398 protein-coding genes, 23 pseudogenes and 1 riboswitch (2 of these 422 cut by a window edge) are annotated in these 458,021 nt (G+C 70.9%); of the genes and pseudogenes, 208 read left to right on the forward strand and 213 right to left on the reverse strand.

What is annotated here, in order from left to right; translation table 11 throughout:
* The 4 genes from OG272_RS01315 to OG272_RS01330 all read right to left on the reverse strand — a co-directional run.
* Nucleotides 1–2,049: the 5' portion of a family 78 glycoside hydrolase catalytic domain gene (locus tag OG272_RS01315; protein WP_405892214.1), read on the reverse strand. It extends 1,098 nt beyond the left edge of the window; 2,049 of the gene's 3,147 nt are visible here — the first part of the coding sequence; the start codon lies at nt 2,047–2,049; its stop codon lies beyond the left edge, outside the window.
* 102 nt (nt 2,050–2,151) lie between these two features.
* Nucleotides 2,152–3,423, reverse strand: a complete 1,272-nt coding sequence (locus OG272_RS01320) for an ABC transporter substrate-binding protein (protein WP_405892215.1) — start codon at nt 3,421–3,423, stop codon at nt 2,152–2,154.
* 55 nt (nt 3,424–3,478) lie between these two features.
* Complete coding sequence (locus OG272_RS01325) at nt 3,479–4,300, reverse strand: carbohydrate ABC transporter permease (protein WP_327731875.1); 822 nt, start codon at nt 4,298–4,300, stop codon at nt 3,479–3,481.
* Nucleotides 4,297–5,244: a sugar ABC transporter permease gene (locus tag OG272_RS01330; protein WP_326573398.1), complete on the reverse strand. Its 948-nt coding sequence runs from the start codon at nt 5,242–5,244 to the stop codon at nt 4,297–4,299. Before OG272_RS01330 ends, OG272_RS01325 begins: the two co-directional genes overlap by 4 nt.
* Nucleotides 5,245–5,572: 328 nt before the next feature.
* On the opposite strand from OG272_RS01330, the gene OG272_RS01335 reads away from it, so the two are divergent.
* From OG272_RS01335 to OG272_RS01360, 6 genes and pseudogenes are all read left to right on the forward strand, one after another.
* On the forward strand, nt 5,573–6,619 hold the full coding sequence (locus tag OG272_RS01335; protein WP_405892217.1) for a LacI family DNA-binding transcriptional regulator: 1,047 nt from the start codon (nt 5,573–5,575) through the stop codon (nt 6,617–6,619).
* Between the two features lie 264 nt (nt 6,620–6,883).
* A pseudogene (locus tag OG272_RS01340) lies at nt 6,884–7,057 on the forward strand (ABC transporter substrate-binding protein); the annotation flags it as partial.
* A gap of 557 nt (nt 7,058–7,614) precedes the next feature.
* Nucleotides 7,615–8,241 carry a DsbA family protein gene (locus tag OG272_RS01345; protein ID WP_405892219.1) on the forward strand — a complete coding sequence of 209 codons (627 nt, stop codon included), beginning with the start codon at nt 7,615–7,617 and terminating at the stop codon, nt 8,239–8,241.
* Nucleotides 8,242–8,276: 35 nt separating this feature from the next.
* The gene (locus OG272_RS01350; protein ID WP_326573402.1) at nt 8,277–9,083 is read left to right on the forward strand and encodes an MBL fold metallo-hydrolase; all 807 of its coding nucleotides are present in this window, start codon (nt 8,277–8,279) and stop codon (nt 9,081–9,083) included.
* 2 nt (nt 9,084–9,085) lie between these two features.
* The gene (locus tag OG272_RS01355; protein WP_405892221.1) at nt 9,086–9,517 is read left to right on the forward strand and encodes a nuclear transport factor 2 family protein; all 432 of its coding nucleotides are present in this window, start codon (nt 9,086–9,088) and stop codon (nt 9,515–9,517) included.
* Nucleotides 9,518–9,713: 196 nt separating this feature from the next.
* On the forward strand, nt 9,714–10,595 hold the full coding sequence (locus OG272_RS01360) for a helix-turn-helix domain-containing protein (protein WP_405895971.1): 882 nt from the start codon (nt 9,714–9,716) through the stop codon (nt 10,593–10,595).
* 165 nt (nt 10,596–10,760) lie between these two features.
* Here the strand turns inward: OG272_RS01360 and OG272_RS01365 are convergent, their stop codons facing one another.
* Nucleotides 10,761–11,729 (reverse strand): alpha/beta hydrolase, encoded by a 969-nt coding sequence (locus tag OG272_RS01365; RefSeq protein WP_405892223.1) that lies wholly within the window; start codon nt 11,727–11,729, stop codon nt 10,761–10,763.
* Nucleotides 11,730–12,175: 446 nt separating this feature from the next.
* Nucleotides 12,176–13,183: a LacI family DNA-binding transcriptional regulator gene (locus OG272_RS01370; RefSeq protein ID WP_326573407.1), complete on the reverse strand. Its 1,008-nt coding sequence runs from the start codon at nt 13,181–13,183 to the stop codon at nt 12,176–12,178.
* A gap of 188 nt (nt 13,184–13,371) precedes the next feature.
* Here OG272_RS01370 and OG272_RS01375 point away from each other — a divergent pair, with 188 nt between their 5' ends.
* Genes OG272_RS01375 through OG272_RS01385 form a run of 3 tightly spaced genes read left to right on the forward strand, consistent with a single transcriptional unit; the run spans nt 13,372 to nt 18,118 of the window.
* Nucleotides 13,372–14,706: an MFS transporter gene (locus OG272_RS01375; protein WP_327731870.1), complete on the forward strand. Its 1,335-nt coding sequence runs from the start codon at nt 13,372–13,374 to the stop codon at nt 14,704–14,706.
* Entirely contained in the window at nt 14,703–15,479 is a 777-nt protein-coding gene (locus tag OG272_RS01380; RefSeq protein WP_326573410.1) for an alpha/beta fold hydrolase, read from the forward strand. The genes OG272_RS01375 and OG272_RS01380 overlap by 4 nt, the downstream gene beginning before the upstream one ends.
* Nucleotides 15,476–18,118 (forward strand): family 78 glycoside hydrolase catalytic domain, encoded by a 2,643-nt coding sequence (locus OG272_RS01385; protein WP_405892226.1) that lies wholly within the window; start codon nt 15,476–15,478, stop codon nt 18,116–18,118. The genes OG272_RS01380 and OG272_RS01385 overlap by 4 nt, the downstream gene beginning before the upstream one ends.
* 201 nt (nt 18,119–18,319) lie before the next feature.
* On the opposite strand, the gene OG272_RS01390 is transcribed toward OG272_RS01385, so the two are convergent.
* Together OG272_RS01390 and OG272_RS01395 are read right to left on the reverse strand one after the other, a co-directional pair.
* Complete coding sequence (locus tag OG272_RS01390) at nt 18,320–19,240, reverse strand: alpha/beta hydrolase fold domain-containing protein (RefSeq protein WP_405892227.1); 921 nt, start codon at nt 19,238–19,240, stop codon at nt 18,320–18,322.
* 136 nt (nt 19,241–19,376) lie between these two features.
* Nucleotides 19,377–20,378: a LacI family DNA-binding transcriptional regulator gene (locus OG272_RS01395; protein WP_327731867.1), complete on the reverse strand. Its 1,002-nt coding sequence runs from the start codon at nt 20,376–20,378 to the stop codon at nt 19,377–19,379.
* A gap of 365 nt (nt 20,379–20,743) precedes the next feature.
* Between OG272_RS01395 and OG272_RS01400 the strand changes: the two genes are divergently transcribed.
* The 4 genes from OG272_RS01400 to OG272_RS01415 are packed head-to-tail and all read left to right on the forward strand — an operon-like array spanning nt 20,744 to nt 25,847.
* Nucleotides 20,744–22,306 carry an ABC transporter substrate-binding protein gene (locus tag OG272_RS01400; protein WP_405892228.1) on the forward strand — a complete coding sequence of 521 codons (1,563 nt, stop codon included), beginning with the start codon at nt 20,744–20,746 and terminating at the stop codon, nt 22,304–22,306.
* Between the two features lie 9 nt (nt 22,307–22,315).
* Complete coding sequence (locus tag OG272_RS01405) at nt 22,316–23,257, forward strand: ABC transporter permease (protein WP_326573419.1); 942 nt, start codon at nt 22,316–22,318, stop codon at nt 23,255–23,257.
* Nucleotides 23,254–25,014, forward strand: a complete 1,761-nt coding sequence (locus tag OG272_RS01410; protein ID WP_405892229.1) for a dipeptide/oligopeptide/nickel ABC transporter permease/ATP-binding protein — start codon at nt 23,254–23,256, stop codon at nt 25,012–25,014. The genes OG272_RS01405 and OG272_RS01410 overlap by 4 nt, the downstream gene beginning before the upstream one ends.
* A complete protein-coding gene (locus tag OG272_RS01415) occupies nt 25,011–25,847 on the forward strand; it encodes an ABC transporter ATP-binding protein (RefSeq protein WP_405892230.1) in 837 nt (278 codons plus the stop codon). The genes OG272_RS01410 and OG272_RS01415 overlap by 4 nt, the downstream gene beginning before the upstream one ends.
* Nucleotides 25,848–25,902: 55 nt before the next feature.
* Here the strand turns inward: OG272_RS01415 and OG272_RS01420 are convergent, their stop codons facing one another.
* Both OG272_RS01420 and OG272_RS01425 read right to left on the reverse strand, forming a co-directional pair.
* On the reverse strand, nt 25,903–27,423 hold the full coding sequence (locus OG272_RS01420; RefSeq protein ID WP_326573425.1) for a glycoside hydrolase family 43 protein: 1,521 nt from the start codon (nt 27,421–27,423) through the stop codon (nt 25,903–25,905).
* A gap of 101 nt (nt 27,424–27,524) precedes the next feature.
* On the reverse strand, nt 27,525–28,610 hold the full coding sequence (locus OG272_RS01425; RefSeq protein WP_327731864.1) for a LacI family DNA-binding transcriptional regulator: 1,086 nt from the start codon (nt 28,608–28,610) through the stop codon (nt 27,525–27,527).
* A gap of 156 nt (nt 28,611–28,766) precedes the next feature.
* Here OG272_RS01425 and OG272_RS01430 point away from each other — a divergent pair, with 156 nt between their 5' ends.
* The 5 genes from OG272_RS01430 to OG272_RS01450 all read left to right on the forward strand — a co-directional run bounded on the left by OG272_RS01430 (nt 28,767) and on the right by OG272_RS01450 (nt 32,836).
* Nucleotides 28,767–30,506 (forward strand): cellulase family glycosylhydrolase, encoded by a 1,740-nt coding sequence (locus OG272_RS01430; protein ID WP_328222183.1) that lies wholly within the window; start codon nt 28,767–28,769, stop codon nt 30,504–30,506.
* 105 nt (nt 30,507–30,611) lie between these two features.
* A complete protein-coding gene (locus tag OG272_RS01435) occupies nt 30,612–30,971 on the forward strand; it encodes a hypothetical protein (RefSeq protein ID WP_405892231.1) in 360 nt (119 codons plus the stop codon).
* On the forward strand, nt 30,968–31,267 hold the full coding sequence (locus OG272_RS01440; RefSeq protein WP_405892233.1) for a hypothetical protein: 300 nt from the start codon (nt 30,968–30,970) through the stop codon (nt 31,265–31,267). Before OG272_RS01435 ends, OG272_RS01440 begins: the two co-directional genes overlap by 4 nt.
* 27 nt (nt 31,268–31,294) lie before the next feature.
* Nucleotides 31,295–31,993 (forward strand): helix-turn-helix domain-containing protein, encoded by a 699-nt coding sequence (locus tag OG272_RS01445; protein ID WP_326573431.1) that lies wholly within the window; start codon nt 31,295–31,297, stop codon nt 31,991–31,993.
* Nucleotides 31,994–32,191: 198 nt separating this feature from the next.
* Nucleotides 32,192–32,836: a DNA alkylation repair protein gene (locus OG272_RS01450; RefSeq protein WP_328224639.1), complete on the forward strand. Its 645-nt coding sequence runs from the start codon at nt 32,192–32,194 to the stop codon at nt 32,834–32,836.
* Between the two features lie 208 nt (nt 32,837–33,044).
* Here OG272_RS01450 and OG272_RS01455 read toward each other — a convergent pair whose 3' ends face one another.
* The 7 genes from OG272_RS01455 to OG272_RS01485 all read right to left on the reverse strand — a co-directional run bounded on the left by OG272_RS01455 (nt 33,045) and on the right by OG272_RS01485 (nt 37,193).
* Nucleotides 33,045–33,704, reverse strand: a complete 660-nt coding sequence (locus tag OG272_RS01455) for a TetR/AcrR family transcriptional regulator (RefSeq protein WP_405892236.1) — start codon at nt 33,702–33,704, stop codon at nt 33,045–33,047.
* Nucleotides 33,701–34,033 (reverse strand): non-heme iron oxygenase ferredoxin subunit, encoded by a 333-nt coding sequence (locus OG272_RS01460; protein ID WP_405892238.1) that lies wholly within the window; start codon nt 34,031–34,033, stop codon nt 33,701–33,703. The genes OG272_RS01455 and OG272_RS01460 overlap by 4 nt, the downstream gene beginning before the upstream one ends.
* Before the next feature lie 437 nt (nt 34,034–34,470).
* Nucleotides 34,471–34,863 (reverse strand): VOC family protein, encoded by a 393-nt coding sequence (locus OG272_RS01465; RefSeq protein ID WP_326573436.1) that lies wholly within the window; start codon nt 34,861–34,863, stop codon nt 34,471–34,473.
* Nucleotides 34,860–35,162, reverse strand: coding sequence for a metalloregulator ArsR/SmtB family transcription factor (locus OG272_RS01470; RefSeq protein WP_327731860.1), 303 nt, complete (start codon nt 35,160–35,162; stop codon nt 34,860–34,862). The genes OG272_RS01465 and OG272_RS01470 overlap by 4 nt, the downstream gene beginning before the upstream one ends.
* A 640-nt stretch (nt 35,163–35,802) precedes the next feature.
* Complete coding sequence (locus tag OG272_RS01475) at nt 35,803–36,696, reverse strand: amidohydrolase family protein (RefSeq protein ID WP_327731858.1); 894 nt, start codon at nt 36,694–36,696, stop codon at nt 35,803–35,805.
* Between the two features lie 86 nt (nt 36,697–36,782).
* Nucleotides 36,783–37,016 carry a hypothetical protein gene (locus OG272_RS01480; RefSeq protein WP_327731857.1) on the reverse strand — a complete coding sequence of 78 codons (234 nt, stop codon included), beginning with the start codon at nt 37,014–37,016 and terminating at the stop codon, nt 36,783–36,785.
* Between the two features lie 12 nt (nt 37,017–37,028).
* Nucleotides 37,029–37,193, reverse strand: coding sequence for a hypothetical protein (locus OG272_RS01485; protein WP_328222185.1), 165 nt, complete (start codon nt 37,191–37,193; stop codon nt 37,029–37,031).
* Nucleotides 37,194–37,392: 199 nt separating this feature from the next.
* Here OG272_RS01485 and OG272_RS01490 point away from each other — a divergent pair, with 199 nt between their 5' ends.
* From OG272_RS01490 to OG272_RS01500, 3 genes and pseudogenes are all read left to right on the forward strand, one after another.
* Nucleotides 37,393–37,905 carry an SRPBCC family protein gene (locus OG272_RS01490; RefSeq protein WP_327731855.1) on the forward strand — a complete coding sequence of 171 codons (513 nt, stop codon included), beginning with the start codon at nt 37,393–37,395 and terminating at the stop codon, nt 37,903–37,905.
* Entirely contained in the window at nt 37,898–39,529 is a 1,632-nt protein-coding gene (locus OG272_RS01495) for an NAD(P)/FAD-dependent oxidoreductase (RefSeq protein WP_327731854.1), read from the forward strand. The genes OG272_RS01490 and OG272_RS01495 overlap by 8 nt, the downstream gene beginning before the upstream one ends.
* A gap of 107 nt (nt 39,530–39,636) precedes the next feature.
* A pseudogene (locus OG272_RS01500) lies at nt 39,637–40,182 on the forward strand (SDR family NAD(P)-dependent oxidoreductase); the annotation flags it as partial.
* Between the two features lie 57 nt (nt 40,183–40,239).
* On the opposite strand, the pseudogene OG272_RS01505 reads toward OG272_RS01500, so the two are convergent.
* From OG272_RS01505 to OG272_RS01560, 12 genes and pseudogenes are all read right to left on the reverse strand, one after another.
* Nucleotides 40,240–40,644, reverse strand: a pseudogene (locus tag OG272_RS01505) (glycoside hydrolase family 97 N-terminal domain-containing protein); the annotation flags it as partial.
* 152 nt (nt 40,645–40,796) lie between these two features.
* Nucleotides 40,797–40,892, reverse strand: a pseudogene (locus tag OG272_RS01510) (hypothetical protein); the annotation flags it as partial.
* 321 nt (nt 40,893–41,213) lie between these two features.
* Nucleotides 41,214–43,598, reverse strand: a complete 2,385-nt coding sequence (locus OG272_RS01515; protein WP_327731853.1) for a carbohydrate binding domain-containing protein — start codon at nt 43,596–43,598, stop codon at nt 41,214–41,216.
* Nucleotides 43,595–44,173, reverse strand: a complete 579-nt coding sequence (locus tag OG272_RS01520; protein ID WP_327731852.1) for a hypothetical protein — start codon at nt 44,171–44,173, stop codon at nt 43,595–43,597. Before OG272_RS01520 ends, OG272_RS01515 begins: the two co-directional genes overlap by 4 nt.
* Nucleotides 44,170–45,123, reverse strand: a complete 954-nt coding sequence (locus OG272_RS01525; protein WP_328222187.1) for a glycosyl hydrolase — start codon at nt 45,121–45,123, stop codon at nt 44,170–44,172. The genes OG272_RS01520 and OG272_RS01525 overlap by 4 nt, the downstream gene beginning before the upstream one ends.
* 11 nt (nt 45,124–45,134) lie before the next feature.
* Nucleotides 45,135–46,664 carry an alpha-N-arabinofuranosidase gene (locus OG272_RS01530; protein WP_327731850.1) on the reverse strand — a complete coding sequence of 510 codons (1,530 nt, stop codon included), beginning with the start codon at nt 46,662–46,664 and terminating at the stop codon, nt 45,135–45,137.
* Between the two features lie 62 nt (nt 46,665–46,726).
* Nucleotides 46,727–47,800, reverse strand: coding sequence for a lactonase family protein (locus tag OG272_RS01535; protein ID WP_328222188.1), 1,074 nt, complete (start codon nt 47,798–47,800; stop codon nt 46,727–46,729).
* Nucleotides 47,801–47,841: 41 nt separating this feature from the next.
* Complete coding sequence (locus tag OG272_RS01540; protein ID WP_327731848.1) at nt 47,842–48,810, reverse strand: sugar kinase; 969 nt, start codon at nt 48,808–48,810, stop codon at nt 47,842–47,844.
* Nucleotides 48,807–49,478 (reverse strand): bifunctional 4-hydroxy-2-oxoglutarate aldolase/2-dehydro-3-deoxy-phosphogluconate aldolase, encoded by a 672-nt coding sequence (locus OG272_RS01545; RefSeq protein ID WP_327731847.1) that lies wholly within the window; start codon nt 49,476–49,478, stop codon nt 48,807–48,809. The genes OG272_RS01540 and OG272_RS01545 overlap by 4 nt, the downstream gene beginning before the upstream one ends.
* A gap of 88 nt (nt 49,479–49,566) precedes the next feature.
* On the reverse strand, nt 49,567–50,388 hold the full coding sequence (locus OG272_RS01550) for a carbohydrate ABC transporter permease (protein WP_326585472.1): 822 nt from the start codon (nt 50,386–50,388) through the stop codon (nt 49,567–49,569).
* Nucleotides 50,388–51,431 (reverse strand): sugar ABC transporter permease, encoded by a 1,044-nt coding sequence (locus tag OG272_RS01555; RefSeq protein ID WP_328222190.1) that lies wholly within the window; start codon nt 51,429–51,431, stop codon nt 50,388–50,390. Before OG272_RS01555 ends, OG272_RS01550 begins: the two co-directional genes overlap by 1 nt.
* The gene (locus OG272_RS01560) at nt 51,428–52,765 is read right to left on the reverse strand and encodes an extracellular solute-binding protein (RefSeq protein WP_327731845.1); all 1,338 of its coding nucleotides are present in this window, start codon (nt 52,763–52,765) and stop codon (nt 51,428–51,430) included. The genes OG272_RS01555 and OG272_RS01560 overlap by 4 nt, the downstream gene beginning before the upstream one ends.
* A 485-nt stretch (nt 52,766–53,250) precedes the next feature.
* On the opposite strand from OG272_RS01560, the gene OG272_RS01565 reads away from it, so the two are divergent.
* From OG272_RS01565 to OG272_RS01590, 6 genes are all read left to right on the forward strand, one after another.
* A complete protein-coding gene (locus OG272_RS01565; protein ID WP_327731843.1) occupies nt 53,251–54,300 on the forward strand; it encodes a LacI family DNA-binding transcriptional regulator in 1,050 nt (349 codons plus the stop codon).
* Nucleotides 54,297–55,064, forward strand: a complete 768-nt coding sequence (locus OG272_RS01570) for an SDR family NAD(P)-dependent oxidoreductase (RefSeq protein WP_327731842.1) — start codon at nt 54,297–54,299, stop codon at nt 55,062–55,064. The genes OG272_RS01565 and OG272_RS01570 overlap by 4 nt, the downstream gene beginning before the upstream one ends.
* Nucleotides 55,065–55,285: 221 nt before the next feature.
* Nucleotides 55,286–56,431 (forward strand): galactonate dehydratase, encoded by a 1,146-nt coding sequence (gene dgoD, locus OG272_RS01575; protein WP_326573464.1) that lies wholly within the window; start codon nt 55,286–55,288, stop codon nt 56,429–56,431.
* Between the two features lie 402 nt (nt 56,432–56,833).
* Nucleotides 56,834–57,241: a hypothetical protein gene (locus OG272_RS01580; protein WP_405892244.1), complete on the forward strand. Its 408-nt coding sequence runs from the start codon at nt 56,834–56,836 to the stop codon at nt 57,239–57,241.
* A 289-nt stretch (nt 57,242–57,530) separates the two neighbouring features.
* Nucleotides 57,531–58,421 (forward strand): hypothetical protein, encoded by an 891-nt coding sequence (locus OG272_RS01585; protein ID WP_405892245.1) that lies wholly within the window; start codon nt 57,531–57,533, stop codon nt 58,419–58,421.
* A 235-nt stretch (nt 58,422–58,656) separates the two neighbouring features.
* Complete coding sequence (locus OG272_RS01590) at nt 58,657–59,652, forward strand: BtrH N-terminal domain-containing protein (protein WP_327731838.1); 996 nt, start codon at nt 58,657–58,659, stop codon at nt 59,650–59,652.
* A 22-nt stretch (nt 59,653–59,674) separates the two neighbouring features.
* Here the strand turns inward: OG272_RS01590 and OG272_RS01595 are convergent, their stop codons facing one another.
* A complete protein-coding gene (locus OG272_RS01595; protein WP_405892246.1) occupies nt 59,675–60,562 on the reverse strand; it encodes an SDR family oxidoreductase in 888 nt (295 codons plus the stop codon).
* Between the two features lie 165 nt (nt 60,563–60,727).
* Here OG272_RS01595 and OG272_RS01600 point away from each other — a divergent pair, with 165 nt between their 5' ends.
* The 4 genes from OG272_RS01600 to OG272_RS01615 all read left to right on the forward strand — a co-directional run bounded on the left by OG272_RS01600 (nt 60,728) and on the right by OG272_RS01615 (nt 64,214).
* Entirely contained in the window at nt 60,728–61,168 is a 441-nt protein-coding gene (locus OG272_RS01600) for an Rrf2 family transcriptional regulator (protein ID WP_327731836.1), read from the forward strand.
* A 165-nt stretch (nt 61,169–61,333) separates the two neighbouring features.
* Nucleotides 61,334–62,539 carry a globin domain-containing protein gene (locus OG272_RS01605; RefSeq protein WP_327731835.1) on the forward strand — a complete coding sequence of 402 codons (1,206 nt, stop codon included), beginning with the start codon at nt 61,334–61,336 and terminating at the stop codon, nt 62,537–62,539.
* A gap of 20 nt (nt 62,540–62,559) precedes the next feature.
* The gene (locus OG272_RS01610; protein WP_327731834.1) at nt 62,560–63,099 is read left to right on the forward strand and encodes a group III truncated hemoglobin; all 540 of its coding nucleotides are present in this window, start codon (nt 62,560–62,562) and stop codon (nt 63,097–63,099) included.
* 212 nt (nt 63,100–63,311) lie between these two features.
* On the forward strand, nt 63,312–64,214 hold the full coding sequence (locus OG272_RS01615; protein ID WP_326573479.1) for a sugar phosphate nucleotidyltransferase: 903 nt from the start codon (nt 63,312–63,314) through the stop codon (nt 64,212–64,214).
* Nucleotides 64,215–64,248: 34 nt separating this feature from the next.
* On the opposite strand, the gene OG272_RS01620 is transcribed toward OG272_RS01615, so the two are convergent.
* Nucleotides 64,249–65,955: an IS1182 family transposase gene (locus OG272_RS01620; protein WP_327731833.1), complete on the reverse strand. Its 1,707-nt coding sequence runs from the start codon at nt 65,953–65,955 to the stop codon at nt 64,249–64,251.
* Between the two features lie 298 nt (nt 65,956–66,253).
* Here OG272_RS01620 and OG272_RS01625 point away from each other — a divergent pair, with 298 nt between their 5' ends.
* The 4 genes and pseudogenes from OG272_RS01625 to OG272_RS01640 all read left to right on the forward strand — a co-directional run bounded on the left by OG272_RS01625 (nt 66,254) and on the right by OG272_RS01640 (nt 70,339).
* Complete coding sequence (locus OG272_RS01625) at nt 66,254–66,637, forward strand: helix-turn-helix domain-containing protein (protein WP_327731832.1); 384 nt, start codon at nt 66,254–66,256, stop codon at nt 66,635–66,637.
* Between the two features lie 43 nt (nt 66,638–66,680).
* Nucleotides 66,681–68,096, forward strand: a complete 1,416-nt coding sequence (locus tag OG272_RS01630; protein ID WP_327731830.1) for an IS4 family transposase — start codon at nt 66,681–66,683, stop codon at nt 68,094–68,096.
* Nucleotides 68,097–68,110: 14 nt separating this feature from the next.
* A pseudogene (locus tag OG272_RS01635) lies at nt 68,111–68,884 on the forward strand (IS630 family transposase); the annotation flags it as partial.
* 420 nt (nt 68,885–69,304) lie between these two features.
* Complete coding sequence (locus OG272_RS01640; protein WP_326573481.1) at nt 69,305–70,339, forward strand: glycoside hydrolase family 5 protein; 1,035 nt, start codon at nt 69,305–69,307, stop codon at nt 70,337–70,339.
* A 604-nt stretch (nt 70,340–70,943) separates the two neighbouring features.
* Here OG272_RS01640 and OG272_RS01645 read toward each other — a convergent pair.
* On the reverse strand, nt 70,944–72,542 hold the full coding sequence (locus OG272_RS01645; RefSeq protein WP_405892250.1) for an AMP-binding protein: 1,599 nt from the start codon (nt 72,540–72,542) through the stop codon (nt 70,944–70,946).
* Nucleotides 72,543–72,696: 154 nt separating this feature from the next.
* Complete coding sequence (locus OG272_RS01650; protein WP_405892252.1) at nt 72,697–74,037, reverse strand: cytochrome P450; 1,341 nt, start codon at nt 74,035–74,037, stop codon at nt 72,697–72,699.
* A 268-nt stretch (nt 74,038–74,305) separates the two neighbouring features.
* On the opposite strand from OG272_RS01650, the pseudogene OG272_RS01655 reads away from it, so the two are divergent.
* The 5 genes and pseudogenes from OG272_RS01655 to OG272_RS01675 all read left to right on the forward strand — a co-directional run bounded on the left by OG272_RS01655 (nt 74,306) and on the right by OG272_RS01675 (nt 79,823).
* Nucleotides 74,306–75,026, forward strand: a pseudogene (locus OG272_RS01655) (DinB family protein).
* Between the two features lie 30 nt (nt 75,027–75,056).
* Nucleotides 75,057–75,476 (forward strand): DUF4259 domain-containing protein, encoded by a 420-nt coding sequence (locus OG272_RS01660; protein ID WP_405892254.1) that lies wholly within the window; start codon nt 75,057–75,059, stop codon nt 75,474–75,476.
* Nucleotides 75,477–75,539: 63 nt separating this feature from the next.
* Nucleotides 75,540–76,790, forward strand: coding sequence for a DUF2993 domain-containing protein (locus OG272_RS01665; protein WP_405892255.1), 1,251 nt, complete (start codon nt 75,540–75,542; stop codon nt 76,788–76,790).
* 135 nt (nt 76,791–76,925) lie between these two features.
* Nucleotides 76,926–77,966, forward strand: a complete 1,041-nt coding sequence (locus tag OG272_RS01670; RefSeq protein ID WP_405892257.1) for a glycoside hydrolase family 5 protein — start codon at nt 76,926–76,928, stop codon at nt 77,964–77,966.
* A gap of 291 nt (nt 77,967–78,257) precedes the next feature.
* On the forward strand, nt 78,258–79,823 hold the full coding sequence (locus tag OG272_RS01675; protein WP_405892258.1) for a protein kinase domain-containing protein: 1,566 nt from the start codon (nt 78,258–78,260) through the stop codon (nt 79,821–79,823).
* Nucleotides 79,824–79,866: 43 nt separating this feature from the next.
* On the opposite strand, the gene OG272_RS01680 is transcribed toward OG272_RS01675, so the two are convergent.
* Complete coding sequence (locus OG272_RS01680) at nt 79,867–80,733, reverse strand: LuxR C-terminal-related transcriptional regulator (protein WP_405892259.1); 867 nt, start codon at nt 80,731–80,733, stop codon at nt 79,867–79,869.
* A 368-nt stretch (nt 80,734–81,101) separates the two neighbouring features.
* Here OG272_RS01680 and OG272_RS01685 point away from each other — a divergent pair, with 368 nt between their 5' ends.
* Nucleotides 81,102–81,974 carry a LuxR C-terminal-related transcriptional regulator gene (locus OG272_RS01685; protein ID WP_328222199.1) on the forward strand — a complete coding sequence of 291 codons (873 nt, stop codon included), beginning with the start codon at nt 81,102–81,104 and terminating at the stop codon, nt 81,972–81,974.
* A 129-nt stretch (nt 81,975–82,103) separates the two neighbouring features.
* On the opposite strand, the gene OG272_RS01690 is transcribed toward OG272_RS01685, so the two are convergent.
* The 3 genes from OG272_RS01690 to OG272_RS01700 all read right to left on the reverse strand — a co-directional run bounded on the left by OG272_RS01690 (nt 82,104) and on the right by OG272_RS01700 (nt 84,697).
* Nucleotides 82,104–83,147, reverse strand: coding sequence for a 2-oxoglutarate and iron-dependent oxygenase domain-containing protein (locus OG272_RS01690; protein ID WP_405892260.1), 1,044 nt, complete (start codon nt 83,145–83,147; stop codon nt 82,104–82,106).
* A gap of 85 nt (nt 83,148–83,232) precedes the next feature.
* Nucleotides 83,233–83,688: an SRPBCC domain-containing protein gene (locus OG272_RS01695; protein ID WP_326573498.1), complete on the reverse strand. Its 456-nt coding sequence runs from the start codon at nt 83,686–83,688 to the stop codon at nt 83,233–83,235.
* A 22-nt stretch (nt 83,689–83,710) separates the two neighbouring features.
* Nucleotides 83,711–84,697 carry an AraC family transcriptional regulator gene (locus OG272_RS01700; RefSeq protein WP_405892263.1) on the reverse strand — a complete coding sequence of 329 codons (987 nt, stop codon included), beginning with the start codon at nt 84,695–84,697 and terminating at the stop codon, nt 83,711–83,713.
* A gap of 154 nt (nt 84,698–84,851) precedes the next feature.
* On the opposite strand from OG272_RS01700, the gene OG272_RS01705 reads away from it, so the two are divergent.
* From OG272_RS01705 to OG272_RS01725, 5 genes are all read left to right on the forward strand, one after another.
* On the forward strand, nt 84,852–85,763 hold the full coding sequence (locus OG272_RS01705) for a squalene/phytoene synthase family protein (RefSeq protein ID WP_405892264.1): 912 nt from the start codon (nt 84,852–84,854) through the stop codon (nt 85,761–85,763).
* 339 nt (nt 85,764–86,102) lie between these two features.
* Nucleotides 86,103–87,032 carry an ATP-binding cassette domain-containing protein gene (locus OG272_RS01710; protein WP_405892265.1) on the forward strand — a complete coding sequence of 310 codons (930 nt, stop codon included), beginning with the start codon at nt 86,103–86,105 and terminating at the stop codon, nt 87,030–87,032.
* The gene (locus OG272_RS01715) at nt 87,032–87,865 is read left to right on the forward strand and encodes an ABC transporter permease (RefSeq protein WP_405892266.1); all 834 of its coding nucleotides are present in this window, start codon (nt 87,032–87,034) and stop codon (nt 87,863–87,865) included. The genes OG272_RS01710 and OG272_RS01715 overlap by 1 nt, the downstream gene beginning before the upstream one ends.
* 50 nt (nt 87,866–87,915) lie before the next feature.
* A complete protein-coding gene (locus tag OG272_RS01720) occupies nt 87,916–89,292 on the forward strand; it encodes a sensor histidine kinase (RefSeq protein ID WP_405892268.1) in 1,377 nt (458 codons plus the stop codon).
* Complete coding sequence (locus tag OG272_RS01725) at nt 89,289–89,957, forward strand: response regulator (RefSeq protein ID WP_405892270.1); 669 nt, start codon at nt 89,289–89,291, stop codon at nt 89,955–89,957. The genes OG272_RS01720 and OG272_RS01725 overlap by 4 nt, the downstream gene beginning before the upstream one ends.
* An 18-nt stretch (nt 89,958–89,975) precedes the next feature.
* Here the strand turns inward: OG272_RS01725 and OG272_RS01730 are convergent, their stop codons facing one another.
* The 4 genes from OG272_RS01730 to rox form a co-directional block, all read right to left on the reverse strand.
* Nucleotides 89,976–91,034, reverse strand: a complete 1,059-nt coding sequence (locus OG272_RS01730) for a hypothetical protein (RefSeq protein WP_405892272.1) — start codon at nt 91,032–91,034, stop codon at nt 89,976–89,978.
* A 57-nt stretch (nt 91,035–91,091) separates the two neighbouring features.
* Nucleotides 91,092–91,514 carry a cytidine deaminase gene (locus OG272_RS01735; protein WP_405892274.1) on the reverse strand — a complete coding sequence of 141 codons (423 nt, stop codon included), beginning with the start codon at nt 91,512–91,514 and terminating at the stop codon, nt 91,092–91,094.
* 250 nt (nt 91,515–91,764) lie between these two features.
* A complete protein-coding gene (locus tag OG272_RS01740) occupies nt 91,765–92,406 on the reverse strand; it encodes a GNAT family N-acetyltransferase (RefSeq protein WP_405892275.1) in 642 nt (213 codons plus the stop codon).
* 92 nt (nt 92,407–92,498) lie between these two features.
* On the reverse strand, nt 92,499–93,926 hold the full coding sequence (gene rox, locus OG272_RS01745) for a rifampin monooxygenase (protein WP_405892277.1): 1,428 nt from the start codon (nt 93,924–93,926) through the stop codon (nt 92,499–92,501).
* A 557-nt stretch (nt 93,927–94,483) separates the two neighbouring features.
* On the opposite strand from rox, the gene OG272_RS01750 reads away from it, so the two are divergent.
* The 3 genes from OG272_RS01750 to OG272_RS01760 all read left to right on the forward strand — a co-directional run bounded on the left by OG272_RS01750 (nt 94,484) and on the right by OG272_RS01760 (nt 98,135).
* Complete coding sequence (locus OG272_RS01750) at nt 94,484–95,572, forward strand: glutamate--cysteine ligase (protein ID WP_327731809.1); 1,089 nt, start codon at nt 94,484–94,486, stop codon at nt 95,570–95,572.
* Nucleotides 95,573–95,811: 239 nt separating this feature from the next.
* A complete protein-coding gene (locus tag OG272_RS01755; protein WP_405892278.1) occupies nt 95,812–97,536 on the forward strand; it encodes a SpoIIE family protein phosphatase in 1,725 nt (574 codons plus the stop codon).
* A 164-nt stretch (nt 97,537–97,700) separates the two neighbouring features.
* A complete protein-coding gene (locus OG272_RS01760; RefSeq protein ID WP_327731807.1) occupies nt 97,701–98,135 on the forward strand; it encodes an ATP-binding protein in 435 nt (144 codons plus the stop codon).
* 39 nt (nt 98,136–98,174) lie between these two features.
* Here the strand turns inward: OG272_RS01760 and OG272_RS01765 are convergent, their stop codons facing one another.
* The 3 genes from OG272_RS01765 to OG272_RS01775 all read right to left on the reverse strand — a co-directional run bounded on the left by OG272_RS01765 (nt 98,175) and on the right by OG272_RS01775 (nt 99,937).
* The gene (locus OG272_RS01765) at nt 98,175–98,642 is read right to left on the reverse strand and encodes an ATP-binding protein (RefSeq protein ID WP_327731806.1); all 468 of its coding nucleotides are present in this window, start codon (nt 98,640–98,642) and stop codon (nt 98,175–98,177) included.
* 39 nt (nt 98,643–98,681) lie between these two features.
* Nucleotides 98,682–98,984 carry a DUF5133 domain-containing protein gene (locus OG272_RS01770; protein WP_327731805.1) on the reverse strand — a complete coding sequence of 101 codons (303 nt, stop codon included), beginning with the start codon at nt 98,982–98,984 and terminating at the stop codon, nt 98,682–98,684.
* Between the two features lie 113 nt (nt 98,985–99,097).
* A complete protein-coding gene (locus OG272_RS01775) occupies nt 99,098–99,937 on the reverse strand; it encodes a SigB/SigF/SigG family RNA polymerase sigma factor (RefSeq protein WP_405892281.1) in 840 nt (279 codons plus the stop codon).
* Nucleotides 99,938–100,272: 335 nt separating this feature from the next.
* Here OG272_RS01775 and OG272_RS01780 point away from each other — a divergent pair, with 335 nt between their 5' ends.
* Nucleotides 100,273–101,148 carry an RNA polymerase sigma factor SigF gene (locus OG272_RS01780; RefSeq protein WP_326573530.1) on the forward strand — a complete coding sequence of 292 codons (876 nt, stop codon included), beginning with the start codon at nt 100,273–100,275 and terminating at the stop codon, nt 101,146–101,148.
* A gap of 115 nt (nt 101,149–101,263) precedes the next feature.
* Complete coding sequence (locus tag OG272_RS01785) at nt 101,264–101,668, forward strand: STAS domain-containing protein (RefSeq protein WP_328222207.1); 405 nt, start codon at nt 101,264–101,266, stop codon at nt 101,666–101,668.
* A 179-nt stretch (nt 101,669–101,847) separates the two neighbouring features.
* Here OG272_RS01785 and OG272_RS01790 read toward each other — a convergent pair whose 3' ends face one another.
* Nucleotides 101,848–102,324 (reverse strand): MarR family winged helix-turn-helix transcriptional regulator, encoded by a 477-nt coding sequence (locus OG272_RS01790; protein ID WP_405892284.1) that lies wholly within the window; start codon nt 102,322–102,324, stop codon nt 101,848–101,850.
* Between the two features lie 156 nt (nt 102,325–102,480).
* Here OG272_RS01790 and OG272_RS01795 point away from each other — a divergent pair, with 156 nt between their 5' ends.
* From OG272_RS01795 to OG272_RS01820, 6 genes are all read left to right on the forward strand, one after another.
* Nucleotides 102,481–103,665 carry a PP2C family protein-serine/threonine phosphatase gene (locus OG272_RS01795; protein WP_327731802.1) on the forward strand — a complete coding sequence of 395 codons (1,185 nt, stop codon included), beginning with the start codon at nt 102,481–102,483 and terminating at the stop codon, nt 103,663–103,665.
* A gap of 61 nt (nt 103,666–103,726) precedes the next feature.
* The gene (locus tag OG272_RS01800) at nt 103,727–104,626 is read left to right on the forward strand and encodes an STAS domain-containing protein (RefSeq protein WP_326573537.1); all 900 of its coding nucleotides are present in this window, start codon (nt 103,727–103,729) and stop codon (nt 104,624–104,626) included.
* Entirely contained in the window at nt 104,623–105,063 is a 441-nt protein-coding gene (locus tag OG272_RS01805; RefSeq protein ID WP_326573539.1) for an STAS domain-containing protein, read from the forward strand. Before OG272_RS01800 ends, OG272_RS01805 begins: the two co-directional genes overlap by 4 nt.
* Nucleotides 105,063–105,503 carry an anti-sigma regulatory factor gene (locus OG272_RS01810; RefSeq protein ID WP_326585473.1) on the forward strand — a complete coding sequence of 147 codons (441 nt, stop codon included), beginning with the start codon at nt 105,063–105,065 and terminating at the stop codon, nt 105,501–105,503. The genes OG272_RS01805 and OG272_RS01810 overlap by 1 nt, the downstream gene beginning before the upstream one ends.
* Entirely contained in the window at nt 105,503–106,573 is a 1,071-nt protein-coding gene (locus tag OG272_RS01815; RefSeq protein WP_405892287.1) for a SpoIIE family protein phosphatase, read from the forward strand. The genes OG272_RS01810 and OG272_RS01815 overlap by 1 nt, the downstream gene beginning before the upstream one ends.
* A complete protein-coding gene (locus OG272_RS01820) occupies nt 106,570–108,315 on the forward strand; it encodes a PP2C family protein-serine/threonine phosphatase (protein ID WP_405892289.1) in 1,746 nt (581 codons plus the stop codon). Before OG272_RS01815 ends, OG272_RS01820 begins: the two co-directional genes overlap by 4 nt.
* On the opposite strand, the gene OG272_RS01825 is transcribed toward OG272_RS01820, so the two are convergent.
* From OG272_RS01825 to OG272_RS01845, 5 genes are all read right to left on the reverse strand, one after another.
* The gene (locus tag OG272_RS01825; RefSeq protein ID WP_326573545.1) at nt 108,312–108,734 is read right to left on the reverse strand and encodes a MarR family transcriptional regulator; all 423 of its coding nucleotides are present in this window, start codon (nt 108,732–108,734) and stop codon (nt 108,312–108,314) included. The two genes, OG272_RS01820 and OG272_RS01825, sit on opposite strands and share 4 nt — an antisense overlap.
* Nucleotides 108,735–108,823: 89 nt before the next feature.
* Entirely contained in the window at nt 108,824–109,633 is an 810-nt protein-coding gene (locus OG272_RS01830; protein ID WP_326573547.1) for an SAM-dependent methyltransferase, read from the reverse strand.
* Between the two features lie 34 nt (nt 109,634–109,667).
* Entirely contained in the window at nt 109,668–110,162 is a 495-nt protein-coding gene (locus tag OG272_RS01835; protein ID WP_326573548.1) for a hypothetical protein, read from the reverse strand.
* 302 nt (nt 110,163–110,464) lie between these two features.
* A complete protein-coding gene (locus tag OG272_RS01840) occupies nt 110,465–110,716 on the reverse strand; it encodes a DUF397 domain-containing protein (RefSeq protein ID WP_326573551.1) in 252 nt (83 codons plus the stop codon).
* Between the two features lie 2 nt (nt 110,717–110,718).
* The gene (locus OG272_RS01845; protein ID WP_326585474.1) at nt 110,719–111,540 is read right to left on the reverse strand and encodes a helix-turn-helix transcriptional regulator; all 822 of its coding nucleotides are present in this window, start codon (nt 111,538–111,540) and stop codon (nt 110,719–110,721) included.
* Nucleotides 111,541–111,843: 303 nt separating this feature from the next.
* On the opposite strand from OG272_RS01845, the gene OG272_RS01850 reads away from it, so the two are divergent.
* Complete coding sequence (locus tag OG272_RS01850) at nt 111,844–113,256, forward strand: hypothetical protein (protein WP_326573552.1); 1,413 nt, start codon at nt 111,844–111,846, stop codon at nt 113,254–113,256.
* 29 nt (nt 113,257–113,285) lie between these two features.
* Here OG272_RS01850 and OG272_RS01855 read toward each other — a convergent pair whose 3' ends face one another.
* Together OG272_RS01855 and OG272_RS01860 are read right to left on the reverse strand one after the other, a co-directional pair.
* A complete protein-coding gene (locus OG272_RS01855; protein ID WP_405892293.1) occupies nt 113,286–113,651 on the reverse strand; it encodes an SDR family oxidoreductase in 366 nt (121 codons plus the stop codon).
* A 124-nt stretch (nt 113,652–113,775) separates the two neighbouring features.
* Nucleotides 113,776–114,180: pseudogene (locus tag OG272_RS01860) on the reverse strand (SDR family NAD(P)-dependent oxidoreductase); the annotation flags it as partial.
* Between the two features lie 257 nt (nt 114,181–114,437).
* Here OG272_RS01860 and OG272_RS01865 point away from each other — a divergent pair.
* From OG272_RS01865 to OG272_RS01880, 4 genes are all read left to right on the forward strand, one after another.
* On the forward strand, nt 114,438–114,683 hold the full coding sequence (locus OG272_RS01865) for a hypothetical protein (RefSeq protein ID WP_327731796.1): 246 nt from the start codon (nt 114,438–114,440) through the stop codon (nt 114,681–114,683).
* 14 nt (nt 114,684–114,697) lie between these two features.
* Nucleotides 114,698–115,237: a DUF6624 domain-containing protein gene (locus OG272_RS01870; protein ID WP_328222213.1), complete on the forward strand. Its 540-nt coding sequence runs from the start codon at nt 114,698–114,700 to the stop codon at nt 115,235–115,237.
* A gap of 271 nt (nt 115,238–115,508) precedes the next feature.
* The gene (locus OG272_RS01875) at nt 115,509–116,045 is read left to right on the forward strand and encodes a GNAT family N-acetyltransferase (RefSeq protein WP_326573556.1); all 537 of its coding nucleotides are present in this window, start codon (nt 115,509–115,511) and stop codon (nt 116,043–116,045) included.
* A 351-nt stretch (nt 116,046–116,396) separates the two neighbouring features.
* Nucleotides 116,397–116,789, forward strand: coding sequence for an SgcJ/EcaC family oxidoreductase (locus tag OG272_RS01880; protein WP_405892297.1), 393 nt, complete (start codon nt 116,397–116,399; stop codon nt 116,787–116,789).
* A 174-nt stretch (nt 116,790–116,963) separates the two neighbouring features.
* Here the strand turns inward: OG272_RS01880 and mraY are convergent, their stop codons facing one another.
* Complete coding sequence (gene mraY / locus OG272_RS01885) at nt 116,964–118,031, reverse strand: phospho-N-acetylmuramoyl-pentapeptide-transferase (protein WP_326573559.1); 1,068 nt, start codon at nt 118,029–118,031, stop codon at nt 116,964–116,966.
* A gap of 436 nt (nt 118,032–118,467) precedes the next feature.
* Here mraY and OG272_RS01890 point away from each other — a divergent pair, with 436 nt between their 5' ends.
* Nucleotides 118,468–118,968, forward strand: a complete 501-nt coding sequence (locus OG272_RS01890) for a hypothetical protein (RefSeq protein ID WP_405892299.1) — start codon at nt 118,468–118,470, stop codon at nt 118,966–118,968.
* Nucleotides 118,969–119,022: 54 nt separating this feature from the next.
* On the opposite strand, the gene OG272_RS01895 is transcribed toward OG272_RS01890, so the two are convergent.
* From OG272_RS01895 to OG272_RS01905, 3 genes are all read right to left on the reverse strand, one after another.
* A complete protein-coding gene (locus OG272_RS01895) occupies nt 119,023–119,991 on the reverse strand; it encodes an aldo/keto reductase (RefSeq protein WP_327731792.1) in 969 nt (322 codons plus the stop codon).
* Between the two features lie 66 nt (nt 119,992–120,057).
* Nucleotides 120,058–121,365, reverse strand: coding sequence for an MFS transporter (locus OG272_RS01900; RefSeq protein WP_405892301.1), 1,308 nt, complete (start codon nt 121,363–121,365; stop codon nt 120,058–120,060).
* Between the two features lie 117 nt (nt 121,366–121,482).
* On the reverse strand, nt 121,483–122,088 hold the full coding sequence (locus tag OG272_RS01905) for a LysE/ArgO family amino acid transporter (RefSeq protein WP_405895972.1): 606 nt from the start codon (nt 122,086–122,088) through the stop codon (nt 121,483–121,485).
* A gap of 78 nt (nt 122,089–122,166) precedes the next feature.
* Between OG272_RS01905 and OG272_RS01910 the strand changes: the two genes are divergently transcribed.
* Nucleotides 122,167–123,075 (forward strand): LysR family transcriptional regulator ArgP, encoded by a 909-nt coding sequence (locus OG272_RS01910; protein ID WP_327731788.1) that lies wholly within the window; start codon nt 122,167–122,169, stop codon nt 123,073–123,075.
* 24 nt (nt 123,076–123,099) lie between these two features.
* Here OG272_RS01910 and OG272_RS01915 read toward each other — a convergent pair whose 3' ends face one another.
* Nucleotides 123,100–123,783 carry an NUDIX domain-containing protein gene (locus OG272_RS01915; RefSeq protein WP_405892303.1) on the reverse strand — a complete coding sequence of 228 codons (684 nt, stop codon included), beginning with the start codon at nt 123,781–123,783 and terminating at the stop codon, nt 123,100–123,102.
* A 101-nt stretch (nt 123,784–123,884) separates the two neighbouring features.
* Between OG272_RS01915 and OG272_RS01920 the strand changes: the two genes are divergently transcribed.
* Both OG272_RS01920 and OG272_RS01925 read left to right on the forward strand, forming a co-directional pair.
* Nucleotides 123,885–124,562: an AIM24 family protein gene (locus OG272_RS01920; RefSeq protein WP_326573571.1), complete on the forward strand. Its 678-nt coding sequence runs from the start codon at nt 123,885–123,887 to the stop codon at nt 124,560–124,562.
* 123 nt (nt 124,563–124,685) lie between these two features.
* Nucleotides 124,686–125,312 carry an alpha-ketoglutarate-dependent dioxygenase AlkB gene (locus OG272_RS01925; RefSeq protein ID WP_405892304.1) on the forward strand — a complete coding sequence of 209 codons (627 nt, stop codon included), beginning with the start codon at nt 124,686–124,688 and terminating at the stop codon, nt 125,310–125,312.
* 30 nt (nt 125,313–125,342) lie between these two features.
* Here the strand turns inward: OG272_RS01925 and OG272_RS01930 are convergent, their stop codons facing one another.
* A complete protein-coding gene (locus tag OG272_RS01930; RefSeq protein ID WP_326573575.1) occupies nt 125,343–126,554 on the reverse strand; it encodes an FAD-dependent monooxygenase in 1,212 nt (403 codons plus the stop codon).
* A 338-nt stretch (nt 126,555–126,892) separates the two neighbouring features.
* Here OG272_RS01930 and OG272_RS01935 point away from each other — a divergent pair, with 338 nt between their 5' ends.
* The 3 genes from OG272_RS01935 (at nt 126,893) to OG272_RS01945 (ending at nt 128,708) form a co-directional block, all read left to right on the forward strand.
* A complete protein-coding gene (locus OG272_RS01935; protein WP_326573577.1) occupies nt 126,893–127,258 on the forward strand; it encodes an apotyrosinase chaperone MelC1 in 366 nt (121 codons plus the stop codon).
* A gap of 74 nt (nt 127,259–127,332) precedes the next feature.
* Nucleotides 127,333–128,157 carry a tyrosinase MelC2 gene (locus OG272_RS01940; protein WP_328505281.1) on the forward strand — a complete coding sequence of 275 codons (825 nt, stop codon included), beginning with the start codon at nt 127,333–127,335 and terminating at the stop codon, nt 128,155–128,157.
* 98 nt (nt 128,158–128,255) lie between these two features.
* Nucleotides 128,256–128,708 carry an SRPBCC family protein gene (locus OG272_RS01945; protein WP_327731783.1) on the forward strand — a complete coding sequence of 151 codons (453 nt, stop codon included), beginning with the start codon at nt 128,256–128,258 and terminating at the stop codon, nt 128,706–128,708.
* Between the two features lie 34 nt (nt 128,709–128,742).
* Here OG272_RS01945 and OG272_RS01950 read toward each other — a convergent pair whose 3' ends face one another.
* Both OG272_RS01950 and OG272_RS01955 read right to left on the reverse strand, forming a co-directional pair.
* Entirely contained in the window at nt 128,743–129,489 is a 747-nt protein-coding gene (locus tag OG272_RS01950; protein WP_327731782.1) for a ribonuclease H, read from the reverse strand.
* Nucleotides 129,490–129,551: 62 nt separating this feature from the next.
* Nucleotides 129,552–130,361, reverse strand: a complete 810-nt coding sequence (locus OG272_RS01955) for a VOC family protein (RefSeq protein WP_326573585.1) — start codon at nt 130,359–130,361, stop codon at nt 129,552–129,554.
* A 196-nt stretch (nt 130,362–130,557) separates the two neighbouring features.
* Between OG272_RS01955 and OG272_RS01960 the strand changes: the two genes are divergently transcribed.
* From OG272_RS01960 to OG272_RS01970, 3 genes are all read left to right on the forward strand, one after another.
* Nucleotides 130,558–130,980, forward strand: coding sequence for a DUF6153 family protein (locus OG272_RS01960; RefSeq protein WP_326573587.1), 423 nt, complete (start codon nt 130,558–130,560; stop codon nt 130,978–130,980).
* Between the two features lie 92 nt (nt 130,981–131,072).
* Nucleotides 131,073–131,750: a DUF3105 domain-containing protein gene (locus OG272_RS01965; protein ID WP_327731780.1), complete on the forward strand. Its 678-nt coding sequence runs from the start codon at nt 131,073–131,075 to the stop codon at nt 131,748–131,750.
* Between the two features lie 122 nt (nt 131,751–131,872).
* Complete coding sequence (locus OG272_RS01970; protein ID WP_327731779.1) at nt 131,873–132,811, forward strand: SGNH/GDSL hydrolase family protein; 939 nt, start codon at nt 131,873–131,875, stop codon at nt 132,809–132,811.
* Here the strand turns inward: OG272_RS01970 and OG272_RS01975 are convergent.
* Together OG272_RS01975 and OG272_RS01980 are read right to left on the reverse strand one after the other, a co-directional pair.
* The gene (locus tag OG272_RS01975; RefSeq protein WP_327731778.1) at nt 132,808–133,827 is read right to left on the reverse strand and encodes a TerC family protein; all 1,020 of its coding nucleotides are present in this window, start codon (nt 133,825–133,827) and stop codon (nt 132,808–132,810) included. The two genes, OG272_RS01970 and OG272_RS01975, sit on opposite strands and share 4 nt — an antisense overlap.
* 162 nt (nt 133,828–133,989) lie before the next feature.
* Nucleotides 133,990–134,469, reverse strand: coding sequence for a VOC family protein (locus OG272_RS01980; RefSeq protein ID WP_327731777.1), 480 nt, complete (start codon nt 134,467–134,469; stop codon nt 133,990–133,992).
* 220 nt (nt 134,470–134,689) lie between these two features.
* On the opposite strand from OG272_RS01980, the gene OG272_RS01985 reads away from it, so the two are divergent.
* Together OG272_RS01985 and OG272_RS01990 are read left to right on the forward strand one after the other, a co-directional pair.
* Nucleotides 134,690–135,346 carry an ATP-dependent Clp protease proteolytic subunit gene (locus OG272_RS01985; RefSeq protein WP_327731775.1) on the forward strand — a complete coding sequence of 219 codons (657 nt, stop codon included), beginning with the start codon at nt 134,690–134,692 and terminating at the stop codon, nt 135,344–135,346.
* Entirely contained in the window at nt 135,346–135,948 is a 603-nt protein-coding gene (locus OG272_RS01990) for an ATP-dependent Clp protease proteolytic subunit (RefSeq protein ID WP_326573597.1), read from the forward strand. Before OG272_RS01985 ends, OG272_RS01990 begins: the two co-directional genes overlap by 1 nt.
* 44 nt (nt 135,949–135,992) lie before the next feature.
* On the opposite strand, the gene OG272_RS01995 is transcribed toward OG272_RS01990, so the two are convergent.
* Nucleotides 135,993–136,358, reverse strand: a complete 366-nt coding sequence (locus OG272_RS01995; RefSeq protein WP_327731773.1) for a helix-turn-helix transcriptional regulator — start codon at nt 136,356–136,358, stop codon at nt 135,993–135,995.
* A gap of 89 nt (nt 136,359–136,447) precedes the next feature.
* Entirely contained in the window at nt 136,448–137,038 is a 591-nt protein-coding gene (locus OG272_RS02000) for a DinB family protein (protein WP_327731771.1), read from the reverse strand.
* 255 nt (nt 137,039–137,293) lie between these two features.
* Between OG272_RS02000 and OG272_RS02005 the strand changes: the two genes are divergently transcribed.
* Nucleotides 137,294–137,431: a hypothetical protein gene (locus OG272_RS02005; RefSeq protein WP_326585984.1), complete on the forward strand. Its 138-nt coding sequence runs from the start codon at nt 137,294–137,296 to the stop codon at nt 137,429–137,431.
* 27 nt (nt 137,432–137,458) lie between these two features.
* Here the strand turns inward: OG272_RS02005 and OG272_RS02010 are convergent, their stop codons facing one another.
* Entirely contained in the window at nt 137,459–138,772 is a 1,314-nt protein-coding gene (locus OG272_RS02010; protein WP_327731768.1) for a DUF6777 domain-containing protein, read from the reverse strand.
* Nucleotides 138,773–138,960: 188 nt separating this feature from the next.
* Here OG272_RS02010 and OG272_RS02015 point away from each other — a divergent pair, with 188 nt between their 5' ends.
* Nucleotides 138,961–140,247, forward strand: coding sequence for a streptophobe family protein (locus OG272_RS02015; RefSeq protein ID WP_327731767.1), 1,287 nt, complete (start codon nt 138,961–138,963; stop codon nt 140,245–140,247).
* Between the two features lie 166 nt (nt 140,248–140,413).
* Here OG272_RS02015 and OG272_RS02020 read toward each other — a convergent pair whose 3' ends face one another.
* Entirely contained in the window at nt 140,414–141,766 is a 1,353-nt protein-coding gene (locus OG272_RS02020) for a SidA/IucD/PvdA family monooxygenase (RefSeq protein ID WP_327731766.1), read from the reverse strand.
* A 102-nt stretch (nt 141,767–141,868) separates the two neighbouring features.
* Here OG272_RS02020 and OG272_RS02025 point away from each other — a divergent pair, with 102 nt between their 5' ends.
* A complete protein-coding gene (locus OG272_RS02025; protein WP_327731765.1) occupies nt 141,869–142,816 on the forward strand; it encodes a methionyl-tRNA formyltransferase in 948 nt (315 codons plus the stop codon).
* 177 nt (nt 142,817–142,993) lie between these two features.
* On the opposite strand, the gene OG272_RS02030 is transcribed toward OG272_RS02025, so the two are convergent.
* The 3 genes from OG272_RS02030 to OG272_RS02040 all read right to left on the reverse strand — a co-directional run bounded on the left by OG272_RS02030 (nt 142,994) and on the right by OG272_RS02040 (nt 146,497).
* Nucleotides 142,994–143,815: an ABC transporter ATP-binding protein gene (locus OG272_RS02030; protein ID WP_326585975.1), complete on the reverse strand. Its 822-nt coding sequence runs from the start codon at nt 143,813–143,815 to the stop codon at nt 142,994–142,996.
* A 133-nt stretch (nt 143,816–143,948) separates the two neighbouring features.
* Entirely contained in the window at nt 143,949–145,058 is a 1,110-nt protein-coding gene (locus OG272_RS02035) for a FecCD family ABC transporter permease (RefSeq protein WP_405892311.1), read from the reverse strand.
* Nucleotides 145,059–145,456: 398 nt separating this feature from the next.
* Nucleotides 145,457–146,497, reverse strand: a complete 1,041-nt coding sequence (locus tag OG272_RS02040) for an iron chelate uptake ABC transporter family permease subunit (RefSeq protein WP_326585298.1) — start codon at nt 146,495–146,497, stop codon at nt 145,457–145,459.
* 196 nt (nt 146,498–146,693) lie between these two features.
* Between OG272_RS02040 and OG272_RS02045 the strand changes: the two genes are divergently transcribed.
* Both OG272_RS02045 and OG272_RS02050 read left to right on the forward strand, forming a co-directional pair.
* Nucleotides 146,694–165,641 carry an amino acid adenylation domain-containing protein gene (locus tag OG272_RS02045; protein ID WP_405892314.1) on the forward strand — a complete coding sequence of 6,316 codons (18,948 nt, stop codon included), beginning with the start codon at nt 146,694–146,696 and terminating at the stop codon, nt 165,639–165,641.
* A 14-nt stretch (nt 165,642–165,655) separates the two neighbouring features.
* Nucleotides 165,656–165,865 (forward strand): MbtH family protein, encoded by a 210-nt coding sequence (locus tag OG272_RS02050; RefSeq protein WP_326585297.1) that lies wholly within the window; start codon nt 165,656–165,658, stop codon nt 165,863–165,865.
* An 87-nt stretch (nt 165,866–165,952) separates the two neighbouring features.
* On the opposite strand, the gene OG272_RS02055 is transcribed toward OG272_RS02050, so the two are convergent.
* The 3 genes from OG272_RS02055 to OG272_RS02065 are packed head-to-tail and all read right to left on the reverse strand — an operon-like array spanning nt 165,953 to nt 170,615.
* Nucleotides 165,953–167,020: an iron-siderophore ABC transporter substrate-binding protein gene (locus OG272_RS02055; RefSeq protein ID WP_327731760.1), complete on the reverse strand. Its 1,068-nt coding sequence runs from the start codon at nt 167,018–167,020 to the stop codon at nt 165,953–165,955.
* The gene (locus OG272_RS02060; protein ID WP_327731759.1) at nt 167,020–168,888 is read right to left on the reverse strand and encodes an ABC transporter ATP-binding protein; all 1,869 of its coding nucleotides are present in this window, start codon (nt 168,886–168,888) and stop codon (nt 167,020–167,022) included. The genes OG272_RS02055 and OG272_RS02060 overlap by 1 nt, the downstream gene beginning before the upstream one ends.
* Complete coding sequence (locus OG272_RS02065; RefSeq protein ID WP_327731757.1) at nt 168,885–170,615, reverse strand: ABC transporter ATP-binding protein; 1,731 nt, start codon at nt 170,613–170,615, stop codon at nt 168,885–168,887. The genes OG272_RS02060 and OG272_RS02065 overlap by 4 nt, the downstream gene beginning before the upstream one ends.
* A gap of 228 nt (nt 170,616–170,843) precedes the next feature.
* On the opposite strand from OG272_RS02065, the gene OG272_RS02070 reads away from it, so the two are divergent.
* Complete coding sequence (locus OG272_RS02070; protein WP_327731756.1) at nt 170,844–172,406, forward strand: amidohydrolase; 1,563 nt, start codon at nt 170,844–170,846, stop codon at nt 172,404–172,406.
* Between the two features lie 67 nt (nt 172,407–172,473).
* Here OG272_RS02070 and OG272_RS02075 read toward each other — a convergent pair whose 3' ends face one another.
* Nucleotides 172,474–173,424 carry a Dyp-type peroxidase gene (locus OG272_RS02075; protein WP_326585292.1) on the reverse strand — a complete coding sequence of 317 codons (951 nt, stop codon included), beginning with the start codon at nt 173,422–173,424 and terminating at the stop codon, nt 172,474–172,476.
* Nucleotides 173,425–173,707: 283 nt separating this feature from the next.
* Here OG272_RS02075 and OG272_RS02080 point away from each other — a divergent pair, with 283 nt between their 5' ends.
* A complete protein-coding gene (locus OG272_RS02080; RefSeq protein ID WP_327731755.1) occupies nt 173,708–174,388 on the forward strand; it encodes a hypothetical protein in 681 nt (226 codons plus the stop codon).
* Nucleotides 174,389–174,446: 58 nt separating this feature from the next.
* On the opposite strand, the gene OG272_RS02085 is transcribed toward OG272_RS02080, so the two are convergent.
* On the reverse strand, nt 174,447–175,910 hold the full coding sequence (locus OG272_RS02085; RefSeq protein WP_327731753.1) for an MFS transporter: 1,464 nt from the start codon (nt 175,908–175,910) through the stop codon (nt 174,447–174,449).
* Nucleotides 175,911–176,101: 191 nt separating this feature from the next.
* On the opposite strand from OG272_RS02085, the gene OG272_RS02090 reads away from it, so the two are divergent.
* Together OG272_RS02090 and OG272_RS02095 are read left to right on the forward strand one after the other, a co-directional pair.
* A complete protein-coding gene (locus OG272_RS02090) occupies nt 176,102–176,557 on the forward strand; it encodes a MarR family transcriptional regulator (RefSeq protein ID WP_326585289.1) in 456 nt (151 codons plus the stop codon).
* Between the two features lie 32 nt (nt 176,558–176,589).
* Nucleotides 176,590–177,054: an RpiB/LacA/LacB family sugar-phosphate isomerase gene (locus OG272_RS02095; protein WP_405892317.1), complete on the forward strand. Its 465-nt coding sequence runs from the start codon at nt 176,590–176,592 to the stop codon at nt 177,052–177,054.
* Here the strand turns inward: OG272_RS02095 and OG272_RS02100 are convergent.
* The 4 genes from OG272_RS02100 to OG272_RS02115 all read right to left on the reverse strand — a co-directional run bounded on the left by OG272_RS02100 (nt 177,026) and on the right by OG272_RS02115 (nt 181,534).
* Nucleotides 177,026–178,030, reverse strand: coding sequence for a serine/threonine-protein kinase (locus tag OG272_RS02100; RefSeq protein ID WP_405892319.1), 1,005 nt, complete (start codon nt 178,028–178,030; stop codon nt 177,026–177,028). The genes OG272_RS02095 and OG272_RS02100 overlap by 29 nt on opposite strands.
* On the reverse strand, nt 178,023–178,706 hold the full coding sequence (locus tag OG272_RS02105; RefSeq protein ID WP_327731750.1) for a hypothetical protein: 684 nt from the start codon (nt 178,704–178,706) through the stop codon (nt 178,023–178,025). The genes OG272_RS02100 and OG272_RS02105 overlap by 8 nt, the downstream gene beginning before the upstream one ends.
* A 5-nt stretch (nt 178,707–178,711) precedes the next feature.
* Nucleotides 178,712–181,036 carry an FHA domain-containing protein gene (locus tag OG272_RS02110; RefSeq protein WP_405892321.1) on the reverse strand — a complete coding sequence of 775 codons (2,325 nt, stop codon included), beginning with the start codon at nt 181,034–181,036 and terminating at the stop codon, nt 178,712–178,714.
* A gap of 87 nt (nt 181,037–181,123) precedes the next feature.
* Nucleotides 181,124–181,534, reverse strand: a complete 411-nt coding sequence (locus OG272_RS02115; RefSeq protein ID WP_327731748.1) for a hypothetical protein — start codon at nt 181,532–181,534, stop codon at nt 181,124–181,126.
* A 427-nt stretch (nt 181,535–181,961) separates the two neighbouring features.
* Between OG272_RS02115 and OG272_RS02120 the strand changes: the two genes are divergently transcribed.
* Both OG272_RS02120 and OG272_RS02125 read left to right on the forward strand, forming a co-directional pair.
* Nucleotides 181,962–182,351, forward strand: coding sequence for a nuclear transport factor 2 family protein (locus OG272_RS02120; RefSeq protein WP_327731747.1), 390 nt, complete (start codon nt 181,962–181,964; stop codon nt 182,349–182,351).
* Nucleotides 182,352–182,446: 95 nt separating this feature from the next.
* The gene (locus OG272_RS02125) at nt 182,447–182,749 is read left to right on the forward strand and encodes a DUF1905 domain-containing protein (protein ID WP_327731746.1); all 303 of its coding nucleotides are present in this window, start codon (nt 182,447–182,449) and stop codon (nt 182,747–182,749) included.
* On the opposite strand, the gene mgrA is transcribed toward OG272_RS02125, so the two are convergent.
* The gene (mgrA, locus tag OG272_RS02130; RefSeq protein WP_405892324.1) at nt 182,730–183,728 is read right to left on the reverse strand and encodes an L-glyceraldehyde 3-phosphate reductase; all 999 of its coding nucleotides are present in this window, start codon (nt 183,726–183,728) and stop codon (nt 182,730–182,732) included. The genes OG272_RS02125 and mgrA overlap by 20 nt on opposite strands.
* Before the next feature lie 127 nt (nt 183,729–183,855).
* Here mgrA and OG272_RS02135 point away from each other — a divergent pair, with 127 nt between their 5' ends.
* Entirely contained in the window at nt 183,856–184,761 is a 906-nt protein-coding gene (locus OG272_RS02135; protein WP_326585280.1) for a LysR substrate-binding domain-containing protein, read from the forward strand.
* Here the strand turns inward: OG272_RS02135 and OG272_RS02140 are convergent.
* Nucleotides 184,751–186,199 carry a helix-turn-helix domain-containing protein gene (locus tag OG272_RS02140; protein WP_327731745.1) on the reverse strand — a complete coding sequence of 483 codons (1,449 nt, stop codon included), beginning with the start codon at nt 186,197–186,199 and terminating at the stop codon, nt 184,751–184,753. The genes OG272_RS02135 and OG272_RS02140 overlap by 11 nt on opposite strands.
* A 232-nt stretch (nt 186,200–186,431) precedes the next feature.
* Between OG272_RS02140 and OG272_RS02145 the strand changes: the two genes are divergently transcribed.
* The gene (locus tag OG272_RS02145) at nt 186,432–187,052 is read left to right on the forward strand and encodes a hypothetical protein (RefSeq protein ID WP_327731744.1); all 621 of its coding nucleotides are present in this window, start codon (nt 186,432–186,434) and stop codon (nt 187,050–187,052) included.
* A gap of 249 nt (nt 187,053–187,301) precedes the next feature.
* Nucleotides 187,302–187,817: a mycothiol transferase gene (locus tag OG272_RS02150; protein WP_327731743.1), complete on the forward strand. Its 516-nt coding sequence runs from the start codon at nt 187,302–187,304 to the stop codon at nt 187,815–187,817.
* A gap of 50 nt (nt 187,818–187,867) precedes the next feature.
* Here OG272_RS02150 and OG272_RS02155 read toward each other — a convergent pair whose 3' ends face one another.
* From OG272_RS02155 to OG272_RS02190, 8 genes are all read right to left on the reverse strand, one after another.
* Nucleotides 187,868–188,938 (reverse strand): adenosine deaminase, encoded by a 1,071-nt coding sequence (locus tag OG272_RS02155; RefSeq protein ID WP_405892327.1) that lies wholly within the window; start codon nt 188,936–188,938, stop codon nt 187,868–187,870.
* Nucleotides 188,939–188,997: 59 nt separating this feature from the next.
* Entirely contained in the window at nt 188,998–189,393 is a 396-nt protein-coding gene (locus OG272_RS02160) for a VOC family protein (protein ID WP_405892329.1), read from the reverse strand.
* 218 nt (nt 189,394–189,611) lie between these two features.
* Nucleotides 189,612–190,919, reverse strand: a complete 1,308-nt coding sequence (locus OG272_RS02165) for a hypothetical protein (RefSeq protein ID WP_405892331.1) — start codon at nt 190,917–190,919, stop codon at nt 189,612–189,614.
* A 48-nt stretch (nt 190,920–190,967) separates the two neighbouring features.
* Nucleotides 190,968–191,906, reverse strand: coding sequence for an aldo/keto reductase (locus OG272_RS02170; RefSeq protein ID WP_327732373.1), 939 nt, complete (start codon nt 191,904–191,906; stop codon nt 190,968–190,970).
* A gap of 96 nt (nt 191,907–192,002) precedes the next feature.
* Nucleotides 192,003–192,890, reverse strand: coding sequence for a glycoside hydrolase family 19 protein (locus OG272_RS02175; RefSeq protein ID WP_326585273.1), 888 nt, complete (start codon nt 192,888–192,890; stop codon nt 192,003–192,005).
* A gap of 203 nt (nt 192,891–193,093) precedes the next feature.
* Nucleotides 193,094–193,813 carry a response regulator transcription factor gene (locus OG272_RS02180; RefSeq protein ID WP_327731741.1) on the reverse strand — a complete coding sequence of 240 codons (720 nt, stop codon included), beginning with the start codon at nt 193,811–193,813 and terminating at the stop codon, nt 193,094–193,096.
* Between the two features lie 52 nt (nt 193,814–193,865).
* Entirely contained in the window at nt 193,866–194,369 is a 504-nt protein-coding gene (locus tag OG272_RS02185; RefSeq protein ID WP_327731740.1) for a MarR family transcriptional regulator, read from the reverse strand.
* Between the two features lie 124 nt (nt 194,370–194,493).
* Nucleotides 194,494–195,375, reverse strand: a complete 882-nt coding sequence (locus OG272_RS02190; protein ID WP_327731739.1) for a hypothetical protein — start codon at nt 195,373–195,375, stop codon at nt 194,494–194,496.
* Between the two features lie 289 nt (nt 195,376–195,664).
* Between OG272_RS02190 and OG272_RS02195 the strand changes: the two genes are divergently transcribed.
* Both OG272_RS02195 and OG272_RS02200 read left to right on the forward strand, forming a co-directional pair.
* Complete coding sequence (locus OG272_RS02195; RefSeq protein WP_326585269.1) at nt 195,665–196,708, forward strand: acyl-CoA dehydrogenase family protein; 1,044 nt, start codon at nt 195,665–195,667, stop codon at nt 196,706–196,708.
* 66 nt (nt 196,709–196,774) lie between these two features.
* A pseudogene (locus OG272_RS02200) lies at nt 196,775–197,153 on the forward strand (GNAT family N-acetyltransferase); the annotation flags it as partial.
* 6 nt (nt 197,154–197,159) lie between these two features.
* On the opposite strand, the gene OG272_RS02205 reads toward OG272_RS02200, so the two are convergent.
* Complete coding sequence (locus OG272_RS02205; protein ID WP_327726190.1) at nt 197,160–198,359, reverse strand: IS30 family transposase; 1,200 nt, start codon at nt 198,357–198,359, stop codon at nt 197,160–197,162.
* A gap of 290 nt (nt 198,360–198,649) precedes the next feature.
* Between OG272_RS02205 and OG272_RS02210 the strand changes: the two are divergent.
* Nucleotides 198,650–198,775: pseudogene (locus tag OG272_RS02210) on the forward strand (GNAT family N-acetyltransferase); the annotation flags it as partial.
* Between the two features lie 301 nt (nt 198,776–199,076).
* Here the strand turns inward: OG272_RS02210 and OG272_RS02215 are convergent.
* The 6 genes and pseudogenes from OG272_RS02215 to OG272_RS02240 form a co-directional block, all read right to left on the reverse strand.
* Nucleotides 199,077–200,219, reverse strand: a complete 1,143-nt coding sequence (locus tag OG272_RS02215) for an LLM class flavin-dependent oxidoreductase (RefSeq protein ID WP_327731737.1) — start codon at nt 200,217–200,219, stop codon at nt 199,077–199,079.
* Between the two features lie 52 nt (nt 200,220–200,271).
* A complete protein-coding gene (locus OG272_RS02220) occupies nt 200,272–201,519 on the reverse strand; it encodes an SfnB family sulfur acquisition oxidoreductase (RefSeq protein ID WP_405892334.1) in 1,248 nt (415 codons plus the stop codon).
* A gap of 3 nt (nt 201,520–201,522) precedes the next feature.
* Nucleotides 201,523–202,077, reverse strand: a complete 555-nt coding sequence (gene ssuE / locus OG272_RS02225) for an NADPH-dependent FMN reductase (protein WP_326585265.1) — start codon at nt 202,075–202,077, stop codon at nt 201,523–201,525.
* A gap of 59 nt (nt 202,078–202,136) precedes the next feature.
* Nucleotides 202,137–203,354 carry an acyl-CoA dehydrogenase family protein gene (locus OG272_RS02230; RefSeq protein WP_405892337.1) on the reverse strand — a complete coding sequence of 406 codons (1,218 nt, stop codon included), beginning with the start codon at nt 203,352–203,354 and terminating at the stop codon, nt 202,137–202,139.
* 65 nt (nt 203,355–203,419) lie between these two features.
* Nucleotides 203,420–204,591: pseudogene (gene sfnG, locus OG272_RS02235) on the reverse strand (dimethylsulfone monooxygenase SfnG).
* Between the two features lie 152 nt (nt 204,592–204,743).
* On the reverse strand, nt 204,744–204,827 hold the full coding sequence (locus OG272_RS02240) for a putative leader peptide (protein WP_405895973.1): 84 nt from the start codon (nt 204,825–204,827) through the stop codon (nt 204,744–204,746).
* Nucleotides 204,828–204,964: 137 nt separating this feature from the next.
* Here OG272_RS02240 and OG272_RS02245 point away from each other — a divergent pair.
* Nucleotides 204,965–205,861: pseudogene (locus tag OG272_RS02245) on the forward strand (LysR family transcriptional regulator); the annotation flags it as partial.
* Between the two features lie 34 nt (nt 205,862–205,895).
* On the opposite strand, the gene OG272_RS02250 reads toward OG272_RS02245, so the two are convergent.
* A complete protein-coding gene (locus OG272_RS02250) occupies nt 205,896–207,986 on the reverse strand; it encodes an MMPL family transporter (protein ID WP_405892338.1) in 2,091 nt (696 codons plus the stop codon).
* A 176-nt stretch (nt 207,987–208,162) separates the two neighbouring features.
* The gene (locus OG272_RS02255) at nt 208,163–208,669 is read right to left on the reverse strand and encodes a MarR family winged helix-turn-helix transcriptional regulator (RefSeq protein WP_326585261.1); all 507 of its coding nucleotides are present in this window, start codon (nt 208,667–208,669) and stop codon (nt 208,163–208,165) included.
* A 483-nt stretch (nt 208,670–209,152) separates the two neighbouring features.
* Between OG272_RS02255 and OG272_RS02260 the strand changes: the two genes are divergently transcribed.
* The gene (locus tag OG272_RS02260; protein WP_326585972.1) at nt 209,153–210,538 is read left to right on the forward strand and encodes a deoxyribodipyrimidine photo-lyase; all 1,386 of its coding nucleotides are present in this window, start codon (nt 209,153–209,155) and stop codon (nt 210,536–210,538) included.
* On the opposite strand, the gene OG272_RS02265 is transcribed toward OG272_RS02260, so the two are convergent.
* The gene (locus OG272_RS02265; RefSeq protein WP_328222232.1) at nt 210,448–211,527 is read right to left on the reverse strand and encodes a MerR family transcriptional regulator; all 1,080 of its coding nucleotides are present in this window, start codon (nt 211,525–211,527) and stop codon (nt 210,448–210,450) included. The genes OG272_RS02260 and OG272_RS02265 overlap by 91 nt on opposite strands.
* Before the next feature lie 101 nt (nt 211,528–211,628).
* Here OG272_RS02265 and OG272_RS02270 point away from each other — a divergent pair, with 101 nt between their 5' ends.
* Together OG272_RS02270 and OG272_RS02275 are read left to right on the forward strand one after the other, a co-directional pair.
* Nucleotides 211,629–212,231 (forward strand): sigma-70 family RNA polymerase sigma factor, encoded by a 603-nt coding sequence (locus tag OG272_RS02270; protein WP_328222233.1) that lies wholly within the window; start codon nt 211,629–211,631, stop codon nt 212,229–212,231.
* Between the two features lie 91 nt (nt 212,232–212,322).
* A complete protein-coding gene (locus tag OG272_RS02275) occupies nt 212,323–212,772 on the forward strand; it encodes an SPW repeat protein (RefSeq protein ID WP_328222234.1) in 450 nt (149 codons plus the stop codon).
* Nucleotides 212,773–212,888: 116 nt separating this feature from the next.
* Here OG272_RS02275 and OG272_RS02280 read toward each other — a convergent pair whose 3' ends face one another.
* Nucleotides 212,889–213,659, reverse strand: coding sequence for an ArsR/SmtB family transcription factor (locus tag OG272_RS02280; RefSeq protein ID WP_405892339.1), 771 nt, complete (start codon nt 213,657–213,659; stop codon nt 212,889–212,891).
* Nucleotides 213,660–213,776: 117 nt separating this feature from the next.
* Here OG272_RS02280 and OG272_RS02285 point away from each other — a divergent pair, with 117 nt between their 5' ends.
* The 3 genes from OG272_RS02285 (at nt 213,777) to OG272_RS02295 (ending at nt 216,952) form a co-directional block, all read left to right on the forward strand.
* Entirely contained in the window at nt 213,777–215,009 is a 1,233-nt protein-coding gene (locus tag OG272_RS02285; protein ID WP_405892341.1) for an aminoglycoside phosphotransferase family protein, read from the forward strand.
* 500 nt (nt 215,010–215,509) lie between these two features.
* Nucleotides 215,510–215,773: a GlsB/YeaQ/YmgE family stress response membrane protein gene (locus OG272_RS02290; protein ID WP_405892343.1), complete on the forward strand. Its 264-nt coding sequence runs from the start codon at nt 215,510–215,512 to the stop codon at nt 215,771–215,773.
* A gap of 300 nt (nt 215,774–216,073) precedes the next feature.
* Nucleotides 216,074–216,952 carry a GNAT family N-acetyltransferase gene (locus OG272_RS02295; RefSeq protein ID WP_405892344.1) on the forward strand — a complete coding sequence of 293 codons (879 nt, stop codon included), beginning with the start codon at nt 216,074–216,076 and terminating at the stop codon, nt 216,950–216,952.
* Between the two features lie 57 nt (nt 216,953–217,009).
* On the opposite strand, the gene OG272_RS02300 is transcribed toward OG272_RS02295, so the two are convergent.
* Nucleotides 217,010–217,801, reverse strand: coding sequence for a GNAT family N-acetyltransferase (locus OG272_RS02300; RefSeq protein WP_326585253.1), 792 nt, complete (start codon nt 217,799–217,801; stop codon nt 217,010–217,012).
* Between the two features lie 217 nt (nt 217,802–218,018).
* Here OG272_RS02300 and OG272_RS02305 point away from each other — a divergent pair, with 217 nt between their 5' ends.
* The gene (locus tag OG272_RS02305) at nt 218,019–218,522 is read left to right on the forward strand and encodes a nucleoside deaminase (RefSeq protein WP_405892346.1); all 504 of its coding nucleotides are present in this window, start codon (nt 218,019–218,021) and stop codon (nt 218,520–218,522) included.
* A gap of 61 nt (nt 218,523–218,583) precedes the next feature.
* A complete protein-coding gene (locus OG272_RS02310) occupies nt 218,584–219,738 on the forward strand; it encodes an acyltransferase family protein (RefSeq protein ID WP_405892347.1) in 1,155 nt (384 codons plus the stop codon).
* Here the strand turns inward: OG272_RS02310 and OG272_RS02315 are convergent.
* Nucleotides 219,716–220,564, reverse strand: a complete 849-nt coding sequence (locus OG272_RS02315) for a GNAT family N-acetyltransferase (RefSeq protein ID WP_405892348.1) — start codon at nt 220,562–220,564, stop codon at nt 219,716–219,718. The genes OG272_RS02310 and OG272_RS02315 overlap by 23 nt on opposite strands.
* Nucleotides 220,565–220,890: 326 nt before the next feature.
* Between OG272_RS02315 and OG272_RS02320 the strand changes: the two genes are divergently transcribed.
* From OG272_RS02320 to OG272_RS02330, 3 genes are all read left to right on the forward strand, one after another.
* A complete protein-coding gene (locus OG272_RS02320) occupies nt 220,891–222,528 on the forward strand; it encodes an alpha/beta hydrolase (RefSeq protein WP_328222239.1) in 1,638 nt (545 codons plus the stop codon).
* Nucleotides 222,529–222,652: 124 nt separating this feature from the next.
* Complete coding sequence (locus OG272_RS02325; RefSeq protein WP_327731722.1) at nt 222,653–223,183, forward strand: DUF4232 domain-containing protein; 531 nt, start codon at nt 222,653–222,655, stop codon at nt 223,181–223,183.
* Nucleotides 223,184–223,349: 166 nt separating this feature from the next.
* Nucleotides 223,350–224,450 carry a chemotaxis protein gene (locus OG272_RS02330; protein ID WP_405892350.1) on the forward strand — a complete coding sequence of 367 codons (1,101 nt, stop codon included), beginning with the start codon at nt 223,350–223,352 and terminating at the stop codon, nt 224,448–224,450.
* A gap of 39 nt (nt 224,451–224,489) precedes the next feature.
* Here the strand turns inward: OG272_RS02330 and OG272_RS02335 are convergent, their stop codons facing one another.
* Nucleotides 224,490–224,903 (reverse strand): SsgA family sporulation/cell division regulator, encoded by a 414-nt coding sequence (locus OG272_RS02335; protein ID WP_326585246.1) that lies wholly within the window; start codon nt 224,901–224,903, stop codon nt 224,490–224,492.
* 479 nt (nt 224,904–225,382) lie between these two features.
* Here OG272_RS02335 and OG272_RS02340 point away from each other — a divergent pair, with 479 nt between their 5' ends.
* Nucleotides 225,383–226,813, forward strand: a complete 1,431-nt coding sequence (locus tag OG272_RS02340; RefSeq protein ID WP_326585245.1) for a SpoIIE family protein phosphatase — start codon at nt 225,383–225,385, stop codon at nt 226,811–226,813.
* A gap of 19 nt (nt 226,814–226,832) precedes the next feature.
* Here the strand turns inward: OG272_RS02340 and OG272_RS02345 are convergent, their stop codons facing one another.
* On the reverse strand, nt 226,833–228,329 hold the full coding sequence (locus OG272_RS02345; RefSeq protein ID WP_405892351.1) for a hypothetical protein: 1,497 nt from the start codon (nt 228,327–228,329) through the stop codon (nt 226,833–226,835).
* A 236-nt stretch (nt 228,330–228,565) separates the two neighbouring features.
* Between OG272_RS02345 and OG272_RS02350 the strand changes: the two genes are divergently transcribed.
* Together OG272_RS02350 and OG272_RS02355 are read left to right on the forward strand one after the other, a co-directional pair.
* Nucleotides 228,566–229,708, forward strand: a complete 1,143-nt coding sequence (locus tag OG272_RS02350; protein WP_327731718.1) for an aminoglycoside phosphotransferase family protein — start codon at nt 228,566–228,568, stop codon at nt 229,706–229,708.
* Nucleotides 229,709–229,937: 229 nt separating this feature from the next.
* A complete protein-coding gene (locus OG272_RS02355; protein ID WP_405892353.1) occupies nt 229,938–231,914 on the forward strand; it encodes an N-acetylmuramoyl-L-alanine amidase in 1,977 nt (658 codons plus the stop codon).
* Nucleotides 231,915–231,988: 74 nt separating this feature from the next.
* On the opposite strand, the gene OG272_RS02360 is transcribed toward OG272_RS02355, so the two are convergent.
* The 7 genes from OG272_RS02360 to OG272_RS02390 form a co-directional block, all read right to left on the reverse strand.
* On the reverse strand, nt 231,989–232,486 hold the full coding sequence (locus OG272_RS02360) for a hypothetical protein (RefSeq protein WP_326585241.1): 498 nt from the start codon (nt 232,484–232,486) through the stop codon (nt 231,989–231,991).
* A 78-nt stretch (nt 232,487–232,564) separates the two neighbouring features.
* A complete protein-coding gene (locus OG272_RS02365) occupies nt 232,565–233,167 on the reverse strand; it encodes a CGNR zinc finger domain-containing protein (protein WP_405892355.1) in 603 nt (200 codons plus the stop codon).
* Nucleotides 233,168–233,300: 133 nt separating this feature from the next.
* Nucleotides 233,301–233,546: a DUF397 domain-containing protein gene (locus OG272_RS02370; protein ID WP_326585239.1), complete on the reverse strand. Its 246-nt coding sequence runs from the start codon at nt 233,544–233,546 to the stop codon at nt 233,301–233,303.
* An 82-nt stretch (nt 233,547–233,628) separates the two neighbouring features.
* On the reverse strand, nt 233,629–234,795 hold the full coding sequence (locus tag OG272_RS02375) for a thiolase domain-containing protein (protein WP_327731713.1): 1,167 nt from the start codon (nt 234,793–234,795) through the stop codon (nt 233,629–233,631).
* Complete coding sequence (locus OG272_RS02380; RefSeq protein ID WP_405892357.1) at nt 234,792–235,868, reverse strand: thiolase domain-containing protein; 1,077 nt, start codon at nt 235,866–235,868, stop codon at nt 234,792–234,794. Before OG272_RS02380 ends, OG272_RS02375 begins: the two co-directional genes overlap by 4 nt.
* A complete protein-coding gene (locus tag OG272_RS02385; protein ID WP_327731710.1) occupies nt 235,865–236,806 on the reverse strand; it encodes an OB-fold domain-containing protein in 942 nt (313 codons plus the stop codon). Before OG272_RS02385 ends, OG272_RS02380 begins: the two co-directional genes overlap by 4 nt.
* A 120-nt stretch (nt 236,807–236,926) precedes the next feature.
* Nucleotides 236,927–237,727: a crotonase/enoyl-CoA hydratase family protein gene (locus OG272_RS02390; RefSeq protein ID WP_327731709.1), complete on the reverse strand. Its 801-nt coding sequence runs from the start codon at nt 237,725–237,727 to the stop codon at nt 236,927–236,929.
* Nucleotides 237,728–237,940: 213 nt separating this feature from the next.
* On the opposite strand from OG272_RS02390, the gene OG272_RS02395 reads away from it, so the two are divergent.
* A complete protein-coding gene (locus tag OG272_RS02395) occupies nt 237,941–239,557 on the forward strand; it encodes an acyl-CoA synthetase (protein WP_405892360.1) in 1,617 nt (538 codons plus the stop codon).
* A gap of 18 nt (nt 239,558–239,575) precedes the next feature.
* Here OG272_RS02395 and OG272_RS02400 read toward each other — a convergent pair whose 3' ends face one another.
* Both OG272_RS02400 and OG272_RS02405 read right to left on the reverse strand, forming a co-directional pair.
* Nucleotides 239,576–240,415: an alpha/beta hydrolase gene (locus OG272_RS02400; RefSeq protein ID WP_328222240.1), complete on the reverse strand. Its 840-nt coding sequence runs from the start codon at nt 240,413–240,415 to the stop codon at nt 239,576–239,578.
* Between the two features lie 125 nt (nt 240,416–240,540).
* Entirely contained in the window at nt 240,541–242,040 is a 1,500-nt protein-coding gene (locus tag OG272_RS02405) for an acyl-CoA synthetase (protein WP_327731706.1), read from the reverse strand.
* 230 nt (nt 242,041–242,270) lie between these two features.
* Between OG272_RS02405 and OG272_RS02410 the strand changes: the two genes are divergently transcribed.
* On the forward strand, nt 242,271–244,688 hold the full coding sequence (locus tag OG272_RS02410) for a penicillin acylase family protein (protein WP_327731705.1): 2,418 nt from the start codon (nt 242,271–242,273) through the stop codon (nt 244,686–244,688).
* Nucleotides 244,689–244,777: 89 nt separating this feature from the next.
* Nucleotides 244,778–245,590 carry an SAM-dependent methyltransferase gene (locus tag OG272_RS02415; RefSeq protein WP_405892362.1) on the forward strand — a complete coding sequence of 271 codons (813 nt, stop codon included), beginning with the start codon at nt 244,778–244,780 and terminating at the stop codon, nt 245,588–245,590.
* Between the two features lie 37 nt (nt 245,591–245,627).
* Here the strand turns inward: OG272_RS02415 and OG272_RS02420 are convergent, their stop codons facing one another.
* From OG272_RS02420 to lpdA, 6 genes are all read right to left on the reverse strand, one after another.
* The gene (locus OG272_RS02420) at nt 245,628–247,193 is read right to left on the reverse strand and encodes an acyl-CoA synthetase (RefSeq protein WP_327731703.1); all 1,566 of its coding nucleotides are present in this window, start codon (nt 247,191–247,193) and stop codon (nt 245,628–245,630) included.
* Nucleotides 247,190–248,302, reverse strand: a complete 1,113-nt coding sequence (locus OG272_RS02425; RefSeq protein ID WP_327731702.1) for a nitronate monooxygenase family protein — start codon at nt 248,300–248,302, stop codon at nt 247,190–247,192. The genes OG272_RS02420 and OG272_RS02425 overlap by 4 nt, the downstream gene beginning before the upstream one ends.
* A 208-nt stretch (nt 248,303–248,510) precedes the next feature.
* Nucleotides 248,511–250,130 (reverse strand): phytoene desaturase family protein, encoded by a 1,620-nt coding sequence (locus tag OG272_RS02430; RefSeq protein ID WP_405892363.1) that lies wholly within the window; start codon nt 250,128–250,130, stop codon nt 248,511–248,513.
* A 249-nt stretch (nt 250,131–250,379) separates the two neighbouring features.
* Complete coding sequence (locus OG272_RS02435) at nt 250,380–252,671, reverse strand: serine/threonine-protein kinase (RefSeq protein WP_327731699.1); 2,292 nt, start codon at nt 252,669–252,671, stop codon at nt 250,380–250,382.
* 66 nt (nt 252,672–252,737) lie between these two features.
* Complete coding sequence (locus OG272_RS02440) at nt 252,738–253,604, reverse strand: oxygenase MpaB family protein (RefSeq protein ID WP_327731698.1); 867 nt, start codon at nt 253,602–253,604, stop codon at nt 252,738–252,740.
* 200 nt (nt 253,605–253,804) lie between these two features.
* Nucleotides 253,805–255,217, reverse strand: coding sequence for a dihydrolipoyl dehydrogenase (gene lpdA, locus OG272_RS02445; RefSeq protein ID WP_405892365.1), 1,413 nt, complete (start codon nt 255,215–255,217; stop codon nt 253,805–253,807).
* 598 nt (nt 255,218–255,815) lie between these two features.
* On the opposite strand from lpdA, the pseudogene OG272_RS02450 reads away from it, so the two are divergent.
* Nucleotides 255,816–256,282, forward strand: a pseudogene (locus OG272_RS02450) (SRPBCC family protein).
* Between the two features lie 249 nt (nt 256,283–256,531).
* Here OG272_RS02450 and OG272_RS02455 read toward each other — a convergent pair.
* The 4 genes from OG272_RS02455 to OG272_RS02470 are packed head-to-tail and all read right to left on the reverse strand — an operon-like array spanning nt 256,532 to nt 259,405.
* Nucleotides 256,532–256,786 carry a hypothetical protein gene (locus tag OG272_RS02455; protein ID WP_327731695.1) on the reverse strand — a complete coding sequence of 85 codons (255 nt, stop codon included), beginning with the start codon at nt 256,784–256,786 and terminating at the stop codon, nt 256,532–256,534.
* Nucleotides 256,777–257,502: a maleylpyruvate isomerase family mycothiol-dependent enzyme gene (locus OG272_RS02460; protein WP_327731694.1), complete on the reverse strand. Its 726-nt coding sequence runs from the start codon at nt 257,500–257,502 to the stop codon at nt 256,777–256,779. Before OG272_RS02460 ends, OG272_RS02455 begins: the two co-directional genes overlap by 10 nt.
* The gene (locus OG272_RS02465) at nt 257,499–258,332 is read right to left on the reverse strand and encodes a fumarylacetoacetate hydrolase family protein (protein WP_327731692.1); all 834 of its coding nucleotides are present in this window, start codon (nt 258,330–258,332) and stop codon (nt 257,499–257,501) included. Before OG272_RS02465 ends, OG272_RS02460 begins: the two co-directional genes overlap by 4 nt.
* Nucleotides 258,329–259,405, reverse strand: coding sequence for a cupin domain-containing protein (locus tag OG272_RS02470; RefSeq protein ID WP_405892368.1), 1,077 nt, complete (start codon nt 259,403–259,405; stop codon nt 258,329–258,331). The genes OG272_RS02465 and OG272_RS02470 overlap by 4 nt, the downstream gene beginning before the upstream one ends.
* A gap of 116 nt (nt 259,406–259,521) precedes the next feature.
* Here OG272_RS02470 and OG272_RS02475 point away from each other — a divergent pair, with 116 nt between their 5' ends.
* Nucleotides 259,522–260,274 (forward strand): IclR family transcriptional regulator, encoded by a 753-nt coding sequence (locus tag OG272_RS02475; protein ID WP_326585197.1) that lies wholly within the window; start codon nt 259,522–259,524, stop codon nt 260,272–260,274.
* Nucleotides 260,275–260,372: 98 nt separating this feature from the next.
* Here the strand turns inward: OG272_RS02475 and OG272_RS02480 are convergent, their stop codons facing one another.
* The 4 genes from OG272_RS02480 to OG272_RS02495 all read right to left on the reverse strand — a co-directional run bounded on the left by OG272_RS02480 (nt 260,373) and on the right by OG272_RS02495 (nt 262,153).
* Nucleotides 260,373–260,501, reverse strand: coding sequence for a hypothetical protein (locus OG272_RS02480; RefSeq protein ID WP_326585196.1), 129 nt, complete (start codon nt 260,499–260,501; stop codon nt 260,373–260,375).
* Nucleotides 260,502–260,536: 35 nt separating this feature from the next.
* Complete coding sequence (locus OG272_RS02485; protein WP_327731690.1) at nt 260,537–261,196, reverse strand: DsbA family oxidoreductase; 660 nt, start codon at nt 261,194–261,196, stop codon at nt 260,537–260,539.
* Complete coding sequence (locus OG272_RS02490; protein ID WP_405892370.1) at nt 261,193–261,360, reverse strand: hypothetical protein; 168 nt, start codon at nt 261,358–261,360, stop codon at nt 261,193–261,195. The genes OG272_RS02485 and OG272_RS02490 overlap by 4 nt, the downstream gene beginning before the upstream one ends.
* A 139-nt stretch (nt 261,361–261,499) precedes the next feature.
* On the reverse strand, nt 261,500–262,153 hold the full coding sequence (locus OG272_RS02495; RefSeq protein WP_326585193.1) for an NAD(P)H-dependent oxidoreductase: 654 nt from the start codon (nt 262,151–262,153) through the stop codon (nt 261,500–261,502).
* Nucleotides 262,154–262,285: 132 nt separating this feature from the next.
* Here OG272_RS02495 and OG272_RS02500 point away from each other — a divergent pair, with 132 nt between their 5' ends.
* The gene (locus OG272_RS02500) at nt 262,286–262,684 is read left to right on the forward strand and encodes a helix-turn-helix domain-containing protein (protein ID WP_327731687.1); all 399 of its coding nucleotides are present in this window, start codon (nt 262,286–262,288) and stop codon (nt 262,682–262,684) included.
* A 50-nt stretch (nt 262,685–262,734) separates the two neighbouring features.
* Nucleotides 262,735–263,074, forward strand: a pseudogene (locus OG272_RS02505) (response regulator transcription factor); the annotation flags it as partial.
* 147 nt (nt 263,075–263,221) lie between these two features.
* Here OG272_RS02505 and OG272_RS02510 read toward each other — a convergent pair.
* Entirely contained in the window at nt 263,222–263,575 is a 354-nt protein-coding gene (locus OG272_RS02510; RefSeq protein WP_405892371.1) for a hypothetical protein, read from the reverse strand.
* Here OG272_RS02510 and OG272_RS02515 point away from each other — a divergent pair.
* Nucleotides 263,511–263,874, forward strand: a pseudogene (locus OG272_RS02515) (response regulator); the annotation flags it as partial. The gene OG272_RS02510 and the pseudogene OG272_RS02515 overlap by 65 nt on opposite strands.
* Before the next feature lie 485 nt (nt 263,875–264,359).
* Here the strand turns inward: OG272_RS02515 and OG272_RS02520 are convergent.
* The gene (locus tag OG272_RS02520) at nt 264,360–265,244 is read right to left on the reverse strand and encodes a universal stress protein (protein WP_405892372.1); all 885 of its coding nucleotides are present in this window, start codon (nt 265,242–265,244) and stop codon (nt 264,360–264,362) included.
* Between the two features lie 146 nt (nt 265,245–265,390).
* Here OG272_RS02520 and OG272_RS02525 point away from each other — a divergent pair, with 146 nt between their 5' ends.
* Nucleotides 265,391–265,639, forward strand: a complete 249-nt coding sequence (locus tag OG272_RS02525) for a CGNR zinc finger domain-containing protein (protein WP_327731685.1) — start codon at nt 265,391–265,393, stop codon at nt 265,637–265,639.
* 16 nt (nt 265,640–265,655) lie between these two features.
* Here OG272_RS02525 and OG272_RS02530 read toward each other — a convergent pair whose 3' ends face one another.
* The 6 genes from OG272_RS02530 to OG272_RS02555 all read right to left on the reverse strand — a co-directional run bounded on the left by OG272_RS02530 (nt 265,656) and on the right by OG272_RS02555 (nt 271,456).
* Nucleotides 265,656–266,129 (reverse strand): helix-turn-helix domain-containing protein, encoded by a 474-nt coding sequence (locus OG272_RS02530; RefSeq protein ID WP_326585971.1) that lies wholly within the window; start codon nt 266,127–266,129, stop codon nt 265,656–265,658.
* A gap of 302 nt (nt 266,130–266,431) precedes the next feature.
* Entirely contained in the window at nt 266,432–266,800 is a 369-nt protein-coding gene (locus tag OG272_RS02535) for a hypothetical protein (protein ID WP_327731683.1), read from the reverse strand.
* A 194-nt stretch (nt 266,801–266,994) separates the two neighbouring features.
* Nucleotides 266,995–267,861: an alpha/beta hydrolase gene (locus tag OG272_RS02540; protein WP_327731682.1), complete on the reverse strand. Its 867-nt coding sequence runs from the start codon at nt 267,859–267,861 to the stop codon at nt 266,995–266,997.
* An 824-nt stretch (nt 267,862–268,685) separates the two neighbouring features.
* Nucleotides 268,686–269,012, reverse strand: coding sequence for a helix-turn-helix transcriptional regulator (locus tag OG272_RS02545; protein WP_327731681.1), 327 nt, complete (start codon nt 269,010–269,012; stop codon nt 268,686–268,688).
* Between the two features lie 48 nt (nt 269,013–269,060).
* The gene (locus OG272_RS02550) at nt 269,061–271,286 is read right to left on the reverse strand and encodes a helix-turn-helix transcriptional regulator (protein WP_327731680.1); all 2,226 of its coding nucleotides are present in this window, start codon (nt 271,284–271,286) and stop codon (nt 269,061–269,063) included.
* Entirely contained in the window at nt 271,256–271,456 is a 201-nt protein-coding gene (locus OG272_RS02555; RefSeq protein ID WP_405892374.1) for an ATP-binding protein, read from the reverse strand. Before OG272_RS02555 ends, OG272_RS02550 begins: the two co-directional genes overlap by 31 nt.
* A 131-nt stretch (nt 271,457–271,587) precedes the next feature.
* Between OG272_RS02555 and OG272_RS02560 the strand changes: the two genes are divergently transcribed.
* The 3 genes from OG272_RS02560 to OG272_RS02570 all read left to right on the forward strand — a co-directional run bounded on the left by OG272_RS02560 (nt 271,588) and on the right by OG272_RS02570 (nt 274,010).
* Nucleotides 271,588–271,728, forward strand: coding sequence for a hypothetical protein (locus OG272_RS02560; RefSeq protein ID WP_327731679.1), 141 nt, complete (start codon nt 271,588–271,590; stop codon nt 271,726–271,728).
* 550 nt (nt 271,729–272,278) lie between these two features.
* Nucleotides 272,279–273,085 (forward strand): response regulator transcription factor, encoded by an 807-nt coding sequence (locus tag OG272_RS02565; RefSeq protein ID WP_328222248.1) that lies wholly within the window; start codon nt 272,279–272,281, stop codon nt 273,083–273,085.
* A 337-nt stretch (nt 273,086–273,422) separates the two neighbouring features.
* A complete protein-coding gene (locus OG272_RS02570) occupies nt 273,423–274,010 on the forward strand; it encodes a GtrA family protein (RefSeq protein ID WP_405892376.1) in 588 nt (195 codons plus the stop codon).
* Between the two features lie 593 nt (nt 274,011–274,603).
* On the opposite strand, the gene OG272_RS02575 is transcribed toward OG272_RS02570, so the two are convergent.
* The 6 genes from OG272_RS02575 to OG272_RS02600 all read right to left on the reverse strand — a co-directional run bounded on the left by OG272_RS02575 (nt 274,604) and on the right by OG272_RS02600 (nt 278,864).
* Complete coding sequence (locus OG272_RS02575; RefSeq protein ID WP_405892377.1) at nt 274,604–276,130, reverse strand: MFS transporter; 1,527 nt, start codon at nt 276,128–276,130, stop codon at nt 274,604–274,606.
* 238 nt (nt 276,131–276,368) lie between these two features.
* The gene (locus tag OG272_RS02580) at nt 276,369–276,863 is read right to left on the reverse strand and encodes a PaaI family thioesterase (protein ID WP_326585180.1); all 495 of its coding nucleotides are present in this window, start codon (nt 276,861–276,863) and stop codon (nt 276,369–276,371) included.
* A gap of 107 nt (nt 276,864–276,970) precedes the next feature.
* Nucleotides 276,971–277,312, reverse strand: a complete 342-nt coding sequence (locus tag OG272_RS02585; RefSeq protein ID WP_327731675.1) for a hypothetical protein — start codon at nt 277,310–277,312, stop codon at nt 276,971–276,973.
* Complete coding sequence (locus OG272_RS02590; protein ID WP_327731674.1) at nt 277,309–277,509, reverse strand: hypothetical protein; 201 nt, start codon at nt 277,507–277,509, stop codon at nt 277,309–277,311. Before OG272_RS02590 ends, OG272_RS02585 begins: the two co-directional genes overlap by 4 nt.
* Before the next feature lie 55 nt (nt 277,510–277,564).
* On the reverse strand, nt 277,565–278,158 hold the full coding sequence (locus OG272_RS02595; protein WP_326585177.1) for a TetR/AcrR family transcriptional regulator: 594 nt from the start codon (nt 278,156–278,158) through the stop codon (nt 277,565–277,567).
* A gap of 205 nt (nt 278,159–278,363) precedes the next feature.
* On the reverse strand, nt 278,364–278,864 hold the full coding sequence (locus OG272_RS02600) for a PaaI family thioesterase (protein WP_326585176.1): 501 nt from the start codon (nt 278,862–278,864) through the stop codon (nt 278,364–278,366).
* A gap of 104 nt (nt 278,865–278,968) precedes the next feature.
* Between OG272_RS02600 and OG272_RS02605 the strand changes: the two genes are divergently transcribed.
* Entirely contained in the window at nt 278,969–279,436 is a 468-nt protein-coding gene (locus tag OG272_RS02605; protein ID WP_326585175.1) for a helix-turn-helix domain-containing protein, read from the forward strand.
* 316 nt (nt 279,437–279,752) lie between these two features.
* On the opposite strand, the gene OG272_RS02610 is transcribed toward OG272_RS02605, so the two are convergent.
* Both OG272_RS02610 and OG272_RS02615 read right to left on the reverse strand, forming a co-directional pair.
* On the reverse strand, nt 279,753–280,574 hold the full coding sequence (locus tag OG272_RS02610) for an alpha/beta hydrolase (RefSeq protein WP_327731672.1): 822 nt from the start codon (nt 280,572–280,574) through the stop codon (nt 279,753–279,755).
* Nucleotides 280,575–280,733: 159 nt separating this feature from the next.
* Nucleotides 280,734–281,795, reverse strand: a complete 1,062-nt coding sequence (locus OG272_RS02615) for an alkene reductase (protein WP_405892380.1) — start codon at nt 281,793–281,795, stop codon at nt 280,734–280,736.
* A gap of 807 nt (nt 281,796–282,602) precedes the next feature.
* Here OG272_RS02615 and OG272_RS02620 point away from each other — a divergent pair.
* On the forward strand, nt 282,603–283,616 hold the full coding sequence (locus tag OG272_RS02620) for an NADP-dependent oxidoreductase (RefSeq protein ID WP_405892381.1): 1,014 nt from the start codon (nt 282,603–282,605) through the stop codon (nt 283,614–283,616).
* A gap of 389 nt (nt 283,617–284,005) precedes the next feature.
* Here OG272_RS02620 and OG272_RS02625 read toward each other — a convergent pair.
* A pseudogene (locus OG272_RS02625) lies at nt 284,006–285,556 on the reverse strand (ATP-binding cassette domain-containing protein); the annotation flags it as partial.
* Between the two features lie 353 nt (nt 285,557–285,909).
* Here OG272_RS02625 and OG272_RS02630 point away from each other — a divergent pair.
* The 7 genes and pseudogenes from OG272_RS02630 (at nt 285,910) to OG272_RS02660 (ending at nt 292,564) form a co-directional block, all read left to right on the forward strand.
* The gene (locus OG272_RS02630; RefSeq protein WP_405892382.1) at nt 285,910–286,821 is read left to right on the forward strand and encodes an alpha/beta hydrolase fold domain-containing protein; all 912 of its coding nucleotides are present in this window, start codon (nt 285,910–285,912) and stop codon (nt 286,819–286,821) included.
* Between the two features lie 185 nt (nt 286,822–287,006).
* Nucleotides 287,007–288,896, forward strand: a complete 1,890-nt coding sequence (locus tag OG272_RS02635; RefSeq protein ID WP_405892383.1) for a propionyl-CoA synthetase — start codon at nt 287,007–287,009, stop codon at nt 288,894–288,896.
* Between the two features lie 109 nt (nt 288,897–289,005).
* Entirely contained in the window at nt 289,006–289,197 is a 192-nt protein-coding gene (locus tag OG272_RS02640; RefSeq protein WP_405892385.1) for a hypothetical protein, read from the forward strand.
* A gap of 58 nt (nt 289,198–289,255) precedes the next feature.
* A complete protein-coding gene (locus OG272_RS02645) occupies nt 289,256–289,432 on the forward strand; it encodes a hypothetical protein (RefSeq protein WP_326585170.1) in 177 nt (58 codons plus the stop codon).
* Between the two features lie 491 nt (nt 289,433–289,923).
* Nucleotides 289,924–290,373: an SRPBCC family protein gene (locus tag OG272_RS02650; RefSeq protein WP_405892386.1), complete on the forward strand. Its 450-nt coding sequence runs from the start codon at nt 289,924–289,926 to the stop codon at nt 290,371–290,373.
* Between the two features lie 151 nt (nt 290,374–290,524).
* Nucleotides 290,525–291,151: an NAD(P)-dependent oxidoreductase gene (locus OG272_RS02655; protein WP_405892388.1), complete on the forward strand. Its 627-nt coding sequence runs from the start codon at nt 290,525–290,527 to the stop codon at nt 291,149–291,151.
* 238 nt (nt 291,152–291,389) lie between these two features.
* Nucleotides 291,390–292,564: pseudogene (locus OG272_RS02660) on the forward strand (GDSL-type esterase/lipase family protein).
* 322 nt (nt 292,565–292,886) lie between these two features.
* On the opposite strand, the gene OG272_RS02665 reads toward OG272_RS02660, so the two are convergent.
* From OG272_RS02665 to OG272_RS02680, 4 genes are all read right to left on the reverse strand, one after another.
* Complete coding sequence (locus tag OG272_RS02665) at nt 292,887–293,297, reverse strand: alpha/beta fold hydrolase (protein ID WP_405892390.1); 411 nt, start codon at nt 293,295–293,297, stop codon at nt 292,887–292,889.
* 89 nt (nt 293,298–293,386) lie between these two features.
* Nucleotides 293,387–294,355 carry an aldo/keto reductase gene (locus OG272_RS02670; protein ID WP_405892391.1) on the reverse strand — a complete coding sequence of 323 codons (969 nt, stop codon included), beginning with the start codon at nt 294,353–294,355 and terminating at the stop codon, nt 293,387–293,389.
* 32 nt (nt 294,356–294,387) lie between these two features.
* Nucleotides 294,388–295,371, reverse strand: coding sequence for an aldo/keto reductase (locus OG272_RS02675; RefSeq protein ID WP_328508002.1), 984 nt, complete (start codon nt 295,369–295,371; stop codon nt 294,388–294,390).
* A gap of 178 nt (nt 295,372–295,549) precedes the next feature.
* A complete protein-coding gene (locus OG272_RS02680; RefSeq protein ID WP_326585163.1) occupies nt 295,550–296,209 on the reverse strand; it encodes an SDR family NAD(P)-dependent oxidoreductase in 660 nt (219 codons plus the stop codon).
* A 244-nt stretch (nt 296,210–296,453) separates the two neighbouring features.
* Here OG272_RS02680 and OG272_RS02685 point away from each other — a divergent pair, with 244 nt between their 5' ends.
* From OG272_RS02685 to OG272_RS02695, 3 genes and pseudogenes are all read left to right on the forward strand, one after another.
* Nucleotides 296,454–297,287 carry a helix-turn-helix transcriptional regulator gene (locus tag OG272_RS02685; protein ID WP_405892392.1) on the forward strand — a complete coding sequence of 278 codons (834 nt, stop codon included), beginning with the start codon at nt 296,454–296,456 and terminating at the stop codon, nt 297,285–297,287.
* Nucleotides 297,288–297,299: 12 nt separating this feature from the next.
* A pseudogene (locus OG272_RS02690) lies at nt 297,300–298,285 on the forward strand (aldo/keto reductase).
* Nucleotides 298,286–299,354: 1,069 nt separating this feature from the next.
* Nucleotides 299,355–300,581: an aldo/keto reductase gene (locus OG272_RS02695; protein WP_405892393.1), complete on the forward strand. Its 1,227-nt coding sequence runs from the start codon at nt 299,355–299,357 to the stop codon at nt 300,579–300,581.
* A 312-nt stretch (nt 300,582–300,893) separates the two neighbouring features.
* Here the strand turns inward: OG272_RS02695 and OG272_RS02700 are convergent, their stop codons facing one another.
* The 7 genes from OG272_RS02700 to OG272_RS02730 all read right to left on the reverse strand — a co-directional run bounded on the left by OG272_RS02700 (nt 300,894) and on the right by OG272_RS02730 (nt 309,607).
* The gene (locus OG272_RS02700) at nt 300,894–301,973 is read right to left on the reverse strand and encodes a PQQ-dependent sugar dehydrogenase (protein WP_405895974.1); all 1,080 of its coding nucleotides are present in this window, start codon (nt 301,971–301,973) and stop codon (nt 300,894–300,896) included.
* Between the two features lie 210 nt (nt 301,974–302,183).
* Nucleotides 302,184–303,029, reverse strand: a complete 846-nt coding sequence (locus OG272_RS02705; RefSeq protein WP_405892394.1) for an SDR family oxidoreductase — start codon at nt 303,027–303,029, stop codon at nt 302,184–302,186.
* A gap of 119 nt (nt 303,030–303,148) precedes the next feature.
* Nucleotides 303,149–304,288, reverse strand: a complete 1,140-nt coding sequence (locus OG272_RS02710; protein WP_405892395.1) for an XdhC family protein — start codon at nt 304,286–304,288, stop codon at nt 303,149–303,151.
* 172 nt (nt 304,289–304,460) lie between these two features.
* Nucleotides 304,461–306,656 (reverse strand): xanthine dehydrogenase family protein molybdopterin-binding subunit, encoded by a 2,196-nt coding sequence (locus OG272_RS02715; RefSeq protein WP_405892397.1) that lies wholly within the window; start codon nt 306,654–306,656, stop codon nt 304,461–304,463.
* Nucleotides 306,653–307,636 (reverse strand): FAD binding domain-containing protein, encoded by a 984-nt coding sequence (locus OG272_RS02720; protein ID WP_405892398.1) that lies wholly within the window; start codon nt 307,634–307,636, stop codon nt 306,653–306,655. The genes OG272_RS02715 and OG272_RS02720 overlap by 4 nt, the downstream gene beginning before the upstream one ends.
* A gap of 12 nt (nt 307,637–307,648) precedes the next feature.
* The gene (locus OG272_RS02725) at nt 307,649–308,287 is read right to left on the reverse strand and encodes a (2Fe-2S)-binding protein (RefSeq protein WP_405892400.1); all 639 of its coding nucleotides are present in this window, start codon (nt 308,285–308,287) and stop codon (nt 307,649–307,651) included.
* 420 nt (nt 308,288–308,707) lie between these two features.
* Nucleotides 308,708–309,607, reverse strand: coding sequence for a helix-turn-helix transcriptional regulator (locus tag OG272_RS02730; RefSeq protein ID WP_405892402.1), 900 nt, complete (start codon nt 309,605–309,607; stop codon nt 308,708–308,710).
* A gap of 315 nt (nt 309,608–309,922) precedes the next feature.
* On the opposite strand from OG272_RS02730, the gene OG272_RS02735 reads away from it, so the two are divergent.
* From OG272_RS02735 to OG272_RS02745, 3 genes are all read left to right on the forward strand, one after another.
* The gene (locus tag OG272_RS02735; RefSeq protein WP_405892403.1) at nt 309,923–310,297 is read left to right on the forward strand and encodes a DUF2255 family protein; all 375 of its coding nucleotides are present in this window, start codon (nt 309,923–309,925) and stop codon (nt 310,295–310,297) included.
* 131 nt (nt 310,298–310,428) lie between these two features.
* Nucleotides 310,429–312,012 (forward strand): Na+/H+ antiporter, encoded by a 1,584-nt coding sequence (locus tag OG272_RS02740; protein WP_405892404.1) that lies wholly within the window; start codon nt 310,429–310,431, stop codon nt 312,010–312,012.
* A 69-nt stretch (nt 312,013–312,081) separates the two neighbouring features.
* Nucleotides 312,082–313,113 (forward strand): SMP-30/gluconolactonase/LRE family protein, encoded by a 1,032-nt coding sequence (locus OG272_RS02745; RefSeq protein ID WP_405892405.1) that lies wholly within the window; start codon nt 312,082–312,084, stop codon nt 313,111–313,113.
* A 187-nt stretch (nt 313,114–313,300) separates the two neighbouring features.
* Here the strand turns inward: OG272_RS02745 and OG272_RS02750 are convergent, their stop codons facing one another.
* The 3 genes from OG272_RS02750 to OG272_RS02760 form a co-directional block, all read right to left on the reverse strand.
* Entirely contained in the window at nt 313,301–314,056 is a 756-nt protein-coding gene (locus OG272_RS02750) for an SDR family oxidoreductase (RefSeq protein WP_327731666.1), read from the reverse strand.
* Between the two features lie 374 nt (nt 314,057–314,430).
* Nucleotides 314,431–315,027, reverse strand: coding sequence for a TetR family transcriptional regulator (locus OG272_RS02755; RefSeq protein WP_405892407.1), 597 nt, complete (start codon nt 315,025–315,027; stop codon nt 314,431–314,433).
* Between the two features lie 345 nt (nt 315,028–315,372).
* The gene (locus OG272_RS02760; protein ID WP_326585150.1) at nt 315,373–315,966 is read right to left on the reverse strand and encodes a TetR family transcriptional regulator; all 594 of its coding nucleotides are present in this window, start codon (nt 315,964–315,966) and stop codon (nt 315,373–315,375) included.
* A 127-nt stretch (nt 315,967–316,093) separates the two neighbouring features.
* On the opposite strand from OG272_RS02760, the gene OG272_RS02765 reads away from it, so the two are divergent.
* From OG272_RS02765 to OG272_RS02780, 4 genes are all read left to right on the forward strand, one after another.
* Nucleotides 316,094–316,864: an SDR family NAD(P)-dependent oxidoreductase gene (locus OG272_RS02765; protein WP_405892408.1), complete on the forward strand. Its 771-nt coding sequence runs from the start codon at nt 316,094–316,096 to the stop codon at nt 316,862–316,864.
* Between the two features lie 94 nt (nt 316,865–316,958).
* The gene (locus OG272_RS02770) at nt 316,959–317,711 is read left to right on the forward strand and encodes an NADPH-dependent F420 reductase (RefSeq protein ID WP_405892410.1); all 753 of its coding nucleotides are present in this window, start codon (nt 316,959–316,961) and stop codon (nt 317,709–317,711) included.
* A gap of 40 nt (nt 317,712–317,751) precedes the next feature.
* On the forward strand, nt 317,752–318,018 hold the full coding sequence (locus OG272_RS02775; RefSeq protein WP_327731662.1) for a hypothetical protein: 267 nt from the start codon (nt 317,752–317,754) through the stop codon (nt 318,016–318,018).
* A gap of 472 nt (nt 318,019–318,490) precedes the next feature.
* The gene (locus tag OG272_RS02780; RefSeq protein WP_327731661.1) at nt 318,491–319,528 is read left to right on the forward strand and encodes a dihydrodipicolinate reductase; all 1,038 of its coding nucleotides are present in this window, start codon (nt 318,491–318,493) and stop codon (nt 319,526–319,528) included.
* A 27-nt stretch (nt 319,529–319,555) separates the two neighbouring features.
* On the opposite strand, the pseudogene OG272_RS02785 reads toward OG272_RS02780, so the two are convergent.
* The 4 genes and pseudogenes from OG272_RS02785 to OG272_RS02800 form a co-directional block, all read right to left on the reverse strand.
* Nucleotides 319,556–319,723: pseudogene (locus OG272_RS02785) on the reverse strand (metallophosphoesterase); the annotation flags it as partial.
* Nucleotides 319,724–319,796: 73 nt separating this feature from the next.
* Nucleotides 319,797–320,708 (reverse strand): annotated as a pseudogene (locus OG272_RS02790) (FAD:protein FMN transferase); the annotation flags it as partial.
* Nucleotides 320,709–320,790: 82 nt separating this feature from the next.
* Nucleotides 320,791–321,834 (reverse strand): aldo/keto reductase, encoded by a 1,044-nt coding sequence (locus tag OG272_RS02795; RefSeq protein WP_327731660.1) that lies wholly within the window; start codon nt 321,832–321,834, stop codon nt 320,791–320,793.
* 129 nt (nt 321,835–321,963) lie between these two features.
* Nucleotides 321,964–323,478 carry an MFS transporter gene (locus tag OG272_RS02800; protein WP_327731658.1) on the reverse strand — a complete coding sequence of 505 codons (1,515 nt, stop codon included), beginning with the start codon at nt 323,476–323,478 and terminating at the stop codon, nt 321,964–321,966.
* 231 nt (nt 323,479–323,709) lie between these two features.
* Here OG272_RS02800 and OG272_RS02805 point away from each other — a divergent pair, with 231 nt between their 5' ends.
* The gene (locus OG272_RS02805) at nt 323,710–324,627 is read left to right on the forward strand and encodes a helix-turn-helix transcriptional regulator (protein ID WP_327731657.1); all 918 of its coding nucleotides are present in this window, start codon (nt 323,710–323,712) and stop codon (nt 324,625–324,627) included.
* A 191-nt stretch (nt 324,628–324,818) separates the two neighbouring features.
* Nucleotides 324,819–325,742 (forward strand): helix-turn-helix domain-containing protein, encoded by a 924-nt coding sequence (locus OG272_RS02810; protein WP_405892413.1) that lies wholly within the window; start codon nt 324,819–324,821, stop codon nt 325,740–325,742.
* A 487-nt stretch (nt 325,743–326,229) separates the two neighbouring features.
* Here OG272_RS02810 and OG272_RS02815 read toward each other — a convergent pair whose 3' ends face one another.
* A complete protein-coding gene (locus tag OG272_RS02815) occupies nt 326,230–326,622 on the reverse strand; it encodes a nuclear transport factor 2 family protein (RefSeq protein ID WP_326585147.1) in 393 nt (130 codons plus the stop codon).
* Between the two features lie 126 nt (nt 326,623–326,748).
* Between OG272_RS02815 and OG272_RS02820 the strand changes: the two genes are divergently transcribed.
* Nucleotides 326,749–327,324 (forward strand): PadR family transcriptional regulator, encoded by a 576-nt coding sequence (locus tag OG272_RS02820; RefSeq protein WP_326585146.1) that lies wholly within the window; start codon nt 326,749–326,751, stop codon nt 327,322–327,324.
* 272 nt (nt 327,325–327,596) lie between these two features.
* On the opposite strand, the gene OG272_RS02825 is transcribed toward OG272_RS02820, so the two are convergent.
* Entirely contained in the window at nt 327,597–328,403 is an 807-nt protein-coding gene (locus tag OG272_RS02825; protein WP_327731653.1) for an SGNH/GDSL hydrolase family protein, read from the reverse strand.
* A gap of 540 nt (nt 328,404–328,943) precedes the next feature.
* Entirely contained in the window at nt 328,944–330,404 is a 1,461-nt protein-coding gene (locus OG272_RS02830; RefSeq protein WP_327731652.1) for an aldehyde dehydrogenase family protein, read from the reverse strand.
* Between the two features lie 369 nt (nt 330,405–330,773).
* Here OG272_RS02830 and OG272_RS02835 point away from each other — a divergent pair, with 369 nt between their 5' ends.
* Nucleotides 330,774–331,718 (forward strand): superoxide dismutase, encoded by a 945-nt coding sequence (locus OG272_RS02835; protein ID WP_327731650.1) that lies wholly within the window; start codon nt 330,774–330,776, stop codon nt 331,716–331,718.
* Here the strand turns inward: OG272_RS02835 and OG272_RS02840 are convergent.
* Nucleotides 331,688–332,263, reverse strand: coding sequence for an aldehyde dehydrogenase family protein (locus tag OG272_RS02840; protein ID WP_405892416.1), 576 nt, complete (start codon nt 332,261–332,263; stop codon nt 331,688–331,690). The genes OG272_RS02835 and OG272_RS02840 overlap by 31 nt on opposite strands.
* Nucleotides 332,264–332,506: 243 nt before the next feature.
* On the opposite strand from OG272_RS02840, the gene OG272_RS02845 reads away from it, so the two are divergent.
* The gene (locus tag OG272_RS02845) at nt 332,507–333,298 is read left to right on the forward strand and encodes an IclR family transcriptional regulator C-terminal domain-containing protein (protein ID WP_327731649.1); all 792 of its coding nucleotides are present in this window, start codon (nt 332,507–332,509) and stop codon (nt 333,296–333,298) included.
* 53 nt (nt 333,299–333,351) lie between these two features.
* On the opposite strand, the gene OG272_RS02850 is transcribed toward OG272_RS02845, so the two are convergent.
* The 3 genes from OG272_RS02850 to OG272_RS02860 form a co-directional block, all read right to left on the reverse strand.
* Nucleotides 333,352–334,263: an SDR family oxidoreductase gene (locus tag OG272_RS02850; RefSeq protein WP_327731647.1), complete on the reverse strand. Its 912-nt coding sequence runs from the start codon at nt 334,261–334,263 to the stop codon at nt 333,352–333,354.
* A gap of 140 nt (nt 334,264–334,403) precedes the next feature.
* Nucleotides 334,404–335,021, reverse strand: coding sequence for a response regulator transcription factor (locus OG272_RS02855; RefSeq protein WP_327731646.1), 618 nt, complete (start codon nt 335,019–335,021; stop codon nt 334,404–334,406).
* 17 nt (nt 335,022–335,038) lie between these two features.
* A complete protein-coding gene (locus tag OG272_RS02860) occupies nt 335,039–336,694 on the reverse strand; it encodes an ATP-binding protein (RefSeq protein ID WP_327731645.1) in 1,656 nt (551 codons plus the stop codon).
* Between the two features lie 372 nt (nt 336,695–337,066).
* Between OG272_RS02860 and OG272_RS02865 the strand changes: the two genes are divergently transcribed.
* Entirely contained in the window at nt 337,067–338,707 is a 1,641-nt protein-coding gene (locus OG272_RS02865; RefSeq protein ID WP_327731644.1) for an AMP-binding protein, read from the forward strand.
* A 210-nt stretch (nt 338,708–338,917) separates the two neighbouring features.
* Here the strand turns inward: OG272_RS02865 and OG272_RS02870 are convergent, their stop codons facing one another.
* Nucleotides 338,918–339,070: a hypothetical protein gene (locus OG272_RS02870; RefSeq protein ID WP_327731643.1), complete on the reverse strand. Its 153-nt coding sequence runs from the start codon at nt 339,068–339,070 to the stop codon at nt 338,918–338,920.
* A 165-nt stretch (nt 339,071–339,235) separates the two neighbouring features.
* On the opposite strand from OG272_RS02870, the gene OG272_RS02875 reads away from it, so the two are divergent.
* From OG272_RS02875 to OG272_RS02915, 9 genes are all read left to right on the forward strand, one after another.
* Nucleotides 339,236–339,985, forward strand: coding sequence for a PIG-L deacetylase family protein (locus OG272_RS02875; RefSeq protein WP_328222253.1), 750 nt, complete (start codon nt 339,236–339,238; stop codon nt 339,983–339,985).
* Complete coding sequence (locus OG272_RS02880; RefSeq protein WP_327731638.1) at nt 339,982–340,320, forward strand: hypothetical protein; 339 nt, start codon at nt 339,982–339,984, stop codon at nt 340,318–340,320. The genes OG272_RS02875 and OG272_RS02880 overlap by 4 nt, the downstream gene beginning before the upstream one ends.
* Before the next feature lie 142 nt (nt 340,321–340,462).
* Nucleotides 340,463–341,500, forward strand: a complete 1,038-nt coding sequence (locus OG272_RS02885; RefSeq protein ID WP_327731637.1) for a PDR/VanB family oxidoreductase — start codon at nt 340,463–340,465, stop codon at nt 341,498–341,500.
* Nucleotides 341,501–341,621: 121 nt separating this feature from the next.
* A complete protein-coding gene (locus OG272_RS02890; RefSeq protein ID WP_328222254.1) occupies nt 341,622–342,680 on the forward strand; it encodes an aromatic ring-hydroxylating dioxygenase subunit alpha in 1,059 nt (352 codons plus the stop codon).
* Nucleotides 342,677–343,393, forward strand: coding sequence for an alpha/beta fold hydrolase (locus OG272_RS02895; protein ID WP_328222255.1), 717 nt, complete (start codon nt 342,677–342,679; stop codon nt 343,391–343,393). The genes OG272_RS02890 and OG272_RS02895 overlap by 4 nt, the downstream gene beginning before the upstream one ends.
* An 18-nt stretch (nt 343,394–343,411) precedes the next feature.
* The gene (locus OG272_RS02900; RefSeq protein ID WP_060905174.1) at nt 343,412–343,693 is read left to right on the forward strand and encodes a muconolactone Delta-isomerase family protein; all 282 of its coding nucleotides are present in this window, start codon (nt 343,412–343,414) and stop codon (nt 343,691–343,693) included.
* Nucleotides 343,690–344,442: an SDR family oxidoreductase gene (locus tag OG272_RS02905; protein WP_328222256.1), complete on the forward strand. Its 753-nt coding sequence runs from the start codon at nt 343,690–343,692 to the stop codon at nt 344,440–344,442. The genes OG272_RS02900 and OG272_RS02905 overlap by 4 nt, the downstream gene beginning before the upstream one ends.
* 32 nt (nt 344,443–344,474) lie before the next feature.
* Nucleotides 344,475–344,831 carry a protocatechuate 4,5-dioxygenase subunit alpha gene (gene ligA, locus OG272_RS02910; RefSeq protein WP_327731630.1) on the forward strand — a complete coding sequence of 119 codons (357 nt, stop codon included), beginning with the start codon at nt 344,475–344,477 and terminating at the stop codon, nt 344,829–344,831.
* Between the two features lies 1 nt (nt 344,832).
* Nucleotides 344,833–345,672, forward strand: a complete 840-nt coding sequence (locus OG272_RS02915; RefSeq protein ID WP_405895975.1) for a class III extradiol dioxygenase subunit beta — start codon at nt 344,833–344,835, stop codon at nt 345,670–345,672.
* 524 nt (nt 345,673–346,196) lie between these two features.
* Here OG272_RS02915 and OG272_RS02920 read toward each other — a convergent pair.
* Nucleotides 346,197–346,772, reverse strand: a complete 576-nt coding sequence (locus tag OG272_RS02920; protein WP_327731628.1) for a TetR/AcrR family transcriptional regulator — start codon at nt 346,770–346,772, stop codon at nt 346,197–346,199.
* A gap of 101 nt (nt 346,773–346,873) precedes the next feature.
* On the opposite strand from OG272_RS02920, the gene OG272_RS02925 reads away from it, so the two are divergent.
* The 9 genes from OG272_RS02925 to OG272_RS02965 all read left to right on the forward strand — a co-directional run bounded on the left by OG272_RS02925 (nt 346,874) and on the right by OG272_RS02965 (nt 354,670).
* The gene (locus OG272_RS02925) at nt 346,874–347,839 is read left to right on the forward strand and encodes an SDR family NAD(P)-dependent oxidoreductase (RefSeq protein ID WP_327731627.1); all 966 of its coding nucleotides are present in this window, start codon (nt 346,874–346,876) and stop codon (nt 347,837–347,839) included.
* Between the two features lie 124 nt (nt 347,840–347,963).
* Nucleotides 347,964–348,686 (forward strand): YceI family protein, encoded by a 723-nt coding sequence (locus OG272_RS02930; RefSeq protein ID WP_327731626.1) that lies wholly within the window; start codon nt 347,964–347,966, stop codon nt 348,684–348,686.
* A gap of 457 nt (nt 348,687–349,143) precedes the next feature.
* Nucleotides 349,144–350,133: a nuclear transport factor 2 family protein gene (locus OG272_RS02935; RefSeq protein ID WP_327731625.1), complete on the forward strand. Its 990-nt coding sequence runs from the start codon at nt 349,144–349,146 to the stop codon at nt 350,131–350,133.
* A gap of 216 nt (nt 350,134–350,349) precedes the next feature.
* Nucleotides 350,350–350,949: a dioxygenase gene (locus OG272_RS02940; RefSeq protein WP_327731624.1), complete on the forward strand. Its 600-nt coding sequence runs from the start codon at nt 350,350–350,352 to the stop codon at nt 350,947–350,949.
* Nucleotides 350,918–351,130, forward strand: a complete 213-nt coding sequence (locus tag OG272_RS02945; RefSeq protein WP_327731623.1) for a hypothetical protein — start codon at nt 350,918–350,920, stop codon at nt 351,128–351,130. Before OG272_RS02940 ends, OG272_RS02945 begins: the two co-directional genes overlap by 32 nt.
* Before the next feature lie 3 nt (nt 351,131–351,133).
* Nucleotides 351,134–352,270, forward strand: coding sequence for a CaiB/BaiF CoA transferase family protein (locus tag OG272_RS02950; RefSeq protein WP_405892421.1), 1,137 nt, complete (start codon nt 351,134–351,136; stop codon nt 352,268–352,270).
* Nucleotides 352,271–352,307: 37 nt separating this feature from the next.
* Nucleotides 352,308–353,141: a citryl-CoA lyase gene (locus OG272_RS02955; protein ID WP_327731621.1), complete on the forward strand. Its 834-nt coding sequence runs from the start codon at nt 352,308–352,310 to the stop codon at nt 353,139–353,141.
* A gap of 396 nt (nt 353,142–353,537) precedes the next feature.
* Nucleotides 353,538–354,086, forward strand: coding sequence for a winged helix-turn-helix domain-containing protein (locus OG272_RS02960; RefSeq protein ID WP_327731620.1), 549 nt, complete (start codon nt 353,538–353,540; stop codon nt 354,084–354,086).
* Nucleotides 354,056–354,670, forward strand: coding sequence for a transposase (locus OG272_RS02965; RefSeq protein ID WP_327731619.1), 615 nt, complete (start codon nt 354,056–354,058; stop codon nt 354,668–354,670). Before OG272_RS02960 ends, OG272_RS02965 begins: the two co-directional genes overlap by 31 nt.
* On the opposite strand, the gene OG272_RS02970 is transcribed toward OG272_RS02965, so the two are convergent.
* Complete coding sequence (locus tag OG272_RS02970; RefSeq protein WP_328222258.1) at nt 354,667–355,077, reverse strand: VOC family protein; 411 nt, start codon at nt 355,075–355,077, stop codon at nt 354,667–354,669. The two genes, OG272_RS02965 and OG272_RS02970, sit on opposite strands and share 4 nt — an antisense overlap.
* A 646-nt stretch (nt 355,078–355,723) precedes the next feature.
* Here OG272_RS02970 and OG272_RS02975 point away from each other — a divergent pair.
* The gene (locus tag OG272_RS02975) at nt 355,724–356,104 is read left to right on the forward strand and encodes a hypothetical protein (RefSeq protein ID WP_405892423.1); all 381 of its coding nucleotides are present in this window, start codon (nt 355,724–355,726) and stop codon (nt 356,102–356,104) included.
* 80 nt (nt 356,105–356,184) lie between these two features.
* Here the strand turns inward: OG272_RS02975 and OG272_RS02980 are convergent, their stop codons facing one another.
* Nucleotides 356,185–356,412: a transposase gene (locus OG272_RS02980; RefSeq protein ID WP_327731617.1), complete on the reverse strand. Its 228-nt coding sequence runs from the start codon at nt 356,410–356,412 to the stop codon at nt 356,185–356,187.
* Between the two features lie 219 nt (nt 356,413–356,631).
* Here OG272_RS02980 and OG272_RS02985 point away from each other — a divergent pair.
* Nucleotides 356,632–357,211, forward strand: a pseudogene (locus OG272_RS02985) (aldehyde dehydrogenase family protein); the annotation flags it as partial.
* A gap of 170 nt (nt 357,212–357,381) precedes the next feature.
* Here OG272_RS02985 and OG272_RS02990 read toward each other — a convergent pair.
* A complete protein-coding gene (locus OG272_RS02990; RefSeq protein ID WP_327731616.1) occupies nt 357,382–357,564 on the reverse strand; it encodes a hypothetical protein in 183 nt (60 codons plus the stop codon).
* A gap of 762 nt (nt 357,565–358,326) precedes the next feature.
* Here OG272_RS02990 and OG272_RS02995 point away from each other — a divergent pair.
* The 4 genes and pseudogenes from OG272_RS02995 to OG272_RS03010 all read left to right on the forward strand — a co-directional run bounded on the left by OG272_RS02995 (nt 358,327) and on the right by OG272_RS03010 (nt 361,232).
* Nucleotides 358,327–358,827 carry a hypothetical protein gene (locus OG272_RS02995; RefSeq protein ID WP_405892425.1) on the forward strand — a complete coding sequence of 167 codons (501 nt, stop codon included), beginning with the start codon at nt 358,327–358,329 and terminating at the stop codon, nt 358,825–358,827.
* Nucleotides 358,815–358,916 (forward strand): annotated as a pseudogene (locus OG272_RS03000) (TetR/AcrR family transcriptional regulator); the annotation flags it as partial. The gene OG272_RS02995 and the pseudogene OG272_RS03000, both read left to right, overlap by 13 nt.
* Nucleotides 358,912–359,454: pseudogene (locus OG272_RS03005) on the forward strand (alpha/beta fold hydrolase); the annotation flags it as partial. The pseudogenes OG272_RS03000 and OG272_RS03005, both read left to right, overlap by 5 nt.
* Before the next feature lie 104 nt (nt 359,455–359,558).
* Nucleotides 359,559–361,232 (forward strand): CocE/NonD family hydrolase, encoded by a 1,674-nt coding sequence (locus OG272_RS03010; RefSeq protein WP_327731614.1) that lies wholly within the window; start codon nt 359,559–359,561, stop codon nt 361,230–361,232.
* 171 nt (nt 361,233–361,403) lie between these two features.
* Here the strand turns inward: OG272_RS03010 and OG272_RS03015 are convergent, their stop codons facing one another.
* Nucleotides 361,404–365,099 (reverse strand): WD40 repeat domain-containing protein, encoded by a 3,696-nt coding sequence (locus tag OG272_RS03015; RefSeq protein ID WP_327731613.1) that lies wholly within the window; start codon nt 365,097–365,099, stop codon nt 361,404–361,406.
* Between the two features lie 380 nt (nt 365,100–365,479).
* Here OG272_RS03015 and OG272_RS03020 point away from each other — a divergent pair, with 380 nt between their 5' ends.
* Nucleotides 365,480–366,325 (forward strand): NPP1 family protein, encoded by an 846-nt coding sequence (locus OG272_RS03020; RefSeq protein WP_405892427.1) that lies wholly within the window; start codon nt 365,480–365,482, stop codon nt 366,323–366,325.
* Between the two features lie 603 nt (nt 366,326–366,928).
* On the opposite strand, the pseudogene OG272_RS03025 reads toward OG272_RS03020, so the two are convergent.
* The 3 genes and pseudogenes from OG272_RS03025 to OG272_RS03035 all read right to left on the reverse strand — a co-directional run.
* Nucleotides 366,929–367,570: pseudogene (locus tag OG272_RS03025) on the reverse strand (thiolase family protein); the annotation flags it as partial.
* A 741-nt stretch (nt 367,571–368,311) separates the two neighbouring features.
* Nucleotides 368,312–369,490: an acyl-CoA dehydrogenase family protein gene (locus OG272_RS03030; RefSeq protein WP_327731611.1), complete on the reverse strand. Its 1,179-nt coding sequence runs from the start codon at nt 369,488–369,490 to the stop codon at nt 368,312–368,314.
* A 104-nt stretch (nt 369,491–369,594) separates the two neighbouring features.
* Nucleotides 369,595–369,963 (reverse strand): ferredoxin, encoded by a 369-nt coding sequence (locus OG272_RS03035; protein WP_326585126.1) that lies wholly within the window; start codon nt 369,961–369,963, stop codon nt 369,595–369,597.
* A 182-nt stretch (nt 369,964–370,145) separates the two neighbouring features.
* Between OG272_RS03035 and OG272_RS03040 the strand changes: the two genes are divergently transcribed.
* A complete protein-coding gene (locus OG272_RS03040) occupies nt 370,146–370,508 on the forward strand; it encodes a DUF6479 family protein (protein ID WP_328222262.1) in 363 nt (120 codons plus the stop codon).
* A gap of 91 nt (nt 370,509–370,599) precedes the next feature.
* Here the strand turns inward: OG272_RS03040 and OG272_RS03045 are convergent, their stop codons facing one another.
* From OG272_RS03045 to OG272_RS03090, 10 genes are all read right to left on the reverse strand, one after another.
* Complete coding sequence (locus tag OG272_RS03045) at nt 370,600–371,790, reverse strand: 4-hydroxybenzoate 3-monooxygenase (protein WP_327731609.1); 1,191 nt, start codon at nt 371,788–371,790, stop codon at nt 370,600–370,602.
* A gap of 213 nt (nt 371,791–372,003) precedes the next feature.
* A complete protein-coding gene (locus OG272_RS03050; protein ID WP_405892431.1) occupies nt 372,004–373,194 on the reverse strand; it encodes a type III PLP-dependent enzyme in 1,191 nt (396 codons plus the stop codon).
* Nucleotides 373,195–373,300: 106 nt separating this feature from the next.
* Nucleotides 373,301–375,031: an IucA/IucC family protein gene (locus OG272_RS03055; protein WP_326585122.1), complete on the reverse strand. Its 1,731-nt coding sequence runs from the start codon at nt 375,029–375,031 to the stop codon at nt 373,301–373,303.
* Nucleotides 375,032–376,243, reverse strand: coding sequence for an MFS transporter (locus OG272_RS03060; protein WP_326585121.1), 1,212 nt, complete (start codon nt 376,241–376,243; stop codon nt 375,032–375,034).
* Nucleotides 376,240–378,015: an IucA/IucC family protein gene (locus OG272_RS03065; RefSeq protein ID WP_405895976.1), complete on the reverse strand. Its 1,776-nt coding sequence runs from the start codon at nt 378,013–378,015 to the stop codon at nt 376,240–376,242. The genes OG272_RS03060 and OG272_RS03065 overlap by 4 nt, the downstream gene beginning before the upstream one ends.
* A 35-nt stretch (nt 378,016–378,050) precedes the next feature.
* Nucleotides 378,051–379,250: an ATP-grasp domain-containing protein gene (locus OG272_RS03070; RefSeq protein ID WP_326585963.1), complete on the reverse strand. Its 1,200-nt coding sequence runs from the start codon at nt 379,248–379,250 to the stop codon at nt 378,051–378,053.
* An 88-nt stretch (nt 379,251–379,338) separates the two neighbouring features.
* Complete coding sequence (locus tag OG272_RS03075; protein ID WP_405892434.1) at nt 379,339–380,352, reverse strand: ABC transporter substrate-binding protein; 1,014 nt, start codon at nt 380,350–380,352, stop codon at nt 379,339–379,341.
* Between the two features lie 54 nt (nt 380,353–380,406).
* Nucleotides 380,407–381,228 (reverse strand): ABC transporter ATP-binding protein, encoded by an 822-nt coding sequence (locus tag OG272_RS03080; protein ID WP_327731602.1) that lies wholly within the window; start codon nt 381,226–381,228, stop codon nt 380,407–380,409.
* A gap of 333 nt (nt 381,229–381,561) precedes the next feature.
* Complete coding sequence (locus tag OG272_RS03085; protein ID WP_326585118.1) at nt 381,562–382,611, reverse strand: iron chelate uptake ABC transporter family permease subunit; 1,050 nt, start codon at nt 382,609–382,611, stop codon at nt 381,562–381,564.
* The gene (locus OG272_RS03090; RefSeq protein ID WP_405895977.1) at nt 382,608–383,600 is read right to left on the reverse strand and encodes a FecCD family ABC transporter permease; all 993 of its coding nucleotides are present in this window, start codon (nt 383,598–383,600) and stop codon (nt 382,608–382,610) included. Before OG272_RS03090 ends, OG272_RS03085 begins: the two co-directional genes overlap by 4 nt.
* Before the next feature lie 246 nt (nt 383,601–383,846).
* Here OG272_RS03090 and OG272_RS03095 point away from each other — a divergent pair, with 246 nt between their 5' ends.
* A complete protein-coding gene (locus OG272_RS03095; protein ID WP_405892437.1) occupies nt 383,847–384,761 on the forward strand; it encodes a (2Fe-2S)-binding protein in 915 nt (304 codons plus the stop codon).
* Between the two features lie 165 nt (nt 384,762–384,926).
* Nucleotides 384,927–387,032, forward strand: coding sequence for a family 43 glycosylhydrolase (locus tag OG272_RS03100; protein WP_405892439.1), 2,106 nt, complete (start codon nt 384,927–384,929; stop codon nt 387,030–387,032).
* Here the strand turns inward: OG272_RS03100 and OG272_RS03105 are convergent.
* From OG272_RS03105 to OG272_RS03115, 3 genes are read right to left on the reverse strand one after another with little or no spacing between them, the layout of a single operon-like run.
* On the reverse strand, nt 387,019–387,924 hold the full coding sequence (locus OG272_RS03105; protein ID WP_405892441.1) for an endonuclease/exonuclease/phosphatase family protein: 906 nt from the start codon (nt 387,922–387,924) through the stop codon (nt 387,019–387,021). The two genes, OG272_RS03100 and OG272_RS03105, sit on opposite strands and share 14 nt — an antisense overlap.
* Before the next feature lie 26 nt (nt 387,925–387,950).
* Nucleotides 387,951–388,139, reverse strand: coding sequence for a hypothetical protein (locus tag OG272_RS03110; protein WP_326585113.1), 189 nt, complete (start codon nt 388,137–388,139; stop codon nt 387,951–387,953).
* 9 nt (nt 388,140–388,148) lie between these two features.
* A complete protein-coding gene (locus OG272_RS03115; protein ID WP_326585112.1) occupies nt 388,149–388,508 on the reverse strand; it encodes a metalloregulator ArsR/SmtB family transcription factor in 360 nt (119 codons plus the stop codon).
* A gap of 210 nt (nt 388,509–388,718) precedes the next feature.
* Here OG272_RS03115 and OG272_RS03120 point away from each other — a divergent pair, with 210 nt between their 5' ends.
* Entirely contained in the window at nt 388,719–390,077 is a 1,359-nt protein-coding gene (locus OG272_RS03120; RefSeq protein ID WP_405892443.1) for an MFS transporter, read from the forward strand.
* Between the two features lie 54 nt (nt 390,078–390,131).
* On the opposite strand, the gene urtE is transcribed toward OG272_RS03120, so the two are convergent.
* From urtE to urtA, 5 genes are all read right to left on the reverse strand, one after another.
* Nucleotides 390,132–390,824 carry an urea ABC transporter ATP-binding subunit UrtE gene (urtE, locus tag OG272_RS03125; RefSeq protein ID WP_326585962.1) on the reverse strand — a complete coding sequence of 231 codons (693 nt, stop codon included), beginning with the start codon at nt 390,822–390,824 and terminating at the stop codon, nt 390,132–390,134.
* A 5-nt stretch (nt 390,825–390,829) separates the two neighbouring features.
* Entirely contained in the window at nt 390,830–391,621 is a 792-nt protein-coding gene (gene urtD / locus OG272_RS03130; protein WP_328507963.1) for an urea ABC transporter ATP-binding protein UrtD, read from the reverse strand.
* On the reverse strand, nt 391,618–392,778 hold the full coding sequence (urtC, locus tag OG272_RS03135) for an urea ABC transporter permease subunit UrtC (protein WP_326585109.1): 1,161 nt from the start codon (nt 392,776–392,778) through the stop codon (nt 391,618–391,620). Before urtC ends, urtD begins: the two co-directional genes overlap by 4 nt.
* Complete coding sequence (gene urtB / locus OG272_RS03140) at nt 392,775–393,659, reverse strand: urea ABC transporter permease subunit UrtB (protein WP_326585108.1); 885 nt, start codon at nt 393,657–393,659, stop codon at nt 392,775–392,777. The genes urtC and urtB overlap by 4 nt, the downstream gene beginning before the upstream one ends.
* A 210-nt stretch (nt 393,660–393,869) precedes the next feature.
* Complete coding sequence (urtA, locus tag OG272_RS03145) at nt 393,870–395,123, reverse strand: urea ABC transporter substrate-binding protein (RefSeq protein WP_405892445.1); 1,254 nt, start codon at nt 395,121–395,123, stop codon at nt 393,870–393,872.
* 260 nt (nt 395,124–395,383) lie between these two features.
* On the opposite strand from urtA, the gene OG272_RS03150 reads away from it, so the two are divergent.
* A complete protein-coding gene (locus OG272_RS03150; protein WP_327731589.1) occupies nt 395,384–395,878 on the forward strand; it encodes a MarR family transcriptional regulator in 495 nt (164 codons plus the stop codon).
* Here the strand turns inward: OG272_RS03150 and OG272_RS03155 are convergent.
* The 3 genes from OG272_RS03155 to OG272_RS03165 form a co-directional block, all read right to left on the reverse strand.
* Nucleotides 395,835–396,953, reverse strand: coding sequence for a substrate-binding domain-containing protein (locus OG272_RS03155; protein WP_326585105.1), 1,119 nt, complete (start codon nt 396,951–396,953; stop codon nt 395,835–395,837). The two genes, OG272_RS03150 and OG272_RS03155, sit on opposite strands and share 44 nt — an antisense overlap.
* 109 nt (nt 396,954–397,062) lie before the next feature.
* On the reverse strand, nt 397,063–398,187 hold the full coding sequence (locus OG272_RS03160; RefSeq protein WP_405892447.1) for a HoxN/HupN/NixA family nickel/cobalt transporter: 1,125 nt from the start codon (nt 398,185–398,187) through the stop codon (nt 397,063–397,065).
* A gap of 171 nt (nt 398,188–398,358) precedes the next feature.
* Nucleotides 398,359–399,099 (reverse strand): DUF1775 domain-containing protein, encoded by a 741-nt coding sequence (locus OG272_RS03165; RefSeq protein WP_326585104.1) that lies wholly within the window; start codon nt 399,097–399,099, stop codon nt 398,359–398,361.
* A 194-nt stretch (nt 399,100–399,293) separates the two neighbouring features.
* A riboswitch (cobalamin riboswitch) is annotated at nt 399,294–399,500 on the forward strand.
* A 29-nt stretch (nt 399,501–399,529) separates the two neighbouring features.
* Here OG272_RS03165 and OG272_RS03170 point away from each other — a divergent pair.
* From OG272_RS03170 to OG272_RS03185, 4 genes are read left to right on the forward strand one after another with little or no spacing between them, the layout of a single operon-like run.
* Nucleotides 399,530–400,240 carry an energy-coupling factor ABC transporter permease gene (locus OG272_RS03170; RefSeq protein ID WP_405892449.1) on the forward strand — a complete coding sequence of 237 codons (711 nt, stop codon included), beginning with the start codon at nt 399,530–399,532 and terminating at the stop codon, nt 400,238–400,240.
* The gene (locus OG272_RS03175; RefSeq protein ID WP_326585102.1) at nt 400,237–400,713 is read left to right on the forward strand and encodes an energy-coupling factor ABC transporter substrate-binding protein; all 477 of its coding nucleotides are present in this window, start codon (nt 400,237–400,239) and stop codon (nt 400,711–400,713) included. The genes OG272_RS03170 and OG272_RS03175 overlap by 4 nt, the downstream gene beginning before the upstream one ends.
* A gap of 6 nt (nt 400,714–400,719) precedes the next feature.
* Complete coding sequence (gene cbiQ / locus OG272_RS03180) at nt 400,720–401,469, forward strand: cobalt ECF transporter T component CbiQ (RefSeq protein ID WP_405892451.1); 750 nt, start codon at nt 400,720–400,722, stop codon at nt 401,467–401,469.
* Nucleotides 401,466–402,329 carry an ATP-binding cassette domain-containing protein gene (locus OG272_RS03185; RefSeq protein ID WP_326585100.1) on the forward strand — a complete coding sequence of 288 codons (864 nt, stop codon included), beginning with the start codon at nt 401,466–401,468 and terminating at the stop codon, nt 402,327–402,329. Before cbiQ ends, OG272_RS03185 begins: the two co-directional genes overlap by 4 nt.
* Nucleotides 402,330–402,478: 149 nt before the next feature.
* Here the strand turns inward: OG272_RS03185 and OG272_RS03190 are convergent, their stop codons facing one another.
* The 6 genes from OG272_RS03190 to OG272_RS03215 form a co-directional block, all read right to left on the reverse strand.
* Nucleotides 402,479–403,324, reverse strand: a complete 846-nt coding sequence (locus tag OG272_RS03190; RefSeq protein ID WP_405892453.1) for an amidohydrolase family protein — start codon at nt 403,322–403,324, stop codon at nt 402,479–402,481.
* A 74-nt stretch (nt 403,325–403,398) separates the two neighbouring features.
* Complete coding sequence (locus OG272_RS03195) at nt 403,399–403,710, reverse strand: L-rhamnose mutarotase (RefSeq protein WP_405892455.1); 312 nt, start codon at nt 403,708–403,710, stop codon at nt 403,399–403,401.
* Nucleotides 403,707–404,705, reverse strand: a complete 999-nt coding sequence (locus tag OG272_RS03200) for an aldo/keto reductase (protein ID WP_405892456.1) — start codon at nt 404,703–404,705, stop codon at nt 403,707–403,709. Before OG272_RS03200 ends, OG272_RS03195 begins: the two co-directional genes overlap by 4 nt.
* The gene (locus OG272_RS03205) at nt 404,702–405,535 is read right to left on the reverse strand and encodes an SDR family NAD(P)-dependent oxidoreductase (protein ID WP_405892457.1); all 834 of its coding nucleotides are present in this window, start codon (nt 405,533–405,535) and stop codon (nt 404,702–404,704) included. Before OG272_RS03205 ends, OG272_RS03200 begins: the two co-directional genes overlap by 4 nt.
* A complete protein-coding gene (locus OG272_RS03210) occupies nt 405,532–406,869 on the reverse strand; it encodes an L-fuconate dehydratase (RefSeq protein ID WP_405892459.1) in 1,338 nt (445 codons plus the stop codon). Before OG272_RS03210 ends, OG272_RS03205 begins: the two co-directional genes overlap by 4 nt.
* A gap of 11 nt (nt 406,870–406,880) precedes the next feature.
* Nucleotides 406,881–407,270, reverse strand: a complete 390-nt coding sequence (locus tag OG272_RS03215; RefSeq protein ID WP_405892461.1) for a fumarylacetoacetate hydrolase family protein — start codon at nt 407,268–407,270, stop codon at nt 406,881–406,883.
* Between the two features lie 429 nt (nt 407,271–407,699).
* Between OG272_RS03215 and OG272_RS03220 the strand changes: the two genes are divergently transcribed.
* The 4 genes from OG272_RS03220 (at nt 407,700) to OG272_RS03235 (ending at nt 412,251) form a co-directional block, all read left to right on the forward strand.
* Nucleotides 407,700–408,749: a sugar ABC transporter substrate-binding protein gene (locus OG272_RS03220; protein WP_405895978.1), complete on the forward strand. Its 1,050-nt coding sequence runs from the start codon at nt 407,700–407,702 to the stop codon at nt 408,747–408,749.
* A gap of 91 nt (nt 408,750–408,840) precedes the next feature.
* A complete protein-coding gene (locus OG272_RS03225; protein ID WP_405892463.1) occupies nt 408,841–410,484 on the forward strand; it encodes a sugar ABC transporter ATP-binding protein in 1,644 nt (547 codons plus the stop codon).
* A 2-nt stretch (nt 410,485–410,486) separates the two neighbouring features.
* A complete protein-coding gene (locus tag OG272_RS03230; RefSeq protein WP_405892464.1) occupies nt 410,487–411,527 on the forward strand; it encodes an ABC transporter permease in 1,041 nt (346 codons plus the stop codon).
* Nucleotides 411,528–411,549: 22 nt separating this feature from the next.
* Nucleotides 411,550–412,251, forward strand: coding sequence for an FCD domain-containing protein (locus tag OG272_RS03235; RefSeq protein ID WP_327731574.1), 702 nt, complete (start codon nt 411,550–411,552; stop codon nt 412,249–412,251).
* A gap of 131 nt (nt 412,252–412,382) precedes the next feature.
* Here OG272_RS03235 and OG272_RS03240 read toward each other — a convergent pair whose 3' ends face one another.
* Both OG272_RS03240 and OG272_RS03245 read right to left on the reverse strand, forming a co-directional pair.
* A complete protein-coding gene (locus OG272_RS03240; protein WP_327731573.1) occupies nt 412,383–413,699 on the reverse strand; it encodes a phytase in 1,317 nt (438 codons plus the stop codon).
* A 134-nt stretch (nt 413,700–413,833) separates the two neighbouring features.
* Nucleotides 413,834–415,261 carry a DUF418 domain-containing protein gene (locus tag OG272_RS03245; protein ID WP_405892466.1) on the reverse strand — a complete coding sequence of 476 codons (1,428 nt, stop codon included), beginning with the start codon at nt 415,259–415,261 and terminating at the stop codon, nt 413,834–413,836.
* A 190-nt stretch (nt 415,262–415,451) separates the two neighbouring features.
* On the opposite strand from OG272_RS03245, the gene OG272_RS03250 reads away from it, so the two are divergent.
* Nucleotides 415,452–416,129: a response regulator transcription factor gene (locus OG272_RS03250; protein ID WP_327731571.1), complete on the forward strand. Its 678-nt coding sequence runs from the start codon at nt 415,452–415,454 to the stop codon at nt 416,127–416,129.
* On the forward strand, nt 416,126–417,247 hold the full coding sequence (locus OG272_RS03255) for a sensor histidine kinase (protein WP_405892468.1): 1,122 nt from the start codon (nt 416,126–416,128) through the stop codon (nt 417,245–417,247). Before OG272_RS03250 ends, OG272_RS03255 begins: the two co-directional genes overlap by 4 nt.
* Before the next feature lie 158 nt (nt 417,248–417,405).
* Here OG272_RS03255 and OG272_RS03260 read toward each other — a convergent pair whose 3' ends face one another.
* Nucleotides 417,406–417,885, reverse strand: a complete 480-nt coding sequence (locus tag OG272_RS03260) for a response regulator transcription factor (RefSeq protein WP_405892470.1) — start codon at nt 417,883–417,885, stop codon at nt 417,406–417,408.
* Nucleotides 417,886–418,039: 154 nt separating this feature from the next.
* On the opposite strand from OG272_RS03260, the gene OG272_RS03265 reads away from it, so the two are divergent.
* The 15 genes from OG272_RS03265 to OG272_RS03335 all read left to right on the forward strand — a co-directional run bounded on the left by OG272_RS03265 (nt 418,040) and on the right by OG272_RS03335 (nt 433,272).
* Complete coding sequence (locus tag OG272_RS03265) at nt 418,040–418,729, forward strand: response regulator transcription factor (protein WP_327731567.1); 690 nt, start codon at nt 418,040–418,042, stop codon at nt 418,727–418,729.
* A 99-nt stretch (nt 418,730–418,828) separates the two neighbouring features.
* Nucleotides 418,829–420,172 carry a histidine kinase gene (locus tag OG272_RS03270; protein WP_327731565.1) on the forward strand — a complete coding sequence of 448 codons (1,344 nt, stop codon included), beginning with the start codon at nt 418,829–418,831 and terminating at the stop codon, nt 420,170–420,172.
* A 221-nt stretch (nt 420,173–420,393) separates the two neighbouring features.
* On the forward strand, nt 420,394–421,824 hold the full coding sequence (locus OG272_RS03275; protein WP_405892472.1) for a phytoene desaturase family protein: 1,431 nt from the start codon (nt 420,394–420,396) through the stop codon (nt 421,822–421,824).
* Between the two features lie 223 nt (nt 421,825–422,047).
* Nucleotides 422,048–422,317: a hypothetical protein gene (locus OG272_RS03280; protein ID WP_327731561.1), complete on the forward strand. Its 270-nt coding sequence runs from the start codon at nt 422,048–422,050 to the stop codon at nt 422,315–422,317.
* A gap of 115 nt (nt 422,318–422,432) precedes the next feature.
* Entirely contained in the window at nt 422,433–424,352 is a 1,920-nt protein-coding gene (locus OG272_RS03285) for an alpha/beta fold hydrolase (RefSeq protein ID WP_405892475.1), read from the forward strand.
* Nucleotides 424,349–424,969 (forward strand): hypothetical protein, encoded by a 621-nt coding sequence (locus tag OG272_RS03290; RefSeq protein WP_405892476.1) that lies wholly within the window; start codon nt 424,349–424,351, stop codon nt 424,967–424,969. The genes OG272_RS03285 and OG272_RS03290 overlap by 4 nt, the downstream gene beginning before the upstream one ends.
* Nucleotides 424,970–424,971: 2 nt before the next feature.
* The gene (locus OG272_RS03295; protein WP_326585078.1) at nt 424,972–425,097 is read left to right on the forward strand and encodes a hypothetical protein; all 126 of its coding nucleotides are present in this window, start codon (nt 424,972–424,974) and stop codon (nt 425,095–425,097) included.
* 39 nt (nt 425,098–425,136) lie between these two features.
* Nucleotides 425,137–427,029, forward strand: a complete 1,893-nt coding sequence (locus OG272_RS03300; RefSeq protein ID WP_405892478.1) for an ABC transporter ATP-binding protein — start codon at nt 425,137–425,139, stop codon at nt 427,027–427,029.
* A 45-nt stretch (nt 427,030–427,074) separates the two neighbouring features.
* Complete coding sequence (locus OG272_RS03305) at nt 427,075–427,266, forward strand: hypothetical protein (protein ID WP_326585076.1); 192 nt, start codon at nt 427,075–427,077, stop codon at nt 427,264–427,266.
* A complete protein-coding gene (locus OG272_RS03310) occupies nt 427,263–428,117 on the forward strand; it encodes a class I SAM-dependent methyltransferase (protein ID WP_405892480.1) in 855 nt (284 codons plus the stop codon). The genes OG272_RS03305 and OG272_RS03310 overlap by 4 nt, the downstream gene beginning before the upstream one ends.
* A 562-nt stretch (nt 428,118–428,679) precedes the next feature.
* Nucleotides 428,680–429,327, forward strand: coding sequence for a class I SAM-dependent methyltransferase (locus tag OG272_RS03315; RefSeq protein WP_326585074.1), 648 nt, complete (start codon nt 428,680–428,682; stop codon nt 429,325–429,327).
* A 242-nt stretch (nt 429,328–429,569) separates the two neighbouring features.
* Nucleotides 429,570–430,781, forward strand: coding sequence for a cytochrome P450 (locus tag OG272_RS03320; protein WP_405892482.1), 1,212 nt, complete (start codon nt 429,570–429,572; stop codon nt 430,779–430,781).
* Nucleotides 430,782–431,156: 375 nt separating this feature from the next.
* Complete coding sequence (gene pgm, locus OG272_RS03325) at nt 431,157–432,797, forward strand: phosphoglucomutase (alpha-D-glucose-1,6-bisphosphate-dependent) (protein WP_405892483.1); 1,641 nt, start codon at nt 431,157–431,159, stop codon at nt 432,795–432,797.
* 16 nt (nt 432,798–432,813) lie between these two features.
* Entirely contained in the window at nt 432,814–432,945 is a 132-nt protein-coding gene (locus OG272_RS03330) for a hypothetical protein (RefSeq protein WP_405892485.1), read from the forward strand.
* Nucleotides 432,946–433,062: 117 nt separating this feature from the next.
* Nucleotides 433,063–433,272: a hypothetical protein gene (locus OG272_RS03335; RefSeq protein WP_405892487.1), complete on the forward strand. Its 210-nt coding sequence runs from the start codon at nt 433,063–433,065 to the stop codon at nt 433,270–433,272.
* Between the two features lie 85 nt (nt 433,273–433,357).
* Here the strand turns inward: OG272_RS03335 and OG272_RS03340 are convergent, their stop codons facing one another.
* Together OG272_RS03340 and OG272_RS03345 are read right to left on the reverse strand one after the other, a co-directional pair.
* A complete protein-coding gene (locus OG272_RS03340) occupies nt 433,358–434,536 on the reverse strand; it encodes an NAD(P)/FAD-dependent oxidoreductase (protein ID WP_405892488.1) in 1,179 nt (392 codons plus the stop codon).
* Between the two features lie 36 nt (nt 434,537–434,572).
* On the reverse strand, nt 434,573–435,286 hold the full coding sequence (locus OG272_RS03345; RefSeq protein ID WP_405892490.1) for a GntR family transcriptional regulator: 714 nt from the start codon (nt 435,284–435,286) through the stop codon (nt 434,573–434,575).
* A 185-nt stretch (nt 435,287–435,471) separates the two neighbouring features.
* Here OG272_RS03345 and OG272_RS03350 point away from each other — a divergent pair, with 185 nt between their 5' ends.
* Complete coding sequence (locus OG272_RS03350; protein ID WP_405892492.1) at nt 435,472–438,999, forward strand: NB-ARC domain-containing protein; 3,528 nt, start codon at nt 435,472–435,474, stop codon at nt 438,997–438,999.
* 331 nt (nt 439,000–439,330) lie between these two features.
* Entirely contained in the window at nt 439,331–440,431 is a 1,101-nt protein-coding gene (locus OG272_RS03355; protein ID WP_405892494.1) for an amidohydrolase family protein, read from the forward strand.
* A gap of 115 nt (nt 440,432–440,546) precedes the next feature.
* On the opposite strand, the gene OG272_RS03360 is transcribed toward OG272_RS03355, so the two are convergent.
* A complete protein-coding gene (locus OG272_RS03360) occupies nt 440,547–444,512 on the reverse strand; it encodes a DNA-binding protein (RefSeq protein WP_405892495.1) in 3,966 nt (1,321 codons plus the stop codon).
* 254 nt (nt 444,513–444,766) lie between these two features.
* Between OG272_RS03360 and OG272_RS03365 the strand changes: the two genes are divergently transcribed.
* The 5 genes from OG272_RS03365 (at nt 444,767) to pheA (ending at nt 451,590) form a co-directional block, all read left to right on the forward strand.
* The gene (locus OG272_RS03365; protein ID WP_327731547.1) at nt 444,767–445,423 is read left to right on the forward strand and encodes a hypothetical protein; all 657 of its coding nucleotides are present in this window, start codon (nt 444,767–444,769) and stop codon (nt 445,421–445,423) included.
* Nucleotides 445,424–446,547: 1,124 nt separating this feature from the next.
* Nucleotides 446,548–449,304 carry an AMP-binding protein gene (locus OG272_RS03370; RefSeq protein WP_405892497.1) on the forward strand — a complete coding sequence of 919 codons (2,757 nt, stop codon included), beginning with the start codon at nt 446,548–446,550 and terminating at the stop codon, nt 449,302–449,304.
* 43 nt (nt 449,305–449,347) lie between these two features.
* Nucleotides 449,348–450,271: an NAD(P)-dependent oxidoreductase gene (locus tag OG272_RS03375; protein WP_327731543.1), complete on the forward strand. Its 924-nt coding sequence runs from the start codon at nt 449,348–449,350 to the stop codon at nt 450,269–450,271.
* Between the two features lie 17 nt (nt 450,272–450,288).
* Complete coding sequence (locus OG272_RS03380; RefSeq protein WP_326585062.1) at nt 450,289–450,729, forward strand: nuclear transport factor 2 family protein; 441 nt, start codon at nt 450,289–450,291, stop codon at nt 450,727–450,729.
* 9 nt (nt 450,730–450,738) lie between these two features.
* On the forward strand, nt 450,739–451,590 hold the full coding sequence (pheA, locus tag OG272_RS03385) for a prephenate dehydratase (RefSeq protein ID WP_327731540.1): 852 nt from the start codon (nt 450,739–450,741) through the stop codon (nt 451,588–451,590).
* A gap of 248 nt (nt 451,591–451,838) precedes the next feature.
* Here the strand turns inward: pheA and OG272_RS03390 are convergent, their stop codons facing one another.
* Nucleotides 451,839–452,789, reverse strand: a complete 951-nt coding sequence (locus tag OG272_RS03390; RefSeq protein ID WP_327731539.1) for a LysR family transcriptional regulator — start codon at nt 452,787–452,789, stop codon at nt 451,839–451,841.
* Between the two features lie 119 nt (nt 452,790–452,908).
* Here OG272_RS03390 and OG272_RS03395 point away from each other — a divergent pair, with 119 nt between their 5' ends.
* Nucleotides 452,909–453,580 (forward strand): NAD(P)H-dependent oxidoreductase, encoded by a 672-nt coding sequence (locus tag OG272_RS03395; protein WP_327731537.1) that lies wholly within the window; start codon nt 452,909–452,911, stop codon nt 453,578–453,580.
* Between the two features lie 51 nt (nt 453,581–453,631).
* Here OG272_RS03395 and OG272_RS03400 read toward each other — a convergent pair whose 3' ends face one another.
* The gene (locus tag OG272_RS03400; protein ID WP_327731536.1) at nt 453,632–454,954 is read right to left on the reverse strand and encodes an FAD-binding oxidoreductase; all 1,323 of its coding nucleotides are present in this window, start codon (nt 454,952–454,954) and stop codon (nt 453,632–453,634) included.
* Nucleotides 454,951–455,619 (reverse strand): TetR family transcriptional regulator, encoded by a 669-nt coding sequence (locus tag OG272_RS03405; RefSeq protein WP_327731535.1) that lies wholly within the window; start codon nt 455,617–455,619, stop codon nt 454,951–454,953. Before OG272_RS03405 ends, OG272_RS03400 begins: the two co-directional genes overlap by 4 nt.
* Before the next feature lie 243 nt (nt 455,620–455,862).
* On the opposite strand from OG272_RS03405, the gene OG272_RS03410 reads away from it, so the two are divergent.
* Entirely contained in the window at nt 455,863–456,270 is a 408-nt protein-coding gene (locus OG272_RS03410) for a hypothetical protein (protein WP_326585056.1), read from the forward strand.
* Nucleotides 456,271–456,689: 419 nt separating this feature from the next.
* Nucleotides 456,690–458,021, forward strand: the 5' portion of a protein-coding gene (locus OG272_RS03415; RefSeq protein WP_405892502.1) for an FG-GAP and VCBS repeat-containing protein. It continues 105 nt past the right edge of the window; only the first 1,332 of its 1,437 coding nucleotides appear in the window; it begins with the start codon at nt 456,690–456,692; its stop codon lies beyond the right edge, outside the window.

Here is a 458,021-nt window from a genome sequence, read left to right on the forward strand (position 1 = left end):
GGCCCTGGACTGGCCCTCGACCAGGTGGCGCTGCATGGTGCGCAGGTAGGCCGCGTATCCGAACGTGCGGTGGAGGGAGCCGAAGGGTTGTACGTAGTCGGCGGGGTACGCGAGCTTTTCACGGCCGGGGCAGTCCGTGAAGGTCGACATGACGTTGCTCATGATCGAGTAACGGGCCATGCGGTGGACGCGGTTGATCCGGTCGTCGGAGGTCCGCAGGGAGCCGGCGACCGGCACGTCCGCGTGGATCTGCAGGCCGGTCACCGTGTCCCGGGTCGGTACATAGCCCTCGGGCAGGCCGGTCACCTGCAGCCACTGCATCCCGAAGTAGTGGAACCGCGGATGCCACCGCTCGCTCCGCTCGTCGCCGTACGTCGTGTAGGTGGCGAACACCTGGGTGCCGCGAGCGGCGCCGCCGCCCATGATCGACGCCTGGTCCACGGTGCCGTCGGCGTTCAGCGACTCGGCGGGGGACAGCCTGACCGTCGTACCGGCCGGGAGCGGGCCGTCGAGGTCCAGCAGCGGCCAGCCGGCGAAGTTCTGCCCGAAGTCGAAGACCCACACGCCGGGCCGCGGCTGGGTGACAGCGACCGGGCGGAGCCGGTCGACGATCCTGAGCGGCTCGGCCACCCGCCAGACCAACTCGGTGGTCAGATTGGGCGGCGGGGCGATTCCGGCGTCGGTCCAGCCCATGGCCGTGCCGTCGCGGCGTTTCGCCGACCCGCCGAGATCCGCGCCGGGGGCGGTCCACGCGGGCTGCTCGCGGCGCGCGTCGTGGTCGGAGCCGGAGTACCAGTTGGCGGTGACGGTCGGGCCGAGGGCCGTCCTCCACGAGCGGTCGCTGACGACGGTCTCGACCGTCCCGTCGGCCTTCGTGAGTTCCAGGCGGGCGATCAGACGCGGGGAGACGGCGGCGCCTGCGCTCGGGTCGGTGCTCGCGAGGGAGTTGCCGGAGCCGGTGACGGCCGCGCCGCCGGCGTGCCCGGAGGAGAGGCCGGGCTCGAAGGTGATGCCGGTGCCGTCGGCGCCTGCGGTGCCGACGGCGGTGATGGTGCGGGTCTCCAGGCGCTCGCCGCCGTCGCCGGTGTCGATGTTGACCGTGCCGCCGACGTGGTAGTTGGCCACGCTGCTCACCTTGACGGTGGTGGTGCCCCGCGCGGCGGGCGCGGCCAGGCTGCCGCTGCCTTTGAACTGGCTCTGCCACCAGCTGTACGGGGCGGTGCGGCCGGTGGTGGGACGGGTGACGGACCGGGTCACGAGCGCCGTGCCGTGACCGAGTTCGACACCCAGGGTGTTGTCACCGGAGCGGATGAGCCCGGTGACGTCGTACACCCGGTATTCGGTGGAGAGTTGGTAGTTGGAGTTGCCCGGGGCGAGCACCTCGTCGGTGACGGGCCTGTCGTTGAGGCTGGCCTCGTGCAGTCCGACGCCGGACAGGTACAGCCTCGCCCTGACGACCCTCCCCCACCGGCCGTCCACCCGGAAGGCACGGGCGAACACGGGCAGGGGCTGCTCGACGGTGCGGCCCGGGTGCTCGATCCACTGGGCCTCGCCCCAGTCGGAACGCTTGAGGAGCCCCATCTCCCAGGTGCCGGGGCGGCTCCATGGTGTCGCGTCGCCGCCGGTGCTCCACGCCCGCACCTGCCAGACCACCCGGTCCCGCGAGGACAGGGCGGGACCGTGCCAGGCGACATCGGTCTGGGCCGGGGAGCGGACCTTGCCGCTGTCCCACAGCAGACGGCCCCGGTCGAGATCCTTCCGGGTGCGCGCCGCGCGGAGCCGGTAGGCGGACTGCGTCCATGCCCCGTCGGCCCCCACCACCCGCCAGCTCAGTCGCGGTGCCGGGTCGTCGACACCGAGCGGACTGTCCTCGCGGCCGTCGACGGCCAGACCGGTGACCCTCGCTCCCCGTCTGTCGCCCACCTCGTCGGCGTGGGCCGCCGGCACAGGGGGCCCGGGGACGGCGGGGACAGCCAGCCCGGCCGCCGAGACAGCCATGGTGCCGACCACCTGTCGCCGGCTCAACGCCTCCTTCGGGACGTCGGGCATACCAAACCTCCGATCGATCACACCATGGTGGATTTAAACGTTTCATTCAGATGCTGAAGGAGAGCCGTCGGCCGCCACGCGCGGTGGCCGACGGCTCGATGGTCAGCTGCCGGCCTTGTAGTCGGCGTCCATCTCGTCGAGGAGCTTCTCCGGCGTGGACTGCCCGCTGAAGATCTCCTGCAGGCCGCTGAGCATGGTCTGCTGGACCTTCGGGTTGGGCCAGAGCTGGTCCATGAAGGGCACCGTGCGGTCCGACCCGATGAACTCCGAGAGTTCGGCGAGTGACGGGTCCGCGGCGAAGCCCGTGTCGGGGAGGGAGGGCAGGCCGCCCTGCTTCTCGACGAACGTGTTCATGCCCTCGGGCGACATCACGAAGTCCACGAACTTCATCGCCAGTTCCTCGTTCCTCGCCTTCGCGTTGACACCGTACCCGGCACCCGCGGCGGCGGGTATCAGGGTCTCGGACGGGTCGTCGGTGGCGGGCAGCGCCTTGAGCGTGAACGTGCCCTTCGGGTTCTTCTGCTTGAGGAGGGCGATCACCCAGTTGCCCTGGACGATGCCGAGGGTCCTGCCGGTGGCGGCGAGTTGCTGGCTGGCTTCGTAGGTGGTGCCCAGCGGGTTCTTCTGGAAGCAGCCGGTCTTCTCCATCGTCACGTACTTGTCCAGGGCGGTGGCCCACGGGGACTTCGCGAAGGTGGCGTCGCCGGCCTGCATCTTCTTGTCGAAGTCCCGGTCCTCGCCGTAGACGGTCGTCGCGACCAGGGCGTATGCGACGAGCTGGGTCACCCAGTTGTCCTGGTTGCCGAGCGCGAAGGCCGGGGTTCCCTTCGCCTTCGCGGCCTTGCAGAAGTCCAGCAGTTCCGTCCAGGTGTCCGGCGGGGTGAGTCCGGCCTTCGCCACGGCCTGCTCGTTGTAGACCGCTCCGATGCCGTTCTGCCCGAAGACCGCGGTGTACGTCTTGCCCTCGTACTGGGCGACGGACTTCATCGCGTCCGGCAGCTCGGCGGCCCACGGCCGGTCCGACAGGTCGCGCAGATAACCCGGCTCGGCCAGGACGTAGGTGGCCCCCGGATTGCCGTTGCCGGGCCAGACCGACAACACGTCGGGGGCGGTGCCCGAGGACAGCTGGGTGCGGATCTGCTGCTGGTACTGGTCGGCGCCGCTGGTGGTGTAACGGACCTTGACGCCCGGGTTGGCCTTCTCGAACGCCTTGACGACGTCCTCGACCGAGCCCTGGTCGATCGACGCGAGGGTGAGCGTCTTCGAGTCCTTCGAACCGCCGTCGGAGCCCGCCTCGGTGCCGCCGCCGCAGGCGGCCAGCAGGGCCATGGACGTGACCGTGGCGGCCAGGACCGGGAGTGTGCGTGTCTTCATGAAGTCCCCCTCGGGGAAGAGCCACCGGACATGAGGGACGGTCGGGCGTCGGAGGTCATCCCCGCAGCCCTCCCGCGAAGCCGTTGATGATGCTGCGCTGCAGCAGGAAGTAGACGAGCAGGACGGGCAGGATGCTGATCACCAGTGCGGCGAAGATGAGGTTCCAGTCGGTGACGTACTGACCGACGAAGCCGGCGATCGCGACCGGCATGGTCTGCCGGGCGCTGCCGCTGAGGTACAGCAACGGGGTGAAGAAGTCGTTCCACACGGCGACCGCGTTGAGCACCAGAGCCGTCACCGTGACGGGTTTGAGCATCGGCAGCACCACGTACCGGAAGCCCTGCAGAGGTGTGCAGCCGTCGATGAGTGCCGCGTCCTCGAAGTCGCGGGGCAGGGCGCGCAGGAAACCGACGTACAGGAAGACGGTGAACGGCACCTGCAGGCCGGAGTAGAAGAGGACCAGCGCCCAGGGTGTGCCGAGCAGGCCCATGTCGCGCATGGTCTGGTACAGCGGCAGGGACGCGAGCTGGAACGGCAGGGCCAGGCCGAGGAGGAAGGTCAGATACGTTCCCCGGGACCAGCGGGCCGTGGCGCGGGCCAGCGGGTACGCCGCGAGCGAGGACACGGCGAGTACGACGACGACGCTGCACACGGTCACCAGCACGCTGTTGGCCAAGGCCCCGCCGAGGGCGCCCTGTTGCCAGGCCTGGGTGAAGTTGTCGAGGGTGGGTGAGCCGGTCGGGCTGATCGGCGAGGACTGGTCCGACGCGGGCCGCACCGCGAGGTTGACCAGGACGTACACCGGGAAACCGACGAACACGGCGGCGGCGATCATCGCCAGTTCCAGGGCGAGGGTGCGGCGGCGGTAGCGGTTCATGACGCCGCCCTCTCGTTGCGGGACAGCACGAGGTACTGCCCGGTCGAGACGACCGCCACGATGATCGTGAGGACGACCGCGAGCGCGACGCTGTAGCCGAACTCGCCGAGCGTGAAGGCGTCCTTGTAGATCAGCGTCGAGATGGTGTCGGTGGCGTGCCCCGGTCCCCCGCCCGTCAACGCGTACACCTGGTCGAAGAGTTTGATCCCGCCGATGATCGACAGCATCAGGTTGATGGTGAAGGCAGGGGCCAGCAGTGGCCTGGTCACCGACCAGAAGCGCCGTACGGGACCTGCCCCGTCGATGGCCGCCGCCTCATGGACCTCCTTGGGCACCGACTGCAGTCCGGCGAGGAAGATGACCATGGAGTAGCCCGCGAACTGCCACACGATCACCCCGACCACCGACCACAGGGCCAGGCTCGGACTGCCCAGCCAGTCCTGCCGCCATCCCCCCAGACCCACCGCGCCGAGCAGGCTGTTGACCGCGCCGTCCGGGCCGAGCAGATTGCGCCAGAGGTAGGCGGTCACGATCGGGGTGATCACGGCCGGCGCGAACAGGAACACCCGCAGAACGTTGCGGGACTTGATGGCCGAGTTGACCCCCAGGGCCAGCAGCAGGCCCATCGCGTTCTGCACGATCGTGATCGACACCGCGATCAGCAGGGTGTGCCAGATGGCCTGCGTCGCGTCCGGGTCGCTGAGCATGTCGGCGAAGTTGTCCAGGCCGACGAAGGAGAAGTCGGGGTCGAGACCGTCCCAGTCGGTGAAGGCGTAGTACACGCCGCGAACGCTCGGCACCAGGACGACGAAGGCGAACAGCAGCATCGCGGGCAGGGCGAACCACCACGGCGGAGTCGTGCGCGCGGGCCGGATGCGTGCGGCCGGTTCCGTGTCCGGAGGCCGGTCGTCGTCCAGGAGCTGCTTGTGCGGGGCCAGAGCCACCGACGAACCCCCTTTCTTGAAACGATTCAAATGGCCTGCTGGATCAACTCTTCGGCCTGCGCCACGTGGAGGCGCGGCCGGTTGTCTCGTCGGAGTCCGTCTCGGGGATGGGGCGGCCCGATGCCCGGGCCGCAGGAGTCGCGCGGCTGTGGGTAACGTTTCCCAAAGGGTGTGGCCAGACCCTAGGGAGCGTCCCGCATGACGTCAAGATGCCGCGCACACCACAGCGGTGCGACGAGGACGGCGCCGCCCGCTCTCCGCGCCATCGTTCGAGCCACGGGATCCGCCCTAGACTCGGCCGGACGATTCCCCGAGAGGCAAGGACCGGATGGAGCCGACAGCATCACGTCGCAGGATCACCATCGTCGACGTCGCGCGACACGCCCGGGTGTCCGTCACCTCCGTGTCGAAGGTGCTGCGCAACGCCTACGGGGCCAGCCCCGAGATGCAGGCCAAAGTGCGCCGCGCGATCGAAGAGCTGGGCTACCGGCCGCACGCGGGCGCCAGAGGCCTGCGGGGGCAGACGTACACCATCGGCGTGATGCTGCCCGACATCCGCAACCCGTTCTTCCCCGAGATCCTCGACGGCATCACCGACTCGCTGGAGGAGACCGAGTACCAGGTGTTCCTGGGGCCGGGCTGCAACGGGGAGAAGGCGGAGGCCCGCGTCACCGAGGCGATGATCGACCGCGGCATGGACGGTCTCGTCCTGGTCGCACCGGTCTCCTCGCGCGCCCACCTGGAGCACGTCGCCTCCTCGGTGCCGACCGTCGTCGTCGGCCGCCACGGCTCCTCCGCCGTATACGACACCGTGACCGACGACGACATCGAGGGCGCGGCCCTCGTCGTCCGCCACCTCGCCGGTCTCGGGCATCGCCGGATCGCCCACATCGAGCATCACGAGACCGACCCGACACGCCTGGCGGAGATGCCCAACGCCCGGCGCGCCGACGGATACCGGCAGGCCATGCGGGCGCACGGGCTGCAGGAGTGCATCGACGTGCTCTCCACCAGCAGCTACACCCAGGAGGGTGGCCACCGGGCGGCGCTGGAACTGCTGGCCCGCCCCGCCTCCGCCCGGCCCACGGCCGTCTTCGCCGGTGCGGACATCGTCGCCATGGGCGTGCTCGAGGCGGTCGCCGAGGCCGGCCTGTCCGTTCCCGGCGACCTGTCGGTGGCCGGATACGACAACACCACGTTCGCCGCGTTCGGCCCGATCTCGCTCACCAGCGTCGACCAGGCCGGCCAGGAGATGGGCCGCGACGCCGTACGACTCCTCCTGCGACGAATCACCGACCATGACCGCCCGTCGGCCAAGGTCACCCTCTCCCCCACGCTCGTGCCGCGCAGGTCCACGGCACGACCGGCGGAGTGAACCGTCGCCATCGAGTGGCCCGGCAGGTGTTCAACCGTTCGGTTGAAGGTGGAACTGAATCTTTGGGAAACGTTGCCCATACCGCGGTCACGGCGCCACGATGAGGCGCGCCCTGCGACCATGGTTTGTCCCGCTTCAGCAGACGGCATTCAGCAGACGGCACGCCCTCGCCACCGGCGCCGGCGCCGGTGGCCTCGATGTCGGGGCGCTCGCCGCCGCGGCGAGTCGGGCCGCGGCCTCGCCTGCGACCTCCCGCCGTACGGGCCGGCCGGCCTGAAGCCGATCCGGAAGCACCCCCACGCCAACATGGACGGCTTCCCCCGCTTCATGGCCGACCGCGCCGTGGGCGAGCGCTGGAAGCAGACCTTCACCCTGCATTTCGTCGAGGTCAAGGGCGACCCGACGCCCGGCCGGCTCGGACTCCACCCGCGGGCATAGCGGCGGGTGGTGCCACCGGCCGGCTCGGCCGCGAGCGGGCGGCATGCACTGCTCCCGATGTCCACCGCCGTCCCCTGATCGGTTCGTCGTCTGCGTGCTGACGCCGGGCCCCGAGGCCGACTACGGCACACCCGCGTCGACTGCAGCCTCCCTCACCCGGGGCAAGCCCGCTCATGGGCGCGGCCGGGCTCGTGACCCGGGCGGAGTCCCCCGCCGAGCGGCGCGGAAAGCCGGTACGGCCGCCCCCGCCGGGCGAGGAGACGACGGTTCGCGCCACCCTGAGCAATAGGGAGAACATCAAGAGGCGCTTCCTGAACCCGCTCCCGGTGGCAGACCGGGAGCGGTTCGCGGAGGATCTTCGTATCCCAGCCATACGGCTCGGGGACACACTCCCCCGAATGCCTTGATCCACGAGCCACCGCGTTTCCCCGATGCCCTGACGGGCGCCACACCTATGGCACCTTCACACACATCGTGGAATAACTGACGAGTCAGCTACTGTTCTGTCAGGTGATCGCCCGCACCGGGTGGGCCATCACACGCCTGTCGAGGTCACCATGAAGCTGGTCTACGTTTTCGACGCCTACTGCGGCTGGTCGCACGGTTTTTCCGCCACGCTGCGCGAGGTGGTCTCCCGCCACCCCGGGCTGCCGGTGGAGGTGGTCTCCGGCGGTCTGTTCACCGGGGCGCGCCGGGTGCCGATCCGTGAGTTCGGCTACGTCCAGGGTGCGAACGCGCAGATCGCGGAGCTGACCGGGGCCGAGTTCGGCGAGGGCTACGAGCGGCTGATCGCCGACGGTTCGTTCGTCATGGACTCCGAGGCCGCCGCCCGCGGTGTCGCCGCCCTGCGCCAGGCCGCCCCCGACCGCGCGGCAGAGCTGGCCGCCTCCCTCCAGCGCGCCTTCTACGTCGACGGCCTCAGCCTGTCCGACCCGGCCACGTACCGTGTCGTCGCCGAGGCCGCCGGACTGGACGCGGACACCGTCGTCGCCGCCTTCACATCACCCGAGGCTCGGGCTGCCGCCGAGGCCGACTTCCGCCGCACGGCCGAGCTGGGTGTCACCGGCTTCCCCACCCTGCTGGCCGTCGACGGCGCGTCCCTCGCTCCCGTGGCCTACGGCCGCGCCACCGCGGACGAGGTCGACCGACGACTGGCGTCCCGCACGGCCACCCGTTCCTCCTGATCCTGCCCATCCCCATCCCCCTCAAGGAGTTCCGCATGAGCACGCTCGATTTCAAGGTCCTCGACCTCGACTTCCCGGCCGGCAGCAAGAACAAGACCGCCACCCTCGTCACCGGCGAGACCGAAGCCCTGCTGGTCGACGCCGCCTTCACCCGCGCCGACGGCCACCGGCTGGCCGCCGAGATCCTCGACTCCGGCAAGCAGCTGACGACCGTCTTCATCAGCCACGCCGACCCCGACTTCTACTTCGGCGCCGAAGTGATCGCCGACGCCTTCCCCGACGCCGTCTTCGTCGCCACCCCGATCGTCATCGACCACATCCAGCACACCTACGAGGGCAAGCTCAAGGCCTGGGCCGCACTCGGCCCCAACCTCCCCACCCGCCTGGTCGACCTCACCCCGCTGACCGGCGACCTCACCCTCGAAGGCCACCGCTTCGAACTCAGGGGCGGCCCGGCCGGCCTGCCCGACCGCCACTACCTCTGGCAGCCCGAGCACCGCGCCCTCCTCGGCGGCGTCCTGCTCTTCCAGCAGGAACACGTCTGGGTCGCCGACACCCCCACCCCCGGCGACCGCGCCGCCTGGACCGACCTGCTCGACGAGATGACCGCCCTCGACCCGCAGCTCGTCGTCCCCGGCCACCGCCTGCCCGGCACCCCGGCCGACGCCTCCGCCATCGCCGCCACCCGCGCCTACCTCCTCGCCTTCGAAGAGGAACTCGACAACGCCGCCGACGGCGCCTCCCTCACCGAAGCCCTCGTCAAGCGCTACCCAGACAACGGCATGCTCATCGCCGCCCAGATCGGCGCGAAGGTCGCCAAGGGCGAGATGAAGTGGGGCTGAACATGACCGAGTCCATCCCCTCCACCACCTACGCCGCCCCCGCCGCCGCCCCCGCCGACGTCGTACGGCGTCAGTACCTCGCCTCGGCCGCCGGCGACCTGGCAGCCCTGCGCGCCACCCTCGCCCCCGACGTGGAATGGACGGAGATGGCCGGCTTCCCCCTCGCCGGCACCTACCGCACCCCCGACGGTGTCACCGCCCACGTGATGGAGAGACTCGGCCAGGACTGGGACGGCTGGACCGCCCACGACGACACCTACGTCGTCGACGGCGAGAACGTCGTCGTCCTCGCCCGCTACACCGCCACCAACAAAGCCACCGGCAAGCCCGTCGACGTCCGCGTCGCCCACCACTTCGTCGTACGCGGCGGCCTCATCGTCCGCTTCGAACAGTTCGTCGACACCGCACTCGTCCGCGAGGCGATGAGCGACTGACCGAACCGGTCAGGTCTCGTGCGCACGTTCAGCGTCTCCGGGATCGGGTGGCCACGGGCCGTGGCCACCCGATCCCGGCCAGGCAGGCAGGCAGGCAGGCTGCGTACGCTCCGTGGGCTGTCGTCGGGTCGCGACCAGGTGCCGACCGACAGCCTGGGAGCAAATTCCCCCTCCTTCTTCCCCCGTGATCGCTGTCATGCTGGGCGGCATGACCAGCAATACCCCCCTCAACGAGCTGGGAGAGTTCCTCAAGAAGCGCCGCTCGGAGCTGAGCCCGCGCACGGTCGGACTGCCCGAAACCGGCAAGCCCCGCCGGGTGGACGGGCTGCGCCGCGAGGAGGTCGCCCAGCTGGCCAGCATCAGCACCGACTACTACACCCGCCTCGAACAGGGCCGTATGCAGGCATCCGCGCCCGTGCTGGACGTCCTCGCCCGGGTCCTGCACCTGGACGACGACGAGCGGGGCTACCTCTTCCAGCTCGCGGGCAGGACCACCACCCGCACCCGGCGGCGCGGCAGGCAGAAGGTCCAGCCGCAGCTGCAGCGGGTCCTGGACGACCTCAGCGCCACCCCCGCGATCGTGCAGGGCAGACGCGGGGACATCCTCGCCTGGAACGCGCTGGCCGCCGCCCTGGTCACCGACTTCTCCCGCATCCCGGAGAAGCACCGCAACTACCCCCGGATCCAGTTCACCGATCCGGCCATGCGCACCCTGTACGCCGATTGGGAGACCTCGGCCCACATCTCCGTCGCCCAGCTGCGGATGGAAGCGGCGAAGTATCCCGAGGACCCCGCCCTGATCAAGCTGATCGGTGAACTGTCCCTGCGGGACAAGCAGTTCGCCCGGTGGTGGGGCGATCACCACGTCGCCGCCCGCACCGTGGGCACGAAGACCCTCAACCATCCGGTCGTCGGCGAGCTCGTCCTGGACTGGGACACCCTCACCGCCAACACCGACCCCGACCAGCACCTCACCGTCTGGACCGCCGCCCCCGGGTCCCCCACCCACGAACGGCTCCGCATCCTCACCTCCTGGGCCACCGAGCAACACCTCTCCGCGTCCCAGCCACTCACCTGACCCGCGTGATCGCCGCCGCGATCGGCTCTCTCCGACCTCGGCGAAGGCTCCCCGGGTCTCACTCCGGAAGTCCCTGCCGGAAGGATGCGGCCCCACGGGGTGCGGGTGGACAGCGTCACCCCACCGTCGCTCCCCCAGCAGCCGTCGCTCCCCCAGCAGCAGCCGTCACTCCCCCAGCAGCCGTCGCAGCCATCCCAGACGGGCCGCACGGGCGTCGGCCGAGAGTGCGGCCTGGGGCACGAGGCCGTCGAAACCGTGGAAACCGCCCGGCCACACGTGCAGTTCGGCGCTTCCCCCGGCCTGCCAGATCCTGGAGGCGTAGGTGACGTCCTCGTCCCGGAAGGTCTCCGCGGAGCCGACGTCGATGAAGGCCGGGGGGAGGTCGGAGAGGTCTGCCGCGCGGGCCGGGGCGGCGTAGGGCGAGACGTCGTCGGTGCCGCGTGCCTCGCCCAGCAGCGCGTTCCAGCCGGTCTCGTTGGCGGTGCGGTCCCATACGCCGAGCCCGGCCATCTGATGGGCGGACACGGTGTCGTTGCGGTCGTCGAGCATCGGGCACATCAGCAGCTGGCCGATGGGACGAGGGCCCTGGCGGTCGCGTGCGAGCAGGGCCAGGGCCGCGGCGAGTCCGCCGCCCGCGCTGCCTCCCGCCAGGATGACGCGATCCGGGTCGCCGCCGATCTCCTCGGCGTGTGCCGCCGTCCAGAGCAGTCCCGCGTAGCAGTCCTCGACCGGCGCGGGGTGCGGGTGCTCGGGGGCGAGCCGGTACTCCACCGACACCACGACCAGGCCCAGTTCCTCGGCCCAGTCCAGGGGCAGGCCCAGCCGGTTGGTGCCCACGACCATGCCCCCTGGATGCGTGAAGTAGACGATCGGGCGGGGGCCCGGCACGGAGGTGGGCCGGCAGATGAGCAGCGAGACGTCCGGTGCTCCCGGCGGACCGGGCACCGCCCGCTCCTGTACGTCGAAGAGCCCGCCACAGCTCAGCTCCTCGTTCGTCATGAGCGCGACCAGGGCGCCGACCTGCTCACGCGCCATGGGAATGCTCTCCGGGGTCGCCGTGGTCGGCGCCGCATCGCCGAGTTCCACGAGAGCGGCGGCCAGCTCCGGATCGAACGGCGGAGGGGGCGTGGTCATCTGGACCTCCTGGGGGATCGTCGACGTCATTGCGGCCCGTCGGAAAAGCCGTCGTGCCGGGGCGGAGCAGTGCGGTGAGGGTGCCCGCTCGCCGAGCGCGGAGGTGCCCGCGAGGAAGAGCGGTTTCCGTCGAGGCGGGCGGGGCCGAGACCCCGGACGGCGGGTCGTACGGGCCGGGCGCGGGCGCTCGTTCCCTCCAAGCCGTGCGGGATCGTATGTCTCCCGCCGAGCAGGCCGAACAGGCCGAACAGGCCGAACATCGGGTTGCGACCTCGTCGTTCGTTCGAGGGTCCCGGACGCCTCGCGCCACGGAAGACGAGCGGAACCGTAACCGGACGCCCCGTTCACCGTCCAGCCCCCTCACGGAGCGCGACGATCGACGGATCCCGCAGCGGCCGGCCGTGGCATCTCACAGACGCGGGCCCCGACATCCGGCGGGCGCCACCTCAGGCCGAGTCCCGCACCTCCACCCTGAGCGGGTCCTCGACGGGGTCGGCCGACACCTCCTTCCGGTCGAGGGCGTCGACGACTCGCCGGGCCAGACCACGCGCGAGGGTTTCGGTGTCGCGGACGACCGTGGTCAGCGCGGGGCGCAGCAGGGCCGAGCTCGGAATGTCGTCGACACCGATGACGGCCAGGTCCTGCGGGGCGCGCAGCCCGAGGGACTGCAGGGCCACCAGCACCGCCATGGCGATGTCGTCGTTGAACGCGCAGATGCCCGTCACCGGCGGATCGGCCGCGAGCCAGGCCTTCACCGCCTCCGTGGCACCGCCCAGTTCCAGCGGGACGGCCCGGACGACGGGCTCGGGAAGACCGCGTTCGGCGCAGACCTTGCGGACACCGTCCAGCCGCGGCTGGGCCAGGACGTCGAGTCGGGGCAGGTCCGGGTAGGCGTAGCCGAGTCGGCGGTGCGAGCCGACGAGATGGCGGGCCTGCAGCGCGCCGATCGGTTCCTCGGACACCAGAGGGGACCGGAGGTCCCCCGACGCCGAGCCGTGCAGCGTCATGACGACCTCGATGCCGGCCGTTCGCATGGCCTCGGCGTCGGTCGCGGGGAACTCGTTCAGGGCGAGGACCGCGGCGGGTGTCAGGGCCCGCCAGATCTCCCGCAGGGGCCGGGCGGGCCGGCCCGAGGAGTGCACGAGGAAGGTGAGCTCGTGTTCGGCGAAGGCGTTGGTCAGCTGCTGGATGAGGCGCCCGAGCACATGCTGGATCGGCCAGTCCGGCAGCACGCCGAGCACGATGTCCGAACGCCCCGTCCGCAGCGCGCGCGCCGCGGCCGAGGGTGCGTAGCCGAGCCGGGCGGCGGCCTCCCACACCCGGGTGCGCGTCGCCTCGGCGATCTTCTGGTGCGGGGTGTCGTTGAGGACGTAGCTGACCGTCGCCCGTGAGACTCCGGCCTCCCGCGCGACGTCCCCGCTGGTCACCCGTCTGCCCCTGGACGTCCCGGCCATGCATCCCCCTCCGACAGACCCCTTGCCAAACCCCGCGATTGCGGGCTAGCTTACCCGCTCAGTCAACCTACACGTTTAAGTGGCGCGTTTAAGTAACGCTCGGTAGCCGCACTCGGCAACTCCCCCCACGCGCCACGCTTCAGGTCCCCACCGTCCCGTCCCCCTCCGGTACTCAACGAAGAGGACCCATGTCTGGCCTGACAAGCACCACGAGCAACCCCTGGAAGACCGCGACACTCGCCGGCATGGCCTCCTACCTGGACGCCGCCGCCCTGGTGACGTCGGGCATCGCCATCGGCGGCTACTACGCCGCGCCGCTCCAGCTCAGCCCCGAGAGCATCGGCTCCCTGCTGGGACTGCAGACCCTGTCGTTCGCCGTCGGTGCGCTCTTCGGCGGTCGGCTGGGCGACCGGTTCGGCCGTCGGACGATCTTCACCTTCTCGCTCGTCCTGTACGCGGCCGGCATCCTGCTGCTCCTCGTGGCGGCGAGCCCCGCGCTGCTGTACGCCGGTGTCGTGGCCACCGGCGTGGCCATTGGCGCGGACCTCCCCGTGTCCCTCGCGCTCGTCAACGAGGAGGCACCGCCGGGCAAGAAGGCCACCATGGTGGTGTTCTCCAGCATGCTCTGGCTGGCCGGCATCGTGGCCGTGCTGCTGCTCAGCTCCTTCATGGGAGCACAGGGCCTGCTCGGCGGCCGCATCCTCTTCGCCCACCTGCTGGTCGTGGCCGTCGTCGTGCTGCTCCTGCGCCTCACCCTCAGCGAGTCGGCCGAGTGGGCCGCCGCCCGCCGGGCCGCCGACGCGCACCCGAACGCCGCCTCCGGGACCATCGAGTTCAGCCGCGTCCGGGATCTCTTCCGGGCACCGACGGTCTACGCCCTGCTCGCGACGGGCCTCTACTACGCCACCTGGAACCTCGGCGCGAACACCCTCGGTCAGTTCGGCACCTTCCTGTGGACCGCCCTGGCCGAGGGGGAGGTCGCGCAGTACTCGCAGCTGACCCTCCTCGGACTTCCGGTGGGCTTCGTCGCCGGCCTGGTGTTCATACGCGTGGTCGACCGCCCCGCCAGGCACGCCTGGTTCGCCGCGGGCACCGCCCTGATCGTCGTCGCCTGGGCACTGCCGGCACTGCTCGGACCCGGGAAGTTCACCCTGGTCGCCGTCATGCTCGTCTCCGGCCTCGGCAACTCCTTCGCCGGCGAGTCCGTCTACAAGATCTGGTCCCAGGAACTCTTCCCCACCCTGCTGCGGGCGACCGCGACCGGCGTGACCATGGCCTTCACCCGGGCCCTGGCCGGCCTGGCCGCACTGGCCACGCCCGCCTTCGCCCTGGGCCACACCGAGCTGTTCTTCGGCCTGCTCCTCGGCGTCACGGTGATCTCGGCGGTCATCGGCCTCGCCTGGGTGCCCCGCCTGCCCAAAACCCCGCAGGCCGAGGAGCCTGCCGACGCTTCCCCGCCCCAGGCGCCTGCCGACCTGAGTGGCGCTCCCACACCCGAGACGACCGAAAAGGCTGTTCCTTGATCCGCCATCACGACTTCCGTCACCACGGTCTGACGCTGCGCTCCACACTGCACATCCCCGAAGGACCGGCGGACACCCGCCATCCGACCGTGGTGTTCGTCCACGGCTTCACCTCCAACCGGATCGAACTGCCGAACTTCGTCGCCATGTCCCGGCTGTTGGCCGCCAACGGCATCGCCTCGGTCCGGTTCGACCTCTCGGGCCACGGCGAGAGCGACGGCGACTTCTTCGACGTGACCATCACCGGCGAGATCGCCGAGACCCGCGCGATCCTGCGGACGGTCCGGACCCTCGACTTCGTCGACCCCGACCGCATCGGCCTGGTCGGCATGAGCATGGGAGGCGTGGTCGCCGGGATCACGGCCGCCGAGGAGACCGGGATCGGCGCGCTGTGCCTGTGGTCCCCGGCGGCGGTCGCCCCGTTCGAGATCGGCAGGGGCTATCTCAAGGGCCGCAGACTCGCCCCGGAGATCGAGGAGAAGGGCTATGTCGACGCCGACGGCCACCGGATGAGTCCCGCTCTCGTGGAGGACATAGCCGGCCTCGACGTCTACGGGAGGTCCGGCGCGTACACCGGGCCGGTCCACATCCTGCACGGCGACAAGGACGACATCGCACCCCTGGAGTACGTACGCCGCTACCTGGAGCACTACGACGGGAACGCGGAACTCGAGATCGTCGAAGGCGCGGACCACGCCTGGGGGACCGTCCCCCACCGGACCACGCTGCATCACTCCACGCTGCGATTCCTCCGGAGGCACCTCCAGCGATGAAGACGTCGAGCCCTGTGCCACGCCACGCGACGGACACCACGACCTCGGTCACCGGCCTGCGGACCGCGGACGACTCCGGTCTCGTCGCCACCCCGTACCCCATGCCGCGCCTGTCGTGGTCACTGACCGGCGAACGGCCGGGCATCCTCCAACACGCCTACGAGATCGAGGTGTCGGCCGACGCGTCCTTCAGCGACACCACCTCCAGCGGAGACGTCGAGTCCGACACGGTGACCGACCACCCGTGGCCGGCGCAACCGCTGAACAGCCGCGAGACCCGGTACTGGCGTGTCCGTGTCCGCACCGACCTCGGGTGGACGGAATGGAGCGACGCCGCCCGGGTGGAGGCCGCGCTGCTCGACGACGTGGACTGGGCGGCCCGCCCCGTCCACCTGCCCAGTGACCGGGGCCGTTCCTCCCCCGGCCCCGTGCCGTTGCTCCGCCGGGAGTTCCACCTCCCGGCGGAGCCGGTATCCGCACGCCTGTACGTCACCTCGCTCGGCGTACACAGCACCACGGTCAACGGCCGTGCCGTCTCCGAGGACCTGCTGGAACCGGGCTGGACCAGCTACCCCAACCGGCTGCTCTACGCCACCTACGACGTCACCGGCCTGCTCCGCACCGGCGCGAACGCCCTCTCCGCTGCGGTCGGCGACGGCTGGTACCGCGGTCATCTCACCTGGCACAAGAACCGCGACGTCTACGGGGACACGACGGCGCTGCTCGCCCAGCTCGAAGTCGACCTGGCCGACGGGACCAGGGTCACGGTCACCACCGACGGCCACTGGAAGGGCGGTTACGGCGACCTCTTGGCGGCGGACCTGTACGACGGCTGCGAACGCGACCTCCGCCACGAGCCCGAAGGCTGGCGGCTGCCGGGCTTCGTCGACACCGACTGGGAACCCGCCGCCACACTCCCCCTGCCCACCGGGCTGACGCAGCGGGCCCACCCACCCGTGCGGGTCGTCCAGGTCATCCGGCCGGAGCGGCGGACCCTGCCCGACGGCTCGATCGCCGTCGACGCGGGCGAGAACATCACCGGCTGGCTGAGACTCCGCGTCGACGGCCCGAAGGGAAGCACCGTCACCGTCCGGCATGCCGAGGTCCTCGACGGCGACGGCCGGCTGCTGACGAGCATCCTGCGCGGCGCCCGTGCCACCGACCAGTACACCCTGGCCGGCGGCACGGCCGAACTGACGCCGGAGTTCACCTTCCACGGCTTCCGGTACGCCGAGATCGGCACCTCACCGGACGTGACCGTCGAGGCGATCGAGGTCGAGGTCGTCGCCAGCGACCTGCGCCGCATCGGCGAGTTCCGCTGCTCCGACGAGCGCGTGAACACCCTGTACGCGAACGTCGTACGCTCCCAGCGCGGCAACTTCCTCGCCGTGCCGACCGACTGCCCGCAGCGGGACGAACGGCTCGGCTGGACCGGGGACATCATGGCCTTCGCCCCGACGGCGTGCGCCACGTTCGACAGCGGCTCCTTCCTCGACAGCTGGCTCACCGACCTCCGCATCGAGCAACGGCCGGACGGCGCGGTCCCGATGGTGATCCCCGATGTACCGCTCGGGGAACTGCCGCCGGCCGAGCTGCCGTTCGCCGGTGCCGCCGCGGGCTGGGGCGACGCCGCCACGGTCGTACCGACCGCCCTCTACGAGGCCTACGGCCGACGGGACATGCTGAACCGCCACTACGCGGCCATGCGCGCGTGGGTCGAGTTCACCGTCGACCACCTGGACGAGGACGGAACCTGGAGCGGCAACGCCCAACTCGGGGACTGGCTCGACCCCGCCGCGCCTCCGGAGGACCCGGCGCGCGCCACCACGGACTCCGCCTACGTCGCCACCGCCTTCGTCGCGCACAGCGCCCGCCTGCTCGCCGACACGGCCCGTGAGCTGGGCCGTCTCGACGACGCCGTGCGGTACGAGGCCCTGCACGGGCGTACCGCCGAGGCCGCCTGGCGCAAGTGGGGCGACCACGCCCGCACCACCCAGACGGGCTGCGCGCTGGCCCTGTCCTTCGGCATCGCGCCCGACACCGAGCGGGCCGACGTGGGCAAGGCCCTCGCCGGTCTGGTGCGCGCCAACGGCGGCCGTATCGCCACCGGCTTCCTGGGCACCCCGTTCGTACTGCCCGCCCTCAGCGGCACCGGCCACACGGCCGAGGCGTACGAGCTGCTGCTCAACCCCGAGTGCCCGGGCTGGCTCTACCAGGTGGCCCGGGGTGCCACCACCATGTGGGAGCGGTGGGACGCGATCCGCCCCGACGGCACCATCGATGTCGAGAACGCGGGCACGATGCTGTCGTTCAACCACTACGCCTACGGCGCGGTCGCCGCCTGGCTCTACCGATCCGTGGCCGGTCTACGGCCCACCGCGCCCGGTTACCGCACCCTCGACATCGCCCCACGCCCCGGCTCCACGCTCACCTCCGCCGAGGCCTCGATCACCACCCCGTACGGCACCGCGTCCGTCGCCTGGTCGATCAGCGGCGACACCCTCACGGTGAAGGCGGTACTGCCGCCCGGCACCACGGGACGCTTCAGCCCGCCCGAGGGCTGGCGCTGCGCGGAGGCCGTCGACGGGCTCGCATCCGGCAGCCACCTCCTGTCCCTGCGTCCGGTCATCGGTCCCTGAAGCCACCCGCAACCGGAGCCCGTCGCCATCGGCTCCCTTCGCACCCGGTCCTGGAAACCGGGCTCACAGACGGCGGCCCGCTGCTCCCTGACACGCGGCGGGCCGCCTCCTTTTGGGCCTCGGGGCCGACCTACACCATGCCGAGGCCTCGGGAAAGGCCGTCCGGGCACGCGGAGTTCGTCGGCGACGTCCCTCTCATCCTCATCGCAGTGCGTCGGCGAAGAAGTCGAGTGACCGGTCGACCTCGGTGAGAGCCGGGGTCCGGTTGAGGTGGCCGTGCGGCATGCCGGGGGCCAGGTAGGTCCTGACCTCGACCTGGGACGCGGTCAACTGCCGCGCCAGGAGCTCCGCCGACGGCCGGAGGTCGTCGTACTCGGAGACCAGCAGGTGAACGGGCGGGAGGCCGTGCAGCGGGGCCGCGCCCGGCAGTGCGTCGCGTGGGAGGTCGGTGAGCCGGCCGACATAGTTCTCCACCATGAACTCGACGTCCGCCGTGGTGAACCGCATCGTCGGGGGGAGGGCCGCCATCTCGGCCGCCATGGTGCTGTCCAGGGCCGGGACGGGGAAGTGCGCGAACGGGTAGGCGAGCAGCAGGAGATCGGCCGGTCGCCGTCCCTCCTCCCGGTCCCGCAGGGCCGTGGCGAGGGCCAGCGCCGCGCCCGCGCTCGCCCCGCCGAGGGCCACGGCATCGGCGTCGGCGGCCAGTTCGGTCCTCAGCCACCGCCACGCGGCGCACACGTCGTCCACCGGGACCGGGTGGCGGACGCCGCCGACCGCCAGCCGGTAGTCGACGCAGACCACCACGGCCCCGGTCCGCGCGGCCAGTTCGGCAGCGACGACGTGTGCCTCGGGCATGTCGAGGTCGCCGCCGAGGAAGCCGCCGCCGTGCGCCCACAGGACTGCCGCGGAACCGGGGCGCGGCGGGGTGTACGTCCTGACCGGTACCGGGCCGTGAGGGCCGGCTATCTCGCGGTTCGCGACCGTGACATCGGGGTGCACCCACTGCGCCGGATCCCGCATGAACGCGCCGAACCTGGACTGCGCGTCCGGGTCCGCGAGATCCGCGAACGTGATGCCCGCGAGGAGGTGCAGCCTCTCCGCGAGATAGGGGTCGAGGGGCATGGTGACCTCTTTTCCGTGACGTCTGGACATGGGGCGGCGGGCGCACCTGCGGGCACGCCGAAACCGTGGTGGCCCACAGGGGACGCAGCCGGTGCCGGTCACCTGAGTCAGGCCTTGGCCGGGGCTGCTCGGACGGTCACGCCGACTCGCGTACCTCCAGCCGGATGTGCGGCTGCACCTGGTTTCCGGTGGCTTCCGCGCTGTCGAGCGCGGCCCGCACCGAGTCCGCGTACAGCTCGGCGATTCCGGGGAGGTCCTGGACGACGCTGGTCAGCGGAGGGCTGGACACCGCCGCGGCAGGGGTGTTGTCGACTCCGACCACCGCCATGTCCCGAGGGGCTTCGAGGCCGAGCCGGCGCAGCCCGGCCAGCACGCTCATGGCCACGTCGTCGTTGAACGCGCAGATGCCGGTCACCGGGGGATCGGCGGCGCGCCAGGACCGTACCGCGTCGGCCGCGGCGTCCGGTGTCAGGGGGACGGTCCGGACATCGGGAGCGGGCAGTCCCAGCTCGGCGCAGACCTTGCGGACACCCTCCAGGCGCGGTCCGGCGAAGACGGCGACCCGCTCGTCGTCGGGGTACGCGTATCCCAGTCGCCGGTGGGAGGCGGCCAGGTGGCGGGCCTGAGCGGCACCGATCGCGTTCGCGTTGGTGATGCCCTCGTCCGCCCCGATCCCCTTGTCGTCGTACAGGGCGGCGATCACCTCGATGCCGGCGGCCCGCATCGCCGTGGCGTCGGAGTCGGAGAACGGCGCGAAGGCCAGCACGGCGGCCGGTGTGAGGGCCTTCCAGATCTCGCCCAGCGAGCGGGCGCCCCGGATGCCGGAGTGGACGACGAAGGTGAGATTGCGCTTCGCGAACGCAAGCGTCAGCTCCTGGACGAGGCGGCCCGTCGCGTGGCCGAGCGGCCAGTCGGGCAGCAGGCCGAGCACCACGTCGGAACGTCCGTACCGAAGGGTCCGCGCCGCGGCCGACGGGGCGTAGCCGAGCTTCTGGGCCGCCGCCAGCACCCGCTGACGTGTCGCGTCGGTGATCTTCTGATGCTGGGTGTTGTTGAGGACGAAGCTCACCGTCGCCCGCGACACACCGGCCTCGCGGGCCACGTCCGCACTCGTCACTCGCTCGCTCCGCGGTGCCATCGACGACCACCTTCCACGAACCTCTTGCGCAACGCAGGAGACACAGTTAGTTTACGGGCACTCACTTTAACGTGTTAGCGACACGTTAAAGCAACTCCGAGTAGCCATGATGCGAGGTTGTGCGATGGGGACGCCCTATCGACTCATCCGATCGCCGACATTGAAGCAGACGGCCTGCGACGCCCACGAGACGGAGTGATCCTCCGGCTACGTCGCAAGGGCTCCCGGCGGTCTCCCCGCCGGGCCCTCATCTGAACACGTACGCATCCGCTCGCCGGGCGTCCGCCTCCAGGGCCCCCTCCGCGAGCCACGAGAACAGCTCGCTTCTCCCTACCCCGGCCCACCTTTTCCTTCGGAGACCCTCAATGAAGAGAAGAACCGCCCTCCAGGCCTCCATCGGCGTGGTGGTCACGCTCACGCTCGCCGCCTGCGGCGGTGGACAGACCGACAGCGGCAGCGGCGGCAGCGCCGGCCCGGTGAACCTGACCATCGCCCTGTCCTCGGCACCCAACAGCCTGGACCCCGCCCAGGTCGCCGTCGGGCCCTTCCTGAACTACATGGACCCCGCCTACGCCACGCTGCTGACCCGCAAGCCCGACGGCACCCTGGGCGCCGGCCTGGCCGACAAGTGGGGCTACGTCGGCAAGAAGAACACCAAGTTCGAGCTGCACCTGCGCAAGGGCCTGAAGTTCGCCGACGGCACACCGCTCACCGCCGCCGACGTCGTCAACTCCTTCACGTACTTCCAGAAGGGCAGCGGACCCGCCGCCGCCTGGTTCCGTCCCCTGAAGTTCGCCACGCCCGACAGCTCGACCGTCCTGATCACCAGCCCCACGCCCAACCCCGACATGGGCACCCTGTTCACTCCCCCGTACATGGGCGGCGCCATCATCAGCCCGGCCGGGCTGAAGGCCCCGAAGAAGCTGGCCTCCACGACCTTCGGCGCCGGACCCTACGTCTATAGCGCCCAGCAGTCCGTCTCCGGCGACCACTACGTCTACGTCCCGAACAAGAACTTCTACGACCAGTCCGCCATCCACTTCAAGAAGATCACCGTCCGGGTGATGCCCAACGTCAACTCCCAGGTGCAGGCCCTGAAGTCCGGGCAGATCGACCTCATGTACGGCACCCCGGACGTGGCGCCGACCGTCAAGGGCACCAAAGGGATCACCACGCTGCAGAAGCCCACCACCTGGGCGGGCCTGTTCCTCCTGGACCGTGAGGGCACCGTCGTCAAGGGGCTCGGCGACGAGCGGGTCCGGCAGGCGCTGAACTTCGCCGTCGACCGCTCCGCGATCACGAAGGCGGTCTACGGGGACTACGGAACCCCGGTCTCGCAGCCCCAGATGCCCGGTTACGACGGCTACAGCACCGCCGCCGCGGACATGTACCCCTACGACCCCGCCAAGGCCAAGAAGCTGCTGAAGGAGGCGGGATACGCCAAGGGCCTGACCATCCCGGTGAACTACGGGTCGTTCGACCCCTCGACGGCCAAGATGGTCCAGGCCGTGCAGGGGCAACTCGCCAAGGTGGGCGTCAAGCTGAAGCTGAGGGCCGCCACGAACTTCGGTGGCTGGATCAACGACCTGCTGACGAAGAAGTACGCCGCCACCGTCCTCTCGCCCGGCACGGGCGGCGAGCCCAACTTCTACGCACAGCAGCCGCCCTTCACCAAGACGGGCATCATGAACCTCTTCGGCGTGGCCGACCCCGAGGTGGAAGCCGCGTACGCCCGGCTCGCCGGATCGGACCCGAAGTCCAGCGCGGCTGCGTCCAAGGACCTCACCGACGTGATCGTGCGCAAGGCGCTCGCCCTGCCGATCTCCGGTACCGACACGATCGCCATGTACAACAGCAAGCTGCGCGGGGTGAAGTTCCCGGAGGGTGGCGCACAGCTGACCTCCAACACCCTGTGGACCACCCGCTGACGAGGGCCGATGCTTCCCATCATTCTCCGCAGGCTGGCGCTGTCCATCCCGCTCCTTGTGATCGTCTCGGCGATCACCTTCCTCCTGGAATCGTTCGTGCCGGGAGATCCGGCACGAACGGTGCTCGGGATCAACGCTCCGCAGGAGCAGTACGACGCGCTCAGAGCCGCCATGCATCTCGACCAGCCGGTCGTCGTGCAGTACTGGCTCTATCTCCGCGACGTCCTGCGGGGCGATCTCGGCAGCTCGCTGTTCTCCGGTGAATCCGTGCTGGGGCTGATCGGGCAGCGCCTCCCGGTCACCCTGGCGCTGGTGATCGGAGGGACCGTGCTCGCGACCCTGGTCGGTGTCGTGCTCGGCGTGTACAGCGCGACGCGCGGCCGGGTCAGCCGCCGGCTGTTCGACATCGTGTCCCTGCTGGGCAGCGCGGTGCCCAACTTCTGGATCGCACTGGTGTTGGTCGCCGTGTTCGCCGTCAAGTTCTCGCTCTTCCCCGCCACCGGGTACACCCCGTTCGCCGAGTCGCCGGGGCAGTGGGCGTCCGGCCTGGTGCTGCCCGTGATCTCTCTCGCGATCGGCGGAGTCGCCTTCATCTCCAAGGTCACGCGCGACGCGATGCTGTCCACCCTCGCCCTCGACCACATCAGAACGCTGCGGGCCTCCGGCATCCGGCCCTCGTCGATCATCTGGAAGCACGCCCTGCGGGGCTGCGGACTGCCGGTGGTGACCACGATCGGCCTCATGATGATCACGTTCATCCCCGGCACGATCCTCGTCGAGAACGTCTTCACCCTGCCCGGTCTGGGCACCACGGTCGTGGACGCGACCAACCAGCACGATCTGCCGGTCGTGCAGGGCCTCACCATCACCTTCACGGTCATGGTCATCGTGGTGAACCTTCTCGTCGACATCCTCTACAGCCTCCTCAACCCGAAGGTACGTACGGAATGACCACTGTCGAGGCGCCTTTGAAGGCGCGATCGCGGGCGCGGATCAACCCGTTCGCCGGGATATGGCGCCGTCCCGTCGCCGCCGCATCGCTCGTCGTGGTCGTCGGTATCACCGTCGCGGTGGTGCTCGCCCCGCTCCTGGCACCGCACCCGCCGCTGGCGCAGGATCTGCTCCACACGCTGTCCGGTCCGTCGGCGGACCATCCGCTGGGCACCGACGTCCTCGGCCGCGACGTGCTGAGCCGACTGCTCCACGGCGGACGGCCCACCCTGATCGGGGTGGGGGTGGCCGTACTCGTCTACGCCGTCGTCGGCATGTCGCTGGGCGTGCTGGCCGGCTACCTGCGCGGCTGGACCGACCGGGTCATCGTCGCCCTGCTGGACGTCATGCTCTCGGTCCCCGCGGTCATCATCACGCTCGCCGTCCTCGCGATCTTCTACCAGAGCAACGTCGCCGCCATGCTCACGCTCGGCTTCTTCGCCTCCGCGGGCCTCGCCCGGATCATCCGCAGCTCATGCATCGCGCTGCGCGAGGAGCTGTTCGTGGACGCCGCCAGGGTGTCCGGGCTCGGCCCGGCACGGATCATGGCCCGCCACATCCTCCCCCGGCTGACAGGGCAGTTGCTGGTCCCGATCTTCCTCTTCTCGGGCAACGCCCTCGCCATCCAGACCGGCCTCGGATTCCTCGGACTGGCCACTCCCGCGCCCGCCCCCAGCTGGGGCGGCATGGTCGGGGAGGCCGCGCAGATCATGCAGCAGGACCCCTACCTGCTGTTCGTCTCCGGTGGCGTGATCGGCCTCATGTCCCTCTCCTTCGGGCTGGTCGGCGACGGACTGCGCGACCTCGAACAGGACCGGCGGCAGGCAACGGGCGGCCGGTCGCGACGGCCGGTTCCCGCGGCGGCCTCCCAGACCGCCGCCAAGCCGTCGGACACATCGCTGGACGGGGCGGTGCTCGCCGTGCGCGACTACTCGATCGCCTTCGCCACCGCGCAGGGGCCACGCGACGTCGTCGACTCCATCAGCTTCACGGTCCGCCCCGGTGAGATCTTCGGACTCGTCGGCGAATCCGGCAGCGGAAAGACGGTGACGGGACTGTCCCTGCTCGGGCTCCTCCCGCCCAACGGGGCGGTGACGAGCGGCGCGGCCTGGCTGGCCGGCACCCGCATCAGCGGCCTGCCGGAACGCGAGTTGCAGCGCATCCGCGGCAGCGAGATCGCTCTCGTCTCGCAGGAACCCATGGTGGCGCTCGACCCGTACTTCACCATCGGCTCCCAGCTGGCCGAGGTCATCCGGCGCATCGACGCCGGGCGCGGCGGCAAGGACGCCGTACAACAGCGGATCCGCGAGCTGCTGACCAGCGTCCACCTGCGCGATCCGGACGACATCGCGCGCCGGCACCCGCACGAACTGTCCGGCGGCATGCTCCAGCGCGTCGTCATCGCCATGGCGCTGGCCGGGTCTCCGAAGGTGCTGATCGCCGACGAACCCACCACGGCACTGGACGTCACCGTGCAGGCGGGAATCCTGGACCTGCTGCGGTCGCTGCGCGACGAACACGGCATGGCGATCATCCTGATCACCCACGACCTGGGCGTGGTGGCCGACAGCTGCGACCGCGCGATCGTGATGGAGCACGGCCGGATCGTGGAGGAGGGCTCGGTCGAGGACATCTTCTACCGGCCCCGGCACCCGTACACGAAGAAGCTCATCGAGAGCACACCCAGCATCGCTCGTACGGAGGGCAGGATCACGTGACCGGAACACCCGCACTCCAGATAGACGGCCTCGCGGTCCGCTACCCGGCCCGTGGCTTCCGCAAGCCCCCGACCACCGTCATCGAGGACGTGTCGTTCGAGGTCGGGCACGCCGAGACGGTCGCCCTCGTGGGTGAGTCCGGCTCGGGAAAGACCACCATCGGCAGAGCGGTCCTGGGACTCACCCCGGTCAGCGGCGGACGGGTCCTGCTCGACGGGCGGGACATCACCCGCCTCACCGGCCGGGCCCGTCGGCTGCTGTCCTCCGATCTCCAGGCGATCTTCCAGAATCCGTACGGGTCGCTCAACCCGGCGCTGCCCGTGGGCCGGACGCTGGCCGAGCCCCTGCTCGTCGGTTCGGCCCGCTCGCCCCGCGAGGTCCGTGACGACATCGGGGATCTGCTCCGCCGCGTCGGGCTGCCGGAGGACGCGGCCGACCGCTACCCGGCCCAGTTCAGCGGAGGCCAGCGCCAGCGCATCGCCATCGCCCGGGCGGTGGCCCGCAAGCCGAAGCTCATCATCTGCGACGAGCCGACCAGTGCCCTCGACGTCACCACCCAGGCCGCCGCGCTGAACCTCCTCTCCGAGCTCCAGGACACGCTCGGGTGCGCGTACCTGTTCATCACGCACGACCTCGCGGTCGTCAAGGAGTTCGCGGCTCGCACCCTGGTCCTGCAACACGGACGCATCGTGGAGGAGGGAGGCAGCGTCGACGTGTGCGACCGGCCGCGGCACGAGTACACCCGGCGTCTGGTGGCTGCCGCCCCCGTCCCCGACCCGGACCTGCAACGCACGCGCCGCCGGCAGCGGTTGGAGATGAAGGCGACCGCATGACGGACACCACGGGGACCTCGTGACAGCGGTTCGGGCCGGCCCGAGACCGGCCGCCTCAGTGGTCGAGCGGCTCGTAGTCGAACCAGTCGAAGTGCACGGAGTCGGCGGAGGCGAACATGCCGAACACCCGGCCCGTGAACCCGCCGGCGACCTCCGTGGACAGATACCGGCCGTCCAGCGAGGCGAGTTCGACGAAGGCGCCGTCCGGCTCCTCGAAGCCGAGCGCGACGAAGTCGGGGCCGGTACGCGCGTCCTTCACGGTGTCCACGGGGACCGTCTCGACACGGAGAACCACGGGCCCCGAGGGCGCGGGCCGGGACGCCACGACGGTGTGCAACGGGCCGATGCGGGCACGGACCCGCACCTGTCCGGACGTGACCTCCACGGAGTAGTGATGGCTCTCGTCCAGGCGAACGGCCAGGCCGCCCTCGCCTTCCGCCGCGTCGAGCGAGGTGCGCACCCGGCACGACGGGTGCTGCTGCCGGCGGCCCACGAACGTCACGTCGGCGTCGTCGAGTGATCCGCCGCGGGCACGCAGGGTCAGCCGGCCGGGCCGTTCCTTCGTGGTGCAGTCCTCCGAGAGGCGCTGACGCGGCGAGATCCAGTGCGGGGCCAGCTCGGTCACGTCGAAGTCGTCCCGGCGCTCCGGCGCGGCGGCGGGTGGCTGAAGGGGCCAGGGCGGGGCGGGCATGACGCAGGACAGTTCGCCGACGACGGGCCAGCCGTCGACCCACTCGACCGGCACCAGATAGGTCTCCCGGCCCAGTACGTGCCAGCCGGGGGTGCCGCCGCCCGGCCGTACACCGAGCAGCACCATCCACCACGAGCCGTCGGGGCCTTGGACCAGGTCGGCGTGGCCGGTGTTCTGGATGGGGTGGTCGGTGCCGCGGTGGGTCAGGACCGGGTTGGCCGGGCAGGGCTCGAACGGGCCCGTGGGGGTGTGGCCGCGGGCGATCGATACCCCGTGGCCCCGTTCCGTGCCGCCTTCGGCGATGAGCAGGTACCAGTAGTCGCCGATCCGGTACAGGTGCGGTGCTTCGGGGGCCTTGGCGCCGGGCGCCCCCGACCACAGCTGCCGGCGCTCACCGAACGTCTCCCCGGTGTGGGGATCGAGGCGGATCTGTCCCACTCCGGCGGTGGTGCACCAGCAGGTGCCGTCCTCGTCCCAGGCGATGTCCGGGTCGATGCCGTGCACTCCGGGCAGCCTGATCGGATCGGACCAGGGCCCGGCCGGGTCGGTGGCCGTGAACAGCAGATTGCCGTCGCCGCTGACGTTCGTGACGATCAGCCAGAACCGGCCGTCGTGGTGGCGCAGGGTGGGCGCGTAGATCCCCCCGGAGGAAGCGGTGTCCAGCGGCAGACGCAGTTGGCTCGGGCGGTCGAGCGCGTTGCCGATCTGGGTCCAGTGCACCAGGTCGCGGCTGTGGAGGATGGGGACGCCGGGGAAGTACTCGAAGCTGGAGCACGCGATGTAGTAGTCGTCGCCCGCGCGGCAGATGGACGGATCGGGGTAGAAGCCGGGGATCACCGGGTTGCTGATGGTGTTTCCCGCCTCGGACACGCTCGTCACCCTCATCGGGTCCTTTCGCTGTTACGAAAGTTTCTCATCCAACGATGGATAGTTTCCCTTCGAGCAGGCTAGCCACGGCCCGTCCGGGCGGTCAATGACCTCGCGGGTCAGCCCTTCGGCGGGGCCGTACTGGCCCGGACCGTCAGGGTCGTCGCGATCTCCAGCCCGGCCTGGGGTGCGTCCTCGCCGCGCCCGAGCGTGAGCGCCAGCTCGGTCGCGGCCACGGCCATCTCGGTCAGGGGCTGGTGAACGGTGGTCAGGGGCGGATCCACCCAGGCCACGACCGGCAGGTCGTCGAATCCGACGACGCTCAGGTCGTCGGGGATCCGCAGACCGGCCTCGCGCGCCGCCTGGTAGACACCGAGTGCCTGCAGGTCGTTGGCGGTGAAGATCGCCGTCGGGCGCTCCGGCAGATCCAGCAGGGAGCGCGCCGCCTCGTAGCCGTCCTCACTGGTGAGCGGCGCGTACGTGACGAGTTCGGGATCGACCGGCAGGCCGGCGGACTGCATCGCGGAGCGGTATCCGTCCAGCCGGGCGCAGCAGTACAGCTGGTCCTCGGGGCCGCTGATCATGGCGATGCGGCGGTGCCCGAGTTCGGTGAGGTGGCGGGTGGCGGCCCGGCCGCCGGACCAGTTGGTGGCGCCCACGAACGGGACGTCGTCCGGCAGTTCCGTGGCCGGGTCGAAGACGACGAAGGGGATGCCCTTGGCCTTCAGCTGCTCCCGCTCGGCCTCGGAGAGCTGGGCCACGGACAGCACGCAGTTCGGCCGTCGGGAGACGGTGTCGTCCCAGGTGGGCAGGTCCGCGTCGTGCAGCCCGAACTCGGAGACCATGACGCCCACGCGGTGCTGACGGGCCACCCGCTCGACACCCCGGATGATCTCGACCGCCCACATGTGCTTGAGCTCGCGGAACACGAGCTCCACGACGTTGTTCCGGTTGGCACCCGTCGGCTTGCGGTAGCCGTACCTGTTGACCAGCTCCTCGACACGCGCCCGCGTGTCCGCGGAGACGCCGGACTTGCCGTTGATCACCTTGGACACGGTGGGAACCGACACCCCCGCCGACTCGGCGATGAACGCGATCGTGACCGGCCGGGACGTGTCGCCCTGCCCGTCGTTCCTGTCCACCGGCCCGTCAGCCGCGTAATCAGCCAAGATCGCCCGCCCGTCCTGTGGATGTGCCCGGTTCATTCTGGCATCTCTTACCGCCGCATCTGTGGTCTCCGGCACCTCTTCATGTTAATTTCTCCGGCGCGAATAGCGAAACTTTCTCTCTCTGCGTTGTATCTCTATCGGCCTCCGGCCGACCCCACGTGTCGCACACCCCCCAACGAGAAGGTGCACGTGATGACGAGGAGACTCGCAAGACTGCTTCCGCGACGCCGGTCGTCGCGCCCCCCACGGAGACTGACGGCACTCGTCCTGGCGCTCGTCCTGCTCCCTCTGCTGCCCGCCACCGCGCAGGCCGCCGATCCTCCCGTCCCGCCGGCGAGTTCCCCGGCCGCCCGCAGCGCGGTCGCGGCCATGCAGCCCGGATGGAACCTGGGCAACACCTACGACGCCATTCCCGACGAGACGTCCTGGGGCAACCCTCCGGTGACCCGGGCCCTCTTCCAGAAGGTCAAGTCACAGGGCTTCAAGAGCATCCGGCTGCCCGTCACCTGGGGCATCCACCAGGGCTCCGCCCCCGGCCACACGATCGATCCGGCGTGGATGGCGAAGGTGCGCCAGGTCGTCGACCTGGCGCTGGCCGAAGACCTGTACGTGCTCCTGAACATGCACCACGACTCGTGGATGTGGGTCAACACCCTGTCCACGGACCACGACGCCGTCCTCGCCCGCTACAGCGCCACCTGGACCCAGATAGCGGCGGAGTTCCGGGACAGGTCGCCCAAGCTGGCGTTCGAGAGCATCAACGAGCCCACGTTCAGCAACACGTCCGGTGACGACGAGAACTACCGGCTGCTGGCCGAGCTCAACAAGGTGACGCATCGGATCGTCCGTGAGTCCGGCGGCGGCAACACGAACCGTCTGCTCGTGCTGCCCACCCTGTACACCAACGCCGACCAGGGCCGGCTCGACGCGCTGGCCACCGAGCTGGCGGACCTGCGCGATCCCATGGTGGCCACGACGGTCCACTTCTACGGCTGGTGGCCGTTCAGCGTGAACATCGCCGGGTACACCCGGTTCGACGCCACCTCGGAGCAGGACCTCACCGCCACCTTCGACCGCGTGTACAACACCTTCACGGCGCGCGGCATCCCCGTCGTCATCGGCGAGTACGCCCTGCTGGCCTACGACCACAACCGCCCCGGCATCATCCAGCGGGGCGAGCAGCGCAAGTACTTCGAGTTCCTGGGCGACTACGCCCGCCGACGGAACCTCACCACCATGCTGTGGGACGCCGGTCAGTTCCTGAACCGCAACACCCTGCAATGGCGTGACCCGGAGCTGTTCGGCCAGATCAAGTCGAGCTGGACCACCCGTTCCGGGACCGCCTCCAGCGACATGGTGTTCCTCCCGAAGTCGGGCGCCATCACCGGCCAGGACCTCACGCTGAACACCAACGGCACCGACTTCCAGGGACTTCGGCACGGCTCCCGCAATCTTCTGAGGGACAGGGACTACACGGTCTCCGGCAACCGGCTCACGCTGACGGCCACCGCCCTGACGGAACTGGCCGGTGACCGGGCGTACGGCGTCAACGCGACACTGGAGGCCAGGTTCTCCCGCGGCGTCCCGTGGCGGATCGATGTGATCACCTACGACAGACCGGTCCTGTCGAACGCCTCGGGGAACACCGGCGGCCTGTCCGTCCCCACGCAGTTCCGGGGCGACATGCTCGCGACCATGGAGGCCAAGTACGACGACGGGAGCAACGCGGGCCCGGCGAGCTGGACCTCGTACCAGCAGTGGGACACCGCGTTCTCGGCGTACACCGGCGACTCCGTCAAGCTGACCGCCGAGTTCTTCAGCTCCCTGCGGGACGGCGCCCGGGTGACGCTCACCTTCCACTTCTGGAGCGGTGCCACGACGACGTACCACGTCACCAAGTCGGGAACCTCCGTGACCGGTTCGCCCGCCTGAGCATCCCCTGAGCGTCCCCTGAGTACCACCGCCGCGCGGCCGGGGCACCGGCCGCGCGGTCCCGAGCCTTCCCTTCCCAGTCGCATCGGCGAAAGCAGCCCGCCCATGACCAACCGCATGAACCGCAGAACCCTCCTGAGCACGGCCGCCGCCGTGGCCGGTACCGCCGCCGTGGCGCCACTGCTGTCCGCGTGCGGCGGCGGCGGACCGAACACCGGCGGAACCAACACCAGGAAGGGGCTCAAGGCCGCACTCCCAGCCCATGTGCCCAGCCGCGCCGTCCAGCCGGACATCCCGTCGGTCGGCGGCGGCTCCGACATCGCGACCGACCCCGGCTTCCTGAACTACCCCGCCCAGCGGCCAGGACGGTCGACGGCGTTCCGGGCCGGGGCGGCAGCTACACCGCCGTCACTCCGCTGTGGGGCACCGTCCCGGCCCCGGGCAACTCGTTCAACCGGGCCATGAACAAGGCCTTGGGCATCGACCTCACGGTCAAGCCCACCGACGGCAACAACTACCGCACCATCGTCCCCACGATGACCTCGGCCAAGAAGCTGCCGGACTGGATCCAGCTGCCGGCCTGGTGGAACTCCGGCTTCAACACGGGCGGTCTGGCCGGCACCCAGCTCGCCGATCTCACCCCGTACCCGGCCGGGGACAAGATCAAGAAGGTACCCGAACCTGGCCGCCCTGCCCACCGGCGCCTGGCAGGTGGGCGCTTGGGGCAACAAGATCTACGGCATCCCCTCACAAGTGGATAGGGTGATCCGATTGCTAGGATGATCGGCATGACCCCTGGCGCCCGACACCCTGACGAACCCACCGCGCCTCGGCTGCGCAGTGACGCCGAACGCAACCGGGGGCGGATCATCGCCGCCGGACGCTCGGTGTTCGCCCGCGACGGCCTGAACGCCTCGATGGCGTCGGTGGCACGGGAGGCGGGTGTGGGGATCGCGACGATCCTCCGTCACTTCCCCGCGAAGGAGGCGCTCGTCGCCGCGGTCTTCTCCGACCGGATGGACGCCTACGCCGACGCGGTCGCCGTCGCCCTCGACGACCCCGACCCCTGGCACGGCTTCGTCGGCTACATCGAGACCGCCTGCGCGATGCAGGCCGCCGACTACGGCTTCGCCGACGTCCTGACCATGACCTTCCCCACCGCCAAAGCCCTGGAGAAGCGCCGCGACGAGGCGTACGAGTCCATGGTCGAGCTCATCGGCCGTGCCAAGGCCACCGGTCGTCTGCGGGAGGACTTCGACCCCTCGGACCTGGTCCTGATCCACATGGCCAACGCCGGCGTCGTCAACGCGACCGGCGACGCCGCCCCGGACGCCTGGCGCCGTGTCGTGGCCCTCATGATCCAGTCCCTGGAAGCACCGGCCCGCGGCCCTCTGCCCGCCTCACCCGCGCACGACGCCCTCTACAACGCCATGCTCCGCGCCGGGCCGGCAGGCCCCACCGCACCGGCGCCGGGCAAGAGCGGCTGAGCCCGAGGCCGCACAGCACCTCACCGTCCGGACCGCCGACCAGCACCTACCGGCCTCCTCCGCCCTCGGCGTCCTCGACGGATGACCACCGACGGATGACGGCCGACGTTCCGGCACCGCTAGGCTGAATCTCCACGTGAGGGACAGGGGGCCGAGGTGGCCGAGACGACGCTGACCGGGACGACGGTCGCCGAGGTGATGGCGGAGCTGGCCGGGTTGGAGGACCCGAAGGCACGCGAGGTGAACGAGAGACACGGTGACGACCACGGTGTGAACCTTGGCAAGCTGCGCGCGCTCGCGAAGCGGCTGAAGACGCAGCAGGAACTCGCGTGCCGGCTCTGGGAGACGGGTGACAGCGCGGCAAGGCTGCTGGCACTCCTGATCTGCCGCCCGAAGGCGTTCGGGCGGGACGAGTTGGACGTCATGGTGCGCGAGGCGCGCACACCCAAGGTGCACGACTGGCTCGTGAACTACGTGGTGAAGAAGAACCCGCACGCGGAAGAGCTCCGCCTGGCCTGGTCCGCCGATCCGGATCCCGTGGTCGCGAGTGCCGGCTGGGCGCTGACCACCGAACGCGTGGCGAAGAATCCCGAGGGCCTCGATCTCGTGGGACTGCTCGACGTCGTCGAGACGGAGATGCAAGACGCCCCGGACCGCCTGCAGTGGGCGATGAACCACTGCCTGGCCCGGATCGGCATCGACCACGCCGAGCACCGCGCCCGTGCGATCGACATCGGTGAGCGCCTGGAGGTGCTCAAGGACTATCCGACCTCCCCGGGCTGCACCTCTCCGTTCGCACCCGTCTGGATCACCGAGATGGTGCGCCGACAGCACGACACCTAGGACACCGGCCTCGATCGTGTTCGTGGCCACGGGCGTCGCGCCGTCAGCCGCTACGGGGCCACGAGCGCCCGCTCCCGGTGGATGGGGCCGGAGAGGTCGGACAGGGGCAGCCCGCTTGCGCCGTTGACGGGCGGGTTTTATCCCCCCTTGGGTTTCTCACCTGCGGGTAAGGGGCCATCGGCCGGTTCTCTGACTACATGTCAGGTTGTTACCGTGGCGTACGTCGCGGCCTCGCTGCGCCGGTTGTGGTTTCGACCCTCCGGTCGTCTCGTCCGTCGGCTCCGGTCACCCGCCGGACCAGGTCCGCCCAGGCGGTCCGCAGGCGTGCGGCGGCGACCTGGTTCTCGTCGCGCAGGTGGTCCATGGTCCCGAGGTTCACGAAGGCGAGCATGGCGTGGGCGAGCAGGGTGGGATCACCCCCGACCTCCGCTTCACGCAAGAGGCACTCGATGTGGTGGTGGAAAGCCCGGCAGGTGTCCGAGTCATGGCGCCGGTCGACGGAGACCTGGCGTGCCAGCGCGGCGCCCGGGTTCTCGTCGTCGGCGATGCGCTCGATCAGGGCGCAGCCGAACGCCATCAGCCGGTCCCGCGCCGGTGCTCCCGGCCCGAGTGGAGGAGGACCGCATGTGTACGCCTCATGGAATTCCGCCTCGGCGTCGCCCTGCAGGGCCAGCAGGAGCCCGTCACGGTCACCGAACCGGCGGAAGAGCGTGCCCTTTCCCACCCCCGCCGCCCGCGCGACCTCGTGCATCGTCACGTGCTCGGCTCCCCGGTCGGCCACCAAGCGGGCAGCCGCCTCCAGTAATCGGGCGCGGTTGCGGGCGGCGTCGGCCCGCTCCGCGGTGGCGTCGTCCGGCGTCCTCGTCACCGTTCGCTCCGCGGTCCCACTCGTGCGTAGACGCGACCGTCCTGGACCCGCACCGGGTACACGGGGACGGGACGCGACGCCGGCGGATCGAGGGGGGCTCCGGTCCGCAGGTCGAAACGGGAGGCGTGCAGCCAGCACTCGACCGTGCACCCGTCCACCTCACCCTCGGAGAGCGATACGGCGCTGTGCGAGCACACATCGTAGATCGCGAACACCTGCTGCTCCGTCAGGACCAGGGAGACCGGGACGCCCTCCACCTCGAACCGTCGGGGGACGCCCTCCTGCAACACGTCGAACGTGCAAAGGTACGTGTAGCCGCTGCCGGGCATCGCTCTCCTCGATGTGTCCATGACACAGGGGTCGGCCTTCGGCTCCACAGGGGTACACAGGGCACATCCGCCCAGGGCCAGGAGCGTCACGCGTGTGATCGTGTTGGATCGTCAACGCTAGCGACGCGGCCCGGGACGGGGACCCGACCCCAGCCCGAACCGGTCTCGGCACATGGACCTAAGCCGCTGTCACATCTCCGCGGAAATCGGCCTGTACGCGCGCGTGCCACGACTGCCCGCTTGGCCGGACCGCGCACGAACCGACGAGTCCTTGTACGCGTACCGGACGGGGGCGGTCCGGGGGACGGGGCACGCGTGGACGCAGGCGCGAAAAGCGGAGAAACACACATGCCGCGCGCCCTGAGCGGTGCTCTTCCTGGACGGCACCGCTCTCACCAGCGAACGAGACGGCGGCGACACCCTGGCGGTGGCCGTGGCTACTGCGGCTGCGTCGCGATCTGGATCAGGTTGCCGCAGGTGTCGTCGAAGACGGCGGTGGTGACGGGGCCCATCTCCAGGGGCTCCTGGATGAAGCGCACACCGAGGCCACGCAGCCGCTCGTACTCCGCCTGCACGTCGTCGACGGCGAACTGGGCGAGCGGGATGCCGTCCTCGACGAGCGTGTCGCGGTAGGTCCGGGCGGCGGGATGGCCTGCGGGTTCCAGGAGGAGTTCGGTGCCGTCGAGCTCGTCGGGCGAGACGACGGTCAGCCACCGGTCCTTTTCACCCACCGGGACGTCATGTTTCTTCACGAAGCCGAGGATCTCGGTGTAGAAGTGCTCGGCCCTGGCCTGGTCGTCGACGAAGACGCTGGTCAGATGGATCTTCATGGGGTGCTCTCCTGCGGTCCGGATGGGTCGGCCACGAGCCATCGCTCGGCGATCTGCCGCAGCGGGGCCGTGTTCAGGTCGTGGAACTTGTAGCGGCCCTCCCGCCTGGTCTCGACGAGCCCGGCGGCCTCCAGCACGGCGAGGTGCTGGGAGATCGCCTGGCGCGAGATGCCGAGCTGATGCTTCATGCTCAGTCGCGAACAGATCTCGAACAGTGTCTGTCCGGACTTCTCGGTGAGCTCGTCGAGAATGATGCGGCGCGTGGGGTCGGCCAAGGCTTTGAACAGGTCGTCGGCCACGTTCCCCAGGATAGGCAACTTTTCACTTGCCTATCAAGTCACGTGCCTATCAAGTCACACGCGCCCGCGCCCTGCCGATCCGCATCCGGCCCACCCGCCACCGATGGAGATCAGGACACCGACACCGACACCGACGCCGACGGCGGCATCGCTCTCGACTCCTGCATCGCCCGGAAGAAGGACCGACGCTCGACCAGCTGCGCACCCGGTACCCCCGCCAGCCGCTCGGGATGGTGGCCGAAGCCGGTCGGGAGTGAGGGGAGCCCGAGTGCCGTGAACGCCTCGTCGAGGTGTCGGCGCGGGCCGCCGAGGCCGCGCCGTACCGGGCCCTACCCGGCGGATCCGCCGGGGGCGCCGTCTCGAAGAACGTGCGGCCGCCGGCCGCCGGGACGAGGCGCATGGTCGTGCCAGTGATGAGGATCGCTTCGCGGACGTCTCGCGGCGGCACGCCGACGAGCGCGATGGCCAAAGCCATGGCCGCGAACGGGGCAGCCGCTGCCGCCGTCGCGGCGACACCCGGCGGACGGCAGACGGGCGGCCAACGGACGGCCGGCGGACGACGCCGGTACCGTGCCGCCGAATTACGGCGTCCGGCGGGCGACATCGGAGCCGTTCCCCGTGAGACATCACGAAGGGGCTCTCACAGTCCGAACAACCCCGCCGCGTTGTCGTGGCACACCGCCCGCAGCCACGGCTCCCCGAGGTTCAGCCGCTCCAGGGCCTGGAGCTGGTGGACGTACGGGTAGGGGATGTTGGGGAAGTCGGAGCCGAGGAGGACGCGGTCACCGAGGGCGGCCAGCCGAGGCAGGGCCCGGCGGGGGAACGGCATGAACCCCTCGCTGAAGTCGGTGAACGCCATCGTCGTGTCCAGCCGCACCTCGCCGTACCGCTCGGCGAGGCCGAAAAACTCCTCGTACTCCGGCATCCCCATGTGTGCGACGACCAGCCGCAACCGGGGATGTCGCGCCAGTACCCGGGCGATCGGCTCGGGGCCGGTGTGCTTGCCGGGCGCGGGTCCGGAACCGCAGTGGATCACCACAGGGATGCCCGCCTCCGCCAGCAACCCCCATGGCCGCTGGAGGAGTTCGTCGGCCGGGTCGTACGCCCCCACCTGAACATGCGCCTTGAAGACGCGCGCGCCCGCTTCTACGGCCTCCCCGACGTATTCCTCGGCGCCCGGCTCGGGGTAGAGGGTGGCGGTGTGGAGACAGTCGGGGGTGCGGCGGGCGAAGTCGGCCGCCCAGCCGTTCAGCCATCGGGCCATGCCCGGCTTGTGCGGGTACAGCATCGAGGTGAAGGCCCGCACACCGAACTCCCGGAGCAGGCCCGCCCGTTCCGCCTCCTCCTGCCGATAGGTGATCGGCCACTCCATCCCGCCGGTCAGCGGTCCGAGTCCGTCGAAGTACTGCCACACCTTGCGCAGGACACGCTCGGGCATGAAGTGGGTGTGGACGTCGACCAGTCCGGGAAGACCGAGCGACTCCCAGAAACGGCGGACCTTACCGGTCTCCTCGGCTCCAGGCACGTCACGCATGGTGTCCATGATCGGCTCGGACGAGGTGGCGGGTCCACTCCTCCGCACCAGGTTCGGTGAGGTATCCGTCACGCGGCCGCCCCGGACTACACGTTCTTGTCGCCCTTGACCGCTCGTACGTCCTCCACGAACAGCTGAAAGAGCAGGCGTGTGATGTCGCTGTCGCCGATGGAGAAGCTGAACGGCTCCTTGGCCTCGGGCTTCAGGCCGATATAGCCCGCGAGTTTCCCTTCGCCTGCCGCGGCCTTCGGGAATTCGCTGCCGGTTTCCGCTTCACGAGTCTTCTTGATGTGGAGTATCGGCGGCCTGGCCCTCGTCACCCAGGTGATTGCTCACGGGCATGGCATGACCCCGACCGGGTCACTGCCACCCGCCACCGCGTCACGGAAACGCTTCGCGATCCCGGCGCCGTCCTGGCTCTCCGTCTTCAGCCGCTCCTCCGTGGCTCCGGCCTTTCCCTTCCACTCCATGATGGCGACGGCCTCGCTGATGAACATCGTCCGGTAGAGCTTCAGGCGCCCCTTGAACGCGTCCCCCCGCCGTTGATGTCGGCATTCTCCTCCGCATCCGGCCTACGCGCCCAGCGACCGACCAGCCGCCACGGGGCGCCCCGCTCGCACGCTCGCGAGTCGGTGTGGTTCTCACCGGGCCGGGCACTCGGCTGTCGACCGAGGCGGTACGGGCTGGAGGTGCGGCATGGCTGTACGGCATCGTCTGATCAAGGTGAGTCCGCAGGCCGTGTGGGCCGTCCTCGCGGACGGCACCCGGTATGCGGAGTGGGTGGTGGGAACGTCGGCCTCCGAGCCGGTGCGGGGGCAGTGGCCACAGGTGGACTCGGCGATCGCCTACGAGGTCCGCGTGGGCCCCGTGCGGCTGAGCAACGAGACCGTCGTCCGGCACTGTGTGGAGGGCTCCGAGCTGGAGCTGGAAGCGCAGGCAGGCGCGCTGGGAACGGCGCGCATCTTCATCGAACTCCGCCCCTGGGGACGGTACTGCCTCGTGATCGCGGACGAGCACCCGCTGCAGGGAGTGGGCGGAACACTCCACAACATGGGTGTGGAGGCACTGATCCAACTGCGGCACCGCACGATGCTGGCCCGGCTGGCCCGGCTCTGCGAGGCACAAGCCGAGGCCGGGGCCAGGGCCGAACAGCCCACGAGCCTGCACGGGAGGCGCAGGGCGGCACACGGCACCGGCGGCCATGCCTGACGCGGTGGTCGTCGGAGCCGGCCCCAACGGGCTGGTGGCCGCCAACCTGCTGGCCGACGCCGGATGGAGCGTGGCGGTCCTCGAGGAACAACCCGAGCCCGGGGGCGCGGTACGCCACGACAGGAATGTCGACCCCGACTTCGTCAGCGACCTGTTCAGCTCCTTCTACCCCCTCGCCGCCGCGTCACCGGTGGTGGCACGACTGGGTCTCGACGAGCACGGCCTGCGCTGGAGCCACGCGCCACACGTCCTGGCCCACCCCCTCAGCGACGGCAGGTGCGCGGTGCTCTCCCGCGGGATCGACGCCACCGCCGACTCCCTCGACGCCTTCCACCCGGGCGACGGGGACGCCTGGAAACGACTGCACGCCACATGGGAACGGCTCGGCCCCGACATCGTGGACGCGCTGTTCACCCCCTTCCCGCCGCTGCGCGCCACAGCCCGCCTCGCCGTCAAGCTGAGGGCGGCCGGCGGCCTGCGGATGGCGCGCACCCTGGTCACGCCGGTGCGCCGCATGGGGGACGAGGAATTCCAGGGGGAAGGCGGCAAGCTGTTGCTGGCCGGGAACGCCCTGCACGCCGACCTCGCGCCGGAGGCCGCGGGCAGCGGCGGTTTCGGCTGGCTGCTGTGCATGCTCGGACAGACCTACGGCTTCCCCGTGCCGGCCGGCGGCGCCGGCGCCCTCACAGCGGCCCTCGTGAGCCGGCTGGCGGCGCAGGGTGGCAGCGTCCGCTGCGGGCAGCGGGTCCGCCGCGTCCTGGTGCGTGACGGACGGGCCGCCGGGGTGCTCACCGCCGACGGCGAGACGGTGGCCGCGCACCGCGCCGTCCTGGCGGATGTGTCCGCGCCGGCCCTCTACGGCGAACTCGTCGAGGCGGAACACCTCCCGTCCCAGTTGATGGCCGACCTGAAGCGCTTCCAGTGGGACTTCGCCACGTTCAAGGTCGACTGGGCCTGCGACGGGCCCGTGCCCTGGCAGGCCGAGGCGGCGGCTCGGGCCGGAACCGTCCACCTGGGCGACGGAGTGGACGAACTCACGCGCTGTGCCGCCCAGATCGCCATGGGCCAGGTACCCGACCGTCCCTTCGCCCTGTTCGGCCAGATGACGACCGCGGACCCCTCCCGCTCCCCCCGGGGCACCGAAGCCGCGTGGGCCTACACCCACGTGCCGCACGTCATCAGATCCGACGCGGGCGACGAGGGCCTGACAGGCACCTGGGACACCACGGAGCGGGAGGTGATGGCCGACCGCGTCGAACGCCAGGTCGAGCGGTTCGCGCCCGGTTTCCGCTCCCGTATCCGCGCCCGGCGCGTGCTGGCCCCGCCCACCCTCCAGTCACTCGACCGCAACCTGTACGGCGGCGCCCTCAACGGCGGCACCGCGGCCCTGCACCAGCAACTGTTCTTCCGCCCCGCCCCCGGCACCGGCCGTCCCGAGACGCCCGTGGACGGCCTCTACCTCGCCTCCGCGTCCGCCCATCCGGGCGGCGGGGTCCACGGCGCCCCCGGCGCCAACGCGGCCCGCGCCGCGCTGCGCCGACATCGGCTGCCCGGCCTCACCCGCGCCCAACGCGTACTCGCCCACCGGGACCGCACCGGCGGAAAACCGGGCCTCCCCCGCTGATACCCCCCTCGCCCGTACGGCAGCCGGGTCGCCCGTGAGCACGGAGCGCGCCCCCTGCACGAGGAACATAAGAGGCACAGAAGAGGCACCCGGAGGGAGGACGAGCCGTGGACGACAGCCCTCTCAAGGACCGCACCGTCGTGGTGACCGGGGCGGCACGCGGCATCGGAGCGGCGCTGGCGAACGCGCTCGCCCGGCGAGGTGTACGGCTGGCCCTCCTGGACCACGACGAACCGGCACTGGAGGCCACCGCCGCCACCCTCCCCGGCCCGGTGCTGGCCCTGCGAACCGACATCACCGACGGCACGGCCCTCGGCGACGCGGCCGAAGCCGTCCGCGCGGGTCTGGGCCCGCCCTCGGTCGTCGTGGCGAACGCGGGAATCGCCGAAGGCGGCCCCTTCGCCGAGTCGGACCCCGCCACCTGGCGCCGGGTGATCGAAGTCAATCTGATCGGCAGCGCCGAGACGGCCCGGACGTTCCTGCCGGACCTGATACGGACCGGCGGATACCACCTGCAGATCGCCTCGCTGGCCTCGATCGGCGCCGCCCCCATGATGAGCGCGTACTGCGCCTCCAAATCCGGCGTGGAAGCCTTCACCCACACCCTGCGCGCCGAGACGGCACATCACGGCGTGGCCGTGGGCATCGCCTACCCGCCAGGGCGTGGCGAACGGCGTGGTGACGGTCGAGGTGGTCTGCACCGTGCCGCTGCCCCGGGCGGTCTTCTTCATCAGGTACGCCTTGAGTGTGTTGCTCTGCCCGGAGACCGAGGTGAGCATCCCTCGCGGGTAGTTCACCCGGGAGGACTCACAGGTGCAGGCGCGCAGCCCGCCGGCCAGGGTGACCAGCAGCGGCATGTCGGTCAGCGGGCCGACGTCGGTGCCGGACGTGCCGGTGGAGGGGATCGCGTCCGGTGCGACGGCGCTGTACGCGTTCTCGTCCCGGGCGCTGTGGACCAGGGTTCCGCCGGGGAACACGAAGCTGGTCAGCTCATCCGAGATGGTGGCCTTGCCCGTGTCGAGCAGCGTGTAGCGCAGCGCGACTCCACTGTTGTAGGCCCGTATCTGGATGCCGAAGGTGACGCCGCTGCCGCTGTCCTGCAGTTTCCAGCGCATCTCCTGGTAGTGGTCGCTGATCGTCGCGTTGCGGCCGTACACCGGGGTCCAGGGCTGTCCTGGGTCCAGTGCTGGTAGGTCGTCATCACGGTGTCGGCGGTGCCCAGCGTGGTGCCGTCGCTCATCGCGAGTCCGAGCACCGAGGTGTCGACGACCGTCGTGCCGGCCCGCTTGACCGACCAGGAGAGCACCCCGCCGACCAGCGACACCGTGATCTTGTTGCTGCCGTCCGGCGACGTGGCGGTCATGGCGGCGTCGGCCGCGGCGGCCTCTCCGGCGCCGACGAGGCCCAGCGAGGCGGCCCCCACCGTGACCGCCGCTCCCTTGAGGATTCCACGCCGGGACAGCGCTCCGGGGCGGGCGGTTCCGTGCGGGTCGGGCTATTCCTGACGTGGTGACGTTTCCATGATCAGTACATCTCTCCCTTGAACGAGTCGCGCGAGGGGCCGGCGTGGGGAATCAGGCGGAGAGCGTGGGCGTCCCGCACGGACTCGGTCCGTGATCAGCCGGGCACGCCCACGCTCACCGAGTCGGCCCTGGCCGGTGTCACCGGCCGCGGGCGTCGTCGATCACTGCTCGGTCAGGGTGACCTCGTCGCAGTAGCCGTCGCCGGTTCCGGAGACGAGGTGGCAGTAGATGCGAGCGGTGTTCACACCTGCCCCTGTCGTGAAGGTCGTCGACTGCTTCGAGTAGGTGCTCGACGTGGTCGAGGCACTCGTGACGGCGGAGCCGTTGTAGAGCTTGGCCTCCAGTGCAGTTGTGGTGCCGGCGGTCTGACTCGCGATCGCGCCGCTCAGCCGGTAGGTGGTGTTCGGCTTGAGCGTGTAGACGAGTTGCCACAGGGTGCCACCGCTCAGGGACGAGTTCGTCAGTCCGGCGGCGTTGCCGTTGGACGACGTGCCCGTGAGCGAGAAGTCACCGTTGCGCCAGGGCACGGTGTGGCCGGACTCGAAGTTGCCGTTGATGACGTGGTTCTTGACGGGGGTGACGGCGAGGTCGTCGCAGTAGCCGTTGCCGCTGCCCGAGCTCTTGTAGCAGTACAGGCGCACCGTGCTGTTCGCCGCGCCGGTGGTGAAGTCGGCGGAGACGAACGTCCACGCGGTGCCGCTGGCGCTCGCCACCGTTTCCAGGCCACCGGTGTTCTTGACGCCGATGTTCATGACCTCACCCGCGACGGCGGACTTCACCCAGCCGGAGACACGGTACGTCGTCCGGGGCGCGACGGGGACGTAGTTCTCCACGGAGGCGGGCGACGGGCCGACCCGGACCGCGTAAGTTCCGCTGTGGGCGCCCGAGTTCACCACCGAGGCGGAGTTCCACGCGCTCCACGCCGTGAGCGATCCCTTCTCGAAGCCGAGGTTCTCGTTCGCGAGGCAGGTCGCGTCGGACGGCGTGCTGAACTGGTCGGCGCCGATGTCGGGTGCGCAGACCGCGGGAACAGGTGATCCCCAGTAGTCCTTGCCGCCGTTGTCGGGCATGACGACTCCCGCGCCGATGGCCGGGGAGCTTGCGGTCAGCTGGTAGCCGTCGACGGAGTCGATGCCCGTGCCGCCGCTGCCGGGCGAGACCAGCAGGGGATCCGCGGTGATGTTCCCGTTGCCGGTCGGCTCACTCGCCGGGTGGTTGCCGTAGAAGAGGTTGTTCCGCCAGGCGAAGTTCGAGGCCGGCTGACCGCTGGTGTAGACGTAGCCGCCGCTGCCCAGGTTGTAGATGAGGTTGTTGGCGAGCGTCAGGTCGTTCCAGGCGCCGGAGACCTCGAAGATGTTCGCGGTGGACCCGGAGGGGACGTAGATGGTGTTGTTGTAGAACGTGGAGTCCTGGGAGCCGAGCATGTTGACGACGCGGAGGCGGTCGTCCTCGCTGACGTTGTAGCGGACCACGGCGTTGCTGCTGAGGCGTGACCCTCCGCCGCAGCCGCAGAAGAGGAGGAACCCTCCCTCGTTGTCGTGGCTGTAGTTGTACTGGACGATCGTGCCGTCCTGCCCGTAGTCGACGTCGAAGCCCTGGCCGTCGGGGTTCCCGGTGAGCTTCTTGGTCCCGTACGCCTCGTTGTACTGGATCACGGTCCCGTCGGAGTCCCAGGCCCAGATGCCGGCGTTCGCCGCGTTGGGGGCCTTCGCCGCGTTGTAGACCACGTTGTGCTCGATGAGGGCGTCCTTCGACATCTGCACCACGATGCCGTCGCCGTCCGTGTCATGGACGGTGTTGTTCCTGACGACGACACCCGTCCAGGGGGTCCAGGCGGGGTTGTTGCATCCGATGGACGGCCGGCACAGCCATGTGCTGGACATGTTGATACCGCTGCGGGCGATGTCGGCGACGGTGTTGCCGTCGATGACGACGTCGTTGAAGGCGCTGGGTGTCGTGGTCCCGAGAACGGAGAAGAGGATGCCCGCGCTGCCGTCGACTTCCTTCGAGTTGTTTCCGTTCACGTCGTGGATGTTGAGGTTGCTGATCTTGTAGTGGTTGCCGGTGCCGTAGTTCTCGAGCACCACGTAGACACCGCGCCGCGCGTTCGCGCCCTTCACGGCACCGGTGTTGGTCACCTCCAGGTTGGAGATCTCCCAGTACTCCTGGTTGTGCAGGTAGATCGCGTCCGTGCCGCCGCCTCCGGCGATGATCGGCAGGGCGCCCGTGCCGTAGGCGTCGATGGAGATCGATCCGTCTGCCGCGCTGCCCGAGCCCAGCGGGTGCAGGGTTCCGGTGCAGGTTGTTCCTCTCTTCAGCAGCAGCTGGTCCCCCGGGGCGAAGGTCTTCGCGTTCGGGCCGGCCAACGAGTTCCATGGCGAGCCGGAGGTGCCGGTCCCGTTAGTCGCCGCCGAGCAGTCCACGTAGTAGGAGGTGCCCGCCGCGTGGGCCTGGACGGCCGGCGTGAGCACTACCGCGGCGCAGGCGAGCAGCATGGTGACGACCAGGCCTGCGATGAAGCGTCTTATGTCGGTGACATGTCTCATGGTGCCTCTCCCCGTACAACATTGTCGGGTTGGGTGGTTGGGCTCGCCGTGCTCTTGCGGAGCGCGGCGACGATCGCCTGCGTCGGAGCGGGCTGGTTCGCCCAATCGGCGGCCACGTGTCCGTCGGCGCCGATCAGGAGTGTGTGGAGCTGTCCGTCCATGGACAGCCGGGTGCCGGCGGAGGCCGAGTCCGCGGCGACCACGAGGCCGGGCGGGATGGACCAGTTCGCCGCGAAGTTCTTCAGCGCGCCGTCGGTCGTGCGGCCGTCGGAGTCGGCGATGAGGACCCTTACGTCGGGGTACTGCAGCGCCACGCTCTTGAGCGACGGGATCTGGCTCCGCGCGTGCGCTGCTCCGACGTTTCCCTGGTCGTCGACGGGGAGGGCCGATATGAGGGTCGGCCCGGAGACGGCGATCCGGTTCCCGTCGAGCAGGGTCACCCCGGAGCCGGCCGGTCGTTCTTCGGCCTGGCAGGCGGTGACGAGCAGGAGCGCGGGGACGAGCAGGAGCACGCCGACGAACGGGACCCTCCCCGTGCGACGGGCCCCCTTCGTCGCCTTTCGAATCCCGGTCACCGGACCGGCCCTTCGAGAGGAAGGATGGGTGCCTCAAGGGCTTCGTCGCGGTCGCACACGAGAGTGTCTCCGCTCACCCGCAGGCGGGCGACCTGGATCGAGCTCCGGCGGTCGTTGTCGTCGCTGCGGTGTACGGCGCCGTCGTCGGACCGCCCCGGGTGCGTGAAATAGAAGACGTAGGCGCCGAGTTCGCTGGTGACGACGTCGGCGTGGTAGCCGTATCCCCCGTCGTCCGGGCCCTGGCCGGAACGGTCGAGGACGAGTCCTCGCGGTTCCCATGTCTCCAGGTCCCGGGAGTGAAGAACCCGCTGTCCATGCCATTCGTCGACGAGCATCCAGTAACTGCCGCCGAGCTCGAAGACGTTCGCGCCCTCGTGATTCGAGCACTCGACGGCAGGCCCCCGGACGGTCCACCGTGCCAGATCGTCGCTGTCCGCCGCGTAGGTGTGCGCGTGATCGGCCTCGTCCTTGTACCACATGCGGTAGCCGCCTGTGGGGAGCCGCAGGACGCAGGCGTCGATCACCCTCTCGGACGAGAGCGGCAAGGTGGAACGGTAGGTCCACGAGAAGAGGTCGTGGCTCGTGTAGTGACGGATCACGCGCGTGTGGCCCGCCCACTGGGTCGGGACCCCGCGGATCACGCTGACGAACATGTGGTACTCGGTTCCGTCGTCGACGATCTCGGGCGCCCAGTAGGTGTGGCGCCCTGGCTCGATGTCGAGCCCCTCGGCGGTTCCCCGGTACAGCCAGGTGGCCCCGCCGTCCGCGGAGGACGCGATCCCGAGGTCGGTCCCGTGGACCCAGCTCACGTCGTTCATCGGTGGCGCGTCGGCGCGGCGGCTCGTGTAGAACATCCACCACTCGCCGGCGTGCCGGTTGAAGACGACGGTGGGGTCGGTCGCGCCGTCGTGAATGGGGTCGCGGAACAGGGGGCGGTCAATGGCTGTCATCGGTGTTTCCCTCAGTCCTGACGGCGCGTCAGGCGGATCATGTTCCAGGACATCGGTTCGAGTTCGGCGTGGAGGACGCCGTCGCCGACGGTGGTGCCGGTGGCGGTGTGCGGGGTGACGCGGTCGGGCCTGTCCGCGGTGTTGGTGGCCTCCGGGTCGTTGTCCGCCAGGACCAGGTGCTCCGCGAGGGTGAGGGCCTCGACGCCGCTCAGGTCGATCGTCAGCGGCAGGGCCCGCGTCTGGCCGCGGTTGACGGCGAAGACGGTGACGGCGCCCGTCTCGTCGTCGGTGACCGCGGTGGCGTGCAGCAGCGGTACGTCACCGAAACGGGCGGTCGGGTACGTCGGGCTGTCCACCTCGACGCGCAGCACCCGGCCACGTCCGTACGCCGACGCCTGGGCGAAGGGGTAGAACGTGGTCTGCCGCCACGCCGGGCCGCCCGGCTCGGTCATGATCGGCGCGATGACGTTGACGAGCTGCGCGAGGGATGCCGCGGTGACCCGGTCGGCATGCCGCAGCAGGGCGATCATCAGCGAGCCGAAGACCACGGCGTCGGTGACGGTGTAGACGTCCTCCAGCAGGCGCGGCGCCTGCTGCCACTCTTCCACGGCGTGCGGGTTGGGCCGCTTCTGGTACCAGACGTTCCACTCGTCGAAGGAGAGGTTGATGTGCTTCTTCGCCTTGAGGCGGGCGCGCACGTGGTCGCAGGTGGCGACGACCGACTCGATGAAGTGCTCCATGTCGACGGCGGAGGCCAGGAAGGAGTCCCGGTCGCCGTCGATCTCCTCGTAGTAGGCGTGCAGGGATACGTAGTCCACGAGGTCGTAAGTGGCCTGGAGGACGGTCGACTCCCAGGAGGCGAAGGTCGGCATGGAGGAGCTGGAGCTGCCGCAGGCGACCAGTTCCAGACCGGGGTCGACCTGCCGCATGGCACGGGCGGTCTCGGCGGCGAGGCGGCCGTACTCCTCGGGTGTCTTGTGGCCGGTCTGCCAGGGGCCGTCCATCTCGTTGCCCAGGCACCACATCCGGATGCCGTACGGCTCCTTGTCGCCGTGGGCGGCTCGGCGGTCGGACAGCTCGGTGCCGCCGGGGTGGTTCGCGTACTCCAGCAGCCGTACCGCGTCCTCCACGCCTCGTGTGCCGAGGTTGACGGCCATCATGGGCTCCATGCCCGTCCTACCGCAGAAGTCCATGAACTCGCCCAGGCCGAACTGGTTGGTCTCGGTGGACTTCCAGGCCAGGTCCAGCCGGGCCGGCCGCTCCTCGCGCGGGCCCACGCTGTCCTCCCAGCGGTAGCCGGAGACGAAGTTGCCGCCGGGGTAGCGGACGGTGGTCACACCGAGCTCACGGACCAGCTCCAGGACGTCCTGGCGCAGTCCGTCCGCGTCGGCGGTGGGATGGCCGGGCTCGTAGATGCCGGTGTAGACGCAGCGCCCCATGTGCTCGACGAACGATCCGAACACACGTGGGTTGACACTGCCGACCGCGAAGGCCGGATCGAGGGTGAAGCGGGCGGCGGGCGTGGTGCCGGGCTGGGACATGACTGCCTTTCAGGTGTGACAAGGAAGAAGGAGGGCGGGAGGGGGGCGACGGGAGAGGGGGATCAGAGCGCCAGCGCGCAGACCACCGAGGGGGCGGAGACCGGCGGGTGGGGCCGGGTGAGGGTGCCGTCGTCCAGGACCCGCAGGGCGGCGAGGGTGCCGCTGTGCTGGTTGGCGACGAGCAGGTGGCCGGCCGCCAGGGTCAGGCCGCGGGGCCATGTGCCGCCGGCGGGGACCTCGCCGACCGGTTCCAGGGTGGTGCCGGTGAGGCGGAACGCGGCGACCGTGTCGGCGCCCCGGTTGCTCACCCACACGAAGCGTCCGCAGGGCGAGGCCACGATTCCGGCGGGCTGGTTGACGACGTCGTGGGCTGTCGTGGCAGGAGCGGAGGAGACGGCCGTCAGGGTGCCGTCGGTGGCGTCGTAGCGGTGGCAGGTGACGGTCGAGGACAGCTCGTCGGCGCTGAACACCAGGTCACCGCCGGGGGCGAAGGCGAGGTGGCGGGGGCCGGATCCGGCGCGCGTCGGATTCACCGCGACCCGCTCCAGGGTGCCGGTGCGGGTGTCCAGCCGGTACGTGAACACCGCGTCCGCCCCCAGGTCGGTCACCAGCAGGAAACGGCCCGCGGGGTCGAGGAGGACCTGATGGGCGTGGCTTCCCTCCTGGCGTCCGGTGACCGGGCCCGAGCCCTGATGGACGACGAGGTCGGTCGGTTCCAACAGGCGTCCGTCCGCGCCGAGCCGGTGCACCGCGACGGTGCCCGGCGCGGTGTCGCTGCCGTAGTTCGCGGTCAGCAGCCACTCACCGCCCGGGTGGACGGTGAGGTGGCACGGGTTCGCCCCGCCGCCGCTCACCGGGTCGCCCAGCGGGGACAGGGTGCCGTCTCGGTCGCGGGCGACGGCGCTGACGGTGCCCGCCCCGGTCTCGTTCGTGCTGTAGACGACGTCGAGCGACGGGTGAGCGGCCAGGAAGGAGGCTCCGCTGACGGGCAGCGGCTTCACCTGGTCGTCGTACGTCATGCGGCCGGTGGCGGGGTCGAGGAGCAGGGCGGCGATGCCGGGGCCGTCCCCGCCGGAGTCCGGTGTGTAGGAGCCGGTGAGGAAGGGGATCGCGCCGGTGGAGGGGCTTGTGGGCATGGGTGGTCCTGAGAGTCGCTGTGCCGGGGCGGAAGGAGGTGTCAGCGGACGATGTCGTCGTGGTGGTCGAGCAGTCCCAGTTCGGAGCGCCGGGGCAGGCCCTCCCAGTCGCCGGCGGTGCTCACCGCGAAGGCGCCGAGCAGGGCCGCCGTCCTCAGCCGCCGCTGCGGGGGCTCCCCCGCGAGCAGTTCGGCCAGGTAGCCGGCGGCGAACGCGTCTCCCGCGCCCACCGAGTCGTGGACCTGGACCGGTACGGCGGGCTGCCGGTGGGGCCGTCCGTCGAGGAGGGCGTACGCCCCGTCGGCACCGATCTTGATCACGGCTCCGTCGGGTCCGAGGTCGCAGATGCCCTGGGCGAGTTCCTCCGGTCCTTCGGCACCGGGCACCACGAGCCCGGCCTCGTGCGGTCCGGCGAAGACCAGGTCGCTCCTGCGCAGCAGAGGCAGCAGGGTGCGCCGGGCCTCGGCCTCACTCCACAGCAGCGAGCGGAAGTTGACGTCCAGGGAGATGGTCACGCCGGCGTCGGCGGCGATGTCCACGGCCCGGGTCACGGCCTGGGCGGGGCCCTCACCGAGCGCCGGGGTGATGCCCGTGATGTGGAGGACCGCCGCCCCCGCGACGACGTGCTCGGGAATGTCGTCGGCGGTGAGCCGCGCGCCGGCGGTGTGGGTGCGGTAGTAGCGCGTACGGCTCCGGGTGGAGGTGCGACGCTCCTTGAGCAGCAGGGATGTGGGGGCGGCGTCGCGCGCGGCGACGGTGGTGACCCCTTCGGCCTGTAGTTCCCGCAGGACGAGTTCGCCGAGTTCGTCGTCGCCCACCCGGCCGATCCAGGTCGCGGATCCGCCGAGCCGGCTGACCCCGATGGCGACGTTGGACTCCGCGCCGGCGATGCCCAGGCGCAGCGTGGTGCCGAGCGCGAACGGGCCGGGGGCCCGGGCCGCCATGACGGCGAGCACGTCGCCGAGGGTGACGAGGTAGGGCTCGCCGGGCGGGGGTGCGGATATGCTCACGCGTTCGCCTCCCCGGCCCGTGCGGTGGTCCCTACCGCGTCCAGCAGGGTGCGCGCCCTCGTGGTGAGGGCGCCCAGTGCCTGCGGAGTCGGGTCCTGGTCCGTCCCGCGCAGCAGCGGGGAGCCGATTCCGACCGCACAGGCGCCCGCGTCCAGGTAGTCCCGCGCCTCGTCGATGCCGACGCCGCCGACGGCGAGGAGTGGGATGTCGGGCAGGGGCGCTCGCAGTTGGCGCAGGTGAGCGGGGCCGCCCGTGCTCGCGGGGAACAGCTTGACGGCGGCGGCGCCGGCCCGCCACGCCTGTGACACCTCCGTCGGTGTCCAGGCCCCCGGGTAGCACGGGACACCCCGGTCCACCGCGTTCCGGACGACTTCGGTGTCCACGACGGGGGCGACCAGGAACTCCGCTCCCGCCGCCAGGGCGTCCCTGGCCTGGTCGCCGGTGATCACGGTGCCCGCGCCGACCGCTACGTCGGGGCCGAGTTCCGCCCGGATGCGGGCCAGCGCGTCGAGCGCTCCTGCGGTGGTGAGGGTGACCTCCAGGCAGGTGACGCCGCCGGAGGCGAGGGCCCGGGCCACGGCGGGCAGCCCGGAGGCGTCGGCCGACCTGAGGATGGCCATGACCCGGGTCCGGCCGAGCTGCGGGGTGAGGGCGGGACGCTCCGTCATGACCCCACCGCCGCGGGGGACGTGAGAGCTCCCTGGGTGTGCGTCATGCGAAGTTCCTTTGCCTGAAGGTGAGTTGGTGAACGTGGGGTCACTTGAGTCCGGAGGTGGCGGCACCCGCGACGAAGCCCCGCTGCACGATCAGGAACAACGCCAGCACCGGGACGACGTACATCACCGCGCCTGCGGCGACCAGGTTCCCCAGCGGGGCACCGTGCTCGTTGACGTAGCCGTAGGCGAGCTTGACCGCGAGCGTGGTGTGGGCGTCGTCCAGCAGCAGGGCGGGCGCGATGTAGTCGCCCCAGGTCCAGCTGAAGGACAGGATCAGGCTGGTGGCGATGACCGGCCAGGACTGTGGCAGGAAGATGCGCCAGAAGATGCGGATCTGCCCGCAGCCGTCCACGATCGCGGCCTCCTCCAGTTCCTTGGGCATGTTCGAGAAGAACTGCCGGAACAGGAAGATCAGGTACGGGGCTCCGCACAGGCCCCACAGCACCCACGGCACATAGGTGTTGGTGAGGTGCATCTTGGCGAACAGCAGGTAGGTCGGGATGAGGGTGAGAACCTGCGGCAGCATCATCGTCGACAGGAGCACGGAGAAGATCAGCCGCTTGCCGGGCGCGTCGAGGCGGGCGAATCCATAACCCGCCCACGCGGAGGCCAGCGTGACCAGCAGGGCGTAGACGGTGGCGATCGTCAGGGAGTTGCGGGCGTAGCCGAGGTAGTCGATCTGGGTCAGCGCGTCATAGAAGTTGTTCAGGCTGGGGTCGTGCGGCCACCAGTGGACCGGCAGCGCGCGCAGCTCGGAGGGGTTCTTCAGGGCGGTGTTCAGCAGCCAGCCGAACGGGCCGAGGAAGAGGACGAGGGCGCCGACGAGCAGCATGTAGACGGCGCTTCTACGAGGGAACACCATCACTTGCCTCCGATCGTGCGCTGTCTGGACGGCTTGGCCGCCTCCGGGTCGACGGAGTAGAAGACCGCGCCCTTGCTGAGTCTGAAGACGAGGAAGGTGATCGCGACGATGATCAGGAACAGCAGCCAGAGCATCGCGGAGGCGTATCCGTAACGGCCGTTGGCGAAGTACTGGGCGAACACGTTGATCATGAACAGGTAGTTGCTCTCGGGGACGGACGTGACGCCCCTGGGGGTGGGGTCGAGGGAGATCAGCAGCGGCAGGAAACTCTGCACGGCGGCGATGATGCCCGTGATGACCTGGAAGAACAGCACCGGGGAGAGCATCGGCACGGTGATTTTGGTAAAGGACTGCCAGGCGTTCGCCCCGTCCACACGGGCGGCCTCGTGCAGCTCCTTGGGAATGTCCTGGAGCCCCGCCAGTGAGATGATCATGGTGTTGCCGGCGCCCCACAGGGTCAGGGTGACCAGGACCCAGCGGGCGTAGGGGTCCATCAGCCAGCTCACACCGTTGACGTGCAGGGCGTCCAGGACACCGTTGGCCGCGCCCGAGTCCCGGTCGAAGATCAGCTTGAAGGTGAGAGCGGCACCCACCGGCGGGACGATCGCGGGCAGGTACAGCAGGGTGCGGAACAGCCCGCGGGCCCGGATCGGCTGGTTGACCAGCACCGCCAGCAGCAGCCCCGCGGCGATGGACAGCGGCACGGTGATCGCGACGAAGACGCCGGTGCGGGCCAGGGAGGACATCGTCTCCGGGTCGGTCAGGACCTCCCGGTAGTTTTCCAGACCGACGAAGCGGGAGTTCTGCGACAGCCCGTCGGCGTTGGTCAGACTCAGCCACAACGCGTAGCCGAGCGGGAACGCCGTCAGGGCCAGGAAGCCCAGCACCCAGGGTGCGGCGAACACGTAGAAGGCCCAGGCCCGCCGGGTGGTCAGCGAGCGGGGCCCGCGACCGGCGTGCGCGCGGGTGCGGGGCCCGGGCCGGGCGGCCGTCCCCCCGGAAGGGGACGGCGCGCCCGGCGCGGTGATCTGTTCGGTGCTCATCCCACGAGTTCCTTGCCCTGGGCGAGCGCCTCGTTCATCCGGGAGTTGAGCTGATCGGCGACCTTGCCGGCGGACGTGCCGGACTTCACGGCGCCCGGCAGCACCTTGTTCAGCACGCCCTCCAGGGCGGCCTGCTGGGCGTAAGGGGTGAAGCTGAGCACCGAGAAGTGCGGCAGCTCCTGTTCCTGCACCTGGAACGCCTGCTTCTGGAAGGCGTTGGTCTGCGGCATGTTCGGGCGCAGCGACTTCAGGGACGGTATGCCCCATCCGCTGGCCGCCCGGTCCTGGGCGGGCTTGCCGGCGAAGTACCACTCGAAGAACTTCCAGGCCGCGTCCTTGTTCTTGGCGTCCCTGGGGATCCAGAAGCCGGTGGCGCCGAAGCAGGAGCTGACGCGGTTGCCACCGAGCTGCGGGGCGGGCGCGAAGCGGGAGACCTCGGCGAGCTTGGGATCGGCGCCGATCAATCCGCCGAACCAGTAGCCGTTGCAGCTCATCGCCATCCGGTTGGCCTGGTAGGTGGGGCCGTCCCAGCCGTCCGGGTTGGGGTTCACGACGCTCGGGCCGATGTCGGCCTTGGCGTAGTCCAGGTACCACCGCAGGGCCTTCAGCGCCTCCGGGGAGGAGAAGTCCACCGTGGCCAGGTCCTCGGCGAACAGACTGCCGCCGGCGGAGGCGGTCATGCCCATGAGCTGGGGGAAGACTCCCATGCCGGTGGCGTTCAGGCCGTACACCTTGACCTTGCCCAGGCGGCGCTTGACCAGCTTCTTGCCCAGGTCGAGCCACTCGTCGTAGGAGATCGGGTCGGTCGCGCCGGGCACGTCCAGCTTGGCGGCCTCGAACAGGTCGGTGCGGTACCAGAACATGGAGTCCTGGGAGTAGTCCTTGGCCATGCCGTAGCGCGGGCCCGCGCCCTGCTTCTTGCCGTCGTAGCGCCACACGTCGTTGACCGGGTCGAGGTCGGAGGGCTTCAGCACCGAACTCTTGGCGAAGTACGGGTCCAGGTCAGTCATCAGGCCGCGGGCGGCGAAGTACGGGGTCTCGGTCGCGCCGAAGCCGCGGACGACGTCCGGCGGATTCTTGGCGGCGAGCATGGCGTTGAGCTTGGTGGCGTCCCAGATGATGACGTTGAGGTCCATCCCAAGCGCCTCTTCGGCGGCCTTGAGGCCCTTCTTGTCCCACTCGTTCTCGACCGTCATCACGGTGAGCGTCGTCTTGCCGCTCCCCGAGCCGTTCGTGCCGTTGTCGACGGAGCCGGCGCAGGCGGACAGACCGGTCGCGGCGAGCGCGGTTCCGGCGGAGACGGCGAGGAAGCGGCGTCTGTCAAGGGATGTCATCTTTGACATGGGCATGCTGATGGGCCTTTCGTGGCGGACGTACGCGGCTACGGGATGTACGAGGGGGCCCATTGCGGCATGAGGGGTTGCCGCAACGAGCGAACAGAGAGGCACGGCGGCCGGTGGAGTACCGGCTCGCTCGGCAGTGGTGTTGATGCCCTGGTCGCGGCGCATCCGTCGGCGTGGACGAGTGCGCGCACCGATCCAGCGGACCGCGGGTGCGACGGTGGTCGCGTCGGCGGTGAGCTCGGGGCACCTTCGGCCAGCTGACTCCGCGTCAGATTTGGCCGATAGCTAGCAGTGTCTCTATGGCCGGTTTAAAGGGCTCTGCATAGATTTACCGCTTATTTCCGTCTGGGGAAACCGGTTGACTGAAACTTTCGCGAACGTTAAGTTGCGTTTCCAGGAAGTGTCAAGAGCTACGAACAAGTCACTCTCGGCCCGCACCAGTGGACCCGGGCGACGTCTAATGGGAGGGGGAGCACGTGCCGGAACAGCCCGTCAGGGCCAGGCTCGTGGATGTGGCACACGCGGCCGGGGTCTCCAAGGCCACCGTGTCCAAGGTGCTCAACGGCCGACAGGACCTGTCCGTACGGCCGGAGACGCGCCGCCGCGTCCACGAGGCCGCCGAGACACTCGGCTACCGCCCCCACTCCGGGGCCCGTGCCCTGGCCGGCGCCAGCACCCACGCACTGGCCCTGCTGATCCCCGCCCTCGGCAACCCCACGTACGTCACCATCGCCCGCGGCGCCTATCAGCGGGCCCGCGAGCTGGGCTATCTCTCCCTGCTGGCGGAGGACTTCGACGGGCAGGAGGCCGACGACTCCTTCAACGACCTGGTGCAGGAGGGCAGGGTCGACGGACTGCTCATCGCCTCCGCCCGCCCCGGCCACCCCCTGCTGGACACCCTGAACCACAGCCCGGTCCCCCACGTCTTCCTCAACCGCGCCGTGGAGGGGTCCGGCCGCAACGTCACCATGGACGTCGCCCGCTCCAGCGTGACCGCGCTCGACCACCTGCACGGGCTCGGCCACCGCAGGGTCGGCCACATCGCGGGTCCCGCCGGGATCACACCCAGCGAGGTCCGCAAAGAAGCGTTCCTGCGCCACGCGGACGCCCTGGGGCTGGACGCCGCTCCGGTGGCGTCCGGGGACTTCACCGAGGACGGCGGCGGCTCGGCCGCGCGGGAACTGCTGCGTCCCGCCGCCGGCAGTGCGCACCCGCCGGTCACCGCCCTCTACACCAGCTCGCTCGCCCAGGCGATAGGCGCCATGGCCGCGATCAGAAACCTCGGCCTCCGGATCCCGGAGGACGTCTCCGTGGTCGGCAACGACGACCTGCCCGTGGCCGCGCATCTCCATCCCCCGCTGACCACCGTCGCGATGCCCCTGTACGAACTGGGGACCGCTGCCGTGGACGCCCTGGTGGCCACCATCGAGAACAGGCCGGTGGGAGACGTCGTCGTACCGACCGAGCCGCGGCTGGTGCTGCGTGGCTCCACGGCCGGACCGGCAGAACCAGGAGGAACGCCATGACCGTCGCCGCCGCACCGGCACGTTTCACCGGCCGTACGGCCCTGCTCACCGGGGCCGGCTCCGGCATCGGGGCGGCCACCGCCCGGCGGCTGGCGGCCGAGGGGGCGTCCGTCCTCGTCACCGACGTGGACGCCGAGGCCGCCCAGCGCGTGGCCGAGGACATCCGCACGGGGGGCGGGCGGGCACGGGACCGGCCCCTCGACGTGACCTCCCCGGGTCAGTGGGCCGCGGCCGTCGCCGAGGCCGAGTCCTGGACCGGGCGCCTCGACGTGCTCCACCTCAACGTGGGCCGCAACCTGCACGGAGCGGCACACGAACTCGACGACGCGTCCTGGCACGACCAGTTGCGGCTCTGCCTCGACTCCGTGTTCTACGGCGTCCGGGCCGGGGTTCCCCTCCTCAGGACGGCCGGCGGCGCGGTGGTGATCACCTCGTCCGTGCACGCGGCCATCGGCTTCAAGGGCTTCCCCGCCTACGCGGCGGCCAAGGGCGGAATCGACGCCCTCGTAAGGCAGTTGGCCGTCGAGTACGGGGGGCGGATCCGGTTCAACTCCGTCCTGCCCGGGGCCGTGCTGACCGCCCTGTGGGCCGGTACACCCCCGGAGTACAAGGCGCAGACCGTCGCGCGCACGCCGGTCGGCAGGCTCGGTGCCCCCGAGGACATCGCCGCCGCCGTGGCGTTCCTCGCCTCCGACGACGCCTCCTTCATCACCGGCCAGAACCTGCTCGTGGACGGTGGCCGCAGCATCAGCTCCCAGGAATAGGGCGTCGGGCGTCGGCCGATGCGCCCTGCCCCTTCCCCTGCTTTCCCGCGCCTCCCCCCGGACGGCAAGCCCCTCCCCCGTACCAACGCCCCTTCCGTCCCCGCGAGCAGGCAGTTCCCCGCGCTCGCTTTCGGCCACGACCGATCCACCCACCACCCACCACCCACCGAGCCTCGGCCCACACCGGGCCATACACAGCACAGGACCCGGAGGTCCAGCCCATGAAGATCACTGGATACGAACTCTTCCTCGTCGAACCGCGCTGGCTCTTCCTGCGCGTCGACACCGACGAGGGAATCTCCGGCTGGGGTGAGCCCATAGTCGAGGGCAAGGCCCACACCGTCGCCCGCTGCGTCGAGGAGATGTTCGACTACCTGCTCGGCCAGGACCCCGCCCGCATCGAGGAGCACTGGCAGGTGCTCGCCAAGAGCGGCTTCTACCGCGGCGGAGTCGTCCTGAACAGCGCCCTGGCCGGAATCGACCAGGCGTTGTGGGACATCGCGGGCAAGGCACACGGCGTCCCGGTCCACCAGCTCCTCGGCGGCCACGTGCGCGACCGGGTCCGCGTCTACGGCTGGGTCGGCGGCGAAACCCCCGAGGAGCTGGCCGAGTCGGCCGCCGAGCAGGTCGCCAAGGGCATGACGGCGGTCAAGCTGAACCCCTGCGGCCAGCTGGAGCCACTCGCCGCCCCCGCCGCGATCAACGCCATCGTGGACGGAGTGGCCGCGGTTCGCGATGCCATCGGGCCGGAGCGCGACCTGGCGCTGGACTTCCACGGCCGGTTCAGTGGGGCGATGTCCCGCCGCGTGCTGCCCCACCTCGAGCCGCTCCTGCCGCTCTTCGTCGAAGAGCCCGTGCTTCCGGAGTTCTCCCAGGACCTCGGCGCCGTGGTGCGCTCCACCTCCATCCCCATCGCCACCGGCGAACGGCTGTACTCCCGCTGGGACTTCCGCTCGGTGCTCTCCGACGGCATCGCCGTGGCCCAGCCCGACATCAGCCACGCCGGCGGAATCTCCGAGAGCCGCCGGATCGCCGCGATGGCCGAGGCGTACGACGTCCTGGTGGCACCGCACTGCCCGCTCGGCCCGATCGCCCTCGCGGCCAGTCTGCAGCTCGACTTCGCGATCCCCAACTTCCTCATCCAGGAACAGGCGCTGGGCATCGGCTACGGCGACAGCAGCGGACTGCTGGACTACCTCGCCGACACCACGCCCTTCACGTTCCGCGACGGCTACATCGACCGCCCGACCGCACCCGGTCTCGGCATCACCATCGACGAGGACGCGGTCCGGGCCGCCGCCGAACGCGGCCACCGCTGGCGCAACCCGGTCTGGCGCAACACGGATGGCTCACTGGCGTCCTGGTAGCCCGGCAGGGGACTCCGGCCGGATGTCGCAACGCAGCCGTAGCAGATGCCCATGCGACACCCGGAGCGCATGAGCGAGCAGGAGCTCGTCGCGGCCTGATTCCTGGTATCGGTTCAGATCTCGGCTGTACCGGCGGCACCTTCGGTTTCGGTGAGATCCGGTTGTAAGCGCCCGTGTATGTCGCCGATCTGGCCGACGAGGCATGTGAGTGGGCGCTTCATCAGTCGATGTCCGTTTCTGGCTGAGGTGGGGGCAAGGTTGCTGGTGGGGGTTCTGTCGGCTATTGCTTCCTGGCGAAGTCGCCGGCGTCGGCCTCGGTGAGGATGCCGAGTTTGCCCAGTCGTTTCAGCTTGGCGCGGGTGCCTTCAGGCTCGGCGGAACCCCGAGTGGCCGTTCGGCGCGGTGATCGTCGACACCCGTACCGGCGAGGTCCTGGGGAGCGGGGTCAGCTCCGGGGCGGACGGCCCGGTGCTGCACGGTGAGGTGGTCGCCCTCCGGGCTGCTGCCGGGCTCCGGGTTCGTCGCAGGGTTCGCACGGCGCTTGTCGAATCGCCCTGTCCGCACGGCAGGTGGCGGCCGCCGCACGGTCCTTCTACACCCCGGAGCTGCTCCTGGGCGGCGTACTGTCCGACCACACCGACCGTCTCTTCCAGGAGGCCCGGCGGTTGCGGGTGCGCGAACGGCCGGCGACGCACAGGGCGTGCGGCGGCACGGGCGTGCGGCGTTCGGGGGCACACACGGGCGTGCGGCGTTCGAGGGGCACACACGGGCGTGCGACGGCTGTTCAGCGCAGGCATCGGCGCGTCATGAGGGCAGGCAGGCCCGGGCCGGCGGCGAAGGAACGGATGGGCTCGGCGACCTGGACAGGGCGTTCCGGGCGCACCGCGTGCGACGCGTCGGCCGTGTGCACGGTGAAGTGGGGCTGCCCGGCAGCAAGCTCGCCCGAGGTCCCGGAGGGGCCGTCGGCCGACCCGGAGAGCGGGCCATCGTAGGGCGCCGTGAAGAGACGGGGTTCGGCCCCGAGGTGCGCGGGGGCGCGGCCCGAGCCAATCTGATGATCATGCGGCGTAAAGGTGCGCGAGACAGTGACGGCCACGACATGGAAAGGGCTCTGAACGAGCTCTACGCCACGCCGCCGCCCGAATTCGTCGCCCGCCGCGAGGACATGGCGGCCGAGGCCAAAGCCGCCGGACGCGTGGAGGACGCACGCCGGATTCACGCGGCCCGTCGTCCCTCGCTCGCGGCCTGGGCAGCGAATCTGCTGCTGCGCTCCCAGCCGGAGGAGAGCCGGCGGTTCCTGGAGTTGGGACGGGCGCTGCGCGACGCCTACCGGAGTCTGGATGCCGACGGGGTCAAGGAGCTGTCCGAGCAGCGCCGGAGCATCGTCGCCGCGATGTCCCGCCAGGCCGCCGAGCTCGCCGTCGAGGCAGGCCACCGGCTGTCGGACACGATGCAGCGAGACGTCGAGGCCACGCTGCGTGCCGTGCTCGCCGACCAGGAAGCGGCCGACCGGTGGGCCACCGGCCGTCTGGAGAGCGTCCTCACCCCGCCGGCGGACTTTCCCAGTCGTACGGCCGCGACGCCCGACACACCCCGAGAGCAGGTTCGAGCGGCTGACAGGCCACCTGCCGCACGGACTCGCGGAAAGGACGAGGTCGCCGAGCGGCGCCGCCGGAAGCAGGAGCGACTCGGTCAGGCCCGCGAAGCGGCCCGGGCCGCCGACCGACGGCTGCGTGAGCTGCGCACCGCGCGAGCGGACGCCGACGCGCTGCTGAAACGGGCACGTGACCGGCACGACCAGGCCGGACGAGAGGTGTCCGCCGCCGAGCGGCGGCTGCGGCAGGCACGCGAGGACCTTCAACAGGCGGACCAGGAACAGCGGGAAGCGCAGAAACGGTACGAGGCGGCGGCTGACGGCGTGTCCCGGGCCGAACAGGCGGCACGCGAGGCCGCCCAGGAAGTGAAGCGCCTGTCCCGTCCCGTCGGGTAGCGGACGGACCGGTCCCGGAACCAGGGCGGCCTCGCAGCCCTTGGGGACGGCGATGAACTCTCCCGCGGTGGGAGAAGTTTCCTCGATGGCGTGCGCGACGGACTCCTCACCGAAGATGCTGAAGCGGTCGGCGGAAGGTGCTCCGCCCGGAGGACCGTGGCCGAGACCCTGCGCATCGGCCTCTGCGCCCCAAACCGATGACCCGGCCGATCGTCCCTGTCCAGGAGAGCGCGGCATGACCCACGTGAGAGACATCGAGCCTCGCGGTACGCAGCACTGCGAGACGACTGCCCTGGGGGTGCTGCTGCGCCACCAAGGGCTCGATCTGTCCGAGCCCATGCTCTTCGGTCTCGGCTCGGGCCTGTCCTTCATCTACTGGGACAGCAAGAACATGGCCTTCCCCTTCCTCGGGGGGCGGGTCAAGCCATTCGACCTCACCAGAAATCTGGCCGCCGGACTCGGCTTGGAACTGCTGGTCAAGGAGACCGGCTCGCCTCGCAGGGCTTGGGAGAACGTGACGGCCCCGATCGACGCCGGCCGTCCGGTCGGACTGCAGCTCGACAGCTACCACCTGGACTACTTCGGATCGAAGGTGCACTTCGGCGGTCATGTCGTCGCCCTGTACGGCTACGACGACCACGACGCCTACCTGGTGGACACCGACCAGCAAGGTGGAGCCGTGACCACCAGCCTGGCCGGCCTCGCCCGGGCCAGAGCCGCACGCGGTCCGATGAGCGCCAGGCACCGCTCGTTCACCCTCACCACACCACCAGGAAGCCCGCCCTCCCCACGGGACCGCATCGTTCCGGCCATCACCGCCTGCGCCGACGCCTTCCTCGACCCGCCCATCGCCAACCTGGGCCACCGGGGCATCGAGAAGGCCGCCAAGCTCGTACGCACCTGGCTTCAGCGCACCGACAACCCGGGCCGGGATCTGCCGCAGGCCGCCCTGCTGATGGAGAAGGCCGGCACCGGCGGCGCCCTGTTCCGCAACCTCTACCGCGACTTCCTCGCCGAATGCGGCGCAGTGCTCGACAGCGGCCACTTGCGTACCGGTCACACGTTGTACGCCGAGGCAGCCACCCTGTGGACGGAAGTGGCAGCGCTGATCAAGAAGGCCGGCGAATCGGGCGAGGAACAGTGCCTCCAGGAGGCCGGCACGGTTCTTCTCGATCTTTCACGCATCGAGCGCGAGGCCATGCAGGCGCTGAGCGGCCTGGGAGTTCCCTGATCCGTTGAGTCCGACTGTCGGCTCAAGAGGCCCGCGTCGTGAAGGCGTCCGCGTGCCGCGCGGCCCACTGGGCGAACGTGCGGGCCGGGTGGCCGGTGACCTTCTCGACGGTGTCGAGGACCGTGCGGCCGACCTCCGGCGTGTTCCCGTACGCCTGGAGCAGGAAGCCGATCACGTCCTCCGGGTGGCCCGCCGCCCGCCATTGCGCGACGGCCTGTTCCTCGGTGAGCTCGATCAGGGTGATCTCGCGGCCCCGAGCGGCGGCGATCGTCGCCACCTTGTCGCCAACGGTCAGCAGCTCGGGGCCGGTGATCACGTACTCCTGGCCCGCGTGGCCCTCCTCGGTGAGCGCGACCGCGGCGACAGCGCCGATGTCACCTTCGTGGACCATGGCGCTCAGCCGGGAGACGAACGGCTCGCGGACTGCGTCGGCGCCCACGATGCCGTCCGCCCACTCCAGGGCGTTGGCCATGAACTCGACCGGCATGAGCACGGTCCAGTCCACACGGTCGTCGGCACGCACAGCGTCCTCCAGCGGGGACGGCCCGCCGCCATGCAGCACGGTGACCCGGCGTACGCCGGCCGCGCGGGCCGGCTTCAGGATCTGCGGACCGGTCTCGAGCGGGGCGAAATATGCCCCACCGAAGGTGATCAGATGGACGCCGGTGACACCTTCCAGGGCCGGGATCAGACTGTCGGGGTGGTCCAGATCGCCCTGCACCACCTCGACTTCGGCCGGGAGCGCGGCCCTCGACGCATCCCGGGTGAGGGCGCGGACAGCATGACCGCGGGCGAGAAGCTCGGCGACGACCTGACGCCCAACGGTTCCGGTGGCGCCGGTGACAAGAATCCTCTGCGCCTGCGCCTGCGTCTCTGTCTGGGGATGTGTCTGGGGCTGGGGCTGGGTCATGACACGACCGTAGGGAGCCTTGCGGTCAGCTTCCGTCCGCAAGGCGGGGCGCGTACAGCGTGACGGCCGGGCGTCGGCGCCGCCGCCGCGCCGACGAGACGTATGACACTCACCCACACCCCCCTTAAATACGTATCTGCGATGCAACATTGATACGCTGCCTCCGTGAGGCTGACCAGATACACGGATCTCGCACTTCGGGCAGTGATGCGCCTGGCCGTCGTGGACAGCGAGGAGTTGCTGACCACGAGGCAGATCGCCGATTCCATGAGCGTCCCCTATACGCACATGGCGAAGGCGATCGCACAGTTGCAGCATTTGGGTGTGATCGAGGCGCGGCGCGGGCGCAACGGTGGGCTGACCCTCACCGACTCCGGCCGGAGCACTCGGGTGGGGAATCTGGTCAGGACGCTGGAAGGGGACCGGGAAGCCGTGGTGTGCGAGGGCGACACCCCCTGCCCCCTCGCAGGCGCCTGTCGGTTGCGGCGGGCACTGCGGGAGGCGCAGGAGGCGTTCTACTCCTCGCTGAACGGTGCGACCGTGGACGATCTGGTGACGTCACCGACGGGCCCGGTACTGCTGGCACTGGGTACTCCCCCCGGCTGACGCCCGACTGACGCCCGACTGACGCCCGACTGACGCCCGACTGACGCCCGACTGTCGATGCAACGACCACATCGCGGGATCGTGCGCGCCCGGCAGACGTGCGAGCAAAAATTCGAGTCCCACATACCAATTCAACCAACCGACATCGAACCAGGAGTGTGTCTGATGCTTTCCGCTCAGTCGGCCCCCGTCGTACGGACGACGCTTCCCGTGGTGGGAGCCTCGCTGACCACAATCACGGAGGTGTTCTACCGGCGGTTGTTCGAGGAGCGTCCGGAACTGCTGCGGCATCTGTTCAACCGGACCAACCAGGCCACCGGCGCCCAACGCGAGGCACTGGCCGGCTCGGTGGCGGCCTTCGCCACGCTCCTGGTCGAGCGACCCGACGAACGCCCGGACGCCGTCCTGTCGCGCATCGCCCACAAGCACGTTTCGCTGGGCATCACCGCCGACCAGTACCCCCTGGTCGGACGCCACCTGCTCGGGGCGGTCGCCGAGGTGCTCGGCGACGCGGTCACCCCCGAGGTCGGGGCTGCCTGGGACGAGGTCTACTGGCTGATGGCCAACGCCCTGATCGCCATCGAGGCCCGTCTGTACGCCGAGGCCGGCGTGGCCGACGGTGACGTGTGGCGGCGCATGGAGGTGGCCGAGCGCCGCCAGGAGTCCGCCGACGCCGTGTCCCTGGTACTGCGCCGGACCGACGGTCGGCCCACCGCTCCCTTCCGGCCCGGGCAGTACGTCAGTGTCCGCGTGGAACTGCCCGACGGCGCCCGCCAGATCCGCCAGTACAGCCTGTCCACCGCACCGGATCACAAGACCTGGCGCATCACGGTCAAGCGCGAGAAGGCCGCCCGCGGTACCGTTCCCGACGGCGAGGTCTCGTCCTGGCTGCACGCCCACGCCGAGGTGGGCGACATCCTGGATGTCTCGCTGCCCGCCGGTGACCTCGTACTGCCCGAGGCCGACACCCCCCTCTTCCTCGCCTCCGCCGGTATCGGCATCACCCCCATGCTGTCGATGCTCGACCATCTCGCCCTCACCTCCTCCGCGCGTCCGGTCACCGTCGTCCATGCCGACCGCTCTCCCCTCGACCATGTCCACCGCGACGAGCAGGCGGACCTCGTCAGCCGTCTGAACAGCGCCGATCTTCACCTGTGGTACGAGAACGACGCCCACCACTCCCCCGGCACCAACGTCTTCGCCGGCCTCGCCACGCTCGACCACCTCACCCCCGCCCCCGACACCACCGCCTATCTCTGCGGACCGTTGCCGTTCATGCGCATGGTGCGCGGCGAACTGCTGGCGAAGGGGCTGCACCCCTCCGCCATCCACTACGAGGTCTTCGGTCCCGACCTCTGGCTCGACCAGTGAGGGACGGAGCGGACGACACCATGCGTCGAACCCGGTTCCCGAGGAACCGCACGGCCCGGGACGACCAAGCGCAGCGGTCGCCCGCCGCGCCGGGGCGACTGCGCGACATCCACGACCGCCAGGACGTGGAGCGGCTGGTCGAGGCGTTCTACGACGAGGTCCTCGACGATGCGCTCATCGGGCGGCTGTTCACCGAGGTGGCGCGAGTCGACATGGCCGCCCACCTGCCGGTCATGGCCGACTTCTGGGAGAGTGCTCTGCTCACCCCGGGCGTCTACCGCCGCAACGCCCTCCGCGCGCACCGGGACCTGCACGCCGAGAGCCCGCTGCGCGCCGAGTACTTCGATCGCTGGCTGGACCTGTGGACCGCCGTCGTACGCCGACGTCACGCGGGACCGGTGTCCGACCGAGCGGTCGTCAAGGCGCACGCCGTGGCCCGGGCACTGCTGCACAACACCGCGGGCGACGGACGGCCCCGCCCGGACCGAGGTCCCGTCTTCGTCGCCATCGGACCCCACCCGCCTTCCGGCCCCCCATCGGCGAGCCACCCCGGTCGGTAGTCGTGCATCGCCGGGAACTACCGGTTCGGCGCTCGTGGACCTCGACGGGCGGATGGAAGCCGTCCAGGACGCCTCGCGCCGGCTCGGGCGGGGGCGGGCGCGCGGCGACCGAGGAGCGCCTGGGTAGGCTTTCCTTACGGAGCCGCGCGACCGTGTGCGCCCGGGGCTCCGTACCAACCGGTACGGTGTGCCGCTCGACCGAGAGAGACATGATGTCCCCGACGATTCGCAGGGCTGTGATCCCCGCCGCCGGCCTCGGTTCCCGTCTGCTGCCCCTGACGAAGGCGACACCGAAGGAGATGCTGCCGGTCGGTGACAAGCCGGTCATCGAGCACACCGTGCGCGAACTGGTGGACTCCGGCATCACCGACATCACCATCGTCGTCTCCGGCGGCAAGAGCCTCATCCAGGACCACTTCCGCCCCAACCCGGCCCTCGTCGAGCAACTCCGCGAGGACGGCAAGACGGCCTACGCGGACGCCGTGGAAGAGGTCGCGGAGCTGGCCCGCCAGGGCCACATCACCTACCTCGACCAGTACGGCCCGTACGGCAACGGCACGCCGGTGCTGAACGCCGCCCGGTCCTTCGGTGACGAGCCCGTACTGGTGCTGTGGCCCGACGACGTCTTCGTGGCCGAGATCCCCCGCGCGCAGCAGCTGATCCGCGCGTACGAGCAGACCGGCTGTCCGGTGCTGGCCCTGCTGCCGATGGACCCCACCGAATCCCAGCGCTATGGCGTGCCCATAGTCAAGGAAGACCTCGGCGACGGCCAGCTCCGCATCACCGGCCTGGTCGAGAAGCCCGAGCCCGCGGCCGCTCCGTCGGCGTACGCGGCCATCGGCGGCTACGTCGTCACCCCCGGCATCATCGACGAACTGCGCGAGCAGACCCGCCGCTGGTACGAGCACCGGACCGGCGAGGTCTACCTGACCGACGCCATCAACGCCTACGCCGCCACCCGCGCGGTGTACGGGCAGGTCATCAAGGGCCGCTGGTACGACACCGGCAACCCGGCCGACTACCTGGTCGCCCAGATGGCCTTCGCCCTGTCCCACCCGGAGTACGGCCCCGTCCTGCGCGGCCTGGTCAACGGCCTCGACACCACCGCGGACTAGCTTGACTCTGTCGGGGATCTTGGGGTTGGCGAGGTCAACTGCCCAGGGTTCGCCAGGATTTCAGCCGAGGTAACTCGCGCTGGTCGAGGTAGCTCTGGAAGGCAGTCGGTCGGCGGGGTATGGGGGCTTCCTCGGCCGGTGGCAATCCGCTGAGGCGCTCGATGTTGACGGCGATGGCCGTCAGGACGTGCTGGATGTGGGCCTTTCCCTGCCCTCGGTAGCGGCAGCGCCGCATGCCGTGGCCGTGGGCGAACTCGTTGACCGTGCCCTCCACTCCGGAGCGGACCGCGTAACGCGTCTTCCACTCGGGCGTCTGCTGCTCGGCGCGGACACGGAGTTGCAGGTCACGGAGCTCTCGTGGAGGAAATCCCACGGTGCGGGCGCTGTCGGCGGTGGTGGTGCACTGGATGCGGGCCGGGCAGGGGCGGCACTGGCTCTTGGTGAACCTGGCCACGATCAGCGGGGCCGCGGTGGGCGAGGAGGTCGGGTAGGGGCCGTGCCAGCCCGCACTGACCTGCCCCTGCGGGCATGTGACTTGCTGATGGTCGTAGTCGATGCGGAAGTCGTCCCGGGCGAAGCCCTCATTTCGGCGGTGTTGGCGGGTGGGGTTGCTCTTCAGCGGCCCGGAGACGGTGACCTGGTGTTCGCGGGTGGCCTGTTCCAGGTGGGGCAGGGAGGTGTAGCCGGCGTCGACCAGGTGCTCGGCGGGCAGCAGTCCGCGGCGGGAGAGGCGGGTGTGGATGCCGGGCAGGACCTGGCTGTCGTGGGTGGTGGCCGCGGTGGTGGCCACGTCGGTGATCACGTTGGGGCCGTCGGGAGCGCAGGTCTCGGTAAGGTGGGCGGTGAACCCCTTCCAGCTGATGATGTGTCCGTGCCGTGCGTAGCGGGCCGAGGTGTCGTAGGGAGAGACGACCGCCCGGGACGAGGGCGGCAGCCCGGGCCCGCCTTCCTTCTCGGCGGTGCGCCAGCGCAGATGTCCTGCGGCGTCACGGTGGTAGTTCTGCACCATGATCTGGCGCAGGGCCTGGATACGAGGACCGGATGTGCGGTCTGCTCCGTGCTGGTAGAGGTGTTCCAGGAGTCGGACGGCGTCGTTTCCGGTGGCAAGAATCCTGGTCTTGGGCTTGGTGGGGTTCCTGCCCAGGCGGACCGGCCGGCCGTAGCGGAGCCCCCAGTCCTCATCGACCAGCTCGTCCAGCAGGTGCGGGGATGTGCCGGCGACTTCTTCGAGTGCGGCGCGGACCGCCTCGGTGACCATCTCCAGGCGGGTCAGGTCGCGCACCGAGGCCAGGACGTGGGTGGAGTCGGTGCGCTGCGTGGTGCGCCCGCGCACCAGGCCGGCCTCCTTGAGGCGGGCCAGTGCGAGGTCGAGGAGGCGGTCGGCGCGGTCGTCTTCGGCGAGACGGTCTCGGAAGTCGGCCAGCACACTGTGGTGGAAGCCGGGATCGTCCAGCTCCATGGCCATGGCGTACTTGAAGTCAATGCGGCAGCGGACCGACTCGGCGGCCTGCCGGTCCGACAGGCCGAGCAGGAACTGCAGCACACAGACGGTGGCCAGTTGAGCAGGCGAGAGCCCCGGACGCCCATTCCGCGGGTACCAGTCGGCGAAGTCCTCGTCGCACCACAGCCCATCGAGGCGGTCACGTACCCATATCGCCGTCGTGCCGTCCGGGTTGCTCGCCCGCGCAACCTGCGCAGTCAGAGACGGGACCTGCTCACCGGAACGGGGACGAAGAGACAACGAGCACCTCGACAGCTGTATCGGTCGGCGGAACTACCCGAGCATGCCCGTCGATCTTGCTGCCGCACCGGGAAACTCCAAGATCCCCGACAGAGTCAAGCTAGGGCGTGTTTCGGAAGTCCCTTCTGTCGCCGCACCGGACGAAAGGCCAAGTACGCCCAGTACGAGGCCTTTCGTCCGGCGCGCCGAGAGCACGCACCGGACGCCGCAGAGCCGCCCTTCGGGCGACGAAGGGACTTCCGAAACACGCCCTAGTGTTCTGAGTCGGGAATTCTGTTCAGATGTATAGGCTTGCTCCATGGCACGGACGGGGCGGCCGAAGGCCGAGTTGACACTGTCGGACGAAGAACGGGCCGCACGCAAGGAGTGGGTGCGGCGACGTTCCACGCCGCAGGCATGGGCGTTGCGGTGTCGGATCATCCTGGCCTGCACCGAGGGCGCCTCGAACAAGGACGTGGCTGCTCAGCTCGGTTCCACACCCCATGCGGTGGGCCGCTGGCGGGCCCGGTTCGCGCAGTACCGGATCGCCGGTCTGGGTGACATGCCGCGTCCGGGCGGCCCAAGGACCGTGACGGACGAGCAGGTCGCCGCGGTAGTCACCAAGACGCTGGAATCCACTCCGAAGCAACGCCAGTGCGTTAAGGATGTGTGCGCTCTGTCAAGAGGGCGGGACCTCTGGTAGTTCGCATGGTGTCGAAGCCATTGCGAGTGTCCCGGAGGTCCCGTTGCCTCAGAATTCTGTCAGCGTCAGCTCCGGCGCGACAGCCCTGGACGTGTACGCGCCCGGCCATCTGGGCGAGTTGACCGAGATCATCGACCCCGAGTTAGTCGACGCGGTTCTGGAGGACACCGGTGTCCGCACGCAGCGGCTGCGGCTGCTCCCGGCGCGCGTCGTGGTGTACTTCGTGCTGGCCCTCGCCTTCTTCGAGCGATCCTCCTATCAGGCGGTATGGGCCAAACTCACGGCGGGACTGGGCAGCGTGCCCGTGCCCCGCCCGTGCCCCTCGTCGCTGGCACGTGCCCGGCGCCGGCTGGGAAGCGGACCGCTGCGCCACCTGTTCTCGATCCTGGCTGGACCTGTGGCCGACCACCGCCAGTCCTGCGCCTTCTACCAGGGCCTGCGCCTGGTCGCCGTGGACGGCACCACCCTGTCCGCCCCCGACGAGGAAGCAGTGACCTGGCATTTTCGCAAACACATCGGCAGGGTCCGCTCGTTCGGCTACCCGCTGGTGCGCCTGGTGGCCCTCGTGGAGTGCGGCACACGGGCTTTGGTGGACGCGGTCTTCGGACCCGACGACGTCGGCGAACTCGCCTACGCGCGCCGCCTGCTGGGACATCTGGACCCATCGATGCTCCTGCTGGCCGACGCCTACTACGACGCGTTCGACTTCCTTGAAGCCGTGCAGGACACCGGGGCCCGTTTCGTGCTCCGCTCGACCCGCAAGCGGCGCCCGACCGTGCGCCGCCCCCTGCCCGACGGTTCCTACCTCACCGCGGTCCTGCCGCGCCGCCACCGTGCCAGGGCAAGCGGGCAGCGGGTGGAAGTGCGGGTGGTCGAGGCGTGGCTCACCGTCGTCCTCGCCGACGGCACGCGGCGCACGGAGCTGTGGCGGCTGCTGACCAATCTTCTGGATGCCGAACGCCACCCCGCAGACGACCTGCTGCGGCTCTACCACCGGCGCTGGCAGGCGGAGACCTGCTACTTCTCTCTGAAGTCCACGATCCTGGACGGGCGAGTGCTGCGTTCCCGCAGTGTCCCCGGTCTTGAGCAGGAGATCTTCGCACTGCTGACGGTCTACCAGGCGCTGGTCCGCATGGCCGGCGATGTCACGACGGCCACGCCGGGACTGTCTGTTCAGCGGGTGAGCTTCACCGTTCTCTTCCAGGCCGCCGCGGACCAGATCATCGCCGCCCCGGGGCCTGCCCGGGGCAGTACGGCATCGTTGATCGGGGCCATCGGCCGGGCCGCGCTGGCCAACCTCCTCCCCGAACAGCGCCGCCAGCGCCTGAAAGCCCGCTACCGCAAGACGTCCAGCAAGTACCAGTTCCAGCGGGACCAACATCCGCGCACCGTGCAGGCGTACACGCTGGACTTCAAGATGGTCAAGGACGGAGACATTGACGCCGGGCCTGACGGCTAACGCAACGGTGTTGCACTCCGAAGAACGCAACGCACTGGTCGACGCGGTCGATGGCGAAGGAGACGGGCCTCTCGCAGTCGTCGGTTTCACGGATCTGGCGGGCCTTCGGCCTGCAGCCGCACCGGTCGGAGACCTTCAAACTGTCGACCGATCCGTACTTCGTCGACAAGGTCCACGATGTCGTCGGCCTTTACCTGGACCCGCCCGAGCGGGCCCTGGTGTTCTGCGTCGACGAGAAGTCGCAGATCCAGGCCCTGGACCGATCCCAGCCCGTGCTGCCAATGATGCCCGGGGTTCCCGAGCGGGTGACCCACGACCACGTCCGCGCCGGCACCACCACCCTGTTCGCCGCCCTCGAGGTCGCCACCGGCAAAGTGATCGGCTCCCTGCACCGCAGACATCGGGCTGAGGAGTTCAAGAAGTTCCTCACCAAGCTCGACAAAGAGGTGCCCGCCGACCTGGATGTCCACCTCATCTGCGACAACTACGCCACCCACAAGACCCCCGCCATCAAGAAGTGGCTGCCGGCCCACCCCCGCTTCCACCTGCACTTCACACCGACCGGCTCGTCCTGGCTGAACCTCGTCGAGCGATGGTTCGCCGAACTGACCAACAAGCAGATACGGCGCGGCGTTCACAGGTCCGTCCAAGCCCTGGAGAAGGACATCCGCAACTGGATCGCCGCCTGGAACACCGACCCGAAGCCCTACGTCTGGACGAAGACCGCAGACGAGATCCTCGAACGCCTCGCCAGTTATCTGAACAGAATTCCCGACTCAGAACACTAGGGGCTGCGGGGAAAGTCCTGGTCACAGCCATTCGTTGAGGACTGCGCCCTGCACGGTCGCCTCAGTCCGCGCCGCCCTTCCGGCTCTGCGCCGACCGCATTTGGCGCTCATGATGTTCGAGGAGCGCCTCATCCGAGGGGTGCGGCGACCCGCGCCCTGAACTCGTCGTCAAGATCTGCGGGGCAGCGACGGCGTGGCCCGGTACTCCGGTGCCGCCGGATCACCCGGTCGAGCCAGCACCTCCGCCACACCTCCGCCACACCCCGCGCTTCACCGGGGCGGTCCTGTCACATCTCTTGCAAAGGTCCGGACCAACTGCTAATTCCCTTTCTGTTAGGAAAGTTTCCTACCAGTTGGTGAGACGGCTCGATCGACTTCCGTCGATGGTCGAACGTCACCCTTGACCGCCAGGAGTCCCCCATGAGACCGGCACGATCCGTTCCGCTCGTCGCCGTGCTGCTCCTTCTCGGCCTCGTCCTGTCCCCGGGAACCGCACAGGCAGGCCTTGCGGCCCCGACGGCAGCCACACCCGTCGCCGCCAACGGACAGCTCAAGGTCTGCGGCACCAAGCTCTGCAACCAGCATGGAAAAACGATCCAGCTCCGAGGTATGAGCACGCACGGTCTGCAGTGGTACAGCCAGTGCGTCACCGGCGGCTCGCTCAACGCCCTCGCCACCGACTGGAAGGCGGACGTCCTGCGCATCTCCATGTACGTCCAGGAGGGCGGCTACGAGACCGATCCGCGCCGCTTCACCGACCTCGTCCACTCCGCCATCGAGCAGGCCACGGCCCGGGGCATGTACGCCATCGTCGACTGGCACATGCTCGACCCCGGCGACCCGCACGAGAACCTCGCCCGCGCCAGGACCTTCTTCTCCGAGATCGCCCAGCGCCACCGCGACAAGGACAACCTGCTGTACGAGATCGCGAACGAACCCAGCGGGGTCAGCTGGTCCCGCATCAAGAGCTACGCCGAGCAGCTCATCCCCGTCATCAGGGCCAAGGACCCGAACACCCCGATCCTCGTCGGCACCCGCGCATGGTCCTCGCTCGGCGTATCGGACGGCGCGAACGAGTCCGAGGTGGTGAACAACCCGGTGAACGCGGCCAACATCATGTACACGTTCCACTTCTACGCGTACTCGCACCGGGACGAGTACCTGCGGACTCTCGCCCGCGCGGCCGACCGTATACCCGTCTTCGTCACCGAGTTCGGCACCCAGAACTACGCCGGTGAGGGCGCGAACGACTTCGCCATGTCGCAGCGCTACCTCGATCTGCTGGCGGCCAAGAAGATCAGCTGGGTCAACTGGAACTTCTCCGACGACGAACGCAGCGGCGCCGTCTTCAAGCCGGGTACCTGTGCCAACAACGGTTCCTGGAACGGCACTTCCTCCCTCAAGCCCGCAGGCGTCTGGATCCGCGACCGCGTCAGGACACCGGACGACTTCTGATCGGAGACAAAAGGAGCGAAGGGAGCGACAGGAGCCGGCCCACAGCCACACCGGGCCGGCTCCCGTCGGCCTCCCGGCCCTGGAGGCGGCCGCGCGTGGCGGGGCGTCAGCTGCGCGGTTGCCACCGGTGCTGTGGTGCCGTGTCGAGGTTGGCCGCCGGCCACGCCGCTGCCCTCGTGGACGCCGCCCCCCTCCGAACCGGAGCGACGCCTCGCGACGGCGAACCGTGGCTGAAATAGTCCACGGCCTCGGCCCCGGTCGGCCGCTGGAGAAGGCGGGGGCGGTGAGCGCCGTGCACAGGTGGGTGACAGGCGGTCAGCTCGCCCGGTCCGGGTCCGGGTCCGCATCCACGTCGGTGGCGAGGGCGATAGCGAGGGCGAGGGCGATAGCGGCGGCCTCCGCCGCCCCGACACGGCCCGGGCGCCCGCTGGGTGGGCCTCGCGGAGCCGGCCGGTCGCGCTGCGCAGCGCCGCACTCCGACGACGGCCTCGGCATCCCGCCCGGCCCCGGCGCAGGCGGCCCGGTAAGCGCGTCCACGACTCCGCACCGACCCGTCAGGGGGCGTGGATGTCGCGTGCGGGCAGGGTCGGCACCCTGCGCACCGTCAGTTCCCCTCGTCGGCCAGTCGCCGGACGCCGGCCTTGTCCAGCTTTCCGGAGGCGTTCCTCGGGACGGCGGGCACGATCGTCAGGCGCGTTGGCAGCTTGTAGCGGGCCAGCCTTCCCGCCGCGTACGCGTGGACGGCCTCCAGGGTGATCTCCGTCGTGCCGTCCACGCTCATGACGGCCTGCACGCTCTCGCCCCACTGCTCGTCGGGGATGCCGAGGACCGCGACGTCGACCACACCCGGCATGGCGGCGAGGACCCGTTCGACCTCCGCCGGATAGACGTTCTCGCCCCCGCTGATGATCATGTGCTTGAGCCGGTCGACGATGTACAGACAGCCGTCCACGTCGAGATGGCCGATGTCGCCGGAGTGGAACCAGCCCTCATCGTCGAAGGCCGCGCGGTTGGCCTCCGGGTTGTTCCAGTAGCCGGCGGTGACATTGGGGCCGTGGACGACGACCTCCCCCGGATCCCCCGGCTTCAGGGGCGAGTTGGTGACCGCGTCGACGACCCGGACCTCGGTGAACGGCATCGCGATGCCCGCGGAGCCGATCTTGTCCAGGGTGTGCTCGACGGGCAGATGGGTGGCGAACGGGGCGGTCTCGGTCAGGCCCCACGCCTGCTGGAGCAGCACGCCGTGCCGGGCGTAGAGCTCGATGAGCGAGGGCGGCACCGGCGCGCCCGCCACCACGATGGACCGCAGGTGGCTCAGATCCTGGTCGAACAGGCCGGGTTGTCTCGCCAGGGCGGCGAACATCTGGGGGACGCCGAACATGGAGTTGACCCGGTGGGTGACCAGGTCGTCGAGACACATCCGCGGGTCGAACCCGCGTCTGATGACCACCGTGCCACCACGCACCAGCGTGCGGAGCACGAAGCTGTTCAGGGTGCCGATGTGGAACAGCGGAGCGGCCGCGTAGGTGACGTCGCCACGGCGGGTGTCGAGACGGAGCTCGACGTTCACCGAGTTCCAGAAGACGTTGCCGTGGGTGAGGACGACACCCTTGGGCGTGCCGGTGGTGCCGGAGGTGAACATCAGGACCGCCGGGTCGTCCGCCGACTTGGCGGCGATGGCGGACCTGGGTACGGCGGTGGCGAGGAGGGGCGCCCAGGGTTCCCAGCCCGCCGCGCCCTCGGTCGGCACCTCGGGGTCGTCGTCCACCAGGAGGAAGCGGGCGAGGGCGGTCCTGTCACGTACCTGGTCGGCGCTCTCCCGGTGGCCCTCCTCGCAGATCAGGGTGGAGGCGCCGCTGCGGACGAGGACGGCCTCCAACTCGGCTGCGGCCAGCCGGAAGTTGACCGGGACGAACACGGCACCCAGCCGGTGGGCCGCCAGCAGCACGACGAGGAAGGAGCTGCTGTTGAGCCCGAGGTGGGCGACCCGGTCCCCGTCGCCGATGCCGCCGTCGGCCAGGACGGTGGCCAGACGGGCCGCCCTGTCGTCGAGTGCGGCGTAGGTGAGGTCGCCGCCCGCGTAGCGGATGGCGGCGGAGGCGCCCTGGTAGCGGGCGTTGCGCGCGACGGCGGCGGCCGGATTGAGGTCGACCCGCAGGCCGGAGTTGCGTGGGTGCGGTCTCATCGCGTCGGGTGTGGTCACGAGCGGCTCCTCATCGAGCGTCAGGATCGAGCGTCACGGGTGGTTGCCACCGGCGGCACCGGCGAGGCCGCGTACGCCGATACCTCCGTCGACAAGGACCGCGTGCCCGGCGATCGGGCCGCTCCGGGCACGGGAGGCGAGCAGCACATGGGGCTCAGGCTGCTCCGGAGGTGACCGCGGAGAGCGTCGCGGGGGTGGGGCCGTCGGGGCGGACGGTGATGCCGTGTACGGCGTTCGTGGGGGTGGAGTGGAAGGTCGGGGTGTGGGCCGGCAGCAGGTGTTCGAGGAGGACGGTCGATTCGCGGAGCGCGAATTGCAGGCCGAGGCAGGCGCGGGGGCCGATACCGAAAGGGAAGTAGGCGCCCGGGTGGGTGGGGCGGCCCTGCGGGGTGGTGAAGCGGCGGGGTTCGAAACGCTCGGGGTCCGGCCAGAGTTCCGGGTCGCGGTGCGTGAGGTAGGGGCAGACCAGGATGTCGGTGCCCGCCTCGATGGCGTAGCCGGCGAGGGTGTCGTCCTGGCCGGCATGGCGCGGCAGGATCCAGGCGGACGGGTAGAACCGGAGCGTCTCGTGGACCAGGGCCTGAATGGCCTGACGGCGTTGCGCGGAGCCCTCGTCACCGGCGGCGAGAGCCTGTTCGCGGGCGGCGGGATACCGGTCGAGGAGCAGATAGAGCCAGGTCAGGGTGGTGGCGGTGGTCTCGTGCCCGGCCGCGAGCAGGGTGACGAACTCGTCGCGGATCAGCCGGTCGGTGTACTCGGGCCGCTCGGTGGCGGCGTCGGTCAGGACGTGCAGCAGGCCCGGACCGTCGGGGCCCGCCGCCCCGCTGCGAGCGGCCTCGACGGCGTGCCGGACGACCGCGTCGATCCGGTCGAGATCGGCGGCGACGGCGTCCCGGGCGTCGGTGGCGTCGGCGGGCAGGGTCGGAAGGGCGGCCCCCACGGCTTCCACCGCTGACAGTTCGCGCTGGGTCTCGTCGTCGAGGGGGTGTCCGGTGAGGGAGCGCCAGATGGCGTCCAGGGCGAAGCGGTGCATCTCCTGGCCGACGTCGAAGGTCTGCCCGGTGCGGGCGTACGCGTGCCAGCGTTCCGCGGTGGTCCGGGCGGCCTCGGTGATCCGCTGCTCGTAGCGGCGCATACCGGTACCGGTGAACTGGGACTGCAGCAACCGGCGTTGCCCCTTCCACGCCGCGCCGGTGGCGGCCATGACCCCGTCGCCGATCAGGAGACGGGCGCGGTGGGAGCGCTTGACGTACCGCTCCGGCCGGCGGGCGAGGACGTGCTGGACCGCCTCGGGGTCGGTGACGAGAACGGTGGGAAGGGGCCCGAGGCGGAACGCCGCGACACCGCCGAGCCGTTCGCGCACCCGCGTCAGCAGGGCGACCAGCTCGCCTCCCTCCGACCGCCACCGCTCCACCAGCCCTGGATCGGCCTCGGGGACCGGGCACGCCGCCCCGGGCACGTACGGAAGAGATCCGAGACCGGCTTCGGTGTCCATGTGTCTTCCCCCTGTTCGACCGCCCGGTCGGCCAGTCGGCCAGTCGGCCATGAGCCGAGCACTACAGCACGGACTGTACGGGAATCGGCACATTCGGTGACAGTCGATCGCGGCGCGCAGGGCCCGAGCGGGTGTGGTGACGCCCGTCCGGCTCGGTGGTGCCGCACCGTTGTCGCGGCGGGAAATTCGGTCGCGCCCCGTGAGGCGAGCCGTCAGCTTCCGGCTGAGCGCAGTGAGCTACGAGGCGCGAGCGCGGAGGGAGCCGTAGATGGAGACCGCAGGCGTGCGGACCGACCGTTTGGGCTTACCGCTCGACCAGTTCGACCAGGCCAGGGAGATGGCCCAGGTGCGGCTGACGGGGCTGGGCGACGACGAGTACCTGTGGGAGCCGGTGCCCGGTTGCTGGTCGATCCGGCGCCGGGGCGAGGCGACGACGCCCAGGGCGTTCGGGCCGGGCGAGTGGGTGCTCGACCTGGGCGCCCCGGACATCCCGGCGAGCGAGTACGCCGAGGTCGCCCGGCAGGCCGCCGACGGCATGAGCGTCGCCCGGATCGCCGACGACTGGAGGGTGAGTGTGGAGCGGGTCGAGCAGGTCCTCGCCCACACCGGTGTGCCGGAGCCCGACAGGACGCCGGTCACGGCCATCGCGTGGCGGCTGGCGCACCTGCACGTCCAGTTCGCGGGCGGTTGGGAGTGGACCTTCGGTGAACGGCGGCAGGATCCCGAAGCTGTCGGTCGACTTCACCCCGTCCGCCGCCTCCGCACTCGAACGGTTCTGGCCGCTGGTCGACCGCTGGCGCGACAGCGTCGCCGCCGTCACCGACGAGCAACTCGACACGGTCGGCTTCTCGCAGTACCCGTACGGCTCCGCCCCCGACGACCCGTTCGCCGCCGTCCTGGCAGGAGCCAACCTCGAGTTCATCCACCACATGGCCGAGATCGCCCTGCTCCGCGACCTGTGGCGGGCCCGTTTCACAGCTGCCGGGTGAGTCCGGCCCTTCGCGTCGATCGTGTGGTCAGTGCCTGATGCGAGGATCCCCGCCCAGCCGGGCAGGGAGATCCCCGTGGGCACCTGGGGCACCTGGGGCACCTGGGGCACCGACCCCTTCGGCAACGCCACGGCCGCGGACTTCGCCGACGCACTCGACGCCACCGGGCCGGAGGGGCGAGAGGCCCTGATCCGCGGCGTCCTCACCCGCACCGTCGACGCCACCGGCCACCTCGGGGAAGCGGACGAAGCGGTGGCCGCCGCTCTGCTCGCGGCGCAATACCCGGGCGGCGAACCGGCCGAGACGCCTTACGGCCCCGCCTCGGACCGGGTCGACCCGGACGACCCGGACGACTCGAAGCAGTGGCGGGCGATGCTCAACCGCCTTCGCACGGTCCTCGCGCCACCGCCGTCCTCCCTCGCCGGGGAAGCGGCGCGATCGCGATCGTGAACTACATCGCATACCCGGGGTTCAGGTTGCGGACGGGGGTGGTGCACATGTTCGGATGAGACGATGCGCTCCCCCCACCGCACAGATCCGCATCAGTACGGCCACGACCGCTCCGACACGCCCCGCAATCCGTACGACGAACTCGGCACTCTCGACGACGGCCCGCTGGAAGTGACCTCTCTTGAGGAGTTCTTCGACAAGGACACCGCCGAGCGGAGGGACGAGCCGGAGCAGGAGCCGGAGTGGACGCCGCCCGTCCATCGCCGGGGCGGCCGGCGTCGGCGTGGCCGTTTCGCCGGGCTGCCGCTCGCGGTGAAGGCGGTCGTGGGCCTGGTCGTCCTCGCCTCCTTCGTGGCCCTCGGCGACCGCTGGGCACTGCTGTACGCCGAACACGAGGCCGCTGACACCCTGGAGGACCGGCTGGACCTGGCCGCGGCGCCCGAGGTGGAGATCGGCGGCTTCCCCTTCCTCACCCAACTCGCGGGCAAGCGGCTGGACTCCGTGCGGGTGACCGTGCCGGACGTGGCCGCCGACCGCGTGTCGCTGGCGAAGGTGTCGGCCACGGCCCATGACATACGACTGGACGCCGACGGCCTCACCTCCGTACGCGGCGCCCGCGTCCCCCGGCTCGACGGCGACGTCCTGCTGTCCTTCGCCGACCTCAACCGCGAACTCGGCGCGTCCCAGGTGACGTTCACCGGCGACGGTCGTGACCGGGTCCGGGCGCGCGGCACCCTGCCGGTCGCCGGGCGCGATCTGCGGCTGCGCGCCGAGGCCACGATCCAGCGGCAGGGCGAGCGGGGCATCGCCACCCGGATCGGCGGGATGCGCCTGGACATCGGGGACCTGGCCACGTACCGCCCCGGCACGCGCGCCTCGGACGGCCTGCACCTGACGCCGCATGCCTCCGCCGACCTCGCCCGGGAGACCCGTAAGGCGAAGGCACTGCTGTCGGTCCCGGCGATCGTGCGGCGGCTGGGGGTGTCCGACGCGGCCGCGCGCGAGGCGTTGAGCGACGACGGTGAACTCGCCGAACTGACCGGCTCTCCGCGCTTCGCCCGCCAGGCCCAGAGCCTCAACCTCATCGACCTGGCCCTGGACAACCCCGCGGTGCTGCGCGGTCTGGGCCTCGACCCCGACCTCCTCGACGCCCTGTCCCGGCTCACCCGACCCGTCCTCGCCGACCGGCTGTCCCTGTCCTTCGAACTGCCGGAGCCGGAGCACGGGACCATGCGGCTGCGGGACGTCCGCGTCGAGGAGGACGGCATCCGAGTGCGGCTCACGGGTTCGGAGTTGGCCGTGGGCAGCTCGTGATCCTGTGTTCTTGATGAAATTTGGTGTGCAGATGTGTTGACCTCTGTTCGAGATCTCTTCTAGTTTGCGGAAGCCAAAGAGCCGCCGACCTGCGCCTCGAGGTTTCGCGGACGCAACTGCCCTGAAAGGGATCTGGTGCCACGAAAGAACCATCGCGGGACAGCCTGCCTCGCGGCGTCGCTGGCCGGTGTCACGGTATTCGGCGGAGTCCTCGGCTCCCCCGCGTCCGCCGCTCCCGCAGCCGCCGCCCGCCACGCCTCGCCGCCGCCCGTCAGCGACTTCCGCGGCGTCAACTGGGCCGACCCACGCGACAACTACGCCGACGACGCGGTCGTGCCCTCGGGCCTGTCCACCTCCGACAGTTACGCCACGACCTACGCCAAGTCCCGGGCGATCATCGGCGGGTTCTCCCGGCTCGGCGCCAACACGGTCCGCCTCCCGGTCAACCCCACGTCCGTGAACGGCCCGTTCTGGACGTCGTACCGAGGCGCGATCGACGCCGCCACCGCCAAGGGTTTCAAGGTCATCCTGGGGTACTGGGAGGCCGACAACACCAAGGACGGCAAGATCGACGACCAGGCCTCCTGGGACCGGATGTGGGCGCGGACCACCTCCGCCTACGGCCACAACTCCAAGGTGTACTTCGAGCCGATGAACGAGCCGTTCGGCTACACCTCCGAGGAGTGGCGCGACGTGGCCGCGCGTTGGCTGACCACGCACCGGTCCATCCCCCGCGACCGGGTCCTCATCGGCGGCATCAAGTACAGCGAGGACGTCAAGCCGGTCTGCGCCGACAGCCGGCTCGACGGCACCCGGATCGCCCTGCACAACTACGGCTTCTGGCACACCGACTGGACCAGCGTCGAGCAGTGGAAGGCGGACTTCAAGGAGCGCATCGGCACCTGCGCCTCGCGGACCGTCCTCGACGAGTTCGGCGCCTCCATGACCACCGGCCTGAACTACAACGGTCCCGTCAACGGCTCCAACGAGGTCGCCTACATCCAGGCCGCGACCGACACCATCCGGGAGCTGGGCCTCGGTTCGGTCTACTGGCCCGGCCTGCGCAACGGTGACACCTACTCCCTCACCATCCTCCAGGGCACGGGCACCCGCCTCAGCCTGAAGGTGAACAACCAGAGCGGGCTCGACCGCCTGCACTGGGCCTGGAAGAAGTAGCGGCGCCACGACAGCCGCAGGCCCCTTCCGGGTCCGACGCCACAGCGCGACCGGACCCGGAAGGGGCCTGCGGGCCTGACGTCCGAGCGGAACGCGTGACAACGGACCACGGTCCGGGGAAGCGCTCGTCCCGTCTCGGTCGGCCTGGGTCTGGGATGCAAAGTGCCTTCCCACAACGCAGTTGACGGCATGTGACCATCCCGCGCTCCGCTATGCTCAGCCCCGTTCGAACGAATGACGACCGACCGAACGAGCGACGACCGGCGGACATCCCGTCCTCCGGGAGGAAACGTGGGCGAACACGTGATATCCGGAGACGGCGACGACCAGACGGCGACGCGTTCGCAGCGCGGCTCGGAACGGCTGATCGCCGGTCGGTATCTTCTCCAGGAGGTCCTCGGCAGGGGCGGCATGGGCACGGTCTGGCGCGCCCAAGACCAGTTGCTGGACCGCCCGGTCGCCGCCAAGGAACTGCACACCCTCACCCACGGCGACGACGAGCACCGCATACGGATGCGCCGGGCGATCCGTGAGGCGCGTGCGGTCGCCCGGGTACCGCACCCTCATGTGGTCGGCGTCCACGACCTGGTCGAGGCGGAGGACCGGCTGTGGATCGTCATGGAACTCGTCGAGGGCCCCTCGCTGGCCCACCACCTCGCCGAGAGCGGACCGCTCACTCCTCAGCACACGGCCGTCCTCGGGATGCAGCTGCTCGACGCGCTGGAGGCTGTGCACGCGGCCGACGCCCTGCACCGTGACGTCAAACCCGCCAACGTCCTGCTGCGCCGGGACGGCAACGCCGTCCTCACCGACTTCGGCATCGCGGCCCTCGACGACGGCGAGTTCCTGACCAGCACCGGCCAACTGGTCGGCTCCCTCGAGTACATGGCGCCCGAGCGGGTGACGGGGGCGGAGAGCGGCCCGGCCTCCGACCTGTGGTCGCTGGGCGCGACCCTCGCCACGGTCTGCGGCGGTCGGTCCCCGTTCCGCGGACCGAGCGGGCCCGCGACGCTGCACGCGGTGGCCTACGAGGAACCCGTCCTGCCGGAGCGGCTCGGCCCGCTGCGGCCGGTCGTCGAGGCGCTGCTGCGCAAGTCCCCCGACGAGCGCCCTTCGGCGGCCGGTGCGCGTTCCGCGCTGCGGCGCGTCGCGGCGGGCGGGACGGAGGCCGGGCCGCTGCCCTCGGCGACCGTACGCGTCCCTCCGCCTTCGTCCCCGTTGGCCGACGTCGACACCGTGACCAGCGGCCGTGATCGGCTCGTGCGGGCCGGGCAGACCGTACCGACGGCGGGGCACACCGGGTCACCCGCCCCCTCACCTCATCGGTCGCCGCGTCCGGCGGGGCGCAGGCCGCTGTGGTGGGCGTTGGCCGGCACGGCGGTAGTGGCGGCGGGCGCCGTGGGGGGTCTGTTCCTGACCGGAGTGCTGCCGTTCAAGGAGGATCCGACGACGACGACCGTCAGCCACGTCGTGCAGTCGGCGACCGGCTGGCAGCCCGTGGCCGGGGTCACCGTCCGGCGGGGCGACCGGGTCACCGTGCGCTTCGTCTCGGGCGAGTGGACGGCGGACCACCGGAACATGCCCATGACCGGGCCGGCCGGCTACGACGCGGCCACCGACGCGCTGCTGGACGGCGCGAAGGACTGCAAGGTCAAGGCCGCAGCGCCGTTCGGCACTCTGCTGGCGGTCCTCGCGGGCGGCAAGAAGTTCCCCGTCCACGTCGTCGGCCGCAAAACGACCTTCAAGGCCAGCGGAAACGGCATTCTGCAACTGGGCATGAACGACGACGCCGGAGCCTGCTCCGAGGACAACAGGGGCACGCTGACCGTGAAGGTGAGCATCACGCACCCGAGTTGACGGGTACGGCCCGGTCGTCGTGGGACTCCCGGATCGGCCGGGGTCATGGCAGCAGCCCCGCCCGCCGTGCCGCGGTGACGGCTTCGAAGCGGGTCGTGGTGCCGAGTTTGCGCATGACCGAGCGCAGATAGCCCTTCACGGTCTCCAGGCCGATGTCGAGCCGGTCGGAGATGCCGACGTTGGTGCAGCCCGCGGCGACCGCGGTGAGCACGTCGAGTTCGCGTGGCGACAGCCGCGCCGGATTCTCCGAGGACGCCCGCTCGGGCCCCTCGGAGCAACAGCCCTGTTCCAGCAGGGAACACACCTCGTGGAAGCGGTCCTTGAGGTGGCCGTCCTCAAGTGACGCGGCGAGGTCCAGCAGGTCGGCGTGGGCCTCGTGGACGCGTTCCAGGGCCGCGCCGTCACGGGGCGCGGTGTTGTCGCGTACGGCCCGGGCCTCCGAGAGCAGCCGGTGGACCTGTTCGTGGGAGGCGAGGAACTGCTCCAGGTCGCGCGCCGCCTGCGTCATCGCTGTCAGTACCCGGTCGCCGAGACGCACCGCGTCACGCGATCCCACGAAGAGAACGGCTCGGACGGCGGTCCCCACGATCACGGGTGCGGCCGCCATCGCCCGCACCCCTTCGGCCGCGACGAAGGAGTCGTACTCATGGCTGATCCGCCGAGCAGACCGGTAGTCGCTCACCGCCGCCGGCCGACCGGTCGTCAGCACCTTGCCGATCAGTCCGGCCCCCGCCGGCACGGACAGCCCCCGGCGGTCCGGTGATCTCACACCGCTCGTCTCGCTGATCCGCAACTGCCGCGGACCGACGACCCAGGCCGCCCCGGCGACGGGCATCCCGCTCTCCCTGCGCAGGGCCAGAACGGCGGCACGGGTGGCCGCTGCCTCTTCGCTGTCTTCCGCCGGTAGCACGACCGGGTCGTCTCCCTACCTGACCGGCAGCGGGGACGCGCTGCCACAGCCGACTCCCCCGTCGTCAGGAGAACAGTTCTGCAAGCGACTGGATCGCGTCAAGAGCGCACAGGTGGAACATAATTGACGGAACATCATCTCTTACGGGGGTGACACGTGCCCGCATGACCGGTCCCCGCACATCACCCTCAGACGGGGGTAGCTGGGCGGCCGGGTTTGTCTCATGGTGGTGCTCTCAGCTCCACGAAGACGTATACGACACCGCGCTCGATGGCAGCAGCCGCAGTACCAGCACCACTCCCGCACGACGCCCGTGCTTGTCCCGGGCAGGGGGCGCAATCTCGCCCCCGGGCAGATCGAGGAACCGCATGACAGTGACATCACCCCCCACTTCGGACGACGACCGCCAAGTGAAGCGTGGCATCACGGCGTTACGGGACACCGCCGGGGTGGACCTCGCCTTCGGCGGTGTCGTGGTCAGGGGCCGGCACGCGCAACTGACCGAGTTCACGGGCAACTCCACCAACGCCCTGTCCGGGCTGACCCTCGGATTCGGCATGGGGCTCGGCGGCAAGGTGGTGGCCCTGCACCGCCCCATCGCCGTCAACGACTACGCGAACTCCAAGCAGATCAGCCACCATTACGACCTCATGGTCGCCGCGGAGGGCATTCACGCCGTCGTGGCGGCGCCCGTGGTGGTGAACAGGACGGTGCGGGCGGTCATGTACGGCGCGGTCCGCCGTTCCGTGGCACTGGGCGACCGGACGGTCGACGCGGTCATGGGGGCCGCCCGGGATCTGGAACAGAACATGGCGGTGCGGGACGAGGTGCTGCGCCGTCTCGACGCCCTGAACGAGCCCACGGAGGGCGCCGGGCCGCCGGATTCCCCCGTGGCCCCCCGATGGGAGACGATTCGCGAGGCATACGCGGAGCTGCGGATCCTCGCCCAGCAGCTCACCGACGACGACCTGCGCGACCGGGTCGCCGGTGTGTGCGACACGCTGGCCGGCGCCGGGGCTCCGGCCCCTCGGTACCTGAGCGCCCTCTCCAGCCTCTCGTCACGGGAACTCGATGTGCTGTCGTGCGTCGCGCTGGGACGGACCAACGCCGACGTGGCGGATGAACTCGGCCTTCGGGCCGAGACGGTGAAGAGCTATCTGCGCAGCGCCATGCGCAGGTTGGGCTGCCACTCACGGATGGAGACCGTCGTGGCGGCCCGCCGCCTGGGGCTGCTGCCCTGAGCATCGCGGCGGCGGGTTCTCCTGGTGCCGGGCCCGACCGACGCTCCTCGCCACGCTCCGCAGCCGCCCGGCAGTCGCCGGGCGACTTCGCCGTACGCGGGCCCCAACGGCCCGTCCCAGGGCGACGGTTCAGGAGGTGAGGGCTTCCTTTCGGAGGCGCTCGAGGACGGCGAGCCGGTCTTCGTTCTCGATGCGCGCGGTGGCGGTGCGCTCGGGATAGCAGCGCATGAACATGTTGGTGAAGTGCGTGCCGTAGTGGATGAACTCGTCCGCCCCGCCCGCTTCCAGCGGTCGAGCGACAGCCTGGAAGGACGGCTCGTGGAAGTACGCGATGGTGTACCGCTCGCGGTCGGCCAGACGCACCTTGTGCGGCGTGGAGAGGAGGGTTCCGCCGGTGATGAACTGCATGATGTCACCGGGGAAGACCGTGAATACCGCGGGGACCGGGGTGACGAAGGTCCAGGGCTCCTCGTTCTCGTACCGCCCGGCCATGGACTCGTCGGGCAGCCAGTTGCGTCCGCGCGTCTCGCCCGGTACCGGGGGCCGGATGTAGAGGCCGCCCACGTCGTCCTGGACCGCGATGACCAGCAGACCGTAGTCGGTGTGGGAGCCGATGCCCCGCTCGGAGGTGGCGTCCGCCCGAGGGAAGCGCAGGACCCGCATGTGGTGCCAGCCGTTCTCGGTGAGCTTCGTGAAGTGCTCGATGTCGTCCAGGCCGAGGCCCAGCGCGACCAGTCGGAGCAGTCGCTCGCCGATGTCGCCCACGGCACCCATGTAGTCCTTCATGGCCGCGGCGTACTGCTCGGACGGCCAGGGCGCGGGGCCGTGGCAGGGCCACCTGTCCATGACGCGGGCGTCGTCCTCGGGGATGTCGGGGCAGACGGTGAAGATCTCCGAGCCGTCCTTCTCCCCGGCCGTCTCCTCCTCCCCGGACGCGACGTACCCGCTGTAGGTGAGGTCGGACACGTGCCCGGCCTTCTCCTTGAACGGGCGGCCGAAGAAGCCCCGGGAGGCGTCGAGGGCCCGCTCGGTGACAGCTTCCTGGCCCGGGGTGGCCCGCACCTGGAAGATGCCGTCGGCCTGCCAGGCGGCGATCAGTGCCTGGCCGAGTGCCTGGTCCGTGTCACTGCCGTCAACCGTCGAGGGCAGTACGAAGGTCTGCAGTTCTGTCATGCCGTTCACCCTGAACCGGACGCACATAATCCACTACCCCCGTCTGAGGGGGCCGTCCAGCAGCGTGGTGCCGAGTCCGGATGGTCTAACTCTCGACGAGCCGGGCCAGGTTCGCCAGTGCCATGCGTGTGCCTGTCTCGTTGTCGGCGGCGGGCACGGCGTCGGGGATCCCTTCGTGCACGACGAGGACCTCGGTACCCCCGTCCGCGTCGGTGAGCGTGGTGGTCATCGTCATCGTGCCGCGCAGCGCGGGATCCTCGGTCTCGAACTCGAGGACTTCGACCACCTCCTCGTCCGGCACGAGCCTCGCGAAGTGGCCGTGGTACGTGTCGGTGTGGGACGCGGACTTGCCTGTGCCGGTCGGCGCGTCGTAGGTCAGGGAGACACGGAACCTCCCTCCTTCACGGGCGTCGAACTCGTGCACATGGCTGCTCATGCCGGCCGGAACCCGCCATCGCGCGATCGCGTCCGCGTCGACCAGCGCCCGGTACACGGCCGCACGGGAGGCGTTCACCTGTCGGGAGACCCGCGTCGAGTACATGGGGCCAACCTAGCCTGCGGGCTCACTGTCGTTCGGACAGCGCCCGCAGCCGGTACTCGCTGGGTGAGACGCCGTGGGCGGTGCGGAAGGCGCGGGTGAAGTCGGAGGCGCGGGGCATGCCCCAGCGGGCGGCGACGACATGGATCGGCGTGGTGCGCAGGGAGGGGTCCGCCAGGTCGCGGCTCGCACCCTCCAGGCGCCGGGCTCGGATCCAGGCGGCGACCGTTTCGCCCTGCGTCTGCTGCTGGAAGATGCGGTGGAGGTAGCTGAGGGAGATGTGGTGCGCGGCGGCGACCACCGGTGGCGTCAGTTCCGGGTCGTGCAGGTTCTGCCGGATGAACGCCCGGATGCGTTGTGTCAGCGCATGCAGGCGGGTTTCCGGGGACAGGGCGGCCTCGGCCTCCAGGACGTGGGCGGACCAGGCCGCCAGCAGATCGAGCAGGACCGTGCCCAGACGTGGCGCGTCGGACGGCTGGAGGATTTCGGCCTGCCGCTCCAGGCCGGTGAGGAAGTCCGCCAGCAGGGCGCCCAGGCCCTCCCGCCCCGACAGTCCTCGGCACAGCAACTCCCGGACCCGGTGCGGCGGAAGCGGCAACAGTGCCTTGGGGAAGTCGACACCCACGCCCCGGATGAGGCCGGCCCCCCGGCCGTCCGCCGACCGGACGTCGTAGGGCCGTGAGCTGTCGGCCAGGTGCAGGTCGCGGGGGCCGAACGTCTCGTACCGGCCGGCGTGATCGAGGGTCAGGCCCCCGTCGAGCAGCAGCGTCAGGTGGTACAGCTCAGGATCGGACCGGCGCACCATCCGCTGGTTGCGCCAGTAGCGGGTGGGCAGGAACGACGCCGGCCACACGGTCACCGGACCCAGCTCCATCAGCCGCAACTCCGCCCGGAAGTCGGCGGAGTGGGTGCTGATCACCTCGCTCGTCCGTGTCCCGCCGATCAGTTCTCGCCAGTAGTCGAATCTGTCCCCCGCAGGCACGTCCTCGCTGCGGAACACGGTCCCGATCATTGCGTCCCATCTCCGATGTCCCCGTCGGGCATTCGCGCCGACATCCTTACATGCGGAGATTTCCGCGGTTCCGGCGCATCCGCCCGGTGCAAGAGGCGAAGGGGCAGGTCCATGGGCATCGGCCCTGCCTCGGCGTTCCCCCTACGATCAGCGCATGAGCGTCTGGAAGCAGGGCCTGGACGGCGCGGGTGTCCGGGAGCCGGGGTTGCGGAGGGACTACGACAGGCAGCGGGACTTGGTGGCGCGTTCCCGGCGCACCTCGTACCTCGCGGCTCGGCTGTTGCTGCCTCGACGGGTGTTGCCCCACGTCGTGGCGGCGACGGCGGTGATGCACCACGGGGACGACCTCCTGGACACCGGCCCGAAACCGCAGCGGGCCTCGGCGTGGGCGTCGTGGGAGCAGGAGGTACGCAAAGCGCTGGACACGGGGCTGAGCGACGATCCGTTGATCCGCGCACTGGTGCACACCACGGGGACGTATCCGCGGCTGCGGGAGGCTGTGGAGGAGTACCTGTCCACCGCCACAGCCGAGTTGGAGTTCACCGGCTTCGCCACCGAGGCCGACTACCAGGCCTATGTGGAAGCCTATTCGCTGCCCGCGTTCATGCTGGTCGCGTCGTTGCTGGGTCCGGAGGACGACGACGGACGGTTCCGCGCGGGCTGCCGGACCCTCATCGAGGGCAGTCAGCGGCTGGACTTCGTCAACGACCTGGCCGAGGACCTCCCGGAAGGCCGCCTGGGCATCCCGACGGAGACGCTGGAACGCTTCTCGGTCACGGTGGAGGACCTGGCGGAGGGCCGGGAGTCGGCAGGCGTACGGGAGTTGGTGCAGGATCAGGTCGAGGCGGCCCGCGTCTCCCTCAGAGCGGCCTGCGCTCTGCCCGTTCTCACGGACGGCCCCGGCGGAGTGCTGCTGGACGCCGTCATCAAGATCGAGCTGTTGACGGCGAACGCGGCACTCAGGCGTGGTGCCCGGCTGCTGCGCGGCTCCGCGTCCCCACCGGCGGCGGGAACGCTGCGGGTGCTGCTGGGTGCGCGCCGAAGGGCTCGCGGGGAACGACGCTGAGCGGTCAGGTCACGGGGGCGCCGAGAGGGCGGGAGACCAGGGGTGGGGCGGATGAGTGAGGAAGACCGGATCCAGCGGGCCTAGACGGCGTACGAGCGTGCTTTTCTTCGCCGAGGACGCGGGTGGACCGGACACCGCCGAGGGGGATCACGGGCTTCAGCGGCGGCGGGGTCCGCTCGACCGGATACCAAGGTAGGACTTCCGAGTGGTACCGCGGTACCAGTGGGACGCCGAAGTGTCCCCTGCGGTCCCAAGGGCGCGGGCCACTGGACTCGTAGTTTCGAAGGCGGAGGTCGCGGGGGATCGCGGCCCGGTTCGAGGCTAGAAAGGCCCACTGCCATGATCGAAGCGCGTGAGCTGACGAAGCGGTACGGGGACAAGACGGTGGTCGACCGCCTGGGTTTCACCGTGAAGGCCGGTGAGGTGACCGGCTTCCTGGGACCCAACGGCGCGGGCAAGTCCACGACCATGCGCATGATCATCGGGCTGGACTCCCCCACCGCGGGCGAGGTCACCGTCAACGGGCGCTCCTACGCCCGGCACGCGGCGCCGTTGCACGAGATCGGCTCGCTGCTGGAGGCCAGGTCGGTCCACCCCGGGCGGACCGCGTTCAACCATCTGATGGCGCTGGCCCACACGCACGGCATCGCCCGCCGCCGGGTGGACGAGGTGATCGAGCTGGCCGGACTGACCAGTGTGGCCGGCAAGCGGGTGGGCGCCTTCTCCCTCGGCATGGGACAGCGGCTCGGAATCGCCGCCGCCCTGCTCGGCGACCCGGCGGTCGTGATGCTCGACGAGCCCGTCAACGGTCTCGACCCGGAGGGTGTGCTGTGGGTGCGCAACCTCCTGCGCTCGCTGGCCGACGAGGGCCGGGCGGTGATGCTGTCCTCGCACCTGATGAGCGAGACCGCGCTGATCGCCGACCATCTGGTGATCATCGGGCGGGGGCGGCTGCTGGCGGACACGACCGTGGACGACTTCGTCCGGGACGCGGGCGGCGGTGGGGTGAAGGTCGCGACGACCGAACCGTTGAAGCTGCGCTCGCTGCTGGCCGGTCCGGACGTCACGATCAGCTCCTCCGCCACCGAGGAACTGATCGTCGCCGGGCGGGACGCCCGGGAGATCGGGGCGATCGCCGCCCAGCACGGGGTGCCGTTGTACGAACTCACTCCGCATGCCGTCTCCTTGGAGGAGGCCTTCATGCAACTCACCGCCGACGCCGTCGAATACCAGAGCGCTCCCGCCGAGCCCGCGCGAAAGGCCGCCTGATGACCGCCACCGATCTCTCCCTGGTCCCCGCCCGCACGAGAGTGCTCAAGGTGACCGGCCGCCGGGTGCTGCGCTCGGAGTGGGCCAAGTTCTGGTCGCTGCGCTCCAGTTGGATCACCCTCGGGGTGGCCCTGGTGCTGCTGGTCCTCTTCGGGGCCATCGCCAGTTACACGTACAGCCCCGACGTCACCGCCGACGCGGGGCCGCCCGGGCCGGGCTCCGGCGGCGGCGACGCGGTCAGTCTGGCGCTGACCGGCGTGACCTTCGCGTCCCTGGCGGTGGGCGTCCTCGGGGTGCTGCTGTCGGCGGGCGAGTACAGCACCGGCATGATCCGCTCCACGCTCGCGGCGGTACCGCGGCGGCTGCCGGTGCTGTGGTCGAAGAGCGCCGTGATCGGTGTCATCGCACTGGCCCTCACCACCCTCGGCGCGCTGGCCGCGTTCCAACTGGGCGTTCCCGGCCTGGACGGGGAGAAGATCTCGCTCTCCCTGGGCGACGACGGGGTGCTGCGCAGCCTGGCCGGCGCCGGCGTCTACCTCGGTCTGGTCGCCGTGTTCGGGGTGGCCCTGGGCGTACTGCTCCGCTCCTCCGCCGGAGCCATCGCGGCCCTGGTCGGCATCCTGCTCATCCTCCCCGGCCTCGCCACGCTGCTGCCGGACTCGTGGTACGACACGATCACCCCCTACTTCCCCAGCAACGCGGGGTCGGCGATCTACGCCCTCACCGAGTCCGCGGACTCCCTCTCGCCCGGCCAGGGGCTCGGGGTCTTCACCGGCTGGGTGGCCCTGGCCCTGGCGGGGGCGGCGTACCGGCTGGTCCGCACGGACGCCTGACCTGCGAGACCACGGCCCCCTGACTTCCGAGACCGAGGACAATGAGGACCATGAGTCCGCACCGCGCGACACCCGCCGCGGAGACCACCCCGGGGACGACGCTCCCGCCGTCCCCGGGGTTCGACGCCGCCTGGCACCCGGTCCTGGGCCGCATGCTGCACGGACAGCACCGGCGGCAGCTGCTGGACCGGCGCCACCCCTGGCTGCTCGACACCGCGGTGGTGCTGGTCGTGGCGCTGCTCAGCCTCCCGGACCTGCTCACCGACGACAGGGACGGCGGCCCCTTCGGCGAGGCGGAGCACCGGAGCGACCTGCCGGTCACCGTCCAGGTCGCCTTCGCGGCCGCCCTGGTCATCCCGCTGTGGTGGCGGCGCCGGGCCCCGGCCGCCACGTACTTCGTGATCGCGACGGTCTCCCTCGTCCAGTGGTCGCTGGACCTGTGGCAGCAGGCCGGCGTCAGCATGCTCGTCGCCCTGTACAGCCTGGCCCTGCACGGCTCCCTGCGGGTGCTGGGCTGGGCGGTCGCGGTGACCGTCGGCGAACTGGCCCTCGCGGTCTGGCTCCTGGGGCAGGTCGAGCATCCGCTGCTCGGCCTCTTCTTCCTGCTGGGCACGGCCACGGCGGCCGTCACCCTCGGCCTCACCCTCCGCATCCGCCGGATGTACCTGGCGACACTGGAGGACCGCGCCACCCGCCTGGAGATCGAACGCGACCAGCGCGTCCGGCTCACCGCCGCCGCCGAGCGCTCCCGGGTCGCCCGCGAGATGCACGACATCGTCGGCCACAACCTCTCCGTCATGGTCGGGCTCGCCGACGGCGCAGCCACCCTCGCCGCCCACAACAACGAGCGGTCCGCCGAGGCCCTGCGCCTCCTCGGCGACACCGGCCGGCAGGCCATGGGCGAACTCCGCCGCGTCCTGGGCGTCCTGCGGGCGGACCCGGACGGCCCGGACGACGAACGGCTGCTCGGCCCGCAGCCGGGCATCCGCGACCTGGACCCCCTGCTGGCACGGGTCCGCGCGGCGGGCCTGCCCGTCACCTACCGGACCGTGGGCGATCTCGACGCGCTGGGCAGCGGCGTACAGCTCACCGTGTACCGCATCGTCCAGGAGGCCCTGACCAACACCCTCAAGCACGCCGGTACGGGCTCCGCGGCCGAGGTCGGCGTGACCGCCGAGGCCGCCACCGTACGCGTCCGGGTCACCGACACCGGCGTCCCCGAGGGGACACACCGCCGCGCGGAGCCGGGGCCGGGGACCGACCACCCGGGGCACGGCCTGGTCGGCATCAGGCAGCGGGCCGCCATGTACGGCGGCACCGTCGGCATCGGCCCCCGCGACACCGGCCACGGCTGGATCGTCGACGTCCTGCTGGACGTACCCCCCGCACCACCCACCGTGCCGGCCTCAGGAGACCATCTGCCATGACCACCGTGCTGATCGCCGACGACCAGCCCCTGCAACGCCTCGGCTTCCGCATGCTCCTCCAGGGCACCCCCGGCCTCACCCCGGCCGGCGAGGCCGAGCACGGCGCCGAAGCGGTCCGTCTCGCCGCGCAGCTGCGCCCGGACGTCGTCCTCATGGACATCCGCATGCCCGGCATGGACGGCCTGGAGGCGACCCGCCGGATCGTCGCCTCCGGCGGCCGCACCCGCGTCCTCATCGTGACCACCTTCGACCTCGACGAGTACGCGTACGAAGGGCTACGGGCCGGCGCCAGCGGCTTCCTCCTCAAGGACGCCCGCCCCGAGGAACTCGTCGCCGGTATCCACGCGGTCGCCACCGGCGACGCCGTCGTCGCCCCCAGCCTCACCCGGCGGCTCCTCGACGCCTACGCCCATCAGGTCCTCGCCCCGAGCGGCGCCCCCCTCCCGGCAGACCCCCGGCTGCAGAGCCTCAGCGACCGCGAACACGAGGTACTGGTCGCCATCGGCCAGGGCTGGACCAACGCGGAGATCGCCGAGCGGCTCGTGCTCACCGAATCCACCGTGAAGAAGCACGTCGGCCGCGTCCTCGCCAAGATCGGCGCCCGCGACCGCATCCAGGCCGTGATCATGGCGTACGACGCGGGGCTGGTCAGGGCGAAGCCGTAGCCGCGCGGAGCGGGCAGGTCAGAAGGGGCGATCGTACGGGCGGGCCCGCACCCGGTCGTAGATCTCGCGCAGCCACGGCCGGCGGACGGCGGGCAGCCGGGCCAGCGTGTGGAGGAACACGGCGGAGTCGGGCCGGAAAGGTGACCATGGGCGCAGGGGCAGCGGGTCGTCACGCTGGACGCCGTCGGGCAGTCCGCCGGTCGCGGGCACGGGCAACCGCACGCGCGGGGACACCATGTGCGTCCAGACGTCGGCCGGCAGCGACACGACAGCCGGGGCGCCGGGCGGCCGCCAGCTCCGGCCCGTCCGCGGATGCCGGGGGACCAGGGCGATGTCCGGGGCGGGACGTGCGGGAGGAACCCCCGGTCCGGCCGGCGCAGCCTGCCTGACCGGCGTCCCCGACGGGAGCAGCGCGCCGAGTGCGCGGCCGAACGTGTCCGCGAGGACGCCGTCGGGGACGGCCACCGGTCCGCCCTCCGAGGCCACCAGCAGATGCGCGAGGGCCGCTCCGACCGCCGCCTCCCACCATGAGCTCCATCGGCCGTTCGGCTCGACGGGCGGCGTGCCCTGCTCCCGCTCGACCAGCGCGTCCCAGTCGGCCACTTCGGGCGCGGGCCCGTCGTCGGGCAGCCTGCGTACGGCACGCGGGTCGAGCCACACCACCTGCCAGTACGAACAGTCGTCGATCCGGGTCGCCACCGCCTGCCCGCAGCGCGCGCAGGCCAGGTTCGGGCCGTCCCTGCCGTCCAGGCCCCTGCAGTAGCCGTCGCACCGCTCGGGGATCAGCACGGTGCCGCAGGTGTCGCCCGGCGCGACCGCGACCGCCCCCGGCGGCCCGAACGACAGGGCGCCCACCGGTGCGAACACCCCACGCTCCGCCGCCTCCTGCGCCCCGACCTCGCTCCACGGCCGCCATGGCTGCCCGGAGGGCTCCGGGTCGACGGCGTAAGTCCCCGCCTCCATCAGCGCGGGAAGCAGCGCGTGCCCGTAGCGGTGATGCGCCTGCACGGGGAGCGCGACCCGCACGACGGAGGCGGTGAGCGCGGCACCGCAGCGCGAACACCCGAAGACAGCCATGGGTCCTTCCTCCGTCCTCTGTCGGTCGGCGGTGCGAGCTCGCGTCGAGTGACGCGGTCATTCGGCGTCGAGCTGGTGGTCGGCCCAGACATAGCTCTCGGGCAGCAGGTCGGTGATGAGGACGGTCCGGACGCGGTCGCCGGCGCCGACGATGACCTTGAGGGCGGGGAAGTAGTCGAGGAGGACCTGCCGGCACCGGCCGCACGGCGGAACGACCCCCCGGTCGCGGTCGCCCACGGCGACGATCGTGTCCAGCTCGTGGACGCCCTGGGCGGCCGCCGTGCCGATGAGGACCAGCTCGGCGCAGGGGCCTCCGGTGAAGTGGTAGGCGTTCACCGCCGTGACGATCCGGCCGTCCCGGGCGCGGGCCGCGGCCGCCATGGTGTGGTTGTCGCCCCGGCAGCGGGTACGAGCGACGTGCGCCGCGGCCTGGACGAGGTCGTGGTCGACGTGGTCGATGGGGTGGATCCGCGTGGTCATCGTCTCTGCCTTCGTCGGGTGTCAGGTGACGTTGACCCGGGCGGCGAAGGCGCGCAAGCGAATTTCGGAGGTCCGGCAGGCGGCCGCGCACCGGGCCGCCGCGCGTCCCTGATGCGCCGGATGGGCCGCCCCGGTGAGCGGTCTGGAAGGGCGGGGCCGGATCGCCACCGCCCGGGACCGGTCGCCACCGCCAGGACCGGGTCGCCACCGCCCGGACCGGATCGCCACCGCCCGGACCGGATCGTCACCGCTACCGATGGGTGTCGGGTTCCTCTTCCTTCGTCGTGCGCCCCAGGTAGGTCACGGGGCCGGGGTTCGGCACGTCGATCTCGTGGAAGCCCAGGCGGTCGTAGAAGGCGCGAGCCGGGGTGTTGGTGGTGAGCATGGAGAGGTGGACGGCCGGGACGGATGCGGTGCGCAGGGCTCGGAGGAAGGTGCGCATCAGGGCCCTGCCGTGACCCCGGCCCTGCCGGGCGGGGAGCAGGTCGATGTGCAAGTGGGCCGGATACGGGGTGAGTTCGGGGAGGAGCATGCGTTCGGGGTGGTGCAGGAGCTCGATGACCGCCTCGTCGGGGGTGACCGGCGGGCCGTCGGGCACCGGGAAACGCTCCGCCACCAGAGGGAGCCACTTCTCGCGGAAGCCCTCGACGAAGGCTGCGGTGTTGGCGGTGCCGAGGATGTAGCCGACCGCTTGTCCCCGGCCGTCGTCCAGGACGAAGGTCAGTTCCGGTTCCAGGTGGGCGTACGGGGTGGCGAAGGTCGCCGGGAAGATGTCGGGGTCCGTGTAGGCGGGGCGGCTGTCGCCGCCGTTGTGGGCGGTACGGACGCAGATGTCGTGGAGGGCGTCGTGGTCCTCGGGGCGGTACGAACGTACTGCGGGAGGCGAGGTCATCGCAGCATCCTGCGTGGTGCGGGACGCTCCCCACAACCGTCGGAGCGACCACGCCTCCCCCGTACGACCACGCCTCCCCCGTACGACCGCGCTCAGCCGGCTGCGGCCCCGAACCACCGCGGGAGCCGGTCGAGCAGCTCCCGCTGCTCCTCGCCGGCCCACGCCACATGGCCGTCGGGGCGCAGCAGCACCGCGGGCGCGTCCAGGTCCTCGGGGGCGTCGACGACGTGATCGACCCGGTCCGCCCAGCCCTCCACCGAGAGCCGGCCGGTCCGGTCGAGCAGCAGGCCGCGACCGTCGTGCATCAGCTCGTAGAGGCGCCCCCGCTTCAGCTGTACGTCCCTCATCCGGCGGCCGAGCAGCTCGTGGCCCTCGCCGAAGTCGTAGCGGATGTCGACCCCCGTGATCATCCCGGTCACGTACCGGTTCACCTCCTCGAAGTCCATCAGCTTCGAGAACAGCTCCCGCAGCGCGGTCGGACCCGGATCGGACCCCAGCAGGGTGATCTGCGCGCGGGTGTTGACCAGCACGCGGGCGGCCACCGGGTGCCGCTCGGCGTGGTAGCTGTCCACAAGCCCCTCCGGCGCCCAGCCGTTGACCGCGGCGGCCAGTTTCCAGCCGAGGTTGAACGCGTCCTGCACACCGAGGTTGAGCCCCTGTCCGCCGGTCGGCGGGTGGATGTGCGCCGCGTCGCCGGCCAGCAGCACCCGGCCGACCCGGTAGCGCTCGGCCTGCCGGGTGGCGTCGCCGAACCGGGACAGCCAGCGCGGCGAGTGCACCCCGAAGTCGGTGCCCGCGTAGGCGCGCAGCCGCTGCCTGAACTCGTCCAGGGTCGGTGCGGTCGTACGGTCCTCGGACACGCCCTCGGCCGGTACGAGGACGCGGTAGTTCCCGTCGCCGAGAGGGGCGAGGCCGAACCGCAGTTGGGTCTTGCGGACCTCCTCGACGACAGCGGCGATCGTCGCCGGGTCCTCGGTCGCTCCCATGTCGCCCAGCAGCGTCTCGACCGTGGCGGGCTCGCCGGGGAAGGCGACGCCGAGGAGCTTGCGCACCGCACTGCGGCCGCCGTCGCAGCCGACGAGGTAGCGGGCGCGCAGCCGCGTGCCGTCCGCCAGCTCGGCGGTCACACCGTTCTCGTCCTGGCTCAGCCCGACCAGTTCGCTGCCGCGCCGGATGTCCGCGCCGAGCTCGACGGCGCGCTCGTGGAGCAGGCGTTCGGTGACCGGCTGCGGGGTGGCCACGCCGTACGCGTGCGCCGTGTCCAGACTGTCCGGCCAGGGTTTCATGATGCCGCCGAAGAGGCCGCCGACCTGGAACGTCTCACTCACCGCGAGGAACCTGTCCAGCAGGCCGCGCTGGTCCATCACCTCGACACTGCGCGCGTGCAGTCCCTGTCCGCGGGACTCCCCGGTCGGCTCGGTCAGCTTCTCCAGCACGACCGTGTCCACGCCGGCCAGCCGCAGCTCGCTCGCCAGCATCAACCCGGTCGGTCCGCCGCCGACGACGATCACGTCGATCATCTCAATCCCCCATGTGCGCAGATTCTCGCTTCGGTCGGCGATTCTGCGGCACGGGCCGGGCCTTGCCGCAAGCCCCCTGGTGCGCTATACGTTGAGAGTGGCAAGGAGTGGTCGAACTCCTTGCCTTTGTCGTTTCCGGATTTCCGGAGTCGTTCCAGGTGCTTTTTCCGGCGCCTTTCCCGGAGTCGTTCCCGGCGCCCTTTCCGGTCCGCCGTGGACGGACACCCCGTTCCCCGCCACGTCCGCTCCCGCCGGTTCGCGTGACGGCCCGGACCGTGCCCACAATGGCGCTGTGCCGGGAACGGAGTGTCCGATGTTCTCCCGAACCGCAGGCGGCCCGGGGGCGGGCCGCCAGTCGTTCGGACGTCGGCGCAGGAGTTGCTTGCCGAGGTCGGCGCCCCTGCGACTGTCGGCCTGTGCCTTGCGGAACAGCTCGACCACCTCGGTATCCCTCTCGCGCTCCGCGTCCTCCTCCGTCGCACGCCGCCCGGTGAGGTGTCCCGGCGTCGTCCGAGGGCACACGGCTCTCACCACCTAGCGCAGAAGGGCCGGATGACGTGCGTACCGTCGGAGTGGAAGAGGAACTCCTCCTGGTCGACCCCGAGACCGGCGAGCCGCAGGCGCGGGCCGCCGCGGTGCTGGCGCGGGCCGCGCAGGAGGGGACGGGGCAGGACGTGTTCGAGAAGGAGCTCCACGACGAACAGGTGGAGTTCGCCACGCACCCGCAGTCGGCGATGGCCGACCTGGGAGCCGAGATCATCCGCTGTCGCAAGGACGCGGCGCGCCATGCCGAGGGGCTCGGCAGCGCGGTCGTGGCGCTGGCCACGTCGCCGCTGCCGGTGAGCCCGACGATCACCATGAACAGCAGGTATCTGTGGATGGCGCGGGAGTTCGGCCTGCACACACAGGTGCAGCTCGTCTGCGGTTGCCATGTGCACGTGTCCGTCGAGTCCGACGAGGAGGGTGTCGCCGTCCTGGACCGGATGCGGCCCTGGCTGTCCGTCCTGACGGCCCTGAGCGCGAACTCGCCCTTCTGGCAGGGCCACGACAGCGGGTACGCCAGCTACCGCAGCCAGGTGTGGGACAGGTGGCCGATGGCCGGGCCGACGGACGTCTTCGGCTCGGCTGAGCGGTACCACCATTACGTCGCCAACCTGATCGCCACGGAGGTCCTGCGCGACGAGGGCATGATCTACTTCGACGCGCGACTGTCCCGGCGCTATCCGACCGTCGAGATCCGGGTCGCGGACGTCTGTCTGCACCCCGACACCGCGGTCCTCGTCGCGACCCTCGTCCGCGGGCTCGTGGAGACCGCGGCGCGCGAGTGGCGGGCCGGGGCCGAGCCGCTCGGACACAGGGCGGGAATGCTGCGGCTGGCCAACTGGCGGGCCGCCCGCTCCGGTATGTCGAAGAACCTCCTGGACCCCGTGACGATGCGGCCCCGGCCCGCCGTCGACGTGATCCGCGCGCTCCTCGACCACGTCGAGGAGGCCCTCGTCGACAGCGGTGACGCCGACCGCGCCCGTGACGCCGTCGCGGAGCTGATGGGGCGCGGCAACGGGGCCCGGGTGCAGCGCGAGGTGATGGAGCGGACGGGGAGTCTGCGGGACGTGGTCACCGCGTGCGTACGGCACACGCAGGCGTGAGCCCGACGGGCCCGGGTCCGGCACCACTCGCGTAGGACGCGGACGGTGACCGGGGCGTCGCCGTTCGCGCACGGCAGGCGGCGGGCCGCACGGCGACGAGCCACGCTCCCACCTGCGGTCGAGGACCCTGTGAGCGTAGGTCGTCGGAGACGGGGTAATGCGTGCAGCACGTACCGCGGACCCGTCGGTCGGCACGTGCGACAGACCCGTCCGCGACCGGAGTCGGAGGAACCCCGAGCATGAGCGCGTGGAGTCCGGATCACACCGAACGGCAGCCGCCCCCGGCTGTGCGGTCGCCGGACGGGCTGCCCGATCTCGTACACGCCGGCATGTACGTGGTGGACGACCACGGCGCGATCGTCACGGTGAACACGCGGGCGGAGACCCTGCTCGGCCGCCCGGCCGACGAACTCGTCGGCCGGGACGCCCACGAGCTGCTGCACCGCGACCATCTCGGGCAGACCGTGCCCCGTGCGGCGTGCTCGATGATGCGGGCGTTCCTCAGCGGCCGTACGAGCGGCGGGGCCCGCGTGTGGTTCCGACGCGGTGACGCCACGCTGCTGCCGGTGACCTGGCTGGTCACACCGTGCCGGCTCGGCGACACCGTGACCGGCGCGGCGGTTCTCTTCTACGAGTGCGACCCGGAGGAGGGCACGCTCCGAACCACCGAGTCGACGACGCTGTCGCAGCTGGAGCGGCTGGCGCTGCTCGCCGAGACGACGACCCGGCTGACCTCCACGCTGGACGCCGACGAGGCGGTCGCGCGCCTGGTCCGGCTGGTGGTGCCACGGCTGGCCGACTGGGCGATCGTGGACCTGATCACCGAGAGCGACGACGTCTGGCGGACCACGGTGGCGACCCACCGCGACGGCGTCGTGGTGCGGCGCGAGGAGCTGGAGGGCCCGCTGCCGCCGGTGCACGAGGAGTCGTTCATGCCGCTGTCCCGGGCGCTGCGCGGGGCGGCGTCGGCCCTGGCCGGGCCGGCGACCTACCAGGGGCCGCCGGATTCGGGGATCGCGGTCGCGCAGCAGAAGCTGTTCCAGGAGACGGGTATGCGCTCGGCGGCGATCGCGCCCATCCGCGGGCCCCGGGCGGTGCTCGGCGCCCTCACGCTGGGCCTCAGCGACCGGCCGGGGGCCTTCACCGACGCCGAACTGTCCCTGCTGGAGGACATCGCCCGCCGGGCCGGGCTGGCACTGGAGAACGCGCGTCTGTACCAGCGCCAGCGGCACATCGCGGAGACCATGCAGCGCCATCTGCTGCCCCAGATGCCGGAGGTGCCGGGGCTGCGTACGGCCGCGCGTTACGAGTCGGCGTCGGAGTCCTCTCAGGTCGGCGGCGACTGGTACGACGCGTTCTCGCTGGCCGACGGGTCCACGGCGGTGGCCATCGGGGACGTCGTCGGGCACAACATCGACGCGGCAGCCGGGATGGCGCAGGTCCGCAACATGCTCCGGGCCTATGCCTGGGCTCTGGAGGAGCCGCCGAGCGCGATCGTGGAACGGCTCGACCAGGCCGTGGTGAACGTGGCCGAGGCGTCCATGGCGACCCTGATCTTCGGCCGGATCGAGCAGAGCGACGACGCGTGGGCCCTGCGGTGGACCAACGCGGGGCATCCGCCGCCGCTGCTGATCACCCACGACGGCCGGTCCCGGTTCCTGGACGAGGAGCACGACCACCTGCTCGGCACGGGGCTGATACGGGCGCGCACCGACACGCTCACCCCGCTGCCGCCGCGGTCCACGCTCGTGCTGTACACGGACGGCCTGATCGAGTCACCGGGGTACACCCTCGACCGGGGCCTGGCCCGGCTGCGCCAGCACGCGGCGGCGCTCGCCCACCGGCCCCTGCACGTGTTCTGCGACCTGCTCCTGGAGCGCACCCGTCCCGTCGACAACGACGACGACATCGCCCTGCTGGTCTTCCGCATGCCGACCGAGGACGGTGAGGCGGGTGACCGGTAGAGCGCCGACGCCCGGCGAGGACCCCGGAGGGCCACTCTCTTCCCCAAGGCCCCACACTTCCCCGCGCTTTCGCACGCGTAGCCCCTCCCCGCACGGGAAACACGAGCGTCGGAGGAGAACGCGACATCGCGTCCGCCTCAACCAGCCGATCCGGGGAAGACGAGATGGCAACAGAGCCACGTAGGGACGACAAACTGCCTGCCGAGGAGATCTACGACAGCCACGCCGCCTTCGACGGAGAGCTCGGCGACGTGACGGGGGCCCGTACGGCCGCCGAGGGGTTCCTGGGCGTCCTCGCCCACACGTCACCGCCTGGGGCGGTCGAGCACTGGGACGACATCCTGCTGGTGGTCACCGAGCTGGCGGCCAACGCGGTGCAGTACGCCCCGGGGCGCTTCGAGCTGACGATGCGCCGCACCCTGGACGGTGTGCATGTGACGCTGGGGGACACGAGCACGACGCCGCCCGCGCCGCGCCCCTTCAGTCCCAGCAAGGGTGGCGGCGGTATCGGCTGGTATCTGATCCACACGCTGTGCGACGAGGTGAGCGTGGTGGTGCACGACCACGGCAAGGACGTCCACGTCTTCCTGCCCTGGTGAGGCGTCCTTCCTGCCCCGGTGCGGCGTCAGGGGGAGGCGTCAGGTCAGCGGCACCAGCACGCTGATCGTCTTGCCGCCGGACGCGCGGCGCTCGACGTCCACCTCGCTGGAGAGCCTGTTGATCAGCGGCCATCCGTAGCCGTTGCCCTCGTGGGCGCGGGGCAGCACGCCGGGCCCGTGGAGGCCCACGGGCACGGCGGCGCTGTGGTCCCGCACACTCAGGCGCACGCCCTCAGGAGTGAGGGCGACATCGAACTCGGCGATGCCGCCGCCGTGCCGGACCGCGTTCGTGACCAGTTCGGAGACGACGAGGATGAGATCGATCATCGACTGCTCGGTCGGCGGCCCGCCCGAGGAACGCCACCTCTCCCCCACGAACTCCCGCACATGACGGCGGGCCGCCGCGGCGGTGGTGATCGCGCCCGGCGGCCGCGCCGCCCGGGCGGACGATCCCTCCACGGATGCGGTGTCGTGGTCCACGAGGGGGTGACGTTCCGTCGATGTCATGGCGTGTGCGGGGTCGACGACTCGGGACAGCTCCGCTCATCACTGTTCATGGAGCGCCGCATACCCGCTCGCGCCCGGACCATGGCTGCCGAGGTCGGCGGGAAGTATCACCCGGTTCCCGCACAGCTCGGCGGTCGCGCTCGCCTGCGCGGCGGCGAGCTGCCCGCGCGCCGCCTCCAGAGCCCGTTGGACGTCCCGGGTCCCCGTGGACACGCACAGCGTGTACGCCAGGTCCTGCGCGCGGCGAGCGGTCTGGGGGTCGCTCCGCTCACCCTCGTGGGCCACGAGTGACTCGTACTCCTCGACGAGCCTGCGCAGGGTCGCGGGATGGGGCATCAGCATCTGTTTCGCTCCTGGGTGTTCGGGCCTGGGTGTTCGGGCCTGGGTGTTCGGGACGACGGGGTCCGGCCGCCGGGCGGAGGGGTCGGCCGGGACGACGGCGTAGGGCGGACGGTTCAGGCGGAGGGTGTGGTGCGGCCGAGGGCCTCTTCACGGACACGGGCGCAGCTGCGGCTGATGAGGCGGGAGACGTGCATCTGGGAGATGCCGAGACGGTCGGCGATACGGTTCTGCGTCATGTCCTCGAAGAAGCGCATGTAGAGGATGGCGCGTTCGCGCTCGGGCAGTCGGCGCAGCCCTTCCTTGACCGCCTCCCGGTCCACGACGACGTCGTACGCCGTGTCGGGTGCGCCGAGGGTGTCGGCGAGGCTGTAGCCGTCGTCTCCCGAGGACATCTCGGCGTCGAGCGACAGGGCGCTGAAGCTGTCGAGCGCCTCCATGCCGGCGTTGACCTCTTCCTCCGTGAGCCCCGCGAGGGCGGCGATGTCGGCGACCGAGGGCTCGGCGGCACCGCCGGAGGTCTGGCTGAGTTCGCGGCGTGCCACGCGCACCTTGTTGCGGAGGTCCTGGACCCTCCGGGGGACGCGGAGCGTCCACATCCGGTCGCGGAAGTGCCTCTTGATCTCGCCGGTGATGGTGGGCACGGCGTAGCTCTCGAACGCGCCCCGCTCGGGCTCGTAGCGGTCCACCGCCTTGACCAGTCCCATCGCGGCGACCTGGCGCAGATCCTCCAGCGACTCGCCGCGGTTGCGGAAGCGGCCGGCGATGCGGTGCGCCATGGGCAGCCAGGCCCGGACGAGTTCGTCTCGTACGTGGTCACGTTCGGGTCCCGGCTCCATCGCCGCGAGCCGGGCGAAGGCGGGGGCGGTGTCGGGGGCGTCGTCGTGCGTCCTCCTGTCGGGGGTACCGGGACGGACGGAGGTGCCTGAACCGTTTGCGGACACATTGACCAGCATGGGAAATCGCTCCTGAACGACGCTTTCAGGGACTTGCGGCGGGGAACGGTGGGCGGGCGACCAAGGCCCGGGCGCGGAACACCGTTCCCGCCGGCGTGCCTCCGATCCGGAGGCGTGGACTTCCGCTTGCCCCGCGATTCCAGGGACAAACAACGCTGCCCGCATCCGCGGTGACGGATCGCCGGCGGCGGTGATTCCCGTTGCCGGGATCGGCGGCGACTTCTGGCCAGAGTGGGGAGGGACACGGTCCCTTTCCCGGCGAAGTGGGACTGAGTCGCCGGTTGCGGGGCAAGCGTGGGGTGGCAACAAGGCTTCGGGCGAGAGGGGTGGACAGCATGGCAGCCGTGACGGCACGCACAACGGCCACGGCACGGGGGAGGGTCACGGCGGATGGGGTGGACCTGCCCCTGATCGAGGACCCGTCGCGGGTCAGGCCGAAGGACGCGCGGGAGATGTCGCGGCAGTTCTTCGACCGGCTGGCCATGTTGGACGAGGGCACGCACGCGTATCAGTACGTGCGCAACACCCTCATCGAGATGAACCTCTCGCTCGTGCGGTACGCGGCATCGCGCTTCCGCGGCCGTGAGGACTCCCTGGAGGACATCGTCCAGGTCGGGACCATCGGGCTGATCAAGGCCATCGACCGGTTCGAGCTGTCCCGGGAGGTGGAGTTCACCACGTTCGCCGTGCCGTACATCGTCGGCGAGATCAAGCGGTTCTTCCGGGACACGAGCTGGGCGGTCCATGTGCCGCGGCGGCTGCAGGAGGCCCGGGTGGAGTTGGCCCGCGCCACGGACGAACTGCAGTCCCGGCTGGGCCGCATGCCGACGACGCGTGAGCTGTCCGAGCTGATGTCCCTGTCCGAGGAGGAGGTCATCGAGGCGCGCAAGGCGTCCAACGGCTACAACACCTCCTCGCTCGACGCGGCGCTCACCTCCGACGGCGGTGAGGACGGCGACACCGCGCTGGGCGACCTCATCGGCGAGGAGGACCCGTCGCTGCAACTCGTCGAGGACTTCCACTCGTTGGCGCCGCTGATCGCCGAACTCGACGACCGTGAGCGGCGGATCCTCCATCTGCGGTTCGTGGAGGAACTCACCCAGTCGCAGATCGCCGAGCAGCTCGGGGTGTCCCAGATGCATGTGTCCCGGCTGATCAGCCGCATCATCAAGCGGCTGCGCGCGGGCCTCCTGGAACCCGGAGTCGCCTGATCGGGGCCGTGTGTCCGGACGATTCGCGGGTATGCGCACGGGCGCATCGCCGGGCGATGCGTCGAATCCGCGAATCGGGGCACCCGTCCCGATCGGTAGCGCCTTGGAGGCTCTCGTGTCCGTTGCCCAGAATCCCCTGTCGATCAAGGTCGACCTGCCCCGGGACGACGCCGTGCTGCTCACGATCGAGGGCGAACTGGACATCGACACGGCCACCGAGCTGCAACATCACCTGGCGAACCAACTGCGCCACGGGCGGCGGCATTTCCTGCTGGACGTGTCGGCCGTCCCCTTCATGGACTCGTCCGGCATGAACATCATCCTGCGGACGTATCAGGAGGTGCGGAGGATCCCGGGCGGCGTGTACGTCATCGCCCCTACGCCGGCCGTGCGGCGCATACTCGATCTCACCGGCGTCAGCATCACCGTGGCCACGGTGGACAGCGTGGACGAGGCGCTGGCCGCCGTGGATTCCGGTCAGGTCGCCCGGCATCCGGACGAACCCACGGCGAAGGAATAGCCGTCGTCGACGCGCCGATGAGCAGCGCCACTCGGTGCGTTCCGTCGGCGTGCGGGGCACACACATGACCAACAGTTGTCGTTTGACAACTATGGCCGGGAAGCAACAGAGTGAGCCGGGGCCAAGAGCATGGAAAGGGTTGGGATGAGGCTGTCGGACCGGGATCGGGTCGGCGGCGGTCAGGCGCTCCGGGCGTCGGTGGCGTCGCCCTCGTGGATCTGCGTCGCCGCGGCGACGCAGAACGCCTCCAGCCCCTCCAGCAGCGCGGTGCGCTTCACGGCCGGCATCTGCTCCAGCACGGTCCGCAGGGCGCGTTCGCGGCGGGCGCGCAGGTCCACCAGGAAGGACCGTCCGCGCCGGCTCAGCCGCAGACACAGCTCGCGCCTGCTGGCCGTGCTGGCGTGGCGCTCGACGAAGCCCACCGCCTCCAGGCGGTCGCACAGCCGGCTGGTGGAGGGCGGTGTGGAGCCGAGGGCGTCGGCGAGCATCCGCAGATTGATGCCGTCGTTGTGCTCCAGGATGAACAGCACGCGGATCTGGGAGGCGGACACCGGCGCCGTCGAGGCGCGCCCCCACAGGACCTCCAGCAGCTCGGCCGCCTCGGAGGTCACTCGCGCCACCTCGTCCGGCCGTGGCTGCGAGGCGGAGGAAGTCACGCACCCACTCTTGCAGGCTTCTCGAACACTGTCAGCCCGCGAGGGCGGACAAACCACGCACGAAATCCGAAACAGGTACACAAGTACCGGCAGACGGCGTCCGCGGCAGCGCGGGCGCCACACCGTCACCGTGGAAAGAATGGCGTATCCGACATCGTGAACAGATTCGTGGCAGCCGAACGAGCACTTCGTTCCGCTGCTCCGCACCACTTGGTGGACGTGGTCCGCGACGTACTGCACGACGACTGGTCGGCGCGGGACGTCGAGCTCTACCTGGCCGACTACGCGCTCCTCGCACTGCGGCCCGTGCCCGCGCGCCCGAACCCGCCGGAGCCCCTGCCGATGCACGACGGTCCGACCGGCCGGGCGTTCGGGGCGCAGGAGCCGTACGTGGAGAAGCGCGGCGACGGCCGGGTGCGGGCGCATCTTCCGGTCACCGTCCGCGGTGACCGGCTGGGCGTGCTGCGTCTGACACTGCCGTCCGCCGCGCACGCCGAGGAGAGCCTCGCCGAACTGACCGAGCTCGCCGAGGTACTGGGACACGAACTGGTCGTCGCGGAGCGGGACACCGACGTGTACGTCCGGGCACGTCGCTCCAGCCGACTGACCCTGGCGGCCGAGATGCAGTGGCAGCTGCTGCCGGGCCGGTCCTCCACCCGGGCCGAGTACGCGCTCGGTGGCCAACTGGAGCCCGCCTACGCCATCTTCGGCGACAACTTCGACTGGTCCGCCGACGCCGACCACCTGTTGCTGTACATCACCAACGGCATGGGCGAGGGCATCGAGGCCTCCCTGCTGACCCATCTGGGGATCAACGCGCTGCGCAACGCCCGCCGGGCCGGCATCCCCATCGCGGACCAGGCGGCTCTCGCCGACCAAGCCCTCCACGCCCAGTACGGCGGCGACCTCCACCTGGCGGTGCTCCTGCTGGATCTGAACCTGGCCACCGGACACCTGGAGGTCGTCGACGCGGGCTCCCCGCGGATGCTGCTCCTGCGCGAGGGGAGCGTCAGCTCCGTCGCCCTGGAGGCACAGCTGCCGCTGGGCATGTTCGAGGAGACGGACTACACCACCCAGGAGTTGACGATCGAACCGGGCGACCGGCTCGTCTTCGTCAGCGACGGGGTGTACTCCGTCGCCACACCCGGCGGGGAGACCTACGGGGAGCGGGCACTGGCCCGGGCGGTCAACGCCACCCGTCTGCTGCCCGCCGCCGATGTCCCCGGCGCGGTGCTCCGAGAGCTCTCCGGACACCGCGGCACCCCCGTGGCGGACGACGACGCGCTCGTGGTCTGCCTCGACTGGTTCGGCCGCGAGGAGGCCGGCCGGTCCCACCGATGAATTCGTCCACCAGCCGTTTCCCGATGCGGGGAGGCGCACGACAGCACATGAGGAGACACCCGTGCCGGAACAGGACACGGCAGGCCAGCAGTTGACACCGGCGCAGGAAGTGGCGGACTTCCTGCGCAACCGCCAGGAACAGATCGCCCAGCGCTGGGCCGACGCCGCGCTGTTCCGTACCGTCTTCACCCACTCCCGGGACGAGGCGGTGGAGGCGGGCCGGGCCGTCGTGGACGCGCTCGCCGCCGTGGCCGCCGCGGACAGCGTCGAGGACGCGGAGTCCGGCGGCTTCCACGTGGTGCGCGAACAGCTCGCGCGGACGGCGGCCTCCCGGGCCCGGGCCGGTTCCACCGTGACGCAGATCTCCGCCGAGGTGGACGCGCTGCGGCCGCCCGTCACCGAACTCCTCGTCGCCGAGTTCGCCGCCGCGCCGGCCACACACCTCCGCGAGTGCACCACGACCCTGACGGTCCTGATGGGCACCCTGCGGCTGGTGGTGCTGGAGACCGCGCTCAGCGAGGGCGAGGAACTCATCCACCGGCAGCGGCTGCAGCTGATGGAGGTCGCCACGCCGGTGATCAGCCTGTGGGAGGGCATCGTCGCCGTCCCCCTGATCGGCACGCTGGACAGCGCGCGCAGCCAGGTGGTGATGGAGCGGCTCCTCGACTCGATCGTCGAGCAGCACGCCCGGTTCGCCATCCTGGACATCACCGGGGTCCCCACCGTCGACTCCCTGGTGGCCCAGCACCTCATGAAGACCGTGGCGGCGGCGCGGCTGATGGGAGCCGAGTGCATCGTCTCCGGTATCCGGCCGCCGATCGCGCAGACCATCGTCCATCTGGGCATCGACCTGAGCTCGGTGCTCACCCGCACCAGCCTCGCGGACGCCCTGGCCTACGCGTTGCGGAAGCTGGGCACGGACATCGTGTCCCGCGACGGCACCGGTTCGGGGCACAGGTGAGCGGCGAACTCTTCGCCGCGTACGGCGGACCGTCCTCGTACGGGGCGCCCGTGCCCGTGCTCAAGCTCGGCAACGTGCTCCTGGTGTCGCTCCAGGGCGATCTGCACGACGGCGCGGCGGAGCAGCTCCAGCAGGACATCAGCGACACGGTCGCGCGCAGCGGCGCCACGGGCGTGGTCATCGACCTCTCCGGTGTGGAGATGGTCGACTCGTTCCTGGGCCGGGTGCTCGGCGACATCGCCGCCCAGACGAGCCTGCTCGCCGCCGGAACGGTGGTGGCGGGCATGCGTCCGGCCGTGGCGATCACCCTGGTGGAGCTGGGTCTGACCCTGCCGGGGCTGCGTACCGCGCTCAGCACCGAGGACGCGCTGCGCCTCCTCGGCGAACCGGACCCGACCTTTTCCCGCCGAGGGCACGCCCGCCAGGAGAGTCCGTGATGCAGACCGCCGGCGGCATCTCCGCCTGCCTGCCGATCCACTCGGACCTCGATCTGGTGTGGGTACGTCAGCATGTGCGCCAGGCGGCCGCCCAGCTCGGCTTCAGTCTGGTCGAGCAGACCAAACTCGTCACCGCCGCCAGCGAGCTGGCCCGCAACACCCTCGTCCACGGAGGCGGGGGCCAGATGGAGTGCGCTCCCGTGGACAAGGGCGGCGCACGGGGGCTTCGGCTGGCGTTCAGCGACGAGGGGCCCGGCATCGCGGACCTCGACCAGGCCCTCATCGACGGCTACACCTCCGGCGAGGGCCTGGGGATGGGTCTGGGCGGCGCCCGGCGGCTGGTCCACGAGTTCGCGATCGACAGCCGCCCCGGCTCGGGCACGACGGTCACGGTGACGTCCTGGCCGGCGGGTGCGCCGCGCCCGCGTGAGGAGCGGTGATGCCACGCGTCTGGGAGGTTCCGGTGCACGATTCCACCCGGGTGCGCGACGCCCGGGTGGCCGCCGAGGCCGCGGCCGCGCGGGCCGGGCTGGACGACAGTCGTGCCGCCGGTTGCGCGCTGGTCGCCACCGAACTGGCGACTAATCTGCTCAAGCACGCCGGTGGCGGGCTGATACTGCTCGACGTCGTCTCCCGCCCCGCCCCGGAGCGGGCGGACGGCGCGGCCCCCATGGTGCAGATCGTGGCGATCGACCACGGGCCGGGGGTGCGCGACGTCGCGGGCGCGCTGCGGGACGGCTTCTCGACGACGTCCTCGCTCGGCGCCGGTCTCGGCACCTGCCGACGGGTCGCCGACGACTTCGACCTGCACAGCACGGTCGGCCGGGGCACCATCGCCCTGGCCCGGCTCGGCGCCCGACCGGAACGCCGCTCCGGTCCGTCCCCCTCCCCCGCGCCGGCCGTGCGCGCCGGCGGCGTCAACGTGCCCTTCGCGGGAGCGGAGTTCTCCGGCGACGCCTGGGCCTGGGTCCAGGCGGGCGACCTCACCACGCTGATGCTCGCCGACGGCCTGGGCCACGGCATGGCGGCGGCGCGGGCCTCCTCGGCGGCCGTGGAGCAGCTGTACCGCGCGCCCGAACTGCCCCCCGCACAGCTGCTGCGACGGCTGGAGGGCGCGCTGCGCGACACCCGGGGCGCGGCCGTCGCCGTCGCCCAACTCGACGTAGGCGCACGGCGGTTGCTGTTCTCCGGCATCGGCAACATCGGCGCCCGGCTGCGCACCGGCGCGGACTGGCAGCCGTTGCTGTCGCGGCCCGGCATAGTCGGCGCCCATCGGGCCGCCCATCTCCCGCAGCACGAGGCGGCCTGGGAGGACGACTGCCTGCTCGTGCTGCACAGCGACGGCCTGCCCAGCCGCTGGAGTCCGGGGCCCGCCGCCCACAGCCCCTCCCTCGACCCCGCTGTGATCGCCGCCGTGATCGTGCGCGACGCGAGCAGCCCCGCCCGGCCGGTACGCGACGACACCACCGTCGCCGTACTGAGCCCCTCCCCGCCGGACCACCTTCCATGACCCGTACCTGGCATGTCAGTTCCGTCACCGACGCCGCCCGGGCCCGTATCGCCACCGCACGGCTGGCCACCGCGCACGGCGTCTCCCCGACCGACCGGGCCCGGCTGGTGTCCATGCTCACCGCGCAGCTGCGGCAGTGCCTCACCAAGGGAGGCGCGTGGCTGCTGACCACGCGGGTCACCACGGCGCGGCCCGGCGGTACCCGGTTCCTGGTCGAGGTGACGTCGCCGAACCGGCGGCCGGGCGAGTTCCGGCAGCCCTGGCGGCTGACGGTCGCCTGCTCGGAGGAGGGCCGGCTGCCGGACAGCGAGTACGTGTCCGGTGATCCGACGACGCTCGCGGAGGCCCTGTTCGGGGCCGACGAGGACACCGCGCTGCTGCTGGAGAAGCTCGACGAGCAGGAGGCGCTGGTCGCGTTCCACCGCGAGGAGCTCCACCAGACCAACCAGGGCGTCCTCGCCCTGCACGCCGAACTGGACGCTGCCGGGCGTGCGCAGCGCGATCTCTTCGCCGCCGAGCAGAAGGCCCGCAAGGAGGCCGAGAACGCGCGGGGCCGTCTGACCTTCCTCGCCGACGCCAGTGCCGCCCTGACCGCGTCCCTCAACCCCGACGCGATCACGCGGCTGCTGCCCACCCTCCTGGTGCCCCGGTACGCCCGCACCGCCGACGTATGGCTGTTCGACGGGGAAAGCGACGTGGCCCGCGGCGGCCCCCGTCCGGCCGCCGCCGTCGTCGCGGCCCGCCGCGGGCGCCCCCAGTACGCCGCCGACCACCCCGGCGGCCTCCCCGGAGTCGACGACCAGCCGCCCTCGGCGCTCGACCCCGCCCGGCCACTGCTGTGCGTGCCCCTGATGACCCGGGGCGCGCCCCTGGGCGTGCTGACGCTGTCACCGCCCCACGACGAGCGCTGGGACGCCGACGACGCCTTCATGCTGATCGAGCTTGCCCGGCGGGCCGGTGTCGCCCTGGAGAACGCCCGGCGCTTCGAGCACAACCGCGACATCGCCGAGACCCTGCAACGGGCCCTGCTCACCGAGCTGCCCACCACCCCGGGGCTACGGCTGGCCGCGCGGTATCTGCCGGCCACCCGGGGCCTGAACATCGGCGGCGACTGGTACGACGCCTTCCGCCAGCCCGACGGCGGCCTGATCACCGTGATCGGCGACGTCACCGGGCACGGTCTGCACGCCGCGGTGATGATGAGCCAGCTGCGCACCGCGCTGCGCGCCTACGCGGTCGACGGCAAGACCCCCGGTCAGCTCCTCACCCACCTCCATCTGTTCCTGCACCATCTGCAGCCCGACCTGTACGCCACCGCCGTCATAGCCCGGTTCCATCCGCACGAACCCACCCTCACCTGGGCCGCCGCGGGACATCCGCCGCCGGTGCTGCGCTCACCCGACGGGGAGGTGCGGATCCTGGACGCCAAGCCCGGCGCGATGCTCGGCATCCCCATCCACCAGGAGATCGCCGACCACACCGCCCCGCTGCCGCCCGGCTCGACCCTGGCGCTCTACACGGACGGGCTGGTGGAACGCCGTGCCCAGGGCATCGACCCGGGCATCGAACAGTTGGCCACGGTCCTCGGGGGGCTGCCGCCCGCCACGCTCGACGACGACCTCGAGGAATCCGCCGACCAGCTCCTCCACCCCTTGCTGGACGACGAGCACGAGGACGACGTGTGCCTGCTGCTCTGCCATGTGCACAGTGCCGCGGGGCGTGTCACGGCGCAGCTCGCCTAACCGGATCCCCCCAGGGCCCGCAACACCTGCTCGACACGCGCGCGTCGCGCCGGCGGCATCGCCGCCAGGACGTCGCCGAGACGCGCGGACAGACGCTCGGTGACGTCCGCGAGGAACCCGTGCCCGCCCTCCGTCAGCACCAGGCGGACCTCGCGCCGGTCGTCGAGCCGGACGTACCGCTGGAGCAGACCGGCCGCTTCGAGCCGGTCGCAGAGCCGACTGGCCGTGGGCAGGCCGACGGCGAGCTGCTCCGCCAGGGCGGTCAGGTTCAGCTCGGGACGATGGCGCACCGCTCTGAGCGCCAGTATCTGTCTCGGGGACAGCCTCGGCGTGACGTCCTCGACTGCCGAGAACCAGAGCGGCACCAGGTTCTCCACGGCGTCGAGAACCTGCCGGTCGAAGTCGGCGGGGCCGGTCATGCGGGGGGCCTACCCGAAGTGCCCGGGAGTACACGGCAGTCACCGGATGCTCACCGACCGCCCAGGTCTCCCGCGCCGGGCCGGCGCCGCTACGCCTTGTAGGCCACTCCCCCGTACACGTCCGTCGGCTCCGGGTCCGTGCCCGGCTCCGGACGCCACAGCGGGCAGGACACGATGCCGGGCTCCAGCAGCTCCAGGCCCTCGTAGTAGGCGTGCAGCTGCCGGGGGCTGCGCAGGACGTACGGGACGGCGCCGGTGTCGTCGTAGCCGTCCTGGGCGCGCTTGAGTTCGGCGTCCGTGTCCGTGCTGTCGTAGTGGACGAAGTAACTGCCCGGCGGCAGGGCGGCCTGGAGGCGGCGGACGATGTCCTTGGCCTCCTCGTAGTCCTGGATGTGACCGAGGATACCCATCAGCATCAGCGCCACGGGCTTGCTGAAGTCGAGGATCTTCCCGGCGGCCTCGAGGATGGTGTCGGGGTCGTGCAGGTCGGCGTCGACGTAGTCGGTGACCCCTTCGGGTGTGCTGGTGAGCAGCGCCTGCGCGTGCCGCAGCACCAGCGGGTCGTTGTCGACGTAGACGATGCGGGACTCCGGGGCGACCTTCTGGGCCACCTGGTGGGTGTTGTCGTACGTCGGAAGGCCGGTGCCGATGTCCAGGAACTGGCGGATTCCGCGCTCGCGGGCCACGAAGGTGACCGTGCGGATGAGGTAGACGCGGGAGGCGCGGGCCATCGTCTCGATGTTGGGGGCGATCTCGCGGTAGGCGTCGCCCGCCTCGCGGTCGACCTCGTAGTTGTCCTTGCCGCCCATCCAGTAGTTCCAGATGCGGGCCGAGTGCGGCACCGTGGTGTCGATCTTCGACAGGGCTTCCTGATCGGGAGTGGGGTGGCCGTCTGCCATGGGAACTCTCCTGCCTCACATCGCGTGGTCGTCGCTAACCTATCGTCAACTGCCGTGCGTTTCGCCAGAGTTGTGATGAACGAGAAGCGGGAGCACGGATGGGGCCGCCCGACTCGCCGACATCGAGGGTCACCACCGGCACATGCTGGGCGAGGGTTCGGAACACCCGGGCGTAAGCGGTGGCGGCCTCCGTGGCCTCGGACGTGGTCAGGTGGAGCATGGCTCCGTCGCGTTCGGCCACGGCGTCGGCGAGATCCAGGGCCTGCATCCAGGTGACCCGGGAGCGGCCCCGGCACAGCGGCCCGTGGACGAGTTCCGCGATGAGGTTCCCGTCGACGGCCAGGCGTCCGGGCCCGGCGAGGAGTTCGCGGTAGGGCAGGGCCGGGTCCAGGTGGTGGAGGGACGTCGGCATGTGGCGGACCTCGAAGCCGAGCTGGGCCAGCTCGGCGACCAGTTGGGTCCGGCCGGGTCCTTCGTGCCCCTCGATGATCAGGGTCCGATACCGGGTGAGCGTCGGGGGCGAGGTCATCTCCGCCCCTCGGGAGCGGCCCGGCCGGGGCGGCCGGCGTGTCCGGCGGACGGCATGGCTCGACCCGGGACACGAGGCGGCGTACGCATGCCGCTCCCTTCGGGTGGTGCGCGGCGGGTGTCGGCCCCCCGGACCCGTGCGCGGCCCGGAGGTGACCCCAGTCTGGGCGCGGCCGACAGGTGACGGGAGCGCGTGTGCGGGTTGTCCGGTTGTGCGGGCGTAGTGATCCGCGCGGCGACCGTATCGGTCGTCAGGTCGAGCGGAGCGTCCGCGGGGCCGTCGGGTGCGGTGGAGCGGCGGCCTCAGGCGATGAGGAAGTCGGCCTCGCCGGCCTTGGCGCCCTCCAGGAACGCCACCATCTCCTCCCGTGAGTAGACGAGGGCGGGGCCGTCCGGGTCGGTGGACTGGCGGAAGGCGACACTGCCGTCGGGCAGGCGCTTGGCCTCGACGCAGGAACCGCCGTTGGTGCCGCTCCAGGGTTTGCGCCAGCCCTCGGCGCCGAGTTCGGGAGCGGGCATGCCGCTGTGGACGGGGCCGTCGGGTGTCCTTGCCATGTTCACAACTCCTTGCGTAGTGCCGCCAGGATGTCCCTGGTCCGGGCCACCGGTTCCGCCTGCACGGACATCCGGTCCAGTACCTCCAGATAGGTCACGACGTCCACGGGCTGGTCGACGTACTGGGCGCCCGCGAGGCCCTCGGTGTAGACGATGTCGGGGAGTTCGGAGAAGCCGAAGCGGAAGTAGTGGAAGGGGCCGTACGCCCCCGGGTGGGGTCCGGCCGCGAACCGCATGATCTGGATCCTGACCTTGGGCCGTTCCGTCGCCTCGACGAGCCGGTCGATCTGGGCCCGCATGACCTCGGGGCCGCCCACCGGCCGGCGCAGTACGGTCTCGTCGAGGATGGCCCAGACGGCCGGTGCCTCGGGTTTGACCAGCAGGTCCTGGCGCCTGAGGCGCAGCTCGACGTGGCGCTCGACCTCCTCGGGGCTCGCGTTGGGGAAGCCGACCCGGATGAGGGCGGCGGCGTAGTCGTGGGTCTGCAACAGACCGGGGACGTACTGGGGTTCGTAGAGCCGGATGACAGCGGCTTCGCTCTCCAGGCTCACGTACGCGCTGAACCACTCCGGCAGCACGTCGCGGAACTTGTGCCACCAGCCGGGCTGGTTGGCCTCACGGGCGAGGGAGAGGAAGCCCTCGATCTCGGTGCCGGAGACCCCGTAGGTGCGTAGCAGCTCCTTCACGTAGGGGATACGGAGACCGACCTCGGCCTTCTCCATGCGGCGGACGGTCAGGGCGGTGACCTCGATGGCGCGGGCGGCGTCGTCGAAGGAGACTCCGGCCTGCTCCCGCAGCTGGCGGAGCCTTTTGCCGAGGACCATGCGCAGGACCGTGGGCGCCGCAGGAGCGCTCCCTCCTGAGCGGGTCTCACTCACGTGCAACCTCCCCGGGCGGGATTCACAGCGTGCAGTGTGCCACGCGATCCGTTGACACGGACAGGCTCTCGCCGTTCATTCTGAAATTATCAGAACGCAGGTTGCGGGCTGCGTTGTTCGGCCACCATAGTGATCGAGCGACCTGCCGCACATCGCGGGCAGCGTCCCTCGAACTCCTCCGGCCCGCCCAGGAGTTGGCGCCACGGCGGGCGCGGGTCAAGCCGTGCGCCGACACGATGCGACATCTGGATGGCCGCCGTGACGAACGGATTACCAAGGAGCCCGGTCAAGGGGACCGGCGGGCCCAACAAGCCGCTGGCGACGGCTTTGAAGGAGGCGGGCTGCTCGTACGCGTCCCTCGCCCTCCGGGTCAATGAACTGGGCCGCTGCCAGGGCACGGAGACCTGCTACGACAAGGCCTCCGTCACCCGCTGGCTCCAGGGCCAGCAACCACGTGGCAACACACCGGAGTTGATCGCCGCGGTCCTCGGCGAACGGCTGGGCCGCGCGCTCACTCCGGCCGACCTCGGTTTCCCGCTCGATCGCGGACGACCGGTGACGGGACGGGCGTTGATGTACGTCGAGAACGTGGCGGAGACGCTGCACACCCTGGCCGAGCTGGGCTCCACCGACATCGCGCGGCGCAGTCTGCTCGGTTCGGTGCCGTTCGTTCCGGGGGCCCTGACGAACCCTCAGCGGGCCTGGCTGCTGTGGCTGGTGGAGAGCCGGGACGCCCCCCGCCTCGCACCGGTGTCGGGTGGCGGGCCGGTGGAGCAGGTCCACGCGATGCTCCGCATGTTCGACGAGATGGACAACCACTACGGGGGCGGCGGTATCCGCACGAGCATCGTGCAGTACCTCACCACCGAGGTCATCCCCCTGCTCCAGCAGCGCGGCATGCCGCCGCACCACCGGCGCGAGCTGTTCGCCGCCGCCGCCCGGCTCGCCGCCATGGCGGGCTGGAGCTCGTACGACGCCGGGGAGTACGGCCTGGCCCAGCGGTACATGACGCAGGGGCTCCGGCTCTGCGCGGAGGGCCGCGACCATGTGCTGGGCGGGCAGATCCTGGCCGGGCTGTCCCATCTGGCGACCAGCCTGGGCCGCCCCGACGAGGGCGTGGCCCTGGCCCGGGCCGGGGTCGCCACCGCCAAGGACGCGGGCAGCCCCCTCGGCCTGATGCGGCTGCACGCCATGTCCGCGCGCGGACACGCGGCGCTGGGCCGGCCCCGCGAGACCGCCGAGGCGCTGCGCGCCGCCGAGAAGCAGCTCGACGCGAGCCGGGGTGCCGCCCAGGAGTCGCCCTGGGTCCGGTTCCTCGACCACCACTATCTCCAGGCCGAGTCCGCCGTCTGCTTCCGCGACCTGGGCCTCGCCGCGCAGGCCGAGCACACCGCGCGCGAGTCGGTGCGAGCCCACGCCGACCGCCGCCGGCGCCAGGCCATCAGCCGGTCGGTCCTCGCGACCGCCCATCTCCAGCAGAACCGCCTCGACGAAGCCATCGCCACGGCCACCGACGCGCTCGAAGCGCTCAGCGGTGTGCACAGCGAACGGTCCATCCAGGCCCTCCGCGACTTCCGGGGCCGACTGGCGTCCCGCCGCCACGAGCCCCTCGTGGCGGACTTCGAACGCCGGTCGCGGATGGTGCTGGGGGCGGCGGCCTGACGGTGGGACCGCTTCGGCCCAGGACTGCCTCAATAGCCGTCCGGCGAGGGCGCGTTCTGGGCCCGGTCCACGGGCAGGTGGGCGCCGGAGACGCCGGTGGCCCAGTCGGAGAGCAGGAACACCACCGTGCGCGCCACCTCGTGCGGGCTGACGGGGGCACCGGTCGGCAGCTCCGCCCCGACGAAGGCGTCGTACGCCTGCGGGTCCTCGCGGCGCATACGGTCCCAGCGACGGCCCGGGGTCAGCATCGAGCCCGGTGACACGGCGTTGACGCGGATGCGGTCCGGGCCCAGCTCGCGGGCCAGGGAGGCGGCCAGGTGGATCAGGGCGCTCTTCGCCACGCCGTACTGGGCGGGCGGTCCCGGCTTCCAGCCCGAGATCGAGCCGATCAGCACGATCGAACCGCCGCCGGCCGCGCGCAGACGCGGCAGCGCGGCACGGACGAGACGGGCGGTGTGCCCCTACGTTCAGTTCCCAGGTCGCCGCCCAGTCGGCGCCGTCCGCCTGTTCGAAGGCGCCACCTCGGGAGCCGCCCACACAGGCCACGAGGCCGTCGAGTCCATCGACACCTTCGAGCCCGTCGACTCCATCGAGTACATCGACTCCGTCGCCTCCATCTGCGCCGAAACGTTTCGTCGCTGCCGTGACGAAGTCCTCCAGTCGTCCGGGCTCGGTGACGTCGAGTCGATCGGTGAAGAGCCGGTCCCGCTCCTCCCCCGTCAAGGAGTCGCCCAATGCCCTCAGCCCCGCCTCCTCCCGCGCGCAGGTCGCCACCCGGGCGCCCTCGGCGAGCAGAAGCCGTACGACGTCCGCGCCCAGACCCCGGCTGCCCCCGGTGACCACCACCCTCTTGCCGCGCATGCCGGGCCAGCCGGCCGGGACGTACCGCTCGCCAAGCAGCGGGTTCTCGTCGACGTTCACCATGGTCGGGAACCTATACAGCGCGCGCCACTACCCGCCCGCAACTGCACAACCCCTCCACCACCTGGTGATGTGTGTGCCCGGTGCTGTTGTCTTCGACAACAGCACCCCCAAGGACTCGGAGGACACTCGATGACGGCGGTCAGTGTCGGCACATCCCGCCGACGGATCCCTGCCGCAGCGGCACACGACCCCGGGTGGAGCGTCCTTGACGCCCCGTCCGGCGGGGCCGACCGACCACTGGGCGGGGTGAGGCTGCCTTGATCCCCCTCAGGAGACCCCGCCTCTTCCCGAGGGCGGTACGCGCCGGGCGCGACCTGCGCGTGACGTTCGCCGAGCCCTCGCCCGGGTCGCCCCCGTCACGGACCGTGGGCCCGGTCGCCGAGTCGGGACGCGGGCTGTGTGTCGTCGCCGCGCCGGGCGACGACCGGGGTACCGATCCACCGGAACCGGGTGACGTGGGCGGGACGGTGTGGTTCTCGCTCGCCGCCGGGGAGCCGATGTGAAGGGCGCCCCTGCCGTGGAACCCACCTCCGACACCGCGCCGCCCCGCGCACGGGTGCTCGCCGCCGAGCTGATCCGCCGGGCCGAGGACGAGCGGCGGCTTGCCCACGAAGCCCGCTCCACACCCACCGCGGGGGCCCGCGACCGTATCGCCGCGTGCCGCGCCGGCAACGGGAACGCCCTGCGCGCGATCGTCGGCCGCCACGGCTGGCCCACCGCCGAGTCCGTCGGCGAACCCGCCTCCACGGCGGCCCTGATGATCCTTCTGCACTCCCCCGACCTCGGCTTCCAGCTCACCTGCCGCGACCTGATCGCCGAGGCCGTCGCGGACGGCCGCTGCCCGGCCGTGCACCACGCCTACATCGCCGACCACTGCGCCGTAGCCCTGAACCAGCCCCAGTTCTACGGCACCCGCATCAACCCCGGCACCCTCTTCCCGTACCCCGTCCGCCACCCGGAGACGGTCGACGAACGCCGCCACGACGTGGGCCTCGGCCCCCTCGCCGAACATCTGCGGGCGGTGCGGTGCGGGTTGGGTGCGAGCGGCGGGCTGTAGGCAAGGGGCTCGACCCGCTGCGGGTTCGACGGCGGGGTGGATTCGACCCGAGGAGTCCCCAGGTCGTCGGATCCGGGTGAGGAGGCCTCGGCGCAACGGGCGCCGGAACGCCGTGGGGCAGGATGTCGTCGACCGCGATGAAATCGGTCGTCGGTCAGGTCGGTCGGGGTGATGGCGGCGGCGCGGTGTTCGTCCGGCGCCGAGGGCGCTCCGCCGTTTCCGGCTCGGATATCCGATCGCTCCCGTCCCGTGATCGCGTTACGTTGGCGCGATGTCCGAACTGCGAACCGATCGTCTTCTCCTGCGCGACTGGCGGGAGTCCGACCTCGTCCCCTGGGCGGCCCTGAACGCCGATCCGGAGGTGCGGAAGTACTTTCCGGGCGTCCTCACGAGCGAGCAGAGCGCGGCGTCCACCGCGAGCTTCCAGGCCGACCTGGACCGACGGGGCTGGGGCTGGTGGGCGGTGGAGGTGCGGGCCACGGGCGAGTTCATCGGTTTCGCCGGACTGGATCCGGTGGACGAGGGCATGCCGTTCTCCGGAGTGGAGGCGGGCTGGCGGCTGGCGCGTACCGCGTGGGGCCACGGTTACGCCACCGAGGCCGCGCGGGCCGTCGTGCACTTCGGCTTCGACCACCTCCGGCTCCCGGAGATCCTCGCGGTGACCACCGCCACCAACCTCCGCTCCCGGGCGGTGATGCGCCGTCTCGGCATGACCCGAGACCCGGCCGACGACTTCGACGACCCGACCGTGCCGGAGGGGCCACTGCGGCGGAACGTGGTGTTCCGGCTGGCGGTGAGCACCTCGTAGCGCAGGCGGGCTCGGCTCGCCGGGCTTCCTCCCGACGCCCTGGCGTCGGATGCGTCCCATGCCGACCGGGGCAAGGAAGAGAGGACGACGCCCAGGCCGACTTCGACCAGGGAACAGACGGTCTGCGTCAACTGGCAGACGCCGACTGTTCGTTGGGCGGCATCGCCGATGGACCGGGCCGCCGCCGGTCCGTCGGCGTGCGGACGGAGCATCATGTGGCCGACCTTGTCCTTGTCCTCCGGGCGGCGGACCGGCAGGCCCAACGGGGGCCGCGCGACGCCTGGGACCTGTCCGGGCGATCCCGACGGTGGCCTTGACCTCAAGTTCGCTTGAGGTCGCAGAGTGATCTGCATGAACACCGAAGCCGCAGATATCAAGGCCATCGAAGAGGTCGTGGCCACCGTCGAACGCACCCAGCGCGCCAAAGACGCCGAGGGATTCCTCGCGCTCTTCCACCCCGAGGCCCTTTGGACGACCGGCCATGGCAAGGTCCTGGTCGGGTTCGACGCCATCGCCGAGTTCACCCGTGCCGTGCTGCCCGGCACCGGCTGGGACGGCGAGGTCACGTACGAGGCGATCCACACGCAGTTCCTGCGGCCCGACGTGGCAGCCGTCAAGGTGCGGCAGGTCTACCACTCGGCAGAGGGTGACACAGAGGGCGCCCCGCTCTACGTCATGACCAAGCAGGATGACGGCACCTGGCTGTTGCACGCCTGCCAGAACACCGAAGTCCGGTCGGAGTAGGACGGGGTGGCCGTCCGCCGCGTGAGCCCTCGCGCAGACGGGCGGCCTGACTGTCGGTCTTCTTCAGAGGTACGGCCGGGCCGCCAGGCTCGTGTGCGGCCTGGCCGACCCCGTGGAAGATCGGGACCGAGGTGTACGCGCGGCGGCCGGCACCTCACCGGGCAGTCGTCCGTCTCAGCCCGCGGCCCATCCCGCGTAGAACAGACCGAGGCCGGCGATCACGCAGATGCCCTGGATGGTCCAGAAGCGGACCACGACCAGGACCTCGGACCAGCCCTTGAGCTCGAAGTGGTGCTGGAGCGGGGCCATGCGGAAGACCCGCTTGCCGGTCAGTTTGAACGAGCCGACCTGGATGACGACCGACAGCGTGATCAGGACGAACAGCCCGCCGAGGATGGCGAGAAGCAGTTCGGTGCGGGAGCAGATGGCGAGGCCGGCGAGGGCGCCGCCGAGCGCCAGGGACCCGGTGTCGCCCATGAAGATCTTGGCGGGCGAGGTGTTCCACCAGAGGAACCCGAAGCAGGCTCCCATCAGCGCGGCGGCGACGACCGCGAGGTCGAGCGGATCGCGCACCTCTATGCAGGAGGCGGGGTCGGTGAGTTCCATGGCGTTGGCGCACGAGTTCTGGAACTGCCACAGACCGATGAAGGTGTAGCCGCCGAAGACCATGACCGACGCGCCGGTGGCGAGCCCGTCCAGACCGTCGGTCAGGTTCACCCCGTTCGACATGGCCAGGATCATGAACAGGGCCCATACGACGAACAGCACCGGCCCGATGGTCCAGCCGAAGTCGGTGACGAACGACAGCTTCAGGGAGGCCGGCGTCTGGCCCCGGTCGTCCGCGAACCGGATGGCGAGAAGGGCGAACACGATGCCGACGATCAGCTGACCGGCCATCTTCGCCCCGGCCCGCAGCCCCAGCGAGCGCCGCTTCACGATCTTGATGTAGTCGTCGAGGAACCCGACCACGCCCATGCCCGCCATCAGGAAGAGCACCAGGGCACCGGGGTACGTCGGGCTCTCACCGGTGATGATTTTGGTCGAGGCGTAGGCCACGAGGGTGGCCAGGATGAAGGCGATACCGCCCATCGTGGGCGTCCCGCGCTTGCCGGCGTGGCCGCGTGGGCCGTCGTCACGGATGAACTGCCCATAGCCCTTTCGGGCCAGCAACTTGATCAGCAGCGGTGTGCCGATCAGCGTCAGGAACAGGCCGATGGCCCCGGCGTACAGGATCTGGTTCATCGGACGGCGGTCTCCCCCTCGGTCGCGTTCGGATACGCGACTGCCTCACCGGTGTCGCTGGTTCTCACGGGCCCCACCCTATGCAGACACCTGATCTTCGTACGGCGGAGGGTAGTTGGCGGCGAGACCGAGGAATGCGAGCGGGTGGCATCGCGCGATGTCCGCGGCGCGATCGCCGGTACTACTCCGCTCCTTTCGAGTCCGAGCACCTGCGCGGAACGAACACCGGCTGCCGGATCTGCTGACGTCGGCCGAGGCCGAGTCACCCGAAACGGTGCTCACGACCTGGCTGTCCCGCGGGGAACATCCGGACCCCTCCGGCGGCGAGTGACCCGTCACCACGGGCGCCGACCGGCCGTCCGGCACGGACCGCATGGCCGCCGCCCCCACCGGCCCACCGCTCGGGCACCCGGCCAGGGCTGAGACACTGCACGTCATGGCCTCCTTCACTCCCGCGCGCGCCCTGCTGATGCTGACCACCGGGCTGACCTGTCTGCTGATGGCGGGCGGTGCCCTGATCGGCGCGCTGATCGGCGGCGGTCTCGTCGCCCTGGGAGCGGCCGTGTGCGCCGGGCTCGTCGGCATGGTGGGCTCGCTCGTCGTGCGGCGGCGGGCCATGGCGCACTTCGCCATGGCCCAGCGGCAGGCCGGTCAGCGGGGCTACGCCGAGGGCATCGCGCACGGCGTGCTCATCCATGTGACCGCCTACGAGGCCGCCGTCTTCCCGCGTACCGGGCCGAACGGCGTCAGCCCCGAGGAGCGGGCGGCCCGCCGCACCATCGCCTACCGCATGGCCGCACTCGACGAGGTGCCGCAGCGGGTCCGCGTGGCCGCCGCCGACGCCCTCGCCCTGCTCGACAAGACCGACCGCGAGGGGGCCGAGGAGGCCCTGGCCCGCCTCGCCACCACGGTCCGTCTGGAGTACGCCCGGCCGTGACGCCCGCGCGGCCCCGCGCGGGCGCCCGCCGCTCGAAGCCGAGCGCCGCCGGGCTCAGTGACCGCTGATCGCGCGGGGTGTGTAGGGCCGCTCCAGCTCTTCGGTCTCCTTCTCCGTGAGGGTGATGTCCAGGGAGGCCACGGCGTCGTCGAGGTGGTGGGGCTTGGTCGCGCCGACGATGGGGGCGGTCACGGTGGGCCGGCTCAGCAGCCAGGCGAGGGCGACCCGGGCGCGGGGCACCCCGCGCTCGCCGGCGATACGGGTGACGGCGTCGACGATCTCGCGGTCGCCCTCCTGGTAGAGGGTCCTGCCGAAGTTGTCGGTCTCGGTGCGTGCGGTGACGGTGTCCCAGTCACGGGTGAGGCGACCGCGGGCGAGCGGGCTCCAGGGCAGCGTGGCGACGCTCTGGTCCTCGCACAGCGGGAGCATCTCGCGCTCCTCCTCGCGGTAGAGGAGGTTGTAGTGGTTCTGCATGGACACGAACCGCGTCCAGCCGTTCTGACGGGCGGTGTGCTGCATCTTGGCGAACTGCCAGGCGTACATCGAACTCGCCCCGATGTAGCGGGCCTTGCCCGCCTTCACCACGTCGTGCAGGGCCTCCATCGTCTCCTCGACCGGGGTGTTCGGGTCGAAGCGGTGGATCTGGTAGAGGTCCACGTAGTCGGTGCCGAGGCGCCGCAGGCTGTCGTCGATCTCCGTCATGATCGCCTTGCGGGACAGGCCCCAGGCGTTGGGGCCCTGGTGCATGGCGCCGTTCACCTTGGTCGCGACGACGATCTCCTCGCGCCGGGCGAACTCCGCGAGCGCACGGCCGACGATCTCCTCACTGGTGCCGTCGGAGTAGACGTTCGCGGTGTCGAAGAAGTTGATCCCGGCGTCCAGCGCCTGACGGATCAGCGGGCGTGACGCCTCCTCGTCCAGGGTCCACTCGTGCGTGCCTCGGTCGGGGAGCCCGAAACTCATGCATCCCACACAGATCCGGGACACGTCCAGACCCGTCGAGCCGAGCTTCACGTACTGCATCGTTGCAACTCCTGCCTGTGGGGTGTGCGGCTGCCCAGCGTACGGAAGACCGGATGTGCCGGTGGATCAGATCCGGTAGCGCCGCAGTGCCGGTGTCGCCGTCGCCAGGAGCAGTGCGGCGGCGATGACCAGCAGACCGCCGCCGGCGACGGCCGTCCGGGCGCCGAAGGCCGCGCCGGCGGTGCCGTGCAGGACGTCGGCGAGACGGGGGCCGCCGGCCACGACCACGGTGAAGACGCCCTGCATCCGGCCGCGCATCTCGTCGGTCGCGGCGGACAGCAGGATGGCCCCGCGGAAGATCATGGAGACCATGTCGGCGACCCCGGCGGCGGCGAGGAACAGCACGGCGAACCACAGGCTGGTACTCAGCCCGAAGCCCGTGACGGCCGCGCCCCAGGCCATGACGGCCACGATGACCATGAGGCCGTGTCGTCGGGAGCGGGAGAAGGTGCCCGACATCAGGCCTCCGACGACCGCCCCGACGGGTATCGCGGCGAACAGCAGGCCGAGGGCCAGACCTTCGCCGTAGGGCGCGTACGTGGTGTCGGCCAGCTGGGGGAAGAGGGCGCGGGGCATGCCCAGGACCATCGCGATGATGTCGGCGAGGAAGGACAGCAGGAGCACCTTGTGCAGGGCGATGTAGCGGAAGCCGGCGACGACCTCCCGCCAGCCGGCCCGTCTGGCCCTCGCGGTGTCCAGGGGAGGCAGGGAGGGCAGCTTGTAGACCGCCCAGAGCGTGATGCACAGGGCCAGTGCGTCGATCAGGTACAGCTCGGGCAGGCCGATGACCGGGATGAGGGCGCCGGCGAGCAACGGCCCGGCCACCAGACCGAGTTGCATCACGGTCGAGCCGAGGGCGGCGGCCGCCGCCAGTTCGTCGGCGGGGACCAGCCGGGCCACGGAGGCGTTGCGGGCGGGTGAGTTGAGGCCGAAGAAGGCCTGCTGGAGGGCGAGCAGGGCCATCAGCGCCCACACGGATTCCAGGCCGGTGACGGCCTGGATCCAGAACAGCACCGAGGTGACGGCGATGCCGGTGTTGGTGACCAGCAGCAGGGTGCGGCGGTCCACGCTGTCGGCGACGGCGCCGCCCCACAGCGCGAAGACCACCAGGGGCAGCAGGCCGGCGAGGCTCGCGTAGCCGACCCAGGCGGAGGAGCCGGTGATGTCGTAGATCTGCTTGGGCACGGCGACGGCGGTCAGCTGACTGCCGACGGCCGTGACGATGGTCGAGGACCACAGGCGACGGTAGGCGGGGCGGCGCAGCGGGCGGGTGTCCATCGCCCAGCGGCGCCGGCCCCGGCGAGGTGGCGCCGGTGAGTCGCCCTCCGGTGCCGTGTCGTCGCCGGCGCTGCTCTTGGTGGTGTCCACGGGCATCCTGATGCTCGATACATCTTTCGATACGGGCACCACTATCGCGGAGATCGCCACCGCCGGGACAGGCGATTTCGCCGCCGTCTCACATGCTGTCGCCGCACCGGGAACGGCCGGGGCTCACGCTCCGGCGATCAGCATCCCGCCGAGGGCGAGCATCGTCACCGAGACCAGACCGTCGAGGACGCGCCAGGCGGCCGGGCGGGCCAGGAAGCGGCTGAGCAGCCGGGCGCCGAAGCCGAGGGCGGCGAACCAGCACAGGCTGGCGAGCGTGGCGCCCAGGCCGAAGGTCCAGCGCAGGGGCCCGCGGTCGGAGGCGATGGAGCCGAGCAGGAACACGGTGTCGAGGTACACGTGGGGGTTGAGCCAGGTCAGTGCCAGACAGGTGAGGACGGCCCGGCGCCGCGAGCCCGCCGATCCGCTCTCCGCGCGCAGCGCGTCGTCGCCCGGCCGTAGGACGCGGCGGGCGGCCAGGGCGCCGTAGACCAGCAGGAAGCCGCCGCCGACCAGGGCGACCGCGGTCAGCGCGCCCGGCCAGGCGACGACCACCGCACCGACCCCGGCCACACCGAGGGCGATCAGCAGCGCGTCGGAGAGGGCGCAGATGGCCACGACCGGGAGCACCGCGGCGCGGTGCAGCCCCTGGCGCAGGACGAAGGCGTTCTGGGCGCCGATGGCGACGATGAGGGAGAGGCCGGTGCCGAATCCGGCCGCGAGGGCGGTCATTTCGTTGAACACACCCACAACGCTAGGAAATGTCCCGCCATGCGTACAGCTAAAGATTCTTACGTATCATTAGCGATCGTGATGCCTCAGCTTCCGCTCGATCTGGTGCGCACCCTGCTCACGGTGGTGGACGAGGGCACGTTCGACGCGGCGGCCGGTGCCCTGCGGGTGACGCCGTCGGCGGTCAGCCAGCGGGTCAAGGCGCTGGAGCAGCGGGTCGGCCGGGTCCTGCTGATCCGGGAGAAGCCGGTGCGGCCGACCGAGTCGGGCGAGGCGATCGTCCGGTTCGCGCGCCAGCTGGCCCGCCTCGAACACGACACGCACGCCGCGCTCGGCCTGACGGGCGAGGGGGAGACCACACGCCTGTCGATCGCGGTGAACGCCGACTCGCTGGCCACCTGGTTCCTGCCCGCCCTGACCCGGGTGCCGGAGGAACTGCGCCCCTGTTACGAGCTGCTCCGCGAGGACGAGCAGCACGCGGCCCGGCTGCTGCGCGAGGGGCTGGTGATGGCCGCGGTCACCTCGGCACCGGACGCCGTGGCCGGCTGCTCGGTCCGTCCGCTCGGCCGGATGCGGTACGTACCCTGCGCCGCCCCCGCCTTCGCGGAGCGGTGGCTCGGCGTCGGATCGGGCGTGCCGCTGAAGGACGTGATCGTGGACGCGCCGGTCGTGTTCTTCGACCGGCGGGACGAGTTCCAGGACGCCTTCGTCCGGCGGCTGACGCGGGGGCGACCTGCCAGTTCCCGACGGCACTACGTGCCGACGTCGGAGGGCTTCGTCGACGCCGTGGTCGCCGGAATGGGCTGGGGCATGGTGCCCGCCGTCCAGGCCGAGCCGCTGCTCGACGCCGGACGGCTTGTCGATCTGGGGCCGGGGCGGACCATGGACGCCGAGTTGTTCTGGCAGCAGTGGAAGCTCGACTCCCCCGCGCTGACGGCCGTGGCGGAGGCGGTCGCCGCCGAGGCCGCCGAGGCACTCGACCCCTGAGGCGCGAGCCCGCCCGCCCTCGCCTCAGGAACCGCCCCCTGCGGCGAACGGCCCTTCCAGCGCCGCCCATTGGAGCAGCATGATGGTCTTGGCGTCGGCGATCTCCCCGCCGCGGATCATCTCCAGGGCCCGACGGAAGGGCAGTTCGACGAGCTCGATGTCCTCGCCCTCCTCGTCCAGGCCGCCGCCTTCGTGGGTGCGGGTCGTCGGGCCGTACGGGGCGGCGTAGAAGCTGACGCGTTCGGTGACCGAGCCGGGGCTCATGTAGATGTCGAAGACGTGCTGGATCTCGCCGATGGTGTGGCCGGTCTCCTCGACGACCTCACGCCGCACGGCGACCTCGGGGTGCTCGTCCTCCTCGTCGAGCAGGCCGCCCGGTGTCTCGATCAGCATCCCGTCGGGGTGGCCGTTGACGTACACCGGGTAGCGGAACTGCCGGGTGAGCAGCACGGTTTCGCGTTCGGCGTCGTAGAGGAGGACGGTGGCGCCGTTGCCGCGGTCGTGCGTCTCGCGTTCCTGGGTGCTCCAGGTGCCGTCGGCGTGCTGGAAGTCGAAGGTGGTGGTGCGCTCCACGTACCAGTGGCTGGACAGCAGTCGCACGTCCCGCACCTTGACGCGCGGGTTGCCGGTGAGGTCCCGGCCGGTGCGGTCGAGCCCGGTGCGGCCCCGGCGGTCCGGGAGGTCGACGCCGACGGTGTTGTTGGTCATGTCCGCTTTTACCATTCCGCTCGCGACGGTGTCAGGCGTCTCAATTCACCTACCGCGCGCGTCGCTTGGCGGAATCGGGCAGTCCGGGACAGCATGCCCGTATGAAGAGCGATCTTTTCTCGAACGAGAACATGGTTCAGCCGGCGTACGCGCCGGGGATGAGCGTCCAGAACGCCAAGTCGATCAAGTACGCCGTCAACGGCGAGATGCTCGCCCGGCAGGGCGCGATGATCGCCTATCGCGGGAACCTGCAGTTCGAGCGCAAGGGCCAGGGCATGGGCGGCATGCTCAAGCGCGCGGTCACCGGGGAGGGGCTGCCGCTGATGGCGGTGCGCGGACAGGGCGAGGCCTGGTTCGCGCACGAGGCGCAGAACTGTTTCATCGTCGACATCGAGCCGGGCGACGTGTTCACCGTCAACGGCCGCAACGTGCTCTGCTTCGACGCCTCGCTGTCGTACGAGATCAAGACCGTGAAGGGCGCCGGCATGACCGGGGGCGGCCTGTTCAACAGCGTCTTCACGGGGCAGGGCAGGCTCGGACTCGTCTGCGACGGCAATCCGCTGGTCATCCCGGTCTCGCCGCAGCTGCCCGTGTTCGTCGACACGGACGCGGTCGTGGGCTGGACGGCCCACCTCAACACCTCGCTGCACCGCTCCCAGTCCTTCGGCTCGATGATCCGCGGCGGCTCCGGTGAGGCCGTGCAGCTGAAGCTGGAGGGCGAGGGTTTCGTGGTCGTCCGGCCGAGCGAGCTGACCCCGCAGAAGGCTCAGCAGCACTGAGACGACGGGCGACGAGGGAGCCCGCGCCACCGGGAACCAGCGGCAGACCACGGACGGACACACCGACGGACCACCGACGGGTCTGAACGAACAGGTTTTCGAATCCGGGGGTACGCTGCAGGTATGGCCATGCACCTCCAGGGCTCCCTCTTCGACCAGTCCGACGACCTTCGCCTCGGCCCCCTCGACGGTCTGCGCCGACGTGATCTGGGCGCCGGGGCCTGGGTCGATCTGCGGCCCGGATGGCTCGGCGGGGCCGACGCGCTGTTCACGCGGCTCGCCGAGGAGGTGCCCTGGAAGGCGGAGCGACGACAGATGTACGAGCAGGTCGTGGACGTGCCGCGACTGCTCGCGTACTACGGCGCCGAGGACACCCTCCCGGACCCCGTCCTGAACGAGGCCCGGGAGGCGCTCACCGCGCACTACGCCGCCGAGCTGGGTGAACCGTTCGCCACGGCGGGGCTGTGCTACTACCGCGACGGCCGGGACAGCGTTGCCTGGCACGGCGACCGGATCGGGCGGGGCGCCCGGGAGGACACCATGGTGGCCATCCTGTCCGTGGGCGACCCCCGTGATCTGGCCCTGCGCCCGCACGGCGGCGGGGAGACCCTGCGGTTCCCGCAGGGGCACGGCGACCTGATCGTGATGGGCGGCTCCTGCCAGCGCACCTGGGACCACGCGATCCCCAAGTCGACACGGGCGGTGGGGCCGCGTATCAGCATCCAGTTCCGGCCCCGGGGCGTGCGGTAGAGGTGCGTGGTAGGGGCGCCCAGGGGCCGGCTACTTCCGGTCGGCGAGGGCGCGCGACTGCGACGAGCGGGCCAGCTTCGGGCCCAGCCAGCGCTTGAGGCGGCGCAGGGCCTCCAGGCGGCCGGCCGCGCGGTCGAGGCGGTAGTAGAGCTGCGGCGGCACGTACGGCAGCAGCGGGGAGTGCCGCTGGCCGAGGAGCGCGAACATCTGCTCCGGGGGCAGGTCGATGTACCGCTGGATGTTCTCGTACCACTGGGCGCTGTGGCGGGCCGCGCTCTGCAGCCGCAGGAGTTCGGACTTGCGCCGCCGCTCGTACGCGGCGAGCGCGGCCCGCGTGTCCGGGTGGGCGCCGAGGGCTTCGGCCAGGCAGATGGCGTCTTCCAGGGCGAGCGTGGTGCCGGCGCCGATGGAGTAGTGCGTGGTGTGGGCGGCGTCGCCGAGCAGGACGAGGTTGCCGTGGTGCCAGGCACGGTTGGTCAGGGTGCGGAAATTGAGCCACTGGGCGGTGCCGTCGTCCTGGGCCCGGCCCAGGAGCGGGTGGCCGTCCAGGATGTCGGCGAAGAGCTTCTCCAGCAGGGCCAGCCCGTCCGCCTCGCCCAGGCGGTCCAGGCCCAGGCCGCTCAGTGTCCGCGGGGAGCACTCGATGACGCAGGTGCTCTGTTCGTCGCTGAACGGATAGGCATAGGCCCAGATCCAGCCGTGGTCGGTCTCCTGGAAGGAGAAGGTGAAGGCGTCGTAGACCTTGGTGGTGCCGAGCCAGATGTAGGCGTTGCGGCCGAGCGTGATGTCGCTGCCGAAGCGGTCGGCGTGGCGCTCGCGCACCGTGCTGTTGACTCCGTCCCCCGCGACGACGAGGTCGGCGTCCGGCAGGTCGTCGGCCGTGATCTCGTCCTCGTACTCCACGCGGACGCCGAGGGTCCGCGCCCGTTCGGCGAGCAGTTCGAGCAGGCGGCGCCGGCCGATGCCGAAGCCCTCGTCGCCGGGCTGGACCGTCGTACGGTCACGGACGTACGCCACCCCGCTGTTCCAGTTGACGGAGTTCTCGCTGATGGCGAGGGCCGTCTCGGGGTCCTTCTCGCGGAGCCTGTCCAGTAGCTCGGACCAGTAGGTGACACCCCAGCCGTAGGTCGATCCGGCCGTGTTCCGTTCATGGACGGTGATGTCGTGGGACGGGTCCTGCCGCTTCATCAGGATCGAGAAGTACAGGCTTGCGGGTCCGCCGCCGACGCACGCGATCTTCACGCACACTCCCATTTCGCTGCGCAAAGCGATCAATTGACCACGAAGAGTAGCAGTGCGCGTGCGCTCCGGATTCACGTCACTTTGCCCGCGTGACCCCGACCACGCGATCCACGTCGACACCGCAAGATCATCGGCACTACCGCCGGCTCCGGGCGGAATATCCCCCTCCACCTTCACCCGGAGTGCCGCCACAGCAAGATCATCTTTGTTCAAGCTTGCACGACATTTACTTAATTGTCCGGATCGCAGCCAACCGACTTCCTGGGATTTCTCCCGTTCCCCACTTGATCGATAGGCATGACGGGTCATCAATCCCCCCTTTCCCAGGAGGCTCCCGCATGCCCGACATCACCCGCCGCCACGCCCTCGGCGCCGCGGCCGCCCTCGCCGCGACCGTCGGCGCCCCGCTCACCGCCGCCGTCGCGGACGACCACGGCGGCCACGCCGGCCCTCATGACCCCCAGGCCTTCGACGAGGTCTACCGGGGCCGCCGGATACAGGGCCACGCGACCGACGGCGGCGGTCACCATCACGGCACCGGGTACGCCGTGTTCGTCGACGGGGCCGAGCTGCACGTGATGCGGAACGCCGACGGCAGCTGGATCAGCGTCGTCAGCCACTACTCCCCCGTGCCGACCCCGCGCGCCGCCGCCCGCGCCGCGGTCGACGAGCTCCAGGGCGCCCGTCTCGTCCCCTTCAGCTGACCCGCACCGCCACCCGCACCCGCACCCGCACCCGCACCCGCACCACAGGAAACACCGCAAGGAGCCGCAGAGCCATGACCATACGCAAGAACCAGGCGACCCTGACCGCCGACGAGAAGCGGCGTTTCGTCGACGCGCTGATCGCGCTGAAACGCTCCGGCCGCTACGACGAGTTCGTCACGACGCACAACGCGTTCATCCTCGGCGACACCGACAACGGCGAACGTACGGGCCACCGTTCGCCGTCCTTCCTGCCGTGGCACCGCAGATTCCTGCTGGAGTTCGAACGGGCCCTGCAGTCCGTGGACGCCACCGTCGCGCTGCCCTACTGGGACTGGACGGCCGACCGCACGGCGCGCTCGTCCCTGTGGGCGCCGGACTTCCTCGGCGGCACCGGGCGCAGCCGCGACGGGCGGGTGATGGACGGACCGTTCGCGGCGTCCACCGGGAACTGGCCGATCAACGTGCGCATCGACGGCCGCACCTATCTCCGGCGGTCCCTCGGCAGCGCGGTGCGGCAGTTGCCGACCCGGGCCGAGGTGGACTCCGTGCTCGCGATGTCCACGTACGACATGGCGCCCTGGAACAGTGCCTCGGACGGTTTCCGCAATCACCTGGAGGGCTGGCGCGGCGTGAACCTCCACAACCGGGTGCATGTCTGGGTGGGCGGCCAGATGGGCACCGGTGTCTCCCCCAACGACCCGGTCTTCTGGCTGCATCACGCGTTCATCGACAAGCTGTGGGCCGACTGGCAGCGCCTGCACCCGGGTTCCCCGTACCTGCCCGCCGCCGGCACGCCGAACGTGGTCGACCTGGACGAGACCATGAAGCCGTGGAACGACACGGCCCCGGCGGCACTGTTGGACCACACCGCGCACTACACGTTCGACGCGGCCTGACCACGTTGATCCACGAGAGACCTGGGTACCCGCCGCGTCGGACGCGGCCGAGGCGACTCGGACGCGACCGCGACGCAACCGATGTGAGGAGGCGAACGATGACCCAGATCGAGGAGTCCATCGAGGTCCAGGTCCCCGTGCGGACCGCCTACAACCAGTGGACGCAGTTCGAGACGTTCCCCGCGTTCATGAGCGGGGTCGAGCGGATCGAGCAGCGCTCGGACACGCTCACGCACTGGGTGACCAAGGTGGACGGCGTGCACCGGGAGTTCGACGCGGAGATCACCGAGCAGATCCCGAACGAGCGGGTCGCGTGGACGACCGTCGCCGGAGAGGCCCGGCAGGCCGGTGTCGTCACCTTCCACCACCTCTCGGAGGAGCGCACGAAGGTGATGCTGCAGATGGAGTTCCAGCCCACGGGAGCCGCCGAGAAGGTGGCCGACAAGCTGGGGGTCGTGAAGCGGCAGACCAAGGGTGACCTGGAGCGCTTCAAGAAGTTCATGGAGGAGCGCGGCCGGGAGACCGGGGAGTGGCGCGGCACCGTCGTGTGACGCCCGCACCCCTCCCGCTCCGTCCCGTCGGCGGCTACTCGGCTCCGGTCGTCGCCGCCGTACGGCACTCCGGGTGGCCCCAGCCCTGGTCGTTCTTGGCGATGGGCTCGCCGGCGGCGTAGGGGCGGCCGCACAGGCAGCGGCCGGGGAACTTCGCCTTGATGGTGCGGGACGAGGGAGACGAGGAGGACGAGGCGGCGGACGAGCCGGTACGGCCGCCGGGGCGGGCCGACTTCCCTGGTTTCTTCGCCGAGGCGCGGCGGGCCGGGACCGTGTCGGGCACGGCCGGCGGTTCCGGGGAGCCCAGCTCGGTACCGGCGGGTTCCTGGACGATGGCCGCCTGGCTCGCCGCACGGTCGGCGAAGTCGTTGAGGCGGTCGCCGTCGACCTGGTGGGCGGGGACGTAGCGGAACTCCACGGAGCGGCCGGCGAGCAACTCGTCGATCCGGACCACGAGTTCCTGGTTGGCGACCGGCTTGCCGGCGGCCGTGCGCCAGCCGTTGCGCTTCCAGCCGGGCAGCCAGGTGGTGACCGCCTTCATCGCGTACTGGGAGTCCATCCGGATCTCGATCGGCACGGCCGGGTCGGTGGCCGTCAACAGCCGCTCCAGCGCGGTGAGTTCGGCGATGTTGTTGGTGGCCCTGCCCAGCGGGCCGGCCTCCCAACGCGTAGGGATCTCATCGTCCTCGGCGACCACCCAGGCCCAGCCCGCTGGTCCGGGGTTTCCCTTGGACGCTCCGTCGCAGGCGGCCACAACACGTTCCGGCATGCGCTCGATCATGCCATGCGCGGGGGCGTGGGACCGTCCATGGGTCCCACGCCCCCGCGCATCGCCGTGTCCGCTCAGTCGACGTCCGTGAGCGCCGGCATCTCACCCTGTGTGTTGGTGACGTCGATGACCGAGAACGACGCGCCCTGCGGATCGCTGAGCGCGGCGAAGCGGCCGAAGGGGGTGTCCATCGGGCCGAAGCGCAGGACGCCGCCGAGCTTGGTGGCCTTGGCGACCGCGTCGTCGCAGTCGGGGACGGTGAAGTACACGTTGATGTACGAGGGCACCTCGGGCGGGAAGTCCTCCGGTGTCATCTTCATCCGGCCGAGGAGCGGGTTCTGCCCCAGGTCGAAGACCCGGAAGTCCATGTGCGGGTTGTCCGGGTCGTCCATCTGCTTGGTGCGGAACGAGAAGACGGCCGGGAAGAACGCGTCCGACTTCTCGGGCTCGCGGGTGAAGATCTCGGCCCACACGTACGCGCCGGGCACGCCCATGGCCTCGAAGCCCTCGTGGACGCCGGCCTGCCAGCCGCCGAAGACGACGCCGTCCGGGGAGCGGGCCAGCAGCATGGAGCCGAACTCGCCGACCCGCATCGGTTCCATCAGCACTTCGCCGCCGTTGTCGCGGATCCTGGCCGCGGTGGCGTTCACGTCGGACGAGGCGAAGTACAGGCACCAGGCGGACTGGCCCTCCTGCCCGGGCATCGGCGGGACGACGGCGGCCACCGCCTTGCCGTCCGCGTACGCCTGCGTGTAGTTGCCGTACTCGGAGGACGACTCCCCGAACGTCCAGCCCAGTACGTCGCCGTAGAAACGCTTCGCCCCCTCGACATCACTGAACATCGCGTCGACCCAACAGGGCGCTCCCTCGGGATGTGCGGCCATGGCTGCCACTCTCCTCGGTTCTCCAGGCGGATTCCCCGGATCTCACGCTAGCCAGGACCGGTCCCGGACGCGCGCCGAAGGGGACGAACCGTGTGAAACCGGCACGGGATCCATGGGACGGGACCGCGGCTGTGCGTCGTCTGATAATTTCAGCGACGCTCGCACTCCCGTTCGCCTCGATTCGTGAGGTGCCTCCATGTCCGGCCGACCGTTCAGACGTACGGCGCTGCCGTGCGTCCGGGGCCGGTCGGCGCGCCTGATGCTCGTGGTCTCGTCGGCCCTGGCCACGTTCCTGTTGTTCTGCGCGGGATCGCCTCCCGGTGAGGCTCCGGCGCAGCGTCCGCATGCGGTGTCGGCGGGGCCGGTGCAGGAGCGGTCGGTCGCCGCGCGGGCGAGCCAGGTGGAGCGCGACCCCTGTGAGCACGGTCCCGGTGAGCACGACTGCCACTCCCCCGACCCGGCCGCGGTGCTCGGCCAGGTGCCGTTGCCCGGCGCGGACCACACCGCCGCACCCTGGCCGCCCGCGCCCGCATCGGCCCCGGTCGCGCCCGCCGGATCCCTGGAGCCGGGGCGGGCCCGCCCTCCCGATCTCCACGAACTGCAGTTGCTCCGCGTCTAGGCCGGCCACCGGCCCCCGTACGACAGACCCCAGACGACTCGCAGGACCGCCGTGCCCGTGCGCGCACGGCAGGGAGAAGAAGGACGATCCCCATGGCTTCATCCAAGTCGAAGGCCAAGAACAGCGGACCGACGGGCAGGAGCAACAGCCCGAAGGCCAGGGAGGCGGCGCGGCGCGCCCGCGTCGAGGAGATCCGCAAGGCGGAGCAGGCCCGTGAGCGGCGCATGCGTGTGCTCACACTCGGCGTCACCACCGCGATCCTCGTAGGGCTCGTCGGCGGCGGCTGGTTTCTGATCGACTCCGCCCAGGAGAAGGAGGAGGCGAAGGCCGCGCCGGTCGACGGCGTGAAGAGCTGGTCGAAGCTCACCCAGAACCACGTCTCCGAGCCCGTCGACTACAAGATGAGCCCGCCCGTGGGCGGCGACCACAACCAGGTGTGGGTCAACTGCGACAAGCAGGTGTACACCAAGGCCCTGCCGAACGAGAACGCCGTGCACGCGCTGGAGCACGGCGCCGTCTGGATCACGTACAACGACAAGGCGGCCAAGGCGGACGTCACGTCGCTGACCGGGCTCGTCAACAAGACGACGTACACCTTCATGAGCCCTTACGAGGACCAGTCCTCGCCCATCGTGCTGAGCGCGTGGGAGCACCAGTTGAAGGTGGACAAGGCGTCCGACCCGCGGGTGCAGAAGTTCCTCGACAAGTACGTGCAGGGCGAGCAGACACCGGAGCCGGGTGCCGCGTGCACCGGCGGTATGACTCCGTGAGCTGACCGGTGGGGGCGTCCGGCAGGACCGGGCGCCCCTCGTGGCCGAGACGGGTCTTCCGCCTTGTCCCGGGCTGTGCTTGCCTGGGGAACCGTTTCGATGGCCGGGGCTGGAGTCGCCGTATGCGCAAGCCGTGGATCGTGGGAGTGGCGGGGGCGGTGCTCGCCGCGCTGCTGCTCGGCGCGTGCGGGGATCCGCAGTCCGCGCCGGAGGAGGCCCCGCCGTCGGTCGCGGGGCCGGACGCGTCACCGACCACGCGTCAGCGGGCCGCCACGGCTGCCCCCGACGCCGAGACCGACGCCGACGCGGCGAAGGCGGCGAAGGCGCCCAAGGTGCTCTATCTCGGGGACTCGCTCGCCATGGAGAACCAGACGGTCCTCGGCACGTTCCTGAAGGACGACCTCGGCGCCCGTTACACGAGCGCCCCCTACTCGGGCACCACTCTGTGCGACTACTTGGAGGGCACCGCCGACCGGTCGCTCGTCCCGACGAAGGACAAGGCGGCCGCGCTGGTACGGCGGCTGAGCCCGGACTACGTCGTGCTGCAGTTCTGGGGCAACGCCTGGGACTACACGCCCTGCATGGACGGCATCACCTACGGCAAGGCCCGCACCAAGTACTTCCAGCGGTACACGGCGGCCGCCGAGCAGCTCACCGACCAGATCGCGAACGCGGGCGGCGCGCACCGGCCGACGATCGTGTGGGTACTGCAGGGCCCGGACCCGATCACCCCGGACCGGGTCCGGCGGGTGAACGCCCTGTACGAGAAGCAGGCCAAGGCCTCCGGTGACATGGTCGCCGACGCGGGCAGGGCCGTGAGCCCGGCCGCCGACCGCTACACCTGGACCCAGTACCTGCCGTGCACCCCGTACGAACGTGAGCACGACGGCTACTGCACCCAGCCGGGCCGGGCCCGCACCGCCCTCCACCACGACGAGGACTACCTCCACTTCTGCCTGGCCCCCACCACCTCCAAGCCGAAGCCGTGCCCGGTGCTGTCCCCCGGCATCACCCGGATGGCCAGGGAGATCACCCGGGCGATCGCCGACGCGCGTTCCTAGACCCGCTGGGACGTGGGCTCGTCGTCCCCCGCGCCGGTCGTCTCCTCCCCCTGCTTCTCCTGCTTCTCCTGCTTCTCCTGCTTCCTCGACGCCCACAGGCTCGTCGCGGTCGTCACGGCGAGGACCAGGACGATGAAGCCGAGGGAGAAGGGGATGGAGATCTCCGGGACGTGGACGCCGGACTCGTGCAGGGCGTGGAGGACGAGTTTGACGCCGATGAAGCCGAGGATGATCGACAGGCCGTAGGAGAGGTGGACGAGCTTCTTCAGGAGGCCGCCGATGAGGAAGTACAACTGGCGCAGGCCCATCAGGGCGAAGGCGTTGGCGGTGAAGACGATGTACGGGTCCTGGGTGAGGCCGTAGATCGCGGGGATGGAGTCGAGGGCGAAGAGGACGTCGGTGGAGCCGATCGCGAGCATCACGACGAGCATCGGCGTCATGACGCGCTTGCCGTTCTCCTCGATCCACAGCTTGGTGCCGTGGTACCGGTCGGCCACTCCGAAGCGTTTCTCCACGGCCTGAAGGAGCTTGTTCTCCTCGTACTCCTCCTCGTGGCTGTCCTTGCGGGCGTCCTCCACCAGCTTCCAGGCGGTGTAGATCAGGAACGCGCCGAAGATGTAGAAGACCCAGGAGAAGCTGGAGATGATCGCCGCACCGGCGGCGATGAAGATCGCGCGGAGCACCAGTGCCATGAGGACGCCCACCATCAGGACACGCTGCTGGTACTGCGAAGGCACGGCGAACTTCGCCATGATCAGGACGAAGACGAAGAGGTTGTCGACGCTCAGGGACTTCTCGGTGATGAAGCCCGCGAAGAACTCTCCCGCGGGCTTGCCCCCGCCGACGGCCAGCACACCCAGACCGAACGCGATCGCCAGGGCGATCCAGACGGCCGACCAGATGCCGGCCTCCTTGATCGACACATCGTGGGGTTTGCGGCCGATGAAGAAGTCGACGGCGACCAGCACGCCCAGGGCCACGATGGTGAGCAGCCAGGCGGTGAGGGAGACGTTCACTGTTCCTCCGGGTAACAGGCGGTGCACGGGAAAGCCTCACCGGCGCCCGTCACGACCGCTACCCGGCCCAGGTAAAGATTGGCCGAAAACCCGGCATGCCCCCTGGTGAGGGGCCCCGTCACGGGGACCGCCCACCAGGGTGAGGGGTGCTTCCGCAGTCGGCTACTCGCCCGCGTACGCCTTCTGCAGGGCGGCGAGGTCGAGCTTGCCCATCGACATCATCGCCGCCGTCGCGCGGGACGCCTTCCGCGGGTCGGAGTCGCTGATCATCTCGATGAGCGCGGTGGGCACGACCTGCCAGGACACCCCGAACCTGTCCTTGAGCCAGCCGCACGGGCCGGGCTCGCCGCCCTCGGTCAGGCTCTTCCAGTAGTAGTCGATCTCGTCCTGGTCGTCGCAGAGGATCTGGAAGGAGATGGCCTCGGTGAACTTGAACTCCGGGCCGCCGTTCAGGGCGACGAACGTCTGGCCGTTGGCCACGAACTCCACGGTGAGCACGGAGCCGGCCGGCCGGGGCGCGCCCTCGCCGTAGTGGGTGACCCGGCCGAGCCGGGAGTTCTTGAAGACCGAGACGTAGTGGGCGGCCGCCTCCTCGGCCTGGCCGTCGAACCACAGGCAGGTGTTGAATCCGTCGCTGGACATGTGCGCCTCCTCCGGCGGGGTGTGTCGTCGTCTGTGTCGACCGATCCTGGTCCGGAAACTTATCGGTGGCTCGGGCAAGTGATGCGGAGGATGGGGCGGGCCGTGGGCGCTCTGCTGTCGGCGAATCTGCCGTGGGCAGAGAAAGGCCAGGTGAGGGGCGGTTCCCGGGGAGAGTTGAGGCAGCGGCCACCGCGGTCGCGTCCATCCAGAGGGAGGAACCGTGGCTCCACTGATCACCGGCCGGGCCCCGACGCTCGCCCCACGCGGCGAGGAGGGCGACACTCCGCCGTCGCGCTTCGACGACCACCTCGCCGCGCAACTCCTCGCACAACGGATCGTCCTCCTCGGCACCCAGGTCGACGAGGTCTCCGCGAACCGGGTCTGCGCCCAGTTGCTGGTGCTGTCGGCGGAGGACCCGCGCACCGACATCAGCCTCTACATCAACAGCCCGGGCGGCTCGGTGACCGCGGGTCTCGCCATCTACGACACGATGCGGCTGATCCCGAACGACGTGTCCACGCTGGCGATGGGCTTCGCGGCGAGCATGGGTCAGTTCCTGCTGAGCGTGGGTACACACGGCAAGCGGTTCGCGCTGCCCAACGCGCGGATCATGATGCATCAGCCGTCGGCGGGCATCGGCGGCACCACCGCCGACATCGAGATCCAGGCGGAGAACCTGGAGTTCACCAAGCGGACCATCGAGCGGATCACCGCGGAGCACACCGGCCAGAGCGAGGAGACGATCTCCCGGGACGGCGACCGCGACCGCTGGTTCACGGCCGAACAGGCCAGGGAGTACGGGATGGTGGACCGGGTCGTCGAGTCGCTCGACGACGTACGGCCGGCCTCCTCACGCCGACGGATGGGGCTTCAGTGATGGGGACGTACACGATTCCGAACGTGGTCGAGCGGACCCCGCAGGGCGAGCGGTCGTACGACGTGTTCAGCCGGCTGCTGTCCGAGCGGATCATCTTCCTCGGCACGGAGATCGACGACGGGGTGGCGAACGTCGTCATCGCGCAGCTGCTCCATCTGGAGTCGTCGGCACCGGAGAGCGAGATCGCGATCTACATCAACTCGCCCGGGGGATCCTTCACTTCGCTGATGGCGATCTACGACACGATGTCGTACGTGCGGGCGCCGATCTCGACGTTCTGCGTGGGGCAGGCGGCCTCGACGGCTGCGGTGCTGCTGGCGGGCGGGGACCCGGGGCGGCGGTTCGTGCTGGAGCACGCGCGGGTGCTGCTCGGGCAGCCGGCGAGTGGCGGCCGCCAGGGGACGGTCTCCGATCTCTCCCTCCAGGCCAAGGAGATGGTGCGGATCCGGGCGCAGGTGGAGGGGGTGCTCGCGCGGCATACGCGGCGCGATGTGGTGGATCTGCGGGCCGACATGGATCGGGACAAGGTGTTCACGGCGGAAGAGGCGGTGGCGTACGGGCTGGCGGACGAGGTGTTGAACCGGCGGTTGGTGGAAGTCTGAGCAGCGCGGTTCCCCGCGCCCCCGAGGGGCGCGGGGAGTGAGCGTCAGGCCACGAGGCACAGTCCGTTGTAGGGAACGTTGGTCGCCGAGCGGGTGGCGTGGCGGGTCAGTTCCGTCTGAGCCAGGGACAGGAGGTCGCCCAGGCCCAGCCCCAGAGCCTGGGCGGCTGCCGCGAGGACTTCCGACGAGGCCTCCTTGCGGCCCCGCTCCACCTCGGAGAGGTACGGCATCGAGATGCGGGCCTCGTCGGCGACGTCCTTCAGTGTGCGTTCCTGGGCGAGCCGTTCGCGGCGGAGGACGTCGCCGACGAGATCGCGCCAGAGGGGTTCCTTGGCGGGTGGGCCGGCCGGGCGGGCCGTCGCCGGGCGCAGGGGGATGACTCGGGCTTCGTTCGACGGTTGTTGGCTCACCTCTTCAGCCTAGGAACTGCGGGCGCGAGGGGAAGAGGGCCGCGTTCCGCCCTCAGAAAAATCCCTCGGGGCAAGCAGGTCCGGGGCCCTCACTCGCCGATGCGGCCGTCGATGCGTTCGCGCAGGAAGTCGGCATGGCCGTTGTGGCGGGCGTACTCCTCGATCATGTGGACCAGGACCTCGCGCAGGGCGATGGGCTCGCCGTCGTGGCGGCCGGTGACGGCGAGATCGGGGGCCGCGGCCACGAACCGCTCGGCGAAGTCGACCTCGGAGCGCCAGGTCTTCCAGGCCTCGGCGACGGCCTCGGGGTCGGCCACGGCGTCGTTGAAGTCCCCGTCGGGGTCGTCGCCGGCGCGGTAGTGACGCGGTGCCGGCTCGCCCGCCAACGCCTCGCGGAACCAGTACTGTTCCACGCCGGCCAGATGGCGTACGAGCCCGAGCAGCGACATGTTCGACGGCGGCACCGAGCGGCGGGCCAGGGCCTCGGCGTCGAGCCCCGCGCACTTCAGCTCCAGGGTCAGCCGCTGGTTGCGCAGATACCCGACCAGCGTGGCCCGCTCCCCCTCGAACCCTCCTTCCCCGCGCGGGTCGCCCTCGGGGCCGACGAACCGGTCGCCCCACCCGGGCTGCCTCTCCGGCAGAGCTTGTTCGTCGGGCCGCGTCTCACGATGGTCAGTCATGCGCAGGAGCATCGGCTGTCACGGCGACGGTCCGCCACTGCTTTTCACACCCCGCACCACTGTCCTCGCTCTTCGGGGTCTTCCTCGTGGGCACAAACGCTCTCGCGACACGGTCCGTCGGCGTCCGTGAACTCCCGTACAACCGTTCCTGTGGACTGAGCAGAAGTGACTCCGCTCAACCGCACGCCCCGAACGGTCTTGGGCGTACTGGTCCCCGGCGTACTCAGCCCTGGGGCAGCGACACGGATCCTGTCCGTGGTCCGGGCCCATCATGTCTGGGTGCTCTCGGCGGGCGCGGGCGGTATCACGGCATCGGGGTCGTGGACGTACAACGGCGCTTCGCTCGGGGCGCCCTACGTGGACGCGCGGTTCGGGTCGGCGATCGACGAGTGAGGCGCCCGGGCTCGGGCCCCTTCGGGGTCAGGAGCCCGGGGTGATCGACTCCGGAGTGCCGTGGAGGGACGCCGACTCGTTCGTCGTGGTGTCGTCCGGCGGCGAGTCGGCCGTCTCGGGGCTCTCCCGCTCGGGCTCGGAGGTCTTCGTCTCCGTCGGGGCGGAGGTCGACGGTGTCACCGAGGACGACGAAGGGCACGGGCTGCCGCCCTTGTCGGCGTCCGTGGCTCCGCCCGGAGTCGAAGGACACGGCTCGGGCGACTCGGAGGGCGGTTCCTCGGAGAACGACGTCGACGCCGACGGGGAGGGCTGGTTGACGGGCGGGGTGGTCTTCTTGTCCTTCCCGCCCGTGTCGCCCCTCGGCCGGGTGAACCAGTCGTCGCGTTCGGGGTCGTAGAGGACGAACACGTTGATGATCACCGTCGAGCGCTCGACGACCACCACGTTCTGCGGCCGGTACGACGGCCAGGAGTCCCCCTTCGGCTCGGGTGTCGTCTTCAGGGCGACCGGCGGCTTCAGCGGGTTGCCGCAGGCGCAGCGCACCCGGGGCACGCCCCGGTCGTCGACGAGGACGGCGGTGCCGGCCTGGAGGACGGCCTGGTAGCTGGTGGCGGCGCCGTCGCGGTAGCCGTGGTTGGTGACCCGGGTGTCCATGCGCAGCTGCACCGGGGTGAGCGAGCGGAGATAGGCGGGCACGTCGGAGGACTCGACGCCGACGACGGAGGCGAACGCGTCGTTCTTGGCGGGGTTCGCCCGGAGCACCGTGACCTGCTTCTCCACGTCGCAGCTGGAGACGTTGCGGGTGCCGCCGTAAAGACCGGGGGCCGAACCGTCCACGGCCCGCGTCACGTTGTCGGGTTCCGAACTGCTCGGGGTCGCCGTGGGCGTCTCGGGCGGGGTGGAGCTGTCCTTCGCCGTCGACTCGGTGAACGGGTCGGGGCCGGACTTTCCGGCGGCCTGGAGGAAGACCTCGCCGTCGGCCGAGCCGCCCGAGTCGTCGGACCGGGTGAGGACGACGATCAGGACCACGGCGACGACGGCCGCGGTGACCATGAGGGCGATACGGGGAGCCGACCGCCACCACGGGTGGCCGGGGCCTCCGGGTCCCTGCCCGGCATCACGGGAGCCTCCGCCGGGCCCACCTGGCCCACCTGGCCCACCTGGGCCTCCTCCCGCCCCGCCGGTGCCGCCCGGGCCCGAGGCGTCGCTCGGCGGTTCCGGGGGCACCTGGCCGCTCGGCCGCGTCGGATCGGGCGGGGTGGGGCTGGGCTGCGACGGCCCGGACAGGGGACCGGAGGGCGGTCCTGTCGGGCGGCCGGAGGACGGTTGTTCGGCGCTCACGGGTCTTCTCCCGCCGTAGGGATTCTGCGGCGATTCACCAGCTTGATGATGTTTTCCGCCACAACAGGCCCATTGTGTGCTCTGGTCCCGTGCCGTCCGCAAGCCGAAGGCCCCGGCCCGCGGGCCCCGCCCGCGGGCCGGGAGAGCTCGACGCGCGCAGTGCCTCCGCCGTGCTTAGCGTGGCAAGAGTGAGTCCTCAGACCCTGCGTCCACGGCAGACCGCGGCACCCGAGCGGCCGGTCGCCCGCCACGGCTGGCTCCAGGCCCTCGGAACCGTGCTGGCCGGGCTGATCGCGATGATCGTGACGGCGTGCCTCGGTCTCTGGGCGGCGGGCGCGGCGGACCTCCCGGACGGCGCCTTCCCCCGGGTCGTCGCGGCCACCGTCGTGACGGCGGTCGGGGGCACCATCGAGCTCTCCGGCGGCGCCGGGTCCATCGCCGAGACCCAGGCGGGCCTGACCGTGATCCCCCTGTCGGTGACCCTCGTCGGCGCGCTGGTGATCGCCGCCGGGTTCCTGCGGCCCCTGCGCCACCGGGCGGTCGCGGGGGCGACCGAACTCGCGGGCTGGGCCGCCCGCATCGCCGTCCTGTGGCTCGCGGCGCTCATCAGCCTCGCGCTCGCGGCCCGGCAGACCTTCGACATCCCTCTCGGGGACGTGGGCGACTTCTTCGGGACCTCCGCCGACGTGGGGTTCGAGACGGCCATGGCGCCGACCGTGTTCTTCGGGCTGCTCTGGCTCGCCGGGGTCCTGGTCCTGGCACTGCTGGTGTCGCGTGGGGCGCCGCTTCCGGCGCGGCTGCTGCGGTTCCAGGAGTCGGTGCGCCCGGCCGCGTACGCGATGGTCGGGCTGCTGCTCGCGTACGTCGGTCTCGGGCTGGTGATCGCGGTGGTGGTGGCGCTGACCCGCGGGCATGCCGCCGAGACGGCCGCGGTGATCCTGCTGGGCCTGCCGAACGTGGTGTGGCTGGTCTTCACGATCGGTCTGGGCGCCACCTGGGACAGCCAGGTCGAGGGGCCGTTCGGGCTGCCGATGCCGAAGATCCTGGACGAGGTCGTGCGCGGGCCCGACGTGTCGACCCTGAACCTGGGCTCGCTCGCCGAGTACGACGGCCGGGTGTGGTGGCTGGTGGTCGTGGACGCCGTGCTGCTGATCGTCGCCGCGTTCGTGCTGGCGGCGCGCTCCCCGGCCCGGGTACGGCTGTGGCAGCACGCGGTGCACATGGCGGCCGCCCTGGTGCTCACCGTCCTGATGATCTGCCTCGTGGCCCGGATCTCCGCACACTACGGGCTGTCGGTCATCGGTATCGGCGACCTCGGCGGCGACCTGGGCGGTGAGCTGTTCCTGCGGCCCCGCCTGTGGTCCGCGCTGGGGCTCGCCGTGCTGTGGGGGCTCGTGACCGGGTTCGTGGGCGGGGTGCTGGCGAGAGGGGTGCGGCGGCGGGGTGCGGTCGACGCGGACGCCGACCGCCGGTAGGTGATGACCGGTTCACCTCGCGAGCGATGACGCCTGAGCCGCGCGGGCGTCGCCGATGAGATGGAACGCGGGGAACCGCGCGGTCGGCCCCGCACTCCCCCGCACTCCCCGCGGACGCCCACGGACGCCCACGGACGAAACCCTCACGGCGAACAGGCGTCGGCCCTCAGCCCTCCGATGCCGTCAGGTCCGACGCACGGCGGGCGAGGAGCGAGGCACTGATCTCCCCGGCGCGTACGGCGGTGGTGGACAGCAGTGTCGACGTGAGGCCATGGGTGTGTTCGGTACCGCCCTGGAGGTAGATGTCGGCCGAGACATTGGTCGCGGTCACCACCCGGTGGTCACGGCCGACCCGGAGCGCGTCCTCGTCGTCGCGCAGGCAGAGCTTGCCGATCTCCCCGAGGTTGTCGCCGACGCCCCGCGGCTGATAGCCGGTGGCGTAGACGAGGAGGTCGGAGGAGACGATCTCGCGCTCCCCCGTCGGCAGGAACTCCACGGTCACCTTGACGTCGTCCGTGCCCACCTCCACCTCGCGCAGCCGGGAGACGTTCATCATCCGCAGCCGCTCCCGGCCCTGGACCTGCTCCTGGTACATGGCCCGGGACAGGGACTCGATCAAGTCCATGTCCACGACGGAGTAGTTGGTGCTGCGGTGGTAGTCGAAGAGCGACTGTTTCACCTCGCGGGGCGCGCCGTAGTACAGGTCGACGGCCTCCGGGTCGAAGATCTTGTTGGCGAAGGGGCTGTCGTCGGCGGGGGTGTAGCCGTACTTGGCGAAGACGGAGCAGATCTCGGCCTCGGGGAAGTTGCGGCGGAGGTAGTCCACGGCCTCCGCGGCGCTCTGGCCGGCGCCGAGGACGACCGCGCGGTGCACCGGCCGCCCGGAGCGCCGGACCTGGTCGACGCGGGGCAGCAACTCGCTGTTGTGCCAGACGCGTTCGGACAGGGCGGCGCCGGGCGGGAGGTGCGGTTCCAGGCCGGTGGCCAGGCAGATGCTGCGGGCCCGGCGGACGGTCAGGCGTTCCGGGTCGCCGGGTACGCGGCTGGTGACGTCGAAGTAGCGGATCTCGCCGTCCCGTGTGACGGGGCGTACGGAGACGACTTCGGCGGAGTACTCGACGAGGTGCGCGACGCGGGCGGCGGCCCACTCGAAGTAGTCGTGGAACTCGATGCGCAGCGGGAAGAGGGTCTTGAGGTTGAGGAAGTCGACGAGGCGGCCCCGGTCGCGCAGGTAGCACAGGAAGCTGAAGTCGCTGGTGGGGTCACGCATCGTCACCAGGTCCTTCAGGAAGGACACTTGCATGGTGGCGTCGTCGATGAGCATGCCCCGGTGCCATCCGAACCGGGGTTGTCTTTCCAGGAATCCGACGCGGAGCCCGTCCGCCGGCCCGGAGGCGCCGGAGTGTTCGTGGAGCGCGATGGCGAGTGCGAGATTCGATGGACCGAACCCGATACCCAGTACGTCGTAGATGGAATCCGGCCCGGTCTGCAGCGTCGTCACCGCGTCATCGCCTCCCATAACAGGGGTCATAGAGTTTCCCAAGCTGGAACACAGCCTCCCCCAAGCAGACACATGTTAGATAAGGTTAGCCTTACCTAGCAACGGCTGAGGAGGGCTCATATGCGGGTCGTCATGTTCGGGTACCAGACCTGGGGACACCGAACGCTGCAGGCTCTGCTGGACTCCGGACACGAGGTGGTCCTCGCGGTCACCCATCCGAAGAGCGACCACGCGTACGAGAAGATCTGGAGCGACTCGGTCGCCGATCTCGCCGAACAGCACGGCGTACCGGTGCTGTTGCGCAACCGGCCGGGCGACGACGAACTCCTGCGCGCGCTCAAGGAGGTCGATCCGGATCTCATCGTGGCCAACAACTGGCGCACCTGGCTGCCGCCCGAGATCTTCGACCTGCCGCCGCACGGCACACTGAACATCCACGACTCGCTGCTCCCGGCCTACGCGGGGTTCTCCCCGCTCATCTGGGCGCTCATCAACGGCGAACCGGAGGTCGGGGTCACCGCCCACCGCATGGACGCCGAACTCGACATGGGTGACGTTCTGTTGCAGCGTTCCGTGCGGGTGGGGCCACAGGACACGGCGACGGACCTGTTCCACCGCACGGTCGATCTGATCGGCCCGCTCGTCACCGACTCGCTCGAACTCATCGCGTCCGGCAGGGCCGTGTGGACACCCCAGGACCGCTCCCGGTCGAGTTTCTTCCACAAGCGGTCCCTGGAGGACAGCCGGATCGACTGGACCTGGCCCGCCGAGGACCTGGAACGGTTCGTACGGGCCCAGTCCGACCCGTATCCCAACGCGTTCACCCACCACCGCGGCCAGCGCGTCCGGATCGTCTCGGCCGCCGTGTCCGAGGGGCGTTACGGCGGCACGCCGGGGCGGATCTTCATCCGCGAGGGCGACGGCGTCGTCATCGTCGCCGGCACCGAGGCGCGCTCCGGACGGCTGCCCGGGCTGGTGGTCAGGCGGGTACGGACGGAGGACGGCACGGAGCACGCGGCGACGGACTACTTCCGCACGATGGGCGGTTACCTGACGGCCCGTCCGTGATCCCGCCCCGTGACAGGCCTGTCCATGATCTCGCCCGGTGACGGGCCTGTCCATGATCTCGCCCGGTGACGGGCCACCCGTCCCGTCCGTGCCCCGCACGGATGATTGCCCTTCCGTGACCTCTCACGGGCCCGTCGCCGTCGCGGGCCCGTGAGCCGGGGCACCGTCGGCCGTGTGTCAGCCGGCGGCGCCCGACACGGGCACCGCGTCCGCGTCCGTGCCCTCGTGGTGGCGGCCCATCGGGATGACCATGGGGGTGCGGCTGACGGGGTCCTCGCCGACGACACAGCGCAGTCCGAAGACGTCCTCGACCATCGGGGCGGTGATGACGTCGGCGGGGGCGCCCTCGCCCGCGATGCGCCCCTTCTTCATGGCGATGATGTGGTCGGCGTACCGGCAGGCCTGGTTGAGGTCGTGCAGGACCATGACGACGGTGCGGCCCTGGTGCCGGTTGAGGTCGGTGACCAGGTCGAGGACGTCGATCTGGTGGGCGAGGTCGAGGTACGTCGTCGGCTCGTCCAGCAGCATCACCGGGGTTCCCTGGGCGACGGCCATGGCGATCCAGGCGCGTTGCCGCTGTCCGCCGGAGAGCTCGTCGACGGACCGGTGGGCGAGATCCGTCATGTCGGTGGCCCTGAGCGCCTCGTGCACGGCCTCCTCGTCGCTCTGCGACCACTGCCGCCACCACGTCTGGTGCGGTGAACGCCCGCGCCCCACCAGGTCGATGACGGTCAGCCCCTCGGGCGCGACGGGCGTCTGCGGGAGGATGCCGAGCTGCTGCGCGAGGGTGCGGGTCGGGATGGAGTGCACCGAGCGGCCGTCGAGGTGGACGGTGCCCGCCTTGGGCGTCAGCAGGCGGGCCAGGGCGCGCAACAGGGTGGACTTGCCGCAGGCGTTGGCGCCGACGATCGCGGTGACCCGGCCCGTCGGGACGACCAGGTCGAGATCCTCGACGACGATCCGGTCGTCGTAGGCCAGACGCAGGCCCTCGGCGCGCAGCTCCGGGCCGTCGACGGAACCGCCGGTGCGGTCGACGACACGGCCGACGGCACGGGCGTCGGGGCGGGCGTCGACACGGGCGTCGGCACGGGCGTCGCGCTTCGTGACCGGTTCGTACTTCGATGACACGTCTTCAGCCTCCTGAACCGGCGCGGTTGGCGCGGATGAGCAGCCACAGCAGTACGGGTGCGCCGAGCACCCCGGTGACGACCCCGACCGGGAGTTCCGTGTCCGGGACGATCGAGCGGGCGGCGAGGTCGGACACGAGCACCATCACGGCGCCGGTGAGCCCCGCCGCGACGGGGGGCGGGAACGGGGTGCCTGCCAGGCGCTGGGCGACCTGGGGCGCGGCGAGTGCCACGAAGGCGATGGGACCCGCGGTGGCCGTGCCGAAGGAGACGAGGCCGACGGCTATCAGCAGCACGGCCACCCGGACGATCTGCACGCGGGTGCCGAGGCCCCTGGCCACGTCGTCCCCGAGTTGCAGGACGCGGATCTGCCGGCCGAGCAGGACCGCCAGGGGCACCAGCACGGCCATGGTGACGGCGAGCGGGCCGATCTGTTCCCAGGTGCGGCCGTTGAGGTTGCCGACGAGCCAGCCGAGGGCCGCCTGTGCCTGGAAGCGCTGGCCGCGGGCCATGAGGTAGTCGGTGATGCTGGTGCAGATCCAGGCGATGCCGATGCCGACGAGGACGATGCGGTATCCGGTGGTGCCGCGTTTCCAGGCCAGGACGTACACCAGCAGCCCGGCGAGCAGCGCGCCGAGCAGACCCAGGGCCTGGGTGCTCAGGCCCGCGTCCCAGCCGAGGACGATCCCGGCGACGACCGCCGTGCCGGCGCCCTGCGTGATGCCGATCATGTCGGGGCTGGCCAGCGGGTTGAGGGTGACCGTCTGGAGCAGGGCCCCGGAGATACCGAAGGCGATGCCGACGAGCAGCCCGGCCAGCGCGCGCGGCAGCCGCAGTTCGTGGACGATCAGTTCGGTGCCGGGGTCGCCCGTGCCCACCAGGGCCTTCATCACCTCGGTGAGCGGGAGGTCGATGTCGCCGACGGAGGTCTCCACGGCGAACGCCAGGAAGGCCGCCGCCGCGAGCAGCAGACAGACCGCCAGCAGCCGGGGTCGTACGACACCGGAGACGGGCGGTGCGGGCAGCCGGAAGGCGAGGCGGTCGGCCGTAGGGCGCTTCGGCGTCGGGTCCACGGCGCCCTTCGGGGGCGGCCCGGACGCGAGATCGGTCGTCATCGGCTCACCGCTCCACGGGTTCGGTCGTCATGGGCCCACAGCTCCATGGGGGTCGGTCGTCATGGGCCCACCGCTCCATGGGTTCGGTCGTCATGGGCCCACAGCTCCATGGGTTCGGTCGTCACGGGCCGACGGCGCCACTGCTTCGAAGGCCGCGGATCGGCGATGCCCCGCCGGCCGGCCATGGGCCCGCCGTTCCACGGCTCGGTCGTCAAGGGCCGCGAACCCGACGGCTCGGTCGGCACGGACGGTGGACCCGACGGCTCGGTGATCACAGACCGCGCCCCCGACGGCTCGGTCGGCACGGACCGCGCCCCCGGGAGCTCGGCGTTCACGGGACAGGGACCCCGCTGTTCACCGGCCACGGGTCCGCGCCTCCCCGGTCGAGAAGTCATGGTTCACAGCTCCGCGAGGCGTCGGCGGCGGACCAGCGCGATGAAGAACGGGCCGCCGATGAAGGCCACGAGGATGCCGGCCTGGACCTCGGTGGGGCGGGCGATCAGGCGGCCGGCGATGTCGGCGGCCAGGAGGAGGCAGGGGGCGAGGACGGCGGACAGCGGCAGCAGCCAGCGGTGATCCGGGCCGAGGCCGGCGAGTTGGGCGAGGACGCGGGCGATGTGCGGGACGACCAGGCCGACGAAGACCACGGGCCCGATGACGGCGACCGCTCCCCCGGTGAGCAGGGTGACGGCGACGACGCCCTGGACGCGGACCAGGCCGAGCTTGAGCCCGAGCGACTTCGCGACGTCGTCGCCGAGCGCGAGGCTGTTGAGGGCCGGCGCGCAGGCGAGGGCGAGGACCGCGCCGACGGCCAGGAACGGCAGGACGCGCAGGAGGACCTCCTCGTCCTGATTGGCGAGGGAGCCCGCGTTCCAGAAGCGGTAACGGTTGAGCGCGTCCGGGTCGGTGAGGGCGATGGCACTGGTCAGCGAGAACAGCAGCGAGGTCACGGCCACTCCGGCCAGCGCCAGTTTGACCGGGGTGCTACCGGACCGGCCGAGCCCGCCGAGGAGGTACACCAGGACGCTGGCCACGAACGCGCCGCCGAAGGCGAACCAGATGTACCCGTACACCGAGCCGATGCCGAGCACGCCGACCGACAGGACCACCGCGAAGGCCGCGCCCGCGCTGACACCGAGGATGCCTGGGTCTGCGAGCGGGTTGCGGGTCAGCGCCTGCATCAGCGCGCCCGACAGACCGAGGGCGGCGCCGGTGGCGAGGCCCAGGGCGGTGCGTGGCACGCGCACGGACCAGATGACGTTGTCGATACGGGAGTTGGGGGCGTCACCGAGCAGGGTGTGCCACACCTGGTCGAGGGGGACGCCGAGCGCGCCGAACGCCATCGACAGGGCGCACAGCGTGAGCAGGGCCGCGCCCGAGAGCGTCAACAGCAGTACCGCGCGGGGGCCTTTCGCCGCCCGGACCGTCGAGGTCCCCACGTCTTCAACTTCCTTTGATGAGGCTTACCTTAACTGTAGGGCGAAGGCGGGTTGATCTGTAGGTCTTCCTCCGATTGCCGCCCCGCCCCCGGGGTGACTCTCTTTGAGCACCCTGTGAATTAGGTAACCCTTACCTTAGTATGTCGGCGACCCCGGCCCTGGCCGGGACCCCGACCCGCTGGGGAGGCTCACTGCTGTGTGCGGTTCCGAGGAAGTCCTGGCCCATTGGCGGCGGTTGCTGACACCGCTTCCGCTGGAGATCTCACTGCCCGCCGATCGGCCCCATCCGCCGCAGCCGCTTCCCGAACGGGACACACGCGCGCTGTCGGATGTCCCGGACGCCCCCGACGCCGTACGGCTCGCGGCGTTCGTCGCCCTGCTGCACCGCTACTCCGGGGCGACGGACCTGACCGTGGGCCATGACGGGCTCCCCCTGCGGGTGTCCGTCGAACACGAGCCGACGTTCGCCGAGTTGGTGCGGCGGGTGACGCAGGCGTGGGAGGAGGCGGAGACCCATCGGGTGCCCGTCGGTCTCCTGGTCGAGGAGCTGCGGCCCCGGCCGACGCGCGGCGGCGGACTGTTCTTCAACACGGCGTTCGCCACGGCCGCACGGCCCGCCGGTGAGCCGCCCGCCCCGCTCGACGTGCTGCTGGAGGTGGACGGGGACTCGGCGCGGGTGTCGTACCACCCCGGGCTCTTCGACGGTACGACGATCGAGCGGCTCCTCGGCCACTACCGGACCCTCCTCGCCGACGCCGTGGCCCGGCCCGACACGGCGGTGGCCCGACTGGATCTGATGGGCCCGGAGGAGTACCGGCAGGTCGTCCTCGACTGGAACGACACCGCGCACTCGGTGCCTTCGGACACCTGGCCGGCGATGTTCGCCGAGCAGGTACGGCAGCGCCCGGACGTCGTGGCACTGGTCTTCGAGGACGAGGAACTCACCTACGCCGAGCTGGACGAGCGCGCCAACCGACTGGCGCACGCGCTGATCGCGCGGGGTGCGGGTCCCGAGCGGATCGTCGCCCTCGCCCTGCCGCGTTCCGCCGAGCTGATCGTCGCCGAGGTGGCCGTCCTGAAGTCGGGCGCCGCCTATCTGCCGATCGACCACGACTACCCGGCCGACCGCATCGCGTACATGCTCGGTGACGCGCGGCCCGTCTGCATGGTGACCACCGCGGAGACCGCCCGGGACCTCCCCGACCCGGTCGACGGCGTGACACTCCTGGAGCTCGACTCGGCGGCCACCACCGGCGAGTTGGCGCGGCGGCCGGTCCACGACCCCACCGACACGGACCGCGGGGCGCGCCTCACCGTCCTGAACGCCGCCTACGTGATCTACACCTCGGGCTCCACCGGCCGCCCCAAGGGTGTCGTCCTCGCGCACGGCGGAGTGGCGAAGCTGGTGGCCACGCAGAGCGAGCGGTTCGGCATCGGCCCGCACAGCCGGGTGCTGCAGTTCGCCTCACCGAGCTTCGACGTCGCCTTCTGGGACCTGTGTCTCGGGCTGCTGTCCGGCGGCCGGCTCGTCGTCGTACCGGCCGAGCGACGGGTGCCCGGCGCTCCGCTCGCCGACTACGCGAACGCGCACGGCATCACCTTCATGATCCTGCCGCCCGCGCTGCTCGCCGCCATGCCGGACGACGTCCGACTCCCGCCGAACGCCACGCTGTTGGCGGGTACCGAGCGTGTCTCGCCGGAGCTGGTGGGACGGTATGCGCGCGGGCGGATGATGTTCAACGCCTACGGTCCGACCGAGGCCACCACCAACTCCACGCTCGGGCTGTGCGATCCGGACATCCCGGCCGGGGCGATCGTCCCCATCGGCGTGCCCGACCCGGGGACCCGGGCGTACGTCCTGGACGCGTTCCTGCGGCCCGTGCCCGCCGGGGTCACCGGTGAGCTGTATCTCGGCGGCGCGGGCCTGGCCCGGGGCTATCTCGGGCGTCCGGATCTCACCGCCGAGCGATTCGTCGCCGACCCCTTCGGGGAGCCCGGCGGCCGGCTCTACCGCACCGGTGACCTGGTCCGCCGGCGGTCCGACGGCCGGCTGGAGTTCCTGGGACGCGCCGACGCCCAGGTCAAGATCCGCGGCTTCCGTATCGAGCCGGGCGAGATCGAGTCGGTGCTGCGCGGCCACCCGGCCGTCGAACAGGTCACGGTGGTCGTCCGCGAGGACCGGCCCGGCGACCGCCGCCTCGCCGCCTATGTCGTCCCCGCCCTCGACGCACCGCGGGACGCGGACCCGGACACGCGGGTCGAGGAGTGGAAGGAGCTGCACGAACTCCTCTACGGGGCGGCCGGGGCCGAGGACGCGGACGGCCGGGGCACGGACCGTTCGGGTCTCCGCGAGAACTACGCGGGCTGGAACAGCATGTACGACGGCACACCGATCCCCGTCGAGGAGATGCGCGAGTGGCGGGCGGCGACCGTCGAGCGCATCCGTGAACTCGGCTCGGTCCGGCGGTTGTTGGAGATCGGCGTCGGCAGTGGCCTGATCCTGTCCCGGATCGCGCCCGACTGCGAGGCGTACTGGGGCACCGATCTCTCGGCGGCGGCGGTCGCGGCGCTCCGCGCGCAGGTCGACACCGATCCGGAGCTGGCCGCGAAGGTCGAGCTGCGGACCCAGGCCGCCCACGACACCGACGGGCTCCCGGACGGGTACTTCGACACGGTCGTCATCAACTCGGTCGCCCAGTACTTCCCCAGCGGGGAGTATCTCGTCGACGTACTGCGCCAGGTGTCGGGGCTGCTGGCCCCCGCCGGCCGGATCTTCGTCGGCGACGTCCGCAATCTGCGGCTGCTGCGCACGCTGCGCGCGGCCGTGGAGACTCGTCGGGCGACCGGTGACGAAGGTGAGGGCGAGGACAAGAGCGCGCTGCGGGCGGCCGTCGAGCGGTCGGTGCGCTGGGAGGGCGAACTCCTTCTCGACCCGGACTTCTTCGCCGGCCTGGACGGCTTCGCCTCGGAGATCCGGATCAAGCGGGCCGCGCACCACAACGAGCTGAGCCGGTACCGGTACGACGTCGTGCTGCGCCCGGGCGCCGCGCCGGTCACCCGGGAGTCGGCGGAGGTCGACTGGGCGACGGTCGGTGGTCTCGGCGGTCTGGCGGAACGGCTGGCCGAACGGCCGAGCGCGCTCCGCGTCACCGGTGTGCCCAACGCCCGCCTCGCGGACGACCTGGCGGATCTGCGGCGGCTGGAGGGCAGCAGCCGCGAGGCGGCTCCCGGGACCGATCCGGAGGACGTGCACGTGCTGGCGGCGGAGTACGGCTACCGGGCGGCGCTCACCTGGAACGGGAGCGCCGACGACGGGGCCTTCGACGCCGTGTTCGTCCTCGACGGGCCCTTCGGCCCCCTGTACCGGACGGCCGACACCTATCCGCACGCCAACCGGCCCGCGCCCTTCCGTGACGTCGGCGCGCTGATGCGGACCCTGCGCGGGCACGCCGCCGAGTGGCTGCCCGACCACATGGTCCCCTCGGCGTTCGTCCCGCTGCACGCCCTGCCGGTCACCCCCAGCGGCAAGATCGACGCGAGAGCGCTGCCCGCCCCGGACTACGCGACCATGAGCTCCGGCCGCGCCCCGCGCACCACCCGCGAGAAGCTGCTGTGCGCGCTGTACGCCGAGGTGCTCGGGCTGGACACGGTGACAGCCGAGGACGACTTCCTCGCGCTCGGCGGTGACAGCATCAGCGCGATCCAACTCCTCATCCGGGCACGGGAGTCGGGCCTCAAGCTCACCACCCGTGAGGTGTTCCGGCACCGCACGGTCGAGGCGCTGGCCAAGGCCGCCGTCGAACGCGTCGCCGAGCACACCGCCGACGACCCGCTGGTGGAGGTCGACGAGGCCGAGCTCGCCGAGATCCAGGGCTCGCGCCCGCTGCCGGTCGAGGAGCTGCTCCCGCTCACCCCGCTCCAGCAGGGCTTCTTCTTCCACTCCCTCACCGTCGGCGCCGACGGGGACACGTATGTCGTCCAACAGGTCCTGGACCTCGCCGGGCCGGTCGACGGCCCGGTACTGCGCCGGGCCGCGCAACGCCTGCTGGACCGGCACGCGCCGCTGCGGGCCGCCTTCCGCCAGCGCCCGGACGGCACCCCGGTGCAGATCATCACACGGGACGCCGAACTGCCGTGGCGGGAGGTCGATCTCTCGGCGCGGGACGGGGAGGTGCGGGAAACGCTCGGTGACGCCGTGGCCGCCGAGGAGCGGGCCCGGGGCTTCGACCTGACCGCGCCCCCGCTGCTGCGCTGCGCCCTGGTCCGGCTCGGCGAGGAGCGCAGCCGTCTGATTCTGACGTTCCATCACATCATCGCGGACGGCTGGTCGTTGCCGGTCCTCCACCGCGAACTGATGGCGTACTACGGCACCGACGTTCCCCCGCTTCCCGAAGTCGCCCCCTACCGCGGTTTCCTGCGCCGCTTGGCCGAGCAGGGCGGCGACGCGGCCCGCGACGCCTGGCGTGACGCGCTCGCGGGGCTGGACGAGCCGACGCGGCTGGTCGGTACACCGGCCGACGGAGCGCCCCTACGGCCGGAGCATGTGCGGGTGGAGCTGTCGGAGCGGACCACCGCGCGGCTCGCCGAGCGGGCCCGTGCGTACGGGGTCACCCTCGGCACGGTGGTCCAGGGCGCCTGGGGTCTGCTCCTGGGCAGGCTGACCGGCCGGGACGACGTCGTGTTCGGCACCACGGTCTCCGGGCGCGACGGCGAGGTCGACGGCATCGCCTCCATGGTGGGCCTGTTCATCAACACCCTTCCGACACGCTTCCGTTGGGCGCCGCGCGAGTCCCTCGGGGAGCTGCTCGTCCGTCTGCAGGAGGAGCAGGCACGGCTGCTGGACCACCAGCACCTGGGCCTCGCCGAGATCCAGCGGCTCACCGGGCACGCGGGCTCCGGCGAACTCTTCGACACGCTCGTGGTGTTCGAGAACTACCCCGCCGAGACGGACCTCCGGGACGCCTCGGGCACCGTACGGATCACCGGCGACGCCTTCCACGACGCCGTGCACTATCCCCTCGCCCTCGTCGTCAAGCCCGGCCGCCGGCTCGACCTGCGGCTCAAGCACCACGCGGAGCGCCTCGACGGCGACACCGTCCGCGCCCTCGGCGACCGGCTGGCCCGCGTCCTGGAGGCCGTCGCCGAGGCACCGGACCGCGCGGCCGCCTCCGTCGAACTGCTGTCCCCCGACGAGGCCCTGCACGCCCATCCCACCGGCGAGGAACGCCTCGTACCGGAGTCCACCCTGGCGGAGGGCTTCGCCGCGCAGGTCGCCCGGACGCCGGACGCGACCGCCGTCGTCTTCGAGGGCGAACGGCTGAGCTATGCCGAACTGGACGCCCGCGCGGAGGAGTTGGCCGTACGGCTGCGCGGCCGGGGTGCCGGGCCGGGGGCGTTCGTGGCGGTGGCCGTGCCGCGCTCGGCGGAGCTGATGGTGGCGCTGCTGGGCGTGCTGAAGTCCGGTGCCGCGTATCTGCCGGTGGACCTGGACTACCCGGCCGACCGGGTGGCCCACATGCTCGCCGACTCGGGCGCCACGACGGTGGTCACGCTGTCCGCGACGGCCGACCGGCTGCCCCAGGCGTCCCGACCGTCGCACACGCCCGAGCGGACCGTTCCTTCGCTTCCTTCGGTGCCTTCGGTGCCTTCGGTGCCTTCGGTGCCTTCGGTGCTGCTGCTCGATGCCCCGGACGACGAGCCCGCCAGTGACCCCACCGCCCCCGTCGCCGCACGCCCCGACGACCCCGCGTACCTGATCTACACCTCAGGCTCGACCGGCCTCCCCAAGGGCGTCGTCGTCACCCACCGCGCCGTCGTGAACCGGCTGGCGTGGACGCAGGGCGAGTACGGACTGGGCCCGGACGACCGGGTGCTGCAGAAGACACCGTCCAGCTTCGACGTGTCGGTGTGGGAGTTCTTCTGGCCGCTCCTCGAAGGCGCGACCGTGGTGCTCGCCCGCCCCGACGGCCACCGCGACCCCGTCTACTTGGCCGGGCTCGTCCGCGAACAGGCCGTCACGACCATGCACTTCGTGCCGTCGATGCTGGAGGCCTTCCTCCAGCACGACGAGGTCACCGGCGACCCCACCTGGTCGGCGTCGCTGCGCCGTGTGCTGAGCAGCGGTGAGGCGCTCCCGGTCACCGCCGCGAGCCGCTGGCACGCGCTGACGGGCGTGCCGCTGCACAACCTGTACGGCCCGACCGAGGCGGCCGTCGACGTCACGTACCACCCGTACGCCTCCGGTGAGGACCACGGCGCGTCCGTGCCCATCGGGCGTCCCGTGTGGAACACCGGCCTGCGCGTCCTGGACGCCTGTCTGCGGGCCGTCCCCGACGGCGTCCCCGGCGAGTTGTACCTGACCGGCGTCCAGCTCGCCCGCGGCTACCACGCCCGTGCGGCGCTGACCGCCGAGCGGTTCACCGCCGACCCGTACGGACCGCCCGGCAGCCGGATGTACCGCACCGGTGACCTGGTCCGGCGACGCGCGGACGGGGTGATCGAGTACCTGGGCCGCACGGACCGGCAGGTCAAACTGCGCGGCAACCGGATCGAACTCGGCGAGATCGAGGCCGCGCTCGTACGGCTGCCGGAAGTGGCGCAGGCCGCCGTGACCGTACGGGACGACGCGCTCGTCGCCTATGTGGTGCCGGACGGCGGCGCCGAGGTGAACGGCCTCCGCGAGGCCCTGGCCGGCTCCCTGCCCTCCCCCATGGTTCCCGGCGCCTGGGTGGCCCTCGACGCGCTGCCGCTCACCCCCAGCGGCAAACTGGACCGGGCCGCGCTGCCCGCCCCGCAGGCTGGGCGCGGCACCGTCACCCGGGCCCCGGCGAGTCCCCGCGAGCACCTGCTCGTCGAGATCTTCGCGGCCGTGCTGAAGCTGACGGAGCTCGGTGTCGACGACGACTTCTTCCTGCTCGGCGGTGACAGCATCAGCTCGATCGCCGTCTCCAGCCGGGCCCGCCGCGCGGGCCTGGTGATCGGCCCCCGTGACGTGTTCGAGCACCGCACCCCGGCCGCGCTCGCCGCGGCGGCGCACGTGGAGGAGGCGGCTTCGCAGGACACGCCCGCCGTGTCCGCGTTCACGCCGACCGAGGAGGAGCGGGAGCGGGTCGAGCGGCTCGCCCCCGGCCGGATCGAGGCCGTGTGGCCCCTCGCCCCCCTCCAGGAGGGCCTGTTCTTCCACTCGAACTTCGACGACAGCTCCCTGGACGTCTACACGGTCCACGAGTCCTTCGACTTCGCCGAACGCGTGGACGCCGAGCGGCTGTCGGTGGCCATGCGCACCCTGTTGGACCGCAACCCCAGCCTGCGCGCCGGGTTCACGAGCGAAGGGCTGCGCCAGCCGGTGCAGTTCATCGTGCGGGACGCCGAGGTCCCGCTGACGGAAGTGGATCTGACGGGACTGTCGACGCCCGAACAGGACCGTCGGATGCGGGAGTTGCTGGACGCGTCGCGGTCGCGGCGCTTCGACCTCACCCGCCCCCTCCTCTTCCGGATGCTGCTCGTACGGCTCGGTGAGGAGCGCGGCGACCGGCTGATCGTCGGCCGTCATCTGATCCTGTGGGACGGCTGGTCGGCCTGGCTGTTCCTGGACCAGCTGTTCGCGCTGTACGAGAGCGGAGGGGACCCGGCGGGTCTCGTCCGTCCCGGCTCCTACCGCGACTACCTGACCTGGCTGGAGCGGCAGGACGACACCGAGGCCACCCGCGCGTGGCGGGCGGCCCTGTCCGGTTTCGAGGAGCCCACGCTGCTGGTGCCGGCCGCCTCCGACCGGGGGCGGGAACCGGTGATCCCGGAGCAGCTGGACGCCGTGCTCGACGCGGCGGTCGCCGAGCGGCTGCGCGGCATAGCCCGGGGCCACGGCCTGACCCTCAACACCGTGCTCAACGCGGCCTGGGGCCTGGTCCTGGCCGGCGCCACCGGCCGTACCGACATCGCGTTCGGCACCACGGTCGCCGGGCGGCCCAGCGAGGTTCCGGACGTCGAGAACGTCATCGGCATGTTCCTCAACACCGTGCCCGCGCGCATCACCTTCGACCCGCGTGAGCCGGTCCTCGCCCTGTTGCGCCGCATCCAGGGCGAGCGGCTCGACGTCATGCCGTACGAGTACCTGGGCCTGGGTGTGCTCCAGGCCGACACGGGTCACCGGCGACTGTTCGACACGCTGTTCGTGCTGCGCAACGCCGACACCGACGAGCGGCTCGCCGAGCTGCGCGAGCGGCACGGCGCGACGGCCGTGGCCAACGTGGACGCCACGCACTATCCGGCGAACCTGGTGGTCACGCCGGGCGAACGGGTGCGGGTGACGCTCGCCTACCGGCCCGACCTGCTGGAAGGTGCCTACGCGCAACGCCTGTTGGACCGCTTCGTGCTGCTGGTCGACCGGCTGGTGGCCGACCCGCACGCCGCCGTCGGCTCGCTGGATCCCCTGCTGCCCGCCGAGGCCGCCGCGCTCGCCCACGAGGAGGCCGGGCAGCGGCAGCCCGTGCCGCACGAGACGGTGGCGGACATGCTGGCCGCGCAGGCCGCCCGCACCCCGGACGCGACCGCTCTCGTCTTCGGCGCACAGACCCTGACGTACGCCGAACTCGACGCGCGCTGCGACCGCATGGCACGGCTGCTGATCGCGCGGGGTGCCGGGCCCGAGAGGGTCGTCGCGCTCGGGCTGCCACGCTCGATCGACATGGTGGTGGCACTGTTCGCGGTCCTGCGCACGGGGTCGGCGTATCTGCCGCTGGAGCTGGACCACCCGGCCGAGCGGCTGTCGCTGATGCTGGCCGACGCCCGCCCGCTGCTCCTGCTGTCCACGCAGGGCGTGTCGCGGACGCTGACGGGCGACACGCCGCGCGTGTTGCTCGACGACCCGGCGGTGGCGGCCGAGCTGGCGGACCTCCCGGCCGGCCCGGTGTCGGTGTCCTTCAGCCTGGACCACCCCGCCTACGTCATCTACACCTCGGGTTCGACGGGACGCCCCAAGGGTGTCGTCACGCCCTACGTCGGCCTGACGAACATGCAGCTCAACCACCAGAAGGAGATCTTCGCGCCGGCGATCGCATCGGCGGGCGGGCGGCGGCTGCGGATCGCGCACACCGTGTCGTTCGCGTTCGACATGTCCTGGGAGGAGCTGCTGTGGCTCGTCGAGGGACATGAGGTGCACGTCTGCGACGAGGAGTTGCGGCGGGACGCCACCGCACTGGTGGCGTACTGCGAGGAACACCGCGTCGACGTCGTCAACGTGACGCCGACCTACGCCCATCTCCTCATCGAGGAGGGCCTGTTGGAGGGGCACCGGCCGCCGCTGGTGCTGCTCGGCGGGGAGGCCGTCACCGAGACGGTGTGGAACACGCTGCGGGACACCGAGGGGACGTACGGCTACAACCTGTACGGCCCGACCGAGTACACGATCAACACGCTCGGCGGTGGTACGGAGGACAGCGCGACCCCGACCGTGGGGCGCCCGATCCGCGCCACCCGGGCCCGCGTCCTCGACACCTGGATGCGGCCGGTGCCGGACGCTGTGGCGGGTGAGCTGTACATCGCGGGTGTGGGTCTGGCGCGCGGCTATCTCGACCGGCCGGGCCTGACCGCCGAGCGGTTCGTGGCCGACCCGTACGGGCGGCCGGGCGAGCGTATGTACCGCACCGGTGACCTGGTACGACGCCGTCCGGACGGCAACCTGGACTTCCTCGGCCGTACCGACGACCAGGTCAAGATCCGGGGCTACCGGGTGGAGCTGGGCGAGATCGAGACCGCGCTGGCGCAGCACCCCGAGGTGTCCCAGGCCGCCGTGATCGCCCGCGACGACACCTCCGCGCCGGGTACGAAGCGGCTCGTGGGGTACGTCGTCCCGGCCGAACCCGACGCGCGTGCGCGGGAGTCGGCCGAGCGGGAGCAGATCGGCGAGTGGCAGGAGATCTACTCGGCCGAGTACACCGAGATCGGCACCGCCCTGTTCACGGAGGACTTCGCGGGCTGGGACAGCTCCTACGACGGCACGCCGATCCCGGTCGCGCACATGCGGGAGTGGCGTGAGGCCACCGTGGCCCGTATCCGTGAGCTGCGGCCCCGGCGCGTCCTGGAGATCGGCGTCGGCTCGGGCCTGCTGCTGTCCAGGCTGGCCCCGGACGCCGAGGCGTACTGGGCGACCGACTTCGCCGCGCCCGTGATCCGCAAGCTCGGCGAGGGCATCAGGACCGACCCCGAACTGGGCGGCAAGGTCGAACTCCGGTGCCAGGCAGCCGAGGTGACCGACGGCCTGCCCACCGGTTTCTTCGACACGGTCGTCATCAACTCCGTCGTCCAGTACTTCCCGAGCCTGGACCACCTCCATCAGGTGATCCGCGGCGCGCTGGGTCTGCTCGCGCCCGGCGGGGCCCTGTTCCTCGGTGACGTCCGCGACCTGCGCCAGGCCCGCGTCTTCCAGGCGGGCATCCAGGCCGCCCGCGCCGACGCGGACACGGAACCCGAGACCGTGCGCCGCGCCGTGGAGCGTGGCCTCGCCCTGGAGAAGGAACTCCTCGTCGACCCGGACTGGTTCACCACTCTCGGCGTCGGCGTCGACCTGCGCACCAAGGCGGGCCGCCACCACAACGAGCTGACCCGCTACCGGTACGACGTGGTGCTGTACGAGGGCGATCCGGTGCTCTCCCTGGACGGCGTCCCGACCGTCGACTGGACCGGGCGGGACGCGCTTGTGGCCCGTCTCGACGGCACCGGATCCCTTCGGATGCGGGGCGTCCCGGACGCCCGCACGGCCGGTGACCTGGCCGGTCTGCGGGCCCTGGAGACCGGCCGGCCGTCACCCGTCGCCGCGACGGGCGTGGAACCGGAGGATCTGCGGGAGGCGGCCGAGGCACGGGGCTACCGGCTGCTCACCACCTGGTCCGACGAACCCGGCCGCTACGACGCGGTGTTCGTCCCCGGCACCCGGGCCTCCGGCACGGAGGTTCCGCACACGGCCGGCCTGTACCGGCCGCGCGCCGACCGGGGCGACGTCCCGTTCGCCAACACCCCGGCCGCCGGGCGCGGGCACACCGCGCTCATCAGGCGGCTCCGCGACGACCTCGGGCAGCGGCTGCCCGGCTACATGGTGCCCGGCTCCTTCGTGGTCCTGCCCGGGCTGCCGATGAACGACAACGGCAAGCTCGACGTGCGCGCTCTGCCGGACGCCGAGCCGGCGGTCGCCCTGTCGGCCGGTCGCGGCCCGCGCACCCCCGTCGAGGAGGTGCTGTGCCGGCTCTTCGCCGAGGTGCTGGGGCTGCCCCGCACCGGCGCCGAGGACAACTTCTTCGACCTGGGCGGCCATTCGCTGCTCGCGACCCGGCTGATCAGCCGGGCCCGCACCGAACTGGGCGCCGAGCTGGCCATCCGTGACCTGTTCGAGGCGCCCACCCCGGAGGCCCTGGCCCTGCGGGCGGAAGCGGGCAGACCTGCGCGTCCCCCGCTGCGGCCGGTGCCCGAGCGGCCCGAGCGGATCCCGCTGTCGGCGGCTCAGCGGCGGCTGTGGCTGGTGGAACGCCTCACCGGCGGGGGTGTGGCCTACAACTTCCCCCTCGTCTTCCGACCGCGCGGCGAACTCGACCTCGCCGCGTTGCGGGCAGCGCTGGGTGATGTGACGGACCGTCACGAGGCGCTGCGCACCCGATTCTCGGAGGAGGGCGGCGAGCCGTACCAGTGGATCGTGCCGCCGGGCGCGGCCGAGCCCTACTTCCGGGTGTCCGAGGTGAGCGAGGACGAGCTCGCGGCCCGGATCGAGTCGGCCCAGCGGCGTCCGTTCGACCTGAGCACCGAACTCCCCGTCCGTGCCGAGGTGTTGCGGCTGGGGCCCGGTGACCTGGTCGTGGCGCTGGTACTGCACCACATCACCACCGACGAGTGGTCGGACCGGCCGTTCCTCGGTGATCTCACCACCGCGTACCGGGCCCGTACCGAGGGCCGTGCACCGGAGTGGACGCCGCTGCCGGTCCAGTACGCCGACTACACCCTGTGGCAGGACACGCTGCTCGGCGAGGTCGGCGAGGCGCAGCGCGCCCACTGGACCGAGGCCCTGCGAGGGCTGCCGGAAGAGCTGTCCCTGCCTCTCGACCGGCCCCGTCCTGCGGAGCCCACCGGCCGGGGCGGCAAGGTCCGTCTGGATCTCTCCCCCGCCACGGCCCGGGCCCTGCGCGCACTGTCCGGCGCCACCAACACCAGCATGTTCATGCTGTTCCAGGCGGCCACGGCGGCACTGCTGCACCGGCTCGGCGCCGGGGACGACATCCCGCTGGGGGCGCCCATCGCGGGACGTACGGACGACGCGCTGGACGACCTGGTCGGGTTCTTCGTGAACACGCTGGTGCTGCGCACCGACCTGTCGAGCGGGGAGAGCGGCCTGACGTTCACGCAACTCCTCGGCCGGGTCCGGGAGTCGGCCCTGGAGGCGTTCGGGAACCAGGATCTCCCCTTCGACCACGTCGTCGAGGCCGTGAACCCGCCCCGGGTCACCGGCCGCAACCCGCTCTTCCAGGTCATGCTCGGCTACCACTACCGGCCCGACGGCGACCCCGAGGTGCTCGGCATGCCCACCGAGTGGTTCGACATGGACACGGGCATGGCCAAGTTCGACCTCCACTTCACCTTCGTCGACGAGGCGCGCCGGGACCGTCTCACGCTGCTCCTGGAGTACGCGCTCGACCTGTACGACGAGGCGACGGCCCGGCGGCTCGGCAGGCTGCTGGCGCGGCTCCTGGACCAGGTGGCCGCCGAACCCGACGTCCCCGTACGGGAGCTGGAGGTCCTGGAGCAGGCCGAGCGGGAGTCGGTGCTCGTCCGGTGGAACGACACCGGGCACGACGTACCCGCGACGACCCTGCCGGAGCTGTTCCGCGCGCAGGTGGCGCGGACGCCGGACGCTCTCGCCCTCGTCGACGGCGAACAGCGCTTGACCTACGCGGAGTTGGACGCACGGGTCGAGCGGACGGCTCGGGTCCTGGCCGGGATGGGGGTGGGCCCGGAGCGCACGGTGGCGGTGGCGGCGCCGCGTTCGGCGGATCTGGTCGTGGCCCTGCTGGCGGTGCACCGGGCGGGCGGCGCCTATCTGCCGCTGGACGCCGATCAGCCCCGGGAGCGGATCGCGCTCATGCTGGAGGAGGCCCGGCCGGTGTGCGTCGTCGAGGACACGCTGCCCCAGGGCCCGGAGGGTGAACTGCCCACGGCATACGACCCGTCGAGCCCCGCCCATGTGATCTACACCTCCGGCTCGACCGGCCGCCCCAAGGGAGTGGTCGTGCCGCACGAGGGCATCGTGAACCGGTTGCTGTGGATGCAGGACGCGTACGGGCTGGGCCCCGACGACCGGGTGCTGCAGAAGACCCCGTCCGGGTTCGACGTGTCGGTGTGGGAGTTCTTCTGGCCGCTGATCACCGGGGCCGCCCTGGTGGTCGCCCGGCCGGAGGGCCACAAGGACCCGGCGTATCTGGCGGAGCTGATCCGCGCGCAGGGCGTCACGACCACGCACTTCGTGCCGTCGATGCTCCAGGTGTTCCTGGAGGAGCCCGCCGCCGCGCGGTGCACGAGTCTGCGCCGGGTGATGTGCAGCGGTGAGGCGCTGCCGTCGCCGGTGGCCGCACGCTTCCACGAGGTGCTGTCGGCCGAGCTGCACAACCTGTACGGGCCGACGGAGGCCTCGGTCGACGTCACGGCCGGCCAGGTGGTGCCGGGCGCCGACCGGGTGGTGATCGGGCGTCCCGTGTGGAACACCCGTGCCTATGTCCTGGACGCGACGCTGCGTCCGGTGCCGCCGGGTGTGGCGGGTGAGCTGTATCTGGCGGGCGTCCAGCTCGCGCGTGGCTATCTCGACCGGCCGGGTCTCACGGCCGAGCGGTTCGTCGCGGACCCGTACGGCGGCCCGGGGGCCCGGATGTATCGCACGGGCGACCTGGCCCGGTGGCTGGCCGACGGCACGCTCGACTTCCTGGGCCGCACCGACCACCAGGTCAAGATCCGTGGGGTGCGCGTCGAGCCCGGTGAGATCGAGGCCGTGCTCGCCCGGCACGGGTCGGTGGCCCACGCGGTCGTCGTCCCGCACGAGCAGCGGCTCGTCGCCTACGTCGTCCCCGCCGCCGGAGCGGTCGCCGACCCGGACGTCCTGCGGGGTCACACCGCCGCCTCCCTGCCCGAGCACATGGTTCCCGCGGCCGTCGTCGTCCTCGACAGGCTGCCGTTGACGCCGAACGGCAAGCTGGACCGCCGGGCGCTGCCCGCGCCCGACTTCGCGGCGGGCGGTGGCACGGGCGGCCGGGCACGTGATCCGCGGGAGGAGATCCTGTGCGGTCTGTTCGCGGACGTCCTGGGTGTGGACCGGGTCGGCGTGGACGACGACTTCTTCGCCCTGGGCGGCCATTCGCTGCTCGCGATGCGACTGGTCGCCAAGGTCCGGTCGGCGTTCGGCGCCGAGGTGTCGCTGCGTACGGTCTTCGACGCGCCGACGGTGGCCGGTCTCGCGCGACACCTGGCGGAGGGCTCCCCGGCCGAGGTCCACGACCGGCCGACGCTCGGCACGCGGACGAGGCCCGAGCGGCTGCCGCTGTCGTCCGCGCAGCAGCGCCTGTGGGTGCTGTACCAGGTGGAGGGCCCGAGCGCGACGTACAACATCCCCTCGGCCTGGCGGCTGAGCGGGGAGCTGGACGTCGAGGCGCTGCGGGCGGCCGTGCACGATGTGGTCGTACGGCACGAGACGCTGCGCACGGTCTTCCCCGACGAGGAGGGACGGGCCTTCCAGCGGGTGCTGGACGCGGCCGAGATACGCGTCCCGTTCGAGGTGGAGGAGACCGACGCCGAGCGGCTCCCCGGGCGGCTGGCCCTGGCGGGCGCGTACGGCTTCGCGCTGGACCGGGAACCGCCGTTGCGCGTCCATGTGTTCCGCACGGGCCGGGAGGAATGGACACTGCTGCTCCTGCTGCACCACATCGCCGGTGACGAGTGGTCCCAGGGGCCGCTGCACGGTGACCTGGCGGTGGCCTACGCGGCCCGTGCGGCCGGGCGGGCGCCCGAGTGGGAGCCGTTGCCGGTCCAGTACGCCGACTACACGCTGTGGCAGCGGGACGTCCTCGGTGACGAGAAGGACCCCTCGAGCCTGGCGGCACGTCAGGTCACCTACTGGCGCCGGGCGTTGGCCGGGCTGCCGGAGGAGCTGGCGCTGCCCGTGGACCGGCCGCGTCCGCTGGAGTCGACCTATCGGGGCGGCGCCGCCGATCTGTCGCTCGACGCCGAACTCGCCGCGGACCTGCACCGGTTGGCGCGTGACCACGGCGTCAGTGTGTTCATGGTGATGCAGGCCGCCGTGGCGACCCTGCTCACCCGGCTCGGTGCCGGACACGACATCCCGATCGGCAGCCCGATCTCCGGGCGGACGGACGCGGCACTGGAGGACCTGGTCGGGTTCTTCCTCAACACGCTGGTGCTGCGGACGGACACGTCCGGCGAGCCGACGTTCCGGGAGCTGCTGGCCCGGGTGCGGGAGGCCGATCTGGGTGCCTTCGACCACCAGGACGTGCCGTTCGAACGGCTGGTGGAGGTCCTCAACCCGGCCCGCTCCCTGGCCCGGCACCCGCTGTTCCAGGTGATGGTGGTGTATCTGGCGGCCGGCGACGAGGACACCGGACTTCCCGGTCTGCGGGCCCACCGGGACGACGTCGTCAACACCACCGCGAAGTTCGACCTGTCCTTCGACTTCGTGGAGCGCGGCGACGGCGGCGTCGACGGTGTGCTGGAGTACAGCGCCGACCTGTTCGACCACGCGACCGCGCAGTCCTTCGCCGACCGGCTCCGGCGGGTCCTGCGGGCCGTCGTCGCCGACGCTGACCTGACCCTCGGACGTATCGGCATCCTCGACGCGGACGAACTCCGGCTGCTGTCCGACGGATGGCAAAGCCGGCCGCCCGTCGCCGGCCCGACCACCGTGCCCGCGCTCTTCGAGGAGCGGGTGCGGCTCCACCCCGACCTGCCCGCCGTGGCCTCAGACGGCATCGAGCTGGCCTTCGCCGAGCTCAACGCCGAGGCCAACCGCCTGGCCCGTCTCCTGGTCGAACGCGGTGCCGGGCCCGAACGGTTCGTGGCCCTGGCGCTGCCGCGCACCGCACGGTTCCTGGTCGCCGTACTGGCCGTGCACAAGGCGGGCGCGGCCTACCTGCCGCTCGACCCCGACGCGCCGGCGGACCGTACGGCGGACGTCCTCGACGACGCCCGGCCGGTACTGACCCTGACCACCCGGGAACTCCGCGGCACCCTGCCGCCGGACGCCGTCCCCTTGGTGCTCGACGACCCCGCCACCGCCGACCGGATCGCGGCCGGGGAGGCCACCGACCTCACCGACGCCGACCGGACCGCGGACCTGACGCCTCGCCACCCGGCGTACGTCATCTACACCTCCGGCTCCACCGGCCGCCCCAAGGGTGTGGTGATCACCCACGAGACCCTCGGCAACCTCTTCCACAGCCATCGCGAGACGCTCTACGCACCGGCGATCGAGACGGCGGGACGCCGGCATCTGCGGGCGGGGCACGCCTGGTCGTTCTTCTTCGACGCCTCCTGGCAGCCCCAGCTGTGGCTGCTGGACGGGCACTGTGTGCACATCGTGTCCGAGGAGGTGCGACGCGACCCCGAACTGCTCGCCCGGGCCGTGGTCGAGCACGGTTTCGACTTCCTGGAGGTCACCCCGTCGTTCTTCGCGCAGATGGCCGACAGTGGTCTGCTGGACGGCGACGACTGCCCTCTCGCGGTGGTCGGCGTGGGCGGCGAGGCCGTTCCGGTCGCGCTGTGGCGGCGACTGGCCGCGCTGCGCGGCACCGAGGCGTTCAACCTATATGGCCCGACCGAGTCGACCGTGGACGCCCTGGTGGGACGTGTCGGGGACAGCGAACGCCCGCTCGTGGGACGGCCGGTGGCCGGCACCCGGGCCTACGTCCTCGACAACCTCCTCCAGCCCGTGCCGCCCGGCGTCACCGGTGAGCTCTACCTGGCCGGGGGTGGTCTCGCCCGTGGGTATCTGGGCTCCCCCGGGCTGACGGCCGAGCGGTTCGTGGCCGACCCGTTCGGGGAGCCCGGCTCGCGGCTGTACCGGACCGGCGACCTGGCCCGTTGGACCGCTGACGGACGGCTGGACTACCTCGGCCGGGCCGACGACCAGGTCAAGATCCGTGGCTTCCGGATCGAGCCGGCGGAGATCGAGTCCGCGCTCGCCACCCATCCGGACGTCGGACAAGCGCTGGTGACGGTACGTCAAGAGGGCCCGCGCAAGCTGCTCGTCGCCTACGTCATCCCGTCGTCGGCGGGCTCCGCTCCCGACCCGGCGGCGCTGCGCGCCCATGTCGCCGCCCGGCTCCCCGACCACATGGTCCCGGCGGCCGTGCTGGCCCTGGACCGGTTCCCGGAGCTGGCGAACGGCAAGCTCGACCGGGCCGCGCTGCCCGCGCCCGACTTCTCCGCCCTGTCGTCGGGCCGCGCGCCCTCCACCGAGGTGGAGCGGACGCTCTGCGAGGTCTTCGCGGACGTGCTCGGGCTCGAACAGGTCGGTGTGGACGACGACTTCTTCGCCCTCGGCGGCGACAGCATCGTCGCGATGCAGCTCGTGGGCCGGGCGCGGGCCGCGGGCGTGCGCATCACTCCGCGGCTGGTGTTCCGCCATCGTACGGTGGCGGCGCTGGGCGCCGTCGCCGAGCCGGTCGACACGGCCGCCCGGCGCCCCGAGGACGACGGCACCGGCGTCGTGCCCCTCACCCCGGTCATGCACTGGCTGCGCGAACTGGGCGGCTCCTTCGCCTCGTACCACCAGTCGGCGCTCGTCCGCACCCCCGCCGAACTGGACCTGCCCGGCCTGACCGCCGTCCTCCAGGCCCTCGCCGACCGGCACGACCTGCTGCGGGCGACCCTCGTGCGGCCGTCGCCCGAGGCCACCGACGGCTGGTCGCTGCACGTGCCGGCCGTCGGGGCGGTCGAGGCCGCCGGGTGGATCGACCGGGTGGACGTGGCCGGTCTCGACGCGGCGGCTCTCGGCGAGGTCGTGGCCGAGCGGGCACGCGCGGCCCGGGCGCTCCTCGCTCCCGACGCGGGGGTGATGGTCAGGGCCGTGTGGTTCGACGCGGGCGACGCGCCCGGGCGGCTGCTGCTGATGGCCCACCACCTGGTCGTGGACGGCGTGTCGTGGCGTGTGCTGCTGCCGGACCTGGCCGCCGCGTGGCGGGACGTCCTTGCCGGGCGGCCGGTGCGTCTCGACCCGGTCGAGACGTCGTTCGCGAGCTGGTCGCGGCTGCTCACCGAGCGGGCGCAGGGACCGGACCGCGAGGCCGAACTCCCCCTCTGGGCCGGGATCCTGGAGGGTGGCTCCGAGCCCTTCCCGCTGCTGCGGGAGCCCGACCCGGACCGCGACACCACCACGACCCGGCGCGAGGTGGTCCTCCGGATGCCCGCCGAGCACACCGGTCCGCTGCTGTCGGCCGTGCCGGCGGCGTTCGGGGCCGGCGTCAACGACGTGCTGCTGGCCGGCCTCGGTCTCGCCTTCGCGGACCGGAGGCGACGGGACGGCGGTGCGGACAGCTCGGTCCTCGTCGACCTCGAAGGGCACGGCCGGGAGGAGGAGTTGGGGGGCGACGGCGTCGATCTGTCCCGTACGGTCGGCTGGTTCACCAGCGTCTTCCCGGTACGGCTCGATCCCGGGCCGGCCGACCCGGCCGAGGCCTTCGCGGGCGGCCGGGCGGCGGCCGAGGCCGTACGACTGGTACGGGAGCATCTGGCGGCGCTGCCCGCGAACGGGGTCGGGTACGGACTGCTGCGGCACCTCAACCCCCGTACGCGCGAGGTGCTGGCGGCCCACGAGCCGGCGCGTGTGGAGTTCAACTACCTGGGCCGGTTCGGCATCCCGGAGGAGACGGACTGGTCGTACGCACCTGAGGAGGACGCGGCGGACATCGGGCCGGAGGGCTCGATGCGGGAGGGGCACGCGCTGGAGATCAACGTGGTGACCGAGGACCGGGCGGACGGGCCGGTGCTGGCCGCGCACTGGTCGTACCTGGAAGGACTGGTGCCGCGCGAGACGGTCCAGGATCTCGCCGAGACCTGGTTCCGGGCCCTGCGAGGGCTGCTCGCGTGGGCGGAGCGGAATCCGAAGTGAGGAAGAGGAGTGGCATGAGCAACCCGTTCGAGGACCCCGAGGGCACCTACCTGGTGCTGGTCAACGACGAGAACCAGCACAGCCTGTGGCCGGACTTCGTGGACGTGCCGGCCGGCTGGCGGGTGGCCCACGGGCCCGACTCGCGGCAGGCCTGCCTGGACCACGTCGAGACGAACTGGACCGACATGCGGCCGCGCAGTCTGGCCGAGTCGATGGACGGCTGACATGCGGGAGGGGGGCCGGTCGATGACCGGCCCCCCTCCTTCCTTCACAAACCCCGAACCGCCCGTCAGGACGCGGGCTGCTGCCCGTCAGGACGCGGGCTGCTCCACCTTGGTGTCCGTCTTGCCGTCGACGGCCGCCGCCAGCTGCGGTGCCAGCCGCTCGACCACGTACGGCAGGCTCAGGACGGACACGAAGGACGTGGCGTGGCCGTAGTCGCCGGTCTCGTTCACGAAGACCTCGCGGCCCTCCTTGACGACCGTCAGGTCCTTGTACGAGGCGTCCTTGTGCAGCTTCGCGGCGTCCTTGACGGGGTCGCCGACGATCCACACGATGGCGTCCTGGTCGAGCAGATCCGTGCGCTCCTTGCTGATGTTCGCGCCGAACTGGTCGCCGATCGCCTTGTCCAGGTCCGTCGGCAGGGCGAACCCGAGACCGGTCAGCAGACGCGAGCGGGCGTCCTGGCTGCCGAACACGAACATGCCCTCGTACGGGGTGGCCATGACGGCGGTGGCGCCCTTGAAGCCGGCGTGCTCGTCGGCGGCGGCCTTGATCTTCGCCTCGGTGGCGGCGACCGCCTCGGCGGCCTCCTCGGGCTTGCCGAGGGCCTTGCCGATGATCTCGGTCTGCTCCTGCCACGGGACGCCGTAGTCGTTGTACTTCTTCGGCTGGGCGACCACGGGCGCGAACGTGGACAGGGACTCGTACTGCTCCTTGGTGAGTCCGCCGTACACCGCGAGGATCAGGTCGGGCTTGAGGGCGGCGATCTTCTCCACCTGCGGGCCGGTGCCCGTGTCCTTCAGAACGGTCGGCGCTTCGGCGGAGCCGAGCTTGTCCTCGGCCCAGGGGCCGATGGCGCCCTTGTAGCCGCCGAGCCATTCGGTGGTGCCGACGGGGACCTCGCCGAGGGCGAGGACGGAGTCCTGGTCGGTGAGGCCGACGGTGACGATCCGCTTCGGCTCTGCCTTGATCGTCGTGCTGCCGTACTTGTGGGCGACGGAGACCGGGAACGCGGACTCGCCGGAGGAGGTGCTCGCCTCCGCGCCGGCGCCGGAGGCGTCGGAGTCCGAGTCGCCGCCACCGCACGCGGTGGCGAGGAGCAGGGTGGCGGAGGCGAGCACGACGGCGAGCCGTGGCGCTCTGCGGGAGCGGAACATCAGCGGTCCTTCGGTTCGGGTTCCTGTGGAGCGGTACGTGTGGGGGTCTCGGGGGCCGGCCGGGGGCCGGTGTCGCGGGCGTCCGACCAGGCCGCCCACAGGGCGGCGTAGGGGCCCCGCGCGGCGCGGAGTTCGTCGTGGGTGCCGCTCTCGACGACGCGGCCGGCCTCCATGACTACGACGCGGTCGGCGGTGGACGCCTGGCTGAGGCGGTGGGCGACGATCAGCGCGGTGCGGCCGTCGACGGCGCGGGCGACGGCCTTCTCCAGGGCGCGCGCTCCGGCGCTGCCCGCCTCGGCGGTGGCCTCGTCGAGGACCACCAGGGGCGGGTCGGCGAGGATCAGCCGGGCCAGCGCGAGGGCCTGCGTCCGCTCGCCGCTGAGCCGGTGGCCGCCGTCGCCGACGACCGTCGCGAGCCCGTCGGGCAGGGCCTCGGCCCAGGCGAGGGCGTCGACGCGGTCGAGCGCGGCGCGCAGTTCGTCGTCGGTGGCGTCGGGTTTGGCCAGTCGCAGGTCGTCGGCGAGGGGGCCCGCGAAGACGTGGGTCTCCTGGGTGATCAGGGCGATGGTGCGGGAGGCGGCGGAGCCGAGGTCGGTGGGCGGGATCCCGCCGACGAGGACGGTGCCGGTGGTGGGCGGCTGGATGCCCGCGACGAGTCGGGCCAGGGTGGTCTTGCCGGCCCCGCTGGCGCCGACGAGCGCCACGCGTTCCCCGTGGTGGATCGTCAGGTCGATGTCGTGGAGGACGGGGTGGCCGGGCCGGTAGGCGTGGCCGAGGCCGCGGACGGTGACGTCGGCGCCGCCGGCCGCGACGGTGTGCTCCGGCTCCGGGGGCACGGGTTCGTCCGTGACGCCGACGAGCCGGGCGAGGCCCGCCGTGGCCGACTGGGCGTCGTCGAGGAGGGCGAGGGCCGCGTTGACGGGCCCGAACAGGCTGTGGAAGTACAGGGCGGCGGCGGTCGCCGTACCGATGCCGGCCGAACCCTCGCGGACCAGCCAGTAGCCGGTGACGAGGACGGCGGCGAGCCCGATGTACTCGGCGATGTGCAGCCGGCTGTAGAAGCCGAGGACGAGTCGTACGCCCCGCATGGTCAGCGCCACCACGGACCAGGATCGTTCGGTGACCCGCTCGGTGTGCTCCCGGCCCAGCCGGAACGCCCGCACGGTGGCGCTGCCGCCGATGGTGTCGAGCATCTGCTGCTGCTGAGCGCCGGCGGCCACCCGCTGCTCGGCGTAGAGGGGGACGGCACGGGCCACGTACCAGCGTGCGGTGGCGGCCTGTACGGGGACCGCGAGCAGCGCGGCCAGCAGGAACCGCCAGTCGAGCAGGGCCATGGCCCCGAGGGTGAGGACGATGGTGAGCAGCGAACGCCCCAGTGCGGGCAGCGCGTTGCGTACGGCGTCGGCGATGAGGGAGACGTCGGCGGTGACCCGGGCGGTCAGGTCGCCGGCGCCGGCCTTCTCGACCCGGTCCAGCGGGAGGGCCAGGGCGCGTTCGACGAAGCGCTCGCGCAGCCGGGCCAGGGTCGTCTCGCCCAGCCGGGCGATCTGCGACAGCCCGAATCCGGCGGTGACGCCCTGAGCCACGGCGACGGCCACGAGGAGCACAGCGGTGGCCGTGATGGCGTCGACGGACCCTCGGTCGGCGGCCAGGTCGACGATCCGTCCCAGCAGGGGCTGCACGAGCAGGCCGACGGCGGTGGAAGCGACCATGACGGTGAACGCGGACAGCGCCAACCGTCGTTGCGGGCGCAGTAGTTCGGCGACGGCGGCCCGGGTACGGGCGGGGGTGGCGACGGGCAGCAGTCGGGGGCCGGTGTGGTCGCCGCCGGGGGACCCGGCCTCGACGGCGTCGGCGTGCTCGGTCATGTGAGGACCGCCGTACGGTAGTCGGCGCGCTCGTGGACGAGGCGTTCGTGGGCGCCGGTCGCGGTGACCCGGCCGTCGTGGAGGAGGACGACGCGGTCGGTGACGGCGAGCAGGGCGGGGCTGTTGGTCACCAGGAGCGTGGTGCGTCCCCTGCGGACCTCCCTGATCCCGGCGGCGATCCGGGTCTCCGTGACGGCGTCGACGGCGGTGGCGGGCTCGTGCACGACGAGGACCGGCGTGTCGGCGGCCAGGGCCCGGGCCAGGGCAACCCGTTGGCGCTGTCCGCCGGAGAGCGAGCGGCCGCGTGCGGTGACGGCGGTGTCGACGCCGTCGGGCAGGGCGCAGGCGACCTCGTCGGTGCCGGAGGCGGCCATCGCGGCCATGACTTCCGCCGGTGCGGCCGTGTCGTCCGCCCCGGTGGCGGTGGTGACCGCCGCGGTGACGTTCTCCAGGACCGTGCCCTCGAACAGGTCGGCGTCGTGTTCGGCGACGAGCATCGCCGCGCGTACGTCGTCCAGGCCGAGCGCGGTCAGTGCCGTGCCGTCCAGTTCCACGGCGCCGTCGTCGGGGTCGGCGTGGCGGCCGAGGCAGCGCAGCAGCGCGGAGGCGTCGGCGGGGTCGGTGGCGGCGACGCCGACGGTCTCGCCGGGGGCGATGTCGAGGTCGACGCCGCGCAGGGGGCCGTAGGTGAGGGCGCGGAGCGTCAGCCGTCCCTCGATGCCGCCCGGCGGGACGGTGTCGGCGGACGGCTTCCCGGTTACGGCGGCGGGGGCGTCCAGCACGTGCGCGATACGGGTGGCGGAGGCGCGGCCCTGGGCCAACTCGGTGTTGACCCAGGCGAATTCGGTGAGCGGGCCGACGATGAACAGGGCGAGCCCGACCGAGGAGACGAGTTCGCCGAGGCCGATGTCGCCGCGTGCGGCGAGGCGTCCGCCGACGAGGGCGACGAGGGCGATGAAGGCACCGGTGAGGATGGTGACGACGCCGTTCTGCCAGGCCTCGGCGCGGGCGGCGCGCAGGGTCGCGGCGAGGGAGTCCCGGCTGACGCGCCGGTAGCGGGCGACGGCGGCCGTCTCGGCGCCGATGCCCTTGAGGACGCGTAGTCCGGCCACCAGGTCCGCGGCGACGCCGGAGGCCCGCGCGGCGCGTTCCTGTTCGGTCTCGCTGCGCCGTTCCAGGGGCTTGCTCAGCACATGTCCCAGCCACAGCAGCAGCGGGGCGCCCAGGAGGACGAGCAGGCCGAGGACGAGGGAGACCCGCAGCAGGGCGACCGCGCTGACCACGAGGCCCGCGGTGGCCGCGAAGGCGACGATGAGGGCCATGGCGACGGCACCGACCCGTTTGGCGTCCTCGGTGGCGATGTTCGTCAACTCGCCCGGCAGACGGCCCTCTTCGGCGCCACCCTGGGGAGCGAGGACACGGCCGACGAGTTCGGTTCTGAGGTGGTGCGCCGCGGTGACGGAGGCGCGCTCTCCCGCCCGGGCGCTGAAGCGGAAGCTGAAGGAGAGTCCGACGTACACGGCGGCCAGGATGACCAGCCACAGCAGCAGTCCGGGGACGTCGCCGTCCACGACTCCGCGCTCGATGGCCAGTCCGATGAGCACCGGCACCAGGGCCTCGCCCGTCTGGTGCCCCATCCCCAGAACCGAGCCCAGCGCGACGTCCCGACGCTGTCCGCCGACCGCGCGCCACAGGACGTTCCGTCCCGGCGGGTCCGCTTCTCTCACGCAGTCCTCCGGACCGGTTTCGCCAACACAGGAAAGGTACAAGAAAACTTAGGTAAGGCTAACTACATTTGTCTTCCTGGACCAGCCCCCGAACCGTCGCCGAGACCGAACCGATCTCCCCCGAACGCCGGGACGTTATCCGACCGAGCCGCCAACTGGCGGACGAATCAAGCCGGTTCACCGATACGAGACCGCACCGAGCGCCGCCCCGACCGGAAGGACCTGTCCGTGCTCAGCACCAGGATCACCAACGCCCGCATCGTCACGATGGACCCGGACCGCCCGGCCGCCCGGGAGCTCGGGATCTGGCGGGGGCGTGTCGTCGGCCTGGACGAGGACGTGGCGGGGCGTCCGGCGCGCCGGACGCTGGACCTGGGCGGCGCCACGGTCCTCCCGGGGTTCATCGACGCCCATGTGCACCTGGCGTGGGCGGGCCTGAAGGCCAAGGCGCCCGGTGTCGCGCCGAGCCGACAGGCCGACGACGTGCTCCGCGTGGTGGCGGAGGCGGTGGCGCAGGCCCCCGTCGGCGGCTGGGTGGACTTCGGCGGCTACGACCAGCGCACGCTCGACCGCCCGCTCACCGCGCGCGACCTCGACGCCGTCAGCGCCGGACGCAAGGTGTACCTGGGCCACCTCTCCGGGCACGCCTGCCTGGTCAACTCGGCTGTGCTGAACGGACTTCCGGCGGAGGTCGCCCGGCCCGACGGCTTCCTCGCGGAGGGCGCGATGGGCGCCGCGCTGCAGTCCAGGCCGCCGCACTCGCTCACCGAACTGGCCTCGGCGATCGAGCACGCCGCGCGCGTCTGCCGGTCCGAGGGCATCACGGGGTGCGCCGAGGCGGGGGTCGGGGCCCGGCTCTTCGGGCACAGCCCGATCGAGGGCGCCGCGTACCAGCTCGCGCACGAGTCGGGCCGACTGCCGGTGCGGGTACGGCTGATGGTGGCCGCCGACGCGCTGCGCCCGGTCGGGGCGGACCCCGAGGACACCACGAGCCGGGCGATCGACCTCGGCCTGCGCACGGGCTTCGGGGACGGCGCCCTCTCCCTGGGCGCCCTCAAGATCTTCACCGACGGCGGCATGATGGCCCGCACGGCGGCCCTCACCAGCCCCTATCTGGGCACCGACGGCTCCGGTCAGCTCATGCACGAACCCGAGGTGCTGGAGAGCACGATCGTCGAGGGTCACCTCGCCGGCTGGCAGCTCGCCGTGCACGCGATCGGCGACCGGGCGCTCGATGTCGCCCTGGACGCACTGGAGAAGGCCCGGAAGCTGAGCCCGCGCCCGGAGGCACGTCACCGCGTCGAGCACGCGGGCCTGGTCCGCCCCGACCAGCTCCCCCGGCTGGCCGCGCTCGGCGTCACCGTCGTCATCCAGCCGAGCTTTCTGCGCTACTACGGCGACGACTACGCCACGATCATGGGCGAGGACCGGGCCGGCTGGCTGTACCGGGGCCGGGCCTTCCTCGACCACGGCGTCCGGGTCGCCGGCAGCTCGGACCGCCCGGTCGCGAACGGCGCCCCGCTGCGGGCGATCCAGTTCATGGTGGAACGGGCCTCGGAGTCCGGCCGCCTCATCGGCCCCGACGAGGCGATCACGGTCGAGGAGGCGCTGCGCGCGTACACCACCGAGGCCGCCCGCGCCTGCCACTGGGAGAGCGACGCCGGCAGCCTCGCCCCCGGCAAGCGGGCCGACCTCGTGGTGCTGGGCGACGACCCTCGCCGGGTGGACGTGTCGCGCATCGGGGAGATCGAGGTGGTGCGGACGTTCGTCGAGGGCGAGGACGAGTTCTGACGAGGAGCCGGACGGGGGCAGCCCCTCGTCGGCGATCCCCTCCGGCCCGACGCCCGTGGCAGGGGCGTCAGTTCGGCGGGCGACGGACCGGGACGGTGCGCAGGAAGTCCGCCGAGGGCACGAAGAACATGGTCCCGGTCACGGCCCGGGAGAAGTCCAGGATCGGGTCGTGACCGGTCGGTGGTTCGCCGACGAACATCTTCCGCAGCATGGCCTCCGGCACCGAGGGATCGCGGGCGTAGGCGATGAAGTACGTGCCGAACTCGCCCTGGCCGGGCCTGCCGAAGGGCATGGCGGCACGCAGTATGCGCTGCTCGGTGCCTTCGGGGCCGAGGATGGTGTTGACGTCGACGTGGGAACCCTCCACGTCCAGCTCCAGGTTGGTCAGCTTGGTCCGGCCGATGACCTTCTCCTGCGCCTCGACGGGGAGTTTCTCCCAGGAGTCCACGTCGTGCAGGTACTTCTGCACGAGCGCGTAGCTGCCGCCGCGGAAGTCGGGGTCCTCGTCGCCGACCAGCACGGCGTCGGCGGCAAGGCGGCCGACCGGGTTCTCGGTGCCGTCGACGAAGCCGAGGAGGTTGCGGGAGTCGAAGTACGTGAAGGCCTGGACCTCGTCCTCCAGGGTGGCCGCGCCGCGCAGTTGCCGCATGATCTCGGCGGCCAGTGCGAAGCAGAGGTCCACGCGGGTGGCCCGGATGTGGAAGAGGAGGTCGCCCGGCGTGGACACGGCCCGGTGCCGGGGGCCTTCCAGCTCCCGGAAGGGGTGCAGGGCGGCGGGCCGGGGCGAGCCGAAGAGCCGGTCCCAGGCCTCCGCGCCGATCCCGGCCACACAGCCCAGGGCGCCGTCGGGGCTGGAGAAGCCCACCGCCCGTTCCAGCCCGGCGAGTCCGGCCAGCACCCCACGGGCCGTCGACTCGCCGCCCGGGGCGACGCCGACGACCAGAAAGACCGCGGCGGGTGTCAGCGGGCCGAGCATCGGCTGCGGCAGGACGTCCTCCGGCATGACCGGCAGCGCCATGGTTCCCCCTTCACGCACCACACGTGCGCACCACGCGTGGACCACCTTCACTCAGGACGGCACGGGCGGCACCGGCGCCGCCGCACACCCGACCCCGCCCTCCGCCCCCTCACCATGCCCGGTCGGGACGAGGACGATACCCGCCGCCTCCCACTCCCCCTCAAACCATGATGAACGCCACAACCTCCCAGGTCACAAAGGCAGTTACCGAAGTGCGGTCCTCGTTGTATACGCCGAGACCCGGACGTCCAATACTGTGCGCACACGTCACCAGGGGGACTCCATGAAGTGGTTTCAGCGCGACCGTGCGAAGCGACAGGCCCAGGTGGTGCCGCTCTCCGGGGTCGGCAAGAGCGACGAGCCACCTCGGCAGGCTCCCCCGCTGCTCACCGCGGGCGGGCCGGCACTCCAGCGGATCGGCGGGGACGGCGACAGGGTCACCCAACTGACCACCGGGACGGGGCCGGTCGTCCTCGACATCACGCACACGGGGGCCGGGCACTTCGTCGTGGACACCCTGGACGGCAGGCTGCACTCCCAGAGCCAACTCGTCTACACCGACGGGCCCTTCTCGTGCCGTGCCCTGGTGAACGCGGACGACCGGCCGGTGCGGGCGCTGCGCATCCAGGCGGACGGCCCGTGGACGGTCGACGTGAGCCCGGTGTCGAGTGCGCTGGCCTGTGAGGGCACCACGCGGCGCCCCGCGTCGGACGTGCTGCGCCACACCGGCGGCCCCGGGATCGCGACCCTCCGGTACGAGGGCGATCCGCGGTCCGACGACGGTGGCTACTTCCTCGTCGACACCTTCGAGCCGGACGGCACCGGCTTCCTCGACCAGTTGGCCAACCACGTCGGCCCCTGGCACGGCGAAGCCCCCCTCACCGGCCCCTGCCTCATCTACGCCCGCTCCGACGGCCCGTGGTCCATCGACGTGCGGCTCCTGAAGCCCCCCGCCCCGCCGTGACGGCCACCCCCGCTTCCTGACCGGTCACGGGCCCCACGAGCCCTTTCTCCGCGCGCCGCTACGCGGCGGAAGCGGGCGCCTCCACCGTGCTCGGGTTCTGCTCCTCGGGACCGGAGCCGGAGTCGGCGACCGTTGCGGCGGGGATGAACACGGCGACCCCGGCGGCGACCAGCGCGGCACCGCCGCCGATCATCAGGCCCGTACGGAAGCCGTCCTCCGAGGGCAGACTGAAGCCGCCGAGCGTGGTGGTCATCTGGGCGAGCACCACACCGACCACGGCGGCGGCGGTGGAGGTGCCCAGGGCGCGCATCAGCGTGTTGAAGCTGTTGGCGGAGGCGGTCTCGGACAGCGGCACCGTACTCATGATGAGCGCGGGCATCGCGCCGTATGCGAGGCCGACACCGGAGCTGACGACGAGGGAGACGATCAGCAGACCCCAGGCGGAGCCCATCAGCGCGAGCGACAGACCGTAGCCGGTGCCGATCACCAGGGAGCCCGTGACCAGGGTGAACTTGGGCCCGCGGGCGTTGGTGAGCTTTCCGCCGAGCGGGGAGAGCGCCATCATCATCAGGCCCGCCGGAGCCATCCAGAGGGCCATCGCCAGCATCGACTGGCCCAGACCGTAGCCGGTGGCCTCAGGCAACCTCAGGAGCTGCGGAGTGATCAGCGCCTGTGCGTACATGCCGAAGCCGACCAGGACCGAGGCGATGTTGGTGAGCAGCACGCGCGGATGAGCGGTGGTACGCAGGTCGACCAGCGGCTCGCGCGTCCGCAACTCCCAGAAGCCCCAGGACAGAAGGAGTACGGCGGCACCGGTGAACAGGCCGAGCGTGGTCGCCGAACCCCAGCCCCAGTCCGCGCCCTTGGACACCGCGAGCAGCAGGCACACCACACCACCGCCGAGGCCGAAGGCGCCCACGAAGTCGAAGCGCTGGCCCTTGGCACCGGCGGGGGTCTCGGGGACGAGGAAATAGATCATGGTGGTGACCGCGACGGCCAGGCCGGCGGCGCCCCAGAACAGCACCCGCCAGCTGGCGTACTGGGCGACCGCGGCGGCGATCGGCAGGCCGAGGCCGGCGCCGATCCCCAGGGAGGCGCTGACCAGGGCGATGGAGCCGCTGAGCTTCTCCGGCGCCATGACGTCACGCAGCAGGCTGATGCCGAGCGGCACCACGCCCATGCCGATGCCCTGCAGTCCCCGGCCCACGATCATCGGCACGACGGTCGAGGACAGCGCGCACACCACCGAGCCGATGATCAGCGGGGCACAGCACACCAGGAGCATGCGCCGCTTGCCGTGGAGGTCGCCGAGGCGCCCGCCGATCGGGCCGAAGACCGCTCCCGTCAGCAGCGTCGCGGTGATCACCCAGGAGGCGTTGGCCGCGCTGGTGTCGAGGATCGTGGGCAGCTCGGTGAGCAGCGGTGTCACCAGTGTCTGCATGATCGCGGCGACGATGCCGGCGAGCGCCAGCGTCGCGATGACGCCACCCGGGCGGGCGGCGGTCGGGGGGTTGGCCGTCAAGGGATTCCTCCGTGCGATGAACCGGTGACAGGGCATACGTCATGCACCTGGCGTGCAGCATACCTGCCCCATGCATGACACACGCCTCGTGCATGATGCACATGCCGGGTACGCTGCCTGGTCCGGTGGAGTCGGCCTGTCGGGATGGAAGGATCGCCCTGGTGGTATCCGCAACGAGGAGGTAGGCGACCGTGGAAGAGCCGACGCGCCGGGTCGAGTACGAGAACATGCTGCTCGGGCGCTACCACCATCTGAGCAAGAGCAAGGGGCGCCGCAAGGACTCCACGCTGGAGCGCAGCGCGTACATCCTCCTCAGCCGCATCCGTATCGAGGGGCCGATGTCGATCAGCGAGCTGAGCGACGCCTTCGGTCTGGACGCCTCCACCCTGCGTCGGCAGACCGCCGCCGCGCTGCGGGCCGGGCTGGTCGAGTACACCCTCGACCCGGAGGGCGGGGTGGCGCGCAAGTTCCGTATCACCGAGGAGGGCGAGCGCCGCCTGGACGAGGAGCGCGAGGGCAACGTCCGTACGCTCGCCATGGTGCTGTCCGGCTGGTCCGACGAGGACATCGCCGGGTTCGCCGACTACCTCGAACGCTTCAACACCAGCATCGAGCGCCTGCACGGCAAGCCGTGGCCGCGCCCGTAGCCGGTGTCCGCGCGCCGGGTAGCCTCGGGGGCATGCGGATCTCCGTCTCCTCGGACATGGACGAACCCGTCGCGCGCTTCCTCCTCGCGGAGTTGCGCGGCCGGGGTCACGACGTGCTGGTCCACGGCGCGCTGCGCGCCGGGGACGACCCCCGGTGGGCGGTCTGCTCGGAGGCGGCGGCGCGTGAAGTCGCCTCGGGTGTGTCGGACCAGGCCGTCGTGTGCTGCTGGACGGGCACCGGCGCGTCGATCGCCGCGAACAAGGTGCCCGGGGTACGGGCCGCGCTGTGCACGGACGCGTACACGGCCGACGGCGCCCGCCGCTGGAACGACGCCAACGTGCTGGCGATCGGGCTGCGGCTGACCTCCGAGCCGCTGCTCAAGGAGATCCTCGACGCCTGGTTCGGCGCCGAGGCCAGCCAGGACGCCGACGACCGGGAGAACGTGGCCCGCGTCGAGCGGCTCGACGTCAGCCGGGGTACCGGCCGGACCGGATGAAGACGGGTCTGGCCCACAGCGGCGGCTCGGGCGGGGCTTCCGGCGCTCCGGACGCCCTCGGCGCGGCAGTCCTGGTCGGCGCTTGTCCCGGCGGGAAACCGCGCGACGCCTCGGCGGCCCTGAGCGCCGCCACGAAGGACAGGCAGGAGTCGTACCGGTCGTCCGGGGACTTGGCCAGCGCCGTCGCCATGACCTGATCCATGGCGGGAGGCAGATCCGGGCGCCCGCCGGTCAGCGGGGGCGGCTCGTCGTACTGGTGCGCCCACAGCAGGGCCATGTCGTCGTCCCGTTGGAAGGGCGGCCGGCCGACGAGGGTCTCGTGGACGACGCAGGCGAGGCTGTAGACGTCGCAGCGGCCGTCGACGGGCTTGCCCGAGATCTGCTCCGGCGCCACGTAGTCGAGCGTCCCCACGAACTGGCCGACGCTGGTGAAGCCCGTCAGGGACAGCGACTTCTTCGTCAGGCCGAAGTCGGTGAGGTAGACGTGCTCGGGGTGGTCGCTGTCGGTTCCCTTCGCGACCAGGATGTTGCCGGGCTTCACGTCCCGGTGCACCAGACCGTGGTCGTGTGCCGCGTCGAGCGCGGAGGCGACCTGGGCGGCGATCCGGGTGGCGGTCGCGACCGGCAGCGGGCCCTCCCGGTCCAGAAGATGCCGCAGGTCGCTGCCTGCGACGTACCGCATGGCGATGTAGAGGACGCCGTCCGTCTCCCCCGCCTCGAAGACCGGCACGATGTGCGGATGGTCGATGGCGGCGGCCACCCGTGACTCGTGCGTGAAGCGGCGGCGGAACGTGTCGTTGCGGGCCAGTTCCGGTGCGAGCAGTTTCAGCGCGACCGTGCGTTCCAGGCGCAGATCCATGGCCTGGTAGACGACCGCCATGCCGCCGCGGCCGATCTCGCGTTCGATGCGGTAGCTGGCGATCTGCCGTCCGACCAGCTCGGAGGGGCGGCCCGCGTACGGCTGTGTCTCACTCATCGCGGGTCACCGGTGGGATCAGACGCGTGGGTTCGTGGTCGCTCGGCTTGTGGTCCGCCGGCCGCCGGCCGGCCGGCCGGGGGTCGTTCGCCTGGTCCTGCGCCGGTTCCCGTTCGGGTTCCCCCACGACCCTCGTCGGTTCCGGGGTCGGGGCGGCGGCCGGTGGGAACCGTCGGGCGGCCGGGGTCTCGCGCGGCCTTTCCCCCACGGCGAACGTGCTCAGCCGCGCCCCGTCGCAGTACACCCACCGCTCGTGCGCGGCGTCGAACAGCCACAGCGACTCGCCGTCGACGACGACGCCGATCCGCAGCCCCTTCGTACGGTCGTGGAAGGACTCCCCTCCCCGATGCCCGGCGGCCAGGGCCTCCGCCTCGGTGCGGTAGCGCGTCAGGGCCTCCTCGGCGCGGGCCAGCAGCGGGCGCGGGTCGGCCGTACGGGCGGGTGCGGTGCCGGCGGCGGGGGGGTCCTGGGGCACGGAGACGAGGAGGCGGCCGTCGACCCAGGCGGACCAGCCGTTGGCGCACAGGACGTGGCCCCAGTCGCCGCGCCGCTCCAGGAGCTGGACCGGCAGCAGCGCGTCGAGGGCCACGGTGGGACGGGACGGGTCGGGGTCGTCCCAGGCGGGCAGTCCGCCCGGTGGGACGACATGGGTGGGGAGGAAGCCCGGGGTCGTCATCGCGGCTACTTCCGCATCACCGCGGGTTCGCGGCGGCGCAGCAGCCGGGCGACGAGCCAGCCGAAGAGCAGCGACAGGACGACGAGCATCCCCAGGTCGAGCAGCCACACCCCCGCAGAGTGCTCGAACAGCGGGTCCGAGGTGTCGGGGACGATCCGTTCGAGGTCGATCGTGCCGGCCATCGCGGCGAACGCCCACCGCGACGGCACCAGCCACGCCAGTTGTTCTAGGACGATCGTGCCCCGCACGTCCAGCAGCGCGCCGCAGAACACGACCTGGATGATCGCGAGGAGCACCAGCAGCGGCATGGTGACCTCCTCCTTGCGGACCAGCGCGGAGACGAGCAGACCGAGCATCATCGCGGTGAACGCGAGCAGCGCCACGGCCACCGTGATCTCGACCAGGGGCGGCAACAACACGCCTTCGCCGCCGGGGGCGTTGAGATCGACGCCGAGCAGGGCGACCAGGGTCAGGACGACCGCCTGGAGGACGGTGACGGTGCCGAGGACGACGACCTTGGACATCAGATAGGCGGATCTGGACAGGCCCACGGCCCGTTCGCGCCGGTAGATCACCCGTTCCTTGACCAGTTCGCGCACGGCGTTCGCCGCGCCCGTCAGCACGCCGCCCACGCACAGGATGAGCAGCGCGTTCATGGCGGTCTCCCGGTCCAGCGTGCTCCCCGCGAGCGCCCTGGCCATGGCGCCCATCACGAAGGGCAGGGCGATCATGATGACCAGGAAGGTGCGGTCGGCGCCGAGCGCGGCGGCGTACCGGCGCACGAGCGTGCTCAGTTGGGCGCCCCAGCTCTGTGGCTTGGGCGGCGGTGCCACGGCGATCGGCTCCAGGTCGGGCGGATACGGCTGCCCCGGGGAGGCGGTGACGTACTGACGCTGGAAGGGCGAGTCGCGGTACTCCCCCGCCCAGTCCCGTTCCTGGTCCCGCTCGAAGGCCTCGAAGGCTTCCGGCCACTGCTCGAACCCGAAGAAGGCGAGGGTGTCGTCCGGGGGCCCGTAGTAGGCGACCTTTCCGCCGGGCGCGAGGACGAGGAGGCGGTCGCAGACGTCGAGGCTGAGGACGCTGTGCGTGACGACGATGACCGTGCGGCCGTCGTCGGCGAGGCCGCGCAGCATGTGCATCACCGAGCGGTCCATGCCGGGGTCGAGACCGGAGGTCGGTTCGTCCAGGAACAGCAGCGAGGGCTTCGTCAGCAGTTCCAGGGCGACGCTGACCCGCTTGCGCTGGCCGCCGGAGAGGCTGTGGATGGGCTGGGCGGCGCGTTGTTCGAGGCCCAGTTCGCGGATCACCTCGTCCACTCGCGCCTGCCGCTCGGCCTTCGCGGTGTCCTGCGGGAAGCGGAGTTCGGCGGCGTAGGTGAGGGCCCTGCGGACGGTCAGCTGGGCGTGCAGGATGTCGTCCTGCGGGACCAGGCCGATGCGCTGGCGCAGTTCGGCGTAGTCGCGGTAGAGGTCGCGGCCGTCGTAGAGGACCGTGCCGCTGTCGGCGGGGCGCTGACCGGTGAGGGCGTTCAGGAGGGTGGACTTGCCGGCGCCGCTCGGGCCGACCACGGCGAGGAGGCATTTCTCGCCGACCGGAAACGACACCTTGTCGAGGAGCGTCTTCCGGCCGCGGTCGACGGCGACGGTCAGTTCCTGGACGTCGAGGGAGACCTCGCCGGTGTCGACGTACTCCTGGAGTTCGTCGCCGACCAGGGAGAACGCGGAGTGCCCGATGCCGACGATGTCACCGGGAGTGACCGGCGCCTGGTCGACGGGCGTGCCGTTGAGGAAGGTGCCGTTGTGGCTGCCGAGGTCGACGATCTCGTAGGTGCCCTCCGGCCGCGCCCGCAGCTCGGCGTGCCGTCGGGAGACGACGAGGTCGTCGATGACCAGGTCGTTGTCGGCGGCGCGGCCGATCCGGACGGTCCGCTCGGGCAGCGGACGGACGCTGGTGGGCTGCCGGAAGGTGCCGGTGGAGGCGGGGTGGAAGACCCCGGAGGGGCGCTCGGGGGCGAGGCCGGTGAGTACCACCCGGGGGCCGTCGGGGAGGCTCCCGAAGTGGATGACGGTGCCCGGGCCGACGTCCCACTCGTGGACGCGCCGGCCGTCGGCGTAGGTGCCGTTGGTGCTGTTCTCGTCCGCGATCGTCCAGTGGCCGGCCTCGGCCCGGAGCACCGCGTGGTGCCACGAGACCCGGTCGTCGTCGAGGACGACGTCGCTCAGCGGGTCGCGCCCCACGTGGTAGGCGTGGCTCGGGGTCATCACGGTGGAGCCCGACTCGGTTTCCAGCACGAGTTCGGGTGGAGTCGGTGCGAGGGACCGCTCTGCCATGCCGAAAATTCTACCGATTCACCCCGATATGCGCCCGGCCGCTCCGGCGCGGACCGGCGGACCACGGCGATCCCGGGCCCGGGGGGGTCAGGCAGCGGGAGCGGCGATTCTCTGGGCGATGCGCTGCATGCGCACGGCGTCGACGGACTCCGCGAGCAGCTCGTACTCCGTGGTGTCGTCGTTGGTGGCGATCCGGACCAGGTTCCCTGCCGCCAACTCCTCGGCGACCAGCACCTGTTGTCCGTCGTCGGTGGACCAGGCGCGCAGCAGGCTCGGCACGTCCGGTACGGTGTCGGCGACCGGAACGACCGCATTCGGGGGGAAGTTCGGGTTCTCGGGTCGCGGGTCGAGGCGCTCGGCGATCCATAACGCGCGGTCGCGCATCCACCACAGCGCCAGCGCCAACGTGGGGGCGCGATAGGTACCGAGGGGGACGCCGACGCGCCGGCCGCCGCACCAGCCGTACGCGGTGACATGGCACAGGAATTCGTCGTGCACGCTTCACTCCCCCGATCGCACCGCCGATGTCCGCCCGGTCCCATTCGCCGCGCGGACCCGCTCCCGCCTCACAGACTTGCTGGTCGTGCGCACTCCGACGACAAGATCGTCACGCACAGTGACGTGAGGAACGCGCATGGGTGCGCGTTCGTTCATGACTCAATCGCCCTGTCACTCGAGTATCGCCACTCCTGACACTCTGTCACCATGCCAATTCGGCCAGTCTCCTGGCATATGCGAGGGCGCGATTGGCCGAAACGGCTCGAAGGGCCCTCCGACCGGGCCTTCCTCGGCATGACCTCCGAGGTGATCGACGCCCTCCGGCAGGTCCGGGCGTCGTATGCGGTGCCGGAACGAGGAGGCAGCAGTCGACTCCGCACCCGGTCACCGCCCCATACGTATGTCCTCGACGGAGGGTTCAACGATCATGCCCGCGGCTCAAGACCGCCCAGACCGCTACGAGACCACCGTCGCCCGCTGTCTCCAGGCCTGGAACACGGGTGGCGGGGAGGCGCCGGCCGAGGCGGTCGCCGCCTGGGCCGCCGACGGCGGCTACACCGACCCGCCGGCCGACGTGCGCGGGCACGCGGAGATCGCCGCCCTGATCACGGCGGCCCGGGAACGGTTCCCCGGCCCGGCCTTCCACCTGGTCACGGCCGTCGACGGACACCACGACACCGCCCGCTTCGGTTGGGAGCCGGTGGACGAGGCGGGCCGCGGCGCCCCGGGCGCCGGGTTCGACGTGATCACGCTCGACGCCGAGGGCCGTATCCGCGGCGTGTACGGCTTCCTGGACCGGGTGCCCGCGGCGGCGTAGCCGTCGGGGTGCCGGAACCCGCCGCCTCGCGATGAGTTTCTCCGCTCCCGGTGGTCTCTTGTTCGTAGAGCACCACCGGGAGCGAGGACGACACCATGAGCACGCTCGACGAACAGTTCACGGCTCAGCTGCGCAAGAGCCCCGCCAAAGGCGGCTGGACCTACCTCGTGTGGCCCGGGTCCGCCGCCTTCTTCGGCACCCGCGGCCCGGTCAAGGTACGCGGCACCATCGACGGCCATCCCTTCCGCAGCTCCTTCATGGCCCTGGGCGACGGCACCCACAAGCTGCCCGTCAAGGCCGATGTACGCAAGGCGATCGGGAAGGAGGCGGGCGCGTCGGTGACCGTACGGCTGGAGGAGCGGATCGAGGGCTGGATCATCAGCCCTTGCCCTCGATGATCGCGTCGATGCGGGCCAGCTCGTCCGCCTCGAAGTCGAGGCGGGAGACGGCGCCCACACTGTCCTCGATCTGCCGGGCGCTGCTCGCGCCGACGAGCGCCGAGGTGACCCGGCCGCCGCGCAGCGTCCAGGCCAGCGCCAGCTGGGCCAGGGTCTGGCCGCGGGACTTGGCGACCTCGTCCAGCGCGCGCAACCGGCCCACCAGGTCCTCGGTGACGGCCTCGGAGTTCAGGAAGGGGCTGTCGCTCGCGGCGCGCGAACCCTCCGGGATGCCGTCGAGGTAGCGGGAGGTCAGCAGACCCTGCTCCAGCGGGGAGAAGACGATGGAGCCGACCTGGAGTTCGTCGAGGGCGTCGAGCAGGCCCTCGCTCTCGGGGCGCCGGTCGAGCATCGAGTAGCGCGGCTGGTGGATGAGGAGCGGGGTGCCCAGCTCGCCCAGGATGCGCGCGGCCTCACGGGTCTGCTCGGCCGAGTAGTTGGAGACGCCGACGTACAGCGCCTTGCCCTGCTGAACCGCCGAGTGCAGCGCGCCCATCGTCTCCTCCAGCGGAGTCTCCGGGTCGAGGCGGTGCGAGTAGAAGATGTCGACGTAGTCCAGGCCCATGCGCTTCAGGCTCTGGTCGAGCGAGGAGAGCACGTACTTGCGGGAGCCCCACTCGCCGTACGGGCCGGGCCACATCAGATAGCCGGCCTTGGTGGAGATGACCAGCTCGTCGCGGTACGGCGCGAAGTCGGCCCTGAGGGCCTCGCCGAGGGCGGACTCGGCGGAGCCGGGCGGCGGGCCGTAGTTGTTGGCCAGGTCGAAGTGGTTGACGCCCAGGTCGAAGGCGCGGCGCAGGATCGCGCGCTGCGTCTCGACGGAACGGTCGGGGCCGAAGTTGTGCCACAGGCCGAGCGAGAGCGCGGGCAGTTTCAGACCGCTGCGTCCGGTGCGCCGGTAGGGCATGTCCGCGTAGCGGTCGGGGTGTGCGGTGTACAACGCGACTCCAGAGAGGTTGGCACGGTGGGACCGGAGTCCCTGAGAACCGGTGTCCACTCTTTCGCGATCTGGGGGCATTGGTCCAACAGAAGAATCCGATGGGATTCAGCACCTACGCTTCTCAGTCATGGAACTCCGTCATCTCCAGCACTTCGTCGCGGTCGCCGAGGAGGAGCACTTCACCCGGGCAGCCGAGCGACTGCTGGTCTCCCAGTCGGGTCTGTCCGCCTCCGTACGCGCCCTGGAGCGCGAGCTGCAGACACCGCTGTTCGTGCGCACGACCCGCCGGGTGATGCTCACGCCGGCCGGGCGGGCGCTGCTGACCGAGGCGGAGCGGATCCTGGCGCAGGTGCGGTCGGCCCGTGAGGCGGTGGCCGCCGTGCAGGGCGTCCTGCGCGGGATGCTCGCGCTCGGGTCCGAACAGTGTGTCGCGGGGCTGCATGTGGCGGGGCTGCTCGCCTCATTCCGTCGCCTGCACCCGGATGTGGAGATCTGTCTGCGGCAGGCGGGCTCGGGCGCGCTCGCGGAGGAGGTCGCGAGCGGGCGGCTCGACCTGGCGTTCGCCGTGCGGACGGCCCAGGAGGACACCGACCAGCTGCGGGTCGTACCGCTGTCCAGCGAGCCGATGACCGTCCTGTGCCACCCCAGCCACCGCCTCGCGGCCGTCGGCGCCCCCGTGACTCCGCAGGAGCTGGGCGGCGAGGTCTTCGTCGACTTCCACCCGGACTGGGGCCCGCGCCGCACCACCGACGCGGTCTTCGCCGCCGCGGGTGTGCGCCGGGCCGTCGCCCTGGAGGTCAACGACGTGCACAGCCTCCTCGAACTCGTCGACGAGAACCTCGGCATCGCCGTCGTCCCGCGCCACTTCCGCCACAAGCGCGACTCCCTCACCGCCCTCGCGGTGAAGGGCACCGGCGAGACCGTGTACGAGACGGTCGCCCTGCTGCCGCCCCCGCAGGCCACGAGCCCGGCGGCCCGAGCCCTGATGGGACTGCTCGACCCGCCGGTCGCGTGTCCCGAGGTCAGCCGGTGACGGGCGCCCACCGGTGCTTCGAGGTGTCGTACTCGTAGCGCGGCACTCCCTTGATCCCGGTCGTGCGGAAGGGGCGGCCGTCGTCGTCGATCCGGACCGTGCCGGTACGGCCCTCGGAGGACCACTCCAGTTCCAGGTACCAGCGGCAGTCGCAGGTCACCGTCTGCGCGCTGACCCTCAGGACCTCCGGGTCCCCGGCCGACACACTGTACGGAAACCGCACGGCGGGGATCGGTATGTCCAGGTCGGCACCGTCGACCGGGCGGGCGATCGGCCGGTCCTTGTCCAGGTCGACGTCGAAGTACCGAGGGCTGACCCGTCCTCCGCAGCCCTGGTCCATCGCGTAGACGTTGCCCCCGGCGGGAGCCGTGCGTCCGACGACGCGCACCCGCAACGCCGTCAGGACGACGGCCGCGGACTTCCGCCCCTGCACCGTGATCTCCACGATCGTGTTCCGCCCGTGTACCGCCTGCTGCGTCGCGGCCCAGGCGCCCGCGTCCTGCGGCGCCGGTGGCGGGGGCACCTCCTTCGGCGGCTTGGCGATGACGTAGTCGTGACCGCAGCCGAGCAGCCAGAGCTGGGAATTCGCCGTCCAGGTGAGGGGCGCTCCGGTGGCCGGGGCCCGGCGCTCCGCGGGGTCGTCGTCCTTCGTGGGGCTGCTTCCGGGCTCGGTGGGTGTGGGTGTGTCCGAAGGGGTCTTCGTGGTGTCCGCCGGTGAGGGGGACGGGCTCGTGGGGGCGGTCGACGGTCGCTGGGCTCCTGATGTCGTACGGGATGGTGCCGGGTCGCCGCCCCGCACGGTGCTGTCGGCCGGGGGACGGCCGGACGGCAGGGCGGCGAGGCTGCCCAGAGTGGCGAGGAGCACCGCGGCGACGGCCGCGCCGACGAGGGTGCGTCGACGGCGGTGCCAGGGGCGCCGGGGCGGGGCCGGGGCCGCGGTCAGTCGGACCGAGGGGTCCTGCGCGGGAACCGACGAGCCCGGTTCGGCGGCGTCTACGGGTCGCGGCGGTTCGCCCGGCTGAGCGGGATCGGTGGGACCGGTGGTATCAGTGGGACCGGCGGTATCAGTGGGACCGGCTAGCTCGGCGGGATCGGCTGATTCGGCCGACTGCACCGTTTCGGCCCGCCGGCCCGCCTCCGTCGTCGTCGAGGAACCCGCCCCTGCCCCGGCCGTCCGTGTCTTCTGCCGCGCCGCCACCGCCGACAGCCACAGCCGGTGCAGTTCCAGCCGCTCCTCCCCCGTCGCTCCGCAGAGCGCGGCGAAGCGCTCGATGGGCGCGAAGTCGAGAGGGACGGTGTCCCCCGCGCAGTAGCGGTGCAGCGTGGAGGTGTTCATGTTGAGGCGGCGGGCCAGTTGGCCATAGCTCCGGTCCGTGCGTTCCTTGAGCCGCGTGAGCGACGCCGCGAACTCCTGGACGTCATCCGGTGCTGCCGACACTGTTCCCCCGGGTTCTCCCCGCCCCGGGACGGCATCCCAGGACTCCATATAAGGGCACGTCACAAGGGCTGGGATGGTTCCATGGCCGTGAATCGGGCGCCGGCCGTTGCGGCCGCACCCGATGACGGCCGATGCTCTTGGTGTCGCACCGACCAGGCCGGACGGACCATCCGGCGTCGGCGACGAAGAGACACCTCGCACTCATCCACACACTCATTCACGGGGGACACCCATGCCCAAGCGCACCCGAGCAGGCGCACTCACCGCACTCGTCGTCGCGGGTCTCACCGCGGGCTCCGCACTCGCCGCGGGCGCCGTACCGGCGGCCGCCGCGAAGGCGAGCAGCGCACCGAAGTTCCTGTCGGCGTCCGAACTCCCGCCGCACCCCTCGTCATCCTGGACCGCGGGCAGGATCGAGGACGGCGTCCCCGAGGAGTTGCAGTACTGCCTGGGCGACGCGCTCCTGGCGTACGACGGCCGCCACCGCTCGTTCCGAACGGACCTGGACACCGGTGCCAGGCAGCTCGTCGTGGTCGCCGGCAGCGCCGGCAAGGCCAAGGCTCTCGCCACGCGGCTCAACAAGGACTTCCGGGAGTGCGTGAGCGAGTCCTCCGACCCGGACGTCGAGGCCGAGTACCGGGACCTCGGGACGCTCCCCGTCGAGGAGGGCGCCCACGTCCACGGTGTGGCCACCGTCGCGTCCTGGGGGGCCATGGACATCCGGCTCCTGTCGGTGGGCCGGGACGGCCGGACGGTCACCGTCGTGGACTGGGGGCAGATGGGCGGCTTCAAGGACGCACCGGTCAAGGCCTTCAAGAAGACGACGACCACCGCCGTCAACAAGCTCCACTGACCGCAGACCACCGCGAGAAGCGTGGCCGCCCGCCCGCGCGAGGGGGGTCGGTCGGGCGGCCACGCGACAACCCCGGGGCATCACCCTGCCCCGGGGCGACGGCAGGACCACCGAACTGGTCGTCGACATGACCCGCCACTTCAAGATCTGCCACATCGGCACGAAGGGCGCCGCCGGAAGCTGACGCGTTCCCCGCGGCGCGCGTCGGGGAGCGGTGCGGGCACGGCCCCGATGCCCGATGGTGGACGTATGGATGTGAAGGACGTTCTCATCGACGCGTTCGGGCGGATCAAGGAGGAGGTCCACGCCGCCGTGCACGGACTGTCCCCGGCGGACCTCCACGCCCGCCCCGCTCCCGACGCCAACTCCGTCGCCTGGCTGGTCTGGCACCTCACCCGGATCCAGGACGACCATGTGGCCGACGCCTCCGGGCTCGCCCAGGTCTGGCCGTCCCAGGGCTGGGAGAAGCGCTTCGGGCTCGGTCTGCCGGCCCGCGACACGGGCTACGGACACAGCCCGGCGCAGGTCGCCGAGGTACGGGTCGCCTCGGGCGACCTGCTGACCGGTTACCACGACGCCGTGCACGAACAGACGCTGGAGTTCGTGCGCGGCCTCGTGGCCGACGACCTGGACCGGATCGTGGACGAGCGGTGGACGCCGGCCGTCACCCTCGGCGTACGCCTGGTCAGTGTCCTGGCCGACGATCTCCAGCATGTCGGCCAGGCCGCGTACGTACGGGGGTTGGTCCAGCGCGACGACCGCTAGGACCGCTGGGACCGCTGGGACCGCTGGGACCGCTGGGACCGCTGGGACCGCTAGGAGGCGGACGCGTAGCCCGGCAGGACGACGTCCTGGATGAGGGCGTTGCGCTCGTCGAACGGGATGAAGGCGCTCTTGAGGGCGTTGACGGTGACCGTGCGCAGGTCGTCGAGGGTCCAGTCGGCCTCCTCGACGAGCAGGGTCATCTCCCGGGTCATGGTGGTACCCGACACCAGACGGTTGTCGGTGTTGAGGGTGACGCGGAAGCCGAGGTCCCGCAGGGCCGTGATCGGGTGCTCGGCGATGGAAGTGGCGGCGCCGGTCTGGAGGTTGGAGGTGGGGCACATCTCCAGGGCGACACGGCGGTCGCGGACCCAGGAGGCGAGGCGGCCGAGCTTGCCGTCGACGATGTCCTCGGTGATGCGGACGCCGTGGCCGATGCGCTCGGCGCCGCAGACCTGGAGGGCCTGGTGGATGCTGGGCAGGCCGTGGGCCTCTCCGGCGTGGATGGTGAAGGGGACGCTCTCCCGGCGCAGGTGCTGGAAGGCGGCCAGGTGGTCGGCGGGCGGGAAGCCGTCCTCGGCGCCCGCGATGTCGAAGCCCACGACGCCGGCGTCCCGGAAGGCCACCGCCAGGTCGGCGGCCTCGCGGACGCGGTCGAACATGCGCATCCCGCACAGCAGCGTGCCGACGCGGACCGGGGTGCCCTGGGCCGCCGCCTTGGCCATACCGGCGGCCAGGCCCTCCTGCACGGTCTCGACGACCTCGGAGAGTGCCAGCCCGCCGCCCACCATCAGCTCGGGGGCGTAGCGGACCTCGCCGTAGACGACGCCGTCCTCGGCCAGGTCGAGCACGTACTCCTCGGCGGTGCGCAGCAGGCCCTCGCGGGTCTGCAGCACGGCGAGGGTGTGCTCGAAGGTGGCTATGTAGCGCACCAGGTCACCGGAGTTGGCGGCCTCGTAGAACCAGGCGGCGAGGGCCTCCGGGTCGGTCTCCGGGAGGGCGTGACCGGCCTCCGCCGCGAGTTCCACGAGTGTGGCGGGGCGCAGACCGCCGTCGAAGTGGTCGTGCAGGACGGCCTTGGGGAGGCGGCGGATGGTGTCGGCGTCGATGCGGGGCACGGTCATGGCGTTCGTTCCTCGGAAGGTGGTGCGGTGGTTGGGGTGGGGACAGAGGGTCGGGTGGCTCAGCCGGTGGCGGGCTGGAGGAGGTCCCAGCGGTTCCCGTACAGGTCCTCGAAGACGGCGACCGAGCCGTACGGCTCGTGGCGCGGCTCCTCCAGGAACCTGACGCCCGCGGCCCGCATCCGGGCGTGGTCGCGGGCGAAGTCGTCGGTGTGCAGGAAGAAGCCCACGCGTCCGCCGGTCTGGTCGCCGACCCGGCCGCGCTGGGCCTCGTTCTTGGCCCTCGCGAGCAGCAGTCCGCCACCGCGCCCGTCGCTTCCCGGTTCGACGACGACCCAGCGGCTGCCGTCGGGCCTCGATTCGTCCTCGACGAGCCGGAAGCCGAGCGCCTCCGTGTAGAAGCGGATCGCCTCGTCGTAGTCGTCGACCACGAGGGTGACCAGGGCCATGCGTCTCATCGGGGCCTCTCGGGTGGGGCGCGAACCGTGCGGAGATCGCACGGAGAGCGTGCGGTGATCGTCCGAGGCTCGCTCGGGGTTCCCGGGAGGTTATACGTAACACGCGCCGGACGGCAAATGGCATTTTTGTCGTACGTCGCGGGGGGTGCCCGCAGGGCACGGCTGAGGCCCCCCGCCGCGCGGGGGGCCTCAGGATCAGGGAGGGCCGGAGCCCGGGATCACTCGCCCGGCCCCGCCTTGCGCAGGGCGGCGATGCAGGTGTGGAGGGCCTGCTGGAGCTCCTCCAGGCGCTGGAGCATGTCGTCCTCGTAGATGGCGTCGAGGTCGACGGCGTCGTCCAGGGTCAGCTCCTCGAAGACCTTGGTCGCCTTCTGGAGGCTGCTGTAGAACTTCGTACGGCGTTCCTGGACCCGCAGCTCGGGGTCGGCCTGCACGGTCTGGACGACGAGTTCCTTGACGGTGTCGTACGCCTCCGTCGCCCACTCTCCGGTGTCCTCGTCGTCGTCCAGCTCGTCGATGAGGGACAGGTGCCGCTCGGCTTCGGCGCGCAGTTCGGCGGTGGCGTCGATGACCTGGCCGGCCGGGGTCTTGACCTGACCGTTCTCCACGATCTGCCGGACGTAGCCGATCCGGCTGGCCGCCTGGGTCTCGCTCGCGACGGCCTTCTTCAGCTCGTCGGTGCGGGCGATGTCGCGGGCCAGTTCCGTCTGGAGGGAGGGGTCCTCCTTGAGACGGTCGAGGAGGGCGGTGCGGGCCGCCTGCGCGGTGGAGGGGTCGGCGAGGATCGCGGCGCGCAGCGCGGTGGGGTTCTCGGCGACCTCCAGCGCCTTGGTCGGGCGGATGCCCTCGGCCTCGGCCGCCGCCGTGATCGCGGTGCCGCGGTCGGAGGTCGCACCGGACCGGGAGCTGTAGTACGACAGCCAGACGTCCGAGTCCGGGAGGTCGATCTCCTCGCCGGGGGTGAGCGCCTCGAAGTGCGGGACCATGCCGTCGTCGGCCGCCTTGTCCCACGCCTTGTAGTACCGCATGACCCGCTCCGGCGAGCAGCCGGCCAGCTCCGCGAACCGCTTCGCCGACACCTTCGGCGTCTCACCCGCCGCCTCCCCGCCGGGCCGCACACTGCGCGCCACCTTCAGCGCGAAGGCCCAGCCTCCGGTGCGCGCGTACACCCCGAACTCCCGGGCGTCGCGGGCGACCTGCTCGTGCACGGCGTCGACCGGCGCGTCGCCGCCGGGCGCCTGCGCGGGAACACCGGCGGGCGCCTGCGCGGCGACCTCGTCGACGGATGGCTGCGCGGCCACCTCGGCGGACGCCGGCGCGGCCACCTCGGCGGAGGGCTCCGCGGAAGCCTCCTCGCCGGAGGGCTGCGCCGGCACCTCGACGCCGGACGTGCTCTCGCGGGCCTGCCCCTCGGCCGCGCCGGGCTCGACCCAGAACTCCTCGTCCCGCGACGGCGCTCCGCCGGTCGCGGGCGTCTCGTCGGCGGGCGGTACGGCCGATGCGGAGTGGGCGGTGGCTACGCTCACGGGTGACTCTCCCGGGTGGTGACGAACGGCAGGGGCAGAACTGGCAGCCTATATGAACCTGTTGGTGTCGCTTTGCCCTGACGCCTCGCCTCGGTGCACGGCGTTCAGCCGGGCCACCTCCTGCGCCGTGAGCCGGAGGGCACCGGCGGCGATGTTCTCGGCCAGGTGGTCCGGGTTTCCCGTGCCGGGGATGGCGAGGACGTGCGGCCCCTGGTGGAGGGTCCAGGCGAGCCGGATCTGGGCGGGCGTGGCGTCGTGGGCGCGGGCGACGGCGAGCAGTTCGTCGTCGTGCGCGGTGCTCGCGCCCTCGGGTCCCGCTTCGCCGGCGATCGCGTAGAACGGTACGAACGCGATGCCCTGTTCACCGCAGATACGGAGCACGTCGTCGGCGGCGGGGTCCGGGCCGCGCAGTCCGTACTGGTTCTGGACGCAGACCACCGGTGCGATCGCCTGGGCCTCCGCGAGGTGCCGGGGTTCGACGGCGGAGATCCCGAGATGCCGGATGAGCCCGGCCTCGCGCAGCTCGGCCAGCGCGCCGAAGTGCTCGGCGATGGAGTCCTGCCGCATCCGGCGCAGATTGACGACATCGAGATGGTCGCGGCCCAACTGCCGCAGGTTCTCCTCGACATGGCCGCGCAACTGGTCGGGGCGCGCGGCCGTGCCCCACTCCCCCGAGTACTCGCGGTGCGGCCCGACCTTGGTGACGACGACCAGGTCGTCCGGGTAGGGCCCGCCCAGTGCGCTGTTGATCAGCTCGTTGGCGGAGCGCAGGGAGGAGAAGTAGAAGGCGGCCGTGTCGATGTGGTTGACGCCCAGCTCGACGGCGCGCCGCAGCACGGAGATCGCCCCCTCGCGCCCCCTCGGCGTCCCGAGATGGAAGGCGGCGCTGCCGGTGAGCCGCATCGCACCGAGACCGACACGGTTGACCGGCAGGTCGCCCAGCGTCCACGTGCCGGCGGCGGTCGCGGTGATCGTCTCCGAGGTCATCACCGCAGTCTCGCACGCGCCGGGCACGGGGGTACGGCCGTGGCCGGCCGCACCCCCGGCGGAAGTCAGGTGCATGACATCCAGAATATGCCGGTGTCAGCAGTACAGGTTGCCGCCCGCCGAGGTGCCGAGGATCTGGACGAACCGCTGATACGCGCTCACCCGGCTCTGCACCTGGGCGGGGTTCTTGCCGTCGCACTCCAGCGAGCCGTTGATGCTGCGGATCGTGTGCCCGAAGCCGGCGCCGTTGACCATCGCGTTGTGGCCGGTCATGGTGCCGGGGCCGGTCTGCGTGTTCCAGTACCACAGGGCGGTCTTCCAGGCGACGGCCGCGTCGTTCTGCACCAGCCAGGGGTTGCCCAGGAGGTTCAGGCCGAGCGCGTCGCCGGCCGCCTTGTAGTTGAAGTTCCAGCTGAGCTGGATGGGGCCGCGCCCGTAGTAGGCCGCCTGTCCGGCCGGGCAGCCGTACGACTGGCTCCAGTCGCAGTAGGTGGGGTAGTTGGCGGTGTTCTGCTCGACGATGTGGACGAGTCCGCCGGTCTCGTGGTTGACGTTGGCGAGGAAGGCGGCGGCCTCCTGCTTCTTGACGGTGTCGCTGCCGGTGGTGGCGAACGCCGGGTAGGCGCTCATGGCCGCCCGCAGCCCGCTGTACGTGTAGAACGAGTTCCGGTTCGGGAACATCTGCTGGAACTGCGCCTCGCTCACCACGAAGCCGGAGGGGTTGGTGGGGCCGTTCTCGCAGGCGTACGGCTCCCAGTACCAGGTGCTGATGGTGGGGTCGTACCCCGGGTTGTCGTGCTCGGCGATGTACGCCTTGCCGTCGGTGTAGCGCACGATGTCGCCGGTGACGTAGGACCGGCCGGCCGTCCAGCTCGCGTAGCTCGAACAGGGGGCGGCCGACGCGCTCTGGGCGGGCAGCAGCAAGGGGGTGGAACCGCCAATGACCAGCGCGGTCAGTACGGCGGAGATACGACGCCTCGACACGGGACCAACTCCTTCGTGGAGCACGGCCGCACCCGGGCAAGGGCCCGAAGGGCATGACTGGGACAGAACCTCGCGCGCACGCGCCGGCGGGACCGGCCACGGCGTGGGGGCGGCCGTGGTGGGGGGTGTGGGGCACACTCAACCGCGTTGGTCTGTACCAGTCAAGGGTGTAGACCAGTCGACTCGTTTGACACGAGGTCAGGTCAGTCGTCGGGGCAGCCGAGCCAGTAGCCGAAGCCGCGCCGGGTATGGATCAGCGCGGGTTCCTCCTGATCGGTCTTGCGCCGGAGCCTGGCCACGAGTTTCTCGATCGCGCCGTGCGCGCGGTACTCGCCCCAGACGTGCCGACCGATCTGCTCCTTGGACAGCACCCGTTCCGCGTTCGCCAGCAGATACCGCAGCAGCCGGTACTCGGCGGGCGTGAGGCACAGCGGCCTGGTGCCGCGCCGCGCCTCGCACGCGGCGTCGTCCAGGACCAGGTCGCCATAGCAGGGCATGCCCTCGGGCCGTTCGGGGCCGCCCCGGCCGCGCAGCAACGCCCGGGCGCGGTCGAGGACTTCGGCGATGCGTACGGGCTTGACGACGTAGTCCTCGTCGCCGGGCCGCAGGCCGGGAAGCAGGTCGTGGAGGGTGTCGCAGGTGGTGAGGAACAGCAGCGCGGGCCGGTCCGCAGGCGCGCCGCGCCGGCCCCGCCCGAAGCGCTCCGGGTCCGGCAGCGCGGCGTCCCAGACGGCGAGGTCGTACCCGCCATGGGCGATCCGCAGGGCCCCCTCGGCGCCGGTGACCGCCGTCGCGACCCGGTATCCGGCCAACTCCATGGTGGTGGCGAGGAGTTCGGTGACATCAAGGTCGTCGACGACCAGCAGGACGTGCTGCGCGGTGCCGCGCGGCGACGACGGTTTCCCGGTGAGCAGACTGCGCATGACAAGACCGTTCGCGTAGGGCTTGCGTGGGGGGATCGCGCGGCGCGCCGTATCAGTCGGCGGGCCGGGGCTCGACGACCATCTCGGCGTGTTCGACGAAGTCGTCGACCAACCGGTTGAAGAGGTGGGCGAGTTGCCGCAGGTCCTCCGTCGACCACTCGTCCAGCACCGCCCCGATGCCCCGGCGGCTGGCCTCCCTGACGCGGTCGAAGGCCGCGAGACCGGCGTCGGTGATCTGGACGCGCTGCGCCCGGCGGTCCTCCGGGTCCGGGACGCGGACGACATAGCCGTCGCTCTCCAACTGCCTCAGCTGCCGGGTGACATGGGACGCCTCCACGGACAGCCGGACCGCGAGCACCCCCGGGCGCAGCGGCTCGCTCTCGGCGATGTGCCGCAGGATCGACACGGAGGCACGGTCCAGGGACAGTCCGCTGTCGGACATCAGACGCTCGTGCTGACGAGACCGGCCGGCCAGATACGCGACACGGGTGAGCAACCGCTCGATCTCGGTCACGTCCGCGAGGGCGGCCGCTTCGGTGGGGCGCGGTGTGGACATGCGGCCACCGTAGCAGACATTTGCCTAAGTCAAGCAACGTTGCAGGGGTCGCCCCACACGCGTCGGCGCCCCGGACGACACCTGGTCGTCCGGGGCGCCGGCGTACGGGAGTCGGGTCCTCGTGTCAGCCGAGCTTCAGCTGGTCCGTGCCGTGCCCGATGTGCGCGACGACCAGCCCGGCGCCGGACACCTCCGCGTACTCGGCGGTGTGGTGACGGAAGACGCCGCCCGCCTCGGGCCCCCTGCGGGCCTCGACCGTCCAGCGCAACTCGTGGAAGAAGAACCAGTCGTCGAAGTGCTGCTTGACGACCTCGATCTCCCGGACCTCGTAGTGGGCGTAGAACTCCTCCAGGTGGGCCCTCAGTTCGTCCTTGGTGTGCAGTTCCACCAGGGTGCCGACACCCGCCGCGTAGTCCCGCACGCCCGTCTGGATCTCGGGGTGGGCGCGCTCGACGATCGCGTCCACATCGCCCTTGCGATAGGCGTCGAGCAGCGCGTCGTGCACCCTGGCCACGGCGAACCTGCTGGCCAGCGCCCCGTCGGCCGGGTCGCCCGGCAGCGACTCGCGCTGCGTACGGCCCCAGAAGAGCTCGCCGGTGATGCCCTCGGAACCCATCGTCGGGAACAGCACGATGATGGGACGCTCGCTCTCGGCACCGGTGTTCTTGTCACGCCCCCGGCCCGAGCCGCTCACGAACGTGTACCAGGAGGTGTTGATCTCCGCCACGGGCCGGATCCCGACCACGGCGGCGAACCGGTGCATGTTGCGGTAGCTGCTCTCGATGGCCTCGTACGTGTCGACGATCCGCTGCGTCGGAATCTCCTTGCCCTCTTCGAGGGTCGGGACGACGGTGTACGCGTAGGGCCCGCTCGGCGCGAGCGTCGCCAGGATGTCCTCGACGATGTCGACGTACTCGGCCTTGACGTGCTTCCAGGCGACCGCCGAGGTCTGCACCTGGAGGTCCGATGTGACGAGGAGATCCTCGACCTTGGCCCGGTCTTTCATGGTCTTTCTCCTTACGGGGCAGAACGCCCCGGTGGGGGGTGGAGCGAACCGTCGCTCGTGGAGCCGCCGGGGGCGCGGCCCCGACGATCACATGCAAGCGCAGCGGCCTGACCGCTTGCGCCCTGCGACCTGACATCGGACCGACGTGGCGCAGGTCACACCCACGGCGCCCGCGCCCAGGGGTCCGGCCGAGTCCATGGAGGTCGAGGCGAGATCGTGGACGAGGACGAGGTGATCCGCCGGCCCCGACGATGTGATCTTTGGGGCCGGAGCCGGGGAGAATCACCCCATGACCACGTCACCGCACCCCCTCGTCGTCCAGGCGCGCAGACTCGCCGCCGAGGTGCTCGCGCCTCAGGCGGAGCGCGTCGACCAGGAGGGGGTACCCGCGAGCAGTATCGAGGCGATCAAGCGGTCGGGGCTGCTCGGAGTGAGCGCGCCGGTGGCCTACGGCGGGTCGGGCGCCCCCCATTCCGTGGCACGGGAGACCGCCGAGATCCTGGCGGGGGCCTGCTGCTCCACGTGGTTCGTGCAGACCCAGCACTACACACCCGTACTGACCCTGGTGAAGAGCGAACTCCCCGCCCGCGAGAGCCTGTTGGGGAAGCTGGCCACCGGCGAACTGCTGTCCGGCGTCGCCTACGCGCATCTGCGACGGTACCCGCAGGTGCCGGTCCGTGCCGTGCCGAAGCGTGGTGGCTGGCGGTTCCACGGCACGGTCCCCTGGTACACCGGGTGGGGGCTCAACGATGTGATGCTGCTGGCCGGCGTGACGGACGCCGACGAGGTGGTGTTCGCCTTCACCGAGGCCAAGCAGCAGTCCGGTCTGAAGGCCTCCGCACCCATGCGGCTCGCCGCGCTCACGGCCGCCCGTACGGTCTCGCTCCACCTCGACGGGCTGTGGATCCCCGACGACGCGGTGGCGCTGCACGCGCCGTACGAGTCCTGGGCCGCGAGCGACCGTCCCAAGCCCACGAACGCCTCGCCGGCGGTGTTCGGGGTCGCCGAGTCGGCCCTCGGCCTGCTGGAACAGGACGACCCCACGACGAAAGGGCTGCGTCTGCGGCTGGACAAGGTACGGCGCCAGGCGTACGCCCTGGCCGACCATCCGGCGCCGCACGAGCACATGGAGGAGCGGCTGGCCCTCAAGACGAAGGCGTTCGACCTGATGCGCACGGCGACGACCGCCGCGGTCGTCGCGGGCGGCGGACGCGCCCTCGACCTGGACAGCCGCGCGCAACGGCTGGCCCGCGAGGCGCTGTTCCTGCTGGTGCAGGGCCAGACCTCCGAGGTGCGCCGGGCCCACCTCGGCGCGCTCTCGGCCGCGTACTGACCCTCGCGGAAACCACGCGCAGCGGGGTCGAGCGGCCCCCGGCCGGTGTCGTGTGATGCTGGCGTCATGACTGCTCGGCGCGAGATCTCCATCGTCCGCTGGTCCGGCCGGACCCCTTCACGTCGAGGCCGGGCCGGCCCCGTTGCTGGCCGCCTACCATCTGCGGACGGAGGCCGAGAAGGGCCGCCCCGTCGCCGAGGTGGACGGGCTGCCGGATCGCTACCGGGCGGAGATCTCCGACCCGGGGAGTGCGTTCGCCGGCGATGTCGTGCTGGTGGCCGTGAGCGGGGACACCGCGGTGGGCTGTGTGGTGGTGACCGCCCCCGCCGACGGGCGGGCGGAGATCAAGAGACTCTGGACGGACCCGGCGTTCCGGGGCCGTGGCATCGCCTCCGGCCTCCTCGACGCCGCGCTCGCGCAGGCCGCGGAGCACGGCGTGGACACGGCGAGTTCAACCAGTCGTTGCAACACCGGGCTGTTGCAGCGAGCGTAGCTGCTCTTCGAAGACCTCGGCGGGTGTCCGCCAGCCGAGGGTCTTGCGGGGCCGGTTGTTGATCGCCATGGCGACGGCTTCGAGGTCCGTGGACGACCACCGGGACAGATCGGTGCCCTTCGGGAAGTACTGACGCAGCAGCCCGTTCGTGTTCTCGTTCGTCGGTCGTTGCCAGGGTGAGTGGGGATCGGCGAAGAACACCTTCGTCCCGGTATCGATGGCGAACTGGGCGTGGCCGGAGAGTTCCTTTCCGCGGTCCCAGGTGAGGGTTTTGCGTAGCTGCTCGGGCAGCTGCGTCATCGACGTCGTGAGCGCCGCGTTCATCGCGATCGCGCCATAGCCCCCGAGTGAGGTGCCGTTCTTCACGGGCGGATTCTCGCCCCAGCCCTCGAGCCGGGGCAGGTGCACCAGGAGCGTGGAGCGGCTGCTGCGCTCGACCAGCGTGCCGATCGCGGAGCGACCCGTCCCGATGATCAAATCGCCTTCCCAGTGTCCGGGGACCGCGCGGTCTGCGGCCTCGGCGGGGCGTTCGCTGAGGATGACGTCCGCGGTGACATGCCCCTGCGGTTTGTTCTGTGACCGTGCACGGGGAGTCCGCAGCGCCCGGCCGGTGCGCAGACACGTGACCAGTTCCCGCTTGAGCGCGCCACGGCCCTCGATGAACAGCGCCTGGTAGATCGCTTCGTGGCTGATGCGCATGGACTCATCATCGGGGAAGTCGACATGGAGACGGTGCGAAATCTGCTCCGGGCTCCATGCCGTCGCCCATCGTCTGTCCTGCCGGTGCGGCTTGTTCAGCCCTTTCCATGCGGGCGTCCTGGGCCCGGCGACGATCGTGTTGTCGGGGCGGCGGACACTGCCGACGAGCCGGTCCTGCACGTACTCACGCAACCTGTCGTTGCCTGTGAGCTTCGCGGTCCTCGGGCGCTTGGCGGCCTGCTGTGCTTTCCACTGGGCGACCGTCGCGCGGTACTCCTGCTTGCCGCCGCGCGTGGCGGCGTTGCGGCGCAGTTCGCGAGAGATCGTTCCGGGGTCACGCCCCAGGGCGCGGGCGATCTCGCGCACGCCCTTGTTCATCGCCCTGAGGATCGCGATCTCCTCGCGCTCCTCGAACGCGAGGTACCGGCCCGTGGGCTCGGCCAACGAGATCGGAGGCATGCCGCCAGCGTGACGAAACCACCTCGCACCCACCGGCCACGACACGCCGACCGCCAACGACGCCTCCACCGTCGTGACCCCCGTGGCGATCAGCCGCCAGAACTGGCGCTGCACGACTCGAGACGGATCAGGCCGCCCCGGCGAACGCATCGCCGGCCGCAACGCACGATCAGCGCGCCACTGCCGACGCCGACCCTCCGGAACATCGCTGGTCTTCAAACTCCAGTCCGCCGTGGCCACGTCGCACACCTCCGAGATCAAAGTGTTGCGACGACCAGTTGAATCCACCCACCGTGCGGCTGTCGGTGTGGAACTGGCGGACCGGGGCCATCGCCCTCTATGAACGGCAGGGCTTCGGCGTCACCGCGTCATGGGACGAGCGGGAGCAACTGGTGTGCATGGAGCGCGCGGTGTGAGCGTCACGCTGTGCCGGCGCCTGGTGCGGCTGGGTGCGAGCGCCCGGTGCGGCCCGCTGCCGCCCACCGCCCGCCCCCGGCCACTCGCTTTCGCCGCTGTGCCCTCTAGCCGCGGCAGGCATCGTTTGCCCGTCAAGGAGCGGCGTCCGGTGCGTGCTCTCGGCGTGCCGGGCGCAAGTCCTCGTACTGGAGGTACTTGGGCTTGCGTCCGGTGCGGCGAGTGGGGGCACCTCCCGCGCCCTTGAGGCAGCGGGGGAGCGTGCCGGGCGTCGCGACGGGGCAAACGTTGCCTGCCCCGGCACTAGCTCGCGAACGGCACCTGTGCCGTAGGGACCGTCGGCTTGGCGAAAGGGTGGCGCCACAGGCCCTGGGCGGCGAGGCGAGGGAGGACGCCCTCGCCGAACCAGTACGCCTCCTCCAGGTGCGGGTAGCCGGAGAGGACGAACTCGTCGATGCCGAGGGCGTGATACTCCTTGATGCGCTCGGCGACCTCTTCGTGGCTGCCCACCAGTGCGGTACCAGCGCCGCCGCGCACCAGGCCGATGCCGGCCCAGAGGTTGGGGTGGATCTCCAGGCCGTCCCGGTTGCCGCCGTGCAGGGCGAGCATGCGCCGCTGCCCCTCGGACTCGCTGCGGGCCAGTCCGGCCTGGACGGACCGTACGGTCTCGGCATCGAAGCCGTCGAGCAGCCGGTTCGCCTCCGCCCAGGCCTGCTCGGCGGTGTCACGGGTGATGACATGCAGCCGGATACCGAAGCGGAGGGTGCGGCCCTCCTTCGCCGCCAGCCCCTTGATCCAGGCGATCTTCTCGGCGACCTTGGCCGGCGGCTCGCCCCAGGTGAGGTAGACGTCGACATGCCGGGCGGCGATCTCCCCGGCGATGGGTGAGGAGCCGCCGAAGTACACCTCGGGCACCGGATCGGGCACTCGGGCCAGCCTCGCGTCCTCGACCCGGAGGTGCTCACCCTTCAGGTCGACGGTCCTGCCCTCCCACAACTCCCTCACGACTTCCAGGAATTCACCGGTACGGCGATAACGGTCGTCCTTGTCGAGGAAGTCGCCATAGGCGCGCTGCTCATGGCCCTCGCCGCCGGTGACGACGTTGAGGAGGAGCCGCCCGTCGGTGTGCCGCTGGAAGGTGGAGGCCATCTGGGCGGCGAGCGTGGGCGAGACGAAGCCCGGCCGGAAGGCGACCAGGAACTTCAGACGTTCGGTGTTCTGGCTGACCATCGCGGTCGTCAGCCAGGCGTCCTCGCACCAGGCACCGGTGGGGGTGAGCGCGCCGACGAAGCCGAGGTCCTCGGCTGCGCGGGCGATCTGGCTCAGATAGGCGACCGTCGGCGGTCGGTCCCGGCCCGACTCGGTGGCGGGGGTGCCGTGGCCGCCGCCGACGACGTGTCGGCTGTCGCCGTTGGTGGGCAGGAACCAGTGGAAGGTGAGGGACACGTGGGGTCTCCGATCAGGAAGGCCCGCGGCGACAGGTCATCGGGGTCGCCCTTCAGAGCAGGCCGTGGCGTGGGGGTCGGGTGCCGTTGAGCACGTACCGGCCGATGTGCTGGACCTTCCAGCGCGCCGGGTCGTGCAGGGTGTGGGTGCGGGCGTCGCGCCAATAACGGTGCAGATTCGCGGAGTTGAGGGCGGAGCGGGTGCCGGAGACCTCGAAGAGGGCGCCCGAGATCTCGACGGCCGTGTGCGCCGCGTGCGCCTTCGCGGCGGCCACGGCGATGGAGGCCTCGGCCGCGGAGTCGTCGGTGAGGTCGGCGCGGGCCGCGTCGACCTCACGGGCCGCCTCCCGCAGCAGAGCCCTCGACGCCCGTGCCTGGACAACGAGTTCACCGAAGCGCTGGATCAGCAGAGGGTCCTCGGCCGCCGTCTCGAAGCCGCTCTCGAACCAGGGCCGGCTCTTGGTGCGCACGAACGCGACCGCCTCCGCGAGCGCGCCGTCGGCGATCCCGACGTCGATCGCCGCGTGCAGCAACTGGGCGACAGCACCGTGGAGTTGGGGACCCCGGAAGGTGAGGTGGTGCGGCAGGACCCGGTCCGCCGGGACGGATACCTCCTCCAGCCGGACCGTGCCGCCGGCGGTCGTCCGCTGGCCGAGGCCGTCCCAGTCGTCGACGACCGTGACGCCCGGGGCGTCCCCGGGCACGTACGCGACGTGCAGATCGTCGTCCTCCGCCCGCGCGAGCACCGGGATCCAGTGGGCGAACAGGGCGCCCGTGGCGTAGTGCTTCACCCCACTGAGGAGGTACGAGCCGTCTTCCTGTCGCGTGAGCCGGGTGCGGATGTCCTGGATGTGTCTGGTGCCCGCCTCGGACTGGGCGTTGCCGAAGCGACGCCCGGCGAGGAGCTCCCCGAAGAAGAACTCGCGCTGCTCGGCCGTTCCCTGGCGTCGGATCACGTTGACGTATGCGAAGTGGCTCTGCGGGATCTGGGCGAGGCTCGCGTCGGCGGAGGCGAGCAGTCGGAAGACCTCCGCCAGGGTCTCCTGGCGCACATCCGCTCCCCCGTACTCGGCGGGCACGGTGACGGCCAGCAGCCCGGAGGCGGAGAGCCGGTCCAACTCGGCGCGCGGAAGCCGCCGTTCGGCGTCCCGCTCCGAGGCCCCGGCACGGAACTCCTCGGCGAGCGCGGCGGCGGCGACGGTCAGGGCCTCGACGTCGTCGGCGATGACCTTGGCGGCCGGGGAATCGGCGGTGGCATCGGACAGGGAGCCGGCCGGGGCGTCGGTGGGGGCGTCGGTCATGGGTCAGCTCGCGGCGGCCAGGACCGGCGCGGGGCCGAGCGCGGTGAGGAACTGGTCGACGACCTGACCGAGGGCCTCGGCCGTGGCCGGGGCGACCGACACCTTGCCGTCCTCGCCGACGGTGATGTCCTTGTCGAGGGTGAACCAGCCGGGGACGATGTGCCGGGCGCCCATGGAGCTGAGCACCGGCCGCAGGGCGTAGTCGATGGCGAGGACGTGGGCGGTGGTGCCGCCGGTGGCCAGGGGCAGCACGGTCTTGCCGGTGAGGGCGTACTGCGGGAGCAGGTCGAGCAGGGCCTTGAGGACCCCGGAGTAGGCGGCCTTGTAGACGGGCGTGCCGATGACGATGCCGTCGGCGCGCTCGAAGAGTGCGGTGGCCTCGACGATGGCCGGGTGCTTGAAGTCCGCCCCGAGCAGGGCCTCGGCGGGAATGGTGCGGATGTCGAGCGGCACGACCTCATGGCCCTGGGCGATCAGACGGGCGTCCAGGTGGCGCACGAGCTTCGCGGTGCGGGAGGAGACGGAGGGGCTGCCGGAGACGGACAGGACGGTGGCCATGGGTCCTCTTTCTGGGAGCCCGGGGTGCCCGTACGGACGGGCACCCCGGAAGGGAGTGGTCAGGAGTACCAGGTGGGTTCGGGCAGTTCGCCTTCGAGGACCCAGCGGCCGACCTCGCGGCGCTTGTAGGCCACCGGGTCGTGGAGGGTGTGGGTACGGATGTCGCGCCAGAAGCGGTCGAGCCCCTCGGAGGTGGCTGTCGAGCGGGCGCCGGTCACCTCGAAGACGCTGTTCGCGATCTCCAGGGCCACATCGGTGGCGCGCGCCTTGACGGCCGCCACCCTGACCTCGAAGTCGCCGCGCGTCTTCTCGGTGACGGCGTCGGGGTCGTCGTGCAGTCGCTGTCCCTCGGCGGCGACGGTGTCGGCGAGGGCCTCGACCGCCCAGAGCTTGGCGGTCAGATCGCCGTAGACATCGATGACGTACGGCTCGTCGACCGCGCGCTCGTGTCCGCCGTGCAGCCACGGCCGGGACTTCGTACGGGTGTACGTCGCCGCCGTCTCCAGAGCGCCGGCCGCGATGCCGAGGTAGAAGTTGACGAAGACGAGTTGGATGGTGGGGACGTTGAGGGTGTTGTACGTGCGGGGCCGGAACTCCTTGTCGACGTAGCCGGCCGCGGAGGACCACGGGGTGCGGACGCCGTCGAGGGTGACGCCGCCGCTCTCGGTGAGCCGCTGGCCGATGTTGTCCCAGTCGTCGTGGAAGGTCAGGCCCTCGCTGTCGGAGGGGACGATCGCGAAGACGTGGCTGTCGGTGCCCTCCAGGACGCCTTCGATGACGGTGACGTCGGAGACCTTGCTGCCGGTGGAGAAGGACTTGCGACCGGTGAAGACGAGGTCGTCGCCGTCCTCGGTGACCACGACGTCCTTGTCGCGCGGGTTGACGGCCCCGCCGAAGAACCAGCGGCCCCGGGCGGCCTCGGCCTCCACGTGCTCCCACTGTTCGCGGGTGCCGACCAGCCGGGCGGCCCAGTTCCAGAGGTAGTGGTAGCCGAGGAGCTGGCCGATGGAGCCGTCGGCCTTGGCAACCTCGCGGACGACCCGGTAGGCGGTGGGCCAGTCCTGGCCCGCGCCGCCGTGCTCGGTGGGGCCGAGCAGGGTGACGAGGCCGGAGTCCTTCAGCAGTTGGACCTCGGCGTACGGGGTGGCTCCGGCGCGGTCGCGCTCGGCGGCGTCGGTGGCGAGGACGGCGGCGACCTCGCCGGCGCGGGCGATCCACTCCTGGGCGGTCCGCGGCGCGGGGCCGGTCTTCCAGTCGGTGGGGGTGGCGGTGCTCATGCGTGATGACCTCTTTCGCAGTGCGGTGCGCAAGCAGTGGGGTGTTGCGGTGGCGGTGGGAGCGGTCAGACGTGCAGAGGAACGGACGCGGGCTCGGACTCGATTTCGCTGTCGGGGAGTTGGGCCTCCAGCTCGCGTACGAGCGGCAGCACACGGCGGCCGAAGTACTCGACCTCCTCGTGGTAGTGGAGGAATCCGAGAAGGAAGAGGTCGACGCCGAGCTTCTTGTAGGCGACGATCCGTTCGGCGATCTGCTCGGGGGTGCCGATCAGCCCCGTACGGAAGCCGTCGTTGTACTGGACGAGGTCCTCGAAGCCGGAGTCCTGCCACATGCCCTTGCCGTCGCCGGTGGACTGTCCGGCCTGTTTGACGGCGGCGCCGAACCCCTCGACCGCCTCCCGGTCGGCGTTCGCGACGATCTCCCGCAGGGTGTCGCGGGCCTCGGCCTCGGTGTCGCGGGCGATGAGGAAGCCGTTGAGCCCGAACTTCGGCGCCGCACGGCCGATCTGGGCGGCGGAGGCGCGTACGTCCTCGATCTGTTCGACGACTCCGTCGAAGTCCTTGCCGTTGGAGAAGTACCAGTCGGAGACCCGGCCGGCCATGGCCCGTGCGGCGGTGGAGTTGCCGCCCTGGAAGATCTCCGGGTGGGGGCGCTGGGGGGTGTTGAGGGGCTTGGGCTTGAGGGAGAAGTCGCGCAACCGGTAGAAGTCACCGGCGAGTTCGGTGTGGTCCTCGGTCCAGATCCGACGCAGGGCGCGGATGAACTCCTCGGAGCGGCGGATGGGGGTCCCCCCGGTTCGAGCGAAGCCGAGAACTGGGGGAGTTCGTCGTGCTCCAGCCAGGGCTCGCCGAGGGCGGTGAACTCGCCCTTGAACCAGCCGGATACGACGTTGACGGCGAAGCGGCCGTCGGAGAGGTGGTCGGCGGTCGCGCCGAACTTGGCGAGGACGCCGGGATGCCAGAGGCCGGGGTGGACGGCGGCGATGACCTTCAGACGCTGGGTCGCCAGGAGCAGGGCGAGGCTGAAGCCGGTCGACTCGTGCTGATACTCGGCGCCGTAGCCGGCCATGTAGCGGACCTGGCTGAGGGCGTACTCGAAGCCGTTGTTCTCGGCGAGGACGGCGAGTTCGCGGTTGTACTCCCAGCCCCAGTCGGTGCGCTGCTCGATCTTGCTGGTGACGAGTCCCCCGCTGACGTTGGGGACCCAATAGGCGAATTTCACGGGCGCGGCGGGCATGCGGAACTCCTGTTGCGGAATGTTTTGGGCACGCCGAATTCAAGGGGGTGCGCGGGCGCTCCAAGAGAGGCGCGTGTATCTCAAGGGGTGTGCGGGCGCGGGGAATTCAGGCGAGGAAAAGCCAATACGCGCGGCGGATCGCGGGGAGGTGATCAGGCCGCGGCGCGACAGGAGGCGCTGGAGAGGCGCGCGAGGTCGACATGGCGTCGCCGCGTGAGGTCCAGTCGCATCTTCATGCCGTCGATCGTGACAGCCGTCGTCGACGACCGTCAAGGAGAACCCGACCGGTCTCGAATCCCGGACCATTGAATTTCACGAAGGTGTGACAGGGAAACCCTTGAACGGGCCGGAAATCGGCACGCATTCTGCTGCCGTGCGGACAGAACAGTTGGAATACATCACGGCGGTGACCAGGCTCGGTTCGTTGCGCCGGGCCGCGGAGGAACTACGGCTCTCCCAGCCCGCGTTGAGCGAGACCGTGCGGAACCTGGAACGCGAACTCGGGGTCGATCTGCTGGAGCGCAAGCGTTCCGGCGCGACGATGAGCGCCTCGGGCCGGGAGTTGCTGCCGCACATCGTCGGGGTGCTGGACGCGGTGGACCGGCTGCGGGCCGCGGCGGGCGAACAGCACCGCATCAGCCGTATGGTCCGCCTGGGCACGGTCAACGCGGCGACCGTGCCGCTGCTCATCCCGGTGATCCGCGACTTCCGCGCCACGCATCCCCTCACCCAGGTCGAGGTGGTCGGCGCCCAGCAGACCGACATCCACCGGGGCCTGCTGGAGGGCTCCTTCGACCTCGGGCTCGTCAACCACCTCGACGGCGACGACGTGCCCGCCGAGTTCGAGGCCACCGAGCTGCTGCGGGGCCGCCCGGTGGTGGTCGTCCGCCCGGACAGCCCGCTGGCGTCCCGGGCGGCGGTGGCCGTGGACGACCTGCTCGACGTACCGCTGATCGGCATGCGCTCGGGGTACGTCATGCACCGCTTCGTCCACCGGCTCCTCGACGGCCGCGACCCGGCCTTCGCGTACTCCACCGACGGCGCCGAGATGGGCAAGCTGCTGGTCGCGGAGGGGCTCGGGGCGACGGTCCTGCCGGACTTCAGCGTGATCGGCGACCCTCTGGAGCGGCGGGGCGCGCTCGTCCACCGGCCGATCGTCGATGACACCACCCGGGTCCTGCTGATGCTCCAGCGCCGCAGGGCGGACTCCGTGCCGCAGGCCGCGGGGGACCTGCACGAGGCGTTCGTCCGCCGGGCCCGGGCGGTGGGCGCCCGGGCCTCGTCCCGACCCGGGCGCGGGACGGTCACCGCTCGTCGTGGGCGCGTGCCTCGCCGGAGGCCATGCTCCCCGGCCACCAGGCGCGCTCGCCGAGGTCCCGTACCAGCGCCGGCACCAGCAGGGAGCGCACCACGAGGGTGTCGAGGAGGACTCCGAAGGCCACGATGAAGGCGATCTGGGCGAGGAAGGCGAGCGGGATCACGCCCAGCGCGGCGAACGTCGCGGCGAGCACCACGCCCGCGGAGGTGATGACCCCGCCCGTGCTGACCAGCCCGCGCAGCACGCCCTGGCGTACGCCGTGCCGCAGTGACTCCTCGCGGACCCGGGACATGAGGAAGATGTTGTAGTCGACGCCCAGCGCGACCAGGAACACGAACCCGTAGAGGGGCACGGACGGGTCGGTGCCGGTGAACCCGAACACGTGCGGGAAGACGAGTGCGGAGACGCCCAGCGTGGCGAGGAAGTTCAGGGCGACCGTGGCGACCAGGAGGACAGGCAGCAGCAGGGAACGCAGCAGGCCAATCAGGATGAGCAGAATGAGGGCCAGGACGACCGGAACGATCAGCGTGCGGTCGCGTTCGGCGGTGCGCAGGGTGTCGTACTGCTGTGCGGTGTAGCCGCCGACGAGGGTGTCCGCGCCGGGCACGGTGTCCAGGGCGGCCCGTAGGCGGGACACCGTCCGCTTCGCGGCGTCGCTGTCCGCGGCGGCGTCCAGGGTGACGTCGACCCGGACACGTCCGTCGACGACCAGGGGGGCACCGCCGGGTCGCCCGGGCCCGCCGACGGCGGCCGCCGTCGCGACGCCGTCGGTCGCACGGGCCGCGGCGAGCACCCGGTCCAGCCGGTCCGCGTCCGCGACGACCACGGCGGGGTTGCCCGAGCCGCCGGGGAAGTGCTCGCCGAGCGTCTTCTGGGCGGCGACAGAGGGGGCGTCGTTGACGAAGGTCTCGTCCAGGGGGACGCCCTTGGAGGTGAGCGCGGGCGAGAAGGCGGCCCCGGCCAGCAGGACGACCAGGGTCGCCGCCCACACGCGGCGCGGCGCCCGGTCGACGAGGCCCGCGACGCGCCGCCACACCCCTTCACCGGTGCGCGGGGTGGCCGATCGGCCACCCGGCCTGGCGGGCCAGTAGGCGGCGCGGCCGAGCACGACGAGGACGGCCGGCAGGAACGTGAGCGTGGCGAGGACGGCGCAGCCGATGCCGATGGCGCCGACCGGCCCGAGCGCCCGGTTGTTGGTGAGGTCGCTGAGCAGCAGGGCGAGCAGGCCCAGCGCGACGGTCGCGGCGCTGGCCACGATCGCGCCCCAGGACTGCCGCAGCGCGGCCCGCATGGCCTCGAAACGGTCGGTGCGCGCGCCGAGTTCCTCCCGGAAGCGGGCGGTGAGGAGGAGGGCGTAGTCGGTGGCGGCGCCGATGACGAGGATGGACAGGATGCCCTGGACCTGTCCGTCCACGCGGACGACTCCGTGGTCGGCGAGCGCGTACACGACCGCGCAGGCGAGGCCGAGGGCGAACACCGCGCCGAGGATGATCACCAGCGGGAGCAGGACGCTGCGGTAGACGAGCAGCAGGATCACCAGCACGGTGAGGAGCGCGACGGCGAGCAGCAGACCGTCGATGCCGGCGAAGGCGTCGGAGAGGTCCGCCTGACTCGCGGCGGGGCCCGCCATCCGGACGGTGGTGCCGGGAACGCGTTCGGCGGCGGCGCGGACCCGGTCCAGGGTGCCGGGCAGATCGTCGTCGAGGCCGGGCCGCAGCGGGACCACTCCTCGGAGGGCTTCGCGGTCCTCGGAGAGCAGTGCGGGCGAGACCCGCCCCGTCACGCCGGGAGTGCTGTCGAGGGAGGCGAGGGCACGGTCGGCCGCGGTGCGCCGCTCGGCAAGGCTCGGGCCCGTCCACACGACGATCGCCAGGAGCGCCTCGTCCTCCCGGAAGGCCCGCTGGGCGGCTATGACCTCGGTGGATTCGGCGCTGCGCGGCAGGAACGCGGCCTGGTCGTTGGTGGCGACCTCACCGAGGCGTCCGGCGTAGGGGCCCAGGACTCCTCCGATGACGAGCCAGACGGCGATCAGCGCGAAGGGAACGAGCCGGCGAGGGCGCCGGGGGGTGGTGGACATGGTGCTCCAGGCTCCGGATGGATGTATCTCAACGAAAAACAATCTCAATGATTGAACTTGTTGGCGGGCGTGATCATAGACGCCGCCTGGTCTTCCGTCCTCACCCGGCCCTTGGATGCACCCTGTCCCTTGGATGCACGATGCACCCTGTCCTTGGATGCACCCGGTCGACCCGGTCAGCGAGAACGGTCGGCGCCCGCGCCCAGTTCCTCGTTCATCGCCGCGAGGAACCGCAGCACCACGCCCAGTTCGTCTCCGGTGAACCGGGTACGGGCGGCCTCGGTCGCCTCCGCGAGGGGCCGGAAGTAGGTGCGGGCCGCCGAGCGCGCGTCGGCCGCGTAGTACAGGTGGACCACACGGCGGTCGGCGCTCTCCCGGACGCGGCGAACGTGTCCGGCGCGCTCCAGCCGGTCCACGCAGGCGGTGACGGCTCCGGAGGTCAGTCCGAGGTGTTCACGCAGACGTTTGGGTGTCATGGGCGCGTCGGCGTCCAGGATCGCCGCGAGGGCCTGGACGTCCGTCGCGTGCAGTCCGTGGTCACCCGCGAACGCGTGCACCAGCCGGTTGATCTCGCCGTTCATCCGGCGCAGGGCGACGGCGAAGGCGTGCAGGTCGGTCGGTGCCGTGGGGCGGCCGGACCCGTCTTCCCCCGCCCGCCGCTCGGGGTCGTTCACTGTGGCCACGCGGTCAGCGTAGCCGCCGTACCGATCACCCGATCGCGCGGCGGTGCCCCTCCGGCGCATCCATGACCGCTCTCGTGGTGGAAGTGATTCCTGGGCACGCCGACGCGGAGAACCGAACGCGAAGAACCGAGGAACCCATGACCGACGACGAACGCGGCAGCGGACCGCTCTGCCCGGTGACCGGTGCGACCGGGTGCATCGGCGGGTGGCGCGTCCCGGAGCCGCCGGCGGCGGACCGGCGGCATGGCACGCGACATCGCCCGCACGGGCGGCGGTGGCGGACGCGCCCGCCCAGGCGCGAGAGGGGGCGCCCCTCCCCTGATCCGCCCCTGATCCGCGCCGCGCGAGGGCCCGCGCCCCCTTCCCGGAAATGTGCCGTGCGGCGGCCCGTGTCCCGGTCCTCCGCCTCCGGCCCGCGCATCCGCCGGGCGCCTCCGGCCGGAAGCGTGCATGATCCGTCTTCACCTTTCCCCGGAGTCCGCCATGAACGTCTCGGTCGTCCTGTTCACCTGCGACCTGCGGCTGCACGACCATCCGCCGCTGCGCGCCGCCCTCGACGGATCACGGCAGGTGGTCCCGTTGTTCGTGCGCGACCGGGCCGTGGCGGGGGCCGGGTTCGCCGCACCCAACCGGCTGGCGTTCCTCGCCGACTGTCTGCGCGACCTCGACGAGGGACTGCGTCAGCGGGGCGGCCGGCTCGTGGTGCGCTCCGGGGACGTGGTGGAGGAGGTGTGCAAGGTGGCCACCGAGGCGGACGCCGACGAGGTGCACCTGGCGGCCGACGTCAGCGCGTACGCCCAGCACCGCGAGGAACGGCTGCGGCGCGCGCTGGAGGCCGAGGGCGTGCGCCTGCACGTCCACGACACGGTGACGTCCGCCGTGGACCCCGGCGCGGTGGCGCCGGCCTCCTCGGACCACTTCGCGGTGTTCACGCCGTACTTCGGCCACTGGTCGCGGCAGCGGCTGCGCGACGCGCTGGCCGCGCCGCGGGCCGTGCGCGTGCCGGACGGCATCGGCTCGGAGGAACTCCCCTCGCGCGACCGGCTGTCCGGACTCTCTCCGGAGCTGGCGACGGGCGGTGAGACGGAGGGCCGCGCACGGCTCTCCGCCTGGCTGCGGTCGGGCATCGAGGCGTACGGGGACCGGCACGACGACCTGGCGGGCGACGCGACCTCCCGGCTCTCGCCCCATCTGCACTTCGGCACCCTCTCCCCCGTCGAGCTGGTCCACCGGTCCCGCCGGGCGGGCGGTCCGGGCGCCGAGGCGTTCGTACGGCAGGTCGCGTGGCGGGACTTCAACCGCCAGGTGCTGGCCGTGCGACCGGAGGCCGCGTTCGTGGACTACCGGGCCAGGCACGACCGTTGGCGGTCGGCTCCGGACGAGGTCGAGGCGTGGCGGGAGGGCCGTACCGGCTACCCGGTGGTCGACGCGGCCATGCGCCAGCTCCGCCACGAGGGCTGGATGCACAACCGCGGCCGGCTCCTGACCGCGAGCTTCCTCACCAAGACGCTGTACGTCGACTGGCGCGTCGGCGCCCGGCACTTCCTGGACCTCCTCGTCGACGGCGACATGGCCAACAACCAGCTCAACTGGCAGTGGGTGGCCGGGACCGGCACCGACACCCGCCCCAACCGGGTCCTCAACCCCGTCACCCAGGCCAAGCGGTACGACCCGGAGGGGGAGTATGCACGGCGCTGGGTGCCGGAGTTGGCGGACGTCGCGGGATCGGCGGTGCACGAGCCATGGAAGCTGCGGGGACTGGATCGTGCCGCGCTCGACTATCCGGAGCCGATCGTCGAGTTGGCGGAGGGGCGGGAGCGGTTCCTGCGGGGGCGTAAGTCCTGGACCGGTCGGGCCGCCCGTCCGTAGAGGCCGGACAGCACGTCCGTCGCCTCGTCCAGCGAGGACGGCCGGACCGTGCCCGGGGCGGGGCACCCGTGCCAGCCGGGGCCGCCCAGCACGAGGAGCGGCTGCCGGCGGGCGCCCTTCACGCCCCAGCGCATGGCGGCGACATGGCGGGCCAGGGGCAGGCTCGCCGTGGAGCGGGCCTGGGCCCAGAGGACCACGGCCGCCGGGCCGAGCCGGTCGACCGCCCCGGTGAGGGCCTCGGCGGGGACGGCCGCGCCGAACATCCTGGCGGGCAGGCCGAGTTCGCCGAGTGCCGCGTTGAGGGCCTCCAGCGGGAGGGTGTGCTGTTCGCCGGGCACGCAGGCCAGGACGACCGGGCCCGGGGTGGTGGTGTCGTGGCGGGGCACGGGCGGCCGGGCGTGGCGGCGCAGGGTGGTGGAGACGTGCCAGGACAGCAGGTGCTCGACCTCGACGTAGCGGTCGCCGGACGACGCCCACTTGCGGCCCACCGCGTGCAGCGTCGGCACCATCACCTCCTGCCAGGCGACCGTGAGCCCGTGCCGCTCGACGGCTCCGGCCAACTGTTCCTCCACGGCAGCAGCGTCGAGGCGTACGGCGGCGCGGGCGAGGCCCCGGCACTCCTTGCGGATGTCTCCCGGAGACGGCGGGCCGGAGACGGGTGACCGCTGCGGACGATCTCCGTCCGGCACCCGCGCACCCCCGGCCCTCTCCCGCACGTCCCTCGCACTCGGGGTCCCGGCACCCTCCTTCGCCACACGTGCCGCCTCGGCCGGTGGCACCCCGGCGGACGTCAGCCGGCACATCGTCTCGACCATCGTCACGTCCTGCGGGGTCCAGCGCCGGTGCCGGCCGTCGGCCCGGACCGCGGGTCCGATGCCGTAGCGGCGGTCCCACGAACGCAGCGTCGTGGGCGAGACGCCCAGTCGACGGGCCAGGGCACCGCTGGTGAGCCCCGGTTCGGCGGGGTTCTCCTCCGCGTACGCACCCATGAGGGTGACTATACGATGCAGAAGCGATGCGAGTTGAAGCCCGATCTCGCGGGCTCGCACGATGGCGGCATGCGCACCGCCTCCCGTGAGGAGCCGCCCTCATGAGCCCTGTGTGTCCGAGCACCGCACCCTCCGACGAGGAGCTGGCGCGGGGCCTGGTGGCGGGCGACGACGACTGCCTGGCCGCCACCTATCACCGCTGGTCGGCACTGGTGCAGGCGCTCGCGCGGCGCAGTCTCGGCGACGCGGGCGAGGCCGAGGACGTCACCCAGCAGGTGTTCCTGGGCGTGTGGCGCGGCCGGCACGGCTACCGGTGCGAGCGCGGCGCGCTGGGCGCCTGGATCGTCGGAATCGCCCGGCGCCGGATCGCCGACGCCCTCTCCGCGCGGACGCGCCGGGCCGACCTGGTGACCTCGGCGGGCACCGCGCTCGCCCTCACCGACCACTCCCGCCGCACGCACCCCGAGGCCGTCCTCGACCGCGCACTGATCCGCGCCGAACTCGCCAGGCTTCCCGGGCCCCAGCGGCAGGTACTCCACCTGTCCTTCTACGAGGACCTCACCCAGACCCAGATCGCGGAACGCACCGGCCTGCCCCTGGGCACGGTCAAGAGCCACACCCGGCGGGGACTGCGACGGTTGCGCAGCCGCCTGGAAGAGGAATTCCGCCCCGGCTCTTCCCTCGCCTCCGACCACTACACATAAAGACAAAATAAGCGCATGATGAACATACGCGGCGCTTACCGCATACCCCACCAGACGCGGTCAGGCCTGCTGAGTTCAAAGGAGTCGAGTCATGGCCAACGTCTCACACAGGAGTGACATCTCCAGCCACCCCGACGCACCCGAAATGCAGGCCCGGTATGCCCGCATGCTCGGTGGTCGCGATGTGGCGCTCGTGGACGGACCGGTGTTCCTCCTCGGTCTGTACTGCGCCGTGTCCCCGTGGATACTCCACTACACGACGAGCCAGCCCGCGCTGGCGCCCCACAACCTCATCATGGGCATCGCGATCGGCCTGCTGGCCCTCGGCTTCACCGCCGCACCGGAGAGGATGTACGGCCTGAGCTGGGCCATGTGCGCGCTGGGAGTCTGGATGATCGTCTCGGCGTGGATCGTCGGTGACAGCCCGGACGCCGGTGTCGTGGTCAACAACATCATCATCGGCTGCCTGGCACTGATGCTGGGACTGATGTGCGCCGGCGTCTCGGCCAAGGGCGGCACACGTGCGGGCCGCACGCCATAGGTGTAAACAGGAACGCCCGCGAGGGGTAACGGCGGCCGATCCGCTCCGGCGGGTCGGCCGTCGCCGCGCCCCGGCCCACCGGACCGGGCCCCACACCGGCCGCACCGACCGGACCCTCACCGGGTGCGCGGCACCTCCCACGGCTGTTGCGGCAGCACACTGCCGGTCTCCAGCAGCGACTTGAGGTTGGACAGCACCGCGGGCCAGCCGAAGGACACCTCGGCGAGCGCGCCCTCGTCCGGCAGGTCCTCGTGGGTCACGGTGAGCCGCACGATGTCGGCGTGCCGCTCGATGTCGAAGGTCACCCGTGAGTACGCGTCCCCCTCGCCCTCGTTCTCGGGCGAGGCCCAGGTGGTGACCAGCCGGGCCGGGGGGTCGCTCTCCACGACCGTGCCGACGACGTCCTCGACGCCGGAGCCGTCGGTGCGGACATGGGCCCAGCGTGAGCCCTGCCGCCAGTCCGACTCGTTGCGGTGGCCCCAGTAGTCGGCGGTCAGATCGGCGCTGGTGAGCGCCTCCCAGACCTTCTCGGGCGTGCTCGCGATATAGGTGACGTACACGTAGGTGGGCTTGTCGGCCTTGGCTTCCTCGGCTCGTCGTTTCACGGCACCGAGCGCTCTCAGCCGCGGGCGCTCGAACTTGTCGATCCACCGCTCCTGCATCTCGTGGAGCGGGACCGGATTGAGGTAGTGCAGCTTCTCCCGCCCACGCCGCACCGTAGTGACCAGGTGGGCGGCCTCCAGGACGGACAGGTGCTGCGTGACGGACTGCCGGGCCATGTCGATCCGCTCGCACAGCTCGCCCAGCGTCTGCCCGTTGTGCTCGTGCAGCCGGTCCAGCAGCCTCCTGCGCGTCTCGTCGGCCAGCGCCTTGAAGACCTTGTCCATGTCCGGGTCACCCTCTGATCGCACACTCCACGTTATGCAGGCAATTACCTGCATGTCAATCGGCGACCGCTTCGATATTCGTTGGCCGCCATCCGTCACGCCCTTCAGGCTGTCGCCGTGAGTCGAACCTTCAGCGCATGGGTGACATCGGGTGCGGACTTCCTCGGCGTCACCGGCCCTTTCCCCGTCGACGTCCCGTGGTGGGCCGAGGTCGAGCCCGTCGTGGGGCGGTTGCGGCGCACGCTCGGGGTGCCCGTGCTCGTACTGCGGCTGCTGGAGGTGGACGGTGGCGAGAGCGGGCGCGACGGGCATGTGACGTACCACGTCGAGGCGTTGGAGCGGCCGGTGCCCGGGGCGCTGGAGCAACGCCCGGTGCATCAGGGGCTGTTGGACATGGACGACGCTCTTCGCTCACCGTGGGGGCGGGCCGACGGGCTGCGGGAACTGATCGACTGGGCCTCGGAGACGCTGGCCGCTCTGGGGCGGCCGATGACGGGACCGGTCGAGCAGCGGCGCACCTGGAACCTGGCGGGCCTCTTCCGACTACCCACCGGGCAGGGGCCGGTCTGGCTCAAGGCGACCCCGCGCTTCGCCACGGACGAGGCCGCGGTCATCGCCGCGTTCGCCCGGGTGGACGCGGAACTGGTGCCGACGGTTCTCGCCTCCGGAGAGCGGCGGGTGCTGCTGGAGCACATCCCCGGCGAGGACTGCTGGGCGGCCGACGCCGCCACGGTCGAGGCCGGGGTACGCCGTTTCGTCGCCGCGCAGGCCGCGCTGGCCGGCCGACGGCCGCCCGGACTCCGGGACCGGCGGGACCGGGTCCTCGGCGGTCTGGTCCACGAACTGCTGGACGGACGGGTCGAGTTGGACATCAGCGACCAAGAACGCGACGACGCACGGGAGTTGACGGCCCGCTGGGATCGACTCGCCGCCTGCGGGCTCCCCGACACCCTGGTCCACGCCGACTTCCATCCCGGCAACTGGCGCAGCGACGGCAGGCCACCCGTCGTCGTGGACTTCGCCGACGCCCACTGGGGCAACCCCGTGCTGGACTGCCTGCGCCTGTACGACTTCCTCACCGAGGCGGTCCGCCCCGCGGCCGTCCGCGTCTGGGTCGACGCCTGGAAGACCCACGCCCCGGCGAGCGATCCCGCCCGCGCGCTCGCCCTGGCCGAACCACTGGCGCACCTCTCGTACGCGGTGCGCTACCAGGAGTTCCTCGACGGTATCGAGGCGTCCGAGCGGCCGTATCACGCGGGGGATCCGGCGGCGGTCATCCGGAGGGCGCTGTGGTCCGCCGCGCAGCCGGGTTTCGACTCCCTGGAGGTGGCGGGGGAGGTGGCGGGCTAGACGGACCGCGCGGAGGTCCTGCTCATCGGCGGGCGGGCCGGGGTCGGCAGGTATCGCCGACGGAACCTCACCGCTGAATGGGCAACTACGCCGACCTCGGCTACCGGTGGCTCGTCCACACCAACACCCTCAGCGTACTGACCGAGACCGCGGGCACCTTCCAGCGGGCCCTGGGCGCCGACGCACGGATCGTACGGTCCTCCTCACCGCCTCCGACGACGCGGCCGAACGGCGGCTCGGAGGACGGGAGATCGGCTCCGAACTGGAACGGGAGCCGGCCGGCAGTGCGCGCAAGGCACGCGTGTTGGACGAGCGGGCCCCCGCGTACACCGTCCGGGGCGCGACCGACGGATGCGCCGTCATGGACATCGCGGCGGACGTGCCGGCCGTCACGGGATGGGTGACGCTCTCGTGAAGAACGTGAAACGGGGGCGGACTGCACTCGCGTTCGAAGGGCACTCGCAGGGGTGCGGGGAACCGACGAACAGGGGCGGAGATCAATGGAGATCGACGGCATCATCAGTGCCATCATCATCGGCATCGTCATCGGGATACTCGGCCGGCTCGTCGTGCCGGGTCGGCAGCGCATCGGCATCCTGCTGACGATCCTCGTCGGCATCGTCGCCGCGCTGATCGGCTCCGCGATCGCCGCGGGGGTCGGCGTGGCCGACACCGACGGCGTCGACTGGGCCGAGTGGCTGATCCAGATCGGTCTGGCGGCACTGGGCATCGCGGCCCTGGACCGCACGAGGGCACGACGCTGAGGGCCGCGGGACGACCGGCCGGCGAGCGCGTACGTCCCGGGTGCCCCCCGGCGCTGACGGATGTGGCGCGAACGGCGATCGGCGCGCGCACAAGTCCTGAACGACGCGTGGCCCTCGCGTACGTCCCGAACGGTGATTCGCGCTCGCGTACCTCCCGAACGGTGATCGACGCTCGCGTACGTCCGAAGCGCGGCGGGCCGGGAGACCGCGCGTGCCCGAAATCCGTTGCGGGTCGTCCTGCCCGGCGGCTAGCGTCGGCGGGCCCTCGTCGTTCGCCCGCCGACCAGCTCCGGAGTTCCCTTGCCCCCGCGCCTCACCAAGCTGACCGACCCCGCCGCCACTCCGTCGAGTCACCGGCTGGCCTGGCTGGCATCCGGGGCGGACGGCACGCCCCTCGGCTCGGCCTTCCTGCGACTGTTCACCAAGGAGGGGCAGACGCATCTCGCGGAGCTGGACGTCACCGTGCACCCGGCCGAGCGGCGGCAGGGCGTCGGCGCCGCGCTGCTCGACGAGGCGGTCGCCTCGGCACGGAACGAGGGGCGCCGCGCGGTCATCGCCCAGACCGAACAGGGCTCCCCCGGCGACGCGTTCCTCGCGGCACGAGGCTTCCGCCGGGTGCTGACCCTGACATACGCCCGACTCGAACTCGCCGGGATCGACCCGGACCACGTCACCCGGATCGTCGAACAGCCCCGCCCGGGCTACCACTTGACCGGCTGGGCGGGCGTCGTACCGGCCGAACTCGCGCGAACCTACGCCGCGTCGCGCCGCGCGATGGACGACATGCCGATGGGCGACACCGACTACGGCACCGTCGTCTGGGACGTCGAACGGGTCGTGGCCGCCGCCGAGGCGATCGCGCAGCGCGGCGACTCGCTGTACACCGTGGCCTCGGTACACACGTCAAGCGGCACGATCGTCGGCTTCTCGGAGCTCGTCCTCCCGGGCGACGGCAAGGGCGACGGGCAGCACTACGGCACCGCCGTGCTGCCCGAGCACCGGGGTCACGGGCTGGGGCTCTGGATGAAGGCGAAGGCGGTCCTCCACGCCCACCGCCTGGTCCCGGACCTGGCGCTGCTCACCGACACCGCCGAGAACAACATCCCCATGCGCCAGGTCAACGACGCGCTCGGCTACCGGCCCACGCACACGGCGATCGAGTACCAGCTCGACCTGTGACGCACCGGGGCGCGACCTTCTGGGCGACCTATCGGCCCCCGGCGACGCCGCAACCGGTCACTCCGCCGCGCCCCCGACCGCGTACTCGTACGGCGTCGTCGTCGTGAGCGGCTCGAAGCCCAGGCGGGCCAGGATCGGGCGGCTGAGGGCCAGCGCGTCGACCTGGACGTAGCGGTAGCCGCGGTCGGCGGCGACGCGGGCGCGATGGGCGACGAGGGCCCGGTAGACACCGCGACCGCGCCAGCCCTCGACGGTGCCGCCACCCCACAGGCCGGCGAAGCGCGTGCCGGGGAGCAGCTCCATCCGGGCGGCGCTCACCGGTTCGTCCCCGGCGAGGGCCACGACGGCCACGACCGACTCGGTGTCCCCGGTGAGCTGGGCCAGCAGCTGGTGGCGCAGGCGGGTGCTGTCCGTGCCGAAGGCCTTCTCATGGACGTCGGCCACCATGTCCACACCTTCACGGTCGGTGACCGGCAGCAGCCGTACGCCCTCGGGCGGCTCGACGTCGAGGGTCAGGTCGGCGACCTCGGCGATCATCAGCGTCTCCTCCGGAGCGGCCGTGAAGCCGGCGTCGCGCAGGCGTTGTCCCAGGTCGACCGGGAGATCGTGGCCGTACAGCTTCCATTCGAAGTCGCGTCCGAGGCCGGAGAAGTACCGGATCTGCTCGGTGATCGCCGCGTCCGCTCCGGCCTCGTCCAGGTCGGACCAGACGACGCCGCTCCAGCCGTTCTCGAAGCCGACCTGGCGCACCACCCCGCCGACGCGCTCGATCCGGGCTCCGGGCCCGTCGGGGCGGGCGCCCTCTCGCATGTCCCGGTCGAACAGTGCCAGCACAGCAGCGTGATCCATGCTGCTCACTCCATCATCAGTCGTTCGCCCTGGCAACGGAATTCACCCGCCGTCTCACGCACCGGAGCGCTACGGGCCTTCGCCCGCGCCCTGCGTTGAGCCGGCCGGTGGGGCCGTACGGGTGTCGCTCGCGAAAGGACGTGTGCCCCGGACACACGCCGTAGGGTGCACCCCGCGGAACGCGGCCGAGCGCTCCACGAGGAGGGTGCGTACGAGCATGGTGAACGAGTCCGAACTGGTGTACCTGCGACGCTGCGTGGAGCTCGCGACCGAGGCACTGGAGACCGGAGACGAACCGTTCGGTTCGGTCCTGGTCGGCGGTGACGGCACGGTCCTGGCCGAGGACCACAACCGGGTGGCGGGCAGTGGCCGCACCCGTCACCCGGAGTTCGAGCTGGCCCGCTGGTCGGCCGCCCGGCTCACCCCCGGGGAACGCGCGGCGGCGACCGTGTACACCTCGGGCGAGCACTGTCCGATGTGCGCCGCCGCCCACGCCTGGGTGGGTCTCGGCCGTATCGTGTACGTCGCCTCGTCCGAGCAACTGGCCGCCTGGCTGGGCGAGTTGGGGGTACCCGCGCCACCGGTGCGGACGCTGCCCGTACGGGAGATCGCACCCGGGGTGGCGGTCGAGGGGCCGGTGCCGGAGCTGGCCGGGGAGGTACGGGCCCTGCACCGGCGGTTCCACGCCAAAACCGTCGGTGCCGTCGCCGACGATGACTGACAGCCGCGGGACGGGGCAGGCGGTCCGGGTTCCGTCGTCGCAGTCCGGAGAGCCTTCACCGATGCCCGAAGACGTGGTGCAGCACACCCGCCCCACCCCCACGGCCCCTCCCGACCGGGAGAAGCCACGGGCGAGGCGGGCCTCGCGGGACCCGTACTTCGACAACGCGAAGTACCTGACCATCGTCCTGGTGGCCTGCGGGCACGCGTGGGAGCCGCTGACGTACGGCAGCCGGGCCGCGACCGCCGCCCATCTGACCGTCTACGCGTTCCACATGCCGGCCTTCGCCCTGATCTCCGGGTACTTCTCGCGAAGCTTCGACATGGCGCCCGGCCGGCTGAAGCGGCTGATGACGGGGGTGGTCCTGCCGTACGTCGTGTTCGAGACGGCGTACACGCTGTTCTACCGGTGGGCGCAGGACGATCCGGGCTATCCGCTGAGCCTGCTGGATCCCTGGTACGTGATGTGGTTCCTGGTCGCTCTCTTCATCTGGCGGCTGACCACGCCCCTGTGGCTGATGCTGCGCCACCCGCTGCCGGTGGCGCTGGGTCTGGCGATGCTGGCGGCGGTGTCACCGGATCTCGGCGGCGACGTCTCCATCCAGCGCGTGCTGGGCTTCCTGCCGTTCTTCGTGCTGGGCCTGACCCTGCGGCCCGAGCACTTCGAGCGGCTGCGCACCCGCCGGGTACGGCTGTGTCTGTTCCCGGTCGGGCTGGGAGCGCTCGTGGTGGCGTACGGGGTGGCGCCGTGGTTCGACGCCGGCTGGTTCTACCACCGGGGCAGCGTCACCGGCCAGGGCGTGTCCCGCTGGGCGGGGGTGCTGACCACGCCCGCCCTGTTCAGTCTGGCGGTGCTGCTGACGGCCTGCTTCCTGGCCTGGGTGCCGCGCCGGCAGCTGTGGTTCACGGCGCTCGGCGCGGGCACGATGTACGGCTATCTGCTGCACGGCTTCGTGATCAAGTGGGCGCGTTTCCGGGACTGGTACGCCGTGGAGTGGCTGCACACCCCGCTCGGGGAACTCGCGGTCACGGCCCTCGCGGTCGGCGGCATCACCCTGCTGTGCACCGCGCCCGTACGGGCGGCGCTCCGCTGTGTCGTCGAGCCGCGCATGGAGTGGGCGTTCAGGAAGGGCGACGCCCCGCCGACCAAGGCCGCTCCCCCGGCCGGGGTCGCCGGCGACGCCGCCCCTGCGCCTAGCCGAGCTCCAGAGTCGTGACCCCGAAGACGCGCTCCGCCGCGTACGGCCGGATCGGGCCGGTGTACATACGGGCCGTCTCGAAGGAGGGTGTCAGACCGTACTCCTCGACCAGCGCCACGGCGGCCGTGTTCGGCTCCGGCACGTCGACGGCCAGCTCGCGGCCGGCGGCCTCGGCGGCCAGTCCGGCGAGGAGCGCACGGGCGTCGGCGGCGGTGTCGGCGAACAGCGGGCCGATCCGCAGGGCGTCCCGGCCGGGACGGATGACGCCGTAGCCGGTGAGCCGCCCGTCGACGACGCGCGCGAGGGCCCGGTGTCCGTCGGCGGTGAGCCAGTGCCGCAGGAAACGGGGGCGGTCGGCCGGGTGGCAGGCACTGTCGTACGCGGCGAGGGAGGCTGCGTCCTCGACCGGCCGGACACCGTCGGGCACGGGTGTCCCGGGCACGACGCCCGAGTACCGGAAGGTGCGGTGGGCGGGCTCGAAGCCGGACTGCCGGTATTTGTCCTGCTGCGCGACGACGCCGTCCAGGCCGACCGCGCGGCCTCCCGCGTGGGCGAGGGCGGCCTTCCAGGTGGCGAGGCCGTGGCCCCGGCCCCGCAGATCCGGGCGGACCAGATAGAAGCCGAGGAAGGCGTATCCGTCGCCGTAGTTCACGACGGAGACGGACGAGACCGGTTCCCCGTCGAGCCGGCCGATGAAGAAGCCCTCGGGGTCCTGCGCGAAGAAGCACGCCGGGTCCGAGAGCCCCGGGTTCCAGCCCTCGTCCCCCGCCCACCGGGCGACCACCGCCCAGTCGTCGAGCGTGGCCCGGGTGACGACGAGGTCCTGATGCCCCGGAGAGGTCATCTCTGCGCTCCTTCGCTGAGGTCACGGGTGCGCGGTCGCCGGGCGACCGCGGGTGCGTGGTAGGCCGCACCCCGCAGCATCCTCGCCGACGCCCGATCGTGCCCGCGACGCGGGAAACAGCCGACATCGCCGGGCGCCTGACCCGTCCTACGCCCCGGTTCACGCGTACGGGCGACCTGCTCACGGCCGTCGCACGGCCTCGTCGCGGCGCAGGGTACGGCACTCCCGCCCGGCCCGCCCGCCGGGAGGCGGGGCCGCGAGGGGCCGCCTATGGTGATCCGGGGGTTGTCCCCGGCCGCCCCGGCCGGGTGTCCCTGGAGGCGCGCATGCGGTCCACGCACAGACGGCGCCCGCTCGCCGGAGCCGCGGTCGCGGTGCTGGCCCTGCTGGGGGCCGGACTGCCGGCCACGGCGGCGGGCGCCGACGACGAGCAGGACGACAAGCAGCCCGATCTGACCCGCTTCTACCAGCAGAAGATCAAGTGGTCGAAGTGCGAGGGCACGGAGATGCCCAAGGATCTGCGGTGCGGCAAGGTCACCGTGCCGATCGACTACACCCGGCCCAAGGCCGGAACCCTCGACCTGGCGATGGCCCGCTACCGGGCCACCGGCGACTCGCGCGGCTCGCTGCTGCTGAACTTCGGCGGCCCCGGCGGCCCGGGCGTCCCCGAACTCGCCTACGGCGGCAAGGACTTCATGGATCTCACCGACGGCTACGACGTCGTCACCTTCGATCCACGCGGCGTGGGCCGATCGTCTCCCGTCAGCTGCGGCGACGGCACCGACGAGGCACTCGAGGCGACCGACAGCGGCGAGGACGCGAACGACCCGCAGGCCGCCCTCAAGCAGCTGCGGCGGGCCGCGGCCGCGTGCAGGAAGCACTCCGGCCCGGTGCTGCCGTACATCGGCACAGCCAGCGCCTCCCGCGACCTGGACGTGATGCGCGCCGCCCTCGGCGACAAGAAACTCAACTACCTCGGCTTCTCCTACGGCACCCGGCTGGGCGCGGTGTACGCGGCGCAGTTCCCCGAGAAGGTGGGCCGGATGGTCCTCGACGGGGTGGACACCCTGACCGAGCCGCTGGCCGAGCAGGGTCTGGTGGGTGCCGCGGGCCAGCAGACCGCGTTGGAGGACTACCTCGACGCGTGCACCGAGGAGCTGACGTGCCCGTTCGGACAGGACTCCCGCTCCGCCCGTGAGCAGGTCGTGGCGCTGGTCGACTCGCTCGACGAGTACCCCGTGCCGTCGGACTTCGGGCAGGACTTCACGGGCCAGGACCTGGTGGGCGCCATCAGCCACGCCCTCTACAGCGAACAGATGTGGCCGATGCTCACCCAGGCGCTCAACATGCTCGTCCACGACGGGGACACCCGGGGCGTCGTGGCACTCACGGGCGGCGGCTTCGCCCCGACGACCGTCCCGTACCGGTCCTCGGCGCCGGCCCGCCCGCACGAGCCTCCCGAGCCCAGCGCGTCCGGCACCCCGACCCCACACAGCGGGCTCGTCGACGCCGGGGAGGTCCCGCCGGACAACCTTCCGGCCGCGCTCATGGCGATCAACTGCGCCGACGACCCCGACCGGCCCACCGCCAAGAAGATCACCGACAACCTGAAGGACCTGCGCGCGGCCTACGAGGACGCCTCCCCCGTGTTCGGCCGGTACCGGCTCACCCAGGTGCTGATGTGCCACGGCCGCCCGGCGGGCACCGACTACATCCGCGACGAGGTGCGGGACGTCGACACCCCGAAGATGCTGCTCGTGGGCACCCGGGGCGACCCGGCCACCCCGTACCGCTGGACCGTGGAGACGGCTGAGCGGCTCGGCTCCTCGGCGGTCGTCCTCGACAACAAGGGCAAGGGGCACACTGGGTACGGGTCGTCCAAGTGCGTGCACGCGAAGGTCGACGACTTCCTGCTGTTCGGGACGCTGCCGGACGACGGAAGTTCCTGCGGAGCCGACGATTGAGCATCGGGCGTGTAACACGCACGGGTCGGGTACAACCCCGCGCGCACTCGGCGCGTCACACTGGGCAGGCGTCGCCTTTGCGCGTGCCGTACCCGTACGTGACCAAAACTGGGGGATTCCACCGATGCGTATCCGTTCCTTCCTCACCGTCTCGACCGCGGCGGCCGCCGGCGCCGCTCTGCTCCTCACCGCCGCCCCGCAGGGGCTGGCCGCCCAGCCCGCCGCGAAGACCCCGGTCTGCAAGGCGAAGGTCCTCAAGCTGGGGGCCAAGCAGTCCAAGGACGCGCGGGTCGTGCACATCAGCGTCAAGAACACCGGCACGCGCACCTGCACGATCGACCGCCTTCCCGTCGTCACCTTCGGCGACCTCGACGGGGCGGCCCTGCCGGTGCCGTCGGGCGAGAGCGGGCCGTACAAGGTCGGCTCGGGGAAGACGGTGTACGCGGCCGTCCGTACGATCGCCGACCTCAAGGACCCGGACGCCCGTCGCGTCGGCACGATCACCGTGTCGGCCAACCCCAACCTCAACGGCCGTACCTTCACCGCGAAGCAGCTGGGCGCGAGCAAGAAGGTGAAGGTCTGGGAGCCGGTGACGACCTGGTGGAAGCCGTCCAAGGCCGCCGCCGACAAGGCGCTCAAGAAGGAAGTCGGCTGACCCTCACGGCAGCCGCACGGCATCGACGAGCCCGTCGGCGCGCGCCCCATCACCGGTGCGCGCCGACGGGCTCCTTCGCTGCCCTCCTGCGACCGCCGAGGCCGCCTGCGGCGGGAGCCTTCTTACCCCAAATGCCCGACACGCGAATCAGTCCTATCGTGAAGTCATGGAGCATGCCCTCAGTCCCACGACCCTCACCGAACTGCGCCGCCCGCGGCCCTACCCCGCGGTGTCGGTGCTGACGCCGACCCACCGCCGGGAACCCGAGAACACCCAGGATCCGGTCCGGCTGCGCAATGTGGTGGCCGAGGCGAAGAAGCGACTGGAGCACGATCCCGCGGTCACGCGGGAGCGGCGCCACGACGTCGTCGAACAGCTGGACCAGGCCCTGTCCGAGGTGGATCTGACGCACGCCGAGGACGGCCTGGCGATCTTCGCGGCGCCCGGTGAGCACCAGGTGTGGTCGCTGGCCCGTCCGGTGCCGGAGCGGGTGGTGCTCGCGGACACCTTCCTCACCCGGAACCTGGTGGCCGCGCAGGCCGCCGAGCGGCCGTTCTGGGTGCTCTCGGTCTCCTCGGACCGGGTCACCCTGTGGAACGGCGGCGGCGACCGCGTCTCCGAGGCGCACACCGGCGGGTTCCCGCTGACCAGGGACCGCGACAACTTCGACGCCGAGCGGCAGGAGCGGATCGGCGACCTGCCGTCCGCCTTCCGCGACGAGGACACCCGCCGCTTCCTGCGTGACGCCGACACCGCGCTGGCCCGGCTGCTGCGCGCTCGGCCCCGGCCCGCGTACCTCACCGGGGAGACGGCCGCGCTGTCCCTGTTCGACGAGATCGGCACGGTCACCAGGGACGCCACGCACATCCCGCACGGCGGTCTCGCGCACGGCACCCCGGAGGCCGTGTGGCAGGCGGTCGGGCCCCTGATCGCCGCCGAGGACCGCAGGAACGTCGACACCGTCGCCCGGCGGCTCGAAGCGGCCCGCGGCCACAAGGCGTTCGCCGCCGGGGTCGACGAGGTCCGGCAGAACGCCCAGCAGGGCCGCATCCAGCTTCTGGCCGTGGAGGAGAACTACCGGACGACCGTCCGCGCCGACGGAGGCGGCGGGCACCTCGTCCCGGCCGAGAGCGGCGACCTCGACGTCCGCGAGGACATCGTGGACGAGATCGTCGAGCGGTGTCTGGACACCGGCGCCGAGGTCCGCTTCGTCCCCGACGGCACGCTGGGCGACGCCCGGGGCATCGCGGGCGTCCTGCGGTACTGAACCCCGGCCGTCGCACGCCGGCACACCTCGGGACGGGTGTCAGACACCGCCGAGGAGGGTCGTCAGGCCCCGGTCGAGGGCCGGGCCCAGCTCTTCTCTCCCGGCGCCGACGACGGCGTAGCTGCGCACCAGGAAGCGCTGGAGAGCCGCCTTCTCGAACCGGAGCAGGGCCATGCCGTACGGGGAGTGCAGTTCGACCACCGTGCGGAAGCGGCCGCAGGGCCAGATGTGCACGTCGCCGGCGCCGGCGGGGGCCCGCACGCCTTCCTCCAGCAGTTCGCGGGAGAAGGTCCAGGTCACCATGGAACCGTTCAGCGAGATGTCGGCCGGGAAGTCGAGGTGCACGGCCAGCGGATCGTCGGAGGAATAGCGCAGGCTCGCGGGCACCGGGACCTCCCGGTCCTCGGCGGTGATGAGGAGAGCGCGGGCGGGCTGTTCCAGCGTGACGGTCATGAACGGTCTCCGTTTCGGGTGAAGCTCTTCCTGCGGTGCGGGCCGACCGGGTGCGCCGACGTGCCTTCTCGACCTCGCGGAGGGCTTTCGCATGAGACGGCTCCCTGGATTCACCTCTGTGACCCATGTCACCCGCGCCGCGACCTTCGGGCTCACGCGGAGGCGTCGACGAGGCCGGGTTCACAGAGGCCGTTCCATGGAATCGAGGGGCTCGTACATATGCCCCTCGAACAGGGGAATGAAAGACAGGTGAATGCGGTCGACGGTCCGTCAAGTCACGTACGATTCCTACGACTTGGACCCTCAGGACGCGTACCCGCGTGCGATGGAGAACCCCGACCGCAAGGACGGTGGCATATGCCAGAAGCACCACCGTATCGTGTCTTGCCAAATCCCTTACAGCGCGTCGCGGGCTGTGCAACAGTCGTAATCGGCCCTTACGTCAGCGTTGGTCGTACCGTCCCCCATCGGAGTACGTGATGCCGTCCCCTCTCTCTGCGGATCGCCCCGCCGCCCAGCCGCCCCGACGCGGCACGGTCGACGCGCTCATCTCGCAGACGCGGCGACTGCGGGGCGACGTGGACGCCGTACGCCGTGACGCGCCCGCCGACGAAGCGGACCCGGAGGTCCGCTGGCAGCGCGCGCTCTATGATCTGGCGCTCAATCAACTGAGCGATCTGGACGGCCACTTGGCCCAGCTGCGGGACGGTCCGGCCCTGCCGCCGACCCCCGCGGCCCCGGCCGGGCTCCCGGTCGCGCCGCCCCCGGCGCCCCGGCGTGAATCGCTGCTCAGCCGGGTCGGCAGCGCCGAGTGGAACCTGCTGACCGACGAGGCGAGCTGGTCCGGGGAGCTGTATCAGATCCTCGGCCGCGACGCCGCCGCCCCGCCGCTCACCCTCGACGAACTGCCCTCGCTGGTGCTCGACGAGGATCGGCCGAAGCTGACGGCGATGGTCACGGACTGTCTGATCGACGCACAACGCATCGACGGGGAGTTCCGAGTCCTGCTCCCCGACGGCGGAGTGCGCACCGTGCACATGATGGGCGAGCCCGTGCTCGACGACGACGGCGGTACGGCCTCGATGTGGGCCGTCCTGCGGGACGTCAGCGAACTGCGGCGCAGCCAGCGGGCAGTGAGCGAGACCCGTGACTCGCTGCACCGTCAGCGGCACTTCGCGCAGACCGAGCACCGGGTCGCGGTCGAGCTGCAGGAGGCCGTGCTGCCGCCGTGGCGCGGCTCCCTGCGGCTCCCGCACCAGGGCCCCGAGAGGCTGGACCTGGCCGCCCATTACCTGCCCTGCTCGACTAGTGCGCTGATCGGCGGCGACTGGTACGACGCCCTCGAACTGCCGGGCGGCGAGAGCCTGTTGAGCGTGGGCGACCTCACCGGTCACGGAGTCACCGTCACCTCGGGCATGGCGATGCTGATCGGCGCGCTGCGCGGCCTGGCCATGGCGGGCACGGAGCCGGGCCGGCTGATGGCCTGCCTCAACCAGTTACTGGACGCCACGGTGCAACCGGCCCTCGGCAGCGCCGTCTGCTGCCGCTACCGGCCGGCGACCCGCACCCTGGTCTGGGCGCAGGCGGGGCACCCCGCCCCGCTGCTGTTCCGCGGCGGGACGGGGCGTGTGCTGACATCGCCGGACGGCGTCCTGCTCGGAGCGACCTCGGGTGCCGTCTACGGGCAGGCCGAAGTGACGCTCGAACAGGGCGACCTGCTGCTCCTGCACACCGATGGACTGGTCCCCCGGCGGGGAGGAGAGGCAGCCGTGCAGCGGCTGCTGGACCTGGCCCCACGGATCGGCGCGGCGCGTACGGCCCAGGAATGTGTACGGACAGTGGTGGAAGAGTTCGGCGAGACCGAGCGTGCGGACGACGCCTGCGTACTCGTCGCCAGGGTCAGCTCCTGAGGAGTCTGCCCCCGAGGGGTCACGCCGGCGCGATGTCGCCCTTGTTCTTCGGCTGGGTCTTGGGCAGGGCGAGTTTGATCTCCTCCCGCAGGTCCTGGATCTTCGGATAGCTGGAGTACTGACCGGTGAGCCGGTACATCTCACGCAGCCGGTCCCAGGTGCGGTGGGAGGAGTTGGAGCCCATCGCCGCCAGGGCGAGGCGGGCGTAACTGGCCGCCTGTTCCGGGTCGTCGGCGATGAAGGAGGCCGAGGCCATGGACAGGAAGTCGAAGATCTTCGACCGCTGCCGGCCGTCGACGCGCAGTTCCAGAGCCTTCTGCGCGTAGTGCTGGGCCTGCTTGGCCGCGGCCGGTTCGTGCTCCGCGAGCGTGCGGTAGGCCAGGGCCTGCATGCCGTAGAGATCCTCCTCCTTGAACATCTGCATCCAGCTGGGCGGCGGAACGTCCCCCCGGTCGGAGACGAACAGGTCCTCGGCCTGGCCCAGGGTGCGGCGCATGGCCTGGCCCTTGCCCAGGGAGGCCTGGGCCCAGGCCTCGACGGTGTGGAGCATGGCCTTGGTGCGCGGCAGCACCTGCTCGCCGGAGCCGGACTGGGCGAGTTTCATCAGGTCGAGCGCCTCGTCGGGCTTGCCGAGGTGCACCAGTTGTCGGGCCGCCCGCGAGAGGGCCTCTCCGGCGCGGGGCCGGTCACCGCCCTCCCTGGCGGCGTGGGCGGCGATGATGAAGTACTTCTGGGCGGTGGGTTCCAGGCCGATGTCGTGCGACATCCAGCCCGCTAGGACGGCGAGGTTGGCGGCGACGCCCCACAGGCGGCGCTGGAGATGCTCGGGGTGGCGGTAGGAGAGCATGCCTCCCACCTCGTTCAGCTGTCCCACGACAGCCTTGCGTTGCAGCCCGCCGCCGCGGGCCGCGTCCCAGGCCCGGAACACCTCGACCGAGCGCTCCAGTTCCTCGATCTCCTGCGCCCCGATGGGGGCGGCCTCGTAACGGTCGAACCCGGCGGGGTCGGCGTGCAGGGGGTTGTCGAGATCGGGTGCGTCGGCCGCGAGGGCCGGATCGGTGTGCAGCCAGTCGTGCATGGCGCTGCTGAGTGCGGATCCCGCGGTGAGCGCGACGCCCGCACCCACCAAGCCGCGTCGGTTGAGCATGAGGTCCATTCCCGTGAATTCGGTGAGGACCGCAGCAGTCCGTTCGGGCGCCCACGGCACACCGTCGGGATGTTCCACATTCCCGCCGTCCTGCCGTCTTCCCGTACGCCCGTGCCGGACCAGACCGAGGTCCTCGATGGTCACGACACGGCCGAGACGCTCGGTGAACAACGCCGCCAGCACCCGCGGCACGGGATCGCGCGGGATCTCTCCCATGTCGATCCACCGCCGCACCCGTGAGGTGTCGGTCGCCAGCTGGGGGTGGCCCATGGCCGCCGCCTGCCGGTTGACCAGCCTCGCGAGCTCTCCCTTGGACCAGCCGGCCAGGCCGAACAGGTCTGCGAGTCGGGTATTGGGTTGTCCGCTCACGTCAAGCCCCCAGGTTCTCGGCTGAGTTGAATGTAGCCCGCTGTCAGTTGCTGGGGGACTATTCGCCAGGCTTCGCCAGGGTGCGCTACATGGTGTGCCATGGGCCATCCGGTGTCAGGTAGGAAAGCGCCACCCCGACCCGGTCGCCCCGACGGGCACTCCCCAGGGTGTCCTCGGATCGGCCGGGGCGGGCAGCGCGTGACCTCGCCGGCACACGAAGGGATCTGTCTTCCCCCATGTACGCAGCATCGTCCTCCGTGTCCGCTCCTCCCCGGTCCCTGCACCCCCGCCAGCCGGGCAGCGGCGGCCCCTACCTCGACCCCACGCGTACGGCGGCCCCGATGCTCGGTGGCGGCCGGGCTCGGCGTGTGCCGGGGCTCGGCACCCAACCGCTCAGCGGGAGACTCGACTTGTCCGGCCCCCAGGGCGCGCAGCTGCGCACGGCGATCGCCTCGGTGCATCGCATCTGTCCGGAGTTCACTCCGGTCCAGGTGCTGCGCCGCAGCGGCCGCTCGGTGCTGCTCGTCGGTACGACAGGGCGCAGCACGGCCGTCGCCAAGTGTTTACTCGACCATTCATCCATCTGGGAGGAGCGGCTCCGGCACGAAATAGCCGCATACCGCTCGTTCGTCCGGCACCGCCCCCCGGTGCGGGCGCCGAAGCTGATCGCGGCGGACCCGGACAACTGCACCTTGGTCATCGAGCGGATGCCGGGCCGGGTGGCAGCCCTGCAGCGGCATCCGGTGGAGGCGCCGCCGCGCGCCGACATCCGGGCGGCGCTCGGCGCGATCTGCCGGCTGAACGCGTGGCGGCCACCGGCGGGGACGTTCGACGCCCCGCTGGACTACGCGGAGCGGATCTCCCGATTCCATGAGCTGGGTCTGCTCACCGACCGGGACATGGGCGATCTGCAGAAGCTCCTGCACGGCATCGCGCACGCGTCGGGCCGTCAGGGCATGGGCCAGTTCTGTCACGGCGACGCCCTCCTGTCGAACATCCTTCTCTCACCGGCCGGTCCAGTGCTGGTGGACTGGGAGCACGCGGGGTGGTATCTGCCGGGGTACGACCTGGCGACGCTGTGGGCGGTGCTCGGGGACGCACCGGTGGCGCGGCGGCAGATCAGTCAGCTGGCGCAGTCGGCGGGCCCGGCCTCACGGGACGCGTTCCTGGTGAACCTGATGCTCGTACTGACCCGTGAGATCCGTACCTACGAGACGGCCGTGCAGCGTTCGATGCACGACTCGACCCCGGCGGCACCGGGCCCGGCCCACCCGGCCGCCGCGCCGTCCGGCGAGGAACAGCGGCTGCTGCTCAGGCGGCTGCACGACGACTGCCAAATGGCCCGCAAGGCCGTACGGGCGGCGGTCGGCACTCGCTGAGAGGAAAGGAAGGTCCGCAGTGCGCCCTGGACAGGGGCGCGCCGCGGACCTTCGTCATGTCAGGGCAGCCAATCACCGGGGAAACGGCCTCCTCCGGGCATGATTGACGGATCGTCGGCCGACCGATAGCACTGGTGCACTCCCCCACGCTCGGCTTCTCCCCCCAGCGTGGGAGGTGTCCCCAGGCTCCGCCCGGCCCGCCATCGCCCCACCATTCCAGGAGGCCGCCTTGCGAGGATCCCCCACCGACCGCAGGCCCACCCCACTGCCCGGACGTTTGCGCAGAACGGCGTTCACCGCAGCCCCCGCCGTCCTGCTGCTGCCCCTGCTGGGGGCTGCCCCGCCCGCCGCCCAGTCGTCCGCCGCGTCGGTCCGTCTGCAGGGCGCGTTCGGCGCCGCTGCCGCCGAGTACGGCGTTCCGCGCAGCGTTCTGCTCGGCGTCTCCTATCTGCAGTCCCGCTGGGACGCCCACGGCGGCGCGCCGAGCGTCACCGGCGGCTACGGCCCCATGCACCTCACCGACGCGCGCACGGCCCTGGCCGAGGCCCCGCACCACAGCGAGGGCACGGAGGACGCGCGCGGCGACGACTCCCGGCCGCCCCTGGTGGCCGAGGCGGATCTGCCCGAGTCGTCCGAACTCCCGTCCCGGCTGCGGACGTTGACGAAGGCGGCCGAACTGACCGGTCTGCCCGCGCGGACGCTGCGCACGGACGCCGAGGCCAATGTGGCGGGCGGGGCCGCGCTGCTCGCCGCCGCGCAGCGGGAGCTCGGCGCGGAGCCGAGTGCCGATCCGGCGGACTGGTACGGGGCGGTGGCGCGCTTCTCGGGCGCCGACGACCGGGCGACGGCGGCGGCGTACGCGAACGAGGTGTTCGCCGTGATCCGCGACGGCGCCGGGCGGGTCACGGACGCCGGTCAGCGGGTGGCGCTCGCCGCCGAGCCGGGTCTGCGCCCCGACACCGGGCAGTTGTCCCGGGCGGGGCTGCGCGCGGCGGCCGCGGACGGCGCGGAGTGTCCGACAACGGTGTCCTGCGAGTGGATCCCGGCTCCGTACGAGGAGTTCGGCGACAACGACTACGGCAACCACGACCTGGCCGACCGGCCGACCTCGCAGCGCATCCGGTACATCGTCGTCCACGACACCGAGGGCTACTGGGACACCACTCTCGAACTGGTCCAGGACCCGACCTATGTGTCGTGGCACTATTCGCTGCGCTCCACGGACGGTCACATCGCCCAGCACATCAAGAACAAGGACGTGGGCTGGCACGCCGGCAACTGGTACGTCAACGCGGGGTCGGTCGGCCTGGAGCACGAGGGCTTCCTGGCCTCGCCGGACGCCTGGTACACGGAGGCGATGTACCGCGCGTCGGCCCGTCTGGTGAAGTATCTCGCCGCGAAGTACGGCGTCCCGCTGGACCGGCAGCACATCCTGGGCCACGACACCGTACCCGGCCCGACGACGGCGACGATCCCGGGGATGCACACCGACCCGGGCCCGTACTGGGACTGGCGGCACTACTTCGAGCTGCTGGGCAAGCCCTTCGGCGCCACGTCCGGCAAGGACAGCGCCATGGTCACCATCCTCCCGAAGTACGCCGACAACCGGCCCGAGTTCACCGGCTGTGTGAGCGGGGGCGAGCCCTGCGCGGTGCACGGCTCCAGCGCCGTACGCCTGTACAGCGAGCCCGCTGTGACCTCACCCCTGATCAAGGACATCGGGCTGCGGCCGGGCGGCGACGACTCGACGATCGATGTGAACGACCTCGGTTCGCGGGTCTCCACCGGGCAGCAGTACGCGGTCGCCGGGCGGCAGGGCGACTGGACGGCGATCTGGTATCTGGGGCAGAAGGCCTGGTTCCAGAACCCCAAGGCGAAGCCGACGGCGGTCGGCGCGGCCGGACTGGTCGTGACGCCCCGGGAGGGCCTGGCGGAGATCCCGGTGTACGGCCGCGCCTACCCGGAGGCGGCGGCGTACCCGGCGGGTGTGCCCGCCCAGGCGGTGTCCCCGTGGCCGTACAAGCTCCTCAAGGGGCAGAAGTACGTCGCGGGTGACCGGGTGCCCGGCGAGTACTACTACGCCGTCTCCTTCGACACGAGCGGGCACAGGGTCGTGGTCGGTGAAGACCTGTATTACGAGATCCAGTTCGGCCATCGGGTGGCGTTCGTGCGGGCGGCGGATGTGCGGGTGCTGCCGGCCGCGTGAGGACGAGGCCGCCTGAGGGCGCGAAGAAGGGCCGGGTGTGAACCCGGCCCTTTCGTCTTCGTGCTTTGCCGCTCTCAGCCCTGCTGGAACAGCTCCGCCGGGAGCGGCTTGAGCAGCGCGTACAGGTCGTCGGTGATGGGGCGGTCCCAGGCGGCGATGGTCACCAGGACGTTGTCGCTGCGGTCGAACTGGACGCAGGAGATCCGGGACTCGGAGAGCTTGAGCCGGCGGACGATCAGAAGGTTGTCACCCTGCATCACCGGCATGTCCTCGGCACCGACGACGGTGATCTCCTCCTCGTTCTCCAGCGCGATCAGCAGCTGGGCCACCTCGAAGGGGATCTCGCCGTCGGCGACCTCGCGCGCCGGGGAGCCCTCCGGGAGGTTGCCGATGATCATCGCGGGGCCGCGGCCGCCGTAGAGGTCGTAGCGCAGGAAGACGCCCTGGCAGCTGCCGTCGGGGGCCGGCAGCAGGCCGGCACCGAGATTGCCCGGCCAGTCGCCCGGGTCCATGGCCAGTACGTCGAAGTCGGGACCGGCAGGAGTGGCGCTGCGGCGGCGGAGGAAGGACATGCCGCAATGGTACGGCGTGCCGTCCGGCGGTGGGGCCGAGGGAGCGTGGGGGGCAGGGGTCGCTCTCCGAGGCGATGGTCAGCTCGCCGCCTTCTTGTGCCGTTCGTGGTGGCGGGCGACGCGGGCGCGGTTGCCGCAGGACGGCTTGCACCATTCCTGGCGGGGGTGCTCCTTGAGGAAGTAGCGCACGCAGCGTGGTGCGTGGCAGGCGCGCAGCCGCTGCCGTTCGGGGCCCGCGAGGAAGGCGAGGGCGGAGCGGGCGAGGGCGGCGGTGAGCGGGTCCTCGCCGGTGGCGGGCTCATGGCGTACGACGGGTTCGGCGCCGGGACCCCAGGTGAGCACAGGGACGGTCGGGGTGAGGGCGGCGGCCTCGTTGAGGCGTGCCAGGGCTTCGGGGACGGGCACCGGGCGGGTGCCGTCGGCGGGGCTGGGCTCGCCGGGGCCGACGGCGCGGGCGAACAGGGCCCGCACGGCTCCGCGGAGCTCGCGTACGGAGGTGAGGGCGGCCTCGTCGACGGTGTGGCCGACGGTGGCCGGCAGGACGTCCGCATGCGCCCGGACCCAGGTGGCGAGCCCCACGGGCTCGGTCAGGTCGTCGGCGACTCCGCCGTGGCCGTCATGGCGGAAGGTCGATGCGAGGTCCAGGGCGAGCCGCGCGTCCGCACTGATCGAGTACTCCATGAGGCTAATGATAGGCGAGTCGTCATCCATTAACCCGAGGGAAGCCACCGCGCGGCCGTCTCCTCGTCGCGGGCATCCGAGCCCTGTCGGTGGGCGGCTCCCGGCCGCCCACCGACAGGGCTCGCACGGCCGCTCAGGTCAGGTCGAACTCGCCCTCGCGGGCCCCCGACACGAAGGCACCCCATTCGGCGGGGGTGAAGATCAGCGAGGGGCTCTCGGGGCTGCCGCTGTTGCGCATGGCGATGAACCCCTCGACAAAGGCGATCTGGACATCTCCCCGCCCCTGGCTGCTCGACCGCCAGTCCGCGTTGCTCAGGTCCAGTTCCGCCGGCTTGTGCCAGCCGTCGAGGGATCGCTGCTCCATGATGGTCTCGGCCACGTCCGTGCTCCTCCCGGTTCGTCGTCCGCCCGCCAGACTAGCGATCGCCCCCCACCGCCGACAGGCCACGTGAGGGGGAGGTTCAGGAGGTCGGCGGCTCGGCGCCCACGAGCCACATCGAGAAGAACTGCGATCCGCCGCCGTAGGCGTGCCCGAGCACCCGGCGGGCGCCCTCAACCTGGTGCTCTCCGGCCAGCCCCCTCACCTGCAACGCCGCCTCCGCGAAACGGATCATGCCGGAGGCGCCGATGGGATTGGTGGAGAGCACTCCGCCGGACATGTCGACCGGAAGATCCCCGTCCAGTTCGGTGACGCCCGACTCGGTGAGTTTCCAGCCCTCGCCCTCGGCCGCGAAGCCGAGGTTCTCCAGCCACATCGGCTCGTACCAGGAGAACGGCACGTACATCTCCACCGCGTCGATCTCCCGGCGCGGATCCGCGATGCCCGCCTGCCGGTACACGTCGGCCGCGCAGTCCCGTCCCGCGCGCGGCGACACGCTGTCCTTCCCCGCGAACAGGGTCGGCTCGCTGCGCATCGCGCCGCCGTGCATCCACGCGGCGGGCCGGGGCGCCCGGGCGGCGCCCGCGCGGTCGGTGAGGACCATCGCCACGGCCCCGTCGGAGGACGGACAGGTCTCCGAGTAGCGGATCGGGTCCCACAGCATGGGCGAGGCCTGGACCTTCTCCAGCGTGATGTCGTGCTCGTGGAGATGGGCGTACGGGTTCTTCAGCGCGTTGCGGCGGTTCTTGTACGCCACCAGGGAGCCGACGGTGTCGGGGGCGCCGCTGCGCCGCATGTACGCCCGGACGTGCGGGGCGAAGAAGCCGCCCGCGCCGGCCAGCAGCGGCTGCTGGAACGGGATCGGCAGGGACAGTCCCCACATGGCGTTCGATTCGGACTGTTTCTCGAAGGCGAGGGTCAGCACCGTGCCGTGGACACGGGCGGCGACCAGGCTCGCGGCGACCAGCGCGGTCGATCCGCCGACCGAGCCCGCCGTGTGCACCCGCATCATGGGCTTGCCCACCGCGCCGAGCGCGTCGGCGAGGTACAGCTCGGGCATCATGACGCCCTCGAAGAAGTCGGGCGCCTTGCCGATGACGACGGCCTCGACGTCGGCCCAGGTCAACTCGGCGTCGTCGAGGGCCCGTTGGGCGGCCTCCCGGACGAGCCCGGCGATCGACACGTCCCGGCGGGCCGCCACGTGCTTGGTCTGGCCGACGCCTACGACGGCCACGGGCTCCTTGCTCATCGGGGATCCCCTTCGAGTACGGCGACCAGGTTCTGCTGCAGACAGGGGCCGGACGTGGCGTGTGCCAGCGCCCGGTCGGACTCGCCCCGGTGGATACGGGCGGCGGCCTCGCCGATCCGGATGAGCCCGGCGGCCATGATCGGGTTGGCTGCCAGGGCCCCGCCCGACGGGTTGACCCGCACGCCGTCGTCGAGCCCCAGCACCTCGCGCAGGATCACCTCCTGGGAGCTGAAGGGGGCGTGCAACTCGGCGGTGTCCACCGGCCGTTCGTACGCGCCGGCCCGTTCGGCGGCGAGGCGGGTGGACGGCGAGTCGGTCAGATCGCGTACGCCGATGCCGTGCGCCTCGATGCGGTGGTCGATGCCCCGGATCCACGCGGGCCGCTCGCACAGGTCACGGGCCCGTTCCCCCGCCGCGAGGACCACGGCGGCGGCCCCGTCACCGATGGGCGGACAGTCCCCCGTGCGCAGCGGCCGTACGAGATAGTCCCCCTGGGGCACCGGACCCCGCAGCTGGGCGTGGGAGTTGGCGGCGGCGTCCGCGCGGCTGCGCGCCCCGACGGCGGCCAGTGCCGGCTCGTCCGCGGTGCCCGCGTCGATGAGCGCCTGGGCCTGGAGGGCGGCGAGGGCGACGGAGTCGGGCCACAGCGGAGCCACGTAGTACGGGTCCAACTGCCGGGTCAGGACGTCCCGCACCGACCCGGGCGAGGACTTGCCGTACGAGTAGACGAGCGCGGTGTCGGCGTCCCCCGTCCGCAGTTTCACCCAGGCCTCGTACAGCGCCCAGGCCCCGTCCATCTCGACGTGCGACTCGGAGATCGGCGGCCAGGCGCCCACGCCGTCGAGGGCGAGGGTGAAGGAGAAGGCGCGGCCGGCGAGGTAGTCGCTGGAGCCGGAGCAGGTGAAGTCGATGTCGGCGGTCTTGAGCCCGGTGCTCTCCATGACCTCGTGCAGTACCGGCATGAGCATCTCCACCTCGGAGATCTCCTCGCTGGTGCGCCGGTGGTCGGTCTGGGCGAAGGCGACGACGGCGATGTCACGTACGCCTGCGGCTCGTGGTGCCTCGCGCGTCACAGCGTCTCCCTGTAGGTCTCGTAGTCCGCGTCCGGTTCGCCGGTGGGCCGGTAGTGGTCGGGATAGCGGGACCCTTCCGTCCACACCGGCTCCACGCGCAGGCCCATGCGCACCTGGTCGTAGGGGATGCCGGCGATACGGCCGTGCAGGGCGAGCCCGGCGCCGTCGAGGGCGATGTGGGCGTAGACGTAGGGGACTTCGATGTCGAGGTTCTTCGCCTTGATGTTGACGATGCAGAACGTGGTGACCGTCCCGCCCGGACCGACCTCCACCTGCTCCGCCGTGGCCACCCCGCAGGTCGGACAGGCGCCCCTCGGCGGGACGTACACCTTGCGGCAGGACGGACAGCGTTCACCGACGATGCGACGGCCGCCGAGGGCGTTGATGTAGCCGGTCTGGGCGCGGCCGGGCGAGTAGGTGTAGTCCAGGCGGGCGGGGGCGACGATGCCGGTGATCGCGTCGGCGAACTCGCCGGTGTGGCCCGCCGGTTCCACCGGTTCGCCGTCGTACGGCTCGAAGCAGGCGATGTCCGTGATGGCACCGGACCGTTCCTCGGCCCACCGGACACGGACGCGCGCGCCGGTGCGTACGGAGTCGGGTCCGGGGGCGTCGAGGGCGTGGAGCAGGGCCGTGTCGGCGCCGTCGAGCTTCACCAGCACCCAGGCGAAGGGGGTGGCGAGGGGCTGCCCGCGGCGCGGCTCGTGGTTCCAGGCCCAGGTGGTCACGGTGCCGGTGGGCGCGACCTCGACGAGATCGCGGATCTCCTCGGCGGTGACGGGGTCGTACTCGACAGGGGGGACCAGAACCCTTCCGTCGCCGGTACGCACACCGAGGAGGACCTGTTCGCGGAGGCCGGTGAGGAAAGCGCTCTGGACGGGGCCCACGGACCGGGTGAACGGGAACTCGACGGTGAGGGGTGCTGTGAGGATTGCGGACATCGAAGCTTGCCTCCTTCAGAAGAGGGCACAGGCACACGCCCGTCTTTTAGGGGCGCGGGGAACCGCGCGACCAGCCACGGACCACCCGCAGCCGACACACGACATCCCCGGGCGGTACGCCTACGCCCGCTTGTAAACAGGGGGCCGTTTCTCGGCGAAGGCACGAGCCCCTTCCTTGGCATCGTCCGTGTCGAAGATCGGCCACCCCCGCTTCAACTCGGCGGCCAGCCCATCCGCTTCGGTCATCTCGGCCGTCTCGTACACGGACGCCTTCACCGCCTCCACGGCCAACGGCCCACACGCGTTGATCTGCTCGGCGATCTCCAAAGCCTTGGTCAGTGCAGTGCCATCGGGCACGACATGCCCGATCAGCCCGATCCCGGCGGCCTCGCGCGCGCTGTACGGCCGCCCGGTGAGCAGCATCTCCAACGCGTGAGTGCGCGGAATCTGCCGCTGGAGACGGACCGTGGAGCCGCCGATCGGAAAGAGCCCGCGCTTGACCTCGAAGAGGCCGAACATCGCGGATTCGCCCGCGACCCGGATGTCGGTGCCCTGGAGAATCTCCGTGCCACCCGCGACGCAGTACCCCTCGACCGCGGCGATCACCGGTTTGCGCGGCCGGTGGTGGCGAAGCATCGCCTTCCAGTGCAGATCGGGGTCGGCCTTGAGCCGGTCCCGGTACTGCTGCCCCTCCATGCCCTTGCCCGCCAGGGCCTTGAGGTCCATCCCGGCGCAGAAGGCACCGCCGGCTCCGGTGAGGACGATCGAGCGGACCTCGTCGTCCTCGTCGGCCTCGGCCCAGCCGTCATGGAGGCCGACGAGCATCGACAGCGAGAGCGCGTTCTTGGCCTCGGGCCTGTTGAGCGTGAGCACCAGGGTGGCGCCTTCGCGGCGCACGGTCAGGTGTTCCGTACCACCCATCGCTTCCTCCCGTCGGGCAGAGCGAGCACGGGTTCCGTCTCCGGAACGAGAACAGGTTGCAGGAGGCGCGGAGCCAGTACAAGGGTTTTCTGACACACAGTCAGATTTCTTCTGCGCGAACCCTTCACAGTCACGGCGCCCTTTGCTCTGATGACCGACGAACCAACGCGTACCGCACATCGGTTGGGCACGTCCGGGGTCAGGAGGAGCGCGGTGGAGTACAACCTTGCCGACCTGTTCGAGTCGGTCGTCGACGTGGTCCCCGACCGGGCGGCGCTCGCCTATCTCGACATCCCGGGTACGGGCGCGGAACACCGGCTCACGTACACGGAGCTGGACGCGGCGGCCAACCGTGTCGGGCATCATCTGCTCGACAGCGGGATCGAGCCCGGTGAGCACGTGGGGCTGCATCTCTACAACGGCATCGAGTACCTGCAGACCGCGCTCGGGTGCCTGAAGGCCCGGATCGTGCCGGTCAACGTCAACTACCGCTATGTGGAAGAGGAGTTGGTCTACCTCTACCGGGACGCGGATCTGGCCGGTCTGGTCTTCGACACGGAGTTCACGGCTCGGGTGGCGGCCGCGCTGCCGCGGACGGAGAAGCTGCGGCACCTGGTGCGGGTGGGGACCCCCGCACCGGACGCACCCCCGCTCGACGTGGTCGACTTCGCCGAGGCGGAGGCGTCCGCGTCCGCCGAGCGGGGCTTCCCGGCGCGCTCGGGCGACGACCAGTTCATCATCTACACCGGCGGCACGACGGGCATGCCCAAGGGCGTGATGTGGCGTCAGGAGGACCTGTTCTTCTCGGGGTTGGGCGGTGGCGCCCCCACCGGGGAGCCGGTGAAGTCGCCGGAGGAGCTGGCCGAGCGGGTCGCGGCCGGCGGTGACGGGATCACGTTCTTCCCCACGGCCCCGCTCATGCACGGGACGTCCACCCTCACCGCCTTCATCGGATTCAACTTCGGCCAACGGGTCGTCATCCACCGCAAGTTCGTGGCCGAGGAGGCCCTGCGGACGATCGAGAAGGAGAAGGTCACCAGTGTGTCGCTGGTCGGCGACGCGATGCTGCGGCCGCTCATCGACGCGCTCAACGGCCCGATGAGGGGCACGGACTGCTCGTCCCTGTTCAGCGTGTCGTCCTCCGGCGCGATCATGTCGGAGACGGTCCGGCGGCAGTTCCAGGCCCTGGTGCCGAACGCGATGCTGCTGAACAACTTCGGTTCGTCGGAGTCCGGCTTCAACGGCACGGCGACGGAGGACTCGGGCGCGGGCGACGGTTTCCGTATCCGCGTCCACTCCCGTACGCGGGTCGTGGACCCGGCGACGTACGAACCCGTGCCCGTCGGGGTGCCGGGCCGGGTGGCGCAGTGCGGCCATGTTCCGCTCGGCTACTACAACGATCCGAGGAAGACCGCCGAGACCTTCTTCGAGCGGGACGGCGAGCGCTGGGTGCTCCTCGGCGACATGGCGACCGTCGACGAGGAGGGCGTCGTCACCGTCCTCGGGCGGGGCTCGCAGTGCATCAACACCGGTGGCGAGAAGGTGTACCCGGAGGAGGTCGAGCAGGCCCTCAAGGCCCATCCCGACGTGTACGACGCGCTGGTCGCCGGGGTGCCGGACGCCCGCTGGGGCAACCATGTCGCCGCCGTGGTGCAGCTGCGCGCGGGCGCCGCCCAGCCGTCCCTGGAGGACATCCAGAGCCACTGCCGTACTCGCCTCGCCGGCTACAAGATCCCCCGCCAGCTGGTCCTCACGGACGCCATCCGGCGCTCCCCCAGCGGCAAGGCGGACTACCGCTGGGCGCGGTCGGTGGCGGTGGCCGACGCGTGAGCCGGCCCCGGAACCGCGTCAGCGGCCGCTGAGGAAGGCCGTCACCCGCTCGGCGAACCCCTTGGGGTCGTCGAGCCAGGGGAAGTGCCCGCCGCCGGGCTGGACCACGAACCGGGCGTCCGGGAAGAGGCCGGCCGCGCGGCGGGCGAGGTCGGGCGTCGGGCCGGTGTCGAGTTCGCCCGCGTACACGAGGACCGGGGCCGACAGTTCGGCGAGTGCGGCTCGGGTGGCGGGCGGGTCGTAGGCGCCCGCCGAGCCGTAGACGGCGGCCGCGTCGTCGTTGGTCTGCTGTTCCTCGGCGGCCGTGTGGGCGCGGGCGGTGGCGTCCCAGCGGCCGTAGAAGAAGGGCATCATGGCGTCGTCGAAGGGGCCTCGCCCGGTCCAGGCCGCCTCGAAGGCGGGATACGCGTCGGCGAACCACGATTCCCCCTCGCGCAGGCGGGCCGCGGTGAGGCGGTCGTCGACGGTCACCGGGAGTCCCACCGCCCAGGGGGTGGCGGTGATCAGTGCCAGGCGGGACACCTGCTGCGGGTACCGGGCCGCGTAGAGCGTGGCGAGGTTGCCGCCGGCCGAGTGGGCGAGCAGGTCCACGCGGTCCAGGCCCAGGTGGGCGCGGAGTGCCTCCACGTCGTCGACCTGCCGGTCGCACCGGTACGTCGCCGGATCGACGGGGATCGCGGAGTCGCCCGTGCCTCTGAGGTCCAGCAGGACCAGGCGCCGGTGGGCGGTGAGGCCGCCCAGGTCGCCCAGGTAGGCGGAGGCGCGCATGGCTCCGCCGGGGAGAACGATCAGCGGGTCGCCCTCGCCGCACAGGTGGTAGGCGAGTTCGGCTCCGTCGGGTGCGGTGAAGGTCGGCATGGCGTCGATCTTCGTGTCGGAGGAGGACCACCGCAATGGAGTTCAGCGGCGAAGGCGGGCCTCGGCGGCGAGGGCGGGGTGGCCTCTGCGGCGCGAGCGGGGTGGCTTCTGCGGGACGGGCTGGGTCAGGCCTCCGCGAAGCGGTCCCGCAGCTCCCGCTTGAGGATCTTCCCGCTCGCGTTGCGCGGCAGTTCGTCCACGAACAGGATCTTCTTCGGTGCCTTGAAGTGGGGGAGTCTCTCGCGGGCGTGGGCGATGAGTTCGTCCTCGGTCGTCTCTCCCCGACGTACGACGACCGCCGTGACGGCCTCGATCCAGTGGTCGTCGGGCAGGCCGATCACCGCGACCTCGGCGACGTGGTCGTGGGTGTAGAGGGCGTCCTCGACCTGGCGGGAGGCGATCAGGACGCCGCCGGAGTTGATGACGTCCTTCACGCGGTCGACGACGGTGAAGAACCCGTGGGCGTCTCGCACGGCGAGGTCACCGGAGTGGAACCAGCCGTCGCGGAACGCCTCGGCGGTCTCCTCCGGCTTCTCCCAGTAGCCCTCGCAGAGTTGTTGCGACTGGTAGACGATCTCGCCCGGGGTGCCGTCGGGCACCTCCTCGCCGTCCTCGTCGACGACCTTGGCCTCGACGAACATGACGGGGCGTCCACAGGAGTCCATGCGGCCCTTGTGCTCGTACGGGCCGAGGACCATGGACAGCGGACCGATCTCGCTCTGCCCGAAGCAGTTGTGGAAGGCGAGCTTGGGCAGCCGCTCCTTGAGCCGTTCGAGGACGGGCACCGGCATGATCGACGCCCCGTAGTAGGCCTTGCGCAGACCGCTGAGGTCACGGGTGGCGAAGTCGGGGCGGTTGGAGAGGGCGATCCACACCGTGGGCGGGGCGAAGAGGCTGTCGGCGCGGCCCTGCTCGACGAGGTCGAGGATCCGGTCGCCGTCGGGTGCGTCGAGGATCGTGTTCGTGGCACCGACCGCGAGGTACGGCACCAGGAAGACGTGCATCTGCGCGGAGTGGTACAGCGGCAGGGAGTGCACGGGCAGGTCCCCCGCCTGGAGGTCGAGGGCGGCGATCGCGCTGAGGTACTCGTGCACCAGCGCGCGGTGCGTCATCATCGCGCCCTTGGGGAGCGCGGTGGTGCCCGAGGTGTACAGGAGCTGGACGAGGTCCTCGGCGCGGGGCTCCTCGCCGTCGTACGGCTCGGTGTCGGCGAGGCGCGCGAGGAGCGAGTCGTCCGCGTCGCGCAGCGGCAGGGTGCGGGTGCCCTCGGGAAGGTTTCCGGCCAGGTCCGGGTCGGTGAGGACGAGCGTGCTGCCGGACTGGTCGAGGAGGTAGGAGAGGTCGTCGCCGGTGAGGTTCTGGTTGACCGGGACGTGCACCAGGCCGGCGCGGGCGGCGGCCAGGAAGGCGATGAGGTAGGCGTCCGAGTTGTGGCCGTAGGCGGCGACCCGGTCGCCGGGCCGGAGTCCGGTGTCACGCAGGGCGCGGGCCGCGCGGGAGACCGCGTCGTCCAGCTCGGCATAGGTCCAGGACCGTTCGCCGTAGTGGATCGCGACGCGGGCGGGGATGCGCCGGGCGCTGCGTCGCAACGTCCCGTCGACCGTCACACTGCGGCCAGCCGTCATGATTCCCGCTCCTTCGTCCGTGTTTCCGACGCGATCCTCGTTCCGTCGCGCGAGCGAGGTCAAGCGCACCACCCCCGTGGCCGGAATCCGGCACACATGGCGTGAAGTGGCTCAACGTCGACCCCTGGGGCGCGAGTCAACAAGAGCGAAGATCCATCACACGTATGGACTACGCACCGATGGATTGACACGCTCAACCGTCCCTTCCCTCAATGATGTTGGGAGGCTCCATGCGCACCCGCCTGAGACAGCTCGTGGTCTCGGCCGTCGCCCTGTTCACCGCCTCGGCCGTACTGCCCTCGGCCACCGCCGCCGACGAGCGAGCCGGTGGGCACCACCCGTCCCATGGTGGTCTGTCCGCCGTGATCCGCTACACCGAGTACGGCGTTCCGCACATCGTCGCGAAGGACTACGCGAACCTCGGCTTCGGCACCGGCTGGGCGCAGGCCGCCGACCAGGTGTGTGTGCTCGCCGACGGCTTCGTGACCGTGAAGGGGGAGCGCTCCCGCCACTTCGGGCCCGACGCCGCCCCCGACTTCTCACTCTCCTCCGCCTCCAGGAACCTCACCAGTGACCTGTACTTCCAGGGTGTCCGGGACGAGGGCACCGTGCGGCGGTTGCTGGACCAACCCGAACCCCTGGGACCGAGCCGCGCGGTCAAGGACCTGATGCGGGGCTGGGCGGCCGGCTACAACGCCTGGCTGAAGAAGAACCGGATCACCGACCCCGCCTGCCAGGGCGCCGCCTGGGTACGGCCGGTCACCACGCTCGACGTGTTCTCCCGGGCGTACGCCCTGGCCGTACTCGGCGGCGAGGGGCGGCTCGTGGACACGATCACCACCGCGCAGCCGCCCACCTCCGGCGCCACGGACACGGCCCCCGCCACCCCGGACGCCAGGACCGCCGCCCGAGCCGCGAGCGAGCTGTTCGACGCCACGAACGCGGACATGGGCTCGAACGCCGTCGCCTTCAGCGGTGACACCACGGCGAACGGCCGCGGTCTGCTGCTGGGCAACCCCCACTATCCGTGGGCCGGCGGGCGCCGCTTCTGGCAGGCGCAGCAGACGATCCCCGGTGAGCTGAACGTCTCCGGCGGGTCGCTGCTCGGCTCGCCGATCACCCAGATCGGGTTCAACGCGAAGGTCGCGTGGAGCCACACCGTGGCGACCGGCGTCCCCATGAACATCCATCAGCTGACACTGGACCCGGCCGACCCGACGACGTATCTGGTGGACGGCAAGCCGGAGCGGATGACGAAGCGGACCGTGACCGTCGCCGTGAAGGACGGCTCCCCGGTCACCCGCGCCCAGTGGTGGACGCGGTACGGCCCGGTGGTCACCTCGCTCGGCGCCGACCTTCCGCTGCCGTGGACGGCCGGGACCGCTTACGCCCTCAACGATCCCAACGCGGCGAACATCCGCTTCACCGACACCTCGCTGGGCTTCGCCAGGGCGGGCGGCACGGCGGACGTCCTCACGTCCCTCGCCCGGCACCAGGGCCTGCCCTGGGTGAACACCGTCGCCGCGGACTCCGCGGGGCACACCCTGTTCACCCAGTCGCAGACGCTCCCCCGGATCACCGACGAACTGGCGGCGCGCTGCTCGACCCCGCTGGGCAGGGCCACGTATCCGTCGGCGGGTGTCGCGATCCTCGACGGCTCCCGCTCCGACTGCGCGCTCGGCAGCGACGCCGACGCCGTGCACCCGGGGATATTCGGGCCCGCGAAGATGCCGACGCTCAAGGACGCGCCGTACGCGGAGAACTCCAACGACAGCGCGTGGCTGGCCAACGCGGACCGGCCGCTGACCGGGTACGAGCGGGTCTTCGGCAACGTGGGCACCCAGCGTTCGATGCGGACGCGCGGCGCGGTCGAGGACGTGGCGGCGATGGCCGACCAGGGCGGCCTCACCGTACGGGACCTCCAGCGGCAGCAGTTCGCGAACCGGGTGCCCGCGGCCGATCTCACCGTCGACGACGTGGCCGAGGCATGTGCCGCGCTGCCGGGTGGTACGGCGACGGGCAGTGACGGCAAGGTCGTCGACGTCGCCGAGGCGTGCGGCGTGTTCAAGGCGTGGGACCGGACCACGGACACCGACAGCCGGGGCGCGCTGCTCTTCGACCGGTTCTGGCGGCGGCTCAACGCGGTCGTGCCGCGCGGGCAGTTGTGGAAGGTGCCCTTCTCGGCGGCCGACCCGGTCAACACCCCGCACACGCTCAACACCACCGCGCCCGGATTCGCCACGGCCCTCGCCGACACGGTGACGGAACTGCGGACGGCCGGCACGGCCCTGGGCGCGAAGCTCGGCGACCACCAGTTCGTCGTCCGGAACGGTCAGCGCATCCCCGTGCCCGGAGGTACGGAATCGCTCGGCGTGTGGAACAAGATCGAGTCGCCCTGGCGCCCGGCGGAGGGTGGCTATCCGGAGGTCTCGTCGGGTTCCAGCCACATTCAGGCGGTCGGCTGGGACGGCGGCCGCTGCCCGGTGGCCCGCACGCTGCTGACGTACTCGCAGTCCTCCAACCCGAATTCACCCCACTACCGGGACCAGACGCGGCTGTTCTCGGCGGAGAAGTGGGTGACGTCCCGTTTCTGCGAGAAGGACATCCTGTCCTCGCCGAAGCTGAAGGTGGTCCGTGTGAGCCAATGAGCCAATGAGCCAAGGGATATGGTGCCGCCCCCGTTCAGGGCGGCACCATGCCCTTGGCATATAACCGTTCCTCATGAGGAGGCCGCCCGGTGGCGCAGGACTCGTTACGTCCGGAGACGGATTCGACCACCATGATCGACACGACGGTGCCGCACTCGGCCCGTATCTGGAACTACTGGCTGGGCGGCAAGGACAACTACCCGGTCGACCACGCGGCGGGCGACGCCTTCCGCGCGGTGTTCCCCGGCATCACCGACCTCGCCCGCGACTCCCGGGCCTTCCTCGGTCGCGCGGTCACCTTCCTCGCCGGTGAGGCGGGGATACGCCAGTTCCTCGACATCGGCACCGGCCTGCCGACGGCGGACAACACGCACGAGATCGCCCAGCGGGTCGCCCCGGACGCGCGGGTCGTCTACGTGGACAACGACCCGCTGGTCCTGACCCACGCGCGGGCGCTCCTCACCAGCACCCCCGAGGGGGCGACCGACTACATCGACTCCGATCTGCACGACCCGGAGACCGTGTTGCGGGAGGCCGCCAAGACCCTCGACCTCTCCCAGCCGGTCGGGCTGACCTTCATGCAGGTCAGCGGTCACATCGCCGACTACGACGAAGCGCGCGCCATCGTCGGCGCCCTGATGGCCGCGCTGCCGTCGGGGAGTTACTTCGCGTTCAACGACAGCGTGGACACCAACGAGGCGAACGCCGAGGCCACCCGCGGCTACAACGAGAGCGGCGCGGTCCCCTACTACCTGCGCAGCCCTGCCGAACTCGCCGGTTTCTTCGCCGGTTTGGAGCTGCTGGAGCCGGGGGTCGTGCCACTGAACGACTGGCGTCCCGGCCCTTCGACCCCCGAAGGCGGCGAGGTGATCGCGTTGGGCGGGGTCGCGCGCAAGCCGTGAGACCCGCGCCGTCCTCGGTGGCGGGGCGATGGAGTCCTCAGACGGTCTTCTCCCGGCCTTCCCAGTACGGCTCCCGCAGCCGCCGTTTGTAGAGCTTGCCGTTGGGATCGCGGGGCATCGCCTCGGTGAAGTCGACGCTCTTCGGACGCTTGTACCCGGCGAGTTGGCGGGCGCAGTGGGCGAGGATCTCCTCGGCCAGGACGGGCCCCTCGGTGAATCCGGGGGCGGGCTCGACCACGGCCTTGACCTCCTCGCCCCAGTCGTCGTGCGGGATGCCGAAGGCGGCGGCGTCCGCGACGGCGGGGTGGGTGAGGAGGGCCGCCTCGATCTCGGCGGGGTAGATGTTGACGCCGCCGGAGATGATGAGGTCGATCTTGCGGTCGCGGAGGAAGAGATAGCCGTCCTCGTCGATGAGGCCGAGGTCGCCGACGGTGAAGAAGTCGCCGATGCGGTTCTTCCGCGTCTTGCCCTCGTCCTTGTGGTACGAGAAGCCACCGGTGCTCATCTTCATGTAGACGGTGCCGAGTTCGCCGGGTGGCAGCCGGTTGCCGTCGTCGTCGAAGACCGCGAGTTCGCTGATGGGCCAGGCCTTGCCGACCGTGCCGGGCTTCTTCAGCCAGTCCTCGGCGGTGGCGAAGGCGCCGCCGCCCTCACTGGCCGCGTAGTACTCCTCGACGCACCCGCCCCACCACTCGATCATGGCCCGCTTCACATGGTCCGGGCAGGGCGCGGCCCCGTGGATGGCGTGCCGCATGGACGACACGTCGTAGCGGGCGCGCACCTCCTGGGGAAGGGCGAGGAGCCGGTGGAACTGGGTGGGCACCATGTGGGTGTGCGTGCAGCGGTGGGCGTCGATGACGCGGAGCATCTCCTGCGGCGTCCACTTGTCCATGAGGACGAGCCGGTGCCCGATGTGCAGGGACGCTCCGGCGAACTGCAGGACGGCCGTGTGGTAGAGCGGCGAGCAGACCAGATGCACGTTGTCGTCGAACGGCCTGATGCCGAAGATGCCGAGGAAGCCGCCCAGATAGGACTCCTCGGGGAGCTTTCCGGGCAGCGGGCGGCGGATGCCCCGGGGGCGTCCGGTGGTGCCCGAGGTGTAGTTCATGACCCAGCCGAGGGTGCGGTCGTCGGGCGCCGACTCGGGCTGTCCGTCGAGGAGTTCGGCATACGGACGGAAGCCCTCGACCGTGCCGACCGCGTACCGGTGGCTCACGGGCAGCTCGGCGTCGTCGGCGGCGTGCCGCGCGGCGTCGGCGAACCGTGCGTGGGCGATGAGCACCTTGGCGCCGGAGTCGGAGACGATCCAGGCGATCTCGGGGCCCACGAGATGGTGGTTGACGGGGACGAGGTAGAAGCCGGCCTGGGTGGCGGCCAGGTAGGCGGTGAGGAACTCGACGCTGTTGGGCAGGACGACCGCGAAGGCGTCGCCGCGTTCGAGTCCGGCCGCACGCAGTCCGTGCACCAGCCGGTTGGCCTCGGCGTGCAGGCGTCCGGCGGTCCACTCCTCGCCGTCGGGGGCGATGAGCACCGTACGGTCGGGGTCGGCGGTGGCCTGGGCCCAGAAACCCTGGGGGGCTTGGCCTCGGGGGGCTTGGCTCACTGTCCCTCGCTCCTTCCGGCGATCCGGTTGACGCGGTCCACGGCCTCCTCGAAGCCGCGGGTGAGGTCGTCGAAGACGGCCTGGACGCTGCGTTCGCTGTTCATCCGGCCGACAATCTGCCCGACCGGGGTGCCGAGCAGCGGATCCACCTCGTGCTTCTGGATGCGGGACACCGCCTCGGCGACGAGCAGGCCCTGGAGGGGCATGGGAAGGGTGCCGGGTCCGGAGGGGTCGTCCCAGGCGTCGGTCCATTCGGTACGGAGCTGGCGTGCGGGTTTGCCGGTGAGGGCGCGGGAGCGGACGGTGTCGCCGGAACCGGCCGCGAGCAGCTTCTCAATCAGCCGGGGTGAGGGCAGTTCGGCCTCGGTGGTGGTCAGCCACAGGGAACCGAGCCAGACACCCTGGGCGCCGAGCGCGAGGGCGGCGGCCACCTGCTGTCCGCTGCCGATGCCGCCGGCGGCGAGGACCGGCAACGGGTCGACGGCGTCCACGACTTCGGGGGTCAGCACCATGGAGGCGATCTCGCCGGTGTGGCCACCGGCCTCGTAGCCCTGGGCGACGACGATGTCGATACCGGCGTCGGCGTGCTTGCGGGCGTGGCGGGCGCTGCCGGCGAGCGCGGCGACGAGTACGTCCTGTTCGTGGGCGCGGTCGATGACGTCGGCGGGCGGGGAGCCGAGCGCGTTGGCGAGCAGCTTGATCGGGTACTCGAAGGCGACGTCGAGCTGGTTGCGTGCGACCTGCTCCATCCAGCCGGTGATGCGCCAGCCGGAGATCTCCCCCTCGGCGAGTTCGGGCACGCCGTACTTGGCGAGGGTGTCCTGGACGAACTGCCGGTGCGCGTCGGGGATCATCGCCTCGACGTCGGCCTCCGTGACCCCTTCGACCTTCTTGGCCGGCATGACGACGTCCAGGCCATAGGGCATGCCGTCGACGTGGGCCTCGATCCAGTCGAGGTCGCGCTTGAGGTCGTCGGGGGCCGTGTAGCGGACCGCGCCGAGCACCCCGAAGCCGCCGGCCCGGCTGATGGCCGCGGCGACGGCGGGGAACGGCGTGAAGCCGAACACGGCGTGCTGGACTCCGAGTTTGTTGCTCAGCTCCGTCTGCATGGTGCGCAGGATGCCGTAGTCCTCGGGACGAGGGAAGAGGTTTTCTGATGCTCCGTCAGATTTGGCGGGAGAGCGCCCTGCTGATCGCGGGCAACCAGCAGGGCGCTTCCCCCGGGAACGGTCCCCCTCGCCGCTCCTGAGAGGATTTCAGCGGAGGCCGCATTGTTCGGCAGGGGTGTTCCGGTGACCGGACAAGGGCGGCACCCGCCTACGACAGCCCACCCGTCTCGTACTCCTCCAAAACCGCCATCGCCGCGTTGTGCCCGGGGACTCCGCTCACTCCGCCGCCGCGCACGGCGCCCGCGCCGCACAGCAGGACGTTGGCGTGGCGGGTCTCGACGCCCCAGCGGCCGACGCCTTCCTGGACGTAGGGCCAGGCGAGGTCCCGGTGGAAGATGCTGCCGCCGGGGAGACCGAGGTCGCGTTCCAGGTCGAGGGGGGTCCTGGCCTCGATGCAGGGGCGGCCGTCGGCGTCGGTGGCCAGGCAGTCGGCGAGAGGCTCGGCGAGGTGGGCGTCCAGCTGGGCGAGGGTCGACTTGAGGAGGTCCTCACGCACGGCGTCATTGTCGGCCTCGAACAGCCTTGCGGGTGTGTGCAGGCCGAACAGGGTGAGTGTCTGGTAGCCCTGCTCGACGAGGTCCGGGCCGAGGATGGTCGGGTCGGTGAGGGAGTGGCAGTAGATCTCGGAGGGCGGGGCCTCGGGCAGTGCGCCGGAGGCGGCCTGTCGGTAGGCGGCCGCCAGTTGGCCGTATCCCTCGGCGATGTGGAAGGTGCCGGAGAAGGCCTCGCGCGGGTCGACGGACTCGTCGCGCAGTCTCGGGAGCCTCTTGAGCAACATGTTCACCTTGAGCTGGGCACCCTCGGCGGGGGCGGGCGGTTCGTCGCCGGTCAGCGCGGCCAGCTCCTGCGGGGAGGCGTTCACCAGGACGTGCCGTGCGGCGACGGTGCCCTCCGTGTCGGCCGTCCGGTAGGTGATCTCGGCGGACCGTCCGTCCGTCGCGATCCGCCGCGCCTCGTGCCCCGTGGCGATCACGGCACCCGCCTCCCGCGCGGCCGCGGCCATCGCGTCCGTGAGGGCGCCCATGCCGCCGACGGGCACGTCCCAGGCGCCCGTGCCGCCGCCGATCACGTGGTAGAGGAAGCAGCGGTTCTGGCGGAGGAAGGGGTCGTGGGCCTCCGCGAAGGTGCCGATGAGCGCGTCCGTGAGGACGACACCGCGGACGAGGTCGTCGGTGAAGGTCGCTTCGACGGCCGCCCCGATCGGCTCCTCGAAGAGGACCCGCCACGCCTCCTCGTCGTCGACGCGCCGACGCAGGTCGTCCCGGGTGGGCAGCGGTTCGGTGAGCGTCGGGAACACCCGTTCGGCGACGCGGCCCGTCATCCCGTAGAAGCGCTGCCAGGCCTCGTACTCCCGGCCCGAACCCGTCAGTCGCGCGAACGCCTCGCGGGTGCGGCGCTCGCCGCCGCCGACGAGCAGGCCCGTGGGGTGACCGTCGCGTTCGACGGGGGTGTACGAGGAGATGGTGCGGCCGCGGACGCGGAAGTCGAGGTTCAGGTCCCGCACGATCTTCCGGGGCAGCAGGCTGACCAGGTAGGAGTAGCGCGACAGCCGGGCGTCGATCCCGGCGAAGGGCCGCGTGGACACGGCGGCGCCGCCGGTGTGGTCCAGCCGTTCCAGCACGAGCACGGAACGCCCGGCGCGAGCGAGGTAGGCGGCGGCGACCAGGCCGTTGTGGCCGCCGCCGACGATCACGGCATCGTACGAGTCGTGCGGCCGGGGCCCGCTCGGGCGTCCGGGCTGTGCTGCGTGTGCGGGGGTGGCAGGCATGGCTCTTCGTAACACGCGATGATCGGGGTCGGCCAGGGGTGCGGGTCAGGTGGCCGAACCGGCCGGACCGCCGACGGAGCAGGCGCACCCGGGGCGACGCGGGCCGCTGGTTTCCCACGTCGTCGCCCAGCACCTGACAGTGCTGACCGGGTCATGCCAATCCATTCCCTTCACTTGAAGGCGGGTCGAGAGCCATGCGAAGGCCCTCCCTCCACGACGGCCCACCGGCCCCAGTGAGGCGCCCTCGGCTCAGCGCCCACCGGTCGCCCGCCGCTGCCGTGATGCCGCCACGCGCCGGTACAGCTCCACCGCTTCCTGGCCTCGGCCGAGTTGTTCCAGGCAGTGGGCCTCGTCGTTGCGGCTGGCCAGGGCGTCGGGGTGGTCCGGGCCCAGGACGCGTTCGCGGGCGTCGGCGACGAGGCGGTACTCGGTGAGGGCGTCGGCCCAGCGGCCGAGCCAGCCGAGGCCGACGGCGACCTCGCGGCGGCTGACGAGGGTGTCGGGGTGGTCCGGGCCGAGGACACGCTCGCGCAGGGCGCACACGTCGCGGGACTCGACGAGGGCCTCCTCCCAGCGGCCGAGACGGCCGAGATTGACGCCGAGGCCGTGGCGGGCACGGAGGGTCTCGGTGTGGGCGGGGCCGTGGACGCGGATGCGGTCGTCGACCAGGGCGCGGTACAGGGTCAGCGCATCGGTGCTGCGGCCGAGTCGGCCGAGGCTGATCCCGACCTCGTGGCGGGCGGCGAGGGTGTCGGGGTGGTCGGGGCCGAGGGCCTGGGCGCGGGCCTCCGCGACCTCCCCGTAGGTCTGCAACGCCTCGGGCCACCGGCCCAACTGGCCAAGGGCGTAGGCGACTTCGTACCGGGTGACGAGGGTGTCGGGGTGCTGGGCGCCGAGCACCCGGGTTCGGGCGGCGGCGACCTCGCTCGCCATGCGGTACGAGTCCTCCAGCCGGCCGAGCCTGCTGAGGTTGAAGGCGAGATTGTGGCGGCAGCGCAGGGTGTCCGGATGGTCCGGCCCGGCGATGCGTTCCCGCGCGGCGAGGACGGACGTGTAGGCCTGGTGGGCTTCGAAGTGTCGGCCCAACTGGCCCAGTACGTAAGCCATTTCCTGCCGGGCGGCGAGTGTGTCTGGGTGCTCGGGGCCCAGGGCGTGCTCACGGGCGCGGGCGACGTGGGCGAACTCGCGCAGCGCGTCGGCGGGGCGGCCGGTGCGGCTGAGGGTGAAGCCGACCTCGTAGCGGCTGGACAGGGTGTCCGGGTGGTCGGGACCGAGGGCGTGCTCACGTTCGACGGCGACCGCGCGGTGCACCTCGCCGGCCTCCGTCCAGCGGCCGAGGCGGCCCAGGCTCAGGCCGGCGTTGTGCCGACCGGCCAGGGTGGTCATCAACTCCGGTGACGGGGTGGGCCGTTCGGAGCGTACGGGGCGCTCGACGCGGCCCGTGGCGGGGCGGGCGATCCACTCTCCGGTGAGCCCGGCGGAGGCGTCCGGCGGGGTGAGGCTCAGTCCGGTCCCGGTGGCCTTGTGGCCGGTGGTCATGCCACGGGTCCAGGAGGGCAGCCGGGATTCTCGCGACGGCGGCTGCCCGGGGCGTGTCCGGGACCGGGGCGCGCCGGGAGCGGCTTCGGGTGCGACGGGGGGAATCGAGACGGCGGTCGGCACATGGGCGCGGGCGGCCACGCCGGCCGTCGCCGCCCGCCCTTCGCTGACCCTGCGGCCCAACTCGCGGGCGTCGTACGGTCGTTCGTCGGGTTCCTTGGCCAGCAGGTCCAGGATGATCCGGTCGAGGTACTCGGGCACTTCGTCACGGTGGGTGCGCGGGGGCGTCGGGGCGGTGTCGCGGTGGCCCAGGAGGACCCCCCAGGCGTCGTCGAGGTCGAACGGCGGTACCCCGGTGACGATCTCGTAGAGCACACAGCCGAACGAGTAGAGGTCGCTGCGCCGGTCCACCTGGTCGCCGCTGATCTGTTCCGGCGACATGTAGTGCGGGGTACCCATGGCGATGCCGGTGCCGGTGAGCCGGGAGGTGAAGGTGACGTCGCGGCCGAGGCGCGCTATGCCGAAGTCGCAGATCTTCACGGTGCCGTCGGTGAGCAGCATGATGTTCGCGGGCTTCAGGTCACGGTGCACGATGCCCTGTTGATGGGTGTAGGCGAGGGCGGCGGCCACCTGGTCGGCGATCTCGACGACCGCGGGGAGGGCCAGCGGATGGTGTTTGTTGTCCTCCAGCAGCTGGCTGAGGTTGCGGCCCTCCAACAACTCCATGACGAGGAACAGCACCCCGTCGGACTCGCCGAAGTCGTGGACGACGGTCACCCCGCGGTGCTGGAGGCCGGCCGCGACGCGCGCCTCGCGCCGGAAGCGTTCCCGCAGGACACGGGTGAAGGACTGGTCGGGCTGGGTGGTGACGGGCTTGAGACACTTGACCGCGACCTGCCGTCCCAACGACTCGTCTCTGGCGCGCCAGACCTCGCCCATCCCCCCGCGCCCGATCAGATCGATCAGCCGGTACCGGCCCTGGATCAGCCTGGTGTCCGCCATCGCCAACGATCGCCCCCGTCCGTACGGACCCGCCTCGCCCTCCCCTGGCCCGTCCAGTATGGCGACCTATCTGCCGACTTTGTACGGTGCCGGGCGGGAGCCGGGGCCGAGCCGTGACATGGCGCGGAGGATGTGTTTGGGCGGGAGTTGCCAGCGCAGACGTGCGGGAACACAGCGCAGCAGGGTGCCGGTGAGCCGTAGGCGGCGGGTGACCACGGCCGGTGCGGGGCCCGGTCTGCCGTACAGCTCGTGGGCGTACGGCGGCAGAGAGGCGTACGCCAGGTTCGCCGCGCGCCGCCACAGTGCTTCACGTGCCGGTACGAGCAACGGGTGGGTGGGCGGCCGGCGCAGGAAGTCGTCGACGTCCTGTGCCTCGGGTCCGGCGGCCAGTTCGGGCCGCACCGTCTCGAAGTAGGCCGCCAGCTCCGCCCGGTTCCCGGGTACCTCGGCCGGGTCGAGGCCCACCAGACGGGCGCTGACGCGGTGTTCGCCGACGTACCGGTCGGCGGCGGCCTCGGTGAGGGGGTAGCCGGAGCCGCGCAGGATGCGGAGATAGGAGTCGATCTCGGCGCAGTGCACCCACAGCAACAGGCCGGGTTCGTCGACGCCGTACCGCTCCCCCGTGTCCGGGTCGGTCGCCGACAGCAGGCTGTGGATCCTCCGGACGCGGGCGCCCGCCTTCTCGGCGGCCTCCGTGGTGCCGTACGTCGTCGTGCCGACGAAGTTCGCCGTCCGTATCAGCCGGCCCCACGCGTCCTTGCGGAAGTCGGAGTTCTGCATGACGCCGCGCACCGCGCGCGGGTGCAGGGCCTGGAGGTACAGGGCCCTGATCCCGGCGATCCACATCACGGGGTCACCATGGGCCTGCCACGTCACGGAGGCCGGTCCGAACAGTCCGGGGTCGCCTGTGAGGGGGTCGCTGGGGGCATCCACGCAGCCAGTGTGACCGGGCTCGTCTGTCGGCATCAAGCCACGTTCGTGGCCCGCACTGATCCCCACCGGCTTCAGCGGCGAGCGAGAACCACCCTGTTTCGGATGTCCCGCAACAAGGCGTCAGGGCCCCTTGGCAGCTCGAGGTCGCGAAACCGATCCGAGCACCAACGGGCCCTGTTGCCGCTACGTCGAGCGCCCTGCTACATGTTGATCATGTGACCTGAGAGGCCGTGAACGGCTTCCTTGACCGCTTCGCCCAGGGTGGGGTGGGCATGGACGTTGCGGGCGACCTCGTGGACCGTGAGGTCCCACTGCTGGGCCAGGGTCAGTTCGGGGAGCAGTTCGGTGACGTCCGGGCCGATGAGGTGGCCGCCGAGAAGTTCGCCGTACTCGGCGTCACTGATCAGCTTCACGAAGCCGCTCGGGTCGCCCAGACCGTGGGCCTTGGCGTTCGCGGTGAAGGGGAACTTGGCGACCTGGACGTCGTATCCCTTCTCCCTCGCCTGCTCCTCGGTGTAGCCGAAGCTGGCGATCTGGGGCTGGCAGTAGGTGGCGCGCGGGATCATCGCGTAGTCCAGTTCCATGGTCTCGGCGTCCGCGAGTGTCTCGGCGGCGATCACACCCATCGCCTCGGCGGCGTGCGCGAGCATCAGCTTCGCGGTGACGTCCCCGATGGCGTAGATGTGCGGGACCGAGGTGCGGCAGCGGCCGTCGACGTCGATCGCGCCGCGCTCGGTGACGCGCACGCCGGTGTTCTCCAGGCCGTAGCCGGTGACGTTCGGCGCGAAGCCGATGGCCTGCAGGACCTTGTCGGCCTCCAGGACCTGCTGGGTGCCGTCCCTGCCGGTGACCGTGACGCGGACCTGCGGACCGGACTCGTCGATCGACTCGACGCGGGTCGAGGTCAGGACGTCGATACCCAACTTCCGGTACTGCTTGGCCAGTTCGGCGGAGACCTCGGCGTCTTCCAACGGGGCGACGCGATCCAGGAACTCGACGACTGTGACCTTCACGCCGTAGTTGTTCAGGACATAGGCGAACTCGATGCCGATGGCCCCGGCGCCGGCGATCACGATCGACCGGGGGAGGTCCTCGGCGAGGATCTGCTCCTCGTACGTCACCACCCGGGAGGTGCGGCGGGTGCCGGGCAGCAGCTTGGGGGTCGCGCCGGTGGCGATGACGCAGTGGTCGAAGCCGATGGTGCGGGTGTTGCCCTCGTAGTCGGCCACCTGGAGCGTGTGCGGGTCGAGGAACGAGCCGCGACCGCTGATTTCCGTGATCTTGTTCTTCTTCATCAGGTAGTGGACGCCCTTGACCCGGCCGTCCGCGACCTTCCGGCTGCGGCGGAAGGCCTCCCCGTAGTCGAAGGAGACCTCACCCTCGACCTTGATACCGAAGGTCTTCGCCTCACGCGTGAAGATGTGCGCGAGCTCGGCGTTGCGCAGCAGGGCCTTGGTGGGGATGCAGCCGACGTTCAGACAGACGCCGCCCCAGTACTTCTCTTCGACCACCGCGACGCTCTTGCCCAGTTGGGCGGCCCTGATGGCGGCGACGTAGCCGCCGGGGCCCGCGCCTAGTACGACGACGTCGAAGCGTTCACCCTGCTCGTCCATGGACGGCTTCCTTTCCGCTGGGGCCGGCTCCCCCGAGGGGCCGGCTCGCTCCCGATCGAACAACCTTCGCACCTACTCGACAGCGGCGTCGGCCACCGCCCGCCGCGGGGGAACCGCTGGAGGACGAGGAAGGCGGCCACACGGCCCACCGCCTCGCCGGCGCTCCCCCGGACGTTCGCTTCAGCGCCCCGGCGCCGTGATCTATGCCCGCGCAGCCATCATCGACGGCGGGCCGACACCCCGTCGACTTCGTGCACTCCGGCCTCGGCGGCACCGAGCCCGAGGGTGTCGAGGACGAAGGGGCGACCGGGCCGTGGGCACCTTGCGCGCCGACGTCGCCCCAAAGACATGCTCATGCCGCTGATCACCAACGCGGACGTCGCCGCCGGGGTCCGGGATGCGCCCCACTCGGTCACCCCCCTCCCACTTCCCCTCCAACTGCATACACACATGAGATCAGGTGAGCCATCAACACAATAAATTCGCGCTTCCCCCATTACTGAAGTACCAAAAGTGCGCACACTCTTGCATGGCACAGGCCATCGACGACGGGTCACGCAGCGATGGTCGGCGGATTACGGATCCGTGGAGGAGCACCATGATCGAAGTGAGCCGCACGCTTGTCGTGAACGACGGCGACGGCCCGGTCCTGACCGTGGACGACGTCTGGGAGGGCCTGGTGGACAAGGCCCAGAACCCCCTGCCGTACGTCGCCAGCATCAGCGAATACACCGTGACCGAGCGGTTCGACGGCGGTCTGGTGCGCGACATCGTGCACGTCGGCCGGTGCGCGAGCTCGTCACGTTCTACCCCAAGCAACGCGTGCACTTCGTGCGTACGCACGGCACGGCCCGGGGCACGATCGACAACGAGATCGGCCTCGGTGACACCGGCCGGCCGGAGCTGACCTTCACCTTCCGCATCGTGGTGGACGGCGTCGAGCCGGGCGGCCCGGTGGAGAAGGTTTTCGCCGAGCGCATGGAGGCGGACTACCTGGACGCGGTGCGCACGACACTCAAGGCCGTGCGGGACCGCGTCGCCGTCGCCTCCGACACAGCGGAATAGGGGGCCGGCCATGGCCGGTGATTTCGCCGGCAGAGTCTTCGCCCTGGTCGACACCACCGACGCGGCGGGCTTCACCGACTGTTCGCGCTCCAGGGGCGCCTGCGGTTCGCCAACAACGAGCCGATGACGGGGCCCGACGCCATCGAGGCCGGGGTGAAGGGGTCCTATCACCACCATCGAGGGCCTGGACCACACGGTGCTGCACGAGTGGGCCGACGGAGCCGACACGATCGTCGAACTGTCCGTCGACTACCGCTTGCCGCCGAGCACGGGCTCGACGCGGCGGGCGACCTCGGGGGCGAGGCGGGCGCCGCCGACCTGGAGCAGCCGTAGAGCGGGTGGTGCGGTGTGACGGCCTTCGGCGACGGCGGAGATCGACGCTCCTCGTAGATCTCCAGGGCGCCGGCACGCTGTGTACGGCGACTCCCCCATGGCCTCGGCGAGCGCGACCGCGTCCTCCATGGCCATCTTGGTGCCGGAGCTTTCCGTCGTGTTCACAGCCACGCGGGCAGCTTGGGTACGGGTCCGCCGCGGGCGGGGTACAGGGGGCCGGGTACGGGGCGCCCCGTCGCGTAGGCGGCCAGGCTCGGGATGTCGCCGGCCACCACGACCTGGTCCGCGGTGCCGGGCACGCCCAAGAGCCAGTTCCGGCCACCGTCCTCGGCCCGCAGTTCGACAGGCGGAAAGTCCGTACAAGCCCGGAAGGCGGCAGCCACGTCGTCGATGAGTGCCGCGCACACCTCACGCGGAACGTCGTCGAAGGTGGTGCCGGTGTTCAGGTCGACGGTGTGTACCCACACCTCCCGCACCCGCATCCACGGAACCTCCGAGGCGAGTACTTCGCGTCCCCGTGCCGTCCGCACGGTCGCGCCCCAGCACTCGTCCGGCAGGGTGGCCAGTTCCGCGGCCAGTCGTCCGTCGGCCGTGAGGAGGTCGGAGCGCAGCGCTCCGGTCGGTTGGCGGGCGCCGTCCTCGATCTCGTTCGCGCGCTGGTCGGCGCCGGCGTACATGGGCGTCTCGACCCCCGTACGGGACCAGGTCAGCAGGTTGACCAGCGCGTCGGCGTTGCGGGCCATGTGGGCGACGACGTGGGCCCGGCTCCAGCCCGACAGGTATGAGGGCCTGGCGAGGCCAGGGTCGGTCACCCAGTGCACGGCGGCCTCGAAGACGGCCGTACCCTTGGCGACCCACTCCAGCATCGCCTCCGGCTGGGCACTCACCGCCGCTCCCGGCGACAGATGTTGCTGCACTCGCCGATCCCCTCGATCCGGGTGACCAGGACCGAGCCGTCCGCCAGATAGCGGGCGGGCTTGCGGGCATGGCCGACCCCGCCCGGGGTGCCGGTGGCGATCACGTCGCCGGGGGCGAGCGTGACGATCTCGGACAGGTACGCGACGAGCGTGGCCGGGTCGAAGACGAGGTCACCGGTGTCGGCTTTCTGGACCGTGTCGCCGTCGACCTCGCAGGTCAGGTCCAGACTCCCCGTGGCCACCGCGGGGTCGTCGGCGGTCACCAGCCACGGCCCGACGGGTGTCGTCGCCTCGAAGGTCTTGCCCTGGTGCCACTGGGGCGTGCGGAACTGCCAGTCCCGGGCGGTCACGTCGTTGAGCACCGTGTACCCGGCGATCGCGGCACGCGCCTCGTCGGGGTCGGCGTGCCGGACCTCGGCCCCGATGACGACGGCGAGTTCGGCCTCCCAGTCCATCTGCGTGGAGGAGGCGGGCAGGATCACGTCGTCGTACGCGCCGACCAGTGCCCGCCGGTACTTGGAGAACAGCGTGGGGTACTCGGGCAGTTCCCGGCCCATCTCCAGGATGTGGTTGCGGTAGTTGAGGCCGACGCAGATGACCTTCTCCGGGGCGAGAACCAGTGGGGCGTAGTCCAGGCCGATGAGCGGGTACGTCTCGCCGTCGGCGGCCACGGCACGCGCGGACCAGTCGGGGTGGCGCAGGAGGACCGCCAGGTCGCTCTCGCCGAGGTCCACCGCCTTGTCCTTGTCGACGCGGACGGCGCGGGTGGTGCCGTTGACCCGGATGGTGGCGAGCTTCACTTCTGTTCTCCTCGGGAGGTACGGGCGAGGCCCAGGGCCTCGTAGACGGGTTCGTCGCTGAACCGGAACAGGTCGACCTGGGTGCGGGCGGTCAGCGTGACCTCGCACCAGGACGGGACGACGAACAGGTCGCCCTTGGTGATGTCGTAGACCTTGTCGCCGACCTCGGCGACCGCCTCGCCGTCGAAGACCTGCCAGACCGCCGAGCCGACCGAACGCACGGAGGCGGTCCGCGTGCCGGCGCGCAGTCGGCGCATCTCGGTCCGGATCGTGACCAGGGCGTCCCTGCCGGTGGTGGGGTTGGAGAAGCGGACTCCGGCGTGTCCCGGCTCGATCGCCCCGGCCACCCCCTCGGACTCCAGCTCCAGCTGTGCGGTGAGCGCGGCGTCCGTGTGTTCCCAGCGGTAGGCGGCCAGTGGGGAGTTGGGGCGGGTGGGCTGCCCGATCGGGCGCAGTCCCGGGTGGCCCCACAGCCGTTCGCCGCGCGAACGGCTAGGCGTGGCCCGGGTGGACAGCTCGTCGGGGCCGAACTCGAAGAAGCAGGCGTCCAGTTGGGAGACGAGCGGGATGTCGAGGCCGTCGATCCAGGTCATCGGCTCGTCGGTGACGTTGTGGTGTTCGTGGAAGGCCCAGCTCGGCGTCAGCAGCAGATCACCGCGGCGCATCGCCACCGCGTCCCCGTCCACGTTGGTCCACACACCCTCACCGTCGACGACGAACCGGAAGGCGCCCTGGCTGTGCCGGTGCGACGGAGCGGCCTCGCGCGGACCCAGGTACTGGATCGCGGTCCACAGCGTCGGTGTGGCGTACGGCAGCCCCGGCAGGCCCGGGTTCGACAGCGCCATCGCCCGGCGCTCTCCGCCTCGGCCCACGGGCACCAGTTGTCCGGAGCGCTCCGCGATCGGCAGCAGCTCCGCCCACCGCCACAGGTGTGGCACCGCGGCCGGCTGCGGCGTCATCGGCATGAGGTCCTCGCGCTGGGTCCACAGCGGTATCAGGCCCGCGTCCTCGAAGTCTGCATACAGCTCGTCGAGCTGCTTCTGCTCGATCTCAGCTCTAGCTGGGTCTGTCACGGCAACCTCCAGATCGCACACCCATCATTCCGCCCAAAGTGTGTACAGTTCGGCGTTGATGGAGACGTTACGCCGGGATTTCCAGGACAGGAATCCTCGAAGGCTAGGATTCTTCTATGCAGAATCCGTCGTATCCGGTGAGCGCTGCCGGCAACGCCCTGCGCGCCGTGCGCCTGCTGCACGAGCGGGACGAACTGCGCGTGATCGACGTCGCCGCGCAGCTGGATGTCGCACGCTCGACCGCCCACCGGATCCTGGCGATGCTCGTCTTCCACGGCTTCGCGGAACAGGACCGCCACAAGGTCTACCGGCCCGGACCGGCCCTGCGGGCGATCAGGGGAACTCACGCCGCCCCGCCACCCGACCTGATCACCCGTGCCCACCGTCACCTGATACAGCTGGCGGCCACGGTCCGCGAAACCACGCACCTGATGGTCCTGGAGGGCAACGGAGCCCGGTTTCTCGACGGTGTGGAAGGCCCCCAGGCTCTGCGCGTCAGCCACCGGACCGGCACGCTCCTGCCGGCCCACGTGACCTCCGGCGGCAAAGCCCTGCTCGCCGAACTTCCACTGGACCGGCTCAGGGCCCTCTACCCCAACGGGCTCCCGGGCGACGGAGCGAAAGCGCCCGGAGACTTCGCACGCCTGGCCGCCGAGCTGACGGCCGTCCGGCGCACCGGCTACGCGTACAACCTCCAGGAGAGCGAGCGTGGTGTGAACGCCGTCGGCGCCTGTGTCCGCGACCGGACGGGCACCGCCGTCGCCGCTGTCGCCGTGGCGGCACCGACCTCCCGCTGTCCTCGCGCCCGGCTCGCGGAGCTGGCGCAGCCCCTGCTCGCGGTGGCCCAGGAAATCGGCCGCGGCCTGTGACCGTCGGTGGCCCGCACCGAGGAGCACCACACCGAACCCCGGGGGCGCGGGGCAAGGCAGCCTGCGACCCCGGGGTTCGGTGCGCGAGAGGTGAACCGTCAGCCCGCCATCCGGGCGAGTGCCTTCTTCAGGTCGTCGACGGTGTCCAGGACGACGTGCTCGTCGGCGATCGACGGCATAGGCGGACGCTCCAGGGCGGTTTCGCGGTCCTGGAGCGTCGGCGGCACAGCGTCGGCTCGGCGCGCCTTGCGGGTGGTGCGGCTCAGCGGCCGGCGGGGGCGGGGTCCGCGTGGGCGGTGCGCAGGGCGGAGAAGAAGGTGTCGGCCGGCTGGGCGCCGGAGAGACCGTAGGCCCGGTTGATGACGAAGAACGGCACGCCGGTTGCGCCCATACGCCGCGCCTCGTCGATGTCCGCCCGCACCGCGTCCGCGTACGCGTCGCTGTTCAGCGTCCGCCGGCTCTCGTCCTCGGGAACGCCCACCTCGACGCCGAGCCGCACCAGGGTGTCGGGGTCGTCGACGATCTCGCCCTCGCACAGGTGGGCGCGCAGCAGCCGCTCGTGCATCTGGTCGCCCAGTCCGTGGGCGGCGGCCAGATGGCTCAGGCGGTGGGCGTCGATCGTGTTGACCGAGACGGACCGCTCCAGGTCGTACCTCAGCCCCTCGGCGGCGGCGAGTTCGGTGACCTGCCCGGTCATCGCGCGCACCTGGGCGAGCGGGGCTCCCACCTTCTTCGCCAGCGTCTCGAAGACGGGCCGGCGGTGGCCCTTGGGGTGGGAGGGGTCGAGCTGGAAGCTGTGCCAGTGCACTTCCACCTCGTCGGCGTGCTCGAACCGGCCCAGTGCCGTCTCCAGGCGTCGCTTGCCGATGTAGCACCACGGGCAGACGACGTCGGACCAGATGTCGATGCGCAGCGAGCTCACAGGACACACACCCCGTCCGCGCAGACGGGCGCGCTGTCCGAGCCGAGGTCCCCGAGGAGCGGGGCGGTGCCCGCCCCCGGAGGGTCCTCGACCATCGTGTCCGGTCCGCCGGGAGTGGGCTCCACGCCCGGCCCTGTGCCGTCACGGAGGGAGAAATCAGACATGATCATTCCAATCGTCGCATCGCGGTGCGTCACGCTGAACGGCCGGTACGCGCACGTCGTCGGCCGACACGAAGGTCTTCCGCCCCTCTCGCGGCATGCACCCGGTCCCGGTGGATGACCAGGCCGAGCGCCATGGGCATCAGGCAGCGGCGTTCAGCGCGGCCGCCTTGCCCTTGCTCGTCGCGTCGTCGTGGGCCTTGACCTTGGATGCCTCGGCGAGCGGGATCAGCTCGGCCATGGCCGGGTTGGAGTGCGCCAGGGTGAGCTCGGGAACGATGAAGTCGACGTCCAGGCCCAGCATGTCGCCGAGGACCGCCCCCAGATAGTTCTGCACGTATTCGTAGCCCTCGCGCGGGGTCCCGGGAGCGTAGGAGCCGCCGCGACTGGCGACGACGTACGCGGGGATGCCCTTGGTCGGTGAGTTTTCGACGGCCGCGTTGCGGCCCACGAGGATCACCTGGTCGAGCCACGCCTTCAGCGTGGAGGGAACCGCGAAGTTGTACATCGGGGCGCCGATCAGGACGGCGTCCGCGTTCTCCAGCTCCTCGATCAGCTTCAGCCGCTCGGCGAAGGCCGCCGCCTGCTCGGGGGTGCGGTCGGCGGGGGCGGCGTAGCCGGCGGACGCGGCGAGGCCGTCCAGGTGCGGCACCGGGTGGGCGTCGAGGTCCCGGTAGATCACGGTGCCGTCGGGATGCTGCTCCTCCCAGGCCTTGCGGAAGGCGGCCGTGACCGCGCGGGAGGCGGACGCGGCCTCGGGCCAGAGGGACGAGTCCAGGTGCAGCAGCGTTGCCATGAGAGATCTCCAAAAGGGCGAATCGCGCGGTCTGCGACAGGGAAGAGTTGCGTGTCATTCCGTTCGTACCTATTGATAGCACAGGTGCTTACTTTTTTTCAGTCACGAGGGTGGGCGCAGTACACTGACGTCATGGCGGCATCAGGCTCAGATCCCTGCAAGACGGTCGACGGCACCATCACACGCGTCTTCGCGCTGCTCGGTAAGCGCTGGAGCGGCCCCATCATGTCCGTGCTGATGGACCGCCCCATGGGATTCGCCGACCTCCGCCGCGCCATCCCGGGCATCAGCGAGCGCATGCTCTCGGACCGCCTGACCGAGTTGGGCGCGGCGACTCTTGTCGTGCGCGAGGTGGACGAGGGCCCTCCGCTGCGCGTCTCGTACCGGCTCACGGATGCGGGCGCGGCACTCGAACCCGCCCTGCAGGAACTCGCCGCCTGGGCGGAGAAGCACCTGCCGGCGGCTGCGATCGGCCTGGAGCCGTGCTCCGCCGCAGCCGCAGCCGCAGCCGCTGCCGCACGCGCGAAGTAGAGAAGCGGCCTCGCGGACCCGAGGGAAACCCTCGCCGCCGCTCCGGAGTCCTGCCCGACGAACTCGTCTCCGGCATCCGCGCGGGGGCCGTCGGAGACGCCGTCATTTCGCCCGGTCCGACCCGCAAGCTCATCGACGCCTTCAACAGCCGCCTGCCGCTGCCACACGCCCGCACAGCAACGGCAGCCGGCCCGCCTCAGCAACCGCGAACGCGCAGTACTCACCGCCATCGCGACCGGCTGGAGCAACACCGAGATCGCCGCACGCCTCTCCCTCGCCGAGTCCACCGTCAAGTCACGCGTGAGCAGCATCCTCACCAAGATCGGGGTCCCGGACCGGGTCCAGGCCGTGATCTTCGCCTACGACGCCGGCCTCGTCCGGTCTGCCTGAGCACGGCCGGAGGACTTCGTGACGGGCTCGGACGCCCGTTCCCGGGGCGGAGGAGACGGGCGGCACCCTTCTTCGCCACAGCAGCGAGCCCCCGATCGCCATCAGTACGACCAGGGCGAGGGCAGGGCCGCCCAGCGCGAGAACGGTTCACCGACTCGCCCCGTCCGACCGCGTCTCGATCAGGTCGGCGGAGACGAGGGGGCGTCGCAGATGCCAGACGTAGACGGGAGGAAGGTTGGCCCATACCGTCCAGCGGCTCGTGGCGTGGGTGCGCTGGTAGGTGGTCATGATCTCGTCCACGGCGGCGTGGCGGCGGGCTTCCGCTCGCGATGCCGTCAGGGCGCGGGCCTTGCGGGTGCCGAGGTAGGCGAAGTAGGTCAGCGTGCCGCCGGGGTGGAGGAGTTCCATGTAGCGGGGCCATGATGCGCTCGACCTGCGCATGGACGGCATCACGGCCACCACCCGGCTACGGGCCCTCCCCCACCCGCCGAAGGTGATCACCCTGACCACCTTCGACCTCGACGAATACGTCTACAACTCGCTTGCCGCGGGAGCCGACGGGTTCCTCCTCAAGGACACCGACCCGGCCGAAATACTGCGCGCCGTCCACCTGGTGGCCGCCGGGTCGGCCATGCTCCACCCCACTGCGGCCCGTCTCCTCATCGACCACTACCACGCCACCAACCAGCCCCGGGCCACCGCGGCCCGGGCCGGGTTGGAGCGACTCACCCCGCGCGAACGCGACGTGCTCGCCCTGCTGGCCCGGGGCGACACCAACGCCGACATCGCCGTTCACCTGTCCTCGGCGAGCAGGTCACCGTGGCCGTCGATCACCCGCCCATGCTCGATACGGGACGCGAACTACCGCTCGCGGCCTGCGAGAAAGCGCCGCACCAGTTGTTCCGTCTCCGTCATCCCTTCGGGCACGGAGCGTCGTCAGCCGGCGCGTGGATCTGCGCGAAGCCGGCCTCCCACCGCGACGACAGGGCGTCCCGCGCGCCCTGCTCGTCCACATCCCGGCCACGGGCGCGTCCACGTGCCACGCGGCGAGGTGCCGGGCGACGAGGTGCCGGGCGACGAGGTGCCGGGCGACGAGGTGCCGGGCGACGAGGTGCCGGGCGACGTCCTCCGGACGTCGCCCGGGACGGCCCCCTCTCGTGCCAGGCGGGAGAGTCGCCGGTCCGCGGGCATGCGTCGCATCACCACGAGGGGCTCGGGACCTTCGTCGTCCGGGCTGCTGAACTCGCCCAGGCCGCGAGGGGGGGGTGGCCCGTGGTGGCCGGGCTCAGTCATGGGGGACGACGGCAACGGGGCAGCTGCCGTGGTGGACAGCCGCGTGGGCGACGTGACCCAGATGGTGTGCCACACCGTGCCGGTGTGCGCGTCGGCCGACCACCAGCAGCGCGGCGCCTTCGGCAGCCTGCACGACGGTCTTGGCGGGGCTCGCGAGACGAATCATGTCGGCCACGTCCACCTGCGGGTACTTCTCGTGCCACGGGCGGAGGGCCTTACTCAACTCCGTCTGCGCGTCCCGCGTCATCTCGTCCGTGGCGGCGTGGTCCACCCCCCAGGGCACGCGCGCGTGGAGCGGCACGCTTCGGCCGTGAACGGCCAGGAGCGGAAGTCCTCTGGCCGCGGCGGTGTGGAACGCGAAGTCGAGCAGGTCGTCGGAGGATCCGTGGAGTTTGAGGGCCACGACCACACGGCTCGCGGGCTGCGGCTGCGGCTGCGGCTGCGGCTGCGCTCCATCCTGCCGCGTTTCGGCGCGGACGAGTACGACCGGCCGCGCCGCGTGGGCCATGACCGGCATGCTGACGTCGCCCAGCAAGTGGCTCTCGGGCTGCAGCCCACGGGAGCCGAGCACGATCATCTCGGATTCCGACGCCGCCTGGATCAGGGCGTTCTGGGCGTCGTCGGCCACCAGGCTCCCGATGATGGTCAGGCCCGGGTGGCGAGCCTGCAGTTCGGCCTTCGCGGTGTGCACGAGGCGCTTCGCCCAGTAATTCTGATCGACCTCGGAGGAGGCGTGGGCGGGTTCCGGCGCGAGCAGGGGCCACGCGTGCAGCAGGCGCAACGTGACCCTGCGCTTCTCGGCCTCGTCGGCGGCCCAACGGGCGGCAGCGAGACTCTCGGGTGAGCCGTCGAGGCCCACGGTGACGACTGGCTGCATGGCAGCGGCCTCCGTCTCGTACGAAGCTGGATACGACGGTGGATGACGGTGAACGAATCCGATGGCGCGCATGCTCCGGACCTCGCCGACATGCCGAGCGCGGTGCTTCTCTCCTTCGAGGAGTACCCCAATCCCCTCCCCGGCGCATGTGGAGCCGTGGCGGAGGAGGCCGGCCACGTGGCACCCGCCACGCCCAGGACGCGGTCGACCTGCTTCTATCCGCCGAGATCCGGCGCGTACACGTCTGCGGAGCGGACCGCTGCGCGCTGCGCTTCCTGGACCGCTCCCCGGCCCGCAACCGCCGCTGGTGCTCGATGTCCCGCTGCGGAAACCGCACCAAGGTCCGCCTCCATCAGGCGCGTACACGAGAGAGCGGCCGGAGTACAGAAAGCTGACGGAGGAGTCCTCAGCTCACTCGGGCGACCTCATACGAAAGGCGGGGCCTGGAACGCTGTCAAGGTCCTTCGCTTGCACCGGGTGCCCTCGTTCGCAGCGCAATTGGACGTCGACGTGCCCACCGCACTCGCGGTGTCGCGCCAGTACCGCCGGCCCCTCCGGGTCTGCACGGTACCGGTCACCCCACTGCAGCAGCCCCATCACGGCCGGCACCAGATCCATACCCTTCGGGGTGATCACGTACTTCGGCCGACTCCGCGAACCGGGCTCCTTGTACGTCTCGGTGGCCAGGATTCCTTCCCCCACGAGCATCCGGAGCCGCGCCGCGAGGAGGTTGCGAGGACAGCCGAGGACGCGTTCGAAGTCGCTGAAGCGGGACGAGCCGTACCAGACCTCGCGCAGGATCAGGATCGTCCACTTCTCGCCCACGATCTCAAGAGTCCGCGCGATCGAGCAGTTGGACGTGTCCCGGTCGAGTCGGGGGTCCATGCCGGTGTCTTGGAGAACTTCGGTCCACGCATCCATGGGAGCGATACTAACCGAGTTTGAGTTTACTTTTAGATACCCAGGAGCCGGGCGGAGCGCACGCCCTCACCAATGAGGAGGTGAGGAGGTCACGGCTCGCCTGGGGTCGGACACTCATCTCGGGTCGTAAGCCACACACATTGCCTCGCGGGCATAATATTATGTGCGTCAGACTATGAACCGAGCTCGGATACGACACATTGCTCGGATACGACACATTGCGGCCCGGCCGACAGGGACTCGAGGACTTCGTTCGCGGCTATCTGTCACCCGAGCACCGTGACCAGCCCAGCACCGGATGCCCCTCCGCCGCACTGCTCGACGAGATCGGCCGCTGCGCGGACCCCACCAAGCAGGCGTACACCGAGGGCGCGACGGCCATCGTGGACGAGATCGCCGCCCGCCTGGCGCCTGCGGATCCGCAAGCCGCTCGCGGCAAGGCCATCGGGCTCTTCATCCGTGATGGTGGGGACGCTGCAACTGTCCAGCGCCCTCGTGGAGTCGACCGCAAGTTCGCCGACGAGGTCCTCGAGCGGGGAATCGAGAACGCCCACATGCTCATGCGCCGAGAGGAAACGACCGAGCCGCAACAGCGTGGTGGTCGCCCTCCGTCGCCGGGCGATACGCCAGGGCATCGAACCGAGCCTGGATGCGCCAACCGTTCCGCGCGTCCGAGCATGGACCCTCGCGACCACGCGCGGGCTGGTGAAGCGGCCTCTCCCACCTCGCCTCATGACCGGTGGACGGGCGTGGACCACCCGGGCCGGAGAAGCCTCCAATGCCCCCGGCGCACGGACCGCCCGCCCCTGACACCCACTACTGACACCCACTACCGCTCAAGGAAGTCGAGGGCTTCCGCCACGAACTGCTCGTGGAACTGGAAGATGCCTCCGTGGCCGGCGTCGGGGTAGACGACCAGGTCGGCGTTCGGCAGTCGCCGGGCCAGTTCGAACGAGTTCTTCGTCGGCACCATTCTGTCGCTCTCGCCGTTGGCAATGAACACGGGCTGCTGGATGACGGAGAGGTCCTGGGGCTGCGCGAGCCCCCAGCGGTGGATGGCCTTGAGCTGGGAGAAGTACGACGTGAGGGAGATCGCCTTGTCCCGGTCGTGGGTGCGCTCCTTGAGACGGGCCAGGAACTGCTTTCCGGCACGGCGCCCGCCTGCGGTGCGGGTGAAGAAGAGGAACTGCTTCGGGTCCTGGAGGGTGAACAGGGCCCGGAGGGTGTCGAGATGGGACAGCCGGCTCACTTTCTTGATGCCCTCGCCGCCCGCGGGGCCGGTGCCGGTGAGGATCAGCTTGCGAACGAGCTGCGGGGCATCCTCCACGATCACCTGGGCGATCATGCCGCCCATCGAGAAGCCGTGGATGTCGACATGCGCCAGCCCGAGTCCCCGGATGAAGGTGACGGCATCCTTCGCCATCTCCTCGATGGTCTTCGGCGTCGAGCCGCTGGAAGCGCCGACGCCCCTGTTGTCGAAGGTGATGACCCGGCGCTTGGCGGCGATGCCGTCGACGACCCAGGGGTCCCAGTTGTCGAGGACAGCGGCAAGGTGGGTGATGAAGACCACCGGCACGCCAGTCCGGGGACCGAGGTCACGGTAGGCGAAGGTCACTCCCCCGGCGGTGAGGGTGCGGGTCGGTGCGTCCTTGTACGAGGTCACCACGTCGCCTCGTACTCCTTGTGCGTCGTTCATGGCAGTGCCCTTCCGCATGGGGTTTCCATACTGCGGCGGCAGTCGGTCCGGTCGGCAGCAGAAGGCCCGTAGGAGTGGGAACCCTGGTCGGTCGATTCCTTCAGCATCCGCCAACAATTGAAGTATGACCATACTTCCATGAGCTCCGCAAGGGACGCGCCGCACGCGATGACGGTGAGGCCACGACAGCGACTCGACCCCGCCGCAAGTCCGCCCCCTTCCCCCGGGGAGCAGACCCTCGATGTCACGACAGCACACGAGGCCACTCCGCCGGAGCGCGCCGACCATCGGCCGGGCCTCACGTCACGACCTACCCCCGGGACCAACCGATCGCCACCCCGCGTCGCCCGAGCGGCGGCGGGTCGGCGCGGTCAGGCGGCGAGGACGTCGGCCACCTGCCCGGCGAAGGCCTCGGCGTACCGGAAGGTCATGGCGTGGCCGACTCCGGCGCGGAGGACCAGACTTACACCTCACCGAAGAGGGCCGCCGACAGCGCGTCCGCCGCCATTCGCACACCCTGCGCCGCCACCTCGGAGACCGAGGGGCCGCCGCCCGTGAGCCGGTGCGCGACATGGTCGAAGTGCTCGTGCCGCCGACCGGCGCCGCGCGCCCACCACGAGAGCGGCGCACACGACCCACCGGCACCGCATGACATAAAAGATCAGAAAAACCCCATACACATAATGTGCATGACCGGGGAAGGCCGGACAAACAGCGCCCCGTCCGCTTGCGGGCAAGATACGGAGAGACGATGTAAGCCCTTTCCGGGCGGTCGGCTTCCTCCGCATCGGCGAGCCACCCGGGCAGCCCCGGAACACCGCCGGTCACCCCATCAAACGCAGCCCGTCCTCGAAGTCGATGCGCGTGAGGTCAGCGCGCGAGACGATGCCGAGCTTGGGGAAGACGTTGGTCAGGTGGTGACCCACCGTGCGGGGACTGATCAGCAGTTGTGCCCCGATCTCCCGGTTGGTGAGTCCCTGCGCGGCCAGCCGTGCGACTCTCAGCTCCTGCGCCGTGAGGATGGCCGCGGTGTCCCGGGCCGGTGCCCAGTCGCGGCGCGGGTGCTGCCCGGTCAGCTCCAGTTCCGCCCGGGTGCGGGCGAGCAGGGGCGCCGCGTCGAGTCGCTGGAAGGTTTCCGCGGCTTCGGCCAACTGCGTCCGGGCGTCGGTACGGCGGCCGGTCCGCCGCAGCCACTCGCCCTACAGCAGGCGCGTGCGGGCGTGGTTGAAGGGCCGCGACGCGGCTCCGGGGACCTCCAGCGCCAGCCGGAACTGCTTGTCCGCATCCGCTCGGGATGCCAGGAGCGCGTGGAGGAGGTGCGTCGCGGAGATCGCCCACGTCGCGTTCGTCCGTTCGGCCCACTGCCGCAGCAGCCGCGCCTGTTCCTCGGCCGTGGCCCGGTGCCCGGCCTGGAGGGCGGCCTCGGCGGCGTCGGGTGCGGCGAGCACGGCGATGGTGGCGTTCGCCGCGTGGTGCCCGTGCTCGCTCAGCCGGACCAGGCGGTCCAGCGCCTCCTCGGCCCGGCCGGCGAAGAGCGCCGACATGCCGAGGTTCCACTCCGCGCAGGCGCTGAAGACGCGTACCCCACGCGGCACCCAGACCTCGACGGTGTGGGCGGCGAAGTCCGCGACGGTCTGCTCGTCGCCTCGCGCGGCTGCCAGCCATCCAAGACCGGTGCGGCACTGCGCCGCCAGGTGGTCGTCGCCGGTCCCCTCGGCCACTTGGATGCCCTCAAGGGCGTTCGCCGCGGCCGAGGTCCAGGAGCCTTCCGCGATGTCGAGCGCCACGGTCTGGGCCAGTGCCTGGGTCAGGGCGGTGACCTGGTCCGTGTGCCGCAGCATGTCGGTCTCGCGGCGGAGCGCCTCATGCAGGGCCGACTCGATGCCCCAGGCCACCGCCAGCGGTGCCGGTGGCATCAGGAGCCAGGAACTGCCGCTGAGTTTGGTGAGGATGTCAGCGACGGGGGCCACGACCTGGTCGCGGTCATCGGCGCTACCGCCCCGTTCCTGCGTCCACCACTGGCGCAGCAACGGCAGCAGATCGGCGTTGGGGAAGTTCCCTTGCGGGAGCCGCCGTTCGAGCCGCTGGAGCGCCTCGCGCTGAAGTGGGCCATGACTGGCCGCCCATGCCGCCCGCAGTGCCATGCTGCCGAGCCTGAACGCCTGTCCGGGGTCGGCCACCCGCTCCATGTCCCGGGTCAGCTGACGGCAGGCGGTTTCCAGATCGCCGTGCGCGAACTCGATCAGCCCGCGCAGCCCCTCGCTGAGATCCGCGACCGTGGCTTCGGAGGAGAACCCCTCGGCCCGCTCCAGCATCCCGCGCGCCACGTCGACGTGGCCGGCCTCCCAGGCCGCCCTCGCTCCGTGAGCCAGCCGTCTGGCCGCTTCGTCCGTCGAGGGCGACAGCTTCGCCGCACGCCGCAGGGCACGGGCCGCCGTGGCACAGCCACCGCGCGCCCAGGACCGGTGGGCCGACTCTTCCAGCAGCCGGGCCACCTCCTCGTCGGGTCGGCCCACGGCATCCCAGGCCGCGGCGAGGTGCCAGGGCCGCAGCTCGTCGGCGTGCTCACCGGTCAGTACGGACGCGAGGGCGTGATGAACGGCCTGGCGGTTCGCGGGCGGCGCCTCCTCGTAGACCACCGCCTCCATCAGTGGGTGACGGAAGCGGATGCGCCCGTCCGAGCGCGTGGTGAGCAGGCCCGAGTGCAGCGCCTCGTCCCACGCGACCGCGTCGAGGCCGAGCACGAGTCCGGCCTGGCGCACGGTGTTTCGGTCGCTGCGGTCATCGGCGGCGGTGACCAGGAGCGCGGTGCGGGCAGCCGCGGACAACCTCTCGATCCGGGCGCGGAAGGCACGGCGCAGCCGGGGCCCGACGGCGATCCGCCCACCGGCAAAAGGGTGCGTCGAGATGTCGCCGGCCGCCATGGACGTGGGCAGTTCCTGGAGCGCGAGGGGGTTGCCGGCCGCCGCGCGGACCGTGCGGCGGATGACCGCCTCGTCCGCGTGCGGAGCGACGGCACGGGCGAGGAGCCGGGCATCCTCGTCGCCCAGCTCCCGGACCTCCATCGCCGCCAGCTTCTCCCAGGGGCCGTCGACGGGGTCGTCGTGTCCGGTGAGGAGCATGACCACGGGCTCGTTGCGCAGTCGGCGCGCGACGAAGGCCAGGCACTGTGCGGACGGCTCGTCGAGCCATTGGGCGTCGTCGGCGACGATGAGCACCGGCCGTTCCTTGGCCAGCTCGCCGACGAGCGTCAGTACGGCCACGCCAATCAGGAACCGGTCCGCCACATCGCCGCTCATCCCGAGCGCCCCGTTCAGGGCCTTGGCCTGCGGCTCCGGAAGCGTACTGATCCGCTCCGTCACCGGCCACAGCAATTCGTGCAGCGCGGCGAACGTCAGCCCCGACTCCAGGCGAGTGCCCCGCAACGCAAGACAGCGAAGTCCGCAGCGGCGGACTCGGTCACGTATTCCAACAGGGCGGTCTTGCCGATGCCGGGGTCACCCCACAGCACCAGCGTTGCCCCGTTGCCTTGCCGAGCACCGTCAAGGATCCGGTCAAGGGCTGCCTGCTCCTGGCGCCGTCCGTACAGGTCCATTTGCTTGAAAGCTTAATGGGTTGCGATCGCCCCGAGCCACTCCCGGTACCCACGTTCCACCCGATTTGGCAGTTCCATGACCGATACGGTGACGGATTCGCTGCCGTCCCTTCATCCGTAGCGTCGAAAACGTGATCAGCGCGTTCGCGGAACTGGGCTACGCCGTCGGCCCGACCAACGGAGGCATCAGCAGGCTCCACCAAGTCGTTCCCGCCCAGGACTTCGACAGGCGACTCCGCACACTCAACCGGCCGGCCGACTGTCGACCGTGAATCAACCACCAAGACCTCGAAGGAACGGCAGCAAGGAGAAGTACGCCGCTGACGCCGTCATCCGCGATGACGGCGGGAAGCCGGACGACATCCATACACACCCCAGTCGAGCCTGGTCGGCCGCGTCGCCCTGTCGCGGCGGGCCCGCGCCGCCGTACCCACCGCCACCCCACACACCGAGGGCGACGCGGCAGGCCTCACCCAGGGCTCCAACTCGCCGTCCACCGCGTCGTCCAGGAAGTCCTGACCAACATCGTCAAGTACGCCGCCCCCGCACACCGCGGCGCACGTCATCGTCGCCCCCGCCCTCGACGCCGTAGACGTCACCGCCGAGGACACCCGACCCTCGCGCACCCCACGGGTGGACGGTCATGACGGCGGTGACCAGAGGCCGGTCGGCATACGTGAGCGGGCCGCCCTCTGCCAGGAGAGGTCACCGCGGGCCCCAGCTCCCGCGGCGACAGGACCGTCCCTGCCCTTCTCGCCCCCACCACCCCCACCACCCCCACCACCCCCACTACCCCCACTACCGCCCACACGGAGACTTGACATGACCACCGTTCTCATCGTCGACGACCACGCCCTGCAGCGCTTCGGATTCCGGATGCTTCTGGAACAGCACCCCGATCTGACCGTGGTGGGCGAGGCCGCCCACGGCGCGGAAGCGGTCCGCAAAGCAGCCGAACTTCGCCCCGACGTCGTACTCATGGACGTACGGATGCCCGGCATGGACGGCATCGAGGCCACCCGCCGCATCATCGAGTCCGGAGGCCGCTCCCACGTCCTGGTCCTGACCATCTTCGACATCGACGAGCACGCCTGCGATGCCCTGCGCGCCGGTGCCAGGGGATTTCTGCTGAAGGACGCGCGGCCCGACGAACTCGTCGCCGGTATCCGGTCCGTGGCCGCCGGGGACGTGGTCATCGCCCCCGGCCTGACTCGCGAGCTCATCGACGTCCTCTCCGACCGTCTGCCCGGCCACGCCCCGGGCCAGAAGCAGCGCCTCGCCTTCCTGACCCAGCGCGAACGCGAGTCCCTCACCCAGCGCGAACGTGCATCCCTCACCCAGCGCGAGCGCGAGGTGCTGACCGCTCTCGCCTCCGGCTGGAGCAACCTCGAGATCGGCGAACGGTTGTCGCTGGCCGAATCCACCGTGAAGACCCACGTCAGCCACATCCTCGCCAAGATCGGCGCCCGGGACCGTGTTCAGGCAGTGATCTTCGCCTACGACATCGGACTGGTCAGACCCGCACGACCAGCTGGTTTTGTTGAGGGAACCCGACACCACTTGTCGCTCAGGGCCGAGAACGCCGCGTCTGGCCGGAGGGCGATGTCTGTGAGTTTTGGCAACGCTTGAGGGCTTGCGGTGGGAGAGGGCCGGGCCATGGCCGACATCGGGGAGGCGACGGCCACCCCGTAGCCGGGCCACCGGTCTCTCCCCCGGGTCGGTGGCCTCGCGGCAGCGGAGTGGTCATCGCACCGAGCGCGTGCGCCGAGGTGCGCCTGCTCCCCCCGCCACTTATGTGAGTACGGTCATAATCCCAAAGCCGGCCAGACCCTTGCCCGTGGACCGACCCCCTGCTTATTATCGTACGATCGTAATGTAAAAGTCTCAACGAGCGTGCGTGCGCAGCGTCCTGCGGAGCCGCCGACCAAAGAGGCCCAGCAACTCTCTCAGCCGAAGGGGACTTCCCATGAAGTCGCTGGTCTTGCCGAAGACGACGCCTGGGGCAGCGGACGAGGCGCGGGGTGCGGAACGGACGGACACCGATACGGCCGCCGCACGACGAAGCCCGGGTGCTCCCGGTCCACTCGCCTCCTTCGCCCGGTTCGTCCTGTTCGGCGGCGGTGTCGGGGCCGCGTCCAGCACTGCCGTGGTCGAGCTCGCCGGACTGATGCCCTGGGCTGTGGCGAATGCCCTGATCACCGTCGCCTCGACTCTCCTCAGTACGGAGCTCCACGCGCACTTCACCTTCGAGGCAGGGCGAGCAGGATGGCGGCGGCACTGGCAGTCAGCGGGGTCGGCCATGGCCGCCTACGGGGTGACCTCCACCGCGGTGCTCGTCCTGCACCTCGTGCAGCCGTCGGCCGGAGTGCTCTACGAGCAGGTCGTCTACCTCACCGCCGCCGGGCTCGCCGGTATCGGGCGTTTCCTGGTGCTGCGTGTGTTCGTCTTCGCCGGTGGCCGGACCCGGACCACGGTGCCGGCCATGAGCCCGGCGCCGGCACGGGAAACGGGCGTCAAGGTGTCCGTGCTCTTCCCGGCACCGGCGCTGTCCTGAGGGTGCGCTGGTGCGCCGGTCCCCGATCGCCGCGCGTCCTCGGCCTCGGCTCGCCCGCCCTCTTGTGAGACCTGTGCCTGCCCGGGAGAAGCCCGCGACGCCGGTGCAACTCGTCCCCGCCCGGCTACGCCGGGACGCCGGGACCCGCGTGCGCAGCACTTCGCAGGTGACGAGGCCCCGCAAGGGGGCGTTCGCGGGCGTGGGGTGCCGGCGCTCGCTGGAGTGCGGCTCGTCGGCCGCCGGAACCTGCCGTACCAGGAGAACGCCGCCGGCCGGCGACTCAGTTCGACGTTCCTCATCTGCGAATCCGCAAGGGCCGGTCCAGACACGTCGGCGCCGACACCGCACACCTCTCTGACAGCCCGCCCTGTTCCGCACCATTCCGCCGGCAGCCCCCGGTCGCGAAGGAGGGTCCGCCCCGGCGGTGCACGATGATCGGCCAGCCACGGCAGGAACGGTTCGCAGCAACGGTGTCCGCAGCGACGTCAGAGGCGGTGTAGAGCGGTGTAGAGGCGGTGAAGAGGCGGTGTCAAAGGCAAAAGCCCTGCTCTGACGTCACCGCGCCAGGGCTCCGCTCCGTACGGGCTGGCCTCCTACCTGCTCCCCCGCAGCACCTCTGACTCGGTCACGGCACCCCGGTCCGCCGCTGCTTCGGCGGCATGGTGCTGTGCCACCTGGATGTGGCGCAGGCCGAACCAGGCGACCAGTGCTATCAGCGCGAAGGCCGCCCCGGCGAGGACGAAGCTGAGGGTGAACTGCGATTCGGCGGGCAGAGCAGGGGAGCCGGCAGGGAGGTGCCCGACGCTCTTGGAGGCCAGCACGGTGGTGATCACAGCGCTGCCGATGGCGCTGCCGGTGGAGCGGGAGATGGAGTTGATGCCGTTGGCTATGCCGCTCTCGCGCTGCGGCACGGCGGCCACGATGATCGCCGGCATGGCCGCGTAACCGAGACTGATGGCAGCGCCCACGAAGGCGCCTGCCGCGATGACTGACGGAGTACGGCCGTGGTCCAGGGCGAGCCAGGCGAAGCCCGCGGTGCCGCTCGCCGAGGCCAGCGCCAGGACGGCCCGCGGACCGTGCCGGCGGACCAACTGTCCGCCGACGGGCGCGGCGAGCAGCGACACCACGGTGCTGGGCAGCAGGTACTCCACCGAGGCGCGCAGCACACTCGCGTCGAATCCGTAACCCGCGACCCTCGACGGCATCTGGACCAGGTAGGACACGCCGATGATGAACACGAACGTGCCGTAGCCGACCAGGAGCCCGGCGAGATTGGCGATGAGCACCGGCCGGTGGGCGAACATCCGCATGTCGACCAGCGGTTCCGGCACCTGCCGCTCGACCAGCACCCATACGGCGGCCATGGCGGCGGCACCGGCGAAGCAGCCGATCGTACTCGGTGAGGACCAGCCCCACTCGTGTCCCTGGGTGATCGGCAGCAGAAGCAGCACGAGAGTCGTGGCGAGGGTGAGGGTGCCGAGGATGTCGCTTCGGCCACCGGCGGTGTGGCGAGTGGCCGGCACGAGGGTCAGGACAGCGATGAGGACGACGACGGCGAGCCCGGTGGCCAGCCAGAACACGCTGCGGTAGTCGGGGTGGGAACCCGCTGTGAGCAGACCTGCGGCGACCAGGGCGAAGCCGCTGCCGAAGGCGAACGCACCGCTGGCCATCGCCAGCGCCGCCGGGAGTTTCTGCGGGCGGACCTCATCGCGCAGGACGGACAGGGCGAGGGGGAAGATCGCGGTGGCGGCGCCTTGCAGCACCCGGCCGGTGATCAGCCACAGCAGGGAGTGCGTGGTGGCTGCCAGTACGGTGCCGGCGATCAGCACCAGCAGTACCCCGACGAGGGTGGGTTTTTTGCCGTGCTGGTCGCCGAAGCGGCCGAGCAGGGGCGTGAAGACGGCGGCGGACAGCAGGGTGGCGGTGGTGACCCAACTGGCGCCTGCGGCGGTGGTGTGCAGGCTGTTCTGGATCAGGCTGAGGATGGGCACTACCAGCGTCAGCATCATCGACACGATCATGGCGGCGAGACTCAGCGCCAAGACGATGGCCTTCTCGCTCCAGTGCCGCCCTGCGGGGGCGGAGTCGTGGACGGGGGCACTGCCGATGCCGGCGCTCATGGGTTCGAAGTCCTTCGGATTGAGCCGGGGACGGCGGGTGCGGCAGGGACGGCAGGGACGGCGGTCACCAGGAAGGCTGCGGCCGCGTACGGAACGCGCGGCTCGCCGCATGCGGCCAGGGCGAATTGATGCGTACGTGCGGTGGTACGGCCGTCCGCCGAGGTCGCGGTTCCGGAACCGGAACCGGAACCGGTCGGGAGCGCTGCCCGGTGCGAGCGGTGAACATGCCTGTCGCGGTTCAGGGCGCGGGGAAGGGAAAGAGCATGCAACTGCTGGTGGCGTGGGCGAGCAGGCGGTCCGCCTCGTCGAGCAACTGGGCCTGGGCGAGAGCGGTTTGGCGTCCCCTGCTGACGACCGTGCCGATGGCGCGGACCTTGCCTGTGTCCACGGTGATCCGCCGGAGGAACTTCACGGTCAGGTCGAGCGAGGTGTATGCCATGCCCTGCGGCAGGGTCGACTGGACTGCCCCGCCGGCCGCCGAGTCGAGCAAGGTGGCGTAGACCCCTCCGTGCACACTGCCGATGGAGTTGTAGTGCTCCTCGCCCGGGACCAGCGAGAAGACCACGCGCCCCTCCTCCACTTCCTCCAGGACGAAGTCCAGAGCGGCCACGATGGGCGGTGGGGGCAGGCGTCGCTCGAGCAGGTCGCGCAGCACCTCAACGCCGGAGGTGCGGCCGGCGGTTGCTCCCACGATCGCGGGATCCTGCCACTCATACGTGCGCGTCCGTCCCACGATCCTGCCCTTCTCCATCTGAGTTCGAGAAATGAACCTAGCCACGCACCCTCTGACTGTCAATGATGAAGTCAGAGTCAGTGACAGCGATGGCGGGATGAAGTGCCTTAGGTGTGCTGTCTCACGTAGAAGCCGCCCTCGCGGTCCCAACCGCCTTGCCAGTGCGGACGGGTGAGGTCGGCGACCTTCGCCCTCCGACTCCTGGCGGAGTGCTTGCCGACCGGGTGGAAGACGAGCAGAACAGGCGGGCGCACACGCTCGTATCCCTCCCAGGCGGGTGCGGACCAGCGCGTGCGGCACCTCGGCTTCTCGATGCCGTCGGTGCCCCTCTCCTTCCGCTGGAAGAACCAGGCGCACTCGTCGGACTTCGCGGCGATGAGGGCGGCTTCCTCGGTGCAGTTGCCGACCTCGACGAACAGCAGCGGCACATCGTCGGCCGGGGCGATCACGACGACGTCGACGCGGGCGCCGCCGATCGCGAGTTCTTCCAGGTGCCCTCCACCGGGAGCGCGACCTCGGCGGCGCAGGAGGTGATGGCGCCGATCCCCTTGAGGGCGTCGACGGCGGCCTGCGCGGAGGCGACCGTACCGACCGGTTCCCCCGCGACCAGGTCGAGGTCGGGCCTCGGGCCGATCAGCGCGATCACGGCGGCGTCGGGCTGCTCCCCTGGAAGGCCCAGCAGGGGCTGGGGATGTGGTTCGTCAGACGCGCTGCCCGCCGGCGTCCAGCAGGGCGAGGACGTTGTCTATCCCCTGATCGAGGAGCTCATGGGCGAGTTGAACGTCGGTCAACGCGCGGGAAAGCTGCAGCGTCCCGACCATCAGGCCGAGGAGGCTGAGCGCCTTCACACGTGCGGAGGACGGGGCCTCGGGCGCCATACGGGCGGCAATGCCGTCGATGAGGACGAGCACGCCGTCGGTGTACGCCTGCCTGGTCGTGTCGGTGCAGCGCCCGATCTCGTCGAGCAGCGCGGCATTGGGGCAGCCGTCACCAAGGCTTTCACGGTGCTGGGGCGACAGGTACGCGCGCACAATCTGTTCGAGTCCGGCGCGGCCGGGCGCAGCGCGCGCGACGACGCTCTCCGCCTGCGCCTTCAACTGGTCGGCGATCGCCGTGGTGACGAGATCGTCCTTGGATTCGAAATGAGCGTAGAAGGCCCCATTGGTCAGCCCCGCGTCCTTCATCAGCGTCGAGACCCCGGAGCCGTCGATGCCGTCCTGCTTGAACCGGCGGCCCGCCGTCTCGATGATCCGCCGCCTCGTCTCCTGCTTGTGCTCCTTCGCGTACCGCACCACAGCGCATGCTCCTTCGCCGCCCGGTAGGGCCGGTTGCCCTTCACCGACTCCACCAGTCTATGGTATTGCGAACGTAATCCAAAGAGTCGACAGCGGTGACGGCCGACGCCGCCTCGTCGCCAGCGCCCTGCTCCTGTCCGCCGAGATCCGACGCGTACGCGTCTGCGGAGCAGGCGGCTGCGCTCTGCGCCTCTTGGACGCGGAGTCACACCCGAGGGGCGGGCACCGGGAAGAGCATGCAGCTGCTGGTGGCGTGGGCGAGGAGACGGTCCTTCGCATCGACCAACTGGGCCTGGGCGAGGGCGGTTTGGCGACCCTTGCTGACGACCGTGCCGATGGCGCGCACCGGGCCCGTGTCCACGGTGACCCGCCGCAGGAACTTCACCGTCAGGTCGAGCGAGGTGTACGCCATGCCCTGCGGGAGGGTGGACTGGACGGCGCAGCCCGCCGCCGAGTCGAGCAGGGTGGCGAAGATACCGCCGTGGACGCTGCCGATCGGGTTGTAGTGCTCCTCCCCCGGCGTCAGCGAGAAGACCGCCCTGCCGGGCTCCACCTCGTCCAGGGCGAAGTCGACGGTGTGGCTGATCGGCGCCCTCGGCAGCCGCCCCGCCTGCACCTCGCGCAGGAAGTCGATCCCGGCCATGCTCCCGGCGGCCTCCGCCGAGATCGCGGGATCGTCCCAGTGATACGTACGCGTTCGCCCCACGGTCCAGCGCCCTTCCCTCTGACTGTCAGCTGACTTTTTCAAGCGAAGCTAGACTTTTGTCCACCTGACTGTCAATGCCGAAGGCAGACCCTTACGATGGCGGTATGGAGTGGCTTGAGGCGAGCACGGAGAACTGCCCCGTCCAGCGCACGCTCGACGTGATCGGGGAGAAATGGACGCTGCTGATCCTGCGTGACGCCGTCAACGGGGTCCGCCGCTTCGACGACTTCCACCGCCACATCGGCCTGTCCGAGGCCGTCCTCAGCGACCGCCTCCGCAAGCTGACCTCGGCCGGCATCCTGAAGACGGTCCCCTACCAGGAGCCCGGCAGTCGCTCCCGCAACGAATACCGCCTGACCCGCAAGGGCTGGGACCTGTGGCCCGTCCTGATGGCCCTCACCCAGTGGGGCGAGGCATACACCCTCGGCTCGGAGGGTCCTGTCCTGGACGTCCGCCACACCGACTGCGACGCCCCGGTCCGCGTCGTCGTCGAGTGCTCCGTGGAGCACTCCGCCCTGACTCCCCGTGAAGTCACCGCCCGGCTGGGGAAGGGCGCCCGCCTCCGCTCGTGAGTCATCGACCTCTCGGTCGCCGGCCAGACTGCGGTGAGACATCAGCCGAGTGCCGTGTACGCCGCCGCCCGTTGCCCCTCGACACGATCGACTTCGGCGCGCCGCCGAACCGAACTCGATGGGCGCTCCGCTCGCAGGTCCTGCACCTTCGCCGTCGCCGCCGTCCTGTCCTGGCGTTCCTGGGCGAAGGCCGGACCGGGACGAGATCGCGGGCGTCGCGAACCTGCGCGCCACCGCAGGCCATGTCGGCGTCCGTCCACCGTCCCGATCCGGCAGGCGCGCGGAGCTTGCGTCCACCGCGCCCGTACCCGCTCGGTCAGATCTTCGTCTTCTCCCGGACCCACGCGCCGATCCGTGCGAGGGCGGCGTCGACCTCCGGAACCCGGCCGGCACCGTAGACGTACGAGTGCTGGCCTCCCGGGACCACCACGGTCGCCGTGTCGATTCCGGCGTCCTTGACGCGGGCGGCGAACTCCTCGTCCTCGCCGGCCAGGACCTCGTACGTGCCCCAGGAGACGAGAGTCGGGGGCAGACCGCTCAGGTCCGCCCGGTTCAGATTGATCCGGGTGTCCGTGACCTCGATGCCCGTGCCGCCGATCCAGGCGTCCCGGAAGAACTCCAGCAGTTCCTTGCTGAGAATCTTGTCCGTCCCGGCGTTGGTCACCATGGTCTCGTTGGCGATCTCGAGGTCGCACCAGGGTGAAATCGACACGATGGCGCCGGGCAGGGGCTGCTTCTTGTCGCGGAGGCGAAGCGCCAGGGCGACGGCGATGAACCCGCCGATCGAGTGGCCGATCGTGATGATGTTCCCCGGCTCATACCCTTCGGAGAGCAGCCAGTTGAAGGCCGCCTCCGCGTCGTCCACCTGAGCCGGGTACTTGTGTTCCGGTGCCCGCCGGAAGTCCAGGACCAGTACCGGGGCCCCGACGGCCTTGGCGATGTGGCCGGCGAGCTTTCGGTCGACGAACGCCGACGACAGAACGGAGCCCCCGGCGTGACCGTGCAGGAGGACGTAGTCGGTGTCGGCGTCGACGGGTTCGCACCAGATTCCCGGCACGCCACCCGCGTCCACCTCCCGATAGGTGACGCCTTCCGGCTCCCGGGCGGTGAGATGGACGCCCTCCGACACGATGCGCATCGCATCCAACTCGGACGCGGGTAGCGCCAGTCCGGCCATAAAGTCCGCGAACTCGATCGCTTCCGGGCTCAGTTCAGCGGCAGTGTGCTCAGACAGGTGGTACCTCCATGGGGCCGTCTGGGCATACCGGCCCGCCGGGACCGGTATGGCCGGGGTTTGTCAGGCGGTGAGGGTGGGGTAGTCGGTGTAGCCGGCCTCGCCGCCGCCGTAGAAGGTGGCGGGGTCGGGGGTGTTGAGGGGGGCGCCGGTGCGTACGCGCTCGACCAGGTCGGGGTTGGCGAGTGCCATCGTGCCGACGGTGACGATGTCGGCGATGCCGTCTTCGACGTCCTTGGCGCGGGTGGCGATGTCGGTGCCGGCCCGGTTGAGAACCAAGGTGGTCGGCCACAACTTGCGCAGGGTGTGCAGGGGTTCGTCGTCGCCGCCGTGGACGATGTGCAGGTAGGCGAGGTCGAGCGGGGCGAGGGCGCGCACGAGTGCCGGGTACAGCTCGTGGGTGTCGCTCTCCGCGATGTCGTTGAACGGGTTGCCGGGAGAGATCCGGAAGCCGGTGCGGCCGGCGCCGATCTCCTCGGCCACGGCGGTGGCGACCTCGACGGCGAAGCGGATGCGGTTGTCGAGGGAGCCGCCGTAACGGTCGGTGCGCCGGTTGGTGTTGGTGGCGAGGAACTGATGCACGAGGTAGCCGTTGGCGCCGTGGATCTCGACGCCGTCGGCGCCGGCCGCGATGGCGGCCGCCGCGGCGCGCCGGTAGTCCTCGACCGTCGCGGCGACCTCCTCGGTGGACAGCTCACGCGGTACCGGCATCTCCTGAGGGCCGGACGGGGTGAACATGGTGCCCGCCGGCTGGACCGGGGAGGGGGCGACCGGCTGCCGGTGGTGGGGGGTGTTGTCGGGGTGGGACATCCGTCCGGCGTGCATGAGCTGGATGACGATGCGTCCGTCGGCCTCGTGCACGGCGTCGGTGACCTTGCGCCACCCGGCGACGTGTTCCTCGGAGTAGATGCCGGGGGTGAGCAGGTAGCCCTGGCCGTCGGCGTTGGGCTGGGTGCCCTCGGTGATGATGAGGGCGTGCGAGGCACGCTGGGCGTAGTACTCGGCGTTCAGCTCGGTGGGTACGCCTTCCGGTGTGGACCGGTCCCGCGTCAGGGGGGCCATCGCCAGCCGGTGCGGCAGGGAGATCTCCCCGACGACGATCGGGTCCCACAGGGCGTTCGACATGGATGTTTCCTCAGAATAAAGGGTGAGGGAAATTGCGGGGTGGCGGGCTGCCTGCCCCGCGGATGAGTAGGGGCCAAAGCGTCGGCCTCGCTTTAGATTACGATAGACATCTAAAACGATCCAGTCAACGGCCCGCCACCGTCAGCCACCGCCCGCGGCCGGAGACTGCTCGACGTGCATGCGGGCTACAGGGCCGGCGGCCGATCAGCTTCGGACGGAGACCCCCCGGGCGCATGATCACCGTGAACGGTTTCGCGAACCGCCCTCACAGCGGGCGCGCGCGGGCACGGCGAACGACACCTCTACGGAGACCCGCACGCTGCAGATACGCCGAACACGCCGCGAGCCCCCTCCGACCGGTGTCGGATCACCCCCCGGCCGCTTGGGGGCGAGCAGCGCGGCCTCCGGCTCGACAGCCCTCGACTCGCCCCGTACAGGCTCAAGCACCCAGGGACGAACCGAGCTCACCACGAACTTCTGGCGCAACCACGCTCAGCCCGCCCGGCGGGCCCCATACGAAATGCGGGGCCGGGGGCACTCTCCATGCCCTCCCCCAGCACGGCGTGACCCCGTTCGCGGCGGATCCGGGTGTCGACGTGCGCGCCGCATACCGGCGCCCTGAAGGGCTTCAGTCCTCGCACCCATGAGGGTGACCCCAACTCCACCTGAGTTTACTTTTCTACACTCAGCCGATAGCGTCATGACCAGCACATCAACCCGGCCGCACGCGAGAAACGGGCGCGCAGGGGGGACCTGCGCGAAGAATCAGATCGACTACCAGAACACCCACACAGAAGGGCGGCCGACATGAAGGCATTCGTCGTCGAGAAGTACGGCAAGGACGGCGCGCGCGCCGCAGAGGTACCCGAGCCCGCCGTCGGGGACCGCGACGTCCTGATCAGCGTGAGCGCCGCCAGTATCAACCCGTTGGACAAAATGGTTCGCAACGGGGAGTTCAAACAGCTCATGAAGTACAAACGCCCCTTCACGCTCGGCCACGACGTGGCCGGCGTCGTGACGCGGGTCGGCTCCGCCGTACGCGGCTTCGAAGTCGGTGACGAGGTCTACGCCCGTCCGCGCGACCTGCGGATCGGCGGCTTCGCGGAGTTCATCGCGATCGACATGGACGATGTCGCGCCCAAGCCGGCCTCGCTCACCCTCCAAGAGGCAGCCGCCGTGCCGCTGGTGGCCTTGGCCGCCTGGCAGGTCCTCGTCGACCGTGCCCACGTGAAGCCGGGTCAGAAGGTGCTCATCCACGCCGGCGCCGGCGGCCTCGGCTCGACGGTCATCCAGCTCGCCAAGCACCTCGGCGCCACCGTGGCGACGACCACGGACACCAAGACCGAGCAGTTGGTCAGGAGCCTCGGCGCCGACATCGTCGTCGACTACACCAAGGAAGACTTCTCGAAGGTACTGTCCGGCTACGACCTGGTGCTGGACTCCCTGGGCGGAGCCAACCTCGAGAAATCGCTGACCGTGCTGAAGCCCGGCGGCCTGGCCATCAGTGTCGTCGGCCCCCCGGACGCCGGCTTCGCCAAGCAGCTCGGCACCCCCTCCTTCATGGGTCTGGTCATGAACACGCTCAGCCGCAAGATCCGTAAGCAGGCCAAAACACTGGGTGTGCGCTACCAGTTCTTCTTCATGCAGGCCAACGGCTCCCAACTGCGTAAACTCAGCGCCCTCTACGACAGCGGGAAGCTCCGCCCGGTCATCGACAGCACCTTCCCGTTCGACCAGACACTCGAGGCGATGGCGCACGTCGAGCAGGGCCGCACCAAGGCCGGCAAGGTCGTGGTCTCGATGGAGCCCGACAACCACTGAGACCAGGCCGGCCACAGCCCCTCCGTCCGGCACGGTCACCGGAGGGGGCGACGCCGCCGTCGGCGACCCGATGGCGACTACGCTCGCGCGGAGCCGCCGCCGCAGGCGTCGTCTCGGTGCCATTGCGCATGCCCTACGGCTCGCGACACAGGGCGCCACACGGCTCTACGCCGCCCCGAGCCATGGTCGAGCCCTCGCACCCGACGCGTGTCAGGAGTGTGCTCACGACGGTCGCCGAACGGGCCGCCGACTGCTCCCGGAATGAACGCCCAGGAGATTCCGGTGCCGTGACCGCCAGGATCCCTCCCGTGCCGGTGAGCTCCCGCCAGGTCGCGTACGTCTCGCCCTTGAGCGGCCGTTCGGCGGGACGGTCGGGCGGCGCAAGGTCGTCAGTTCTGGCGTGTCTTCTCGGCGGCCACGGGTAGTTCCAGGCGGGGCCCGCTGAAGCGTTCACGCAGGAGCCGGTCGTGCGACACCACGACCAGCGTGCCGGTATAGCGGGCCAGGGCTGCCTCGATCTCTTCCACCAAGGCGGGGGCCAAGTGGTTCGTCGGCTCGTCGAGCAGGAGCAGATCGAGTGGGCCGGCCGTCACGAGCCGGGCCAGTTCGAGCTTGCGGCGCTGCCCGACGGACAGGTTCCGTACGGGAAGAGCGAGGTCGGCGGCGTGGAACAGGCCGAGCGCCAGGAGTGCGTCGGCGTGCTCGTCGGGCCGGCCCGCCCTGCCGGCCGCGAATGCCGCGAGCAGCGTTCGAGCATCGAAGGCCTCGTCGGGCGCGCTTTGCTGACGTAGGAATCCAACCCGGCGCGGTCGGCGCACGATACCGGCGTCAGGCGTCAGTTCCCCTGCCAGCAACTGGAGAAGGGTGCTCTTGCCGACACCGTTGGGGCCGGTGGCGAGGAGTCGGTCGCCAGGGGCGAGTTTCAGGGACGGAACGTACAACCGCCCTCTGACCAGGACGCCTTCCAGGTGAACCGCCGTTGACGCTTCCTCGGCGGTCGGCGCGCTTTCGACGCGACCTGCGAACCGCAGTGGCTGCGGAGGCGGCGGCACGGGGTGCTCCGTGAGCCGCTGCGACCTCTCGCGCGCGTTCCGGATGCGGCTTTGTGCGCCGTGCGCCCGCGAGCGCGCTCGAAAGGCACCGGCGCCGCTGAACGCCCACGGCCCCTTGCGGGGGATCTCGGCCAGCAGCCCGATACCGGAGTCGGCGAGGCGTTCCTGTCGGGCGACCTCATCGCGCCACCGCTCGTGTTCCCACACCCACCGGGCCCGGGCCGCCGCCTTGGCGGCGAGGAAGCCGGCGTATCCATTGCCGTAGCGCCGTACCGTGCGCTGGTCGTGGTCCACTTCCAGGGCGGTGTCGGTGACGCGTTCCAGGAACGCCCGATCGTGCGTGGCCACGATGACCGTGCCCCGGTGACGGTGCAGATGTCCTTCGAGCCAGGCCACGGCCTCGTCGTCCAGATCGTTGGTCGGCTCGTCGAGGAGCAGGAGTTCGGGGGCCAAGGCAAGGGTCGCGGCGAGCGCGAGCCGGGAGCGCTGCCCTCCGGAGAGGGTGTTCAGTACACGCTCCCGGTCCAGTGGCGCGTGCTCGCCGAGCCGGCGCAGGCTCACCTCGACCCGGCGATCCGCTTCGTGCCCGCCCCGCGCGTCGAACTCGGCCAGCAGTGCGGCGTAGCGCTCGAACTCAGCGGTACCGGCCGTACCCAGTGTGGCCTCGGCGACACGAATACGGTGCCCCAGGGCGCGCAGTTCGCCCAGTACGTGGTCCACGGCATCGCCCACGCGCGCCGAACCGGGCAGGTCGAGAGTCTGGCGAAGGTGGCCGATCCCGCCCGGTGCCATGACGGTCAGGCTGCCGTTGTCGACAGGCTCCTGCCCTGCCAGCAGCCGCAGGAGCGTGGACTTCCCAGAGCCGTTGTCCCCGACGATTCCGACTTTTACGCGAAACTAGACGATACGTTCCGTCTCGTGATTGCTACGCCGCCCCACCGACCCGACGCAAGCAGGGGGCCGGCGGTCGACAGCCGCCTTCACCGACAAGATTGGACCCCACAGGCGAGGCCGCACCGCGACCGTCCGAGCCCAGAGCCGGGGCGGCGACTCCGGGGCGTCACCCTCCCTTCGGGACCCTCAGTCCGACCTCGCCACATGTCCCGGTTGGGACGGGATCCACGCCGACGCCCTGGAGGACCTCCACAACCGGGAGGTGATTCCAAGCCGGTCTAAGTTTACTTTCATATACTCAGCCAGTAGCGTCACGACCAGCGCATCGTCTGAGAAGGAGCACCACCATGGGAGTAAGCCCAGAGGCACACGAGTTCGCGGAGTTCCTCGCGAGCGTGAGCGCGAAGGCGTCGACGCCCGGCCTCGACCTGGCCGTCGTCCGCGACATCGTCGACTCGAACCACAAGGCGTCGACCGAGCCGGAAGGCGTCACCTACGCCGAGGTGGATGCGAACGGCGTCCCTGCTCTGTGGGCCATACCCGAGGGCGCCGACCCCGATCGGGCGCTGCTCCACTTCCACTTCGGCGGATCGGTCACCGCCTCCATGCACTCCGACCGCAAGGCGGCGGGCCACATCGCGAAGGCGGCGGGAGCCCGCTCGCTCGTCGTGGACTTCCGCCCGGCGCCCGAACACCCCCACCCCGCACAGCTCGACGACGCCGAGACGGCCTACCGGTGGCTGCTCTCCCAGGGCTACGAGCCGCGGAACATCGGCAGCACGGGCCACTCGATCGGCGGAACCCTCGCCGTGCTGCTGCCGCTGCGCCTGCTCGCGAAGGGCGAGGCGGCCCCGGGCGCGATCGTCAGCGTCTCACCGTGGACCGACCTCACCATGCAGAACGCGTCGGTGGACGAGAACGAGGAAAGCGACAAGATGCTCAGCCGGGGCACGCTGGAACTCTTCCGGGGAGCCTGGCTGCAGGACCCCGGCCTGGACTTCGCCGACCCCGGCATCAGCATCGCGAACGCCGATCTGACCGGCCTGCCCCCCACGACCGTCCACTACGGCGAGTACGAGACCCTCGCCGACGACGGCGCCCAGCTCGGCCGCCGCCTCGCGGACTTCAAGGTCACCTCCGAGGTCCACTCGCTGCCCGAGGGGCAGCACTCGTTCGTCCTGGGCGCGGGGCGCGTACCCGAGGTGGACCAGGCGATCCAGCAGATGGGGCAGTGGCTCCGCAAGCACCTTGGCGCGTGAGCAGCGGCTGCACCTGACGGCGGGCCTGTTGACCCCAGGCCGCCGCACCACCCCGCCATGCCGGTGACCGGTCCGCCGGTCTCCGGCATCCTGCTCGACCAGGTCGGCGGTATGCGGTACTTGTGTCCGACACCGTTCCGCACACAGCCCCACCACCGTCCCTCGATGCCACGAAGGAGTGCGCGATGGGAACGTACGAGGATGTCTTCCGCGCCAGTACCGAGGACCCGGAGAGCTTCTGGCTGAAGGCGGCGGAGGGCATCGACTGGGATGTCACTCCGCAACGCGCCCTGGACTCCTCGGGCGCGCCGTTCTACCGCTGGTTTCCCGACGGTCGGCTCAACGTCTGTTTCAACACGCTCGACCGGCACGTCGAAGCCGGCCGCGGCGAACAGCCCGCGCTCGTCTATGACTCCCCCGTGACCGACACCCGGCGCACCTACACCTACGCGCAGCTGAGGGACGAGGTGGCGACCTTCGCCGGAGCGCTCGCGCAGCTCGGTGTGGGGCATGGCGACCGCGTGGTGATCTACCTGCCGATGGTTCCCGAGGCCGTCGTCGCGATGCTGGCCTGCGCACGGATCGGCGCGGTCCACTCGGTCGTCTTCGGCGGGTTCGCGCCGCGCGAACTCGCCCTCCGTATCGATGACGCGGCCCCCAAGGTGGTCGTCTCCGCCTCCTGCGGCATCGAGGGCAAGCGGGTCATCGCCTACAAGCCGCTGCTGGACCGGGCGATCGAACTCGCCGTCCACAAGCCGGAGAAGTGCGTGATCCTGCAACGCCCGCAGGAGCCGGCCGCGTTGGGGCCGGACGATCTCGACTGGGCCGAACTGGTCGCCGCCGCGCCGCCGGCCGACTGCGTTCCCGTCCCCGCCACCGACCCCCTCTACATCCTGTACACATCCGGAACGACCGGAAAGCCCAAGGGAGTCGTGCGTGACTGCGGCGGCTACGCGGTGGCCCTGCGCTGGTCGATGGGCGCCGTGTACGACGTGGGCCCGGGCGAGACGATGTTCACCGGCTCCGACGTCGGCTGGGTCGTCGGGCACTCCTACATCGTCTACGCGCCCCTGCTGGCCGGCGCCACGACGGTCCTGTACGAAGGCAAGCCGGTCGGCACCCCGGACGCGGGCCAGTTCTGGCGCGTCGCCGCCGAGTACCGGGTCAAGACCATGTTCACGGCGCCCACCGCCTTCCGGGCGATCAGGAAGGAGGACCCGAAGGGGGCGCTCACCACCGGCTACGACCTCTCCCACCTGCGCTATCTCTTCCTGGCCGGTGAGCGCCTGGACCCCGAGACCTATCACTGGGCGAGCGCCCTGCTGGGCATCCCGGTGATCGACCACTGGTGGCAGACCGAGACCGGCTGGCCCATCGTCGCCAACCCCGTGGGCATCGAAGCCGCTCCCCTCAAGCCCGGCTCCCCGACCCGCCCGCTGCCGGGCTGGGACGTCCGCGTCCTCGACGCTTCGGGCGAGCCGGTAGCGGCGGGTGTCGACGGCGCGATCGTCGTGAGGCTCCCTCTGCCGCCCGGCGCGCTCCCCACTCTCTGGAAGGACGACGACCGCTACGTCGCCTCCTACCTCTCCGCCTACGACGGCTACTACCTCACCGGCGACAGCGGACACATCGACGACGACGGCTACGTCTTCGTCATGGGCCGCACCGACGACGTCATCAACGTCGCCGGCCACCGGCTGTCCACCGGCAGCATGGAAGAGGCCCTGGCCGCCCACCCCGACGTCGCCGAATGCGCCGTCATCGGCGTCGCCGACGAACTCAAGGGACAGATCCCGCGCGGTTTCGTCGTCCTCAAAGCAGGCAGCAACCGCGAACCGAGCGAGGTCGAGGCCGAACTCGTCCAGCTCGTGCGCGAACGCATCGGCGCCGTCGCCTCCCTCAAGGACGTCACGGTCGTCGCCGCCCTGCCCAAGACCCGCTCGGGCAAGATCCTGCGCAAGACCATGCGCGGCATCGCCGACGGCCGCGACGAACCCATCCCGTCCACGGTGGACGACCCCGGCGTCATCGAGGTCCTGCGCCCCGTCCTCCGCCGCGCCGGTCACACCCCGTGACGGGCTGACAGCGCCCTGACCGACGGTGGGGCCACCGGACTCCGCACGGCCGTGCCGGGCGGGGCGGGCCGGGCGGGGGCACCTCGTGTGCTCATGGGAACTGACGCCCATGTCCTCCTCAGCGATCTCGCTCGGGGTCTCGCACCCCGAGCGGATCAATGGGGCGACGTGGTGCTGCAACAACCTGCTCGGTGAGCTTCCCGAGGTGTGGAAGTACGAGGACATCGCCACCCTGGCACCAGTGCCGTTGTCCGACACATCGCCACCGTTCTGGATTTCCTCGAGCGCGGCCTTGGCATGACCGAGGCCAGGACGCCACCCTCCACCATCGAGTTCGCCCGCCGACGCGCTGAACAAGGGTGCGGATCAGCGAGCTCCTTCGCGTCTATCGGCTCGTCCACGCCGGGCTGCTCGATCAGCGCCTGGACACCACCCTCACCGCGCAGGAACCGGCGGACGTCGGTGCCGACCACCTCGCCGACCTCGTCGGCGTCAGTGTGACCAGGATCGATAGTGGCACCAGGCAACGTTCGTGACCTGCACTGATGCCAAGTAGCGTCAGCGGCTGGAGAGGCAGAAGAACGACAGCGGCCGCCCGTACCGGTCCGACTCCGGAGGTTCCCCTATCGGGATCGGGAGACCAGCCGTCTCCACGGTAGACGCGGCCGCTCCACGACTCACCACCCGGGGCGCCGGGCTCCGCGCCTTCAGCCATACGCCGCTGAGCGGCGCTCGCTCCGCCGCGCCGGGACGTTCTCCGTGCCGTCGGCCGGCTCGCTCTCGCACCGGTCCGCACCGCAGGACCCCATCGAGCAGCATTCAACACCCGTCTCCGATATTGATCGACGGACTCTTACTTGCTACTGAGTCTCACATTTAATAACCTGTGGCATCATTGAGCGGCGGGTCCACGAGAGGCTGGCCTCGGTGGGCGCGACACATCGGTCGTGCCGCCGAGCGCGCAACGGGCCATGCGTGCGCTCCTGGGCGAGCGAGCCGTCGCCGCCGTGACCAGCGAGGAGTGTCCATGCGAGAGATCAGCACGTACGTCGATGTCGATGCCGGCCCCGGGCTGGTGTGGGAGGTCCTGACGGACTTCACCCGCTATCCGGACTGGAATCCCTACATCCGTGCGGTGACCGGAGAGATTCAGGTCGGTGCCACGTTGGCCCTGCAGACACAGCCCGCAAAGGGCCGCCCGGTCAATTTCAAGGCACGGGTGACAGCCGTAACGGAGGGCGTCGAGATCCGCTGGGCCGGTGGGCTACCCATTCCAGGCCTCTTCGGCGGCGACCACGGCTTCGCCCTCAACCCGCACAACGGCGGGACGCGGGTGGTCCAGGACGAGAGGTTCTCGGGGCTACTGGTCCCCGTGATGAGCAGCATCATCGACCGCACGTTGGAGAACTTCGAGCGGATGAACCAGCCCCTCAAGGAACGGGTGGAGGCCAAGGCCTCCGCTGGGGCGGGACGCTGACCGCACACGACGTACCCAGCTGTGCGGAGCAGTTCCGTCGGCAGTGGATGTACCTGCCCGGGCTGTCCCACGAGCAGGAACCGATTCCCTCACCGCGCGACCAGATTCGTAGAACGAGAGCCGTCGAGGCTCCTCGAAAGGACTGACTGCAATGAGATTTCTCCTCCTGGGCGCCACCGGGGCGACCGGCGGCCTTTTCACTGACGCGGCCACCGCCTCCGGACACGAGGTGGTCGCCTTCGTACGCGACCCGGCCAAGCTCGCCCAGCGCGAGCGGGTGACCGCGGTCGCTGGTGACGTCCGCGACGCCGATGCGCTGGCCGAGGCCATGCGCGGCGTGGACGCGGTGGTCAGCACCCTCGGGATCGGCAAGGCGAAGGACCCCGCGAACCTGATCACCGATACCACTCGCGCGCTCGTCGAGGCCGCCGAGGCCGGCGGCACCAAGCGAGTGGTGATCATGTCGGCGTTCGGCGTCGGCGAGTCCCTGGCGAAGGCCTCCGGGATCCTCCGGTTCCTCTACAAGGGTGGCAAGGCGAACTTCGCCGACAAGGCCGCGGGCGAGCACATCCTCACCACCTCCGCCCTGGACTGGACGCTCGTCTACCCGGTGCTGCTGACCAACAAGCCGGCCACGGCTGTCCAGGCCATTGACCTGAAGCAGCTCGACCGCCTGCCCGGCGTGCCCCGGATCTCCCGGGCCGATGTCGCCGCGTTCCTGCTCAGCACCGCCGCCGAGGGCTCCTGGTCCCGGCGCACCGCAGTGCTCACCAGGTAGGCCCGTCCTCCCATGGCCGTCGCCGGGAGGGCTTTCGGCGATCACTCCTGCCGCGCACCATCATGGTCATGCCTACCGATGACGACGGTCATCGCCCCCATGCACCGAGCCAGTTGACGCGCTCATGGGTGCCGCCACCGGGGTCCGGCCAAGGTGAGCCCAGAAGCCGCCACGGGATGATCTTGATGTTCTGATCCCCTACCGCCCCTCTACCACCGACGAACCAGTTGAGGCAGCGATGCACACCACCCCCCCCCACCGGATCACCACCCCCATCACTGCCGATCTCCTGCGCGGCGCCCTGGAGTTGGAGCGCACCGAGCACGGCGTGCTGCCGCACCGGCTGCCCGCCCGGGCCCGTGCGCAGTGCGCCGATCCGCAGCTGGCCATGGTCGAGTCCCAGCCCTCCGGCGTACGGCTGGTCTTCCGCAGCCGCGCCACCGCCGTCGAGCTCGACGCCCTGCGCACCAAGCGGACCCTTGCACCCCGGCCCGCCCGGACGGTCTGTACGACCTCCTCGTCGACGGCCGCCTGACGGGCCGGGCCAGCGTGCCGGACGGCAACACCATCACCATCGACATGACCACCGGAACGGCGGAGCACCGCCCGGGCCCGCCCGGTACCGTCACCTTCACGGACCTCCCCGCCGGCCTCAAGACGATCGAGATCTGGCTCCCGCACAACGAGACCACCGAACTCGTCGCCCTGCGCACCGACGCCCCCGTCGAGCCCGCCCCCGATCGGGGCCGCAGGGTCTGGCTGCACCACGGCAGCTCGATCAGCCACGGCTCCGACGCCGCCGGCCCGACTGGCACCTGGCCCGCCCACGCCGCCTCCCTGGGCGGCGTCGAACTGATCAACCTGGGCCTCGGCGGCAGCGCCCTCCTCGACCCCTTCACCGCCCGCGCCATGCGGGACACCCCCGCCGACCTGATCAGCGTCAAGATCGGCATCAACCTCGTCAACCACGACGTGATGCGGCTGCGCGCCTTCACCTCCGCCGTCCACGGCTTCCTCGACACCCTCCGCGACGGCCACCCCACCGCACCCCTCCTCGTCGTCTCCCCGATCCTCTGCCCCATCCACGAGGACACCCCAGGCCCCAGCACCCCCGACCTCACCGAACTCGCCGAAGGCCGCGTCCACTACCGCGCCATGGGCGACCCGGAGGACCTCACCCCCGGAAAGCTGACCCTCCGCGTCATCCGCGACGAACTCTCCGCCCTGGTGGCCCAGCGCACGAAGGACGACCCCCACCTCCACTACCTCGACGGCCTCGCCCTCTACGGCGAGTCCGAGGCCACCACCCTCCCCCTCCCGGACGACCTCCACCCGGACGCCGAGACGCACCGCCACATGGGCGAACGTTTCGCGGACCTGGCTTTCCGAGCCGGCGGCCCCTTCGCCCCGTAAAGGGACGTGGGGCTACATATGCGGCTCCGCCGTGTGGGCGCGATCAAACCACCCACAACCCGCACCCGCCCACGAAGCCCATCCCTTCCTATGGCATGCGTCGTGGCCGCGAGCAGTCAGGTCGTGGCCGCGAGCAGTCAGTCAGGGAGCGATGTGAAGGTGGCGTCGACCTCATGCTGAGAGGCGCTTGCGCCCGGTGAGAACTCCTGCGCGGCGCGGGCGCGAGCGAGACCTGTCGCGGGCGCGTCGAGGTGCGCGGCGAGCCGACAGGCCACCTCCACGTCGCCGCCGGGGGCCACACCGGTCCGGACAACCGCAGCGGCTACCGCGGACCAGGTCGCCGGTTCGTCGAGCACATCGCGGACGGTGACCGGCGTCTGCGGCTCAGGGGAGGTCGGGAAGGGGGCGGCCAACTCCCAGCGATGCTCGCCGTGTGCGACGGTCTCGTGCGCGTCGGTGCCGGGCAGCCAGACCTGCGCGGGGTCCCGACGGGATCGGCGAGCAGAAGGACGTCCGAGGCGATCTCGTCGCAGGTGTAGGAGCCGGTGACGTCGATGGCGTCGCCGAAGCCGCGGGCGTCCATGAACGCGTAGCTGAAACGGGTGCCGTCCAGGTACGGCCACCAGGGGCTGAACGACTCGTGTCCGGCGAACAGCGAGTGCAGCACGATCACCTTGTCGGCGCCGCTGCCGACGATGTGGGCGGGCGGAACGTAGGGGCTGGTCTCGGTCATGATCTCCACCTCCGGTGGATCGATGTGCTCTGCGGAGTGTCGGGCTGAACCTGTTGACTGATTACTGTCGTGCTTCGGTCGGCGTCGGCTCAGTAGTAGCGGCCGCCCTGCGGGGTGGGCAGGGCGTCGAGTTCGGCGAGGTCCTCGGCGCTGAGCTGCACGTCGGCCGCGCCGGCGTTGTCGAGCAGGTACTTGGGGGTCTTGGTGCCGGGGATCGGGACCACGTACTCGCCCTGGGCCAGCACCCACGCCAGCGCCACCTGCGCCGGAGTGGCACCGATGCGCTCGGCGAGCTGCCGGACCTTCTCGGCGAGGGCGAAGTTGGCGCGCAGGGCGCCCTGCTGGAAGCGGGCCAGGCCGCGCCGGAAGTCGTCCTGTGGCAGGTCGTCGAAGGAGGAGAACCGGCCGGTGAGGAAGCCCTTGCCCAGCGGTGAGTACGGCACGAACGCGATGCCCTGCTCCTCGCAGTAGGGCAGCACCTCCGTCATCCAGTCCCGCGTCCACAGCGACAACTCGGACTGCACCGCCGTGACCGGATACACGGACTGGGCCCGCTTGATCTGCTCGACACTCACCTCGGACAAGCCGATCGCCCGGGCCTTCCCCGCTTCCACCGCCTCCGCCAGCGCGCCCACGCTCTCCTCGATCGGCACACTCGGATCGACGCGGTGCAGGTAGCAGAGGTCCACGTAGTCCGTGCCCAGGCGCCCGAGGCTCTCGTCGATCGAGCGGCGGATGTGCTCCGGGCGGTTGTTCAGGCCGGGTACGGGTTTCCCCTGGGCGTTACGAGTGAGGGCGCCGGCCTTGGTGGCCAGTACAGCGCGCTCCCGGTGGCCCTTGGCAAGAGCACGGCCGAGCAACTCCTCGTTGGTGAGCGGGCCGTACACGTCGGACGTGTCCAGCAGGGTCATCCCCAGGTCGAGAGCCTGGTGGATCACCGAGACCAGCTCGGCCTCGTCGCGCGGGGTGGCCAGGTCGTAGCCGAAGCTCATGCCCATGCAGCCCAGGCCGACGACGCCGACCTCGGGTCCGTCGGGGCCGAGTGTGGTCGTACGCATGTGTTCCTTCCGGAAATCGTTGGGTGAGCCGGTCAGCGGTTGACCAGCCGCATGCCCGCCTCATGGAGGCGGTCGCCGGCGGCGGGGGCCAGGTTGTTCAGGCGGGTGAGCTGCTCGGCGGTCAGCGCGATGGCGTCGGCGGCGGTGTTCTCCTCGACGCGGGAGACACGCTTGGTGCCGGGGATCGGGGCGATGTCGTCTCCCTGGGCCAGCAGCCAGGCCAGGGCGACCTGCGCGGGGGTGGCGTCGACCTCGGCGGCGACGGCCTCGACCTCCTCGACGATGCTCAGGTTGCGCTTGAGGTTCTCTTCCGTGAAGCGGGGGTTGTTCGCACGCCAGTCGTTCGCCTCGAAGTGCTCCGTGGCACGGATCTTGCCGGTGAGGAAGCCGTGGCCGAGCGGAGACCAGGGCACCAGGCCGATGCTCAACTCCCGCAGCAGCGGCAGGATGTCCGCCTCCACGTCCCGCGTCCACAGGGAGTACTCAGACTGCAGTGCGGCGATCGGGTGTACGGCGTGCGCGCGGCGGATCGATTCGGGCGCCGCCTCGGACATGCCGATGTGGCGGATCTTGCCCTCGGTGACCAGGTCGGCGAGGGCGCCGACGGTCTCCTCGACGGGCGTGTCGGGATCGACGCGGTGCTGGTAGTAGAGGTCGATGTGGTCCGTGCCGAGCCGCTTGAGGGAGCCTTCGAGCGCGGTGCGCAGGTTGGCCGGGGTGCCGTCGATGTGGCCCATGCCGCCGTTGGTGTGTGAATACATGCCGAACTTCGTCGACAGAACGACCTGGTCGCGGCGGCCCTTGACGGCCCGGCCGACGAGTTCCTCGTTGACGAAGGGACCGTAGGCCTCCGCGGTGTCGAGCAGGGTGACCCCGAGGTCGAGCGCCCGGTGGATCGCCCGGATGGACTCGGTGTCGTCCGGGGTCTCCCCCGGACTGAGGTAGACGCCGGACATCGTCATGGTGCCCAGGCCGATACGGGAGACGTCGAGGTCTCCCAGCTTGATGTGCTTCATGGCTCCAGTGCTCCGCAAGTCGGTCGGAAGGGGACGGTCAGTTCACGCCCAGCGTGCTCGCTGCGCTCACCGATGGCAGAGCGGGAAGCGGGTCATGCCGGGGAACGGAGGTCAGGGATGCGCCCAGAACACCTCTCAGCCTCCGTCTCCCCCGGGCTCATGCCGGAGAACAATGCGGTCAGGCATGGACGAGCTCGGCCTGCCACTGGTCCTGCGGCTGGTGGTGGAGGTCGAGGTAAGCCGCGGCCAGTACGTCGGGGGCGAAGCGAGGGTCCTCGCCGCCGATGTTGCCTGCGACAGTCACCGTGGACACGTGCACGCCCGAGCCGCGCTGGTCCTCGTGGAGGGCCTGGACGTAGGCGCGCAGGGCGGCCTTGCCCACCGACATCGTGGTGTATTCGGGCGAGGGCTGGAGGGCGAAGCCGCCGCCCGTGAAGAGCAGACTGCCCCGGCCGTCCCGCAGGAGAGGAAGGACCGTCCGGGCGGCGACCACGGCCCCGATGACATTCACCGCGAGGGCCTGCGTCCATGCCGCGGCGTCCAGTCCCGTGGGGGTGTCAGCCTGCATCACGGCTGCGTTGTAGACGAGCACCTCCGGCGCGCCGAGGTCGTCCACCGCCCGGTCCAGCGCAGCCCGTAGATCTTCGGGGTCTCCCGCATCGGCTCGGTATGCGGCCGCCACAAAGCCCTGGCCGGTCAGCTCCGCCGTCTGCTTCCCGAGGCGGTCCGCGTCACGCCCGAAGACCGCGACCGGGTGACCGTCACGGGCGAAAGCCTCCGCGATCGCAAGGCCGAGACCGGGGCCGACACCGACGATGAGGGCGGTTCCCTTACTCATGTCTGCTGCTCCATTTCGTCCGGTGATCCCGAGAGACGGTGACCAGCGTCGTGCGGCGAGTGACTACCGGCTGCAGCGTGGTGGTGCGCGGCTGCTGGGAACGGGGTTGTTCCACGAGCATCAGCCTGCGCCTACGGCTCGCGATGTGGCAGACCGCGCTGTAGCCCGGAGTGCTGTTCAGTGCCGTGACAGGGCACCCCACCCGCCTTCCACCCAGGTCGTGGCGTCCCCACACTCGGAAGACATGGATCGTGAGCAGCACAGCGGCAGCACCGAACTGGGGCGCTACCTACGCGCTCGACGGGCCCGCGTGACTCCCGAGGAAGCCGGTCTGCCGTCCGGTGTCGGCCCGCGCCGCACGCCTGGACTGCACCGCGAGGAAATGGCCACCCTGGCCGGAATCAGCATCGACTACGTCACCCGTCTGGAGCGCGGCAAGGAGACTCACCCCAGCCCGTCCGTCGTCGATTCCCTCGCCCGCGCCCTCCGGCTGGAGGAGGCGGAACACGACCACCTGCGCAGCCTGGCCGCACATGCCGCCCGTAGCGCTCCGGAACGGGCCACCGCGCCCAGCCGGTTCGTGCGGCCCGGAGCAAGGCTCCTGCTGGAGGCCATGCGGCCCCAGCCCGCGCACGTGGTCAGCCGTACGGGCGATCTGCCGGCCTGGAACGCGGGCGGGCTTCGGCTGCTCGCCGGAATGGAGGACTGGTCGGCCAAGCAGCGCAATATCGCGCGCTATGTCTTCCTCCACCCTGCCGCCCGCGACGTCTTCGACGACTGGGGCAACCAGGTCCGCGGCTGCGTAGCCCGCCTGCGGGCCCTGGCCGGCACCGACCCGGACGCCCCCGACCTCATCAAGCTCGCCGGTGAACTCCTGCTCAAAAGCCCGGAGTTCACTCGGCTGTGGGAACGCTACGGCCTGGGCTGCATACGCCGGGGCAGCCGACGTCCAGGTCAGCACCGAGGACCTCGCCGAACTCGACGCCATGCCCACCCCACACGGCGGCCGCTCCTACTGAGCCGACGCCGACCGAAGCACCACAACGGAACAGCCACCACAGATCAGCCAGAGGAATAGAGGAAGTTGGTCATGGAGTACACGCGCCTGGGAACCTCGGGCCTGAAGGTCAGCCGTATCGCGCTCGGCGGCATGAGCTTCGGCGACCCGGCGAAGCGGATGCCGTGGGTGCTCGACGACGCGGCGGCCGAGCCGGTCTTCCGGCAGACCGTCGAACTCGGCATCACGTTCTGGGACACCGCCAACATCTACGGCATGGGCAGCTCGGAGGAGATCGTCGGGCGCGCGCTGCGGAAGTACACCCCGCGCGATGACATCGTCCTCGCCACGAAGCTGTTCCAGCCCATGCACCAAGGGCCGGGCGGCGCGGGGCTCTCGCGCAAGGCCGTCATGGAGCAGATCGACGCTTCTCTGCGGCGCCTGGACACCGACTACGTCGACCTCTACCAGATCCACCGCTTCGATCCCGAGACTCCGGTCGAGGAGACGATGGAGGCGCTGCACGACGTGGTCAAGGCGGGCAAGGCCCGCTACATCGGCGCCTCGTCGATGTGGGCCTGGCAGTTCGCCAAGCTGCAGCACGCCGCGGAGGCGAACGGCTGGACGCGCTTCGTGTCCATGCAGGATCACTACAGTGTGATCCACCGCGAAGAGGAGCGGGAGATGTTCGGCCTGCTCGCGGACCAGGGCGTGGGCAGCATCCCCTGGAGCCCCCTCGCCGGGGGAAGGGTGACCCGCCCCTGGGGTGAACAGGGCACGACACGCAGGTCGGAGGAGGACGCCAGGTCGACATGAACGGCCGGCCGCTCTTCCTCGACAGCGACAAGGCCGTCGTCGACACCGTGCAGAAGATCGCCGAGGGGCGCGGGGTGTCCATGGCACAGGTCGCGCTGGCCTGGGTGCTCAAGAACCCGGTGGTCTCGGCCCCGATCGTGGGCGCCACCAAGCCGCACCACCTGGCCGACGCCGTCGCGGCGCTCGACATCCGGCTCACCGACGACGAGGTCGACACCCTTGAGGCGCCGTATGTTCCGCGCATGCCCATCTTCTTCTCCTGACCGGTCGGCACCCGGCGGCGTACCGAATCGATGCCCGTACTCGATCGTCGGCGTGCCGCGAGAGTTCCTGCACGCCTGCGGGGCTCGCCTCAAACCCGACGTGGGACTCCGGGTGTCGCTGACCGGTGGGGGTCTCCCTCGACGCGGATGTCGTCTCCGACGCATCCGCGTCCCAGCGGGCGTAGCACAGCAGGTGCCACATCCGCCCCGGGCCGGGTGTGCCCGGTCTGCTCGGCCGGCCACCAGTAGCTCTTGCGCTCGACACCCCGACACCCCGACACCAACCCGAGCAGTTGGGCGCGTCGCCCGGGGCTCAACCCACCCGAACCGGCCCGCGATCCGGGCCATGACCTGGTGGAACATCGCCTGCCGGCAGACATGGTCTTACGTGAGGACCTGCGGCGTTCGCTCCGTTCTTGCGGTCGGCGCACCGACCCGGCGGCTCTTCCTTTGATGATCCCGTCCGGCTCCGGTCACGGCCCGGGCCGTGCTGCAGTGCTCTCAGCTCGTGGCCCAAGCCTCCGGCGTCGTGGTGGGCCCACCGATAGCAGACAAGTGATCTGCTTGGGCGGCATGTTGAGTGCCCTGTCAATGCCCTGATCAGCGCTCCCTGGCACAGCACGGCCTGTCGTGTGGTGAGCCCTTCGGGCAACGTGGGTTTGGCGAGCGTGGAACTCCCGCGCACTCATGGTTGATGCGCGGTGCATGGCGGACCGCCCCGTACGGCCCCTGACCACCGGGAATTCCCGGAACGCCGCAAAGCCCGGCCCGAGGGGGCTCTTTGCCCGGTTTCTGAGGGGCACTGGCATGGCGTGGAACAGCACGGCCTCCCACCTCGATGGGTGCCCTGCTTGAATTTTACTGACCGCCCGGCAACATCGGCACCACAGGACCCGCCCCTCACCGGACGGGTCGGGGCACCGTCCGAAGTCACGGACGTGGTGGGCCGATGCCGCCGGACGAAGTGCCCCGGTACTCCTCTCCGGCGCGGTCTGCTTCTTCGCCGCCGACTGTGACGCGGTGACGCACCGAGGGCGCTCTCGATCTACGACCATGAGGGATGTAACTCATGCACGAACAGGACAGCACGCCGAACGGGACCCCGACCGACCGCGGCCGTCGCGGCCGTCGCGGCTTCCTGATGGGCGCGGCCGGGCTGGCGGCCACCGCGGCGGTGGCCGCGCCGGCCACGCTGGCACAGGCGCAAGCGGCATCGTCCGCCACGGGTTCCAGGGGCCCCGCCGGCCGTCGTAACCCGGTGACCGCAGCCATCACGCAGACCGGTCACCGTCGGCTCGGGTCCGGGCCCGGGTCCCTGAAGGTCTCCAGCATCGGCCTCGGCACCCAGACCATGCCGGGCGAGCTGTACGGCCCCGTCACCAGCCGCAAGGACATGGTCGCCCTCGTCCGGACAGCCGTCGATCAAGGGGTGACGTTCTTCGACACGGCCGAGGCGTACGGGCCGTTCGAGTCGGAACGGATCGTCGGCGAGGCCCTGCGATCCGTCCGCGACGACGTGGTGATCGCCTCCAAGTTCGGCTGGAACATCGACCCTGACACCGGGGCGAACACCGGTCTGAACAGCAGTCCGGACCACATCCGGCAGACCGTCGACGGCATCCTGAAGCGCCTGCGGACGGACCACATCGACCTGCTCTACCAACACCGCGTCGACCCCACCGTCCCGATCGAGGACGTCGCCGACACCGTGAAGGACCTCATCGCCCAGGGCAAGGTGCTGCACTGGGGCCTGTCCGAGCCGGGGCTCCAGACCATCCGCCGGGCCCACGCGGTCCTGCCGCTCACCGCGATCCAGAACGAGTACTCCACGCTGTGGCGCGGACCGGAGGAGCAGGTCCTGCCGCTCTGCGAGGAACTCGGCATCGGCTTCGTGTGCTGGGCGCCTTTGGGCATGGGCTTCACGACCGGCGCGATGAGTCCGTACACCCGGTTCGCGGAGGGAGACCGCCGGACCGCGATGCCCCGCAACAGCCGGGACAACCTGGCCGCCAACATGCCACTGGTACAGCTGCTCCAGGAGTGGGCCGTACGCAAGGGCGCCACGCCCGCCCAGATCGACCTCGCCTGGCTGCTGGCCCAGAAGCCGTGGATCGTACCGATCCCCAGCACCACTCGGCTGTCCCACCTCCTGGAGAACATCGGCGCGGAAGAGGTCAGGTTCAGCCCCGACGAACTCCAGGAACTGAACGCCGCCGTCGCGAGCATCACCATCCACGGTGCCCGGCTCTCGCCGGCGGGCCTCGCGCTGACGGGCGTCGAAGCACCGCCCCGCTGATCGGCCACACAAACCGAACAACGCGGCACAGCGCCCTCCGTCCCCGACCGAACTCCCGTACGTCTACGGAATGTTCGGCCGGGGGCTGGAGGGCGCTGCCGGTATTCGTTTCGTGTCGCAGAAGACGAGACTTGCAACAGCCTTGCAGGGCGCCTGCCGTGGCCCCGGTTCGATGGAGTGGGAGCCGGTCTTGTGGGCATGCGGGGGAATGGGCCGGGGAGATGGTGGGCCGGATGTCCAGGTTCCGGGAGTTGCCCCGCGATGCCGGCCGGTGGTCGGGGGCGGACCCGATGTGTCCGCCGTGGTATGCCGTCAGGACACCTGGAGCAGCAGGATCCGGTCGTCGCTGCCTTCCGGTGAACCCTTGCCGTCGGTGTTGCTGGTGACCAGCCAGAGCCTGTCACCGCCCGCCGCCACGACCGTGCGCAGCCTGCCGTACGAGCCCTCCAGCACGGCCGACGGCTCGCCCGCGACCTTGGCACCGTCCAGCGGGATGCGCCATAGACGCTCGCCCCTCAGACTCGCCATCCAGATGGCGCCCTCGGCGTAGGCGATGCCGCTGGGCGAGGCCTCCGCGGGAGTCCACTGCGCCACCGGATTGGTGAAGCCCGCTCGGTCGCTTCTGCCCTCGACCTCCGGCCAGCCGTAGTTGCGTCCGGGGCGGATCAGGTTCAGCTCGTCCCAGTTGTCCTGGCCGAAATCCGACGCCCACAGCCGTCCGCCGTCGTCCCAGGCCAGGCCCTGTGGGTTGCGGTGGCCGGAGGAGTACACGAGCGAGTCGGGTTCGGGGTTGCCGCGCGCGGGCCGCCCCTCGGGGGTCATGCGCAGGATCTTGCCCCCGAGCGAGTCCCGGTCCTGGGCGATCGGCTTGTCCCACGTCTCGCCGGTGCCGGCGTAGAGCATGCCGTCCGGACCGAAGGTGATCCGACCACCGTTGTGGTACGTCCCGGTGGGGATTCCCTCCAACACCGTCTCCGGACGGCCCAGTTGCTCACCTCGCGGGCGCGAGGTGTCGTACCGCATGCGGACGACGCGGTTGTCCGAGGCCGTGGAGAGGTAGGCGTACACCAGGCGGTCGGAGGCGAAGTCCGGGGAGACGACGAGCCCGAGCAGGCCGCCCTCGCCCGGCAGGTCCTGCGCTCCGCGCACGGTGCCGGCCTCGGTCTTCCGGCCGTTGTCCGCGTCGACGCGGGTGATCGTGCCGTCGTCTCGGGAGGAGACCAGCAGGTCGCCGTCCGGCAGCGCGGCCATGCCCCACGGGGTGTTCAGTCCCTGCGTCACGGTCCGCAGGACGCGCACGCGAGAGGAACCCGAGCCCGCGTCGTCCGTTCCGGCGGACGACGCGGGCTCCTCCTCGCCGCCCGAGCTCCCCGATGTGCAGCCTGCGAGCATCAGTACAGCGACGGCGCAGGCTGCGGCCCAGGGCGTCTTCGGCGTGGGACGGGACACGGCGGGGTTCCTCTCGATGATGCATGCGGATGGTGGCGCGGCCAGGGGACAGTGGCTTGGGGAGGGCAGGGCTCACCCCTGTGCCCCTGAACTCCACAGTCGGTCGCTGATCCGGGCGGGCCGACGTTCCCGCGGGCCCGCGTCGGCGGCGGGTCAGCTCTGCGCCCGGCCCACGGGCCACACCTGCGAGGCCCGCAGAGCCGCGATCACTCCGCCGTCGGCCAGGAGGTCGGACCCGGTGATGAAGCCGGCCTGGTGCCCGAGCAGGAAGGCCGCCGCCTCGGCGACATCGTCGGGGGTGCCGACACGCCCGGCGGCCGACGTCTCGATCATCTGCCGGTACCCCTCGCCGCCGGGGCCGGACATCTCGCCCTGGGCCAGCGGCGTGGAGATGATTCCGGGGCTGATGCAGTTGATGCGGGCGCCGTGCCTGCCCCACGAGACGGCGGCGGCCTGTACACGCAGCGCGTTGCCCCGCTTGGACAGGGCGTAGGCGGCGCCGGAGTCGCCCACCTCCTCGGGGGCCAGGAACGGCAGGGCCAGCAGCTCGGAGACGGGGGTGCTCGCCAACGCGTATTCGGTGTCGTACGGGTACGCGCCCGCCATGTGCCCGGCCATGCTGGAGATGACGACACCGGCGCCGCCGGGCGCGATGACGCGCGCGAACTCGTCGAGGACCAGCGCGGTGCCGAGCAGGTCGATGTGCAGGACCTGCTCCGTGCTTCCCTGCACCGGCGATACCCCGGCGCTGTGCACGACCTGCGTGACGGGGCCCAGCTCCGCGGCCGCGTCGGCGAGCCGGGCGACCGCTTCGTGCTCGGACACGTCGACAAGGTGCGTGGTCACGTCGTAACCGGCGCCGCGAAGCTGCTCGGCGGCCAGGCCCAGTGCCTTCTCGCTGTGGTCGGCGAGCAGCACGAGGCGGCCGATGCCCACACGACGGGCGATCGCCAAGCCGATGCCGCCCGCACCGATGATGACCGCTACGTCCTTGTCCATCGTCTGTCTCCTGTGATCGAAAATAAGGGGGCAATGCCGAGGAGGGGATCTCCTACGAGCATTCAGCCTGGTCCGCGGGCCCGCGATGTGGCAGACCGGGCTGTGCCCTGTAGCGGTGTTCAGTGACCTGCCAGGGCACCCCTGGCGACCATGGGCGCGTGGATGGGCCCGGTGCCCTGGGAGAGAGGCAGTCCCGTGCCGTGGTGGGCGCGGGCGATGATTTCCGCGGTGATGGAGAGGGCCGTCTCCTCGGGAGTTCGGGCGCCGAGGTCCAAGCCGATCGGTGAGTTGAGGCGAACGAGGTGCGTCTCGGGTACGCCCACCTCCCGCAGCAGGCCCATGCGGTGGTCGTGGGTACGCCGGGAGCCCATCGCGCCCACGTACCCCACGGGCAGGCTCAGGGCCAGGCGCAGGAGTGGGATGTCGAACTTGGCGTCGTGGGTGAGGACGCAGATGGCGGTGCGGGCGTCAGTCTCGGTGGCGGCGAGGTAGCGGTGGGGCCAGTCGACGACCACCTCGTCGGCGCAGAGGAAGCGTGCGGCGGTGGCGAAGACGGGGCGGGCGTCGCAGACGGTGACCCGGTAGCCGAGGAAGCGACCGGCCTGGCTGAGGGCGGACGCGAAGTCGACGGCGCCGAAGATCAGCATGCGGGGGCGGGAGGCAGACGTCTGGACGAGCACGGACAGCTTCTCGGGGCAGGTGGCGGCATCCCCTCCCACCTCGACCAGTGCGGTGCGTCCCGCCCGGAGCAGGGCGCGGGCCTGCTCCGCGACCCTCCTGTCCTCCCGCGCGCCGCCCAGGGATCCGTCGTACGCGCTGCCGTCGCCGCGAACGCACAGGGTGAGGCCAAGGAGCTCGCGCGGCCCGTCCACCACCTGCGCGACGGCGGCAGGGCGGCCTCGCCGTACCTCGTCGAGGGTGACGGCGAGGTGGGGCCGGTCCACGGGTTCCACTCGCTGCACCAGTACGTCGATCTCACCGCCGCAGGTAAGGCCCACGGCGAAGGCGTCGTCGTCCGAGTAGCCGAAGCGGGCCCGTGCGGGGGCGCCGCCGTCGGCCAGGACCTGGCGGCACAGTTCGTAGACGGCCCCCTCGACGCAGCCTCCGGAGATGCTGCCGACCGCGTTGCCGTCGCTGTCCACGGCGAGCGCGGTGCCGGGCGGCAGGGGTGCGCTTCCGCTGACGTGGATGACGGTGGCGAGGGCGAAGGGATGGGCTTCGCGGCACCAGTCGTACAGCGTGTCCGCGATGTTCAACATGGGCGGGTCTCCGTTGGGGGTATGAGGGCCGCCGGCCGTGGGGCGACGGGATGCGACGGCGGCCCTGTTGTCCGGCGGCTGTGCGTGGTCGGCCGCCGGACGGTTCGGGGAGCACCCCGGACGGCCGTCTCACCACGACCGGCCGTCCGAGGGCTCGTCTCGGGCCTCGGGCTCAGATCAGCGCCTCGGCGGTGATGGGCAGTTCGCGGATCCTGCGTCCGGTGGCATGGAACACCGCGTTGGCCACGGCAGGCGCCACCCCGACCTGCACGACCTCGCCGAGGCCCTTGACGCCCAGCGGGTCGGCCTCGGTGTCCTCCCCTTCGAGGTAGACGGCTCGCAGATCGGGGATGTCGGCGTTGACGGGGACGAGGTAGTCGGCGAGGTTGGCGTTGACGATCCGTCCGTCGCGGTGGTCGGTGACCGTGTGTTCCAGCAGGGCGGTGCCGATGCCGCCCACCATGGCGCCGAGTGCCTGGCTGTCGGCGAGCTTGGGGCTGATGACGCGGCCCACGTCGTAGACACCGAGCATCCGCCGTACCCGGACCAGGCCCAGCCGCCGGTCTACGGCGACCTCGGCGAACGTCGCGCAGTAGGCGTGAGTGGAGAACCGTTCCACTTCCTCACCCGGCGCGTAGGACCCGTTCGCTTCCAGGCGGCCGCGGTTGTTGCGGGCCAGGAGCTGCCGGTAGGTCTCGCCACGCACCGGGTTGTCCTTCACGTGCAGCCGGCCTCCCCGTACGACGACATCGGCGGGGTCGACGCCGTACAGCGGCGATTCCTCGTCCTCGACGGCCAGCTTGATCGCCTGCCGCCGCAGCTTGTCGCAGCCGTCCTGGACGGCGGATCCGACACTGGCCATGGTCTTCGAACCGCCCTGCAGCGGAGCCGGTGGCATGAGGGAATCACCGAGCCGGAAGGTCACGTTGCGCATGGTCAGACCGAGGGCGTCGGCGGCGACCTGGGTCATGGAGGTGTACGTACCCGGGCCCATGTCGCTGGCCGCGGACTGCACGAGTGCGGTGCCGTCGGCGTCCAGCCGGACCGAGGCCTGGGCCGGGTCCCGCCGGGTGTGGTAGGCGCCGGCGGCCATGCCCGTGCCGATCAGCCAGTCGCCGTCGTGGGTGGAGCGCGGCCGGGGGTTACGGCGGTTCCAGCCGAACTCGCGGGCGCCGGTGGCCAGGCACTCGCGCAGCCGCCGGGTGGAGAACGGCAGCCCGTCGGACGGGTCCTGCTCCGGTTCGTTGCGCAGGCGCAGTTCGATCGGGTCGACGCCCAGCTCGTACGCGAGTTCGTCCATCGCCGACTCGACGGCGTAGGAGGCGGTGGAGTAGCCGGGGCCGCGCATCCAGGTCGGGGTGTTCACGTCCAGGGGCACCGACTGCTGCGTCATACGGACGTTGGGCGTGTCGTAGAGCATCTGCCCGAGACTCAGGATGGGCTCCCCGTGCGTCTCGTAGCGGGAGGTCTCCGACCTGAGGTCGTGGATCATCGCGGTCACGCGGCCGCGCCGGTCGCTGCCCATGCGTACCCGGTACTCGTACGTGGGCCGGTAGCCCACGTGGAAGTAGAGCTGCTCGCGGGTCAGCGCGAGCTTCACCGGACGGCCCGTCTCGCGGGCGGCGAGGGCCGCGATGGTGGTCTGCGGCCAGACCCGCGAGGCGTTGCCGAACGCGCCGCCGACGAAGGGCGAGAGGACGCGTACCGAGTCCTGCGGGATGCCGAACACGGCGGCGAGTTCGTTGCGGGTGCCCTGCACCCACTGGGTCTTGTCCCAGACGGTGAGCTTGTCGCCGTACCAGCGGGCGACGGTGGCGTGCGGTTCCATCGCGTTGTGGTGGTTGCGGGCGAGCCGGTAGGTCGCCTCCATGCGTACGGCCGCGGAGTCCAGCGCCGCCGCGTCGCCCCGGGCGTAGTTCTGGGGCGTACCGCCGGCCGGGCTGCCATTCATGTCGGTCGTGGGCCGCCGCGAGTCGTACTCGATCTCCACGAGGTCCGCGGCGTGCTGCGCGACCTCCAGGGTGGTGGCCACGACGACGGCGACCGGCTGCCCGTGGAAGAGGATCTGGTCGTCCTGGAAGGCGCGCAGCCGCCTGCCCGGCGGGTTGTAGCCGCCCGGGTTGTCGCGGTACGCGAGCGTGGGTGCGTTGAGGTGGCTGATCACCGTCAGTACGCCGGACTGGGCGAGCGCGGCGCGGGTGTCGATGCCGGTGATCCGTCCGAGGGCGACGGTGCTGTCGACGACGACCGCGTGGACGACTCCTTCGGGGTCGTGGTCGGCGGCGTACTTCGCCTGACCGGTCACCTTCAGTCGTCCGTCCACGCGGGAGAGCGGTGCGCCGACGGCTGCCTGCGGCTGCGGGCTCACTTGGTACCTCCTACGATGCGCAGCTGGCGTTCGACGGTCCGCTGGAGCAACTCGACCTTGAAACCGTTGTGTTGGAGCGGGCGGGCCCCGTCCGACGCCTCCTTGGACGCCTCGGCCCACAGTGCGTCCGAGGGACGCTCGCCCATGAGGTGACGCTCGACAGCGGGCAGCTTCCAGGGCACGGTGCCCACGCCGCCGACGGCGACCTTCGCCTCGCGGATCACGCCGCCGCGGATGTGCAGGGCGACGGCGGCCGAGGTCAGCGCGAACTCGTACGACTGCCGGTCCCGCACCTTCAGGTAGCCGGACCTGAGCGGACGCGGAAGGGCCGGAATCTCGACCGAGGTGATCAACTCGCCTCTTCGCAGAGCCTGTTCGCGGTTCGGGGTGCTGCCCGGCCGCAGCAGGAAGTCGGCGAAGGCGAGGCTGCGCTCACTCCCGTCCGGGCTCAGCAGGTGCACGCGCGCCTCCAGCGCCGCGAAGGCCACGGCGACGTCGGAGGGGTGCGTGGCCACGCAGGACTCGGAGGTGCCGAGGATCGCGTGGGTGCGGTTGAAGCCGTCCCGCGCCGCGCAACCCGAGCCTGGATCGCGCTTGTTGCAGGCGGCGCTCACGTCACGGAAGTAGGTGCAGCGGGTGCGCTGCATGATGTTGCCGCCGATGGTGGCCATGTTGCGCAGTTGGGCCGAGGCGCTGAGCTCCAGGGCCTGGGAGATGACCGGGTAGGTGGTGCGGACCTTGGGATGGGCGGCGGCCTCCGTCATCCGCACGAGAGCGCCGATGCGCAGGCCTCCACGCTCGGTGACGGTCACCTCCCGCAGCGGCAGATCACCGATGTCGACCAGCATGTCGGGGCGTTCGACGGTCTCGCGCATCAGGTCGACCAGAGTGGTGCCCCCGGCGATGTAGCGCCCGCCACGTCGGCCTGCGGTGAGCGCCTCAGCGGTGTCGGAGGCCTTGGTGAAGGAGAAGGGATGCATGGGAGCCGGGCCTCATTTCCCGTGGGCGGCTTGGTCGACCGCCTTGACGATCTTGACGTAACAGCCGCATCGGCAGATGTTGCCGCTCATCCACTCCCGGATCTCCTCGGCGGAGTCCGTGTGGCCTTCCTCGATGCAGCCGACGCCGGACATGATCTGCCCGGGAGTGCAGAAGCCGCATTGGAACGCGTCCTGTTCGACGAACGCCGCCTGCAGCGGGTGCAGTCGGTCGCCGTCGGCGAGCCCCTCGATCGTGGTGACCTCGGCGCCCTCCAGACGAACCGCCAGTGTCAGACAGGAGTTGACCCGACGGTCGTCGACCAGAACCGTGCACGCTCCGCAGGCACCGGCGTTGCAGCCCTTCTTGGAGCCGGTCAGCCCGAAGTGCTCTCGCAGCAGGTCCAGCAACGAGGTCCGGTTGTCGATCGTGACCGTGCGGCGCTCGCCGTTGACGGTCAGCGAGAGCCGACCGCTGGGCGGGGCCTCGGCGGCCGGCGGCTCCTGGTCGGTCGGAACCGCGCCCGCGGTCAGACCACCGGCCGCGACCACACCACCGACGGCGGCTGTCGTCGCGATGAAGGTACGCCGTGACGGCGCGGGCGCGGGTTCTTCGGACAGGTGAAGGGGTGAGTCCGGGAGTTCGGTGGTCATACGCACTCTCTCGCTTTGGGGGGATTCAGCGGAAGATCGGCCGCTCGGGCTGGTGCGACCCCACCCATCCGGTCACGGGTGTACGGAATGCACGCTGAAGTGCCTGTCCGCCCGCACCCGGCGGATGTGACCAGCACCGAACGCCTCGGTGAAAGCCCGTTGTGGGGCGAGCTCTCGCCGTTCCGGCAGTGAGCCGAGATGCGCCGTAAGGCCGCTGTGACGGCTGTGATCTCGGCGCATGGTCCAGCCTGTGCGGGGTGCCGGAGAGACGCCAGGGAGTACTTTGCGTACGACTCCCGTGCCTACGTCTGGCAGTAGGAGCCAGTTCCAGCCAGCAGCCGGCGCGACGGCGTGCCTGACGCAATCGGTGCGGAGATCGGGCTCACGTCTCCCGGGAGAGATGGACGGGAAGCAGGTCGGCTACTGCGCAGACGATGTCGACGGCTTCGTCGCCTGCTCCTGCGCCGCCCTGTCGAGGAGGACCATCGCGTCGAACTCGGGGGTGCCGGGCTCGGCGTAGAAGACGACCAGGTGCTGGCTGTCAGTGCCGTTCAGTGTCATGCCCTGGTAGCCGAGGGTGAGTTGGCCGACGTCGGGGTGGTGGTACGTATGGCTGCCGCTGGTGTTTCCCTTGACGTCGTAGCGTTCCCACATGCGAGCGAACTCGGGGCTCTTGCTCAGGAGTTCGTCGACGATGAGAACGAGGTCGGGGGCGTCCGGCTCGATGCCGGCCAGGCCGCGCAGCCATGCGACGGCGCTGCGGACCGCGTTGTCCCAGTCGTCGAACAGGGCGCGGGCCGCGGGGTGGAGGAACACGTAGCGGGCGAGGTTGCGCTGCTCGCCCTGCCAGTCCTCGATCCCGGCGAACAGCCGAAGTCCGCCGGGGTTGGCGGCGAGCAGTTCGAAGGTGCGGCCGACCACGTACGCGGGGTTGGGCCGCAGGCTCTCCAGGATCAGCTCGGTGCCCGGAGGCACGGACCGGCTCGGTACCTTCGCCGACGCGGCCACGGCCCCGTCGGCGATCGCGGCCAGTTCCCGCAGGTGCTTGTGCTCGGCCTCCCCCAGGCGCAGAGCGCGGGCGAGGGCGTCGATCACGGACGAGCTGGGGCGGGTCTCGGTCCCGCGCTCCAGTCGCGCGTAGTAGTCGATGCTGATGCCGGCGAGGGTGGCCAGTTCCTCTCGGCGCAGCCCGGGTGTACGGCGCAGCCCTGATACGGCCGGCAGACCGACGTCTTCGGGCGTCACCCGAGTGCGGCGGGCTCTCAGGAAACGTCCCAGCTCGGTGCCACCGCTACCACCGCTGTGCTGCTCACGTGCCATGTCTTTCAGTGTGGCAGCCCCGGGACCGGTGTGGCGCTGCGCGCGACGCCGAGGGGTGCCCTGTCACAGCACTGAACACCACTGCCTGGCACAGCGCGGTCTGTCACCCGGCGAGTCCACCCGTCAAGCTGAGGACTCGCGGATGTCCCCAGGTCCGCGGCGTGCTCACGGCGTACGGGGTGACGGTCCCCGAAGGCTGCGCGCTCGCTTGCCGAGCGTGACGGCCCTGGTCTTCGTGACCTCGACAGCCACCCACCCGCAGCGAGGACCACATCCGCATGGACCACATCCGCATGGACGAGGGAGACCCACTTGGTGACGGCATGGACGAACGACGAGCTCGACAGGGTCGGGGCCGCGGAGGAACTGGTGATCGCGTCCGTGCGACGCGACGGTGCACTGAGCACGCCACGCACGATCTGGGTCGTGCGCGTGGGTGACGGGATCTACGTCCGTTCGGTGTACGGGCCCGCCTCCGACTGGTTCCGCACCACGCGGACCCGTCAGGAGGGCCACATCCGGGCCGGCGGCGTGGACAGGGACGTCTCCTTCGTGGACGCCGACCACGACATCGATGGCCAGGTGGACGCCGCGTACCGCAGCAAGTACGGCAACTACGCCGCGGAGATCATCAAGGCCATCACGAGCCCCGAGGCGTCCTCCACGACGATGCGGCTCGTGCAGCGCTGAGCCCGGATTCCCGAAGCGGCCCGCACTCCGAGCCCAGATACAAGAACCGTCCCGCGCACTGCGCCGCCGCCCGCCGCGCTCGCACCACCTGTCGCCCGTCGCGCTCGCACCACCCGTCCAGGAGATGAAACGTGCTCGGTCTCGAACTCGTCGTGGTCCTGTGCGCGACCGTGCTCGTGTGCCAGGTCGCCGGAGACCGCCTCCGTATCGCCCCGCCCGTCCTGCTGCTGGCGGCAGGGGCGCTGCTGGGCTTCGTCCCGGCCCTGCGTGAAGTGCGTCTGCCGCCCGAGGCAATGCTGCTGCTGTTCCTCCCGGCGCTCCTGTACTGGGAGAGCCTGACCACCTCCCTGCGCGGGATCCGACAGGATCTGCGCGGCATCATGCTGATGAGCACCGCGCTGGTCATTCTCACCGCCTGGGCCGTGGCAGCCGTCGCGCACGCCCTGGGGTTGCCGTGGGGGCCGGCGTGGGTGCTCGGCGCCGCCGTGGCGCCCACCGACGCGACGACGGTCGGGGTCCTCGCCCGTATGCTGCCCCGCCGCAGCATCACCCTGCTGCGTGCCGAGAGCCTGATCAACGACGGCACGGCCCTGGTCGTCTACGGACTCGCCGTCGGCATCACCGTCGGCGAGGAGCACTTCAGCGTGCCGCACGTCGGGTGGCTCTTCCTCCTCGCCTACACCGGCGGGGCCGCGGCCGGAGCGGTGACCGCCTGGCTCGGCATCCAGCTGCGCCGGCGCCTGGACGACCCCCTGCTGGGCAACGTGGTCACGATCGGCATCCCCTTCACCGCGTTCCTCGTCGCCGAGCAGATCGAGGCCTCCGGCGTCCTGGCCGTCGTGGTGGCCGGGCTCATCATGAGCCAGGTCGGCCCACGCCTGCCCGGGGCCGCGACACGGCGGCAGGCGCAGGCGTTCTGGTCGCTGTCGACGTTCCTGCTCAACGCCTCCCTGTTCGTCCTCGTCGGCCTGGAGGCCCAGTCGGCCGTCCGCGACCTGACCAGCGACGACCTCACCCACGCTCTGGTCACCGTCGGGGGCGTGTCCGTGGTGCTCGTCGTCGTGCGCTTCGCCTTCCAGTTCGGTGCGGTGTACCTGATCCGCCTGCTGGACCGCCGTCCGCAGCAGCGGCTGCGCCGCATGAGTCACCGGGCCCGGGTGGTCGGCGGGGTCACCGGATTCCGGGGGGCGGTGTCACTGGCCGTGGCGCTGTCGGTACCGGAGGCGCTCGACTCCGGCGCCCCCTTTCCCGACCGCGACGTGATCGTCTTCGTGACCTCCGGCGTCATCATGCTGACCCTGGTGGTGCAGGGCCTGCTCCTGCCCCGCGTGGTCCGCTGGGCCCGCCTGCCCCACGACACCTCCGCCGAGGAGGAGCACTCCCTCGCCGAGACCACCGCCGCCGAGGAGGCCCTCAAGGCGCTGCCGGACGTGGCCGCCGACCTCGGCACCGCCCCGGAGGTCGCCGAATGGTCGCGCCGCGAGTACGAGACCCACCTGCGCGTCGTGCGGGCCGCCGGCGACGACACCGACGGCGTGGTCCTGCGACACAAGGAGGACTACACCGCGCTGCGCCTCGCGCTCCTCACCCGCAAGCGCGCCACGGTCGTCCGACTCCGCGACGAGCACCATATCGACGACACCGTGCTGCGCCAGGTGCAGGCCTACCTCGACATCGAGGAAGTACGCCTGTCCGGAGCCGACTTGAGCGACTGACCCGACGCCATCCCTTCTCCTGTCCCACCTCACGCGCGGCCACCTGTGCGCCCCTCAAAGAAGAGTGCGATGAACCACATGGAAATCTCCACATCAACCACCGCAGCAACCCCCCTGCAGAAGCGGTTCGGACTCGCGACGGCGATCGTCGTGAGTGCGACCGTCCTCATGTCGGCGCCGTACGCGTCCGCCGAGACGGAGGCGACCTCCCCGAAGCCGGTCGTCACCGACGTGAAGACCCTCGCCTCCTTCGACTTCACCGCCGGCGACTCCCCGGAGAACATCACCGCCAACCCGGACAACTCGCTGACCGTCTCCATGCTGGGCAGCGTGGCGGGCAAGCGTCCGGCGCTGGTGCGGATCGACCCGTCCGGGCGCAGCAAGGTGATCGTCGCCGGGCAGCAGGGCGACACATTCACCGGCAACACGCGCGACCGCAAGGGTGTCATCTACTACAACGTGGCCTCGTCCGACGCATCCCGCGCCGGCGTATGGAAGCTGCCTCCCGGCGGCACCCCGCGCCGTGTCGCCGCCCTGCCCACCGACGGCCTCCCCAACGGCCTGGCCCTCGACCCGACCGGACGCACCCTGTACGCGGCCGACAGCAACAAGGCCACCGTATGGTCTGTCCCGTCCTCCGGAGGAACGGCGACCGCATGGCTGACCGACGCCGCCCTCGCGGCAAACCCGTCCGCCCCCTTCGGTGCGAACGGGCTCCGCTTCCACAAGGGTGCCGTCTGGGTTTCCAACCTGGCGAAGGGCACCCTGTTGCGGATCCCGGTCACCGCCCCCGGCGCCCCCGGCCGTATCCACACCGTCACCAGCAGCCTCACCGGCGTTGACGACTTCACCTTCCTCAACGACCGCTCCGACGTGGTCTTCGCCGCGCAGAACGGCCTCAACCAGGTCGCGCTCGTCCACCCCGAGGGGACCACCGAGACCGTCCTGACGGCCAAGGACGGCCTCGCTTCCCCCACCTCCACCGCGGTACGGGGAAACCGGCTCTACATCACCAACGCCGGTCTCAACGAGCCCCACGACGCGAAGGTGCAGCGCGGAACGATCGACCCCGCCGCACTGAACTGCGGCCCGACCTCCTGAACCTGCCGCAGCCGGCATCCGCCGCACCACCTGCTTCGGATGCCGGCGACCAGACGCAGCCAACGCCGCGTACGGGAGATGTTCGCACTGTCGACGAGCCAGAGCCCGGGCGCGGCGAAGGTGTTCACCAGGATCGTGGCGCCTGCGTCGTAGACGTCGAACGGCGGCGCAGGTCGCCTGACGCCGATCAGGCCACGCTTGCGCCTCCGTCGACATTCAGGAACGCGCCATGAACGAAGGCGGCGTCATCGGAGGCGAGGTATGCGACGGCTTCGGCGATCTCGCGCGGCAGGCCGAAACGACGGGCGGGAACAGCGTCCACTGCTGCGGCGGCCCGGGGATCATCGGCGATCGCGGCCTGCACTTCTTCGGGCACGACAGCGCCGGGTGCGACCGAGTTCACACGCACGCCTGACGGACCGTACTGCTTCGCCCACGCCTTGGTGAGGTTGTTGAGAGCGGCCTTGCTGGAGGAGTAGGCGACACGGTCCGGAGCGGCCTTGTCCGCGACGAACGAGCTGACGTTGACCACCGCGCCGCCGCCGCGCTCAACCATGCCCGGAACAAGTTCGGCCACCAGGAAGAACGGCGCCTTGACGTTGGTGTTGTACACCGCGTCGAAGAGCTCCTCCGTCGTATCGGCGGTGGCGCCCTCAGGGAACACGCCCGCGTTGTTGACGAGTATGTCGATCTGGCCTGTGACTGATCGCGCCTGCTCGGCCAGGGTCCGCGCGCTGTCCGCAGACGTCAGATCTGCCTGTACGAAGTCGGCCTTGCCACCTGCTTCCCGGATCTCGGCGACGGCTCGCGCGCCGCGCTCGGTATTGCGCCCGGAGACGATGACATGGACACCACGGTTGGCCAGTACGTCGCCAATGGCGCGGCCGATACCGCTCGTGGACCCGGTGACCAGTGCGGTCTTGCCGTTCAGTGGGGTGGACATCGCAACTCCAGCCTGCGTTGGGGGGAAGTAACTCACGCTTCCATGCGTGGAACTGAGTGTCAGACTAGCAACTGGATTTCAAACACGTAAACATGAGTCAAGTAAGGGTCTGGTCATCAGTTGCTTGACGCGATGCCAGGCCGACGACACCGTTCGGCCGCCTTGAGCCAGCGACTCATCGACCGGCGACAGCACGCGGTTCTGCACAAGGTGGGCGGCGAGCTGCTGTCCAGCGGGAATCAACGCCATTGACAGGCGGGCGCCGCGGAAGGGGCAGGCGCAGCCGTCATCACTGTTGCGCGGAAGGTGACAGTGACACTGCTGCTGCTGCGATTGAACTCCCCAAGGCCTCGGTCGGCCCGGGCTTCATCGCATCAGCGGGGGCTGAGCGCGGCGAATGCCTGGTCCAGCAGGTCGACGAGGTCAAGGCGACCGTCGGAGGCGGTCCAGTGGTCGAGAGCGATACTGAGACAGTCCAGCGCGACGGCGGCCTTCACAGAGGCGGCCAGCGGCAGAGGCCGTGGGGAATTGGCGCGCTCGCCAAGCGCATTGGCCAGGGCAGGCCACCAGCCGCGCTGCTTCTCCATCTGCCGGGCGCACAGGGCGGGCGTGTCGCGGACGAGCCGGGTCATCGTCAGAGCCCGGTCCGGGTCCTGACGGTAGTGCTTGAGGGCGACGTCCAGCCCGTGACGCAGCGCCGTCCAGTCGTCCTCGTCGGCCGGACGGGCGCGTACCGCGTCGGCGACCTGCCCGCCTTGCGCGTCGAAGACGCTGAGGACTGCCTCTTCCTTGCTGCCGAAGTACCGAAGGAAGGTGCTGCGGGACACTCCTGCCGCGGCTGCCAGATCATCCAGCGTGACCTTGTCGAATCCTTCGCGCAGGAACAGGTCGAACGCCACCTGGGCCAGTTCGGCTCGTACGGCGGCCCGGGCGATGTCACGGGTCTTCGAGCGCCCGACTGCCACATCCACCCGCGTCCCCATCCCATCCCCTAAGCCGACTCAACCCCAACATTGTCTGCCAGGTGCCAGTATGACACCCGGTTTCATGGACGAAGATCTTCGGTCGTCCTGGCTGTCCGGCATCACGGCGAACCACCGACCCCGCCACATGCTTTCTGACCGAGCAGACGCACGCCGCCCGCACCAGAGGCGCCGACGCCCACTCCGCGGTTGCCACCCGGAGGTCCGCCGAAGGCCGGTGGCGTACTGGGGGCCAGAGCCGGTACCTCCGCCAGGGAAGACCCTTCAGACCGGCGGCATCCCCGATGACAGCCTGGCCGCGGGACGTTCTTGCAGGCCAGGCGGCGGCCACTCCTACCGGGGCACGAAGGCGGCGAAAGCCTCGTCGAGCAGAGCCTCGAGGTCGAGGCGGCCGTCCGAAGCGCTCCAGCGGTCGACGGCGATGTTCAGGCAGTCCAACGCGGCGGCCGCGCGCACCAACGGCACCAGGAGTGTGGGCCACGAGGGGTCGGCGCGCTCGGCGAGTGCCTGGGCGATCACGGGGCGCCAACCGTTCTGCTTTTCCAGCGTGCGGGCACCCAGCGCGGGCGTGCGCATGATCAGCTGGGACATCTCGAGTGTGCCGTCCGGATCCTGGCGGTGGGGCTCGGTGACGGCGTCCAGCGCACGTCGCAGGGCCGTCCAGTCATCCTCATCGGCAGGCCGGGCACGTAGAGCATCGGCGACCTGCTCGCCCCGGGCGTCGACGGCGCCGAGGACGGCATCCTCCTTGCTGCCGAAGTAGCGCAGGAAGGTGCTGCGGGATACTCCCGCGGCCGCGGCCAAGTCGTTGACGGTGACGTTGTCGAAGCCGTCGCGACGGAACAGGTCGAAGGCCACCTGCGCCAACTCGGACCGGATGGCGGCCCGGGCGATGTCTCTCGTGCTCGGACGTACCGCTCCAGTCATTCGTCGATCCTAACTCTCATTTGATGCCGACCCGCAGTGTTGAGCTACAGTTGCTAGAGTGACACTGAGTTTCACAATGCAGTGGGTGACGCAATGATGGCACCTCTACTCAACAAAGGGGCAAGTCATGAGGGGTCTGCAGGGCAAGAGGATCGTCATCGCCGGGGGCGCGACCGGCATCGGTGCGGCGACGGCCGGGCGGCTCGCCGAGGAGGGGGCCTCGGTCGTCGTCGGCGACATCAATGTGGCTGAAGCAAAGGCCACTGCCAAGGGCATCACCGAAGCGGGTGGCACCGCGATCGCCGTCGAGTTCGACCTCGGTGACGAGGCCACGATTCAAGCGCTGGTCGACCGGACCGTCGCCGAGTTCGGCGGGGTCGACGGGCTTTTCAACGTCGGCGCCGACCTCTCGCCGGCCACTCTGGGTCGTGACGTCGACCTGCTGGAGATGGACCCGGCCGTGTGGCGCCGCACCCACGACGTGAACCTGCTCGGCTACGCCCTGACCTGCCGCGCGGTCCTCCCGCACCTGCTGGGTCAGGGCGGCGGCGTCATCGTCAACACCTCCTCCGGCGCGGCTTGGGGCGGCGAGCCCACGCGGCCCGCGTACGCCGCCTCCAAAGCCGGGATCAACGCGCTGACCCGCCACATCGCCTCCCGCTGGGGCAAGGAAGGCATCCGCTGCAATGCCGTCGCCCCAGGCCTGGTCATGGGCGAGACCCAACAACGCCAGGACGACCAGCCGTTGCAGGCCATGGCATTGCAGTACGCCCGCAGCCCGCGGCTGGGCGAGCCCGCCGACCTGGCCGGCGCCGTCGCCTTCCTCTTCTCCGACGACGCGGCGTGGATCAGCGGCCAGGCCTGGTCGATCGACGGCGGCATGAGTGTGCGCGGCTGAAAGCAGGTGCTGCGGCTCCGCCGCATCTGCTCCCTCCACGAACCCCATGCGCCCTTCCCGTTCACCTATGTCAACTGACCGGAGACGTGACCCCATGACCAAGACCCTCGGACTCATCGGCGCCGGCAACATCGGCAGTGCGCTGGCTCGCCTGGCCGTGGCCGCCGGCCTGAATGTCGTACTGAGCAACTCACGTGCCCCGGAGACCCTCGCCGAACTCGTCGCCGAGCTCGGCGAGCAAGCGCGCGCGGCCACCCCCGCCGAGGCCGCGCAGGCCGGCGACCTGGTGGTGGCGACCATCCCGCTGAGCAGCTACGACAAGCTTCCGGCCGCCGCCATGGCCGGGAAGACCGTCATCGACACCATGAACTACTACCCCGATCGCATCGGCCACATCGCCGAGTTGGACGCCGGTGGGCTGACCTCCAGCACTCTGGTGCAGCAGCACCTGGCCGACTCCCGGGTGGTCAAGGCGTTCAACAGCATCGACTTCGTGCGCCTGTTCACCTCAGCCCGGCCCACCGACGCCGACGACCGCAGTGCCCTGCCCATCGCCGGTGACGACACGGCCGCCAAGGCGCAGGTGGCCGAGCTGCTGGATTCGCTGGGCTACGACACCGTGGACATCGGCACCCTCGCCGACAGTTGGCGCAGCGAGCCGGGCACCCCGGTCTACGTCCAGCCGTACCTGCCGGCGCAGCCCGAGGGACTGACAGACGAGGAGAAGTGGCGCTGGTTCTTCGAGGCCTCGGTTGTCCCGGTGCCTGCCGCCACGGTGAGGGAACTGACCGACACCGCCGTCCGACGCTCAGCGGGCGACGCCCGCGCGACCCTCGCCCGGGAGTGAACCAGGAGACGCGGGCCATGATCTGCGGCCGAAGGCTGACATGCGACTGGCCATCAACATCGTGGGATTCGACGATCCTCCGGGCGACCTGACGAGACACGGTGGGCTGGGGCCGGAGCCGGCCGCAGTCGGGGCCGCCGCCGAGGCGGCGGGGGTGGGCCGGCTGTCCACAACGGACCGTTACTTCCAGATGGAGGTAATGGGCGGCGCCGACAGCGCCATGCTGGAGTGCTGCACCACGCTCGGTTACCTCGCCGCGCACACCTCCACCGTGCGACTCGGGGCTCATGATCGGCGGAAGCGGTGAGCAGAAGATCCTGAGGCCGGTGGCCCAGTACGCGCACGCCTGCAACCTGACCGTCCCCACCCCTGCCGAAGTCGCACAGGCTCGATGTGCCGAGCCGTCACCTCGACGACGTCGGCCGGGACTACACACAGATCCGAAAGTGGCCATGTACTCCGGGGAAGCGACATCGGCGGCTTCGCCAGGGCGATGGCCGACCATGCCGAACTCGGCATCGAAACCGTGATCGCTTCTGTTCCGCTCGCCGGTCGGCCCGGTGGATCGACGACCGCGCCGCGCCCGCAGCGCGGCGGCTGGCCCACCTCGACTGACGGAAGCCGTGTCTGACCGGTCGAGGCCGATCCATGGTCAGGGCGGACAAAGCCACCCGAGCCCTGGGCACAGGCTCGGCCCCGGTGGACAGCGCGCCTGGGCCTCCGATTTCCCGCCTGCCCGCCGCACCACTCACCGCTCACCACTCACCACAGGGAGAAAGATGCCTGATCAGCAGTCGCACAACAGCCGCTACCGAGTCGCGCAATGGGCAACGGGCAACATCGGGACGCGAGCCCTTCGATGCGTCCTGGAGCACCCGCAGTACGACCTGGTCGGCGTGTATGTGCACTCCGACGCGAAGGTCGGTCGCGATGCCGGTGAGCTGTGCGGCACCGAGCCGACCGGCGTCCGTGCCACCGGGGATATCGAGGACATCCTTGCCGCCGAACCGAACTGCGTGCTCTACATGCCGGCACCTGAAGGCGTCAAGATCGACGATATGTGCCGGCTCCTCGAGTCGGGGGCCAACATCGTCACGTCCGTCACCGCGTCCGACCTCACCCCTGACGCGCAGCAACAGATCGAGGCAGCGTGCCGGCGCGGTGGGGCGTCGCTCTACGCCACGGGTTCGAGCCCGGGTTGGATCACCGAAGTTCTCCCTCTCGCGGTGACCGCCCTCCAGCGTCGGCTCGATCGCCTGACGATCGAGGAGTTCGCCGACATGTCGACGCGCGACTCGCCGGAACTGCTCTCCCAGATGTTCGGCGGCGATCCCGCGGCGATGGACCTCACCTACTTGACCGCCCGCCTCAAGGACGGATTCGGCAACTCGCTGCGCCAACTCGCCGACGGGCACTCAACACCTCTTGATGACATCACCACGACGGCGTCAGTGGCTGTCGCGGCGAAGACAGTGAAAGTCGGCTCGGTGGCGATCGAGGCCGGCACGGTCGCCGCGTGGCGGTTCGAGGTCACCGGGCTGCGGGACGGCAAGCCGTTCATGGTGATCCGGCCGACCTGGTACGTGACCAGGGACCTCGAACCGGCCTGGGAGGTGCGAGACAGCGGCTGGCGCGTCGTCGTCGAGGGCGACGCCCCGCTCGCCATCGACATCCGCGTCGCCACCGAGAACTCCACCGCGGTCTCACCCGGCTACACGGCCCACATCGTCGTCAACGCCGTACCCCTGGTCTGCGAGGCGCAGCCCGGCATCAGGACCACCCTCGACCTGCCGAGGATGGTCGCGAACCTGGCCTGAACACCCGCGTGCGGTCGTGCTTCACGACTATGCCTGGGGCGACGCGAGTTCGACGACGGTGATGTCGGACGGCGCGCCCACCTTGACGGGTGGGCCCCAGGCACCGGCGCCACGGCTCACGTACAGCTGGGTGTCGCCGTGGCGTTCGAGTCCGGCGACGGTGGGGTTGGCCAGCTCCGCGAGCAAGTTGCCGGGAGATCTCCGCGTGACCGCTGGCATACATCCGCACGTAGGCGAAGTCGAAGCTCTGCGCGAGTCGGCGCGCGTCGGTGAGGAACAGCGCTGTCGCCAGTCCGTCGGCGAGAGCGGCGCTGTCGGCCGCGACCCAGGTGGCGACCACCTTCCGGGCGGGGCGACCGGTGCGCGCGTCGAGCAGGTGGTGCAGCCCGTCGCCCCAGGTGCGGGCACCGACCCCGGAGGCGCACAACGCACGGCCCCGCACGTTCGCCACGCCGATCACGAGCTGCGGGTCGAACGGATACTCAAGGCCGACTCGGATGGCGCGTTCCCTCACATGGCGCAGATCGCCACCGGCGTCGACGACGAAGCGGGCTATCCCGGCTTCCCGCAGGATCGCCGAGACGATGTCCACGAGGTAGCCCTCGCCCACCGCTCCCACGTCGATCACGACCGGCCGCCGGGTGAGCAGCGTCCTGCCGTCCCTTACGATGTCCGCCGCCCGGGTCGCCCGGCCCCGGGCGCGCTCCTCGGCCCGGACCGCGTCCGGGACCGGCATGAGGGAGTACGAGGCGTCGTACCCGAGGAGTTCGAGATCACGGCCGACAAGCGGGTCAACCGCACCGCCGGTCGCGGTGACGAGGCGGTCATAGAGGTCGAACAGGGTGAGTGAGTCCTCCGGGAACTCGAACCGGCCCCCTGTCGAAGCGGTCGCGATCCGGGACACGAGCGAGTCGGGACGGAAGCGCGAGTACGTGGCGTCGAACTGTTGGATGCGGTCCAGGAGCCGGTGGCGCAAGCTCCCGCTCAGCGGCTCGTCGGTGTCGATCTGCCAGTCGGTGCCGATGGCGTCGAACGTGAACCGGCTGTGCTCGGCTGCCGGTCCGCCCGGGGCTGCCGTCCCGGAGGCCTCGACAGGGTGGCGCGTGATGTGGTGCACGATTGCCGCTCCGCTCGGTTCGGTGGGTGACTGCTGCGGGTGCGCGTGGCCTCGGCCGGCCATCCGAAGTGAGGTGAGAGCCCCGTCGCCCCATCGAGGCAGCACGGTGGTGGCACCCCGGCCTGCCGGCCTGCCTGGGACGACGTCAGTCCAGCTCAGCGCCGCCGTTGACGGTCCGGGCGCTCTGCGCGAGGCCGAACGGGCCGTAGGGGTAAGGCGCCGGGCCAGGATCGCTGGCCTTGTCGAGGAAGGCCACAGCGCCCACGTCCAGGTGCAGGTCGGCGGCGCCGAGGTTGTCGGTCAGCTGCTTCATGTCACGGGCACCGATGATGACCGAGGTGACTTCGTCCCGGTCGGCGACCCAGCTCAGCGCCACCTGGGCGGGCGAGGCGCCGGTCTTCTCAGCGACCTGGACGACGGCGTCGGCCGCGGCCCAGGTCCGGTCGGCGTTGGCGTAGTTGGCCGAGGTGTACTGGTACAGCGGGTTGTCTCCCCCGGCCCGGGTGTCGGGCCCTGGCTGGACGCCGCGCGCGTACTTGCCCGTCAGGAAGCCGCTCGCCAGGGGCGACCAGGGGAGCACGCCGAGGCCGTTGTGCGCCGCCGCCGGCAGGACCTCCCACTCCACCTCGCGGACGGCGAGGTTGTACTGCTCCTGCAAGGTCACCGGGACCGGCCAGCCGTTCGCGCGGGCGGTGGAGACCGCGAGCTGGAGCTGCCAACCGGTGAAGTTCGACAGGCCCGCGTAGCGGATCTTGCCCGCCCGGACGGCGGAGTCGAAGAACGACAGGGTTTCCTCGATCGGGGTCAGCGGGTCCCAGGCGTGCACCTGGTACAGGTCGACGCAGTCCACACCCAGTCGGCGCAGCGAGCCGTCCAGCGCCCGGGAGAGATGGCGCCGGGACAGGCCGACGTCGTTGACGTCGTCGGTGAACGGGAACCGGCCCTTGGTGGCGAGCACCACCCGGTCGGTGACCTCGCTCGGACGGCTCTCGAGCCACCGGCCGATGATCTCCTCCGTCACGCCGCGGTTATAGAGATCAGCGGTGTCGAAGAAGTTTCCGCCCGCTTCCAGGAAGGCGTCCATCTGGGCGAACGCCTCCTCCTTCGAGGTCTCGTCACCGAACGTCATGGTGCCGAGCGCGAGGTTCGACACCACCGTGCCCGTGTTGCCGAGTCGGCGGTATTCCATCGTGCGTTCTCCCTAGGAGTGGAGTGGAGTGGAGTGCGATCGTGCGAACGGGAAAGTGGCTGTATGGGAGCGGTCCGAACCCCGGGGAACGGGCCCCCGCTGTGCCGGGGGCCCGTCGTGCTCCGGCCGTCAGTGCGCGATGACCGGAACCTGGGCCTGCTCCGCGGCCTCACCTGAGGAGTCGGCCCTGCCGCGGCCGCCACCGTTGACGAGGACGAAGGCGATCAGCGCGGCCAGCGCCATGATGGCGGTGCCCCAGCCGAAGGCCACGGCGTAGCCGTGGACGGCGGCCTGCTGGGCGGCCGTCTCGGGGACGGAACCGGAGAACGCGCGTGCGGCGATCCAGCTGCTGGTGGCACTGGCGGCGATGGTGTTCAGCAGCGCGGTGCCGATGGAACCGCCGACCTGCTGCGAGACGTTGACCATCGCGGAGGCGACGCCCGCGTCCTGCGGCCGGACGCGGGAGGTGGCCAGGCTCATGCCCGGCATCGAGGCCGTACCCATGCCCAGGCCGAGCAGGATCTCGGAGGGCAGGACGTGGGTGGCGAAGGAGCTGTCCACCTCCAGCCGGGTCAGCAGCAGCATGCCGATGGCGGCCAGCAGGAAACCGGGGCCCATCAGGAATCGGGCCGGGACACGGTTGACCAGTCGGGTGCCGATCTGAGTGGAACCGATCACCAGGCAGACGACCAGGGGCAGGAAGGCGATCCCGCACAGGACCGGCGAGTAACCCTTGTTCAGCTGCAGGAAGTAGGTCAGGAACAGGAACTGACCGAACATGCCGATCATGGCCAGCCCGAGGGAGAGGTAGGCGCCCCCACGGTTGCGGTCCGTGATCACACGAAGCGGCAGGAGGGGTGCCTTGACCCGGGACTCGACCAGCGCGAACGCGGCGAGCAGGAAGACCGCGGCGACGAACATGCCCATGGTGAGGCCGGAGTCCCAGCCGTCCTGTTCCGCCCGGGCGAAGCCGTAGACCAGGGCGACGAGTCCGACGGTGGCCAGCAGGGTGCCCACGACGTCGAGCCGGTCACGGTTGCGCTGGTCCCCCCGGTCGTTGATGTAGAAGGTGGCACCGGCCGCGGCCACGACGGCGAAGACGATGTTGACGTACATGCACCAGCGCCAGTTGATGTACTCGGTGAGCACACCGCCCAGGAGCAGGCCGACCGCACCGCCGGCCGCGGCGATGGCGCCGAAGATGCCGAACGCCTTGGCGCGCTCCCTGGCCTCGGTGAACGCCACGGTGAGCAGGGACAGAGCGGCCGGGGCGAGCAGGGCGCCGAACACGCCCTGGAGGGCGCGGGAGGCGAGAAGCATGCCGAGGTTGACGGCTGCGCCGCCCAGCGCGGAGGCCAGGGCGAAGCCGGCCAGGCCCACGACGAAGGCCCGCTTGCGGCCCCACAGATCGCCGATCCGTCCGCCCAACAGCAGCAGACCGCCGAAGGCGAGGCTGTAGGCGGTGATCACCCACTGCCGGTCGCCGTCGGAGATGTTCAGGTCCGCCTGGGCGTGCGGCAGTGCGATGTTCACGACCGTCGCGTCCAGCACGACCATCAGCTGCGCTATGGCGATGACTGTCAGCGCTTTCCAGCGCCGTGGATCGACTGCCGGGGCACCGGCGGGAGTGTGACGTGCAGACATGGGAACGGCTCGGTTTCTGTGACGGATGGAACGAAGGGAAGCGCCGGACACCTCAGAGCGGGGACCACGCTGCCGGCCGCGCGGGCAAGGCCCTCTTCCACACGCGTCCAGCGTGCGGGCCGGCGGCGACATGTGGCAGGCCGGGCTGTGCCCTGGAGCCGTGTTCGGTGCTGTGGCAGGGCACCCCACGCGCCTTCCGCCCAGGTCCTGACATCCCCACACTTCGAACACATGGATCGTGAGCAGCACAGCGGCGGCACCCGCGGTACGGAGCTGGGGCGCTTCCTGCGCGCCTGCCGTGCCCGGCTGATGCCCGAAGAGGTGGGCCTGGTGGCCGGCGGTGGGCGACGCCGGACTCCCGGACTGCGCCGGGAGGAGCTGGCCACTCTCGCCGGCGTCAGCATCGACTACTACGCGCGGCTGGAGCGCGGCACGGAGACCCGGCCCAGCCCGTCCGTGATCGACGCCTTCGCCCGCGCGCTGAAGTTGGAGGAAGACGAGCGCGATCACCTACGCGCTCTCGCCGCTCTCGCGGCCCGGTCGACGCCCGAGCCGCCGTCGGCGCCCAACCGCACCGTGCGGCCCGGCGTCAAGCTGCTGCTGGAGAGTCTGCGCCCCTACCCCGCGCACGTGTTCAGCCGTACCGGCGACGTGCTGGCGTACAACCCGGGCGGGCTGCGGCTGCTCGCCGGCCTGGACGACTGGCCGGCGAAGCAGCGCAACATCGCCCGCTACGTCTTCCTGCACCCCGCCGCCCGAGGCCTGTTCGACGACTGGCACATCCAGGTCCGCACCTGCGTCAACGGACTGCGCGCCCTGGCCGGCAGGGAGCCGGACGCACCCGACCTGACGCAACTCGTCGGCGAACTCCTGCTCAAAAGCCCCGAGTTCGCGCGCCTGTGGGAGCGCTACGACGTCAAGGGCCACACCTACGGTCGCAAGACCTTCCACCACCCCGAGGTCGGGGACCTCACCTTGGGCTACCAGACCATGCAACTGCTGGGCACCCCGGACCAGTGCATGGTCGTGTACCACGCCGAGTCCGGAACACCCGAACACGACGCGCTGACTCTGCTCGACTTGGCCGCGGCCGAGGCCGAGCACACGCCGAGGCTCTCGCCCGACAGCCAAACCATCGAGAACGCGTGACGGACGGCTGAAAAACCCGGTCGTCACGACACCCGTTGTCGGTGCGACCCGAGCCGGACACCTCACCGACACTGTCACGGCCATCGACATCGTCCTTACCGATGACGAGATCCGCTCCCTGGAGCAGCCGTACGCCACGCGCATGCCCACGAACTTCTGACAGCCCCGGACCCGGACCCCAGACGGATCACATGCCTCCTGACGTCACACCCACCAGCGCACATCCGCCGTCGCGCCACCCCGTCGGCGAAGGTTTCGAGCCCGAACTGGACCGGCGCGCCGAACTGCGGGAGTTCCTCCGATCCCGCCGGGCCCGTCTCGGACCCGAGGACGTGGGGTTGCCGTCATCCGGGCGACGCCGAGTGCCGGGACTGCGCCGCGAGGAGCTCGCGCAGCTGGCCGGGGTGTCCTTCGCGTACTACACCCGCCTGGAACAGGGACACGGCGACACCATGTCAGCCGAGGTACTCGACTCCGTCGCTCGCGCCCTGCGCCTGAGTGGGTACGAGCACGCGCACCTGTTTCGCCTTGCCCGGCCGGAACTTCACGGGAATCGGCAAGCCCTGCCCCAGAGGCTGCGGCCAGGCGTCCAGCAGCTGCTGGACGCGCTCGACGGGGTCCCCGCCTACATCTGCGGCCGGCGCCTGGACATCCTGGGCTGGAACCGGCTCGCCACCACCGTGTTCGGGGATTGGTCCCGGCTCCCACCTCGGGAGCGCAACCTGTCCCGGCTGGTGTTCCTCTCCCCCGCGGCACGCGACCGTTTCGCCGACCTGGAAGCCAAGATGCTGGACATCGTCAGCATCCTGCGCGTGGACGCTGGCACACACCCGGAGGATACGGAACTCGCCGCTCTGATTGGCGAACTGGCGGAGAAGAGCAACGACTTCCGACGGCTGTGGGCCCGCCACCACGTACGCTGCAGGGGCCACGGCGTCCAGCGGCTACGCCACCCGGTGGTGGGCGAACTCGCCCTCTCCTTCGAAGCCATGGGGTTACCCGGCGACGCGGACCAGACCCTCGTCGTCCATCACGCCGAGCCCGGCTCGACGTCCCGGAAAGCCCTGTGGCTGCTGACAGGTCTGACGGCCTCACTCAGCGGGTCTGCCTCCTGACAACGCACACATGAAGCAACAGGATCCGGTCGTCGCTCGCGGGGGAAGCGGCACATCCTGTACTTCCTCGAACCGGGATCCCCGGCCCACGTGCGGCAGTTCCCGACCGAACCTCCGGGCGTACAACAGTGGCGACAGGGAAGACAGGCGTCACGGCTCCCGAGCTCAGCGACGGCGACGCACTGGGACGGTTCCTACGCATCCGCCGCACCCGGGCAGCCCAGCCGCCGGATTGCCCCAGGTCGGCCACCGCCGCACACCCGGCCTGCGCCGCGAGAAGCTGGTGCTGCGACCGGCATGGTTCACCGGGCTGATGGGCGGGGCAGTGGCGATGCCAATCGAGAGGCGCTTTGAGGAGGTGGCGCAGCCGCCGGGGACGTTGTGGCGCTCCGCCAGGAGGGTGCGCAGTCCCAGCGTTGGAGGGTGGCGGCGGTCAGTCCGGCGTTGCCCGCGCCGATGACCACCGCGTCGAAGGCCGTCGTCGTGGTTACTGTTCGGCGGCCTCTCGGGCGATCTGCTCGAACTGGGCGCCCATGGCCTCGCCGAGCGCCTGGGCGGCGGAGAGCGGGCGCACCATCACCGTGAACTCGTCGATCTTCCCTTCGTCGTCGAAGTGCAGGAAGTCGCATCCCTGGAGCTGCTTGCCGGCGACGGTGGCGGTGAAGACGAAGGCGTGATCGCGGCCGTCGGAATTGGCGATCTCACGGATGTAGGTGAAGTCCTCGAAGACCCGGAGCACGCCGCGCAGGATCGCCGCGGTGATCGCCTTGCCCGGGTACGGCTTGAAGGTGACGGGGCTGGTGAAGACGACGTCGTCGGCCAGCAGAGCGGCCACAGCGTCCAGGTCGCCGCTCTCGACGGCCTTACGGAAGGGATGCATGAGCCCACCTTTGATACTCAGAAAAGTGAATAGGTGTGTTGGAGATTAGAGGGCCCGTTAGGGCTTGTCCACAGGAAAGCGGTAATCATTAGTCACTTAGTTGATTAATCTGCTAGCGTGCAATCCATGGCTTTGCGGAACGCGGTGATGGCCGCACTGTTGGAGGGCGAGGCGTCCGGGTACGACCTCGCGAAGGCGTTCGACGCGACGGTCGCCAACTTCTGGATGTCGACGCCTCAGCAGCTCTACCGGGAGCTGGATCGCATGGAGGCCGAAGGACTCGTCACGGCCCGTATCGTCGAGCAGAAGCGCCGCCCCAACAAGCGACTGTTCTCCTTGACGGAGGCCGGGCAGAAGGCCGTCCACGCCTACACCGCCGAGCCCTTGGGTAAACCGGCGGTGATCCGGGACGAGTTGCTTGTCAAGGTGCAGTGCCTGGACGCGGGCGACATGGAAGCGGTCCGGACCGCCATCACCGAGCGCTTGGAGTGGGCCACCGCCAAGCTGGCCCGCTACGAGCGGCTCCGGCAGCGCCTGCTCGACGGGCGCTCCGAGGAGGCGTACTTCGCCGAGGCCGAGCGCATCGGCCCGTATCTCACCCTGCTGCGCGGGATGTCGTTCGAGCGGGAGAACCTCCAGTGGGGGGACATGGCGCTGCGCAGGCTCGAACAGCGCACGGCCGCGCTCCGGGCCGACGGCTGACGGCTGACGGCTGACGGCTGACGGCGGCGGTCCCACTCATACAGGTAGTCAACAGAGTGGGTATCTTGGGTGGAGGTGACTGGCGGGTCGATGTTGGACTGACGTAGAACACGGTGAACAGCAGTGCCACGACGCCTACGACCACGTCGTTGACGATCCGCAGACGCTTCGCGCGCAGTAGGCGAAGGGATGGATGTCACTCATTCCAGCTCCCGTCCGGTGAAGAGCAGTTCAGCACGAGGAGCCGCCTGGCGTCGTCGCGAGCCAGAGCATCACACCGATGGGGAGATGTCCCCAGCGGACGCGGCCACCGGAAGCAGCGCCGGCCGCTTGGCCTGGCGGCCGTCGCCGGAGGAGCGGCCACGCAGGCGGCGGCCGACCCAAGGGCCGAGGAAGGTGCCGGCCCAGCGCACTTCGGCACCCACGGTCCTCCAGACAGAGACGTCTGTCCCCTCGACCGGAAGGGGAAGGGTCCACTTGTCGTCGCTGCCCGGCAGACCGAGCGCCTGGGCCACGGCAGCCGCGATGCGCGCGTGTCCCAGCGGGCCGGCGTGCAGCCGGTCAGCACTCCACAACCGCGGATCGGTCGCCGCCGCGTGCGCGGCCGTCTCCGCCACTACTACGCCGTGGCGGTCGGCGGCCTCCCGGATGCGCGCGTTGAGTGCGAGAACACGGTGACCGATCGGGCGAGCCAACGGCGTGATACGCCCGACATCTGGAAACATGAGGGTCGCGACGGTGGCGCCCTGCGCGGTGAGGGCGGCGAACATCGCCTCAACATGGCCGGCCACCTCGTCGAGGTCGCAGCCCGGGCGCAACGCATCGTTGACCCCAGCCACCACGGTGGCGAGGTCGGGCCGCATCGCGAGGGCCGGAGCCAGCTGCTCGGCGCGCACCTGACCGGCCTTACGGCCGCGCACCGCGAGGTTGGCGTAGAGCAGGCCGGGGCTGTGGCGGGCGACCTGCTCGGCGAGCCGGTCCGCCCAGCCCCGAAGACCACGGACATCGTCGCCGTCCCCGAGCCCCTCGGTATGACTGTCGCCCAGGGCGACATAGCGCAGATACCCGCTGCTCGACACGGGGCCGACCGCCTCTCGTCAACGCTGCTGATGGCAGTGGCACACGGCCATCGCTAAACAACTAGGCACCTAGTCGCATTGTTGAGTATGAGGATAGCTGCGGGCTCACCTTCCTGCAAAGTGACGCCGCTCAGGCAGGTGCTGAGGCCGTCGAGGGCGGTCCACCACCTCGGTCCACCGCCTCGGTCCACCGCCTTGGTCCCGCGCCGACCTCACCGCCCATCCCCTCTTCAGACCTGAGCACCGACCACGGTCTGCGCTGGCACCTGAGCGCCCGGGTCGTCAACGGCATGCACGACGAGGACGCGGTCGGCTTCACCACCGCCCGCCGTTTCGCGCCGAACCGCCCGTACCGGGTCACCTTCAACGGTGGCGTCCACGGCCCGGGCGACAACGCCTGCTGCCAGGCCGCCATGCCCCCGGCTCACCTCCGGCTCTTAAGAGCCGGGGACGGAGTTCACCCGGCCGATCCGGCCGGGAGGGCCCGCCGGCGGCGGCCGGGCGCTCGGAGCGGGCCCCGTCGAGGGGTCAGACGAGGGGTCAGACGAGTGAAATTACGACCGACTTGGTCCTCGTGTACGCCTGCAGCGCCTCCGGGCCGGATTCGCGTCCGTAGCCGGACTGCTTGACGCCCCCGAAGGGCACGGCGGGATCGAGCATGGCCCAGTCGTTGACCCAGACGATGCCGGCGTCCAGTCGCGCGGCGACCCGATGGGCGCGCGCCAGGTCGGAAGTCTGCAGACCGGCGGCGAGTCCGTACGGCGTGCTGTTCGCCAGCGCGATCGCCTCTTCCTCTGTGTCGAAGGGCTGAACCGTCAGCACCGGGCCGAAGATCTCCTCCTGGACGGTGCGGGCGTCGTTGTCCAGGCCGGCGATGACGGTGGGCTTGAAGTAGTAACCGCCGTCGAGTTCCAAGCGCTCACCGCCGACGACGATGCGGCCGCCGTCCTCGACGGCCGCTTTCACGAAGCGCTCGACGTTCTCCACGTGCCGCTCGCCGGCCATCGGCCCGACGACGGTGGCCGGGTCGAAGGGGTCGCCGACGGGGACCGCCGGAACCGCGTCGGCGAGGATGCCCAGCATGGTGTCGTACAGGGACCGGTGGACCAGCAGCCGGGGTCCGCCCATGCAGAACTGTCCGGTGTTGAAGACGAAGGCCTTGATGATCGCGCCGATCGCTTTCCCGACGTCGGCATCCTCGAAGACGATGTGCGGCGCGTTGCCGCCCAACTCCATGGTGACGGGCTTGAGTTGTTCGCCGGCCGTGCTCGCCGCCAGGCGGCCGACCCTCGTCGACCCTGTGAAGGCGATCTTGTCGACGCCTGGGTGACGCACCAGTGCCTCTCCCAGGACGGGGCCGCTGCCGGTGACGACGTTCACCACTCCCGAGGGAACGCCGGCATCGGCGAGGATCTCCGCCATCAGCAGCGCGCTGAGGGGGGTCTCGTCGGCCGGTTTGTGGACGATGGTGTTGCCGGCCGCCAGGGCGGGGGCGAACTTCGACGTGCTCAGGATCAACGGGAAGTTGAACGGGGTGATCGCTCCCACCACGCCGATGGGCTCCCTGCGGGTGTAGGCGTGGGAGGGTATGGGGAGCTGCCGCGTGGCCCCGTCGAGGCTCTGCGCCAGCGCCGAGTAGTACTCGTACGTCTCGGCCACGGTCTCCACGTCCACCCCCCGGCTGAACGAGACGGGCTTGCCGACGTCGAGGCTCTCCACGGCGGCGATCTCGTCCGCCCGTTCGCGCACCAGATCGGCCACCCGGTGCAGCACACGGGCGCGCTCGCGGGCCGGTGTCCGGGGCCACGGCCCCGCGTCGAACGCATCACGGGCAGCGGCCACCGCGGCGGCGAGATCGGTCCCGTCGGCGTCCGCGACCGTGGTGACGACTTTGCCGGTGGACGGGTCGATGACGTCGCGCCGTTCCTTGGACTCCGCGTCCCGCCACTCTCCGCCGATGAACAGCCTGCCCGGTTCGATGTGCGGTCGCTGCACGCTCATGCCCGCTCGCCTTCCCGGTGCGGCGCGAAGCCATCACCGTACTCACGCCGGTCGCGCCACTGCGACCGGCAGGTTTTCGGATGATGGCCCAGCGGTGACGGCACTGGACAGAGAGCCGGGAGGCGAGCGCTGGAAGTAAGGACGAATGACGTATCTCGTGCGCGACGTTCGGCCTTGCGAGGTCGGTCTGGTGTCGAGTGGCACGCCTTCGCGGTCCGTGCTCCCACCGGCCCGGCAGCGTTCCGTCCGATGGGCCGAGGAGAGTCAGGACATTCGTCGCTGTGCACATGTACTTGAACTCTCAAGAATTGATCCAGGAGCCCAGCCGGACCGGCACGGCCCGTCTTGTTTTCCGTGGAAGGACGATCGATGACAAGTTCTCTCGCACGCAGGCAGATTCTCGGCGCGGGCATCGCCCTGGGAGCGACGGCCCTGATCGGTGGTACGGCACAGGCCGCCCCGGGCACCGCCAGATCCTGGCCCGGGGAGTTCTCGCTGCCCAACGGCTGGGGGCCGGAGGGAGTCGCGATCGGCTCCGCGCCGTACGCCTACTTCGGATCGATCGCCACCGGCGGCGTGTACCGGGTGAACCTCACGAACGGCAAGGGCAAGGTCGTCCACCGCGGCCTGGGACGCATGACGGTCGGCCTGAAGGTCGACTCCTGGGGCCGGCTGTTCCTGGCCGGCGGCAGCAGTGGTGAACTGCGGGTCGTCGACGCCCACAGTGGTGCGCTGCGCGCCAACCACGTGGTCGCCGGCGAGAACAGTTTCGTCAACGACGTCCTGCTCACCCGCGACGCCGCCTGGTTCACCGAGTCGTTCAGCGCACAGCTGTTCAAGCTGCCCCTGGGCCGGCAGGGCCGCATCGGCGCCCCGGAGAGCCTCACGCTGAGCGGTGACTGGGTGCAGTCCGGTTTCACGTCCAACGGCATCTCGCTCACCCCCGACGGCAGCGCCCTGCTCGTCACCAACGCGGCCGCGGACGGCGGATCACTGATGCGCGTCAACCCCCGCACCGGCGTGGCCCGCAAGGTGGACCTGGGTGACACGGCGCTGCCCAGCGGCGACGGGCTGGTGCTCATCGGCCGCACTCTCTACGTGGTCCAGCCCAACCCCAACCAGGTGGACGTGATCCGGCTCAACCGGTCGGGCACAAGGGGCACCGCGATCGGGGTGATCAGGGACGACCGCTTCGACCTGCCCACCACGGCCGCCGCGTACAAGGGTCGGCTCTACCTGCCCAACTCCCGCTTCACCACCCCGGACCGGGACGAGAACACCCCTTACAACGCGGTGTCCGTGCCGTTGGTGTGACGTACGGCCGGAGTACGACTGGACCCCGTCCGCTCGAAGCGGGCGGGGTCCGTTGCTCTGACGTACGGCCGGAGTGCGGCTGTACCCCGCCCGCTCAAGGCCGGCGGGGTACAGCCGCACTCGCCGTTTCTATCCGTGCGTCGTGATGGTGTGCGCTTCGGTGAAGGAGAGTCGTTGTTGACCCGGTCCACCACGGAATCGACGTCGTCGAAAGGCAGGATCGGCAGGGCGGGGCCGAACTGCTGCTCGGTGACGATCCGCAAGCGGGGGTCGGGGTCGAGGACGAGTGCGGGACGCAGGAAGTGGCCCGCGGAGGTGGCGGCGCCGGGGGCCAGGGTGCCCCGTTCACGCACCTCGGCTCCGGCGTCGGCGGCCTCGGCCAGCATGGCGGTGACTGTGTCGCGTTGGGCGGCGCTGTTGAGCGGGCCCATGGTCGAGGCGGGATCGGTTCCCGCGCCCACGCAATGAGTGTCGAGGGCGGAGGTCAGCGCGTCGACGAGTTCGTCGTAGCGGGAGCGATGGACGTACACCCGTTTGACCGCCATGCAGACCTGGCCGCTGGTCAGGGAAGCGCCCTGGACGAGCTACCAGGAAGCGCGGGAAGGAAGGGGCGATGACGCCTGTCGGACAATCATCCACCTGACGGACAGCTTTGGGTCAGCGTCACTTCGGACCCTTCCGGTGTCAACCCCTTCGCTGGGAAGCCCCGCCTGAACTCATGTCCGCAGCGCGGACACGCGTTAGGGTGACGGCGGGAATCCATAGCTCGACCGCAGCCGAGGAGTCGCGTGCCACGCCAGGGAACAGGACCGGATTTCATCGAGGCATTGGCCCGAGGGCTCGGGGTCATTGCCGCGTTTCCGCCCGGGCAGCCACAGATGTCACTGGCTCAGGTCGCCGGCGCCACCGGGCTCGCCAGGCCGACCGCCCGCAGGATTCTGCTGACCCTGGAGGAACTGGGCTATGTCCGCTCGTGTGAGGCGGGGTTCGCGCTGACCCCCAGGGTGCTCGAACTCGGGGTCGCCTACGTACGCTCCATGGGTCTGTGGGACATCGCGCGGCCCCATATGGAGCGCCTGGTGGAGCGAACCGGCGAGTCGTGCTCCGTGGCTCAGCTGGACGGATCGGACATCATCTATGTGGCCCGGGTGGCTGTCCCCAAGCTCGTGACCCTGTCGGTGCAGATCGGAACACGGTTTCCGGCTCTGCAGACCTCTCTGGGAAAGGTACTGCTGGCAGCCTTGCGGGCCGATGAGCTGAAGCAGGTGCTCGCCGAGCCTTCCCGCTCGGGGCTGACGCCGTGCTGGCAGCCTGACCTCGGCGAACGTGACGCGGCCCTGCGCGAGGTGCGAGCACGGGGATGGGCGCTGACGGACCAGCAGTTGGCGCCCGGTATCCGGTCGGTCGCGGCCCCGCTGCGTGACGGCTCCGGCCAGGTCATCGCGGCGCTCAATGTCAACTGTCACGCGGCCGAGACATCGGTCGAGCGACTTGTCGAGGAGCATCTGCCACCGCTGTTGCAGACGGCGGGAGACATCAGCGCGGATTTCGCCCGCGTCGCCGCGGTGCCGCAGGCCTGAGGAGCCACTGCCCCCTGCACGGACCTGAGGGCCGTCGAGGGGCCGCGTGCGCGTCACGCCTCCTCGAAGGCCGCCAGATCGAGGGGCGTGGGCCTGAAGTCCTGAAGCCGGTCCGCATAGGTGCCGGAGAAGAGTTCCGCGACTGATCCGGCGGTCCAGCCGTCCTGCCGGAACCGCTCCTCGACCTCACCGGGGTGCGTCCACAGAGCGATCCGGTCGCCCCCCGCCGCGATGGCCTGTCCGGTGATGTGGGCCGACTCCTTCGACGCCAGATACACGATGACCGGTGCCACGTCGTCCGGCGATCCCAGCCCCTGCCGCCGGACGGCGTCGGGAACGGGCTCCCCCGCGTCGACCTTCGCCACGAGGTCACCGACCCGGGGCATGGTCGCCACCATGCGGGTCAGCGCGGTGGGCACGATGGCGTTGACGGTGACATCGATCTTCGCGAGTTCGAGCGCCCAGGTGCGTGCCATCGCGACGATCGCGCCCTTGGAGGCCGAGTACGCGGTCTGGCCGAAGCTGGCGCGCTGCCCCGCCGGCGATCCCACCAGGATGAGCCGACCGCCCTCGCCCTGTTCCCGGAAGTGGGCCGCCGCCGCGCGGCCGCAGGTGAACGTACCGCGCAGATGGCTGTCGACGACGACGTCGAAGTCGTCGTCGGTGGTGTTGCGCAGGGTCCTGTCACGCAGCGCACCGGCGTTGGTGACCATCACATCGAGCCGGCCGAACTCGTCGACCGCGCGCCGCACCAGCCCGTCGGCGAACTCGGAACCGCCGACCGCCCCGACGTGCGCGACAGCTGCTCCGCCCGCGTCCGTGATCAGGTCGACCGTCTCCTTGGCCACGTCGGCGTCCAGGTCGTTCACGACGACGGAGGCACCCGCCGCCGCCATGGCACGGGCGTAGGCACGTCCCAGGCCTCGGCCCGCACCTGTGACAATGGCGGCTTTGCCGTCGAGCATGATGTCCTCCTGAGCTGGTCGATACGGCGTCCTTCTGAGCGTAGGAACGCCGGGGCCCGTGAGGATCCCGCTGATGACGGCACCTGTGGCCGACCTCTGTCCCGTCCGGTCCGGGACATCCGTCGCGGTCGGCGGAGCGGTCAGCCCTTCGGGGGCACCAGCCCTTGCCGTACCGCGAGCAGCGCGGCCTGGGTCCGGGAGGTGAGCCGGAGTTTGCGCAGGACGTTGCTCACGTGGGTGCGGGCGGTGCGCTCGCTGATCACCAACTCGTCGGCGATCTGCTGGTTCGACCGTCCTTCGGCGACCAGGACGAGGACATCGCGTTCCCGGCCGGTGAGCGAGGCGAGCCCGGTCGGTGGCGAAACGATCTCCTGGGTGAGTCCCCTGGCCACCGCGGGGTCGAGGAAGACCTCGCCCCGGGCGGCCGCGCGGATCGCGGCTACCACCTCACCCGCATCGGCGTCCTTGAGCAGGTAGCCGGCGGCTCCCTGGGCGAGCGCCGCGTGGACGCGTTCCATCTCGCCGAAGCTGGTGAGCACCACGACCCGGACACCGGGGTGACGCTGCTTGATCGCTCCGATCGCCGTGGCCCCGTCCATCCTGGGCATGAGCAGGTCGATCAGCACCACGTCCGGCAGTTCCCGGTGCACGGCCATCGCGTCCAGCCTGGTGAGCGCCTCCTGGCCGTCGGCGGCCTCCGCAGCCACCTCCATGTCGTCCAGGACCTCGAGGTAGGCGCGGATTCCGCGGCGTACCACGGCGTGGTCGTCGACGATCAGGACCCGGACCGGGCGGAGTGCTCCGCCTCCGTGAGCGGGACTGCCGACGGAGCGTTCCGGCCGCGCTCCGAGTCCGCGGGCGGCGCCTGGGGCACTCGTACCGGAAGGGGTACGACGACCCGTACGGTCGTGCCGCTCCTCGCGCCGGATCTGATCCTCATGGTGCCGCCCCATCGCTCCGCCCTTTCGCGCATGGTCGTCAGTCCGTAGCCGTGGTGCCGGTGGGGACCGGTGCTTCGGCCCCCTTCGCTGTCCGGCGCGTCCCGTCGTCCGCCGGAGTCCGCGAATCCGCAGCCGTCATCGCGGATCACGGCGGTCAGTGTGTGGTCACGTATGCCGAGGCGGATGGTGACGGCGGTGGCCTCCGCATGCTTGACCACGTTGTGGATGGCCTCGGCGACGATCCGGTACATGTCCTCGGCCAGTTCGGGTTCGACCGCGTCCACTTCCTGCCCGCACTCCAGCCGAATGCTGAGACCCGTCCGGTTCTCGGTGCTCTTGACGAGCGTGGTCACCGCGTCCTCCAGCCCGAGCCGTAGGGAGTCGGACGGACGGAGTTCATGCACCATGGCCCGGAGATCGGCGAGGACGGTCCGCGACAGGGACCCGACTTCGTCCGCGAAGTTCCGGACCGCCACCGCGGAAACCGCTTCGCCCCGCGCACCCAGCACTCCCACGGCGTTGGCCTGCATGCCGATGGAGAACACCTGCTGGACGATCGAGTCGTGCAGGTCGCGGGCGAGGCGCTGACGCTCGTTGCGGCGGGCACCCTCACGCTCCGTCTGGAGCAGCGTGGCGTGGTCGACGGCGAGGGCGGCCTGTTCCGCCATGGCGGCGAGGAACTCCAGTGTCCGGCTGCCGATCTCCTGGCCGGGGGCGAAGTAGGCGTTCAGCACCCCTTCGGGACGGCCGCGCGCCATCAGCGGCACACTGACGAAAGAGTCCCAGTTCAGCTCCCCGAGGTACGCGTGCAGCGGTTCCCAGGCGGGGTCCTCGAGGATCTGGGCCCATCGGTGCGGCACGACGATCGGCTTGCGCTCCCTCAGGGTGTCCAGCATGCGCAGCCTGGCGCCCCGGTCACGACACTCCAGGAGACGGTCGAGGAACCCGTCCCAGTGCCGCAGCCCTGCAGAACCCATCAGCCTCAGTTCTCGGCCGGTGCTGTCGAGGGTGAGGATCTGCACGCCGGCCAGGCCGTCCGCCTGGACGATCTGCTGGGCCACGGCGTCCAGTGTCGAGCCGAGCGAGCCTTCCGAAGCCAGCGCTATCGACGTCCGGGCGATCGCCGCGATCCTGCGCTGCCGATGCCATTCGTCGGTGACGTCGCGGAACGACACCACCGTGAACTTCGGGTCGGTCGGCAGACTGCGGGTCCGGTAGGCAAACTCGCGACGGGGTCCGGATGCGGGCTCCCAGTGGGCCACCTGCTCGTCCGATCGAGCTTCCAGCAGCCCGGCCCGGCATGCGCCGACCCCCTCCGCCGGCGTGAACGGGGACGGCCCACCGATCAGCTCACCCTCCGAGTCCGCCTCGAGCAGCGCGACGGCCGCCGGGTTCAGCCGTACGAAGCGGCCCACGCAGTCCAGAACGGCGAGGCCGTCCGGCGCGGCGGCGGCGATGTCGTCCCACCCCACGAGCGGCGACGCGGACATGACCGATCTCCTCATGGTCGACGAACGATGAACCTGCCCGGAAGCCCGCTCTGCCAGGCGGACGCGGCGTGGAACCGGGTACCTGCGCGGCAGGCGTCGGTCGGCCTGGGGACGAAGCCGACTCAGGGCCGGTCACAGCATCGTAGCCTGGCGGATTCCGGGCGGTCCTACGTCATTCGACCTGTTCATCGGCGGGACGAAGCGCCGATCAGGTTCAGTCAATGCTCGCGTTCCCCCTCCTGAGGGCGGCTGCCTAGGTTGGAAGAGCGCCCCGTGGACCGTTACTCCCCCCAAAGGGTCCGCGGGGCCGCACGAGCGGCCTGCTCGATCATGTGGTCCGCGCGAGCCATCGAGGACGAGGAGGTCCGAGACGTGGACGTGTCCATCGGCACGATCTGGGAGGCGGTGTGCCATGCGCTGCCCCACGCCGTCGCCATCACGGAGCCCGGGCGCGAGATCACTTACCGTGAGTTCGACGAGCGGGCGTCACGGCTGGCCACCGCGATGGAAGAGGCCGGGGTCGGCGAGGGCGACACCGTGGCCTGCTACCTGTACAACGGCGCCACCTACCTGGAGACGGTCTTCGCCGCATTCAAACTCGGTGCCGTACCGGTGAACGCCAACTACCGCTACACCGGCGAGGAGCTCTCCGAACTCCTGACCGACGCCGACGCGGCAGTGGTCGTCTTCAGCGGCGCCCTGGCCGCCCGGGTCACGCATGCCGCCGACCATGTGAGCACGCTGAAGCTGCTCGTGAGGGACGGCGCTGAGCCTGCCGACGGCCCGGCCGGGCCTGTCGTACCCGAGCTGGAAGAACTGCTGGCGGAGCATGAACCGCGTAAGCCGCAGCCACGCCCCGGATCCGACCGGCTCTTCATGTACACCGGCGGGACCACCGGCAAGCCGAAGGGCGTGGTGTGGCGACAGAGCGATCTGCTGCACTCCCTGGTGGTCCCGATCTTCCATCCGCTCGGTGTCACCGAGCTGCCGGCGACGCTCGACGAGGCTGTGACCATCGCGGTCGAGGCACACCGCGAAGGCAGCGCGCCGACCACGATGCCCGTTGTGCCGCTGATGCACGCCACCGGACTGTTCAACACCATGGGCGCTTTGATGGTGGGCGGCAGGGCGGTCACCGCGCGGCAGGGCGGGCTCGACCCGGAGCACGTCTGGCGCACGGTCGCCGAGCAGCGGGTCGCGACGGTCATCGTCGCGGGCAATGCCGTGTGCCGACCGCTCGTCGACGAGCTCGTGCGGGCGGAGCAGGCGGGGATGCCGCACGCTCTGCGCTCTGTGCGCAGGGTCCTCAGCTCCGGCACGGCTCTCAGCGACGTACTCAAGCGGCGACTGCACGAGCGAGCCGAGATCACGGTCATCGATGCCATCGCGTCGAGCGAAGGGGGGCCTTTCGCCTTCGCGATCACCTCCTCCCTCAGAGACCTGCCCGCCCGATTCTTCCCCGTGCCCGCGACGAGGGTGATCGGCGACAACGACCGGTTCGTCGAACCCGGCAGTGACGACGTCGGGAAGCTCGCCTACTGCGGGCCCATGCCGCTCGGTTACTACAAGGACACCGAGAAGAGCGCGACGACGTTCCGCACGATCGACGGGGTCCGGTACGCGATCCCCGGTGATCTCGCCCGTCTTGAGGCCGACGGCGCGATCCGGTTCCTCGGACGCGGCTCGGGCGTGATCAACACGGGCGGGGAGAAGGTGCACCCGCAGGAAGTGGAGAATGCCCTGCTCTCCCACCCCGGTGTGACCGACTGTGTCGTCGTCGGCGTCCCTGACGAGACCTGGGGCGAGCGGGTCGCCGCCGTCGTGGCTGTCCGGGCGGACACGACCGTCACCGGGGAGGAGCTGCGCGACTGGGCTCGGCAGAGCCTCGCCGGCTACAAGGTGCCGCGCTCCGTGGTCCTGACGGACGTCCTGCCCCGAACCCCCACCGGCAAGCTCGAAGTCGCCTGGGCCAAGAAGACCGTCCAGGAGTCCGACGCGGGCGACAGGGTGTGACAGTCGGGTGCGAGCAGCCATGGCCGACCATCACGCCGCCGCGCGGCCCGTACGGCGGTCCACGCGGCGTTCCAGCGGCAGCGTCGGTCCGCAGGAGGCGTACGGCTTCGGTCCCGAGCCGATGGACGGAAGGGCCTCGTTCCCGCTCCCGGAAGGCGGAAGGCACTGGGGGTGCCGCGGGTCCGCCGTGGTCTGCTGCCACGGCCGGGCTCAGCTCGCGCGTTCCTGGCGGGCTTCGAGCGTCCGCAGTGTCTCCACCACACCGGCCACATGGTCCCGCACGGCGGCTTCGGCCGCCGCCGGGTCCTCGGTGACGATCGCCGCGATGATCCGGGTGACATCAACTTGGCTGATCCATTTCATCGCAACATCGGTCAAGTCCGTGCGAAGGCATGGGAGTTCGGCCGACATCCAAGCTCTCCGCCCCGGCACGCCGACAGCGATCCCGGCCGTCTCCGGCCCACATCCGGGGCCCACGTGCCTTTCCCTCTGCTCACCCACCCACCCCACTCGACCCAAGGAGTCCTGATGAGCCACGACACCTCCACTACGTCCGAAGGCACGCTGCTGGTGATCAGCGCGCACGCGGGCGACTTCGTCTGGCGGGCCGGCGGCGCCATCGCCTTGGCCGCCGAACGCGGTCAGCGCGCGAAGGTGCTGTGCCTGAGCTTCGGCGAGCGCGGCGAGTCCGCCCGTGCCTGGCGGGACGGCCTGCGCCTGGACGAGATCAAGGCGCTCCGCCGCACCGAGGCCACGAACGCCGCTGCCGCGCTGGGTGCGGAGATCGAGTTCCTGGACGCCGGGGACTACCCGCTGCTGGAGACCCAGGAGTTGGTGGACCGCGTCGTGCGCGTGTACCGGGAGGTGGATCCCGCGGTCGTCCTCACCCACACCCTTACGGACCCCTACAACGGCGACCATCCGGCCGCCGCCCGCATGGCGCTCCAGGCACGCGTGCTCGCCCAGGCGGTCGGTTACGACGCGCCCGGTGAACCGCTCGGCGCTCCCCCGGTGTTCTTCTTCGAGCCGCACCAGCCGGAGCAGTGCGACTTCAAGCCGAACGTCCTGCTGGACATCACCCCCGTCTTCGACAGGAAGCGCAAGGCCATGGAGTGCCTGGCCGCACAGCAGCACATGTGGGACTACTACACCGACCTCGCCAAGCGGCGCGGCGTTCAGCTGAAGCGCAACGCCGGACCCAACCTCGGCCTCGCACACGGGACCATGGGTGAGGCGTACGTGCGGCTCTACCCGCAAACGACGGATGTCCTGGCATGACGGCGCACAACGCGACGGGTGCCCGCGAGGCCACACACGTCTGGGTTCCCTTCCTCGACACGTCCCTGTACGTGCAGTTCACGGACGAAACCGACAGGGTGCACGGAACGGCCAGAACGTACGCCCCCCGGAGTCTGTTGGCCGAGGCCGTCCCCGAGGACGCACTCACACGCGACGACCGTTACGGCGTGGTGATGTGGCGCACCGACGTCGAACGGCTGCACGCCGTCGTGGAAGCCCTCTGGAACGAGGACGACCGCCAGGTGCGGATCCACCTCGACCAGGCCCCGCAGGCAGGCAGGGACGACGACATGCCCGGCCCGCGCGACGGATGACGTAGTCCGGGCCACGACCATACGCCGCCCCGGTCCGGTCATTCGAGCGATGACCTGGGCATCCTGCGGTGGCTAGCGTCGATCGTGCCGCCACCGACACCGGGCGGCCCGCCCTGCCGACCGTACCGAGGAGATGACGAACGTGACGAGCCCATCAGCCACCGCCCCGGACACGCGCCCTCTCGGTTCCGCCGCGGCCGGAACGCCGTCCGGGACCCGGCGCGGCACCGAGTTCGAAGGCACCGTCACGGTGCTGACCCGGCAGGCGGTGGCGGACGACGTCGTGTCGCTGGAGCTCGCGGCGAGCTCGGGCGAACCGCTGCCGGTCTGGCAGCCGGGCGCGCACATCGACGTCGTCCTGCCCACGGGCGCCACCCGGCAGTACTCGCTGTGCGGCCCGGTGGGAGACACGGCTCATTGGCGTGTCGCGGTGCTCCGGGAGCCCGACGGGCGCGGCGGATCGCAGTGGATCCACGACCACGTCGAGGAGGGCGGCGAACTTCGGGTGCGCGGCCCGCGCAACAACTTCCCGCTGCGGCCCGCCACCCGATACCTGTTCGTCGGCGGCGGCATCGGCATCACCCCCTTGCTCCCGATGATCGCCGAGGCCGATGCCGCCATGGCCGAGTGGTCCCTGCTCTACGGTGGCCGCACACCCTCCTCCATGGCGTTCCTGCCCGAACTGGAGGGCCACGGCGAGCGCGTGACAGTGCGGCCGCAGGACAAGCACGGACTGCTCGACCTCGCCGGCTTCCTCGGTGATCCCGACCCGTCCACCCTGGTGTACTGCTGCGGCCCCGCAGGGCTCATCGACGCGGTCGAAGCGCACTGCGCCGACTGGCCGACCGGTGCGCTGAACATCGAGCGGTTCGCCGCGGCGGCCGTCCGGCAGCCCGCCGACGACACGGCCGAGCAGCCGATCGAGGTGGAACTGCGGGCGTCCGGGACCACAGTGACCGTGCCGCCCGGCCTGTCGGTCCTCAAGGCCGTGGAGCAGGCGGGCGTCCCTGTCCTGTCCTCGTGCGAGGAAGGCATCTGCGGCTCGTGCGAGACCTCCGTCCTGGAGGGCGAGGTCGACCACCGCGACTCACTGCTCACCGAGGACGAGCGCGCCGCGAACGACACGATGCTGATCTGCGTCTCCCGGGCGCGCGGCGGACGCCTCGTCCTGGATCTCTGACACCCCCAGCTCGGTCCGGACAGCGCCCTGTCGGTCGCAAGCGGACCGGCTCACCTCAGTACCCGTCACCGACCCGGCACACGCCCGAGCCGGACGGCCGACGCCGAAGAAAGGACCCGCGATGACATTGACACAGCACGTGCGCAACGGCTGGTACCTGGGAGCCTGGTCCGACGAGATCGGCCGAACCCTCAAGCAGCGCTGGATCACCGACATCCCGGTCTGCTTCTACCGGCTGCCCGACCAGACCGTCACCGCCGTCGAGGACCGCTGCCCCCACCGCAAGTACCCTTTGTCCCTGGGTCACTTGGACGACGAGGGAACCCTCCAGTGCGACTACCACGGCTACCGCTTCGACGGCCAGGGCGTGTGCGTCGGGGTCGCCGAGCAGGCCGACCGACCCAAGGCGGCACTGCGCCGCTTCCCCCTGGTCGAGCGCGACGGTGCCATATGGATCTGGCCCGGCGACCCCGAACTGGCCGACGAGAGCCTCCTGCCCGACACCTCGTGGCTGACCGACCCGAGCTGGACCCATGTGCACGGCGTCGTCCCGCTGAAGGCACGGCACATGCTGCTCCTGGAGAACCTGCTCGACCTCACCCATGAGACGTTCCTGCATCCGACGAGCATCGGCAACGCCGCCGTCGCCGCGACCCCGATCGACGTGACCGTGGACGGCGACCGGGTCGGCTTCAGCCGCCGCATGATCGGCATCGAGGCCCCTCCGTTCTACGAGAAGTCCTGCGGACTGACCTCTCCGGTGGACCGCTGGCAGGACGGCGACTTCTACCCTCCGGGCATCTTCGTCCTCAACATCCGCGTCGCGGCCACCGGCACCGAGGAGCCGGACGGCTTCCACATGAAGGTGCTCTACGGGATGACACCGGGGCGCGGCAACGAGACGCACGACTTCTACGCGCTGGGCCGCGACTACCTCATCGACGACCAGGAGCTCACGAAGTTCCAGCACGAGCAGCAACTCGCCGTGATGCAGGAGGACGTCGACGCCCTGGAGGCGCAGGAGATCATGTACGCCACCGATCCGGGCGGCAGCGCCGAGTCCAGCATCAAGTCCGACCTCGCCGCACTCCGCGGACGCCGGGCGGTGGCGAAGATGCTCGCCCGTGAACAGCGCGCACAGCAGGACGCCCGCGTCCCTCACAGCAGGGCGTCCGTATGAGCGGCCGCCCCGTCTTCGTACTGCTCCACGGAGCCTGGCACGGCGGATGGGTATGGCAGCACGTCACACCTCTGCTGCGTGCGGCCGGGCACGAAGTGCACTCTCCCACGCTGACCGGGGTGAGCGACCGTGCCCATCTGCTCAGCCCGCAGGTCGGGCTCAGCACCCACATCCAGGACGTCGTGGCGCTGATCGAGACCCACGACGCCCGGGACGTCGTCCTCGTCGGGCACAGCTACGCCGGCCAGGTCGTCACCGGGGTCGCGGACCGGATCCCCGACCGGCTGGCCCAGCGCGTGCACCTCGATGCTTTCGTCGGCGACGACAAAGACGCGGCGATCGACCTCCTTCCCGAACACATCGCCGGGCACTACCGGGAGTCCGTGGCCGGACCCGGCTTCGGCTGGCTCATCCCGGTGCGCTCGCTGAGCGTGCTCGGCGTCGAGGACCAGGCGGACCTGGACTGGCTCGGCCCCCGGCTGACCCCACACCCCTGGCTGACCTACACCGAACCCCTCCGTCTCACCGGGAAGGCCGACCAGGTACCCGGCGCCTTCATCGAGTGCACCGACTGGATGCGGGTGTTCACCCCGCACGCCGAGCGTGCCGCCGCCCGTGGCTGGCAGGTCCACGAGATCGCCACCGGCCACGAGGCCATGGTCACCGCCCCGGGCCGACTGGCCGAACTGCTGCTGGAGATCGCGGCAGCCTGACCCGTGAAGGAACGCCCCATGGAATTCCTCGTCCGTACCGAGAACACGCTGCCCCCGGACACGCCTGACGACGTACGCGAGACCCTGCGCAAGGGCGAGCGCGAACGGGCCATGCAGCTCAGGGAGTCGGGAATCCTCAAGCGGCTGTGGCGGGTCCCGGGCCGCAACGCGACCATCGGCCTGTACGAGGCAGCCGATCCGGCGGAACTGCACGACGCTCTGGTCTCCCTGCCCATGTGGAAATGGATGGACATCACCGTCGAGGCGCTCGCCACCCATCCGCAGGAGAAGGCGCCATGACCGTGTGCCCTGACGGTCGAAGCCCACGGGTCGCGGTGGTCACAGGTGCCGCCGGTGGCCTGGGGCTCGCCGTCGCCCGCAGACTGGCCGAGGACGGATTCACGGTCGCCGCCCTGGACATCGCCGAACCCGACGACACGGACCCGACTCCGGGTGTCCGGGCCTGGCGTTGCGACGTCACAGATCCGGCCGCGACCCGCCAGGCCGTGACGGAGATCGCCGAAACGTACGGCGGTGGCCGGATCGATGTACTCGTCAACAACGCAGGATTGCTCTCCGGCCGGGCACCACTGCTGGAGACGACCCCGGAGGAACTGCACCGATTCTTCGCCGTCAACGCCGTCGGCCCGCTGCTCATGGTGCAGGCCTGTGTGCCCTGGCTGAGCGCAAGCCCGCATCGAGGGCGGGTGATCAATGTCGGGTCCCGCACCTTCTTCACGGGAGCGCCGGGCCAGATCGCCTACGTGGCCAGCAAGGGCGCACTCATCGGCATGACCCGGGTGATGGCCCGCGAACTGGGCGAGCGCCGGATCACCGTCAACGCGGTGGCACCCGCGCAGGTCGCGACGCCGGGCACCCGGGCGCACTCCGACGACGAGGTGTTCGCCGCGACCATGCGCCAACAGGCGATCAAGGAGTTCGTCACCCCGGAGCACTTCGCGGGACTCGTCTCCTATCTCGCGTCCCCCGACGCGGCCATGGTCACCGGCCAGACGCTCGTCTGCGACGGCGGCGGCCTCCTGCACTGACCGGCAACAACACGGGAGAGGAGAGGAACGGCATGTCCAGCACCACGCCCCAGGTCCCCGGCACCTACGTCTTCGACGCCGCGGAAAGCCGCCGCGCCCGGGCCCTCAACCGGCTCTGCGGTTCCCTCAAGGAGGCCGAGAACCGGGAGAGGTTCACAGCCGACGAAGCCGCGTACTGCGAGACGTACGGGCTCACGGCCCAGCAGCGGGACGCCGTCCTGCGACGGGACTGGAACCGGATGATGGAACTGGGCGGCTCCATCTTCTACATCTTCAAGCTCGCCATGGTCGACCAGAGATCCATGCAGTACCTCGGCGGGGTCTTCACGGGCATGACCACCGAGGAGTTCACGCAGGCGCTGAAAGCGGGAGGGCGGAACTTTGGCTGAGGTGACATGGGGTCTGGCCACCTCGCACGTACCGTCGATCGGTGCGGCCATGGACCACGGGAAGACGCAGGACCCGTACTGGAAAGCGCTGTTCGACGGATACACGCCGGCGCGGGAGTGGATGGCCCGGCACACCCCCGACATCGCGGTCGTCATCTACAACGACCACGCCAACGCTGTCGACATGAGCGTCACCCCGACCTTCGCGCTGGGGACGGCCGAGTCGTACCGGGTGGCCGACGAGGGGTGGGGCAGCCGCCCGGTGCCCGCTGTCACGGGCGCTCCCGAGTTCTCCGACCACCTCGTCACGAGCCTGATCGACGCCTCCTTCGACCTCACCGTCTACCAGGAACTCGACGTCGACCACGGCCTGACCGTTCCCCTGTCGGTGTACTGCCCCGACCCCGGCGAACGCTGGCCCTGTGCTGTGGTCCCCCTTCTGGTCAACGTCATCCAGTACCCGCAGCCGACCGCCGCCCGCTGCCTGGCCCTCGGCCGCGCGCTCGGCGAGGCCATCCGCTCCTTCCCCGAGAACCTCAAGGTGGCCGTCTTCGGCACCGGCGGCATGTCCCACCAACTCGCCGGTGCCCGCGCGGGACTGATCAACCAGGACTTCGACCGGATGTTCCTGGACGCCATCGAGCACGACCCCGAGAAACTGGCCGCACTGACGCGCGAGCAGTACATCCGCGAGGCCGGCTCCGAGGGCATCGAACTCATCATGTGGCTGATCATGCGCGGCGCGCTGGGACCCCGGATCCGACGCGTGCACGCCACCTACCACGTACCCGCGTCCAACACGGCGGCCGGCATGGTGTTGTTCGAGAACCTGAGCCGGTGATTCACCGCAGTCCTGACCGGCCGACGCTGGTGACGTGGGAGCGACAGGGTGCTGGATCGACTGCTCGGGGTTTCACCCGGCGTGATCGACATGACGCTCGATCCGCTGGTCGGAGCCCCGAACGGCGGCGTGACGACGGCATCGTGGCTGACCGGCGCGGTTCACGACGATGGGCAACCGCCCCCGCGTCCATGGAGGCGATCTCGCGGTGCTTGCTGTGTACGCCCAGCCGCTCGGTGTTCTCCGGTTCGCCGTTTCCTGAGTGGTTGGTGCGCTGTCGGACGCGTCCGGAGTCGGTTCCGCCTCTGCGGGAGCGCACGCCGAGCCCCTTCCGACGAGGGAAGAACGCAGGTCGCTCGGCGCTGTGGCGGGAGACGCGTGTGACCTGGTCCGGCGTGGACCGCGGGCCGGGTTTCCTCCGGTGTGGGTCTCGCGACCGAACGGAGCCCGACGGCCCTACCGCTCCCGGCACGGGTGTGCCTCGCGACGAGGCCTGTCCTGGACACCCTTCGCACCGGGGTGCGTCAGCCGGAGCGGTAGCGGAGCCCGTCGAGCAGGAGGTCGAGCATGCGGCCCGCGCGGTCGCGCAGCCCTTTGTCGCTGGTGATCAGCAGAACACCGCCGAGGCTGAAGCCGACGTCCAGGGGGTCCACGTCCGAGCGCAGGACTCCCACTTCGGCCCCGGCGTGCAGCAGGGTGCTGATGGCGGTGCTGATCCGTTCCAGACTTTCGGCGAACGGATCCTCGTCGCCCGAGGCGATGACGGCCTTCAGCGCGTCCCCCATGCCCTGCTTGGTGGCCAGGTAGTCGATGAACAGGTCCATCCACTGCCGCATGGCCTGGTCGGGAGGGAGCTGTGCGAGCAGTTCCGTGGCGCTGTCGCAGACCCGGGCGAGTTCGTTGCGGTAGGCGGCCTCGAGCAGGGCCTCGCGGGTGGGGAAGTGCCGGTAGAGCGTTCCGATGCCCACGCCGGCGTCCTTGGCGATGGCCTCGAGGGACGCGTCCGTGCCGACCTCGGAGAACGCGCGCCCCGCGACTTCCAGCAGGCGTTCCCGGTTGCGTCTCGCGTCGGCACGCAGTCCACGTGTGGTGCTGGTCACAGCTTTCCTTCCTTCTAGACAACCGGAGGACCCTCCGTTTAAAGTTCAAACAACCGGAGGCACCTCCGCTTCAAGCGTAGCAAACAGGGAGCATTGCGAGAATGGCCACGAGGACAGGCATCACCACTCCGTTCACCAGCCGGTCCACGGCTTCCGACGTCATCGCGGGCATCGACCTCACGGGCCGCCGCGCCGTCGTCACCGGGGCCGCGTCCGGCATCGGCGTGGAGACCGCCCGGGCGCTCGCCGGCGCCGGCGCGGAGGTCACACTCGCCGTACGGGACACCGAGGCCGGCCACCGCACCGCCGAGGCCATCCGGGCCACCACCGGCAACGAAGGCGTACGGGTCGCCGCGCTGGACCTGACCGATCCGGCATCCGTCCGCGCGTTCACGGCCGCGTGGCAGGGTCCGCTGCACACCCTTGTCAACAACGCCGGGATCATGGCCGCCCCGGAGAGCCGCACACCCCAGGGCTGGGAGCTGCAGTTCGCCACCAACCACCTGGGGCACTTCGCCCTGACCACCGGACTGCACGGCGCGCTCGCCGGGGCCGGCGGTGCCCGCGTGGTGTCCGTGAGTTCCAGCGGGCACCTGTTCTCGCCCGTCGTCTTCGACGACCTCCACTTCACCGAGCGGCCCTACGACCCGTGGCTGGCGTACGGGCAGTCCAAGACGGCCAACGTGCTGTTCGCGGTCGAGGCCGGTCGGCGATGGGCCGACGACGGGATCACGGCCAACGCGCTGATGCCCGGCGGGATCCAGACCAATCTAGGGCGCTACATGGACGAAGCGCAGATTGGCCTGTTCATGACCCACCTGCAAGCCCTCCTCGGTGAAGGAACGCCCCTGCCCGAGATGTCTTTCAAATCGGTCGAACAGGGCGCCGCGACCTCCGTCCTGCTGGCCGCCTCACCCTTGCTCGACGGCATCAGCGGCCGGTACTTCGAGGACTGCGACGAGGCCCCACCGCACCAGCCGGGCACCAACACCGGGGTCGCGCCGCACGCCCTGGACCCGGAGGCGGCCGAGCGACTCTGGCAGGTCTCCGAGCAGCTCCTGGACTGACCTCACGCCGCTCGCCGACCACGACTGAGCCCGCGGACACCCGTAGCAGCCCTTCCGCCCAGGCCGACCCTCAATCAAATACTTGAAACTTCAGTTGAAAGTCCAAAATACTTAGGGAGACACCATGACAGGCAGTATCCGCAGGCACTGGAAGCGCTGGCTCATCGCCGGTGCGGCAACCGCCGCCGTGCTGGGCACGGCGGGCCCCTACGTCTACATCAACTACGTCCAGGACAAGCCACCGGCCGCCCTCTCGCTCGACAACCCGCCAGGCTCAGATTCCTCCGGCAGTTCCTCAGGCTCCGGGGAGCAGGCCGGGCAGGAGGGTGTCGACGGCGCCTGGCGGGTGGGCAGCGGCTCGCAGGCCGGCTACCGGGTCGACGAGGTCCTCTTCGGCCAGAACGTCACGGCGGTGGGCCGCACCGAGGAGGTCACCGGCGAGCTGGAGATCGAGGGCAACCGGGCCGTCAGCGGATCCTTCACCGTCGACCTGGCCTCGGTGAAGAGCGACTCCGACCAGCGCGACGGCCAGTTCCGCGGCCGGGTCATGAACACCGAACGGTACCCCGAGGCCACCTTCGAGCTCACCGAGCCCGTCGACTTCGGCTTGACGCCGGAGGTGGGCGAGCAGGTCAGCGCCGAGGCCACGGGCGAGCTGACCGTCCACGGCGAGACCAACCCCGTCTCCTTCGACCTCGACGCCCAGCGCACCGCCGACGGCTTCCGGGTCAACGGCTCCATTCCGGTCACCTTCGCCGACTACGGCATCGACGCACCCAACTTCGGCGGGATCGCAGTGGAGGACGAGGGAGACATCGAGTTCCTCCTCACCTTCGACCGCGCCTGAGCCCATACGGGGCCAGAGGGTTACACCAACCGTTCCTGTGGACTGAGCAGGGGTGAGTCCGTTCAGCCGCGCGCCCCGAACGGTCTTGGGCGAGCTGGTCCCCGGCGTACTCGACCCCGGGGCGGCGACACGCATCCTGTACGTGGTCCGGGGCCGGGAGGCCAGTTCCCTACGCGACCTGGCCAATTGGGTACGGCCAGAGACGACGGAGAGGCCCTGAACCATCACTCCGGTGGAGCAGAGGCCCCGCACACCGACGCCGTACCCGGCGTCCCAGATCGCACCATCACGCTAACCCGAACGGCCCAGGACACCGCAAGCCCGGAAACACGGTCGAGCTAACTCGACCTCATACGCACTCCTGGCGAGCAGCTACCACCCCTCGCTCACGCCCGATCTCTCACCAGACACCCAACGACGCGCTTCACCGCCGTCCGCACAGCATTGGAGACCCCCCATGTACGGCACCACACGGTCGAACAGCACCACCCGGACGACCCGTAAGGCCGTAGCCACCCTCCTGGCCGTGGCGACCGTAGGAGCAGTGGCCGGCTTCGCACCCGCCGCCACCGCCTCCGCACCGGCCCACAGCGGACTGACCCTCGGCCTCGACGCCCCGCACACGAGCCCCGCCACACAGGAGCGCAACAAGCGCGTCGCCGTTCACGTCCTCACCCAGCTCTTCGAGGAGGGCAACCTCAAGGTCGCCGACCGGTACATCCGCGCGGACTACATCCAGCACAATCCGGCCGCCCCCAACGGCCGGGAAGCGATCAAGAACTTCATCCGCGACTGGACCGCGCGCTTCCCGGACCACCAGTACAACGTGAAGCGGGTCCTCGCCCAGGGCAACCTGGTCCTGGTGCACTCCAACCCCGTCTATGAGCCCGGCACCCGTGGCGCGGCCGTGGTCGACATCTTCCGCTTCGACCCCAAGAGCGGCATGATCGCCGAGCACTGGGACACGGTCCAGGACGTGCCGGCGACCACCGTCAACGGCAACGACATGTTCGGTACGGTCAGCAACCCGCACACGAACCAGCCCAGCGGCCCCCGCTGGAGCACACCTCTCAGCGAGAAGATCGCCACCCGTTACTTCGACACCCTCCTCGTCGACAAGAACCCCGACGCCGTCAGGTTCCTCGCGCCGGAGTACTACCAGCACAACCCGACCATCCCCAGCGGCTCGGCCGGCCTGCGTGAGCAGTTCACCAATTTCTTCCGCCAGTTCCCGAACTTGATCGTGGAACGCAAGCGCGTCATCGCCGACAAGGACTACGTCGCCATCCACGCGCACTACCGCCTCAGTCCCGAGGACCGTGGGCAGTCCGTCGTGGACATCTTCCGGGTCAAGAAGCAGAAGAATGGCGAGCTCAAGATCATCGAGCACTGGGACGTCCTGCAGGACGTCCCGGCCACCTCCGCCAACGACAACACGATGTTCTGACCTCTCCGATCCTCGCGGTCCCGTGGCCCGTCACCGGTCGGTGACGGGCCACTCATTTCTCGGCAGCGGACATAACTCCGACCGCGTCACCCCATTGCAGCTTTGCATGTAGCCATCCAAGGGCTTGATTTACCAGCCACTCCTGCACCACTGTGTCCGCTGTACGGACGATCGTCCGTCCAGCGGTCGAGCCCGGAACGAATCGAGGAGGATTCCATGGCCTTCGTGACGGAGGACAACCTCAGCGACCTGGCGGTCAAGCGGTGGGCCACCGCTCACTCGCCCCGGCTCGCCGAGCTGATGACGGCGCTGGTGCGGCACCTGCACGCGTACGCCCGCGAGGTCCGGCTGACGGAGGAGGAGTGGGCGGCAGCCGTCGAGTGGCTCACGGCGACCGGCCGGATCAGTGACGACAAGCGCCAGGAGTTCATCCTCGCCTCCGACGTCCTCGGTCTGAGCACGCTCGTCGTCCAGCTGAACCACCGCTTCTCGGCGAAGGCCACTCCGGCGACGGTGCTCGGTCCCTTCCACATCGACGGCTCTCCGACGGCGGGATTCGGAGCCGACATGTCGGACGGCGTCCCGGGCACGCCGGTGTTCATCACCGGCCGGGTCCTCGACCTCGACGGCACGCATCTGCCCGACGTCGTCCTGGACGTATGGCAGGCCGACGCCGACGGCGCCTACGAGGCGCAGCTGCCGGAGATCGACGAGGCCCGGCTGCGCGCGCTGTACCGAACGCGGGCGGACGGACGTGCACACCGTGCTGGTCAACGGAACCGTGGTGAAGTACGCGCACGAACTGGTCGGCGTTGACCTGGAGCGGGCCCGCACCGCCGTCGCCGCGACCGTGGACTACGCGCGGACCACCATGGGCGAGGACGCGTGGCGGGAGGCCGTCGAGCCGGAGATCCCGACAACCGAGGTGATCTCCAACCCCTACACCTACAGCGAGTACCGCAGCGAAGGCGTCGCCGTGCAGAACGAGGGGGCGTAGCCCATGAACGGCGCTTCACCCGGGCCGCTGGACGGGCTGCTGGTGGCGGACTTCTCCCGCATCCTGGCGGGTCCGTACGCGACCATGCTGCTGGCTGACCTCGGCGCCGACGTGGTGAAGGTCGAGGGCCCGGGAGGGGACGACACTCGCGGTTGGATGCCGCCGGTGCGCGACGGTATGTCGACCTACTACCTCGGGATCAACCGCGGGAAGCGGTCGATCGCTCTCGACTTCCGCGACGAGGGCGACGCGCGGCTGGCCAGGGAGCTTTCGCGGCGCGCGGACGTCGTGATCGAGAACTTCAAACCGGGCGGGCTGGCCAGGTACGGCCTGGACCATGCCTCGGTGAGCGCCGGGAATCCGGGCGTGGTCTACGCGTCGATCAGTGGTTTCGGCGCCGGGCCCGGCCGGAAGGTGCCTGGCTACGACCTGATGGTGCAGGCGATCTCCGGGCTGATGAGCCTCACCGGTGATCCGGACGGGCCGCCGTACCGGGCGGGCATCTCGGTCTTCGACGTGATGGCGGGCAACCACGCCGCCATCGGCATCCTCGCCGCGCTGCGGCACCGCGACGCGACCGGCCGGGGACAGCTCGTCGAGGTGAACCTGCTGTCCTCGGCACTGACCGGGCTGGTCAACCACAGCTCCTCCTACGTCGCCGGCGGCACCGTGCCCTACCGGATGGGCAACGCGCACCCCAGCGTCTTCCCCTACGAACCGCTGCCGACGGCCGACCAGGACCTGATCGTCCCCGCGGCCAACGACGGCCAGTTCCGCAAGCTGTGCGAAGTACTCGGGATCCCCGAGACCGCCGACGATCCCCGCTTCCGGCACAACGCCGACCGTACCGAGCGACGGGAGGAACTCCGGCCCCTCCTGCTCGAACGGCTGAAGACGAGGACCGCTTTGGAGTGGTTCGATCTGTTCGTCGACGCCGGGGTCCCCTGCGGACCGATCAACACCATCGCCGGCGGATTCGCGATGGCCGAACGCTTCGGACTCGACCCGGTCGTCGAGGTCGGCGAGGGAGACCGGGCCGTACCCACGACACGGCACCCGATCCGCTTCTCCGAGACGCCCGCCGCCTACCGCCTGCCCCCGCCCGAGTTGGACGAGCACCGGACCGAACTCCGCAAGTGACTGGAGGACGGAGTGGGGGATGATCCGGAGGACGAGAATGCCTGAGAAACCGAATGCGCCCGAGTACCCGACCGCCCTCGGTGCGTCCTCCCTGGACAGCATCACCCTGCTCGGCCAGGACCTAGCGGCCGATGTGATGGGCGAGGTGGGATTCGGCGAGCTGGCGTTCTGGCTGGCCACGCAGCGCCGCCCCACCTCCGGGGAGACACGGGTGTTCGAGGCGGTGCTCGCCGCACTCGCCGACCACGGCTTCACCCCGACCGCCATAACGGCCCGGCTGACATACCTATCAGCCCCCGACTCGATACAGGGAGCCATCGCCGCAGGGCTCCTCGGCGGCGGCTCCCGCTTCCTCGGCGTGACCGAGGACTGCGGCCGCTTCCTGCATGACGCCCTGTCCACGCTGGAGAACGGCCACCCGACCGACGAAGCCGGCTGGGACGAACTCGCCCTGGCCACCGTACGCTCCCGAAGAGAAGCCCGGGAGCTCATCCCCGGCCTCGGACACCACGTCCACAAGCAAGGTGACCCCCGCACTCCGAGGCTGTTCCAACTCGCCACGGAGGAAGGGCTGTTCGGCCCGCACCTGTCGCTGTTCGCGGCCATCGGCCGGGTCCACCCCCAGGTGCTGGGCAGCACCCTGCCGCTCAACGGCGCCGGGGTCTGCGGTGCCGCACTCGCCGACCTCGGTCTTCCGCTGGACCTGCTCCGCGCCTTCGCCCTGCTCGCCCGCACGGCCGGACTCATCGGCCAGCTCGCCGAGGAGATGCGCAACCCCGTCGCGAACGACATCTTCCTGTCGGTGGACCTGAACAACCGGCCCGTCCCGCCGCAGCCCCGCGACGCCCCACGCCCCGCGGGGCACGCGTGACCTCACTGTCCGGGGCCGGGTCCACGAAGGCCCCGCCCGGGACAGCGGCAGCGACCTGGGGCGGCGGTTCCTCTGAAAGGAGCGAGCCCTCTCAGAGGAAGCGAACGTTCTGGGCCGGTGCGAGTCCGGTGGAGTATTGGTTGGTGTGGGTGGCCGGGCACATAGAGGCGCTCCAGGCGCCGGAGCCGGACTCTCGGCCGCCTCGCCGCCCAATGCGTCGATCGGGGCGAAGCTCTCCTTCTGTCGCACCGGCTCCCCGTTGAGCCGCTCCAGGAGTTCGACGGCTTTCTGCCGACCGGAGAGCTGCCTGATGCGGGCGTGCAGTCCGTGGTTGAGGCCGGAGCAGGTCACCGTAGTTGGCTGCTGGTTGGGTAGGGCTCCTGTGGGAGGGACGCCATGTCGAACATCCTCCGCATCGAGTTGACTGCCGATCAGCGTCGCGAGTTGCGCGAACTGCTGGCTCGGCGGGATCTGACCCGCTACACCCGGCAGCGGGCGGAGTGCATCCGCCCGCTCGACCGCGGCAAGACCGCCCCCGAGGTCGCCGACCTGCTGGAGTGCAACGTGGTCACGGTCCGCGCGGCGGCCCACCGCCTCCACGACGGCGGGGTCAAGGTACTGCCGGACGCCCCACGCCCGGGGCGTCCGGCCAGGGTGCTCGGCGACGACGACCGCGCCGCGCTGGCACGGCTGCTGGACGTCTCCGCCGCGGAAGGGATCACCTGGACCGTCCCGGCACTGCGCGACTGGCTGCGCGAACAGCGCGGAGTAGAGATCTCCGCTGACTGGCTGTGGGAGCTGCTGCGCCGTGACGGCTTCCGCTGGAAACGCACCCGCGACACGGTGCGGCACCAGGCCGACCCCGTCCTCCAGCAAGCGGCCCGGGCCCGGTTGGAGGACTTGCGGACTTACGGATGGAGGCGCACGCGGGCGAACGCGACCTGATCTTCCTGGACGAGTCCGGCTTCGCCCCGACCCTGCCCACCGGCTACACCTACTCGCGCATCGGGCAGCGGGCGGTGGTGCCCCGCGAGGCCACCAAGAACCGCCGGGTCAACGTGCTCGGCGCCCAGATCGTGGGCACCACGCCGGACCTTCTCTGGCAGCCCACCTGCGGGAAGATCGACGCCGGGATGCTGCTGGAGTTCGTCTGCGCGGACCTGGCCGGCCTGCCCGGTGGGGCCGCAGCCCTGGAGCTGGCCGCCGACGGCCTCGATGGACAGCTGCCCGGCTGGGCACGCTCGCGGCCGTGCACCGTGGTGCTGGACAACGCCTCAGCGCACACGGCCAAGGCGTTCAAGGGCCGCCGCAAGCAGCTGACCAAGATCGGGGTGGAGCTGTTCTACCTGCCACCGCGCAGCCCGGAGTTGAACGACATCGAGTTGGTCTGGCGTCAGGCGAAGTACCAGGATTACCCGCAACGCGCCCAGACCAGCACCGACGCCATCGGCAAGGCCGTCGACCAGGCCATGAACCATCAACGCGACCGGATCCGACAGTCAGCAACGAACCGCATCCAAGCCGCTTAGCCGCGCTTGGGCCAGATCGGGCCCTGGTCGGTCCAGATGACGCCCTTGTTGCGGCACAGGCAGAAGGGGTGGCCGATCAGGTCGGTGTAGATCTGCCAGCCGTAGCCGTTGGGGCCGATGAAGTCCTGCCTTAGCGTCGCGCCGAGGTCGAGGACGCGGCGCTGCTCGGACTCGATCTCGTCCACTTCGAAGTCGAGGTGGAACTGCTTGGGGTGCTCGCTGTCGGGCCACTGCGGAGCGCGGTAGTCGTCCACCCGGATGAATGCCAGCTCGATCTCGCCGAACTGGATGCCAGCCCAGTCCTCGGAGCTGCCTTCCTTGATCGGACGGCCCGTCACCTCGGAGTAGAAAGCCGCCAGCTTCATCGTGTCCGGGCAGTCGATAATGAAATCGGTGAGTCGCAGCATCCCGCGATCTTGTCACGAGCTCACACCCGACTTCGAGACAGGCCCTAAGCAGCTCCGCTGAGGTGCGGGAACAATAAGTTCCTGGGGGCTTCGCCCCCAGACCCCGTTCACCAGGGGCGGCCAGGTTTGTACCGCAGGTGCGGATCAGGCAGCGGACCTCGGCGGAGCGGCGGCGGTTCCGGCGAAGTCACGTGCTGATCCTTCGGCCTCTGAGCGCTCGACCAGGCCGAACTGCGAGGTACCAGCAGCACACTGCACGGCATCCGCTTAGCCAGGCTGGCGATCAATGTTCCGTCCGACCCTAAAAGGTTCTAGGTTGCCCGGTCGGACGAGGCCTCGCAGCCCGGTAGCACTGCCAGCCAGTCGATGGGAGACCTCCGAGTGCTGAAGAACCGAGTTGCACGTGCCACGGCGGCACTCATGCTGAGCACCGTTGCACTGACCGGTGCGGGCGTCGTGGCCACCGCGACTCCTGCAGCGGCCGCGGTCATCGAGAGCACAGCGACGCGCGCAACCTGAACAGTTGCAGGCACCCCAGCACCTGCATCCGGGAGACAGTCAGGCGTGCCCGACCGGCACGTACCCCACTGGGACAAAATCGGGGAGCTGATTCCTTGTGCGCCTTCACGTGAAAATGGCCAAGCGGATGGCTGTCGTGGCGACAGCGGCCGCCGCGCTCGCCACCGCTGGGCTGGCCACGGCCCCCACCGCCTCGGCCTACGACTACAACGGATGCGGCTGGCCCCGCGTCTGCTTCTACCTGACCGACAGCGACTGGAACAACGGCAAGCCCACGGCCGCGTACCAGGACGTCACCAGCTCCTACCAGGACCTCGGATCCAATAGCCGGGGCGCCAACAAGATCAGGAACACCCGCAACGACGACCGGGTCTATCTGCGCTACTACGACCAGTACGGTGTGACGTACTACACGTGCCTGAAACCGAACCAAACCTCCAACTTCAGCTCCAACGCCACGGTGACCGGCGTCCGCATCGACACCAACTCCACCTGCCCCTCAAGCTGACAGGGGCTGTCGGTCCCACAGGGCTGAACAGGCGCTGATGAGAGCGAGGACCCGGCCGCCCCCGATGTCGGCCCGGTTCATCAACTGGCCTGGGACATCAGGTGGTTCGGGGCCACGGCGCATTCGTCGATTTTCGTAGGGTGGAGGAAGCGTCGCTGGATCCGGGAGGCACCGGTCCTGGTCCGCCACCGTCTTCCGTCGATCAGCTGCCGACGACCCCACATGGGCGGCCGGCCCGGCTTGGTGAACTGCGGTAACAACGGCTCCAGCCGGGCCCACTGATCGTTGGTCAGATCGCCCCGCCTCACGCAATGTGATCATTCACGACCAAAATCCACTTTCGCAACAGACCCTGGCGGGCGCTGATGCCGACGAGGTGGAGGGCGCGGGGGCGGGTAGCGCGTTCGGGCGGGCGAGGCCGGCTGAGCGGATGACGTGAAGCGCACTGCTGGTCCCTCTCCGTTCGGCCTGGTCGAGCGCTCGGACGCCGCGAAGAATCAACACGTGACTTCGCCGGAGCTGCTTAGGCCGTCGTCGCGGTCGGCGCGATCGGCGACGAACTGGTCGACAAGATCCGCGAGCGCGCCGAGAAGATCAAGATCGGCCCCGACAACGACCCGACCTCCGAGATGGGCCCGCTGATCACCGCCGTGCACCGCGACAAGGTGGCCTCCTACGTGGAGGGCGCGGCGGCCGAGGGCGCCAAAGTGGTGCTGGACGGCACCGGCTACACGGTCGACGGCTCCGAGGACGGCCACTGGATCGGCATCTCCCTTCTCGACAAGGTCCCGACCACGGCGAAGGCCTACCAGGATGAGATCTTCGGCCCGGTGCTGTGCGTCGACACGTACGACGACGGCGTGGCCCTCATCAACAGCTCGCCGTTCGGCAACGGCACCGCGATCTTCACCCCGGGAGGGCGGCGCGGCCCGCCGCTTCCAGATGGAGATCGAGGCCGGCATGGTCGGCGTGAACGTCCCGATCCCGGTCCCCGTCGGCTACCACTTCTTCGGTGGCTGAAACGATTCTCTCTTCGGTGACCACCACATCTACGGCAACGACGGCACCCACTTCTACACCCGCGGCAAGGTCGTCACCACCCGCTGACCCGACCCGGCCGACGCCCCCTCGGGCGTCGACCTGGGCGTCCCGCGCAACCACTGAGCCCTGTGCGAGGGGGAGGCTGTGCACCGGCCGCCCCCTCGCCGTCGTATCAGCTGGGGCGCATCAGCTGGAGCGGTCGGAGAAGCCGAGCGTGTCGCTGCCGGAGTCCATGGTCAGGCCCAACTTCCCCAGCATTCCTGGCCCGGCCAGCACGCGGAGAGGGTGTGGACGTTTGACGATGCCTGTCGGGGGAGCTTGTTCTGGCCGTTGTCGGCGGAGGCGATGCCGAAGGCTGTGGCGATCAGGGCTGCGGTGGCCACGGCCGTGGTCAGGGCCTTGGTGATGAGTCGTTGCATGGCTGTACTGATTCCTTCGCGTAGTGGGGATGCGATAGATCATCAGCTTGTGGGATTACCGCTCCCGCGTCAATGTGAAGTTTCAAGTAACTCTGCCGTGTCGCACGGGGCTTGGAGTCCGGAGCGGCTTGTTGAATCACGTCGTACCAGTCGCCGCCCACGCCTGCCCGGGATCCGCCGGGCAGGTAGCGGCAGGCGGTCTCGACGGCGGACTGTTCGGGCACCTGATGCACCGAGTCGATCCAGTGAGCTGACCGCATTCGTCCAGCCCCGCACCCACGCATCCGACCAACTCGCCACCTGGGGCCTGGAAGTCCCCGACCCTCTCGAGGGCGACACGATCCTGATCGACGGCCAGGAGTCATCGGCAAGACCATCGTCAAGATCGCCAGGGCGCGCCGCCCGCGCACCCGCTACCGGGTGGGTTTCGGGGCCGCCCCCACCATGTTCCTGCGCTGGCTGCGGCCGGACCGCGCCTTCGACTTCGTCATCCGCAGTGGCTTCGGCGTCTGATCCAATCTGGTTCCAGGAGAGATCGGTCCTCTGCGGCCCCGCGCCCACACCGGTGCGGCAGGTGGTCACGACGGCCGGAGGAGGGCTGCTCTTCAGCGGGGTCTCCCGGCTGATCGACAGCATCCACCGCCATGAGCTACAGGACGATCTACTGAGTGCCGTACACCAGATTTGGTCCCCAGCCACGAAGTCAAAGGCCGACGCAATTGCCGAGCGTCTGCCATACGAACCTGCCGCCGAAACAGCGCATTGCGGCTGCGGGCGCGCGGGTTCACCGCCAGAGGCGACCCAGAATCTGAGATCCCGCCCGCTTTCGCGTTCGATCTGTTGCGGCTGTCCGGGACGGACACGACCTCTTGGCCGTATCGGCGGCGCAGGACCGCGCGGGAGTCCGTGTTCGCCGCCCGTCGGCTGACGGCGCCGCGGGTGTTGTGTCCGTCGACCACTGAGGTCGACGTCGTGCGCGAGTGGCTGACGTGGGCGTCGGTCGGGATGGAGGGGGTGGTCTTCAAGAGGCTGGACGACGCCTACCGCCCGCCGGTGAGGGGCTGGCAGAAATACAAGGTCCGCGAGACGAGCGAGGCGATCACCGGCTCTCTGGCCGTTCCCAGCACGCTGCTGCTCGGCAGGTACGACACCGAAGGCCGCTTTCAGTACGTCGGCCGCACCACCGCCCTCGCCCAGGCGGCAGGTGCTGCGGTCGCCGACCTGCTCGCTGCGGGGCGGCGCGGTCATCCGTGGACAGGCTGAAGCCAAGTACCAGAGAGCGGCTGCTGGAGGCGGCGGCCACGCTCACCTACCGAGACGGTGTCGGCATCGGCGTCGAGGCGCTGTGTCGGGGAGTCCATGGGAGCGGTGCTCGCCCTGACCACTGCGGCCGACCTGCCCGGGCGGGTACGGCGCGTCGTCGCTGTGAACACGTACGACTTGACCGGCGGGATCGCCCGATCCAGTCTTCTCGCCCGTGTGGTGGTCGGCGGTGTTCTCACTCCGGGGGTGGGCCATGTGGTCGCCCGGGTGGAGTCCAAGGCCGCCTTCCGCAGGATCCTGCAGGGCGGGCTGGTCGACAAGAGCGCGCTGCGGGAGGACTACGTGGACGAGCCCCTCCAGGTGGGCAGCCGCCCCGGCTACCCGGCCGTCGCCCGGGCCGTGTACCGGAGCCTGCCCAGTCTCATGGCCGCCCGCTCGCGCTACCCCGAGGTCAAGGCACCCGTCCACCTCGTCTACGGGGAGAACGACTGGTCCCGACCCTCGGACCGGCAAGCCGACAAGAAGCTGCTGTCCGCCGCCGATTTCACGCAGGCGCCGGGCGCGGGCCACTTCATCGCCTTGGAACGGCCCGATCTACTGGCCGACCTGCTGAACGCGGTGGCGTGACCGCCCCGGGAACGCCGTAGCCACCCCCGTTCGGGTGTAGTGCGGGACGGGGACCAGGTTCCACCATGTGCCTGACAGCGTCATGGCGTGCAAAGGAGCAGCGCGTGGCAGAGATTCAGATCGAGTTCGATGTTCCGGCCGAGATGCGTGACGGCACCGTGCTGCGCGCCGATGTCTACCGCCCCGGGGGCACGGGGCCGTGGCCGGTGTTGCTGAGCAGGCTGCCGTACGGCAAGCAGATGGCCCTGGCGATCGCCCTCCTCGATCCCCTGGCGGCGGCTCGGCGTGGCTTCATGGTGGTCATCCAGGACACCCGCGGCCGGTTCGCCTCCGAGGGCGCGTGGGAGCCATGGACCTACGAGGAGAGCGACGGGTACGACACCGTGCGGTGGGCTGCTGCCCTTCCTGGAGCGAACGGCGCCGTCGGCATGATCGGCGCCAGCTACTTCGGCAACACGCAGTGGATGGCGGCGCTGTCCAAGCCGCCGGAGCTGAAGGCGATCGCGCCGATGGTCACCTGGTCCGACCCGGACGACGGGCTGTGGACGCGCGGCGGCGCGATCGAGCTCGGCATCACCGCGCCCTGGTCCCTCATGATGGGCGCCGACGCGCTGATGCGCCGGCACAGCGCCGACCCCGCCGCGCTCGGCGGCAGCCTCGTCGGCCTCGTACAGGACCTCGACATCCTGGCCGACGGCGGTTACGGCGAACTGCCCGCCGGGCGGTTTCCCGCGTTCGCCCGGCACGACCTTCCCGAGCTGGGCTACGAAAGGTCCCGACGGGAGCCCGAGTGGGCGCGTTCCTCCCGTGTCGCGGGTCGGCACGACGAGGTCGACCTGCCCACCTTCCAGGTCGGCGGCTGGTACGACATCTTCACCCAGGGCACACTCGACAACTTCACCGCCATGCGCCGCGCCGGCCGGTCCGCCACGCTGATCATGGGTCCGTGGAGTCACGCCAACCAGCAGCACGTCATCGGCGACGTCAACTTCGGGTTCAGCGCGAACTCCGCCTTCATGGGCATGCGTGGACCCCTGAACGGCCTCCAGCTCGACTGGTTCCAGCGCACGATCGGCGACGGCGAGGCTCTGGAGCCGGACACGGGCAACGTGCTGCTGTTCGTCATGGGCGTCAACCAGTGGCGCGAGGAGACGGAGTGGCCACTGTCGCGGGCCGTGGACACGGACTTCCACCTGCGCGCGGACGGACGCCTGACGCAGGAGCCGCCCGCTGTCGCCGAGCAGGCCGAGGAGTTCACCTACGATCCGGCGGATCCCGTGCCCACCACCGGCGGCGCGCTGCTGATGACCGACGAGTTCCGTCCCGGGCCCCTCGACCAGAGGGACGTGGAGGCGCGCGAGGACGTCCTGGTCTTCACCACCGAACCCCTCGCCGAGGACGTCGAGGTGACCGGCCGCGTCAAGGCCGTGCTCTTCGCCGCCACGGACGGGCCCTCGACCGACTGGGTGGCACGGCTGTGTGACGTCGACGAGAACGGCGTCTCCCGCAATGTGGCCGACGGCATCGTGCGGGTGCGCGCGGCGACACCGGGCGAGCCGGCCGAGCACGTCGTGGACCTGTGGTCGACCAGCATCGTCTTCCGTGCCGGTCACCGGATACGGGTCCAGATCACCTCCAGCAACTTCCCCCGCTGGGACCGCAACCTCAACACGGGCGAACCCGAGGAGAGCGCGACCACGGCCCGAGTGGCCCGCCAGCACGTCTTCCACGACCCCACCCGGCCCTCCCGCATCGTCCTGCCGGTGGTCCCGGGCTGACAGGTAGCGGCGGCGGAGTCGGCCGAGTGGTTGCGTCACTGAGCAGAAACCAGGACCGCGGCCGCGGTTGCACCCCGGATCGGCGACGCACGATCACCTTCATCCGCACCGTCCGGTGCGGGGCGGGGTACGAGGGAGCCAGGACCGGCTCGGCGGGGACGGAGCCCGATGTCAGAAGCGGCCTTGCCGGCCACACACCTTTCTGTACGGCGCGTCGGATACGTGCGTGTTCCATTCCGCTCTCGTGAGGTCGATGTTGCCCGCGCGGGCGCAGATCTGGGCCACGGCGCGGCTCGGGTCGACCGTGTAGCGGCGGAGGGGGACGTGGCTTCCGGCAACGAGGAGAGTGGCGTTGTCCGGGCTGAAGGCGAGGGAGGTGATCGGCTCGCCGGGGGTGGGGAGGGGGCCCAGGAGCTGTTGGGTGGTGATGTCCCAGAGCTTGATGGTGCCGGCGTCGCCGCCGACGGCGAGGGTGTGGCCGTCGAGGCTGAGGGCCAGGGCGCTCACCGCTTCGGGGGTGTTGCCGAGCGGGGCCGGGAAGACATTGGGCAGGACGCCCGCGCGGCGGCGCAGGTCACCGTCCCACAGGGCGACGCGGCCGGTACGGTCGCCCGCCGCCAAACGGCTGCCGTCGGGGCTGAACGCCAGCGCGCTGATGCGGTCGCCCTGGACCAGGTCCAGCGCGCCGATGCTGCCGGTGGCCTTGCGGGCCACCCGGTTGTCGCCGACGACCAGTTCCGTGCGGGGGCTGAGCGCGAGGCGGGAGCTGACCAGGCCGGAGCCGGTGAGTGACTCCGTCCGTCGGCGGGTGGTGGTGTCCCACATCTCGTTCGCGGGTTCGCCGCCGGGCGGGGTGCGGGTGGTGAAGAGAATACGGCCGTCGGGGGTAAGAGCGAGCGCGGTCACCGCCGTGCCGGACCGGGTCGAACCCACGTCCAGCGTGCTCTGTTCCCGGTCGCGGGTCAGGTCCCAGACGGTGAACCACTGTGACACGGCCCGCCCGCCGGGCGCGGTGACGCCGTAGACCAACCGGCTGCTGTCGGGGCTGAACGCCATTCGGGCGGCGGTGTCCGGGGGCGCGAGCGGCGTCCCGCCCCGTCCGCCAGCGGCGGCGACCGGCGAGGGTCGGCGCGGCAGTGTGCGGACGAGCCGGCCGTTGTCGGTGGCGCGCAATTCGAAGACGTGGCCGTCGGTCGCGCGTCGGGCGGTGACAAATCGACGGCCGTCCGGGCTGATGAGAACGGCGTCCATGGGGTGGTCACACCAAGCGGCGGTGACAGTGGTCGTCAGGTCGAGGGTGTGGACGGTACCGCCCTCCAGGTAGCGCAGCACCGGCAGGCCAGGGTCCCAGGCGAGGCCGCCGTGCGGGTGCTGGTTGTCGAGGGCGTGCCGAAGGACGGGGGCGGCCGGGGTGGACAGCCGCCAGACCCGGATCTCGTCGGCGGAGCCCGCCGTCGCCAGGAACTGTCCGTCCCGGCTGAAGGAGGCGTACCGCACCCCCGGGTCACGGACCTCGGCGACCCGGACGCCGGTACGGACGTCCCACACCCGCACCCGGTCCCCGGCAACGACGGCGAACCGTCCGTCGGCCCCGAACACCACCGCCGAGTCAGCATCGCAGACCCCTTGGTCCCGCTCCCACTCCCCGTGCGGCGCCCGCCCTCCGCCGACCTCCCAAACTTGCGGCACCTTCCCCGTCGGGCAGACCGCGACCAGCCGGTCGTCACCGCTCGGCGCCACGTTGGCAGGGGTCGCCCCCCGCGTCTCGAACAGCACGGCACCATCGGCCACGGCCCGCACGCGTACGAGGTCCGCGCCGGAGTCGGAGCCGGCACCCGAGCCGCCGTCGTCCACACCGGGTTCGCCCATCACGAAACTGCGCCCACTCGACCCGAAAGCGATATCCTTCCGCCCCGGCGCCGACGGCGCACCCCCCGTCCACCGGCCCGCCCTCCTGTCCCACAGTCGTACGTGCCCGTCCCCGCTCGCGCCCGAGATCGCCAGGACACGGGCGTCGGGGCCCACGGCCAGGACCTCGCCCTCGGGAAGGCGGCCAGAGCCGGTGCTGCGGCGGGTGCCGAGGTCCCAGGTCTGCCAGGCTCGGTCGTCGACACTGAGGAGGGTGCGACCGGAGTCTGCGAAAAAGCGCTGGGATCGGAACCCGGAGGCCGGGTCGCTGAAGGAGTCGGACTCGGGCTGGAGGAGGGAGCCGAGGAGGACGCGGCGGGTCTCCGGGAGCGGGGCGATGCGCCAGGCGGCGACGCTGAGGAGGAGAGCGGCGCGGGGGTCGGTGGTGCGCAGTCCGTCGGCGACGGCGGCGATCCGCCGAGCGGAGTGCTCCGTGCGCTGCCGCTGGTTGTGGTCGTGCTGCCGCCAGGCGGCCAGGCCGGTGACCAGCGCCACCGCGAGGACGGCCGAGAGGGCGCCGACGAGTTGGCGGGACCGCCGGGTGGAGCGGGCGGCGGCCCGCCTCTCTGCCTCGCGGGCTTCGCACGCGGCGGTGAGGAAGGACCGTTCCGCCGCCCCCAGGGCGGGGTGGTTGTCGTGGCCGGGAAACATCTCCTCGGCACGGGCCAGACGGGTGCCCCTGTAGAGGGTGCCGGCGTCGCGGTCGTGCTCCAGCCAGGCGCGGACGGCTTCGGTGAGCTGCCGGTGATGGCGCAGTCGTTCGCGGTCCTGCTCGACCCAGCCGTGCAGCCGGGGCCAGCAGGTGATCAGTACCTCGTGGGCGAACCGGACTCCCTCGTCGTCGACGGTCAGCAGGCGGGCCTGGGCCAGCCGCTCCACCACGACCGGTGTCTCGGAGTGCGTGCACTCCCGGAGTTCGGCCCGGGTGAACGGGCGCCCTGTGTCGACGGTGCCCCTCCCCGGCTCGACCAGCCGCAGCAGCAGCAGCCGGGCGACGGCGGCCTGGGATGCGGACAGTTGCCCGTACACCTCCTCGGCGGTCGTCGCGATCGCGCCACTCAGCCCGCCCGCCGCCTCGTACGCGGCGGTCGTCAGCATGCGGCCCTTGCGCCGCCGCCAGGTCTCCAGCAGGGCGTGCGAGAGCATCGGCAGCGCGCCGGGACGGTCGAGCACCTCTTCGACGATCGTCGTGGCCAGCGACCGCTCCACCAGGACGCCGGCCACCAGCGCGGGCTTCACCACCGCGTCCCGCAGTTCGTCCGCGGTCATCGGGCCGACCGCCAGCCCGGCGCGGCGCAGCGCGTCCGCCAGCTCCGGGTGGTGGACGCAGCGCCGGTGGAAGTCGGCGCGCACGGCGATGACCACCCGTAGCCGGAACGCGGGGTCGCGGGCGGTCAGCAGCAGCTCGATGAAGCGGGCGCGCTCCGCCTCGTCCTGGCACAGGGTGAAGACCTCCTCGAACTGGTCCACCACCACCCAGCGCTCCGGCTCGCCCTCCGCCGGTGTCAGCAGATGCCCGTACGTCTCGGCCGGCCGGGCTCCGGGCGTGAGGACGCGCACCGCACCCTCGCTTCCTGCCATCTCCTTCCTGACACGCGGGAGGAACCCGGCCCGTAGCAGCGAGGACTTGCCACTACCGGAGGCGCCCAGCACCGCCGCGAACCGGTGCACGGACACGAGCCGGCAGAGCTCAGTCAGGGCCCGGTCACGGCCGAAGAACAGCTCGTGGTCGTCCGGTTCGAACCGGGCGAGGCCCCGGTACGGCGCCGGCCCGTCCCCTTCGTCGGGGACGAGAGCGGCAGCGACCGCCGCCTCGGCCTCCTTCCACCGCGTCTCCCACTCGCCGGGGTCGCCCCCGCAGGCACGCGCATATCCCTTGACCACGGCGTGCGACGGCAGCCGCTCCCCGGCGGCCGCCTGTGACAGCGTCGTCGCGGAAAACCCCGCCTCCTGAGCCATGGCCCGATACGACGGGCTGCCGGCCGTCCTGCGCAACTCCCGTAATGCATGGGCGAGTTGCTGCACAGGGCCGGCAGCCGGGTCAACGGGTCTCTCGGGACGTCCCATAGGTCCACCCATTCACACTGAACATCGGACGAAAACGATCTTCACTGCGCACCCCCATCAAAATAGCTTGTACTTTCAAGTATCGGCACTCTGGCCGCACGGAGTGTGGTGTTGATGACAACCGCGGGACACGCCGCCGAACAACCGACCACCCCTCACCCGGATTGATTGCCCTGGTGGAATCAGGTGTGGATCAACTCTCCACTTGCCAGCGTCTGTTGCGCCGATCCGGATCACCGGCACACCCCGCGTAGCGAGTGGAGAAAACGCTGATGTCCCACGCAGTCATGAGCCGCGGCAAGAACCGCGGCACGTCCCTTCTCGGCCGATTCGGCCGTGCCGCAGTCGTCGCGGTCAGCGCCGCCGCGCTGCTCATCGGTATGACGAGCAGTGCCCACGCCGGCGTACTGACTCCCCTGCCCGAGAGCACCACCCCGTTCCAGAGGACGTTCCAGCCGGTCTTCGACTACGACTCGGACGGCTGTCTCCCGGTCGCCGCCATCGACATCAACGGCAAGCTCAACGGCGGTCTCGACGACAGCGGATCCGTCACCGGCCAGTGCCGCTCGGGCCACCTCGGCAACGCCAACACGTACTCGCGGGCCAAGTGCAACAACGGCTGGTGCGCGATCATCTACACCCTTTATTTCGAGAAGGACATGAGCTGCCGCGACTGCACGCGAACGTCGCACCGCCATGACTGGGAGTCGGCGGTGATCTGGGTGCGGCAGGGCTCGGGCACGCCCTCGTACGCGTCCGTCTCCCATCACGGCGACTACACGACCTCGCAGTTCAGCGCGGTCCCGAGGGACGGGGTCCGCCTCAAGGTCGTCTACCACAAGGAGGGCAACTTGTGGGACACCCACTCGTTCCGCTTCGCCAGGGCGGGCGAGGTGGCGGAGGCCTGGGGCGACGGCGGCTGGGACTTCCCGCGCCTGGTGACCTGGACCAGGTTCCCGGCCGGCAACAACGGCGTGAACCTCCAGGACCGCATGCAGAACGCCACGTGGGGCGACGCGAACTTCCCGCTGAAGGACGGCCGCTTCAACGACGAGCTCAGCAGGGCCAAGAAGCAGGCCGCCGCCGGCATCCCCTTCGACCCGTACGGCGGCGGCTGACGGCACACGGACGGCCCGCCGGGTTCCTCCGCACCCGGCGGGCCGGTCGTGCGTATCCCCTCGCACCGTTCCACGGTGAAGGTCCAGACGCCTGCGCAACAGGGCTCTCCGGCTCAGTCCAGGGATATGACGACCGACTTTGTCTTGCAGTACCGTCAACGCAGTGCCCTGGTCGAGCCGGGATTCGCCCGATCTCGAAACTGACGTGACGGCGAACAGCACTGATCCCCAAGCCTCGGTGGCGACGCGGACCGTGCCGAGCCGGCCCTATCGCTCCTGCAAGGGCGGAAGGCTGAGGATCACGCCGAGGGTCCTGTTGCGCGATTCACGGGACTTATCGCTGCCCTCTACAGAGGCTTACCTGTCCGTGCAGGAGGGGAGGCCGCTCTTCGTCAGCCGCGGAGATCCCGCCGACGGCCCAGGCGTGCAGCAGGGTCTTGCGCGCGGCGTAGGCGCGGGTGGGACCCTGGGCGGCCTTGCGGGCGAAAGCGGTCGCCTCGGCCAGCAGGCACGCGGCGGCGGTATCGGCGTCGCCGCCAGCTAAAGGATCCCGCTGCACACAGTGGGCGGAAACCTCGCCGCTATCCGTTGTGGTGTGCCCGGTCATGCTTCGAGCACTACTGCGAGTCCCTGGCCGACGCCGATGCAGATGGCGGCGACGCCGATACCGCCGCCGCGTGCAGAAAGTGCGTGTGCGAGGTGTCCGACGATGCGTCCTCCGGAGGCGCCGAGGGGGTGGCCGATGGCGATGGCGCCGCCGTCGACGTTCACCTTCTGGGGATCGAGTTCGGGCCAGAGCCGCATGCAGGCGATGCTCTGGGCGGCGTATGCCTCGTTGAGTTCGACGAGGTCGACGTCCGACCAGGTTCTGCCGGCGCGGGCGAGGGCGCGGTTGGCTGCCTCCACCGGGGTGATGCCGAAGACGTCCGGGGCGTTGCCGGCCACTCCTCGTCCGGTGATGCGGGCCAGGGGTTGTGCTCCGGGCAGTGCGTTCTCGGCTCCGAGCAGTACTGCGGAGGCACCGTCGTTGAGGGGAGAGGAGTTGCCCGCTGTGACGCTTCCGTTCGCGAGGAATGCCGGCTTGAGCGCGGCAGGGGCGGCCATGCTCGTGTCGTCGCGGATGCCCTCGTCGCGGTCGAGGTGGACACCGGGCACACCGATGATCTCTGCCGCGTAGGCGCCGTCGGCGAATGCGCGTGCCGCGTTCTGATGGCTGCGCAGGGCGAAGGCGTCCTGCTCCTCGCGAGCTCCTTTCGCCGGTGCTGTGCGGCGGTGTCCAGCGTGTTCATGTGCTGTCGGTCCCGGCGCGGCGTGCCCATGACTGGGCGACTTCGAAACGAGGGTCATCATCGCCTCAGCTGTCGTAGTCAACGGTCACCATCTCGGAGACCGGGTAGGCCTGGCAGGTCAGGACGTAGCCGGCGTCGCGCGTTCAGACGAGCTTCGACCAGTTCACCAACCTGGTCGACGACGCACAAGCCGGCAAGCTGGACGGCATCGCACTGCCCTGGCCTCACCGCCGACTGCCGTGCAGGGTCGGGGGCCACTTACATCCCAGCAGACCGGTCGCCGAACGCGTCGTGGAGATAAGGGCCCTGAACTCCCTCCACGACGATCACCTCACGCACCGCGACCTGCTACTGCAGGTCGCCGCACTCCACCAGACCTCCCGCACCCGATCCACGTCATGGGCCAACCTACAAACACGAACGCCGCCGCAAACCAGAGCCGAGCGGTCTGCTAGAGATGACCGGCCGCGAAGCCCTGAGCGCGGAACTGAACCCGCTCCGCGCACCGACGTCGCCCAAACACCTGGTGGAGCACCACCACGACTGCTGCGCGAGATCGGCATGACTCACTTGCAGATAAGGTGGACGAAGCCATCGAGACCCGATCGGCTAGGCCTGGAACACGCCGGATTGCTTGATTGATCATGGTGCCAACCATCCTCGGCATGTGACAACTAACGTCTGTGGTCACAACGGGCTAACGCCGCACCCGAGGCATCCCCAGGCCGATCCACGAGATGATCTCGCGTTGGATCTCGTTGTTGCCGCCGCCGAAGGTGAAGATGACGGCCGAGCGGTAACCGCGTTCGAGTTCGCCGTGGAGGACCGCGCCCGCGGAGCCGTCCTTGAGGGCGCCGGCGGTGGCGACGATCTCCATGAGCCAGGCGTAGGCGTCGCGGCGGGCCTCGGAGCCGTAGACCTTGACGGCGGAGGCGTCCTGCGGGGTGAGAGTGCCCTCCTGGACGGCGCTGACCATGCGCCAGTTGAGGAGTTTGAGGGCGTCGAGCTTGGTGTGGGTCTGGGCGAGGCGGCGGCGGACCCAGGGCAGGTCGATGACGCGGCGGCCGTCGGCGAGCTTGGTCTCCATGGCCCAGCGCTGGACGTTGTGCAGGGAGCGGATCGCCATGGTGCCGTGGGCGGCGAGGGTGACGCGTTCGTGGTTGAGCTGGTTGGTGATCAGGCGCCAGCCCTTGTTCTCCTCGCCGACGCGGCGGGAGACGGGGACGCGGATGTTCTCGTAGTAGCTGGCGGTGGTGTCGTGCGAGGCGAGGGTGTTGATGAGGGTGCAGGAGTAGCCGGGTTCCGTGGTCGGGACGAGGAGCATGGTGATGCCCTTGTGGGGCGGGGCGTCGGGGTCCGTGCGGACCGCGAGCCACACCCAGTCGGCCGTGTCGCCGTTGGTCGTCCAGATCTTCTGGCCGTTGACGACGTACTCGTCGCCGTCCCGCACCGCGCGCGTCTTCAGCGAGGCCAGGTCCGTACCGGCGTCGGGCTCGCTGTAGCCGATGGCGAAGTCGATCTCACCGGAGAGGACGCGCGGCAGGAAGTACGACTTCTGCTCCTCGGTGCCGTACTGCATGATCGTCGGGCCGACGGTGTTGAGCGCCATCAGCGGCAGCGGGACGCCGGCCTGGGCGGCCTCGTCGAAGAAGATGAACTGTTCGATGGCGGTCAGGCCGCGTCCGCCGTACTCCTTGGGCCACCCCACGCCGAGCCAGCCGTCCGTACCGAGACGGCGGATGGTCTCGCGGTAGAACCGCTTCTGCGCCGCCGGGTCGGCATGGCGGGTGTAGGAGCCCGCCGGGACCAACTCGGTGAAGTAGGCACGTAGTTCGGTGCGCAACCGCTGCTGCTCGGGCGTGTATTCGAGGTGCACGGCGCCTCCAGGCTCCCCAAGGCCGACCTGACGGCGCACACGCTAGAACGTGTTCCAGTAATTGGGAACAGGCGGGAGCGGGACCCTTTCCCCGCGCCCGGGACTCAGCGGAGGGTGGCGAGGAAGTCCGTGCAGGCCTGGGCGCACTCGCGGCAGGCCTTGGCACCGTCCTCGGCGCCGGGGGAATCGTCGAAGACACGCGCGCATTCCAGGGCCACGGTTCGGCACCACTCCACCTGGAGGCGAATGCCGGCCTCGTCGAGGTTCGCCTCCTCGGACAGCACCCTGCACGTGGCGTCGCACACCTCCGCGCACATGATGCCCTTGCGTCGCATCTGTTCCTGGCCTTCGGGCCCGTCCGGATCGGCGAGGCTCGCCCGCAGCGCGCAGGCCCGCGCACATTCGGTGCAGGCCTGCGCACACGCGAAGCGGTCCTCGAGGAACCGGATGAGCTCCTGTTGGGATGTCGTCATCGAGGTCACGACGGGCGGGTAGCCGGAGGAGATCCGACCAAACACCGCGGGGCCGCATCCGCCCGCACACGGTCCGCCGGGTTCCGTTTTCCCTGCCGCAGGACAGGGCACCCGTCCGCTCCCGACCCGCTCGGTCGAAAATGGGGTCGGTTTACTCGACCTATTGGGGGTATTCATCCCATATGAACATGGAATGGACTGATATAGCCGCAGAACGAAGCGTCCTGGGCGGTATCGCACCGTTCCTGGCCGGCGTCGTGGTGGTGGCCATGCTCATCGGCGCACTCTGGTTGGGCGCCCGCGTACGCGCCCGTGAGCCGCGCCGGCCGCGCCCCGACGAGCAGCCCCGGATCCCCGAGGGCGGCCCTGTCCATGAGGAGCAGCTGAGCCGCGAACCGGACGAGATCCCCAAGAGCGACTACCGGCTGACACCGTACGAGGTGCACGGCAACCAGGGGACCCGGCCGAGCCCGGAGAAGAAGCGGCCGCGCTGGGGCAAGAACAGCAGTGGCGGCTTCGGCAGTGGCGGCCTCGGCGCCCATTGACATCCGCGCACGGCTGAGGGCCGTCCCCCGAGACGGGGGACGGCCCTCAGCCGTGCGGTCGCGCACCGGCGCGGTCACGCGATGTGACCCGTCAGAGGCCGGCGTCCAGCGGCAGGCCCGTGTAGTTCTCGGCGAGTTCGGCCGCCGCGTGGCGCGAGGTGGCGACGCGGTCGAGCTGGGAGAGCTGGAGCCGCGTCTCGAACGGGGACTGGTCCGGGTCGGCATGGAGGGTCGTGGTCATGAAGTAGGAGAAGTGCTCGGCCCGCCAGACCCGGCGCAGACAGGTGTCGGAGTAGGCGTCGAGCAGTTCGGTCGAGCCGGTCTCCTTGAGCCGGGCGAAGGCGCGGGCCAGCACGATGACATCGGTGGCGGCCAGGTTGAGCCCCTTGGCGCCGGTCGGCGGCACGATGTGGGCGGCGTCACCGGCCAGGAAGACCCGGCCGTAGCGCATCGGCTCGGTGACGTGGCTGCGCATCGGCAGGACGGCCTTGGAGGTGATGGGCCCGCGCTTGAGCCGCCAGCCGGGGTTCGCGGTCAGCGCGAAACGGGCGTCCAGCTCGTCCCAGATCTCGTCGTCGGACCAGTCTGCCGGGTCGGTGCCGTTCGGGACCTGGAGGTAGAGGCGGCTCACGGACGGCGACCGCATGCTCGCCAGCGCGAAGCCGCGCTCGGAGTGGGCGTAGATCAGTTCGTCGTAGACGGGCGGGGCGTCGGCGAGGATGCCCAGCCAGGAGTAGGGGTACGTCCGCTCGTACGTCGTCCGAACGCCGTCCGGCACCGCCCCCCGGGCCACGCCGTGGAAGCCGTCGCAGCCGACCACGTAGTCGCAGGTCAGGGTCTGCTCGCGCCCCTCGTGGGTGTACCGGATCCGCGGGCGATCACTGTCCGCACCCTCCACCGCGTGCACCTCGGCCTCGAACAGCAGGGGTCCGCCGTCGGCGAGCTGGAGGGCGATGAGGTCCTTGACGACCTCGGTCTGGGCGTAGACCCACACCCGGCGCCCGCCGGTCAGCTCGGGGAAGTCGACGCGGTGGGCGCGGCCGTCGAAGCGCAGCTCGATGCCGTCGTGGGGGATGCCCTCGGCGTCCAGTCTGGTCCCCGCGCCGGCGGAGCGCAGGACGTCGACGGTGGCCTGCTCCAGGATTCCGGCGCGCTGGCGCTGCTCGACGTAGGCGCGGTCCTTGCGTTCCAGAACCACACTGTCGATTCCCGCGTTGTGCAGCAGACGGGCCAGCAGCAGCCCCGCCGGGCCGCCGCCGATGATGCCGACAGTGGTGTGCATTGAGTACTCCTCGTCGTTGAGGACGAGCCGCGTCCCGGCCCCGGGCGAGCCGACCCTGTTCGTCTGGTGAAATTCATTTCACAAATCTGTCCACATGAGTCTGCGCCCGGTCTGCCCGCCTGTCAACGGTCACACTCGCCCAGAGGGTCGGGCGGACAGTCGGGTTCCGTCCGTCGAGGAGCGAACGGGAGGATCAGTCGGCGAACGGGAGGATCAGTCGAGGAAGTGGAAACCGGGACGGGGATGCATCAGGAAGTCGTGGTGCGAGATGTTCCACGCGTACGCGCCCGCGAGGGCGAAGGCCACCCGGTCCCCCGCCCTGAGCCCCGGCGCGTGGACGTTGCGGGCGAGCAGGTCCTTCGGCGTGCACAGCTGTCCGGTGAGGCTGACGTACTTCCCCTCGGCCGCCGGGCGCGGCCACGGATACGGCCACTCCCCCGTCGCCAGCACCGAGCACGGCTGGTCGTGCCCCTTGGTCGCCGGGGTGCGCAGATGGTGGGTGCCGCCCCGGACCACGGCGAACTCCTCGCCGTGGCTGTGCTTCACGTCCAGCACCTCGGTGGCGTACCAGCCGCAGTACGCGGTGAGCGCCCGCCCGGGTTCGATGCGCAGCGTCAGTTCGGGGTGGGCGGCGGTGAGTCGGGCGAGGCCCTCGCCGTACGTCTTCCAGTCGAAGCGGCTCTCGGGGAGCGCGTAGTCGACGGCCATACCGCCGCCGACGTTCACCTCGGCGAGCGGCACGCCCAGGCCCGTCGCCCACTCCACGATCGAGCGGGCGACGGAGAGCTGTTCGGGTGCGTCGAGTCCGCTCGCCAAGTGGGCGTGGACTCCGAGCAGTTCGAGGTGCGGGTACGTGCCGTCCGTGAGGGGGCGGAGCACGTCCGGCGCCTGCGAGGGGTCCAGGCCGAACGGGGTGGGCCGTCCGCCCATCGCGAGCGAGCTGCCCGCCAGTGAACCGTCCGCCACCGCGAGGTTGAAGCGGAGCAGCACCCCGACCCGCGTGGCCGGTGCCGCCTGACGTGTCAGCTCGGCGAGCATGCGCAGGTCGTGCTCGCTCTCGACGTGGAAGCGTTCGACGCCCTGCTCCAGGGCGGCCCGGATCTCGTCCGGAGTCTTTCCGGGGCCGCCGAACGCCAGCGGACGGCCCGGTACGGCCTTGGCGACGTGGGCGAGTTCGCCGCCGGAGGACACCTCGTAGCCGTCGACGTAGGGGCCGAGCGCGGCGAGGATCTCCGGCTCGGGGTTGGCCTTGGCGGCGTAGTACAGCTCGACCCGTTCGGGGAGGGCGGCGCGCACCTGTGCGGCGTGTTCGCGCAGGGCTGTCACGTCGTAGACGTACGCGGGGAGTTCGGCGGGCGTCAGAGACAGGACGCGGTCGCGTACGGCGGGGGTCGGGTGGGTCATGGAAGGCTCCTGGCTCGTCGAGGGCTCCGGGCTCGGCAACGGCTCGTGGCTGGGCACGGCTCATGGCTTATGGCTCATGGCTCAGCAGCGGCTTATGGCTCGTGGCTCATCGAGGGCTCCAGCGGAGGACGTCCTCGGCCAGGGGTGAGGGCAGGCGGACGTAGCCGGCCTCGCGGTCGGCCTTGCGCTCCCAGCGGGTGAGCAGGTTGGTCTTGGCCGGCAGCGGGACCCCGGCGAGGAGGGCGGAGAGGCGGGGCGGGCAGCCCTCCTCGTCGGCGTAGGCCCGAAGGGTCGCGCGGACCGCCGCCCACAGGTCGGCCTCAATCTCGGGGTGCAGGTCGGCGAGGGCGGCGAGCAGCTCGGCGACGTGATTGACGAGCAGGCAGTACACGACGCGGTCCCAGCCGCGCTGGGCGTCGTACGACATCGGGCCGGCGACCTCGGGCGGCAGCGCGGCGAGGGTGTCGGTGTGATGGTCGGGGACCAGCTTGGTGCCCTCCAGGTCACGGAAGAGGACCTGGGCGGGCATACCGTCGGTGTCGACGCAGATCAGGACGTTCTGGAGGTGGGGTTCCAGGACGAGGCCGTGGTCGAAGTAGGCGGACAGCACGGGCGGGACGAGGAGGCGGAGGTAGGCCTTCCACCAGTTCAGGGCGGTCTCGGGGCCCGCGCCGTCGAGGAGGCGGGAGATGTGGGCGGCGCTGGTCGGGTACTCGTCGGCGACGGCGGCCGCGAGCAGCGGGGTCGTGCCGGGCAGCAGCCGTCGGGACAGGCCTTCGCGGACGATCACGCCGAAGCCTTCGAGGAGGGCGCGGTCGGGGGTGCCGTCGGGGCCGGGGACGGCGAGGCTGCGGTAGGCGGGTTCGCGGAGCATCGCGCTGCCGGGGAAGCGGGTCTCCAGGTCGGCGAGGGCCGGGGCGAGGAGACGGGTGAGGGCGACGGCGCCGGAGAGTTCGTAACTGGCGTTCTTGCGCAGGCAGTTGGTGATGCGGACGTTGAGGCTGAACTTCAGGAAGGAGTCGCCGTCGAAGAGGGTGCGGACGGAGGCGGTGGCCGCGTACTCCCGGCCGCCGGGGCCGAGGTCGAGGATGTCGCCGCGGCCGAGAGCCTCGCGCAGCAGCCGGTGTTCGCGCAGCATCTCGTACTGCCAGGGGTGGGCGGGCAGCAGCCGGTAGCCCTCGGGGACGTCGCCGTGTTCCCGGTCGAGCACGGCGGTGGCGCCCGCCTCCGCGCTCTCCTCCGCGATCAGATGGTCGCGGACGGCGAGGTAGCGCAGCGGGAAGGTGGCGCCGGCCTCGGGGGCGTACGACTGCCAGGCGTCCGCGTCCCCCGTGCGGGCCTTGGGGGTGGGGTGGAAGCGGTGGCCGAACAGCAGGGACTGCTCGGAGGCGAGGTAGTCCGGCAGCCCGTGCGGGGCGGTGGTGGTGTCAGGGGCGAGCGCGGTGGTCTCGCGGGCGGCGAGCGCGGTGGCGAGGGTGCGGTGGCTGGAGTCGACCTGGTGCAGGAACTCGTCGTTGCGGACGCCGGTGCGCAGTGACAGCTCGTCGTGCGTGTACTCGGCGAGGCGACGCCAGTCGAGTTCCGTCCAGCCGGTCTCGGACTGTTCCTGGACGGGGCCGGTGAAGCGGTGGGCGCCCAGCAGGGACGTACGGCGCAGCGCCACACGGAGGAGGAGGCCGCGGCGGGGCAGGCGGAGCAGGAGGCGACCGTCGATGACGGCGGTCTGGTGTTCGGGGCCGGACACCTCGCGCAGCAGGCAGTTGAGGAGGGTGTGGACCACCGCGTCGTCGGCGGTGGGCAGGTGGGTGGTACCGAGCGAGTCGGTGAGCGGGGGCATTCAGTGGCTCCAGCGGGTACGCGGACGTGGGGGTAGGAGAGTCGCGAAGACGGTGAGGGCGGCTATGCCGCCGCCTATCAGCACCGGCGCGGTGGGTCCGAACCGGGCGCTGCCCACGGCGGCGGTCACCCCGGCGGCGACGGCGCCGGCCTTGGAGAAGAACTCCAGCGAGCCGAACATCCCGCCGGGGGCGCGGCCCCGGGCACAGTCGGCGGCCAGGACCGACAGGCCGACCATGCCGAGGGTGAGGCCCGCGCCGAGCAGCAGCCGTACGGCGATGAGCGTGGAGAGGGTGTCGGCGACGCCGTGTCCCGCCAGGCCGAGGGCGATCAGCGCGAAGCCGAGGGCCATGCCGTGCCGGGGGCGGCTGTGGAGGGCGCGGTGCACCGCCATCGCCGTGATCAGGTAGCAGAGGTGCGGCAGGGCGAACAGCAGGCCGGAGAGGGCGGCGGAGGCGCCGGGGAGGCGTTCCTCGACGAGGGATATCAGGTAGGGGAAGGAGATGACCGTGGAGAACACGAAGGCGAACTCCAGCGCGTAGAGCCTGCGCAGCGCGGCCGTGGGGGCGAGGTCGGCGGTCTCCGTCTCGCGCTGTTCGGTTTCGCCGGTCTCGCCGGTCTCGCCGGTCGAGGCCGGTTCGGGCAGGGCGGCCAGCAGCAGGGCGGCGGCGAGCGGGAGCAGCGCGAGGAGGGCGTACTGGCGGTGCGGGGACATCCACGGCGCCAGCGCGCCGACGACGATCGGCGCGAGGACGAGGGCGGCCCGCGCGCTGCCCTGCATGAGGGTCAGCGCCCTCGACAGCCGCGGCCCCTCCAGGGCGGCGCCGAGATAGCCGTTGGAGGCGGCGAACGTGCCGCCGAGGATGCCCTGGAGCACCAGCGCCACCGTGAACATGGTGAGCGAGTCGGCCCAGCCGGCGAGCAGGAAGGACAGGGCGAGGCCCAACTGGGCCCGCAGCAAGAGCCGTTTACGCCCGAAGCGGTCGGCGAGCCGCCCCCACAGGGGTGCCGCGACCGCGCTGAACACGGTGGGCATCACATACAGCACCCCCGCCCAGCGGGCTGCCCCGTCGCCGAGTCCGGGCAGTATCTCGGTGAAGTACGGCGGCAGGCCCAGCGCGGCGAACGACGCCACGAAGTAGCAGGCGGCCACGGCGTGCACCTGACGGCGGCCGAACGCGGGGCGCGACAGCGCGAGCGCCTCGGCGGTCATTCCGAACCACCCTCCCGGAGCAGGTAGTTGGGCCCGGTGGTGTAGTGCTTGTTGATGTCGGTGGCGCCCGACCGCTCCTTGCTGAGCAGGGTCCCGGCGGTCACCATCGCCTTCACCGGCAGCTCGGGCGCGGTCAGCACCCGTTCACGCAGGACGGCCGCCGCGTCACCGCCGAGGCGGTCGACGGCCTCGGTGAGCCGGTCCCGTACGAGGTCCAGCAGCTCCGGCAGCGGGGCGCGGCCGTGCCGGGCGAGCCCGAACGCGTAGGCGCCCGCGCACAGATGGACGGTGATGGTGGTGAACACGTCGGCCACCGCCCGGTCGTCGGGGCCGAAGGTCCGCGTGTCGTCGAAGCCCCAGCCGCCACCGCCGTCCCCGAGCTTGGCGGACAGGCGGGTGCTGTTGATGCGCGGCCCGTCGTTGTCCTTCAGCAGCAGCCGCAGGTCGCCGGGCTCGGGGCCGAACACCAGGGAGACGTTCTGCTGGTGCGACTCCAGGGCGATGCCGTAGCCGAAGAGCGTGGTCTGCCAGTCGAACAGCAGGGTGAGCACGGTGTCGAGCAGGGCGGTCGGGTCGCCGCCGTGGAAACGGTCGGCGAGGTGGTCGACGACCAGTGACCCGTCGGGTGCCTCGGCGAGCAGGGCGGCCAGGGGGACGACCACACAGTCGTCGAGGTCCGTGGGGTACCTCCTGCACAGGACGGCGAGCAGTTCGTGCCCGGCGTGCGCGTACACCGTCTCGTCGGCGTGCAGCACCCGGCCCCTGAAGCGGGGCTCGCGGTCGATCACCGCCGCCAGCAGCCGCTGTCCGGCGGCGCCGTCGACGAGGGTGCCGGGCTTGATGGAGCGCTTGTTGCGCAGACCCAACGTGGCGGTGGCCAGGGGTAGTTTGAGGTGCAGCGAAGGGGCGGCGGCGGGCGCGACCGTACGCATCGACAGCGTGGGCACGACGGAGAGGTACGTCCGGTCGGCGAGCACCGCACGATCCGCGAGCCCGGCCTCGCGCAGGGCCGCGTCGAGAGGCGCGCCGACGGTCAACGGGTGGACGGGCAGGGCGACATGGGTGCGGTCGAGGTCCGTGAGACCGAGCCCGGAGGGGGTGGGCCAGCCGTCCGGGAGGGACCCGGTGACGGTGAGGGACTCCCGGGGCACGGCCAGCCACTGGAGTGCGAAGCTCGGGTGGAATTCCGGTGCATGGTGGCGTAGTTGGTCCTCGTCGAGGCCCGAGCGCCCGCGGGCGGTCGGGTAGACCGGGTGGTCGAGGCGTGCGGCGAGGGTCTCGTACGCGAGGCCGCCGCGCAGGCCGGTCCAGTCGGCGAGGTCGGTGCCGTAGAGCTCGGTGAGCCCGTCGGCCACCTCCTTTCCTGTCGCCTCGTGCAGCCGCATCGTCGCGAGCGTCTGGCGGCACTCCTCGGCGAAGGCGTCGAAGCCGTCGCGGTCGACGGGGTCGGCGAGTGCGCGTAGTGCGGCGAGCACGGTGTCGCAGGTGGTGAGGGATGTGCCGTCCGACTCCCGGACGAGCAGGGGCAGTCGTGCGGCGTACGTGTGCTGGAAGCCGTCCTCGGTGACGGGCAGACGCAGGGCGTCGTCGCCGTCGGTGGTGAGCAGGCGGAGCCAGGGGCCGTCCGGGTGGTCGACGAGGGTGCTGCGGGTGCGCAGGCCGACGACGTCCTCGCGGAGCAGGGCGCCGAGCACGCGGGTGAGGAGTGCGGCTTCGGTGGTGTCGGTGGGCGCGGGCGAGGGGACGGTCACGGCGGTGTTCACGGAGGCCACGCCGGTCACGGCGGCATCTACCGGAGCGACGGCGGTCACGGCTGGATCTCCCAGCGCTGTGCGGCGAGGAAGTCCGCCACCACACGGTCGACGGTCTCCCGGTCGGTGCCGATGGCGCGGAGGACGCCGAGGTAGTCGCGGTTGGTCCGGTACAGGTCGTGGCGTTCGCCGAGCTCGCGCAACGGACGGTACGTCAGATGAACGCCGTCGAGGGCGAGTTCGGTCGCGGCGGGGGCGGCGACGAGAGTGCCCGCCCGGTCGGCGCACGGGTACTCCAGGCGGGCCGCGCCGTCGCGTCGGATGTCCAGCTCGGCGGGCAGCGGCTCGCCCAGGTGGGTGCGGAGGATGTGCTCGAAGAGCGGGAGGTCGAGGAGCTGGGCGAGGAGCAGGTCGCACTGGTCGCCGATGGCACGGTAGTTGACCTCGATGATGCGGGCCCGGCCGTCGTGCACGACGAACTCGGTGTGGCAGGCACCGAATCCGACGCCCAGCGCGTCGAGTTGGGCGAGGATCTGCGCGACGACCGGCTCGGGGTGGGCCGGGACGAAGCCGAGCCGCTCCTCGATGAAGTACGGCGGCGGGGACAACTCGGTGTGGAAGCCGCCGAGCACGTGCCGGACGTGGCCGTCACCGAGGGTCTCCAAGGTGTACAACTCACCGGGCAGGTACTCCTCGACGACCAGGATGACGCCCGGGCGACGGCTCAGGATCTCCTTGCCTCGGGCCACGAGGTCCTCGGCGGTGTCGACGAGCACGACGTCCTCGCTGGCGACGCCTTCGCGGGGCTTGACGACACAGGGGTACGGGGCGTCGGCGACGAGGGGTCCGGTGAGGTCGGCCGGCTCGGTGATCTCGGCGGACCAGACGGTGTCCACGCCGGCGGCGGCCAGATGGCGGCGCATCTCGCCCTTGTCCTTGCTGCGCAGCGTGGCCCGCCAGTCCTTGCCGGGAAGCCCGAAGTAGTGGGCGGCGAGGGCGGCCTGGGTCTGGAGGTGGTCGCTGTTGGTGAAGACCGCGCCCGGCCGGTGGTGGGTGGAGACCCGGGTGACGACGGCACGGTGGTCCCGTACGTCGCACTCCAGGATCTCGGTCCCGGGGTGCTCCGGATACGCGGTGCGGTGGGCGCCGGGCTGGTCGGTGAGGATCGTGACGTCCAGGCCGAGCCGGGCGGCGGCGGGCAGGAAGCCCTCGGTGACGGAATCGGTGGGGTTGAGGGCGAGCAGGTACAGGCGCATGGGGTGGTGCACGACTTCCGCTAGCGGGTGGGGGGTTCGGCGGGGCGGGCCCGGCTCGTGGTGGGGCCCGCCCCGGGTACGGCGGGAGTTACCGCTTGGGCAATTCGACGCCGGTGGCCTCGGCCACGTCGGCGAGCATCTCCTCGGCCGCCTGGACGCCGATGCCGGACATCCAGGTCTCGTCCGGGACCTCGAAGACCTTGCCGTCCTTGACGGGGGGCAGGTCCTTCCAGACGGGGTTGGAGGTGACCTGCTTGCGCTGGGTCTTGTCCGGGGTGTCGGCGGTGGTGACGAAGATCAGGTCGGCGTCGGCCTGGTCGATCTCCTCGGGGCCGACGTCCTTCATGGTCACGGCCGGGTCGTCGGAGATCTGCGACTTCGGACGCTGGAAACCGATGTCCTTCAGGACGACACCGCTGTAGGAGTTGGAGGCGTAGAGACGGGTGGGGCCGGCGACGAAGCGGACCACGGAGACGGTCGGCATGGCACCGTCCTTCTTCTCGATGGCCGCGCCGAGCGCCTCGGCCCGCGTCTCGTACTCCTTCAGCTTGGCCGCGGCCTCGTCCTCCAGGCCCAGCGCCTCGGCGTGGACCTTCAGGTTCTCCCTCCACACGCCGCCGGTGGTCTCGGTGAAGACGGTCGGGGCGATGGCGCTGAGCTTGTCGTAGACCTTCTCGTGGCGGACCTTGGAGGACAGGATCAGGTCGGGCGCGAGGGAGGCGATCTTCTCCAGGTTCGGCTCCAGGAGCGGGCCGACGTCCGTGGTGTTCTTGAGGTCGCCCTCCAGGTACGTGGGGAAGCCGCCCTCGGTCTTGAAGTGCGGGGCGACGGCGCCGACCGGGTCGATCCCGAGCAGGGTGACGTCGTCCAGTTCGCCGGTGTCGAGGACGACGACCTTCTTCGGCTGCGACGGGATCTTGACGTCGCCCATCACGGTCTTGAGGGTGCGGGGGAAGGCGGCGCTGTCGGCGCCGGCCTGCGCGGTGTCGCTCGCCTTCGTCGAGTCGTCGCCGCAGGCGGCCAGGAGGCCCGTACCGAGTACGACGGTGAGCAGCGCGGCGGCGGGGCGGCCGAATCCGCGCAGGGGGGATCGCTTGGGCATGAGGGGGTGGTCTTCCTTGCTGGAGGAGCGGTCGGTTGGACAGGGGATGTGCGGTCAGGCGGTCGCGGGCGCGGTGGTGTGCCGTACCGCGCTGCCCTTCGGGACGACCAGCGGTGTGCCGGTCTCCGGGTCGGGGATGACCCGGCAGTCCACGTCGAACACGGACCTGACCAGGTCCGCGTCGAGCACCTCGGCCGGTGGGCCGGCGGCGGCGAGGCGCCCGTCCTTGAGCACGACCATGTGGTCGGCGTAACGGGCGGCCTGTCCGAGGTCGTGCAGCACCATCACCACGGTGCGGCCGGCCTCGGCGTGCAGGGCGGCGACCAGGTCGAGGACGTCGAGCTGGTGCCGGAGGTCGAGGAAGGTGGTCGGTTCGTCGAGCAGGAGCAGCTCGGTGTCCTGCGCCAACGCCAGGGCTATCCAGGCGCGTTGGCGCTGGCCGCCGGAGAGCCGGTCGACGGGCTGGTCCCGCAGCACCGCCGTGCCGGTCCGCTCCAGCGCGTCGTCCACGGCCCGCTGGTCGGCGGTCGACCAGGGGCTCAGCAGCCGCTGGTGCGGGTACCGGCCGAGCCGTACGAGCGCCTCGACGGTGATCGCCTCCGGGGTGACCGGCTGCTGCGGCAACAGCCCCATCCGGAGGGCCAGCGCCCTGGCGGACAGACGGTGGATGTCGGAGCCGTCGAGCGTGACCGTCCCGGCGGCGGGTGCGAGCAGTCGGCTCAGCCCTCTCAACAGGGTTGATTTACCACAGGCGTTGGGCCCGACGATGGCGGTAACGGCCCCGCCGGGCAACGTCAGGTCGAGGCCGCCGACCACGAGCCGGTCGCCGTAACGCAGGTCGAGGCCCTGCGTGGAGAGCTGGTTGGTGGGGGTCATGCGGGCTCCTGGGGCGAGCGTGGGTGGCGGTACGAGGGGACGGGGGCGGTGGGGTGTGGTCTTCGGGTGCGGGTCCGGTGGGGCTTGTCGCGCAGTTCCCCGCGCCCCTGAAAGACCAGGCCCCTGCGGGCCTGACAGACCACGGCCCCGCAGGCCTGACGGGCCCGGGCCGACGTGCCGACGTGCCGACGTGCCTGAAAAGCACGGGGCGCAGCCCCTGCTTTTCAGGGGCGCGGGGAACTGCGCGACCGGCCCCCACCGGACCCGCACCCGCCAACGCACCCCGGGCGAACCCCACGGACCGCGCGATCACACGCAAGGAGCCGCGGCCGCTCATGCCCCACTCCCCCGCACCGGCTTGCTCTGCCGGAACATCAGCACCAGCAGCCAGGGGGCGCCCAGCGTGGCGGTGGCGGCTCCGACCGGGAGGCCCTCGACGGGAAGGAGGTGTTGGACGACGAGGTCGGCGGCGAGGAGGAGGACGGCTCCGGTGAGGGCCGCCAGGGCGAGGGTCGCGGCGGTGGGCGGGCCGGTGAGGGAGCGGACGATGTGGGGGACGGCGAGGGCGACGAAGGTGACCGGGCCTGCGAGGGCGGCCGCCAGGGAGGCCAACGTGACGGCGACGAGGAGGAGTTGGAGACGGGCGGCGGAGGTGTTGAGGCCGAGGGCGCCCGCCGAGTCGTCGCCCAGGTCGAGCACGGCCAGACGGCGGTTGGTGACCAGCGCCGCGGCCAGGGCGAGCGCCACGGCGGCGGCCCCGCCCCAGACCTCCGTCCAGGTGCGGCCGTACACCGACCCCGTCGTCCACTGGAGCGCCGAGCCCGCGAGCTCGGCCGGGAACCGCACGATCATCAGGTTGACCGCGGCGGCCAGACCCGCCTGGACCGCGAGGCCGGTGAGGACGAGGCGGGTGACGGCGAGCCCGGACCGCCACGCGAACACGCCGAGCAGCAGGGCGGCCAAAGTGCCACCGGCCAACGCGCCGACGGGGATGAGCAGTTGGGAGGCTCCGGCGGCCAACAGCGCCACCGCGCCGAGCGAGGCCCCGCCGGTCACGCCCATCACGTCCGGGGACGCGAGGGGGTTGCGGAACAGCCGTTGCAGGACACCGCCGGCCGCGCCCAGACCGGCACCGGCCACGAGGGCGGCGACGGCGCGCGGCGCCCGGAACTCCTGTACCACCAGCACATCGCCCGGATCGCCGAGCCCGACCAGCGCCCGCAGCGCGGTGGACGCGGGCATGCCCATCTCCCCCGTGGAGACGGAGACCGTGAGCAGCACGAGGAGGGCGAGGACGCCGGTCGCGCCGTACACGAGGAGGCGGGCGCGGCCGGGTGCGCGGCGCGTGTCATGGCGTACGGCCGCCTGGTGGGTCGGCGTCATCGGGCGACCTTCCGGGCGAGCAGGGCCAGCAGGGGTGCGCCGAGGAACGCGGTGACGATGCCGACCTCCAGTTCCGCGGGCCGGATGACCAAGCGACCGAGGACGTCGGCGGTGAGCAGGAGCAGAGGGCCGGCGATCAGGCAGCCGGGGATCAGGAGACGGTGGTCGCCGCCGAGGAGCGGGCGGACGAGGTGGGGTGCGGCGAGTCCGATGAAGGCGACGGGCCCGGCGACGGCGACCGCCGATCCGGCGAGCAGCACGACCGCGATGCCTCCGGCGAGCCGGATGCGGGTGACCGGCACGCCGAGCGCCTGGGCCGAATCGTCGCCCAGGGCGAGGGCGTTGAGGGCGGGCGCGACGGCTCCGGCGAGCAGCAGGCCGAGCCCGAGGGCCGGCAGCACCGGCCACAGCGTGTCGAGTGGCCGTCCGGCGATGGAGCCCGCCAGCCAGAAGCGTGCCTCGTCGAGGGTGCGCTGACTGGCCAGCATGACCGCCGACGTCCAGGACAGCAGCACCAGTTGGAGCACGGTGCCGCCGAGGGCGAGGCGTACGGGGTCGATGTCGCCGGCGCGGCGGGCCAGTGCCTGGGCGAGGACGGCGGCGCCGGCGGCCCCGGCGAAGGCGAACCACACGTACTCGACGGGGTCCGTGAGTTTCAGGGCGAAGATGGCGACGACGACCGCGAAGCCCGCACCCGCGTTGATTCCCAGGGTCGTTGGCGAGGCGAGCGGATTGCGGGTGATCCCCTGCGCCACGGCACCCGCGACGCCGAGCGCGGCGCCGACCGCGAGACCGATGACCGTGCGCGGCAGCCGAAGCCCCGTCACCACCAGTGCGTCCCGGCCCTCCGCGTGACCTGACAGCGCGTCGAGCACGGTGGCCAGGGGCACGGAGCGGGCTCCGAGGGCGAGGCTCAGCGCGGCGCACAGCGCCAGCGCGCCGATTCCGCCGAGGAACAGGGGCAGGTGCCTCAGGGCACGCGGGGGCACGCCGGTCGGCGCGGCCCGTTCGGTCGCAGTCACGAAACGTGAGCTTAGGTTAGGCATGCTTTAGCTTTCAACGGCTGCGGGTTCACTGTGATCCACACCGCCCTCGATCAACTCGCGAGTAACTTCGCTGGTCAACGACGCACACGACTGCTTCACACCCCGCCTGGTCATCAGTACGCGATCTTGCAGCTAAGGTAAGCCTTACCTCCTCCGCTCGCCAAACCTCTTCACGCTCTGGAGTTACCGATGACCGTGGCCCACCTGGAAACCGCCCAGGCCGACACCGCCACGCCTGTCCCGGCACTCCTCTCCGCCGCCTACCGCCGCCTGGACGCGGTGTGCGAGGCGCTGTCCGTACGGGTCACGGAACCCGGCCGCTCGGCCACCCGGCAGCCGCTGTCCCGCACCACGCGGCCGGCCCTCTCCCGCGCCACGCGCGCACCCCGACCCGCCGCGCACACGATCGGCTTGATGGACGGTCAGGAAAGCGTGGAGGCCTTCGTCGAGGCGGAGGCCGCCCGCATCCAGGACCGCCACGACCACTCCGCGCCCCGGCATGTCGCCGCCTCCCGCGCCCTGCACGACTACGCCTGGTCGGTCGGTCTGCTGATGAGCGGTGTCTGGTACCTGGAGCGGCGCGTGCCCCACGTCGCACCGTCCGACATACGGGTCGACCTCACGACCGGCATGTACGAGATCACCCCCGGCACCGACCTCGTGTGCCTGCCGGACGACGCGGCGACGGCCCTGCCCGGCACCCGGACCGTCGCCCATCAGGAGGCGCTGCGCGCCGAGTTGAGGGCCGCCGTCGCGGACCACATGGGCCCCGTGCTGGACGCGATCGGGCCGTACGCCCGCCGGGGCTCGCGCGCGCTGTGGGGCCTGGTCGGCGACGACCTGGTCTCCGGCCTCTGGTACCTCGGTCGGATGCGGGGCGACGAGGCTTCCGGCGTCCGGGCCGCCTCCGCGGTCCTTCCCAGCGCCCACGCGCCCTTCCCCGGCGGCGCCGACTTCCGTTCCCTCCGCACGAGCGACGGCCGCGAGCATCCGACCCGCACCCGCATGGGCTGCTGCCTCTACTACACGATCCGCCCGGCCGAGGCCTGCTCCACCTGCCCCCGCACCTGCGACACGGAACGGCTGCGCCGGCTGGAGGGCTGACCGCGCGACCGGTGCGACCGCGACCTGCGCGAAAGGCATGCTCGCCGAAACTTTCGATGCCGCGCCGGAGCCACGGGGCGATTGACGCCGCTCACCCCAGATAGCAACACTCTTCGACGGGTTTCCAACGGGAAACCTCAAAAGGTCACAGCACTGGAGGTCGGCTTGCAGGAGTACGCCGGTTACGTCTTCGTCTATTTCACCGGCGAGGGCAGCCCGGACGGCGAGCAGATCAGGTTCGCGCTCAGCCGGGGCGACGACCCGCTGCGCTGGCGCGAGCTGAACGGCGGTGCGCCGGTGCTCACTTCGGACCTCGGGACCCGGGGGCTGCGCGATCCCTTCGTCGTCCGCGCCCCGGAGGGCGACAGGTTCTACCTGATCGCCACCGACCTCAGGATGTACGGCGAGCAGGACGGCGGCTGGGAGCAGGTGCAGCGCACCGGCAGCACCTCGCTCATGGTCTGGGAGAGCACCGACCTGGTGCACTGGACCGACCGCCGCCTGGTACGTGTCGCCCCCGACACCGCCGGCAATGTCTGGGCTCCCGAAGCCTGCTACGACCCCGAGCTCGGCGCGTTCGTCGTCTTCTGGGCGTCGAGGCTCTACGCCGAGGACGACCCGGACCACACCGCCGAGACCCACAACAGGATGCTGTACGCGACCACCCGCGACTTCCGTGTCTTCAGCGAGCCCCGGCTCTGGAACGACCCCGGCCACTCGGTCATCGACTCGACCGTCGTCCGGCACGACGGCGCCTACTACCGTTTCACCAAGGACGAACGCGGCAACTCCCCCGCCACGCCCGGCGGCAAGTTCATCACCGTCGAGAAGTCGGCCGGGCTGCGCGCCGCCTCGTACGCCTTCGTGGCCGACCGGATCGGTCAGGGGGCCGTCGAACAGGGCGAGGGGCCGATCGTCTTCCGGTCGAACACCGACGACGCCAAGTGGTACCTCTTCATCGACGAGTTCAGCGGGCGCGGCTATGTCCCCTTCGAGACCGGCGACCTGGATTCCGGCACCTGGACGCCCTGTGAGGGCTACGCGCTGCCGCCCGGCGCCCGGCACGGTTCGGTGCTGCCGGTGACGCGGGCCGAGTACGAGGGACTCCTCGCCGCGTACGCGCCGAAGGCGTCCGTCGTCGACGCCACCGTCCCGGGAGGTCTGAAGGCCTACGCGATCGTCGACGACGCCGCCTCGAAGGTCGTCCTGCCGGTGTACCCGGGCACCGAACTCGACGGTCTGGCACCGGAGTTCGACCTGTCGGTGGAAGCCCGGATCGACCCGCCCTCCGGCACCCCGCGCGACCTGCGCACCCCGCGGTCGTACACCGTCACCACGCCCGACGGGACCGGTCGCACCTGGACGGTCGAGGCCGTGCACATGCGCAGCCCCCTGTTGCCGGGCCTGCACGCCGACCCCAACATCCAGGAGTTCCACGGCCGTTACTACGTCTATCCGACGACGGACGGCTTCGAGGGCTGGGGCGGGACGCGGTTCGAGGTGTACTCCTCCGACGACCTGGTCACCTGGGAGGGCCACGGAGTCGTCCTCGACCTGGAGTCCGATGTGAGCTGGGCGGACCGCTACGCCTGGGCACCGGCCGCCGGGGAGCGCGACGGGTCGTACTACTTCTACTTCTGCGCGAACCAGCAGATCGGCGTGGCCGTCGCCGACAGTCCGACCGGCCCTTTCCGGGACGCCCTGGACCGGCCGCTCATCGGGCGCGACGACTACGAGGGACAGATGATCGACCCGGCCGTCTTCGTGGACGACGACGGCACGGCCTATCTCCACTGGGGCAACAGCGAGGCGTACGGCGTACCGCTCAACGAGGACATGGTGTCCTTCGATCCGGCGCTGGTACGGCGGTTCACGCCGGACGGCTTCCGCGAAGGGGCCTTCGTCATCAAGCGGCGGGGCGTCTACTACTTCATGTGGTCGGAGGACGACACCCGCAGCGAGGACTACCGGGTCGCCTACGCGACCGGACCCTCACCACTCGGGCCATGGACCGGGAAGGGGGTGATCCTGCGGAAGCGGCCGGAGTACGGAATCCTGGCCACCGGCCACCACACGGTGGTCAACGTGCCCGGCACCGACGACTGGTTCATCTGCTACCACCGGTTCGCGATTCCCGGCCCCGGCACTCCGCGCGGCGACGGCATGCGCCGCGAATCCACCCTGGACCGGCTGGTGTTCGCGGCGGACGGCTCGATCGAGGAGGTCGTACCGACGCTGGAGTCCATCGGGCCGGTGGTCAGCCGAGGGTGATGCGGGCGGCCACCGGGAGATGGTCGCTGCCGGTGGCGGGCAGCGTGCGGATGTCGGCGACGGTCGCCGAACGCGCCATCACCTGGTCGATCCTGGTCAGCGGGAAGCCGGCGGGGTAGCTGAAGGCGAAGCCCCGTTCCGCCACGTTCATGGGTGAGGTCACGGGGGCCAGCCCACGGTCGTCGACCGTGCCGTTGAGGTCGCCCAGCAGGATCACCGGATTCCGCTTCTCGGCGGCGACGGCCTTGCCCAGCAGGTCGGCACTCTCGTCACGCCACTGGGACGCGAGTCCGCCCGCTCCGACGCGGACCGAGGGCAGATGGGCGACGTACACCGCGATCGCACCGTGCGGCGCGCGGACCACCGCACGCAGCCCGCGGCTCCATTCCTCCGTGATCCCCCGGGGCTTGATGTCCAGCAGCCGGGCCTCGGTGAGCGGATGCTTCGACCAGAGTCCGACGGTGCCGCGGACCTCGTGGTACGGGTAGTCCGCGGCGAGAGTCCTCTCGTAGACCGGCAACGCCGTGGGCACCAGTTCCTCCAGGGCGATGAGATCGGGCTCGGCGTCGGTCAGGGCGCGGGCCGTCCCGGCCGGGTCGGTGTTCTCGTCGCTGACGTTGTGCTGCACCACGACCAGGTCGCGCGCGCCGGGCCCGGCCCCGGGCAACAGCAGCCCGCCGAAGACGTACGTCCAGGCCGCCGCCGGCAGCAGGAGGGCCACCAGCGCGACAGCCGAGCGGTGCAGCAGCCCGAGGCCGAGCAGGACCACGACCACCAGGCCGAGCCAGGGCAGGAACGCCTCCAGCAGACTGCCCACGCGGCCCGCGGAGTTGGGCACCGCGCGAGGGAAGAGCAGCAGCCCGGCCGTCAGCACCGCCACCACGGCGGCCACCCGTCCGGTCCCGGGGCGGTCCGGCCTCACGCGGCCGCCGTCGCCAGGATCGCGCGCGCGTACCGGCCGAAGGCGCGTGCCCCGCGGCCGGGCATGACGCTCGCGGCATGGGCGACCACGACTCCGACCTCCTCCCCCGGGTCGCCGATCGGTCCCGGCGCCAGGGGCAGGCCCTCGACGCCGGAGGTGCGGTAGCGGATGAGACCAGCGGTCATGGGCCTTCCTCAGTCGTGCGGTGCCTGCCCGCTGACCCGGTGGTCGGCGTGGCTGAGCGCCTCCACGACCAGGCGCCGCAGATGCCCGTCGGCGAGGCTGTAGTAGATGTGACGCCCTTCGCGGCGGGTGTCCACGAGCCCGGCGAGCCGCAGCTTCGCCAGATGCTGGCTGACCGCCGTGCGGGACGCCTCGCAGCGGTCGGCCAGTGAACCGACGTCCGACTCGCCCTGCACGAGCAGCCACAGCAGATGCAGCCGGGTGGCATCGGAGAGCATCGCGAACACTCCGGTCGCCTCGGTGAGCCGCGCGCTGTCGGGGGCGCGCAGATGCGCACCGGACGCAGGTGAGACGGCGTGGCGTTCAGGCATGAGCCCAGCGTAGGCGCTCCGCTCGAACCGCGGGGCGCCGTCCGTCGGCCGCGGCGCCGCCGTGGCTCGTCGCGTCCGCGCGGCGGAGCCGCCTTGTCACAGCCCCCGCTTGCCTTCGGGCGCCCCAAACCATCATGTGCGCATCTGCGCACATGATGGCTACACTCGGCTGTGCGGACACCGAACGCCACGCCGAGGGGAGCCGCCCGTATGCTCGCCGTCCTGCGCCACCGCGCCTACCGGCGCCTCTTCGCCGCCCAGGTCGTCGCCCTGGTGGGCACGGGGCTCGCGACCGTCGCCCTCGGGCTGCTGGCCTACGACCTCGCGGGCGCCGACGCCGGTTCCGTCCTCGGTACGGCCCTCGCGATCAAGATGGTGGCGTACGTGGTGATCGCCCCCGCCGTGGGCGCGATCGCCGACCGGCTGCCGCGCCGGGCCCTCATGGTGACGGCGGACCTGGTGCGCGCCGGGATCGCCGTGTCCCTGCCGTTCGTCGGCGAGGTCTGGCAGGTGTACGTCCTGGTCTTCCTCCTCCAGTCCGCCTCGGCCGCGTTCACGCCCACGTTCCAGGCCGTCATCCCGGAGGTGCTGCCCGAGGAACGCGACTACACGCGGGCGCTGTCGATGTCACGGCTGGCGTACGACCTGGAGAGCCTCTTCTCCCCCGCGCTGGCGGCCGCCCTGTTGTCGGTCGTCACCTACAACTGGCTGTTCACCGGCACCGTCCTCGGTTTCCTCGCCTCGGCCGCGCTGGTGGTCTCGACCGCCCTGCCCGCGCGGGCCGCCGCCACCGTCCCGTGCGGTGGCAGGGCGTACACCAAGGCCACGGCCGGCACCCGTCTCTTCCTCCGCGCCCCCGAACTGCGGGCCCTGCTCGCCCTGAACCTCGCCGTCGCGGCGGCAGGTGCGATGGTGACGGTGAACTCCGTCGTCTACGTCCGCGATGTGCTCGGTCTGTCGGCGGGCACCGTGGCGCTGGCGCTCGGGGCGTACGGGGCCGGGTCGATGGCCGTGGCGCTGGTGCTGCCGCGTCTGCTGGACCGGGTGCCGGACCGGGCGGTGATGCTGCCGGGCGCGCTGTCGCTGGCCGTCGTCTTCGCCGGGCTCGGGGCCGTCACGGCCGCGCGGGACGGGAGTTGGCGGCTGCCACTCCTGCTGGTCCTCTGGGCCGCGTTCGGTGCCGCGTGCTCGGCGGTGCTCACCCCGACCGGGCGGCTCGTCCGCCGCTCGGTGGCGCCCGGGGAGCGTACGGCCGCGTTCGCCGCGCAGTTCTCCCTCTCGCACGGCTGCTGGCTGCTGACGTACCCCCTGGCCGGCTGGCTGGGTGCGGCGGCCGGGCTCAACTGGGCGGTGTTCGCCCTGGGTTCGATCGCCCTGGGTGCGGCGCTGCTGGCCGTACGGCTATGGCCGGCGCGCTCGACGGACGACGTGCACGCGGTGCCCGCTCCGGCGGTCCACGTGCACGCGGACCTTCCTCTCGGTCACCCCCATCTGGCGGGTGCCCGGCGCGTGCCGACGGGCTGGCGGCACAGCCACGGCCACCTCACGGACGGGCTGCACGCCAGGTAGAAGGGGGCCACAGGGCCGGCCGTATCGGCGGGCCCTGTGGACGACGACGAGCCGTCAGACACTGAGCGCCGCCCGGACCGTCTGCTCGGCCCCGGTTCCGCCCGCTCCCGAGGAGGTGACCCGGCCCGCCTCCAGCACGTAGTACCGCTCGGCCGCCCGCATGGCGAAGCCGACATGCTGTTCGACGAGGAGGACGGAGAGGCCGCCACGGCCGGTCAGGGCGAGGATCGTCTCCTCGATCTCGGCGACGACGGAGGGCTGGATGCCCTCGGTCGGCTCGTCGAGGAGGAGAAGCCTGGGGCGGGTGATCAGGGCGCGGGCCAGGGCGAGCTGCTGGCGCTGGCCGCCGGAGAGCAGACCTGCCCGACGGCCGGACAGCTCCCGCAGGACGGGGAACAGGTCCAGGGCCTCGGCGACGGCCACCTTGCCGTCCGGGCGGCCGTCGGCGACCAGCTGCAGGTTCTCGGCGGTGGTGAGGTGCGGGAAGGACTGCTGGCCCTGGGGGACGTACGCCATGCCCCTGGCCACCCGCTGGTGCGGGGCGAGGTGGGTGATGTCCTCACCGTCCAGCAGGACGGTCCCGCCCTTCGGCTTGATGAGACCCATGGCGGCGCGCAGGAGGGTGCTCTTGCCGGCGCCGTTGTGGCCGAGGACGGTCGCGACGCCGTCCCCCGGGACGGAGACGGTCACACCGTGCAGCACGGTCGTACGGTCGTAGCCGGCCTGGACGGAGTTGATCTCCAGCATGGGGGTCACGCCTCCTCGGCGACGGGTACGGGAGCGGCGGCCGGTCCGGCGGCGGGTTCGGGCTCGGACGCGCGGCCGAGGTAGACCTCCTGGACCTTGGCGTCGGCCTGGACCTCGGTGACGGAGCCCTCGCTGAGGACCCTGCCGGCGTGCAGGACGGTGACGCTGCGGGCGAAGGAGCGCATGAAGTCCATGTCGTGCTCGATGACGACGACCGTATGGTCCTCGCCGACCCGCTGCAACAGCTCGCCGGTGGCCTCGCGTTCGTCGTGGCTCATACCGGCGACCGGCTCGTCGAGCAGCAGCAGTTTCACGTCCTGGACGAGCAGCATGCCGATCTCCAGCCACTGCTTCTGGCCGTGCGCCAGGACACCCGCCGGGCGGTCGCGCAGCTCCGTCAGACCGGTCGTCTCCAGCGCCTTGGTCACCGCCTCCGGCACGGACGTGCGGCGCCGGAGCATCGTCAGCGGGCCGCGTCCGGCGCCCGCCGCGATGTCGAGGTTCTGCAGGACGGTCAGCTCCTCGAAGACCGTGGCCGTCTGGAACGTCCGGCCGATGCCCCGGCGCGCGATCCGGTGCACCGGCTTGCCGATGAGCTCCTCGCCGCCGAAGCGCACCGATCCGGTGGACTTCACCAGTCCGGTGACGGCGTCGACGAGGGTGGTCTTGCCCGCGCCGTTGGGGCCGATGAGGAAGCGCAGGTCGCCGGGGCGGATGTCGAGGTCCACGCCGTCGACGGCCTTGAAGCCGTCGAACGTCACCCGCAGGTCGCGGACCGTCAGTCCCTCGCCGCTCATGCCGTTCCTCCTGTCGGGGCCGGGGTGGTCGGGTTCACGTCCGTGGTCGTCGTGGTCGTGGGGGTACGGCGCCTGCGCACCACGCTCGCCAGGGACGCCAGGCCGCCGGGCAGGAAGCCGACCGCGAGGACGAACAGCAGGCCCTGGAGGTAGGTCCACGCGGCGGGGAAGGCGTCGGAGAGCGTGCTCTGCGCCCAGGCGACCGCGATCGCGCCGAGTACGGCACCCACCAGCGAGGCCCGGCCGCCCACCGCGGCGCCGATGACGAAGCCGATCGACGGGACGATGCCGATCAGTGCCGGGGAGATGATGCCGACCGCCGGGACGAAGAGGGCACCCGCGAGGCCCGCCATGCCGGCCGCCACGACGTACGCGACGAGCTTGACGTTGGCGGGGTCGTAGCCGAGGAAGCGGACCCGCTCCTCGGAGTCCCGTACGGCGACGAGGAGTTCGCCGTAGCGGCTGACGAACAGCTGCCGGGCGGCGGCCATCAGCAGCAGGAGCACCGCGGCGATGACGAAGTACACCATCCGCTGGTTGACCGGGTCGTTGAGGTCGTAGCCGAAGAAGCCCTGCATGTCGGTGAGGCCGTTGGTGCCTCCGGTGGTGGCCTGCTGGCCGACGAGCCAGATGGCGAGGGCGGCGGCCAGCGCTTGGCTGAGGATCGCGAAGTACGCGCCCTTCACCCGGCGTCGGAAGACGAAGAAGCCGAGCAGCGCGGCGACCGCCATCGGCAGCAGGACGGTCATGGCGAGGGCGAAGAGCGGGTTGGCGAACGGCTGCCACCACCAGGGCAGGGTGTCGCCGGTGCCGTACAGCTGCATGAAGTCGGGCAGGGTCTGGCCGGTGTCGGCGGCGTCGGCGAGCTTGAGGTGCATGGCCATGGCGTAGCCGCCGAGGCCGAAGAAGACGCCCTGGCCGAGGACGAGGAGTCCGCCGCGGCCCCAGGCGAGGCTCACGCCGACCGCCACGATCGCGTAACACAGGTACTTGGCGAGGAGGTTGAGCCGGAAGTCGGAGAGGGCGAGCGGGGCGACGCCGAACAGCAGGACGGCGCCGAGCAGGAAGGCGCCGGGCACGCGGAAGCGGTCCAGGAGAGAGACCGAGGGCTCTGCCAGGGGGGCCGTCTTCTCGGGCGGGGACGTTGTCGTCGTCATGCCAGGCTCCGGGTGCGCAGGGTGTACAGGCCCTGGGGTCGCCACTGCAGGAACGCGACGATCGCCACGAGCACGACGACCTTGGCGACGCTGACCGTCGTGGAGTACTCCAGTACGGACTGCAGGACGCCGAGGGCGAAGGCGGTGATGACGGCGCCCTTGAGCTGGGCGACGCCGCCGACGACCACGACCAGGAAGGCGTCGACGATGTAGTTGGTGCCCATCGTCGGGCCGATCGGGCCGACCAGGGTGAGCGCGACTCCGGCCACGCCCGCGAGGCCCGAGCCGATGAAGAACGTCGTACGGTCCACCCGCTCGGTCGCGATGCCGGACACCTCGGCGAGGTCCCGGTTCTGCACGACGGCCCGGATACGGCGGCCCAGCGGGGTGAGCCGCAGGATCAGGGTGAGGCCGAGGACGCAGAGCAGGGCGAGGCCGAGAATGAACAGCCGGTTGGTGGCGAAGGTGACGCCGCCGACCGAGATGTTGCCGGTGAGCAGGTCCGGGGCGCGGGTCTGGACGTTCGGGGCGCCGAAGACGTCACGGGCCAGCTGCTGGAGCATCAGGGAGACACCCCAGGTGACCAGCAGGGTGTCCAGGGGTCTGGTGTACAGGCGCCGGATGAGCAGCCATTCGAGCAGCGCGCCCATGGCTCCGGCGACGAGGAAGGCCAGCGGCAGGGCGAGGAGCAGGGAGACGCCGGCGCCGCTGATGGACTTCTGCAGCACGTACGTGGTGTAGGCGCCGGCCATGATGAACTCGCCGTGCGCCATGTTGATCACGCCCATCTGCCCGAAGGTGAGGGTCAGGCCGAGCGCGATGAGCAGGAGGACGGCTCCGATGCTGATGCCGGTGAAGGATTGATTGAGGACGACCGTCATTGAGCGGCTCCGGGGCGGGGGTGGGGGGCGGGGGTGCGTCGGCGGGTGCGGGTCCGGTGGGGGCTGGTCGCGCAGTTCCCCGCGCCCCTGAAAGACCAGGCCCTGCGGGCCTGGAAGACGGCGGGCCTGCGGGCCGAAAAGCACGGGGCGCAGCCCCTGCTTTTCAGGGGCGCGGGGAACTGCGCGAGAAGCCCCACCGGGCCCGCGGACTCACGAGAGACCGGCCGCCCAGTCGTACCCCTTCAAATACGGGTCCGGCTTGATCGGCTTGCCGGAATTCCAGACCTCCTCGATCAGGCCGTCCGAGCCGATCTTGCCGATGCGGGCCGTCTTGTAGACGTGCTGCGTCGCCCCGTCGACGGTGACCTTGCCCTCGGGTGCGTCGAGTTCGATGCCCGCGGAAGCCTTCTTCACCTTCGCCACGTCGAAGGAACCGGCCTTCTCGACCATCTCCTTCCAGAGGTACACGGAGATGTACGCGGCCTCCATCGGGTCGCTCGTCGGCTTGTCCTTGCCGTACGCGGCCTGGTAGGCCTCCACGAACTCGGTGTTGGCGGCGCCCGGCGTGGTCTCGTAGTAGTTCCAGGCGGTCAACTGGCCCTCCAGGTACGGCGTGCCGATGCTCTTGACCTCCTCCTCGGCGATCGACACCGACAGCACCGGCAGGCTCTTCGCGGTCAGCCCGGCGGACTTGTACTCCTTGAAGAACGCCACGTTGCTGTCGCCGTTGAGCGTGTTGAACACCGCGTCCGCGCCGGCGTCCTTGACCTTGTTGACGATCGTGCTGAACTCGGTGGAGCCGAGCGGCGCGTAGTCCTCCCCGACCACCTTCATGCCCTGGGCCTCCGCGTACGCTTTGATGATCTTGTTGGCGGTGCGCGGGAAGACGTAGTCGCTGCCCACCAGGTACAGCCGCGTCAGGCCCTGCTTCTTGAGGTAGTCGAGGGCCGGGACGATCTGCTGGTTGGTGGTGGCGCCGATGTAGAAGATGTACGGGGACTGCTCCAGGCCCTCGTACTGCACGGGATAGAACAGGAGCGACTTGTAGCGCTCGAAGACCGGCTTGACGGCCTTGCGGCTGGCGGAGGTCCAGCAGCCGAAGGTGGCGACCACCTTGTCGTCGGTGATCAGGGCCTCCGCCTTCTCGGCGAAGGTCGGCCAGTCGGAGGCGCCGTCCTGGCTGATGGGCTTCAGCTTCTTGCCCAGGACACCGCCGGCGGCGTTGATCTCCTTCACCGCGAGCAGCAGCGCGTTGTGGACGGTGACCTCGCTGATGGCCATGGTGCCCGAGAGCGAGTTCAGCAGACCCACCTTGACGGTGTCGCCGGAGGTGTCCGCCTGTGCTCCGGCGGCCGACGACGTGTCGCCGCCGGTCTTGGCGCCGCACGAGCTGAGGGCGGCGGTCGCGCCGAGCGCCGACGCGCCCGTGAGGAGACCGCGTCTGCTCATACTGAGGCCGGACATGCAATACCTCCTTGCCCGCGAGGGGCGTTGCGAAGAGGAGTGGAAGTGCGACCACAGCCTGCGAGGGAACTGTTTCCCTCGCGTTTCAAGGCAATTGAAGAACAGTTTCCAGGGGAAGTATTTTCCGAGGCCGAGAAAGCTTTATTACTTCCCTCGGAAAGGATATGTTTCCTGGTTTCCGCAGTCAGGTGGGCGGTGGTCGAAGGTAGGCTCCGGGCATCCCCGTCGCGGGGTCGTGTGAACGCGAGTTGAGGAGAGCGATGGCGAGGCGGCCGCAGGAACTGCTCCATCTGCTGACCCGTGCCGAGCGCCTGTCCGTGCGCCGAGTCCAGTCCGTGCTCGACGAGTTCGACTGCTCCGTCGAGGCGTGGCGGGTCCTCGACCTGCTCTCCGACGGAGAGGGCCACAACATGACGGCCCTCGCCGAACACGCCTTCCTGCCGGCGCCGAGCCTGACCAAGCTGATCGACCAACTCGTCGACCAGAACCTGGTCTTCCGCCGCGTCGACCCCGCCGACCGGCGCCGCGTCCTCGCCCACCTCACGCCGCGCGGTATGGGGCGATGGCAGCTGCTCGCCCGTGAAGTGCGCGCCGACTGGGCCGAGTTGGAGGCGCCGCTCACCGACGAGGATGGTAGACGGCTGGGACTCCTGCTGGACCGGCTGGCCCGGACCCTGGAGGGCGGCGGGAGCGCCGACGGTCAGGGCAGGGTCAGCGCGGGTCGTACGGAGCGCGCAACTGGGCGAGGACGTTGAAGTCGTAGCCGTCCGCCTGCGCGAGGTAGATGCGCTGGCGCACATGCCGTCCGTCCAGGCTCAGCAGGCCGCGCGGCCCCTCGTACGAGACGGTGTCGGCGGCCGCCCCGATCGCGGTCACGTCCAGGGCGCGCGCCCGCTCGACGAGCGCGGCGAGCAGCAGGACACCCTCGTAGCAGGACTCGCCGAGGCTGCCCGGGGTCGGCGCCTCCAGGCCGAAGCGTCCGGCGTACTGGCCGTGGAAGTCCAGGGTGTTCCGGTCGGCGAGCGAGGCGAAGAACCCGGCGGTGCTGTAGAGGTCGCGGGTGGCCTCGGGGCCGCTTCCCATCAGCATGTTCTCGTCCATCAGCGTGCTCAGCCGAAGACACCGCTGGTCGAGGCCGGAGGCGGCGAAAGCCCGGTTGAAGCGGACCGCGTCGCTGCCGACCAGGAGCATCAGGACCCCGTCGGCGTCGGCGCGCTCGATGCGTCGCAGGACGTCCTCGAAGTCCTCGGTGCCGAGCGGCAGATAGGCCTCGCCGCAGACCCGGCCCCGGCATTCGCGGGCGTAGCCCCGGGCCGACCGGGCGGTGTGCCGGGGCCACACGTAGTTGTTGCCGACGACGAACCAGCGGCGCACGCCCCGGGACTCGGCGAGCAGCCGCATGGCGGGCAGCAGCTGCCGGGACGGGGTCTCGCTCGTCATGAAGACGCCCTCGGTGCGCTCCCCGCCCTCGTACAGGGCCGTGTACACGTACGGCACCCGGTGCGCGATCCGTGGGGCCAGCGCCTGCCGGACGGAGGAGATGTGCCAGCCGGTGACGCCCTGGACCGCGCCCGAGGCGACCAGGGCTTCGACGTCCTCGGCGACCCGCCACGGCTCGGCCCCGCCGTCGACCTCGATCAGCCGCAGCTCCCTGCCCAGCACTCCCCCGGCCTTGTTGACCTCCTCGGCGGCCAGCCGCGCGCACGCCCCGCAGGTGGGGCCGAAGATCCCGGCGGGCCCCTGCATGGGATAGACCAGCGCGACGTTCAGGGTCGAACTGTCGGCCGTGCACCAGTCGGGGGTGTGGAGGCGGTGCGGTGGCCGGTTCATGGCCTCATGATGGCGTGATCGTCATCGGCGCCCCAGGTCGTGCCACGGATCGAGACCGATTCGTATGCCGAGGCCATGGGCGGGGCGCGGTTGGGGCGCGGGTGGGTGTTCAGCCCGTCGTCCACTTCTCCTCGATCCGCCCGAACCTCCACACCAGCAGGGCGACCGCCCAGGTGACGAAGAACAGGCCGACGACGACATAGCCGACGGTGTTGAGGTCGAGGCCGGAGACCCGGTCCCAGAACGTGCCGTGCAGACGCGCCTTCTCGGCGACGAGGCCGAGCAGTTCGACCGTGCCGATGACGAGGGCGACGGCCACCGAGAGGCCGGTGATGATCAGGTTGTAGTAGACCTTGCGGACCGGCTGGGAGAAGGCCCAGCCGTAGGCGAAGTTCATGAACGAGCCGTCGATCGTGTCCAGGAGGGACATACCGGCCGCGAACAGGATCGGCAGGCACAGGATCGCGTACCAGGGCAGCCCGGAGGCCGCGCCCGAACCGGCCAGGACGAGGAGCGCGACCTCGGTCGCCGTGTCGAAGCCGAGTCCGAAGAGCAGGCCCAGCGGGAGCATCTGCCACGGCTTGGTGATCGACTTCATCAGCCGTCCGAGGAGCCGGTTCATGAAGCCCCGGCTGTTCAGCCGCTCTTCCAGGGCGGCCTCGTCGAAGGCGCCCGAGCGCATCTCGCGGAACACCTTCCAGATGCCCACCATGATCACCAGATTGATGATCGCGATGACGTACAGGAACGTCCCCGAGACGGTGGTGCCGATCCAGCCGGTGATGTCGTGCAGTGCGGAGTCGTCGTTCCGGACCGGTCCGGCGAGCGTCTTGACGCCGAGGGTGAGCAGGAAGGTGAGGGCGAGGACGATCGACGAGTGTCCGAGGGAGAACCAGAAGCCGACCGACAGCGGGCGCTGTCCCTCGCCCATCAGTTTGCGGGTGGTGTTGTCGATGGCGGCGATGTGGTCGGCGTCGAAGGCGTGCCGCATGCCCAGGGTGTAGGCGGTGACGCCCATGCCGATTCCGAAGGTCCTGCTGCCGACGCCGTAGTGCTCGGGGGCGACGATCACCACCAGCGTGAACCAGCCGATGAGATGCAGCGCCAGGATGAGCCCGGCCATCCCGCCCAGGCTCGCCCGCTCCCCGGGTGTCATCGAGGCGCGGATCCGACGCCAGGGGAAACCGCCCGTCCCGGCGGTGGCCGAGGGGGCGGTGTCGGTAACAGGAGCCATGGGGCATGCGCCTTACTCGTCGTGCCGCGTCCGTGTCGTCGAACCCCATCAGCCTGGTGCGGCGGGCTGGCAGCTGCAAGCAGGTCGCAGTAAAGCCCGTGCCACATTTCGGTCAGGCCAGGGTCTCCCGGAGGACGGTGCGGTCGCACGAGCCCCGCGCGGGCGGACCTGTCAGGCGGCGCCGCCCCGGCGGGACCGGAACCACCACACCCCACCGCCGAGCGCGAGGAGGACGGCCGCGCCGATGCCGAGGAGGGCGGCGACGGGAAGGCCGTCGTCCCCGTCGGTGCCGTCTGCCGCGGGCTCGGCCGACGGCGTGGAGGTCTCGGCGCTCGTTTCGGGCGAGGGCGAGGGGGAGGCCGTCGTGGGTTCGGCCGAGGGGGTGGGGCTGACGAGTTCGGCACCGGGCGCCGCGGCCTTCAGGTCCAGGCGGGGCGCCGGGTGACCGTGGCCGTGGCCGTCCCCCTCGGATTCCTCCAGTTCGATCCAGCGGTCCACCTTGCCGTCGCTGTACGACTGCAGGGTCTTGAAGACCAGCGACTTGGCGTCGGGCAACTGCCGTACGGTGACGACGTATTCGGCGTCCTCCCCCACCGCGAGCTTCGCACCCGAGACGGTGTAGCCCCGGCCGGTGGGGGTGAACTTCCAGCCGTCGGGACCCTCCTTGTAGGTGATGTCGGCGGGGACGAGGCCCTCGGGCAGGATCACCTCCAGCTTGGTGATGCCGGCGGCGGAGGACTCCGACTCCGCCAAGAAGGTCAGTTCGACGTTCTGGTCCAGGGCACGCGCACCCTCCGCCTCGACCTCCGTATGGGCCGCGGCCGGACCCGCGCCTGCGACGGCGAGCGCGAACGCGGCTGCGGTGAGAACGCCGAGACGGCGCGAACGGTGTATCAAGGTCGGGCGGTGCACTGCGACTCCCTGTGCCGGCGGCGTGAAGGATGAATTCAAGCGCAGGGCGGGACCCGTGGCCAAGGGCGACCAGGTGTGCGAGCGGTTCCGGCCACCTGCCGTCGTCGTGCGCGCTCGTGTGGGGTGTGAGGTCCGCGAGGCGTGCGCCGGGGTGTGAGCTGTTGCACGGCGCCCGCGCGCCCCTCGGCTCCGCTTGTCAGCGTCCTTATGTGGGCACTACTGTCACCACGCCTTGGTGAACGGGAAATCCGGTGTCATGCCGGTGCGGCCCTCGCCACTGTGATCGGGAAGTCCGGCTCCGGCCCTCGCGGGCAGCCACTGGGTCCTTGTGACCCGGGAAGGCGGAGCACGGGCGGTGGTACCCGTAAGCCAGGAGACCGGCCAAGGCGCGTCAACCATCCACGAGGTGCTGGAGAGGGTCTGCTGAGCCATGCACATAGCCGAGGGTTTCCTTCCTCCGGCGCACGCGATCGCCTGGGGCGTAGCGTCCGCGCCGTTCGTCGTCCACGGAGTACGTTCACTCACCCGTGAGGTCAGGGAGCATCCCGAGAGCACGCTGCTGCTCGGTGCCTCGGGGGCCTTCACCTTCGTCCTGTCCGCGCTGAAGCTGCCGTCGGTCACCGGGAGTTGTTCCCACCCCACGGGCACCGGACTGGGCGCCATCCTGTTCCGTCCGCCGATCATGGCGGTACTGGGCACCATCACCCTGCTCTTCCAGGCGCTGCTGCTCGCGCACGGCGGTCTGACCACGCTCGGCGCCAACGTCTTCTCGATGGCGATCGCCGGCCCCTGGGCGGGTTACGCCGTCTACCGGCTGCTGCGGCGCTTCGACGTGCCGCTGATGGTCACGGTGTTCTTCGGCGCGTTCGTCGCCGACCTGGTCACCTACTGCGTCACCAGCGTGCAGCTGGCGCTCGCGTTCCCCGACCCGAGCAGCGGCTTCCTGGGCGCGCTCGGCAAGTTCGGCTCGATCTTCGCCGTCACCCAGCTCCCGCTCGCGGTCAGCGAGGGTCTCCTCACCGTGCTGGTGATGCGTCTGCTGGTGCAGTCGAGCAAGGGCGAACTGACCCGGCTCGGCGTGCTCCTGACCGGCGGAAAGCGGAACCGGACCGAGACCGAGACGGAGACGGTGGCCCGATGAACCGGAACACGAAGATCAACCTTCTGCTGCTGGTCGTCGTGGCCGCGCTCGCCGTCCTGCCGCTGGCCCTCGGCCTCGGCGACCACAAGGAGGAGCCCTTCACGGGGTCCGACGGCGAGGCGGAGACGGCGATCACGGAGATCGAGCCGGACTACGAGCCGTGGTTCTCGCCCCTGTACGAGCCGCCCTCCGGTGAGATCGAGTCGGCGCTGTTCTCCCTCCAGGCCGCCCTCGGCGCGGGCGTCCTCGCCTACTACTTCGGTATCCGCCGCGGCCGGCGCCAGGGCGAGGCACGGGCCCGCGCGCACCTGGACGCGGCCGGGGACACCGACACGGCGGCCCCTGCGGCTTCGGCGGCCCCGGTGAGCGCGACGGTCGCGGCCACCACGGCAGCCGCGACGGCCCCCAAGGCCGCGGCCGGTGACGAAGGCTCGTCCGGTGGTACCGGGGAGTCCCCCGCCGGGAGGGTCTGATCCCCCGTGCTGCCGATCGACGCGGCGGCGCACAGCAGTCGCTGGCGCCGCCGCCATCCCGTGGACAAGGCCGTGCTCGGGCTCGGCCTCACCGTGCTCGCGATCTCCCTGCCGCCCTGGCCCGGCGCGGCCCTGGTCCTGCTGACCGCGCTCGTCGTGCTGCTGGGCCCGGCGGGCGTGCCCGGCCGCCGGCTGTGGCGCGCCTACCGGGTGCCGTTGGGCTTCTGCGTGACCGGCGCGCTGCCGCTGCTCGTCCAGGTCGGCGGACCGGACGGCTTCGTGGCCCTGGCCGAGGGCGGACCCGTCCGCGCCGGGGAGCTGATGCTGCGCACCTCGGCCGCCTCCTTGGGCGTACTCCTGTTCGCCTTCACCACGCCCATGTCGGACCTGCTGCCGCGCCTGGTGAAGGCCGGGGTGCCCGCGCCGGTCGTGGACGTGGCGCTGGTCACGTACCGCATGAGCTTTCTGCTCCTGGACTCGGTGCGCCGTATCCGGGAGGCGCAGGCGGCCCGGCTCGGACACACCACACGGGCCGCCACCTGGCGTTCCCTCGCCGGCCTCGCCGCCACCGCGTTCGTACGGGCCTTCGACCGGGCGGCGCGGCTCCAGACCGGGCTCGCCGGGCGGGGGTACGACGGCACCCTGCGCGTCCTGGTTCCCGAGGCCCGGATCTCCGCCCGCTTCACCGTGATCAGCGTCGTGCTCCTCGCCGCGGTGGCCACCCTCACCTTCGTCCTCGAAAGGCCGCTGACATGAGCGAGCCCGTGCTGGTCGCCCTGCGGGGCGCGTCCTTCGCGTACGAGGACGGCCCGGCCGTGCTCAGCGATCTCGACTTCGAGGTGGCCGAGGGGCGCGCGCTCGCCCTGCTGGGCCGCAATGGCAGCGGCAAGACCACGCTGATGCGACTGCTCAGCGGCGGACTGCGGCCCCGTGCGGGCGAGCTGGCGGTGGAGGGGCAGCCGGTGACGTACGACCGCAAGGGCCTGACCCGGCTGCGTACGACGGTCCAGCTGGTCGTCCAGGACCCGGACGACCAGCTGTTCGCGGCCTCCGTCGCGCAGGACGTGTCGTTCGGGCCGCTGAACCTCGGGCTGCCCGACGCGCAGGTGCGGGCCCGGGTGGACGAGGCGCTCGGCGCGCTCGGCATCGGTGCCCTCGCCGACCGGCCCACCCATCTGCTCTCCTACGGCCAGCGCAAGCGGACCGCCATCGCCGGCGCGGTCGCGATGCGCCCCCGGGTCCTGATCCTCGACGAGCCGACCGCCGGGCTCGACCCCGACGGCCAGGAGCGGCTCCTCGCCACGCTGGACGAGCTGCGCCGGTCCGGCACCACCGTCGTGATGGCCACCCACGACGTCGACCTCGCCCTGCGGTGGGCCGACGACGCGGCGCTGCTCACCCCGTCCGGCGCGCGCACGGGCCCGGTGGCCGCGATGCTGGCCCGCACGGATCTCCTCCAGCAGGCGGGGCTACGGCTGCCCTGGGGCATCGCCGTCGCTCAACTGCTCCGCGAGCAGAGCCTGTTGTCCGACGGCGAGTCCGGCCCGCGCACACCGGAGGAGCTGGCCGCCATGGCGGGGGCACGCGTCGCTCCGCCGCTGACGGCTGACGGCTGACGGCTGACGGCTGACGGCTGACGGCTGACGGCTGACGGCTGACGGCTGACGGCTGACGGCTGACGGCTGACGGCTGACGGCTGACGGCTGACGGCTGACGGCTGACGGCTGACCTTGACACACCTTGGGAGTCTTCGGCGAGGCCCGCTTCAGATCCGAAGGCCGTACGTGCGGACGGCGGTGCCTGCGAAAACCTCCCGGTGTTCTGCCGGGCCGAGTCGGGACACCAGACACTCGACCACGTCGATGACTTCGACGTAGTCGGAGGCGAGCTGACAGACGGGCCAGTCGGAGCCGTACATCAGCCGCCGGGGACCGAAGGCGTCCAGCACGGTGTCGGCGTACGGGACGAGGTCCGCGACGGACCAGGAGTTCCAGTCCGCCTCCGTGACCAGGCCGGAGAGCTTGCACACGGTGTTCGGCAGGGCGGCCAGTCGACGCACCTCCCCCGCCCACGGCTCCAGTTCGCCGGAGGCGATGGGCGGCTTCCCCAAGTGGTCGAGGACGAAGGTGAGTCCGGGGAGCCGCCCGGCCACCTCCACGGCGGCCGGGAGCTGGCGCGGCTTGACCAGGAGGTCGTAGACGAGTCCCGAGTCGGCGACGGCGGTCAGACCCCGCAGTACGTCCGGGCGCACCAGCCAGCTCGGGTCGGGTTCGCCCTGTACCTGGTGGCGGATGCCCACCAGGTGCTCGCCGCCGGGTCCTTCGCGCAGCTTGGCGAGGTTCTCGGCCACGTCGGGCGCCGTGAGGTCGGTCCAGCCGACGACCCCCGCGACCACGTCGCTGCCCGCGGCCAGGGCCAGGAACTCGGGGGTCTCCTCGGGCACGGTGATCGTCTGCACGAGCACGGTGGCGGTGACACCGACGAAGCGGGCCGCCGCCTCCAGCTCGCGGAGGGTGAAGTCGCGGCGCAGCGGGGCGAGTTCGGGTCCGGTGATCCAGTCCTGGTCGCGGACGGAGAGGTCCCAGACGTGGTGGTGGGCGTCGACGATCAAGGGAGGAGGGTCCGTGTCGGCCCCCGCTTCCACGGATGCCGGACCGCTCACCGGGCCCGGGCGGTCCGCGCCGCTCACAGTTCCCACACCACGGGCAGGCCGGCCTCGGAGCCCTCCGCCGAGTAGTCGTGGACGACGTCGAGCAGGTCGGCCATGCGGGCCTGCCAGGCGATGTTGACCGGCAGTTTCTCCAGCTCGGCGATCATCCTCGCGTAGTCCTCGACCTCCAGCAGGTGGAAGAGGTCGGTGCCGCTGCGCCAGATCGTCCACTCGCTCACCCCGGCGGCGCGGATGGCGGTGGTCAGCTCTTCGGGGACCTCGCGGTGGGCCGCCTCGTACTCCTCGACGCGGTCGGCGCGGACCTTGGTGTGCAGGGCGACCCTCACGACGGCTCCTTTTCTTCGAGAGGTACGGGGGTTTCCGGGGCGAGCAGGCCCTCCGCGCGCAGTTCGTCCCAGAGGGCGTCCGGCACGGGGTGGCGCGACTGCTCCACGGTGTCGCGGACCTCGTCCGGTGAGCGGGCGCCGGTGAGGACGCTCGCGACGGCCGGGTGGCCGCGCGGGAAGCGGAGGGCTGCGGCGCGCAGGGACACGCCGTGGCGTTCGGTGATCGCCCTCAGGCGCAGGGCCCGTTCGAGTACGGGTTCCGGGGCGGGCGCGTAGTCGTAGGTGGCACCCGGCTTGGGGTCGATGAGCAGGCCGGAGTTGAAGACGCCACCGATGAGGACGCTGCGGCCTCGGGCGGTGGCCTCGGGGAGCAGTTCGGCGAGGCCTTCCTGTTCCAGGAGGGTGTAGCGGCCGGCGAGGAGGACGACGTCGATGTCGGTCTCGCGCAGGAAGCGGGCGGGCAGGGCGGACTGGTTCATGCCGACGCCGATGGCTCCGACGACGCCTTCGGCGCGCAGCCGCTCCAGTGCCGGGTAGGCCTCGTCGAGGGCCTGTTCGGCGTGGACGTCGGGGTCGTGGAGGAGGGCGACGTCCACCCGGTCGAGGCCGAGGCGGTCCAGGCTGGCTTCGAGGGAGCGCAGCACTCCGTCGGCGCTGAAGTCCCAGACGCGGCGGTGGGTGGCCGGGACGGCGAAGCCGTTGGCGAGGTCGTCGCCCTGGGTGTCGGCGGGCACCAGCAGTCGTCCGACCTTGGTGGAGACGGTGTACGTGTCCCGGGGGCGGTCGCGCAGGGCGGCGCCCAGGCGGCGTTCGGACAGGCCGAGGCCGTAGTGGGGTGCCGTGTCGAAGGTGCGGATCCCGGCGTCCCAGGCGGCGTCGACCGCTGCGGCGGCCTCCTCGTCGGCCACCGGGCGGAAGAGGTTACCGATGCCCGCGGCGCCGTAGGCCAGCTCGGTGACACGCACCTCGGTGCGGCCGAGGGTCCTGGTCCTCATGGCCGGTTCGCCGGGCGGAGCCGGAGTCCCTGCATGCCACCGTCCACGGCGAGGGCGGTGCCGGTGACGGAGGCCGCGGCGGGGCTCGCCAGGTAGACGATGGCGGCCGCGACCTCGTCGGCGGTGACCAGGCGGCCCAGGGGCTGGCGGGCGTTGAGGGCGGCGCGCTCGGCCTCGGGGTCGTCGGCCGCGTCCAGGAGCCGACCGACCCACGGGGTGTCGGCGGTGCCGGGGTTGACGCAGTTGACGCGGATGCCCTCGCGCACGTGGTCGGCGGCCATGGCCAGGGTCAGCGAGAGGACGGCGCCCTTGCTGGCGGAGTACAGGGCGCGCTGCGGCAGGCCCGCGGTGGCGGCGATGGAGCAGGTGTTGACGATCGCGGCGTGGGCGGAGCCGCGCAGATGGGGCAGCGCGGCCCGGCTGGTGCGCACCATGCCGAGGACGTTGACGTCGAACACCCGCTGCCACTGCTCGTCCGGGTTGTCCTCCACGGTGCCCTGCGCGCCGATGCCCGCGTTGTTGACGAGGATGTCCAGACCGCCGAGCCGCTCGGCCGCCTGTTCCACGGCGGCGCGCACCGAGGCGTCATCGGTGACGTCGGCCTTCAGACCGAGCAGCGGGGCCGAGGCCCCGGAGGGGTCGACATCGAGCACGGCCACCGTGGCGCCCCGCGCGGCCAGCAGTCGGGCGGTGGCCAGTCCGATGCCGGACGCGCCCCCGGTGACGACCGCCTTGAGACCGGTCAGTTCACCTGTCGGTCCGGTCGGTTCACCTGTCGGCTCGGTCGATTCACCTGTCGGCTCAATCAGGTCTCGTGTCGGCTCGGTCATGCGACTTCTTCCCGTCCAGCGAGGTCGGCGGCCCAGAACGTGCCGTCCGGGTAACGGTATTCGGCGATGGACTCCTCCCGCATGGTGGCGGAGAAGCCTGGAGCGAGCGGCGCGGTGTAGTGGCCGTCGCGCATCACCACGGGGGCGGTGAAGTGCTCGTGGAGGTGGTCGACGTACTCGATGACCCGGTCGTCGGTGGTGCCGGACAGGGCCAGGTAGTCGAACATCGACAGGTGCTGGACCAGCTCGCACAGGCCCACACCCCCGGCGTGCGGGCAGACCGGGACCCCGAACTTCGCGGCGAGCAGCAGGATCGCGAGGTTCTCGTTGACACCGCCCACTCGGGCCGCGTCGATCTGCAGGACATCGATGGCACCCGCCTGGAGAAGCTGCTTGAACACGATGCGGTTCTGCACGTGCTCGCCGGTGGCGACCTTCACGGGAGCGACGCCCCGGCGGACGGCGGCGTGGCCGAGGATGTCGTCGGGACTGGTGGGTTCCTCGATCCAGTACGGATCGAAGGCGGCGAGCGCGTTGGTCCACTCGACCGCCTCGCCGATGTTCCAGCGCTGGTTGGCGTCGATGGCGATACGGATCCCGTCACCGACCGCGGCGCGGGCGGTGCGCATGCGGCGCACGTCGTCGGCGAGGTCGGCGCCGACCTTCAGCTTGATCTGGGTGAAGCCGTCGGCGACGGCCTGTTTGGCCAGCCGGGTGAGCTTCTCGTCCGAATACCCCAGCCAGCCCGGCGAGGTGGTGTAACCGGGGTATCCGCGCTCCAGCAGCGTGCTCTCGCGCTCGGCGAGGCCCGCCCGGCCCCGCTGGAGCAGGTCGAGGGCGTCCTCGGGGGTGAGGGCGTCGGCGATGTAGCGGAAGTCGACCTGGGAGACCAGCCACTCCGGCTCGGCATGGGCCAGCAGCCGCCACAGGGGCTGCCCGGCGCGCTTGGCGGCCAGATCCCACACGGCGTTGACCACGGCACCGATGGCCATGTGCATCACGCCCTTCTCCGGGCCGAGCCAGCGCAGCTGACTGTCCCCGATCAGGTCGCGGTTGACCGAGCCGGGATCAGCGCACAGCTCTTCCACCAGGCGGCCCACCAGGTGGGGCCGCAGGGCACCGATCGCGGCGACCTGGACGTCGTTGCCGCGGCCGATGGTGAAGGTGAAGCCGTGGCCTTCGAGGCCGTCGCCGGCATCGGTGCGCAGCACCACGTACGCAGCGGAATAGTCGGGGTCCGGGTTCATCGCGTCCGAGCCGTCCAGCTCCCGCGAGGTGGGGAACCGGATGTCGTAGGTGTCGACCGCGGTGATCCGGGCCGGGGTTGCAGTCACGGGGATGCCTTTCACGCTTGGCCGAAGATCTGGCGCTGGCTCCCGAGCCCGTCGATGGAGAGCTCGACGGTGTCACCGGGGCACAGGAAGGAGGTGCCGGGCAGGCCCAGGGCCACACCCGCGGGGGTACCGGTGTTGATCACGTCACCGGTGACCAGCCACGGACCCATCGGATTGAAGGTCTCGCACGATGTGCCCAGGTCCCACTGCGAGGAGTACTCCAGGTCGAGCTCGGGCAGTCCGCCCGTCTCGACCGCCGCCCGGGCCCGGGCCACTCCCCCAAAGGCGAGAAAAGCGCCGTCGATGTCGCAGGCCACAGAGGACGGATCCAGCAACCGGCCGTCGTCGGTACGCACGGCGGGGCGCTCCTCTCCCGGGGCGCCGACGCGTAGCAGTTTCACTGGGGCAGCTCCCTTGCCATGGGTTCGTTCATTCATCGGAGGAATAGCGCACCGTGACTTTATGGGCAGTTCGGCGCCCTGACAACGTATTCCTCGGATGTATTTGATCGACGTCAGGCTTTCCGCAGCTCACGGATCCGGCATGTACGACATCATCTCGACCTGAGCGTCGCCCGCGCCCCATGATCGGGTTGGCAAACTCATCGGGATCGACCTCTTGTCAACCCCGGCAATGCCGTCGTAACGTCCTCGACGTCCGAGATACATCGGAGGAATCGCACCGCCGCCATCGCTCGTCCTCGACAACGTAGTGGCCGTTCAAACTCCGCTGCTCGTTCACCGGTTGACCCTCTATCCCTCCCCTCCGACGGTCCACGCATGCCTGTACCGGAGGGCGGCCTCACCGTCCTGGCTAAGGAGAACCCGGCCATGAAGTTCGCTCGCACCCGCTCCACCGCCGCAGCGGCCTGCGCCCTAGCGGCCCTCACCCTCCTCACCGCGTGCAACCGTGACAGCTCCTCCGGGACGGCCGCCTCGGGCGGTGACAAGCCCGCGATCGGGATCGACCTGCCGCGCTCCGACTCCGACTTCTGGAACTCCTACGCCGAGTACCTGAAGAAGGACGTCAAGACCGAGGACATCAACGCGCTGCCGCTCAGCAACTCACAGAACGACATCACCAAGCTCGTCGCCAACGTGCAGGTCTTCCAGAACACCGGCGCCAAAGCCATCGTCATGGCCCCCCAGGACACCGGCGCCATCGCCTCCACCCTCGACACCCTCGCATCGAAGAAGATCCCCGTCGTCAGCGTCGACACCCGGCCCGACAAGGGCGACGTCTACATGGTCGTCCGCGCCGACAACCGGGCCTACGGCACCAAGGCCTGCGAATTCCTCGGCGAACAACTCGGCGGCAAGGGCAAGGTCGCCGAACTCCAGGGCGCCCTGGACTCCATCAACGGCCGGGACCGCTCCGAAGCCTTCGCGCAATGCATGAAGACGAAGTTCCCCGACATCAAGGTCTTCGAGCTGCCCACCGACTGGAAGGGCGACGTGGCCTCCGCCAAGCTGCAGAGCCTGCTCGCCCAGCACCCCGACCTCAACGGCATCTACATGCAGGCCGGCGGCGTCTTCCTCCAGCCCACCCTGGCCCTCCTCGAACAGAAGGGCCTGCTCAAGCCCGCCGGACAGAAGGGCCACATCTCCATCATCTCCAACGACGGCATCCCCCAGGAGTTCGACGCGATCCGCAAGGGCCAGATCGACGCCACCGTCTCCCAGCCCGCCGACCTCTACGCCAAGTACGCACTCCACTACGCGCAGGCCGCCGCCGACGGCAAGACCTTCAAGCCCGGCAAGACCGACCACGACTCCACCATCATCGAGATCCCCGGCGGCCTCGAGGACCAGCTGCCCGCACCCCTGGTGACCAAGGACAACGTGGACGACAAGACCCTGTGGGGCAACAACGTCGGCTAGTGCCGCAAGGGCCGACGCCAGGGCGGAGGGACGCGGCCCGTCCCTCCGCCCGCACCCCCTCGTATCCACCCCACGAAGGACGGTATCCACCATGGCGGACACCGCGACCGCCGCGGCGAACGGCGGCGGGCCCCCCGCCCCCGGGAGCCCCGCCCCGGTGGCCGAGGCCACCGGCATCAGCAAGAGGTTCGGCGCGACCGTCGCGCTGCGCGACGCCCGCATCACCATCGCCCCCGGCGAGGCCCATGCCCTGGTCGGCCGCAACGGCGCCGGCAAATCCACGCTCGTATCCATCCTCACCGGCCTCCAGCACGCCGACACCGGCACCCTGCGCTTCTCCGGCGAGGCGGCGCCCGCCGTCGGCGACATCGACGCCTGGCGCTCCAGGGTCGCCTGCGTCTACCAGAAGTCCACGATCCTCCAGGACCTGACCGTCGCCGAGAACCTCTTCCTGAACCGGCAGAGCGACGGTCCGCTGCGGCCCATCCGCTGGAAGCAACTGCGGGCACGGGCCGAGGAGTTGCTGGCCGGATTCGGCGTGGACGTGAAGGCCGACGCGCGGGCGCGGGATCTCACCGTCGAGCAGCGGCAGTTCGTCGAGATCGCACGGGCCCTGTCGTTCGGCGCCCGCTTCATCATCCTCGACGAACCCACCGCGAAACTCGACGCCCGCGGCATCAACCGCCTCTTCGACAAACTCCACGACCTCCAACGCCAAGGCGTCGCCTTCCTCTTCATCTCCCACCACCTGCAAGAGGTCTACGACCTCTGCACCACCGTCACCGTCTACCGCGACGCGGCCCACATCCTCACCGCCCCCGTCGCCCAACTCCACCACCAGGCACTCGTGGAGGCCATGACGGGGGAGACCACCGTCACAGCGGCGGCAACCGTCGAGAACCGCCCGCCGGTGCGGAGCGACTCTCCCGAACTCCTGAGGGTCGAGGACCTCACCCTGCCCGGCGCCTGCCAGGACCTGTCGCTCACGGTGCGCGCGGGCGAGGTGGTCGGCCTCGCCGGGGCGGCGGCCAGCGGCAACGTGCGGGTGGGCGAGACCATCGCCGGTCTGCACCGCCCCGAGCGGGGGACGATCTCGGTCGGCGGACGGCGGGTGCGCGGCGGCAGTGTGCCGTCGGCGCTCGCCGTCGGGGTCGGGCTGGTCCCCGAGGACCGCCACCTCCAGGGACTGGTCAACAACCGCAGCGTGGCCGAGAACGCGACGCTCACCGTCACCGACCAGCTCGGCCCGTACGGCACCGTGCTGCCCGCCCGGACCAGGACCTTCGCCCAGCGCATGATCCGGGACCTCGACATCAAGACCCCAGGCGGGGCCACCCCCGTGTCGGCCCTCTCGGGCGGCAACCAGCAGAAGGTCGTCGTCGCCCGCGCCCTGGCCACCGACCCCCACGTACTGGTCGCCATCCGCCCCACCAACGGGGTCGACGTCAAGTCCAAGGAGTTCCTACTGCGCCGGATCCGCCAGATCGCCGACGGCGGCAAGGCCGCACTGATCGTCTCCGACGAGCTGGACGACCTGAAGGTGTGCGACCGACTCGTGGTGATGTTCCACGGGCGGGCGGTCGCCGAGTTCGACCGCGGCTGGAAGGACGAGCACGTGGTCGCCGCCATGGAGGGCGTGGCCGACCGGGCCGAACCGCCCCACACCACCTCCCCCACCACCTCCGATCCCGCCTCCGACCCCGCATCGGACACCACCGAAGAGCACGGAAGGTAGTCATGTCCGCCACCACTGATGTCACCGACCCCGCCGCGAGCGTGGCGCGGGAGACCACCGGGGACACCCGCCGTGGACTCGGCCTCGGGCGCTTCCGTGAACTGTCCCTGGTCCCGGCGATCCTCGTCCTGGGCCTGATCGGGTTCATCGTCTCGCCGGCCTTCCTCACCGCCGACAACCTCATCGGCGTGGCCCAGCAGTCCACCGAACTGAGCCTGCTGGTGCTCGCCACCGCGCTGATCCTGGTCTGCGGCCGGATGGACCTCTCCCTGGAGTCCACCATCGGCGTGGCGCCCGTCATCGCGGTCTGGCTCGTCCTGCCGACCAGCGGCGCCCGGTTCACGGGCCTCGGGCTGCTGCCCCAGTGGACGGCCGTACCGCTCTGTCTGCTGGTGGGCGTGGTCATCGGAGCCGTCAACGGCTTCCTGATCCTGAAGCTGCGCCTGAACGGCTTCATCGTCACCCTCGGCATGCTGACCATGCTGCGCGGACTCCAGGTCGCCCTCTCGGAGGGCCAGTCCATCGTGGAACTGCCGTCCTCCTTCACCTACCTCGGGAAGGCGTCCTGGCTGGGTGTGCCGGCCGCGATCTGGATCTGCGTGGTGCTGTTCGCCATCGGGGGCAGTGCCCTGGCCTGGCTCCGTCACGGCCGGGCGCTGTACGCGATCGGCGGCAACGCGGAGGCGGCCCGGACGGCGGGTATCCGGGTGGACCGGATCGTGTGGGCGGTGCTGATCCTCGGCAGTGTGCTGGCCGCGTTCGCCGGCATCCTCTACAGCGGCCACTACGGCTCGATCTCCGCCACCCAGGGCAGCGGCTGGATCTTCCAGGTCTTCGCCGCGACCGTCATCGGCGGAGTGAGCCTCAACGGCGGCAAGGGCTCGGTGTTCGGCGCGCTCACCGGCGTCCTGACGCTGCAACTCGTCGTCAACGTCATGACGTTGGCAGGTGTGCCGCCGCTGTGGAACCAGTTCCTCAACGGCGCGATCATCATCGTCGCACTGATCATCTCCCGCTTCGCCTCCGGCGAGAAGCAGGAGTAGCTCCGGTACAAGGAGGCACCTCGTGGCACTGACGGACGAGGCGATGGACAAGATCAAGGCGATGATCGTGGCCGGTGAGCTGGCGCCGGGCTCACGCCTGCCCAAGGAGGAGATCCTCGCCGCCCAGCTCGGCCTGTCCCGCAGTTCGCTGCGGGAGGCGGTACGCGCGCTGACGGCCATGCGGATCCTGGTCACCCGGCAGGGCGACGGCACGTACGTGTCCAGTCTGGAGCCGCATCTCCTGCTGGAGTCGCTCTCCTTCGCCTCGGACGTCTCCCAGGGGCAGACGGCCCTGCAACTGCTCCAGGTACGGCGGCTGCTCGAACCCCAGGCGACCGGGGCGGCCGCCGCCCTGCTCACCGCCGACGACCTCGACGAGCTGGGCGCCATCCTGGAGCGGTCGCGGGCGGCCGCCACGGTCGAGGAGTTCGTCGGCCACGACATCACCTTCCACCTGCGGATCGTGGAGGCGGTCGGCAACCCGGTGCTGTCCATGCTGCTGCGGGTGCTCTCCACCCGCACCCAGCGGGCCCGCATCGTCCGGGGCACACGCACCGAGCGGTCCGTGGAGCACGCCCACCGCGAGCACGAGGAGATCCTCCGTGCCCTGCGGGCCCGCGACGCCGCGCTGGCCGTCTCCGCCGCGACGGTCCATGTGGCGGCCGTGGAACAGTGGCTGGCGGCGGGGCTCGACGAGGACCCCCTCGGCGCGATCGACGGCTGACCGCAGGTCGACGAAGGTCCCGTCACGGCCGCCGAGGGAGGTCCGTCACGCCACCGGGGGAGGTCCGTCACGGCCACCGGACCTCCGCAAGCCCGGCGAGGAGCCTGCGACCCGGTGGCCGTGACGGGCACTCACATATCGGTGGCGTCCACCAGCTCGCCGAGGTCGACGAACTTGAAGCCGGTGGCCGTGCGGGTGCCGCCCTCGCCGTCCGGGACCTCGGGCGTCTCGTGGCCGTCCTGGACGACGAGGAGGCCGCGCGGATAGCGGCTGCCCAGCGGGGCGTTGAGAACGGCGGCGCCGTCGCACTCCTCCACGCCGTCGAGCGTGGGTGAGGCGGCGCCGATCCGGAAACCTCCCTCGTACTCGTTGCCCTCGCTCACCTCTCGGTCGTACAGGGCGAAGGTGTCGTCCCCCTGGCTGGAGGCGAGCAAGTAGCCGTCCCCATCCTGTTCCTGATAGAGCGTCAGTCCCTCGACGTCGGCCGACAGCCGCTTCCCGCCGTAGCCGGGGTCGGTGCCCGGCACACACTCCTCGGTCTCCTCGTCGTACGTGCCGGGGACGCCGTACTCCTTGGTCCTGTCGACCAGGGCGGGCTTGCCGGTGAGGTCGGCGCGCAGGCGCCAGATGCCGATGTCCTCCTGGCCGGCGTAGAGGGTGCCGGTGGCCGGGTCGACGACCATGCCCTCGACCTGCGGGAGTTCACCGGGTTCGCCGCAGGGGCTCCACGTCGTGCCGTCGGGCAGGCGGAAGGAGGAGGGCAGGTCGAGGGTGCGGATCTTGCGGTAGCCGACCTTGCCGTTCGCCGCCGGGAGGAGTTCGAGGAGGGCGAGACGGGTGCGCTCGCGTTGGCTGACCAGGGCGTAGGTGCGGCCGGTGGTCCTGTCCGTCCAGGTGGCGAGGCCGTACGCGGTGCGCTGGTCGTTGATCTCGGCCTGGTCGGCGGAGAACACCGGGGCGGCGGCCGGGTCGGTGACGTCGGTCAGTGGGCCGTTCCGGCGGGAGGGGTCGATGCGGTAGATCCGCAGCCGGTCGTTGCCCCGGTCGCTGACCACCGCCACGTCGGCCCGGCCCGGGGAGGTGCGCAGGCCGGTGACGAGGTCGACGTTGTTGTAGCGGCCCGGGGCGTCGCCCTCCGTCGGCGGCTTCGGCGCGGCCAGGGACTGCACCAGGCGGGCGTCCAGGTCGTAGACGCGCAGGCCGCCCTCCTTCGCGGTGGCGACGACGAGGCTGCGGCCCGGGTCCGCGGGGTTCCGCCAGATCGCGGGGTCGTCGGCGTCCGAGTCGCCACCGGCCTCGTCGTCGTGGAGCGCGGCCGACTCGCTCGTCGCGGTCACCGTCGGGAGGCCGGACGGGCCCGCTCCGGCGGGGGACGCCGCGAGAAACGTGGTCAGCGCGGTGCCCGAGGCGAGGAGGGCAACTCTTCGAGCAGTACGGGGCGTTCTCACACGCGCTCCCTTGAATGTCGTTGGTTGTTGGGGACATGCAGATGGTGCGGAGAGAAGCTTGCGCGCAGGCGGACGTGACCTGTCCATGCCGTCATGGTGAAACGACGGTGGTTTGGCCGAAGTTCGCCCGGTCCTCACCTGAGGGAGCGCGCCGGGCGGGTGCTGAGGTGGAGCAGTTGCTCCAGCGGCCCACGGCGGAACCATCGGGTCCAGGCGGTGGCGAGCAGCATCGCGACCAGGCTGTGGACCAGGAGGTCGACGAGCGCCGGTCCGGTCTCGTCCGCCATGCCGAACTCCCGGATGGCGAGGATGTGCAGCACGTACGCGGTCAGGGCCGTCATGCCGACGGCGCGGACCGGGGTGGCGAGGCGCCGGAAGCGCGGCAGCCGGTCCGTGGCCGTCACGCACAGCACGACGACGAGGAGGGCGACACCGGTGTTGCCGAGGATGGAGAAGGTCGTCTGACTGTGCGGCGCACCGACCAGGAGCCAGGCCGCCGGGGTGTCGTCGACGATGTAGCCGACGGTGTCGGACCACCAGGCCGAGGCTCCCGAATCACCGTCGGTGGCGGCGGCGACGCTCGCCCGCGCGTGCGGGACGAGGCGGAGTGCCAGCCAGGATCCGCCGTAGCCGAGTACGGCCAACGCGCCGCCGGTGAGGACTAGTTGGGTGCGGACGGCGTTCCGGGTGAGGTCGAGACGGGCCACCGCCATGCCGACGAGCATGAACGACATCCAGGTGAGGACGGGGTACTCGCCCGTGAACAGCAGCTCCATGAAGCCGTCCGTGTCACCGAGCCGGGCCAGCGGGTCCCAGGCGACAACCGTGTCCGCCCAGCTGTCCTCATCGATCGACAGCCTTGTCACGTACAGAACTTGGGGCATCACGAATGCGCCCGCGGCGGCGAGGAGCGCGAGCGTCCGGGCGCGCAGCCGGTACAGCGGGAGGACGGCGAGGAAGGTCAGCCCGTAGAACGCGAGGATCACGTCGACCTCGGTGTCGAGGGCGGTCAGGGCGAACCCCAGGGCGATGAGGACGAGGGAACGGATGACCATCCGGGCCACGGCCTGCCGTCCGGCGCGCCCGGTGCGGGGGTGCGGGCGGCCGGTGATCAGTACGAGGGTGAAGCCGGCGAGCAGCGCGAACAGCGCGGAGGAACGGCCGCGTGCCAGCTCCATGACGAAGCCCAGCGGTCCGCCGACCGCCGGGTCCGGGCCGACGTGGGCGGCGTACATCCCGAAGACCGCGAGCCCACGGGCCAGATCGATGCCCACCAGGCGCCCGGTCGACGGCCCTCGGCCGGCTGCGTCCGGACTACCGGCTGCGTCGGGACGGCCGGCTGCGTCGGGACGGCCCGCTTCGGTGGCGGGGGCGATGTCCGGAGCAATGACCTTATGGGCGGCCTCGGTTGCGGTGGACGTGGCGGTGGCGGTGGCGGTGGACGTGGCGGTAGCGGCCGACGGGGCGGCGGCGCACGGGATGGCGGCAGCGGACGGGGCGGCGGGTGGGGCGGGTAGGGGGGCCCGCTTGGACGACAGGTCCGGTGACGTGTCTGGTGTCATGGCCTTCAAAGTCGGGGGCGCGAGGGGCGCGTTCCCATCCGGCGGGTGGCTGGAAGCTCCCCGCCGACCAGCCGTGGCCACCCCCGCCAGGTGACCGGAAACCGGGAGGAAAGGAACCTCGCGGCGGCCCGGGACGTCGTAGGGGTTCCAGGAGAAGTGCGGTGGTGGTCCGACGGCGAGCGGGGCACAGGTGATCCGGGTACTGGTGGTCGACGACGAAGCCCTGATCCGTACGGGCTTCCAGCACATCCTCAACTCCTCGGACGACCTCGACGTGGTGGCGGCGGTCCCCGGCGGCCGGGCGGTCCAGGCCGTGCGGGAGCTGCGCCCCGAGGTCGTCCTGCTGGACATCCGCATGCCGGACGTGGACGGGCTCACCGTCCTCGCCGAACTCCGCAGACTCCCCCGCCCTCCCGTGGTGGCCATGCTCACCACCTTCGACATGGACGAGTACGTGGCGGCCGCCCTGCGCTCGGGGGCCGCCGGTTTCCTGCTCAAGGACACCGACCCGGAACAACTGCCGTATCTCGTACGGACATTGGCGGCCGGCGGGGTCGTGCTGTCGTCCCGGGTGACCCGCACCGTGGTCGACGGCTACCTGGACAACGGCCCCCGGGAGGCCGCCGTACGGCTCGTGGGACGGCTGACCGAACGCGAGCGTGCCGTTCTCGTCCTCATCACCGAAGGGCTGTCCAACACCGACATCGGTGACCGGATGCACCTGAGCACGGGGACGGTCAAGGACCATGTGAGCGCGCTCCTCACCAAGTTGGAGGTGGGCAGCCGAGTACAGGCGGCGCTGCTGGCCGAGCGGGCGGGCCTGCTCAGGCCGTCGCGCCCCGTCGGCCGCGGACGGGAGGACGGATGAGGCCCCCCACCCGCACCCCGCACGGGCCGACGACGGATGCCGTGCTCGTCACGACGTCGCTGCTGGACGTGTGGATCCATGACGTGGGCACCCATCACCCCCACGAGTTGGCCGCCGCCCTGCTCGCGGCCTTCGCGCTCGTCATGCGCCGCAGTCTGCCGCTGCCGACCTTCCTGCTCACCCTGCCGACCGCCCTGTTCACGGACGCGGTGTTCGCCACGCTGGTGGCGCTGTACACCCTCGCCTCGCGCACCCACCACCGAGTGCCGTTGGCCGTCTGCGCGCTGGGGTTCACGGTCTGCGACCTCACCTGGTGGTCCTGGCCCTCACCGGAGTTCGCCGACCTGTCCGACCGCCATGCCCTGATCCCGCTCTCCTACAGCTTGGCGCAGGCGACCGCGCCCCTCTTCCTCGGGCAGCTCGTCCAGGCCCGTCGGGAGCTGTCACTGCGTCTCGTGGAGGTCTCCGAGGCGCGTGAGCACGAGCGGCTGCTGATCGCGCAGGGCGTCCTGGCGCAGGAACGCGCCCAGCTCGCCCGGGAGATGCACGACGCCGTCTCCCACCAGGTCAGTCTGATCGCCGTCCGCGCCGGAGCCCTCCAGGTCGCCGGCCGGGACCCGGAGACGAAGGAGGCCGCGGCCACGCTACGGCTGCTCAGCGTGCAGACCCTGGACGAGCTGCGGCACATGGTCGGCGTACTGCGCGCCTCCGGCAGTCGCCCCACCGAACTCACTCCGCAGCCCTCCCTCGCCGACCTCGACCGGCTCGTCACCGGCAGCGGTATCGACACCGACCTGCGGACGGACCTGCCGGACGGCCTCCCGCCGCCCGTCCAGCGCGCCGTCTACCGCACGGTCCAGGAAGCCCTCACCAACATCCGCAAGCACGCCCCCGGCGCCACGGCCACCATCCGTGTCCGCCAGCGGGACGGCACCCTCCGCGCGACCGTCACCAACACCGCGCCCAGCCGCCCGGCCCTCTCCCTCCCGGGCGCCCACCACGGCCTGATCGGCCTGCGCCAGCGCGCCGAACTCCTCGGCGGAACGGTCACGTCCCGGCACCTGGGGGACGGGGGCTACGAGCTGCGTCTGGAGCTGCCGGTCGACGCAGCACAATGAGCCGCCCCGGGGCTGGCCTGCGGCAGCGAGCCGCCCCTCACGGCCCGACCACCCGTCGGGCTCGGTCGGGGGCCCGATCGCAGGACAGGCTCGCGATGTCCACGGCGTCGGCCCGAAGTGCCCCGGGCCGAGTCCGGCCCGGGGCACTCGGTCACGCGTTACGCGACGCCGACGGGCCGAGCCCTGACCCCGCTCCGCCCCGTCAAGCGGAACGTTTCGTCAAAGCGGTCGAGTCGGTCCGGCCACCCCGAGCGATCCACACGGACCGGCCTGTCCGACCTGTCCGACCTGTCCGGAAGACCAAACCCGTCCGGCCTGTCGGTCCGCAGTGCGAGGATCCCTGCACGCAGGGCCGTCACGATGAGATGGGTGCGGTTCTTCGCGCACAACTTCTCCCGGATGCTGCGCATATGGGAAGCCACCGTGCGGGGTGAGATCGACAGCTGATGGGACATGTCCGCGTCCGACATCCCGTGGGCTGCCAGAAGGAGGATCTCCAGTTCCCGGGCGCTGAGTCGGCCGGAGCTGTCCACTGTCATGGGTGCCTGCCTTGTTCGAAAGGGGGTCGAGAAACCCCGTGTCGTCCGTCGGGTGCGCTGTGACTCTTCCGTGACACCCGGCCCCCGGTCATCGACCATTCGACCGATACCCGGCAGTAGTCATCGGCCGATCGGCCTGCACCCTTCCGCCCACGGCGGATCCTTCGCCGGGAAAGCACCAACCGCCCCTTTGCATACGGCCGTTCGACCTTCGGCTTCTGCGGACCGCCGGACCGGCCACGTGATCCATGGCATGCTCGGCCGCGTGAGCAGCACCCCCACGCGTGTGATGATCGCCGACGATCAGGATCTGGTCCGGGCCGGTTTCCGGCTCATCCTCGACGCCCAGGAAGGCATCGAGGTGGTCGGAGAGGCCGCCGACGGACTCGCGTGCGTGGAACTGGCGCGCACGTTGCGGCCGGACGTGTGCCTGGTGGACGTCCGTATGCCGAAGCTGGACGGGCTGGAGGTGACCCGGCTGCTGTCCGGACCGGGGGCCACGCACCCGACCCAGGTCGTGGTGGTCACCAGCTTCGACCAGGACGACTACCTCAACATCGCCCTGCGCAACGGAGCTTGCGGCTTCCTGCTCAAGGACGCCGCGCCCGCGTTGCTGATCGAGGCGGTGCGGGCGGCGGCGCGTGGTGACGCGCTGGTCTCGCCCGGGGTGACGGTCCGGCTGCTGAAGCAGCTGGAGGAGCGGGCGTCGACCCCGGCGGACGGCTGCGGTGTGCCCGAATCAGCCCTCAGCGCACGGGAGTTGGAGGTCGCCAGGCTGGTCGCGGTGGGCCGCACCAACCAGGAGATCAGCGACGAACTGTGTCTGTCCCTGTCCACCGTGAAGACGCACCTGGGCCACATCCACCACAAGCTGGGCGTACGCAACCGCGTCGAGGTGGCCGCGTGGGCCTGGGCCAACGGAACGGTCCGGCCCGGGCGTTGACGGTGATTCCGTGAATGTCCTGTAGTTGATCTGTGTCGCTCCCCACAGATCGATCCACCCTCTGCCGGGGAGGCATGCCCATGCCTAACCTGCCCTTCCATGACAACTTCGTCACTCGCGGCACTCTCGGCACGAGCGACCCAGCCGCACCTCGGCCCTCCGCGGTTACCCGCGCAGCGGCTGAACCACCGCACCCTGTACCCGGCGCTGGGCGTGCTGTGGCTGCTCGACGTGGGCATCATCGGATCGCAGCACCAGGGCCCCCTCGACTGGCTACCGCTCCTGACCGGCCCCGTCGCCCTGGCGCTGGTGCTGGTGCCGGAATCGAGGCTGAGCATCGAGTGGCGGGCGGGGCTCTCCGCGGCCGCCTCGACGACGGTGACGCTGGGCACCTCCCTGATGGGGCTGGCCCTGCCCGCATGGGGCCTGCTGGAGACGGCGTGCATGCTGGTCCTGCTCGCCCGCACCTGCCGCAAGGTCACCCGGCCCGGCGTCGCCCTCGCCCTGGCCGGCGCGATGGGGGCCAGCGTCATCGACGAACCCCTGCGCACCGGGGGTACGGGAATCACCCTGACCTACCCCTTCCTGCTGACGTTCGCCGTCGGCGGGGCCGTCGGGGCGGGCTGCTATCTGCGCACCCTGGACGCCCGGCGTCGCCGTACGATCGCCGCCGTCCGGCTCGCCGAGCGGATTCAACTCGCCCGGGAACTGCACGACTTCGTCGCCCACCATGTGACGGGCATCATCGCGCAGGCACACGCCGCCGGTGTGATCCACGAGAGTGCGCCCCAGCAGGTCGGCCCCATCCTGGGCAACATCGCCGAGGCCGGGCAGCGGACCATGGACTCCATGCGCCGCCTGATCCGGGTGCTGCGCGAGGACGGCGAGCAGACCTCCATCGAGCGCCCCGAGGAGCCGTACGCCGAACTCACCAAGCTGGTCTCGGCGTTCAGCGACCAGGGTGACGGATCGACGGCCCAACTGGAGATCACCGGAGCCGCCCGGCGGAGCGGACTGCTGCCCGAGGTGGGCTCCGCGGTCCACCGCGTGGTGCAGGAGGCGCTGACCAACGTCCGACGGCACGCACCGGGCACCCAGGCGACCGTGCGCGTCCACCGCACCCGCGGCGACCTGCTCCGGGTCGACGTGTACAACAAGGCGCCCGAGCGGCGGGTCTCCCGCCCCACGGGAGGCCGTGGCGGCTACGGCCTGGTCGGGCTGCGCGAGCGGGCGGAGGCGGTCGGCGGCTCCCTGGCGGCGGGCCCCGCCGACGACAGCGGCTGGTGGGTCATCGCCCATTTCCCGGTACTCCCGGAAGCCGCGCCGCAGGACGCGGAAGGGGCCGCGGACGCGGGTCCGGCGTCCCGCCGGACATCCGGACGCCATGCCAAACCGCATGCGCATGCGGAGCCCGAGCCGGACATGAGTTGGGACGCGAGTTAGGCGGTCCGGGGCGGGAATTAGGCAATTCTGCGCATCGCGCCGGGACGGCCCACCCTCTAATGTCGAAGACCCAGAGGCGCCGGGACGGCCTTCTCACGTCCCGCAGAGTGGTGAATCGGCCCGGACCGGGCCTTTTCGAGGGCCCGGTCCACCGCTTTTCCCGTACGCCACTTCGCGAACCGGTGGACCGGCGCCCGTCGTAAAGGAGACGCAGGAGACGTATGACTACGGCCGTCGTGGTGGGCAGCGGTCCGAACGGTCTCGCGGCCGCCGTGTTCCTCGCCCGGGAGGGCGTCGAGGTCACCGTCCTCGAAGCCGCCGACACCATCGGAGGCGGCACCCGCACCAGCGAACTGACCCCGGGCCTCCTGCACGACCACTGCTCCGCCACACACCCCATGGCCGTCGGCTCCCCGTTCCTGCGCGGCCTCGATCTCGGCCGCCACGGCCTGACCTGGCGCCTGCCGGACATCGACTGCGTGCATCCGCTGGACTCCGGCGAGGCCGGGGTCCTGCACCGGTCGGTGGAGGAGACGGCCGACGGCCTCGGTGACGGCGACGGCCGGAGGTGGCGGCGCGTCTTCCGGCCGCTCGCGGACGGCTACGACGCGCTCGCCGAGGACCTCATGCAGCCGCTCCTCCATCGGCCGCGCCATCCGCTGCGCCTGGCCGCGTTCGGTCCGCAGGCCCTGCTGCCCACCGCCGTGGTGGCCCGGCGCTGGCGGTCGCAGAGCGCCCGCGCGCTCTTCGCCGGGGTGGCCGCGCACGCGTTCCGCCCGTTCGACCGGCCGGCCAGCGCCGCGGTCGGCCTGACGATCATCGCCGCCGGTCACCGGTATGGCTGGCCGGTGGCCGCGGGTGGTTCCCGGGCGATCGGCGACGCGCTCGCGGCGCAGCTCACGGAGTTCGGCGGCCGGATCGAGACCGGTGTACGGGTGCTCTCCCCTGCCGATCTGCCCCCGGCCGACCTGGTCCTCTTCGACCTCGCCCCCCGTGCGGTCGCCGACATCCTCGGCGACAGGCTGCCGGGGCGGGTGGCCCGGGCCTATCGCCGCTACCGCCACGGCCCGGGCGCCTTCAAGGTCGACTTCGCCGTCCAGGACGGTGTGCCCTGGGCCAACGAGGCGGCCCGCCGGGCCGGCACCGTCCACCTCGGCGGGGCCTACGAGGAGGTCGCCGCCACCGAGCGGGCGATCCACGCCGGGCGTATGCCGGAGCGGCCGTTCGTCCTGGTCGGGCAGCAGTATCTGGCCGATCCACGGCGTTCGAAGGGCGACCTCCACCCCCTCTGGACCTACGCACACGTTCCGCACGGCTACGACGGCGACGCGACCGAGGCGATCGTCGGGCAGATCGAGCGGTTCGCCCCGGGGTTCCGTGAACGTGTCCTCGACATGGCCGTCCGCCCGCCGGCCGCCTTCGAGGACTACAACCCGAACTACGTCGGCGGGGACATCGTCACCGGGGCGAACACCGCCTTCCAGCTGGCAATGCGTCCCCGCGTCGCGCTCGACCCGTACCGCACGGGGGTCCCCGGGACGTACATCTGCTCCGCGGCATCACCACCGGGCGCCGGCGCCCACGGCATGTGCGGCGCGAACGCCGCCGCGTCGGCCCTGCGCGATCTCGGGCGGCGACGCGGGAAAGGATGAACCGGGAGGGCGCCGCGGCCCGCACCGTCCCGGAAAAGGCCTGGACCTCTTCGGTCCAGGCCTTTTCCGTGCCCGCAGGAGTCTGTTTCCGGAGCGAAAGGCAGCGCTCAACAATAGGTAATTTTATCGATGCGGAGGCGGCCGGCGAGAGCCTAATGTTTTCTCCAGAAGGGCACCGGAAGAAAAGAACTTCCGAAGTCCCGAACGCGAGAGGATGAAAGAAATGAGCAGCATCGAGAACGCGCTGAACAGCGTGGAAATCCCCGTCGAGGGTGTCGTCTACGTCGCCGCTCGCCCGACCCTGGGCACCCCGCGGATCGCCCGGATCGGCAGGATCGCCCAGGCGGCCGAGGGCGTCGGCGCCACCCTGGCCGGCATCGGCGCCACGGTCGGTGTCGCGCAGGCCGCGGAGGCCAACAACCTGGCGGCGGAGGCCAACGCCCAGAACGCGGCCGCGCTCGCCGCGGCCGGCGGTCCGCCGCCCGCGGTCTGACAACCGGCGGTGAACTCATAGGAACCCGCTGTCGGACCAGAGGGCTGTTCTGGTCCGGCAGCGGGTTTCGCCGCACGCAAAAAACGTGCTCAAAAGTACCAGGAAAAGAGGTTCCATGAAACTCGTCCGAAGGATCACTTCCGCGGTGCCGGGCAGGGTCGCCTCCGCGGTGTTCAGCCCGATGCCGGTCGGCCGGGACCGTGCGCTGGGCCTGTCGGAGCGGCTGGCCGCCGCGACGAGCCTCACCTCGTCCCTCGAATACCTCACCCAGCGCCACGAGATGGGCAAGGGGGGAATGAACGACTGGGAGATCGCCAAGGACAGCATCGCGCACGCGCATCCTCTGCTGCGTCGACTGGTCGACATCGCCAGCGGAACCCGGACCACGACGGCACTGCACGTCACACGGGCCGCGGTCGCCTCCGCCATGCTGCTGCCGGGCAAGTCCGGTTGGCGCGGGGCGGGCAGCCTCTTCCTCGGTGCGACCTCCGCCCTCCTCGGCCCTCGCCAGCACTACGGAAGCGACGGCGCCGACCAGGTGGCGACCCTCGTGCAACTCGCCACCGGCGGCGCCCGCCTGGTGCCCTCGCCGGCCGCCAAGGACGCCCTGCTGTGGTACGTCGCCCTGCAGTCCAACCTCTCCTACCTGATCTCCGGCTGGGTCAAGCTGCTCGGCCCGGACTGGCGCGACGGCTCCGCACTTCCGGGCGTGATGCGCACCCACACATACGGCCACGAGGGCATGCACGCGTGGATCCGGAACAACCCCCGGGCCGCCAAACTGCTCGCCCACAGCGTGCTGGCGCTGGAGTGCCTCTTCCCGCTCGCCTATCTCAAAGACGGCAAGCTGACCCGTCCCGTCCTCGCGAGCGCCGCCGCGTTCCACCTGGCCAACGGCTACTTCATGGGGCTCGGCAGGTTCGCCACCGCGTTCCCCGCGATGCACCCCCTGGTCGCCTACACCTCGGCTCCCCGCACTCACCCCGCCGTCGCGGGACGCGACGACCGCGCTCTGCCGGCCGCCCTCACCGTGCTCGCGGGGGCGACGGCGGCCGCTGCCGTCACCGCCGTACAGCGACGCATCCGCACCACCGAGGGCTGGCGGACCTCTCGCGTGCTGACGACCCGGCACGGCAACCGGCTGCAGTACGAGGAGATGTCGGTGGGGGACGCCGGGCGGCCGGTCTTCGTGCTCGCCGCCGGTCTGCTGTCCACCAGCGAGCACTACGCCTGGATCAGCGAGCGCCTGTCCTACGAGACCACGTACGGCGTCATCGCCTACGCCCGCGCCGGATACGCCGGCAGCCGCCGCGGGGCGACCACCGCCTACCGGCTGTCGGAGTCCGTCGACGACCTCGTCGACCTGGTGAACGGCGCCGTGGCACCGCACCGCAAGGTGATCCTGGTCGGCCACTCGATCGGCGGGGAACTCGCCCGCCGAGCCGTCCATCACCTCGGCGACCGGGTGCACGGCGTCGTGTATCTCGACTCCTCGCACCCGGACCAGTTCAACCGCTCGGCCCAGCAGAGGGTGTCCGGCGCCGGCCTGGGCGGCACCTTCGCGTCCATGAGCCGGGCACTGCGCCTCGGCACCGGGGCGCTCCTCACGCGCCCGTGGTGGATCAAGGAACTGCCCGCCGCCTATCACGACAAGGTCTTCGCCCAGTACGCGGACGCGCGGATGTGGTACGCGGCACGCCGCGAGTGGAAGGCGCTGCAGGAGGACTTCAAGGCCTTCCCCGGGCGGCTCGACCCGATCGAGGGCGTGCCCGCCCTGGTGATCTCCGCCCAGCGGACCGTGGACCGCGACCCCGAACAACTGCTGATGCACCGGGAACTGGCCGAGGCCCACCGCCGGGCGCCCAGCGAGACGGTGGTCATCGAAGGCGCGGGACACGACACCCTGCTGATCAACAGCCGTCTCGCCAACCAGGTCACGGACCGCGTCCTCGCGTTCTTCCAGAGCGTCGACGAGCGCTCCCGGGCACCGCGGTCCACCCGATCCGTCACGCTCGACAAGGAGGCCGCGCGGTGAGCACCCTGCGACGTTTCCCGCTGGAGAATCCGTTCACCGGCGAAGGCGCGGCCTGGCGGATCGCCGGAGCCGCCATGCTGGTCGTCACCGTCGCGGGCCAGCACCCCTTCGAGCAGTTCTCCAGGTTCCGCTCCAAGGACATCCTGTCCCTGGTGCCGAACTGGAGGTTCTTCGCCCCCAATCCCTGCATGCACGACAGCCACTTCCTGTACCGCACGGTGGACGCGGACGGCAACGCCTCCCCGTGGCACGACGCGTTCACGACCGAGACGCGCAAGCCCCAGCACATCGTGTGGTTCCCCACGCGCCGCGCTGACAAAGGGGTCTTCGACGCGTGCGCCGACATCCTCCCGACCCTTGAGTTCGGTGGCTTCGAGGCCGCCTCACGCACTCCCGGGTACCGGATGGTCACCGAGCATCTGCGCGTCCTCATCAGGTCCCGGGGCCCCGTGGCCGAGGAGGTCCGGGGCTTCCAGTTCGCCCTGGCCCGCGCCACCGGCTACGACACGCGCCACCGTCCTGAGCTCGTGTTCGTCTCCCCGTTCGTCCCCCTCGACCCGCAGGCCCCCGGCACCCCGCTGACGCGGACCCCGGCCAAGACTCCAGCGAAGGTGTGATCATGGACATCGCCACCCCCTTCATCCTCCTCGGAATCCTGATCTTCGCGGTCGGCCTCCTCAAGGCGGGCCTGCGGCTCACCAGGGACCGGGCGGAAGCGGAAGAGGACGGCAGGGAGCACGAGTGAACGGGGCGCGGACGGCCGCCACGGGGCCGAGGGCGCGCGATGAGTGACCGGTCGGCCGGCCGGGGACGGCACACACGCCCGCAGGCCCCGCCGGTGAACCTGGAGAAGGAGGGCAGGCCCGGTGACGGGCGGCGCGCCATGCACCGGGCGGTTCCCCAGCTCAACCTGCACCTGCTGTGGGGCGAGGGAGCGAAACCCTGGCGGGCCATGGGCCGGCACCGCCGCCTGGTCCTGCTCGGCATCGTCCTCGGCCTGCTGGGAGCCGCGACGTCCCTGGCCCAGCCCGCGGTCATCGGCTCACTGGTCGCCGCCGTCGGCGAAGGGCGCTCGCTGACCGGGCCGATCATGGTGGGCGCGGCACTGTTCCTCGCCGACGCCACCCTGGGCGCACTCCACTCGTACGTCATCGGGCTGGCCGGGGAGAACATCGTCTACGACATCCGCAGGACCCTGGCCTCGCGGCTGCTGCGCTCCCGGTTCAAGGCGTACAGCGGCCTGCAGCAGGGCGATGTGTTCTCCCGGATGGTCAGCGACACCATGCTCGCCCGCTCCACCATGACGCACGCGATCGACAGCATCCTCAACAACAGCTTCCTGGTCATCGGCGGGATCGCCCTGATGGCCTGGATCGACACCGTGCTGCTGACCGCCACCCTGGTCTGCCTCGGCGCGACCAGCGTCGTCTCGCTCTACCTGGCGCGCGGGGTGCGGAAGGTGTCGGTGCGCAACCAGACCGACCTGGGCACCTTCGGCTCCGCCCTGCTGCGGGTGCTGGGGGCGATGCCCACCGTGAAGGCCTCCCGGGCCGAGGACCGCGAGGCCGAGGGGATCGCGGCCATCGCCCGGCGGGCGCGGAAGTCGGGGATCAAGGTGACGGTGATGTCGTCGCTGCTCGACCCGACCATGAGCATCGGCACCCAGCTCGCCCTGACGGTCGTCATCGGTCTGGGCGCGGCGCGCACCGCGACCGGGGCGATGCCCACCGCCGACCTGACGGCGTTCATCCTCTATCTCTTCTACCTGGTGGCGCCGTTGCTGACGCTGTTCGAGTCGATCGCGCAGTTCCAGATCGGCAGAGCGTCGGTGGAGCGGCTCGCGGAGCTCGGCAAGATCGAGGTCGAGACGGACCCGGACAGCAGCCGGCCGGAGGAACGGCCGCGTGCCGCCCGCCCGTTCGGGCGCGGGTACGAACCCGGACTCACCTTCGACGGCGTCCGGTTCTCCTATCCTGGCAGCGACAAGGTCGTCCTCGACGGGGTCTCCTTCACCGTCCCGTCCGAGGGTCTGACCGCCGTCGTCGGCCCCTCCGGCGGTGGCAAGTCGACCGTCTTCCAGCTGATCGAGCGGCTCTTCGACCCGGTGTCCGGGGCGATCCGCATCGACGGCACGGACATCACCGACCTGCCGCTCAACCAACTGCGGTCCATCGTCGGCTACGTCGACCAGGACCACACCCTGCTGCGCGGCACCATCCGGGAGAACCTCACCTACAGCGCGCCGGACGCGGACGACAAGGACATCGCCGAGGCGCTGCGCATGGCCAACCTGACCGAGGTGATCGCCGCGCTCCCCCACGGCCTGGACACCGAACTCGGGGACCGGGGCGCCGGTCTGTCGGGCGGTCAACGGCAACGCCTCGCCATCGCCCGTACGTTGCTGCAGGCGCCCCGGTTCCTGCTTCTGGACGAGGCCACCGCCAACCTCGACACCGAATCGGAGAACGCGCTGCGCGACAGCATCGCGATGATCTCCGGCTTCTGCGCGGTCATCGCCATCGCCCACCGGCTGTCCACCGTCACCGAGGCCCAGCAGATCGTCGTGCTCGACCGGGGCAGGGTGCACGCCGTCGGCACCCACGACGAACTCCACCGGCACAGCGACCTCTACCGCCGGCTCGCCCGACTGCAGGAACTCAGCGACATGGCGTCCTGACCCAGAAAACCCGACAGGAGAACGAATTCCCGACAGGAGAACCTGATGAACGACTTCCTGCTGATCCCGTTCGTGGTGGCCCTCGGCATCGTCGGCTTCCTGATCACCACCCGGGCCGTCAGTACCCCCGCCGTCATCGGCGCCGCCCTCGTGGTGCTGTTCGGCGCCTGCTCACAGGCCAGAAGGAACGCCCATCCGAGGACCACACCGACCAAGAAGCGGAGGCACCACCCATGAGCACACCCGCCACGCCCACCACCGCGGCCCCGTCCACCCCATCCGCCCCGTCCACCCCCTTGCCCACGGCCGCCCACTCCACCACGACCGGCATCATCGACGACATCGGCTACGGCCGGCAGTTCGACGACTGGTACCACCGCCTCTTCCCCGACGACGCGTCCGTCGCCGCCGAGGTCGAGAGCCTGGTCTCCCTCCACCCCGACCCGGCCTCGGGCACCGTCGAGTTCGGCGTCGGCAACGGGCGGATCGCGCTCCCGCTGTCGCGCCGCGTCGGCAGGATCACCGGCGTCGACTCCTCGCCCGAGATGCTCGAACTTCTGCGCAGGAACCTGACCGACGACACCCCCGTCGAGCCTCTGCACGCCGACATCCGCACGTACACCGCCGACCGCACCGTAGGGCTCGTCTACGCCGTCTGCGCCACCCTGTCGATGCTGCTGACCCCCGAGGAACAGCGACAGGCCGTGCAGCGCGCCGCCGACCTGCTGACCCCCGGCGGCCGACTCGTCGTGGAGACCCACAACAAGCCGGCCATCCTCACCCTGCACGAAGGCCGCGCCCGCGCCACGTACTTCACTCCCTACCCGGAACCCGGCACCGGACTGCAGAGCCACTCCCTCCTCCTGCCCGAGGGGTCCCTGTGGCACCTCTCCCACGTCTGGTACGAGTCCGACGGCACCACCCGTGTCGGCACCGAGGTCTCCCGGCTCACCGCCCCGGACGAACTGGACGCCTACGCGCGCGACGCCGGTCTCCTACCCGAGCGCCGCTTCGGCGACTGGCCCGCCGACACGTCCCCGTACGGCCCGCACAGCCCCTTGGCCATCTGCACCTACATCAAGCCCTGACCGCCCGCGCAGGCCGTCCGGCCCGGCGCTCCGGGAGGGCATCGATCCTCAACCTCCATGCCCCGGGAGGGACTTGACCACTCTCACCGTCGTCGACGACGACACCTGCGTCCCGATCAGCAACGCCCTGGTGGAGGTCTGGCACGCCGATGTACTCGGCGAGTACTCCGGATTCTCCGGTACCGCCGCCGGTGCATCCACATCCACCTCAAGGTGCACGTCATCGTGCGACTCACCCCCGACGGCTCGTTCACCGGCGGCCAGGAGCTCTTCAGTCGGCCGGGTACGCCGGGCCCCTGACGGTCGGAGTCGAGTCGAGCTGACGCGACCCGCCCCGCTTCATCCCCGACTTCATGCCCGACTTCATCCACGGCCAGGTGCACCGGCCCCTCCCAGACCGTGCGGGAGGGGCCGGTGCCCTTCGCGTGGCAGCGCCGGTCTTCCAGCAGCCCCAGGGCCACTTCCCACTCGTCCTGAGTGAACCAGCGACGGCCCGGGCGAACAGGCGGGAAGATCGTGATTCACTCGGCTCGCCCCGGGACCACGCACTACTGTCGCGAGCATGGCCGAACACGATGCCCTCGACGCCACCCGCGAGGCTTACGACGCCGTTGCCCCCACCTATGCGGAGCTGTTCCGCGACACGCTGCGTGACCGCCCCCTGGACCGCGCGATCCTGGGCGCCTTCGCCGAGGTCGTCCGTGCGGGTGGGGACGGTCGGGTCGCGGACCTGGGGTGTGGACCCGGCCAGATCACCGCTCATCTGGACGAGCTGGGGCTGGCGGCGTTCGGCGTCGACGCCTCTCCTGCGATGATCGAGTTGGCTCGACAGGCCTATCCGGACCTGCGGTTCGACGTGGGCTCGATGGCCGCGCTGGACATCGCCGACGGCGCGCTGGGCGGCGTGCTCTCACGCTGGTCCATCATCCACACTGCGCCACGGGAACTCCCCGTCATCCTGGCGGAGTTCCATCGTGTGCTGGCGCCCGGCGGCCACCTGCTGGTCAGTTTTTCGGCAAGCGACGACCCGTCTCAGCCGACGCAGGTCTTCGATCACGCCGTCGCGCCGGCCTATCGGTGGTGGCCTGATCACCTCGCCGCGACGCTGCGCGAGTTCGGGTTGGCCGAAGTGGCCAGGATGGTCCGCGAGCCTCAGCCCGCCGACCGAAGGCAGTTCAAGGAGGTTCAACTGCTCGCCCGCAAGGACTAGGCAGGGGACCGCCTCGTCGACCACGTGACCGCATGCCCGAACACCGCACCCTTGCTCGGCGCCCTGCCGCCACACCACCGCCCGCATCCCCCGTCCAGCCGTCGACACCAGCGAAGCCGGTCCGCACATCCATGCCGCCCGTGCCGCGCGCCCCGCGTACACGCGTCGCGGCCTCGACCGGCTTCATCGCACAGCGTTCGGCCGCCTCCTCACCTTCGGAGCGCGTTGTTAGCCTCACGTGGGTGAACAGTTCCTCCCTGCCAGGCCCGAGGCACCTCCTGAGGGTCGCCGAATCCTGCCCGCTCGGTGCCGCGACCACGCTCGCCGAACTCGCCGGGGACCCGCATCCGCGACTGGCGTTGCTCCGTGCGCGGGAGCCGGTGTCCTGGGTCCCCGAGTTGGACGGCTGGCTGGTGACCCGTCGTGATCTCGCCCTGAGCGTGATGCGGGACGCCGAGACCTTCACCGTCGACGACTCCCGGTTCTCGACCGCGCGGGTCGTCGGCCCCAGCATGCTGTCGCTCGACGGCGACCAGCACACCCGGCACCGCGAGCCCTTCAACTCCCCCTTCCGCCCACGGGCCGTGCGTGACGGTTTCGCCGCGTTCATCGAGCGGGAGACCGACCGGCTCGTCACCGCGCTGGAGCCGACGGGCGCCGTCGAACTGCGACGGGCCTTCGCCGGACCCCTCGCCGTCGCGGTCGTGACCGAGGCACTGGGGCTGGTCGGCACCGACGGGGACACGGTGCTCGCCTGGTACGACTCCATCGTGCAGTCGGTCTCGGACATCACCGCCGGCCACGAGGCGGGCCCCGCGGGCGTCGCGGCGTACGCGCGGCTGCGAACCGCCGTGGAAGCCACCGTGGCCGACCGGAACGCCTCTTCCCTCCTCGTCTCGGCAGCCGGGCAGCTGTCCGTGCCCGAGGTGGCCTCCAATGCCGCGGTGCTGATGTTCGGAGGCATCGAGACCACCGAGGCGATGATCACCAACGCCCTGCTGCACCTGCTGCGGCACCCCGACCAACTCGCCCTGGTCCGGGCCGACTCCGACCTGCTGGACGGCGCGATCGAGGAATCACTGCGCCTCGAACCGGGAGCGGCGGTCGTGGACCGCTACGCCACCCGTGACACCGTCCTCGGCCCGGCCACCATCCACCGTGGTGACCTCGTCACCGTCTCCCTCACCGGGGCCAACCGCGACCCGGCCGTCTTCCCCGACCCCGACGTGTTCGACGTCCGCCGCGAGAACGCGCGTCTGCAACTGGCCTTCGCACACGGCCCGCACCACTGCCTCGCCGCGCACCTCGCCCGCCTGGAAACCCGCATCGCCCTCCACCACCTGCTCGAACGCCTCCCCGCCCTGCGCCTCGACCCCGACCGCCCCGCGGCCCCGTACGGCCTGGTGTTCCGCAAGCCCGCCACCCTGCATGTGCGGTGGGACCGGACGGCCTGACCCGACTTCGGCGCGACCGGAGTGCTCCTCACGCGCTGACCACCCCACCCCCTGCCCGAGCCGGGTCACGCGCCCTCGTCCGGCGTCCGCGCGGCGGACCGCACCGCTCGAACGGCCCGGATCCCACGCGGACAGGTGGGTGGAGGCATGGGTCGACGCATTCCCGGCGTCAGAGCCCAGCACGCGTCCAACAGCGCGGCGGCTGACGGCCGTTGGGCCTCCACGACACGCATCGGTGCCCTCCCGCCCGCCGGCCCGCGGCTTCGCGGCCGCCGGACGCTCACCGTCAAGGCCGCCCTATGAGCGTCACGGCGGACCGGGCAGGGGAGAATGAGGGCCGTACCCAACGGTCGACCGTAGCGGAGGAGCCGGGAAATGCAGGACGCGCGAGCGGGGCAGGTCGCCGGGCCCGAGGACCTCATCGATGTGGCCCGTCTGGTCACGGCGTACTACGCGCTGCACCCCGACCCGGCCGAGCCCGGGCAACGGGTGGCGTTCGGGACGTCGGGACACCGCGGTTCGTCCCTCGCGGCGGCGTTCAACGAGGACCACATCGCGGCCACCAGCCAGGCCATCTGCGAGTACCGCGCCGCCCAGGGCACCGACGGCCCCCTCTTCCTCGGCGCCGACACCCACGCCCTGTCGGAGCCCGCGCGGATCACGGCACTGGAGGTGTTCGCCGCCAACGACGTGACCGTCCTGATCGACCAGGCGGACGGCTACACGCCCACCCCGGCGGTCTCGCACGCCATCCTCACCCACAACCGCAACCGCACGTCCGGCCTCGCCGACGGCGTGGTGGTCACCCCCTCGCACAACCCGCCCGCCGACGGCGGCTTCAAGTACAACCCGCCGAGCGGCGGCCCCGCCGGTTCGGAGGCGACCTCCTGGATCCAGGACCGCGCCAACGAGATCATCACCGGCGGCCTGAAGGACGTACGGCGCATCCCGTACACCCGCGCGCTGGCAGCACCCGGCACCGGCCGCCACGACTTCCTCGGCACCTATGTGGCCGACCTGCCGAACGTGCTGGACCTGGAGGCGGTCCGGTCCGCCGGCGTGCGCATCGGCGCCGATCCGCTGGGCGGCGCCTCCGTCGCCTACTGGGGCCGGATCGCCGAACAGCACCGGCTCGACCTCACGGTGGTCAATCCGCTCACCGACCCCACCTGGCGCTTCATGACGCTGGACTGGGACGGCAAGATCCGCATGGACTGCTCCTCGCCGTACGCCATGGCCTCGCTCATCGAGCGGCGCGACCGGTTCGACATCTCCACCGGGAACGACGCCGACGCCGACCGGCACGGCATCGTCACGCCGGACGGGGGCCTGATGAACCCCAACCACTATCTGGCCGTGGCGATTTCGTACCTTTTCTCGCACCGGGAGCAGTGGCCCGCGGGCGCCGGGATCGGCAAGACCCTGGTGTCGTCCACCATGATCGACCGGGTCGCCGCGGACGTCGGCCGGCAGCTGGTCGAAGTCCCGGTCGGATTCAAGTGGTTCGTGGACGGCCTGTCCGACGGAAGCCTCGGCTTCGGCGGTGAGGAGTCGGCGGGCGCGTCCTTCCTGCGCCGCGACGGCTCGGTGTGGACCACCGACAAGGACGGCATCACCCTGGCCCTGCTCGCGTCCGAGATCACGGCGGTCACGGGCAGGACCCCGTCGCAGCACTACGCCCAGCTCACCGACCGCTTCGGCACCCCCGCCTACGCGCGCGTCGACGCCCCGGCCTCCCGCGAGGAGAAGGCGCTGCTCGCCAAGCTGTCCCCGCGCCAGGTCACCGCCGACACCCTCGCCGGCGAGCCGGTCACCACGGTGCTCACCGAGGCCCCCGGCAACGGCGCCGCCCTCGGCGGGATCAAGGTCGCCACCGCCAACGCCTGGTTCGCGGCCCGCCCTTCGGGCACCGAGGACGTCTACAAGATCTACGGCGAGTCCTTCCTCGGGCCGGACCATCTGCGGCAGGTCCAGGAGGAGGCCAGGTCCGTGGTGCTGACGGCGCTGGGCGCCTGACGCGGACGAGGCCGCGGTGACGGCACTGATCGCCGCCGGGGCCGCGATCGGCGGCGGAGCTCTCACGAGGGTGTTCACGCTCGCCGCCGCCAAGCGCCAGGCCGCGGCCGCCTGGGCGGCGGGCGAGCGCCAGGCGGCCGCCGCGTGAGAGGCCGGACGGCAACAGGCCGCCGCGGCCTGGGACGCAGGCCAACTCCAGGCCACCGCCCAGCTCGACGTCGCCCGCCGCACCCTCACCGAACAGACGCTGGCGAACCAGCGGGCGGTGCGACGGGCGGCGTACGTCACGTATCTGAGCCGCACCGACGGCGCCCACCAGGCGTTGGCTGCCTGGCAGAGCGCCATCGGCACCACGGAGGAGACCCCGCGGCGGCAGGAGTACGACGCCGCCGTGAGCGCGGTCGCCGAGACGCTGAACGTCGTACGCCTCGAAGGCCCCGACGCCGAGCGAGCAGACCCCGCCCGCTCGGCGTGACCTCGGTTTCGTCGGACGCGCCCGCACGTTGGCTGCGCTGCGCAGGACCACCCCGAGGTCTCTCGGTGACGGCGAGGTCGGTCGGCTACTGCTCGCCCAGACCGGTGGCGTGCTGATCCACCTCGATGTCCGAGCGCCGTACGCCGGTGAATCGTGTGGGCCGGAAGGGCCCAAGGCGGTCCTGTTCCCTATCGGTTGTGATCTCGGTCGCGACCAGCCGTCCCAGAATCGGTGCCAGGGTGACCCCGCTGTGCGAGACGAGGCAGTAGACGCGGGACCGCGTGGAGGCGTAGCCGGCGACGGTGTGGCCGTCCGCGGGCAGTGACCGGAAGCCGATGCGCAGGTCGATGCGCGGGACGATCTCCGCCGCCCGGCCCGGGTCGGGCAGCAGTGCGGAGAATCGCCGCGCGAGGGTGCTCGCGATGTCCCCGTCCGCGGACGGAGGATCTGCCGGATCGACGTCGGCGTTCAGATCGAGCGCCTGCAGGACGGTATGCCCGCCGGCCTCGGGGCGGAGGTTGAGGCCGGGGCTGTGGATCACACAGCGCAGGTCGAGTTCCGGGTACCTGGCGTATCCGAGCAGGCCGACGGTCTGCGCCCCGCGACCGGTGTCCGTCACCATGGGAACGTCGATCCCGGCCCGCGCGGCGAGCCGTTGTGTCCAGCGGCCTGCCGCCAGGACGACTCGATCACCCGTGCGGACCTCGCCTCCGGCCAGGGTGACGGACACTCCGTCAGGCCTGTCGTCGATGGCTACGACCTCGCCGATCGCGTACGTGGCTCCGTGTCGCTCGGCGTCCGCCAGCAGGTTGTTCACGAAGAGGTCCGGCAGCACGTATCCCTCGCTGGGGAAGTGCGCGATGGCCGTGACGGTCGCCGGGACGCGGAGGCCGCCTGCGATCCGCGTTGCTTCGTCGGGGGTGACCCAGTGTGCGGGGTAGTCGAGGGCCCGGAGTCGTTCCACGTTGTCGGCGAGCCGCCGCTCGTTCGCGGCGTCCGCCCACTGTAGCGCCCCGCTGGGGAAGTACGACGGTGCGCCGCGCAGTTGCTCGGCGAGCCTGGCGTGCTCCTCCATCCCCGCGAGGTTCAGGCGGTGGTAGTCCGGGTCGGGCTTCCGGCTGGAGTTGGTCCAGGCGAAGGTGGTCGCGGTCGTTCCCCTGCCGGCTCCCCGCTGATCGAGCAGGAGAACGTTCTCGCCGGCGAGGGCAAGCTGCCTTGCGACGCTCACGCCGAGCACGCCGGCACCGATGATGATGACCTTCATTGTCTGCGTGTCCCCTTTCTGGAAGCGACACGTTGCTCACGTGGCCGGGACCGGAAGCTCCAGGAAGAACTCGGCGGTACCCGGGCGGACGAGGGTCGTGACCACCTCGACGGTGCTGCCGTCGTCGGCACGCAACTCCCTGCGCCTCATCAGCGCGGGCGTTCCGGCCTCGCTGTGCAGCAGCGTGGCGTCGTGCTCGTCGAGGGTCACCGGGTCGAGGTAGAGCCGGATCGCGTCGATCGGTACTCCCCTGCGCTGCAGATACGGGAGGGTGACGAGGTCTTCGAGGTTCTCGTTCAGCAGGTCGGGGGCGGCTGCGAAGAGCACGACGTGCCGCTCGACCGACTGGGGCTCCTCGCGTACGTTCAGCTTGCGGCGGACCAGTTCCACCACGGCCGTGTCGGCGGAGGCGCCGGGGAGGGGCAGGACGGCGTCGGCGGCCCTGACGATCCGGGCGGAAACGACGTCGTGTCTGCCCGGTAAGCCCTTTGCGGCGGCCGAGGGAGTGACGAAGTTGAGCAGGTTGATCTGCCGCGTCACGTCCGCGACGAACGTTCCGTGGCGCCGACGGCGGATCACCAGTCCCGCTTCCGCCAGGTCGTTGAGGACCCGTTGGGCCGTGGCACGACTGACGCCGTACTCGGCGGAGATATCCATCTCGCTCGGCAGACGCGAGCCGGGCGGCAGCCCCCCGTCCCGGATCTTCGCTTCGAACTCTCGCCTGATCTGTACGTAGAGCGGCACGTCCATGCCTAGACCGTACAATCACCCAATTGACCGGTCAATAGCCCCTTCGTCGCGGGAACAGAAATGCGCGGATCGAGTGACCGATTCCCAAGTGTGGTGCCTGTGCGGGATTGTGGCGTTCTGCTGCTGGTGCGGATGGTCTGTGGCTAGTGTTCCGGGGCAGGGTCTCGTGACCGGGGGGTTGGGGCGTGCGGGTGCGGGTGTGGACACCGGTTCTGGTGACGCTGGCCGCGGCGAGTGCGGTGCTCGCGGTGCTACTCGCGCTGGCGGGGAACGCCGCCACATCCACCGCGCGTTGGCCCGGCGTGCTGGATGAGCTTCGCCGACATCCGTGGCCGTGGGTCGGTGTGCTGGGAGCGCTGACCTTCCTGTCGGCCGGAGTCCTGATGTGGATGCAGGTGCGTCCACCGGCGGGCCGGGACGATCCGCCGCTCCCGCCGCCCGTGACCGTTCCCGACTGGTTCGTGGACCGGGCCCAGACCCGCGCCACCGCGGCAGCCGTGTGCCGCGGCGGCCGCGCCGTGGGTATCACCACCTCCCTGTGGGGAGCGGGAGGGTTCGGAAAGACCACACTCGCAACCGCCGTGTGCGCCCGCAGGCGCGTGCGGTGGCGGTTCCGTTCCCGGATCTACCACGTCACCATCGGACGGGACGTCCGCGGACGTGCGGCCGTGGCGGCCAAGGTCGCGGAGGTCACCCGGTTCATCACCGGCGACACCACCGAGTTCGACGACCCGAACCTGGCCGGCGCCCACCTGGGCAGGCTCCTCGACCAGCGCCCCCGCACCCTGCTCGTTCTCGACGACGCGTGGGAATCGGAGCAACTCGCCCCCTTCCTGGCAGGGGGCCGTCGCTGTGTCCGGCTGGTCACCACGCGCAACCCCTCCCTGCTGCCGTCCGGCACGGTCCGCATCCAGGTCGACCAGATGTCGTACGACCAGGCCGAGGCCGTACTGACCTGGGACCTGCCCCCGCTGCCGTCGGCCCTCGTGGACGCCCTGCTGAACGCCACCGGCCGCTGGGCTCTGCTGCTGCGCCTGACGAATCGCCTGATCGCGGAACAGTGCGCCGCCGGGGCCGATCCCGCAGCCACCGCCGCGCGGACCCTCCAGCGGCTGCGCAGCATCGGGCCTGCCGCCGTCGACGCTCCCGACGCCGTCTGGGACCTCGACGACCCCGTCCTGCGCAATCAGGCCGTCAAGGCATCGGTCGAGGCCGCCACGACCCTGTTGCCGTCCGGTGGCGCCGACCGCTTCACCGAGCTCGGCATCTTCGCCGAGGACGAGTCCGTTCCCGTATCCGTCGTCGCCCTGTTGTGGCAGGCGGGCGGCGGACTGGCGGACGACGAGACGCGCGTACTGTGCCGGACTCTGGAACGTCTGTCCCTGTGCACCGTCGACCCGCGGCGCGGTGGCACCATCAGTCTGCACGACGTCATCCGCGACTACCTCCGCGGTGATCTCGGTCCTGTCGGCCTGGTAAGCCTCAACGGCCGCCTGATCGACGCGATCGCCGCCACCCTGCCCCCGGCGCAGCCCCTCGTCCCCACCGCACCCGCTCCCGAACGCGCCTGGTGGCAGCTCCAGGACGGCTATCTCCTCGACCACCTCATCGACCACCTGCTCGCAGCCGGGCGCGCCGCGTCGGCTGAGGCCGTGGCGGGTGACCTGCGCTGGGTGGAGGCCCGCCTCGTGCAGCGTGGACCCGGTGCGCCCTGGACGGACCTCGCCCGCATCGACACCCCGCACACCCGGCTCCTGGCCCGCAGCCTCGCCCAGACCGCTCACCTCCTCACCCCCACCCGCCCGTCCCATGTCCTCACCGGCATCCTGCACACCCGCCTGGACACCCATCCGCTCTGGCAGCCCCCGGTCACCGCGCGTCGGCGTGATCCCGCCCAACGCCCCTGTCTGGCAACGCGATGGCCCCTGCCCGACGCCCCCTCACCCGCGTTGCTCCGCACCCTCGCCGGCCACAGCGGCCGGGTGTGCTCGGTGGTGTTCGCGCCGGACGGCACCTGGCTCGTCACCGCCGGAGAGGACGGGAGAGTGCGCATCTGGGACCGAGCCACCGGGACCTGCACAGCCACCCTGAACGGCCACACCAACGCAGTGAACTCCGTGGCCGTCGCCCAGGACGGCACCTGGCTCGCCACCGCCGGGGAAGACGGGAGAGTGCGCATCTGGGACCGAGCCACCGGGACCTGCACAGCCACCCTGAACGGCCACACCAACGCAGTGAACTCCGTGGCCGTCGCCCAGGACGGCACCTGGCTCGCCACCGCCGGGGAAGACGGGAGAGCACGGATCTGGGACCGGGCCACCGGGACCTGTACCGCCACCCTGGACGGCCCCACCGGCCCGGTGGCGATCGCCCCGGACGGCAGCTGGCTCGCCACCAGCAGCGGGGGCGACAGGACGGTGCGGATCTGGGACCGGGCCACCGGGGCCTGTACAGCCGCTCTCACCGGCCCCAGCGGCTCGGTGAACGGGCTGGCGGTCGCCCGGGACGGGACCTGGCTGGCGGCCGCCGGCAACGACGGCCGGGTACGGATCTGGGACCGGGCCACCGGGGGATGCACCGTCACCCTTACCGTGCCCACCTACTACTCACTGACGTCGGTGGCGATCGCCCCGGACGGCGCCTGGCTCGCCACCGCCGGCGACGACAGGACCGTGCGGATCTGGGACCGGGCGACCGCAGCCTGCACGGCCACCCTCGACGGCGACACCCACGGGGTGAACTCGGTGGCGATCGCCCCGGACGGCAGCTGGCTCGCCACCGCCCATGACGGCGGAACGGTGCGGATCTGGGATCACGCGTCGATCACTCCGACGTCCTCACGCCCGGGCCACACCGCCCGGACGAAGACCGTGGTGTTCGCCTCGGCCGGCACCTGGCTGGCCGCCGTCTGCGCCGACGGGAAAGCGCGGATCTGGGACCGGGCCTCCGAGACCTGCACGGCCACCCTCACCATCCCCGCCGCCCGGGTGACGTCGGTGGCGTTCGCCCCGGACGGCAGCTGGCTCGCCACCGCCGGCGACGACGAGACGGTGCGGATCTGGGACCGGGCCACCGGAGCCTGCACCGCCACCCTCGACGGCCCCACTGTCCGGGTGAACTCGATGGCGGTCGCCCGGGACGGGACCTGGCTCGCCACCAGCGGCGACGACGACAGGACCGTGCGGATCTGGGACCGGGTCACCGGAGCCTGCACCACCACCCTTACCGGCCCCACCAGCCCGGTGACCTCGGTGGCGGTCGCCCGGGAGGGGACCTCGCTGGCCGCCGCCGGCGACGACGGGACGGTGCAGATCTGGGACTGGGCCTACCGGGCCCGGAGGGTCACCCTCACCGTGCCCACCCGCGACTCGCTGCGCTCGGTGGCGATCGCCCCGAACGGCACCTGGCTGGCCGCCGTCTGCCGCGCCGGGTGGGTGTGGGTGTGGGAGCGATACCAGCAGGGCCGGTCGACCGGCTGGACCTTCCCCCGCGTCGTCGCCACCGGGGCGAATTCGGTGGCGATCGCGCAGGACAGCAGCTGGCTCGCCGCCTGCGGCGTCGACGGGACGGTGCGGATCTGGGCTGCCACGGGACAGGACGTCGTGGCCGTCGCGCGAACCGAAGGAGCACTGCTCTCGGCTGCCTGGGGGACAGATCACGAACTCGCGGTGGGGGGCGAACGAGGCCTGTACCTCTTCCAACTCCTCACCTGAGACACCCCCGCCGGGGTGCGCTCCCGCCTGACCCTTCCGTCAGCGGTTCGCAGCGGATGCCCCGCCCGCCGCTGCGTTGCCAACGCGACGCCGCGTCCGATCACGGCGGCGGAGGCAAGGCCACCAGGGCAGCGTGGAGGACCGTGGAGGCCCCTGGAGGACCATTCCGTCCTGAAGCCGGACGACGGCGGGAGCTGGCGAGGCCCCTCTCTCCGGACCGCGTCCGTCCGGGGTAATCGACCTCGAACAGGGCACGCCGTGGCGATCGCGGGCCCGCCACCGGGCCATCGTGGTGCCGCAAACCGGATGGCGCTACGGATGGGATACGCGAATGTCGGAATCGACGCAGGCCATGAGTCGGCGCAGTCTGCTGATCACCGGTGGGGCGGTGGCGACCACCGTCGCCGCAACGGGCGGGGCCAGCGCTCTGGCCGGGGAGGAAGCCGTGCTGCGAGGCTCGGAGAAGGGTGATGACGCCGGCCGGGCGAGGATTGACCTCCACCACCATTTCACCGCTCCGGCATGGGTTGACTGGGCCGAGCGTGAGGGCTTGGTGCGACGGCAGGAGCTGCCGTGGTGGGCGCGTTGGGATCTGGACTCCACTCTGGCGCTGATGAACCGGGTGGGAATCGCTACCGCGGTCCTCAACCCGACCATGCAGGACCGGTACCGCTCCGCGGCGCAGGCCAGGGAAGGCCTCACCGTCCTCTTCGAGGCGCTGGCCGACTTGGTGGCCGTACACCCGGACCGTTTCGCCATCCTCGCCCCTGCCGTCCTGGACCATCCCGAAGTGACCACGTGGGCTCTCCAACGCGCCTTCGACGAGCTCGGTGCCGTTGGAGTCAGCGTGAAAGCCAACTACGACGGCGTCTACCTCGGCGATCCCTCGTACGACCGCTTCCTCGCAGAACTCGACGAACGCTCCGCAGTCCTTATCACCCACCCGCTCGACCTCCCGGGCGGACCACCCGGCGTGCCCACCGTCCCCGGAATCCCGAACTTCATGTGCGATTTCCTGCTGGATTCCACGCGTGCCGCTGTGAACCTGATCCGCACCAGGACACTCGACCGCTACCCGCACCTGTCAGTCGTTCTGCCACACGCCGGCGGATTCCTCCCTCAGATCGCCACCCGCATGAAGGCCTTCGCCGACTTCTGCACCCCACCGCTCGATGCTGCCCGTGTCCAGGACTACCTCCACCGCTTCTACTACGACACGGCGGGCCCGCTGGCCCCCTCGGGCACTCTGGTCGCCACCGCCGGTGCAGACCGGATCCTCTTCGGCACCGACTGGCCGGCCGCCTCCGCCGACATCATCACCGACTTCACGGTGCCCGCCATCGAGACCGACCCCGTCCTCACCCACCGCCAGCGTCGCGGCATCAACCGCGACAACGCGCTCCGCCTCATGCCGACGCTGAGGCGCGCCTAGCTTGACTACGTCCGCGGCACGGCGCTGTCGGATTCACGGCAACACGGCAACACGGCGGTGCGACGCCACCTGTCGGCCGCGAGGCACGGCGGCGCCGACGGCAGGTGGGGTGGCTCTATCCGTCCGCCGTTCCGTCCGACCGGCCGGACGGTGCCGATGGACAGGTCGCCCGGTAAGGGATCCCCGGCAGGTATGTCCGCCAGTCCGCCGGGGACAGTCCGGAGCCCGCCCGTGCGCAGAGGCGGGCGGCGACCCGGTCGGGGTCGATGTCGTACGCCTGTACCGGCACGTGCGCGCCCGCCCCGTACAGGGTGCCGCCGTCCGGGCCGAACGCGAGCGAGTGAATCATGTCGCCCGGCGTGGACAGTGCTGATCCGAGGAGCCGGTGCGAGTCGGTGTCCCACAGCTGCACCGTGCCCAAGTCACCCGCGACGGCCAGGGTCTCGCCGTCCGGCGAGAAGGCCAGTGCGCCCACTCCCTCGTTCTCCGCGCGACGGGACTCGGTGTACGTACCCGGCAGCACGCCGAGGCGTTCGCGGAGGTCCCCGTCCCAGACCGTGACCCGGCCCAGCCCGTCGCCCACCGCCAGACGGGCGCCGTCCGGACTGAACGCCAGGGCGTTCGTATCGTCCCCGCCCAGCACGCGCTGCGTCACCTGTCCGGACGACAGGTCAGCGACCGAGTCCTGCCACGACACGACCACCCCGTCGTCCGGGCGCACGACCAGTTCCTCGCCCGCGAAGCCGGGCAGCGTGCGCAGACGCTTTCCCGCGCGTACGTCCCACAGTTCGAGCACCTCCCGCTCGGCGGCGCGGGACACGGCGAGGGTGCGGCCATCGGCACTGAGGGCGAATCCGGAGACGCCGAGGGGCATTTCGCCGTCCGGCACGGGCGTACCGCCCTTGCCCAGGTCGACCGTGGCGAGCACGCGGCGGGCGCGTACGTCCCACACAGTGATCAACTGGCGTTCGGAGGAACTCGAGTCGTGGTCCCGCCGGATCCGGCCGTACGCGAAGTACCCGCCGTCGGGGCTGAACGCCATGCCGTCGGAGCAGTTGTACAGGCGCACCGCCGCGGCCTGCAGTCGGCGCACGGACGTCTCGACCTCTTCCTCCAAGGCCCCGTCCTCAAGCGTCTGTTCGCCCGGACCCCTCCGGTCGGGCTCCGGCGGAGGGCAGGGCTCACCCGGCAGCTTCGCCACCAGGCTGCCGTGCGCGTCCAGCAGCTCATACCCGGCCAGGTCGTCGGTGCGGCCCACGGTGGCCAGCGTCCGGCCGTCGCCGCTCCACTTCGCGCCGCCCGTCTCCCGGTTCTGCCAGCGGTCGGTCACCGCGCTCCCGAGCCTCAGCGACCGGACGATCGCGCCACTGCCCGACATGTACCGTATGACGCCTTCGGCAAGGTCCAGCCGGAGTTCCTGCGGAGTCTCGTTGACCAGGATGTAGCGGAACACAGGGGCGCCGGGCGCCGCGACCCGCCACAGCAGGATCTCGTCAGGGGTGGACGCCACGACGAAACGGCCGTCGGCGCTGAACCGGAACTCCTCGATGCCCTCGGCCTTGAGCTGAGCGAGGGCGCGGCCGGAACCGAAGTCCCAGAGACGGATACCGGTGTCGCTCATGAGCGCGATACCGCGGCTGTCCGGGGTGAAGGCGAACTCGCCCGCGAAGCAGTCGCGCTTCCCCGCACGGTCCAGCCAGGGCAGCGGCAGCTTGCGGCCCCCACCGCCGAGGTTCCGTATCTCCAGCGGCCGTGCGTCGGTGCAGACGGCCAGCCATCGGCCGTCCGGGCTGACGGCAGTGTCCTGAACCGTCTCGGACTCCCCGATCGGGAGACGCAGGAGCCGCCGCCGCTGCCGCAGGTCCCACGCCTGCAGGTTCATCGGACCGTCGAGGTCCGGTCCCCAGCTCTCCACAACGAGAACATGCCCGCCCGGCCCGAACTGCGCGTCCATGGGCGACTCCACGGCGAGCCTGCCGGTCTCGTGGGCCGTGCGGACATCCCACAGCCGTACGGCTCCCTCGTCCAACAGGGCGAGCGTGCGCCCTTCCTGGCTGACCGCCATCCATTCCTCGGCCTGGTCGTCCGGACTCCCGCCGACGCCGGGCTGGGTGCGGGTGCGGCGGTGGGTGCGTACGTCCCAGGTGTCGATACGGTCCGGTGTGATCGACAGGACTGTCCGGCCGTCGGCGCTCAGGTGGTCGTCGGCGCTCTCGGCGCCGGTGCCGGCGGGGACGGTGAAGACGTCCTGCTCCTTCTGCCCGAGGGAACCGAGCAGAGCCGACCGGGTCTCCGTGGTCCTCGCGAGCCGCCAGGCGGCGATGCTGAGGCGCATCGCCTGCTCCGGATCGGTCAGACGCAGGGTGGCGGCGAGGGCGGCGAGGCGGCCGGCCTCCGCCTCGACTCGCCGGCGATCGCTGGTACTGCTCTGCTGCCAGGCGATGGCACCGGCTACCAGAGCCAGGACCAGCAGGCAGGACAGGGCGCTGACGAGGACGTGACGGCGGCGGCGCTCCCGGGTGCGGTCCGCGAGGGAGGCGGTCAGGAAGGCGTCTTCGAGGGAGGTGAGCGCGGCAGAGCGCCCGGAGGTGCCCCGGAAGTGCTCCCCGGCGGCGGCCAGGCGGGCGCCCCGGTACAGCGCGCCCGGGTCGCGGCCGAGGTCGTCCCAGGCACGGGCGGCCTCGGTGAGGTGACGGTGGGCGCGCAGGCGTTCGCGGTCCTCGTCGATCCAGGCGCCGAGCCGGGACCAGGCGGTGATCAGGGCCTCGTGGGCAAGACTGACGGTGTCGTCGTCGAGAGTGAGGAGGCGGGCGCGGGCCAGGCGGTCGAGGACGAGTTCGACATCGTCGGGGGCGGCGACGTCGAGCTCGGTGCGGGGAACGGGGCGGCGGGTGTCCTGGGAGCCCTCGCCGGGCGCGATCAGTCGGAGCAGCAGAAGCCGGGCCAGCTCGGCCTGTGCGGGCGAGAGCCCGGTATAGATGTCCTCGGCGGTCTGCGCGATGGCGCCGTCGAGCCCGCCCGCCGCCTGGTACGCGTCCTCGGTCAGCGCCCGCCCCCGACGCCTGCGCCAGGTCTCTCGCAGGACATGCGACAGCAGCGGCAGGCCGCCGGGGCGGCCCTCCACCTCGCGGACCAGGCGGGCGGTGAGCGAGCGTTCGACCATCAGGCCGGTCGCCTGGGCAGGCTTGACGACAGCCTCGCGCAACTCGGCCGGACTCATGGGACCCACGAGCACGCTGGTGTCGCGCAGAGCACGGGCGAGGCCGCGGTGTTCGGCGCAGCGGCTGTAGAAGTCGGCGCGTACTGCGATGACGACCCTCAACCCGCTGTCCGGGCGGTGGGCTGTGAGCAGCAGGTCGATGAACGCGGTGCGCTCGGCCTGGTCTTGGCAGAGCGTGAAAACCTCCTCGAACTGGTCGACCACGACGAGGATGTCTCTCCCTGTTCCGGGCAGGTCCGTGGGCGGCCGGAGCGCGTCGGCGTGTGTGGTGAGAGGGTGCTCCCCCGGGGCCAGGACGCGGATGGCGGCCAGCTGGACGCCGCTGCCGCCGTGGCCTTCGTCGCCGTCCCTGCTGTGGTTGCTGTCACCGTTGCCGCCGTCGCGCCGCAGGGACGGGATCAGCCCGGCACGCAACAGGGAGGACTTGCCGCTGCCGGACGGGCCGAAAACGGCGGTGAAGCGGTGTTCGGCGACCGACTGCCGTAGAGCGGAGGTGAGTTCACCGCGACCGAAGAACCGGTCGTGGTCTTCCGGCTCGAACCGGGCGAGGCCCTGGTAGGGCGGCTCGGCGTCCTCGTCCTCGCGGACCTGGACGGCCATCTCCCCTTCCACCGCGCGCCAGCGCCGCTCCCACTCCACCGGGTCGCCGCCGCAGGCACCGACGTACCCCAGGGTCACCGCCAGCGAGGGGAGCTGCTCGCCGGCCGCCGCCTGGGAGAGCGAGGTCACCGAGTAGTGGGCGCGCCGCGCCATCTCCCGATAGGTGATGCCGTCCGCCTCGCGCCGCAGCTTCCGCAACTCGTACGCGAAGCGCTGTACCGGTCCCGCGTTCGGGTCGACCGGTCTCTCTCGACGCCCCACCGCATTGTCCCCCGTCCCCCGGCACAGATCCCTGCGCCCGGCACGCGGACAACTCCCCGTGCGTGCGGCCACGTTAGGAACCCACCCGGCCGCCTGGCAAGCGTTCGCGGTCGCTGACCGGCCACTTATGTTTTGTTCGGTGTGGCGAAGGGGGCCTGCCGAACAACCGACCGGGCTGGTGAACTCGGTGTTGCCGGCCCGGTCGAAGGCCGGACACCGCTCTGTCAGGGGCGGTCCAACGGGAGGAACAGATCATGAACTCAGGTACATCACGCCCCCTGCGCCGGAGGCTGAAGGCCATCGCGACGGCGGGCGTGGCAGCCGTGGCGGTGAGCCTGCTGCCGTCGGCGGCGGGGGCGCAGGAAGCGGGGGCGTCGGCGGCCGAGGAAACGTCGGTCGAGGCGGCTGCCGCGAAGGGCAGCACCTACCTGTCGTTCAAGAAGAACAAGAAGGACCCGTCCAACTCGCGTCTCTCCTTCTACTTCGTGCAGCAGGTCGCCCCGGACAAGACGCGCACGTGGCGGGTCGCCAGCTGGCGTGCGGGCTCGGGCCTCGGCACCGCCGACAACAAGATCGGCCGCGACGGCTGCAAGAGCAATGTGGGCTGGCTGCCCAGCGGCACGTACAACATCACGACTTTCTCCAGCAACTTCTCGGGCAAGATCAACGGAATCGTCTGGCAGCTCAGCAACAAGAGGTGCACGGGAAAGGCCAAGACCGAACGCACCGCCCTGTTCATCCACAGCGAGATGAAGTCGAACGGCAAGCAGGGCTCCACGGAGTCGACGCGCTGGGACGGCAACAGCGACTACAAGTCCAACGGCTGCGTCAAGCTCAAGCCGGCCGACGTGCGTGAGCTGAAGAGCTACCGGTCGAGCTACCCGAAGCCGACACGGCTGTACGTCTCCTAACCAACGGGCGCACGTCCGGGTGCCGGCCCTGCCGCATGAGCGGCGGGGCCGGACGCCTTCGCCCCGGACGCGATCGCCCACACCGCAAGGGCACGGCCCCCGCACGATGACGGCGCGGGGGCCATCCGCTACGCCCCCTCAGCGGCACCGGTACCGCTCAGGCCCTGCGTACGGCCGTCCTGGCCGCCACCGTGATCGACTCCGCGGCCGCCGGCACCCCGGCGGGCCGGCTGTGCGCCCACTTTGCGGCCCGCCTGCGCACCGCGTTCCGCGTTACGCGTTACGCGTTACGCGTTACGCGACCATCTCGCCACCTGCGCCCGGCTCTCCCCCAGGCATTCCCCACCCCCGCCTGGCAGCACGAACTCGACGCCTGCCGGTCGGGGTGACGGCCGGGCGGGGACGCGGCGCCCCGCCCGAAGCCGCGACGCTCCCGACGAGGCCCGCGATCGCGCCTCGGACGGCTGCCGAGCGTCAGCTCCGGAGGTCTGTCGCCGGCGCTCGGAAGAGAAGGATCCGGATACCGCGCCACCTCTTTCCGGTACATGTCTCGATTGCTTACGCCTACCGTCAGGAAAAACGGCACCGGCTTATTTATCGGCACATCCGGAAGTCACCATGTGACGCGCAAGTTGCCTGCTCGATAACGCGCAGGTCAGAAATTGGACTCCTTTGTTGATTTGCCGCAGAACTCCGTCCGGCCGGTGTGCTCTCCCCCACACCCAGTGAGGTTTGGCAGGGTTTTTTCCTCTTTTCCGGCACTTTCTGCTCCCCCTTTTTAGTCCTTTGACAAGCCGGACCGTCGGTTCTTATTCTCGGCGAATATTCGGAGCCCCGATGTCGTGGCTCCAGGGACTGGCCTGGTCGACGGGGGACGATGAACAGGTGCTTGCCCGATGAGCCGGCGGAAATCGGATCCGGCTCTTCCGCTTATTAGCCCTCGGGTGAGGGCCGCGCCCGCCGCGCCGCCTCCCTGCTTTCCCGGCCACCGTCACCGCCACCCTTTCCGCGCGCGGTCGAGTGTGACTCACCAGCACATCCGAACGACTTTCCGTACACCGTTCAGCACGCCGTTCCGGTGATCCCGGGGACGACGGCCGACGAAGAGGAAGAAGGCATCCCGCATGACCACAGCCGTGACGAGGACGCGGACCATCGTGGACCTGTTGTGCGACGCCGCCCGGGACCACACGGAGTCCGGGTTGCGCTATCCCCGGGGCGCGGACGACCAGGACGCACCCTTGCAGAGCTATTCCGGCCTCCTCGACGAGGCCCGCTCGGTCCTCACCGGCCTTCGGGAACGCGGCCTCGCCCCAGGCGACAAGGTCGTCCTGCTCTTGGAGAAACCGCGGGAGTTCCTCGCCGCGTTCTGGGCCTGCCAGCTCGGCGGATTCGTCCCATGCCCGATGGCCGCCCTGGGCGGCGACCCGGAGCGTTGGGCGGCCCAGCTGACGCACGTCGACACCCTCCTCGGCCAGCCGCTGATCGTCACCAGCGCCACCCTCGCCGCCGAACTCCCGCGTGTCGAGGGCCTGTCCGTCGTCCCATTGGAGGATCTGCGCGCCGAGCACCTGGCGGACTCCTTCCACGAGGCCGATCCCAAGGACGACGCCGTCCTCGTGCTGACGTCCGGCTCCACCGGCAATTCCAAGGCCGTGATGCTCAGCCACGCCAACCTGCTCGCCTCCATGGCCGCCAAGAACGGCTACCACGGGCTGACTGCCCAGGACATCAGCCTCAACTGGGTCTCCTTCGACCATGTCGCCGCCCTCCTCGAATGCCACCTGCTGCCGCTGTACGCGGGCAGCACCCAACTGCACGTCGAAGCACCCGTGGTGCTCCAGGAGCCGCTGAACTTCCTGCGGATCATCTCCGGCTTCGGCGTCACCATGACCTTCACCCCCAACTTCCTGCTGGGGCTGATCAATCCGCAGGCCGACCGACTCGACGAGGAGAACGGCGACGAGATCGACCTGTCGCGGTTACGGCACGTCATCAGTGGCGGCGAGGCCGTCGTCCGCACCACCGGCGAGACCTTCCTCAGCCGCTTCGCCCCGTACGGGCTGCGTGCCGACGCCCTGTGGCCCGCGTTCGGCATGTCGGAGACCTGCGCCGGCAGCATCTACTCCGTCGATTTCCCGGCCGCCGACCAGGGCCAGGAGTTCGCCAACCTGGGACAGCCCGTCGAGGGGCTGCGCATCCGCGTCGCCGACGAGGCGCACCGCGAACTGCCCGCGGGCGCGGTGGGCGAGCTCCAGCTCAACGGCCCGATGATCACGGCCGGTTACTACAACAACGAGCAGGCCACACAGGACGCCTTCACCCCCGACGGCTGGTTCCGCAGCGGTGACCTCGGCAGGATCGACGACGGTCGACTCACCCTCGTCGGGCGCACCAAGGACAGCGTCATCGTCAATGGTGTCAACTACTTCAGCCACGACATCGAGACCCTCCTCGAAGGCCTCGACGACGTGGCCCCCTCCTTTGTCGCCGCCTTCCCCACCCGCGCCCCCGGCAGCGACACCGAGCAACTCGTGGTCGCCTTCCATCAGGAGTGCGCCGACGGCGACGAGCTCGCCCTGTACCGGGTGCTGAGCGCGGTGCGCAGCAGCGTCGTCATGCACTGGGGCTTCAGGCCCGCACTCATCCTGCCGCTGCCGAAGGACGCCTTCCCCAAGACCAGCCTCGGCAAGATCCAGCGCGCGCTGATGCGCAAGCGGCTGGAGGCCGGGGCGTACGACGAGGTGAAGGGTGCCGTCGACGACCTGGTTCTGCGTCGGCTCGGCGGCTACACCGCGCCCAAGGGCGACACGGAGAAAGTCCTCGCCGGCATCTACGCCGAGATGTTCGACACCGGCTCCGACCGGATGAGTGTCACCGCCAACTTCTTCGACCTGGGCGGCACCTCACTCGACATCCTGCGTCTGCGTTCCCTGGTCGCCCAGCGCCTCGGCGCGGACGGCCTGCAGATCATCACCGTGCTGCGGGCACCCACCGTGCGTGCCCTGGCCGCTCACCTCGACGGGGCCGCGGACGGCGAGGGGGAGTACGACCCGATCGTGCCGATGCAGGTCACCGGCGACAAAACCCCGCTGTTCTGCGTCCATCCGGGCGTCGGCGAGGTCCTCGTCTTCGTCAACCTCGCCAAGTACTTCGTCGGCGAACGGCCGTTCTACGCACTGCGTGCCCGCGGCTTCAACCCCGGCGAGAGGCCCTTCGAGAGCTTCGCAGAGATGGTCGACACGTATGTCAATGCCATCCGCTCCCGCCAGCCGCACGGCCCGTACGCCGTCGCGGGGTACTCGTACGGCGGGGCGGTCGCCTTCGAGATAGCCAAGGTGCTCGAAGCACAGGGTGAGCGCGTCGACTTCGTCGGCAGCTTCAACCTGCCGCCGCACATCAAGTACCGCATGAACGAGCTGGACTTCGTCGAGACTGCCGCCAACCTGGCGTTCTTCCTGGAGCTGATCGACAAGAAGCAGTCGCTCGAACTGCCCGCACAGCTGCGGTCGTTGTCCAAGGACGAGCAGCTCGCGCACTTCATCGACCAGGCGCCCGAGGGCCGCCTCGCCGAACTCGACCTCACCTTCGAGAGGTTCAAGGCATGGGCGGAACTCGCGGACGGCCTCACGAACCTCGGACGCGGATACTCGCCCGCCGGCACAGTCCGCTCGATGAGCGTCTTCTACGCCATCCCACTGCGCGGCACCAAGGAGGACTGGCTCAACAACGAGCTGCGCCGCTGGGACGAACACGCCACCGGCGAGAACCACTACATCGACGTACCCGGCGAGCACTACACGCTGATGGGCCCGACCCACGTGGCGGCCTTCCAGTCGATCCTGCGCAAGGAGCTCGACCGCGCCCTCGGCGACGTCTGAAGCGCACCGATCCCCGACCCCGGACCCCAAGGAGGGGCAGTACGTGAACCGCAAGAAGATCCTGGTGACCGGTGCCACAGGACTGGTGGCGGGACCGGTCGCCGAGGCGCTGGCCGACGGCAACGAGGTGTGGGCGCTGGGGCGCTTCGGCGCCCCCGGGGCCGAAGAGAAGCTCACCCGCCACGGCATCCGCACCTTCCGCTGGGACATGGACGACACCGGCGCCGGCTCCCTCAAGGGCCTGCCGGAAGACTTCACCCACGTCTTCCACTCGGCGGTGAACCGCGGCGAGGACGGCGACTTCAACGCGGCCGTCGAGGCCAACTCGGTGGCCGCGGGGCGCCTGATGACCCACTGCCGTACCGCGGAGGCGTTCCTGTACGTGTCCACCGGCGCCCTGTACGCCCGCCAGACCCTCGACCACAAATACACCGAGACCGACCCGTTGGACGGCAAGGCCGACTGGCTGCCCGCCTACCCCGTGGTCAAGATCGCGGCCGAGGGCACGGTCCGGGCTTTCGCGCAGACCCTCGGCCTGCCGACCGTCATCGCCCGCCTCAACATCGCCTATGGGCCGGCCGGTTACGGCGGTGTGCCGATGCTCTACTTCAAGCGCATGCTCGCGGGCGAGCCGATCCCGGTCCCGCTGGAGGGCCAGAACTGGACCTCGCTGCTGTACATCGACGACCTCGTCGAGCAGGTCCCGCACCTGTGGAGCGCGGCGAGCGTCCCGGTGACCCTGACCAATTGGGGTGGCGACGAGTCCGTCGGCGTCACCGACTGCGTCCGCTACCTGGAGGAGCTCACCGGGGTCGAGGCGAACCTCGTACCGAGCGAAGTCACCCGCGAGACCTACCAGTTCGACCCGACGCTGCGCCGCTCGCTCACCGGGCCGTGCAAGGTGCCGTGGCGCGAGGGCATCCGGCGCACCCTCGCGGCCCTGCACCCCGAACACCTCAAGAAGTGAGAGGAGCGACTCCCGTCATGACCGACAGCAGCGGCAGTACGGACAGCACGGACCCCACGGACAGCACAGATCCACTGGCACCGATCCACGCCGCCTACGCCGCCTTCGCGGCCCGCGACGTGGGCGCGCTCCTGGATGCCTTCGACCCCGACATCGAGTGGGTGCACCCCGAGGGGATGGACAAGTACGGCCTCGGTGGCACCAAGTACGGGCACGCCGGTGTCAAGGCGTTCCTCGCGCACGTGCCCACCGTCCTCGGCGGCATGCGGCTGCACCCGGGCGAATTCATCCGGGAGGGCGAGCGTGTGGTCGTCTTCGGCCGCCGGGACATCACCTCCCTGAGCGGCCACACGGAGACGCAGCCGTTCGTGCACTCCTGGGTCCTGCGCGACGGGCGGGCCGTCCGCATGGAGGACATCTTCGACACCGTCGCGTTCCACCGTGTGATCGAGAGCTGACGGGCGACGATGACGTACGCCTATCTTGGTCCGGAGGGGACCTTCACGCAGACCGCGCTGCGCCGGCTGCTGCCGACGGTCCCTCCGGACCGGGAACCGGCGCACCGCCCCTTCCCGAGCGTGGCCGCCGCGCTGGAGGCGGCCTTCCGGGGTGAGTGCGACGCGGCGGTGGTGCCGCTGGAGAACTCGGTACGCGGCGTCGTACCCGCCACCATGGACCAGCTGGCCTCGGCGAGGATGCACATCAACGCCGAGGTCGAGGTGCCGGTGTCCTTCGCGCTGATGGCCCCCGAGGGCGACGTGGAGGACGTGACCGTGGTGCACAGCCACCCGCACGCGCTGGGCCAGTGCGAGGACTGGCTGCGCACCCGGCTGCCCGGTGCCCGCACCCGGACCGCCGCCTCCACCGCCGCGGCCGCCCGGGAGGTCGCCGAGGCGGGCGTCCCCGGCCACGCGGCCATCGCGGCCGCGCCGGCCGCCGGCCTGTACGGGCTGCGGGTCCTCGCCACCGGCCTCGGCCGGGAGGCGGGGGCCGTGACCCGGTTCGTGTCGGTGGCTCCCCGCTGGTCCCACCCGGCCCGAACCGCACGCGAACGCACCTCCCTGCTGGTGTCCTTGGGCACCGCGGGCCCGGACCTCGTCCCCGACGTACTCAACGAGTTCCGCACCCTCGGCATCGCCCTGTCCTGGATCCAGTCCTGGCCGACGGGCCGGGCGCTCGGCAGCTACCACCTGTTCCTCGACGTCGACGCCCACATCGACACCCGCCCGCTGCGCCTGGCCATGGCTGCCGTCGAGGCCCGGGGCCTGGAGGTGCGCTTCCTGGGCAGCTATCCACGCTGGTCCGCCGCAGCCGGCTGACGCGGTCGGCCGTCGGCGGTGGGAGCGAGACGGTCGCTGGGGGCGGAAGCGGCTGGTCGCTGCGGCGGAAGCGGCTGGTCGGGCGGCGTGGACGCGGTCGGTCAGCCGACGGCTGACGAGGCCGTCACACCGTGGTCCGGGGAGGTTTCCTCGGCCGTCGGCCGACGGCCGACGCGACGCGTCGGGCGCGGGCCGGGGTGACGGCCGGACTCCCCTCGGCGGAGCTCGTCGGCCCCCAGGGGGCGGAGTCAGTCTGTCGCGGGGTGGCTGATCTGGCCCGCCGAGGACCGTCGCAGTTCGTCGGCCGCCTCCCGTACGGCCGGCAGCAGGGCCGCCACCGGCGGGCTGTCCAGGGCACCCTCGCGCACCACGAGGGTGATCCGGCGGATGGGCCGGATCCCCTTCAGAGCGATGCGGGCGACCGGATGCCCCGGCCGGTCTGGCACGAGGTCGGGGACGAGCGCGACGCCCCAGTCCAGCGAGACCAGCCCGAACACGGCCTGCATGTCCCCGATGTCGGAGACGATGTCGGGGACGAAACCGGCGTCGGCGCACAGGTGGAGGACCAGCTGTCCGAGCCGGGACGTCCGGTCCAGCAGCCACGGCTGCTCCGCGAACTCGGCGAGGGCACGCGGCCCCTCGCCCCGGGCGAGCGGGTGACCGGGCGCGATGGCCAGGCGGATGCGGTCGCTGATCACCTCCTCCTCGTACAGCCCCGGCACCCGTGGCTCGGGCACCTGCGGGTAGCCGGAGGCCAGGACGGCGTCGAGCCGCCCGAGCCGGACCGTCTGCCGGCCCTCGTCGGGATCGACGCCGTGCAGGGTGATGCGCAGTTCCGGATGGCGTGCGCGCAATCGGTTCAACGCCGGCACCAGCAGGGCCGGACCCTCGTGGAGCGGTACGCCCACCCGCAGCTCGCCGGTGACCTTGCCGTCCCGGGCGAGCAACTGTGCCTCCGCAGCTTCGAGTTCGGCGAGGACACGCTCGGTGTGAGCCACCAGCAGTCGTCCGGCGGCGGTGAGCTCGGCCCGTTTGCTGCCGCGGTCCAGCAGCGCGGCGCCCGTCTCCGACTCCAGGGCGGACAGCTGCTGGGAGACCGCTGAACGCGTGTAGTTGAGTGCCTGCGCGGCTGCGGCGATCGAGCCCCGGGCCCCGACCTCGCGCAGCAGCACCAGCTTCCGTACGTCCAGCACCGTCATCCTCGCTAACGCTTCTGGTTAAGAAGTGCCACGCCAGATTACGGGACAACGGTCCTGACGGCGACTTCAATGGAGATCAATACCCCTCCAACGCGCCGACCAGACAAGGGACTTCCGCCATGCCCACACTGCTTCATCTCGACTCCAGCCCTCGCCTGGGCTCGGTCTCTCGCCAGATCTCGGGCGAATTCGCGGAGACCTGGCGCAAGACCAACCCCGACGGCCGTTACGTCTACCGCGACCTGGCCGCCGACTCCGTCCCGCATGTCGACCACGCGCAGATCGAGGTCATGCACCGCTTGGAGACGGAGGGCATACGTGACCTCGCGGTGGCCCGCGGGGCGACGCGGACGCCCGAGGAGGAGGCGAGCTGGGCGGTGACCTGGCCGCTGATCGAGGAGCTCCTCGCGGCCGACACCATCCTGCTCGGCGTACCGATGTACAACTTCTCGGTGCCGTCCACGTTCAAGGCGTGGTTCGACCGCGTCCTGATCGCGCCGCTGATCGCCGACCCGGCCACCGGTCAGGGCCCGCTCTCCGGCAAGAGGGTCGTGGTGGCCTCCGCGCGCGGCGGCGCCTACGGGCCGGGCACGCCCCGCCACGACTTCGACCACCAGGAGCCGTACCTGAAGGCGGCGCTCAGCATGGTGGGCCTCGCCTCCGACCTGACGTTCCTGCACGCGGAGCTGACCAAGTCGGCGCACGTGCCCCGGCTCTCCCAGTTCAAGGAGATGGCGGCCACGTCGTACCAGGCGGCGATCGACGGCGCCCGCACGCACGGCGAGGCCTGACAGCCCCCGGTAGGCGCCCGGTAAGTCCCCGGTACGCCCCGGAAGCCGCTCTCACCGCAGCGGGAAGTTGCGGTCGAACACGTTCTCCGGGTCGTACCGGGCCTTGAGCGCGCGCAGCCGGGTCAGGACCGGCTCGGGGAACGCCTCGGCGAGGACCTCGGGGGAGCGGCGGGTGTCGAAGCTGAGATACACGCCGTTCACCTCGGGGGCGAGCCTTGCCCAGTGGGCGTCGAGGGAGTGCTCCCGCTCGGGCACGGTCGCGGAGAGCAGTTGGAAGTTCTGGGTGCGGTGGGTGTAGGCGGTGGCCGAGGGACTGACGTCGTTGACCGCGCCGCCCACCGAACGGAACTGCCCCATCAGTACCTGCCCCGACGCCAGCGCCTCCTCGAGGGAGCGGGCGGTGTGCGGGGAGACGCGGTCGAGCAGTCCGGAGCGGGTGGCGCCCAGGCCCTGCCCTTGGTGCGGGGCGCCGCCGACCGGCACCAGCGCCGGGTACGAGGCGAGCACCGCCTCCTGGCGCAGCAGCGGGCCCAGGCCCAGCAGGGGGGTCAACACCCGCTGGGCGGCGTCCGGTCGGTCTCCGGCGTAGACCGCGGCGACGTGGGCCATGGCCGGGCGGCCCGGAGCGGCGGGCATGAGGGTGAGGAAGCTCGTGAGCTCACGGGGCGCGGCCTCGAGGACGGCTCCCCACTCCTCGACGAGCGGCGCGGTTTCCCGCGCGTCGAAGATCAGGTTGGCGAAGACGACGTCGCCGGTCTCGGACGCCTCCAACTCCACCGCCGTGACGACGCCGAAGTTGCCGCCCGCGCCCCGGACCGCCCAGAACAGGTCGGGGTGGTGCTCCGCGTCGGCGCGGACGAAAGTGCCGTCGGCCAGGACGATTTCGACCGCCGTCACATGGTCGATGGTCAGCCCGTCCCGCCGCGCGAACCAGCCCATGCCGCCCGCGGTGACCAGCCCGCCCACGCCCACGCCGCCGGTGTCTCCGGAGCTGATGGCGAGCCCGTGCGGGGCGAGGAGCTGCGCGACTCTCCCCCACCGGGCGCCCGCGCCGATCCGGACCCGGCGTCGCGTCCGGTCCAGCACCGCGACGTCGTCGAGGCGGGAGACGTCAACGACGACACCGCCGTCGTTGGTCGACCGTCCGCTGATGCCATGCCCGCCGCTGCGCACGGACACCACTGTTCCCCTGCTGCGGGCGTACGCCAGTGCCACGGCCGTCTCCTCCACGCTCTCGGGGAAGATCACCATGGCCGGGGCGCCCCGGTGCACGTATCCGTGGCGCACCCGCTCGTAGCGGGCGTCGGACGGCAGGACCGTCCGGCCGGTGAGGGACGGGGGTAACGCGACGTGGGTGAGGCTCTGTTCCGTCATGATGGATAGGTCCCTTCGGAGGACTCGGGAGGATCGACAGGCTCGGCCTGATCGATGGGATCGATGGGATCGAGGGGCTCAAGGAGGCACCGGAGGGTGCGCGTCAGGTAGGCCACGAGCCGCTCCGGCGGCATCTCGGCCACCGGGCCGCCGCGCAGTACATACCGGCTGAAGATGACGCCGATGAGCTGGGAGGCGAGCAGGTCGACGCGCTCGTCCGCGTCGGGCCCACTCAGCACCGTGCGGTATGCCTCCGCACTGCTGCGCCGCATCGCCGCGTACAGGCCGGTCGCGGCCTGCTCGTCGGAGGCAGCGCTACGGATCAGCGCGAGGAACGGATCGTTGCCGTCGGCGTGTTCCATGCGTTCGACGAAGGCCCGTGCGATCCGGTCCGGCAGGGTCTCGGGCGGGCCGGGCAGCAGTTCGGGCAGGTCCCGGGGGCCGGGCACGGCCGCGAGAAACAGCTGCTCCTTCGAGCCGAAGTGCCGCATGACCAGACCGTGCGTGACACCGGCCCGCCCCGCGATCTCCCGGATGGTGGCACGGGTGTAACCCCGCTCGGCGAACGCGGCCCGCGCCGCCTCCAGGATCGCCTCGCGGTGGACCTCGGGGGCACGGACGCGTTTCCTGACGACGGCAGGGGCGCTGGGACGTTCGCTACTCACCCCCTTAATGTACATCTGGTCATTAGTGCCGCTCCTGGCCGCCCCTGGCCGCCCCGCTCGAAACACCCGGTCATTCGGCATTCCGACCCCGCCGAAGTGGCGTACACCGGCCAGGGAACGGAGAATTCTTCTTGGTCCTGGACGATTCTGTTCACCTCGCGCGCAGCGAGCGGATCTCAGCCGGCCCAGGTTCCTGGCGCTTCAGAAGCTCTCGCTGGGCGCGGTCGCAAGAACGGAGGCGGCATGACTAATCCCCGAACCGTCCTGATGCAGGCGAGCCAAGGTCCCGTCCCGGAGAATTGGCGGGTCTTCACCAAGAAGCGGGGGAAACTGTCCGGCTTCCTGCGCGGGACATCGGATGATCCGGATCCGCTGCTGGTCATCACCCCTGACGAGGTCATCGAGTACAAAGACGAACGCAAGCCGCTGAAGATCGTCAATTTCTACGATCTAGCTGGAATAACGCTGAAGGCGACCGCAAGAACCACCTCCGACAGCATGCTGGCGAACATTGACGTATGGGTGGAGCTCAACTATCGCGACGGCCGGAAGGACAAGTGGCGATCCACATCCTTCGCGAACGACCTGCAGACGATTCAGGGGTTCATCGAGGCGTACGGGGTCCACCAGGCACTGCGAGGGCGCTACTGACCTCTGGCCCGTCGGGCGCTCGATGGCGCCCGACGGGCCATGTCGCGTGTCAAGGGCGTCAGGTCGCAGCCCCTCCTTTCCACAGTGGCGACCTCGGTGCTGCGGGGGAACATGGTCGGCTCGTACTCGGTGAGCGAGACCTCGATGTCTTCGGGGTGCGTGGCGTAGTGGGGCGCGGAACCGGTGCGGTGTCGCTGTCGGTGATCAGAGTGAGCGCCGCGTAGGCGTGCAGGGCGTCGCCGCTCAATCAGGGATGCGGGCTGACCGGTTCGGCTCGTGCTGGTCTCGAGGGCGGGCGCCGGCACGGCTCAAGTCGTGTCCACCGGGCGGTCACCTGCACACAACCGTTCGCACACCTCGTGAGTCACACCTCCACAAACCTTTGCCCTCATTTCGTCTTTTGACTATGGGAGTTCACCGTGCGCGCACGCACCCTGGCCGCCACCGCCGTCGTGGCGGCACTCACCGCAGCCGGCCTGACCCTGCCGCTCGCCGGGAGCGCTGCGGCTGCACCGACTCCGCGATTCGACTTCAACGGCGACGGATACGCGGACATCGCGGTCGGCATGCCCAACGCCACGGTGAACGGCAAGGCCAGGGCCGGCTACATCAGCGTGATCTATGGCGGTCCGCAGAGCCCGAGCCAGTCCACCGGCGTCATCAGCCAGGCTGAGGCCGGCATACCCGGCACGCCCGAGGCCGGCGACCGCTTCGGCTCCTCCGTGGCACCCGTCGACGTCAACGGCGACGGCGTCTTCGAGCTCGTCGTCGGCGCGAGCGGCGAGTCGCTCACCTCCGAGCAGCTCAAGGACGAGGGCACCATCACCGTCGTGGACGGCTCGGAGTGGAACGTCAAGGGCACCACCGTGGCCAGGGGCACGTCCGAGTACAGCAGCATCGGCCGCACCATCACCACGGGTGACTACGATGGCGACGGCGACACAGACCTCGCGTACGGCGAGAACGACGAGGAGGGCGGCGCGCTCCGGTTCCGCCCGGGTCCACTCACCGCCGCCCCGGTGACCACCACCACCTTGCGCAACTACGGCATGGGCGGCAGCACCCGCGACCTGGTCACCGGCGACTTCGACGGCGACGGCCGGGATGACCTCGCCACCGCCTGGCAGGCCTTGGACGACTCCGGCACCTTCATCACGCGCTGGGACGAGCAGGCCAAGCCCGCCCGCTGGTGGGCCGACGCCGACCGTGGCAGTGCGCTCGCCGCCGCCGACTTCGACGGGGACGGCACCGACGACCTCGCGGTCGGCCTCGTACAGCCCAATCCCGAGTCGGAGACGACGCATTGCCAGGACCGGCTCGGCGGTGCGCTGCTCCTGTTCAAGGGCTCGAAGACCGCGCAGTTCGGCACCGAGGACGACTGCATCACCCAGTCGAATCCGGAGGTCGGCGGTGCCGCCGAGGAGGGCGACGACTTCGGCGCCACGCTGTCCGCCGGCGACCTGAACGGCGACAACCGCCCGGAACTGGTGGTCGGCGTGCCCGGAGAGGACGTGGGCACCGTGAAGGACGCGGGCGGATACGTCGTCATGAACGGCACGGAGCACGGCCTCTACGGCGGGCTGGCCCGTAGCCAGAGCACCCCGAACATGCCCGGCACGGCCGAGGCCGGCGACCGCTTCGGTGCCCAGGTGGCCGTCGGCGACTACAACCGCGACGGCCTGTGGGACACCGCGGTGAGCGCGCCCGGGGAGAACGCCGGTGAGCCCAGGTCGGGTGGCGTCTGGTTCGCG

It is taken from the genome of Streptomyces sp. NBC_00104 (genome assembly GCF_045160825.1).
Taxonomy (GTDB): Bacteria; Actinomycetota; Actinomycetes; order Streptomycetales; family Streptomycetaceae; genus Streptomyces.

Excerpts from the sequence above, each read along its gene's own strand:
- OG272_RS03185 (WP_326585100.1), top strand. The coding sequence starts at position 401,466 with ATGAGCGAGCCCGTGCTGGTCGCCCTGCGGGGCGCGTCCTTCGCGTAC.
- OG272_RS02025 (WP_327731765.1), top strand. The coding sequence starts at position 141,869 with ATGCGGGTCGTCATGTTCGGGTACCAGACCTGGGGACACCGAACGCTG.
- OG272_RS01535 (WP_328222188.1), bottom strand. The coding sequence starts at position 47,800 with ATGCCCACAAGCCCCTCCACCGGCGCGATCCCCTTCCTCACCGGCTCC.
- OG272_RS02340 (WP_326585245.1), top strand. The coding sequence starts at position 225,383 with ATGCCGTCCCCTCTCTCTGCGGATCGCCCCGCCGCCCAGCCGCCCCGA.
- OG272_RS02400 (WP_328222240.1), bottom strand. The coding sequence starts at position 240,415 with ATGCCGACCTTCACCGCACCCGACGGAGCCGAACTCGCCTACCACCTG.
- OG272_RS02800 (WP_327731658.1), bottom strand. The coding sequence starts at position 323,478 with ATGTCTGCACGTCACACTCCCGCCGGTGCCCCGGCAGTCGATCCACGG.
- OG272_RS01370 (WP_326573407.1), bottom strand. The coding sequence starts at position 13,183 with ATGGCCGGGACGTCCAGGGGCAGACGGGTGACCAGCGGGGACGTCGCG.
- OG272_RS03150 (WP_327731589.1), top strand. The coding sequence starts at position 395,384 with ATGGCGAGGCGGCCGCAGGAACTGCTCCATCTGCTGACCCGTGCCGAG.
- OG272_RS02145 (WP_327731744.1), top strand. The coding sequence starts at position 186,432 with ATGCCCAAGCGCACCCGAGCAGGCGCACTCACCGCACTCGTCGTCGCG.
- OG272_RS02390 (WP_327731709.1), bottom strand. The coding sequence starts at position 237,727 with ATGGGTGGTACGGAACACCTGACCGTGCGCCGCGAAGGCGCCACCCTG.
- OG272_RS02195 (WP_326585269.1), top strand. The coding sequence starts at position 195,665 with ATGACCACGTCACCGCACCCCCTCGTCGTCCAGGCGCGCAGACTCGCC.
- rox (WP_405892277.1), bottom strand. The coding sequence starts at position 93,926 with ATGATCGACGTGATCGTCGTCGGCGGCGGACCGACCGGGTTGATGCTG.
- OG272_RS02730 (WP_405892402.1), bottom strand. The coding sequence starts at position 309,607 with ATGGCACGTGAGCAGCACAGCGGTGGTAGCGGTGGCACCGAGCTGGGA.
- OG272_RS01435 (WP_405892231.1), top strand. The coding sequence starts at position 30,612 with ATGACCAACCGCATGAACCGCAGAACCCTCCTGAGCACGGCCGCCGCC.
- OG272_RS02765 (WP_405892408.1), top strand. The coding sequence starts at position 316,094 with ATGAGGGGTCTGCAGGGCAAGAGGATCGTCATCGCCGGGGGCGCGACC.
- OG272_RS02895 (WP_328222255.1), top strand. The coding sequence starts at position 342,677 with ATGAGCGGCCGCCCCGTCTTCGTACTGCTCCACGGAGCCTGGCACGGC.
- OG272_RS02055 (WP_327731760.1), bottom strand. The coding sequence starts at position 167,020 with ATGTTCCGCTCCCGCAGAGCGCCACGGCTCGCCGTCGTGCTCGCCTCC.
- OG272_RS03080 (WP_327731602.1), bottom strand. The coding sequence starts at position 381,228 with ATGACCCCCACCAACCAGCTCTCCACGCAGGGCCTCGACCTGCGTTAC.
- OG272_RS03160 (WP_405892447.1), bottom strand. The coding sequence starts at position 398,187 with ATGGCTCCTGTTACCGACACCGCCCCCTCGGCCACCGCCGGGACGGGC.
- OG272_RS02310 (WP_405892347.1), top strand. The coding sequence starts at position 218,584 with ATGCCCGAAGACGTGGTGCAGCACACCCGCCCCACCCCCACGGCCCCT.
- OG272_RS02305 (WP_405892346.1), top strand. The coding sequence starts at position 218,019 with ATGGTGAACGAGTCCGAACTGGTGTACCTGCGACGCTGCGTGGAGCTC.
- OG272_RS03115 (WP_326585112.1), bottom strand. The coding sequence starts at position 388,508 with ATGCCTGAACGCCACGCCGTCTCACCTGCGTCCGGTGCGCATCTGCGC.
- OG272_RS02860 (WP_327731645.1), bottom strand. The coding sequence starts at position 336,694 with ATGTCCGCGTCGCCGCTCGTGGGGTGGGACGACATCGCCGCCGCCGCG.
- OG272_RS02750 (WP_327731666.1), bottom strand. The coding sequence starts at position 314,056 with ATGTCCACCCCACTGAACGGCAAGACCGCACTGGTCACCGGGTCCACG.
- OG272_RS02240 (WP_405895973.1), bottom strand. The coding sequence starts at position 204,827 with ATGAAGATGCGACTGGACCTCACGCGGCGACGCCATGTCGACCTCGCG.
- OG272_RS03300 (WP_405892478.1), top strand. The coding sequence starts at position 425,137 with ATGAGTGACCGGTCGGCCGGCCGGGGACGGCACACACGCCCGCAGGCC.
- OG272_RS03085 (WP_326585118.1), bottom strand. The coding sequence starts at position 382,611 with ATGACGCCGACCCACCAGGCGGCCGTACGCCATGACACGCGCCGCGCA.
- OG272_RS02710 (WP_405892395.1), bottom strand. The coding sequence starts at position 304,288 with ATGTTGAACATCGCGGACACGCTGTACGACTGGTGCCGCGAAGCCCAT.
- OG272_RS03340 (WP_405892488.1), bottom strand. The coding sequence starts at position 434,536 with ATGAAGGTCATCATCATCGGTGCCGGCGTGCTCGGCGTGAGCGTCGCA.
- OG272_RS02820 (WP_326585146.1), top strand. The coding sequence starts at position 326,749 with ATGGCTTTGCGGAACGCGGTGATGGCCGCACTGTTGGAGGGCGAGGCG.
- OG272_RS01905 (WP_405895972.1), bottom strand. The coding sequence starts at position 122,088 with ATGACCGCCCTCGCGGCCGGATTCGGCACCGGCCTCTCCCTCATCGTC.
- OG272_RS01355 (WP_405892221.1), top strand. The coding sequence starts at position 9,086 with ATGACCGAGTCCATCCCCTCCACCACCTACGCCGCCCCCGCCGCCGCC.
- OG272_RS01915 (WP_405892303.1), bottom strand. The coding sequence starts at position 123,783 with ATGACCAACAACACCGTCGGCGTCGACCTCCCGGACCGCCGGGGCCGC.
- lpdA (WP_405892365.1), bottom strand. The coding sequence starts at position 255,217 with ATGGACGAGCAGGGTGAACGCTTCGACGTCGTCGTACTAGGCGCGGGC.
- urtD (WP_328507963.1), bottom strand. The coding sequence starts at position 391,621 with ATGAGCGGCGAGGGACTGACGGTCCGCGACCTGCGGGTGACGTTCGAC.
- OG272_RS02695 (WP_405892393.1), top strand. The coding sequence starts at position 299,355 with ATGCACGAACAGGACAGCACGCCGAACGGGACCCCGACCGACCGCGGC.
- OG272_RS02530 (WP_326585971.1), bottom strand. The coding sequence starts at position 266,129 with ATGGACCCCCGACTCGACCGGGACACGTCCAACTGCTCGATCGCGCGG.
- OG272_RS01875 (WP_326573556.1), top strand. The coding sequence starts at position 115,509 with ATGTCCGAACTGCGAACCGATCGTCTTCTCCTGCGCGACTGGCGGGAG.
- OG272_RS02250 (WP_405892338.1), bottom strand. The coding sequence starts at position 207,986 with ATGTCCACCACCCCCCGGCGCCCTCGCCGGCTCGTTCCCTTCGCGCTG.
- OG272_RS03345 (WP_405892490.1), bottom strand. The coding sequence starts at position 435,286 with ATGGACGTGCCGCTCTACGTACAGATCAGGCGAGAGTTCGAAGCGAAG.
- OG272_RS02320 (WP_328222239.1), top strand. The coding sequence starts at position 220,891 with ATGCGGTCCACGCACAGACGGCGCCCGCTCGCCGGAGCCGCGGTCGCG.
- OG272_RS01880 (WP_405892297.1), top strand. The coding sequence starts at position 116,397 with ATGAACACCGAAGCCGCAGATATCAAGGCCATCGAAGAGGTCGTGGCC.
- OG272_RS01825 (WP_326573545.1), bottom strand. The coding sequence starts at position 108,734 with ATGACCGGCCCCGCCGACTTCGACCGGCAGGTTCTCGACGCCGTGGAG.
- ssuE (WP_326585265.1), bottom strand. The coding sequence starts at position 202,077 with ATGGCCACCGTCCTGTCCGTCTCCGGCAGCCCCTCCGTCTCCTCCCGC.
- OG272_RS02180 (WP_327731741.1), bottom strand. The coding sequence starts at position 193,813 with ATGCGCAGTCTGCTCACCGGGAAACCGTCGTCGCCGCGCGGCACCGCG.
- OG272_RS02135 (WP_326585280.1), top strand. The coding sequence starts at position 183,856 with ATGGAACTCCGTCATCTCCAGCACTTCGTCGCGGTCGCCGAGGAGGAG.
- OG272_RS02935 (WP_327731625.1), top strand. The coding sequence starts at position 349,144 with ATGTACGGCACCACACGGTCGAACAGCACCACCCGGACGACCCGTAAG.
- OG272_RS01890 (WP_405892299.1), top strand. The coding sequence starts at position 118,468 with ATGGCCTCCTTCACTCCCGCGCGCGCCCTGCTGATGCTGACCACCGGG.
- OG272_RS02640 (WP_405892385.1), top strand. The coding sequence starts at position 289,006 with ATGTCCTCCTCAGCGATCTCGCTCGGGGTCTCGCACCCCGAGCGGATC.
- OG272_RS03265 (WP_327731567.1), top strand. The coding sequence starts at position 418,040 with ATGCTCGGCCGCGTGAGCAGCACCCCCACGCGTGTGATGATCGCCGAC.
- OG272_RS02655 (WP_405892388.1), top strand. The coding sequence starts at position 290,525 with ATGAGATTTCTCCTCCTGGGCGCCACCGGGGCGACCGGCGGCCTTTTC.
- OG272_RS02555 (WP_405892374.1), bottom strand. The coding sequence starts at position 271,456 with ATGGACCTGTACGGACGGCGCCAGGAGCAGGCAGCCCTTGACCGGATC.
- OG272_RS02975 (WP_405892423.1), top strand. The coding sequence starts at position 355,724 with ATGGCTGTCGTGGCGACAGCGGCCGCCGCGCTCGCCACCGCTGGGCTG.
- OG272_RS01730 (WP_405892272.1), bottom strand. The coding sequence starts at position 91,034 with ATGGCTGTCTTCGGGTGTTCGCGCTGCGGTGCCGCGCTCACCGCCTCC.
- OG272_RS03050 (WP_405892431.1), bottom strand. The coding sequence starts at position 373,194 with ATGACCCACCCGACCCCCGCCGTACGCGACCGCGTCCTGTCTCTGACG.
- OG272_RS02160 (WP_405892329.1), bottom strand. The coding sequence starts at position 189,393 with ATGAGACGCATGGCCCTGGTCACCCTCGTGGTCGACGACTACGACGAG.
- OG272_RS03225 (WP_405892463.1), top strand. The coding sequence starts at position 408,841 with ATGGCGGACACCGCGACCGCCGCGGCGAACGGCGGCGGGCCCCCCGCC.
- OG272_RS01980 (WP_327731777.1), bottom strand. The coding sequence starts at position 134,469 with ATGTCCAGCGACGGATTCAACACCTGCCTGTGGTTCGACGGCCAGGCC.
- OG272_RS01385 (WP_405892226.1), top strand. The coding sequence starts at position 15,476 with ATGAAGACGTCGAGCCCTGTGCCACGCCACGCGACGGACACCACGACC.
- OG272_RS02185 (WP_327731740.1), bottom strand. The coding sequence starts at position 194,369 with ATGTCCACACCGCGCCCCACCGAAGCGGCCGCCCTCGCGGACGTGACC.
- OG272_RS03205 (WP_405892457.1), bottom strand. The coding sequence starts at position 405,535 with ATGACCGAGCCGACACGAGACCTGATTGAGCCGACAGGTGAATCGACC.
- OG272_RS01615 (WP_326573479.1), top strand. The coding sequence starts at position 63,312 with ATGTCCCCGACGATTCGCAGGGCTGTGATCCCCGCCGCCGGCCTCGGT.
- OG272_RS02720 (WP_405892398.1), bottom strand. The coding sequence starts at position 307,636 with ATGCATCCCTTCTCCTTCACCAAGGCCTCCGACACCGCTGAGGCGCTC.
- OG272_RS03095 (WP_405892437.1), top strand. The coding sequence starts at position 383,847 with ATGACCGTGGCCCACCTGGAAACCGCCCAGGCCGACACCGCCACGCCT.
- OG272_RS02795 (WP_327731660.1), bottom strand. The coding sequence starts at position 321,834 with ATGGAATACCGCCGACTCGGCAACACGGGCACGGTGGTGTCGAACCTC.
- OG272_RS02375 (WP_327731713.1), bottom strand. The coding sequence starts at position 234,795 with ATGAGCAAGGAGCCCGTGGCCGTCGTAGGCGTCGGCCAGACCAAGCAC.
- OG272_RS03305 (WP_326585076.1), top strand. The coding sequence starts at position 427,075 with ATGAACGACTTCCTGCTGATCCCGTTCGTGGTGGCCCTCGGCATCGTC.
- OG272_RS02760 (WP_326585150.1), bottom strand. The coding sequence starts at position 315,966 with ATGACTGGAGCGGTACGTCCGAGCACGAGAGACATCGCCCGGGCCGCC.
- OG272_RS01735 (WP_405892274.1), bottom strand. The coding sequence starts at position 91,514 with ATGACCACGCGGATCCACCCCATCGACCACGTCGACCACGACCTCGTC.
- OG272_RS01410 (WP_405892229.1), top strand. The coding sequence starts at position 23,254 with ATGACCACTGTCGAGGCGCCTTTGAAGGCGCGATCGCGGGCGCGGATC.
- OG272_RS03035 (WP_326585126.1), bottom strand. The coding sequence starts at position 369,963 with ATGACGACATCCCAACAGGAGCTCATCCGGTTCCTCGAGGACCGCTTC.
- OG272_RS01820 (WP_405892289.1), top strand. The coding sequence starts at position 106,570 with ATGACCCGTACCTGGCATGTCAGTTCCGTCACCGACGCCGCCCGGGCC.
- pheA (WP_327731540.1), top strand. The coding sequence starts at position 450,739 with ATGACGTACGCCTATCTTGGTCCGGAGGGGACCTTCACGCAGACCGCG.
- OG272_RS02405 (WP_327731706.1), bottom strand. The coding sequence starts at position 242,040 with ATGACGGCTGGCCGCAGTGTGACGGTCGACGGGACGTTGCGACGCAGC.
- OG272_RS02490 (WP_405892370.1), bottom strand. The coding sequence starts at position 261,360 with ATGTCTGATTTCTCCCTCCGTGACGGCACAGGGCCGGGCGTGGAGCCC.
- OG272_RS01715 (WP_405892266.1), top strand. The coding sequence starts at position 87,032 with ATGACCGCCACCGATCTCTCCCTGGTCCCCGCCCGCACGAGAGTGCTC.
- OG272_RS03230 (WP_405892464.1), top strand. The coding sequence starts at position 410,487 with ATGTCCGCCACCACTGATGTCACCGACCCCGCCGCGAGCGTGGCGCGG.
- OG272_RS02565 (WP_328222248.1), top strand. The coding sequence starts at position 272,279 with ATGACCACCGTTCTCATCGTCGACGACCACGCCCTGCAGCGCTTCGGA.
- OG272_RS02900 (WP_060905174.1), top strand. The coding sequence starts at position 343,412 with ATGGAATTCCTCGTCCGTACCGAGAACACGCTGCCCCCGGACACGCCT.
- OG272_RS02260 (WP_326585972.1), top strand. The coding sequence starts at position 209,153 with ATGAACGTCTCGGTCGTCCTGTTCACCTGCGACCTGCGGCTGCACGAC.
- OG272_RS02745 (WP_405892405.1), top strand. The coding sequence starts at position 312,082 with ATGAACCACATGGAAATCTCCACATCAACCACCGCAGCAACCCCCCTG.
- OG272_RS02050 (WP_326585297.1), top strand. The coding sequence starts at position 165,656 with ATGAGCAACCCGTTCGAGGACCCCGAGGGCACCTACCTGGTGCTGGTC.
- OG272_RS02950 (WP_405892421.1), top strand. The coding sequence starts at position 351,134 with ATGAACGGCGCTTCACCCGGGCCGCTGGACGGGCTGCTGGTGGCGGAC.
- OG272_RS01895 (WP_327731792.1), bottom strand. The coding sequence starts at position 119,991 with ATGCAGTACGTGAAGCTCGGCTCGACGGGTCTGGACGTGTCCCGGATC.
- OG272_RS02150 (WP_327731743.1), top strand. The coding sequence starts at position 187,302 with ATGGATGTGAAGGACGTTCTCATCGACGCGTTCGGGCGGATCAAGGAG.
- OG272_RS02120 (WP_327731747.1), top strand. The coding sequence starts at position 181,962 with ATGCCCGCGGCTCAAGACCGCCCAGACCGCTACGAGACCACCGTCGCC.
- OG272_RS02970 (WP_328222258.1), bottom strand. The coding sequence starts at position 355,077 with ATGCTGCGACTCACCGATTTCATTATCGACTGCCCGGACACGATGAAG.
- OG272_RS02095 (WP_405892317.1), top strand. The coding sequence starts at position 176,590 with ATGCGGATCTCCGTCTCCTCGGACATGGACGAACCCGTCGCGCGCTTC.
- OG272_RS02230 (WP_405892337.1), bottom strand. The coding sequence starts at position 203,354 with ATGAGCACCGCCACCCCCACCGACTGGAAGACCGGCCCCGCGCCGCGG.
- OG272_RS03070 (WP_326585963.1), bottom strand. The coding sequence starts at position 379,250 with ATGCGCCTGTACCTGCTCGCCCTCAACCCCACCGATTCCGTCACCGAG.
- OG272_RS01560 (WP_327731845.1), bottom strand. The coding sequence starts at position 52,765 with ATGACATCCCTTGACAGACGCCGCTTCCTCGCCGTCTCCGCCGGAACC.
- OG272_RS01810 (WP_326585473.1), top strand. The coding sequence starts at position 105,063 with ATGCAGACCGCCGGCGGCATCTCCGCCTGCCTGCCGATCCACTCGGAC.
- OG272_RS01780 (WP_326573530.1), top strand. The coding sequence starts at position 100,273 with ATGGCAGCCGTGACGGCACGCACAACGGCCACGGCACGGGGGAGGGTC.
- OG272_RS02300 (WP_326585253.1), bottom strand. The coding sequence starts at position 217,801 with ATGGATCACGCTGCTGTGCTGGCACTGTTCGACCGGGACATGCGAGAG.
- OG272_RS03245 (WP_405892466.1), bottom strand. The coding sequence starts at position 415,261 with ATGACACCAGACACGTCACCGGACCTGTCGTCCAAGCGGGCCCCCCTA.
- OG272_RS02475 (WP_326585197.1), top strand. The coding sequence starts at position 259,522 with ATGCAGAATCCGTCGTATCCGGTGAGCGCTGCCGGCAACGCCCTGCGC.
- OG272_RS03255 (WP_405892468.1), top strand. The coding sequence starts at position 416,126 with ATGAGGCCCCCCACCCGCACCCCGCACGGGCCGACGACGGATGCCGTG.
- urtC (WP_326585109.1), bottom strand. The coding sequence starts at position 392,778 with ATGACGACGACAACGTCCCCGCCCGAGAAGACGGCCCCCCTGGCAGAG.
- OG272_RS01375 (WP_327731870.1), top strand. The coding sequence starts at position 13,372 with ATGTCTGGCCTGACAAGCACCACGAGCAACCCCTGGAAGACCGCGACA.
- OG272_RS02385 (WP_327731710.1), bottom strand. The coding sequence starts at position 236,806 with ATGTCCGCAATCCTCACAGCACCCCTCACCGTCGAGTTCCCGTTCACC.
- OG272_RS02830 (WP_327731652.1), bottom strand. The coding sequence starts at position 330,404 with ATGAGCGTGCAGCGACCGCACATCGAACCGGGCAGGCTGTTCATCGGC.
- OG272_RS03390 (WP_327731539.1), bottom strand. The coding sequence starts at position 452,789 with ATGACGGTGCTGGACGTACGGAAGCTGGTGCTGCTGCGCGAGGTCGGG.
- OG272_RS02875 (WP_328222253.1), top strand. The coding sequence starts at position 339,236 with ATGAGCCACGACACCTCCACTACGTCCGAAGGCACGCTGCTGGTGATC.
- OG272_RS02100 (WP_405892319.1), bottom strand. The coding sequence starts at position 178,030 with ATGAGTGAGACACAGCCGTACGCGGGCCGCCCCTCCGAGCTGGTCGGA.
- OG272_RS01490 (WP_327731855.1), top strand. The coding sequence starts at position 37,393 with ATGGCTGTACGGCATCGTCTGATCAAGGTGAGTCCGCAGGCCGTGTGG.
- ligA (WP_327731630.1), top strand. The coding sequence starts at position 344,475 with ATGTCCAGCACCACGCCCCAGGTCCCCGGCACCTACGTCTTCGACGCC.
- OG272_RS02575 (WP_405892377.1), bottom strand. The coding sequence starts at position 276,130 with ATGAGCGCCGGCATCGGCAGTGCCCCCGTCCACGACTCCGCCCCCGCA.
- OG272_RS03175 (WP_326585102.1), top strand. The coding sequence starts at position 400,237 with ATGAACCGGAACACGAAGATCAACCTTCTGCTGCTGGTCGTCGTGGCC.
- OG272_RS03395 (WP_327731537.1), top strand. The coding sequence starts at position 452,909 with ATGCCCACACTGCTTCATCTCGACTCCAGCCCTCGCCTGGGCTCGGTC.
- OG272_RS03410 (WP_326585056.1), top strand. The coding sequence starts at position 455,863 with ATGACTAATCCCCGAACCGTCCTGATGCAGGCGAGCCAAGGTCCCGTC.
- OG272_RS01400 (WP_405892228.1), top strand. The coding sequence starts at position 20,744 with ATGAAGAGAAGAACCGCCCTCCAGGCCTCCATCGGCGTGGTGGTCACG.
- OG272_RS02110 (WP_405892321.1), bottom strand. The coding sequence starts at position 181,036 with ATGGCAGAGCGGTCCCTCGCACCGACTCCACCCGAACTCGTGCTGGAA.
- OG272_RS03270 (WP_327731565.1), top strand. The coding sequence starts at position 418,829 with ATGACAACTTCGTCACTCGCGGCACTCTCGGCACGAGCGACCCAGCCG.
- OG272_RS03315 (WP_326585074.1), top strand. The coding sequence starts at position 428,680 with ATGGCCGAACACGATGCCCTCGACGCCACCCGCGAGGCTTACGACGCC.
- OG272_RS01420 (WP_326573425.1), bottom strand. The coding sequence starts at position 27,423 with ATGAGGGTGACGAGCGTGTCCGAGGCGGGAAACACCATCAGCAACCCG.
- OG272_RS03075 (WP_405892434.1), bottom strand. The coding sequence starts at position 380,352 with ATGCCCAAGCGATCCCCCCTGCGCGGATTCGGCCGCCCCGCCGCCGCG.
- OG272_RS02685 (WP_405892392.1), top strand. The coding sequence starts at position 296,454 with ATGGATCGTGAGCAGCACAGCGGCAGCACCGAACTGGGGCGCTACCTA.
- OG272_RS02500 (WP_327731687.1), top strand. The coding sequence starts at position 262,286 with ATGGCGGCATCAGGCTCAGATCCCTGCAAGACGGTCGACGGCACCATC.
- OG272_RS02725 (WP_405892400.1), bottom strand. The coding sequence starts at position 308,287 with ATGACCACCGAACTCCCGGACTCACCCCTTCACCTGTCCGAAGAACCC.
- OG272_RS01925 (WP_405892304.1), top strand. The coding sequence starts at position 124,686 with ATGGCCATGCACCTCCAGGGCTCCCTCTTCGACCAGTCCGACGACCTT.
- OG272_RS02280 (WP_405892339.1), bottom strand. The coding sequence starts at position 213,659 with ATGGACAAGGTCTTCAAGGCGCTGGCCGACGAGACGCGCAGGAGGCTG.
- OG272_RS01625 (WP_327731832.1), top strand. The coding sequence starts at position 66,254 with ATGGCACGGACGGGGCGGCCGAAGGCCGAGTTGACACTGTCGGACGAA.
- OG272_RS01530 (WP_327731850.1), bottom strand. The coding sequence starts at position 46,664 with ATGTCCCAGCCCGGCACCACGCCCGCCGCCCGCTTCACCCTCGATCCG.
- OG272_RS02940 (WP_327731624.1), top strand. The coding sequence starts at position 350,350 with ATGGCCTTCGTGACGGAGGACAACCTCAGCGACCTGGCGGTCAAGCGG.
- OG272_RS01515 (WP_327731853.1), bottom strand. The coding sequence starts at position 43,598 with ATGAGACATGTCACCGACATAAGACGCTTCATCGCAGGCCTGGTCGTC.
- OG272_RS02675 (WP_328508002.1), bottom strand. The coding sequence starts at position 295,371 with ATGAAGCACATCAAGCTGGGAGACCTCGACGTCTCCCGTATCGGCCTG.
- OG272_RS02990 (WP_327731616.1), bottom strand. The coding sequence starts at position 357,564 with ATGCAACGACTCATCACCAAGGCCCTGACCACGGCCGTGGCCACCGCA.
- OG272_RS03155 (WP_326585105.1), bottom strand. The coding sequence starts at position 396,953 with ATGAACCGGCCACCGCACCGCCTCCACACCCCCGACTGGTGCACGGCC.
- OG272_RS02620 (WP_405892381.1), top strand. The coding sequence starts at position 282,603 with ATGAAGGCATTCGTCGTCGAGAAGTACGGCAAGGACGGCGCGCGCGCC.
- OG272_RS03310 (WP_405892480.1), top strand. The coding sequence starts at position 427,263 with ATGAGCACACCCGCCACGCCCACCACCGCGGCCCCGTCCACCCCATCC.
- OG272_RS03295 (WP_326585078.1), top strand. The coding sequence starts at position 424,972 with ATGGACATCGCCACCCCCTTCATCCTCCTCGGAATCCTGATCTTCGCG.
- OG272_RS02880 (WP_327731638.1), top strand. The coding sequence starts at position 339,982 with ATGACGGCGCACAACGCGACGGGTGCCCGCGAGGCCACACACGTCTGG.
- OG272_RS02205 (WP_327726190.1), bottom strand. The coding sequence starts at position 198,359 with ATGCCTCCGATCTCGTTGGCCGAGCCCACGGGCCGGTACCTCGCGTTC.
- OG272_RS02155 (WP_405892327.1), bottom strand. The coding sequence starts at position 188,938 with ATGACCGTGCCCCGCATCGACGCCGACACCATCCGCCGCCTCCCCAAG.
- OG272_RS03120 (WP_405892443.1), top strand. The coding sequence starts at position 388,719 with ATGCTCGCCGTCCTGCGCCACCGCGCCTACCGGCGCCTCTTCGCCGCC.
- OG272_RS03380 (WP_326585062.1), top strand. The coding sequence starts at position 450,289 with ATGACCGACAGCAGCGGCAGTACGGACAGCACGGACCCCACGGACAGC.
- urtA (WP_405892445.1), bottom strand. The coding sequence starts at position 395,123 with ATGTCCGGCCTCAGTATGAGCAGACGCGGTCTCCTCACGGGCGCGTCG.
- OG272_RS02650 (WP_405892386.1), top strand. The coding sequence starts at position 289,924 with ATGCGAGAGATCAGCACGTACGTCGATGTCGATGCCGGCCCCGGGCTG.
- OG272_RS01920 (WP_326573571.1), top strand. The coding sequence starts at position 123,885 with ATGAAGAGCGATCTTTTCTCGAACGAGAACATGGTTCAGCCGGCGTAC.
- OG272_RS02570 (WP_405892376.1), top strand. The coding sequence starts at position 273,423 with ATGAAGTCGCTGGTCTTGCCGAAGACGACGCCTGGGGCAGCGGACGAG.
- OG272_RS01765 (WP_327731806.1), bottom strand. The coding sequence starts at position 98,642 with ATGACATCGACGGAACGTCACCCCCTCGTGGACCACGACACCGCATCC.
- OG272_RS02960 (WP_327731620.1), top strand. The coding sequence starts at position 353,538 with ATGTCGAACATCCTCCGCATCGAGTTGACTGCCGATCAGCGTCGCGAG.
- OG272_RS02840 (WP_405892416.1), bottom strand. The coding sequence starts at position 332,263 with ATGGCGGTCAAACGGGTGTACGTCCATCGCTCCCGCTACGACGAACTC.
- OG272_RS01445 (WP_326573431.1), top strand. The coding sequence starts at position 31,295 with ATGACCCCTGGCGCCCGACACCCTGACGAACCCACCGCGCCTCGGCTG.
- pgm (WP_405892483.1), top strand. The coding sequence starts at position 431,157 with ATGCAGGACGCGCGAGCGGGGCAGGTCGCCGGGCCCGAGGACCTCATC.
- OG272_RS02075 (WP_326585292.1), bottom strand. The coding sequence starts at position 173,424 with ATGGCGCTGCCGGTCATGCCGGAGGACGTCCTGCCGCAGCCGATGCTC.
- OG272_RS01835 (WP_326573548.1), bottom strand. The coding sequence starts at position 110,162 with ATGACCTCGCCCCCGACGCTCACCCGGTATCGGACCCTGATCATCGAG.
- OG272_RS02350 (WP_327731718.1), top strand. The coding sequence starts at position 228,566 with ATGTACGCAGCATCGTCCTCCGTGTCCGCTCCTCCCCGGTCCCTGCAC.
- OG272_RS03020 (WP_405892427.1), top strand. The coding sequence starts at position 365,480 with ATGTCCCACGCAGTCATGAGCCGCGGCAAGAACCGCGGCACGTCCCTT.
- OG272_RS01700 (WP_405892263.1), bottom strand. The coding sequence starts at position 84,697 with ATGATCGGGACCGTGTTCCGCAGCGAGGACGTGCCTGCGGGGGACAGA.
- OG272_RS02495 (WP_326585193.1), bottom strand. The coding sequence starts at position 262,153 with ATGGCAACGCTGCTGCACCTGGACTCGTCCCTCTGGCCCGAGGCCGCG.
- OG272_RS01460 (WP_405892238.1), bottom strand. The coding sequence starts at position 34,033 with ATGCCCGGCAGCGGCTACACGTACCTTTGCACGTTCGACGTGTTGCAG.
- OG272_RS01555 (WP_328222190.1), bottom strand. The coding sequence starts at position 51,431 with ATGAGCACCGAACAGATCACCGCGCCGGGCGCGCCGTCCCCTTCCGGG.
- OG272_RS03400 (WP_327731536.1), bottom strand. The coding sequence starts at position 454,954 with ATGACGGAACAGAGCCTCACCCACGTCGCGTTACCCCCGTCCCTCACC.
- OG272_RS02190 (WP_327731739.1), bottom strand. The coding sequence starts at position 195,375 with ATGAAAGACCGGGCCAAGGTCGAGGATCTCCTCGTCACATCGGACCTC.
- mraY (WP_326573559.1), bottom strand. The coding sequence starts at position 118,031 with ATGAACCAGATCCTGTACGCCGGGGCCATCGGCCTGTTCCTGACGCTG.
- OG272_RS01430 (WP_328222183.1), top strand. The coding sequence starts at position 28,767 with ATGACGAGGAGACTCGCAAGACTGCTTCCGCGACGCCGGTCGTCGCGC.
- OG272_RS02125 (WP_327731746.1), top strand. The coding sequence starts at position 182,447 with ATGAGCACGCTCGACGAACAGTTCACGGCTCAGCTGCGCAAGAGCCCC.
- OG272_RS01665 (WP_405892255.1), top strand. The coding sequence starts at position 75,540 with ATGCGCTCCCCCCACCGCACAGATCCGCATCAGTACGGCCACGACCGC.
- OG272_RS02520 (WP_405892372.1), bottom strand. The coding sequence starts at position 265,244 with ATGCAGCCAGTCGTCACCGTGGGCCTCGACGGCTCACCCGAGAGTCTC.
- OG272_RS01545 (WP_327731847.1), bottom strand. The coding sequence starts at position 49,478 with ATGACGGAGCGTCCCGCCCTCACCCCGCAGCTCGGCCGGACCCGGGTC.
- OG272_RS02680 (WP_326585163.1), bottom strand. The coding sequence starts at position 296,209 with ATGAGTAAGGGAACCGCCCTCATCGTCGGTGTCGGCCCCGGTCTCGGC.
- OG272_RS01590 (WP_327731838.1), top strand. The coding sequence starts at position 58,657 with ATGACCCACGTGAGAGACATCGAGCCTCGCGGTACGCAGCACTGCGAG.
- OG272_RS01440 (WP_405892233.1), top strand. The coding sequence starts at position 30,968 with ATGAACAAGGCCTTGGGCATCGACCTCACGGTCAAGCCCACCGACGGC.
- OG272_RS01760 (WP_327731807.1), top strand. The coding sequence starts at position 97,701 with ATGGCAACAGAGCCACGTAGGGACGACAAACTGCCTGCCGAGGAGATC.
- OG272_RS03365 (WP_327731547.1), top strand. The coding sequence starts at position 444,767 with ATGAACTCAGGTACATCACGCCCCCTGCGCCGGAGGCTGAAGGCCATC.
- OG272_RS03355 (WP_405892494.1), top strand. The coding sequence starts at position 439,331 with ATGTCGGAATCGACGCAGGCCATGAGTCGGCGCAGTCTGCTGATCACC.
- OG272_RS01485 (WP_328222185.1), bottom strand. The coding sequence starts at position 37,193 with ATGTTCATCAGCGAGGCCGTCGCCATCATGGAGTGGAAGGGAAAGGCC.
- urtE (WP_326585962.1), bottom strand. The coding sequence starts at position 390,824 with ATGCTGGAGATCAACTCCGTCCAGGCCGGCTACGACCGTACGACCGTG.
- OG272_RS02170 (WP_327732373.1), bottom strand. The coding sequence starts at position 191,906 with ATGACCTCGGAGACGATCACCGCGACCGCCGCCGGCACGTGGACGCTG.
- OG272_RS02525 (WP_327731685.1), top strand. The coding sequence starts at position 265,391 with ATGTGGAGCCGTGGCGGAGGAGGCCGGCCACGTGGCACCCGCCACGCC.
- OG272_RS01815 (WP_405892287.1), top strand. The coding sequence starts at position 105,503 with ATGCCACGCGTCTGGGAGGTTCCGGTGCACGATTCCACCCGGGTGCGC.
- OG272_RS02105 (WP_327731750.1), bottom strand. The coding sequence starts at position 178,706 with ATGACGACCCCGGGCTTCCTCCCCACCCATGTCGTCCCACCGGGCGGA.
- OG272_RS01650 (WP_405892252.1), bottom strand. The coding sequence starts at position 74,037 with ATGGACACCGAAGCCGGTCTCGGATCTCTTCCGTACGTGCCCGGGGCG.
- OG272_RS02330 (WP_405892350.1), top strand. The coding sequence starts at position 223,350 with ATGGAGCATGCCCTCAGTCCCACGACCCTCACCGAACTGCGCCGCCCG.
- OG272_RS03280 (WP_327731561.1), top strand. The coding sequence starts at position 422,048 with ATGAGCAGCATCGAGAACGCGCTGAACAGCGTGGAAATCCCCGTCGAG.
- OG272_RS03015 (WP_327731613.1), bottom strand. The coding sequence starts at position 365,099 with ATGGCTCAGGAGGCGGGGTTTTCCGCGACGACGCTGTCACAGGCGGCC.
- OG272_RS01685 (WP_328222199.1), top strand. The coding sequence starts at position 81,102 with ATGACAGTGACATCACCCCCCACTTCGGACGACGACCGCCAAGTGAAG.
- OG272_RS01755 (WP_405892278.1), top strand. The coding sequence starts at position 95,812 with ATGAGCGCGTGGAGTCCGGATCACACCGAACGGCAGCCGCCCCCGGCT.
- OG272_RS01425 (WP_327731864.1), bottom strand. The coding sequence starts at position 28,610 with ATGAACCGGGCACATCCACAGGACGGGCGGGCGATCTTGGCTGATTAC.
- OG272_RS02605 (WP_326585175.1), top strand. The coding sequence starts at position 278,969 with ATGGAGTGGCTTGAGGCGAGCACGGAGAACTGCCCCGTCCAGCGCACG.
- OG272_RS01770 (WP_327731805.1), bottom strand. The coding sequence starts at position 98,984 with ATGCTGATGCCCCATCCCGCGACCCTGCGCAGGCTCGTCGAGGAGTAC.
- OG272_RS01390 (WP_405892227.1), bottom strand. The coding sequence starts at position 19,240 with ATGCCCCTCGACCCCTATCTCGCGGAGAGGCTGCACCTCCTCGCGGGC.
- OG272_RS02905 (WP_328222256.1), top strand. The coding sequence starts at position 343,690 with ATGACCGTGTGCCCTGACGGTCGAAGCCCACGGGTCGCGGTGGTCACA.
- OG272_RS02290 (WP_405892343.1), top strand. The coding sequence starts at position 215,510 with ATGGAGATCGACGGCATCATCAGTGCCATCATCATCGGCATCGTCATC.
- OG272_RS01720 (WP_405892268.1), top strand. The coding sequence starts at position 87,916 with ATGAGTCCGCACCGCGCGACACCCGCCGCGGAGACCACCCCGGGGACG.
- OG272_RS02020 (WP_327731766.1), bottom strand. The coding sequence starts at position 141,766 with ATGGGAGGCGATGACGCGGTGACGACGCTGCAGACCGGGCCGGATTCC.
- OG272_RS03275 (WP_405892472.1), top strand. The coding sequence starts at position 420,394 with ATGACTACGGCCGTCGTGGTGGGCAGCGGTCCGAACGGTCTCGCGGCC.
- OG272_RS01970 (WP_327731779.1), top strand. The coding sequence starts at position 131,873 with ATGCGCAAGCCGTGGATCGTGGGAGTGGCGGGGGCGGTGCTCGCCGCG.
- OG272_RS03055 (WP_326585122.1), bottom strand. The coding sequence starts at position 375,031 with ATGCCCCCGCTCACCGACTCGCTCGGTACCACCCACCTGCCCACCGCC.
- OG272_RS03285 (WP_405892475.1), top strand. The coding sequence starts at position 422,433 with ATGAAACTCGTCCGAAGGATCACTTCCGCGGTGCCGGGCAGGGTCGCC.
- OG272_RS01550 (WP_326585472.1), bottom strand. The coding sequence starts at position 50,388 with ATGGTGTTCCCTCGTAGAAGCGCCGTCTACATGCTGCTCGTCGGCGCC.
- OG272_RS01960 (WP_326573587.1), top strand. The coding sequence starts at position 130,558 with ATGTCCGGCCGACCGTTCAGACGTACGGCGCTGCCGTGCGTCCGGGGC.
- OG272_RS02705 (WP_405892394.1), bottom strand. The coding sequence starts at position 303,029 with ATGGACAAGGACGTAGCGGTCATCATCGGTGCGGGCGGCATCGGCTTG.
- OG272_RS02930 (WP_327731626.1), top strand. The coding sequence starts at position 347,964 with ATGACAGGCAGTATCCGCAGGCACTGGAAGCGCTGGCTCATCGCCGGT.
- OG272_RS01585 (WP_405892245.1), top strand. The coding sequence starts at position 57,531 with ATGGAAAGGGCTCTGAACGAGCTCTACGCCACGCCGCCGCCCGAATTC.
- OG272_RS01350 (WP_326573402.1), top strand. The coding sequence starts at position 8,277 with ATGAGCACGCTCGATTTCAAGGTCCTCGACCTCGACTTCCCGGCCGGC.
- OG272_RS01570 (WP_327731842.1), top strand. The coding sequence starts at position 54,297 with ATGACCGTCGCCGCCGCACCGGCACGTTTCACCGGCCGTACGGCCCTG.
- OG272_RS03040 (WP_328222262.1), top strand. The coding sequence starts at position 370,146 with ATGAACATGGAATGGACTGATATAGCCGCAGAACGAAGCGTCCTGGGC.
- OG272_RS01605 (WP_327731835.1), top strand. The coding sequence starts at position 61,334 with ATGCTTTCCGCTCAGTCGGCCCCCGTCGTACGGACGACGCTTCCCGTG.
- OG272_RS01845 (WP_326585474.1), bottom strand. The coding sequence starts at position 111,540 with ATGGTCCTCGGCAAAAGGCTCCGCCAGCTGCGGGAGCAGGCCGGAGTC.
- OG272_RS01450 (WP_328224639.1), top strand. The coding sequence starts at position 32,192 with ATGGCGGAGCTGGCCGGGTTGGAGGACCCGAAGGCACGCGAGGTGAAC.
- OG272_RS03220 (WP_405895978.1), top strand. The coding sequence starts at position 407,700 with ATGAAGTTCGCTCGCACCCGCTCCACCGCCGCAGCGGCCTGCGCCCTA.
- OG272_RS01935 (WP_326573577.1), top strand. The coding sequence starts at position 126,893 with ATGCCCGACATCACCCGCCGCCACGCCCTCGGCGCCGCGGCCGCCCTC.
- OG272_RS01595 (WP_405892246.1), bottom strand. The coding sequence starts at position 60,562 with ATGACCCAGCCCCAGCCCCAGACACATCCCCAGACAGAGACGCAGGCG.
- OG272_RS02365 (WP_405892355.1), bottom strand. The coding sequence starts at position 233,167 with ATGGAGTACTCGATCAGTGCGGACGCGCGGCTCGCCCTGGACCTCGCA.
- OG272_RS01740 (WP_405892275.1), bottom strand. The coding sequence starts at position 92,406 with ATGACCTCGCCTCCCGCAGTACGTTCGTACCGCCCCGAGGACCACGAC.
- OG272_RS03045 (WP_327731609.1), bottom strand. The coding sequence starts at position 371,790 with ATGCACACCACTGTCGGCATCATCGGCGGCGGCCCGGCGGGGCTGCTG.
- OG272_RS01360 (WP_405895971.1), top strand. The coding sequence starts at position 9,714 with ATGCTGGGCGGCATGACCAGCAATACCCCCCTCAACGAGCTGGGAGAG.
- OG272_RS02425 (WP_327731702.1), bottom strand. The coding sequence starts at position 248,302 with ATGCAGACGGAGCTGAGCAACAAACTCGGAGTCCAGCACGCCGTGTTC.
- OG272_RS01610 (WP_327731834.1), top strand. The coding sequence starts at position 62,560 with ATGCGTCGAACCCGGTTCCCGAGGAACCGCACGGCCCGGGACGACCAA.
- OG272_RS02815 (WP_326585147.1), bottom strand. The coding sequence starts at position 326,622 with ATGCATCCCTTCCGTAAGGCCGTCGAGAGCGGCGACCTGGACGCTGTG.
- OG272_RS02700 (WP_405895974.1), bottom strand. The coding sequence starts at position 301,973 with ATGCTCGCAGGCTGCACATCGGGGAGCTCGGGCGGCGAGGAGGAGCCC.
- OG272_RS01840 (WP_326573551.1), bottom strand. The coding sequence starts at position 110,716 with ATGGCAAGGACACCCGACGGCCCCGTCCACAGCGGCATGCCCGCTCCC.
- OG272_RS02315 (WP_405892348.1), bottom strand. The coding sequence starts at position 220,564 with ATGACCTCTCCGGGGCATCAGGACCTCGTCGTCACCCGGGCCACGCTC.
- OG272_RS02325 (WP_327731722.1), top strand. The coding sequence starts at position 222,653 with ATGCGTATCCGTTCCTTCCTCACCGTCTCGACCGCGGCGGCCGCCGGC.
- OG272_RS02965 (WP_327731619.1), top strand. The coding sequence starts at position 354,056 with ATGGAGGCGCACGCGGGCGAACGCGACCTGATCTTCCTGGACGAGTCC.
- OG272_RS01950 (WP_327731782.1), bottom strand. The coding sequence starts at position 129,489 with ATGATCGAGCGCATGCCGGAACGTGTTGTGGCCGCCTGCGACGGAGCG.
- OG272_RS02850 (WP_327731647.1), bottom strand. The coding sequence starts at position 334,263 with ATGCTCGACGGCAAAGCCGCCATTGTCACAGGTGCGGGCCGAGGCCTG.
- OG272_RS02610 (WP_327731672.1), bottom strand. The coding sequence starts at position 280,574 with ATGCGCATCGTGTCGGAGGGCGTCCATCTCACCGCCCGGGAGCCGGAA.
- OG272_RS02890 (WP_328222254.1), top strand. The coding sequence starts at position 341,622 with ATGACATTGACACAGCACGTGCGCAACGGCTGGTACCTGGGAGCCTGG.
- OG272_RS02535 (WP_327731683.1), bottom strand. The coding sequence starts at position 266,800 with ATGCCCTGGCGTATCGCCCGGCGACGGAGGGCGACCACCACGCTGTTG.
- OG272_RS01335 (WP_405892217.1), top strand. The coding sequence starts at position 5,573 with ATGGAGCCGACAGCATCACGTCGCAGGATCACCATCGTCGACGTCGCG.
- OG272_RS02805 (WP_327731657.1), top strand. The coding sequence starts at position 323,710 with ATGGATCGTGAGCAGCACAGCGGCGGCACCCGCGGTACGGAGCTGGGG.
- OG272_RS01320 (WP_405892215.1), bottom strand. The coding sequence starts at position 3,423 with ATGAAGACACGCACACTCCCGGTCCTGGCCGCCACGGTCACGTCCATG.
- OG272_RS02035 (WP_405892311.1), bottom strand. The coding sequence starts at position 145,058 with ATGACGACCGATCTCGCGTCCGGGCCGCCCCCGAAGGGCGCCGTGGAC.
- OG272_RS02410 (WP_327731705.1), top strand. The coding sequence starts at position 242,271 with ATGCGCACCCGCCTGAGACAGCTCGTGGTCTCGGCCGTCGCCCTGTTC.
- OG272_RS02870 (WP_327731643.1), bottom strand. The coding sequence starts at position 339,070 with ATGAAATGGATCAGCCAAGTTGATGTCACCCGGATCATCGCGGCGATC.
- OG272_RS02630 (WP_405892382.1), top strand. The coding sequence starts at position 285,910 with ATGGGAGTAAGCCCAGAGGCACACGAGTTCGCGGAGTTCCTCGCGAGC.
- OG272_RS01640 (WP_326573481.1), top strand. The coding sequence starts at position 69,305 with ATGAGACCGGCACGATCCGTTCCGCTCGTCGCCGTGCTGCTCCTTCTC.
- OG272_RS01465 (WP_326573436.1), bottom strand. The coding sequence starts at position 34,863 with ATGAAGATCCATCTGACCAGCGTCTTCGTCGACGACCAGGCCAGGGCC.
- OG272_RS02540 (WP_327731682.1), bottom strand. The coding sequence starts at position 267,861 with ATGAACGACGCACAAGGAGTACGAGGCGACGTGGTGACCTCGTACAAG.
- OG272_RS02615 (WP_405892380.1), bottom strand. The coding sequence starts at position 281,795 with ATGTCGAACGCCCTGTGGGACCCGATCGTCGTCGGGGAGATCTCCCTG.
- OG272_RS01710 (WP_405892265.1), top strand. The coding sequence starts at position 86,103 with ATGATCGAAGCGCGTGAGCTGACGAAGCGGTACGGGGACAAGACGGTG.
- OG272_RS01990 (WP_326573597.1), top strand. The coding sequence starts at position 135,346 with ATGGGGACGTACACGATTCCGAACGTGGTCGAGCGGACCCCGCAGGGC.
- OG272_RS02430 (WP_405892363.1), bottom strand. The coding sequence starts at position 250,130 with ATGCCTGCCACCCCCGCACACGCAGCACAGCCCGGACGCCCGAGCGGG.
- OG272_RS01940 (WP_328505281.1), top strand. The coding sequence starts at position 127,333 with ATGACCATACGCAAGAACCAGGCGACCCTGACCGCCGACGAGAAGCGG.
- OG272_RS01690 (WP_405892260.1), bottom strand. The coding sequence starts at position 83,147 with ATGACAGAACTGCAGACCTTCGTACTGCCCTCGACGGTTGACGGCAGT.
- OG272_RS02275 (WP_328222234.1), top strand. The coding sequence starts at position 212,323 with ATGGCCAACGTCTCACACAGGAGTGACATCTCCAGCCACCCCGACGCA.
- OG272_RS01695 (WP_326573498.1), bottom strand. The coding sequence starts at position 83,688 with ATGTACTCGACGCGGGTCTCCCGACAGGTGAACGCCTCCCGTGCGGCC.
- OG272_RS02670 (WP_405892391.1), bottom strand. The coding sequence starts at position 294,355 with ATGCGTACGACCACACTCGGCCCCGACGGACCCGAGGTCGGCGTCGTC.
- OG272_RS02780 (WP_327731661.1), top strand. The coding sequence starts at position 318,491 with ATGCCTGATCAGCAGTCGCACAACAGCCGCTACCGAGTCGCGCAATGG.
- OG272_RS02265 (WP_328222232.1), bottom strand. The coding sequence starts at position 211,527 with ATGGGTGCGTACGCGGAGGAGAACCCCGCCGAACCGGGGCTCACCAGC.
- OG272_RS02635 (WP_405892383.1), top strand. The coding sequence starts at position 287,007 with ATGGGAACGTACGAGGATGTCTTCCGCGCCAGTACCGAGGACCCGGAG.
- OG272_RS02335 (WP_326585246.1), bottom strand. The coding sequence starts at position 224,903 with ATGACCGTCACGCTGGAACAGCCCGCCCGCGCTCTCCTCATCACCGCC.
- OG272_RS02435 (WP_327731699.1), bottom strand. The coding sequence starts at position 252,671 with ATGGCGGACACCAGGCTGATCCAGGGCCGGTACCGGCTGATCGATCTG.
- OG272_RS01830 (WP_326573547.1), bottom strand. The coding sequence starts at position 109,633 with ATGGCAGACGGCCACCCCACTCCCGATCAGGAAGCCCTGTCGAAGATC.
- OG272_RS02220 (WP_405892334.1), bottom strand. The coding sequence starts at position 201,519 with ATGACCGACGCCCCCACCGACGCCCCGGCCGGCTCCCTGTCCGATGCC.
- OG272_RS02665 (WP_405892390.1), bottom strand. The coding sequence starts at position 293,297 with ATGACCGAGACCAGCCCCTACGTTCCGCCCGCCCACATCGTCGGCAGC.
- OG272_RS03260 (WP_405892470.1), bottom strand. The coding sequence starts at position 417,885 with ATGGTCGATGACCGGGGGCCGGGTGTCACGGAAGAGTCACAGCGCACC.
- OG272_RS01775 (WP_405892281.1), bottom strand. The coding sequence starts at position 99,937 with ATGCTGGTCAATGTGTCCGCAAACGGTTCAGGCACCTCCGTCCGTCCC.
- urtB (WP_326585108.1), bottom strand. The coding sequence starts at position 393,659 with ATGACGGTCGTCCTCAATCAATCCTTCACCGGCATCAGCATCGGAGCC.
- OG272_RS02000 (WP_327731771.1), bottom strand. The coding sequence starts at position 137,038 with ATGACTGACCATCGTGAGACGCGGCCCGACGAACAAGCTCTGCCGGAG.
- OG272_RS01395 (WP_327731867.1), bottom strand. The coding sequence starts at position 20,378 with ATGGCACCGCGGAGCGAGCGAGTGACGAGTGCGGACGTGGCCCGCGAG.
- OG272_RS01850 (WP_326573552.1), top strand. The coding sequence starts at position 111,844 with ATGGCCGCCGTGACGAACGGATTACCAAGGAGCCCGGTCAAGGGGACC.
- OG272_RS02775 (WP_327731662.1), top strand. The coding sequence starts at position 317,752 with ATGCGACTGGCCATCAACATCGTGGGATTCGACGATCCTCCGGGCGAC.
- OG272_RS02810 (WP_405892413.1), top strand. The coding sequence starts at position 324,819 with ATGCCTCCTGACGTCACACCCACCAGCGCACATCCGCCGTCGCGCCAC.
- dgoD (WP_326573464.1), top strand. The coding sequence starts at position 55,286 with ATGAAGATCACTGGATACGAACTCTTCCTCGTCGAACCGCGCTGGCTC.
- OG272_RS01345 (WP_405892219.1), top strand. The coding sequence starts at position 7,615 with ATGAAGCTGGTCTACGTTTTCGACGCCTACTGCGGCTGGTCGCACGGT.
- OG272_RS01405 (WP_326573419.1), top strand. The coding sequence starts at position 22,316 with ATGCTTCCCATCATTCTCCGCAGGCTGGCGCTGTCCATCCCGCTCCTT.
- OG272_RS02925 (WP_327731627.1), top strand. The coding sequence starts at position 346,874 with ATGGCCACGAGGACAGGCATCACCACTCCGTTCACCAGCCGGTCCACG.
- OG272_RS03370 (WP_405892497.1), top strand. The coding sequence starts at position 446,548 with ATGACCACAGCCGTGACGAGGACGCGGACCATCGTGGACCTGTTGTGC.
- OG272_RS02360 (WP_326585241.1), bottom strand. The coding sequence starts at position 232,486 with ATGTCCTTCCTCCGCCGCCGCAGCGCCACTCCTGCCGGTCCCGACTTC.
- OG272_RS02770 (WP_405892410.1), top strand. The coding sequence starts at position 316,959 with ATGACCAAGACCCTCGGACTCATCGGCGCCGGCAACATCGGCAGTGCG.
- OG272_RS01705 (WP_405892264.1), top strand. The coding sequence starts at position 84,852 with ATGAGCGTCTGGAAGCAGGGCCTGGACGGCGCGGGTGTCCGGGAGCCG.
- OG272_RS02270 (WP_328222233.1), top strand. The coding sequence starts at position 211,629 with ATGAGCCCTGTGTGTCCGAGCACCGCACCCTCCGACGAGGAGCTGGCG.
- OG272_RS02955 (WP_327731621.1), top strand. The coding sequence starts at position 352,308 with ATGCCTGAGAAACCGAATGCGCCCGAGTACCCGACCGCCCTCGGTGCG.
- OG272_RS02835 (WP_327731650.1), top strand. The coding sequence starts at position 330,774 with ATGACAAGTTCTCTCGCACGCAGGCAGATTCTCGGCGCGGGCATCGCC.
- OG272_RS01965 (WP_327731780.1), top strand. The coding sequence starts at position 131,073 with ATGGCTTCATCCAAGTCGAAGGCCAAGAACAGCGGACCGACGGGCAGG.
- OG272_RS03060 (WP_326585121.1), bottom strand. The coding sequence starts at position 376,243 with ATGACCGCCGAGGCGCTCGCGCTGTCGCGCCCCGCGTTCGGCCGCCGT.
- OG272_RS01955 (WP_326573585.1), bottom strand. The coding sequence starts at position 130,361 with ATGGCCGCACATCCCGAGGGAGCGCCCTGTTGGGTCGACGCGATGTTC.
- OG272_RS01900 (WP_405892301.1), bottom strand. The coding sequence starts at position 121,365 with ATGCCCGTGGACACCACCAAGAGCAGCGCCGGCGACGACACGGCACCG.
- OG272_RS01725 (WP_405892270.1), top strand. The coding sequence starts at position 89,289 with ATGACCACCGTGCTGATCGCCGACGACCAGCCCCTGCAACGCCTCGGC.
- OG272_RS01495 (WP_327731854.1), top strand. The coding sequence starts at position 37,898 with ATGCCTGACGCGGTGGTCGTCGGAGCCGGCCCCAACGGGCTGGTGGCC.
- OG272_RS01325 (WP_327731875.1), bottom strand. The coding sequence starts at position 4,300 with ATGAACCGCTACCGCCGCCGCACCCTCGCCCTGGAACTGGCGATGATC.
- OG272_RS03110 (WP_326585113.1), bottom strand. The coding sequence starts at position 388,139 with ATGACCGCTGGTCTCATCCGCTACCGCACCTCCGGCGTCGAGGGCCTG.
- OG272_RS02080 (WP_327731755.1), top strand. The coding sequence starts at position 173,708 with ATGAAGTGGTTTCAGCGCGACCGTGCGAAGCGACAGGCCCAGGTGGTG.
- OG272_RS01525 (WP_328222187.1), bottom strand. The coding sequence starts at position 45,123 with ATGACAGCCATTGACCGCCCCCTGTTCCGCGACCCCATTCACGACGGC.
- OG272_RS01475 (WP_327731858.1), bottom strand. The coding sequence starts at position 36,696 with ATGCGTGACGTGCCTGGAGCCGAGGAGACCGGTAAGGTCCGCCGTTTC.
- OG272_RS01365 (WP_405892223.1), bottom strand. The coding sequence starts at position 11,729 with ATGACCACGCCCCCTCCGCCGTTCGATCCGGAGCTGGCCGCCGCTCTC.
- OG272_RS01945 (WP_327731783.1), top strand. The coding sequence starts at position 128,256 with ATGACCCAGATCGAGGAGTCCATCGAGGTCCAGGTCCCCGTGCGGACC.
- OG272_RS03200 (WP_405892456.1), bottom strand. The coding sequence starts at position 404,705 with ATGAGGACCAGGACCCTCGGCCGCACCGAGGTGCGTGTCACCGAGCTG.
- OG272_RS03170 (WP_405892449.1), top strand. The coding sequence starts at position 399,530 with ATGCACATAGCCGAGGGTTTCCTTCCTCCGGCGCACGCGATCGCCTGG.
- OG272_RS02060 (WP_327731759.1), bottom strand. The coding sequence starts at position 168,888 with ATGACCGAGCACGCCGACGCCGTCGAGGCCGGGTCCCCCGGCGGCGAC.